Source organism: Mycolicibacterium llatzerense (assembly GCF_025331195.1).
Taxonomy (GTDB): domain Bacteria; phylum Actinomycetota; class Actinomycetes; order Mycobacteriales; family Mycobacteriaceae; genus Mycobacterium; species Mycobacterium llatzerense.
Genome location: NZ_LXOV01000001.1, coordinates 2498752 through 2936953 on the forward strand (window position 1 = coordinate 2498752; position 438202 = coordinate 2936953).

A 438202-nucleotide genomic window follows, 5' to 3' on the forward strand; every position below is an offset into this window, starting at 1 on the left:
CGCAGGCCGCCATCCTCGAAGACCTCAACAGGACCGGTCGCTCCGACGACCCGGTGACGGCTCAGATTCCGCGGGCCTGATCCGCGGAACGTCGAAAATCGCGCCCGGGCTGCCTCAGTCCGGGCGCGATTTCTGTCGACGAGGGTGCAGGCAGATCGCGAAATCTCCCCCCGGGGTGCGCTGAGCGCACGCCCGAGCGTGTTGCGAGGGCGGCAACGCCGGTGATCTTGGTCACGGCAGGTCCGTCGGCGGCGACGTGCGAGTGGCGCCGCGGGGCCCGCTGGGTCACGATGGCAGCGGCCCGGATCGCAATTTGCCGGTAAAACTCCACACCAAACACCGTGGCAACTCTTGACTGAGGCCCGCAAACGGGCCAATCTGTTGGGCAGCATGTATTCAAGGGTTCTCGGCGCCAGCCAGCGTCAACCGATCAAACCCTTCATCAAGCATGCCGTGGTTGAGGAATGCGCCGTCCTACGCTAATGTTGGACGTTGCGCTGGCTGCATCCTGCCCACCTCACCCGCACCTGACACCTTCTAGCCTGAGCCCTGCTCAGTGATCTAGTCGCGTGCCCTGTGTCTTGTAAGGCCCGGACTGTGAGAACGCCAGCCGGACCGACACAGATAGAGCGGCACTTCGGACCGGTTTCGACCGGCACCGGAACAGTCGCATCAGGTGCTGGAAGGACGCATCTTGGCAGTCTCTCGCGAGAGCAAGTCAGTAGATTCCAACAACTCCGTCCCAGGAGCGCCGAACCGAGTCTCGTTCGCCAAGCTGCGCGAACCGCTCGAGGTTCCGGGCTTGCTCGACGTGCAGACGGATTCTTTCGAGTGGCTGATCGGTTCCGACCGCTGGCGCGCGAAGGCAGTCGATCGCGGCGACATCAACCCCGTCGGTGGCCTCGAAGAGGTCCTCGCCGAGCTGTCGCCCATCGAGGACTTCGCCGGCACTCTGTCGCTGAGCTTCTCCGACCCGCGCTTCGACGAGGTCAAGGCCCCGGTCGACGAGTGCAAGGAAAAGGACCAGACGTACGCGGCCCCGCTGTTCGTCACGGCTGAGTTCATCAACAACACCACTGGCGAGATCAAGAGCCAGACGGTCTTCATGGGCGACTTCCCGATGATGACCGAAAAGGGCACCTTCATCATCAACGGCACCGAGCGCGTCGTCGTCTCGCAGCTCGTCCGTTCGCCCGGTGTGTACTTCGATGAGTCCATCGACAAGGCCACCGAGAAGACCCTGCACAGCGTCAAGGTCATCCCGGGCCGTGGCGCCTGGCTGGAGTTCGACGTCGACAAGCGCGACACCGTCGGTGTCCGCATCGACCGCAAGCGTCGCCAGCCGGTCACCGTGCTGCTGAAGGCGCTCGGCTGGACCAGCGAGCAGATCCGCGAGCGCTTCGGCTTCTCCGAGATCATGATGGGCACCCTCGAGAAGGACCCGACCGCCGGTCCCGACGAGGCCCTGCTGGATATCTACCGGAAGCTGCGCCCGGGCGAGCCGCCGACCAAGGAGTCGGCGCAGACCCTGCTGGAGAACCTGTTCTTCAAGGAGAAGCGTTACGACCTGGCCCGCGTGGGCCGGTACAAGGTCAACAAGAAGCTGGGCCTGCACGACGGCAACCCGGCTCAGGTGACCGCGACGACGCTGACCGAAGAGGACATCGTCGCCACCATCGAGTACCTGGTGCGCCTGCACGACGGTGACACCAAGATGACCGCCCCCGGCGGCGTCGAGGTCCCCGTCGAGGTCGACGACATCGACCACTTCGGCAACCGTCGTCTGCGTACCGTGGGCGAGCTGATCCAGAACCAGATCCGGGTCGGCCTGTCGCGTATGGAGCGCGTCGTGCGTGAGCGCATGACCACCCAGGACGTCGAGGCGATCACTCCGCAGACCCTGATCAACATCCGTCCCGTCGTGGCGGCGATCAAGGAGTTCTTCGGAACCAGCCAGCTGTCGCAGTTCATGGACCAGAACAACCCGCTGTCGGGTCTGACCCACAAGCGTCGTCTGTCGGCGCTGGGCCCCGGTGGTCTGTCCCGTGAGCGTGCCGGCCTCGAGGTCCGCGACGTCCACTCGTCGCACTACGGCCGCATGTGCCCGATCGAGACCCCTGAAGGCCCGAACATCGGTCTGATCGGTTCGCTGTCGGTGTACGCACGGGTGAACCCGTTCGGCTTCATCGAGACCCCGTACCGCAAGGTCGTCGAGGGCGTCGTCACCGACCAGATCGACTACCTGACCGCCGACGAGGAGGACCGCCACGTCGTGGCGCAGGCCAACTCGCCGCTGGACGATGCCGGCCGCTTCACCGAGGACAAGATCCTCGTCCGCCGTAAGGGTGGCGAGGTCGAGTTCGTGACGGCCAACGACGTCGACTACATGGACGTCTCGCCGCGCCAGATGGTGTCCGTCGCAACCGCGATGATCCCGTTCCTGGAGCACGACGACGCCAACCGCGCCCTGATGGGTGCCAACATGCAGCGCCAGGCGGTTCCGCTGGTGCGCAGCGAGGCCCCGCTGGTCGGTACCGGTATGGAGCTGCGTGCCGCCATCGACGCCGGTGACGTCGTCGTCGCCGACAAGTCGGGCGTCATCGAAGAGGTCTCCGCCGACTACGTCACCGTCATGGCTGACGACGGCTCGCGGCACACCTACCGGATGCGCAAGTTCAACCGCTCCAACCACGGCACGTGCGCCAACCAGCGCCCGATCGTGGACTCGGGGCAGCGCGTCGAGGCCGGCCAGGTCATCGCCGACGGTCCTTGCACCGAGAACGGTGAGATGGCCCTCGGTAAGAACCTGCTCGTGGCGATCATGCCGTGGGAAGGCCACAACTACGAGGACGCCATCATCCTGAGCCAGCGGCTCGTGGAGCAGGACGTGCTCACCTCGATCCACATCGAGGAGCACGAGATCGATGCCCGCGACACCAAGCTGGGCGCCGAGGAGATCACCCGGGACATCCCGAACGTCTCCGACGAGGTGCTGGCTGACCTCGACGAGCGCGGCATCGTCCGCATCGGCGCCGAGGTCCGCGACGGCGACATCCTGGTCGGCAAGGTCACCCCGAAGGGTGAGACCGAGCTGACCCCGGAAGAGCGTCTGCTGCGTGCCATCTTCGGTGAGAAGGCCCGTGAGGTCCGCGACACCTCGCTGAAGGTGCCGCACGGTGAGTCCGGCAAGGTCATCGGCGTCCGCGTGTTCTCGCGCGAGGACGACGACGATCTGCCCGCCGGTGTCAACGAGCTGGTCCGCGTCTACGTGGCCCAGAAGCGCAAGATCTCCGACGGTGACAAGCTCGCCGGCCGCCACGGCAACAAGGGCGTCATCGGCAAGATCCTCCCGCAGGAGGACATGCCGTTCATGCCTGACGGCACCCCGGTGGACATCATCCTGAACACCCACGGTGTGCCGCGTCGTATGAACATCGGCCAGATCTTGGAAACCCACCTCGGGTGGGTCGCCAAGGCCGGCTGGAACATCGAAGGCGAGCCGGAGTGGGCAGCGAACCTGCCCGAAGGCATGCACAGCGCCCCGCGCGACAGCATCGTCGCCACCCCGGTGTTCGACGGTGCCCGCGAAGGCGAGTTGGAGGGCCTGCTGGGCTCGACGCTGCCGAACCGTGACGGCGACGTCATGGTCAACGCCGAGGGCAAGTCGATGCTGTTCGACGGTCGGTCGGGTGAGCCGTTCCCGTACCCGGTGACGGTCGGCTACATGTACATCCTGAAGCTGCACCACTTGGTCGACGACAAGATTCACGCGCGTTCGACCGGCCCGTACTCGATGATCACCCAGCAGCCGCTCGGTGGTAAGGCGCAGTTCGGTGGCCAGCGGTTCGGTGAGATGGAGTGCTGGGCCATGCAGGCCTACGGTGCGGCCTACACGCTGCAGGAGCTACTGACCATCAAGTCCGACGACACCGTCGGGCGCGTGAAGGTCTACGAGGCGATCGTCAAGGGCGAGAACATCCCGGAGCCGGGTATCCCGGAGTCGTTCAAGGTTCTGCTCAAGGAACTCCAGTCGCTGTGCCTCAACGTCGAGGTGCTGTCTTCGGACGGCGCCGCGATCGAGATGCGCGACAGCGATGACGAGGACCTGGAGCGCACCGCTGCGAATTTGGGTATCAACCTGTCGCGGAACGAGTCCGCGTCTGTTGAAGACCTCGCCTAGTCAACCGTCCGTAGTCAGCTTTTTCTGATTCATACACCCGCAAGGGGAAAGGGAGTTACGTGCTAGACGTCAACTTCTTCGATGAACTCCGCATCGGCCTGGCCACCGCGGAAGACATCCGTAATTGGTCCTTCGGCGAGGTCAAGAAGCCGGAGACCATCAACTACCGCACGCTCAAGCCCGAAAAGGACGGCCTGTTCTGCGAGAAGATCTTCGGACCGACTCGCGACTGGGAGTGCTACTGCGGTAAGTACAAGCGCGTCCGCTTCAAGGGCATCGTCTGCGAGCGCTGTGGCGTCGAGGTGACTCGCGCCAAGGTGCGTCGTGAGCGCATGGGCCACATCGAGCTGGCGGCTCCGGTCACCCACATCTGGTACTTCAAGGGCGTTCCGTCGCGCTTGGGCTACCTGCTGGACCTGGCCCCGAAGGATCTGGAAAAGATCATCTACTTCGCGGCCTACGTGATCACCGCGGTCGACACCGAGATGCGGCACAACGAGCTGTCCACGCTCGAGGCCGAGATGGTCGTCGAGAAGAAGGCTGTGGAAGATCAGCGGGACCTCGATCTCGCCGAGCGTTCGCAGAAGCTCGAGGCCGACCTCGCCGAGCTGGAGCGCGATGGCGCCAAGTCCGACGTGCGCCGCAAGGTGCGCGACGGTGGCGAGCGCGAGATGCGTCAGCTCCGCGACCGGGCCCAGCGTGAGCTGGACCGGCTCGACGAGATCTGGACCACCTTCAGCAAGCTGGCGCCGAAGCAGCTCATCGTCGACGAGGTGCTCTACCGCGAGCTGCAGGACCGCTACGGCGAGTACTTCCAGGGCGCCATGGGTGCCGAGTCGATCAAGAAGCTCATCGAGACCTTCGACATCGACGCCGAGGCCGAGTCGCTGCGCGACACCATCAAGAACGGCAAGGGCCAGAAGAAGCTTCGCGCCCTCAAGCGTCTGAAGGTTGTCGCCGCGTTCCAGACGAACCGCAACTCGCCCATGGGCATGGTGCTGGACGCCGTTCCGGTGATCCCGCCGGAGCTGCGCCCGATGGTTCAGCTCGACGGTGGCCGCTTCGCGACCTCCGACCTGAACGACCTGTACCGCCGCGTCATCAACCGCAACAACCGGTTGAAGCGACTGATCGACCTCGGCGCGCCCGAGATCATCGTCAACAACGAGAAGCGCATGCTGCAGGAGTCTGTGGACGCGCTGTTCGACAACGGCCGTCGTGGCCGGCCGGTCACCGGTCCGGGCAACCGTCCGCTCAAGTCGCTGTCCGACCTGCTCAAGGGCAAGCAGGGCCGCTTCCGTCAGAACCTGCTGGGCAAGCGCGTCGACTACTCGGGCCGTTCGGTCATCGTCGTCGGCCCGCAGCTCAAGCTGCACCAGTGTGGTCTGCCGAAGCTGATGGCCCTCGAGCTGTTCAAGCCGTTCGTGATGAAGCGTCTGGTCGACCTGAACCACGCGCAGAACATCAAGAGCGCCAAGCGCATGGTCGAGCGTCAGCGTCCCCAGGTTTGGGATGTCCTCGAAGAGGTCATCGCCGAGCACCCGGTGCTGCTGAACCGTGCACCTACGCTGCACCGCCTGGGTATCCAGGCCTTCGAGCCGCAGCTGGTGGAAGGCAAGGCCATCCAGCTGCACCCGCTGGTGTGTGAGGCGTTCAACGCCGACTTCGACGGTGACCAGATGGCAGTCCACCTGCCGCTGTCCGCCGAGGCGCAGGCCGAGGCACGCATCCTGATGCTGTCGTCGAACAACATCCTGTCTCCCGCGTCGGGCCGCCCGCTGGCCATGCCGCGTCTGGACATGGTGACCGGTCTGTACTTCCTGACCACCCTCATCGAGGGTGACACCGGCGAGTTCGTGCCGGCCAGCAAGGACGGTGCCGAGCAGGGCGTCTACAGCAGCCCGGCCGAGGCCATCATGGCCATGGACCGCGGTGCGCTGTCGGTGCGCGCGAAGATCAAGATTCGGTTGACGCACCTGCGTCCGCCGGCCGAGATCGAGGCTCAGCTGTTCGAGAACGGCTGGAAGCCGGGCGACGCCTGGACCGCGGAGACCACCCTGGGCCGCGTGCTGTTCAACGAGCTGCTGCCGAAGGGCTACGCGTTCGTCGACAAGCAGATGCACAAGAAGGTGCAGGCGGCGATCATCAACGATCTCGCCGAGCGGTACCCGATGATCGTCGTGGCGCAGACCGTCGACAAGCTGAAGGATGCCGGTTTCCACTGGGCGACCCGCTCGGGCGTGACGGTCTCGATGGCCGACGTTCTGGTGCCGCCGCAGAAGGCGGAGATCCTGGAGCGCTACGAGGGCCAGGCCGACGCGATCGAGAAGAAGTACCAGCGCGGTGGTCTGAACCACGACGAGCGCAACGGTGAACTGGTCAAGATCTGGCAGCAGGCCACGGAAGAGGTCGGTAAGGCCCTGGAGGCCTACTACCCGGAGGACAACCCGATCATCACGATCGTGAAGTCGGGCGCCACCGGTAACCTCACCCAGACCCGCACCCTGGCGGGCATGAAGGGTCTGGTGACGAACCCGAAGGGTGAGTTCATCCCGCGGCCCATCAAGTCCTCGTTCCGCGAGGGCCTGACGGTGTTGGAGTACTTCATCAACACCCACGGTGCTCGTAAGGGTCTGGCCGATACCGCTCTGCGTACCGCCGACTCGGGTTACCTGACCCGTCGTCTGGTCGACGTGTCGCAGGACGTCATCGTCCGCGAGACCGACTGTGAGACCGAACGCGGCGTGATGGTGACGCTGGCCGAGGCTCAGGCCGACGGTTCGCTGGTGCGTGACGCCCACATCGAGACCTCCGCGTACGCGCGGACCCTGGCCACCGATGCGGTCGACGCCAACGGCAACGTTGTCGTCGAGCGTGGCCACGATCTCGGTGACCCGGCGATCGAGGCACTGCTGGCTGCGGGTATCTCGCAGGTCAAGGTGCGTTCGGTGCTGACCTGTGCCACCGGCACCGGTGTTTGCGCCAAGTGCTACGGCCGCTCGATGGCCACCGGCAAGCTGGTCGACATCGGCGAGGCCGTCGGCATCGTCGCCGCCCAGTCCATCGGTGAGCCCGGTACGCAGCTGACCATGCGTACCTTCCACCAGGGTGGCGTCGGTGACGACATCACCGGTGGTCTGCCGCGCGTCCAGGAGCTGTTCGAGGCCCGCGTGCCCCGCAACGTCGCTCCGATCGCCGACGTGGCCGGCCGGATTCGCCTGGAAGAAGACGACAAGTTCTACAAGATCACCATCGTTCCCGACGATGGTGGCGAGGAAGTCGTCTACGACAAGCTGCCCCGCCGTAACCGTCGCCTGCGTGTGTTCAAGCACGACGACGGCACCGAGCGCCTGTTGGCCGATGGTGACCACGTCGAGGTCGGCCAGCAGCTCATGGAGGGTTCGGCGAACCCCCACGAGGTGCTCCGCGTCCAGGGCCCCCGCGAGGTGCAGATTCACCTCGTCAAGGAGGTCCAGGAGGTCTACCGCGCACAGGGTGTGTCGATCCACGACAAGCACATCGAGGTCATCGTCCGGCAGATGCTGCGTCGCGTGACGATCATCGACTCGGGTTCGACGGAGTTCCTGCCCGGCTCGCTGACCGAGCGCAGCGAGTTCGAGTCGGAGAACCGCCGCGTCGTGGCCGAGGGCAACGAGCCCGCGGCCGGACGTCCGGTGCTGATGGGTATCACGAAGGCATCGCTGGCCACGGACTCGTGGCTGTCGGCGGCGTCGTTCCAGGAGACCACTCGCGTGCTGACCGATGCGGCGATCAACTGCCGTAGCGACAAGCTGCAGGGTCTGAAGGAGAACGTGATCATCGGTAAGTTGATCCCGGCTGGTACGGGCATTAACCGGTACCGCAACATCCAGGTCCAGCCGACCGAGGAAGCCCGCGCTGCGGCGTACACGATCCCGTCCTACGAGGATCAGTACTACAGCCCGGACTTCGGTCAGGCCACTGGTGCTGCCGTGCCGCTGGATGACTACGGCTACAGCGACTACCGCTAGCCAGTGACGCGGGGAATCATTCCCCGCCGACGTGGAAACCCCCAAAACCTTCGGGTTTTGGGGGTTTTCGCGTCTGCTGGGCAGTTAGTTGGCGAGCAGGTTGACCGCGCCGGTGAACACTTTCGGCAGGGCGGCTGCGGCCGGGACGATGCGGGACCGCACGGCAGGAACCGCCCCGGCCCGGACCAGCGCCTCGGTCAGCAGCCGGTAGCGGCGGGTGAGGCTCCGCCAGCGACGGTCGTATTCGTCCACCCGGTCCCGGACGACACAGTCGACCAGCGCCTCGGCTGCGCTGAACGCCAACCCCAGACCTTCACCGGTCAGCGCGTCGACGTAGCCGGCGGCGTCGCCGACCAGGAGCACCCGGCCCGCGACCCGGGTGTGCACCTGCTGCCGCAACGGGCCCGCCGCGAGGTCGGGCCCGAATTCATGTCCCTCGACGCGCTGGCGCAATTCGTCGAACGCCGTGAACTTCGCCTCGAAACCTCCACGACCCGCGGACAGGATCGCGATGCCGACGCAGTCGTCGGCCACCGGCGTCACGTACGCCTCGGCCTCGCGGCTCCAGTGCACCTCGACGTTGTGGGTCCACGGCGCCAACTGCACGTGCCGGCGGATACCCCAGCGACGTGGGCCGGCGGCCGGCCGCGCCAACCCGACGTCGCGACGGATCGGGGAGTGCAGTCCGTCGGCCGCCACCAGATAGCGGGCCCGGAGCTCACCGGCGTGAACACCGTCGGCGTCCTGGGTGATCGCACCGGCCGCACCCTGGACGAACTTCACCCCGGCCGCCCGGGCCGCGTCGGACATCGCGGCGTGCAGCGTCGTCCGGCGCACCCCGCGGCCCACGCCGCCACGGAACGCGGCCTCGACCCGCGTCGCACCCGCGTGATAGCTGATGCCGCGCAGCGCCCGGCCGGGCGCCACCACACCCAGCCGGTCGAGATGCGCGAGGGAGTGCGGCATCATCCCTTCCCCGCAGGCCTTGTCCAACGTGCCGGGACGGCGCTCGACGACAACCGCCTCCAGTCCGGCGCGCGCCGCGTAGAGCGACGTCGCGAGCCCCGCCGGACCGCCGCCGACCACCAGGAGGTCGATCACGACAGGCTCGCCAGCGCGGCGTTCTCGACGCGCAGCCGGGTGCGCAGCAGCAGTGCATTGAGCACCGTGAACACCGTGGCCGTCAGCCACGCGGTGTGGACCAGCGGCAGCGCGAACCCCTCGATCACCACTGCCACGTAATTGGGGTGCGGCAGCCACCGGTACGGACCGGCGACCACCCGCGACGCGCCAGGGATGACGATGACGCGCGTGTTCCACTGCGGCCCGAGCGTGCCGATGCACCACCACCGCAGCCCTTGCGCCGCGAGCACCGCGGTCAACATCGGCCAGCCCAGCGCGGGGATGAACGGCCGATCGAGCAGCAGTGGTTCGAGTACGCACGCCACCAGCAACCCGATGTGCAGCACGACCATGAACGGGTAGTGGCCGAAGCCGTACTCGGTGCCGCCGCGCGCCAGCGACCAGGCGAGGTTGCGCTTGGAGACCACGAGCTCGACGAGCCGTTCGACTGCGACGGCCGCGATCAGCGTCAGGTACCAAGTCACCGGATCAGCGCCACCGCAGCAGGACCAGCTCGGAGCAGAAGCCAGGGCCCATGGCCATCATCAGGCCGAGGCTGCCCGCGGGCGGACGTTTGGCGATGGTGTCGTGCAGGACGTGCAGCACCGACGCCGACGACAGGTTGCCCACCTCGGCCAGCGACCGCCACGTCAGCTCGAGCGCATCGTCGGGCAGGCCCAGCGTCGCGGTGATCGCCTCGATCACCTTGGGCCCGCCCGGGTGGCTGACCCACGTGCGGATGTCTGCGGTCTCGAGGCCATGTGCGGCAAGGAAATTGGTGACGTCGTCGCCGAGGTAGGTCTCGATGACCTTCGGCACGTCGGGGGAGAGCACCAGGCGGAAGCCGCTCGAATCGATATCCCAGCCCATCGTGCGTTCGGAGTCGGGGTAGAGGTGGCTGCGCGAGTCGAGCACTTCCGGCCCGGCGGCGTCGACGGTCGTGGCGCGGCGGTCGCCGACCATGACGACGGCGCCGGCTCCGTCGCCGAACAAGCTGGAGCCGACGACGGTCGCCATCGACGGTTCGGCTTTCGGCATCAGGGAGCACAGCTCCACCGCCAGCAGCACCGCGACATCGTCGGGCGCTCCGCGCAGGTAGTCGTTGACCCGGGCCACTCCGGCGGCCCCGGCGACGCAACCCAGCCCGAACAGCGGCACCCGTCGGATATCGGGGCGCAGGCCGATCAGACCGGCGATCCGGGCGTCCAGCGTCGGCACCGCCACCCCGGTGACGGTGGTGGTGTAGATGACGTCGACGTCGGCGGGTTTCAGTCCGGCATCGTCGAGAGCACCCTGGATCGCGGCGCACCCGAGGGCCACGGCGTGCTCGATGAAGACGTCGTTGGCGCGGCCGAAGTCGGTCAGGCCGGGATAGTCCGCAAGCGGTAGGACCGTGTGCCGGGTTTCGACTCTGGCACTGCGGTGCAGTTTGCGGATCGCGTCCTCGTGCGCGGCGTAGCCGGGAAGCTCCAGCAGCGCATCGGTGATTTGTTCCTGGGTGTATCGGTGGGGCGGCAGTTCGCTACGGACACTTGCGATTACGCTCATCATCCCTCCTATACCTAGATCACGAGATCGGGGCCGGACGGGTTCATCCCGGCTCGCGAGACAACTAGGCTGGGCCACATGCTGATTGGTTCGCACGTCGACAACACCGATCCTCTGGCCGCGGCCGCTGCCGACGGCGCCGATGTGGTGCAGTTCTTCCTGGGGAACCCGCAGAGCTGGAAGAAGCCCGCGCCCCGCGAGGATGCAGAAGTGCTGCGGGCGTCCACGGTGCCGCTGTACGTCCACGCGCCGTACCTGATCAACGTCGCGTCGGCCAACAACAAGGTGCGCATCCCGTCGCGCAAGATTTTGCAGGACACCTGCGACGCCGCGTCCGAGATCGGCGCGACGGCCGTGATCGTGCACGGCGGGCACGCCGACGACAACGACATGGATGCCGGCTTCGAGCGCTGGGTGAAGGCGCTCGACGCGCTCAAGACCGACATGCCGGTGTACCTGGAGAACACCGCCGGCGGTGAGCACGCCATGGCGCGGCACTTCGACACCATCGCCCGGCTGTGGGACCGCATCGGGGACAAGGGCATCGGTTTCTGTCTGGATACCTGCCATGCCTGGGCTGCGGGGGAGGCGTTGGTCGACGCCGTCGAGCGCATCAAGACCATCACCGGCCGCATCGATCTGGTGCACTGCAACGACTCGCGCGACGCCGCAGGCTCGGGGGCCGACCGGCACGCCAATTTCGGCATGGGCCAGATCGATCCGCAGTTGCTGGCAGCCGTGGTGCGCGCCGCGGCTGCTCCGGTCATCTGCGAGACGTCCGAGGACGGCCGCAAAGACGACATCGCGTTCCTCCGCGAGAACGTTTAGTCGGCACCGCTAATTGTGATAAACCCTTCGGGTGCGAGACGCCAACACTGAGGTAGCAGAGACACCCGACGCCGGTTACGAGCGCGGCCTATCTGCGCGAACTGTGCAGATGATCGCGATCGGCGGGGCCATCGGCACCGGCCTGTTCTACGGAGCGGGCGGCGCCATCGAGAAGGCCGGCCCGGCGCTGATCCTGGCCTACCTGACCGCGGGTCTGGCCGTGTTCGTCATCATGCGGGCGCTCGGTGAGTTGCTGGTGTACCGCCCGGTGTCGGGCAGCATCTCGGAGTACGCCGAGGAGTTCATGGGCCGCTTCGCCGGCTTCGCGAACGGGTGGACGTACTGGGCGGTGTGGGCCACGACGTGCATGGCCGAGATCACCGTCGCCGGCAAGTACGTGCAGTACTGGCCGTGGGGACACGACATCCCGCAGTGGGTGACGGCGCTGGTCGTCCTGCTGGTGCTGTTCACGGCGAACCTGATCTCGGTGAAGATCTTCGGCGAGGCCGAGTTCTGGTTCTCGATGATCAAGGTGACCGCGATCATCGGCATGATCCTCATCGGCATCGGGGTGCTGCTGCCCATCGCCGGTTTCGGCCCGGTCACCGGCCCGAGCCTGAGCAACCTGTGGAACGACGGCGGCTTCTTCCCGACGGGCTTCAGCTCGGCGTTGCTGAGCCTGCAGATCGTGGTGTTCGCCTACGTCGGTGTGGAGCTGGTCGGTGTCACCGCGGGCGAGGCCGAGAACCCGAAGGTGACGCTGCGCAAGGCCATCAACACGCTGCCGTTCCGCATCGGCCTGTTCTATGTCGGCGCGCTGATCGTCATCCTGTCGGTGCAGGGCTGGCGGAACTACCACGCCGGGCAGAGCCCGTTCGTCGCGGTGTTCCAGTACCTGAACATCCCGGCGGCCGCGGGCATCGTGAACTTCATCCTGCTGACGGCGGCGCTGTCGTCGTGCAACTCGGGTATCTATTCGACGGGCCGCATGGTGCGCAGCCTGGCCCAGCGCGGTGACGCACCCGCCGGTCTGCAGGCGCTGAGCAGCCGGCATGTGCCGATGCTGGCCATCTGCTTCTCGGTCCTCACCATGGGCGTCGGCGTCCTGGTGAACTACCTGTCGCCGGACAAGGCGTTCGCCTACATCACCTCGGTGTCGACCATCGGCATCATCTTCGTGTGGGGCTCGATCCTGGTGTCGCACTTGATCTATCGCCAGCGGGTGGCCGCCGGCGTGCTGCCGGCGTCGGACTACCGCCTGCCGGGGGCGCCGTACACGACGTTCCTGGCGCTCGGGTTCCTGGCGCTCGTGGTCGTGCTGCTGTTCTTCACCGATGACGGCCGGACCGCGATTCTGGTGGGTGCCATCTGGTTCGTCATCGTGACGCTGGGGTACTTCGTGCACCGCGGCGACCGTGCCACCGAGGTCGTGACGCGGCACTAGCGAATCGCAGCCCCGACGCGGCACCGCCTACGGCTGCAACGACAGCCAGGTGCCGTGGTTGGCGATGCGCAGGGCGGCGGTGATACCGGCGTCGTCGAAGGCGCGTGCGATGTCGTCGCGGCCTTCGGTGAAGTGTGCCCAACCGTCGTAGTGGACCGGGATGTTGACCGGGGCGCCCAGAACCGCGGCGGCGGCCGCGGTTCGGATGCTGTCGAGACTGACCGCTCGATGCCGGAACTTTCCGGGCACGCGGGCGGCGCCGGCGTGCAGGATGGCTGCGTCGATGGTGCCGACGCGACGGGCGATCTCGGCGACAGTGCGAAGGGAGGCGTTGTCGCCGCTGATGTAGACGGTGGGCACCGTGCTGCCGGAAAGCACGAACCCGATGACTTCGCAGTTGACGTACCCGTCGGGGTCCCGGTCACCGTCTTCGGGACCGTGGACGGCAGGGACGGCGGTGACGTTGAACTCGCCGGTATCGGGCCGGGTGAGGGTGTAGGTGCTCCACGGTCGCAATCCAACGGCTGGGCTGCCTAGGCGTCTGGCTCCGCCCATGGTGGTGAGCAGCAACGGCGCGTTCTTGGCGAAGGCGCGGCCGCGCTCGTCGAAGTTGTCAGCGTGGTTGTCGTGGCTGACGAGGACGACGTCGACGGCGCCGATTTGTTCCTCTGTGACGGCCGGGCCTTGGGTTTTCGTCAAGTACCCCTGTGGCCCGGGGGCGTCGAAGGTCGGGTCGCTGACGATGCGTAGTCCGCCGAGATCGAGCACGGTGGTCGGGCCGCCGACAACCAATGCAGCACAACCTTGTTGGGCCAGAGGCATGGTGGGGCTCCTGGGAGTTGCGTGTCTGCTGACCGCCGGCACTCATCGGTCAGCTCCGTCGCGAGTGTATTGAGATTTTTTCCAGTTGATCGCCCGACCGCGTTCCGCCATTCATATATACAGTTCTTGTGCGACTGTTGGGAAAGTGTAATAGTGGGGACATGGCTGATACGCATGTCGTCACCAATCAGGTTCCCCCGCTGCAGGACTACAACCCCGCTACCTTCCCGGCGCTGGCCGAGGCCCTGATCCGCGAAGGCGGGGAGTGGGGCGTCGACGAGGTTCACGAGGTCGGCGCCCTCGGTGGCAGCCGGGTCGCGCAGCGCTGGGGTGAACTGGCGGACCGCAACGTCCCGATCCTGCACACGCACGATCGCTACGGGCACCGCGTCGACGAGGTCGAATACGACCCCGCCTACCACCAGCTGATGACTGCCGCGGTGAAGCACGGTCTGCACGGGGCCCCGTGGGCCGACGACCGTCCCGGCGCACACGTCGTCCGCGCGGCGAAGATGTCGGCCTGGACCCCCGAACCGGGCCACGTCTGCCCGATCTCGATGACCTACGCCGTCGTCCCGGCGCTGCGGTTCAAGCCCGAACTGTCCAAGGTCTACGAACCGCTGCTGACCAGCCGCGTGTACGACCCCGAGCTGAAAGTGCCTGGCACCAAAGCGGGTATCACCGCGGGCATGTCGATGACCGAGAAGCAGGGCGGCTCCGACGTCCGTGCCGGCACCACCCAGGCCACCCCCAACGGCGACGGCACCTACTCGCTGCGCGGCCACAAGTGGTTCACCTCGGCGCCGATGGGCGACATGTTCCTGGTGCTGGCCCAGGCACCCGGCGGGCTGTCCTGCTTCTTCCTGCCCCGGGTGCTGCCCGACGGCACGCGCAACCGCATGTTCATCCAGCGGCTCAAGGACAAGCTCGGCAACCACGCCAATGCCTCCAGCGAGATCGAGTACGACGGTGCGACGGTCTGGCTGGTCGGCGAGGAGGGCCGCGGCGTCCCGACCATCATCGAGATGGTCAACCTGACCCGCCTGGACTGCACGCTGGGCAGCGCCACCAGCATGCGGACGGGCCTGACCCAGGCCGTGCACCACGCCCAGCACCGCAAGGCGTTCGGCGCCTACCTGATCGATCAGCCGCTGATGCGCAACGTGCTCGCCGACATGGCGGTCGAAGCCGAGGCCGCCACCATGCTGGCGATGCGGATGGCCGGCGCCACCGACCGGGCCGTCCGCGGTGACGAGCGCGAAAGCCTGTTCCGCCGAATCGGTTTGGCCGCGGCCAAGTACTGGGTGTGCAAGCGCGCGACGCCGCACGCCGCGGAGGCCATGGAGTGCTTCGGCGGCAACGGCTACGCCGAGGAATCCGGCATGCCGCGGCTCTACCGCGAGGCCCCGCTGATGGGCATCTGGGAAGGCTCGGGCAATGTCAGCGCGCTGGACACCCTCCGCGCCATGGTGACCAAGCCCGAGTGCGTCGAGGTGCTGTTCGACGAGTTGGCGCAGGCCCAGGACCCCCGCCTGGACGCGCACGTCAGCGCGCTCAAGGCGCAGCTCACCGATCCGCAGACCATGGAATACCGCGGACGCAAGGTGGCCGAGGACATTTCGCTGGCCCTGCAGGGCGCGCTGCTGGTGCGGCACGGTCACCCCGCGGTGGCCGAGGCATTTCTCGTCAGCCGCCTCGACCGCCAGTGGGGTGGCGCCTTCGGCACGCTGCCCACCGGCCTCGACCTGGCGCCGATCATCGAACGGGCCCTGGTCAAGGGCTGAATTTCTACTGCCGAGCAGTCCCCCAGAGGGAGGTGCCCCCAACAAAACTGTCCCAAAACGCCCGTTTTGGACAGTTTTGCGTCTGCTCGCGGGAAGGCTGAGCTGGTGGATTTCGACAACCTGAAGACCATGACCTACGAGGTCGCCGACCGGGTCGCCCGGATCACGTTCAATCGTCCTGAGAAGGGCAACTCGATCGTCGCGGACACCCCGCTGGAATTGGCCGCCTGCGTCGAGCGGGCCGACCTCGATCCGAACGTGCACGTGATCCTGGTGTCCGGCCGGGGTGAAGGGTTTTGTGCCGGGTTCGACTTGAGCGCCTACGCCGACGGCACGGGAGCCGCCGGCGGTTCGGAACACCAGGGCACCGTGCTCGACGGCCACACCCAGGCCGTCAACCATCTGCCGAATCAGCCCTGGGATCCGATGATCGACTACCAGATGATGAGCCGGTTCGTCCGTGGCTTCTCCAGCCTGATGCACTGCGACAAGCCGACCGTCGTGAAGATCCACGGCTACTGCGTGGCCGGCGGCACCGACATCGCGCTGCACGCCGACCAGGTGATCGCGGCGTCCGACGCCAAGATCGGCTACCCGCCGATGCGGGTGTGGGGCGTGCCCGCCGGCGGGCTGTGGGCGCACCGACTGGGCGACCAGCGTGCGAAACGCCTGCTGTTCACCGGGGATTGCATCACCGGGGCGCAGGCCGCCGAGTGGGGCTTGGCCGTCGAGGCGCCCGAGCCCGAAGAACTCGATGAACGCACCGAGCGCCTCGTCGCACGCATTGCGGCCATGCCGGTCAACCAGCTGATCATGGCGAAGCTGGCGTGCAACACCTCGTTGCTGCAGCAGGGGGTTGCGACCAGCCGGATGGTCAGCACGGTGTTCGACGGCATCGCCCGGCATACGCCCGAAGGTCATGCGTTCGTCGCCGACGCCGTCGAGCACGGGTTCCGGCAGGCGGTGCGGCACCGCGACGATCCGTACGGGGATGCAGGCCGGGTTGCCTCCGGGGTCTGACAGCCATGGCTGATCTGAAGCGGATGACCGCGCGGTCGGTGGTGCTCAGCGTGCTGCTGGGCGCTCATCCGGCGTGGGCGTCCGCGGCCGAGTTGGTCCGGCTCACTTCGGATTTCGACATCAAGGAGCAGACGCTGCGGGTGGCGCTGACCAGGATGGTCAGCGCCGGTGACCTGGTGCGTTCGGCCGACGGTTACCGGCTCGCCGACCGCCTGCTGGCACGGCAACGACGGCAGGACGCCGCCATCGACCCCAAGACCCGCCCATGGCACGGCGACTGGGTGACCGTCGTCATCACCACGGTCGGCGCCGATGCCCGGACCCGCGCCGACCTGCGAAACGACCTGTTGCAGAACAGGTTCGCCGAACTCCGCGAGGGCGTGTGGCTGCGCCCGGCCAATCTCGCCGGTGACCTCCCGGAAGAGGTCACGGCGAATGCCCGGGTCCTGACCAGCCGGGACGACGACCCCGCGGGGCTGGCCGCCGTGCTGTGGGATCTGCCCGCCTGGATCACCACCGCACGTCAACTGCTCGACGAAATCGGCTCGGCACCAGATGTGCCCGGCCGGTTCGTGGCGGCGGCCGCGATCGTGCGGCACCTGCTGGCCGACCCGGTACTGCCCGCCGAACTGCTCCCGGACGACTGGCCGGGTACGCAGCTGCGGCAGGCCTACTCAGACTTCGCCGCCGAACTGACCGGCCGGCGCGACGAACCGATGGAGGCAATATGACCGAACCAGTGCGGGTCGAGAAGAACGGGCCGGTGACGACGGTCATCATCGACCGGCCCGGCGCCCGCAACGCTGTCAACGGGCCGACGGCGGCGGCGCTGTACCAGGCGTTCGACGATTTCGACCGCGACGATTCCGCGGCGGTCGCGGTGCTGTGGGGAGACCATGGAACCTTCTGCGCCGGAGCCGATCTCAAGGCGTTCGGTACCCCGGAGATGAACCAGACGCACCGGACGGGGCCGGGGCCGATGGGCCCGAGCCGGATGATGCTGTCCAAGCCGGTGATCGCCGCGGTCAGCGGCTATGCCGTCGCCGGCGGACTGGAGCTGGCGGTGTGGTGCGACCTGCGCGTCGTCGAGGAGGACGCCACCTTCGGCGTGTTCTGCCGGCGCTGGGGTGTTCCGCTCATCGACGGTGGCACGGTCCGGTTGCCGCGGCTGATCGGGCACAGCCGCGCCATGGATTTGATCCTCACCGGCCGCGCCGTGGACGCCGCCGAGGCGCTGCAGATCGGTCTGGCCAACCGGGTCGTGCCGCACGGGCAGGCCCGTGAGAAGGCCGAAGAGTTGGCCCACCAGTTGGCCGCGCTGCCGCAGTTGTGTCTGCGCGCCGATCGGCTGTCCGCGTTGCGGCAGTGGGGCGAATCCGAGGAATCCGCAATGGAATTCGAGTTCGCCAGCCTCGCGCAGGTGGCCGAGGAGTCGCTCGCGGGCGCGCAGCGGTTCGCCGGGGGAGCGGGCCGGCACGGCGCCACAGCGTGAGGGCTGTCGTTAGCCCTTGCTGACGGTGTTGCCGGTCCCGGTGTTGTTGACCTTCGGTGCCCCGTCCTTGTAGGTGACGGTGGCGTGCATGCCGACGACGTCGAGCTCCTGGTCGACCTTTTCGAAGGTCACCTTGTTGTCGGTGCCGCCGATGTTCGCCTTCGCGCAGGTGCCCTTGACGGTCAGCGTGTTGTTGGCGCCGCCCACGGTCAGCGATTTGCCGGTGCCGCAATCGATTTCCCGGGTGGTGCCCACCGCGCTGTAGTTGATGGTGTTGCCGACCTCGACCTGCGCCGTGGTCGGCGCCGCCGCCGAGGTGCCTGCCGTGCCGGCGGCGCTCGAGCCGGTGCCACCGGTCTTGTTGTCCTGCGATCCGCAGCCGGTCAGCACCAGCGCGGCAGCGGCGACGACGCCCGCCGCGATTGCGATTCGGTTGGGGTTCATGGGGTATCCCTCCCTGTCGGCGTTACCGGCACCTGGTGCGGGCCCCGGTCAGGGAATCTTGTTCAGCCGATTTCCCAAACCGAGTTGGCGCCCGATGTCGATGAGTGCCGGATCCCCATTGTGGAATATGACCGTCTGATTGAACCCGTAAGCGGTGACGTCATTGACGATCGTGTCGGCGATGATCGTGTTGGACGAGCCCTGGACGGTCACTGCCCAGCAGGTGCCGAAAGCGTTGATGGTGTTGCCGCTGCCGTTGACGAAGAGGGTGCCACCGTGGCAGTCGATGGACTGCGTGATGCCCTGGCCGACGATGTGGGTGTCGTCGTTGACCGCAGCGGCGTTCGGTGCGCCGACCGTGAACGGGACCGTCAGCAGTCCGGCAACCAATGCGGTTCCCCACGCTTTGCGACTCACGATGGTTCCCTTCGTTCTGGCCTGGCGATGATGTGCGCCGTTGTTCGGCATCTGGGAGCCTACGTTGCGGAGTACGTGCTGCGGAGTAGGTTCGTCCGTTCTGTGGGACTCCCAATGAGACGCGGTTACAAGATTCGCCGAATTGGCGACGTATCTGCAGCGTCTAGAGGTTAGAGTCATTAGTTAACTGGCCGCGCCGCGGTCGATGGAACCCAAGATCGAACACCGGAGGATCGGGCAGATGGCACCTCGGCCAGAGTCGCAAGCGGTTGGGGATGCCCGACCGGCTGCGCCGGCACGGTCGCGGGCGACTGCACGCACCACCAAGCTCAGCCGGGACTCGATCGTGGCCGCGGCCCTCACGTTCCTCGATCGCGAGGGCTGGGATTCGCTGACCATCAATGCCCTGGCCAACCAGCTGGGCACCAAGGGTCCGTCGCTATATAACCACGTGCAGAGCCTCGATGACCTGCGTCGCACGGTCCGGATGCGCGTCATCGACGACATCATCGGCATGCTCAACACCGTCGGCGAGGGCCGTAGCCGCGACGACGCGGTGATGGCGATGGCCAGTGCCTACCGCAGCTATGCCCATCACCATCCGGGCCGGTACTCGGCGTTCACCCGGATGCCGCTGGGCGGCGACGACCCGGAGTACACCGCGGCGACGCACGCGGCGGCCGGGCCGGTGATCGCGGTCCTGGCGTCATACGGACTCGACGGCGAGAACGCCTTCTATGCGGCGCTGGAGTTCTGGTCGGCACTACACGGTTTCGTCCTGCTGGAGATGACGGGCGTGATGGACGGCGTCGACACCGACGCGGTGTTCACCGACATGGTGGTGCGACTGGCGCGAGGGATGAACGAGCGCGACTCGGCTTGATCAGGGGAGCGCGTGATGTCTGACGACCACAGCGGGTGGCAGCCACCGCAACCGCCTCAGTCACCGGAAACGACGCCGGGCTTCCTGCCGCCGCCCGCACCCCCGCCGCCCGCACCCCCGCCGGGCTACCTGCCGCCGGGGATGGTGCCCGCATGGCCGCGGCAACCCGTCGCCGCGCAGTCCGGCGTACCCCGCTGGCTGGTCGCCCTGGTCTTGGCGGTGCTGGTACTGAGTTATGGCGCGACGGTGTTCTTCACCAAGGACATCTGGCGCGCCGGCGAACCCCGGCCCGTCGTCCAGGCGTCGTTGCAGATTCAGCAGCAGCCAGGAACGGCACCGACCCCGGACGCGCTGGCACAGACGCGCAAGGTCGTCGAATCGCGGCTCGGGCACCTCGGCGGGCACGACGTCGCCGTCGGGCTGGACGGGAACACCCTCAAGGTCACCGCGACCGACGTGACCGAAGCGCAGCTACGGGGCGTCACCGCCACGGGCCGCCTCTATATAAGGCCGGTGATCCACGCGATCCCAGCGCAGCCCGACCCGACGTACCCATCGCCGTCGCCGCAGACCCCGCAGGTGGCCGACAGTCAGCGCATCGCTGACGAGAAGGCACTGCGGCAGAGTGCGCAGCCACAGATCCAGCTGCTGGCGCTGCAGTTCCAGGCGACCCGCTGCGATCAGCCGGATCAGCTGGCCGACCACGACGACCCGAATCTGCCGCTGATCACCTGCTCCGACGACCACAAACAGGTGTATCTGCTGGACAAGTCGATCATCGGCGGCGACCAGATCAAGGACGCCTCGGCCCGCCAGGGTGGGCAGCGCGGCGACTACGTCGTCTTCGTGACCTTCGACGACAAGGCCGCCGATATCTGGTCGACGTTCACCAGCGCCAACATCGGTGCCCGGGCCGCCTTCACCGTCGACACCCAGGTGGTCAGCGCGCCGGCGCTGCTGGAGCCCATGACGACCGGACGCACCCAGATCCATGGGCAGTTCACCGCCGATTCGGCGAAGTCGTTTGCCGCGGTGGTGGCCGGCGGGGCCCTGCCGTTGCCGGTATCGGTGCAGTCGGTGCAGACGAAACAGATCGCCCCATCGTTCTGGTCGGTGCCTCGGATCGCGGTTCTCGGCGGCGGGGTGGTGGTGATCTTCGCGGTCATCCTCGGAGTCGTTCTGATGAGCCGACGGGCGTTCCGCCAGGGATAAGGTGTTGATCACCGTCCCGGCCGCACCGCCCTGACCTGCGGTTTGAGTCCTCTGGGCGAGTTTGGATCGTGGCGGTCCGTACTGGTATCGTGGTGGTTCGTGCCTGGCCGACTGGGCGCTTGCATTCATTGTGTTTGTAGGCAAGCCTGCACGCCGGGCCAATTCGCATGTCCGTGGTGCACCGCAAGGTTTGTACCTGGCCTCGTGCGACACGCCCGGACGCGGGGTATGCGATCGGACGAAAACAGCAGTACAGAGTCTTAAACCGCAGTACGACACGCAATAGAGAAAGCCGATAGATGCCAACCATCAACCAGCTGGTCCGCAAGGGTCGCCACGACAAGACCGCCAAGGTCAAGACCGCGGCGCTCAAGGGCAGCCCGCAGCGCCGTGGTGTGTGCACCCGCGTGTACACCACCACCCCCAAGAAGCCGAACTCGGCTCTGCGCAAGGTCGCCCGCGTGAAGCTGACGAGCCAGGTTGAGGTCACGGCCTACATCCCGGGTGAAGGCCACAACCTGCAGGAGCACTCGATGGTGCTCGTGCGTGGCGGTCGTGTGAAGGACCTCCCCGGTGTGCGTTACAAGATCATCCGCGGCTCGCTGGACACCCAGGGTGTGAAGAACCGCAAGCAAGCACGCAGCCGCTATGGCGCCAAGAAGGAGAAGAGCTAATGCCACGCAAGGGCCCCGCGCCGAAGCGGCCGCTGGTCAACGACCCGGTCTACGGTTCGCAGCTGGTTACCCAGCTCGTCAACAAGGTGCTGCTGGACGGCAAGAAGTCGCTGGCCGAGCGCATCGTCTACGGCGCCCTTGAGCAGGCTCGCGAGAAGACCGGCACCGACCCCGTCGTGACGCTGAAGCGCGCCATGGACAACGTCAAGCCGTCCCTCGAGGTCCGCAGCCGCCGCGTCGGTGGCGCGACCTACCAGGTGCCGGTTGAGGTCCGTCCGGACCGTTCGACCACCCTGGCGCTGCGCTGGCTGGTCAGCTTCTCGAAGGCTCGCCGCGAGAAGACCATGGTCGAGCGTCTGGCCAACGAAATCCTGGACGCCAGCAATGGCCTGGGTGCCGCCGTCAAGCGACGTGAGGACACCCACAAGATGGCCGAGGCGAACCGGGCCTTCGCGCACTACCGCTGGTGACTCAATCGCCGGCCGCCAATGCCGGCGGCCGGCGCATCTGATTCACAACTGACCGCCCTCCCGGGCGACGCGGATTTATCAAGCAACTGAAAGAGTGGGAACCTAGCCGTGGCACAGGACGTGCTGACCGATCTGAACAAGGTCCGCAACATCGGCATCATGGCGCACATCGACGCCGGTAAGACGACGACGACCGAGCGCATCCTCTTCTACACCGGTATCTCGTACAAGATCGGTGAGGTCCACGACGGCGCCGCCACGATGGACTGGATGGAGCAGGAGCAGGAGCGTGGTATCACCATCACGTCCGCTGCCACCACCTGCTTCTGGAACGACAACCAGATCAACATCATCGACACCCCGGGCCACGTCGACTTCACCGTCGAGGTGGAGCGTTCGCTGCGCGTGCTCGACGGTGCCGTTGCCGTGTTCGACGGCAAAGAAGGTGTGGAGCCGCAGTCCGAGCAGGTGTGGCGCCAGGCCGACAAGTACGACGTCCCCCGCATCTGTTTCGTCAACAAGATGGACAAGCTGGGCGCGGACTTCTACTTCTCGGTCCAGACCATGAAGGACCGCCTGGGCGCGAACGTCATCCCGATCCAGCTGCCCATCGGTTCCGAGGGTGACTTCGAGGGTGTCGTCGACCTGGTCGAGATGAAGGCCAAGGTCTGGCGCGGCGAGACCAAGCTCGGTGAGAAGTACGAGACCATCGACATCCCGGCCGACCTTCAGGAGAAGGCCGACGAGTACCGCCTCGCCATGATCGAGGCCGTCGCCGAGACCGACGACGAGCTCATGGAGAAGTACCTGGGCGGCGAAGAGCTGACCATCGATGAGATCAAGGGCGGCCTGCGCAAGCTGACCGTCACCAGCGCCGCCTACCCGGTGCTGTGTGGTTCCGCGTTCAAGAACAAGGGTGTGCAGCCCATGCTCGACGCGGTCATCGACTACCTGCCGACCCCGCTGGACGTCGCGGCCGCCGAAGGCCACGTCCCGGGCAAGGAAGACGAGATCATCTCGCGCAAGCCGTCCGCCGACGAGCCGTTCTCCGGCCTGGCGTTCAAGGTCGCCACGCACCCGTTCTTCGGCAAGCTGACCTACGTCCGCGTCTACTCGGGCAAGGTCGACTCCGGTGCTCAGGTCATCAACTCGACCAAGGGCAAGAAGGAGCGTCTGGGCAAGCTGTTCCAGATGCACTCCAACAAGGAGAACCCGGTCGACTCGGCTGCCGCCGGCCACATCTACGCGGTCATCGGCCTCAAGGACACCACCACCGGTGACACCCTGTGCGACCCGAGCAACCAGATCGTCCTGGAGTCCATGACCTTCCCGGACCCGGTTATCGAGGTGGCCATCGAGCCCAAGACCAAGAGCGACCAGGAGAAGCTGGGCACGGCGATCCAGAAGCTCGCCGAAGAAGACCCGACCTTCAAGGTGCACCTGGACCAGGAGACCGGCCAGACCGTCATCGGCGGTATGGGCGAGCTCCACCTGGACATCCTGGTGGACCGCATGCGTCGCGAGTTCAAGGTCGAGGCCAACGTCGGCAAGCCGCAGGTCGCGTACAAGGAGACCATCCGCAAGGCGGTCACGAACGTCGAGTACACCCACAAGAAGCAGACGGGTGGCTCGGGCCAGTTCGCGAAGGTCATCATCGGTATCGAGCCGTTCGTCGGCGAGGACGGTGCGACCTACGAGTTCGAGAACAAGGTCACCGGTGGCCGCGTCCCGCGTGAGTACATCCCGTCGGTGGATGCCGGTGCGCAGGATGCCATGCAGTACGGCATCTTGGCCGGCTACCCGCTGGTGAACCTGAAGCTGACGCTGCTCGACGGTGCTTACCACGACGTCGACTCGTCGGAAATGGCCTTCAAGGTCGCCGGTTCGCAGGCGCTGAAGAAGGCTGCGCAGGCTGCGCAGCCGGTCATCCTGGAGCCGATCATGGCGGTCGAGGTCACCACGCCCGAGGACTACATGGGCGACGTGATCGGCGACCTGAACTCCCGCCGTGGCCAGATCCAGGCCATGGAGGAGCGCAGCGGCGCACGTGTCGTCAAGGCACAGGTTCCGCTGTCTGAAATGTTCGGCTACGTCGGCGACCTCCGGTCGAAGACCCAGGGTCGGGCAAACTACTCCATGGTGTTCGACTCGTACGCTGAAGTTCCGGCGAACGTGTCGAAGGAGATCATCGCCAAGGCGACGGGCCAGTAGTCTCTGACCCGTTCCGCCGCGGCGGACGACACAACTGAACACATCAACACTGCTTAACCAAGCACCAACAAGTCCAGGAGGACACCACAGTGGCGAAGGCGAAGTTCGAGCGGACGAAGCCGCACGTCAACATCGGGACCATCGGTCACGTTGACCACGGCAAGACCACGCTGACTGCAGCAATCACCAAGGTTCTGCACGACAAGTACCCCGATTTGAACGAATCGCGTGCGTTCGACCAGATCGACAATGCGCCCGAGGAGCGTCAGCGCGGTATCACCATCAACATCTCGCATGTTGAGTACCAGACCGAGAAGCGCCACTACGCCCACGTGGACGCCCCCGGTCACGCTGACTACATCAAGAACATGATCACCGGTGCTGCCCAGATGGACGGCGCAATCCTCGTGGTCGCCGCCACCGACGGCCCGATGCCGCAGACCCGTGAGCACGTGCTGCTCGCTCGCCAGGTCGGCGTGCCCTACATCCTGGTCGCACTGAACAAGTCCGACATGGTTGAGGACGAGGAGCTCCTGGAGCTCGTCGAGCTCGAGGTCCGCGAACTGCTGGCCGCTCAGGACTTCGACGAGGACGCCCCCGTGGTCCGCGTCTCGGCGCTGAAGGCGCTCGAGGGCGACGCCACCTGGGTGAAGTCGGTCGAGGAGCTCATGGAGGCCGTCGACGAGTCCATTCCGGACCCGGTTCGCGAGACCGACAAGCCGTTCCTGATGCCCGTTGAGGACGTCTTCACCATCACCGGTCGTGGCACCGTGGTGACCGGTCGTGTCGAGCGTGGCGTGATCAACGTCAACGAAGAGGTCGAGATCGTCGGCATCCGCCCGACCACGACCAAGACCACCGTCACCGGTGTGGAAATGTTCCGCAAGCTGCTCGACCAGGGCCAGGCCGGCGACAACGTCGGTCTGCTGGTTCGTGGCATCAAGCGCGAGGACGTCGAGCGTGGCCAGGTTGTGGTCAAGCCCGGCACCACCACCCCGCACACCGAGTTCGAGGGCAGCGTCTACATCCTGTCCAAGGACGAGGGCGGCCGCCACACGCCGTTCTTCAACAACTACCGCCCGCAGTTCTACTTCCGTACCACGGACGTGACCGGCGTGGTTACCCTGCCCGAGGGCACCGAGATGGTTATGCCCGGTGACAACACCGACATCTCCGTCGTGCTGATCCAGCCGGTCGCCATGGACGAGGGTCTGCGTTTCGCCATCCGTGAGGGCGGTCGTACCGTCGGCGCGGGTCGCGTTACCAAGATCATCAAGTGATCTAGTTTTTCCAAGCGGAGCGCCGCTCACCCGAAAGGGTGGGCGGCGCTTTGCTTTTGCGTCCGCATCGCCCGCGTCGACTCGGCGGCTACGGCGCACCACGGTGAGTCCGGAGCGCCCCCGGCGCAGTCTCACCGGCGAGAAAGCGGTGTCGGCGCTCGATAGTTACGGGCAAGATGGCAGGATCGTTCGCGATGGAGGGGAACGCGATGAGGGGTGGCCTGTCGTGCGGGTGAACGTGCGGGCATTCACCGACACCGGACTACGTCGGAAGCGCAACGAAGATGCGGTGATGGTCGGCGGCTGGGTCAGCCAGACGCACAACGGTGTTCTGGTGGACATGCGGATGCAGCCGGGGTCCCCGTTCGTCTGCGCGGTGTGTGACGGCATGGGCGGGCACGTCGGCGGTGATGTCGCGAGCCGGACGGCGCTGAGCATGATCGCGACCATGTCGCCGGGCTGGACCGGTGGCGACGACATCACGTCGTCGCTGTCGTACGTCAGTGACTGGCTGTACGACATGGGCCGCGACACCGAGCTGGCCGGGATGGGCACCACCATCGCCGGCGTCTGCCTGACGGCCGACGAGGTGATCGTCTTCAACGTCGGGGACAGCCGGGTGTATTCGGTCGCCGGTGAGACGCTGACGCAGGTGTCGGTCGACGACGCCGTGCTCGACGCGGCGGGCCGGCCCACCAACATCATCACTCAGTCACTCGGCCAGGGCGTGCCGATCGCTGCCCACCTGACCGCGACGCCGCTGCAGCCGGGTAGCTACCTGATGTGCTCGGACGGGGTGCACGGTCAGATGGAGCATCACGATCTGCAGGCGGCCACGGCGTGCAACGACCGGGGTGACGGTTCGGCCATCATCATCGGGACGGCCCGGGCCAACGGTGCCGCCGACAATTTCTCGTTCATCCTGTTGGACGTCCTCGCCGACTGACGCGACACTAGAGTCTCTCGCAGCGGTTCAGCTGATCAAGGAGCGTGGCTCGAATGTTGGTGCGTTACCTCAAGGCGCAGGCCCTGGTGCTGTTGTGTGGCGGGTTGGTGGGCCCGATCTTCCTGGCGGTGTACTTCTTCTCCGGCCAGGACGAACTGATGAAGTGGATGTTCTGGACCGGTCTGCTGGTCACGGCCATCGACGTACTGGTCGCGCTGGGGTTGGCGGGCTTCGGCCAGATGCGGTCGGCGGAGCGCGAGGAGCTCGAGGCCAGCGGCGTGCTGGGGCTGGCCGAGGTCATCGGGATCGGGGAGACCGGTACCCGGGTCAATGACCAGCCGCTGGTGAAACTGAATCTGCACATCACCGGGCCGCAGCTGGCTCCGTTCGAAGCGCAGGACAAGGTGCTGGCGTCGGTGAGCCGGTTGCCGATGATCACGGCCCGCAAGCTCGTCGTGATGGTCAACCCGGCCACCAACAAGTTCCACATCGACTGGGAGCGAAGCGCATTGGTGTCGGGCATGATGCCGGTCCGGCTGACCTCGGAGCAGGACGGCCGCACCTATGACCTGACCGGCCGCGCGGGCCCGATCATGGACATCCTGCAGATCCTCAAGTCCAACGGGGTGGCGCTCAGCGGGATCGCCGACCTGCGGTCGAATCCGGCGGTGCGCCAACAGGTGATGGACGTGGTGCGGCGCGCTACCGCCGCCGAGCGGGAGCCCGCGGCGGCACCGGTCGCGGCGCCGCCGCCCGTCGTGCCGCAGCCGGCCGCATCGACCGCACAGCGGCTGCAGGAGATCGAGACGCTGCGCGCGATGGGCACCATCAGCGAGGCCGAGTACACCGCCAAGCGCGCCCAGATCATCGCCGAGTTGTAGCCGGCGGGCGCCCTTCGGGGAGCCACTAGAACGCGTTCTAGTTTTGCTGCTAGCGTGGCGGTGGATTCCGGCGTGATGAAGGGACTGGCAATGACGGCAGGCGGAGCACTCGAAGGCAAGGTGGCGTTCATTACCGGGGCTGCCCGTGGGCAGGGCCGGGCGCATGCCATCCGGATGGCACGTGAGGGCGCCGACATCGTCGCCATTGACATCTGCGGTCCTGTCTCGCACACCATCACCTACCCGATGCCGACGTCGGAAGATCTGGCCGAGACCGCGCGACTGGTCGAAGCCGAGGGCCGCAAGGTGCTGGCCCGCGAGGTCGACATCCGTGACCTGGCTGCCCAGCAGCAGGTCGTCGCCGACGCGGTCGAGCAGTTCGGCCGGCTCGACATCTTGGTCGCCAATGCTGGCGTGCTGAGCTGGGGACGTCTGTTCGAGATGGACGAAGACCAGTGGGACAGCGTCGTCAACGTCAATCTGTCCGGCACCTGGCGCACCATCCGGGCCGTGGTGCCCGCGATGATCGAGGCCGGCAACGGCGGGTCGATCATCATCGTGAGCTCCTCGGCGGGCCTCAAGGCGACGCCGGGCAACGGCCACTACGCGGCCTCCAAGTTCGGCCTCGTCGGTTTGACCAACGCACTGGCCCTCGAGGTGGGCGAATTCGGCATCCGGGTCAACTCGATCCACCCCTACTCGATCATGACGCCGATGATCGAGCCGGAGGCCATGGGCGCGATCTTCTCCAAGTACCCGAACTACCTGCACAGCTTCGCGCCGATGCCCTACAAGCCCGTCGCCCACGACGGTAAGGCCGGTCTGCAGGAATTCATGACGCCGGAAGAGGTCACCGACGTGGTGACCTGGTTGGCCGGGCCGGGCGCGGGGACCATCTCCGGTTCTCAGATCGCCGTCGACCGCGGCGTCATGAAGTACTGAGTTACGGGGCCACCTGCCCGACCAGCACGTCGGTGAATTCCGTTGTGCCGCCTGACACTCTGATCGCGGGCCGGCCGCAGCCGGGTGCCAGCGTGCGCCGCACTGCGGATTTTCCGTCGAGGTCGACCGATACCTCGCCGGTCTTGGTGATCGTCACATCGATTGCGTGCCAGTCGTTGTCGAGCGGTGTCGGGATCGGGCCCGAGTCCGTACCGGCGGGACTGGCGACAGCGGTGAGGCCGAGGGCGTAGCCGCCCGTCGCGCTGCGAACGCGTCCGGTGAACCGCAGTGAGCATGCCGGATCACCGGGTTGGATCAGTCCCGCCCACGCCGGCTTCGGGGCGCCGACGGCGTCGTGCGGGTCGAGGCGCACCGCGCGGCCGTCGTTGGTGAACGTGGCGTCGACCTCGCCGACACGGGTCCAGGTGTTGAAGTTCGTCGGCTCCGGCGGGTGAGTCGGCACGATGGTCAGGCCGCTGAACGGTGTCTTCGGCTCGCCGCGGGCCGCACCGTCGCCGCGCGAGAGTTTCGTGGCGACGACCGTGCCGCCCGCGACCAGAGCTATTACCGCCAGCACCGCGCCGCCGATGATCCACCATTTCCGCGCGCTGGACCGATGCGGTGGCCCCGGTTCTGTTGGGGCGTAGCGTTGTTGGTCATCCACCCAGAGCGCCCATCCCGCTGGTGGCGGGGGCCACGACGGATCCGGCTGCCAGTCCGGGCCCGGTCGCCAATCAGGTGGAAACGGCGGCCAGTTGGGCGGCGGATTGAAGCGCATCCTATGGGTTTACCACCGCGGCGCCGGTGGCGCGGCCAGTGCCTCGGCGAATCGGTCCATCGCCCAATCGATTTCGGCTGCGGTGATCACCAGTGGTGGGGCGAACCGCAGGGTCGGGCCATGAGTGTCCTTGGCCAGCACGCCGCGCTCGGCCAGCCGCAGGCTGACCTCCCGTCCGGTGCCGACCGCCGGGTCGAGGTCGACGCCCGCCCACAGGCCCAGCCCGCGAACGGCGGTCAGGCCGTGCCCGATCATCTCAGTCAGACGGGCGTGCAGGTGCCGGCCGAGTTCGGTTGATCTGGACTGGAATTCGCCGCGCTGCAGCATGCCGACCACCGTGGCGCCGATCGCGGCGGCCAGCGGGTTGCCGCCGAACGTCGACCCGTGCTCGCCGGGGTGCAGCACGCCGAGTACATCGCTGTCGGCCACCACCGCCGAAAGCGGCACGATGCCCCCGCCCAGTGCCTTGCCCAGCAGGTAGACGTCGGGCACGACGTCCCAGTGGTCGCACGCGAAGGTGCGGCCGGTGCGGGCCAGGCCGGACTGGATTTCGTCGGCGATCATCAGCACGTTGTGTTCGGTGCACAGCGCGCGTACGCGCGGCAGATAGTCATCGGGCGGCACGATGATCCCGGCCTCGCCCTGGATCGGTTCGATCAGCACCGCGGCGGTGTTGTCGTCGATGACCGCCGCGAGTGCGTCGGCGTCGCCGAACGGAACCGAGCGGAAGCCTGGTGTGTACGGGCCGAAGCCCCGCCGGGCGGTCTCGTCGTCGGAGAAGCTGATGATCGTCGTGGTGCGGCCGTGGAAGTTGTTGTGCGCCACAACGATGTTCGGATCCGTCAGCCCTTTGACGTCCCGACTCCACTTGCGCGCGACCTTGATCGCGCTCTCGACGGCCTCGGCGCCGCTGTTCATGGGCAGCACCAGGTCCTTGTCGCACAAGTGGGCGAGGGCGGCGCAGAACGGGCCCAGGCGGTCGGAGTGGAACGCGCGACTCACCAATGTCACGGTGTCCAGCTGGGCGTGGGCGGTCGCGAGGATCTCGGGATTGCGGTGGCCGAAGTTGACGGCCGAATACGCCGCCAGGCAGTCCAGGAACCTGTGGCCCTCGGGGTCGGTGATCCACACCCCATCGGCGGACGCGGCGACCACCGGCAGCGGCGCGTAGTTGTGCGCGGCGTAGCGGTTGTCGAGGTCGATCAGCTCAGCCGTGCCTCCGGATGTTTCCGGTGTTCCCGCAACGGCTTTCAGCATGACGTCGGGTACACCTCCAGCGTGCAGCATTTCACCGAGCCGCCGCCCTTGAGCAACTCGGACAGATCCACACCGACCGGCCGGAAACCGGCGGCGGCGAGTTGTGCGGCGAAGCCGGTGGCTGCGGCCGGGTGCACGACGTTCAGCCCGTCCGACACCGCGTTCAGGCCGAGCACGTGGGCGTCGGCATCGGCGACCTCGATGGCACCCGGAAACATCTTGCGCAGCAACGCGACCGACGTGGCGCCGAATGCCGGGGGATAGAACGCGATGGTGTCGTCATCGAGCACGGCGAGTGCGGTGTCGAGGTGGTAGAAGCGGGGATTGACCAGCTGCAGGCTGGTCAACGGCAGGCCGGACAGCTTGGCGACCTCGTCGTGCGACTGGCGGTCGGTGCGGAATCCATAGCCGGCCAAGATCTTTGAGCCGACGATCAGCAGGTCGCCCTGGCCCTCGTTGGTGTGCTCGGTGTACAGCGGGCAGTAGCCGTGGTCGAGCAGCCACCCGGCGTAGGCGACCGATTCCCCGGTCCGCTGGGGGTAGGTGAAGCGGGCGATGATGGCGACCTTCTCGAACCCGTCGTCGAGGACCAGTCCGCCGTTGGCGGCGTACACCATGTCGGGCAGTCCCGGGATCGGGTCGACCAGTTGGACTGTGTGACCGAGGCTCCGGTAGGTCTGGACCAGGTGCTCCCACTGGCGCACCGCCAGTGCGGTGTCGACGCTGGCGGAGGTGTCCATCCAGGGGTTGATCGCATATTCGACGGCGAAATGCGTCGGCCGGGTCATCACATAGTGCCTGGGGCGGGCTACCCGGTCTGGTCGCCAACCTGAATTTGGTGTCGCCATCTTGACGACATCAGTAATCGTCATAATTCGATGGTAGGAGCACTTGTGCACGCAAGCAATCGATGCTTGTTGCGCGTGTGTAACAGATCTATTGTGTGATCACTCGCGATTCAGCAATCTATTGCGTGAGGGAGGTGTGCGGCCGGTGGAAAGCGTCGATGAGACGGACGAGCGCATCCTGGCCGAATTGGCGGACAACGCGCGCGCCACGTTCGCCGAGATCGGTGAGCGGGTGGGCCTGTCGGCGCCCGCGGTCAAGCGACGGGTCGACCGACTGCTCGCCACCGGGGTCATCCGCGGCTTCACCACGGTCGTCGACCGGAACGTGATCGGTTGGGGGACAGAGGCATACGTCCAGGTGTACTGCCAGGGCACCATCACGCCGGCCCAGCTGCGCGAGGCCTGGGAGGGCATCCCCGAGGTGGTTTCGGCCGCCACGGTGACCGGCACCTCCGACGCCATTCTGCATCTCCTGACTCGGGACATGAGACATCTGGAGGCGGTGCTGGAGCGCATCCGCGGCAGCGCGGCGATCGAGCGCAGCGAGAGCATCGTGGTGCTGTCGAACATCGTGGAGCGCGGGGTGCGGGGGCGCTGGGAGCGGGGCTGACCCCGAGGCGGCACCGCCTGGTGGTCTGCTGAGCAACCAAGCACAGGGTGGCCTACCTGGCACCGGCAGCATCGTGTAAGAAAGCCCACGTGACTACAAACGGAGGCATCGTCATTGTCGGTGGCGGTCTGGCCGCCGCGCGCACCGCCGAGCAACTGCGCAAGGCCGAGTACGCCGGGCCGATCACGCTGATCAGCGATGAGGTCCATCTGCCGTACGACCGGCCGCCGCTGTCCAAGGATGTGTTGCGGGCCGAGGTCGACGACACGACGCTCAAGCCGGCCGAGTTCTACGACGAGAACAACATCACGCTGCTGCTGGGCTCGGGCGCGGCCAAGCTCGACACCGGCGCCCAGACGGTGACCCTCGCGAACGGTGAGGTCGTCGCCTACAAGGAGCTGGTCATCGCCACGGGCCTGGTGCCCAGGACCATCCCGTCGCTGCCGGCCCTCGACGGGATCCGGGTACTGCGTACCTACGACGAGTCGTTGGCGCTGCGCGAGCACGCCGGTGCGGCCAAACGCGCTGTGGTGATCGGCGCCGGGTTCATCGGGTGTGAGGTGGCGGCCAGCCTGCGCAAGATGGGCGTCGAGGTGACCATCGTCGAGCCGCAGCCCACGCCGCTGGCGTCGGTGCTCGGTACCGAGATCGGCGAACTGGTGGCGCGGCTGCACCGTGCCGAGGGCGTCGACGTGCGGTGCGGCGTCGGGGTCACCGGCGTGACCGGCACCGGCCACGTCGAGAAGGTGCAGCTGGCCGACGGTTCTGAACTGGACGCCGACGTCGTCGTCGTCGGGATCGGTTCGCGCCCGTCCACCGACTGGCTCGAGGGCAGCGGCATCGCGGTCGACAACGGCGTCGTGTGCGACGCCGCCGGCCGCACCAGCGCCCCCAATGTGTGGGCCATCGGTGACGTCGCCTCCTGGCGCGACGGCGCGGGACACCAAGTGCGGGTGGAGCATTGGAGCAACGTGGCCGAGCAGGCTCGGGTCATCGTGCCGGCGATGCTGGGCCAGGATGCCACCGCCGCGGTCGTGGTGCCGTACTTCTGGAGCGACCAGTACGACGTCAAGATCCAGTGCCTCGGTGAGCCCAAGGCCGGCGACACCGTGCACATCATCGAGGACGACGGCCGCAAGTTCCTGGCGTTCTACGAGCGCGACGGTGCGGTCAGCGGCGTCGTCGGCGGCGGCATGCCGGGCAAGGTCATGAAGAACCGGGCCAAGGTCGCGGCCGCGGTGCCGATCGCCGACGTCCTGGGCTGACGTTCTCCGCGATTTGTGCACGAAAGTCCGCGTTCACCGCGGAAAATCGTGCACAAATCGCGAGAATCGAGACATGAGTTCTGACGCGCGGGCCGGTATCCGCGAGGCGGTGCGCACGCTCGAGCCGGGCTACTTCGCGCTGGTCATGGCGACGGGCATCGTGTCGACGGCGACGTGCCTACTGAAACTGCACGCGTTGTCGGCGGTGCTGCTGTGGATCGCCGGCATCGCCTACGCGGTGCTGGTGGCCGGCAACGTCGCGCGTATCACGTTGTTCGGTAACGATTTTCGGGCCGATCTGGCCGATCCCGAGCGCAGTTTCACGGTGTTCACCTTCGTCGCGGCGACCGATGTTCTTGGCGCCCGGCTGTTGCTGGACGGCCACGTCACGCCCGCTGGGTGGCTCGCGATCGTCGGGGGTGTGGCCTGGCTGGTCCTCGGGTACCTCATCCCGTGGACTGCGGTGCTCAGCCATCCGGACCAGCCGGCGCTGTCCCGCGTCAATGGCACATGGTTTCTCGCCGTGGTCGCTGCCCAGTCGGTTGCGGTGATGGCCGCAGGGCTGCAGCCGCTGCTCGGCGACACGAACCGTCCGCTGGCCCTGCTGGCCGTGCTCTGCTGGTCGGTCGGCGTCTTCTTGTACGCGGCCGCGGGCATGCTGGTCGCGCTGCGCATGCTGACGTATCCCGTCAGTGCTCAGGAGCTCACCCCGCCGTACTGGATTGCCATGGGCGCCACCGCGATCACCGTGTTCGCGGGCGCCCGCATCGTCCAGATGGCCGACACCCCCGTGGTCGTGGCCACCCGCGGCCTGATCGCCGGGGTGGCCGTGTTGTTCTTCGCCTTCGGCACGTGGCTGATCCCGGTGCTGATCGCGGCCGGTTTCTGGCGGCACCTCGTCCGGCGGGTGCCGCTGCGGTACAACACCGCGCTCTGGAGCATGGTGTTCCCGCTCGGGATGTACGGCGTGGCCGGGCACTATCTCGGACGGGCTGACGGCCTGCCCGCCCTGACCGACATCGGCGATCTCGCCAGCTGGATCGCACTGGGTGCGTGGGTCTTGACCTTCCTCGCGATGTGTGGCGCGTTGGCCGCGAAAGCCCGCGGCACGCGCGGACTTTCGCGGACTGATCAGAACGCGCCGAGGTAGAACCGGGCGCCCTGGTCGTCGGCGCACAGCGCTGACATCCCGTACGGCTGGCGCGACGGTTCGTCGATGACGGTGCCCCCGGCCTCGCGGACCCGCGCCACCGCGGCGTCGACATCGGGCACCGTCCACATCGGGACGGCGACGGTCTGCGCGGCGCCGCCGGCCAGCCCGGACATCGGCTGGCACTCCTGCACCGCCCACCCGTCATCGACGCGGCCGGGCTCGAATGTCCAGGACAGCACCTGTCCGTAGAAGTCCTTGAATGCCGCTGAGTCGGTCACTTCGTGGGTCAGGTACGAAAGTTCGCCTGGCCCTGCACCGTTGAGCTCGGGCCGGGGAATGTCCGGCGCCGGCTGGAACACCGCGAAATCGGTGCCGAGCACGTCGGTGGCGTCCAGGGTCGCCCCCCATTCGTGGTTCTCCGGCGTGCCCACCTGTCCGCCCGCGGCCAGGATGGCCTGCCGCGCCGCGTCGAGATCGGCGACCGCGTAGCAGCAGAACACCGTCTGCGGGCCGGTGGTCTCGAAGATGCCGGTGTGCATTCGGTTGCTGGTCACCTTGCGCGTGTCCGGGTCGTAGGTCCAGCCCAGCACATGGCCGTAGAAGGCGGCTGCCCGCTCGGCGTCCGGCGTCTGTACCGATATGTAGCCGATGTCGCCGTGCCTGATCGGGACGACGGCGCCGGGGTCAGAACCGGTGAGCATCCAGCGGTGACCGAATGGGTCGATCACCACCGCGGTCCGCGCGCCGTGGGCATCGTACGGTTCCCGCTGCACCTGCGCGCCGCCTTGCCTGGCCTGCGCGAGGGCGGCGTCGGTATCCGGCACCGCCAGCATCAGGCTCACCGAAACCGATTGGGGTGCCGGTGCTTTCAGCCCGAGCTCCGGGAACTCGTCGGCCAGGTAGAGCACGCCGCCGGCCAGCGCCAGCTCGGCGTGGCCGATCCGGCCGTCGTCCATGACGATCGGTTCGCCGACGACGACGGCGCCCAGGGCGTCGACGTACCAGGCGATGGCGGTGCGCGCGTCGGCGACGGCCAGGTAGGGCAGGGCCGCCGGCCGGGGCACCGGGGCCGCGGCGGTGGCGGGTGCGTTCAGGTCGGCGATGGCGGTGTCGGTTCCACTCATGACAATTCCTTTCGGGAGGCTGATGGCGGCCTCCAAGCGCGCCCGCAGCCGGGCCGCGAAGGCCGGGTCGGGCTGCACGGGGAGTTCACCACCGGTCAGGACCGTCAGCGGGTCGTGACTGTTGTGCAGGGTCATGACGCACCTCCGTCCTGGTATTCGGTTCGGAATGCCCGCTTGGCCCGCACCAGCAGGGCTTCGGTGGCGTGCACGGTGCGTCCGATCAACTCGGCGCATTCGGGCACGGGGCGGTCATCCAGATATCGCAGCGTCAGCACCATGCGGTGCTGTTCGGTCAACCGGGCCAGCGCGGCCTCGGCGACCAGCCGGTCCAGCTCGGCGTCCCAGTCGTCGAAAGGCTCTGCGGGCTCGGGTGTTTCGGGTACGGACACGGTGAAGCGGTCGTGCCTGCGGCGGTAGTGATCGGCCAGCTTGTGCCGGGCGACGCCGATCAGCCACGGCACCGAGATCACCGGCGGCGTCTCGCGCCGGGCCGCATCCATCGCCGCCAGAAACGTCTCCGACGTCAGGTCTTCCGCGGTGCCCCGATCACCGCAGCGCCGCGCGAAGTACCCGTAGACCACGGGTAGCGCCGAGTCGTACAGCGCCAGCAGCGTCTGCGGAGCATCACCGTCTGATTCGCCCCTCACACCCTTATCGTCGCGTCGGGCGGCCGTTTTCCGACGCCCTCGCCGAAATTAGATGGAAATCAGTCCTTCGCGGACGATGTCGAAGGCTTGGCCCAAGGCATCGGGCAGCGAGACGGTCTCGTCGGCCAGCCACTGTTCGTAGGCGGTCAGCGCCACGCCGAGCACCGTCCAGGCCACGGTTTGCGGCACGAGTTCGGTCGGTTTGGCGTCCAAGCGGCGCGCGACGAAGGCCGCGATCACGCCGCGCCAGCCCGCGTACATCGTCATCGAGTAGGCCTGCAGCGCGTCCGTCTGCAGGATCACCTGCATCCGGCGGCGGTGCCGGGGTGTTTCGGATTCGTCAAAGCTGTTGAATTCCAAGAGCGCTGACCGCAGCGCGGCGTCCAGCGGCACGTCGTGGGGGACGGCGTTGAGCAGGTCCCGCAGATTGGTCAGACTCGCGTCGAAGTCGGCCCACGGGATGGCATTCTTCGACGAGAAGTAGCGGAACAGGGTGCGTCGGGAGATGCCGGCGGCATGGGCGACGTCATCGACGCTGACGTCGTCGAAGCCGCGGGTGGCGAACAGCTCGAGCGCCACATGGGTGATGTGGTCGCGCGTGGTGGAGCGGCGCCGGCCTACCCGGCCGTGCTGTGGAACGGCCCCGGCGTCGCGCTCGGGACGCTCCGATTCGGTCCTCATCAGACCCGCCCTTCCTTTTCGGCACTCGATGCCATATTCTTGCGACTTGGATCACAGTTGTCGAGTACCGGCAACTGCCACGGTAGCGAAAGGGGCGATCCATGGACTCGAATCAGCAGGTTGAGACCGGCACCGAATTGGTCACCGAGACTCTGGTCGAAGAGGTCTCGATCGACGGTATGTGCGGGGTCTACTGACCGTGTCTGCACCAGCCGCGGCCCGGATGGAGCCAGCAGGGGCCGAAACCTCGGACCCGCCGGCAGGGGCCGGATTGCCGGCTCCGCCGGCGCTGGCCTTCGATCCTGACCGCGGCTGGCGCCTGCACCACCAGGTCGCCGTCCGCCCCGAACCATTCGGCGCGCTGCTGTATCACTTTGGTACACGCAAACTTTCGTTCCTGAAGAACCGCATCATCGTCGAGATCGTCAACACGCTGGCCGACCATCCGGACGTCCGCAGCGCCTGCCGCGCCGCCGGCATCGACGATGACCAGCAGGGGCCGTATCTGCACGCGTTCGGCGTGCTGGTCCAGTCCAAGATGCTGATCCCGGCAGACCAGAACAGCCCAGAAGGATCCACCGCTTCATGACCGCAACGGCACCCGTGCCCCGGCTGATCGAGCAGTTCGAGCATGGCCTCGACGCGCCCATCTGCCTCACCTGGGAACTCACCTACGCCTGCAACCTGTCCTGCGTGCACTGCCTGTCTTCGTCGGGCAAGCGCGACCCGCGTGAGCTGAGCACCCAGCAGTGCAAGGACATCATCGACGAGCTCGAGCGCATGCAGGTGTTCTACGTGAACATCGGCGGCGGCGAGCCGACGGTGCGGTCGGATTTCTGGGAGCTCGTCGACTACGCCACCGAGCATCACGTCGGCGTCAAGTTCTCCACCAACGGCGTGCGCATCGACGAAGCCGTCGCTGCCAAGCTCGCCGCGAGTGACTATGTGGACGTTCAGATTTCGCTCGACGGCGCCACTGCGGAGATCAACGACGCGGTGCGCGGCCCGGGTTCGTTCGCCATGGCCATTCGGGCGCTGGAAAACCTGAAGGACGCGGGCTTCAAGGACGCCAAGATCTCCGTCGTCGTCACCCGCCACAACGTCGACCAGCTCGACGATTTCAAGGCCCTCGCCGACAACTACGGCGCCACCCTGCGCATCACCCGGCTGCGCCCGTCCGGCCGCGGCGCCGATGTGTGGGACGACCTGCACCCCACCGCCGAGCAGCAGGTCCAGCTGTACAACTGGCTGGTCGCCAAGGGCGAGCGGGTGCTCACCGGTGACTCGTTCTTCCACCTGTCGGGCCTCGGCGAGCCCGGCGCGCTGGCCGGCCTCAACCTCTGCGGCGCCGGTCGTGTCGTCTGCCTGATCGACCCCGTTGGCGATGTGTACGCCTGCCCGTTCGCCATCCATGAGCGCTTCCTGGCCGGAAACATCCTGAGCGATAACGGTTTCCAGCATGTCTGGCAGGACGCCCCGCTGTTCCGTGAACTGCGGGAACCGCAGTCGGCCGGTGCCTGCGGCAGCTGCGGGCACTACGACAGCTGCCGCGGCGGCTGCATGGCGGCCAAGTTCTTCACGGGTCTGCCCATGGACGGCCCGGACCCCGAGTGCGTGCAGGGCTTCGGTGAGCCCGCGCTGGCACTCGACCGCGACAAGCCCAAGTCGCACCTCGATCACTCCCGCAGCGGGGGTCGCAAAGGACCCGTCCCGCTCAAGCTCCTGGCCATGCCGGCCAAGGCTCCGCAAAAATTCTGTAACGAAAGTCCTGTCTAGATCATGGCTCGTGATATCTGGTTCGAAACCGTCGCCATCGCGCAGGAGCGCGCGAAGAAGCGGCTGCCCAAGTCCGCCTACTCCTCGCTGATCTCGGCGAGTGAGAAGGGTTTGACCGTTGCTGACAACGTCGCGGCGTTCGGCGAGCTCGGCTTCGCGCCGCACGTCATCGGCGCGCTGGACAAGCGCGAGATGGCGACAACGGTTATGGGTCAAGAGATTTCACTGCCCGTGATTATTTCTCCGACCGGCGTGCAGGCAATCAACCCCGACGGCGAGGTCGCCGTCGCCCGCGCCGCCGCGGCCCGTGGCACCGCGATGGGCCTGTCGTCGTTCGCCAGCAAGCCGATGGAAGAGGTCATCGCGGCGAACCCCAAGACCTTCTTCCAGATCTACTGGCTGGGCAGCCGAGACGACATCGCGGCCCGGGCCGAGCGGGCCCGCGCGGCCGGCGCCAAGGGGCTGATCGTCACCACCGACTGGAGCTTCAGCCACGGCCGGGACTGGGGCAGCCCCAAGATTCCGGAAAAGATGGATCTCAAGACCATCATCAAGATGAGCCCTGAGGTCATCACCAAGCCGCGCTACATGTGGACCTGGGGCAAGACCCTGCGTCCGCCCGAGCTGTCGGTGCCCAATCAGGCCATCAACGGCCAGGCCCCGCCGCCGTTCTTCGACGCCTATGGCGAGTGGATGGGTACCCCGGCGCCGACCTGGGAGGACATCGCCTGGCTGCGTGAGCTGTGGGGCGGGCCGTTCATGCTCAAGGGCGTCATGCGCATCGACGACGCCAAACGTGCTGTGGACGCGGGTGTTTCGGCGATCTCGGTGTCCAATCACGGCGGTAACAACCTGGACAGCACCCCGGCGTCGATCCGGGCGCTGCCGGCCATCGCCGAGGCCGTCGGCGACCAGATCGAGGTTTTGCTGGACGGCGGCATTCGCCGCGGCAGCGACGTGGTCAAGGCGCTGGCTCTCGGTGCCCGCGCGGTGATGCTCGGCCGGGCCTACCTGTGGGGGCTGGCGGCCGAGGGACAGGCCGGCGTCGAGAACGTGCTCGACATCATGCACGGCGGTATCGACTCGGCGCTGCGTGGTCTGGGCAAGGGCTCGATTCACGACCTCGGGCCGGACGACATCCTGGTGCCGGAGGGCTTCACCCGGCGGCTGGGCGGCTAACGCCGCTGGGCGCCGGCGCCTGATTCGACGGGTCCGCTGATACGTGCGGTGCTGACGTGGCTGCCGTGATGGTCAATGGGGTCTTGACAACCGCGACAATTTGACCATCCGCTACGAATTGTTGCGTATACGGCAACAATTGGCGCACAGCGGGCAAATTCGGCTTACCATCGGCGGGTGCCTTTCCCCAGCGAGCTCGGGAACTCGACGTCGAGGCAGTTGCAATCCATGCGGCCTTCGTTGATCGTCCCGCTTGGTTCCACCGAGCAGCATGGGCCGCACCTGCCGCTGGATACCGACACCCGGATCGCTGAGGCGGTGTCGCGGTCCGTGGCCGCGCAGCTGCGTGAGACGACGCCCGGCGTCGGTCAGCCCACGTGGCTGGTGGCGTCTGCCATCAGCTACGGCGCGAGTGGTGAGCACGAGAGCTTTCCCGGCACCATCTCGATCGGCCTGGCCGCGCTGGAGCATTTGCTGGTCGAGTTCGGCCGGTCGGCCTGCAACTGGGCCGGCCGGATCGTGTTCGTCAATGGTCACGGCGGCAATGTGGCGGCGCTGACGGCGGCGACCACGCTGTTGCGGGCCGAGGGGCGCGATGTGGCCTGGTGCCCGTGTACGGCAGTCGGTGCCGACGCCCACGCCGGCCATACCGAAACGTCTGTACTGCTGCATCTTTCACCGGCGGACGTCTGGGTCGACGAGAGCGTCGTCGGCAACACCGCGCCGTTGCCGGAGCTGCTGCCGGCATTGCGCAGCGGTGGAGTGGCCGCGGTCAGCCCGGTGGGGGTGCTGGGCGATCCGACGACTGCTACCGCGGACGAGGGGTCCCGTATCTTTGCAGAAATGGTCGGGAGCTGTGTGCGCAGGATCGGCACATGGCAGCCCGGCCCGGGGGGAATGCTCGCGTGACGGGGGTGGGACAGTGACGGGGCCGAGGCTGCCCGACGGCTTTGCCGTCCAAGTGGATCGTCGGGTCAAGGTGCTCGGGGAGGGCGCCGCACTGCTCGGTGGATCGCCGACGCGATTGTTGCGCCTGGCTCCGGCGGCGCAGACCATGCTCGATCGCGGCCGGCTGGAGGTCCACGACGCGCAGAGCGCGCAGCTGGCCCGCACCCTGCTCGACGCCACGGTCGCCCATCCCCGGCCGGCGACCGGGCCGTCGCACCTCGACGTCACCGTCGTTGTTCCGGTACGCGACAACGCAGTTGGCGTCGCCCGGCTGGTGCGGTCGCTGCGCGGCATGCGCGTGGTGGTCGTCGACGACGGCTCCGTGGTGCCGCTGCAGGCCGCGGACTTCTGCGACCTGGCCGGCCACTGCGACGTCCGCGTGCTCCGGCACGACGTCAGCCGCGGACCCGCGGCGGCCCGCAACACCGGGCTGGCCGCCTGCGAGACGGATTTCGTGGCGTTCCTGGACTCGGATGTGGTGCCGCGTCGCGGGTGGCTGGAGGCGCTGCTGGGGCACTTTTGCGACCCGGCCGTCGCGTTGGTCGCGCCGCGCATCGTGGGCCTGCACGAGCCCGACAATCTGATCGCGCGCTACGAGGCCGTGCGCTCGTCACTGGATCTCGGCATGCGGGAAGCGCCGGTGGTGCCGTACGGCATGGTGGCCTATGTGCCGAGCGCGGCCATCGTCTGCCGGCGCGCGTCGCTCGACCAGGCGGGCGGTTTCGATGAGTCGCTGCAGTCCGGTGAGGACGTGGACCTGTGCTGGCGGTTCATCGAGGCCGGGGCCCGGCTGCGGTACGAACCGATCGCGCTGGTCGGCCACGATCACCGCACCGCGTTGGGAGAGTGGTTCGCCCGCAAGGCCTTTTACGGTTCCTCGGCCGCGCCGCTGTCGGTGCGACACCCGGGCAAGACCGCGCCGTTGGTGATCTCAGGCTGGACCCTGGTGGTCTGGGTGCTGCTGGGCATGGGGTCCGGGGTGGGCTACCTCGCCTCGACCATCGCCGCCGCGATCACCGGCCGGCGCATCGCCAACTCTCTGCGATCGATCGACACCGAACCGCGGGAAGTCGCCGCCGTGGCCGCGCAGGGACTGTGGGCCGCGGCCCTGCAACTCGCCGCGGCGCTGTGCCGGCATTACTGGCCGGTGGCGCTGGTGCTGGCAGTGTGTTTCCGGCGCTGGCGGCAAGTGGTGTTGATCGCCGCGATCGTGGACGGCGTCGTGGACTGGGCCCGCCGCCATCACACGGTGGACGACAACACCCAGCGCGTGGGCCTGCTGGCCTACCTGCTGCTCAAGCGCCTCGATGACATCGCCTACGGTCTCGGACTGTGGGGCGGCGTGGTGCGCGAACGGCATCTGGGTGCGCTCAAGCCGCAGATCCGGACTTGATCCCGCGCCGCGATGACGTCCTGATCGTCGGGGCCGGCAGTGCCGGCTGTGTTCTGGCCGAGCGTCTTTCGGCCGATCCCGCCTGCCAGGTGACACTGCTCGAGACCGGCGGCACCGTCCGCCCGGAGCCGGGCTGGGTGCTGCCCATCGGCGTCGACAGCGCCGTCGCGCGACAGCACCGGACGACGCTGACGCAGAATCCGGCGCGGTCCGCGGACATCGTGCGGGGACGGGTGCTGGGCGGGTCCGGGGCGATCAACGGCGGCTATTTCTGCCGGGCCTGGCCGTCGGATTTCGACGCCTGGGCGGTGCCGGGCTGGGCCTGGTCCGACGTGCTGCCGCACTATCGCGCCATCGAGACGGATCATGACTTCGGCGGTGCCGAGCACGGTTCGGCCGGTCCGGTGCCGGTGCGCCGTATCAGCGAATTCGCAGCGTCTTCACAGGCTTTCCGTGACGCGGCCGGTGCCCGGTACCCGTGGGTCGACGATCTCAATGCCGCGGCCGGGATGCGGCCCGGCCTCGGTGCGGTGCCGCTGAACATCGACGACACCGGTCACCGGCACGGTCCGGGTGAGGTCTATCTGGCCGCCGCGCGGGGCCGGGACAACCTGACGGTGCGCACCGGGACGCGCGCGCTGCGGCTGTTGTTCGACGGTGCCCGCGCGGTGGGGGTGCGATGCCTGGGTTCCGATGGTCCAGTCGACCGGTATGCCGATCGGATTGTGTTGTGCGCCGGGGCAATTGAATCCGCGCATCTGTTGATGCTGTCCGGGATCGGCCCGGCCGCGCAGCTGCGGGGCGTCGGCGTGCCGGTGGTGGCCGACCTGCCGGTGGGCGTCGCGTGCGCCGATCATCCGGAGTGGGTCGTGCCGACCACCTGGCCCGCGGATCCCGGCCGTCCGCCGCTCGAATTGCTGCTCACCACCGAACAGCTGGAGATCCGGCCGTATACCTGGGGATTCGCGGCCATGACCGGTGGTGCCGCCGGTGGTTCGGATCCGGTGCACCTCGGTATCTCGCTGATGCGGCCGCGCGCGCAGGGCAGGGTCCTGTTGGTATCGGACGACCCCGACGTGCGGCCCACCATCGAGCACCGCTACGACTCCAACCCGGCTGATGCCGCAGCGCTGCAAGTAGGTCACGAATTGTGTCGGGACCTGTTCGGCGATGCCGTCATCGACGGCGAACCCGCTTGGTCCACCGCGCAGCATCTGTCGGCCACGGCGCCGATCGGGGTGGACGGCGACGAGCGCGCCGTCCTCGATCCCCGGTGTCGGGTACGCGGCATCGACGGGCTATGGGTGGCCGACGGTGCCGCGCTACCCGGCATCACCGGCCGGGGTCCGCATGCGACGGTCGTCATGCTGGCGCACCGGGCGGCCCGATTCATCGTGTCCTAGCGGCCATTCAGTGGTGTGTGCCCGCGACCGGGCGCCCAGAACGCGATCAGCACTCCGGCGATCGCCGTGATCGAAGCCAGCACCACCAACGACGTCTGCATGGCGTGCAGGAAGGCGATCCGGGCCACGGCCACGAGCTGACCGCCGACCGGCCCCAAATGCGGCGCTGCGGCTACGGCACCGGCCAACGAGCCGCGCGCGGCGTCGCCGACCGGGGCGGGGAAGCCGGCTACCGCGGGCCCGATGTGCTTGGTGTAGCCGGCGGCCAGGAGTGAGCCGGTCAACGCAATGCCGAGGGCCGCTCCTACCTCTCGGGTGGTGTCGTTGACCGCTGACGCCACGCCCTGCTTGTCGTCGGGCGCTGACGTCATGATCGCTGAAGTCGTTGGGGCGGTGAATATTCCGACTCCGGTGCTGACCACCAGCAGCGGCCATGCAAACTCCCAGTACGACGAATCCACTCGCACCAGGCACAAGCACAGCAGGCCCGCGGACAGCAGCCACAGGCCGGCGAATACCACCAGGCGCAGCCCCAGCTTGGGCAGATACCAGGACGACAGCGGAGAGAGGATGAGCATCGGGACGGCGAGGGGAGACAGCGCGAGTGCGGTCCCGATCGGGCTGTAACCCATGACCAGTTGCATGAATTGCATCGACAGATAGAAGAAGCCGAACATCACCAGGAACAGCACCGTGATGGCAGCGGCCCCGGTGCCGAACTGGCGATCGAGGAAGAGTCGGACATCCAACAGCGGATACCGGGTACGTAACTCGACGACGGCGAACGCCACCGCCAGGAGCACCCCGCCGGCGATGCCGCCAAGGACCACCGGATGCGTCCAGCCCCGGTCGGGGGCCGACAGGATGCCGTACACCAGCAAGGCCACGGCCGCTGCGATGACCAGCGCGCCGGGCACATCCAGCGGCCGGGCCTCCGGGTCGCGCGAACTTGCGATGGTCGCGGTCAACGCCATGAGGGCGAGGCTGGCTCCGGTGAATGCCCAGAAGATGGACTGCCATGGCCAGAAGTGCAGCAGCACACCGGAACCCAGCATGCCGAACACCCCGCCGCAGCCCGCGATGCCGGCCCAGACGCCGACTGCTTTGGTGCGCTCCGCAGCCGGGTACGAGGCGGTGATCAGGGACAGCGTCGCGGGCATCACGAACGCGGCACCCACGCCGGCCACCGCCCGGGCGGCGATGATGTGCGCGGGGTGAGTGCTCAGCGCCGGAACGATCGAGGCCAGCGCGAAGACAGCCAGCCCGAACAGTAGGGCGCCGCGGCGGCCGTAGCGGTCGCCGATGGCTCCGGCCGGCAACAGCAGGCAGGCCAGGACCAGGGTGTAGCTGTCGATGATCCAGGTGAGCTGGGTCTGGTTCGCTGACGTGGCCATCGCGATGTCGCCGAGCGCGGTATTGAGCGCCACCATCGACGAAATCACGAGCAGCACACCGCAACACGCCACATATAGGGTCCAGGCTCGGCGACGGGAGGTCGGTGGTGTGGCCGTCGCGGGGAGGATTTCCACGTCGGGGCTCACCGTTCGCGCCTTGTCGACCATTCGCAGACCTTCCGGTAGCTTCAAGACCGATGGTCTTGAAGCGAGACTAACAGTCTCGTTTGTTATCCGGAGGTAATTCGGCGGTGTCCAGCGAACACGGTGATCCCCGGCCGGCGCGCTCCCGGGCGCGCCTGCTGGAGGCGGCTACTACCTTGCTGCGTTCTGGTGGCCCCAGTGCCGTGACCGTCGATGCGGTGATTCGTGCGTCCAACGTGGCCCGGGCCACCCTCTATCGGCACTATCCCAGTGGAAATGACTTGCTGGCAGCGGCATTTCACGCACTCATTCCCCCGGCCCCGGCGCCGCCCGCAGAGGGGGAGCTACGCGAGCGGTTGATCGCGCTGGTGCACGCGCAGGCGAAACTGATCGCCGAGGCGCCGGTGAGTCTGACGGCCATGTCCTGGCTGGCGCTCGGCAGCAACCTCGAACACGTGCCCTGGGTGGCGACGGGTACCGAGAGCACCGAGATCCGGAACCTGCGAGAGCGGGTGGCTGAGCAATACGCGGCGCCGTTCGAGGCGGTGCTGTCCAGTCCCGCGGCCATCGCCGAACTCGGTGACGTCGACCGGCTGCGGGCCACGGCCCTACTACTCGGCCCGATCGTGCTGGGCAAGCTCAGCACGCTGCCCGATTTCGACTACCGGCAGATCGCCGTTGCCGCCGTCGACGGATTCCTGGCGACCCACCGGATCAACGGAGTGAATACCGAATCGGCAGGTGCTTGAAGCCGCCGACGAACGTCGTCGCGGAAAGCGTTGGCGAACCGGCCAATTCGATCGAATCCAGCCGGGACAGCAGCTCGGTGAACAGGCTGTTCATCTCCATGCGGGCCAGCGCCGCACCCAGACAGAAATGCACGCCGTAGCCGAATGCCAGGTGCTTGTTCGGCTCGCGCCCGACGTCGAAGCGGAACGGGTCGGTGAACACCTCTTCGTCGCGGTTGCCGGAAACGTAAGCGAGATAGACGGATTCGCCTTCGGCGATCGGCACACCGCGCACGACGGTGTCGGCGGTCGCGGTGCGCATGAATTCCTTCACCGGCGTGCTCCACCGGATCATTTCCTCGACGGCGGTGGGCATCAGGTCTGGATTCGCCTTCAGCCGGGCCAGCTCGCCGGGATTCTCGATCAGCGCATGCAACCCGCCGGAGATGGCGTCCTTGGTGGTGTCGTGTCCGGCGGTGGCGACAATCACGTAGTAGGACGCGGTGTCCATGTCGCTGAGCGGTTCGCCGTCGATGCGGCCGTTGGCGATCGCCGACGCCAGGTCCTCGGTGGGGTTGGCCCGCCGCGACGCGGTCAGCGTGGCGAAGTACCCGAAGAAGTCGAGCAGCACGCTGAACAGTTCTTCGGGGGACTGGCCGCGGCTGTACTCGTCGTCGTCGCCGCCGAACAGCTGCTGCGTCAGGGTGTGCATGCGGTCGTAGTCCTCCTCGGGCAGGCCGAGTAGCGACATGATCACGTAGAGCGGGAACTGGATCGCGATCTCTTCGACGAAGTCGCATTCCGGTCCGGCGTCGCGCATCCGGTCGACGTGCCGCTTGGCCAGCTCGTCGACGCGGACCTTGAGGTCGCGCATCGCCTTCGGCCGGAACCAGTCGGCGCCGATCGCCCGGATCTTGCGATGGTGCGGATCGTCCATGTGGATGAGTGTGCGCAACCCCATGCCGGCGTCGGCCTGTGCCTTCAGCAGGTCTTCGTCGTCGGCCTTCATGAGCAGTGGGCGCGGCTCGCTGATGAACAGGTTGTTGTCTCGCTCGATGGCCATGATGTCGGCGTGCTTGGTGATCGCCCAGAACGGCCGATACGGCGGATTGTCCACCCAGGCAACGGGATTGGTAGCTCGCAACCGAGTGAGTGCCGTGTGCAGCCGGTTGTCGTCGGCATAGGCGGTTGGGTCGGCGAGAACCTTGGCGGCCTCGTCGGTGATGGGTGCACTCATTGAACTCCTCACACAGGCGCGTACTTGACAGCTGTCAAGCGGAGTCTAGGTCGTTCGATGCGCTGTGGGGAGGGGGTCGCCGCAAATATTTATCGGCCGCGTTCGGCCGAGTTCAGTACGCTGGGTGCTCGTGTCGTCCGCCCACCTACGCAGACTGCTGCAGCGCGCTGCAGCAGTGGCTGGGGCAGTGCTGCTGGTGGCCGGCTGCGGCCTGGACTCGCACAGTGACGGTGCCACCGCCGTGGCGCCCGATGCGGTGACAGCTGATCCGGCGCTGGTGCACACCGCGACGGGGACCGTCCGCGGGACGGTCAATCCAGATCTGCGCTTCTTCGGTGGAATCCCTTATGCGGCACCGCCGTTGGGGCCGCTTCGCTTCCGTCCGCCGGCTCCCGCGCCGACGTGGGACGGGGCGCGCGATGGTGCGAAGCCGGGCGCGCGCTGCATCCAGGACCCCAAGGGGGATCTGGAGATGGGGCGCAACAGTAGCGAGGATTGCCTGACCCTCAACGTCTGGACGCCACCGGTGCAGGCTTCCGGCGAGCGTCGACCAGTGCTGGTGTGGCTGCACGGCGGTGGGTTCATCAATGGCTCCAGCAGTATCTACAACTCGACGCGGCTGACCACCCGCGGCGACATCGTGGTGGTGACGGTCAATTACCGGCTGGGCGCTCTGGGATTCCTGGCTCACCCCGCTTTGGGCACCGGCCCCGACGTCGGCAACTACGGGCTGGCCGACCAGCAGGCGGCGCTGCGCTGGGTGCGCGACAACATTGCCGCGTTCGGCGGCGATCCCGGCAAGGTGACCATCGCCGGTGAGTCGGCCGGCGGGATGTCGGTGTGCGACCACCTCGTCGCGCCAGAGTCGGCCGGCCTGTTCCGGGGTGCCATCATCGCCAGTGGGCCGTGCCAGGCCCAGGGTGCGCTACCGGAGGCCACGCGGGCAAGCCTCGCCTACGCCAGTGCCGCGGGATGTGGCGATCCGGCGGTCGCTGCTGACTGTCTGCGCGGTCTGCCGCTGGACAAATTGCGAAAGCCTGTGTGGTACTACGGAATCGGCGAGAACATGCTCAGTGGGCCGGTCTCGGGGACGACGTTGCTGCCGGTCGATCCGATGCGGGCCATCAGCACCGGCGGTGCCGCTCGGGTCCCGGTGATGATCGGCACCACCCGCGATGAGTTCACCCTGTTCGTTGCCCTGCAGTATCTGCGTGCGGGCAAGCGCTTCCATGCCGACGGCTACCCGCACCTGCTGCAGTCCACGTTCGGCGCCGACGCCGCCGCGGTGGCAGAGCGCTACCCGCTGAACCGCTACGGCGGCAGCGCGGCGGTCGCCTATTCGACCGCGGTCACCGACGGTGCTTTCGCGTGTGTGGCCGACCGCATCGGCGACGCGTTGGTCGCGGACGCCCCGGTATATGGGTACGAGTTCGCCGATCCGGCGCCGCCGACGCCGGACCCGCTGCGCCACTTGCCTTTCCCCGTCGGTGCGAGCCATTCGCTGGATCTGCGCTACATCTTCAACATGGGCGGAGCGCCGCCGCCCGCGCCGGAGCAGGTCGCCTTGTCGGATCAGATGATCGACTACTGGAGTTCGTTCGTCCGCGACGGCCGGCCCAGTGCTGACGGGGCACCGGAATGGCCGCAGCTGACCGGCGGTGACCACGACAGCCGGATGTCGCTGCGCCCCGACGGCAGCCGTTTGGTCACTGACTACGACCAGGTGCATCAGTGCGCGTTCTGGGCGAGTCTGCAGCATTGACGTCTCGCGCCCGAAAATGGCTTGCCTGCCCAGGCGCGCGTCGACTTCGATAGGGCGGCATGACGATTCCCGATGCCGAGGCCTTCGCCCGCGACTGGTGCCAGGCGTGGAACGCCCACGACGTCGAGGCGGTGCTCGCCCATTTCCACGACGACGTCGTCTTCACCTCACCCGTCGCGGCGCGCGTCGTGCCGGAGTCCGGGGGAGTGGTGCGGGGTAAGGACGCGCTCCGGCGGTATTGGACCACTGCGCTGGCGGCGCTGCCCGAACTGCACTTCGAGATCGTGGCCACCTATGTAGGGACGCAGGCTCTCGTCATCAACTACCGGAATCACCGCGGCCAGTTGGTCAACGAGGTGCTGATCTTCGACGGCGATCTGGTGCGCGAAGGTCACGGCACCTATCTCGACTGAGGTCCGATTTACCCGACTCCTCATCGCGGCTCGTGCCTCGCCGCTTGATCGTCGTCAGGCTATGCGGGCGTCACCCACGTCGTGATGTCGGCGTGCACGACTTCCTCGCCGGCGGCGTCGACCACGGAGACGGATACGACGACGTCGGTGCCCTTGGTCAGGGTCTCGAAGTCGGGGATGTCGACGCGGGCGTGCGCCCGCAGCGAGGTGGTGGCCTTGGCGAGGTACTGGACGTTCATGGCCTTGGGTATCCAGCGGTGGGTCGTCGGCACGGTCGCTTCCATCGCCATGCCCATCGCGGCCTCCGCGGCGTTGCACGACGCGATCGCGTGCACGGTGTGCAGATGGTTGTAGACGAAGAACCACTTCGGCACCGCCACCTCGGCGTAGCCCGGCTCCATCGTCACCACTCGGGGGAGGACCGACGCGAAGTACGGCACTCGCACCATCGCGGCGGCGGAGAACATCAGGCTGCCGCCGGGCCGTCCGGAGAGTTGCTTCCAGGCGCGGTAGGTGGGGCTGAGTGTCGACATGTCGCTATCTTACTCAAAAGTAAGTTCGGTGCGTCCGCCGATTCGGGAACCATGGCGCTCACCAACCGCAATTTTCAGCCATGGATACCGGGTCAACGCGAAAGCCGGCCGGGCAGGCGTTGACCCTGAACTCAGGGTCCCCGCCACTCGCAGTTTTGCGCCGCCAGTGCGGGATCAACGAGACCCCGCTGTTGACTCTGTAACCAGGGCGGCAGCCACTCGAACATCCTCGCCCTCGCCGCGGAATCAGTGCAGGACCGGCGGTGAAACCCGGGCGCGGCGGACGGCTCCGCAGCGGATTTGGAGCAAGCCCGGATCTGGGGCATACTGTTCGGGTTGCCTTGCGCCGGGTTCGCCCGCCGCGGGCAGACGACCGGCGCCCATCACGGGCGCATCCGGTCCCAGCATCGCCCGAGATGGAATTTCCAGCGCGGACGACTGTGCGCAAAGGCGACACGCCCGAGCGCGGGGGTCGGTGAACCACAGAAACGTAAAGAGCGGCGGCATAGCCAGCGCGCGTCATCGGGTGTCCCGGGACGTGCGTATTGAAGACCAGGCCCGAGCACGGGCCCGTGACAGTTAGGTAGGAGAAGCGTGGCGGGACAGAAGATCCGCATCAGGCTCAAGGCCTACGACCACGAGGCGATTGACGCCTCGGCGCGCAAGATCGTTGAGACGGTCACCCGTACGGGAGCAAGCGTGGTCGGCCCGGTGCCGCTGCCGACCGAGAAGAACGTGTACTGCGTTATCCGGTCTCCCCATAAGTACAAGGACTCGCGGGAGCATTTCGAAATGCGTACCCACAAGCGCCTTATCGACATCCTCGACCCCACGCCGAAGACCGTTGACGCCTTGATGCGCATCGATCTGCCGGCGAGCGTCGACGTCAACATCCAGTAGGAGACCCAGAAAAATGGCACGCAAAGGCATTTTGGGCACCAAGCTGGGCATGACGCAGGTGTTCGACGAGAACAACAAAGTCGTCCCGGTCACGGTCGTGAAGGCCGGCCCCAACGTGGTGACCCGCATCCGCACCCCCGAGCGCGACGGCTACAGCGCCGTGCAGCTCGCCTACGGTGAGATCAGCCCGCGCAAGGTGAACAAGCCGGTTACCGGTCAGTTCGCCGCTGCAGGCGTCAACCCGCGTCGGCACCTGGCCGAGCTTCGTCTCGAAGACGAGGCCGCGGTCGCCGAGTACGAGGTCGGTCAGGAACTGACCGCCGAGATCTTCGCCGACGGCGCGTACGTCGACGTGACCGGCACCAGCAAGGGCAAGGGCTTCGCCGGCACCATGAAGCGCCACGGCTTCAAGGGCCAGGGCGCCTCGCACGGTGCCCAGGCTGTGCACCGTCGTCCCGGTTCGATCGGTGGCTGTGCCACCCCGGGCCGTGTCTTCAAGGGCACCCGCATGTCCGGCCGGATGGGTAGCGACCGCGTCACCACCCAGAACCTGAAGGTTCACAAGGTCGACGCCGAGAACGGTGTGCTGCTCATCAAGGGCGCCATCCCGGGCCGCAATGGTGGACTGGTGGTTGTCCGCACCGCAGTTAAGCGAGGCGAGAAGTAATGACTCTCAAGATTGACGTCAAGACCCCCGAGGGCAAGAAGGACGGCTCTGTCGAGCTGCCCGCCGAGCTGTTCGACGTCGAGCCCAACATCGCGCTGATGCACCAGGTGGTGACGGCCCAGCTGGCCGCCGCTCGCCAGGGCACCCACGCCACCAAGACCCGGGCCATGGTGTCCGGTGGTGGCAAGAAGCCGTACCGCCAGAAGGGAACCGGCCGCGCCCGTCAGGGTTCGACCCGCGCCCCGCAGTTCACCGGTGGTGGCGTCGTCCACGGCCCGCAGCCGCGTGACTACAGCCAGCGGACCCCGAAGAAGATGATCGCTGCTGCCCTGCGCAGCGCGCTGTCGGACCGGGCCCGCAACGAGCGCATCCACGCGATCACCGAGCTGGTGGCCGGTCAGAGCCCGTCGACCAAGAGCGCCAAGTCGTTCCTGTCGTCGCTGACCGACAACAAGAAGGTGCTCGTCGTGATCGGCCGCAGCGATGTGGTCAGCGCCAAGAGCGTCCGCAACCTGCCTGGCGTGCATGTGATCTCGCCGGATCAGCTGAACACCTACGACGTGCTGAACGCCGACGATCTGGTGTTCTCGGTGGAGGCGCTCAACGCCTACATCACCGCCAACACGAAAGAGGAGGTGTCGGCCTGATGGCTACCGTGACTGATCCTCGCGACATCATCCTGGCCCCGGTCATCTCGGAGAAGTCCTACGGACTCATCGAGGACAACACGTACACGTTCATCGTGGCACCGGAGTCCAACAAGACGCAGATCAAGATCGCTATCGAGAAGATCTTCGACGTGAAGGTCGACTCGGTGAACACCGCGAACCGGAAGGGCAAGCGCAAGCGCACCCGCACCGGTTTCGGCCAGCGCAAGAGCACCAAGCGCGCGATCGTGACCCTGTCCGCCGGCAGCAAGCCGATCGAACTGTTCGGAGCTCCGGCCTGATCGGCCGGGAGTTAAGGGATTAACTGATAATGGGAATTCGCAAGTACAAGCCGACGACCCCGGGTCGTCGCGGTTCGAGCGTCTCCGACTTCGCCGAGATCACTCGTTCGACTCCGGAGAAGTCGCTGATCCGTCCGCTGCACGGCACTGGTGGTCGTAACGCGCATGGCCGCATCACGACTCGTCACAAGGGTGGCGGTCACAAGCGTGCCTACCGCGTCATCGACTTCCGTCGCCATGACAAGGACGGCGTCAACGCCAAGGTCGCGCACATCGAGTACGACCCCAACCGCACCGCGAACATCGCGCTGCTGCATTTCGTGGACGGCGAGAAGCGCTACATCCTCGCCCCCAAGGATCTGAAGCAGGGCGACGTCATCGAGCAGGGGCCGAACGCCGACATCAAGCCGGGTAACAACCTGCCGATGCGCAACATCCCGGCCGGTACCGTCATCCACGCTGTGGAGCTGCGTCCTGGCGGCGGTGCCAAGCTGGCCCGCTCGGCCGGTGTCAGCATCCAGCTGCTCGGTAAGGAAGGCGCCTACGCCACGCTGCGTATGCCGTCCGGTGAAATCCGTCGCGTCGACGTGCGCTGCCGCGCCACCGTCGGCGAGGTCGGCAACGCCGAGCAGGCGAACATCAACTGGGGTAAGGCCGGCCGTATGCGGTGGAAGGGCAAGCGCCCGACCGTCCGTGGTGTCGTGATGAACCCGGTCGACCACCCGCACGGTGGTGGTGAGGGTAAGACCTCCGGTGGTCGCCACCCGGTCAGCCCGTGGGGCAAGCCTGAGGGCCGTACCCGCAAGCCGAACAAGCCGAGCGACAAGCTCATCGTCCGCCGCCGGCGCACCGGCAAGAACAAGCGCTAGGCCGGAAAGGAATAGACGATGCCTCGTAGCCTCAAAAAGGGTCCGTTCGTCGACGACCATCTGCTCAAGAAGGTCGACGTTCAGAACGAGAAGAACACCAAACAGGTCATCAAGACCTGGTCCCGTCGGTCGACCATCATCCCCGACTTCATCGGTCACACCTTCGCCGTCCACGACGGCCGCAAGCACGTGCCGGTGTTCGTCAGTGAGGCGATGGTCGGGCACAAGCTCGGCGAGTTCGCCCCGACGCGGACCTTCAAGGGTCACATCAAGGACGACCGGAAGAGCAAGCGCCGCTAATGACTACCGTTACTGAATACCCGTCCGCGAGCGCCACCGCGCGCTTCGTGCGTGTGTCGGCGAGCAAGGCCCGCCGGGTCATCGACCTGGTCCGTGGCAAGAGCGTCGAAGAGGCGCTCGACATCCTGCGGTGGGCGCCGCAGGGTGCCAGCGAGCCGGTCGCCAAGGTGATCGCGAGCGCTGCCGCCAACGCGCAGAACAACGAGGGCCTGGACCCGACGACGCTGGTGGTTGCGACCATCCACGCCGATGAGGGTCCGACCGCCAAGCGCATCCGGCCGCGCGCCCAGGGGCGTGCGTACCGAATCCGCAAGCGCACCAGCCACATCACCGTGGTCGTCGAGAGCCGTCCCGCCAAGGACAAGGGCTCGAAGGGCGCTACGGCCGGTGCCGCTCGCGCTCGTCGTGCGCAGGGCAGCAAGGCCGCCGCGGCCAAGACCGAGACGAAGGGAGGCTCGGAGTAGTGGGCCAGAAAATCAACCCCCACGGCTTCCGCCTCGGTATCACCACCGAATGGAAGTCCCGTTGGTACGCCGACAAGCAGTACGCGGACTACGTCAAGGAAGACGTCGCGATCCGTAAGCTGCTGGCCACCGGCCTGGAGCGCGCCGGCATCGCCGACGTGCAGATCGAGCGCACGCGTGACCGCGTCCGGGTGGACATCCACACCGCACGTCCGGGCATCGTCATCGGTCGCCGTGGCACCGAGGCCGACCGCATCCGCGCCGACCTGGAGAAGCTGACCGGCAAGCAGGTTCAGCTGAACATCCTCGAGGTCAAGAGCCCCGAGGGCGTCGCGCAGCTGGTGGCGCAGGGCGTTGCTGAGCAGCTGAGCAACCGTGTTGCGTTCCGTCGTGCCATGCGCAAGGCCATCCAGTCGGCCATGCGCCAGCCCAACGTCAAGGGCATCCGGGTGCAGTGCTCGGGCCGCCTCGGCGGTGCTGAGATGAGCCGTTCGGAGTTCTACCGCGAAGGTCGCGTGCCGCTTCACACGCTGCGCGCCGACATCGATTACGGCCTGTACGAGGCCAAGACCACATTCGGCCGTATCGGCGTGAAGGTGTGGATCTACAAGGGCGACATCGTCGGTGGCAAGCGTGAGCTGTCCGCCGCCGCTCCCGCCGCCGACCGTCCCCGTCGGGATCGTCCGTCCGGTACCCGTCCGCGTCGCAGCGGTTCGTCGGGTACCACCGCGACGAGCACCGAGGCCGGCCGCGCCGTGGATGTTGCTGTTGAGACCCCCGCCGGCGATGCGCCGACGGAAGCAACGGAGAGCTAGTCATGCTGATTCCCCGCAAGGTCAAGCACCGCAAGCAGCACCACCCCGAGCAGCGCGGTATCGCCAGCGGCGGCACCTCGGTCAGCTTCGGTGACTACGGCATCCAGGCCCTGGGCCACGCCTACATCACCAACCGGCAGATCGAGTCCGCTCGTATCGCCATCAACCGGCACATCAAGCGTGGCGGCAAGGTCTGGATCAACATCTTCCCGGACCGCCCGCTGACCAAGAAGCCTGCCGAAACCCGCATGGGTTCCGGTAAGGGTTCGCCGGAGTGGTGGGTCGCCAACGTCAAGCCGGGTCGCGTGCTCTTCGAGCTCAGCTACCCCGACGAGAAGATCGCCCGGGAGGCGCTCACCCGCGCCATCCACAAGCTGCCGATCAAGGCACGCATCGTGACTCGAGAGGAGCAGTTCTGATGGCAGTTGGAGTTTCGCCTGGTGAACTGCGTGAGCTCACCGAGGAAGAGCTGACCACGCGTCTGCGCGAGTCGAAGGAAGAGCTGTTCAACCTTCGCTTCCAGATGGCGACCGGTCAGCTGTCGAACAACCGCCGGCTGCGTACCGTGCGGCAGGAGATCGCGCGGGTCTACACCGTCCTGCGTGAACGCGAGTTGGGCCTGGCATCCGGGCCGGTTGGTAAGGATTAGTCATGGCAGAAACCAAGGGCCCCAAGCACACGCCGGCCACTGAGACCGAGCGCGGCCGTCGCAAGACCGCCATCGGTTACGTGGTGTCGGACAAGATGGAAAAGACCATCGTGGTCGAGCTGGAGTCCCGCAAGAGCCACCCGCTCTACGGGAAGATCATCCGGACCACCACCAAGGTCAAGGCACACGACGAGAACGGCGATGCCGGTATCGGCGACCGCGTCTCGCTGATGGAGACCCGTCCGCTGTCGGCGACCAAGCGCTGGCGTCTGGTCGAGGTGCTCGAGAAGGCCAAGTAGGCCTTCAGCTTTCGGCTGCGCGCGCAGCCTCGAATGTGCCCAACTCCAATCGGAGTTGGGCACATTCGTGTTTGTGGGCCTGATCAAGTCGGTCGAACGGCTGACATTCGGAATCGGTTCGTCGCCGTAAACTCTCTCCTCAGTCTTTGGTCTGTCTCGGACTTTGCTGGAAGCTGAAGGAGCTAGAATGAGTGACGGCCGCGGCGTTGATCGCCATGATGAATACCGCCGCCAAGCAGCCCAGCACTTTTCGGGACATGACGTGCCGACGCCTCCCGCGCCGGGTGGGCCGCCAGTTGGTCCCAGCAAATTCGCTGCGGGTACCACCTACAGCGGTGCGGGGCCTGCGCCTGCTGTGTCCTCTGGCCCGCCTCCACCGGTGGTGCCGTCAGCTCCGCCGTTTGTACCCGCGCAGCAACCTCCCATAGCGCCGCAGCAGGACCAACGGTCTTGGGGTACAACGCCATCCAGCGCCACGCCCCAGCCTGCCCTGAGCGGCGGTGCGCCATTGTTCAATCTGCAGCCGTTCCATGTGCTTGCTGGCGCGGCCGGGATTGCGCTCATTGCCCTTCTGTTTTCGCCCGGGTTCTTCTGGCTACTCGTGCTCGTGATTGCAGCCGGCGGCGCTTGGTTCTTACGTGTCCGTCGGCTTCCTTGGCCGCCCAATGTGCACCAGATACTGGTTCAGGCGAGACTTGCGATTCCGGGGCCGGGGGTCGCTCCCGGCTTTGGTCCCGGTCCAACTCCGGCATCGCCGGTGTTCGGCGATCAATCGGTTTCGCCGTCCCCGTATCCGCAGTCCCCGTATCCGTCGGGTCCGCCGAAGAACCACCGTCTGCTCAAGCTCGCATTCATCGCCGGAATTCTGATCATAGGGTTTGGCGGCGTCAAGCTCGTAGGTAGCTTGATCGACCCGAAGTTCGAAATCGGCGACTGCGTGACGCCGAAAATCGCGTACAGCAGTGGCCACGACCTGAAGAAAGTCGAATGCAGATCGACGCGCGACGGATCACCTCGCTGGGTGACAAATCAATTCAAATCCGATGAAACGGTTTACCGCATCGCCAATATCGTTGACCTGCATGCGAGTTGTCCAGGGCGGGTGGATATTACATTCACGCATGAACCGCATGACGTCACGTATTGCCTCGTCCAGTACTGATACGCCCCACCAGAAAATCTACGAAAGAGTCAGCTATGGGAATGACGTACGCTCCCAACGGCGTCGCCGTGGGTATGGTTGCCGGACTGTTGGTCGGTATCAAGACGCATAGCGCCGTGGCCGGCATTGCTGTTGCTGTTGTTGCGAGCGTGGCCTGTTGGTATGCGATTCGCGGGGCCGAGATGTTGCTCGAACGGGGGTTGAGTGCGGGATTCACTGCCGTTGAGAACCGATTGAATCGGCCAAAGAACGGACAATGGAATCAACCACCGTCACAATCGCCAATGACTGGAACTTATCCGCCAGCACCGCGACCATATCCAGGAGCTGCGCCGGCGTCTGGTCGCCAGTGGCCGGATAATTTGGGGCAATCTGGCCAATCGCAGTACCCGGGGCGCTGAAGTGTCCGGCGTCGCGTTTGCGGTCCTGTTTTTCGGTGGATTGTTCGGGTTGAGTTGGGTCTATTACACGCTCAAAGAGAAAGCCAAGCGCAATATCTTTTTCCGCGATCAATATGCGCGCCAGCGGCAGCTCATCGACAGTGATTTGATACTGACGACTACCGCGTCGATAGATTCTGTCGTTGCGAGTCTTGCTCAGTTCATTCCCAACGACACATCGGCTAAGGCGGCATTCTTGGGTGGTTCCATGCGTGTCCATATGGAGAGCCCTAACCGGATTATCTTCAAGCACGCCAGCAAGATCGGCACAGGCGGGTCCGGTGATGAATTCACCGCCAGTGTGACATTCAACCAGGTCTTTCCGACGACTGTTCGGGCGCAAGTCAGTATTGACCGCTGGAGGGAAAAGGACGGTGTCACGAGGAGAGCCGGTATTCAGGCGATGGAGAACTTCATGAACACCGTGACCGCTGCATTTCGTGCCGTTGACCCGGCAGTGAGAATTGGCGCCTGATCTGTTCGGTGGCCAGGGCATCAACGCGATGCGCTTGAAATCGCATGGAAGCAGCGAGTCATTGGACTGTTGCCGACGATCGAACACGAATCCATCAGATACCAGCTTGACGCACGCAGAATAGCTGTCCAGTTGGGTCGCTATCCTACCCAGCGCTGCATCGCCGGCCTCGAACGGGATCAGCGCTCGCAGTGGGTGATTCGCCAACCCGATCGAGGGCTGAGACTCGTCAGTCGTCGGAGGAGCGGTGTCGCGGTCCGGAATAGGTTGTGCCGGCACCGAATCGCTGTGTCGACTCGGCGAGCAACTTGGCCGCCCTGATCTTCTGGGTGGATTCTGTATTTGGCGCCGCAGTGCCGAGCTGTCGGGTGGAGTCGGTTTCTTGCCGGAAGATTCGCGGCGGTGCGGCGGCGACCAGCTGCTGGGTCGGCGCCTCAAGCACCTGCGTCGCAGCGGCCGTCGCCACCGGGCGGGTCGCATCGGCGGTCGTTGAGGCGAGGAGCGGGTCTGACGCAGCAGTCGTGATGACGGCGGTGGCCGTCACCTCCGCTTTGGTGATCGCCGGTGGAGCGTCGGAGTCCCCAGGTGACCGAGGAGCCGATTTGCGGCTGTTGAGCAGGGTGACTAAGACGACCGCCAGCGCCAGCCAGCACAAGACGACGTCGAATGTGCTCGTGATCTGCTGAGACAGGGTGTTGCCGAACACCGGATTGTCTGCGTTGGTCGCGCTGACAAAAGGAATGCGAGGAACGAGGACGATGCCGACTATCACTCGAGAAATGGTCAATGCCAACAGAATTCCGGTCAGCCCCAATGTGAGCATCGAGGACACTCGGGAATCCCGCAAGCCGAATCGGATGAACAGCGCGAGTGCACCTGCGACGACGTCGAAGATGACCAATGCGGTCGTGTCGTAAGTGGTGTTCTTCAGATCGAGCATGAGTGCGGCGATCGCGCCGGTGATGCGAAGCACCGCCGCACCGAAGCAGCCGACTGCTATGAGTGCCAGGCATTTTCGCGCAGCCTCACGGAGCGTGGCCAGGTCGATCGGTTGGGCGAGAACATGGTTCAGCGTCACCGATGCGAAAATTGCTGCGGCGACAACCCAGGCGAAGTAGCCCTCGAAACCGACTTTCGTCGTCATCGTGATTTGTGCGATGCCGTGGTAAGCGTCGATTTCGCGACCGGAGTCGAGGGTCCATACCAGCATGCCGGCCGCCAGTGTGGCGCAGCCGAGGGCAACGGTCGCCAGGCGTGATGCTGAATCACGGTGCAACGTCCATCGCGACCCGGCGACCACGATGACCAGCGACACGATGCCGTAGACGACCGCGGTCGCTATCGCGGTGGTCCGCTCGGTTGAGAACTCAGAGTCACCGCCGAGGAGATGCCGAGTACTCCAGTACAGGTTGAACGCCACCGCCAGCGTGGCCAACACCATCGAGGCGATGCCGACAATTCGGGCCGTGCTCATCCAGCCGTGATTGCCCTCGGCGTCGGCCGGCCACGCTTGTGCGCCAAGCAGGGCTCCGGCGGCGCCGATCCACGCACCGGGGCCGACGCCAGGCGGGACTGTCCCGGTGCCGCCCAGTTGGATTGCCCGAACGATCGCGTAGCCGACGAACGCAGCCACGAACACCAGATATGGAGCGCTGAGCGCAATACGAACTTTGGCCGGCCCGCCGATGTTCGGTCGGACGTAGGACACCGCAATCGCGCCGAGCGCCAGCAAGGTGACGAACGCCAGTGCAGCGAACGTGGGCCCAGAGCTGTCAGGCACGCCCATACCGAAGTTCACATTCCACGGGAATACGAATCCGGCTACCAACAGCGCTGCGGCAACGGCGTCGCGAACGGTACGTGCGCGCCGGTCGGGGTCGGCGAGAGTCGCTGCCGAGGACTCGTCAGCGTGGATATCAGTCATGCGCGCTACCTATCTCTGACCGTCACGGCGCAGCGAGCGCCCAGCTAACTCGAACGAAGTTTACGACGCTGACCGCCGTGGCGAATGTCATCCGAACGGCCGACTCCGCTATTGGTTGAATGCGGTGGTGCCATCGACCGGATGTGTTGTGCTGACCAATTTGGCGTAGCAGTGATCGCGGTCCAGGTTGTGGCTTCGGCACCAGTCCAGCGCCCCGTCTGAGCTGGGGAAAGTGACACCGGCGATGGTGACCCAGAAGTCAGAGGCGGAGAAAGTCGACCAGTCTCCGGACCACAGGAGCCGTACTTCTGGATATTTGAGCCGCAATTGCAAGTGCTCTCGGAGCGTCTCGGCGTTGTGCCACGTGATGCCGTCGGCAACTAGCCCGGGGCGCTTCGAACTGAGCTGCGGTACCCAGCGGTCGGCCAATTGGCCGGATACGAACGGCCGGTCAGCCTCGGCGATCGCCCGCAAAGCATCGAAACTGGACGACTCGTCGTCACCGCTCGCGGGTTTCGCCGGCCCGGTCGCGGTGTCCGAGTCGCCGCGCGGTCCCTTGGGCTGACCGGATGACACCGACGAGCCGGATTGTTCACATTCGACGAGCAAAGTCTTTGCGTCGATGTCCACTTCGCCGCGGCTGCTGCTGCTGCCCGGCGCTTCGTTCTTGGAAACCGGCAGGCGCCAAAACGTTCCCACGGGAAAGCGGAAATCGTGGGCGACCGAGGGTTCATCCGCCGAATCGCCGGAGCCCGCTTCGATGATGATCGGATTTGCGGACAGATCGAACACACCCGCCGCGATGTTCTGGCCTCCAGAGCTCACGACGATCCCGGTCCGGGACGAGCTCAACACGTCACCGTCGTGGCATTTGGCGACGATTCTCATGCGGATGACCAGCGCACCGGAGTCGGTCTTGACTTCCTCCGCGCGTAGCTCCGGCGGACGTCCGCACTTTGTCACCAAGCGGGTGCCACCGCCTCGTATCGGGTCAGTGGCATCACTCTGACCGGCGACACCGACGTAATAGGCTTCAGCGACTTTGTGCTTGGTCAGGTGGCCGTCGTAAGGACCGACGAATACGTGCCAGCCATCGGAGTCCTTGTCGATGTCTTTTCCGTCTGGCCCCCAGGCGGCGTTGTTTTGTACTCCGTCGCAGGAGAAGTAGCCGTACCACTCCGGTTGTTCCTTCTGGCGTGACCAGGCGCCACCGTTGCGCGCCTGGCATTTCGTGCCGTCGTCCAGAACGAGCGCAAAGGGTCTTGGGTCCCCTTCAAGCGGCTTTCGGGGTATGCCGAGGCCGACGGCGCCGACCCTGTGCAGGACTTTCGAGAACGCATCGACGACGCACAGGACGTGCGTTTGGTCGGCCGGCCAACAGGCGTCCCCGGAGTCGGCCGTCGCGCCACAGAACCGGACGGAGGTCGACACGTCGTATCGCGATGCGCCGCCAAACGAGCAGTCGATCGAATCACCTCTGCGGGTTTCGTCGACTTCCCAGCCGGGCTGTGGATTGCCCTGTGCGTCGACCGGTTTGAGCACCGTGATGTTCGGACCGTTGTCGCCAGTGAAATATTTGACGACGAGGACCGACGCAGCGATGAGTGCGACGACCACAGCGGCAGCGGCAATCAGGGGGCCGATGCGGCGTCGGGATCGGCTGGGCGGCGCGGCCTGGGGTTGCACGTCGCCCAGACTCGGTGTTGGGGCCCAAGGAGTCTCGATTGGCGGTCCGGCGGGTGCAGCCCATGCCGGCTCGGAATGTTCATCGACCCAGAACTGCCAGCCCGGGGGTGCGGGCGGCCACTCGGGATCAGGTTCCCACTCCGGAGACGGATGCCAGCCGCGCGGCACAGGCCAGCTTGGGGGCGGATTGAAGAGCGCGCCAGGCATACCAACCGCCCTCTCGCGGGACACCTCATTCCGACTATGTAGACGTGATTTTGACACGCCCGTACGGCTTCCTCAGGAGAGATCGCGCACGCTCGCGTAATTCATACGTTCGGCCGACACTGCTCGCGGACCGGCGGGGCTGTCCCGAGGAGTGGTAGGGATTCGGTGTGAGTCGCAGGTGTCGTGGTGAGAGAATCGACGCTGAAACAGCCGCGTGGTCGAGGAGGTATCGGTAGGTGTCTGATTGGGCATGGGCAGTCGAATTGAACGACGCCAACCCCGATCCGCGCGTCGCCTGTGTGGTGTTGGCCGATGTGTCGGGCTCGATGCAAGGCGAACCGATTGCGGCGTTGGAGCGTGGGTTTGCGGCGTTCACCGACTACCTGCATCGGGACCCCCTGGCCAGCAAGCGGGTCGAGGTCGCTGTGGTCACCTTCGGCACCGTGGCTACGGTGCTCGTCCCGATGCAGGAAGCCCGTAGCCTGCAGCCGGTCGGGTTCAACGCCGCCGGCACCACCAACCTTGCAGCGGGAGTCCATTTGGCGTTGGACATCCTGGAGGACCGTAAGTACGCCTACAAGGCAGCCGGATTGCAGTACTACCGGCCGTGGATCCTGCTGCTCACCGATGGCCGCCCTAATATCGAGGGTCTCGATGAGTCGATCGCGCGGCTCAATGCCGCCGAAACCGCGCGCGGCGTTACGATTTTCGCCGTCGGTGCCGGACCGTATGTCGACTATCAGCAACTCACCCGGATGTCGTTGCAGCGCAGCCCCGCTCCGTTGGACGGCCTCAAGTACGAGGCGCTGTTCGAGTGGCTCTCCGCGTCGTTGAGTAATGTGTCGAACTCGACGGAGTTCGGCCGCAGCGACGAGGCGTTGGGCTCGATGGGAAGCCAGATTCCGCTGCCGCCGGTCAGCGGCTGGACCAGCGCGTGAGTTCAGCCGCTGCCGCCGATGAGCGCGGCAGCTGGGTGTGGGCCACCTGCGGCGCTTCCGTGGCAGGGTCCATGCACATGCGTAAGGGGCTCGGTTGCGACGACGCGTTCGGTTACGCCGTCACTGGGGACTTCATCGTCGCAGCGGTGGCTGACGGCGCGGGCTCGGTCAGCGGAACGTCGGCCTGGGGTTCGTACGCTGCGTGTCAGAGTGTCCTCCGCGATGCCTCTGATCCCGGATTCATCAACGATTTTCGGGCAGGGCCGGCGGACCGTGGTCAGGCCCTGATGCGCTGGTTGTTCGACGGAGCCGTTGAGCGCGTGAGCGCACAGGCGCAGTCGCTGGGACTCGACATTTCGCTGCTGGCAACGACATTGGCGGTCGTGATCGCCGATCGCAATCTGTCGGTGTTCGGCCAGATCGGCGACGGAATCATGGCTTCGGAGAGCGCCGGCAGGGTGGCCACGTTGCTGATCGAACCCAAAGACGAGTACGCAAACACCACCTGGTTTCTTCAATCCGAGCGGGCGTTCGACGAATCCTTCCGTACGACAACGCAAACGGGTGTCACGGCGTTCGCGCTCAGCACTGACGGTATGAGCTACAAGATCACCAACATCTCCACCGGCGAAGCATATGAACCGTTCTTCCGGGGCTCGTGGGAGCACGTTCGCAATGGGGCCAGCTCGGCGAATTTCGAGGCGTTGCTGGGCGGCATCGAAGACGATCAGACCGGCGACGATAAGACCATGGTGCTGGCGGCGGTTCGGTGGGAACCAGGACCGACGTTGGAACCCCAAGTGCGACAAGTGGCTTCACACGCGCCTGGCGGATTGCCGACTCCGGGTGTGAGTCCCGACCGCGGTGTGCCAAGACCGGGTGATGACGCGGAAGCGACCACCCCCATCGTGACCGGGCCCCCGCCGAGAATTGTGCGGAAACCGACGCTGACAGAACCGGTCGCCACTAAGCGGCAGTGGCTTCGTGGATGGCGGCAGAAGTGAACGTTCGGCTGGACACCGGAGAACCGGTGACGCTGTCATCGGTCCTCGCCCGGGCCGGTGAAGGCACCGTGTACGGCGTAGCGGGTAAGCCGGGTTGGGTAGCCAAGGTGTTCCATCCGGACCTGGCTGACCTGCCGACCAAGCTGGGCAAGGTTGCCGCCATGGTGCGCTCGACCCCACCGGGTGCTGTCCAGGCGGACGGTCTGGTGGTATTGACGTGGCCATTGCACCTGATTTCCGACGAGCGCGGCCCCATCGGCTACGTCATGCCGAAGATCGACACCGCGACGTCGGTCGAGATTCACATCATGAGCAATCCATCGAACCGGATGGAACCCCTTCCCAACGCTCCGCAGTGGACCAAGAACGCGACGTGGGGGCACCTGGTGAACGTCGCGGCCAACCTCTGTCTGGCCGTGCAGGCCGTACACCGCGTGGACGCGGTGATCGGCGACTTCCAGGAGCGCAACATTCTGGTGGCCGATACCACCGAGGTGACGTTGGTCGACTGCGACTCAATGCAATTCACCGATGCGTCCGGCGATCAATTCCTGTGTGCGGTGGGCCGGCCGGAGTTCACCGCGCCCGAATTGGCCGGCTGCGATCTGCGCACCGAAGCGCGGGAGAAGCCGTCGGATCTCTTCGCGTTGGCGATCCACATTCACCAGTTGCTACTCGCGGGCAACCATCCCTTCATGCGCGGAACGTGGACGGGCGAGGGCGATCAGCCGGATGCACTGACACTCGCCAAAGCCGGGTATTGGGCAGGCGGCCCGGCATCGTTGTTCCGTACCCACCCGCTCGCGCCGCCTATCGGTTTTCTGCCCGTCGACATCCAGCAGCTGTTCACCCGCGCGTTCACCATGGGGCTCACCGATCCCACTCTGAGACCGTCCGCGGGGGAGTGGCGTCAAGCGTTGCTGCGGATGCGGCCGCGGACGTGCCGGCGCAACGAGCATCAGATTCCTGAGTCCTGCGGCCAGTGCCCGTGGTGCGCGATCGATGACGAGCGGGAAGCACGACGCCAACGCCAGGCCTGGGCGCCCGGGGCGTCGGGTCCGCAGCGTCCTGCGTCATCCAACCGGACGGGCCCGTTGCCGGCCCATCGCGGTCAGGCCGCGCCGCCGAAGAAGATCAATCCCGCTGCGACAGGCCCGATTCGGCAACCGGCCAAGCCTGCGCCGCCGCCACCCCCGTGGCAGCGGCCCAAGGTGGTTCTCACCGCGCTGCTGATCTTTGTGGTCACCGTACTGATCGTGACCGCGATCATCGTGTGGGTCATCTTGAGTGGGCCGCCGACGCCGGTGGCGGCGGCACTGAACGTGGTCGGGATGTTGCTGACCTGAGGTCAGCACGATCGCCTGAATTGCCTCGGCACAGGAGTTTTCGGCTTCCCGATTTGCCGCGCCAGGAGCTGTTGTCGCAATGCGTAGCCCGTCCTACGGCGCGATCACCAAGTCTCTTACTTGGCCGTCTTCTTTGCATTTCCACGTGCCGTCGGCCAGAGGGGCCCAGGTTCGCATGTGGATCGAGCTGCTGCCGTTGTAGTTCGTTTCGCTGACCCGGAAGGAGCCGTCGGGGTTGATCTGCTCGACCACCATGACGTGGCCGTAACCAGGAGTGGTGTCCGAGACCAAGGCGCCAAGCGTCGGAGGGGTGCTGGTGGTGCCGCCTACCTTGCCGGCCATCTCACCGCCGTTGCCCGACGGTGCCGAGAGACCGAGTTCCTCACGCCGCCAGGCCGCCCACGCGGTGCAGTTGTCGACGGCCTTGCCGTTTGCGTCGATGTAGTAGTTGCCGGGTGCGTAGTACCGATTCTGGCTCTCGAATTGGCGGTATGCCGATTCGTTCCATTTCGGCAATTCCCCGGGCGTTGATTGACCAGCCTTGACGCCACCGGTAACGGAAGCGCCGGAGGAACCCGCCGGCCCGGCGGCATGTGCCGGGGCGGCCGAGGTCACCGCCCCGCCAGACCCGCCGCCACTCGCCTGCCGCTGTTCTGAAGCATTGTTCAGCGCCGACTGGCCCAGCCCGTCAACATGCTGCTGGGCCGCCTGCAACGACTTCTTGTGTTGCGGCCACCACTGGGTGACGAACTGGGTGGCGTCCTGGCCCTGCCAGATCGAGGTCAGACCGTTGACGGTCCTGTCGAGTTGCGCGACAAGGCTCTGGATCGAAGCTGCCTGGCTCTTGAGCTGACGGCCCGCCTGTTCGACGAGGTCGGCGTCCATCCCCAATTCGGCCATGAGTGACTCCCTCGCGTTCAGGCTTGCCCTAGTGGCTGGAGACCTGACGTTGCTCCTTGGCGTTGTTCTGAGCCGACTGACCAAGACCGGCGATTGCCTGCTGTGCAGCCGCCAGGGACTTCTTGTGCTGTGGCCACCACTGGGTGACGAACTGGGTGGCGTCCTGGCCGTGCCAAATCGAGCTCAACCCATTCACGGTCCTGTCGATCTGCGCGAGCAGGCTACCGATCTGATCGGCTTGTGCCTTCAGTTGGCGGGCTGCATTCTCGACTGCATCCGCATCCATTCCCAACTGTGCCATGGGCTTTCCTTCCGGTTCTGACGATCAGGCGGTGAGTTGAGTTGAACACTAGAGCAAACTCCGTCCGCCCGGGAGGGTCGCGGTTCTATTCATCCGAACGTCCGACAAGGATTGCGACTGTCGTCAGCCGGTCTGGCGGCTTCGGGGCGGCACATTGCTCGACGCCGGATCGGGAAGTCGCCCCGTCTCGGGTGCCGAGCCGAGATTGATGGTGCCACCCACTTTGCGCACGATCTGCTCGGCGCTGCCCAGGTTGACAATGCTGAACTCCGATACGGGACTTTCCGCTCCACTGGCTGCGTACGCGATGGCAACCACCTTCTGGGGCGCATAGTCCGGCCACGCCGTCCCTCGCACATCGTCGAGTTTGGTGAGATTCGTATTGGCGGGCGGAATCAGGGGACTTCCACTTTTGCAGTGCAGCCTGGGAACCCCGACCGGGTCGATCATCACCGGGGTGCCTGCCTGCAACACAGTCTGAAACGGAATGCCGCCGCTGGTGGAGAAGCGGTGCGCAGTCAGCCAGGTGTCGATGTTCAAGATGACGGGCGTGAGGGTGTTCAGATACATCGGAATCTGTTGTGGTTCAACGCCGATCGCATGTGACCACGCGCGCGCCTCGCCGACGTGCGTGTCGAGGTAGTTGGCGACGGCTGCGGCGTTGCAGGCGGACGCCCGATCGGTTCCGCCGTACAGACCCGGCCGGGTGCCGGCCACGACATGGACACCGCGCCCAGTCGACGTGGGCAATTCCTGTGCCATGGTCGCGATTTCCGACGCTGCATGTTCCGACGCCGTGACAGGATCGACGACCGCGGAGGGCGTGAAGGCATCCGGATACTCCGCATCCACCCCGAGGAGCACGACGGTGTTCGACGCGTACTCGGAGTCCGGTGAATAGCCGCGAGCGTGAACAACGACGGCGACGAGCGTCACGATGACGACCGCCGTCAGCGCTACTCCCGCGACAGTCAGCACGACCTTGGCTCGTGGGTTGACGGTGCCTGGTTGATTCGGGTCGATCCAGCCTGGCTGCGGACCGGACACCTACGCCTGCGCTTCCGGGCCGGCAGAGGCGGCCTTTTGCAAGAGACTGCGGTGATCGTCGCGGATGGCGGCTTCTCGTTGCCCGGCCGGGCTTCCCGCGTAGGGATCGTGTACCTCGACGCTCGCTCCTTGGAACTTCTCGAGGCTCTTTTGTTTTTCGACCAGCGCGGGGTCCTTCGAATCGTCGAAAGACTGGCCGACATTTGTGTAAACCGAGGGATCTCCGTGCTTTCCGAGAATGAACTGCGACGCGTCTGTGTGTGGGTCCGTCTGGTAGACGTTGGTTGTTGGAGCATTTCCGGTCCCCGGCACGTTGTCGCCGTCGGCGCGTAAGTGGATGGTGTTGATACCGGGCTTGTCGTCGTAGATCAGCGGCGCGCCATAGGTCACCACATCTGTTATGTGGTAACGATTCTCGTGGAGCACCGATTGTGCCTCCATGCCGCCTTGGCTGAACCCGACCAGCATCATGTCGGGTTTGGGGTTGCCATCAGGGTCGTATCCGGATTCGCGTAGCGCCGAGTCGATCCGGCCGAGCACATAGTCTTTGTCGTACAGCCCGACGCGATCACCGATATTGCGCCACCATTCGTGTCGCGGAGTGGCCGTGCCATCGAAGTAGACGATGAACCGGGTCTTGCCGTCGGGGCCGGTCACCTTCTCGACATGCATGCCGTCCTTGGTGCTGTCATCGTCATTGTGGATGCGCCGGTACAGTTCGCTGGTCCCCACCGGAGCTGTGCTGTGAACCTCACCGTTGCCGGCGTTGCTCACGTGCTCCTGTTCATCTGCGTTGCGCCGCAGTGCATCCGCAGCCTGGCGGAGTGCATCAACCGCCGACGTGGTGCGCGGTCGTGACACGTTGGCCCACTCAGATCGGAACCGATCTGCGTCGGGCCCCTGCCAGACGCGGTGGCTGTTGACCTGCGACTGAAGCGGCTTGAGCGTGGTTTCCAAATTGTTTGCAGCGCGGTCGAATTGGACTGCGAGCTGCCGTAAGGATGCGGGCTCGGCGCCGTAGAATGTCATCGCGGATTACCTGTCGCTCGCGGACTGCTGCTCTTGCATGTTGCGGCGAATGGATTGGGCCGCGTTGCGCAACGCCTCGCTGACCGATTTCAATTCGGCGGCGTGTTTACCCTGCCAGTCCGTTTTGAACCGGTCCGCGTCGGGACCGGACCAGCCGACGCTTTCGACGGCCCGGCCGAGTTGGGAGACCAACGACTGAATCTCAGCGGCTTTCGACTCGAACTGTCGGCCCATCTGGTCCATCTGTTCGGGTTCGATCCCGTAGTACGCCACAGTGGCTCCTTTCCTAGCTCCCGGGCCGCGCCATCTGTAGCCATACGCCGCGGCCCTTCTCGACGAAAACGCCACGCCCCGGCGGGAATTCACGCTGGCGCACGATGCCGATCGAGGTGTTCAGTAGGGAGTCCACCTCGTGGCCGTCCGGCGCCAGCACGATCCCGCGTCGCGGTGACTTGAACGGCTGGGCCAGCAGATATGCCTGGTTCCAGGTGGAGACCTCCGCCTCGCCGACCACAAAAGCCGAAGCGTCGGCCAGAGTTTTGACCATTCGGGCGAGCTCGGTTTCCGCCTCGGTGCCGCCGAAATCCGATACGGACTCGACAACGACCATCAGGTTCGTTCCGCTGCCGCCGAATTCGACGGATGAGATCAAACTACTCGCGCGGTCGTACACGGCAGAGGGGCCGATCGCGGTCTCACTCCATACACTCCGGCGTGCCGTCGCCGACGGGGTCGGTGCCATGTACACGATCTTCATACTGGGGCTGGTCCGTCGGGCGGCCTCGGCCAATGTCAGCAATGCGGTGCTGCGGCCACTGCCGGGCGGACCCGTCACCATCAGGACACCTTGTGGCACAACACCGATCGGCGTCAACGTCTCCGATGCGACCCCGATTGAAGGCATCCCTGCAGTGCCGGCCGGCAGGGCGTCGAGGAGGAGGTTCTCAGGCAGGCGTTCGATGGGCGCGGGCGCGATGAAGCCTCCATCACGCATTTCGGTCGCCAGTTGCCCGATCGCCCGGCCCTGCGCCGCGACGTTGGCATCGCCGCCGAACACCGCAACCTGCAATTCTTGGCCGTCCATGACCCCGCGGCCGCACGGCGAATTGACGTTGAGGATGTCGGTAGGGACGTTGACCACGCTGTAGTCGTCGTCGGATGCCAGTCGTAGGACGAGGGTCCGTTGAATTGTTGAGGCGAGCTGGATCGACACCGCGCCCGGACGGTCGCCGGTGACGACGATGTGGATACCGAGCATGCGTCCGTCGGAAGCAAGCTGGCTGAACATCGGGTAGGTGGGTGAGTGCGAAATGTGTTCGTACGCTTCACGAAATGCAGCGATGCCATCGACGAGCAACAGAATTCTCGGTTCGGCCGGGTTGGCGAGCTTCCGGTACTCCGAGATACTCGACGCATGCACCCGGGCGAAGGCGCGGGAGCGTTCCTCCATCACCGTGGTCAGGCGGCGCAGCACCCGTCCGAGGCGTTCGTCGTCGTCCGCGCTGACGATGGCCCCCACATGGGGCAGCGGTTCGAGCATCTTCAGACTGCCCGAGCCGAAGTCGAATCCGTAGACGTGCACGGGGCCATCGCCCGGCGCCAACGCGGCCGAGATCGCCAGAGTGCGAAGGGCCGTCGATTTGCCCGCGCCACCGGTACCGAGGATGGCCATGTTGCCGTCGCGGTCGGGGCTGAAGCTGCCGACGGGTTGTGCTTGCAGAGCCGGCATATCGGAGCGGCCGATCACGAGATCGCCGTTGGCGACGTGACGGGCCAGCGTCTCCAAGGGGTAGACATCACCTAGCGGCGGCAGCCATGGTCTGCGTGGTGCAGGAATTCGCAGACTGTCCGAGGCGGCGCGGATCGACCGAACGATGCGTGCGATGTCGGTTGGTCCCGTTGCGGCGCTGCGCCGTTCGTCCGGCATGGTCGTGTTCCACGGACGACGCCGGCCGAACGCGAATTCGCAGATGTCGATGGGTGTGCGGTCTGGTTCATCACCTGACCATCCGCCGACGTAGCCGGATTGAAACGTCGTCAGTCGGCCGGGTCCGGTCTTGGCTACGGCACGACCGGGGATTTCCGGCGGAAAGTATGCGGCCTGCTTGTCGTCGATGACGTCGACGGAGTCGTCGACATCGTTGAGCCGCAGGGCGATTCGCAAGTTGGTGTTGGCTCGCAGGTTGTCCTTGATGACGCCGGCCGGGCGCTGCGTCGCCAGGATCAGATGCAGGCCCAGCGAGCGGCCGCGCTGCGCGACATCGATGACGCCGTCGACGAACTCGGGCACTTCGGTGGCCAGCGCGGCGAATTCGTCGACGATGATCACCAGGCTGGGCGGTGTATCGGGGTCGCCGGTCTGTTCAAGGGAGACCAGGTCTTTGGCGCGCTTGGTGTTCAGCAGATGCTCGCGTCGCTTGATCTCCGCTCCCAGCGACGTCAGCGCCCGCCGCACCAGATGCGGCGACAGGTCGGTGACCAGGCCGACAGTGTGGGGCAGCTCGATGCATTCGGCGAACGCAGTACCGCCCTTGTAGTCGACCAGCAAGAAGTTGATCCGATCCGGGCTGCTGGCTGCCGCCATCCCCATGATCCAGGTTTGCAGGAACTCGCTCTTGCCGGAACCTGTTGTGCCGCCGACCAGCGCGTGAGGGCCGTGCTCGCGCAGATCGAGGTGAAATTCCTGAGTGCCGGTCGAGCCCACCAGTGCCCGCAGGCCGATGGGGCCCGACGGTGGCTTCGGCGTTCCTGTCCTGACGATCACCGACTCGCTCGACAACCATTGGCGCGCAATGATGTTCGGTTCACTGGCCAGGCTGGTTCCGGTGAGGCTGAGGTAGCTGACCGACCGAGGAAGGTCGGTCGCGTCCTCGACCGCGGCCCCTGAGTCGACCACGGGTGCCAGGAGCAACGCGACTTGTGTCGCGTCCGGTATGTCGAGGCTGTCGCAGGCGACGGGGTAATTGTGCGTGCCGTGCCGCACCTCACCGACCGTCGATCCGGTGGATGCGGACTCGACCAACAGATAGGTGCGGCACGCGGCGGGCAGGCTGCTGACTTGCGTGGCCACCCAGATCACGTGCAGTCCGACGGGCGCGCCACGTTCGGCCAAGCGGGTCAGCCGCGCGCGGTCGATCGGCGCAGTGTCTTCCACCAGCACGACGACGGCGGGCAAGGGGCCAAGCGGGTTGGGGTCGGTCGTGGTGTCCGCGGCGATGAGCCCATAGCTGGCCGCCACCCGGTCGTCGGCGCTGCGCAGCTTGACCAGTTCCTCCAGCCGAGACAGCAGAGCGATGCCGCCGTTCGCGCTTTCGGTGAGGTGGTTGCCGGCGAGCGGGCTGTGGACCGACCCGGTGTGTGGCAACCACTCCAACCACTCCCACGAAGCTCGTGACTGCGGCGAACCGAACGCCGCGATCGCCAGCTCGGCCGGCGAGTGCAGCCCGACGAGTTGCATGATGATCCCGCGGGCCACGCCGTCGATGACCCCTCGCGGACCGCAAATCCCCAGCGCTCCGCATTCCCGCAGACTTGCGATGATCGGGACTTCGGAGATGTTCTCGAACTCGGATTTGAGGGCAGTCACCTGGGCGGTGTACTGCTCCTCGGAGTCGTAGTCGTTCTGCGACTCGATCCGGCAGCGAGACTCGGCATCGCCCAAACCCAGCCGAACAGAGAGGAATTCGCCGTGCTCGGGCCGGTGTGTCCACATCAGGGGCCCCAGGCGGTGGATGGCGTCCAGAGTCTCACCGAGTGCAGGGGCCTCCGCCAGGCGGACTGCGCGCTCCAGTCGCTGCGCCGCGGTGAGATCGGCCGCGAGTTGGCGCAGGCCGTCGGCGAACCGATCCACCTCCTGCTTGTACTTCTTTTTGGTTTGCATGATGGTGTCGATGTACATGCCCACCATCAGCAATGGGCTGAGCGCAATGAACAGCACGGCGGTCAGGCTTCTTGTGAAGACCAGCATCACGGCGCCGAGCGCCAGGGGGGCCAGCATCGAGATGTAAGGGATATGTGCGGGTTCGGGCCGCTGCGGCAGCTTGGGGGCGGTGAATTGTTTGACGGGGAAACGTGATACGACGCGCGGCGAGCGGTTGAATTCAATGGCGACGCTGTCGGCCGACGCTGCACCCGCTCGTACGGTGTGCACGATGGCCACCGAGGTATTGCCCAATTGGACGACGTCGGTGACGCCGACGAGCGTGCGTTGGATGGGCTGCCCGCCGACTATGACACCGGATGGGCCTGCGAGGCTTGAGATCTCGATGCTTTCGCCGACAGTTATGGCCGCGTGTACCGAGGAGACGGCGGGGTCGGTCAACACCACGTCACCGGTGAGGCCGGTTCCGACGACGGAATTGCCTGGAGGAAGCGGGAATTCGCGGCCGGCATCAGGGCCGCCCAATACCCGCAGTACAGCTACCGATCGTCCGCGGCGTGACGGTGCCAGCACGGAGCGGGTGGCCGGGGCAAGGCTGACCGTCGAGCCGGAACGCATGCCGGAGTCGATTAGGCTACGCGAGGGTTCGATGACGCGCCCCGGCGTTCCGGTGTCGAACGCGCTGTGCTCGAGCTTCAGTGTGGGGTTGGTGGGCAGCTTCGTCGGGCGTCGGTCTGGGTCGCCGATGGTCAGCGCCATGGCCAGGTCGCCGACCGATGCGGTGGCGTCAGCGGTCACGGCCACATGTGCGGCGGTCCCGCCTTCTCGGCGCAGAATGAACTTGAGCTGCATCAGGGGCGTCCTACCGGTACTGGCGACTGGATTTTGTTCAGGCTTCGGTCGATGGTTCTGCGCAGTGCTGTCTGTTGTCGGGCGCCCAGTGGGTTGTGGCCGACAGTGACGTCGATCAGGGTCAGGCCCGAGGCCTTGTCGTGCCTGCCGTCACGTGGTGTCGCACTCGCGAGGACCGGCAGTGCGGCGAATCCCAACGTGCCGGCAAAGATCAGGCTGCGCATGGCGCCGGCCGCGAACCCGGGTGGCTTTCGGTCGGCGGCGCGGATCAGGCGCAGGCCGAGCATTGCTTTGCCGAACGTCAATCCCGTGTAGCCCTGCCAGATCGATACCCACAGCCAGACCGCAACGCATGCCACCGGCACCACGATCAGGACAACCTCGCGGACGCCGAGGATTGCGCCCGCAACCGCCAGGGGCAATGCCGGACTCACGATGATCGCCAGATCGAGGAGGAAGCTGCAGCAGCGGACGCCCCGGCTCACCCCGACAATGTGGTCAGCGGGCGTGTCGGAGGGTCGTGCGGCCCTGGCGGTGACCGGTGGGGCCGCGGCGGCGGGCATCTGTCTGTTGGTGATGGCGCATCCACACGATGGGCAGTAGGGCGCGTTGGGGCGCAGTGCAGACCCGCATTGTGTGCACGATGTACCGGCCGCTGCCGATCCGGTAGGCATCACCTGCGCTCCATCCCCGTGATGCGGGACGCAACAGCAAACGCTGTCGACTTCCGAGCCCGCGGGAGAAACCCTAGTACCGAGGGGCCGTTCAGCCCAGTGGACCGATGTCGGTCAAACATACGATTGATCAGATCGCCGTTGTGCGCGACGATCGTGCCGATCGAGGAGCGAGCCGTGGAGGACGTCGAACCGGCCGGTGCGGGCCGTGGCTGATTCCGTGCTGCCGGCCAGTCGGTTTGGTGCGGGATATACCGCTGGTGGTCCGGCGCCGCGGTACCCATTGCTGACTCCAGTGGGATGCCAAGTGCACCAACGCATCCGGACGTGAGCACGCAGTCATCCAACCTCATGGCATCGGTTTCCTTCGCCTTGGCGGTCTTCTGTGGATTGTTTGCTGTCCCGTTGACCATTCCTCTTGCCGTTGTCGCCCGGGGGCAGATCAAACGCCGCGGTGGCGGCACCGGCGGTTTCGCTGATGTGGCGTTGATCGTCAGTCTGATCTATCTGGCGGTTGGCGCTGTCGTGCTGGTCTTGTACCTGTTTACCGGGTGACGGCGTCAGCCGATCGGCGGATACAACGAGCGTTACGTAGATGTGATGATTGCTAAGCTGTGGCTCCGCGTAGGCCTGCCGAGGGTTAACCAAGGAGAAGTTGATGGACGTTGCTCTGGGGGTGTCGGTCGTAGGCATGTCCGCGCGATTGGCCCTGGTGGACGTGTCGGGTTCGAACAACGTCATCGACCAATCCGTCGTCGAGCTCACTGGCGGCGCAGACGACCTTCTCGAGACGACCATTGCCGGCACGCACCGCCAGCTGGTCGAGGGCGGTCACCGACTCGTGGCGACCCGGATTTGTTGGCAGGATGCGGACGCTGCGGGCAAACTTCGGGCAGGGCTGCTGGAGCGCGGCGTTGTCGGCGTGTCCTTGGTATCGGCGGCTCAGGCCGCCACCGCCCTGACGAGAGGTGTCCCCGGGCACGCTACGTCCGCGCTGGTGCTGGTCACCGACGACAAGGCCGCGTTGACCATCGTCGGCGCCGATGCGACGACGACTTCCCTGGTTGCGGTGGAGCCGGTGACGGCGGGCGGCGCAGAACCGGCGTGTGCCACATTGATGGACCGACTGCGTGAGGAGCCGGGCGGCGCCGAAACCGTCGTTCTAGTGGACACATCGGCAACGCCGACGTTGGCTGCGGATCTGGTGGCACAGCAATCGCCGCTTCCGATCCATCCGCTCGCCGACACCATGTTCGCTATTGCGCGGGGAGCCGCGTTGGCGGGTTCGGCCCACCCTGAATCGACGGGGCCCACTGCCGTCTCTCCGATTGATCTCACACCGAACGTGGTCACGACGGCACCGAGTCCGGTGGCAGGTTCCCACCTTGCATACTCGATGGCCGACGCCGACGACGATTCCGCGCTGCTGGGTCACGAAGCCGACAGCTACGTCGATGACGGCCACGCGGTACCGATGCAGACGCCCATGACTCCATTGAGCGCAACGCCAGATATGGCGGAAGTAGAAGACCTTGTCGCTCCAGCGGCGCGGTCGCGAATGCTGTTGCTAGGCAGTGCTGCAGCTGCCGCGTTGGTGGTCGTCGGCTTCTCGGCAACGGCGGTGTCGGTAGCGGTCAGCAACCGGCCGACGACGAACACGGTCGCGATGCGTGAGCTCGCAGAGAGCAATTCGGGCAAGTATCTGCCGGTGCTGCCGGGCCAGGGGGTCAAGCCGGACGATTTCGGGCCGGGAGCCGGACCGCAGAAACCTCCGCAGGTCGGCGGCTCGGACGTCGCAGTGCCAGCTGCCAGTGACGGGAGCAGTGCGCTCTCGTTCTCGCCGTGGAGGAACAATTCGCGGATCATCGAGGAAGCCGTGGACCGGCAGTCAGCCGGCGCCGCGGACGTGCCGGTCGTAGACGAACCGATCGCGTTCGTCCGCAATGGGCAGGTCGAAATGCCAACGCCCGCACCGGGAATGAACCCGTTGGACGTCCTCAATCAGGTGGCCGGTGCCGCAACTTCGGTAGGTCAGATAGCGCAGGCAACGAGCAGCCTCGTGGCGCTGGGCACGGCCGGGGCAGACCTCGGTTCGGCCGTCGGCCTGCGCGCCAGCCGTCAGCACGACAACGAACTCACTGGTCTGTCTGACGCGGACAAGGCCGCCGTCATGCGTGCCCGCAAAGAGCGGGCGGATGCAGAACTTGCGGCGTTGAGTGCCTTGCAGGAGCTGAATGCCAAGCGCGATGCGGCAACGCGCGCGGCTGCGGCACAGGATCAGGCGGCCAAGGATGCCGCCGATCGCGCTGCCGCCGTGCAGGCGGCCAACGCCAAGCAGGCAATGGAGCGCGCCGCAGCGGCGCAGGAAGCCGCGGCCCAGGCCGCCAAGGACAAGAAGGCGGCCGACGAGGCGAAGGCTGCCGAGGACGCGGCAGTGAAACAGCAACTGGCCGAACAACAGGCGAAGACCGCCGCGGATGCCAAGAAGGCCGCGGACGATGCCAACAAGGCCGCTGAGGAAGCCAAGAACGCCACGGATGCCAAGAAGGCTGCGGACGCCAAGAAGGCGGCCGACGACGCCAACAAGGCTGCCGCCGAGGCTCAGAAGGCAGCCGACGACGCCGACAAGGCCGCGGCGGAAGCCAAGAAGGCCGATGACGCCAAGAAGGCGGCGCAGGCGCAGCGTCAGGCGGCTCTGGAGGCCGAGCAGGAGAAGCAGAAGCAGGCGGACGCGCGGCGTCAGGCGGCACTGCAGGCGGAGCAGGACAAGCAGAAGCAGGCGGATGCCCAGCGTCAGGCGGCACTGCAGGCCGAGCAGGACAAGCAGAAGCAACAGCAAGCGGCGGCGGCCGAACAGGAGCGTCACGCGGCCCAGCAGGCTGAGCAGGACAAGCAGAAGCAGCAGGCTGAGGCGCAGCGTCAGGCGGCGCAGCAGGCTGAGCAGGATAGGCAGCAGCGGCAGGCGGCGGCGGAGCAGGAGCGGCAAGCGGCGCAGCAGCGTCAGGCAGCAGCAGCCGAGCAGGAACGGCAGGCAGCGCAACAGGCTGAGGCACAGCGACAGGCAGCCGTGGCGGCCGAGCAGCAGCGGCAAGCGGCGGCGGCGGCCGATCAGGAGCGGCAAGCGGCCCTGCAGCAGCAGCAGCAGCAGCAACAGCAGCAGCAACAGCAGCAGCAACAGCAACAGCAACAAAGCGACGGAAGTTCGTCATCGAGTACAGGCGGCAGCAGGACCAGATCCAAGCCGACGCTGTGCATTCCGCTGGTTACGGCCTGCTAGCGATCGCGATGAGAACGGCACCGCCGCAGGTGCCATGACAGCTCACTGTCCGGTCACAACTCGCCGCGACGTCCGGTGCGTCACCCCGAATAGGCGACGCCGGTGCCGCTCTGTGACGCAGCGGATCTCGTTGCGGACCGCGATTGGACGGAAAGGCAGGAAGCGGCCGGGCTCCGGTTCCGGCAACGAATTGCCCGCCGGCTGTGTTCGGTCCGGGCGCACTGGCGTCGCGCACGTCAATTTCCTGCCTGCCAGGCGAATTGCGGGTGTAATCTCCGGGCGGGCCGCCGATATCGGCGAATACTGACCGGGACGAGGCGTCATGGCAACTGAATTCCAGGGCAAGATCAAACTCGACATCCGCGACTCCGAGGCCGACTGGGGCCCGTACGCGGCACCGACGGCCCCGCCCGACGCGCCCAATGTGCTCTACCTGGTGTGGGACGACACCGGCATCGCCACCTGGGACTGCTTCGGGGGCCTGGTCGACATGCCGGCCATGCGCCGGATCGCGGACAAGGGTGTGCGGCTGTCCCAGTTCCACACCACTGCGCTGTGTTCGCCGACCCGGGCCTCGCTGCTGACCGGCCGCAATGCCACCTCGGTCGGCATGGCGACCATCGAGGAATTCACCGACGGCTTCCCGAACTGCCACGGCCGCATACCTTTTGAGACGGCACTGCTGTCCGAGGTGCTGGCAGAGCGGGGCTGGAACACCTATTGCGTCGGCAAGTGGCACCTGACGCCGCTGGAGGAATCGAACCTCGCGTCCACGAAGCGGCACTGGCCGCTGTCACGGGGCTTCGAACGGTTCTACGGCTTCATGGGCGGCGAGACCGACCAGTGGTACCCGGAGTTGGTGTACGACAACCATCCCGTCGCGCCGCCGGCCACCCCCGAAGAGGGATACCACCTGTCAAAAGACCTGGCGGACAAGACTATCGAGTTCATCCGGGATGCCAAGGTGATCGCCCCGGACAAGCCGTGGTTCTCCTATGTCTGCCCCGGTGCCGGGCATGCGCCGCATCACGTGTTCAAAGAGTGGGCCGACAAGTACGCCGGCAAGTTCGACATGGGCTACGAGGCCTATCGCGACCTGGTGCTGGAAAACCAGAAGCGGCTGGGCATCGTGCCGCCCGACACCGAACTCTCGCCCATGAACCCGTATCTGGACGTCAAGGGTCCGAACGGTGAGCCATGGCCGCTGCAGGACACGGTGCGTCCCTGGGATGGGCTCACCGACGACGAGAAGCGGCTGTTCGCCCGGATGGCCGAGGTGTTCGCCGGCTTCCTGTCGTACACCGACGCGCAGATCGGGCGGATTCTCGACTACCTGGACGAGTCAGGCCAGCTCGACAACACCCTCATCGTCGTCATCTCCGACAACGGCGCCAGCGGCGAAGGTGGCCCGAACGGTTCGGTCAACGAGAACAAGTTCTTCAACGGCTACATCGACACCGTCGAAGAGAGCATGCGGTACTTCGACACCCTGGGGTCGCCGGATACCTACAATCACTATCCGATCGGCTGGGCGATGGCCTTCAACACGCCCTACAAGCTGTTCAAGCGCTACGCCTCCCACGAGGGTGGCATCGCCGACACCGCAATCATCAGCTGGCCCAATGGAATCGCCGCGCACGGCGAGGTGCGGGACAATTATGTCAACGTCGCGGACGTCACGCCGACGGTCTACGATCTGCTGGGCATCGAGCCGCCCGCCGAGGTCAGAGGCATCCCGCAGCGACCGCTGGAGGGTGTGAGTTTCAAAGCGGCGCTGGAAGATTCGTCCGCTGACACCGGCAAGACGACGCAGTTCTACGCGATGCTGGGTACCCGTGGCATCTGGCACAACGGCTGGTTCGCCAATACCGTGCACGCCGCCACGCCGTCAGGCTGGTCGCACTTCGACAAGGACCGCTGGGAGCTGTTCCACATCGAGTCCGACCGCAGCCAGTGCCGTGACCTCGCCGCCGACGAGCCGGCGAAACTCGCTGAACTCCAAGAACTCTGGTTCTCCGAGGCGGCGAAGTACAACGGTCTGCCGCTGGCTGACCTCAACGTATTCGAGACACTGCTGCGCGACCGCCCCTACCTCATGCGCGACCGGCAGACCTTCACGTACTACCCGGGCACCGCAGAGGTGGGCATCGGTGCCGGCGTCGAATTGCGGGGGCAGTCGTTCTCCGTCTTGGCCGAGGTCGACGTCGAATCAGCTGGCGCCGAAGGGGTGCTGTTCAAACAGGGCGCCGGTCACGGCGGGCACGTTTTGTTCGTGCAGGACGGCCGGCTGCAGTACGTCTACAACTTCATGGGCGAGGACGAGCAGTGGGTGTCCGCCCTCGCCCCGCTGCCTCTGGGGCGGCACGTCTTCGGTGTCCGATATGACCGGACCGGCACGGTGGAAGGCAACCACACCCCACTCGGTGTCGTCGAACTGCGCATCGACGACGCGGTGGTGGCGAACCGGCCGGACGTCCGCGCCCACCCGGGCACCTTCGGACTCGCCGGTGGTGGCGTGGCGGTCGGGCGCAACGCGGGCCAGCCGGTGTCGAACCGCTACCGGGCGCCGTACCCGTTCGTCGGTGGCACCATCGCCAAGGTTGTCGTCGACATCTCCGGTACGCCGTACCTCGATGTCGAACAAGAACTGGCCCAGGCATTTTCGAAGGATTAGGGGACTGCTGATGAGTACAAGGATCATCCGTTGTGCCACCGCGGTGTCCGCGGTGGTGCTGCTGGCCGGCTGTGGCAACGGCGGCGAGAAGTCGACCAGCACAACGACATCCAACCCTCCGGCGAGCACGACCGTCAGTTCGTCGGCTCCGTCGTCCACGGCGGCGTCGTCGTCGAAGATGCCGGACCTACCGACGTACGGCGTGGTCGAGACCACCAAGCGCGCCCTCGCGGCGGGGGAGCAGACCTGCGACGCGCCCGCCGCGCCCGCGCAGACCATGACGGCTACCACCGGAGCCCCCGGTTCGCCGACCGTCATCGTCGCGGTGCCCGACGGATTCACCCCGGGGGCACCGGCGTCCGGCGACGTCGCGCTGAATCTGACCGGACCGGACGGCCTGACCGGCACCGTGCGGATCACCCCGACCACCCAGGACGCGGCCGCCGCGTTCCAGCAGTACACCGACGCACGCACCGCGGGCCACGAATTCAACAGCGTCAGCGTGCTGCCCGACGAGCTGTGTGGGTACAGCGGCCAGAAACTGATGGGCGTCCTCGCGGACAAGCCCGGCTCCGGCAGCGACTATGTCGACCGCATCGTGCATGTGTGGACCAACAACGGGGACTACCTCGTCGCGCTGCAGCTGCAGGGGCCGACCGGTTCGAAGGGCCTCGATGTGGCCAAGCCGGTCCTGCTGGGGGACTTCGGTATTCGGATGGGCTGAGCGCACGCCGCTACGCCGAACTCGTGCTGCCCCGCTGCGTCGGCCGAGGCCGGCAACCGGCGCGACGGCCGTCACTCGGGATTGGTCAAGCGGGCCAACACAATTCCACCGACGATCATCGACAAGGCCACTGCGCGGCCGGTGCTCAGCGGATCCTTGTGGACCAGCACCCCGATGGCGATGGCCCCGACCGCGCCGATGCCGGTGAACACCGCGTACGCGGTGCCGACCGGCAAGGTCCGCATCGCCAGCGACAACAGGTACACCGACAACGCGCCGACCAGTACGCAGACGATCGTCGGTAGCAGGCGGGTGAACCCGTCGGTCGGTTTGATGCTCTGTGACCAGGCGATCTCCACCGCGCCGGCCAAAGCGAGGATCAGCCAGTTCATTTCGCGTACTCCACCGCCAATGCGCGGGCAGCGCTGAGCGCGGCCGTCAGGGATGCGTCATGTCCGGCCCGGAACTGCGCGAGCGCGGGATCCAGCCGGGAGTTGGCCAATTCGGCATTGATGAACACGGTGTCGGTGACGGCGAAGTGCCCGGCGAAGAAGTCGCGCAGGAACCGCTCCTGGTAGTCGAAGGCTGCCTTCGGTGCGCCCGGTGAGTAGGCGCCGCCGCGTGCGGTAGTGACCACGAATCGTCTGGGTGCCAACGACATTCGGGGAAACGTCACCTGGTCCAGCCAGGCCTTGAGCGACGCCGGAATCGAATAGTTGTACATCGGCGTGCCGATCAGCACGACGTCGGCGGAACGTAACTCGGCGAGCAACGGCTCGACGGTGGCCCAGGCCGCGAGTTGGACCGGCGTGCGCGCCAGGGTGGCCAGCTCGTCGAGGTCGGTGACGCCGGCGGCGAGCGCCGCATCGCAGATCTCGGTCCAGCCGGCGTCGATGAACGGCACCGGATCGGCCGCCACGTCGCGGTAGCGGTAGCTGCCGGCGGGCGCCGCCGCGCGCCAGGCCTGCGCGAACTCGGAGCTGACCTGCCTGCTGATCGAGGGGTTGCGGGCACTGGCATCCAGGTGAAGCAACGTGGTCATGACCATCCTCCGATTAAGTGGACGTTGTGTCCGGTTGTGATCATGAGGGGTAATCGGACGTTGTGTCCACTTATTCCGGATGTGGGTTATTGTGCGGAGATGGACATCGGCGTGGACCTGCTCGGTGGTGACGCCGCCGGCACCGAGCGTGCCGACGCCGCGCGCAATCGGGCCCGGATCCTGGCTGCGTCCGCGGCAGTCTTCGCCGGCCGCGACCCACGCAGCGTCACGATGGAACACATCGCCACGGCGGCCGGCGTCGGACGCGGCACCCTGTATCGGCGTTATCCCAACACCGCGGCCATTGCCGTCGCGCTGCTCGACGAACACGAACGCGCGTTGCAGCGAGAGCTGATCTCCGGTAGCCCGCCGCTCGGGCCGGGAGCTCCTCCGGCCGAACGACTTTCGGCGTTCTACGCCGCCATGGTCGAGCTCCTCGACCGGCATGTGGACTTGGCGCTCGGTGCCGAAGTGGGCGGCGCGCGCTTCCGCACCGGGGCCTACGGTTTCTGGGCTGCCCACGTTCGCGCCCTCCTGATGCAGGCCGACGTCGCCGAGCCCGATCCTCTGGTGGACATTCTGTTGGCGCCGTTGGCCGCTGAGAACTTCCAGCACCAGCGCGACCGTGGCCTGTCCGTCGCGCAGATCAGCGGCGCGCTGACCCGGTTGGCGCACTCGATTCTCGGCTGAGCGCCATCGCTCGGCGAGGGCATCGTCGTCGAGGTTTCAGATTCAGCGCGATCGGATCCCTGTGCAGTGGACGCGGCGCACGCCACGATGAGCCGACATCGGGTGATGGGAGAGGCGTGATGACTGAGTCCGAGACGACGCGCGGCTGGGTGAGCCGCGTCGGGACCGATTGGTGGGCAACGATTCTGGGCCTCGCCGTGACCGCGCTCGCGGTGGCGGGCGTGCTGCCGAAGATCGGTTGGTGACGCGATGAGTGTGGACACGGCCGGCGCGGCCGACCAGGTCGAGCCGGCAGCCGAGGACGACCTCGAACAGCACACCGGCGCCCGTCGATTCGTCGACTACCTGCCCGGTCTGCTGCTGTTGGTGGCGGTGGGCCTGGCGGGCAAATACGCCCAAATCGGCTGGCTGGCATTGGCCAAGCACGAGCACTGGCGCGTGCCCGACATCGAATACGTCTTGTGGGCCATCGTTTTCGGACTGGTGATCACCAACACCGTTGGCCTGCACCGGATCTTCCGCCCTGGCGTCGGCACCTACGAGTTCTGGCTCAAGGTCGGCATCGTCCTGCTGGGTGCCCGATTCGTACTCGGCGACGTCCTCAAGCTCGGTGCCACCAGCCTGCTGCAGATTCTCATCGACATGACGGTCGCGGGCGCGATCATCATCGCCGCGGCCCGGTGGTTCGGACTGTCGGGCAAGCTCGGCTCGCTACTGGCGATCGGGACGTCGATCTGCGGGGTGTCGGCGATCATCGCGGCCAAGGGCGCCATCCGGGCGCGCAATTCCGAAGTCAGCTACGCGATCGCGTCGATCCTGGCGCTCGGCGCCGTCGCCCTGTTCGTGCTGCCGCCGCTGGGCCACGCCATCGGCCTGACCGATCACGAGTTCGGGCTGTGGGCCGGCCTCGCGGTGGACAACACGGCCGAGACGACGGCCACCGGGTACCTCTTCTCCGACGAGGCCGGCAAGACCGCCGTCCTGGTGAAGTCGGTGCGCAACGCGCTGATCGGTTTCGTGGTCCTCGGCTTCGCCATCTACTGGGCCGCCCGGGGCGAGGCCGACGCAGTCGCCTCCGGGGTGCGCGCCAAGGCGGCCTTCATCTGGCAGAAGTTCCCGAAGTTCGTGCTCGGCTTCCTGGCGGTGTCGGCCGTCGTCACCGCCGGGTTGCTGAGCAAGGGGCAGGTCGCGAACCTGGCCGCGGTGTCCAAATGGGCGTTCCTGCTCACCTTCGCCGGGGTGGGGCTGTCCACCGACTTCCGGCAGATCGCGCGCACCGGCTGGCGCCCGCTCGTCGTCGCGGTGATCGGTCTGGTCGTGGTGGCGACGGTGTCGCTGGCGTTGGTGCTGCTGACATCGCGGGTGCTGGGCTGGGGTGTCGTCGGCTGACCGACCGCGAGATCGACGAACTGGTCGTTGCCATCGAATGGCGGCGGCCATTTCGTCTGTTTCGGGGTGGATCGAGCAGCGATTTGGAGCGTTATGGCTGCTCGCCTAGTATGTAGGGGTTGCCCAGGGCAGACCCCGGTCATCACGTGACTTCGCGTGCCTTTGGACAACAAGACCGCGCACGTCCAGGTCGGTATCTGGCGTGCATACAAAATCCAGGTCAGGAGATCGAGTGATTCAGCAGGAATCGCGACTCAAGGTCGCCGACAACACGGGCGCAAAGGAAATCCTTTGCATCCGCGTGCTCGGTGGCTCGTCGCGGCGCTACGCCGGCATCGGCGACATCATCGTGGCGACCGTCAAGGACGCCATCCCGGGCGGCAACGTCAAGCGTGGTGACGTGGTCAAGGCCGTCGTCGTGCGCACCGTCAAGGAGCGCCGCCGGCCGGACGGCAGCTACATCAAGTTCGACGAGAACGCCGCCGTCATCATCAAGAACGACAATGACCCCCGCGGTACCCGCATCTTCGGGCCGGTCGGTCGCGAACTGCGCGAGAAGAAGTTCATGAAGATCGTCTCGCTGGCCCCGGAGGTTTTGTGATGAAGGTGCACAAGGGCGACACCGTGCTGGTTATCGCCGGCAAGGACAAGGGTGCCAAGGGCAAGGTCATCGAGGCCTACCCGACCCGCAACAAGGTGCTCGTTGAGGGCGTCAACCGGATCAAGAAGCACACTGCGCAGTCTCAGAACGAGCGCGGTGCATCGTCGGGTGGCATCGTCACCCAGGAGGCGCCGATCCACGTTTCGAACGTGATGGTGGTCGACTCCGACGGCAACGCCACCCGCATCGGCTACCGCGTCGATGAGGAGAACGGCAAGAAGGTCCGTATCTCGAAGCGCAACGGCAAGGACATCTGAGATGACCACAGTGGAAAAGACTCAGCCCCGGCTGAAGACGCGCTACCGCGAAGAGATCCGCGACGCGCTCAGCAATGAATTCAACTACGCCAACGTCATGCAGATCCCCGGCGTGGTCAAGGTTGTCGTCAACATGGGTGTCGGTGACGCCGCCCGCGACGCCAAGCTGATCAACGGCGCGGTCAGCGACCTGACGCTGATCACCGGCCAGAAGCCGGAAATCCGCAAGGCCCGCAAGTCCATCGCGCAGTTCAAGCTGCGTGAGGGCATGCCCATCGGCTGCCGCGTCACCCTGCGTGGTGACCGCATGTGGGAGTTCCTGGACCGCCTGATCTCGATCGCACTGCCCCGTATCCGCGACTTCCGCGGTCTGTCGGCCAAGCAGTTCGACGGCAGCGGCAACTACACCTTCGGCCTCAACGAGCAGTCCATGTTCCACGAGATCGACGTCGACTCGATCGACCGCCCCCGCGGCATGGACATCACGGTCGTCACCTCGGCCACCACTGACGACGAAGGCCGTGCGTTGCTGCGGGCCCTGGGCTTCCCGTTCAAGGAGAACTGACAATGGCAAAGAAGGCTCTGGTCAACAAGGCCAACAAGAAGCCGAAGTTCGCGGTGCGTGGCTACACCCGCTGCAACAAGTGCGGTCGCCCGCACTCGGTGTTCCGCAAGTTCGGCCTGTGCCGAATCTGCCTGCGGGAGATGGCCCACGCCGGCGAGCTGCCCGGTGTGCAGAAGTCCAGCTGGTGACTCTGCCCGTCTCATGACGCTGTAGAAAGCTGTAGAAAGCCGCCCCGGTCCTCGTGACCGGGGCGGTTTTTTTGTGCGTCGAGAGTGGGGGATTGCGCGGAAATCCGGCCGGAAATCCGCGTCAACCCCCACGCTCGGCGCCGATTCGCACGGATTTGGCCCTGAGCTGCGGATTGTCTACACTGGGCAGGTTGCCATGGGCTTTTCAGCCCAATGGCCGATCGGCATGTGCCTTCTGAAACTGGATTGCACTACCGATGCACGGCCCCTGACCGACCTCGGTCAGATACGGGAAAACACTTCGTAGCAGGCCCACGATGTGACGTGCCGAGCCACCGCAAGGTGGGACCGACACGGGCGTGATGCATGGGAACCGCAGCGAGAAAGGTTGATCAACGCTGTCATGACAATGACGGATCCGATCGCAGACTTCTTGACACGTCTGCGCAACGCCAACTCGGCGTACCACGACGAGGTGACCCTGCCCCACTCGAAGATCAAGGCGAACATCGCCGAGATCCTCAAGAAGGAGGGTTACATTACCGACTACCGCACAGAGGACGCCCGCGTGGGCAAGAGCCTCATTGTGTCCCTCAAGTACGGCCCCAGCCGCGAGCGCAGCATCGCCGGCCTCCGCCGGGTGTCCAAGCCCGGTCTGCGGGTGTACGCGAAATCCACCAACCTGCCGCGGGTTCTGGGTGGCCTTGGCGTGGCGATCATCTCCACGTCCTCTGGCCTGCTCACCGACCGCCAGGCAGCTCGACAAGGCGTGGGCGGCGAAGTCCTCGCTTACGTCTGGTAGGGGGCAGAAAACATGTCGCGTATTGGAAAGCAGCCGGTTCTCATTCCGGCCGGTGTCGATGTGACCATCGAAGGCCAGAGCATCGCCGTGAAGGGCCCCAAGGGCACCCTGGCGCTCGACGTTGCCGAGCCCATCGAGGTGTCGCGTAACGACGAAGGTGCCGTTGTGGTCTCCCGTCCGAACGACGAGCGTCGTAACCGCTCGCTGCACGGACTGTCCCGCACGCTGATCGCCAACCTGGTGACCGGTGTGACGCAGGGCTACACCACCAAGATGGAAATCTTCGGCGTTGGTTACCGCGTGCAGGCCAAGGGCTCGAACCTGGAGTTCGCGCTCGGCTACAGCCACCCGGTGCTGATCGAGGCCCCAGAGGGCATCACGTTCGCAGTCGAGACCCCGACGAAGTTCTCGGTGTCCGGCATCGACAAGCAGAAAGTCGGCCAGATCTCGGCAGTCATCCGCCGCCTGCGTCGCCCCGACCCGTACAAGGGCAAGGGCATTCGCTACGAGGGTGAGCAGATCCGCCGCAAGGTCGGAAAGACAGGTAAGTAGCAATGGCCAACACTGAGACTGACAAGCGTAAGCCGTTGGGCCAGAACATCTCTGAGACCCGTCGGGTGGCGCGTCTGCGTCGTCACGCCCGTCTGCGCAAGAAGGTCGCCGGCACGTCCGAGCGTCCGCGCCTGATGGTCAACCGCTCTTCGCGGCACATCCACGTCCAGGTGATCGACGACCTGACCGGCACCACGCTGGCCGCCGCGTCGTCCATCGAGGCCGACGTGCGTGCCGTCGACGGCGACAAGAAGGCCGTCAGCACCCGGGTGGGTCAGCTGATCGCCGAGCGCGCCAAGGCAGCCGGCATCTCCGAGGTGGTGTTCGACCGTGGTGGATACACCTACGGCGGCCGGATCGCCGCTCTCGCCGACGCCGCTCGTGAAGGCGGGTTGACGTTCTAATGACTTACTTCAAGATGACCGGAAGGACTGCATAATGGCCGAGCAGGCTGGCGCCGCTTCGGCGCAGGACAACCGTGGCGGTCGTGGTGACCGTGACGGCCGCGGTCGCCGCGATGACCGCGGTGGCCGTGGTCGCGGCGACGACCGTGGTGAGAAGAGCAACTACATCGAGCGCGTTGTCACCATCAACCGCGTTTCGAAGGTGGTCAAGGGTGGTCGGCGCTTCAGCTTCACCGCCCTGGTGATCGTCGGTGACGGCCACGGCATGGTGGGCGTCGGCTACGGCAAGGCCAAGGAAGTTCCGGCCGCCATTGCCAAGGGTGTCGAGGAGGCTCGCAAGAGCTTCTTCCGGGTCCCGCTGATCGGCGCCACCATCGTGCACCCGGTTCAGGGCGAGGCCGCTGCCGGTGTCGTGATGCTGCGTCCGGCCAGCCCGGGTACCGGTGTCATCGCTGGTGGCGCTTGCCGCGCGGTGCTGGAATGCGCCGGCGTGCACGACGTCCTGGCCAAGTCGCTGGGCAGCGACAACGCGATCAACGTGGTGCACGCCACCGTTGCCGCGTTGAAGATGATTCAGCGTCCCGAGGAAGTGGCGGCCCGTCGTGGCCTGCCCATCGAAGATGTTGCGCCGGCCGGCATGCTGCGGGCCCGGCGTGAGGCAGAAGCGCTGGCCGCATCGGCAGCGCGTGAAGGATCGGCATAATCATGGCTGAACTGAAGATCACCCAGGTGCGTGGCACCGTGGGTGCCCGGTGGAAGCAGCGCGAGAGCCTGCGGACGCTGGGACTGCGCAAGATCCGCCAGTCCGTCGTTCGCGAGGACAACGCGCAGACCCGTGGTCTGCTCGCGGTGGTCAACCACCTCGTCACCGTCGAGGAGGCGTAATGAGTGTCATCAAGCTGCACGACCTGAAGCCGGCCAAGGGGTCCAAGAAGGCCAAGACCCGCGTCGGTCGTGGTGAGGGCTCCAAGGGTAAGACCGCTGGCCGTGGTACCAAGGGCACCAAGGCCCGCAAGAACGTCCCCGTGACGTTCGAGGGTGGCCAGATGCCGATCCACATGCGTCTGCCGAAGCTCAAGGGCTTCCGCAACCGCTTCCGCACGGAGTACGCGGTGGTGAACGTCGGCGATCTCGCCAAGGCGTTCCCGCAGGGCGGCACCGTCGGCGTGGACGAGCTGGTGGCCGCTGGCCTGGTTCGCAAGAACAACCTGGTCAAGGTCCTCGGCGACGGCAAGCTGGCCGTCAAGCTCGACGTCACCGCCAACAAGTTCAGCGGTAGCGCCCGTGAGGCGATCACCGCTGCCGGTGGTAGCGCGACCGAGCTGTAATTGCTCCACAGAGAAGGGCCCTCGCTTCGGCGGGGCCCTTCTTCGTTGTGTTGATCCTGTCCTGAGGGCGGGCGCCACTCGGACTTTTGCGCCCTCGGTACAGGATCGACGTCGACGAGACTAGGTCTGCACCCGGGCGCCGAGGACGTCGCGGAAGAGCGCCTGGCGCACCGCGAGTTCCCGGGGATCGCTGACCAAGTGGAAGCCCAGCCGGTTCATCACGTAGCCGAACCCGACGCCGGTGTCCGGGTCGGCGAAGCCGAACGAGCCGCCGAACCCGGGCGTGCCGAAGGCCTTACCCGAGGAGCCGAAGTCGAAGGTCGGGATGGGTTTGCAGAAGCCGAGCGCATACGCGATCTCGGCACGCATCACCTTGTCCCGCGTCCCACCTGACGGGTTTCTCGGCGGCGCGGCCAAGGCGTCGAAAGTCTCTGGGGTGAAACCTATTTCGGTCCCGCCGACCGCCGCGGCGCCGTAGAGGCCGGCCAGCGCGCGGGCGGTCCCGGTGCCGTTGGCCGACGGAATCTCGACGCGACGCACCCGGTCGGTGTTGTAGTCGCCGGCGTAGGGGTCGATGTCGGCCGGGATCGCCGCGGTCCTGGCCAATAGCCCCCGCGGGTTCAGGCTGCCGAGCAGGAACCCCGCCGGCATGACATTCAGATGCTTCAGTGATTCGTGGCGCTGCCAATGGTGCAACGTGGCAAGCCGGCCCCGATCGACAGAGTCGGGCAGGCCGATGTACAGGTCGAGGCCCAACGGCCCGGTGATCTCCTCGGCGAGGTAGCGGCCGAGGGTGCGGCCGTCGGTGCGACGGATCAGCTCGGACTCGTACCAACCGATGGTGATGGCGTGATACCCGTGCCGGGTGCCCGGCGTCCAAGCCGGTTTCTGGGCGGCCAGGATGGCGGAGAGCCGCACCGGATCGGCGATGTCGGACAGCAGCGGATTCGGGGTCAGGACACACAACCCGGCCTGGTGGGCCAGCAGCTGACGCACGGTGACCTCGTCCTTGCCCTGCGCGGCGAACTCGGGCCAGTACTCGGCCACCCGCTTGTCGTAGTCGAACAGTCCCTTCGACGCCGCGTGCGCAACGGCAAGGGCCGCAACACCTTTCGTCGACGAGAACATGTTGACCATGGTGTCGGCCTGCCACGGCGTCTTGGTGACCCCGTCGCGGTAGCCGCCCCACATGTCGACCACCTTGCGGCCGTCGCGGTAGACGCACAGGGCCGCGCCCACCTCGCTGCCCGCCGCGAAGTTGGCCCGGAACGCATCGGCGACCTTGCCGTAGCCGTCGTCGGCATCGCCGTGGACCAGGTCGGGGGAGACGGAGACTTTCAGCACCATGGCCCTGATCCTCTCCCGTGAGCAGACGCGAATGTCCCCGAATCGGCGGCATTCGCGGGACATTTGCGTCTGCTCGGCACTCGGCGGCGAGTCGGTAGGCTCGGAAGATGTTTGCTTTCCGGCCCAGCCTGCCCGGTCTTCCCGGCCCCGATGAGTTGCGTGCTCTTGTCCGCAAGGTCGACACCGCGCGTCACCACGGCGTGCCGAACGGCTGCGTGCTGGAACTCGACCTGCAGGCCGTGCCGCCGGAGACCGCCGGCTTCGACCCGATCGCCTTCGTCATGGGCAACTCCCGGCCCCTGGTGCTGCGCGACGCCGTCGCCGCCATCCACCGCGCGGCCGACGACAAGCGCGTGGCCGGGCTGATCGCCCGGGTCCAATTGCCCGCTGCCGCAGCCGGTCCGGTGCAGGAACTGCGCGACGCCATCGCCGCGTTCAGCGCCGTCAAACCGTCCGTGGCCTGGGCCGAGACCTACCCCGGCACCATGTCGTACTACCTGGCCTCGGCGTTCCGCGAAGTGTGGATGCAGCCGTCGGGCACGGTCGGGCTGGTGGGTTTCGCCACCAACGCGCTGTTCCTGCGCGACGCGTTCGACAAGGCGGGCATCGAGGCACAGTTCGTGGCGCGCGGTGAGTACAAGTCGGCGGCCAACATGTTCACACAGGACCGCTACACCGAGCCGCACCGCGAGGCCGACGGCCGGCTCATCGAGAGCCTGCACGCCCAGGTGCTGGCCGCCATCGCCGCATCCCGCGACGTCGACGCCGACGAACTCGACACCCTGGTCGACCGGGCGCCGCTGCTGCGCGACGACGCGCTGGCAGCCAAGCTCGTGGACCGCATCGGTTTCCGGGACGAGGCGTATGCCCGGGTCGGTGAATTGATCGGCGGCACAGCCGAAGCCGACGGCAAGGACGCGCCGCCGCGGTTGTTCCTGTCCCGGTACGCCAAAGCCACCGCCGGACACACCCTGCCCGAGGTGCCGCCGCTGCCGGGCATCAAGCACAAGCCGACCATCGCCGTCGTCACCATGGCGGGGCCGATCGTCAGCGGTCGCGGCGGCCCGAGCGCCTTCCCGCCCGGCCCGTCGAGCGTCGGCGGTGACACCATCGCCGCCGCCCTGCGTGAGGCCGCTGCCGATGACGACGTCGCAGCCGTCGTGCTCCGGGTGGACAGCCCCGGTGGCGCGGTCACCGGTTCGGAAACCATCTGGCGTGAGGTGGTGCGGCTGCGCGAGGCCGGCACGCCCGTCGTCGCGTCGATGGGTGCGGTCGCCGCGTCGGGCGGCTACTACGTGTCGATGGCGGCCGACCACATCGTCGCCAACGCCGGCACCATCACCGGATCCATCGGCGTCGTGACGGGCAAGCTCGTCACGAAAGGCCTCAAGGAACGGCTCGGTGTCGGTTCGGATGCCGTGCGTACCAACGAGAATGCCGACGCCTGGTCCGCGAACCAGCCCTTCACGGAGGCCCAGCACGCGCACGTGGTGGCCGAGGCCGACCTGTTCTACACCGACTTCGTCGAACGCGTCGCCGACGGCCGCAACCTGCCGGTCGAGGCCGTCGAGCAGGTGGCGCGCGGCCGCATCTGGACCGGCGCCGATGCGCTGGAACACGGCCTGGTCGACGAACTCGGCGGGCTGCGGACCGCCGTGCGCCGGGCCAAGGTGCTGGCCGGACTGGATCCCGACGCGACCGCCAAGGTCGTCAACTACCCGGGTTCGTCGCTGCTGGACCACGTGCGGCCCAAGGCCTCGTCGCAACCCGCGGCGGCGTCGTTGCCGGACGCGGTGGCGGCACTGCTCGGCCGTTCACTCGTCGGCGCGCTCGGTGCGGCCGAGCGGTCGATGACCGGGGTCAGCGCGCTCTGGCTGGGTGACTACCGCTTCTAGGAAGCGGGCTCAGCCGAGAGTGCCGCTGATGTAGATGATCTCGCGCATAGGATCGTCGCCGCCGAGATCTGCTGCCGCCAGCCCGTACCTGGTGTGCAGGTCGGACCGGCCGACGCCGGTCGTCTGCCAGCCCTTGGCTGCCAGATAGTCTGCGGCGGAATGCCTTTCGCCGTGGTAGACCAGCGACGGCATGTCCAAGTTCAAGCCGAGCTGCGCGAACCCCGCGGCGGCTTCACGAGCCTTGTCAGCGTCGAAATCCTTCAGCCCGGGCACGAATTCGGTGGCCACGGCGCTACCGGGTGCGCTGAGCTCATGAATGTTGTCGAACAGCTTGTCCTGGGCCTCCGGTGGCAGGTAGATCAGCAGACCTTCGGCCAACCACGCCGTCGGCCGGCTGGGATCGAAACCGGCTGCCTGCAACGCCGCCGGCCAGTCCTCGCGCAGATCGATCGCGACGGTCCGCCGCTCAGCCGTCGGCGCCGCGCCGAGACCGGCCAGGGTCTGGGTCTTGAACTCGATGACATCCGGCTGGTCGATCTCGTAGACCACCGTGCCGTCGGGCCAGGGCAGCCGGTACGCGCGGGAGTCCAGTCCGGAGGCCAGGATGACGGCCTGCCGGATGCCGCCGTCGGTCGCCGTCAGGAGGTAGTCGTCGAAAAACCGGGTACGAACGGCCATTTCGTCGATGTTGGCCCGGGCCCGTACCGCGGCATCGGGCGCGAAGGCCTCGAGAGCGGCGAGGTCCAGTACACCGTCGACCATGTTGGTGAACGCCTCGATCCCGACGGCGCGCACCAGCGGCGCCGCGAACGGATCGTTGATCAAACCGTGTGGGTGGGTGCTGGCAATCGCCCGCCCGGTCGCGACCAGGGTGGCCGTCGCGCCCACGCTCGACGCCAGATCCCAGCTGTCCCCGTGTGTCCGTGCCATCGCGGTTACGCCTTCCGGTTCAGCACTGCGCGGACGTACTTCAGCTGCGTCCAGGCCCGGGACAGTTCGTCGTCCGGGTACTGGAAACCGTTGTCGGTGTGCGCCTCTTCGACCGACCGCGCGGTGACGTCCCAGCCGAGTCCGGTCAGGTAGTCGGTGACGTGGTTGCGGTCGCCCTGGTAGATCAGGTCGGCGATCTCGATGTTCGAACCGAGCGCCTTCATCCGCTCACGCATCGCCTGCATCCGCTCGTCGTCGAACGCGCTGCTCAGGTCGCCGACCTGCTCGGCGGCCACGAAGCTGCCGGGTGCCGACAGCGCGGTGATGTTGTCGAACAGCCGGTCCTGGGCCTCCGGCGGCAGGTAGATCAGCAGCCCTTCGGCGATCCACGCGGTGGGTGCCGCGGGGTCAAAGCCGTTGTCCCGCAGTGCCTGCATCCAGTCGTCGCGCAGGTCGACGGCGACGGCGCGCCGGGCGGCGGTGGGGGCGGCGCCCAGGTCGGCCAGGGTCGTGGACTTGAACTCGATGACCTCGGGCTGGTCCACCTCGAAGACGACGGTGCCGTCGGGCCACGGCAGCCGGTAGGCGCGCGCATCCAGACCGGCAGCCAGGATCACCGCCTGCCGGACGCCGGCGGCGGCCGCGTCGAGGAACAACTGGTCGAACCAGCGGGTGCGCACCGTCATGCCCTCCGCGGCGCGGCGCGGGGTGAAGGCCGGGTTCACGTCACCGAAGTCGATCTCGCCGTCCAGCGCCTTGGTGAAGAAGTCCAGTCCGACGGCCCGGACCAGCGGCTCGGCGTACGGGTCGTCGATCAGTTGCTCGCGGTGGGCGAGGGCACGCTGCCCCGCGACCATGGTGGCGGTGGCCCCGACGCTGGAGGCCAGGTCCCAGGAATCTCCGTCAGTTCGTGTCATTTTTCTCCCAGCTCCTAGTTCTTGATGGCCGTCACGGAAAGTGAATTACGCAGTGCCGCAGTGTCTTCGGTCTCGGCGAGGGGGCGGCCGTACTCGGCGAACACTTCGAGTCGCGGGCGGGCCGTGGTGTGCCAGCCACTGGCATCCAGGTGCTCGACGACCGAGGTCCGGTCGCCCTGGTACCAGAGGTCGGTCAGGTTGAGGTCAAGGCCGGCGCCGCGCCACCGCTCGCTCATGGCCGCGCCGCGCTCACGCATGCCCGCGCCGTGGTCGGTGTGGAACTCGGTGGCCAGCCGGCTGCCGGGCGCCGACAGCGCGGTGATGTTGTCGAAGAGTTTGTCCTGTGCCTCGGGCGGCAGGTAGATCAGCAGTCCCTCGGCGATCCAGGCCGTCGGCGCCGAAGAATCGAACCCGGCGGCGCGCAGTGCGGCGGGCCAGTCCTCGCGCAGATCGATCGCGACCGTGCGGCGTTGGCAGGTGGGTGTGGCCCCGATCTGAGCCATGGTCCCGGTCTTGGCGGCGATCACCTCGGGCTGGTCGATCTCGTAGACGACGGTGCCGGCCGGCCAGTCCAGCCGGTAGGCCCGCGAGTCGAGGCCCGCGGCGAGGATGACGGCCTGCCGGATGCCGGCTGCAGTCGCAGAAGTAAAGAAGTCGTCGAAGAACTTCGTCCGCACGGCCATCAGATTGGTCATCATGGCGGCGGCCGTCCCGACCTCGCCGGTGAGATCGATCTGCCCGTCGAGCAGATTGATGAAGAACTCGACGCCGACGGCCCGCACCAGCGGATCGGCGTACGGATCGTTGATGAGCGGCTCCGCTTCCTTGGTGGCCAGGGCGCGGGCGGTGGCCACCATGGTCGCGGTCGCGCCCACGCTCGAGGCCAGATCCCAGGTGTCGCTGTCGGTCCGGGTCATCGGTTCACTCCTATCAGGGGATCAGCGCAGCGCGGTGACGTAGTTGACCTCGCCCATCGTGGGGTGGTCGCTGTCGGGGTCGACCTCGACCGGGGCCAGGCCGTTGCGGATCAGCAGGTCATTGGCGGTGATGGCGGTCGTCTGCCAGCCATGGCCCTGCAGGTAGGTGGCCACATCGGCCCGGTCGCCCAGATAGACCAGATCGCTGAAGTCCAGGTCGAAGCCCTGCTCGCGCCAGTGCTCCGAGGCCGATTTCATGCGTTCCCGCACGGCGTCCTCGTCGAGGTCCGGTGTGGCCGGTACGCCTTCGGCGCCCATCCGGCTACCTGGTGCGGACAGCTCGGAGATCTGGTCCAGCAAGCGGTCCTGGGCCTCCGGCGGCAGGTAGCCGAACAATCCCTCGGCGATCCAGGCCGTCGGCTTGGTCGGGTCGAAACCCGCGGCCCGCAGCGCGGCCGGCCAGTCGTCGCGCAGGTCGATCGCCACTGCGCGCCGCTCGGTGGTCGGCCCAGCGTTCAGTTCGGACAGGGTTCTGGTCTTGAACTCGATGACGTCGGGCTGGTCCAGTTCGTAGACGACTGTGCCTGCCGGCCAGGCCAAGCGGTAGGCCCGGGCGTCGAGGCCGGCCGCCAGGATGACGGCCTGCCGGATGCCGGCCTTGCCGGCGTCGTGGAAGAAGTCGTCGAAAAATCGGGTGCGGGCCGCCATCCCGTTGGTCAGCTGCGCCATGGTCGGGCCGTAGCCGGCGCCGAACTGGGCCGGATCGGTGGCGCCGTCGACCAACTTGGTGAAGAACTCGACCCCGACGGCGCGGACCAGGGGAGCGGCGAACGGATCGTCGATGATCGGATCCTCGGAGTGGGTGGCGAGGGCGCGAGCGGCGGCCACCAGGGTCGCGGTCGCTCCTACGCTCGATGCCAGGTCCCAGGTGTCGTTGTCAGTGCGTGCCATCGCGTCATTCCTGTCGTGTGTTACCCGGTGAAGGGGCCGGTAGTTAGCTCATGTAACAACCTGTCGGCGACTGTACGCGCCCTTCCTGAACGCGGCAGAAATGCCGGGTGGCGGCAGGTTTCGACCGGTCCGGGCTGGCTGGGAAGGGTCCGGCGCCGTGCGGATGCAGGTCGGGGGGACGGCAACTGTTATTCTCGGAGACTGATTTGACGGCGCGTCCAGACAGGTCGGGTACCTGCTGTTGGTCGCGCACGGAATTAACCAAACGCTGGACCTGACCAGCCCCATCAGCACGCCGCGGCCCGAGCTCGGCTGCGCAGGAGGAAGAGTGCTTTCGGCTTTTATCTCGTCCCTGCGGACGGCCGATCTGCGACGCAAGATCCTCTTCACGCTGGGTGTAGTCATCCTGTATCGGGCCGGTGCTGCATTGCCGTCCCCCGGGGTGAACTACCCGAACGTGCAGAAGTGCATCGAGCAGGTCAGTGGCGGTGACGCAGCGCAGGTCTACTCGCTGATCAACCTGTTCTCCGGCGGTGCGCTACTGCATCTATCGGTGCTGGCGGTCGGCGTGATGCCATACATCACCGCGAGCATCATCGTGCAGCTGCTGGTCGTGGTCATTCCACGCTTCGAACAGCTCCAGAAGGAAGGTCAGTCCGGTCAGGCCAAGATGACGCAGTACACGCGTTATCTCGCGATCGCGCTGGCCGTTCTGCAGGGCACCTCGATCGTCGCGATGGCCGCCAGCGGCAACCTGCTGCAGGGCTGCACGCTGAACATCATCCAGGACCAGAGCATCTTCACCCTCGTGGTGATCGTGCTGGTCATGACCGCGGGCGCCGCCCTGGTCATGTGGATGGGCGAGCTGGTCACCGAACGTGGCATCGGCAACGGCATGTCGCTGATGATCTTCGCCGGTATCGCGGCCCGTATCCCGTCCGAAGGCCAGTCCATCCTGGAGAGCCGCGGCGGCGTGGTCTTCGCGTCGGTCCTGGCCGCGACGCTGATCATCATCGTCGGTGTGGTCTTCGTCGAGCAGGGCCAGCGCCGTATCCCGGTGCAGTACGCCAAGCGCATGGTGGGTCGTCGCATGTACGGCGGCACTTCTACTTACCTGCCGCTGAAGGTCAACCAGGCCGGCGTCATCCCCGTCATCTTCGCCTCGTCGCTGATCTACATCCCGCACCTGATCACCCAGCTGGTCACCGCGGGCGATCCGAACGCGTCCAACGGTTGGTGGTCCAAGGCAATCGCCAAGTACCTGACCAACCCGGCCGACCCGGTCTACATCGCGATCTACTTCGGCCTGATCATCTTCTTCACGTACTTCTACGTGTCCATCACGTTCAACCCCGATGAGCGGGCGGACGAGATGAAGAAGTTCGGTGGCTTCATCCCGGGCATCCGGCCGGGCAAGCCGACGGCGGACTACCTGCGGTACGTCCTGAGCCGGATCACGCTGCCTGGCTCGATCTACCTCGGTGTCATCGCCGTCCTGCCCAATCTGTTCCTCGAGATGGGCAACTCCGGTAGCGTGCAGAACTTGCCGTTCGGCGGTACGGCCGTGCTGATCATGATTGGCGTGGGTCTGGACACGGTCAAGCAGATCGAGAGCCAGCTCATGCAGCGCAACTACGAAGGGTTCCTCAAATGAGAATGGTTCTGCTGGGACCGCCGGGAGCAGGCAAGGGCACTCAGGCCGAGAAGCTGGCCGAGAAGTTCGGCATCCCGCAGATCTCCACGGGTGATCTGTTCCGTAGCAACATCAGCAAAGGCACCCCGCTCGGTGTCGAGGCCAAGAAGTACCTCGACGCCGGCGACCTGGTCCCGGCAGAGCTGACCAACGCGCTGGTCGACGACCGTCTCGACGCCGACGACACCGCCGCCGGGTTCATCCTCGACGGCTTCCCCCGCTCGGTCGAGCAGGCCGTGGCGCTGCGCGAGATGCTGGCCAAGCGCAGCCTGAAGCTGGACGCGGTGCTGGAGTTCCGCGTGTCGGAGTCCGAGCTGCTGACCCGGCTGAAGAGCCGTGGCCGCGCCGACGACACCGAAGAGGTCATCCTCAACCGCATGAAGGTGTACCGGGACGAGACCGCCCCGCTGCTCGACTACTACCAGGACGAGCTCGTGTCGGTCGACGCCGTGGGCAGCCTGGACGAGGTTTTCGCCCGCGCCCTGCAGGCGCTCGGCGGCTAAGCCGCCAATCCGGTTGAAGTAGTTATCGATGATTGGTCTTCCCCGACGCGGCCGCAAGGTCGTCCCGCAGCGGACTCCCGGCGAACTGGACGCCATGGCGGCTGCCGGCTCCCTGGTGGCGGCCGCGCTGAAAGCGGTTCGTGAGGCCGCCGCGCCGGGGGTGTCCACCCTCGACCTGGACCAGATCGCCGAGTTCGTCATCCGCGATGGCGGCGGCATCCCGTCCTTCCTGGGCTATCACGGTTTCCCGGCGACCATCTGCGCGTCGGTCAACGACCGCGTGGTGCACGGGATTCCGACCGCCGACGAGGTGCTCGCCAGCGGTGATCTGGTGTCCATCGACTGCGGCGCCATCCTCAACGACTGGCACGGCGACTCGGCGGTGACGTTCGGCGTCGGCCCGCTGATCGACGCCGACCAGAAGCTGTCCGACGCCACCCGCGAGTCCATGGAGGCGGGGATCGCCGCCATGGTGCCCGGCAACCGGCTGACCGACGTCTCGCACGCCATCGAGGTGGCCACCCGCGCCGCATCCGCCCGCTATGACCGCAAGTTCGGCATCGTCGCAGGCTACGGCGGCCACGGCATCGGCCAAGAGATGCACATGGACCCGTTCCTGCCGAACGAGGGATCGCCCGGCCGGGGCCCGTTCCTGGAACCCGGCTCGGTGCTGGCGATCGAACCGATGCTGACCTTGGGCAGCTCCAAGACGGTCATCCTCGAAGATGAATGGACTGTTGTCACCAAGGACGGCTCCCGTGCCGCACACTGGGAACACACCGTTGCGGTCACCGAGGACGGACCCAGAATTCTGACCCTCCTGCGCGACTGATTCGGTGAACCGGATCGCCCCTGATCTCGTGTCAATGACGGAGGTTGGTGCATGAGCGATCCGGAGGCCGCCATGATGCGGGTGCTTTATGACGAGCACGCTGGCGCCCTTTGGCGTTATGCCCTGAGACTGACGCAGGACTCGGCGCGTGCCGAGGACGTCGTGCAGGAGACATTGCTGCGGGCGTGGCGGCATCCCGACGTCGTATCCGACACCGACCAGTCCCCGCGGGCCTGGCTCTACACCGTCGCCCGCAACCTGATCATCGATGAGCAGCGCAGCGCCCGGCGCCGGCACGAGACCACCTCGTCGGAGGTGGTGGAGGCCGAGGATCGGACGGACCCGAAGGCTACCGATGAAGTGGATATCACCTTGGATCGGATGTTGCTCGGGGGCGCCCTGAGTCAGCTCTCCGTCGACCATCGCGCCGTGATCGAGCGCGCGTACTACCGGCAGTTGAGCGTCGCGCAGATCGCGGCGGAGCTTCAGATCGCCGAGGGCACAGTGAAGTCGAGGCTGCATTACGCGGTCCGGGCGTTGCGCCTGAATCTGCAGGAAATGGGGGTGACTCGGTGAGCGCACACCTGATCGAGTCCATTGGACCCTTTGACGGCGACCGGTACGAAACCTGGGACGCCGCCTACGTGCTGGGCTCGCTGTCCAGCGCGGAACGCCGCGAGTACGAGGCGCACCTGCACACCTGCGCGCGGTGCCGCGATGCGGTCTCTGAGATCAGTGGCATGCCGGCCCTACTGGGCCTACTGCAGTTGGCCGATGTGCAGGAGATCAGTGCCGAGCAGCCGGAACCGCCGTTGCGCCCCGAGGTGCTCGATTCAGTGTTGGCCAAGGTGCGGTGGCGCCGGCGCCGGACCCGCTGGGTGACGACGGCAGTGGCCGGCCTGGCCGCGGCGGTACTGGCAGTCGGTGCGGTGGCCGTGGTCCAGCCGGAGTTCTTCGGCGGCGGCCAGGCTCAGGAGCAGGCGCAGCAGCTGCCCATGCAGCACGTGGCACCCACTCCGTTCAACGCCACCATCGCGCTGAGCAGCTTCGGTTGGGGCACCCGGATCGACATGGCGTGCAGCTACGGCGACTGGTCCAGTGGACCGGCAGCCCCGCCGACCAACCTGGGTATGGTCGTGGTGGGCCGCGACGGCAGCCGCGCGCAGATCGCCACGTGGTTCGGCATGTCCGGTGCCACTGCGTTGCCGAGCGGTAACACGCCGATGCAGGTTTCGGAAATTGCTGCGGTACAACTGGTTTCCGCTGACAGTGGCAAGGTGCTGCTCGAGCGCAATTTGTAGATTTTTCCTGGCGGCGTTGAACCATCCGGCGCTCCGCTTCGTGTCTTGGTTAGACGAGCGGAAGCAGGTGGCAGATGGTCGGCAGGCATCGGGTGGTGGATCACATCATCACGCAACTTGCGGCGTCGGGCATCGAATATTTCTTCGGTGTCGACGGGGCAAACATCGAGGACCTGTTCGACGCGGCGTTCCTGAGTGACGACATCACCGCGATCCTGGCGAAGCACGAGTTCTCCGCGGCCACGATGGCCGACGGCTACAGCCGTGCGGTGTCCCGGGTCGGGGTGGTGGCCGCGACATCGGGTGGCGGATCGCTGAATCTGGTTGCGGGACTGGGTGAATCACTGGCCAGCCGAGTACCGGTACTGGCGTTGGTGGGGCAGGCGCCGACCGGTTTGGACGGCCGAGGCAGCTTTCAGGACACCAGTGGGCGCTCCGGGTCACTCGATGCGGTGGCCCTGTTCTCCGCGGTGTCGGTGTACTGCCGTCGCGTGACGGCACCCGAGGACATCGTGCCGGCGCTGGCGGAGGCGCTGGCGGCGGCCGACAGTGGCGGTCCGGCGGTGCTGCTACTGCCGAAGGACGTCCAGCAGGCGATGATCGATATGGTCAATCCAGTTGCTGCGGTTCAGGATTCGCTGCTGGCTGATCCCGGGCCGATCGCCGAGGTGCTGCGCCGGGCCCTGGGGCCGGTCACCATCATCGCCGGCGAGCAGGTGGCCCGCGACGATGCCCGCCGTGAACTCGAGGAGCTGCGGTCGGTGCTGCGGGCCTGGGTCGCCACGGTTCCCGATGCCAAGGATGTCAGCGGCTCTCCAGGCTTGGGTCAGTCGTCGTGGCTGGGAGTCACCGGCGTGATGGGTCATCCGCGGGTGGTCGATGCGATCTCCCGCAGCGCGGTGTGCCTGGTGGTCGGGACACGTCTGTCGGTGACGGCCCGCGCTGGTCTCGACAGCGCCCTGGCCGGGGTACAGGCCGTCTCGCTCGGGGCGCAGCGGCCGTATGTCCCGACAACACACGTGAATTCGACCAATCTGCGGGCGTCACTGACAGCGCTGACCCGGTCGCTGACGGGGGCCGGCCGTGCCCATGGGCTTCGGGTCCTGGATCCGTTGCCGCACAACGAACTTCAGCCACCAGTGCACGAGGGACCCGGCATCCGGTACCGCGATACCGTCACGCTGCTCGACGAGCTGGTGCCCGATGGCGCCGACATCGTCGTCGACGCCGGCAACACCGGCGCTTCGGCGGTGCACGGGCTGCCGGTGCGCCGGGCCGGGCGCTTCGTGGTGGCGCTCGGAATGGGCGGCATGGGATACAGTTTCGGCGCCGCCATCGGCATGTGCTTTGCCCGGGCGAAAACCGCTGGGCCGCAATACCGGACCGTGGTGGTGGCCGGCGACGGCTCCTTCTTCATGCACGGCATGGAAGTGCACACCGCGGTGCAGTACCGGCTCCCGATCACCTTTGTGCTGTTCAACAACAACGCCCACGCCATGTGCGTCACCCGCGAGCAGTTGTTCTACGGCGACCGCTACAGCTACAACCGCTTCACTCCGGCGCGGCTCGGCGCCGGTCTGGCCGCGATGTTCCCCGGCCTGCACGCAACCGACGTCACCGAGCTGCCGCAGCTGGCCGGCGCGCTGACCGAAGCGCTCAGCCGGCACGGACCATCGGTGGTCAGCGTCGAATGTTCCGCTGACGAAATCCCCACGTTCGCACCATTTCTCGATTCAGTCACCCAACAGACGCAGAAAGAGAGCCCCCAGCATGTCGCTGCCCGCGCTTGAAGACATCGCCCTACCGATCGACGGGATCACCCGCATCGAGAACGCGCCCCGGGAGAAGGCCACCCCGATCATCATGGAGATGATGCGGTCGGTGTACCCGCACGACGTGGTCTTCGGTGAGTACTGCACCGTCAACGACTACATCGACTGCCCGCCGGAGGAATTGTTCGAGTACCTGTCGGACACCCGCAGCCTGGAGGAGTGGACCTACAGCCTGCGCGGGTTCACCGAGACCACCGAGCCCGGCCTCTGGTTGGCCTACGACCGGCTGGGCTCGGAGACCGAAATCTACACGCGCACAGTGTCGAACCGTGACGCGATGACCGTCGACTACCACTGCGCGTGGGACCAGGGTCAGCACCTCTGGATGATCTACCTGATGCGCGTCGTCGACGCGCAGACCGTGCTGAACAAGCCCGGCTCGGTGGTGCTGTGGACCAACTGCCACCACCCGTTCTACGACAAGAACCCGTACCCGGAAGCGGCGCCCGCGCAGCGGCCCGTGTGGGTCGGGGATTTCTGGGACATGTTCGGGGCGGGCCACCGCCTGGAACTGGACAACCTCAAGGCAATCGCCGAATACCGGCACCGCAACGGTCTGCCGATCACCCCGGCCTGGATGAAGTGAGCGAAAAGATGCAGCAGCCTGCCGTCAGCCTTCTGGATGTCTCGACCTATCTCCCGGGCGAGCCGATCGGTGCCGACTACTACGCGCAATTCGCCGGTTCCGACGACCTGCGGGACAACCTGATGTTCCGGGCGCCGAAGTTCCGGCACCACGTGGCGCCCGACGAGACCGCCATCGACATGGTCGAACGCGCCGCCGCGGGCATCGTGGACCGGCACGGGTCTGATGTCCTGGCCAATGTCGACGTGCTGATCACCCACACCCAGCTGCCCGACATGCCGTTCTACGGCGGTGGCGGCGGTATGGCGAATCGTCTTGGCATGAAACCGAACTGGGTGATCGACCTGCACAACGGCGGGTGTGCGGCCTTCATCCTGGGCCTGAAGCTGGCCCGGCAGTTGCTCGCGTCCGGCGAGGGGCGTACGGCGCTGGTGGCGGTGGCGCAGAACGCGGCGGGTCAGGTCTTCGACCAGGCCACCATCCGGCCCAAGGCGCAGGCGTCCGTACCCGGTGACGGTGCTGCCGTGGGACTGGTTGCACTGTCGGACGTTTCGCCGATCCTCGACGTCGAATGCCGCACCTACGGCGAGTACGCCGGTGACATGACCATGGCCGTCGATCCGCCGCGCAAGTGGTGGCAGGCGGGGCCGGGGGAGGGCTGCATCGGCTTCACCGAAAGCAAGATCACCAAGGTGCTGGCCCGCGGTAACCGTCAGGTTCCCGAGGTGGCATATGCGGTGTGCGACCGGATCGGGCTGGCGCCCAAGGACATCGGCCTGCTGGTCACCAACCAGCCGAACCGGGTGTTCCTGCGGAACTGGCGTGAGGCGCTGGAGCTGCCCGCCGAGCGGCACCGGGACACGTTTGAAGAGTGCGGCAACCTGTTCGCCGCGGGCGTACCGATCAACCTGGACCGGGCGATCGATGACGGACAGGTCAAGAAGGGCGACATCGTGATGATGGCGGCTTTCGCGCACGCCGGTGACTTCGCCGGCGCGGCCGCGGTGCGGTGGGGCGGCCAGCGATGACGCCCACCTGCGCGTTGACCGACGCGGTCGATTCGCTGCCTGCCGCGGTCGACCCGTTGGCATTGTCGCTCAACGAGAATCCATTCCCCCCGCTGCCTGGGGTGCGCGCCGCGCTGACCGCGTCGATCGAGGTGGTGAACCGGTACCCGGAGTTCCTGCCACAGCGGTTGCGATCGCTGATCGCCGGGCGCGTCGGCGTCGCCGACGAACAGGTGGTGGTCGGCGCCGGTGCCACGGGCGTGGTCATGCAGGTGCTGCAGGCCGTCACCAAGCCCGGTGACGTGATGGTGACGGCAACGCCGACGTTCGACGGCTACCCGATCTTCGCGCAGATGGCGCGATTGCGGTCGGTGACGGTGCCGCTGGACCGGCATGGTCACCACGATCTCGATGCCATGGCAGATGCTGCGGCACGGGCGCGGGTCGTGGTGGTGTGCCGGCCACACAACCCGACCGGGACCGTCGAGTCGCCCGCTGACCTGTACCGGTTCCTGGATCGGGTGCCGTCCGGCACGGTGGTCCTGCTGGACGAGGCGTATGTGGAGTTCCTGGCGCCTGACTTGTGCCTGGACATCCCCTCGCTCGTGGAGCGGTACCCCAATTTGGTTGTGGTACGCACCTTTTCGAAGGCCTATGGGCTGGCTGGGCTGCGCATCGGCTACGGCGTGTGTGCCCCGCCGCTGGCCCGTCAGCTGTGGGGGATGCAGCTGCCGTTCGGCATCGGCATCACCGGGTTGGTGGCGGTCGCCGCGTCCTACGACGCGGAAGATCAACTGCAGCAACGTATCCAGATGATCTCCGCGGAGGGGGCATTTCTGCGGGCGCGGTTGCGGTCGATGGGGGTGTACTGCACGGACAGCCACGCCAACTTCGTCTACCTGCCGAGTGGGGCGCGGGCCTGGACCTTCGGCGATGACGGCCCGCGCGTGCGCAGCTACGCCGATGGCGGCGTGCGGATCACTGTCGGGGACCGCAGGTCGTCGCGCGCAGTGCTCGCGGCCATCCGGAAAGCGGTGGACGGGACGAGCGTCGGGGGCTGACCGCATCGGATCTGTGGCCAACTGGGCGAGCGCAGCGCCGGCGCGTAAGCGGTGCGGTAAGAATGAGGCGTGAGCAGTGGCCCCATCGCCCGGGCCCGGGCCAACTGGGAGCGGGCCGGCTGGGGCGACGTCGCCGACGGCATGGTCGCGGTGACGTCCGTGATGCGCGCCCACCAGATCCTGCTGGCCCGGGTCGAGACCGCGCTGCGGCCCTATGACCTGAGCTTTTCCCGCTATGAACTGCTGCGGCTGCTGGCGTTCAGCGGCAGCGGCGCACTGCCGATCACCAAGGCATCGGACCGGCTGCAGGTACACGTCACCAGCGTCACCCATGCGATCCGGCGGCTGGAAGCCGACGGCCTCGTCGAGCGGGTGCCGCACCCGACGGACGGCCGGACCACGTTGGTGCAACTGACCGAGGTGGGCCGCTCGACGGTCGAGGACGCTACGGTCACGCTGAACAAGGAAGTGTTCGCCGACGTCGGAATGTCCGACAGGCAGTCGGAGGCGCTGGTGACAGCCATCGAGACGCTGCGCCGCAACGCCGGCGACTTCTGAGCGGCTCAGGGCTGCAGTGGCTGCCGCGATTCGATCAGTGTCCGAAGTGATTCGGCGAACATCGGTTTGGCGAAGTAGAACCCCTGCCCGATATCGCACTCGTAGTCGGTGAGCCGTTGGGCGGTCGCCGCGTCTTCGACGCCCTCGGCGACGCTGACGATGTTCAGCGCGTGAGTCAGGTTGATCACCGACTGCACGATGGCGGCAGCGCGGGTGCTCTGCATCATCGGCAGGACGAACTCGCGGTCCAGCTTGAGCTCATCGACAGGGAGGTCCCGCAGGTAGCTCATGGTCGAGTAGCCGGACCCGAAGTCGTCGATCGAAACCCGCAGTCCCGACTTCCGCAGCCGGTCGATCACCACCTCGGTGCGGCTCATGTTGGACAGCAGCATCTGCTCGGTGATCTCCACCGTGAGCGCGCGCGCCGGCAGTGAGTTGCGGGCGAGGATGGCCCCGATCCGGTCGGCCAGGTCGACGTCGGTCAGGGACGGTGCAAAGAGATTGATCGCTACGGGCACATTGCGATGGCCGGTGCCGAACCACGTCGATGCGTCGCGGACAGCCTGCTCGAGCACCGTGTCGGTGACCGAGCCGATCAATCCGTTGCGCCGGATCAACGGCAGGAACTCGGCAGGCGTCAGTAGACCGAGCTCGGGGTGCGGCCAACGGAGCAGGGCCTCGACGCCGACGATGTCGCCGGTGGCCAGCGACACTTTCGGCTGGTAGACCAGCCTCAACTCGGAGTCGGTGATGGCGCGGCGTAGTTGCCCGAGTAGCTGTACCCCGACGTTGGCCGGCAGCTGTACGCGGCCGCTGTCGCTCCACCGTTGCGGCAGGTCCAGCGCCGAAACCTGCCGCATGTCGGCGGTGAAGGTCTGCACTCCGCCGATACCGGTCCGCTTGGCGGCGTACAGCGCGACGTCGGCGCGTTGCATCAGATCATCGGCGGTGGTGTCGGGTTCGTCTGCGTGGGTGATGGCCAATCCGACGCTCGGATGGATGAACACTTTCTCGCTGCTCAGCGCGAAAGGCGCGTCGAACGCCTCGATGACGCGCTCGGCGATGGTCGTGGCCGAGAGCGCCGTCGATTGGATGAGAACTGCGAACTCGTCACCGCCGAGTCGAGCGACGGGATGTCCGGCCGGCACACTGCTCTGGAGTCGATTCGCCACATCGATCAGGAGTTCGTCGCCGCTGGGGTGCCCGAGATTGTCGTTGACCATCTTGAAGTCATCCAGGTCGAGCGCCAGCACTGCCACGGGAAGGCGGTCGTGCGCACGTGATTGCATGGCTGCGTCGAGGTGGTCGTTGAACATCAACCGGTTGCCGAGCCCCGTCAGCGGATCGCGTCTGGTCTGCTCGGCCAGATCGAACAACAGTCGCCGGTTCTGGATGAGGACGATCAGTTGCCGGATCAGCGCGGCCATCACCAGCACGGCGGCGGCGACCAGCACAGGCTTGTCGCTGGTCATCGGCCACAAGTCGATGAGGCCGACGACCACTGCCGACACCAGCGGCGCATAGGGCAGCCAGAGCAAGGGGTCCGCAAGGCGGCGTCGATTCTTGGCGGCCCGCGGCGGTTGGCGCGCTTCCACCAGGCCGCCTGCGCTGAACAGCACCAGTCCGGTGGCCCAGCCGATGATGGCGACGGGGCTGGTCGAATTCGATTGCGCCAGCACATATATCCAGATGCTGTCCGCCACGGCGACGATGGACAGTCCGGCGCAGACCAGAACGACAGACTGCCTTTGACCCGGTGCTGCCGAACTCACCGTCAGCACCGCCAGCGTGATCATCACGACGTCCGAGATCGGGAACGCGACCGATACCGCCGTCGCCATCCAGCTGGAATTCGTCGATGCGAACAGGTCCTCCAGAATCAGCACCCAGCACACGAGGAACAACGCCGCGGCGACGATGACACCGTCCAGCACCGGCCGCAGTGCTGACATGCGATCGGCCGTCACCGTCCAGATGGAAGCGATCACCACGGTGCATGGCAGCACCAGGAAGGCGGCGTCGGCGACCGACGGAAAGGGCGGCGGCGATCCGATTACAGCGTGGTAATAGAGCAGGATCAGGTTGCCGACGACCCAGCCCGCCATGCCGATGGCCAACGCCATCCACACGCGCCGGCGCCGGCCCTTGTTGACTCGGTACGCGGCGACTGCGGTCAGGCAGGCGAATGCGCTGAACACCGCCAAGCCGATGTCGTAGGTGAGCTTTGCGGCGACCGTGCCGCGCCCACCCGAGATCACCAAGTAGGCAAACACAGCAAAGACGACCGCAGTGCCGCCGATGGCGGCGTTCGTATTGCGTCTGAGCACCGATACCCCCGTGTCTGCGCTGATAATTCGTCATCAACCGGGCATTGTCAAAATTGCCGGGCGGACAGCACGTCACGCGGTGAGCGAAATCTAGCAACGATCTCGTCTCGTTGGCGCCCCCTTCAGCTACCTGATGGCAGCGGGATGGTGGCGGTGACGATGGTCCCCGAGCCGGGCCGGGAGCGGATGTTCAGCCGGCCGCCGACGATCTCGGCGCGCTCGGCCATCGACAACAACCCGTAGCCGCCCGTCTCGTCGGCGCCCAGCGGGCGCTCGAAGGTGTCGAAACCGATGCCGTTGTCGATGATCTCGAGCCGCGCATGTTCGGCGTCGGCCGCGAACTTCAGCAGCGCGTTGCTGGCGTGGGCGTGCTTCACGACGTTCTGCAGGCACTCCTGGGCGATTCGGTACAACGCCAGCTCGATGTGGTCGGGCAGTCGGACGTCGGTCAGTTCCACGTCGACGTCGAGCTGGCCGATGGACCGTGCCAGGCTCGCCAGCCCGCCGGCCAGCCCCAGGTCGTCGAGGACCGGTGGGCGCAGGTTCCCGATGGCAGCCCGGGCCTCACCGAGGGTCAGATCCACGAGTTCGCGGGCCAACGTCAGCTGCTCGGCCGCGACGGCGGTGTCCGAGCCGACTGCCCGGCTGGCCGCATCGAGCCGGTAGGACAGGGTCACCAGCCGCTGCGAAATGCCGTCGTGGATATCGCCGGCCAGTCGGCGGCGCTCGATCTCCTGGGCTTCGATGACCTGCTCGACGAAATTCTCGTGGGCGCGTTCGCGTGCCACCAGCTGGCGGTGCAGCCGGGCCTGATGCATGGCCCCGGCGATCAGCCGGCCGATGACCAGCAGCAGCTCCACGTCGCGGGCGCTGAACTCCCGGCGTTCGACGGTGTGCACGTTGAGTACGCCGACCAGCCCACCCGGGTCGGTCTCCATCGGCACCGAAACCATCGACGCGAAGTCACTGCCGCGCAGCGATTCGAACGGCCGGTAGCGAGGGTCGGATTCCTTGTCATGGCTGATCACCACGGGTTCGCGATTGCTGGCCACCCATCCCGAGACGCCTTCGCCCAGCGGTAGCCGGATCTTGCCGACCTCCTGATCGAACGGCGGCGTGGCGCCCGTCAGGGTCAGCGACCGTTCGGTGTCGTCGAGCACGTGGACAAAGCAGACGTCGGTGCCGGTGGCCGCGGTGATCATCCGGGCGGCCGCCGCGGCCAGCGGCTCGACGCCGGGACCGCTCGAGGCGGCCTGGATCAGTTCGCGCAACAGGGCCAGTTCGCGGTCGGCGGTCAAGACCTCATTGCGCGGCGTCATCGGTAGATGCCTTCCCGCAGCGCGGTGGCCACCGCGCCCGCCCGGTCGCTGACGTCGAGCTTGCGATAGATCGCGCGCAGGTGACTCTTGACGGTCTCCTCGCCGATCACCAGCCGCGTCGCGATGCCGCGGTTGGACAGGCCGTCGACGACGAACGACAGGATCTCGCTTTCGCGCTGGGTCAGGCCCTGCCGGGCACCGGGCCAGAACTCGTCACGCTGCATGCGGGCGGCGGTGTCGGCAGCGCGTGCGGCCATGCTCGGGTCGATGGCGGTCGCGCCGCCGTGCACGAGCTCGAGCTGACGGACCAGGTCGTCACTGCTGATGCTCTTGAGCAGATACCCCGACGCGCCGACCCGAAGTGCCTGGTACAGGTACTGCTCGTCGTCGTACACCGACAGCATGACCACCTTGCGTTCCGGATCGCGTGCCCGCAGTTCACGGCACAGGTCCAGACCGCTGGCGCCCTGCATCCGGACGTCGCACAGCACGATGTCGGGCTGCAGTTCGTCGACCACGGCAGCGGCGCGTTCGGCCCCGACGGCCTGGCCGACCACCCGTACCCGGTCGCTGAAAGCGGCCAGCATGGCCTTGAGTCCCTCGATGACCATTTCGTGGTCGTCGACCAGGATCAGCCGAACCGGCGCAGCGTCGGCTTCGGGTTCGGCCGTCATGCGCGATCCGCCTGCGGCTTCTCGCTGGTGCTCATGGCATCACCTTAGAGCGGCGATTCGGCGCTGGTCGGGAGGACCGGCTGTGGACTGTCGGAGAAAGTTCGTCCTGAATCTCGCCCGCCCAATCCCCCATTGGGGGGAGGCCCGGGAGATGTGACGTAGGACACCCTGGTAGCCATGTCGGTGAGTTGTGTGGAGCGCACGTTCTGGTGGGATGTGGCGCGCCCGGCCCATGCCGTGATCGATCCGCTGCGTGCGGTGATCTTCGACCTGGACGGTGCGCTGGCCGATGTCGAGCGCGACGCACACCGGGTGGCGTTCAACGCCGCATTCGCCGCGCACGGGCTGGACATCTCCTGGTCGGTCGCCGAATACGGCCGGCTGGTCCGCATCGCCGACGAACAGCGTCGCGTCGCCTCGGCACTGCGCCGGCGCGGCTACGGGCGGGTCAGCACCGAGATCGCGGCCCACGTGTACCGCACCAAGACCGACCTGTTCGAGGCGTCGGTGCTCGACGGCGACGTGAGCCCGCGCGACGGCCTCGCCGATCTGGCGGCCGGGCTGTTCGGCGCCGGGATCGCTGTCGCAGTGGTGAGCACCGGTACGCGCTCGTGGGTGGAGCCGCTGGTCCGGCAGTTGCTGGGCGACGGCATCGCCGAAACCATCGTGACGCCCGACGATCTGCCGCATCCGACCCGTGACCCCGATCTGCACGGCCACGCGTTGTGGGAGCTGGGTCTGGGGCCGGAGAGCGCGCTGGCGGTGGCGGGCGGCGCCCGCGGTTTCCGCGCGGCACGGGCTGCCAAGCTGGCCACGCTGGTGATCACGACCGGCTATTCGGCCGGCCACGAATTCCCCGGGGCGGTCCAGGTGCGCGCGGAGTACGACGGTCTGATGGCCGCCGGATGCGAGCGCCTACACAAGAACTGGTGGTCAGCCCAGGGCTGACCACCAGTTCTTCACAACTTTTCAATTGTCGAGGCGGGGCTTCATGCCCCGCCTCTTTCAGCGGTTCAGAACCACGGCAGGCTGATCTTCGGCAGGCCGATCTTCGGGAAGATCCGCGGGTGCGGCGGGAAGCCGATCTGCGGGTGCGGGATGTCCGGCATGCCGATCTTCGGGGCCTTCGGCAAGCCGATCTCCGGGTGCGGCAGGTCTTCCGGCTTGGGGAGCTTGGGGGCACCCAACTTGGTGAAGTCCGGCATTTCCGGCAGGCCGGCGTTCGGCAGCTTCGGCAGGCCGATACCGGGCAGCTTCGGCGCGGCCAGCGCACCGAGCGAACCGATGGCCGGTGCGCCGATGGCCGGTGCGCCGATGGCCGGCAGGCCGCCGAGGCTGGGGGCAGCCACCGCCGGAGCGGCCATGGCGGGAACCGCGAGAGCCGGCGCAGCGGCGGCGGAGGAGACCTTCGCGATGTCGCCGACGGCGGACAGGGTGCCGAAGGTGGCGGCGGTCGCGGCGGGTGCTGCGGCCGCGGCGACGGGGGCGCCCAGAGTCGCGCCCGCAGGCAGCGCGGAGCTCGCGAGCAGACCCGCGAGTCCGGTGACCAGGCCGCCGAGGCCGGCGTCGAGCACGAGACTCGGCAGGCTCAGACCGGGCAGGCCCAGCGACAGCGGAATCGCGACGGTGGCCTCCGGCGGCTGCATGCTCGACAGGTTGATGGGCGGGAATCCGCCCAGGCTCCAGTCGTCACCCCACTCCAGGCCGTTGTCGTTGTTGCGCGCCGTCTTGCCGGTCAGGCCGCCGCCCGAGCTCGAGGTCGAGCTGGAGACGGTCTTGCTGCTGGCCGTGCCGAGGTCACCCGAAGGGGTGGTGGCCGACTCGTTGTTCTTGCTGGCCTGCTGGGTCTGCGTCGGGTCGGTACCCGGGTTGTTCGGGTTCACCGGACCTGGCGATGCGATGGCGATGCCGGCTCCGAAAAACGCCACAGCAATCGCCGTAGCCGAGGCCGTTGCCCCCTTGGCGGAAAATTTGAAAGTCATGCGGCGCGAATCCTCCCTGTGCGACCCACGCATCCTATGCCCTAATGCGCGCGGTGTCACAGTTAACTAACGAACACCACTGTGACGTGCGGTGATGGTGGGGCGGCGTCATTGACGGAGCAGGTTGATTACCGCGCTGAAGTCAAGATCGGCATGCTCGGCGGCAAACTTCGCGTAGATGTCAGCGGCATGGCTGCCGAGGGGTGCCGACGATCCCGTCGAGCGCACCGCAGCCATCGCCAGACCGAGGTCCTTGTTCATTAATGCGGTGGCGAAACCGGGCTGGAAATCGTTGTTCGCGGGGGAGGTGGGCACCGGCCCGGGCACCGGACAGTTCACCTGTACGGCCCAGCAGTTGCCGGTCGCCCCGGTGATCACGTCGAACAACGACTGCTTGTCCAGGCCGAGGTGCTCGGCGAGCACGAAGGCCTCACCGATCGCGATCTGCTGGACGGCGAGCACCATGTTGTTGCACACCTTGGCGGCCTGGCCCGCGCCGGACGCGCCACAGTGGATGATCTTGCCGGCCATGGGCTCGAGGACCGTGCGTCCGCGCTCGACGGCCTCGGGCTCGCCGCCGACCATGAACGCCAGCGTGCCGGCCGTCGCGCCCTTCACCCCGCCGGACACCGGGGCGTCCAGTTGGGCGAAGCCGTGCTCCAGGGCCAGCCGGTGCACCTCGCGGGCATCGTCGACCGAGATGGTGGAGGAGTCGATGAACAGCGTGCCGGGGGCGGCCGCCGGCATGACTTCGGCGTAGCAGCTCTTCACCAGGTCGCCGTTGGGCAGCATGGTGATGACGACGTCGGCGCCGGCCACCGCCTCGGGGCCGCTGTCGAAGGTGGCCGCGCCGTGGTCCCGTGCCGCCTGTGCCGCGGCCGGGACCGGGTCGAAGCCGCGCACGGTGTGCCCGGCCGCGATCAGGTTCGCCGCCATCGGGCCGCCCATGTGGCCCAGGCCCAGGAATGCAATTGTCGCCATCAGTTCGTCCTCACCTAGTTCTCCGCGATTTGTGCACGATTTCCCGCGCTCATCGCGGGTTTTCGTGCACAAATCGCTCAATTGCGTGCGGCGGTCGAGGCAGCCCGCCCGATGACCACACGCATGATCTCGTTCGTCCCCTCCAGGATGCGGTGCACCCGGAGATCGCGGACGATCTTCTCCAACCCGTACTCGCGCAGGTAGCCGTAGCCGCCGTGCAGTTGCAACGCCTGGTCGGCCACCGTGTAGCAGGCCTCGGTGACGTGCAGTTTGGCCATGGCGCACAGTTCCACCTTGCGCGGATTGTTGGTGTCGAGCGCAGTTGCCGCCCGCCACAACATGTTTCGCGAGGTTTCCAAGGTCGTCGCCATATCGGCGAGGGTGAACCGGATGGTCGGCTCGTCGATCAGCGCCGCACCGAACGCCTCGCGCGAGGCCAGGTAGCCCAGCGCCTTGTCGTAGGCCGCCTGCGCGCCGCCCAGCGAGCAGGCGGCGATGTTGATGCGACCGCCGTTGAGGCCGTTCATTGCGATGGAGAAGCCGGTGCCCTCGCCATCCGAACCGCCGAGCATCGCTTCGGCGGGCACCCGCACACCTTCCAGGATGACCTGGGCGGTGGGCTGGGCATGCCAGCCCATCTTCTCCTCGTTGGCGCCGAAACTCAGTCCGGGCGTGTCCTTTTCGACGATGAACGCGGAGATGCCGCGCGGTCCGTCCGAACCCGTCCGGGCCATCACCACGTAGACGTCGGAGACGCCCGCGCCGGAGATGAACTGCTTGACCCCGTCCAGCACGTAGTAGTCGCCGTCGCGAACGGCCTTGGTGCGCAAGGCCGCCGCGTCGCTGCCGGCGCCCGGCTCGGTCAGACAGTAGCTGGCGATGGCCTCCATCGAGGCCAGCTTCGGCAGCCAGGTCTTGCGCTGTTCCGGCGTGCCGTAGCTGTCCACCATCCAGGCGCACATGTTGTGGATCGACAGGAACGCCGCGATGGTCGGGTCGGCGGTGGCGAGCTGCTCGAAGATCCGCACCCCGTCCAACCGTCGCAGCCCGCTGCCGCCCACGTCGTCACTGCAGTAGATGGCCGCCATGCCGAGCTCGGCCGCTTCCCGCAGCACATCGGTGGGGAAGTGATCGTCGGCATCCCACGCCAAAGCGTTTGGTGCCAGCCGTTTTTCGGCGAACGCGGCCGCCGTCTCGGCGATTACGCGTTCGTCGTCGTCCAGTCCGAAAAGATCGATGCTCAACGCCGGGCCTTACTTGAAGGTCGGGATCGAGAACTCGGCCCCGTCCTTGATGCCCGACGGCCAGCGCTCGGTGACGGTCTTGACCTTGGTGTAGAACTGGATCGACGCCGTCCCGTACTGGTTGAGGTCACCGAAGCCGGAGCGCTTCCAGCCGCCAAAGCTGTGGTAGGACACCGGAACCGGGATCGGCACGTTGACGCCGACCATGCCGACCTGCACGCGCGAGACGAAGTCGCGGGCGGTGTCGCCATCGCGGGTGAACACCGCGACGCCGTTGCCGTACTCGTGCTCCGACGGCAGGCGCAGCGCCTCCTCGTAGTCGTGGGCGCGCACGATGACCAGGACCGGGCCGAAGATTTCATCGGTGTAGATCGACATGTCGGGGGTGACGTGGTCGAACAGGGTGGGGCCCATGAAGAAGCCGCCGGACAGGTCGGCATCGTCGAACGTCAGGTCGTCGCTGGCGCGTTCGCGGCCGTCGACCACCAACTCGGCGCCGGCGTCCACGCCCTGGCCGATGTAGTTGCGCACCCGCTCCAGCGCCGCGCCGGTGACCAGTGGGCCGTAGTCGGCCTTCGGGTCCAGGCTGTGGCCGACGCGCAGCTGGTTGACACGCTCAACGAGCTTGTTGCGCAACCGGTTTGCGGTCTCCTCGCCAACGGGCACCGCGACGCTGATGGCCATGCACCGCTCACCGGCGCTGCCGTAACCCGCGCCGATCAACGCGTCGACGGCCTGGTCCAGGTCGGCGTCGGGCATCACGATCATGTGGTTCTTGGCGCCACCGAAGCACTGTGCGCGCTTACCGTTGGCGGCGGCATTCGAGTAGATGTACTGCGCGATGTCGGTGCTGCCGACGAAGCCGACGGCCTTGACGTCCGGGTGCTGCAGGATGGCGTCGACGGCCTCCTTGTCGCCGTTGACGACCTGCAGGACGCCGGCGGGCAGGCCCGCCTCGATGAACAGCTCGGCCAGGCGCAGCGGCACCGAGGGGTCGCGCTCGGACGGCTTGATGATGATGGCGTTGCCGCAGGCCAGCGCCGGGCCGGCCTTCCAGAGCGGGATCATGGCCGGGAAGTTGAACGGGGTGATGCCGGCGACGACGCCGAGGGGCTGGCGCATCGAGTACACGTCGATGCCGGAACCGGCGCCCTCGGTGAACTCGCCCTTCATCAGGTGCGGGATGCCGACGGCGAACTCGATCACCTCGACGCCGCGCTGGATGTCGCCGAGCGAATCCTCGAAGGTCTTGCCGTGCTCCAGGGACAGCAGGCGGGCCAGCTCATCCCTGTTCTGGTTGACCAGGTCGATGAACTTCATCAGCACCCGCGAGCGGCGCTGCGGGTTCCAGGAAGCCCATTCCCGTTGCGCGACAACGGCACCCGCCACCGCGGTGTCGACGTCGGCTACCGATGCCAGCAGCACCTGGGCCTGGGTCTGGCCGGTGCTGGGGTTGAGCACGTCGGCGGTGCGGGTGGATTCGCCCGTGGTGCGCTGGCCGTTGATGAAGTGCGGAATCTGGGTGGTCATGACATCCGTCCAAAGAGAGTTCGGGTTCCTCGACTCGCGCGCCGAGATACTTGCATATCCTAGTAATTTGTAGTGGGTGTTGGCAAGGGGTTGGCGGAATGGCCTCGATCGCGGCAGCCCGCTGTGGTTGCTCAGGGGGACATCCGAATTACCCGACTTCTTTGCGGTTGCCTGACCAATTGCCGAAAAACTTGTCAGGATTGATGCGGCGAGATGCTCCTACATACAGGCGCGGCCAACCGGGCCGAGCGTAGGAAAGGCGGAGCACAATGGCTGCGAAGTTGAATCGATTGGTTGCTGGAATTGCCGCGGCAGTAGCAATTCCGGCAGCTCTGGCGGGTGCCGGTACCGCGCACGCGAACCCGTTGGGCGTGAATCCGGTGCCGCACTACGGCGGCATCTGGATCGGTTGGAGCGGCGGCAGCGGGGGTACCTGGTGCACCTACACCTCGGACTGGTTCACCACCAGGGCCTACCAGAATTCAGCCGGCGAGGCAGGCTTCTTCGTTCCGGGTGTTCCGCTCAACAGGTTCTGGGACATCAACGTCAACTGCGACAACGGCGACACCGGTATTTACCCGGGCTACTACTACTGAGCATGGGAGAACCGCGCCAATGAGCGCGCTTGTCGACTGGGACGAAGCGCCCGACGAGGACCTTGCCCGCGCGGCCGCCTCGGGCGACCGTGCGGCGTTCGCCGCGATCTACGACCGCTACGCGGACCGGCTCAACGACTTTGTCGTGCGCATGGTGCGCGACAGTGATGCCGCCGCCGACTGTGTGCATGAGGCGTTCTGCACCGCGGCGACCGGGCTGTCGAAGCTCCGTCAGCCCGAGAAGCTGCGGCCGTGGTTGTATGCGGTGTCGCGGTCGCAGGCATTGCGGCACATTCAGCGCCGCAAGTTCGAGCAACCGGCCGACGACGAGTACCTGGATGGTGCCTCGGGCGAGGCCGGTCCAGATGCCCTCGCTGAGCAGGACGACCTGGCCCAATTGATCCGGGAGGCCTGTGGTGGCCTGTCGGAGCGGGACCGTGAGGTCATCGAATTGAGTTATCGGCACGGCCTCGACGGACCGGAACTCGGCAAGGCACTCGGCGTCAGCGCGGCCACCGCCAACACCCTGACGCATCGGGCACGGGAAATGGTCGGCCGCTCGCTCGGTGCGCTGCTGGTGGCGCGGCAGACGCGGCAGGATCCGGCGCGATGCCCGGATCTTGCTGCAGTGCTCGATGGTTGGGACGGAACGATGACGGTCTTGATGCGCAAGCGCATCGCCCGGCACATCGAATCGTGTCCCGAGTGTGAATCCGAACGGTGCCGCCGGGTGAGCCCAGCGGCGCTACTTGGTGCGGTGCCCTTCATTCCGGCCCCGAAGGAACTTCGGGATGCCACGCTTGCGGACATTCAGTTGGTCTGCCTGACAACGGATTTGGTCGACGGCGCCGATGCGGCCCCGGCGGGCGCCGACACTGCGCCGGCGGAGGAGCGGCGCCGCCGTCCGGTGCTGCCGATCGGCCTGGCCGTTGGTGCGCTGGTGCTGCTGGTGGGCGCTCTAATCTGGACGTTCGCCGGGCCCGGTCGCCAGGACCGTGAACCGGCCGATAGTGGCATCACGGTTCCCCTGGAAACGCCTGCCACGACGCCGCTTTCAGCTCCGCCGAGCACGCCGCGGAGCGCGTCGTCGCCGTCCAGCGCACCTGGGCCGCTGGTACCCGGGGTATCGACCAAATCCGCCGCACCGCCGCCGGTGGCCACGAGTCTGCAACCGCAGCCACAACAGAATTGGCCGGCTGCCGAACCGCCACAGTCGCCGCCACCGCCATCGCCGGAGCGCACGGTCAGCAGACCCGGCCCGGTGACGCGTCCCCCGATGTCGGTTGCGCCGCCCTCGTTCGAAGCGCCGCCGCCGCCCACCGGTGACCCGGGTAATTCAGGCCGGAGGTGAAGCGGGCCTCGGCCCGCCTCGGCCACGACTCGGTTGGCGACTTCAGCGCACGGACCCGTTGACCTTGACGTGACGGCGCACTTCACTCGCACAACTACGCCCAGGATGCAGGATCAACGTTGTGCTGCAACGCCGTAACGCAGAGAGCGGCACCGCCACAGTGGCGGTGCCGCTCTCCTCGGTTTGTTCAGCTTGGACTGAAGGATGTCAGCCGGCATCCAGGGACAGGTTCGGATTGACCGGCGGGGTTTTCTCGGGGCTCGGAATCGCGAGCGGGCCCTTCACCACCGGCCCATCGGGTTTGGGCGCCGGCGCCGGCGGCTTCGGCGGCGCCGCCGGCGGAACCGGCAGATTGATGATGATCGGCGGGAAACTCGGCAACGGCTGTGCGGGCGGGGCCGGTACCTTCTCTGGTGCGGGAGCAGGTGGTGCCATCTCGGGGGCGGGAGCGGCCGGGGGCGCCGCGGTGACGAGCGGCGCTGCCGGCCGCTGCGGCGCGGCCACGGGGACGTAGTCGGGAACGTTCGGGGCGACCGGTTCCACCGTGATCTGTGCGGTGGAGGGTGCCGGAAGTCCTGAGGGGGGCTCCACTCGAACGACCGGAGCGGCCGCGGGCATGGCAGTCGAGCCGCCGGCGGCGGTCACCGAGGTGCTGGTGTCGACCGAGTTGATTGCGGCGAGTGCCACGGCGGCCGATGCCACGATCACACTGGCCGCGCCACCCAAGGCGAGTGCCACGCGGCGTCGGGCCCAGCGGCCGTCGTCGATGGTGTCGGCCGCGATGGCGTCGTCCTCGACCACATCGGGCATGGCGGGGTCGTCGCTGTACGCGAGCCTGGAGAAGGTCACCGAACGCGGGCCGGCGTCGACGACGTCGGCGGCGATGGTGTTGTCGGTGTCGGGGTTCCACGGGGTATTCGAATAGTCGCTCATGCAGGTATGAGCAGTACCGGCAGCCGAGTCTGACAAGTTTTCCGCGGCGATTTGGATCTGCGCCTAAAAAAGTGTCCCCGGTGTCCGGGGGTCGCGCTCCTACCTATGACAGAGCCCGCACAGGGCGCCTGCACCACCAAACAAGGAGCACGAAATGAGCAACAACCACACCCCGGCCAAGCGGCCGTCGTTCGCGAAGCGGGCCGCCACTGCGGCGCTGCTGTCCGGCAGCATGGCCCTGGCCGGTTTGGGTCTGACGGCGGGTACGGCGCAGGCGCAGCCATCCATCCCGGTGCCGCAGCATTGGGGCTACGAGTACTGCTCGTGGGCGTGGTGGGACTGGGAGCACTGCCACTACTACTGGGACTGGCACAACTGGGACTGGAAGCACCACGACAAGAAGCACTGACTGGCCGTGGCTCGCGGATTCGAGGCGCAGCCGGGCGCGGTATTGAACCGGGTCCGCGCTGCCCTCGTTCCCAACGTATGAACCCGACGCCGATGCATATTGATTCGGCAAATCAGTTCGCCTTCGCCGGATTAGCATCAGTGCATACCGGCGTTCGATCGCCAATGGGAGTCCGTCTCATGACCGCAGTGCCAGATTGGGACATCGTCAGCGACGCCGACTTGGTCGGCGCCGCGCTCTCCGGGGACCGCATGGCGTTTGCCGGCATCTATGACCGTTACGCCGATCGGCTGCACGACTTCTGCGTCGGCATGGTCCGCGACCGTGATGCCGCCGCCGACTGCGTTCAGGACGTGTTCTGTACCGCGGCAACGGCTTTGGACAAGCTGCGGGAACCCGACAAACTGCGCCCCTGGCTGTACGCGATCGCCCGGAACGAGGCGCTGCGCCGGATTCGGCAGCGGCGTCGCGAAGAACCGTCCGAAGACCTGCCCGACGAGGCGTCCGACGATGCCGGGCCGGACACGATGGCGGCCCGAAACGAACTGGCCAACCTGGTCGCCGAGGCGGCCGGTGGGCTGTCCGACCGGGACCGCGCGGTGCTGGAGCTGGGTTACCGTCACGGACTGGACGGGCCCGAGCTCGCCGAGGCGCTGGGCGTCAGCACCGCCAGCGCCAAGAAGATCATGCAGCGGCTGCGCGACACCATGGAACGCTCGCTGGGCGCACTGCTGGTTGCGCGCCGCGGCCAACAAGGAAACAACTGCGCTGAGTTGGGCGCGATCCTCGCGGGGTGGGACGGGACCTTCACCATCCTGATGCGCAAGCGGATCGCCCGTCACATCGAAAGCTGCCCGACCTGCGATCAGGACCGTCGCCGGATGGTCAACCCGGTCGCGCTGCTCGGTGGCACGCCGCTGTTCATCCCCGCGCCGACGTGGCTGCGCGACCGCACGCTGAATCACATTCAGTTGACCGCAGCCAACACGGATCTGAGTGGCGCACCCACCCAGGCGCAGGGTTCGTTGCCGGATGCACCGACAGAGCAATTCGCCGCTGCCGACGGGGCCGACGGGGAACCCGCAACCGCCCAACCGCCGAGCCGCGTGATGCTGACGATGTCGCTGTTGATCGGCATTCCGCTGATCGTGCTGGCGTTGACGATCGCCTGGCGGTATGAAACCAGCGCACCCGTCACCCCGAAAGGGGTCACCACCTCGGTGACCGCGTCGCCCAGCTCCACGCCTGAAAATCCGGTGACCACGACCGTCGCCCCCGCGCCGCCATCGACGCCGACCGCCGTCGTGACCGCCCCGGCCGAGCCGACAGCGGTCCGTCCGCCCCGGGTGGTGCCGCCGCCGCAGCAGACACCGGTCCCGCTACCGCCGGCCGCGCCAGTCGTGACACCTCCGCCGTCGACGCGGCCGGTGCCGCCCACGCGACGTCCGCGGCCGCCCGTCGTCAGCGAGGAACCGTCGCCGCCGAGCCAACAGCCGCCCGTGGTCACCGAGCCGTCGCCGTCGCCCACCCCGCCGCCGACGACGCATCGGCCACCGCGGCCGCTGCCCCCGATCGACGTGGGCCCGGTCGAGCCGGTGACGACGACGCCGCCGCCTCCAGTGATCTATTGACCCGGCTGATCCCGAACCGCCGAAAAAATTCTCCAAAAGTTGTCCCGATGTGGGTGCCGCGCGGCTCCTACCAGTAAGCGCAGCCCAATCGGGCCGGCAAAACGACACAGGAGCACGCCATGTCCACCGCCATGACCGCCACATTCCCGAACCTGGAGTTCTCGTCGGACACAACCAGCGGCACCCTGCACGGGGCGCCGACGATGCCGTTCGGTGCGCTCGCCTGGTCACTGGCCGAACCGGAAGAACCCGTGGTCCAGCGCCCGCTCCCGGCCGCCCCCGTCGCACCGACGCGAACGTCGCGGACCAGGCGGGTGGCGCTCGTTGCGATGTTGTTCGGCGGGGTCACCGTCGTTGCCGCGCTCGGTGCGATTGCGCTCGGCGCCGACGAATCACCGTCGACGCCGTTGGCCGTCGTCGACCACACCCGATCGGCCCCGTACGTGGCGCCGGCTCCGGCCCCGATGCCGACCGTCAATCACGTGGCTGCCCCGGCGCCGGTCGTCAATGTCGTCACCGCTCCGGTCGTCGCACCGCCGAAAGCGGTCGCTCCCGCGCAGCCGATCGCCGCGCCGCCCGTCGTCGAGACCCCGACGCAGCAGCGGCCGCACTGGACCTGGCTGCGCCGCATCCTCCAGCAGCACCACGAGGACCACCAAGACCAAAAGCCCTGAGCGCCTGCGTTTTTACCCCCGCAAGCCCAGCGGACCTGCCAGCGCCGTCAACGTCGGCAGCAGCTTGTCCCAACCACCCAGCACCTGGATGGTCACGTGGTCGGCGCCGGCGTCGAGATGCTCGGTGAGACGGGCGGCGATGGCGTCGGGAGTGCCGTGCGCGACCACCGCGTCGATCAACGCATCGCTACCCGGCTTGGCGATGTCGTCCTCGGAAAAGCCGAGCCGGCGCCAATTGTTCAGGTAATTGCTGAGATTCAGGTAGAAGTCGACGGTCTGGCGGCCGATGGCCCGGGCCTCTTCGGCGGCCGCGGCAGAACCGTCGGTCAGCACCACCTTGTGCTCGGGTGCGAGGAATGCGTCCGGTCCGAGGAGCGTGCGCGCCTCGGCGGTGTGCTCGGGGGTGGTCAGGTACGGGTGTGCGCCGGCGCTGCGATCGGCCGCCAGCCGCAACACCTTCGGGCCGAGGGCCGCCACCACCCGGCGCGCCACCGGAACGCCCGCGGCATCCAGTTCGTCGAGGTATTCGACGAGGACGTCGTACGGCTTGCGGTACTCCTTGGTGTGTTCGGGATGGCCGATCCCGACACCCAAAACGAACCGCCCTGGATACGCGGCTTCGATGCGGTGATACGACTCGGCGACCTGCGCCGCGGGCGCGGTCCACACGTTGACGATGCCGGTGGCCACCTGCAGCTTCTCCGTCGCGGCCAGCAGCGGCTCGACGAACGCCAGGTCGCCGGCGGGGGAGCCGCCCGGCCACACCGCGCCGTACCCCAGTTTCTCGATCTCAGCGGCCTGCTCGGGGCTCGGGGCCCCGAACGTCCACACCCCGAAACGGCCCAGGTTCAGCTGGCTCATGCGTGATCCCTCCAGTTACCGCAGGCCCAGCGGGCCGGCGAGTTCGGTCAGTGCGGGTACCAACTTGTCCGGCGACGTCAGCACCTGGACCGGCACGTGGTCGGCGCCGGCGTCCAGGTGTTGCTTGAGTCGGGCGGCGATCGCGTCGACCGTGCCGTAGGCGACCACGGCGTCGACGAGCCGGTCACTTCCGGGCTTGGCGACGTCAGAGTCAGTGAACCCCAACCGCTTCCAGCTGTTGAGGTAATTGTTCAGATTGAGGTAAATCTCCAGGGCCTTGCGCCCGACCGCGCGCGCCTTGTCCGCATCCGTCGTCAGGATCGCCTTGTGCTCGGGCGCCAGGAATGCGTCCGGCCCGATCAGTTCACGCGCCTGCGCGGTGTGCTCCGGAGTGGTCAGATACGGGTGCGCACCCGCGCTGCGGCGCGCCGAAAGCTTGAGTACCTGCGGGCCGAGCGCGGCCACCACCCGGTGTTCTTTCGGCACCCCGTACTCGTCGAGCTTGTCGAGGTATTCGGTGAGCGCGTCGATGGGCTTGCGGTACTCGGTGTGGGCCTCGGGATGGCCGACGCCGATGCCGAGCAGGAACCGGCCGGGATAGGCGGTGTTGATGCGGTGGAACGACTCGGCCACCGGCCCGGCTGCCGCCGTCCAGATGTTGACGATGCCCGTTGCGACCTTCAGCCGCTCGGTCGCGCCGAGCAGTGGCTCGACCCAGTCCAGTGCCGCGGGCGGTGAACCACCGACCCAGATGGCGCCGTAGCCCAGCGCTTCGATTTCTGCCGCCTGTTGCGGCGTCGCGCCGCGTCCGAATACGCCGTAGCGCCCGAGGTCTGGTTTGGTCACCTCTGCGGCAACTCCCGGGCGCGGGCGGCTATTCCGTTCGGCGCTCGGTGAGCCGAACTATCCCAATGTCGCAGCCGGAAACTCTTCTGGCGCCGGTGCGTGCAGGGGCAACGTGACGATGAACGTGGTGTCACCCGGTTTGGACTCGACGTAGATGTTCCCGTGGTGTTTTTCGCAGATGATGCGCCACGCCAGGTCCAGCCCGAGCCCCGTGCCTTCGCCGAACGGTTTGGTCGTGAAGAACGGGGTGAAGATGCGCTCGATGACGTCGGCGGGAATGCCCGGCCCGTTGTCGTTGATCTCGATCCGGACGGTGTCGCCGACGCGCCTGGTGCGGATCGTCAGCACTCCGCAGCCCTTCATGGCCTGCAGTGCATTGTCGATGATGTTGGTCCAGACCTGATTGAGATCGGCTGGGTAGCACTGCAATTCGGGCAGGGCCGGGTCGTATTCCTTGACCACCTTGACGCAGGTGGTGCCGTCCTTGCCGATGCGGTCGCCGAACATCATGAGCGTGCTGCGCAGCAGCTCGTGCACGTTGGCGTTCTGGTACGGGGCCCGGTCCATCTGGGAGTACTGCTTGGCGCCGGCGAGCAGGGTCGAAATCCGTTTGCTCGCTTCGGAAATCTCACACATCAGCAGCTCGGTGTCGATGGTGTACTTCAGCCAGCCCAGTGCGCCCTGCAGCGTCGCCGACGAGTCGGCGCATCCGATGGATGACGAAATGCCTTCCAGCCAAGCGACATCCAGACCGGCGTCGACAAAGGTGGGTGCGTAGTCCCAGGCGGATGCGATGTCGTGATCCTCCAGCCATTCGCCGATCGCGTCTTCGCGGTCGGAAGCCTCGATGGCGGACAGCTCCTGGTTTCTGGCCTTGAGCACCTGATCGGCGATGCCTTCCTGGATGCCGACCAGGACCCGCAGCGACTGCGGGCTGACCTGTCCGTCGGCCAGCATGGCCAGCTTGTGCCGCATCTTGCCGATCCGGTCGTGCAGGTCGGCGACGGCGCGGGCGGTCGCGGCCGCCGGATTGTTCAGCTGATGGGTGAGCCCGGCCGAGAGCTGGCCCAGGGCGAGGAGCTTTTCGCGTTGGCCGACGATCTGCCGGCCGCGCCGGCCGCCGACCTTGTGGCCCTCCAGCAGGTGCACCGCCATGGGGAATTCCGCCCGCATGAAGTCGGCGTAGGCGTTGGCGTCCAGGACGAAGAACCGCGACGGCTTGGTCACCCGCACCGACGCCTCATAGACCGGTTGTTCGTCCGGAATGTAGGCGGACCACGCGCCGCAGTAGACGCCACGCATGGACGTTCGGTTGGTCTCGATGTCGATGCCGCCGGACTTCATCGACATCACCAGCTCGCCGTCGAGCATCACATAGAAGCAGGTGGCCGGTTCACCCTCGGTGCACACCGGGCCGGGCTCGAACGTCGCGATGTGACCGTTGGCGCACAGCGTGTCCAACTGCTCGTCGGTCAACGCCTCGAACAGGAACAGCGTCTTCAGTTCACTACGCGCGCACGTTTCGCCCATACCGGTCTCCTCCTACGTTTCGGCCAGATACCGGTGCACCAGCATCACTGCCATCGAGCCTTCGCCAACCGCGGCTGCGACCCGTTTGGCCGATTCAGCGCGGACATCTCCTGCAACAAACACACCGGGCACACTTGTTTCCAAGTGGTGCGGCGGCCGGTCCAGGTTCCAGCCGCACACGTCCTTGAGGTCCGGTCCGGTGAGGATGAAGCCGTGGTCGTCGCGGGCGATGCCGGCGTTCTCCAGCCACTGGGTCCGTGGGGTGGCGCCGATGAAACAACACAGCCGCGAGGAGTCGACCTTCTCCCGCTCGCCGGTCTTGTTGTCCACGAGCCACAGCCCGGTCAGATGCCCGTCCTCGCCGCAGGTGTCGACCACCTCGGTGCAGGTGCGGACACTGATGTTCGGTGTGTTCTCGATCTGCTGGATCAGGTAGTACGACATCGACGCCTCCAGCGACGGTCCGCGTACCAGCAGCGTCACCGACTTGGCCTGCTGCGACATGAACATCGCGGCCTGCCCGGCCGAGTTCGCGCCGCCGACGATGTAGACGTCCTCACCGGCGCACTCGGAGGCCTGCGACACCGAGGCGCCGTAGAAGACGCCGTTGCCGACATAGCTGTTGCCGACGTCCTCCGGGTTGTCCCAGCACCCGCTCACCTGCAGATGCCGGTAGTCGACGCCGGTGGCCAGGATGACGGACCGGGCGGTGATGCTCTGGCCGTCGTCGAAGGTCAGCGTCTTGCTGGCCAGCGCCGAGACGTCCAGCCCGACGACCTCGCGGGTGGTGATGACCTCGGCGGCGAAGCGCTCGGCCTGCCGGCGGGCCGACGTCGTCAGCTCGGCGCCCGAGATCCCGGTCTCGAAGCCCAGGTAGTTCTCGATCCGCGAGCTGCGGCCCGCCTGGCCGCCGGTGGTGGTGCGCTCGATCAGGACCGTGCGCAGACCCTCGGACGCGCCGTACACCGCGGCCGCAAGGCCGGCGGGGCCACCGCCGATGACGGCCAGGTCGTACATGTCCAGCGACGGTGTGGTGGCCAGGCCGAGCATCTCGGCCAGCTGCACGTCCGTCGGCTGGACCAGCGTCTCGCCCTGCTCGGAGATCACCACGGGCAGCTCGAGGCCGTCCAGCCCCGCCGCGGTCAGCAGCTGCTTGCCCTTGGCCTCGTCCGACGAATACGCGCGGTAGTAGTGCTGGTTGCGGGCCAGGAACTGGCGGACCTCCCACGAGCGGGGATTCCACCGGTGGCCGATCACCTTCGTGTGCGGGACCGCACGGTCGCCGACCTCATGCCAGGCCTCCAGCAGGCCGTCGATGATCGGGTACAGCTTCTCCTCGGGCGGGTCCCACGGCTTGAGCAGGTAGTGGTCCAGGTCGACCAGATTGATGGCGTTGATCGCGGCGTGGGTGTCCGCGTACGCGGTCAACAGCACGCGCCGGGCCAGTGGGAACACGTCCATGGCCAGTTCCAGGAAGTCGATGCCGCTCATCTCCGGCATCTGGTAGTCGGCGATGAACATCGCCACGGTGTCGCCCCGTAGCTGTAGCTCGTTGATCGCGACCAGCGCGTCCTGTCCTGATTCGGCGCGCACGATCCGATAGCGTGCGCCGTAGTGTTTACGCAGGTCGCGGGCTACCGCCCGGGACACTGCCGGATCATCGTCAACGGTGAGAATCACCGGATTGCGAGCCGGGGAAGCGGGTCCAGTCATCGCTGTTCATTATGCGCCCTGACTTGCGAAGACGATGGGTGCACCTGGGGTTGGCCGAGGGGCTTCGCTGATTTTGGTACCTGGGGTCAGAGCGGGTATCGTGGACCAACGGTGCAGCTTCTGCGCCGGCTCTTTGCGTGCTCTGTTCTGAAGTTCCCCGGAATTTCCTGGCATTAAGTCCACGTTCTTGTAGCCGGGGTGGGGTCTGCGCCAAGCACGGGCGTATGAGATACGAAACCGAAGAACCAGAGGATTACCAAAGAGTATGGCCAAGAAAGATGGCGCCATCGAGGTCGAGGGTCGCGTGATCGAGCCCCTGCCCAATGCGATGTTCCGCATTGAGCTGGAGAACGGTCACAAGGTGCTCGCCCATATCAGCGGCAAGATGCGGCAGCACTACATCCGCATCCTGCCGGAGGACCGTGTCGTGGTGGAGCTGTCTCCGTACGACCTGTCCCGTGGCCGCATCGTTTACCGCTACAAGTAGCGACGAGCGTCAGCGAGTCACTACCGGCGGGTACAGCAACGCGCCCCGCATCTCCAAAGCACTACCAATTCAGAACAGAGAAAAGGATCGCTAAGTCGTGAAGGTGAACCCGAGCGTCAAGCCGATCTGCGACAAGTGCAGGGTGATCCGCCGGCACGGGCGGGTCATGGTCATCTGCTCCGACCCGCGCCACAAGCAGCGGCAGGGCTAGTCCCCGAAGCAGTAGGCACCACCCAAAACTGAATGCAGACCTCCCAGTACCACTGAGCGAATAGGTCGCTCAACCACGTCCGGCACGGAGGCCGGACCCCGAACAAGACGGGGAACGGACTGGGATCAGACCTCCGCAACGAAAAGGAACACTGCCTGATGGCACGTCTCATGGGCGTTGATCTCCCGCGCGACAAGCGCATGGAGATCGCGCTGACCTACATCTACGGCATCGGCCGTACCCGCAGCCAGGAAATCCTGGCCGCCACCAGCATCGACCGGGACCTGCGCACCAAGGACCTCACCGACGACCAGGTGACCCAGCTGCGCGACTACATCGAAGGCAACCTCAAGGTCGAGGGTGACCTGCGCCGCGAGGTGCAGGCCGACATCCGTCGCAAGATCGAGATCGGTTGCTACCAGGGCCTGCGCCACCGTCGTGGCCTGCCCGTGCGTGGCCAGCGCACCAAGACCAACGCGCGTACCCGCAAGGGCCCGAAGCGCACCATCGCCGGCAAGAAGAAGGCCAGGTAAGTAAATGGCACCCACCAAGAAAGCCGGCGCTGCTTCGAAGCGCGGCAAGCCCACTCGTCGCCGGGAAAAGAAGAACGTCCCGCACGGCGCCGCTCACATCAAGAGCACGTTCAACAACACCATCGTCTCGATCACCGATCCCCAGGGCAACGTCATTGCCTGGGCCTCGTCGGGTCACGTCGGCTTCAAGGGTTCTCGCAAGAGCACCCCGTTCGCCGCGCAGCTCGCCGCCGAGAACGCTGCCCGCAAGGCGCAGGAGCACGGTGTCAAGAAGGTCGACGTCTTCGTGAAGGGTCCGGGTTCGGGCCGCGAGACCGCGATCCGTTCGCTGCAGGCTGCCGGCCTCGAGGTTGGCGCGATTTCTGACGTCACGCCGCAGCCGCACAACGGCTGCCGTCCGCCCAAGCGGCGCCGGGTCTAGGGAGGATCTGAAAAATGGCTCGTTATACCGGACCCGCCACCCGCAAGTCGCGCCGTCTCGGCGTCGACCTCGTCGGTGACGATCAGTCGTTCGAAAAGCGCCCCTACCCGCCCGGCCAGCACGGCCGCGCGCGGATCAAGGAGAGCGAATACCGCACCCAGCTGCAGGAGAAGCAGAAGGCTCGCTTCACCTACGGCGTCATGGAGAAGCAGTTCCGCAAGTACTACGAGGAAGCCAACCGCAAGGCTGGCAAGACTGGTGAGAACCTGCTGCAGATCCTCGAAAGCCGTCTGGACAACGTCGTGTACCGCGCCGGTCTGGCCCGTACCCGCCGTATGGCCCGCCAGCTGGTCAGCCACGGTCACTTCACCGTCAACGGTGTGAAGGTGAACATCCCGAGCTACCGGGTGTCGCAGTACGACATCATCGACATCAAGTCGAAGTCGCTGAACACCCTGCCGTTCCAGATCGCTCGCGAGGTCGCCGGCGATCGTCCGGTGCCGTCGTGGCTGCAGGTTGTCGGCGAGCGTCAGCGCATCCTCGTGCACCAGCTGCCCGAGCGCGCCCAGATCGTCGTGCCGCTTACCGAGCAGCTGATCGTCGAGTTCTACTCGAAGTAATTCGAGGTCATGGTGCCCGGCCAATTCCGGTCGGGCACCAACCAAACCGGCATCAAATAGCGGGTGCCGAGAAGGAGATAGAAAATGCTGATTTCTCAGCGTCCCACCCTGTCCGAGGATGTGCTGGCCGAAAACCGGTCGCGGTTCACCATCGAACCGCTGGAGCCTGGCTTCGGTTACACCCTGGGCAACTCGCTGCGGCGCACGCTGCTGTCGTCCATCCCGGGCGCAGCGGTCACCAGCATCCGCATCGATGGTGTGCTGCACGAGTTCACCACCGTCCCCGGGGTCAAGGAAGACGTCACCGACATCATCCTGAACCTCAAGGGCCTGGTCGTTTCCTCGGAAGAGGACGAGCCGGTCACCATGTACCTGCGCAAGCAGGGCCCGGGCGCCGTCACCGCCGGTGACATCGTGCCCCCGGCCGGTGTGACGGTGCACAACCCGGACATGCACATCGCCACCCTCAACGACAAGGGCAAGCTGGAGGTCGAGCTCGTCGTCGAGCGCGGTCGCGGTTACGTCCCGGCCGTGCAGAACAAGGCTTCGGGTGCCGAGATCGGCCGTATCCCGGTCGACTCGATCTACTCGCCGGTGCTGAAGGTCACCTACAAGGTGGAGGCCACCCGCGTCGAGCAGCGCACCGACTTCGACAAGCTGATCCTCGATGTCGAGACCAAGAACTCGATCGCCCCGCGTGACGCCCTGGCTTCGGCCGGCAAGACGCTGGTCGAGCTGTTCGGTCTGGCCCGCGAGCTCAACGTCGAGGCCGAGGGCATCGAGATCGGCCCGTCGCCGGCCGAGGCAGACCACATCGCCTCGTTCGCGCTGCCGATCGACGACCTGGAGCTGACCGTGCGGTCGTACAACTGCCTCAAGCGTGAGGGTGTGCACACCGTCGGCGAGCTGGTCTCGCGTACCGAGTCGGATCTGCTGGACATCCGTAACTTCGGCCAGAAGTCCATCGACGAGGTCAAGATCAAGCTGCACCAGCTGGGTCTGTCGCTCAAGGACAGCCCGGCCACGTTCGACCCGTCGCAGGTCGCCGGCTACGACGTGGCCACCGGCACCTGGAACAGCGATGCCAGCTACGACCTGGACGCCGACCAGGACTACGCCGAAACCGAACAGCTGTAATTAGAAGTTCCGTCCCGGCCCTACCTGATACGGGGGCCGGCCCCAATTAGGAGAAGTTGCAATGCCTAAGCCCACAAAGGGTGCTCGCCTCGGCGGGTCGTCGTCACACCAGAAGGCGATCCTGGCCAACCTGGCCACCTCGCTGTTCGAGCACGGCCGCATCAAGACCACCGATGCCAAGGCCCGGGCGTTGCGTCCGTACGCCGAGAAGCTCATCACCCACGCCAAGAAGGGCGCGCTGCACAACCGGCGCGAGGTGATGAAGAAGATCCGCGACAAGGACGTGGTGCACACCCTGTTCGCCGAGATCGCACCGCACTTCGCGGACCGCGAGGGCGGCTACACCCGCATCATCAAGGTCGAGAACCGCAAGGGCGACAACGCCCCCATGGCCGTGATCGAGCTGGTCCGGGAGAAGACCGTCGTCTCCGAGGCCGACCGCGCCCGCCGCGCCGCCGCCGCTCAGGCTGCTGCCGCTCCGGTCGAGGCTCCGGTTGAGGAAGCCGCTGCCGAGGCTCCGGTTGCCGAGGTCGAGGCTGCCGACGAGGGCATCGCCGATGCTCAGACCGCTGAGGCCGAGGCTGAGGCCACCGAGGATGAGGCCAAGTCCTAATCAGGTTGTGAACGACATGCCCGCCATCGAATCCGATGGCGGGCATGTTCGTTTACGCCTGGACATCTCGTACGACGGCACCGAATTCGCCGGCTGGGCACCGCAGGTTGGGCAACGCACGGTCGCCGGTGTCATCGAGGAGACGCTGTCGACGGTGTTCCGTGAGCCGGTGCGGTTGGTCACTGCCGGTCGTACCGACACCGGAGTTCATGCGACCGGTCAGGTCGCGCACGTCGATGTGCCGTCTGCCGCACTGGGTTTCGCCTATCCGCGCACCCGTCGCGATGGTGACCCCGAGTTTCTGCCCCTGGTGCGCCGGCTTGCGCGGTTCCTGCCCGCCGATGTGCGGGTACGCCAGATCGTCCGTGCGGCACCCGGTTTCGACGCCCGGTTCTCCGCGTTGCGGCGACACTACGAATACCGGTTGTCGTTGGCGCCGTACGGGGTAGAGCCGCAGCAGGCTCGCTTCATCACGCCATGGCCGCGACCGTTGGATCTGGACGCGATGACGGCGGCTTCGCAGGAGTTGTTGGGGCTGCAGGATTTTGCGGGCTTCTGCCGATTCCGGGAGGGTGCGACGACCATCCGGGACCTGCAACGGCTGGAATGGCAGCGCTCGGGTGATCTGGTCACCGCCTACGTGACGGCCGACGCCTTCTGCTGGAACATGGTGCGCTCGCTGGTCGGTGCGTTGCTCGCGGTGGGGGTGGGTCGTCGTGAACCCGGTTGGATCGCAGGCCTTTTGGCAGCCGACAGCCGGTCCAGCGAGTACACCGCCGCCCCGGCGCAGGGCCTGACACTGGTGTCGGTGGACTACCCGCCCGACGATCAATTGGCGTCGCGCATCACCGTCACCCGCGACCTGCGCACCCTCGGCTGACCGTCGCGGCTACGGTGCCGGTGGCGCCGGTACAGCCGGTGGTGCCAGCCGGGCCGCGACGAAGTCGGCCGCCTGGGCGACCATGCCGGAGCCGATGTAACCGTCCTGCAAGTGATTTGACCAATCGGCCTGCAGTTGGGTGATGGTCTGGGGAAGTCCGTCCATGCAGACGGGATCGGTGCCATTGCACTGGTCGATGGTCCGATCCCCGTAGACCGGGCTGATGTTGCCGCCACCCATGCGGTGGGTGACGTTGCCGAACAGCGCCACCGCGGCGATGTGAGAGTCCATCCCGGGCGGCAGCGGCCTGTCGAACCCGAATCCCTTGTTGTCCGAGGACAACGCCATGGTTGCGGACGCCGCGCCCAGCGAGTACCCGCCGATCACCAGCCTGGTGTCGGGACACCGCGACGCCATGTCCTGAATGCGTGAGCTGATGTCGTTGGCGCCCTGCGGGATTTCGATATTGGCCGGATAGTTCACCGCATAAACCCCGACATTCAGCGGTGTTTTGGCGCGCAACGCATCGACGAAGGCGGTTCCCACCCGGCCGATGCCGGGGCGTTCATTGCGGCCGCGGGCGAAGACCACCTCGACCTGCGGGCAGGGGTCGGCCGACGCGGCACCGATGAATCCTGACGGTGCGGCGGTCGTCGACACCACCAGCCCAGTGGCGACGGACGCTGCCGCGCCAACCACGGAGACGGCAGACCGAACGGAGTTCATGACGGAGCGGGGGGCCATGGCTGGAGTCTAGCCGCGCGTCACAATCGCGCCGCTACGAACTTCGCGGCCTGGTTCACCATGCCGGACTTGATGTACCCGGGCGCGAGGTGGTCCTGCCACTCGGCACGCCACCTGGAGGGGCTGCTCGGATTGCAGACCGGGTCATCGGAATGGCAGAGGTCGATGGTGCGGTTCTGGTACGTCGTGCTCAATGCCGTGATGGGTGCTGCCCAGTTGACGCCGTTGCCGAACAGGGCCACCGCCGCGATGTGCTGATCGGTGCCGCGGGGCAACGGGCTGTTGTAGGTGAACGCCGAAATGGGCACCGCGATAACCAGATCCGTGGCGGCAGCGCCCAATGAGTAACCGCCGAGCACGATCTTGGTGGCCGGGCAGTTGCGGGCAAGCCACTGCACGCGCCGGCTCATGTCATTGGCGCCCATGTCGACCTGGGTGTCCGCCGGGTAATTCACCGAGTACAGAGTGATATTCGGGCCGCGGAGCTGGCGCAGCGCGGTGACGAACGCGGCACCGACCTGTCCGGGGCCGGGCGGTTCCATCCGGCCCCGGGCGAACACGACTTCCGCTGGTGAGCAATTGGCGGCGGCGTTCGCCACACCAATGTCCGTGAGTAACACGGACATTGGCGCGGCGCCGACAGTCAGAGCGGTGATCAGCACAGCAGACGTACGGCGGCCAATCACAAATCCGATGGTATCTCGACGAATTGACGGTCTCGTCGAGAAAAGATGCCAGCCTTACAACAATCCGGCGACGAAATTGGCCGCGTCGTTGGTCGCGCCACCCGCGTACGTCTTGTGCGCGTCCACGACCTGACCGTCGGTCTGGCAGATCGGGTCACCCGGGTTGCACAGGTCGATGACCTTGCCACCCCACACCGGGCTGGCCGTCAACGGCAGGCCCAGCTTGGCGGACGGGTTACCGAACACCGCGATGGCCGCGACGTGGCCGGCGGCTTCGGGCGGCAACGGGTTGTTGAAGCCGACGCCGGGGACGGGGATGGCGCCGATGACATCCATGACGGCCGCGCCCTGCGAGTAGCCGCCGAGCACCTGCCGGGTGCCCGGGCAGTTGTCGGCCATCCACTGGATGTGGGCGCTGGCGTCGTTGGCGCCGTCAGCTGCGGCCAGGAAGTCGTATGAGGCCGGGTAGACGACGGCGTAGGACCCGACGGACCGGCCGCCGACCTTGTTGCGGAGCTGGTTGACGAACGCCCCGCCGACCTTGCCCAGGCCGGGCGCTTCGGTTGTGCCGCGGGCGAAGGTCACCTCGATGTCGGGGCAGTTCGCGGCAGCGGCGACGCCGACGGCACCCAGGGATGGCGGTGCCAGCACGGTGACGCCGGCGATGACTACGGTGGTTGCGGTGCCGGCGAAGACGCGGCGCAGTGCACTGATGATCACACCGAATCCTAACCGCGGTTCCGGATGTGGTTCGGCGCCAGGCGCTCAGCCGCCGGTCAGACGCGTGATGCGATGAACTGTGCGGCCTGTCCGATGTACTCGGATGTCTCGTAGCGCGAGTGCGCGAACGGGTTGCGGCCGCGCGAGCAGATCGGGTCGCCCCACAGGCACAGGTCGACCGAACGGTTGGAGAACAGCCCCATCGAATCCAGCGGATGGCTGAACTTGGCTGACGGATTCCCGAATACCGCGGCGGCCGAGACTCGGCTCGCGAGGTCGGTGGGCAGCGGCGGTGCCGAGCCGACCTCGCCGATCCGGTCGCCGAGCGGCGGAATGCCCGCCAGCATGTCGACCACTGCGGCGCCCTGCGAGTAACCACCCAGCACGATCTTGGTGCTGGGGCATTGCTGCGCCATCAGGGCGATGCGGTTCTGTGCGTCTGTGGCGCCGTCCTGCGCGGTGAGGAAGTCATAGGACGCCGGGTAGTCGACGGCGTAGCCAGTGACGGTGCGGCTCCCGACCAGGGGCTGCAGCGCGTCGACCAGTACCGAGCCGACGCGGCCCATGCCGGGGTCGTCGTGCGTGCCGCGGGCGAAGATCACCTCGATGTTCGGGCAGGGGTCTGCCTTGGCCGGTGCCGACGGCAACAGCGCGGAACTGGAGATGACGGCGGCGGCGATCGCGGCCACGCGGACCGACGTGCTGAGCAAGGTCACGCGGGCCATCTTCACATATCGCGCTCAGCTACGGCCAATCGTTTGCCCTGCTGGCAAACCCTCCGGGCTGTCCGGCCAGTCGTCGTGCCAGCTAGCCTCACCGCGGTCACCCTGGCGGGCGAGCGCCAGGCCCGCCAGCACCACCGCACCGCCCAGCAATTGGATCTCGGTGATGGCCTCGCCCAGCAAGGCCCAGGCGGACAGCACGGCGAACATCACCTCGGACAGGCCGACCAGGGACGCGAACCGGGGCTGCAGGCGGGCGATGCCCATGATGCCGAAGGTGTACGCCATCGCGGTCGGCACGATGGCCAGCGCGATCACGGGGACCAGCCAGGAGGTGGTCAGGCCCGCCAGCGTGGTGTCGTGGGCGGTGAAGGCGAGCGGCATGATGCCGGAGACGCCGAGGAGTGCCACCGTCACCGCGCCGACGATCAGGCCGCCGGTGGCCAGGGTGATGGAGTGCAGGCCGGTGCCGTCGGCGCTGGCCTTGTCGGACATGACGAAGTAGCAGGCGGCGCAGACGGCGGCGCCCATGCCCCAGGCGATGCCGGCGAGGCTGATCTGGGCTCCGGCGTGACTGCCGGGTCCGATCAGCCCGAGCACCAGCGTGATGCCGGCGATGGCGATCGCGACGCCGGCCAGGGTCAGGGTGCTGGGGCGGCGACGGGTCGTGGCCCATACCCAACCCACCACCAGCAGGGGTGCGGCGTACTCGAGCAGCAGCGCGACGCCGACCGGCAGGTAGGTGACGGCGTTGAAGTAGCACAGCTGGGCACCCGCGATCGGGATGGCGCCGTAGGCGATGACCGTCCCTTTGTGGCTCAGGGCTTCGCGCACCCAGCCGCGGCGCAGGATGGTCGCGACCACGGCCATGACCAGCGCGCCGCCGGTCAGCCGGGCGACCACTGCCGCGGTAGGGCTCCAGCCGGCCTCGATCAGGGACTTGCCGAGGGCGCCCGCCATCCCGAAGGTGAAGGCGGACGTGACGGCGAAGATCATGCCGGTCCGGAAGTGACCGGCTGCGGTGCCGTTCGACGCAGTCACGGGCCACCTCCGATGGTGTAATGAGTGAAGTTGAGATTGGTCATGACGCTACGGAGGGTGGGTGTAACGAGTCAAATGAATTTCAGTCATGACACGGAGCTCACGCTGCGCGCGGCATGTGTATTGGTCAACAGTGACCGCGTCGACGGTGATCAGCTGGCCGATCTGGCGGCCCTCGACGGGTACCTGAACGAGTTCGGCTGGACCGGGCGCCGCGACCGCGACGCCGACGAGCTGGCGGCGGTACACGGTCTGCGCGCGCGCCTCGGCTCGCTGTGGGCCGCGGCGGGCGACGAGGAGGCGGTGGTCGGCCAGGTCAATGCGCTGCTCAGCGACAACCGCGCCATGCCCTGGCTGACGCGGCACCCGGAGATGCCGGAATGGCACCTGCACCTGGCGGCCGACCAGGATCCGCTCGTGCAGCGCATGGGCGCCGAGATGGCGATGGCCCTCGCCGACCTCATCCGGGCCGGTGAACTCCGCCGGCTCAAGACGTGCACGGCAGCGGACTGCACCGCCGTGCTGATCGACATGTCGCGCAACCGATCCCGCATCTTCTGCGACACCGGCAACTGCGGAAACCGCCAGCACGTCGCGGCGTACCGCGAACGCCGCGCGCGCGAGAACTGACGCCCGGACGTCCGACGCGCCCTGTCTTGGTTGCCGCAATGCATCGCGTCACGCGCGTCCGTCTCCTACCGTGATGACCGACAGCGGATGCAGTGTTTGAGCGGAAGGACGGGCCATTGGCCGAATTCGTAGCGGCCATCGACCAGGGCACCACCAGCACCCGGGCGATGATCTTCGATCACTCAGGTCGTGAGGTCGGACGCCACCAGCTCGAACACGAGCAGATCCTGCCGCGGGCCGGCTGGGTCGAGCACAATCCCGTCGAGATTTGGGAGCGCACCGGTTCGGTGCTGCAGACCGCGCTGAACAAGACGCGGCTGGCGGCGTCCGATCTGGTCGCGCTCGGGATCACCAATCAGCGTGAGACCACGATGGTGTGGGACAAGCACACCGGGCGCCCGTACTACCACGCGATCGTGTGGCAGGACACCCGCACCGACCGCATCGCGTCGGCGCTGGAACGCGAGGGCCATGGCGATGTCATCCGCCGCAAGGCCGGTCTGCCGCCGGCGACGTACTTCTCCGGCGGCAAGATTCAGTGGATCCTCGAGAACGTCGACGGTGTGCGCGAAGCCGCCGAACGCGGTGACGCGATCTTCGGCACCTGCGACACCTGGGTGCTGTGGAACCTGACCGGCGGCACCCGCGGCGGCGTGCACGTCACCGACGTCACCAACGCCAGCCGCACCATGCTGATGAACCTGGAGACCCTCGACTGGGACGACGAACTGTTGTCGTTCTTCGGGATTCCGCGCCAGATGCTGCCGACCATCGCATCGTCGTCGGTATCCGAGCCCTACGGTCTGACCGCGGCCGACGGTCCGCTGGGCGCGCCGGTGCCGGTCACCGGCATCCTCGGCGACCAGCAGGCCGCCATGGTCGGCCAGGTGTGTCTGTCGGCGGGGGAGGCCAAGAACACCTACGGCACAGGCAATTTCCTGTTGCTCAACACCGGCGAGAAGATCGTGCGTTCGGAGCACGGGCTGCTGACCACGGTGTGTTACCGCTTCGGTGACGCGAAACCGGTTTACGCACTGGAGGGTTCGATCGCCGTCACCGGTTCGGCCGTGCAGTGGCTGCGGGATCAGCTGGGCATCATCGCCGGCGCTTCTGACAGTGAGACGCTGGCTCGCCAGGTCGAGGACAACGGCGGCGTGTACTTCGTGCCGGCGTTCTCGGGACTCTTTGCGCCGTACTGGCGTTCGGATGCGCGTGGGGCCATCGTCGGGCTGTCGCGGTTCAACACCAACGCCCACCTGGCGCGGGCCACACTGGAGGCCATCTGCTACCAGAGCCGCGATGTGGTCGACGCCATGGCCGCAGACTCCGGTGTGCACCTGGAGGTGCTCAAGGTCGACGGCGGCATCACCGCCAACGAACTGTGCATGCAGATTCAGGCCGACGTGCTGGGCGTCGAGGTGGTGAAACCCGTTGTCGCCGAGACCACTGCGCTCGGTGCGGCCTACGCGGCCGGGCTCGGGGTCGGGTTCTGGTCGAACCCCGACGAGCTGCGCGCCAACTGGCAGGAGCACAAACGCTGGGCACCGTCGTGGGACGACGGCCAGCGCGCGGCCGGATACGCAGGCTGGCAGAAGGCCGTCGGCCGCACCCTGGACTGGGTCGACGTCTCCTAGCGATTTGTGCACGATTTTCCGCGCTCGTCGCGGAAAATCGTGCACAAATCACCGGGGAGAATTGGCGTCGGGGCGCATGTCCGCCCGCGGTTAGGCTGCTAGCCGGGGGATGGACATGGCTCGGGGGCAGGGTGCGCAACTAGAGGCCAGCGGCCGGCGCTTTCAGATGCGTCGACTGATCCACGCGCTGGTGCGTGGTGATACCGCGATGGTCGACGAACCGATTCGCGCGCAATCGATTTCGTATGCGTCGGGATGGCTCGCCGGATTGCTGGCGGTCGCAGTGTGCGCGGTCATCGCGATCGCCTCGCCGGCCGGCGGGCTGGGGGAGGCGCCGATCGTCATGGTCCGGGACACCGGCGCGCTGTACGTGCGCATCGGCTCGACGTGGCATCCTGCGCTCAATCTCGCGTCGGCGCGGCTCGTCGCCAAGTCCGCGGTCAACCCGGTGCCGGTCAATGCTGACGCGATCGCCGCCGCGCCGCGTGGACCTCTCGTCGGAATACCCGGTGCCCCAGCCGAATTGGGCCGACCGCTCACCGCGACAGCGTGGCAGATCTGCGACAGCGGCCGGACAGTACTGCTAGCCGGTCAGGTTGCCGGCGGGCATGAGCGGACGCGGCCGATCCTGGCAACGGCAGCAGGCGAGCACCATGCGACGACGTATCTGGTGTACGACGGCAGGCGCGCCGAAGTCGACCTACGGGATCTCGCTGTGGTCCGGGCACTGCGACTCGACGGCGTCTCACCCCGGTCGCTGTCGCGGTCCTTTCTCGACCTGTTGCCCGAAGTCCCCGCCATCGCAGCGCCCGGCATCGCGGGTCTTGGGACAAAGGGGCCCGGCGGTTTCCTTGTCGGACAGGTACTTCGAGTCAACCGCGCCGATGCCGCGGAGCACCATGTGGTTCTCGCCGGCGGTCTGCAACGCGTCGGCGACGTTGCGGCCGACGTCATCCGGTTCGCCCACGGTGTGGCCGACGGCGACCTTCGGACCGTGCGACCGGCGGACATCGCCGCCATCCCGGCGGTCCACGACCTTACGGTGTCGAGCTTCCCGGAGCAGGCCCTTGCGCCTCTGCCGAGCGAGGTCCCGGTCTGCGCACAATGGCAATCGGCTTCGGGTCGCGCGGATACCGCTGTCGTACCAGGGAAACCGGCAGCGCATGAGGTCGCACTGGTGCAAGCCGACGGCGACGGTCCGAATATCGATGCGGTGGCAATACCGCCGGGACGGTACGCGTACGTGCATGCCACCGGGGTTACCGGTGGATCGGTGACCGGCCCGCTGTACCTGGTGGCGGATACCGGCGTCCGGTACGGCATCCACGACGCCGACACGGCGAAATACCTTGGCGTGGAGGGTGAACCGCTGCCCGCACCTTGGCCGCTGCTGGCCCGGCTGCCCGGAGGACCTGAATTGAGCGTGCCGGCGGCTGAAGTGCTGCGGGACGGACTGGCGCCGTAGTGGCCGATGATCCCGCGAAATCCTGTCTCGGCCCGCCTCAAGGCTCTAGAGGCGGCGCCCCGCTTCGTCGAGGACGTTGTGCAGGATGCTATAGATCTCTTCGAACTCCTTCTGGCCGCTGATCAGCGGCGGAGCCAGCTGGATCACCGGATCGCCACGATCGTCCGCGCGGCAGTACAGACCCGCCTCCCACAGTGCGGGGGTCAGGAAGCCGCGCAGCAGGCGCTCGGACTCTTCGGCGTTGAAGGTCTCCCTGGTGGCCTTGTCTTTTACCAGTTCGATGCCGTAGAAGAATCCCTCACCGCGGACATCGCCGACGATGGGAAGGTCGTACAGCTTCTCTAGCGTTGCCCTGAATATCGGGGCGTTCGCTTTCACGTGAGTATTGATGCCCTCGCGCTCGAAGATATCGAGGTTGGCCAGCGCCACCGCGGACGACACCGGGTGTCCGCCGAAGGTATAGCCGTGGGCGAACATCGTCTTGCCGTCGTTGAACGGTTCGAACAGGCGGTCGCTGGCGATCATCGCGCCGATGGGGGAGTAGCCGGATGTCAAACCCTTTGCGCTGGTGATGATGTCGGGTATGTAGCCGAAATCGTCGCAGGCGAACATCGAGCCGATGCGACCGTAGGCGCAGATCACCTCGTCGGACACCAGGAGTACGTCGTACCGATCGCAGATCTCACGGACTCGCTGAAAGTACCCAGGTGGTGGTGGGAAGCAGCCGCCCGCGTTCTGCACCGGCTCCAGGAATACTGCGGCAACGGTATCGGGACCCTCGAATTCGATGGCCTCGGCGATGCGGTCGGCGCAGTACCGGCCGAATGCCTCCTGGTCGTGTGCGTAGGCATCGGGCGCCCGGTAGAAGTTGGTGTTCGGTGCGCGAAAGCCGCCGGGGGTGAGCGGTTCGAATGGCGCCTTGAATGCCGGGATCCCGGTGATCGCCAGTGCGCCCTGAGGGGTTCCGTGGTACGCGATGGAACGCGAAATCACCTTGTGTTTACCGGGTTTTCCGGTCAACTTGAAGAACTGCTTGGCCAGCTTCCAGGCACTCTCCACCGCTTCGCCGCCGCCGGTGGTGAAGAAGACCCGGTTCAGGTCGCCCGGCGCATAGTTGGCGATGCGCTCGGCCAGTTCGATCGCGGGCGGCGTTGCGTAGGACCACAACGGGAAGAAGGACAGTTGCTCGGCCTGGCGGGCAGCTGCCGCCGCGAGCTCCTCGCGGCCGTGCCCGACCTGCACGACGAACAGGCCTGAAAGCCCGTCGATATAGCTCTTGCCCCGGTCGTCGAAGATGGTGACGCCCTCGCCGCGGGTGATGATGGGTGGGGCGATATCGGTGCCATGACGGGCGAAATGTCCCCACAGATGCCGCTTGGCCTTGGCCGCCAGGTCGGTTGAAAGTGCTTGTGCTGCATTGATTGTTGTCATCGCGTGCCCCAGTTGTATTGCTGTTTGACGAGTTTGAGATAGACGAGCGTTTCGGTGGACAGCACCCCGGGTACCGCTCGAATCTTGCTGTTGAGCAGGTCGAGCAGGTGGCTGTCGTCTTCGCAGACGACTTCGATGATGATGTCGAAGGTGCCGGCGGTCAGCACGACGTAGTCGACGGACGCGATGGCGGCAAGTTGGTCGGCGACCTTGGTGGTATCGCCGGTGCAGCGAACGCCGATCAAGGCCTGGCGTCCGAAGCCCATTTGAACAGGGTCCGTCACGGCGACGATCTGCATGACGCCGCAGTCGATCATGCGCTGGACCCGTTGGCGCACAGCTGCTTCCGACAGCTCGACCGCTTTACCGATGGCGGCGTAGGACTGCCGGCCATCCTGCTGCAGTTGCTCGATGATCTCTTTCGAGAGTTCGTCGAGCTGGAATGCGGTGCCGCCCCTCGGTTGGCTACTGCGCGCAGTCATCGCAGCGGCATCGGGCGGTGCATCTGAGATGGCCATGGCCTCGATTGTGCACGGATTCCGTCGCCTGATGCAATATCTACGACGGAATCAGTTGTAGGTGGTGAAATTTCGAGTGGAATCCGTAGTCTGGTTGAGGTAGCGTGCAAGATCGTGAGCGCAGGTCGAGGCCAGGTCGTCGCAGGTAGCTTCATCAACGGAAAGATCGTGACAACGGCCGGGAGGCCGTTCGAGATCATCAATCCGGCGACGGGTGCTGTCGTGGCGTCATATGCGCTGGCGACGCCGGCCGATGTGGACGCTGCAGTAGCCGCGGCCCGCGCCGCGCAGCCGAGCTGGGCCCGGGCAACTCCGGCCGAGCGAGCCACGGTTCTGGCGCAGTTGGCCCGACTGGCCGTCGAGAACGCCGACGAGCTCGTCGATCAGGAGGTGAGCCAGACCGGTAAACCGGTTCGGCTAGCGACAAACTTCGACGTTCCCGGCAGCATTGACAACATCGACTTTTTTGCCGGTGCCGCCCGACACCTCGAGGGCAAGGCCACTGCCGAGTACTCGGCCGATCACACGTCAAGCATCCGGCGTGAGGCGGTCGGAGTGGTCGCCACCATCACGCCGTGGAACTACCCGCTGCAGATGGCGGTCTGGAAGGTACTGCCCGCGTTGGCAGCTGGTTGTGCCGTCGTGATCAAGCCCGCTGAGATCACCCCGCTGACCACGCTCACGCTGGCCCGATTGGCCGGCGAAGCGGGGCTGCCCGAAGGCGTGTTTAATGTTGTGACCGGGCTGGGCGCCGACGTCGGCGCAGCCCTTGCCGGGCATCGTGACGTCGACATGGTGACGTTCACCGGCTCGACGGCAGTCGGGCGACGAGTGATGGCAGCAGCGGCGGTTCACGGCCACCGCACTCAGCTCGAACTTGGCGGCAAAGCTCCGTTCGTGGTCTTCGATGACGCGGACTTGGATGCCGCGATCCATGGCGCGGTGGCGGCATCCCTGATCAACACCGGCCAGGATTGCACCGCGGCGACCCGCGCCATCGTGGCGCAACCTTTGTACGACGACTTCGTGGCCGGAGTTGCCGAACTGTTCGGCAAGGTCGTCACCGGAGACCCGCATGACCCGAATACCGATCTGGGGCCGGTGATCTCGACGCCACACCGGACCAAGATCGCCGGCATGGTGGAGCGGGCGCAGCAGCAAGGCGGGCGGATCGTGACGGGCGGAACAATGCCCGAGGGTTCCGGCACGTTCTACCCGCCGACACTGATTGCCGATGTCGCGGAAGACTCCGAGATCTACCGCGATGAGATTTTCGGTCCTGTGCTGACCGTGCGGCCCTTCATTGACGACGATGACGCACTGCGGCAGGCCAACGACACCGAGTACGGGCTGGCGGCCTCGGTATGGACTCGCGACGTATACCGGGCCCAGCGGGCAGCGCGCGAAATCCAGGCCGGCTGTGTGTGGATCAATGATCACATCCCGATCATTTCCGAAATGCCACATGGCGGTTTCGGTGCCTCCGGGTTCGGCAAAGATATGAGCGCATATTCGTTCGAGGAATACCTCACCATCAAACACGTGATGAGCGATATCACCTCGGTTGCCGAAAAAGACTGGCATCGAATTATTTTCGCCAACAGGCAGTAATCCGCGCGATCGTCGACGCCAACCCGAGGCGTCGAAAGCCTTGGGGAGCACTTCACTCGTGCAGCACCCGAGGAATTCGGAGTCCGCGGAATCAACGTCAACAACGTTGCGCCCGGCCTGCTCGTCATAAAGTGTTTCCGAAGGTGCAGAAGTCGACGCGTCGTGTCCAGATATAGATGCGCCGCAACACTATTCCGCCCTGCGGTCCCTCGTCGACGGCCAGCTCGCTGAATCCAGAACTAGGCGATGGGCGCCTTGTCAATATTCGTGGGAAACGTGCGCAGTCTCGGCGCGGACACGTATTTACTCGACACCGATCTCGGATGTCCAATTCTGCTCGACCCAGCGTCAGACTAACCATATGAGCGGAATCTTCGGCTAGATTGTTTCGCTTCCCGATATGCGGCGGGCGAAGGTAATCACGAACGCGCTCAACGATGGCCAAACATGACCGACTTCTGTGACGAATGCCACGAATAACACAGCGGTCTTGTTAGCACATTTAACACTCGTCGTAACTGCTGGTAACAACCCGACCCTAAAGTTGTCGGTGGGTATTAGTAGAGCGAAAGCGGTTGTCCCGCTGGGCCACTTCGCCCTGTACACACATCAGCCGTCGGCACCGTAGCCGGCATGCGGTCCGCGCCGTGTTCGTGGACCGACCAATCACCATTGAGGAGGCCGATCAATGCCGTCTATATCCAATGTCGAGCGGCTCGAGGAACTCAGAGATTCTCAGCAGAATGCAGATACCGGACTTGCGGCCGCCAGCATGAGCGGTGTCGAGCTTGTCGCACAGTCGACCGCCGGCATCGCACCAAGCGCGGTAATGGTTTCTGGCGCAACCCTTGTGGCTGCCAGTGCGAGCGCAGGAACCTTGTATTCCTACGCCATCTCCTTGTGTGTGCTGCTCTTGGTGGGCTGGTGCGTATCCCGGGCCGCGAGGTTGCGGCCGGGCGAAGACCTGCTCTCACATATCACTGCCGCGTTCGGTAGAGCGGTCGGGTTCGTCGGGTCGACCGGTCTCGCCTTCGGGTACCTGCTCATCTCCGTCGGCTGCGTCGCCCAATTCTCGCAGTACGCCAAACCCCTTCTCGGAGTAGCTCCACCGGCGAGCGCCGGAGTGCCCGCTACTTCGATTTCGGTCACAGTGGTCTTGGAAATCGTGTGTGTGCTTTGCGCGGCTTGGATGATGATCCGCGGCGTCCGGATCTCGGCATGGACCGGTGTGGTGCTCGAGGTGCTCTCTATCGGAGCAATTCTGGTGGTGCTCACCATGGTTTTGCTTCGGCACGGGTTCAGTCTCGCGCCGCTGATGCCCACCGGAATTACGATGCAACAGGTGGTCAGCGGCATGGTACTGGCAACCCTGGGTTTCGTCGGGTTCGAGTCTGCCGCTTGTTTGTCCGTCGAGGCGAAAGACCCACAACGGACAATCCCGCGGGCAGTCACGGGCAGTGCGCTACTGGCCGGTGCGCTCTACCTGTATGGGTCTTACGCGCAGATCGTCGGATTCGGTGGTGCCGACAATCTGGCTGCCGACGCAACGCCTTTGAACACATTGGCCGACGGCCTTGGCGTGCACTGGCTTGGTCTGGCCATCGATCTGGGTGCGGTGGCCTCCAACTTCGCCTGTGTGGCTGGCTCACTGACAGCGGCCAGTCGGGTACTGCGATCGATGGGTGAGTCGCAGTTGGTGCACAGCAAGCTCGCCGCGACGCATCCCATCCGTAAGACCCCGCATATTGCGATCATCTTGCTCAGTGTGGCCGCACTGATCGCGGCACTCGGCTTGGGAGTAAGCGGAATCAACGAGCTCGATGTGTATTCCTACACCGGAACCATGGGAACCTTCGGCTACATGATTGCCTACATGCTGATGGGTTTGGGTATCCCGATTCTGGTGCGGCGCTTGGCGCCACAGACCAGCGTTGGCGTCGCCGCCATCATTGGGCTGACCGTCACGGCCTGCCTTGCGTACGTCTTTTACCGCAACGTGTATCCGATCCCGGACTGGCCAGCAGACGTGATCCCGTGGATTTTCCTGGCGGTGCTGCTCGCCGCGGCCGCGTGGTATGCCGCAGGCCCGGCCCGCATCGCCCGCAGGCAGACCCGCGAATCGTCGTTGGCCGCGGAGCCGGCGCCCGAGCCCGCGATGCGTTCGACCAGCTAGCGCCGTGGCCGCCGGCGCCCGGTCACGGCGACGGCGGCCACCGCGATGCAGATGGCGGTGCCGAGAAAGGCAATTCGGCGCGACGGCCGATGGTCGGGACCGGACGCAGGTGGTGCCTGTGCGGCGGCGACCCGCGCGGGGGCAGGTGCCGGCGTACCGCCGCTGACCGCGGCCAACGGGTCGACCACACCGCGTCCGACCTGTGCGTTCCAGCCGTCGGTGGGATGGCGCGCCGTGTCCTTGATGCGGGCCATCACCTGCCGGGCAGACAGTTGCGGTTGTCGCGAACGCACCAGGGCCACAACACCACTGACGACGGGTGCGGCGTAGCTGGTTCCGGACAGCGGGCGGGAGTCTGGCCGGCTGTCGACGAGACCGTCGCCCTGCGCGCTCAGCGACACCACCGATTCGCCCGGCGCGGCGACGTCGACCCAGGGTCCGGCCAGGCTGAATTGTGATGGCGCACCGGTCGTGCTGACCGAGCCGACGGTCAGCACGTAGTCGTCGTACCACGCGGGGCTGACCACGGTGTGCACGGTGTCCCAGTCCGGCGTGCCCGGACGTTTGGGGTCGGACGGTGGATTCTGTTGTGCGCATTCACCACTGGCGTTACCGGCTGCGGCGACCACCACGACATTGCGGACATCGACGGCGTAGGCCAGTGCGGCACCCAGCGACCGGTCGTCGAGCGGGTCTGCGGCGGGCATGCAGGCCACGGACGAAATGTTGATGACGGTGGCGCCCGCGTCGGCTGCCGAGCGGACGGCGCGGGCGAGTGTCTCGACATCGCCGACGCCGGATACCTCATGATCGTCGGAAAGTCGGAACTTGTTGCTGGACTGGCGAATCGCCATGATGGTCGCATCGGGCGCCACGCCGCTGAAGGTGCCAGGTTCGGTGGCCGTGGCGCCGATCAGGCCGGCGATTGCGGTGCCGTGGCCGTCGCAGTCCTCAGTACCGTCCCCTGAGGAGACGTAATCACCGCCCGCGACCAGATGAGGCAGCAATCGGTGCCGAGCCACACCCGTATCGATCACCGCTACCGTCTGTCCGCTGCCGCGGGAAAGCGGCCACACCGCAGCAAGATTGAGCATGTCGAGCTGCCCTGCGGGGCGTGCGTCGACCGACTTCGCCGTCGAGCACCGGTCCGACTGTTCGGTTCTACCGGGCGGCGCTGGTGCCGTGGGCGCGGGCAGTTGACCGTGATCAACCGGCTTCGGGGCAATGGCATATGCGCACGGAGCCGCGGATGTCATCGCGACCGTCAACGCGACGGCGATCACCTGATCGCGGTGTCTCATCCGCCGCGTACCAATCTGAAAACGTCTGCGGCCCAGAGTGCCGACGGAGCCATCGCGACCAGCATCGCGTATTCGAGATACACCAGGCGCCGGCCCGTCGTGGCGCTCACCGGCCCGATCCGCTGGATACCCAGAACCACCGCGATGACGCCGCCACCGAGCCAGGCCAACCAGGCGGGATACACCATCACGGTGACGACCAAAGCCCCAGTGGTGCAGATCATTCCCGCGATCAGGACACTCCACCGGCGTGCCGGAAGCTGGTAGGACGGCGCTCGCAATGCAATCGCTGCGGCCGCCACCCAGCTGAACACCAACGTCGCGGTGCTGGGCCGGTGCACGGCGGCCACCGTCACCGCGATCGCGCCGATCGCCGCGGCCGCAGCCGCACCGATCACCAACGCCGTGAGCACCAGATGCGCACGTGCGACCTGCTCAGCATCGCTGTCGGCCACCGTCGCCGAACGCGGCGTGAGTCCGGCGACGGTGACGCCGCACCGCGGTGCGGCCGACAGCACAACAAAAGCCACCGCGGTCATGGCCACGCTGGTACTGGTCATCGGTAGCGACCAGACGCTCGCCGCCGCCGTCGCCACGATCATCGGCGCCGAAAACGAAGCGGCCGCAATAGATACGCGATGTGCGCCGATTCGCAGCAGGACGAGGGCCACCGCGAATGCCGCCGCGGAACCGAGGAGGACATTCGGAGCCGCCGGTCCGTCCGGAACGGCCGAGAACCCGGCCGCGAAAGCGAGTATCACGGCAGCGACCGGCCACTGCCCACGGCCGGACCGCCACGCCACCGTCAGCGCGGCCAGCGCGCCACCACAGCTGACCACGGATGCTGTGGGTTGATCACCGTGCATGGCGGACCAGATCAAGATCACGGCGGCGACGCTCACTGCCCACACCCCGAGTACGGGCCCGACCAGATGAGCGGTCGGACCAGCAGGGGCGTGGTCGGCGGCCATCTTCGCCGTGTGAGTCCGCAGCACGCCGAGTTCCGGGGTCGTGCTGCGCAGCAGTTGCAGCACGTCGCCGTCGTGAACGCCGTTTTGTCTCAACGACAATGAGCCGTCGATCGGGTCGCCGGCAGCCCGGTCCAGGCACCAGCTCACGCCATCGGGCGACTCCTGCGGATGAGCCAGCGCCACGATGTCAGGTAGTAGCGAGTCCACCGCGGCACCCGCCGGCAAGACCAGATCGGTCGTCTCGCTGGTGCGTTCGCCGTGGAATCGCACCGAAAGCCGACAAAGAGACTCGGACATCGCACCCCCCCCGGATCGACATGCCCGATCTCACGGTAACCGCCCATCGAACCCCTGCCCGACACGAAAATCGATGGAACCGAACAGCGTCCGCGTACGTCTGATAGTTCGATGGAATTCACCAGAGTCGCGCGATCTCCCGCAGCCGAACCGGCGGAGGGAGACGTCGAGGTCCGCACGCCACCGCAGGTGCCGCGGCTGTCGCCGGGCAACGTCGTCACCCGCCTCGCACCCGTGCTGATGCTGTTGGCAACGGCCGGGATGATGGTGTTCTACTTCCGGTCGGGGTCGGTGGCGGGACGGAACCCGATGTTCCTGCTCTTCCCGGCCATGATGGTGCTGTCGATGATCGGTAGCACCGTTCTCGGGTCGCGCGGTGCGCGCCGGGCCGGTGAGATCGATGCCGATCGTCGTGAGTACCTGGTGTATCTGGACGCGATCGGTGAATGCGCGGGCCGCACTGCCGCCGAACAGCATCGTTGGCTGCATCACAACCATCCACCGCCTGGCGCGCTGTGGACCGTGGCCGGCACCAAACGGATGTGGCAACGCGGTTGGAACGACGACGATTTCACGGAGATCCGCGTAGGCATCGGCGAGCGTCCGCCCCGCACCACGCTGGTCCCGACACAACCCGTCGATGACGGAGTCGCCGACCCGTTGACCGCCTCGGCATTCGATCGGCTGCTGCGCACCGCCGCCACGGTCCCCGATGTCCCCGTGACCGTCGCCGTGAACCGGTATCGGTGTATCGACATCGGCGGCGGCGATGCCCCGGGACGGGTACGCGCCATGGCCTGTCAACTGGCGTTGTGGCACGGACCTGATCAGGTGAAGATCGCCGCGGTCACCCGATCGGGCGAGTGGGACTGGCTGAAATGGCTACCGCACCATTACCGTTCGGGCGTCATCGGTGGGGTGCCGCTGCGCTTCCCGGAACTTGGCGCAGTGTCTGCCATCGCTGGTTGCCACCTGGTGGTGCTGGTGGATGCCGCCCTGGCCGTGCGGTTCGAGGACACGGCGGCGGTGACGCTGCTGGTGGTCGGTGGCTTGGGCTCAGCGTCGATGCTCCCGCCCTGCTCGACCGCCGACACGCTGACGGCAGCACAAGCGGAGACCTGTGCACGCAGACTGGCGCGCTACAAACTGGCCGGCAGTGCGGACATTATGCGGCGGCCACATGATTGGGCGCCCGCGTGGTCGCGCCGGCCGGCCCGGCAACGTCTGCGCGTGCCGATCGGCACCGACGACACCGGGACGGCGGTCGAACTCGACCTCAAAGAGCCGGCCGAGCACGGCATGGGTCCACACGGCTTGTGTATCGGCGCAACGGGTTCCGGGAAATCCGAACTGTTGCGGACGCTGACGTTGGGGCTGATCAGCACGCACTCGCCCGACGAGCTGAACCTGATCCTCGTCGACTTCAAAGGCGGCGCAACATTTCTCGGTTTTGAAAAGGTGAACCACGTCGCGGCGGTCATCACCAATCTGGCGCAAGAGGCACATCTGGTCGCCCGGATGCACGACGCCCTCGCCGGCGAGCTGACCCGGCGCCAAGGGCTGATGCGGGCGGCCGGGAACCTGTCCGGCATCGGCGACTACCGCCGGGCCCGCGCGGCGGGTGCCGACCTGGCACCGCTGCCTGCGTTGTTCATCGTGGTCGACGAGTTCTCCGAATTGCTCAGCCAGCATCCGGATTTCGCGGAGTTGTTCGTCGCCATCGGACGACTCGGCCGATCACTGGGCATTCATCTGCTGCTGGCCAGCCAGCGACTGGACGAAGGCCGCCTGCGTGGATTGGATACCCACCTCTCGTACCGGGTCTGCCTCAAGACCTTCTCGGCGGCCGAGTCCCGTGCGGTCGTCGGGGTCACCGACGCGCATGAGTTGCCCGCTACACCGGGTGCCGGCTTGCTGCGGACAGCGGACGGAAAGCTGTTGCGATTTCAGTCGGCGTTCGTCTCCGGGCCGGCCCCATCGAGCGAGAACGACGATCCGGTGCCCGGACTGTTCACCGTCGCAGTCCCGGCGGTGACGCCGGAGCCGTCGGCCGGCCCGACCCTGATGGACATGACCTTGGACCGGTTGACCGGGCTCGGCGCGAAAGCCCATCAGGTCTGGCTGCCACCGCTGGCGGGTTCGCCCGCATTGTCCGAGCTACTGGCGGCCGGCGCGGACCAACCGTTGCGTGTCCCTATCGGTCTGGTGGACAACCCATTTCAGCAGCGCCGCGAGCCGCTGATGGTCGACCTCAGTGGCTCCGGTGGACATGTGGCGATCGTCGGCGGCCCGCGCTCAGGAAAATCGACTGCGCTGCAGGCAGTGGTGCTCGGCCTGTCCGCAGCAACACCACGGCTCAGCGTCTACGGCCTGGATCTGGGTGACGGTGCGCTGACGGCGTTGCGGCGGCATCCTCAGGTCGGCGCCGTCGCCGGCCGGAACGAGCCAGAATTACTGCGGCGCATCGCGTCTCAACTGTTCACCCTGTGCCGCGGTCGCCAGGACTTTCGGCAGCAGCACGGACCTGGGGTGCCTTTTCCGGATGACTACGGTGAGGTCGTGTTGGCGGTGGACGGCTGGGCAGTGCTGCGCCGCGACTTCGATGCGCTCGAGGACACCATCACCGCAGTGGTGGCGCAGGGGCTGTCGGTCGGCGTCCACGTGGTGCTCACGGCCAGTCGGTGGGCTGAGCTGCGCCCCATGCTGAAAGACCACATCGGCACCCGGATCGAGTTGCGGCTCGGTAACCCGACGGAGTCCGAAATGGACCGTCGTCGTGCCCAGCTGCTCAGCACGTGCCCACCCGGTCGCGGCCTCACCAGAGACGGGAAGGAGTTCGTGGTCGCGCTGCCGCAGCTCGACCGGATGGCGACCGATCCCTCGGGTCCCGCGCCGGTCATCGAACTGCTTCCACAGCATGTCGACTACGCGGAGCTGGTGGCCGCCGCGGAAGCGCCGCCGCGGTACGTCGTCGGAGTGGCCGAGGAGGAACTGCAACCGTTCGCAGTCGATTTGGACGACGATCCGTATCTGATCCTGTTGGGCGACACAGGTTGCGGCAAGACATCCGCGCTGCGGACGCTGTGCCACGCGATCATCGGACAGACGGATCCGGATCGGGCCCAGCTGCTGATCGTGGACTTCCGGCGATCGCTGCTGGGCGTGGTGGAGCCGCCGCATCTGTTCGGCTATGCGATGTCGGCTGTCACGGCGGCCGCAGAACTGGCGGCCGCGCTGTCACTGCTCACCGCTCGGCTGCCGGGACCCGGCATCACTCAGCAGCAACTGCGGGACCGATCCTGGTGGTCCGGTCCCGAAATCCACGTCGTAGTCGACGACTACGACCTGGTCGCGAGTGCGGCGGGAAATCCGTTGAGCCCCTTGCTCGACCTGCTGCCGCACGCATCGGACATCGGACTCCACGTGGTGGTCGCACGCCGCTCCGGCGGGGCCGCGCGCGCCATGTTCGACCCGCTCCTGTCGCGCATGCGTGACCTGGGCGCCACCGGCATCATCATGAGCACCAGTCCCGAGGAAGGGCCGCTGCTGGGCACCGCGCGCCCGATGACGCTCCCGCCCGGCCGGGCCGTCGTGACGCGTCGTGGGCGGCCCGATCAGCTGGTCCAAATCGGTTGGACCGATCCGCCATGACGGCCGTGGTGGTGGGGCCGGCGACCATCATCGGACCGGGGGATATCGACGCCGAACTTGTTACGTCCGCATTGGAGTGCATCGACGAGCAATTGGGTCTCCTGGATGCGGCAGTCCTTCCCGCCGAACGCATCTGGCACGAGGCGATGACCGCGGCGATCGGTGCCGCACCAGCCGTCACGGTGGTGTGCCCGACCTGGTGGTCGGCGTCGAGGGTCGACCGGATACGCACCGCTGCCCACGCCGGCGGCTCGCGCGTCGTCATCCAGCACCGGACCGAGGCGCTCCGTGCGGCCACCGGCGAATCCGATTGCGCGGTGGTCGAACTGGGGGAGGACCTCGTGACGATCTCCCGGCCAGGAACCGCCTCGTCCGTCGTGCGACGCACCGACGGCGCCACCGCAGAGGCCGTCATTGCCCGAACTGCGTGGGGCACACCTGTGGTGATCGACGCGCCGATCGGCGTCCCCGGTGCCGCGGCCCTGGCCGCTGAAATACGGGCGCTGCTGCAGGATCAAGGCGTCACCGCTCAGATATTGAGTTGCGACGACTTGCTCGACCATCGCGATCCGGACCGCACTCCCGCTGCAGCCGGATCGCGCTCTGTGCGGGGTCGCATCGCAATTGTCGCCACGGCCACCATCGCGGTCGTCTGTGCCGTGGGACTGGGGCTGTCGAGCCGGGACACCCCGGCGGCAGTCGTCACCGCCGTAGATCCGGACCTCACGTGGCTCGTGGAAGGCCGTATCGCGGTACAGGTCCCGGCACGCTGGCCGGTCGAGCGGACGCTGACGGGCACGGGATCGGCTCGGCTGCAGATCATTTCGCCCGATGATCGCGGCCAGATCATTCACCTCACTCAATCGGTGGTGGCGCCGGACCAGACGCTGGACGTGGCCGCACGGTCGTTGCGAGCGGCGGCGACGAAGCTGCCGGGCGGCGTCATCCTCGACTTCGAGGACGTCGGTGTCAGTGCCGGACGCGCGGCCGTGCGGTACCGCGAGGTGCGGGGCAGGCGGGTCGTCGAGTGGACTGTGGTGCTCGATGGCCCGGTGCGCATCGCCGTGGGATGCCAGGGCGCGTCGGTCCGCGCAGCCTGTGACACCGCCATCCGCTCTGCACGCCGAACCGATTGAAAAAACTTGGGCGGCAATGGAACCGAATGTTCCCTGGAAACGTCTAAACAATCAAACCCAATGGAGAGGAAATCATGACAGCTCCGCAAAGTGGCACCCTGACTACGGATTTCGATCTGATGACGGGTATCGCAGGCAAGGTCGAGGTGCGCAACGAGGAGATTCGGGCCATGCTCGGCAACTTCATCGGCCAGATGACGGCCATCCCGCCGACGGTGTGGGGCGGTGTCGCGGCGACCCGATTCCAGGACGTGGTGAATCGGTGGAACGGTGAGTCGATGAAACTGCATGCGTCGCTTCAACGTATCGCCGAGACCATCCGATCGAATGCCGCGGTGCTGAGCCAGGCGTCCGACACGCACGCCCAGCGCATCGGCGCTACCGGCCACACGATCTGACGGGACAAGACAAATGCAATCGGCGCTGTCCTACCACTTCGGCGAGATCGAATTCACCGTCCGCCAACAAATCCATGCCACGTCGGCACGGATGAACACGTCGCTGGAAGAACTTCGGCAATTGGTCGCGCCACTGCAACAGACGTGGACCCGCGAAGCCGCCGAGGCCTTCCAGGCCGAGCAGGCCCGCTGGAACCAGTCGGCGGCCGCCCTCAACGAGATTCTGCACAGCCTCGGCAACGCCGTCCGGGACGGCGCCGACGACATCGCGGCCACCGACCGGCGCGCGGCCGGCGACTGGGTTTTCTAGCCCACCAGAAGCCCTGTGTGGTCCTGCCCCTGGAATGGAGAGCCGGGGGCGGGGCCACACAGTCATTTCGCCTGGCCGGCCGGCAGAGCGAGATAGACCGGGAGACGAGAGTGGGCAGCGCCGAGCGGAAAGCGCCGCCGCAACGAGTGCGAGGGATGCTCGGCCCCGATACTTCCGATGAGTTTCCAAAGTTCTATGGCTGGACACCGCCGGTTCTGCGAAGCCAGATCGACGATTTCGACAACGCAGACGCTGCAGCGGTGCTGTACGGAGATGGCAGCGGTCACGGCGGGCACGCGGACGTCGCAGATTCGCCGCCGAACAAGTCGAAGTTTCCGAAAGGCTGGCGTGAGCCTGAAACGATCGACTGGGTGCGATCAGTTGTCGACGTCCCCCTTGACGGATACGACGACGGCGACGGTTTCAGCCTTTTCGGTCGCTACCTGAACGTAAGCGGAGTCCTTCGGGTGCGGCCGGTATTGGCGACGCGCAGCTGGTATTTGGCGACTGGACATCCAATGACGCAGATAGACTGGGATCGTGAACGCGGCCGAGCTCGGTAGGTCGATCTTTGATCGACGGCGCCCAGCGCTGTCGGAGCGTCAGGTGGCTGTTCGGTTGACGAGCATCGACTATCACGACTGGCGGTTACTGGCATTGGACGGGTTGACCGAGGCGTTGCAGAACGATGGGCTTACGGAGGCGGAAATTGCTGCGGCATCAGCCCTCGTCGGCTCGGGATACTTCGGTCGTAGCACGGCCGGCCTGAAGGACCTGCTGAGCACAGCGACGATAGTCAGCGCTGCCTGACTCACGTCCCAGGGGCAAGATCGTGTCGTAGAACACCCAGGTCGACTACCCTGGCGGCCACGCAGGTGTGTATCCGACCTGCGAGGAGTGTGAGTGTCGTGGGAACCAGCCGCACCAAGGGGTCGCCGGCCGGCTCAGTGCTGCGCGCGGTACACCAGAGGTTCGTCACCGGTGAGATCGACGCCCAGCACCTGGATCCCGCAGCGGTCCGGCCCGTCATCGCCGACAGCTGGCGCCGGAGCCTGGCCACGGGCGTCGACCCGGACCGCGGCGGTGCGCAGTTCACGCCCGTCGTGCCGAAGACCCTGGATCAGATCCGCGCCGACCAGCCCATCTCCGCCGCATTGCCGGTGATCCGCAAGCTGCTGGTCGAGGACGCCAAGGACAGTGGCGTCATGGTCGCGGTCGCCGCGGCCGACGGCACCCTGCTCTGGGTGGAAGGTGACCCGACGGCGCTGAGCAAGGGCGAGGCCATGAACTTCGTCCCCGGCGCCAACTGGAGCGAGAGCAGTGCCGGCACCAACGCCCCGGGCACCGCGCTGGCCCTGGACCGGGAACTGCAGATCCACGGCTCTGAGCACTTCGCCCGGCTGGTGCAGCCGTGGACCTGCACGGCGGTGCCGGTGCACGACCCGACGACGGGCGAACTCATCGGCTGCGTCGACCTGACCGGGGACAGCCAGATCGCCTCCGCGCAGACCCTGGGACTGGTGCGCGCCACGGTGATGGCCATCGAGAACCACCTGGCACTGCAACGGCTGCTCCAGCCGGCCGCGAACCCGGTGACCGCGGCGCGCCTGACGGTGCTGGGCGGCGACCGTCCGCGCTGGATCGCCACCGGCGATGACGGACAACCCCACCAGCACACCCTCAGTGGCCGGCACGCCGACATCCTGGTCCTGCTGAGCCGCCATCCCGAGGGCCTGAGCGCCGACCATCTCGCAATGTTGTTGGACGACAACGATCTTGACTCGGTCACCATCCGCGTCGAGATGTCCCGGCTGCGCCGCGTGATCGGCGCGCAGTACGTGGCGTCGCGGCCCTACCGGCTGCTCACGCCTATCGAGAGCGACGTCGCCGAGGTCTTCGCCGCGCTGCACCGCGGCGACGTCGACGCGGCCCTGTCGCACTATTCGGGTGCGCTGCTGCCGCAGTCGGTGTCGCCGGCGATCGCCCGGTTGCGCACCGAGTTGGGGGAGAGCCTGCGCACCGCGGTGCTGTCGGCGTCCGCGGCCGGACATGTCGGCCTGTTGCGCCGCTGGCTGGCCCTGCCCGACGGGCGCGACGACCGGCACGGCTGGCAACTGCTGCGCAACCACCCGTCGGCCGACCCGGTCGTGCGGGCGCAGGCCGTCGGACATCTGGCGGGACTGGACGCCGACCTCGGCTGACGCGGTCCCGGTTCAATCGCGTTGAACGATGCAACTGTGTTGCAACCCACTTCTGCGTACCGTAAGTGACCAGCAGCACATCTGTGTTTGTCACCCATTGCGAGGAGTGAACCCATGACTGTTTACGCGCGTCCCGGTGCCGAGGGTTCGGTGATGACCTACCCGGCCCGCTACGAGAACTTCATCGGCGGCGAGTGGGTGGCACCCGCTGCCGGACGCTACTTCGAGAACCGTACCCCGGTGACGGGCCAGGTGTTCTGTGAGATCGCCCGCTCGGACGAATCCGACATCGAGAAGGCGCTGGACGCCGCGCACGCCGCCGCGCCCGCCTGGGGCAAGACCGCGCCGGCCGCCCGCGCCCGGGTGCTCAACCTGATCGCCGACCGCATGGAGCAGAACCTCGAGGCCATCGCCGTCGCCGAGTCCTGGGACAACGGCAAGCCGGTGCGCGAGACCCTCAACGCCGATATCCCGTTGGCCGTGGACCACTTCCGCTACTTCGCGGGCGTGCTGCGGGCCCAGGAAGGCTCGCTCTCCGAGATCGACGACGACACCGTCGCCTACCACTTCCACGAGCCACTCGGCGTCGTCGGCCAGATCATCCCCTGGAACTTCCCGATCCTGATGGCCGTCTGGAAGCTGGCCCCCGCGCTCGCCGCCGGCAACGCCATCGTGCTCAAGCCCGCCGAGCAGACCCCGGCCTCGATCATGTTCCTGTTCTCGCTCATCGGCGACCTGCTGCCGCCGGGTGTTGTCAACGTGGTCAACGGTTTTGGTGTCGAGGCGGGCAAGCCGCTGGCGTCGAGCAACCGCATCGCCAAGATCGCCTTCACCGGTGAGACCACCACCGGCCGGCTGATCATGCAGTACGCCAGCCAGAACCTGATCCCGGTCACCCTGGAGCTGGGCGGCAAGAGCCCGAACATCTTCTTCAGCGACATCATGGCCGCCAACGACGATTTCCAGGACAAGGCCCTGGAAGGCTTCACTATGTTCGCGCTGAACCAGGGCGAGGTCTGCACCTGCCCGTCGCGCAGCCTCATCCAGGCCGACATCTTCGACGAGTTCCTGGCGCTTGCCGCGATCCGCACCAAGGCCGTCCGCCAGGGCGACCCGCTGGACACCGAGACCATGATCGGCGCGCAGGCCTCCAACGACCAGCTCGAGAAGATCCTGTCGTACATCGAGATCGGCAAATCCGAAGGCGCCCAGCTGATCACCGGTGGTGAGCGGGCCGAGCTCGGCGGCGACCTCAGCGGTGGTTACTACGTGACGCCGACGGTCTTCTCCGGTCACAACGGCATGCGCATCTTCCAGGAGGAGATCTTCGGACCGGTGCTGTCGGTGACGTCGTTCAAGGACTACGACGACGCCATCTCGATCGCCAACAACACCCTGTACGGCCTGGGCGCCGGCGTCTGGTCGCGCAACGGCAACGTCGCCTACCGGGCCGGCCGGGACATCAAGGCCGGTCGCGTGTGGACCAACTCCTACCACATGTACCCCGCGCACGCCGCGTTCGGCGGCTACAAGCAGTCCGGCATCGGCCGGGAGAACCACAAGATGATGCTGGACCACTACCAGCAGACGAAGAACCTGCTCGTCTCGTACTCGACGAAGGCTCAAGGTTTCTTCTGATCCCCGATCCGCGAGCGCCCGCGTAACCCCCGAATACGCGGGCGCTCGCTTCGGGCTCGGTCGACGCATCTCAAATGCGTACGGCGACAAAATGATTCCGGCCGGCACCAGATAGCTCCTGGGGGCAGGCCACCTCGGCATCCCGCCATCCCCTCAGGAGTCTGCAGTGTCCATCACCAATCCACCCAGTGAGCACTCCGCTCACGGCGTCGAAGAACACGTCGAGAGCAACGAATACCTCGCGAAACGTCAGCTGAAGAAGGGCACGGCGGGCTGGCTGCTGCTCGCCGGCCTCGGCGTCAGCTACGTGGTGTCCGGCGACTACTCCGGCTGGAATTTCGGCCTGGCGCAAGGCGGTTTCGGTGGCCTCGCCATCGCGGCCGTCATCATCGCCGGCATGTACCTGGCCCTGGTGCTGGGCATGGCCGAGCTGTCCTCGGCGCTGCCCGCCGCGGGCGGCGGCTACACCTTCGCCCGCCGCGCACTGGGTCCATGGGGTGGTTTCGCCACCGGCACCGCAATCCTGATCGAGTACTCGATCGCCCCGGCCGCCATCGCGACGTTCATCGGCGCCTACGTGGAATCGTTGGGACTCTTCGGGATTCACAACGGCTGGTGGGTGTATCTCGCGGCCTATGCCTTCTTCATCGGCATCCACCTGTCCGGCGTCGGTGAGGCGCTCAAGGTGATGTTCGTGATCACCGCCATCGCGCTGCTGGGCCTGGTGATCTTCGCGGTCTGTGCCATCGGGCAGTTCGACATCTCGAACCTGACCACCATCGCCGTCGACACGGGAGCGGCCGGAGCTTCCGACATCCTGCCGCACGGATACCTCGGCATCTGGGCCGCCATCCCGTTCGCCATCTGGTTCTTCCTGGCCATCGAAGGTGTGCCGCTGGCCGCCGAAGAGACCGCCAACCCGGAGAAGAACGTGCCGCGCGGCATCATCGCGGCGATGACGGTCCTGCTGGTCACCTGCGCCGTCGTGCTGATCCTCACCACGGGTGTCGGTGGGGCCCAACAGATGTCGGGCTCGGGCAACCCGCTCGTCGAGGCACTCGGTTCCGGCGCCGGAGCCAAGCTGGTCAACTACATCGGCCTGGCCGGCCTCATCGCGAGCTTCTTCTCGATCATCTACGCCTACTCCCGCCAGCTGTTCGCCCTGTCCCGGGCGGGCTACCTGCCGACCCAGCTGTCGGTGACCAACTCGCGCAAGGCGCCGACGCTCGCGCTCATCGTCCCCGGCGTCATCGGCTTCCTGCTGTCGCTGACCGGCAAGGGCGACCTGCTGCTCAACATGGCCGTCTTCGGCGCTGCGGTGAGCTACGTCCTGATGATGGTCAGCCACATCGTGCTGCGCCGTCGCGAGCCGAACATGCCGCGGCCGTACCGCACCCCGGGTGGCATCGTGACCACGTCGTTCGCTCTCGTGATCGCGGTTGTCGCAGTTATCGCGACCTTCCTGGTGAACCCGGTCGCCGCCGGTCTGTGCCTCTTGGTGTTCTGCGCGTTCATGCTGTACTTCGCGCTCTACAGTCGGCACCGTTTGGTGGCAAACTCTCCTGATGAAGAGTTCGCGATGCTCGCAGAAGCCGAGGACGAGCTGAAATGAAGTACCACCAGCGGATTTCGGGGGTGAATTACACCTTCGACGGGCTTGTGGACTTGATGGCCAAGGCCACGCCGCTGCGCTCCGGTGACGAACTCGCCGGGTGCGCGGCCCACAGCGACGCCGAGCGGGCCGCCGCGGCGTGGGCGCTGGCCGAGCTTCCGCTGGACACCTTCCTCAATGACGCGGTGGTGCCCTACGAGACCGACGAGGTCACCCGACTGATCATGGATTCCCATGACCAGCAGGCATTTTCGGAAATCTCGCACCTGACGGTGGGAGCGTTCCGGGACTGGCTGCTGGACGCGGTGGCCGGCGACGACGCCGCAGGCCGGATCGCGGCCGTCGCACCCGGCATCACGCCGGAGATGGCGGCCGCGGTCAGCAAGATCATGCGCAACCAGGACCTGATCGCCGTCACCGCGGCCACCCAGGTGCACGCGGCCTTCCGCAGCACCATCGGGCTGCCGGGCACCCTGGCCACCCGGCTGCAACCCAACCACCCGACCGACGACCCCCGCGGCATCGCCGCCGCGGTGCTCGACGGCCTCCTGATGGGTTGCGGCGACGCCGTGATCGGCATCAACCCGGCCACCGATTCACCGCAGGCCACCGCCGACCTGCTGCACCTGCTCGACAACATCCGCAGCCGCTACGACATCCCGGCACAGTCCTGCGTGCTGTCCCACATCACCACGACCATCGGCCTCATCGAGGCCGGTGCTCCGGTGGACCTGGTGTTCCAGTCCGTCGCCGGAACCGAGGGCGCCAACAAGGCCTTCGGCGTCGACATGGCGCTGCTGCGGGAAGGCAACGAGGCCGGCCGGTCCCTGAACCGCGGCACCGTCGGCAACAACGTCATGTACCTGGAGACGGGGCAGGGCTCGGCCCTGAGCTCCGGTGCCCACCTCGGCACCGGCGGCCGGCCCGTCGATCAGCAGACTCTGGAAACCCGCGCCTACGGCGTCGCCCGCGCCCTGGACCCGCTGCTGGTCAACACCGTCGTCGGCTTCATCGGCCCCGAGTACCTCTACGACGGCCGGCAGATCATCCGCGCCGGACTCGAAGATCACTTCTGCGGCAAGCTGCTCGGCCTGCCGATGGGCGTCGACGTCTGCTACACCAACCACGCCGAAGCCGACCAGAACGACATGGACACCCTGCTCACCCTGCTCGCCGCGGCGGGCTGCGCCTTCGTAATCACGGTGCCCGGCGCCGACGACGTCATGCTCGGCTACCAGAGCCTGTCCTTCCACGACGTCGTGGCGGTCCGTCGCACCTTGGGATTGAAGCCCGCGCCCGAGTTCGAGGCCTGGCTGAAGAAGGTCGGCATGACCGATGACGCCGGCAAGCTCACCAACTTCGATCTGCAGCGCTCGGCGCTGCGTGCGCTGACGGCGGCGGGCTGACGATGACCTCGGAGAACTCTGAAGCCGTTGCCGTCCAACAGTTTTGGGACGAGCTTCGCAAGACCACCCAGGCCCGTATCGGGCTGGGCCGCGCCGGGAACGCGCTGCCCACCCGCGAGGTGCTCGAACTGGCGGCGGCCCATGCCGCTGCCCGGGACGCCGTGCACGAGCCGCTCGACGTCGACACCCTTGCGGCCCGGGTCCGGGATATCGGCCTCGGTGAACCCGCGGTGGTCCGCAGCCAGGCCGAGTCCCGCAGCGAGTACCTGCGCCGTCCAGACCTGGGCCGGATCCCGGCCGAGCCCATGGACGTCCCCGAGACCCCGGCCGACATCGGCTTCGTGCTGGCCGACGGGCTCTCGCCCTACGCCCTGGCCAAACACGGCCCGGCGCTGCTCGCCGAACTGGTGGCCACCCTGCGGGACGACTACACGCTGGCGCCGCCGGTGATCGCCACCCAGGCCCGCGTCGCCCTCGGCGACCACATCGGCGCGGCGGCGAAAGTGCGGACCTTGTTGGTGATCATCGGGGAGCGGCCGGGCCTGTCCGTCGCCGACAGCCTGGGCATCTACCTGACGCATCTGCCCATCCCGGGGCGTACCGATGCCGACCGCAACTGCATCTCGAACATCCATCCGCCCGAGGGCCTCGGCTACACGGAGGCCGCGAGGGTCGCCGCGGGGTTGGTGTCCGGTGCCCGAGCCTTGGGCCGGTCCGGCGTCGACCTCAAGGACACCTCACGTGACACCTCGCTCGAGGCGCCCAGCGCCGCCGAACTGACCTGACACCACCAGGAGAACCGTGACCCGCTTGACCCGACTGGCCGGTGCCGCTGCACTGGCCGGCCTCCTCGCCATGTCCGGCTGCAGCAGCCACGACAGCACCCCGGCGGCGCAATCGCCGGCCACCAGTAAGGCGTCGTGCCGGACGCTGGCGGAGAGCGCGGCCTGGTACGGCGACAACCGCGATCGGATCGACGCCATGCTCGCCAAGCTAGGCACGTGCGGCGCGACCGGTTCGGTGAGCGCGGGTGCGCCCCTGGCGTTGTTCGACTGGGACAACACCCTGGTCAAGAACGACATCGGCGACGCGACGTTCTTCTGGATGGTGCGCAACGGCAAGCTGCGGGCACCGGCCGACGGCAATTGGGCGTCCACCAGCACGTTCCTAACCCCGCAGGCCGCCTCGGCCCTCGGCCGGGCCTGCGCCGCGGCCAAGCCGGGCCAGCCGATGGCGACCGACACCGACACCGCGTGCGCCGACGAGATCATCTCGGTCTACACCGGCAGCGAGACGAAGGCCGGCGAACCCGCGTTCGCCGGGTTCAATGCCCGCCGAGTCGAGCCGGCGTACGCCTGGAACGCGCAGATGCTCGCCGGCTGGTCGGAATCCGAGCTGGCCGAATTCGCGAAGGCGGCCCGCACGGAGAACCTCGATGCCCCCGTCGGCGCCGAGCAGAAGATCGGCAGCGGGGTGGAGACCGCCTGGGTGCGCTACTACCCGCAGATGCGCGACCTCGTGGAAACCTTGCACGCCAACGGATTCGACGTGCGGGTCATCTCGGCCTCGCCTGAACTGATTGCCCGGGTGTGGGCCGAAGAACTCGGTATCCCCGCCGATCACGTGATGGGTGTGCGGACCGAACGCGACGGCGATGTGCTGACGCCCCGGCTGGTGCCCTGCGGCGGCGAAACCGCCATCACCTATATCGAGGGCAAGCGCTGCCGGGTCAATGAAGAGGTGTTCGGGGTCAGCGGCCCGGCCGCGTTTACCCAGCAGCCCGAGCCCAAGCGCGCCGCGTTCGCCGCCGGCGACTCCGACACCGACGTCACGTTCCTGACCGACGCCACTGCCCTGCGGCTGGTACTCAACCGGAACAAGACCGAGCTGATGTGCACGGCGTACGACAACGCGGGCGGAAACTGGCTGGTCAACCCGATGTTCATCGACCCCAAGAAGCAGAGCGAGCCATATGCCTGCGCGACGAAGGGCTACATCGAGCCGACGGGCGCGAAGGCGCCGTTGCACCGGCCGGACGGCAGCGTCGTGTCTGACCAGCAGGACCGGGTGTACTGACCTCTGCGCGTTTTGACCTGCGGTGACGCCCGCGGGTAAGCTCCCACGTTGGTGCGCTGCAGGCCGTCAGGCCAGTGGTTCCCGGGTCACCGTCGGTCGCCGGGAAATACCAGGTCGCGCACTTGATCGACACCCGGATAGCACCGGGACTCAACCCGAGAAGAAGAGGTATAGCTGTGCCTACATTCACGCCGAAGGCGGGTGACACCACACGTAAGTGGTACGTCATCGACGCCCAAGACGTGGTGCTCGGCCGGCTCGCCGTCGAAGCAGCCAAGCTGCTCCGCGGCAAGCACAAGCCGACGTTCACGCCGAACTCCGATGAGGGTGACTTCGTCATCATCATCAACGCCGAGAAGATTGCCCTGTCGGGCAAGAAGCTCACCGACAAGTTTGCTTACCGTCACTCGGGTTTCCCGGGCGGTCTGAGCAAGCGCTCCATTGGCGAACAGCTGGTGAAGCACCCGACCCGCACCGTTGAGAACGCGATCGTCGGCATGCTCCCGCACAACAAGCTGTCGCGCCAGGTGCAGAAGAAGCTGAAGGTGTACGCGGGTCCTGACCATCCGCACGCCGCTCAGCAGCCGATTCCTTTCGAGATCAAGCAGGTGGCCCAGTGACTGAAGTTGACGTGACTGAAGTGACCGAAGTGACCGAAGAAGCGATCGAAGCGCCCGAAGCGCCCGAGTTCGAGGCGGCCGAAGAGTCGGCCCCCCGCGAGCCCGTGTACATCGACCGTCCGATCCAGACCGTCGGTCGCCGCAAGGAAGCCGTCGTCCGCGTTCGCCTGGTGCCCGGCACCGGCAAGTTCAACCTGGACGGCCGCAGCCTCGAGGACTACTTCCCGAACAAGGTGCACCAGCAGCTGATCAAGGCCCCGCTGGTGACCGTCGACCGCGTCGAGACGGTGGACATCTACGCCCACCTCGACGGTGGCGGCCCCTCGGGCCAGGCCGGCGCGCTGCGTCTGGCCATCGCCCGTGCGCTGATCATTGTTCAGCCTGAGGATCGTCCGGCACTCAAGAAGGCCGGGTTCCTGACCCGTGACCCGCGTGCCATCGAGCGCAAGAAGTACGGCCTCAAGAAGGCCCGTAAGGCGCCTCAGTACAGCAAGCGCTGATCGTTTCTGCTCGTGGGCGGGCGTGTCGCAGTCTGGACACGCCCGCCTTCGGCGTTTCATGAGGACATCTCTGAAGGAAAGCGGGTCTATGAGTCGGCTGTTCGGCACCGATGGCGTACGTGGCGTCGCAAACCGTGATCTGACGGCTGAGTTGGCGCTGGCGCTGGGTTCTGCGGCAGCCCGTCGGCTGTGCTCGACCTCAGGAGCCGGCCGTTGCGTCGCGGTGGTCGGACGAGATCCCCGGGCCAGCGGCGAGATGCTGGAGGCCGCGGTCATCGCCGGCATCACCAGCGAGGGCGTCGACGTGCTGCGGGCCGGCGTGCTGCCGACCCCCGCGGTGGCGTATCTGACCGCCTCCTATGACGCGCAGCTCGGCGTGATGATCTCCGCCTCGCACAACCCCATGCCGGACAACGGCATCAAGATTTTCGGCGCCGGCGGGCACAAGCTCGACGACGACACCGAGGACCGCATCGCCGAACTGGTCGCTGCCGGTCCGGGTACCCGGCCGACGGGGGCCGGCATCGGACGCGTTCTCGACGCCGCCGACGCGCTGGACCGCTACCTCACCCACGCCGCCAAGGCCGCGGTTGCGCCGCTGGCCGGGCTGAAAGTGGTCGTCGACTGCGCCAATGGCGCCGCTTCGGCCGCGGCCCCGCAGGCGTACCGGGCCGCGGGCGCGACCGTCATCGCGATCAGCGCCGAGCCGACCGGACTCAACATCAACGACGGCTGCGGTTCCACTCACATGGCGCAGCTGCAACAGGCCGTCATCGAGCACGGGGCCGACCTGGGCCTGGCGCATGACGGCGACGCCGACCGCTGTCTGGCCGTCGATGCGTCGGGCGCGCTGGTCGATGGTGACGCGATCATGGTGGTGCTGGCGCTGGCCATGCGCGACGCGGGCGAGCTGGTCTCGAACACGTTGGTGGCCACCGTGATGAGCAACCTCGGTCTGCACCTGGCCATGCGCGAAGCCGGCATCGAGGTCCGCACCACGGGCGTGGGGGACCGGTACGTGCTCGAGGAGCTGCGCGCCGGCAGGTTCGCCCTCGGCGGCGAACAGTCCGGCCACATCGTGATGCCCGAGCTCGGCACCACTGGCGACGGCATCGTCACCGGACTGCGGCTGATGTCGCGCATGGCGCAGACGGGGGAGTCCCTGGCGCGGCTGTGTGCGCCAATGAAGACGTTGCCGCAGGTGCTGATCAACGTCGAGGTGGCCGACAAGACCACGGTGGCGCAGGCGCCGGCAGTGCAGACCGCGGTCGCCGAAGCCGAGGCCGAACTCGGCGATACCGGCCGAATCCTGTTGCGGCCCTCCGGAACCGAGCAGGTGGTCCGGGTCATGGTGGAAGCCGCCGACGAGGACACCGCGCGGATGGTGGCGTTCCGCGTCGCGGAGTCGGTCAGCGACCAGCCCTAGCCCGTTTTGGCGGGAGTGGCCGGGTTACCCCGTGCGCGGCATGTGGTCTCGATAGTCGACGGCCTGACGGACGAGCGTCAGATCAGCGTCATCGAGCGGGATCTGGTGTGATCTGACTGTGTCGAGGACAGCGTCGAAGCGACGCATCACCCGGGGCGTGGTGATCCCGAACTGTGCCAGGGACGCGTCGTCGGATGGTCCTGAACCAGACGCGCAACCCAGCACAAAGGCGAGGATGCCCCGGTCGTACCAGTCGAGGTGCATGGTTGTCTCCCTCTCCTACACCAACATTCAGCATTCGACGTAGTTCACCGGCACGTTGACCGCGAGGCCGCCGGTGGACGTTTCCTTGTACTTGGACAGCATGTCGGCACCCGTGGTCCGCATGGTCTCGATGACCTGATCCAACGAGACGTAGTGGGCGCCGTCGCCGCGCAGTGCCATCCGCGCCGCGTTGATGGCCTTACCGGCCGAGATGGCGTTGCGCTCGATGCACGGCACCTGGACGAGGCCCTGGATGGGATCACAGGTGAGCCCGAGGCTGTGCTCCATGGCGATCTCGGCGGCGTTCTCGACCTGTTCGGTTGTGCCACCGAGGATTTCGGCGAGTGCACCCGCAGCCATCGACGCGGCCGAGCCGACCTCGCCCTGGCACCCGACCTCGGCGCCGGAGATGGATGCCCGCTCCTTGTAGAGCGAGCCGATGGCCCCGGCCGTCAGCAGGAAACGGACCGCGGTGCCGTCTGGGTCCCGGCGCCCGGCCCGGGTGTAGTGCACGGCGTAGTGCATCACCGCGGGCACGATGCCGGCCGCGCCGTTGGTGGGAGCGGTGACGACCCGGCCGCCGGAGGCGTTCTCCTCATTGACGGCCAGTGCGACGAGATTGACCCAGTCCTCGGCGAATTCGGGCTGTTTGTTCCAGTCCTCGGCATTGAGACGCTCGTACCAGTCTTTGGCCCGGCGGCGCACTCGCATCGGCCCGGGCAGGTAGCCGTCGCGGGCGATACCGCGCTGTTCGCATTCGACCATCACGTCGCGGATATGCAGTAGCCGGGCCCGGACCTCATCGGCGGTTCGGGTTTCGCATTCGACGGCGAGCATGAGATCGCTGATGCTGCAACCACGTTGGTGGCAGAGTTCCAGCATCTCCTTGGCCGAGGTCAAGGACAGGGTGTGGGTCGCGGCGGTCCGCGCGGCCGGTTCCAGGCTCTCCGCCTCGGTGACAACGAATCCGCCGCCGATGGAGAAGTAGGTCTGCAGGTGCAACTCGGCCCCGTGGGCATCGAGCGCGGTCAGTGTCATGCCGTTGGGGTGGAAGGGCAGCACCGTCAGGGGGCGCAGGGTCATGTCGGCCTCGGTGAGCGGGATCGGGCGCAGGCCGCCGAGCATGATGTGGCCGCCGGCCCGGATCTCCTCGACGCGCTGTTCCATGACATCGGTCCGGAGTTCCTCGGGACGGTTGCCTTCGAGTCCGAGCAGGATCGCTGTCATGGTGCCGTGGCCGGCGCCGGTGGCGGCCAGTGAGCCGTAGAGATCGACGCGGACGGCCGCGACTCCGGTGGCACCCTCGAAGGCTCCGAGGGTGTGCAGATCGTCGACGAACCGGGCGGCTGCCCGCATCGGTCCCACGGTGTGCGAACTCGACGGACCGATGCCGACTGAGAAGAGATCGAACACGCTGATGGTCATCGGAATTTCCCCTTTCGATGTCCATAGACGGTCTGATAGACGAGTGATATATTAGTTACGTCACATACGGTAGATCAGCATTTGTACCTGGTCAAGCGGTACTTATGGGGTCGTTGACGATGTGTGAACCACGTCCGAACCATCGGAAAGAAACGGACTCGCCCATGGCGCATCAGCTCATCGATCCGCTCCTGCAGCCTTTCCGGCTGAAGAACATGACCCTGCGCAATCGCGTGGTGAGCACGTCGCACGAGCCGTCCTACACCGAAGATGGCATGCCCAAGCGCCGCTACCGGCTCTATCACGAGGAGAAGGCCAAGGGCGGCATCTCGCTGACCATGATGGGCGGCTCCGCGGTGGTCGCGCCTGACAGCCCGTCCGCGTTCGGCAATCTGCACGTCTACAAAGACGAGATCGTGCCGTGGCTGAGCGAGCTGGCCTACGGCGTCCACGAGCACGGCGCCGCCGTCATGTGCCAGATCACCCACCTGGGCCGACGGACCAGCAATTACGACGGCGACTGGCTGCCTGTCGTGTACCCGTCCGCCATCCGCGAGCCCGCCCACCGGTCCTTCCCCAAGGTGGCCGAGGAGTGGGACATGGACCGCATCGTCAAGGCATACGCCGACGCCACCGCACGGTGCCGCGCGGCCGGCCTGGACGGCATCGAACTCGAGGCCTACACCCATCTGCTCGACGCGTTCTGGTCGCCGCTGACCAACCACCGCGACGACGAGTACGGCATGGGAAGCATGGAGGATCGACTTCGCTTCCCGCTGAGGGTGATTCGCGCGGTCCGCGAGGCCGCCGGACCGGACTTCGCGGTCGGCATCCGGATGTCACTCGACGAGGACCTGCCCGGCGGGCTGCAGTACGAGGACGGCATAGAGATCGCCAAGCGCCTCGTGCCCGAGGGCATCGACTTCATCAGCGTGATCAAGGGCTACATGGCCAGTGACGAGGCGCTGTCGCGCGTGATCCCGCCGATGGGTACCCCGGTCGCGCCGCATCTGTCGTTCGCCGGACAGGTCAAGAAGGAACTCGGGATCCCGGTCATGCATGCTGCCCGGATCAACGACGTGGCCACCGCCCGGCACGCGATCCGCGACGGCCTGCTCGACCTCGTCGGCATGACGCGCGCGCATATCGCAGACCCGCACATCGTCGCGAAAATCCAAGCGGGCGAGGAGGACCGGATCCGTCCCTGCGTCGGTGCCACCTACTGCCTCGACGAGATCTACCAGAATCGCGACGCCAAGTGCGTGCACAATCCGTCCACCGGCCGCGAGGATCGGCTACCGCATCACGTGTCCAAGGCGACGGGGCCGGCGCGCACCGCGGTGGTCATCGGGGCGGGCCCGGCAGGCCTGGAGGCCGCCCGGGTGCTCGGCGAGCGCGGCCACCGCGTCATCGTCTTCGAGGCCGCCGATACGCCGGGCGGCCAGGTCAAGATCGCGGCGTCGTCACCGCGCCGGCGCGATCTCATCAGCATCATCGAGTGGCGGTTGGACGAGTGCAAACTCCTCGGGGTCGACATCCGGACCAGCCGCTATGTCGACGTCGACGAGGTGCTTGCCGAGAATCCCGACATCGTCGTGGTCGCCACCGGCGGTGTGCCGAACACTGAATTCCTCACCGAGGGAGCCAATCTGGTCACCGACGGCTGGGACGTGCTGTGCGGTGCGGTGCATCCACGCGGCGAGGTCATGCTCTACGACGACAATGGTGGTCACCCCGGATTGGATGCCGCCGAGGTGCTGGCCCGCAGTGGCGTCGCCGTCGAATTCGTCACGCCCGAGCGGACATTGGCGCCCGACGTCGGTGGCGTGAACTACCCCGGCTACTTCAAGGTGTTCGCCGAGCACGACGTGCACGTCACGCTCAACGAGCGGCTGACTGCGGTGCGCCGCAAGGACGGTCGGCTCGAAGTGGACCTGTACAACGAATACGCGCACGCCACCCGGCAGCACATGGTCGACCACGTCGTCGTCGAACACGGCACCCTGCCGTCGGACGAGTTGTACTTCGGTTTGGTCGCGGGTTCCACCAACCTCGGTGAGGTCGACCAGCAGGCCTTGCTCAACCTGCAACCCCAAGACGTCGTCCGCAACCCCGGCGGCGGCTACCAGCTCTTCCGAATCGGTGACGCCGTCGCCAGCCGCAACATCCACGCGGCGATCTACGACGCGTTCCGGCTCTGCCTGGTTCTCTGACCACCACCATCCCCTGACAAACAAGGAGTATCCCTATGCCGCAACACGTTCGAGGCGTCATCGCTCGCTCCAAGGGCGCCCCGGTCGAAGTCACCACCATCGTGATTCCGGACCCAGGCCCCGGTGAGGTAGTGGTGAAGATCCAGGCGTGCGGCGTCTGCCACACCGACCTGACCTACCGCGAGGGCGGCATCAACGACGAGTACCCCTTCCTGCTCGGGCATGAGGCGGCCGGCATCGTCGAGGAGGTCGGCCCCGGCGTCGAATCGGTGGCGGTCGGCGACTTCGTGATCCTCAACTGGCGCGCGGTGTGCGGCCAGTGCCGGGCGTGCAAGCGCGGTCGTCCGCAGTACTGCTTCGACACCTTCAATGCCACCCAGAAGATGACGCTCGAGGATGGCACCGAGCTGACGCCGGCGCTGGGCATCGGAGCGTTTGCCGACAAGACCTTGGTCCACGCGGGGCAGTGCACCAAGGTCGACGCCGATGCGGACCCGGCGGTGGTCGGCCTGCTGGGCTGTGGCGTGATGGCGGGGCTCGGCGCGGCAGTCAACACCGGCAACGTCTCCCGTGGCGATTCGGTGGCAGTGATCGGCTGCGGCGGGGTCGGTGACGCCGCCATCATGGGTGCCCGGCTGGCGGGCGCGGGCAAGATCATCGCCGTCGACCGGGACCCGCGAAAGCTGGAGTGGGCCAGGGAACTCGGCGCCACCCACACCATCAACGCCGCGGAAACAGACACCATCGAGGCGGTGCAGGAGCTCACCGGCGGGTTCGGTGCCGACGTGGTGATCGACGCCGTCGGCCGCCCAGAAACGTGGAAGCAGGCGTTCTATGCCCGAGACCTCGCCGGCACCGTCGTCCTGGTCGGCGTGCCCACCCCGGATATGACGCTGGAGATGCCGCTGGTCGACTTCTTCTCCCGCGGCGGCTCGCTGAAGTCGTCGTGGTACGGCGACTGCCTGCCCGAACGTGACTTCCCGATGCTCGTCGACCTCTACCAGCAGGGCCGAATCCCGTTGGAGCGGTTCGTCTCCGAACGGATCAAGCTCGACGAGGTCGAGGATGCATTCCACACCATGCATGCCGGCAACGTGCTGCGTTCGGTGGTCGTGCTGTGAGCGGAGCGCTCCGCGTCGACCGGGTCGTCACCTCGGGCACATTCAGCCTCGACGGCGGCACCTGGGACGTCGACAACAACGTGTGGGTGATCGGCGATGACTCCGAGGTGGTCATCGTCGACGCCGCGCACACCGCACCGCAGATCATCGACGCGGTCGCGGGCCGCAATGTCGTGGCAGTCATCGTCACGCACGGACACAACGACCACGTGACCGTGGCGCCGGAACTCGCAACCGCCCTCCATGCTCCGGTACTGCTGCATCCCGGCGACGACATGCTTTGGCAGGCAAGCCATCCCGACGAAAAGTACTGGAACCTCGACGCCGGTCAGCGGATCGGTTTCGCCGGCACCGAGATCGAGGTCATCCACACGCCCGGACACTCTCCGGGGTCGGTGTGCCTGTACCTGCCGGAGGCCGGCGCGCTGTTCTCCGGCGACACCCTGTTCAACGGCGGGCCCGGCGCCACCGGCCGCTCCTACAGCGATTTCCCGACGATCATCGACTCGATCCGAGATTCGATTCTGACGCTGCCGGAGGACACCCGCGTGCACACGGGGCACGGCGACCACACCACCGTAGGGGCCGAGGCACCGCACCTGGCGGAGTGGATCGCCCGCGGCCACTGAATTCAATAGCACTGTGCGGCGGCAACTCTGGTGAGTTGCCGCCGCACAGTTGTGTCCAGACGACGAAAATGAGCTTGTGTTCGAAGTTCCTGCGAAACTTCGAACACAAGCTCACGTTCGGCGGTACTTCCTATTGGTATTCGTCCAGCGCGTCGATCAACCAGTCGGCCAGATAGCCGGCGAACGATGAGCGGACGATGATCCGGTAGTCGGTTCCCTTGTCGTCCAACGGAATCAGCACGACCGCCGCCAACGCCAGCATCGTCTGGGCGGCAGCGCCCGGACCGAACACCCGCGGATGCAGATCCAGAGAACAGCCCTTGGCCAGCACATCGCGGGCGTGCGCACCGCGCAGGCGCACCGTGGTGCGCTGTGCGGACACGTCGACGGCAGCACCGCCCGCGGCGGCGACCGCCGCGTGCAGTTCGGTCTCGAGCGCCTCGCCGCCGCGCTGCGTCGAGGTCACCAGCCACTCCTGCGGACCGAACCAGATCACCGTCGTATCGGTTCCGCTGGCGCAGGTCCCCGGCATCGCCGGCAACGAGGTCAGGCCGAGGAGCCGGGCGGCTTCGGCGCCGCCGGGTCCCGTCGGGTCGGCCCACAGGTCGACCATCGTGACGAACGGCTCCTCGGTGAGAATCGCTGCCGGTGCAGTCGCCGCGAACTGGGTGGCCCAACCCTGCAATGGGCTACGGCGAGTGAGAGTTTCAGCCATCGCGGCGTGCTCCTTCGGGATCGACGAGGACGGACCCGGTGACCTCGACAGCCACCAGGGTGCCGTCCACCGGAACGGTGAGGGTGTCTCCAATGCGGGCGTGGCCGCCCTTGACCAGCGCAAGAGCGAACGGGCGGCCCAGTTCGGCGCTGCGGTAACTCGACGTGACATGCCCGAGCATGGGAACCGGTGGCGGCGGCAGCGCACCGTCGCCAGGGGTCTCGATGATCTGAGCGCCTTCGGGCAGCACCGTTTGCGCGTCGACGGGCAACAGCCCGACGAACTGCTTGCGCAGCGGATTCAGGTTCTCGGCGCGAGTGAAGGAGCGCTTGCCGACGAAGTCGGGCTTCTTCTTCGACACCACCCAGTTCATCCCGAGGTCCTGCGGCGTGACGGTGCCATCGGTGTCCTGCCCGATGATCGGGTAGCCCTTCTCGGCCCGCAGCACGTGCATGGTCTCGGTGCCGTAGGGCGTGATGCCGAACGGCTCGCCGGCCGCAATCAGCCTCTCCCACAACGCAGTTGCGTACCAACCCATGACGTTGACCTCGTAGGCCAGCTCGCCCGAGAAACTGACCCGGCCGATGCGGACGTGGACACCGTCGAGTTGGGTGTCCCGCCAGGCCATGAACGGAAACGCCTCGTTGCTGACGTCGACGCCGGGAAACACGGTGCCGACGACGTCGCGCGACCGCGGGCCGACCACCGGGAAGGTATGCCACTGCTCGGTGACCGAGGTGAGACGCACCCGGAGATGCGGCCATTCGGTCTGCAGCCATTCCTCCATCCAGTCGAGGATGTGCGCGGCGCCGCCCGTGGTGGTGAACACCTGGAAACGGTCGTCGGCCAAGCGCATCACGGTGCCGTCGTCGATCACCATGCCGTCCACGCCGCACATCACGCCGTACCGCAGCATCCCGACCTTCAGGGTGCTCATCAGGTTGGTGTAGAGCAGGTCGAGGAAGGCGCCGGCATCGGGGCCCTGGACATCGATCTTGCCCAGGGTGGAGCCGTCGAGGATGCCGACATTCGTTCGCGCGGCGGCACATTCGCGCAGGACGGCGGTCTCCATATCCTCACCGGCCAGCGGGTAGTAGCGCGGTCGCTTCCACTGCCCGACGTCCTCGAAGACCGCGCCGCGGGCGACATGCCAATCATGTACTGCGGTAACGCGTTCCGGGTCGAACATCCGGCCGCGGCTGCGGCCGGCCAGCGCGGCGAACGCGACCGGGGTGTACGGCGGCCGGAACGTGGTGACGCCCAGGTCCGCAACGGGGACGCCGAGCAGCTCGGCGGTGATGCCCGAGGCGACGACGCCCGACGTCTTACCCTGATCGTGCGCAGTGCCGATGGTGGTGTAGCGCTTGATGTGTTCCATCGAACGCATGCCGGCACCGACTGCGCGCACCAGATCCGCCACCGTGGCATCGCGCTGGACGTCGACGAATTGCGTTGCCGCACCGTCAGCATCGGGAACCCGCCACAGCACCAGGGGAGCTTCGGCGGTGCGGGTTGAATCCGATTCTCCGGCAAGCGGTTCAGCTGCTGCGGTGAACCCGAGGCCCGACAGGGCCCGGGTCGCGGCGGTGCGCCCGTCGCGCAGGCAACCGGGCAGGTCGAAGGTGCCGGCGGCCGAACCGGCGACAGTCACCTGGTCGAGTTCCGCGCCGGGGACGAAGGCGCCGATGCCGTCGTCGTAACGCAGGGGCCCGCGCACCTGACTGAACAGGTGCACCGCGGGATTCCAGCCACCGCTGATCAGGAGCACGTCGCACGACAGAGACTGTGTCCCTTCGGGACCGGTGACAATGGCGGCGCTGACCCGATGCTCGCCCTCGGTGCCGCTGACGACCGACCCGGTCCGCAGTTCGATGCCCCGGGTGGCGCACGCCGCGCGCAGATCCGAGGCCACGTCGCTGCGGGCATCCACGATCGCCGTGATTGCCACGCCGGCGTCGTGCAGATCCATCGCGGCCGAATACGCGCTGTCGTTGGTGGTGAAGACGGCGGCCCGCTCGCCGACCTTGACGCCATAGCGGTGCAGGAAGGTGCGGGCACCGCCTGCGAGCATGATGCCGGGCCGGTCGTTGTCGGTGAACACCACCGGCCGCTCATGCGCACCGGCGGCGACGATGACGTGCCGGGCCCGGATCCGCCAAACCCGCTGGCGGCTCACCGCCGCGGGGGCATCGGCACCCAGGTGATCGGTACGCCGTTGCAGCGCAAGGACAAAGCCGTCGTCGTAGTGACCGAACGCCGTGGTGCGCTGCAGGTGCAGCACATCGGGATAGGTGGCGAGTTCGGCGACGGCATCGGCGACCCACTGCAGTGCCGGCCGACCATCGATGATGTCCGCGCTGCCCAACAGGGCACCACCGGCCTCGCTCTGCTCGTCGATCAGCACCACGCGGGCGCCGGCGCGCGCGGCCGTCAGCGCGGCCGCCAGACCGGCCGGGCCGGCTCCGGCGACCAGCACATCGGCGTGCACGTGGGTCGAGTCGTAGCGCGCGGGGTCGGGGACGTCGGCCAGCCGGCCCTGTCCCGGGATGCCGCGCGCCACCAGGCCGTCGTACAGCTCGACGGTGGTGGCCAGCAGCATGGGCTCGGGGAAGGGGTACTCGATCTGGACCAGGCCGCCGGTGTCCTCGGCCCACGCCGAGGTGAAGCCGCGGGGCCGGCCCATCTTGATGCTGGACGTGACGTGGTGCACCCCGTGCGCCAGCAGCGCGGAGGCCAGTGTGTCACCGGCATGGCCGGTGTACTCACGGCCGTTGAAAGTGAAGGTGTGCACGGTATCTCGGTCGATACGGCCACCGGTTTCGGTACGCAGTGATGTGCTCATCAGATGGTCGGCCTCTGCTCGTCGAGTCGGTAGACGCGGTCGAATCGGTAGGTTGCGGTGTCACGGATGGCGTTGAACCAGCGGCGACAACCGGCGCTGTGGGTCCAGCGTTCGGCGAACAGCCCCTTGGGGTTGGCACGGAAGAACACGTAGTGCGCCCACTGTTCGTCGGTCAGCGATTGCGGGTCTTCGGGGTAGGCGACGTGCGCCTGGCCGCCGTAGTGGAATTCGGTTTCCTCGCGTGGTCCGCACCACGGGCAGTCGATGAGTTGCATTGTGACTCCTGAGATCTAGTGCGCCACGCCGGCGGCGCCGTGCTCATCCACGAGGGCTCCGGTGACGAACCGGTCGATGCTGAACGGGGCGACGTATTCGTGTTCGACGCCGCCCGCGATGGTGTCGGCCAGACACCAGCCGATACCCGGCGTCACCTTGAATCCACCTGTGCCCCAACCGGCGTTGAGGTACAGGTTGTCGTAGCCGACGCGGCCGACGATCGGGGACGCGTCCGGGCAGACGTCGACGATGCCCGCCCACGTGCGCAACAGGTGTGCCCGGGCGAAGATCGGGAACAGCTCCACCGCGGCCGCCATCTGGCGTTCGATGATGTGGAAGGCGCCGCGCTGGCCGTAGCCGTTGTAGGAGTCCACGCCGGCACCCATGACGAGTTCACCCTTGTGGGCCTGAGATACGTACACGTGCACCGCATTCGACATCACGACGGTGGGGTGCACCGGCTCGAGCAGTTCGGACACCAGCGCCTGCAGCGGGTGGCTCTGCAGCGGCGTGCGGATCCCCAGCATGTCGGTCAGCGTGGAGGTGTGCCCGGCCGCGCACAGCGCCACCTGGCCGGCGCCGATGTCGCCGCGGGTGGTGCGCACGCCGGTCACCCGGTCGCCGTCGGTCACGAATCCGGTGACTTCGCAGTTCTGGATGATGTCGATCCCGGCCTCATCGGCCCGGCGCGCGAAGCCCCAGGCGACGTAGTCGTGCTTGGCGATGCCGGCGCGCGGTTGGTAGGTGGCGCCCAGTACCGGGTAGCGAATGTCACTGGAAATGTTGACGATTGGACACAGGTCGCGGACCTCTTTGGGCTCCACCCACTCGGCGTCGATGCCGTTGAGCTTGTTGGCCTCGACGCGCCGGACACTGTCGCGCACATCCTGCAGGCTGTGTGCGAGGTTGAGCACACCGCGCTGGCTGAACAGGATCGGGTAGTCCAGGTCCTCTTCGAGCCCTTCCCACAGTTTGAGGGCGTGCTCGTAGATTCGGGCGCTCTCGTCCCACAGGTAGTTGGACCGGATCAGCGTGGTGTTGCGGGCCATGTTGCCGCCCGCCAGCCAGCCCCGCTCCAGCACTGCGACATTGGTGATGCCGTGATTCTTGGCCAGGTAGTGCGCGGTGGCCAGACCGTGCCCGCCGCCACCGACGATGACGACGTCGTACGACTTCTTGGGTTCCGGGGTGCGCCAGAGGAATTCGGGGTGGTCGGGCAGATGAGCGCCCGGCGGCATCGTCGATGCGGTCACAGGGAGGCCTCCGTGAGGTTCGGGTAGAGCGGGAAACGGCCGGCCAGCACGTCCACCCGGGCGCGCAGCGCGGCCAAGGACGCGTCGTCGGTGCCGGGCCGGAGCGCGTGGCTGATGACGTCGGCGACTTCGCGGAAGCTCTCCTCATCGAAACCGCGGGTCGCCAGCGCCGCGGTGCCGATCCGCACGCCCGAGCTGACCATCGGCGGCCGCGGGTCGAACGGAACGGCGTTGCGGTTCACCGTGATTCCCACGCGGTGCAACCGATCCTCGGCCTGTTTGCCGTCCAGTTCGGACTCCCGCAGGTCGACCAGCACCAGGTGGACGTCGGTGCCGCCGGAAACCACGTTGATGCCGGCGGCGCGTGAATCCTCTTGCAGCAGACGCTCGGCCAGGATCGCCGCGCCATCGAGGGTGCGCTGCTGCCGCTCGCGGAATTCCGGGGCTGCCGCGAGTTTGAACGACACTGCCTTGGCGGCGATGACGTGCTCGAGCGGACCGCCCTGTTGTCCGGGGAACACCGAGGAGTTGAACTTCTTGGCCAACGCTTCGTCGTTGGTCAGGATGATGCCGCCGCGTGGGCCGCCCAATGTCTTGTGCGTGGTCGAGGTGACGACGTGGGCGTGCGGCACCGGGGAGGGGTGCAGCCCGGCGGCAACCAGGCCCGCGAAATGCGCCATGTCGACCATCAGGTACGCGCCGACTTCGTCTGCGATGCGCCGGAATTCGGCAAAATCGAGCTGCCGGGGATATGCCGACCAGCCGGCCAGGATCAGCTTCGGCCGACGCTCCAGGGCGATCCGCTCGACCTCGGCCATGTCGACGCGGTGGTCGCTCTCGCCGACGTGGTACGCGGCGACGTCGTAGAGCTTGCCGGAGAAGTTCAGCTTCATCCCGTGGGTCAGGTGGCCGCCGTGGGCCAGATCGAGCCCGAGGATGGTGTCACCGGGGGAGAGCAGTGCCGCCATGGCGGCGGCATTGGCCTGCGCCCCCGAATGTGGTTGCACGTTGGCGAAGGCAGCGCCGAACAGGCTCTTCACCCGCTCGATGGCGAGTTGCTCTGTGACGTCGACGAATTCGCAACCGCCGTAGTACCGGCGGCCCGGGTAGCCCTCGGCGTACTTGTTGGTCATCACCGAGCCCTGCGCCTGCATCACGGCGACCGGCGCGAAGTTCTCGCTGGCGATCATTTCCAGGGTGCTCTGCTGACGGTTCAACTCAGCGGAGATGGCTCGGTACACGTCCGGGTCCAGTTCGGCGAGGCTCGCGCTGAGCGTGGGGTTCGTGGCCGTGGGTGCGGTGTCGAGGGTCATGTGCACCTTTCTGACATTGCAGTGTGCAGTGGACTAATATATCAACTGTCGGTTAGATTAGGATCAGCTCGAGGCCACGTCAATAGGTAGGCCGCAGACATTCTTGGAGGAGTGGCGATGACCCTGACGGAGTTGTCGTTCGGCGAACCCGACAGCACGCCGGCCATCGGCGAGACCAATGCTGACCGTGCCTACGAGATCGTGCGCGAACGTCTGGTCATGCTGGACATCCGGCCGGGCGACCCGATCAATGACGACCGGCTGGCGGCCGAACTCGGTTTCGGTCGTACCCCGGTGCGCGAGGCGCTCAAACGTCTCGAGCGCGACCGCCTCGTCGTCGCCTACCCGCGCCGGGGCACCTTCGCCGCGGCTGTCGACATGACGGACCTGGCCGATATCTCAGAGATTCGCAAGCAGCTGGAACCGACGGCAGCCGCGCGCGCGGCCCGGGTCGCGACGCCGGACACTCGCGCAAGGTTGACTGCGCTGGCGCAGGCGATCGCCGGGATCGAGAACACCGACGATCCCCACGAGGTCCTGCGTCACGACGTTCATGTGCACCGGGAGATCTACCGGGCCACGGGCAACCCGCACCTGGAACAGATCCTGGTCAGTCTCGACGCGCACGCCACGCGGATCTGGTGCTTGTTCCTGGATCGGCTCCCCGGGGTGGCCGGCCACGTCCGCGAACATATCGAACTGTTGGAGGCCATCGTCGCGGGTGACGAGGCGACGGCGGCGGCCCTCACGCTGACGCATGTCTGCGGCTTCGAGACTGCTATTCGCGCGTTACTGTGATGTTTCGGGCTTACTGTCATCACGCTGATATATCATTGTCCCGGCTGAGTGCGGTCAGTTGCCAGCTGGTGACAGTGATGTCGGAGAGGCGGGTTGCGATGAGCGTTGCGGGTGTGGAACAGCTCGATGACGTTGCCTCCGAGGAGATGTCGTTTGCCGACCGCGCCTACCTGGTGATCCGCGACAAGCTCATCATGCTCGACATCCGCCCCAACGAAGCCATCGTGGAAAGCGAATTGGCTGCGGAGCTCAAATTGGGGCGCACGCCCGTCCGCGAAGCGCTCAAGCGCTTGGAAGTGGACCGGCTGGTGGTCTCCTTCCCCCGTCGGGGCACCTTTGCTACGGGTGTCGATGTCGCCGACCTCCGCCACATTTCGCAGATCCGGGTCAATCTCGAGCCCGTCGCGGCGCGCTCGGCTGCCGAGAACGCCTCGGCCGAGGTGCGTGCCGGCCTGCTCAAGCTGGCCGATCGCACTGAGGCGCTCGACGTCGAGAACATCCACCGCGACGAACTGATGCGCTGGGACCTGCGCGCGCACCGCGCGATCTACCGGTCCACCGGAAACCCGCATCTCGAGGACGTGTTGGTCCGCTACGACAACCTGGCGACCCGCATTTTCTGCCTGTTCCTCGACCGGTTGCCGACCGTGGCCCGCCACGTGGGCGAGCACGCCGAATTGTTGCGGACCATCGCTGCCGGCGATGGGGACGCCGCGGCGCAGATCGCGCTCGACCACGTCACCGGATTCGAGAAAGCGGTCCGCGCCATCGTCTGAGCGCGTCAGCTGAAGACGACCGTGCGATGTCCGTGCAGCAGCACGCGGTTCTCGCAATGCCACCGGACGGCCCTCGACAACGCCAGCGCCTCGGCGTCCTGCCCGACGGTGGCCAACCGTGCCGGGTCGAATGAGTGATCGATCCGGATCACTTCCTGCTCGATGATCGGCCCCTCGTCGAGGTCCGGCGTCACGTAGTGCGCTGTTGCGCCAACGAGTTTCACGCCCCGGTCGAACGCCTGGTGGTAGGGCTTGGCGCCCTTGAATCCGGGCAGGAACGAGTGGTGGATGTTGATGGCGCGCCCGCGCAGAGTTTGGCAGGTCTCGTCCGAGAGCACCTGCATGTAGCGCGCCAGCACCACCAGGTCCGCCTCGAGTTCGTCGACCAGCGCGAGCAATGCGCGTTCGGCCTCAGGCTTGGTGTCCGGGGTCACCGGAATGTGGAGGAACGGCAGCCCGGCGGCCTCTGCCATCGGGCGCAGCACCTCGTGGTTGGACACCACCGCCACCAGTTCACCGCCGAGAGTGCCTGCGCGCCAACGGAAGATCAAGTCGATGAGGCAGTGGCCCATCTTCGAGACCATCACGACGACCCGGGGCTTGCGCGGGGTGTCGACGAAGCGGAACGTCATGCCGAATTCGGTTGCCACCGGGGCGAATTCGTCAGTCAATCGGGCGACGACGTCAGCGTTGCCGTCGGTGCTGTGCGTGGTGCAGACGAACGTCGTGCGCTGAAAGAACTCCTGGCTGCGGGTGTCGTCGAACTGTTGGTGCTCGGCGATGTCGAAGTTGTGGGAGAACAGGAACGAACTCACGGCATGGACGATGCCCGGGCGCTGCGGGCAGCTCAGGGTGAGCGTGATGGTGTGCGGCATGGTTTCTCGATCGGTCGTTACGCGCGGATCTTGGACATCTCGGGGTCGACGAGCGGCTCCGCCACCACGGTGGCCGGGATGCGGCGACCGAAGTACTCGATCTCCACGCCGGTACCCGGAGCGGCTGAGGCGGGCAGCCAGGCATAGGCGATCGGGGCACCGACGGTGTGCCCGAACGCCGCGCTGGTGACGTACCCGGCGGGGCTGCCGTCCAGGTACACCGGTTCGGAGCCGAGCACCATCGACGTCTTGTCGTCGACGGCCAGGCAGACCAGGCGCCGCGTGACGGTGTCGTCGGACACCCCGGCCAGCGCGTCGTGCCCGATGTAGCCGTCCTTCTGGGCGCGTACCGCGAACCCGAGGCCGGCCTCGAAGGGGTTGTGCTCGGTGGTCATGTCGGTGCCCCACGAGCGGTAGCCCTTTTCCAGCCGCAGGCTGTTGAACGCAGCGCGGCCGCCGGCGATGACGCCGTGGCGCTGCCCTTCGGCCCACAGCGCATCCCACAGGCGCAGGCCGTTCTCGGCGGTGGTGTAGAGCTCCCAACCCAATTCGCCGACGTAGGACAGCCGCATCGCGGTGACGGGGACCCCGCCGATGCGGACCTGCTTGGCGCGGAAGTACTTGAACGCGTCGTTGGAGAAGTCGTCGCGGCTGAGCGCGGACACCACGTCGCGGGCGCGCGGGCCCCACAATCCGATGCAGCAGGTGCCTCCGGTGATATCGCGCACGGCGACAGTCCCGTCGGCCGGGGCCAGGCGGCGGAAGTAGTCCAGGTCGATGTTGCCGTTCGCGCCGACCTGGAAGGTGTCCTCCGACAGCCGGGCCACCGTGATGTCGCTGCGGACCCCGCCGGCGTTGTCCAGCGCCAGGGTGTAGGTCACCGAGCCGATCGACTTGTCCATCTTGCCGGTGGTGGTGCGCTCCAACAGGTCCAGGGCGCCGGGGCCGGAGATTTCCAGCCGCTTCAGCGGGGTCATGTCGTACATCGCGACCGCGGTCCGGGTGCGCCACGCCTCGGCGGCGGCGATGGGGGAGTGGAACATGGCCGACCATTCGTCGCGTGCCGGGGGCTGCCACTCCGGCGGCAGCTCGTCGAGCAGTCCCGCGTTGGCCTCGAACCAGTGCGGCCGCTCCCAGCCCGCGCTTTCCAGGAACACCGCACCCAGTTCGGTCTGCCGGCGGTGGAACGGGCTGACCCGCAGATTGCGCGGTGATTCCTTGGGCTGCAACGGATGCAGGATGTCGTAGACCTCGACGAAATTCTGCTGCGAGGTCTCGCTCACGTAGTCGGGATCGAGCTGCACCTCTTCGAAGCGGTGCACATCGCAGCCCTGCAGCGCCACCTCGGAGCGTCCGTCGATCAGCAGCTGCGCCACCGCCCGGGCGACGCCCGCCGAGTGCGTGACCCATACGGCTTCGGCGATCCAGAAGCCGGCGACGTCGGGGGATTCGCCGATCAGCGGACCGCCGTCGGGGGTGAAGGAGAAGATGCCGTTGAAGCCGGATTCGACCTTCGCGGTCTGCAGGCAGGGCAACAGCAACTTGGCCTGCTCCCAGGCCGGCGCGAAGTCCTCGTCGGTGAACGAGAGCATGGAAGGCATTGCATCCGAGCTGATTTCGCCGTCGGGCAGCTCATCGAGCGCCGCGGGCATGGGGCGGTGCGCGTAGGACCCGATGCCGAGCCGGTCGACGTGCTCGCGGTAGTACAGGTCCTGGTCCTGATGCCGCAGGATGGGCAGGCCGGCTTCGGACGCCTCCGTGTTGCGGCCGACGAGTTCGGGGATCTGGTCGGTCTTGGCGTACTGGTGCGCCAACGGCAGCAGTGGCACCCGCATGCCGATGAGCTCGCCGAGAGCCGGTCCCCAGAACCCGCCGCAGGACACCACGATGTCGGCGGGCACGATGCCGTTGTCGGTGGCCACGCCGGTGACCTTGCCGCCACGGTGCTCGATGCCGATCACCTTTGTCGAACCCAGGAATCGGGCGCCGAGGGCTTCGGCCCGCCGGATCAGTGCCGTAACGACGCGCGGGGCCTTGGCCAGCCCGTCGCTCGGCACGTAGAGGCCGCCCAGGATGCGATCGCGATCCAGCAGCGGATGCAGCTTGGCGCATTCCTGCGCGTCGATCACCGCGGCGTCGACACCCCACGACGTGGCCCACCCTTGCTTGCGGTGCAGGTCGGCCAACCGCTGCTCGGTGGTGGCCACCTCGAGGCCGCCGACCTGGTTGAAGCACCACTGGCCGTCGGACTCCAGCGCCAGGAACTTCTCGACGGTGTAGCTCGCCAGCGCGGTCATGGTCTTCGACGAGTTGGTCTGGAACACCAGACCCGGTGCGTGCGAAGTGGATCCGCCGGTCAGCGGCAGCGGGCCCTGGTCCAGCACCGTCACGTTGTGCCAGCCGCGGGCGGCGAGTTCATCCGCGAGGTTGGCGCCGACGATGCCGGCTCCGATGATCACAACGCGCGGTGATCCCATGGGCGTGGTCCTCCTGGTTGGGCGGCGCCGACTGGATGATCGACAATTGATATACCAAGAATATGGGGAGCATCGGCCAGCGGTCAATTTGTTGCTGCCGAACTGTAGGGATCGAGCGCACCAAACCTGTGCACTATGTGGGTATCGTTGCGTAATGAGCAACAGCGCGGTTGATTCTGGCAACGGCGGCGTACAGTCCGTCGACCGCGCGCTGTACGTCTTGGAACTCCTGGCGCGCCGCGGCGAAGCCGGAGTCACCGAGTTGGCGTCGGACATCGGCGTGCACAAGTCGACGGTCTCGCGCCTACTCGCGGCGCTCGAGGATCGTGAACTCGTCGAGCAGGCTTTTGAGCGCGGCAAGTATCGACTCGGATTCGGCATCCTGCGGCTGGCCAACGCGGTCTCGGGCCGGCTCGATGTCACCCGGCAGGGGCGCGAAATCTGCGAGCGGCTGGCGCTCGAGGTCGGTGAGACCGTCAATATCGCGGTACTGCGCTCGGAGTACGCGGTGAACGTGGACCAGGCCCGCGGACCCTCCGCTATCAGTACCCACAACTGGGTGGGCGAGCTCACCCCGTTGCACGCGACGTCGAGCGGCAAGGTGTTGCTGGCCTTCATGGCGGCGGATGCCCGCCGGGACCTGTTGGCGGCGGCAGGGCTGCCGCGGTTCACCGAGCACACCATCACTTCGGTGGAGCAGCTGGAAGCGCAGTTGCAGGACGTGCCCACCAACGGTTACGTGGTGTCGCTGGAGGAGCTCGAACATGGGCTCAATGCGGTCGCCGCGCCGATTCGCGACCACATCGGTGGGGTGATCGCGGCGCTGAGCGTCTCCGGCCCGGCATATCGACTCACTGTGGAGCGGGCTCTCGAGATAGCGCCGATGGTGGTCGCGGCGGCTGACGACGTCAGTCGCCGCATGGGCTACCGACACTGAGCGCGACCCCCCTGGCGGCATACCTGCGTAACACGGCGCCGGCTCGGCGCAAATCCGGTTGACGTGGGCTTTTGCGGGGAGGGTGGGCAATTGGCGGCTCCCGTCAAGAGGTAGTTGATAACTCTCTGTAAACGGTGCCGTTCTCTCTTGACAGCGGCCTGTGACTGCCACCACACTGTTGCATATTACGAATTGTGTTGCGCCAGACGCGTCAAACTCTTTGAGAGGGGCACACACCTGATGCTCGAGATCTGTCCGCTCTCCGACCTCCCACCCGGCGAGGCCCGGCGGGTGGAATCCGACCCGCCCATCGCGGTCTTCCACACCGAGGACGGCGAGGTGTTCGCCATCGACGACACCTGTTCACATCAGGACGCATCGCTGGCCGACGGCTGGCTGGAGGGGTGCGACGTCGAGTGCCCGCTGCACGCCTCGCGGTTCAATCTCCGCACCGGAGCGGTCGACGCGCCGCCGGCCAAGCTGCCGGTCCGCACGCACACCGTCGTGATCTCCGACGGCGTCATCCACGTCGAACTGAGCACCGAGAAGCCCAACCTGCCGCCGGACATCCGCGCTCGACTCGGCGCAGCGGGGCAGCCGTGAAGCACGTCGCGATCGTGGGGGCGTCGCTCGCGGGCCTGTCCGCCGCGCGGGCACTGCGGGCGCAGGGCTTCGACGGGCAGCTGACCGTCATCGGCGACGAGGCACAGCGGCCCTACGACCGCCCGCCGCTGTCGAAGGAATTCCTCCTCGGCAACGTGTCCGAAGCCGATCTCGCCCTGGAATCCGATGACGACGATCTGCAGGTGGACTGGCGCTTGGGAGTTGGCGCGGCCAAGCTCGACAGTGGCTGTGGCGCAATCGAACTCGCGGACGGGACGCGCATCGACGCCGACGGCGTGGTGATCGCGACCGGCTCCCACGCCCGCCGCTGGCCGGGCTGCGAGGACATGGCCGGCGTGCACGTGATCCGCACCATCGCCGACGCCGTGGCGTTGCGCGAAGAGCTGGTTCCGGGCGCTCAGCTGGTTGTGATCGGGGCCGGATTCATCGGCGCCGAAGTCGCCTCGACAGCCCGCAAGCTGGGCCTGGATGTCACCGTCGTCGAGGCCGCGCCCACCCCGTTGCAGATGCAGCTCGGCGGGTGGCTCGGCGGTGTGGTCGCCGGCGCACACGCCGCCAACGGAACGAAATTGATCTGCGGTGTCGGAGTCGCCGGACTCGTCGGTGAGAAACGGGCACTGCGCGTCCCCGGCGGCGTCGGGCGGGTGACCGGCGTCGACCTCGCTGACGGACGCCACCTGCCGGCCGACGTCGTCGTCGTGGGTATCGGCGGTGTGGCCAACATCGACTGGCTGCACGGAAGCGGTCTGGAGCTGGGTAACGGCGTGCTCTGCGGCGCCAACGGGCAGACGGCCCTGCCGAACGTCGTCGCCGTCGGAGACTGTGCGGCCTGGCTCGACACCACCACCAACGCGCGGCACCGCGTCGAGCACTGGACCGGTGCGCTCGAGCGTCCGGCGCTGGCCGTCGCCTCGTTGCTGGCGGGGGGTACCCATCAGGAGGCGACGGTGAAGGCGCCGTACTTCTGGTCCGATCAGTACGGTTCCCGCATTCAGTTCGCCGGCCTCGCCCGTCCTGACGACGAGATCACCATCGAGGAAGGCAGCTGCGAGGACCGGTGCCTGCTGGCCACGTATCGCCGCGGCGGCCGCCTGGTCGCGGTCCTCGGTATTGATCAGCCCCGGCTGTTCACCCGGTGGCGCCGCCAGCTGGTCCCCACGCCCGTCGCGGTCTAGACCGATGTTATTGCAGCCCAACAAAACTCACGACCTGACACCGCAAAGGAGTTCGATGACCGCCACCGTGCCGAGCCTGCCGGAAAGCCTGATTTCCACTCTGGCAGGGCATTACTACACCGATCCGGAGGTATTCGCCCTCGAGCAGGAGAAGATCTTCGAGACCATGTGGTTCTGCGTTGTGCGCGCCGCGGATCTGGATAAGCCCGGCGCGTTCAAGACCGTCCAGGTCGGCCGCGAAAGCGTTCTGGTGACCAGGTCGCGCAAGGGCGATGTCAACGCGTTCTTCAACGTGTGCCGTCATCGCGGTGCGCAGCTGTGCACCGAGGACAGCGGCGAGGTCAAGCGCGCGTTCCAATGTCCTTATCACGCATGGACTTACGATCTCGACGGCAAGCTCGTCGCCGCGCCGAACCTGACCAAGATGCCCGACGTCGACCGCGTCGAGTACGGCCTGCGCAAGATTTCGGTCCGGGAGTGGCTCGGCTATGTCTGGGTGTGCCTGGCCGACGAGCCGCCGTCGTTCGAAGACACCGTCATGCAGGAGATCGTCGATCGACTCGGCGATGTCGAGTCGATCGACCACTACACCGTGGCCAATCTGAGCCTCGGTCGCCGCATCGTCTACGACGTCAAGGCCAACTGGAAGCTCATCATCGAGAACTTCATGGAGTGCTACCACTGCGCCACCATCCACCCGGAACTCACCGAGGTGCTGCCGGAGTTCGCCGACGGCTACGCCGCCCAGTTCTACGTCGGCCACGGCGCGGAGTTCGGCGCCGACATCGCCGGCTTCACCATCGATGGCTCGGAGGGATTCGAGCACATCCCCGGGGTCACCGAGGACCAGGACCGCCGTTACTACGCGATCACGGTACGCCCGCAGGTGTTCGTCAACCTGGTGCCCGACCACGTCATCATCCACCGGATGTTCCCGATGTCGGCAGACCACACCATCGTCGAATGCGACTGGCTGTACCTGCCCGGCGTCGTCGAATCCGGGCGCGACGTGAGCAAGTCGGTGGAACTGTTCCACCGCGTCAACCAACAGGACTTCGACGCGTGCGAGCGGTGCCAGCCCGCCATGAGTTCACGTGTCTACCGCGATGGCGGTGTGCTGGTACCCAGCGAACACCACCTCGGACATTTCCATGATTGGTTGCGCAACAAGCTCGCCGACTGATGCGGACATTCGGCTCCCGGCAACCGGCCGGGCGTCGAATACTCGCGGAGTCGGCGCGGTGTCCCGGCCCGCCGGGCCTGGAGAGGCGGCCTGGCGGGCCGGGACACCACACCACCCCAACGCTGTGCAGGGCGACGAGGCGCTCGACTTCTGCTATTGGCCGAACCCGTCGATCAAAGGAGTAACGATGGCCTACACACTGATCCCTGAGGAGCATGTGCCATGTCCGTGAGCGAAGGCGCTGAGAGAACATTCTCCGACGACCCGGCCGTGCTGGCGCGTAAGCGCCGGTTCATGACGCGGATGATCGTCGTGTTGGTCGGCGGCATGTTCCTTGATGGCTACATCCTGGGCAGCATCGGTCCGGTCACGCACACCATCGAGCTGGACCCCCGGTTTACCACCGTCTGGATCGGGCTGGAGGCCGCCTCGGCGATGTTCGGCATTCTCATCGGCTCGCCTTTGGGTGGGTGGCTGGCCGATAAGTTCGGCCGTAAGCCGATTCTGTTCTGGGATCTGGCGCTATTCACGGCCTTTTCGGCTTTCCAGTTCTTCGTCGACGGACCTGAACAGCTTTTCGCCGTTCGTCTGTTGATGGGCCTGGCCGTCGGCATCGAGTACGCGGTCGGCTTGCCGATGCTGGCGGAGTTCGCGCCGACCCATCTCCGCGGCAAACTGTTGGCCCTGACCCTGGTCGCCTGGTACGGCGGTTTCATGATCGCGTTCGTCATCGGCTATTTCATGGACCAGGCCGGTGTGGATTGGCGGGTCACGCTGGGCAGTACGACGTTCATCGCTGCCGCGCTGCTGATCGGCCGGCTCGGGTTGCCCGAGTCGCCGCGCTGGTTGTGGGCAAAGGGCAGGACCGAAGAGGCGCACGGGCTGGTCGTCGAGTATCTGGACACCGCGTACCAGACCGACATGGTGAAAGCCGCTGCGGGCGGCGCGAAGGGCAGTTTCAAGATGCTGTTCTCGCCGGCGGTGTGGCGCTCGACGGTCTTCATGTCCGTGTTCTGGACCTGCGCGGTGACACCGTACTTCGCCATCGCGACCTTCGCCGACGGCCTGCTGGGCGATATCGGCATGAAGGGCCTGATGCGCGGAGTGGTTCTCTCAGTCGTCGCCTGGTTGGGCGTGATCTTCACGATGTTCATGATCGATCGGTGGGGGCGCCGCACGATGACCGTTCCGACCCAGTGGATCGCAGGCGGTCTGCTGGTCGCCATCGCCGTCCTCGGCAGCTTCGTGCTTCCGGTGGAGCAGGTCGGTGTGATGTCGATGCTGATGTTGGCGCTGTTCCTGGCGTACTCGTTCGTCAACGCGATGTACACCGCGTTTACTCAAATCTATCCTGCGGAGGTCTTCCCGACCGAGGTCCGGGCGATCGGTACCGGGTTCGCGGCGGCGATCAGCCGCCTCGGTGCTGCTGCGGGTCTGTTCCTGATCCCGCTCTCGATGAAGCACCTCGGTTTCACCTGGACCATGGTCTTCGCGGGAATCATCGCCTTCGCCGGCGCGATCGTGTCGCAGATCCTGGCCCCGGAGACCAGCGGCAAGTCGCTGAGCGAGTTGGACATGAGCCACTGAGCGCTCACAAGGGAAAAGTGACGTCGATGCCCATCCGGGTGGCCGTGATCGGTGATGTCGGTGGGCACATCGAGGAGTTGCGGCGCGAGCTGCGGTCTCTCGGCGTCTCCGAAACCGGTGTGCTGCCAGACGATCTGGTTGTGATCCAGGTGGGGGATCTGGTGCACCGCGGCCCCGACTCTGAAGGGGTCGTTCGTCTGGTCCAGTACTACCTGGATGCTTATCCAGGGCAGTGGATTCAGCTCGTCGGCAATCACGAGGCGCTGTATCTGCGGCCGAACAGTTTTCTGTGGGGGGATCGGATCGGCTACCTGGAACAGCGCATCCTGAGGAAGTGGTGGGCTGACGGCAAGCTGCATGCGGCAGTTGCCATCGAGACCGGGGAAGAGGATTTCCTGGTGACGCACGCCGGGGTCACCGAGCAGTTCTGGCGCGAGCACCTGCTGGCCCCCCGCACCGCGCGGCAGGCCGCGCGCCGAATCAACAGCCTGGCCCGCACGGGATGCCCGACGTTCTACGGCGGCGGCGCGATGCTCGGCCCGCCGAATCCGATGGCGGGCCCGTTATGGGCCAGCCGCACTGATGAGCTGGTTCCCGGTTGGGAAGGCACGACGCTTCCGTTCAGTCAGGTACACGGGCACAGTGGCTCGCACGGTGAATCCGACCACCCCGCAACCACCTACGACGGGCGGTTGCATCATGAGCAGACGCGCTTCCCGGGTGGTCGTCTCATCGGCATCGACCCCGGCCACCTCGCCGAAGCGAACCCGATGTGGGGCGCCTTCGTCGTCACGACCGGCTCCCGGCCGACCGTCGCGTGAGCGACTCCTGAGAGGACCGCGGTATGTCGACCGAGACCGAACTGGCTGAGTTGGCCGAATTGGCCGAACTGCTGGCGCAATGCGCGCCGTTCGATTCGCTGAGTCCGGCCGATCGGGCCGGCGCGGTGGCCACGGCGCGCATCGAGGAGTACCAGCCGGGCGACCTCATCCTGGATGCCTTCGCCACGATGCCGACGGCAATCGGGTTGGTGATGTCGGGCGAGATCAACCTCTGGTTCGATCCGGAACGCATCGGTCAGGGGCCTGCCGACAAGTTCGCCCGTGGCACCCCGATCGGGTTCACCGCTCTGCTGGCCGGACAGTCGGTGGGTCCGCGGATCGAGGCCAAGACCAAGGTGGTCGTCGCACACCTGCCGTCCGACATCGTCATTCCGGCGTTCGAGTCCCGCAGCGGCACACGTTTCCTGGCTGAGCAGATCGCGCACGTGCGTGGGCTCACTGCCACCGCGCCCCGATACACGCTGTTGTCCGACCTGGTCTACCGAGACCCGCTCGTCGTGCGGGCCGACGAGTCGGTGACGGCGCTTGCAGCGCGCATGACCGAACTGGGCCTGCCGTACGCCGCAGTCGAGACGGGTACCGGCCAGTTCGGCTTGGTGACCGATGAAGCCTTGCGCCGCAAGATAATTGGTGAGGGTCTACCGCGGGAATCGCCTGCGGACGCCGTGATGGACTATCCCGCGATCACCGCAGCGGCGAGTATGTCGTCGGCTGATGCCCTGATCATGCTGCTTGATTACGGTGTCTCGTTCCTGCTCGTCACCGGCGACGACGGCCGCCTGAAAGGAGCGGTGGGCGAGCGTGACTTCATGCTCGCGCCCACCACCGCCGGTGTCAGCTTGAACGCACAGATCCGGCAGGCCCACAGCATCGACGCTCTGGTCACGTACGCGCGTCGGGTCCCGGCCATGCTTGCCGACATCCTGGCGCGCGGCCTGACGGCCGATCGGGTGATCGCCGTGTATTCGGCGCTGATCGCCTCGATCACCCGGCGCGCGATCTTCCTGGTCTTCGACCACGAGGAGTTCAACGATCTGTCGATCGATGCCTTCACCTGGCTCTCGCTCGGTAGCACCGGTCGGCGGGAAGCGGTGCCGTCGTCCGATGTCGATGCCGCGGTGACTTTCGAGGACTCGTACGAGGACCAGATCCCGCGCTACCGCGAAGCATTCAGCGTCGTCGGGGACGTGCTCCAGCTCTGTGGCATCGGTGTCGACGATCACCATGCGTTTCCCTCGCACACGGGGTTCTCGCGTACCGATTCGCAGTGGCGGGAGGCAGCACAAGGTTGGCTCACCAATCCCCAGCAGAACCAGGGCACCATCATGGCCTCGCTGCTGGTGGACGCCCGGCCGATCTTCGGCGACCCGGCACTGCCGGAGCCCGCGCGCGTCTTCCGCGACTTCAATCGGCATCCGGCGACAGTTGAACTGCTGCTTCAGGATTCGCTCTCCCGGCGCGCTCGTCTGCTCTCGGTGCGGGACCGGATCATCGGGCGCGACGAGAAGTTCGACATCAAAGGCCGCGGATTGCTGCCGATCGTCAACATCGCCAGATGGGCCTCGCTCAGCGCCGGTTCTCCGGAGCTGCACACTGTCGACAGACTGCGCGTCGGCGCGGGGTCAGAAGTGCTCACCGACCGTTCCGCGAGCCGGCTGATCGAAGCGTTCGACGCACTCCAACTGCTCCGGCTGGAACACCAGTTGCGCCAGATCGATGCGGGTCAGCGTCCCGACGACATCATCGACCTGGACGAGCTCTCACCCATCGACCGCAGCACCATCGAGCAGACCGTCAAGGAGATCGCCGACGTGCAGCGCCGCATGGGACGCGTCGCGCACATGAATTCGGGTGCCGCACTTGTCAGACGCGGCCAGCCGGGGGCGACGTCGAGGAAGACCAAATGAGGTCACCCGTATTCAGGGCGACAGACCCCAAAAAATTGGTCAGATAAACGATCTCAATCCCGCGCGGCGCTGATCAACCGATGATATATTAGTTGACGACAGTGCTGGGGCATGTGGCCTCGGCCGTAGTCCGGGTCTCATTGCGGAGGCCAGGCTGCCTCCGGCACGGATACGGAAGCGAGCGGCGATGCCAAGAGTGAATCGCAGGGCCGTTGCGGCCGAAAATGCCATGGGCGTCAAGGGTTTCGAGTACGGTCGCCGCCGGGTGGCGTGTCGCCCGGGTCATTGCTGTTAGTCGAGGAGGCAACGTGGACGGTACACCGGCCCTGCTCATCGGATCGCAGTGGCGGCATGCCGCTGACGGCGGTGTCCGGGAGATCATCAATCCCGCCACGGGCAAGGTTTTCGCCACTGTTGACGAGGCCACCCACGACGATGCGCTGGCGGCCGTTGCCGCGGCCAGGGCGGCGTTCGACGCCGGTGCCTGGCCGGCCACTCCGGTCGCCGAGCGCGCCGCACTTCTCCATCGCATCGCCGATCTACTGGCCCGGGACAAGGAGTCGTTGTCGGCGGTGGAGACCGCCGACACCGGAAAAACCTTGGCGGAGAGCCGGATCGACATCGATGACGTGATCTCGGTGTTCCGCTACTACGCCAACCTGGTGGCAACGCAGTCAGACCGGCTGGTCGACGTGGGTGACCCGGCTGTCATCAGCCGGGTGGTGCGCGAGCCCATCGGGGTGTGCGTGCTGATCGCCCCATGGAACTATCCGTTGCTGCAGATCTCCTGGAAGATCGCGCCGGCTCTGGCGGCCGGTTGCACCATGGTGGCCAAACCCAGTGAAGTGACACCGCTTTCGACCATCGCCTTCGTCCGGCTGGCCCAGGAGGCGGGGGTGCCCCCGGGCGTGCTCAACTTGATCCAGGGCAGTGGGGCCGCCGTGGGCGCCGCCCTCACCGACAACCCCGACGTCGACCTCATCTCGTTCACCGGCGGGCTGAGCACCGGCCAGCACATCGCCAGGACTGCCGCCGCGCACGTGACCAAGGTGGCGCTGGAACTCGGCGGGAAGAACCCGCACATCGTGTTCGCCGATGCGGACTGGGAAAGCTCGGTGGACCAGGTCCTCACCGGCGTGTTCCTGCACTCGGGTCAGGTGTGTTCGGCAGGCACCCGGGTGATCATCGAAGAGTCGATCGCCGACGATTTCGTCGCACAACTCGCCGAACGGGCCGAGAAGATCCGGATGGGCGACGGTACCGACCCGCGCAGCGAGACCGGACCGCTGGTGTCCAAGCAACAGCTGGACAAGATGGAATCGTTTGTGGCCCTAGGTGTTTCCGAGGGGGCAAAGCTCGTCACCGGCGGTTGCCGGCCCAGCGATCCAGCGCTGGCGGATGGCTACTTCTTCCTGCCGACGATCTTCGACCGCTGCGACCGCTCGATGCGGATCGTCACGGAGGAGACCTTCGGACCGATCATGACGGTGGAGCGGTTCACCGACGAGGCCGAGGCGATCATGCTCGGCAACGACACGCAGTACGGTCTCGCGGCGGGGGTCCGAACCTCCGATCCAGCGCGGGGCGAACGTGTGGTGCGCGCATTGCGGCACGGCACGGTGTGGTTGAACGACTTCGGCTACTACACCGCGGCAGCGGAGTGGGGCGGTTTCGGGAAGTCGGGCAACGGTCGTGAGCTCGGACCGTCGGGTCTCGCGGAATATCAAGAGCTCAAACATATCTGGCACAACACCGCGCCGAAGCCTGCGGGCTGGTTTGACGCTGCCAGCGAAGCCTAGGGACACGACAACATGACGCAGAACCTGACTGATGCGGACAGCGGCGGACTCGAAGATTTCGGCTACAAGGAGTCGCTGGACCGCAGCATCGGAAAATTCGCGAGCTTCGCGGCCGGGGTCAGCTATATCTCGATCCTGACCGGTACCTTCCAGCTGTTCTACGTCGGCTATGGCAACGGCGGACCGGCCTATCTCTGGTCCTGGCCCATGGTCTTCATCGGGCAGATGGCAGTGGCGTTGTGTTTCATGGAACTCGCCGCCAAGTATCCGGTCGCGGGTTCCGTCTACAACTGGTCGAAGAAGCTGGGCAGCCGCATCGTGGGCTGGAGTTCGGGGTGGCTGATGTTGACGGCCTCCATCGTCACGCTGTCGGCGGTGGTACTGGCCCTACAGCTGAACCTGCCCCGGCTCTGGAGCGGTTTCCAGGTGATCGGTGACGGCACCGGTCAGTACGATTTCGCCGCCAACGCCATTCTGCTCGGCACCGTTCTCATCGTGTTCACCACCGTCGTCAATGCCTTCGGCGTGCGGCTCATGGCGATGATCAACAGCGCCGGCGTTTTCATCGAACTCATTGCGGCCGTGCTCATTGCGGTCATCCTGCTGTTCAACATCAAGCGCGGACCAAGCGTGTTCTTCGATACCCAGGGCCACGGCGCCGGCCTGCCCGGCGGATATTTCGGCGCATTCCTGGTGGCGTCGGTGGCGTCGCTGTATGTGATGTACGGGTTCGACACGGCAAGCTCGCTCGGCGAGGAGACAGTCGAACCCCGTCGCACCGCACCCAAGGCCATCCTGCGCGCCATCCTGGCCTCGTTCGTGATCGGCGGCGCCATCCTCGCGGGCGCCATCATGGCCACGCCCGACCTCAACGACCCTGCGCTGGGCAGTGCCGACGGCAGCTTGCAGTCCATCGTCGAGAAGGTGATGTGGGGTCCGTTGGGGACCATCTTCCTGATCTGCATCGTGGTGGCGGTGACGGTGTGTTCGTTGGCTGTGCACACCGCTGCGATCCGGCTGACCTTCGCGATGGCCCGCGACAACGCGCTGCCGTTCGGTGAGAGGCTCGCCAAGGTCCACCCCAAGACCCAGGCGCCGGTGGTACCGGCCGTCGTGATCGGCATCATCGCGGCACTGATCCTCGTGGTCAACCTCGGGCAGCCCAAGGTGTTCACGGTGCTGACCTCGATCGCGATCATCATGATCTACCTGGCCTACCTGATGGTCACCGGTCCGCTCCTCAAGAAGCGCCTGCAGGGGCAGTGGCCGCCGAGAGACCTGAAGGAAGGCGGCTATTTCACGATGGGCAAATGGGGCCTGCCGGTCAACATCTTCGCGGTGCTGTGGGGCGTCGCGATGGCGATCAACCTGGCCTGGCCGCGCGTCGCCATCTATGGCGACCCGTGGTACAACACCTGGGGCGCGTTCGTGTACATCGGCGTCATCCTCGGACTGGGCCTGGTCTGGTATTTCATCAAGGGCCGCAACCACATTGGCACTCTTGCCTCCCATTCGGCGCTCACCGACGAATGACCCACTGAGTCGATCCCCTTCTGCCTGAACAATTTTCGAGGAGTTCGCATCATGTCCGACCAGACTTTCGACTATGTGATCGCCGGTGGCGGCACCGCCGGCTGTGTCGTCGCGGCGCGCCTGTCCGAGGACCCGGACGTCACGGTATGTCTGGTGGAAGCAGGTCCGAGCGACGTCGACGATCCGAACATCCTGGTCCTCAACCAGTGGATGCACCTGCTGGACTCCGGCTACGACTGGGACTACCCGGTCGAGCCGCAGGAGAAAGGCAACAGCTTCATGCGGCACGCCCGCGCGAAGGTGCTCGGTGGGTGTTCGTCGCACAACTCCTGTATCGCGTTCTGGCCACTGGCCCAGGGCCTGCGGGACTGGGAGGCTATGGGCGCTACCGGATGGGGTCCCGAGGGCGTGCTGCCGTTCACGGCGAAGGTAGAGAACAACACCGCGACCGGCACGTATCAGGGTGTGCCGCACGGTGACTCGGGGCCGGTTCGGCTGCGGGACGTACCGCCGAACGATCCGTGCGGTCAGGCCGTGATCGACGCGGCCGCCAAGGTGGGTCTCGAGACCGTGCAGTTCAACCGCGACGACTGGAATCTCAATGCGGCCGGCTGGCTGCAGATCAATGCCAACGAGGCCGGCGAGCGCATGTCCAGTTCGCACGCGTACCTGCACCCCATCCTGGAGTCGCGGCCCAACCTCACGGTGCTGACCAACAGCTGGGTGGCCGAGATCCTGTTCGACGACTCGGGGGACGAGCCGGTGGCGACGGGCATCCGGTACCAGCGTCCCGACCTCACCGGCTACGACGTCGTCCACGCCACCCGTGAGGTGGTCGTCACCGCCGGCGCCATCGATACTCCGAAGCTGCTGATGCTGTCCGGAATCGGGCCGGCGGACCACCTGAACGAAGTCGGGGTCCCGGTGCGCGTCGACTCTCCCGGGGTCGGCGAGAACCTCGACGACCACGTCGAGGGCCTGGTGTTCTGGGAAGCGGCGAAGCCGATGGTCACCGACTCCACCCAGTGGTGGGAGATCGGGCTGTTCGCCACCACCGAGGTCGCCGGGGACAACCCCGATCACTCGGACCTGATGATGCACTACGGCAGCGTCCCGTTCGACATGAACACCCTGCGGCACGGGTATCCCACGACTGACAACGGGTTCTGCCTGACTCCCAATGTGACGCAGGGGCTTTCACGCGGAACGGTGCGGCTGGCCTCCCGTGACTTCCGGGACCGGGCCAAGGTCGACCCGCGCTACTTCACCGACCCGGAGGGGCACGACGAGAAGGTGATGCTCGCCGGAATCAGGCTGGCCCGCAAGATCGCCGAGCAGGAACCGCTGCAGGAGTGGATCGGCCGTGAGCTCGCGCCCGGACCGGACGTACAGACCGACGAGGAGCTGCTCGCGTACATCTACAAGACGCACAACACCGTGTACCACCCGGCCGGCACAGCGCGGATGGGTGCGGTGGACGACCCGATGGCGGTGCTCGATCCACAGTTGCGCGTCAAGGGTGTGCGCAACCTGCGGGTGGTGGATGCCTCGGCGATGCCGAAGCTGCCCGTGGTGAATCCGAACATCACCGTGATGACCATGGCGGAGAAATGCGTCGATCTCCTTCGTACGACCTGACGTGGGGCACGATGTCGGGGTGACCGCATCTCCCGCATCGGCTCCGGAGCTGGTGGAGTTCCTCCGTGCGCATCCGCCGTTCCAGACGGCCAGCGACACCGAGTTGCTCGAGTTGGTGGCGCAGTCGACCGTGGAGCCGTACCCGACCGGAGCGGTCATCGCGGATTTCTCCCGCCACGTCCCCGATGACATCTGGATGGTCCTCACCGGTTCGGTGAACCTGCAGGAGGTGGGCGGGGCAGGTAGTGGGCAGGTGTTCGACACCATCGAGCCCGGCGGCATCTTCGGCTACGTTCCGATGCTCACCGGCGGTGGAGTCGAATTCCTCGCCCGCGCAATAGAATCCACGGCAGCGTTGCGGCTGCGCGGTGAGCTGGTGCGCGCGCAGTTCGCCAAGCCCGCGGGGCTGCGGTTTCTGGCCTCATCCGCGGCGCCGACGCCGCAGGTGCCTGCGGCCCGCGCCGCCGATTCGCGATCGGTCAGCGAATTGGTGCGCGGTGACGTACTGATCGTCGACCCGGGCGTATCGGTGCGCGACGCCGTCGTGCAGATGAGCGAGCAGCGGGTGTCGTACGCGCTGATCCGGCTGCGCGAGGGCGGTGTCGGGATCTTCACCGACCGTGATCTTCGGTCTCGGGTCGTCGCAGCGGGGCTACCGGTCGATGTGCCGATCACCGAGGTGATGAGTGCGCCGGCCCAAACGGTGACCGCCGACCGTACCGCCGAGACGGTGCTGTTCGACATGCTGGAGCGCGGCATGCGTCATATGCCGGTGATGTCGCCACGCGGTGAAGTGCTGGGCGTCCTGGAGGACGTCGACCTGCTGGCCGCCTCTGCCCGCCAGAGCTTCGTGTTGCGCCGGGCGATCGCCCAGGCGCCCGACGCCGCCGCGTTGCAGCGGCACGGCCGCGAGGTGACCCAGATCGCGGTCGATCTGTTCCGCACCGGGACGAAGGCGTCGGCCGCGAGCAGCATCTCGTCGATCGTGCTGGATGCGTTGGTGCGCAAGGCATTGGAACTCGCTCTGGCTGAAGCGGGACCCGGGCCGACGCAGGATCAGTTCGCCTGGCTCACGCTGGGCAGCATCGCCCGCCGGGAGGCCATGCCGTCCTCGGATGTGGACAGTGCGCTGAGTTGGAGTGACAGCTGCGATGCCGAATGCGCGCAGTTGCGTTCCATCGCGGCCCGGGCGCACGCCATCCTCGACGGCTGCGGTCTACCGGCCGACAGCAACGGCGCGATCGCCTCGCACAAGGCGTTCGCGCGGTCGGCCTCGGACTGGGTGCAGGCCGCCGAGGGCTGGCTCGATGATCCGTTGCGCGGCAAGGGATTGATCCTGTCCTCACTGCTGATCGACGGCCGCGTGGTGTGGGGCAACCGGGCGTTACACACCGTGCCCACGGTCTTCCGCCGGATGCGTGACGAACATCCGAACGCCCTGCGCCTGCAACTGCTGGATGCGCTGTCCGGCAAGGTGCGCGCGTGGTCCCTGCGCGATGTCCTGTCGCGGCGCGGAGGCACCTTCGACCTGAAGACGCATGCGGTGACGCCGATCGTCAACCTGGCCCGGTGGGGTGGCCTCACCGCTGACATGACCTCGGCGTCGACTCCTGCCCGGCTCGCGGCGGCGGCGAGCACCGGTGCGCTGACGGAACGTGATTCCCGAACTCTCACAGAAGTTTTCGTCATGCTGCAACGCATGCGGTTGACGCATCAGGTCGAGCTGATCGCCGACGGGCGCACCCCGAACGACGTGGTCACCGTCGGCGATCTGTCCCCGCTCAACCGGAGTCTGCTCGGTGATGGTTTGCGCGAGATCGCCGCGGTTCAGCGGCGGGCACGGCAATCGGGGACGCATCCCGGATTGCGCTGAGTCCGCTTGACTTACTGGGCGAGTCGAGACACCAGGCGGCCTGCCAGCTGGTCGTACCAACGCATCGCCCAGCGCGCATCGCCGAGCGCGGTGTGGCGGCAACTGGCGCCGGGAGGCCGGACTCCGCACTGCCGCGACAGCTGTGTCGAATCGCTTTCCGGGGTGCGGCCGTAGTCGAGGACGTGCCTGGCGGCCAATGCGATGACGTCGACGAGTGTGGGACTCCACCCCGGCAGCAGTTGATGACGCGCCAGCATTTTGCGGAGGCAGTGGGTGTCGAAGCTGGGCACCACGCCGACGATGGTGGCGTCCATGGTCCAGTCACGAACGATCTCCGCGGCTTCGTGTTCGCGGTGCACCAGCGGCAGGTGAATGGGCCCGTAGACGACCTGGGGGTGGCGACTCGCGAAGCGACTGATGCGCAGGCCTGCGGGCTCGGCCGCGTCGAGATCGAGGTCGGCCACATCGATGTACATCACGATGCGGGATTCGCCGGCGTCGTCGCGCCGCAGCATGGCGATTTCCCAGGGTTGCCGGTCGGCGTGCAGGCCGGTGGTCTCCGTATCCAGGAAGACCAGCGGTTTCATTGTTGCAGGCTATCGCCGCCGGCCGCCGCAGAGGCGTGAAACGGCATTCCTCAGATTTTTCCGTTTCGATGGAACCGAACGGCCTTGCCGCGCGTCATAGCAAGGCATGGGAGAACGTGACGTCGCTCGGATAGACCCCTCTGGTGTGCGGGACATCGCGCAGCGCTGTGAAGCGGTCGCCGACGCCCTGGCGGTGGCCCCGTTGCTGCGGTGGTACTTCGACGGGTTCTGCGGTGGGCGTGACCACGCAGCGCGGGCGGCCGCCCTCCGCGCCGCGCTGGATCAGTCGGCCGATCAGCTTCGCGCCTGGGCGTCCGCTTCAGCGGAAGCCGCAGCGGGACTGCGGGTTTCGTCGGCAAGATACGAAGATGCCGACGCGGACCTCGCCGGCCGGTTGGTCTGACGATGGCGTCGACGTTCGACGTCGCCGGGCGGCTGGCGGAGGGTGACCGCGCGCTGACTGCCCTTGACGACTACGTGGCAGCCTGCGAGGTATTGGGGATGCCGGCTTCGGCGTCACTGCTGGAGTTGTATCGCGCCGAGAGCGGCCTGGACCTCGCCGCGCTGGCTGCCGATGCCCGCTCGCTCGAGGCTGCCGCGGTCGTCGCGCAGGACGCATTACGGTTGCAGGGCAACGGATATCGGGAGCTGACGGCGCAGTGGTCCGGTACAGGTGGCGACGCCGCCGCCGATTTTCTGCGCACGATGACGGTCGCGGCGGAGGATGTGGTTGCGCACCTGCAGCGCAGCGCCCAGGCGCTGACGGCGCTGCGCGACGAACTGTGGCGTGCCGTCGACACCAAGGTGGACGCGGTGCTGCGGGCCGATGCGCAGGCCGCGGGGCATCGTGACGAGTGGAGCGCGGCAGCCCGCGCGGTCCTCGGTGGGGCCGGAGATGTGGCGACCGCCAGCGAGATCGTCGATCAGCAACTCAAGCCCTTCGTGCTTCGCGTGGTGTTCGGGGACTTGCTGCCCGCGTTGTGGGACGCCTCCGAAGCCGTTGCGGCAGGCTATGATTCGGCAATCGGCGCGGTCACCCCGGCGAGTGTGTCGTTCGCGGTGCCCGTCGTCGTGACACCCGAATGGGCGCCACCCCCGTCGTTGCAGCCGACCGCTGCACCGATGTATCAGGCCGCGGCGACGGCGCCCTTCGGAACACTGGGTACCGCAGCGAGTTTGGCGCCGCCGGCCACGCCGGCCCCGTCGGTTACGCCGGCCGGAGCGCCGGCAGCGCCGGAGCCAGCGCTCGGAACGGCGGCGGTGCCGGAGCCGGCGCTCGGCGCTGCGACCCCGGCCGCTGCCGGTATACCCGGCGACCTCGGATTGGGCTCGAGTGTCGGCGGTTTGGGGCAACAGCTGGCCGATGCCGTCGGAGGAGCGCTCGGTTCGATGGCAGGTCTTGGGCCGGACTCGTCCGGATTCAGCGGGCTCGACGAGATCAAGGACGGTCTGGGAGACGACCTCGGGCTGGACGACGACGTCGACACCGCCGAGGACGACGACGTGGACCCTGACGAGGACGAGGAGAAGAAGGAGGCCGACGGAGAGGACGAGACCGACGAGACCGACGAAGGCGCCGACAAGGTAGCCCCCGATGCCGACGAGCAGGCCGTCGAGCCACCTCCTTCGGACCCGGTTCAGCCGTCACCCGCGCCGACCCTGCCCCCGCCGCCAGCCGCGCCGCCAGTGGAACCTGTTGCCCAACAGGAGGATCCGGCGACCAAGACGCCGTGCCAGATCGCGGCCGATCAGCTGCCGATGGTGGGGGACTGAACCGCATCGATGAGACGCAGCCGCGAACCCGTCACCGTTGACCCGTGCATCCACGGCGGGGTTGTTCGAGTGCATTGCGCCGTCAGTTCCGGGTCGACACGTGGCTGGCTGTGGACGCTGTTGATCCGGAAATCAGGGCGTGGTTGTTCGAGTGGGTTGTGCCGTGAGTTCCGGGTCAACGCACCGGCGGCTGCCGACGCGGTTGACTCTGCACTGGCGGCTCAGCCCTTCAGCAGGGCGGCGACCTTGTCTTCCAGCGCGGGGAGCTCGGCGTCGGGATCGGTGGCGACGGTCTTCGGCAGCACCACGTCGGCGTCGGCGAAATCCTTGTACGCCTTGTCGCCGGTCAGCTGGAACAGCAGGTAACCGGTCAACAGCGCCCGCACCGTCTTCTGGGTGCGGCGATCGGCGCCGGGCATCCCGACCAGTTTGGACAGCCGGAAGCCCTCGGCCAGCCCGCCCGGCACGGCTTTGTCGACGGTCCGCACCGTCGCGGTCCGCCACGCGACGGCCAGCTCGTTGGCATTGGACTGGATGGTCAGCTCGGCGCCCGGCGCTTTCAGGATCAGGCCGGGGACGCGCAGACCGGCAGCGGGCTGATCGGCCTCGGGCTTGCTGGCGGTCGGGAACACCGCGGCGACCGCCTTCGGCGGGTTGGCCGATGAGCCCAGACCGGCGGCGGTGAAGATCGCGGCCGACGCCCCGAATCCGTGCCCGACCAGGCCCAGCTTGGTCGGGTGCACGCTGATCTTGCCGGGCCCCAGTCGGACCCCGGTGATGATGTCGAGGGTGGTGCCCAGGTCGAACGCCAGGTTCAGCACCGACGGCGCGATGCCGGTCTCGGTGTCCGGCGCCGCCGCGACGATGCCCCAGGACGCCAGATGCTCGAGCGTGCCGTTGTAACGTCCGACACCCTGCAACCAGTCGTGGCCGAATGCCACACCAGGCAGATTCAGCCCGGACTCCGGGGTGTAGACAGCGCCCGGCAGGCCGGCAAAACCCAGGTCACCGCGCAGAACGCGGTGCGGGCCGCGGCGCGTGAGGGCACCGAAGAGCTGCTTCGTCTTGGCCACCCGATGACGTTAGCGCAGTGCCTGCGAATTGTGCGCGATGCGGGCGCAGTCCGGCACCCCGGCGGCTGCACTACCCTGAATAACCATGTGTGGAATCGTCGGCTATGTCGGGCAACGGCCGGCCCGCGACATCGTGGTCGACGCGCTGCGACGGATGGAATACCGCGGTTATGACTCCGCCGGTCTCGCCTTGGCCGACGGCCACGGCGGCCTGACCATCCGGCGGCGCGCCGGCCGACTGGCCAACCTCGAAGAGGCGCTGGCCGAAACCGATGCCGCCGAGCTCGAAGGCACCACCGGCATGGGGCACACCCGCTGGGCGACCCATGGGCGCCCCACCGACCGCAATGCGCATCCGCACAGCGATGCCAGCGGCAAGCTCGCGGTGGTCCACAACGGCATCATCGAGAACTTCGCGGTCTTGCGCGCCGAGCTGGAAACCGCCGGCGTCGAGTTCCAGAGCGACACCGACTCTGAGGTGGCCGTGCATCTGGTGGCGCAGGCCTACCGGCAGGGGCCGACGGCCGGCGACTTCGTCGCGTCGGTGCTGGCCGTGCTGCGCCGGCTGGAGGGGCACTTCACGCTGGTGTTCACCAACGCCGACGAGCCGGGCACCATCATCGCGGCCCGCCGGTCCACCCCGCTGGTGGTCGGCGTCGGTGACGGCGAGATGTTCATCGGCTCCGACGTCGCGGCCTTCATCGAATACACCCGTGACGCCGTCGAGCTCGGGCAGGACCAGGCCGTGGTGATCACCGCGGACGGCTACCAGGTGCTGGACTTCGACGGCGCCGATGCGTCCGACCGTGCTCGGCCGTTCCACATCGACTGGGACCTGTCGGCCGCCGAAAAGGGTGGCTACGACTACTTCATGTACAAGGAGATCGCCGAGCAGCCCACGGCCGTCTCCGACACGCTGCTCGGCCACTTCGTCGACGGCAAGATCGTCCTCGACGAGCAGCGGCTCTCCGACCAGGAGCTGCGCGACGTCGACAAGGTCTTCATCGTCGCGTGCGGTACCGCGTACCACTCCGGCCTCCTGGCCAAGTACGCCATCGAGCACTGGACCCGGCTCCCGGTCGAGGTCGAGCTGGCCAGCGAGTTCCGCTACCGCGATCCTGTGCTGGACCGCAGCACGCTGGTGATCGCCATCTCGCAGTCCGGCGAGACCGCGGACACCCTCGAGGCCGTCCGGCACGCGAAGGGCCAGAAGGCCAAGGTGCTGGCCATCTGCAACACCAACGGCTCGCAGATTCCCCGCGAAGCCGACGCGGTGCTCTACACCCGGGCCGGGCCGGAGATCGGCGTCGCTGCCACCAAGACCTTCCTCGCCCAGTTGGCCGCGAACTACCTGGTCGGCCTGGCGCTGGCCCAGGCCCGCGGCACCAAGTACCCCGACGAGGTAGCCCGCGAATACCGCGAGTTGGAGGCCATGCCGGCCTTGGTCGAGCAGGTGCTCGAGCGGCTGGACCCGATCGCCGATCTGGGGCGGCAGTTCGCGAAGTCGCCCACGGTGCTGTTCCTGGGGCGGCACGTCGGCTACCCGGTGGCCCTCGAAGGTGCGCTCAAGCTCAAGGAGCTGGCGTACATGCACGCCGAGGGCTTCGCTGCCGGTGAGCTCAAGCACGGTCCCATCGCGCTGATCGACGACGGTCTGCCGGTGATCGTGGTGATGCCGTCGCCCAAGGGCGCCGCGATGCTGCACGCCAAGCTGCTGTCGAACATCCGCGAGATTCAAGCCCGCGGTGCGGTCACCATCGTCATCGCCGAGGAAGGCGACGAGACGGTGCGCCCGTACGCCGACTACATCTTCGAAATCCCGGCCACCTCGACGTTGTTCCAGCCGTTGCTGTCGACCATCCCGCTGCAGGTGTTTGCCGCGTCGGTGGCCCGCGAGCGGGGCTATGACGTGGACAAGCCCCGCAACCTGGCGAAGTCCGTTACCGTCGAGTAGCTATTTCTCTGGCGTTCTCCATGTCTATGCCCTAGCATGGGAAAACGCTGGTCAGCCGCATCTGCACACCTTGTTGGAAATTAGCTGCGGATACGCGGTTGATTGCGGGGTGAGTGTCAGTCGAAGGTGTTCGCTGTGAGGGCCGTGGATTGTTGCTGGATGCTGCTGCGCGTCGTGCGACCGTCTGCATGGTCCGCGAATGGTGGAACACGCCCACCGACTACGACGCCCAGGTCGAGTACTTCGCCAAGCGGTCGCTGACGGGGCTGATCCAGTTCCTCATCGGACTCGGCGTCGGCATGGTCGGTTTGATCACCCTGATTTCCCAGTGGTCCGGCGTCGAACCCGCCGGAGTGGCCGTCCGAGTTGTGTCGGGTGTTTTCGCCACGGCGATGTTCGTCTGGAGCTGGGTGTGGTGGCTCCGACCGTGGCCGTCGTACCGGCTGTCGCACGCCTTCATCATCAACGTCGACATCGGCGTCACCGTGGTGACCCTGCTCAATCAGCGGGTGCTGTCCGGGATGTTCGGCCTGAGCGCCCTGCTCCTGGTGTCGTTCTACATCATCTTCTTCGACGGACCGAAAGCCCTTGCCGTGCATAGCACTTGGGCGGTGGCGTCGATCGCGGCGATGGCTGTCGAGATCGCGATCATGGGCGGCGGCGATCCGGTACTCGCGTTTGTGAAGTTGCTGTCGGGCGGGGCGCTCGCGGTGGCACCGATAGCGGCCCACTTCGGTATCTGGGCCTTGCGCAATGAAGCCAACGAAGCCTCGAACGACCCGTTGACGGGATTGCTCAACCGGCGCGGTCTCAATCTGCACATCGACGATCTGCTGCGCGGCCATCACAAGCGTGCGGCGTGCGTTGCGGTCATCGTGATCGACCTGGATCGGTTCAAGGTCATCAACGACCGATTCGGCCACCACGTCGGAGACGAGGTGCTGGTCCGATGTGCCGCTCGGTTGGCGTCAGTGGTGCACGGCGGCGCGCTGGTGGCGCGGGTCGGTGGCGAGGAGTTCGTGGTTGTCGATGTTCTCCAGCCGGGGGATTGGCTGGCCGTGGCCGACCGGATGCGTGTCGCGTTGTCAGGCCGCAGCGACCACGCGCCGATAACGGCGAGTATCGGGATCACCGCTACGGCAATTGAGTATTTCTTCGACTCGGGGTGTGACCACGCGGAACTGCTCGGCGACTTGGTTGCTCGTGCAGACGAAGCGATGTTCGTCGCGAAGCGCGGCGGCGGCGACGCCGTCAGCTACCTGCCACCGATGCCCGACGCGGTTCGGGCTTCGTGGTGACCTTCAGGTGCGGACGACCGACGGACCGAGCGCCTCGTAGCGGTGGGCGTCCGCGGCCGACAACTCGGTGCCGGTGACGATCGTCTCGAAATCGCCCACTTCGGCGAACCGGCAGAAGCTGGTGACACCGAATTTCGAGTGGGCGGCCACGAGAATCCGGCGCGCCGCGACCGTCACCGCGGTCTGCTTGACCGCGGCTACGGCGGGATCCGGTGTCGTGAGCCCGTGCTCGGGCGAAATGCCGTTGGTGCCGAGGTAGGCGATGTCGATGACCAGGCTGCGCAGTCGCTCGACTGCCCAGTTGTCCACCGTGGCCAGGGTCCGTCCGCGCATCCGCCCGCCGAGCAGGAGCACCGTCACGGTCTCACTGTGAGCGAGCGCTTCGGCGGCCAGCAGCGACGACGTCACGACCGTCAGCTCTTGGTCGGCCAGGCGTTCGGCGATCAGACGCGGCGTGAAACCCTCATCGAGGTAGACGGTTTCGGCCCCGTGCAGCAGATCCGCGGCCGCGGCCGCGACCCGGTGTTTCTGGGCCAGGTCGACCTGGCTGCGGTACTCCACGGTCGATTCGAAGGCCGCCGTCTCCAGCGGTATCGCGCCGCCGTGCACCCGCTTGAGCATGCGCCGCCCGGCCAGCACCTTCAGATCGCGACGGATGGTCTCGGATGCCACGTTCAGTTCGTCGGCCAGGGCGAGCACCTCGACCCGCCCGCGGGTGCGGGCGAACTCGACGATGCGGCGCTGACGGCTGTCGGAATCCACGGATGACATTCTTGCGGTCGCCACCTACCGCGCTGCGCTCAGCACCGCCCGGACCTCCTCGGGTGTGCTGGCCTGGCGCAAGCGCTCGACTTCGTCCTTGTCCAGGAACACGTGGGCGATCCGGGTGAGAAGCGCCATGTGGTCTTTACCGGCGCCGGCGATGCCCACTACGAACTCGGCGGGTTTGCCGTTCCAGTCGATGGGTTCGGGATAGCGGACAAAGGAGATCCCGCTGTGGCGGATCGCGCCCTTTGCGTCGTTGGTGCCGTGCGGGATGGCCAGACCGTTGCCCATGTAGGTCGATACCGATTTTTCCCGCTCGTGCATGGCGTCGACGTAGGAGGCGTCGACGGCGTGCGCGGCGACCAGCAGGCTGCCGGCCTCGCTGATGGCGGCCTCGGCGGTGGTGGCCGACCCGGCCAGCACGATCGAGTCCAGCGCCAGCACGTCATCGGGTTGCGTGTCCGAGGCGACGGGTTCGACCGTGGTTTCAGCGGGTTCGGCCGGAGTCGCGGGGGTGGCGTTGTTGGTGCGGCCCAGCAGTTCGATGATCTCGTCGTAGCGGGGGGAGTTCATGAAATCGTCGACCGAGACGTGGATGGCAGACGGGGTCTTCTGCCGCGCCCGCTCGGTGAGGTCACGGTGGGTGACAGCCAGCCCATAGGTGTCGGTGAGATTGGAGATGGCCTGGTTCTCCACCGTCACGTCGGTGAACCCCGCCTCGCGGATCTTCTTGCGCAGCACCGAGGCTCCCATCGCCGACGAACCCATGCCGGCGTCGCAGGCGAACACGACGCTGGAGATCGGGGTGGCCGCGGAGCTGCCGACCAGCGCCGAGGCGACGCTGGACCGCTTGCCCTTGAGAGCCTCCATCTCGGCTGTGGCGGCGGCCAGATCCGGTTCATCGGTGGCCCGGTCGGTCTTGAGCAGCAGCGCGGCCACCGCGAACGAGACGGCGGCCGCCCCGAACACCGACAGCGTGACGCCGACGTAGCTACCCGTCGCGGTCTGGGCGTAGACGGCGATGATCGAACCGGGCGCGGCCGGGGCGCGCAGGCCCGAGCCGAACAGCACATTGATGAAGACGCCCGTCATCCCGCCGAGGATGGTGGCGGCGATGAGCTTCGGCTTCATCAGCACGTACGGGAAGTAGATCTCGTGGATGCCGCCGAGGAACTGGATGATCGCCGCTCCCGGCGCCGATGCCTTTGCCGCTCCGCGACCGAACACCATGAACGCCAACAGGATTCCCAGACCGGGACCGGGGTTGGCCTCCAGTAGGAACAGCACGGACTTGCCGGTGGCCAGCGCCTGGGTCGTGCCCAGCGGCGTCAGCACGCCGTGGTTGATGGCGTTGTTGAGGAAGAGCACCTTGGCGGGTTCGATGAAGATCGAGGTGAGCGGCAGCAGATCATGCCCGACCAGGAAGTCGACGCCGTGGCCGGCGCCGCGGGTGAAGGCCGATACCACCGGGCCGACACCGAAGAAGCCGATGACGGCCATCACCAGGCCGGCGATGCCGGCCGAGAAGTTGTTCACCAGCATCTCGAAGCCGGGGCGGATCTTGCCGTCCCACAACGCATCCAGCTTCTTGATGACCCATCCGCCCAAGGGCCCCATGATCATCGCGCCCATGAACATCGGAACATCCGCGCCCGCAACCACTCCCATGGTGGTGATGGCGCCGACCACGGCTCCGCGGGTGCCGTACACCATCCGGCCGCCCGTGGATCCGATGAGGATCGGCAGCAGGTAGGTGATCATCGGCCCGACGATGCCGCCCTTCTCGTACGCACCCCAGCCGCCGATGTGGGCCACCCAGCCGTCGGGGTTCTGCAGGCTGTGAAAGAGGCCGGGCAACCAACCGGTCTTGATGAAAAGAGCCGTGATCAGGCCCCATGCGATGAAGGCGCCGATATTCGGCATCACCATGTTCGACAGTGACGTGCCGAGCTGTTGAACACGCACCCGCAGGCTGCTGCGCCGCGGTGTCTCCGTCGTTGCAGTCACAGTGCTGGACCTCCGCATGTCGCCCATGAAGGTGATGCCCGTCACATCACCGCGTGTTACGAGTAAAGCCCACAAATGGGCAGCTTGGCAAGCAAATGGGCATAAATGGGCAGAGAAATGTTTGTGGTTATGCCCGATTTGCGGTTAGAGTGGGCGCAGACGTGAACCACGACACACCCACCGGCCAGGCCGGAGTACCGGAAGGAACGCCATGAAAGCGCTGCGCTACTACGCACCCGAGGACGTCCGGCTCGAAGATGTGGCCGAACCGGTGTGTGGACCCGACGAGGTCAAGATCCGGGTGCGCAACTGCTCGACCTGCGGCACGGACGTCAAGATCCTGCACAACGGGCATCAGAATCTGACCCCGCCGCGCACCATCGGGCACGAGATCGCGGGCGACATCGTGGAGGTGGGCGCCAACGTGAATGCCGCCTACGGCACCGATTGGGCCGAGGGCGACCGGGTCCAGGTGATCGCCGCCGTGCCGTGCGGTGACTGCCACGAATGCCGGAAGGGCTGGATGGCGGTGTGCCAGAACCAGACATCCATGGGCTACCAGTACGACGGCGGGTTCGCGGAATACATGATCGTGCCCCGTCAGGTGCTCAAAGTCGATGGGCTGAACCGGATTCCGGACAACGTCGGCTACGACGAGGCGTCTGCCGCCGAGCCGTTCGCGTGTGCCATCAACGCTCAGGATCTGCTGGGTATCGAGCCGGGGGACACCGTGGTGGTGTTCGGGGCCGGCCCCATCGGGTGCATGCACATCCGCATCGCCCGCGGTGTGCACAACTGTGGGCCCGTCTACCTCGTCGACGTCAACGACGCCCGGCTGCAGATGTCCGCCGATGCGGTGCATCCCGACGAGGTCATCAACGCAGCCGAGACCGATGTGGTGGCGCGGGTGATGGAGCTGACGGGTGGCCGCGGCGCCGATGTGGTGATCACCGCGACCGCGGCCAACGTCACCCAGGAACAGGCGATCGCGATGGCCGCGCGCAACGGCCGGATCTCGTTCTTCGGCGGCCTGCCCAAGACCGACCCGACCATCACGTGCGACTCGAACGTGGTGCACTACCGGCAGCTGCACATCCACGGGGCCAACGGATCCGCGCCCGAGCACAACAAGCGCGCGTTGCAGTACATCTCGACCGGTCAGGTTCCCGTGAAGGACTTGATCACCCGGCACATCGCCCTCGACGAGGTGCTCGATGCCTTCTCGATCGTCCAGAACGGTGAGGCGATCAAGGTGACGGTGGAGCCCAGCGCGGTTCTCGTCTGAGACTCAGCCCCCGACGGCGGCAATGTAGCCACCGATGCCGAATGCGCACAGCACAGCGCACAGCCCCATGGTGCCGACGGCGAACGGCCAGGCGCGCAGGCGTTTCACCAGCCGGATGACGGTGAAGACGGTGCCGGCGAGAGCAACCAGAATGGCCGCGATGAAGCCCGCGGCCATCGCGTTGATGCCGGCATCGATGTGGCAGGTGGCCGGCGGGCAGTAGTCGGTGAACGCCATCGCGAACACCGCGAAGAATGCGGCCACGCCGCCGCCGACGTAGGTGAGCACCAGCGCGCTGATCGATGCGGCGAGGTCGCCGCTCGAGATCGGGGGCTTGGCCGGTGGCGGCGGCGGATAGCCGTAGGTCATGGCGGGATGGTATCCGCGCTGAATGTTGGCTTGTGTGCGAACTTGCGTCAATTGTTCGCACACAAGCCGACGCTGGGCGCGCGGATCTGCGTAACCTTCGGAGCTATGCGGCACTACTACACCGCCGAGCAGATCCGCGCGGCCGAGGCGCCGCTGCTGGCATCGCTGCCCGATGGCGTGCTCATGCGCCGGGCCGCCTACGGGCTGGCGACGGCGATCGCCACCGAACTCAAGGCCCGCACGGGTGGCGTGAGCGGGCGCAGCGTCTGTGCCGTCGTCGGCTCGGGGGACAACGGTGGCGACGCGCTGTGGGCCGCCACCTTCCTGCGCCGGCGCGGTGCGGCCGCAACAGCGGTGCTGCTGAACCCGGACCGTGCTCACACACCAGCGCTCGCCGCGTTCCGTAGGGCAGGTGGACGCGTCGTCGAATCAATCTCGCCGACAGCCGATTTGGTGATCGACGGCGTCGTCGGCATCGGGGCCACCGGAGCCCTGCGACCCGACGCCGCGGCCGTCTTCGACGCCAACACCGCGCCCGTTGTCGCCGTCGACCTGCCCAGCGGTATCGACGTGCAGACGGGCGCGGCCGACGGCCCGCACGTGCGGGCCGCGCTGACGGTCACCTTCGGTGGACTCAAACCGGTGCACGGCCTGGCCGACTGCGGGCGCGTCGAGCTGATCGACATCGGCCTCGACCTGCCCGAGCCTGCGTTCCTGGGGTTCGAAGCGCACGACATCCGTACCCGCTGGCCGGTGCCGAGGCCGGCGGACGACAAGTACAGCCAGGGCGTCACCGGGGTGCTCGCGGGGTCGGTCACCTATCCGGGCGCGGCGATCCTGAGCACCGGTGCCGCCGTCGCCGCCACCTCCGGGATGGTCCGCTACGCCGGCTCCGCGCACGCCGAGGTGGTGTCGCACTGGCCGGAAGTCGTTGCGGCGTCGGATGCGTCGGCAGCCGGGCGGGTCCAGGCCTGGGTGGTCGGCCCGGGGCTGGGCACCGACACCGCGGGCGACGACGCACTGCGCTTCGCGCTGGCCACCGACCTGCCGGTGATCGTCGACGCCGACGCCTTGACCCTGCTGGCCGCCGATCTCGATCTCGTCGCCGACCGTACGGCGCCCACAGTGCTGACGCCGCATGCCGGTGAATTCGCCCGGCTCGCAGGACATCCGCCGGGTTCCGATCGCGTCGGTGCCGCCCGCGCGCTGGCCGAACGGCTCGGCGCCACGGTGCTGTTGAAGGGCAACGTCACCGTCATCGCCGATCCAGTCGGCCCGACCTACCTGAACCCGGCCGGCCAATCCTGGGCTGCCACAGCCGGATCCGGCGACGTGCTGTCCGGCGTCATCGGCGCCCTGCTGGCGTCCGGCATCGCACCCGGTGAGGCCGCCGCGATGGCGGCCTTCGTGCATGCCCGCGCCGCGGGCCTGTCGGCTGCCGATCCCGGGCCGCACCCTGCGCCGACGTCGGCGCACCGCATCTTGGCCCATGTTCGGGCCGCCATCGCATCGCTCTGACCAACAAAGGGGAATCAGTATGTCGCGCAAGCACGTTCATGGACCGACCATGAGCCCTGCGTACACCGGGCGGTTGTCCACCGCGCCGATCCCGTCGCTGCGGCTGCCCGACGACCCGCTGGACCCGCAGGCCGCGTACCGCTTCATCCACGACGAGCTGATGCTCGACGGCAGCTCCCGGCTGAACCTCGCGACGTTCGTCACCACATGGATGGACCCCGAGGCCGAGAAGCTGATGGCCGAGACGTTCGACAAGAACATGATCGACAAGGACGAATACCCGGCGACCGCGGCGATCGAGTCCCGCTGCGTGGCCATGGTGGCCGACCTGTTCCACGCCGAGGACCTGCGCGACGACGACCCGGCGTCGGCCTGCGGGGTCTCGACCATCGGTTCCAGTGAGGCCGTGATGCTGGCCGGGCTGGCCCTCAAATGGCGCTGGCGCGAGAAGGTGGGGGACTGGAAGGGACGCACACCCAACTTGGTGATGGGTTCCAACGTCCAGGTGGTGTGGGAGAAGTTCTGCCGCTACTTCGACGTCGAGCCCCGGTACCTGCCGATGACCGAAGGCCGCTACGTCATCACCCCCGAACAGGTACTCGCCAACGTCGACGAGGACACCATCGGTGTGGTGGGCATCCTGGGGACCACGTTCACCGGCGAGCTCGAACCCATCGCCGAGATCTGTGCGGCCCTGGACAAGCTCGCCGCCGACGGCGGGGTGGACGTACCCGTGCATGTCGACGCCGCCAGCGGCGGCTTCGTCGTGCCGTTCCTGCACCCGGACCTGCAGTGGGATTTCCGGCTGCCGCGGGTGGTGTCGATCAACGTCAGCGGCCACAAGTACGGGCTGACGTACCCCGGCATCGGTTTCGTGGTGTGGCGTAGCGGGCAGCACCTGCCCGAGGATCTGGTGTTCCGGGTCAACTACCTGGGCGGCGACATGCCGACCTTCACGCTGAACTTCTCCCGGCCCGGCAACCAGGTCGTCGGCCAGTACTACAACTTCCTGCGTCTCGGCCGGGCCGGGTACACGCAGATCATGCATTGCCTGTCGGATACCGCCCGGTGGATCGGCGACGAGTTGCGCAAGAGCGAGCACTTCGAGGTGATCACGGATGGTTCGGCCATCCCGGTGATCTCCTGCCGGCTCAAGGGCAAGCGGCCCTACACCGAGTTCGACGTCTCGCACGCCTTGCGGGCCTACGGCTGGCAGGTGCCGGCCTACACGATGCCCGACGACGCGACGGACATCGCGGTGCTGCGGATCGTGGTCCGGGAGGGTTTCTCGGCGGACCTGGCCCGCGCCCTGCGCGACGACCTGATCACCGTGCTGAACAGCTTGGACGAGCTCAAACCGAAGGGGCAGTTCGACGAGGTGCAGCCCTTCGCGCATTAGCCGGCGAACGTGCGCTTGTGTTCGAGATTCTTCGAAATCGTGGTGCACAAGCTCACGCTCGACGCGAGTCGGCGGGCGTCTGGGAGAATCGGAAGCGATATGAGCTCGCCGAATCCCCAACCTGCTGCCCAGGCCGTCATCGACCTGGGCGCAATTGCGCATAACGTGCGGCTTTTGCGGGAACGCGCAGGCAGCGCCGCGGTGATGGCGGTGGTCAAGGCCGACGGTTACGGACACGGCGCGCCGCAGGTGGCGCGCGCCGCGCTGGCGGCCGGGGCCTCCGAGCTGGGTGTCACCAACATCACCGAGGCGCTCGCATTGAGGCAGGCCGGCATCACGGCGCCGGTGCTGTCCTGGCTGAACCTGCCCGGCACCGACTTCGCTCCCGCGCTGGCCGCCGACGTGCAGGTGGGGGTGTCCTCGGTGCGCCAGTTCGACGACGTGCTCGACGCGGTGCGCCGCAGCGGCGCGCCCGCCACCATCACGGTCAAGGTCGACACGGGCCTGAGCCGCAACGGCGTCAGCCCCGCCGAATACCCGGCCCTGCTCGAGGCGATCGCCCGGGCCACCGCTGACGGTGCTGTCCGCCCGCGCGGCATCATGAGCCACCTCGCGTGCGGAGACGATCCGCAGCACCCGATGAACGACACCCAGGCCGCGCGCCTCACCGCGGCCCGGGCACAGGCGCTCGCCGCCGGGGTGCGCTTCGAGGTGGCGCACCTGGCCAACTCGCCCGCCACGCTGACCCGGCCCGATCTGCACTTCGATGTGGTGCGGCCCGGTATCGCGGTCTACGGGCAGACGCCGATTCCCGCGCTCGGCGATTTCGGTCTGCGGCCCGTCATGACGCTGAAATGTCCTGTCTCCGCGGTGCGTTCGATCAAGGCCGGCGACGGGGTTTCCTACGGGCACACGTGGATCGCCGACTGTGACACCACCGTCGGGCTGATCCCGCTCGGTTATGCCGACGGGGTCTTCCGCGGCCTGAGCGGACGCATCGACGTCAGCATCAACGGCGCCAGGTACCGCAACGTCGGGCGAATCTGTATGGACCAGTTCGTGATTGACCTCGGTCCCGACGGTGCCGGCGTCACGGTGGGCGACGAGGCGGTGCTGTTCGGCTCGGGTGCCGCCGGTGAGCCCACGGCGCAGGACTGGGCCGAATTGCTCGGCACCATCAACTACGAGGTCGTCACCAGCCCACGGGGCAGGATCGCCCGGACCTATCGCGAGTCGACAGGCTGACGCCCATGAGCGACAACAAGAATGCCCGGTGGCTGGCGGGCATGGCCGGTCTCACTGCCGTGGGGTCGGTCGCCGGGATCAGCGTGGCCCGCTCGCTGCGCCGCCGCAGCGGCGAAGATCCGTACGCCGGTGAGGATTTCACGACACTCGACGCCGACCGCGGCTGCGTCGTCACGGCCACCGACGGGGTGCCGCTGGCGGTGCGTGAGGTCGGCCCGAAAGACGCCCGATTGACGGTGCTCTTCGCGCACGGTTTCTGTAACAGCATGGGCTCCTTCCATTTTCAGCGGGCCCGCCTCGCCGAGCGGTGGGGCGATCAGGTCCGGATGGTGTTCTACGACCAGCGCGGTCACGGCCGCTCGTCGGCCGGGCCGGTCGACTCGTACACCGTCCCGCGGCTCGGTCAGGACCTCGAATCGGTGATGCGGGTGATGGCTCCGCGCGGTCCCGTGGTGCTGGTCGGTCACTCGATGGGTGGCATGACCGTCCTGTCCCACGCGCGCCAGTTCCCGCGGAACTACCCGTCCCGGGTGTGCGGGGTGGCGCTCATCGCCTCTGCGGCACAAGGGGTTACCCGATCACCGCTGGGTGAGGTGTTGCAGAACCCGGCGCTGGAGGCGGCCAAGGTCGCGGTGCGGTTCGCGCCCGGAGCGGTCAGTGCGGGCCGGGGTGCGGCCAAGGCCGTCATCGGCCCGGTGCTCAAGGCCGCATCGTTCGGCGATGCCGCGGTCAGCCCGTCCGTGGCGCGGTATGTCGAGAAGATGATGCATGAGACCTCGATGCGAACCACCGTGGAGTTCCTGCACGCCCTCGAAGTGCACGACGAGGCCGGTGCGCTGGCGGTGCTGCAGCACGTGCCCACCCTGATCGCCTGCGGCGACCAGGATTTGCTCACCCCGCTGGCCAAATCCCAGGCCATGACCCGGCAGCTGCCGAAGTCCGAACTGGTGATCGTCGAAGGCGCCGGACACATGGTGCACATGGAGCAACCCGAACTGATCAACGAGGCGCTGGAGCGCTTCGTCGAGCATGCCACCCCGTCCCGATTGGTGGCGCTGACCCGGCATCTGCGTGGAAAGGCCAAGCGCAATGGATGATTCGCACGGCACCGTGCACCTGCCGACCGAAGCCGACACCAAGGCCCTCGGCGCCCGGTTCGGCGCCGAGCTGCGGGTCGGTGACGTCGTGGTGCTCACCGGTCCGCTGGGGGCCGGAAAAACCATGCTGGCCAAAGGAATTGCCCAGGGCATGGACGTCGAGGGCGCGGTGACGTCGCCGTCGTACGTGCTGGCCCGCGTGCATCCTGCCCGGCGTGCCGGATATCCCGCGATGGTGCACGTCGACATGTACCGGCTGCTCGACTCGGGCAGCACCGACCTGCTCGGAGAACTCGACTCGCTCGATCTCGACACCGACCTCGACGACGCCGTGGTGGTCGTCGAGTGGGGCGAGGGCCTGGCCGAGCGACTGTCGGCCAGCCATCTGGACATCCGGTTGGAGCGTGCCGACGACGACACCCGTACTGCTGTCTGGCATTGGAGCCGCGCATGATCCTCGCAATCGACACTGCGACCCCGGCGGTGACAGCGGGGGTCGCCCGGCGCACCGCTGCCGGCGTCGAGGTGCTGGCCGAACGGATCACCATCGACGCCCGCGCGCACGCCGAGCAGTTGACGCCCAATGTGGTTGCCGCCGTTGCCGATGCCGGGATCACGTTCGCCGACCTGGAGGCTGTCGTCGTCGGCTGCGGGCCGGGACCGTTCACCGGATTGCGCGTCGGCATGGCCACTGCGGCCGCGTATGGACAGGCACTCGGTATCCCGGTGTACGGGGTGTGCAGCCTGGATGCGATCGCCCCCGAAACACCTGGAGAGTTGTTGGTGGTCACCGACGCCCGTCGCCGTGAGGTGTACTGGGCGCGGTACCGCGACGGCGTGCGGGTCGACGGACCGGCGGTCAGCGCCGCGGCCGATGTCGTGCCGGGTTCGGGTTCGGTCGCCGGCCCGGCCGCGCAGGCCGCACTGTTCCCGTTGCCCTCGCTGGCGGTCGAGTATCCGACGGTCACCGGTCTGGTGACCGCCGCCGACTGGGACCAGCCGCCCGCCGCGCTGGTGCCGCTGTACCTGCGCCGCCCCGATGCGAAAACCCTTGCCGAGCGGGGCCTTTCGTGAGCACCGAATATGGGTTGCTGACGGTCGGCGACGCCGACCGGTGCGGCGAACTCGAAGCGATGCTGTTCCCGGGCGACGACCCGTGGCCGGCGGTGGCGTTCATCCGCGAGCTCGACTCGAACCACAACCACTACGTCGCGGCGCGCGACGGCAAGCTGCTGGTGGGCTACGCCGGCATCAGCCGGCTGGGCCGTAAACCGCCGTTCGAGTACGAGGTGCACACCATCGGGGTCGATCCGGCCTATCAGGGTCGGGGCATCGGCCGGGAGCTGCTGGACCGGCTGTTGACCATCGCCGACGGCGGCACCGTGTTCCTGGAGGTACGCACCGACAACGAACCGGCGATCGGGCTGTACGAGAGCGTCGGGTTCGTGAAGATGGGTGTGCGCAAGCGGTATTACCGGATCAGTGGCGCGGACGCGTACACCATGCGGCGGGACGCGGATGTGAGCAGCGTGTCAGGCGACGCGGACGTGAGGAGCAATTCAGACTCATGACAATCATCTTGGCCATCGAAAGCTCCTGTGACGAAACAGGAGTCGGCATCTGTGAACTCAAGGACGACGGCACCGTCACGCTGCTGGCCGACGAGGTCGCATCCAGCGTCGACGAACATACCCGGTACGGCGGTGTGGTCCCCGAGATCGCTTCGCGCGCGCACCTGGAGTCGTTGGGGCCGACCATGCACCGGGCTCTGGCGACCGCCGGCATCGAGCGGCCCGACGTGGTCGCGGCGACCATCGGCCCCGGCCTGGCCGGCGCGTTGTTGGTGGGTGTGGCTGCGGCCAAGGCCTATTCGGCGGCGTGGGGGGTGCCGTTCTACGGCGTGAACCACCTGGGCGGGCACCTGGCTGCCGACGTCTACGACCACGGCCCCTTGCCCGAGAGCGTCGGCCTGCTGGTGTCGGGCGGTCACACGCATCTGCTGCACGTCCGGTCGCTCGGTGAGCCGATCGAGGAACTCGGCAGCACCGTCGATGACGCGGCGGGCGAGGCGTACGACAAGGTGGCCCGGCTGCTGGGGCTGGGTTATCCCGGTGGCCGGGTGCTCGACGAGCTGGCCCGCACCGGCGACCGGAACGCCATCGTGTTCCCACGTGGCATGACGGGTCCGCGAGATGACCCGTACGCCTTCAGTTTTTCCGGATTGAAGACTGCGGTCGCCCGGCACATGGAAAAACACCCCGATGCGTCGCACGCCGATGTGGCGGCCGGCTTTCAGGAAGCCGTTGCGGACGTGTTGACCCGCAAGGCGGTTCGCGCGGCCACCGACCTCGGGGTGTCGACGCTGCTGATCGCCGGGGGAGTGGCGGCCAATTCCCGGCTGCGGGAGCTGGCCGAAGAACGCTGTGCCGAGGCGGGTTTGACGCTTCGGGTGCCGCGGCCCCGGTTGTGCACCGACAACGGCGCCATGATCGCCTCGTTCGCGGCGCACCTCATCGCGGCGGGAGCCAAGCCGTCGCGTCTCGATGTGCCGAGTGATCCGGGCCTGCCGGTGGTGCAGGGACAGATCGCATGAGCGTGGGCAGCGAGGAGCCGGAGGCGGATCGCGGATGACTTCCGACCTGGCAGACAAGCTGGCCATCACCGAGCTGCTGTACCGGTACGCCGAGCTGATCGACGCGGGCGACTTCGACGGCGTGGGAGAGCTGTTGGGGCGCAGCCGGTTCGGCGGGCCGAATTCCGGCAGCGTCGAGGGCCGGCACCTGATCGCCAACACCTTCGCGCGCACCACTCGCCGCTTTCCCGATCACGGAAATACGCCGAGGACACGGCATCTGGTGCTCAACCCGATCGTCGAACTCGACGGAGATACCGCGCACGCTCGGTCGACGTTCTGTGTGGTGCAGCAGACCGATACCGTGCCGCTGCAACCCATAGTGGTGGGCTGCTATGCGGATACCTTCGCGCGCGACGACGCCGGCTGGTACTTCACCGAACGTGTCGTGGATGTTCAGATGGTCGGCGACGTGTCCGACCACCTGAACATCTCGCTGCAATGAGCCCCAGTCACACAAGGCATTGGGGCTTGCTGCAGATCTCTGCGGCAGGCGTGCTGTGGGGTACCGGTGGCTTGGTGGTTACCGTCCTCCACGACCGGAGTGGGCTGGGCGCAATGACGGCCAGCGCATGGCGAATGGCACTCGCGGCGGTCGCACTCGTGGCCTTGGTTGCGGTCACCGGCCGTGTCGGACACGCGATCATGATGATGCGGTCGCGCCCCGTCGTGCCGATCGTTGTCGGCTGCGGTACCGCCCTCTATCAGGGCCTCTATTTCGCCTCGGTGCTATCCGTCGGGGTGGCCGTCGCCACCGTCGTCTCGCTCGGATTGGCACCGGTCCTGGCGTCGATTTGGCAGCACGTCAACGCGCGGACGTCACCATCACGGCGCGAGGTTATGGTGCTTGCCGCCGCACTCGCCGGGCTGTGCCTGGTCACCTTCGGCGGCGCCCCGCATGAACGCGGCAGCGCCGGAGGCGATTTCAGCGCCGGGCTGCTGCTCGCCATCGCCGCGGGAGCAACTTATGCGGCGACGACGATCTTGGGGCACCAACTGGCGAGTCGGACCGACCCCGTGGTCGTCGCCACGTGCACCACCACTGCTGGTGCGGTGGCGCTGGCGCCACTGTTCCTCGTCGCTGTGCTGAGGGACGAACCGGTTCTCCCGTCGGACCCGATGTCGCTGGCACTACTGGTCTATCTCGGGGTTTTCACGCTGGCGTTGTCGTACGCACTTCTTTATGCCGGCCTCCGCACGACGCCAGGGGCAGCCGCGACCGTGGTGACTCTCGTCGAGCCCATCTCGGCAGCGGTGCTCGCGGCAGTGCTGCTCGGGCAGCGACCGACCTGGCTATCGGTGGTTGGTGCGATGCTGATCCTAGGGGCCGTCGTGGGGTTGCCCGCAGGTCGTGGCGTCTCCGATGGACACCCCGACCCCGGCGTTTAGTTTCGGCGCACGCATCTAGGCGTCGTTCGCGGCCGGTGAGAGCGGGATGAGCGGCAGGCGCAGCGCTCCCGGAGCGCCTTCCGGCACAACCGGTTTGAGCGGTGCGACGGCCTCCACCCGACGGTAGGGCAGGCCCTGGTCGGGGCGCAGATCGTCCTCGCCCTTGTTCGGCCACATCGCTGCCGCCCGCTCGGCCTGCGCGGTGATGGTCAGCGACGGGTTCACGCCGAGATTCGCCGAAACCGCCGACCCATCAACGACACTCAAGGTCGGATAGCCGTAGACCCGGTGGTACGGGTCGATCACCGCGTGGTCGGCATCCGAGCCGATGGCGCACCCGCCGAGGAAATGCGCCGTCAGCGGGATGTTGAACAGCTCGCCCCAGGTGCCGGCCGTGACACCGTCGATCTTCTCGGCCACCCGGCGGGTCGCGTCGTTGCCGGCCGGGATCCACGTCGGATTTGGCTGGCCGTGGCCCTGCTTGCTCGACAGGTGCCGACCACGCAGCCCTCGCTTGGTGAACGTGGTGATCGAGTTGTCCAGGTTCTGCATCACCAGCGAAATCACTGTGCGCTCACTCCAATTGCCGACCGTCAGCACCCGAAGCAGCGCGCGCGGATGCTGCACGGCCAGGCCCAGGAACTTGAGCCAGCGCGGCCACCGGCCGCCGCCGTCGGTCATCAGGGTCTGCAGCAGCCCCATCGCGTTGGACCCCTTGCCGTAGCGCACCGATTCGATGTGGGTGTCGCTGGTCGGATGGAACGACGACGTGATCGCCACCCCGCGCGTCAGGTCCAGCGCCGGGTCGACCTTGTATTTCATTGCGCCGACGATCGATTCGGAGTTGGTGCGGGTGAGCACACCGAGCTGGTCCGACAGCTGCGGCAGGGTGCCGCTGTCCTTCATCTTGTGCAGCAGGTTCTGGGTGCCCCAGGTGCCGGCCGCCAGGACGACGTGACGCGCCGTGAAGGTGCGACGGTTCTTGCGCAAGGTCCTGCCGGTGCGCACGGTGTCGATCTCCCAGATTCCACTCGGGCTCTGCCGCACGGAGGCGACCGTGGTCAGCGGATGCACTGTGGCGCCGGCATTCTCGGCCAGGCCGAGGTAGTTCTTCAGCAGCGTGTTCTTGGCCCCGTAGCGACAGCCCGTCATGCAGCTGCCGCATTCGATGCACCCGGTGCGGTCCGGCCCGACGCCACCGAAGAACGGGTCGCGGACGGTCTTGCCGGGTTCGCCGAAGAACACCCCCACCGGGGTCTGGACGAACGTGTCGCCCACACCCATGTCCTCGGCCACCGACTTCATGATCTCGTCGGCCGGGGTCATGCTCGGGTTGATCACCACCCCGAGCATGCGTCTGGCCTGGTCGTAGAACGGTGACAGCTCATCCGACCAGTCGGTGATGTGGGCCCACTGCGGGTCGTTGAAGAACGTCGCGGGCGGCTTGTAGAGGGTGTTGGCGTAGTTCAGCGAACCACCCCCGACGCCCGCGCCGGCCAGGATGACGACGTCACGCAGCATGTGGATGCGCTGCACGCCGAAGCACCCCAGCTTCGGCGCCCACACGAATTTCCGGACGTCCCAACTGGTTTTCGGGAACTGGTCGTCGGTGAACCGGCGGCCCGCTTCCAGAACGCCTACGCGGTAGCCCTTCTCGGTCAACCGCAACGCGGTGACGCTGCCCCCGAATCCGGACCCGACGACGATCACGTCATAGTCGGTGTTGGACATGTACTTCTCCTCAGTTGGCGGTGAAACGGCTGGTTTCGTCGTCGACCATGTCCATGGCGATACGCCGCGCCCGGATCGCGGCCCGGTCGGCCTTGACGTTGATGTCGCGCCGGCGTGCACCGGGTTCGTCGAGCCGGCGCTGAATCGTTTCCAGGATCGTGGCGTTGCGTAGCGCCCACTCGTGGAACATGATGCGCAGGTACTCGGTGATGGTGTCCTCGGCGCTGTCGTAGTTGCGAGCCAGTTGCAGGAAGACATGCGTCGCACCGGGTGATTCCGGCGTGAATCCATGAATTCGCAAGAGTTCGTAGGACTTTCCGTCCACGACGTCGATGGCGTAGTGCTGTGTGTGCAGGGCGGGTGACACGAACGTCCCCTCCTCGCGCCGGATGGCCACCGTCTCTTCGGGCAGGCCGGTGATGGCCGACTCCCACGGGGCGAGGCGACTCGGCTGGGTCGTCCGGGTATAGGCCACCGAGCGCTCGGATATCTCGACCTCGTTGAGCGGTGGCAGCTGCTGAATATCCGGCGGCACCATCTCGGGGCGGGTGACGAACACATCGGTCAGATCGAGGTAATGCTCGTGCAGCAGAAGGTAATTCGCCTCGACCCGCCCGACCTCGGTGGAGCCGGTCCAGCCGGAGCCGTCCAGGTACCACGGCACGCGCGGCGGCGGGCGCAGGGCCGCGGCCCGCGGCTCGCCGAGCCAGATCCAGATGAACGGCGCGGTCTCGACGATCGGGTACGCCTCGACGCGGGCGCCGGGCGGCACGTTCTCCTGCGACGGCACGTCGGCCAGACAGCCGTCGGGCTCGTAGCTGAAGCCGTGATAGCCGCACACCAGCCGGTCGCCGTCGAGTCGGCCCTCCGACAGGGGATAGGCGCGGTGCACGCAGCGGTCCTCCAGGGCGACCACTTCACCGGAGGCACGGCGGTACAGCACCACATGCTTGCCGAGCAGGCGCCGGGCCAGCAGTCCTTCGCCGACCTCATCGCTGAGCGCGGCCACGTACCAGCAGTTCAACGGGTAGTTGGTTCTCATAGGTCGAGCACCAGCCTTTCGGACCGGGAGCGCGAGACGCAGATCATGATGGTTTGGTTGGCGGCCTTCTCCGAATCGGTGAGGACCGAGTCGCGGTGATCACCGTCGCCGGAGATGATTTCGCATTCACACGTGCCGCAGACGCCTTCCATGCACGACCCCAGCACATCGAGGCCGGCTTCTTCGGCGACGTCGTAGATCGTCTTGTCCAGCGGCACGGTCAGGGTGATGCCCGACCGCTGGCATTCCACTTCGAACGTGTCGAGTGCGTCCGACGGTGCCTCGACGGTCTTGGCGGAGAAGCGCTCGAGGTGCAGGCTGCCGTCGGGCCATGCCTGACAACCCTTCTCGACCGCGTCCAGCAGACCCTCGGGCCCGCAGCAGTAGACCAGCGTGTTCTCCTGCGGAGCCGCCAGCACCGCCGCCAGCTTCGTCCGGAAACCGTCGCCCTCCTCGTCGCGCGCGCAGATGGTCACGCGGTCGCCGAAGCGTTCCAGCGCCTCCAGGTACGCCATCGACGAGCGGGCGCCGCCGCCGTAGATCAGCTGCCAGTCGGCGCCGGTGGCTTCGGCGGCTTCGATCATCGGGAGCATCGGCGTGATGCCGATACCGCCGGCGACGAACTGGTAGCGCGGCGAGTTCGCGAGCGGGAAGTGGTTGCGCGGCCCGCGCACCCGGATCGTGGTGCCTTCCTGCAGCTTGTCGTGGACGAACTGCGAGCCACCGCGGCTGTTCGGGTCGAGCAGGATGCCGACCCGCCACTCACTGCGGCTGGCGGTGCTGCCGCACAGGGAGTACTGCCGCGTCAGCGACGGCGTCATGACCAGGTCGATGTGAGCGCCGGGGGTCCACTCAGGCAGGTCCGCGCCCGAAGGGTCGGCGAGGGTCAGCGTGACGACACCGTCCGCGGACTGCTCACGTCGACGGACCTCGAGGTCGACCTCGACTTCCCGGTAGGCGGCGTTACTCATCGCGACCGCCGAACAGGGATCGACTTGTACTGGTTGAGGAACAACGCCCGCACGCGTGTCGGGTCGCCGTCCAGCGTGAGGTCGGGGAACCGGCGGATGGTCTCCTGAATCCACAGCTTCAGTTCCAGTCGCGCCAGGTTGGCGCCCAGGCAGAAGTGCTTGCCGCGGCCACCGAAGGCCTGGTGCTTGTCCGCCAGCCCCTCTCGGGTGATGTCGAACTCGTGCGGATTCTCGAAGGCGGTCTCGTCCCGGTTGGACGCCAGGTACCACAGCAGCAGGCGGTCGCCTTCCTTGATCTGCTTGCCGTGCAGCTCGAAGTCCGTCGTCGCGGCGCGGCCCATGAAGGCGAACGCGGGCGCGTAGCGTAGGCCCTCCTCGACGGTCGCGTCGAGCAGTTCGGGATTCTCCTGCAGCAGGATCAATTGATCCGGGTTCTGCATCAGGGCCAGCATCGTCGCGCTGTAGGTCGCGCGGGTCGAGTCGTTGCCCGCGGTCATCAGCAGGGCGAAGAACGTGGCCATCTCGAGCTCGTTGAGCTTCTCGCCGTCGACTTCGGCGTTCATCACCGCGGTGATCAGGTCGTCACGCGGGTTCTCCCGGCGCTGATTCATCTGATCGTTCAGGTACATGATGATCTCGGTGACGATGGCGCCGGCGTCATCCCACTGCTTGCGGATTTCCGGGTCCTCGAACGCGCTGAACACGTTGGTCCAGTAGACGAGGCGCTCGTCGTCCTCGGCGGGCGTGCCGAGCATCGAGCCGATCACCCGGGCCGGCACCGGCCGGGCGATGTCGCGGACCAGATCGAAGCTCTCGCGGTCGGCGACGCTGTCGAGCACGTCGTTGATGATCTGCTTGATGGCCTCTTCGTGGGCCGCGACGCGTTCGGGGGTGAAGGCCTTGATGACGAGGGCCTTGAGCCGGTCGTGCCGGGGCGGGTCCATCGAAATCAGCTGCAGGCGTTGAATATCCAGCGGGACACCGATGTCGTCGACGTTGAAGATGCCGCGCTTCTCGGACGAGAACGTGCGGTGGTCGCGGCTGACGGTGCGCACGTCGTCGAAGCGGGTGATCGACCAGAAGCCGCCTTCGCCGGGCACATTGCGCTGTGGGCTGTAGTGCACAGGGTCTTCGCGCTGCATTCGGGCGAACAACTCGTACGGCGGACCGTCGTCCCACACCGCGGCGTCGGCGAGGTCGACGGCGGCGAGGTCCACATCGGTTGCGGCGAGAGTAGTCACTGTTGCCCTCCTTATCGGTCTGATACTTACGAAAGCTATTCACCGGTGCGGTTCGGATCGACGTCTCGGGACGACCAACTCTCGAGGTGATTGCGGAGCGTCGTTGTCGTGCGGCGACAAAGCCCGATTTGCAGCAACTTCAGCGCCTCGTGATCTACGGTCGTTTCATGCCGGAAAGACGCGTCGACGAGAGTGCTGTCGTCGCACGTGCAGCGGAGATCATCGGCGCCCTCGACGGCAAGTTGGGCGACATCACGCAGTCGATCCAGAAAATCCTGCTCAGCGAGATCTCCGAGCTCAGCGAGGATGCGCAACTGCTCGAGTTGCAGGCGCACACCGTCGCCGCCAATGTCGAAACCGTCTTCGCCTCGATTCGTCACCGGATCCCGATCGAGGACGTCGCACCGCCGACGGAGGCGCTCGAGCATGCGCGGCGGATGGCGCAGCGCGGGGTGTCCGCAAATGCGGTGGTGCGCGCCTACCGGCTGGGGCACCAGGAAGTGCTGAACTTCGTGCTCGACGAGATCGCGTCGTCCGGCCTGGATCCGCGTTGGAGCCTGGACGTTTTCAAGTACTTCCAGACGGTGTCGTTCGGTTACATCGACTGGATCTCGCAACAGGTCCTCACCACCTACCAGCGCGAGTACGACCGGTGGGTGGAGAACCGAAACAGCATGCGGGCCCAACGGGTTCGCGCCATTCTCACCGCGGCCAGCGGTGACGTCGACGAGCTCACCGAGGAAATCCGCTACCCGCTGCAGCGCGTGCACCTGGCGCTGGCACTGTGGTACCCGGACGACAACGGCGGCGACGAGCTCGTGCGCATGGAGCGTTTCGCAAACCATCTCGCCACGTCGCTGGATACCCATGAGCCGCCGCTGTTCCTGTCGGTCGACCACCTCACCGCCTGGGTCTGGCTGCCGCTGTCGGCGCACGGCGCCGAGGACGCGGCGGACCGAATACGTGAATTCGCGGCGGCGCAACAGGATTCGCCGTGGATCGCGATGGGTAACCCGTTATCGGGCATCGAGGGCTTCCGGCGTTCGCACGAACAAGCGGTCGATGCCCGGGCGGTGGCAGTGGTGTCGGGATCGGTGGACCGCCGCATCACCGCGGCGAGCGACCCGGGGCTGCCCGTCGCGACGCTGCTCGGTGACAATGTCGGATCGGTCGGCGCGTGGGTGGCCGAAATCCTGGGCCCGTTGGCGAGTGACACCGAGAACGACGAACGGCTTCGCGAGACGTTGCGCGTGTTCCTGCGGACCGGGTCGAGTTTCAAAGCGGCCGCCGACGAAATGCACCTGCATTCGAATTCGATCAAGTACCGGGTGAACCGCGCGATCAGTCGCCGGGGTACGCCCATTGTCGACGATCGGATCGAGGTCGAGGTCGCATTGCTGCTGTGCCACTGGTTCGGGCAAGCAGTTCTGAACTGACAATTCGTCGCGGCGGGGCATTTGTGGACCGCCGACAACGCGCGCCCAGGGTGCCGCACGAAATTTGGCTGTTTGCGACGTAGTTCGCTTGCGCTGCCGTCAGTAGTTTTTGGATCAACGCGAAACGCATGTCAGCGAGCCCGTCCTTTGGATAATTACTCGCACACTCTGACGGAGGCGAATTATGGGCGACGATCCAAAATCCGACAAAGCGCACGACGCGCTGCCCTCCGACGATCGCGGTCGGCAACCGAGCGGTAATCCCTTGGGGGCCATAGTCGATCCGCTCACCAAGCTGGGTATCGACACCGCGCGGGACATCGCGGCCGCCGTGCAATCGACTCGCGCTGCCGCGGGCGACCTGTTGAAGGTCGTCAACCTGCTGAGCCGGCTACCCGGACGCGAGACGCGTCCAGAGCCAGTGGCGATCTCGCCGGCGCCGGCAGTGGCCGACGCCGACGACGATATTGACGTCGATGACGAAAATGCCGGTGCCCCAACCACTGTGCTGCCCGTCGTGGCGCCGGACCCGTCGCCGGTCGAAGGCCAGGGAATCTTCGGCGGCCTGAAGCGCGCCGCTGAGTCGGCGCTGAATCCGTCGGCCGTCCTCGGCGCCGCCGTCACACCCGTACGTCGCGTGATCGGGGGTGCCGACAACTCTGGCAAGAAAAAGGCCGACCACCACGACGCTGACAAGAAATCCGCCAAGCAAGACAGCGACGCCGATCTGCGTCACTGGGGTGATGAACTGATTGCCAAGTCGCAGAAGCCGACCCGTAAACAGGCGCACCGGCATCCGGCATTCGGACACATTCTCGACGAACTTGCGCCCGACGAAGTTCGGATGCTGCGGTTCTTGGCCGTTGCCGGCGTCCAGCCCGCCATCGACATTCGGACGAAGACGATGTTCCAGGTCGGCTCGGAGCGGCTCGTCAGGGGTGTGAACATGATCGCCGACATGGCCGGTTGCAGCTGGCCGGAGGCCGATCAACGCTATCTCGCGAATTTGAATCGTCTTGGCCTGGTGCGATTTTCGTCTGAACCCGTGGCCGACTACCGGCGTTATGCGCTGCTCGAAGTGCAACCGCGAGCACTCGAGGTGACGGAGTCGACACCCAAGACGATCAGCGTGTACCGCAGCATCTACCTGTCGGAATTCGGCGAGCAGTTCTGCGAGGTCTGCATCGACACCGACGGCTACAACGCCGGCGGCTGGGCCACCGACGAGCGCGGCGACAAGATCATCGGGAAAGGCCCGCCTGACCCTGCCGCGCATAAGCACCAGCACTGACCCCCGACCCCGACCAGCCCAGGGACATTCCATGACAACGCTCGCTGCCGGGCCCTTTCTTGATTGGGAGGAGCTCACCGGACAATCGAAATTCATCGTCGACATCATCAGCGTGCCGATCTTCAGCATGATCGCCGGTTTGATAACCAACTGGACCGGCGTGATCATGTTGTTCGCGCCGGTGCGGTTCACCGGGTTCTACGTGCCGGGCCTGAAACGGATATTTCCCTTTCTGCCGCGCAAGGTCCAGATTCTGCCGACCTTCGCGCCCAACGGAATTCTGGGTTTCCAGGGATTCATTCCGTGTCGCGCCGAGAAGATGGCCAGCTTGATCGTCGACACATCCATCGCCCGGATCGGCAAGATCTCGGACTTCTATGAACAACTCAATCCCGACAAACTCGCCAAAGCGATCGCGGTGGCCGCCAGACCGGATATCGGCCGGTTGACCACCGAGATCATCGAGGCCCGGCATCCGCAGATGTGGCGGTCACTTCCGCAGCCGTTGAAGGACGAGGTGCTGCAGACGGTCGACGCCGAATTGCCGACCATTTCCAAGCGCGCCTTCGCCAAGATCGGCGAGAACATCGACCAGCTGCTCAACGTCAAGCTGATGACCGTCAACTTCCTGCGCCGTAATCCAGAAGTGTTGCGGGACATCATCAAAGGCATGGCGGTGCCCGAACTGCGGTTCATGGTGCGCATCGGCGCGCTGGGCTTCCCGTTCGGCATCCTGCTGGCGCTGTGGCTGTCGCTGATCTATTACTCCAGCGACGAGGCGCGCGAACACGCTTCGGCCCATGGCGGTTTCGCCATCCACCTGCCGGGATTCCTCGACTCGATCCTGCACTTCCTGCCGACCTGGCTGTGGGTGCTCGGCGGAGCCGCGGTGATCGGCATCGTCGTCAACATCATCGCGATCAAGGTGGTGTTCGAGCCCGGCGAGCCACAGCCCCGCTACAAATATCTCTGGAAGCAAGGGCTTTTCGCGAAGCGGCAGCACCAGGCCGCCCACGAACTCGCCACGATGCTGTCGTTACAGGTCCTGACGGTCAAGAACTTCGCGCACGAACTGCTCAACGGTGCCAGCGCGGACAAGACCCGCGCGCTGATCCAGTCCGCGGTCGGAGAAGAAGCCGAGCGCATCCTGGGCCCGTACCTGGTCGTCGCCCGCAACTCGTTCGGAGTCGTCGATGTCGAAGGACTGCAACGCGGCGCCGGGGACAAGCTGGTCGATTTCGCCCCGAGCGTCCTCTACGACCCCGGGTTCAACAAGACCCAGGCCAAGAAGATCGAAACGTTCGCGACCGAGAAGTTCCGGGCGCTGCCGCCCGACCGGTTCGGCGAGATGCTGTACTCGGCGATCGAGCAGGACGCGTGGCTGCTGTATGCCCACGGCGGGCTCCTGGGCGTCGTCGTCGGCGCCGTCCACATCCTCGTCTTCGGGGCCTGATCCCACGTGACCGAAAGGACCGCAATGGCGCCCTATTCCAGGATCGTCGTCGGCACCGACGGATCCGACGAGGCAACCGACGCCGTCACCGTCGCTGGTGTGGTGGCGGCTGTGCTCGGTGTGCCGGTCACCGTCGTCACCGCGTGGAAGCCCAGCGTCTCGGTGCCCGGAGGGCGCGAACAGCCGTGGGCGGAGCTGACGGCCGAGGGCGCCGACGTCGATCTCACCGCGCTGGGAGTCACGGCGATCGAGAGGATTCCGGTGAAGGGCAGTGCGTTCGACGCACTGGTCGACGCCGCGGCGCAGTCCGACCGCGCGCTGATCGTGGTTGGTGCGGCAGGGCTCGGCCAGACTGCCAGCCGGTTGTGGGGGAGCACCTCGAACGAGTTGTCCCACCACAGTCCTGTGGATGTGTTATTCGTGCGCAAGGCCGTCGCGGCAGTGCAGACGATCGCCCTGGCCACCGACGGCTCCGACACCTCGGTGCGCGCGGTGCGTGCCGGGTACGACCTGGCGGCCGCCCTCGGCGTCCGGCCGGTCCTGGTCACCGTCGCCGGTGACACCTCCGCGGCCGAGGAGACGCTCGAGAATGTCGCAAGCCAACTGGAGGTCACCGGCTCGCTGGCCCGGCAGGCGCTGCTCGGTGATCCGGCCGACGTGCTCGCGACCGCCGAATATGACCTCGTCGTGATCGGAAACCGTGGCATGGCGGGCTTCGCCCGCGTCCTGGGCTCGACGGCCAACACCATCACCCATCGGGCGACGTCGAACCTGCTCCTGGTCAACACGGCACCGGCTGCTGAGTAGCCCGGCAACTCAGCCGGGTGGGCCTCGGTTTCAGCCCACAGCGAGTTTGGTCGATCCGGCACTGCCCCACCCTTGAGCGCTAGCACTCGCGTGTATAGAGTGCTAGGTGGCACGCGGCCAACCGCGCTCCGGCACCCGCGACGACGGTGTGTGGTCAGGACGCTTGCCGAACAACCTGGCATCCGGGGATTGGCCCTGGATCAACACCCCAACCAAGTGGAGGGCTTCCATCGTGGCAGTCAACATCAAGCCACTCGAGGACAAGATCCTCGTTCAGGCCAACGAGGCCGAGACCACGACCGCTTCCGGTCTGGTCATCCCTGACACCGCCAAGGAAAAGCCGCAGGAAGGCACCGTCGTCGCAGTTGGCCCCGGCCGCTGGGATGAGGATGGCGAGAAGCGGATCCCCCTGGACGTTGCCGAGGGCGACACCGTCATCTACAGCAAGTACGGCGGCACCGAGATCAAGTACAACGGCGAGGAGTACCTGATCCTCTCTGCCCGCGACGTGCTGGCTGTCGTTTCCAAGTAAGCATTCGTGTCCCGCCCCGGAAATCCCCGTGTCCGCACGGGTGATGTCCGGGGCGGTATGCGTATCAGCGAAAGGCTCTAATGAGCAAGCTCATTGAATTCAACGAAGCTGCGCGCCGGGCCATGGAAGCCGGTGTCGACAAGCTCGCCGACGCAGTCCGCGTGACCATCGGCCCGCGCGGCCGGAACGTGGTGCTGGCCAAGGCCTTCGGTGGCCCGCAGGTCACCAACGACGGCGTGACCATCGCCCGCGACATCGACCTGGAAGACCCGTTCGAGAACCTGGGCGCCCAGCTGGTCAAGTCCGTCGCGACCAAGACCAACGACGTCGCCGGCGACGGCACCACCACCGCCACCGTCCTGGCTCAGGCCATCGTCAAGGCCGGCCTGCGCAACGTCGCTGCCGGTGCCAACCCGATCGCGCTCGGTGTGGGCATCTCGAGGGCCGCCGACGCGGTGTCCGAGGCCCTGCTGGCCGCGGCCAAGCCGGTGTCCGACAAGACCGCCATCGCCCAGGTCGCGACCGTTTCGTCGCGCGACGAACTGATCGGCGAGCTGGTCGGTGAGGCCATGACCCGCGTCGGTGCCGACGGCGTCGTCACCGTCGAGGAGTCCTCGACCCTGAACACCGAGCTCGAGGTCACCGAGGGCGTCGGCTTCGACAAGGGCTTCCTGTCGGCGTACTTCGTCACCGACTTCGACTCCCAGGAAGCGGTCCTCGAGGACGCGCTGGTGCTGCTGCACCGCGACAAGATCAGCTCGCTGCCCGACCTGCTGCCGCTGCTGGAGAAGGTCGCCCAGGCCGGTAAGCCGCTGCTGATCATCGCCGAGGACATCGAGGGCGAAGCGCTGTCGACCCTGGTCGTCAACGCCATCCGCAAGACCCTCAAGGCCGTCGCGGTCAAGGCGCCGTTCTTCGGTGACCGCCGCAAGGCGTTCCTGGATGACCTCGCCGTCGTCACCGGTGGCCAGGTCGTCAACCCGGACGTGGGCCTGGTCCTGCGCGACGCCGGCCTGGACGTGCTGGGCACCGCCCGTCGCGTCGTGGTCACCAAGGACAGCACCGTGATCGTCGACGGTGGCGGTACCGCCGAGGCCATCGACGGCCGCAAGGCGCAGCTGCGCAGCGAGATCGAGGCTTCGGACTCGGATTGGGACCGCGAGAAGCTCGAAGAGCGCCTCGCCAAGCTGGCCGGCGGCGTGGCCGTCATCAAGGTCGGCGCTGCCACCGAGACCGACCTGAAGAAGCGCAAGGAAGCCGTCGAGGACGCCGTCGCCGCCGCCAAGGCTGCGGTGGAAGAGGGCATCGTCACCGGTGGTGGCGCCGCTCTGGTCCAGGCCCGTTCCGCACTGGATGGCCTGCGTGGCTCGCTGACCGGCGACGAGCTGATCGGCCTCGAGGTCTTCTCCTCGGCGCTGTCGGCCCCGCTGTACTGGATCGCCACCAACGCCGGACTGGACGGTTCGGTCGTGGTGAACAAGGTGTCCGAGCTGCCCCTCGGACAGGGCTTCAACGCCGCCACCTTGACCTACGGTGACCTGCTGGCCGACGGCATCGTCGACCCGGCCAAGGTGACCCGGTCCGCGGTGCTCAACGCCGCTTCGGTGGCCCGGATGATCCTGACGACCGAGACGGCCATCGTGGAGAAGCCGGCTGAGGAAGCCGATCACGGGCACGGCCACCACGGCCACGCCCACTAGGTAGTTCCAACGAAACGCCCCCGGTCCTGTTGGGCCGGGGGCGTTTTCGTGTTTCTGGTTCAGAACGCTTGGTCGTAGAACCCGTTGGTCGTGTAGGTGTTGTCGTGGTTGTCGACGCCGTAGTGCGGACCGATCGGGGTTCCGGTGGTCGCTTGAGCGGGAACGGCCAGGCCCAGGACGGCGGCGGTCATGCTCGATGCGATCAGGGTGGCAAAGCCGAACTTCTTCATTTCGAAACCCCTTCTTCGGTTGTTGTTGGTGCTCTGATGGTTTAAACCTGCTGTGTCGCAGGCACATTCCGGTCGGCAGGATTTGATCCACGGTTGGCAGAATTAACCCTGTCGCCGGTGGGCGCTCCGACTGTGAGTGCAGGGAATCGTGCCGATTTCTCTGTACAGCCCTCACAACCGCGCGAGGTGATGGAACTCAGGTACGGCAGGCCCGGGTCTCGGCTAGTTTCGCCCTGTGGATGCACTATCGGTGCGGTGCTGGGTGCAGCAGCGGCATGCCCAGCTCCATATGCGCAAGTGGATGCTGGAGTTCGACGACGAAGACTCCGAGCGGGAATTCCGGGCGCACGACGACGCGAACGGGCTGCGGGCGGCCACCTTCGCCCAGCTGGTCGGCATCGTGTTCACCGCTGTGTACGCGGTGGTGGATCTCCTCGTTCTGCACGGGTTCGTCGCAGGTGCACTGATCGTCCGAGCGGCGACCATAGGCTTCTTCCTCCTGGGGATCGTGGTGATCCGCCGGGTGCGAATGCTCCAGGAGCATCTGCAGATCGGCACGGTCGCGTTGCTGACGATCGTCCAGGTGCTACTGGGGCCGGTGCTCGCAAGTGTCGCGGACTTCCCGACCCAGTACCTGATGACCTCTGCCACCGTGACGCTTCTGGGCGCAGTCGGCCTGCTGCGGCTGCGCATGCACGCGGCGCTGGCGAACACCGCGGTGTTCATCGCGGTGGCCGTCGCGCTGCCGTGCGTCCGGGGCAGCCTGGACGAGCTCGGCATGCTGGTGCCGCAGATCGCGGGACTGGCCGCCATCAGCCTGTTGGTCGCCTATGCGCTGGAGCGGCTGCGGCGTATCGACTTTCTCCGGCAGCGGGAAGTCGAGCAGGAGCGGGCCCGGACCGAGGAGATTCTGTACAACGTGTTGCCGGCCCCGATCGCCGACAGGTTGCGGGACGGCGCGCTGACCATCGCCGACTCAGCGCCGAGCGTCAGCGTGTTGTTCTCCGACATCGTCGGCTTCACGCCCCTGTCCGAGACGCTGACACCCGAGGCGCTGGTGCAGCTGCTGGACACGATGTTCCGCGCGTTCGACGAGCTCTGTGACCGGCGGGGCATCGAGAAGATCAAGACGGTCGGCGACGCGTACATGGCAGTCGCCGGCCTGCCCAACCCCGACGCGGACCACGCCGCATCAATGGCCGAGCTGGCCCTCGACATGCAACGCACCGTCACCCGGCTGTCATCGAGCTGGCCGAGTCCTATCTCGATGCGGATCGGCATCTCGTCGGGCCCGGTGGTCGCGGGTGTGATCGGGCAGCGCAAGTTCATCTACGACCTGTGGGGCGACACTGTGAACACGGCGAGCCGCATGGAATCGAGTGGCCGCCCGCACCAGATCCAGGTGTCCGAATCCACCCACGGGCTCCTTGCGCACCGCTACGAATTCAGCGACCCACAGGTGGTCGACGTCAAGGGGAAAGGGCCCATGACGACGTACTTTCTCGAGGGCGCCCGCTGATAGACGGACGAGCCGGCTGGGGTCGGAAAATCAGTGTTAGCGTCCGACGATGACCGAACCGCTGCTGCGGCACGACCGCGACGACCGCGGCGTCGTCACGCTGACGCTGAACCGTCCGCAAGCCTTCAACGCGCTGTCCGAGGCGATGCTCACGCAATTGGGGGAGGCCTTCGCGGCACTCGCCAACGACGGGACGGTGCGGGCCGTCGTGCTCGGGGCATCCGGCAAGGCGTTCTGCGCCGGGCACGACCTCAAGGAGATGCGCGCGGAGCCGTCACTGGAGTACTACCAGGATCTGTTCGCGCAGTGCACCGAGGTGATGCTAGCGATCCAGCGGTTACCGGTGCCGGTGATCGCACGGGTACAGGGTCTGGCGACCGCTGCCGGTTGCCAGCTGGTCGCCATGTGCGATCTTGCGGTGGCGAGCCACGACGCACGCTTCGCGGTCAGCGGCATCAACGTCGGATTGTTCTGTGCGACACCGGGAGTCGCGCTGTCGCGCAACATTCCGCAGAAGGCCGCGTTCGAGATGCTCGTGACCGGAGAATTCATCTCCGCGCAGGAGGCCAAGGTGTTGGGGCTGGTCAATCGGGTGGCCGCCCCGGAGTCGCTTGACGATGAGGTCGAAGCCATCGTCGCGAGCATTGTCGCCAAGCCCGCGGTCGCGGTCGCGATGGGAAAGTCGTTGTTCTACCGCCAGATCGAGGTCGGAATCGAAGCCGCCTACGCGGACGCCGGAACGACGATGGCCTGCAACATGATGGATCCGAGCGCACTCGAGGGCGTATTGGCCTTCATCGAGAAACGCCAACCCGGTAGTTGACGACTCGGTCGCCCGCGGCGCACTGTGATACAGGTCATATTTCTATCTGGACACATCGGGGGCAGAGAGGCGGCCGTTCGTGACCACGAAGGACAAGTACACGCAGGTGCCCACGCCCTACTCCTGGGACGTTCCGAGCGGCGGCGATGCACGCTTCACCTGGGAATATGACGACGGCCGCGCGCGCCTGCTGTCCCTGTACCAAAAGGGCAAGGACAAGCAGTGGGACGCCCAGTCGCGGATCGACTGGTCGCAGGACGTTGATCCGATGAACCCGATCGGCCTGCCCGACGAGTTCCATCCGCTGTTCGGCAGCCCGATGTGGGAGTCGGCCGACGAGAAGCGGCGCGCCGAGATGCGCCAACACTCGCAGGCCTGGCAGTTCTCCCAGTTCCTGCACGGCGAACAGGGCGCGATGGTGTGCGCGGCGAAGATCGTCGAGGTCGTGCCGGACCTGGATGCGAAGTTCTACGCGGCCACCCAGACCATGGACGAGGCCCGCCACGTCGAGACATTCTCGCGCTTCCTGCAGGAGAAAGTCGGCGTCGTCTACCCGGTCAACAAGAATCTGTCCGTGCTGCTCGAGGACACCCTGCGCGACTCACGCTGGGACATGCCCTATCTCGGCATGCAGGTGCTCATCGAAGGCCTCGCGCTCGCTGCGTTCGGGGTGCAGCGCGACCTGGCGGCGCCCAATTCGCTGGCCAAACAGGTGCTGGCCTACGTCATGCAGGACGAGGCCCGGCACGTCGCCTTCGGCCGAATCTCGTTGAAGGACTACTACTCCCAGATCAGTGACGCCGAGCGGAACGAGCGCGAAGAGTTCGTCGTGGAGGCCTGTTACCTCATGCGTGACCGGCTTCGGGGCGACGAGGTGTACGACGCGCTCGGCCTCGACGTCCAGGCGTGTGTCGACTGGGTCGAGACGGCGCCCATGCTGAGCCAGTTCCGTTCGCACCTTTTCAGCCGAATCGTTCCGATTGTCAAGGACATTGGGCTGTGGGGCCCCAAGGTGCAGAAGGCGTTCGCGGACATGGGCGTGCTGGACATGGCCGGCTTCGACATCGAGGGGATGATGAAGGCCGACGAGGATCAGGCCGACGCGCTCGACAAGGCGCACGCCGAAATGGCCGTTCGCGCTGCGGAAGTCGACCACATCATCACGCAGGCCGCGAGTTAGGCCGGCCGCAATGTCGTAGAGACGTGCACCGTCGACGTCAGCGTACGGTGCACGGGGCAGCGTTCGGCGATGGCCAGCAGCTTCTCCCGCTGATCGTCGTCGAGGTCGCCGATCAACTGGATGTCACGATCGATGTGGTCGACCATGCCCTGTTGCGTCTCGCATTCGGCGCAGTCCTTTGCGTGAATCCGCGAGTGCCGCAACGACACCCGCACCTGCTCGAGGGGCAGTCCCTTCTTGTCGGCGTACATCCGGATGGTCATGGAGGTACACGCGCCCAAGGCGGACAGCAGGAGGTCATACGGTGACGGTCCCGCGTCGTCGCCGAACGGGCGGGGCTCGTCGGCGACCAACCGGTGCCCGCCGGCGATGATGTCTTGCGTGTAGGTCCCCGCGCCGCTCTCGACCACGGTCACGGTGCCCTCGGGTGAGGTGTTCTGGTCGGCTTGGATGGTCATGAAAACTCTCCTTCACGGTGCGGAGTCGGGGCTCGGTGCGGACGGCCACCGCGACGGGATCAGGCTATCGGCGGCGGTGCGACTGTAGGAGCCAATCATTAATAGGTGACCGGTCGGCTAAGATTGAGCGATGCCACGCCCGCCCAACCCCGACGTACGCCGCCGTCTGCTGGCCGCGGGCCGTGATCTTGTGCACGCACATGGCTTTGCCGCCAGTGGGGTCAAGGAGATCACCGACGCCGCGGGTGTGCCGAAGGGGTCGTTCTACGCCTACTTTCCCAGCAAGGAAGCGCTTGCGGCGGCCGTGCTCGAAGACTATTGGTCGGATATCGAGGCGCGGATACTGCCGCTGCTCGACGCTGACGGGCCGGCCCGAGAGCGCCTCGAGCGGTTCTTCCATGCGCTCGCCGACGAACACGAGTCCGCCGATTTTCTGCTCGGTTGCCTGGTGGGGAACATGTCGCTCGAACTCGGAGGATCCAGTGATCTTGTCCGTGCCGAGCTGGTCCGCATCCTGGATCGGTGGGGCGATGCTCTCGCCGACTGTGTGCGGTGGGGGCAGGAGAGTTCCGGCGACGTCAGCGCCGACCTCGGTTCGCACGAGCTGGCCGCTGTGTTGATCGAGGCGTGGGAGGGTGCTGCCCTGCGGGGCAAGGTGACGCGCAGCCGTGCACCCTATGACAGATTCGAGACGGTCACACTGCCGGCACTGCTGCAGTGATCTGAATCATTCAATCGATCTTTCGGCAGCTCTTGATTTATAGACGACCGGTCATCTATTTTGGAGGGGCAACACGCACCGATCGCGAGGACGCTCCCCATGACCACTCCGGACAGTTACGCCGAACCGCAGCATCCAGCGCTTCCGAGTTCGGGCTTCGCGCTCGACCGTGCGCACGTCGCGCTCGTTGTCACCGATCCGCAAATCGACTTCCTCAGTCCTGAGGGTGCGTCGTGGCCGGTATTCGGTGCGAGCATCGACGAGAACAACACCGTCACGCACATCGGCGAGTTGTTCGACGCCGCCCGGCGGGCAGGCGTCACGGTCGCGGTGTCGCCGCACTATTTCTATCCGACCGACAAGCAGTGGCGGTTCGGTGATCCGCTCGAGCAATTCATGGGCGGGGTCGGCATGTTTTCGCGGACCGGCGCGTACACGATGGACGGCTTCGCCGAATCCGGCGCGGACTTCCTGCCTGCCTACCGGCACCACATTCACGACGGTCATACCGTGATCACCTCGCCGCACAAGATTGTCGGCCCTGAGTCGAATGACCTTGTGCTGCAACTCAGGAAGCGTGGCGTGAGTCAGGTGATCCTGGCGGGCATGGCTGCCAACCTGTGCGTGGAAGGGCACCTGCGGGAGCTGGTCGAGCAGGGGTTCGAAGTGGTGGTTGTCAAGGATGCGACGGCCGGCCCGCGTCTGCCTGAGGGAGACGGGTATCTGGCCGCCCTGGTGAATTTCCGATTCCTCGCCAGCGCGGTCTGGACGACGGCCGAGGCCGTCGCCGCTTTGTCGGGGAGCGGCCGATGACGGATGAAGCATCGAAAACCTTTGATTACCAATAGATTCAGATACCACCAAGGAAGAACCAACCATGACATCGAATGACGAGCTGACGCAATTGAGGTTCCCGCTGAACAACGGCAGCGGTGCGATCCCGGCCCTGGGGTTCGGCGCGTTGCTGTCCGACCGCACCAAGACCGAAGCCACGATCACGGCGGCCGTCGAAGTGGGATTCCGCCACTTGGACGCGGCTGAGCGGTACCGCAACGAAGCGCAGGTCGGAGCGGCGCTGAAGGAGCTGTTCGCGAACGGCACCGTGCGCCGCGAGGACCTATTCGTGACCACCAAGCTCTGGAACAACAACCATCGCCCCGAACGAGTGAAGCCGGCGCTGCAGGCCAGCCTCGATCGACTCGGGCTCGACACGGTCGACCTGTACCTAATGCACACGCCGTTCGCCTTCCGGCCCGGTGACGACCAAGATCCGCGCGACGCGCGTGGTGCCGTCATCTATGACGACGGCGTGACCTTGGCGGAAACCTGGGGCGCCATGGAAAACCTGGTCGGCGCGGGACTCGCTGGCGCAATAGGCCTTTCGGATATCAGTGCCGCGAAAACGCGGGAGATCATCGACGGCGCGCGCATCAAACCGGCAGTCGTGGAAGTGGAATCGCACCCGTACCACCCGCAATGGGAGTTGCACGAATTGTGCAAGACACACGGCATCGTGCTGCTGGCATTCGCGTCGCTCGGCCATGCGTTGGAACCGCGACTGCTCGATGACCCGCTCATCGTCTCGTTGGCACAGCAGTTCGGGAAGACGCCGGCGCAGGTGCTGCTGGCGTGGGGCATTCAGCGCGGTAGCGCCGTTCTTACCGCCTCCGTGACGCCCGCGAGGATCGTCGAGAACTTCGATGTCACGGCGCTCCCCGATAGCGCGATCCAGGAAATCAGCGAGCGGTTGGACACCCGCTACCGGTTCAATTCCGTCGTCGACGCGGGAGAACCGGGATTCGCCGAAGTCCCCTCTGGTCGTTGAGCTTTCGAACCAGGACAAGGAGTGCAGCCATGACGAAGTTGCTCTACATACAAGCCTCTCCGCGCAAGGGAGATTCGAAGTCGATTCAGCTCGCCACCGCGTACTTGGACGCGCTTGGCGTCGCAATGCCCGACCTCGACATCGACACACTCGACCTGTGGGATGCGGAGCTCCCGGCGTTCGACGGCGACAAAGCGGCTGCCAAGATGAACGTCATCAAGGGTGCGGCGCAGGACGGGACCGGACAGAGCGCCTGGGATGAGATCGTGGCGATCGCCGCGCGCTTCATCTCGGCGGATCGGTATCTCATCGCATCACCGATGTGGAACTCGGGAATCCCGTATCGGCTCAAGCACTACATCGACCTGGTTCATCAGCCCGGGATGTTGTGGCGGCTGGACCCTCAGTCCGGCTATGCAGGACTGCTCAAGGACAAGCACGCAACTCTGGCGCTGACTTCCGGCGTCTATGCACGGGGAGTCGCCGAGCCGGCGTTCGGGGTGGACCACCATGCCGCCTATCTGCGAATGTGGCTCAACCAAGCGGGAATACGGCATATCGATGAAGTGCGATTCCAGTCGTCCATGCTGACGCCGGATCCGGCCGGCGACCTGCAGAGGGCACTTGACGATGCGGCACATCTGGCGGCGACTCACGGCAACGTCTGGCGCCGGGCCGGGTAATGAAGGCGATGGCGGGCGTCGGAATGCCACCTACGGCGCCGACAGTGGTCACCGGCGCCGACGGCGTCACCCGGTGCCGGTGGGCGACCGAAACCGGCCGGGATCTGCGGGCCTATCACGATCAGGAATGGGGCACGCCGACCCACGACGAGGCCATGTTGTTCGAAATGCTCGCGTTGACATACTTCGAGAACGGATTGTCCTGGGCTGCCGTGTTCGATAAGCGGAACAACCTGCGCCGCGCGTTCCATGGCTTCGTCCCGGCCGTTGTCGCTGCGATGACCCGCGATGATGTCGAGCGATTGATGGTCGATACCAACATCATTCGCAATCGGCGCAAGATTGAGGCCACCGTACACAATGCGCGGCTGCTGTCGACATGCTCGCTCGCTGAATTGGGCTGGCGGTATCGGCCGCGTCAGCGTCATCGATTGCGGAGCTGCAGTGATGGACGGATGACCAGCCCCGAATCCGACCGACTCTCAGCGGCGTTGCGAGCAGCCGGGTTTCGGATGGTCGGCCCGATCGTCACGCACTCGTTCATGCAGACAGCAGGAATCGCGAACGGTCATTTTGAAGGTTGTTTCCGGGCCTAAGCCGGCGGTTATTCGTTGTCCGACAGCGGTGCCAGGATCAGCCGGCAGGCCAGCTCAATTTCGTCCTCCGTCTCGTCGGCGGAGATTCGCCCGTTGAGGCTGGACTGCAGGATGCCGTGCCAGGTGTGCTGAACCAGCCGCATCAACGAAATATCTTGTGGCCCCGGATCATCCACCCCGCAGATGGTCAGCAACATGCTGCGGACCTGGCGGTCGATATGCCCCACCTCGACCACGGCCGTCGCATCGGCGGTGTTCAGCGAGTTGAGCATTGCGGCGGTCAGGTGCGGCTGACGCAGCATCGGGCGGGTGGCGCGCGACAGGACGTCGAAGACGCGATCGGCGGCGGTTCCGGCCGGCACCTTCCGGCGACGGATGCCGTCCTGCATCCGGTCCACCCGGTCGGCCATGAGGCCGACGAACAGGTGGGTCTTGGAGGGGAAGTAGCGGTACAGGGTGCCCAGCGCGACCCCGGCCGCGCGTGCGACCTCGTTCATCTGGACCTGGTCGGCCGGCTTCTGTGCCGCCAGGGCTGCGGTGGCCTGCAGGATCGCGGCACGACGCTGCTGCTGCACGGCCGAGCTGGGCTCGGCGGCCGGGCGCGGTTCGGCGATTCTTGCCACGGTGCAGCTCCTTTTTGGGTCTGGAACGAATTCTAGATGTTGGGTAGAGTCCCAAAACTGAAATTGATTCTAGTCTTCTTGGAGGTTTGCACATGCCACGCTTCACCAGGGACGAGCTGATGGCCGCGCTCGATCACTACACCAAGGTCGTCGAGGTCTGTTCGAACACAGGGGACTGGGGCCCGTTCGCCGATCTGTTCACCGAGGACGTGCACTACATCGAGCACGCCTACGGCGAGATGCACGGCCGCGAGGCGGTCCGCGAATGGATCATCGGCGTGATGAAGCCGTTCCCGCACATGCGATTCCCGCACACCTGGGTCGCGATCGACGAGGAGAACGGCGCGATCGTCACCGAGATCATCAATGCCCTGGACCATCCCACCGAGCCGGGCAAGGTGTTCGGCTTCCCCAACATCACCCGCCTCGTCTACGCCGGGGACAACCTGTTCTCCTCGGAGGAGGACGTCTACAACCCCGTGCGCGACGCGCCGCGCGTCGTAGGTGAGTGGCTCAAGGCCGGTGGCGTGATGCAGTCCGCGCCCATGGCTGCGAAGCACGGCTGACGTCGTGAAGCTGATCTACGCCTTGTGGGGCGCCGGTTTGGACACCGCCCTGCAGTCGACCCAACTACATGTACTGCTGCGGGCCGCGGGGGTGGGCCGGTTGCAGATCAACGTCGACGACGCCGACGTCGAGGCGGCGATGTTGCGCATCACCACCTTCGACAACCCGGTGCCGGCGGTGGTCAGTGTGTGGACCGACGCCGGCGTCGATCCGGACCCCATTTCCGACCTGCTGGCCGCGATCTCTGCGCGCAGTGCCGGCTGGGAAGTCGAGGAGACGGTGCGGCTGGTGCCGCCCGACGTGGAAAACGGTATTCGGACAACGGCATTGGCGCAGATCGGCTTCCTGCGGATCCCGACGGATCTCGATCCGGCCGACTGGCTCCAGATCTGGCAGGGACAACACACCAGCGTCGCCATCGACACCCAGGACACCTTCGGCTACGTACAGAACCGGGTCCTGCGCACGGTGCACGGCACCGAGCGGGTCGACGCCGTCGTCGAGGAGCTGTTCCACATGGCGGCCATGACCGACGTGCACGCGTTCTACGGCAGCGGGGGCGACGATGCGGAACTGCAGCGCCGTATGACTCTCATGGTCGAGAGCGTGATGCGCTTCGGCGCCCACACCAATCTCGACTCGGTGCCGACCAGCAGGTACTGCTACGTGTTCTAACTGCCGTGGATGAGGTCGCGGATGTCGCCGTCGACGGATTCGTCTGCGACGAACAGCAATTCGTCGCCGTCCTCGAAGCTGTCCCCGGACTTGGGCACGATGATCCTGCTGCCGCGCTGCACCGTCACCAACAGTGTGTTCGGCGGCAGGGTCAGGTCCCTGATGGTGCGTCCGATCAACGGGCTGTCCGGTGGCAGCGTGAACTTCGTCAGGTTCGCGTGCCCCTGACGTAGCCCCATCAGCCGCACTAGGTGACCGACATCGATGGCGCCCTCGACCCCGGCGGCCATCGCGTGCGGCGTCGACACCGCGACGTCGACACCCCAGTCGTCGGTGAACAACCACTCGTTGGCCACGTTGTTCACGCGCGCGACCACCCGCGGCACGCCGAACTCGGTTTTCGCCAACAGCGCCATCGCGAGGTTCGCCTTGTCGTCGCCCGTCGCGGCGATCACGACGTCGCACGTCTGGATGCCGCACTCCTCGAGTGAGGCCACTTCGCAGGCGTCGGCCCACAGCCAGTCGGCCTCGGGGACCGTCGGCGGCTCGTACTTGTTGATGTCGCGTTCGATCAGCAGGACCTTGTGCCCGTTGGCGACGAGTTCCTGCGCCACCGACCGGCCCACCGCGCCGGCGCCGGCGATCGCGACTCGCATGCCCCGGGTGCTCACGCAGTCATTGTCGCCTACCGCAGCCCGCAGCAGGTTCCCAGATACATTTGCTTCGGCCGCCGATCGGAATGAGGACGTGGATGACGCTGGAGCAGCTGAACAAGGTGCTGCTCATCGGCGCGCTGGTGCTACTGGCCAGCATCGTGGCCACCCGGCTCGCCACCCGCGTCGGCCTGCCCAGTCTGCTGCTGTTCCTCGGCCTCGGGGTGCTGGTCGGCGAAGACGGCATCGGGCTCCGGTTCGACGACGTCGCCCTGGTCCGGGACCTGGGCACCGCGGCGCTGGCCATCATCCTCATCGAAGGTGGTCTCACCACCAAGTTCAGCGACGTCCGCAAGAGTCTGGCGCCGGCCGCGGTGATGGCCACCCTCGGCGTGGCCGTCAGTACTGCCGTCACCGCGGCGGGCGCTCATCTGCTGTTGGGCATGGACTGGCAACTGGCGCTGCTCCTCGGCGCCATCGTCTCGTCCACCGACGCCGCGGCGGTGTTCTCCGTGCTCCGGGTGCTGCCGTTGCCCCGGCGGGTGGCCGGTCTGCTGGAGGCCGAGTCCGGCCTGAACGACGCCCCGGCCGTCATCCTGGTGCTGATGTTCAGCGTGGTTCCGCTGGCCTTCGATCCGGGGCACGGACTGCTCGACCTGGTCTACGAGCTGGCGGTCGGCGCGGCGATCGGCGTGTTGTGCGGCTACCTCGGCGCCGTCACCCTGCGCCGCATCGCGCTACCGGCGTCGGGTCTGTACCCCCTCGCGACGTTCGGCCTGGGCACGGTGGCCTTCGCGGCCTGCGGCGTCACGCACGCCAGCGGGTTCCTTGCCGCCTACCTGACCGGCCTGGTGCTGGCGAACTCGGGACTGCCGCACCGCGCCGCCACCCGGTCGTTCGCGGAGGGACTCGGTTGGCTGGCGCAGATCGGGCTGTTCGTGCTGCTCGGGCTGCTGGTCACGCCCAGCCAGCTCGGCGACGACCTGCTGCCGGCCGTCGTCATCGGCCTGGTTCTGCTGCTGTTGGCGCGGCCGTTGTCGGTGGTGTTGTCGCTCATCGGTTTCCGGGTGCCCTGGCGCGAGCAGGTGTTTCTGTCGTGGGCCGGACTGCGCGGCGCGGTGCCGATCGTGCTGGCCACCTATCCGATCGTCACCGGGGTGCCCGACAGTCAGCGACTGCTGAACATCGTGTTCGTGCTGGTGGTGGTGTTCACCCTGGTGCAGGGCCCGAGCCTGAAGCCGGTCGCGCACCGGCTCGGACTCATCCGCCGCGACGTCACCCGCGAGATTCAGGTGGAAGCGGCGCCACTGGACGTGCTCGACGCGGAGCTGCTGACCCTCACGGTGCTCCCGCAGTCGCGGCTGCACAACGTGACGGTGCTGGAACTGCGGCTGCCCGATCCGAGCGTGATCACCCTGATCATCCGCAAGGGCGACACCTTTGTGCCGCAGCCCGACACCCGCCTCGAAGCCGGTGATGAGCTGCTGATCGTCAGCACCAGCACCACCCGCGAGGCCACCGAACGCAGACTGCGCGCAGTGAGCCGCCGCGGGAAACTGGCCTATTGGTTCGACGAATACGGAGAGCCCGACTGACGGGCGTGCTGCCTACGCAAAACGGCGTTCCGGCAGCGAAAGCTCGAGAAGCTCACTGCTGGAACGCCGTTTCGGCAGACGTGATCAGGACGCGCGGCGGATGCCCCGTTTCAGCAACAGTTCGCGCTCGCCTTCACTGAGTCCGCCCCAGATGCCATACGGTTCGCCGACGGCCAATGCGTGCGACCGGCACTGTGTGATCACCGGGCAGGCCCGGCACATCTCTTTGGCGCGCATTTCACGCTGGGCGCGAGCACGACCACGTTCGCCATCGGGGTGGAAGAACACCGCGGAGTCGACGCCACGGCACGTGCCGTGCATCTGCCAATCCCACATATCGGCGTTGGGTCCGGGAAGCTGCTGAGGCTGTGGCATTGGGAAAGAACTCCTCCCCGCGCATCCAATTTGAAATCTCTGGATGCGCGTCGATCTGCAAATGGCCCGAGGACTTGTCGCCGATGACAACTCGTGCACACAACGTAGAAGGACTCGGCAAATTCCGTCAATAGCCACGCTCTGTGCGAAACCCCATAAGTGCAGGTCAAGAATTTACATCACGTTCATCTACGCGATGCTTTGGAAACGAAACACATGGTGGCGATATTGTCTGTCGCTGCCTGAAGGCCCCTGTTTTTGCAGTTCGCGTCAGTTCGCCACATCGATCAATTTGTGGCGGAATTGGATGTCGTTGACATGTTGTTAACACGGCGAGCATTAATTATTAACGAAACCTGCCCAACTCGCAGCGTCAGGGAACGGGGCTGTACGGCGGTGCGCCATTGATACCGTGCTGACTCGATGACCGCAACCGATACCGCGACGCCCTCTGCCGACCAGCCAGCCGCCCGACTCCGGGCCGCCGCTTTTGGCAACGATCTGCCATGTTGGCCGCTGCCGACGGCGCACTCGGTCGACGAGCTGTGGCTGCGCGCCGTCGCCGCCGGCGGTCAGGGCCGCTACGCCGTCGCGTTTGCTGATCTGGACGCCGTCGCGCGTCGGGGGAACGGTTCGTTGCTGTCGTTGGCGCAGAGCACCCGTGCCTCGTTTCTCCGACAGGTCGGTTGGCACCGCCTGGCCCGGGTCGCCGACGGCAGGGCGTGGGCGTTGGTCGCGCATCAGCCCGACGCCGCCGAGGCGCGGGCCGACGCGCTCGTCGGTCTGGCCGCCGACGCCCTCGGGATCGGCCGGTTCGGGGTGGCGCAGCGGCTACTCGAGCGGGCCGTGATCGACACCGCGAACAGCGGGGTACCGCGTCAACGTGTCCGGCTGGCCTGGGTCAGTGCCGAATTAGCTATGGTCAGCGGCCGTGGCGAGGAGTCCGTCGCGCACGCCGAACGCGCACGGGAGCTCGTCGGTGACCTGGGCTCGCCGCGCCACGCCGTGAAGACCGACGTGGTGTACTCGGCGGCGTTGTGCAGCGCGGGCCGGTTCGACGAGTCCCGCCGGGTCGCCGACGCCGCTCTGGGGCATACCCAACAATTCGGCTTGGTGCCGCTGACCTGGGCATTGGGTTGCCTGTTGAGTGATATCGGCAGCGTCGAGCACAGCCCGGAGGGGCTGGCGCAGATCCGCGACGACGCCGCCGCGACCGTACGCGACCGCGGCGGGCGATGGGCGTGATGAGTCTGGCCGCCCGCACCAGTCATTACTGTTGTCCTGACATACCAACCACGGCACCGCCTCGTCCGTAACGCTGGAGAACGCGCACACGATGACATTTTCGGGAGATGGTCTCGATGCTGTCGTTGCTGACGCAGTTGCCGGCAATCGCGACGCGCTCCGCAAGGTGTTGGAAACCATCCGCCCGATCGTCGTTCGGTACTGCCGTGCGCGCTTCGGGGTCGGTGAACGACAGGGTGTTTCCGCGGACGATGTGGCTCAGGAGGTGTGTTTAGCTGTGATCACGGCACTGCCGCGGTACAAGGACCAGGGACGGCCGTTCCTGGCTTTCGTGTACGGCATTGCCGCTCACAAGGTTGCTGACGCGCATCGCGCCGCCGGCCGCAACCGCTCTGAAGCCACCGACGATCTACCGGACCGCCCCTCGACCGAACTGGGCCCCGAACAGTTGGCCATCGATGCCGACGCGGCGGCCCGGATGAACCGGTTGCTGGCGGTGCTGCCCGAGAAGCAGCGCGAAATCCTGATCCTGCGTGTCGTCGTCGGCATGAGCGCCGAGGAGACCGCCGAGGCCGTCGGCAGCACCGCCGGCGCGGTACGCGTCGCTCAGCACCGGGCGCTGGCACGGCTGAAGTCCGAGATCGGTTCGACGGAGCGTGGCCATGCCTGACTCCGGACAATGGTCACCGGGCGGCGGTGACCCCTCGCTCAACGAGATTCGACGCGTCGACCGATTCTTCGACGCGCTCGCCGCCGACGAGCACGCGTACTCGACGGACTCCACCGAAGCCGAGCTAGCCTTCCTGCTCGCCGACTGGCGCGACGGCATCCGCGAACCCGCGGTGACGACGCCCGTCACTGCCCGTGACGCTGTGGCGGCCCTCCAGAAGGGGTTGCACCGCAAGGAATCTCGGACATCGCTGACCATCGTCGGCTCGGTCGCGGCCGCGCTGTTGTGCCTCGGTGGCTTCGGCACCGCGATCTACACAGCCGGACCGAATTCCTCGCTGTTCGGCCTGCACACCGCCATGTTCGGCGCCCCACGGGTCAGTGACGAGCAGGTGATGCTGGCTGCGCAGACCGAGATGCAGCAAGTGCAGCAGCTGATCGACAACGGCCAGTGGCAGCAGGCGCAGGACAAGTTGCAGGCGCTGAGCCCGACCGTGCAGAGCGTCGACGCCCCAGAGCACAAGCAACAGCTGATCCAGCAGTGGAATGCCTTGACCTACAAGGTGGTCGAGCAGAACCCCGCAGCCACGCTGCCGCCGCCGGGGGAGCCGCAGCCGGTCCTGCCGTCCTCGCCGCTGACCCTGTTGCCGGTCCCGGTGGTCGAGCCCACGTCGTCGTCGAGCGCGACGTCCAGCACGTCGACGACCACCTCGTCGTCCACGACAGCCACGTCGACCGACACGTCCTCGACGTCGACCAGCGCATCGACGCCGTCGGAGACGACGGCCACGTCCTCGTCGACGAGCGCGACGTCCCCGACCGAAACGTCAAGTTCCGCGTCGTCGACGACATCGAGCAGCCCGACCGCCACGTCGACGCCGTCGTCCTCGGCATCGACGGCCACCTCCGCGCCGTCGACGGTGCCGCCCACTGCGACGGCTACCGCCACCCAGTCAGCGACGGTGCCCTCGACCGAGCCCGTCGTCACCAACCCGCCCACGGCGTCGGCCACGGTTGCGCCGTCACCGACCCAGAGCCCGGCACCCGCGCAGACGGTCACGACCGTCGCCCCGACTGTCACGGTGCCCTCGGTGACCACACCGGCACCAACGAACCCGCCGGTGCAGGCGACTGTCGCTCCGACCACCAAGGAAGCCCAGCAGGAGCCGACGCGCGAGAGGTCGGTTGTGACCACCACGCAAGTGCCGTCGGGTTCGGGTTCGGGACACGGCCAGCACTGATTCACGCGGCGTCCATCCAGCGGTTGACTCTGTAACCACGGCGCTGCGTACTCGGCTTTTTCGCCCTCAGCGCAAGATCAGCGCGCCAGGCGTGATGTCCAGCACGTCAATAGAAAAAATCAGCGGTAGCCGTCGTGCTCCGAGGTCGCCTCGTTCAGCGACGCGTCGGCGTAGCCGCGGCAGTAGTCCCATGTCACGTAGGCATCGGGCTCGGGATCGTAGGCGGGCTCGTGCGGACGGACCGTGCCGTCGACCAGAAGCTGCAGCAGGTTCGCCCGCAGCATGTCCCAGTCGTGGTAGTGGTCCTGCTGGCATTCGTCGCAACAGACGACGAGGCCGCGAATGCCCTTGTGTGCCAACAGGGTTTCGTAGACCGCCAGATCGGCCAGATCGGCCTCGACGGCCATACGTTCCTGCGGGTCCAGGGGTTGCCCCGGCTCCAGCGCATCCAGAACAGCCGACGGGTCCATGGGATCGTCGGCGAACGGGTCGGGTGGCAAGCCCGGCGGCAGGTGGTCACGCACACGTCCACCCTACTTATCACCCCTGGCGATGCGCCAGCCGTTACCCCGGCGAGCCGTCACCGAGTGGGGTTCGGCGCACATAGTAAGGGCCGATAGGATGGCTTTTTAGATCCACGACTGTGTCTGCCCTGGAGGCCCCACCCATGTCGATCGCTGAAAGCAGCGTTCCCATTTCTGTTCCGGTGCCGACCGGCGGTGACGATCCGACCAAGGTCGCGATGCTCGGGCTGACCTTCGATGACGTCCTGCTGCTGCCCGCGGCGTCGGACATCATCCCGGCCACCGCCGATACGTCCAGCCAGTTGACGCGCAACATCCGGCTGCGGGTGCCGCTGGTCAGCTCGGCCATGGACACCGTCACCGAGTCGCGGATGGCGATCGCGATGGCCCGTGCCGGCGGCATGGGCGTACTGCACCGCAACCTGCCGCTCAGTGAGCAGGCCGCGCAGGTCGAGACCGTCAAACGGTCCGAGGCCGGCATGGTCACCGATCCGGTCACCTGCTCGCCGAGCAACACCCTCGCCGAGGTCGACGCCATGTGCGCCCGGTTCCGGATCTCGGGCCTGCCCGTCGTGGATACCGCCGGGCAGCTCGTCGGCATCATCACCAACCGCGACATGCGCTTCGAGGTCGACCAGGACAAGGCCGTCGCCGAAGTGATGACGAAGGCTCCGCTGATCACCGCACAAGAAGGCGTGTCCGCGGAAGCTGCGCTGGGCCTGCTGCGCCGGCACAAGATCGAGAAGCTGCCGATCGTCGACGGGCACGGCAAGCTCACCGGGCTGATCACCGTCAAGGACTTCGTCAAGACCGAGCAGTTCCCGCTGGCCACCAAGGACAGCGACGGACGCCTGCTCGTCGGTGCGGCCGTCGGTGTCGGTGACGACGCCTGGACGCGTGCCATGACGCTGGCCGATGCCGGGGTCGATGTGCTGATCGTCGACACCGCGCACGCCCACAACCGCGGCGTGCTGGACATGGTGGCCCGCCTCAAGAAGGCCGTCGGCGACAAGATCGAGGTCGTGGGCGGAAACGTCGCCACCCGGTCCGCCGCCGCCGCGCTGTGCGAGGCCGGTGCCGACGCCGTCAAGGTGGGTGTCGGGCCCGGCTCGATCTGCACCACCCGCGTCGTCGCCGGTGTCGGCGCGCCGCAGATCACCGCGATCCTGGAGGCGACCGCCGCGTGCCGTCCCTACGGCGTGCCGGTGATCGCCGACGGCGGCCTGCAGTACTCGGGCGACATCGCCAAGGCGCTGGCCGCCGGCGCCTCGACCGCGATGCTCGGCTCGCTGCTGGCCGGTACCGCCGAATCGCCGGGTGACCTGATCTTCGTCAACGGCAAGCAGTTCAAGAGCTACCGCGGGATGGGGTCGCTGGGCGCCATGCAGGGCCGCGGTCAGGGCAAGTCCTACTCCAAGGACCGTTACTTCCAGGACGACGTGCTCTCCGAGGACAAGCTGGTGCCCGAGGGCATCGAGGGCCGGGTGCCGTTCCGGGGACCGCTGTCGACGGTCATCCACCAGCTCACCGGCGGTCTGCGGGCGGCCATGGGCTACACCGGCTCGGCCACCATCGAGCATCTGCAGCAGGCGCAGTTCGTGCAGATCACCGCGGCGGGCTTGAAGGAAAGCCACCCGCACGACATCACGATGACCGTCGAAGCCCCGAACTACTCCTCGCGCTAACTGACAAGGAAGTCACTACACACATGCGTGACATGGTTGAAATCGGCATGGGCCGGACCGCTCGTCGTACCTACGAACTCGATGACATCAACATCGTCCCGTCCCGGCGGACCCGCTCCAGCCAGGATGTGTCCACCGCCTGGCAGCTGGATGCCTACCGGTTCGAGTTTCCGCTGCTGGCCCATCCGACCGACTCGTTGGTGTCGCCCGAGTTCGCGATCGAGATGGGACGTCTCGGTGGCCTCGGCGTGCTCAACGGCGAAGGCCTGATCGGCCGGCACCGGGATGTCGAGGACAAGCTCGCCCAGGTCGTCGAGCTCGCCGCCAAGGATGACGACCCGTCGGCGTCCGTCCGGCTGCTGCAGCAGCTCCACGCGGCCCCGCTGGACCCGGAGCTGCTCGGCGCCGCTGTCGCGCGGGTCCGTGAAGCCGGTGTCACCACGGCGGTGCGGGTCAGCCCGCAGAACGCCCAGGCCCTGACGCCGACGCTGGTCGCCGCCGGGATCGACCTGCTGGTCATCCAGGGCACCATCATCTCGGCCGAGCGGGTCGCCCAGGATGGCGAGCCGCTCAACCTGAAGACCTTCATCTCCGAGCTCGACGTGCCGGTGGTCGCCGGTGGCGTGCTCGATCACCGCACCGCGCTGCACCTGATGCGGACCGGCGCGGCCGGCGTCATCGTCGGCTACGGCTCGACCTACGGGGCGACGACCAGCGACGAGGTCCTGGGCATCAGCGTGCCGATGGCCACCGCCATTGCCGACGCTGCCGCCGCGCGCCGCGAATACCTCGACGAGACCGGCGGCCGCTACGTGCACGTGCTGGCCGACGGCGATATTCACACCTCTGGCGACCTGGCCAAGGCCATCGCCTGCGGCGCCGACGCGGTTGTGCTGGGCACCCCGCTGGCCGCTGCCGCCGAGGCGCCTGGTGACGGCTGGTTCTGGCCGGCCGCGGCAGCGCACCCGTCGCTGCCGCGCGGTGCCCTGATGCAGGTCGCGCTGGGCGAGCGTCCGTCGCTCGATCAGGTGCTCAACGGCCCGTCCGACGACCCGTTTGGTTCGATCAACCTGGTCGGCGGTCTGCGCCGGTCGATGGCCAAGGCCGGGTACTGCGACCTCAAGGAATTCCAGAAGGTCGGCCTCACTGTCGGTAGCTAGTACCGGCGGTAGCGAGTTAGGCATACCTTGGTAGCTGGTTACCGAGCGGTAGGTCCATACTTTTGCCATGGAGCCTGACTACGACGTCTTGATCATCGGCTCGGGGTTCGGAGGCAGCGTCAGCGCCCTCCGGCTCACCGAGAAGGGTTACCGCGTTGGGGTTTTGGAAGCCGGCCCCCGGTATTCGGACGCCGACTTCGCCAAGACCTCGTGGGACCTGCGAAAGTTCCTGTGGGCCCCCAAGTTGGGCATGTACGGCATCCAGCGGATCCATCTGCTGCGCAACGTGATGATCCTGGCCGGCGCGGGCGTTGGCGGCGGTTCGTTGAACTACGCCAACACGCTGTACATCCCGCCGGACCCGTTCTTCAACGACCCGCAGTGGAAGGACATCACCGACTGGCGCGCCGAGCTGATGCCGCACTACGAGCAGGCGCAGCGCATGCTCGGCGTGGTCCAGAATCCGACGTTCACCGACGCGGACAAGATCATCAAAGAGGTCGCCGAGGACATGGGCTGCGCCGACACGTTCGTCGCGACGCCGGTCGGCGTGTTCTTCGGGGCCGACGGTGAGAAGACGCCGGGCAAGACGGTTCCGGACCCCTACTTCGGCGGGGCCGGCCCGGCCCGCACCGGCTGCATCGAGTGCGGCGAGTGCATGACCGGCTGCCGGCACGGCGCCAAGAACACCCTGGTGAAGAACTACCTCGGTCTCGCGGAAAAGGCGGGGGCACAAGTACATCCGCTGACCACCGTGTCCAGCTTCCAGCAGCGCGGCGACGGGCTGTGGGAGGTGGCGACCCGACGGACCAACGGCCGGGTGCGGCGCGGCAAGCGAACCTTCACCGCCAAGTACCTGATCGTCGCGGCCGGTACCTACAACACGCAGAAGCTGCTGTTCAAGGTGCGCGACACCGGCAAGCTGACCAAGCTGTCGGACAAGCTCGGCGTGCTGACCCGGACCAACTCCGAGTCCATCGTGGGTGCCCAGACCCGCGAGGTGCCCACGGACATGGATCTCACGCACGGCGTGGCCATCACCTCATCGATTCACCCGACGCCGGACACCCACATCGAACCCGTGCGGTACGGCAAGGGCTCCAACGCGATGGGCATGCTGCAGACGCTCATGACGGACGGCGCCGGCCCGCAGGGCACCGACGTGCCGCGGTGGAAGCAGTTCCTGAACCAGGCCGGCGAGGACCCGCGTGAGCTGATCCGCCTGCTCAACCCGCAGCACTGGAGTGAGCGCACCGTGATCGCGCTGGTGATGCAGCACCTCGACAACTCGATCACCACCTTCACCAAGCGTGGGCCCGGTGGCTTCCGGATCATGTCGTCCAAGCAGGGCCACGGTGAGCCCAACCCGACCTGGATCCCGGTCGGCAACGAGGCGACCCGGCGGATGGCCGAGAAGGTCGGCGGTATCGCCGGCGGCACCTGGGGCGAGCTGTTCAACATCCCGCTGACCGCGCACTTCCTGGGCGGCGCGGCGATCGGTGACAGCCAGGCGACCGGAGTCATCGACCCGTACCACCGCGTCTACAACTACCCGACGCTGTTCGTCACCGACGGTGCCGCGATCTCGGCGAATCTCGGTGTGAATCCGTCACTTTCGATCGCGGCGCAGGCCGAGCGCGCGGCGGCGCTGTGGCCGAACAAGGGCCAGGACGACGCGCGGCCGGCCCAGGGCGAGCCCTACCAGCGGATCGAACCGGTCGCACCGGACCGTCCCGTCGTCCCGGTCGACGCCCCCGGCGCACTGCGCCGGTTGCCGATCACCCCGATCTAGTAGGGACTTGTGCACGTCTGGTCACGCTCGGCGCGACCAGACGTGCACGAATCGCGCGTGGTTACGCCGCGCTGATGACCCGGCTCGGCGTCCCGTGGACATCGACCGGGACATCGCCGGTCAGCGTGACGCGGTGCATCAGCCGGTGCTGGCCGTCGTAGTCGTCGATGGCGCGGTGCTGGGTGGCCCGGTTGTCCCACATCGCGACGTCGCCGGGCTGCCAATCCCAGCGAACGGTGTTCTCCATCATGGTGATCCGGCGCTGCAGCAGCTCCAGCAGGGCCGCTGACTCGTAGCTGTCCAGGCCGACGAAGCCGCGCACGAACTGGCCGGCCACCAGGGTGCGTTCCCCGGTCTCCGGGTGCACGCGCACCACCGGGTGCTCGGTGCGGAAGTCGGGTTTCTGGAACTCGGCCTGGTAGCCCTTTTGCTCGTCGGACAACTGGGTTGTATCCACGGTGACGTCCTTGAGGTAGTCGAACCGGTTGGAGTGCACGGCCCGCAGGTTCTCGACCAGCGCCTTGAGCGGCGCCGGCAGTGCGCCGTAGGCCGCGGCGGTGGAGGCCCAGAGGGTGGAACCGCCGTAGGTCGGCAGGGTGACCGCCCGCAGGACCGACGCCGAGGGGTAGTCGGGCATGAACGTGACGTCGGTGTGCCAGCGGTTGGCCTTGCCGTACTCCGAGTCGATCGGGGTGATCTTCGGTGCGTCGGCGCGCTTCATCGCGTGGTGGCCGACCAGGTCGCCCATCAGTTCCCCGAAAGCCTGCTGCTGCGCGTCGTCGAGGTGGTCCTGGCCACGGAAGAAGATGACCTTGTGCTCCAGCAGCGCGCCGCGGATGTCGGCGACGGTCTCGGGGGACAGGTCACCGCCCAGGCGCACACCGTCGATGACGGCGCCGATCTTGCTGGTCAGTTTGGTGGCAGTGAACATGGCAATCCTTTCGGCCGAAGCGACTGTAGTCAGTTGACTACAGTGCATGGACGCTAGTGTAGCCACATGACTACAGGCGTGCCAGTGGGCCGGGACGAGGTCGTCGCGGCCATCCTCGAAGCCGCAGCCGAGCTGTTCGCCGCGCGCGGACCCGCGGCCACGTCGATCCGGGATATCGCCGCCAAGTCCAACGTCAACCACGGGTTGGTGTTCCGGCACCTCGGCTCAAAGGAGAAGCTGGTCGGCGCGGTGCTGGACCATTTGGGTCAGCGACTCGAGGCGCTGATCGCGGCCGGTGTGCCCGCCGACGTGGTCGACGCGGCGGTGGATCAGCAGCTCCGGGTGATCGCCCGGGCCGCGCTCGACGGCTATCCGGTGGGGGAGTTGCAGACCACATTTCCCAACATGACGCGGCTGCTCGACGAATTCACGCCCCGGTACGCCGACGAGAACCAGGCCCGGCTCGCGGTGGCCAACATCATTGCGCTGCAGCTGGGTTGGCGGCTGCTCGGGCCGTTCCTGCGATCGGCGCTGGGGCTGGGCGAGATGACCGACGGCGAGGTCCGCACTGCCGTGGGCGTGGCCGTCGAGCGGCTGGCAGTGCCTCCGGCTGCCCACCACTAGACTGAGCGGGTGCAAACACCAGCTTCACAGCCCGTTCTGGTCATCGACTTCGGTGCGCAGTACGCGCAGCTGATCGCCCGCCGGGTGCGCGAGGCGCGGGTTTTCTCCGAGGTCCTGCCGCATACCGCGACGGTCGAGGACATCAAGGCCAAGAACCCGCAGGCCATCGTGCTGTCCGGTGGTCCGTCCAGCGTCTACGACGAGGGCGCTCCGCAACTGGACGCCGCGATCTTCGATCTCGGCGTCCCGGTGTTCGGCATCTGCTACGGGTTCCAGGCCATGGCCCAGGCGCTCGGCGGCACCGTGGCGCACACCGGCACCAGTGAATACGGCCGGACCGAGCTGAAAGTGGCTGGCGGAGAACTGCATTCAGGGCTGCCGGACTCGCAGCCGGTGTGGATGAGCCATGGCGACGCGGTCACCGCGGCGCCCGCCGGGTTCGAGGTGGTGGCCAGCAGCGCCGGCGCCCCGGTTGCCGCGTTCGAGGACCGGGCCCGCAAGCTGGCCGGCGTCCAGTACCACCCCGAAGTGATGCACTCCCCGCACGGCCAGCAGGTGCTCAGCCGCTTCCTGCACGACTTCGCCGGTATCGGCGCGACCTGGACCGCGGCAAACATCGCCGACCAGCTGGTCGAGCAGGTGCGCGAGCAGATCGGCGACGGCCAGGCCATCTGCGGCCTGTCCGGCGGCGTCGACTCGGCGGTGGCTGCCGCGCTGGTGCAACGCGCCATCGGTGACCGACTGACCTGTGTGTTCGTCGACCACGGCCTGCTGCGGGCGGGCGAGCGTGAGCAGGTGGAACGCGACTTCGTCGCCGCCACCGGCGCCAAGCTCGTCACCGTCGACGAGGCCGACCGCTTCCTCGACGCCCTCTCCGGCGTGACCAACCCTGAAGGCAAGCGCAAGATCATCGGCCGCGAGTTCATCCGGGCTTTCGAGGGCGCGGTGCGTGGCACCCTCGGCAGCAGCGAGTCCGAGATCGAGTACCTCGTCCAGGGCACGCTGTACCCGGACGTCGTCGAATCCGGCGGTGGTACCGGTACCGCCAACATCAAGAGCCACCACAACGTCGGCGGCCTGCCCGAGGATCTGAAGTTCAAACTCGTCGAGCCGCTGCGGCTGCTGTTCAAGGACGAGGTGCGGGCCGTCGGCCGCGAGCTGGGCCTGCCCGAGGAAATCGTTGGGCGCCAGCCGTTCCCGGGCCCCGGTCTGGGTATCCGGATCGTCGGCGAGGTGACAGGTCCGCGGCTGGACACGCTGCGCCGGGCCGACTCGATCGCCCGCGAGGAGCTCACCGCGGCGGGCCAGGACCAGAGCATCTGGCAGTGCCCCGTGGTGCTGCTCGCCGATGTGCGTTCGGTCGGCGTGCAGGGCGACGGACGGACCTACGGGCATCCGATCGTGCTGCGTCCGGTGTCCAGCGAGGACGCCATGACCGCCGACTGGACCCGCGTGCCTTACGAAGTGCTGGAACGCATTTCGACCCGGATCACCAACGAGGTGCCTGAGGTCAACCGCGTGGTGCTGGACATCACCAGCAAGCCGCCGGGCACCATCGAATGGGAGTGAGTTCGCGCTAGCCCGGCGTAGGCTGTGTGCCGTCGGCCGTTCGAGGCGTCTCGATCTGGGACGCCCGCGCCGCGGGGGAGCGGGGGAAGCTCATGTCATCACGTGGATTTGTCGTGCGGGTAGCGAGCGCGGTGCTCGTGGCCGGGGCTGCATTCGGGATCAGTGCCGGGACGGCGTCTGCGTGGCCCATCCCGATAACGCCGGAACAGCAGCGTTTCATCAATCAGGCCCGCGCAGCCGGCTTCCCCGGCGATGACGATGCCGTGCTTCAGGCCGGCCTCCGGGCGTGCCAGTTGCTGATGACAGGCTCGGGCACCCAGGGTGCCACCGACGGGATCGTCGGTGAGACCGGTGCCGATCCCGGCCCCGCCGCTGCGCTGGTGCGCCGGGCGCATGGCATCCTCTGCACCTCGGCGCGCGGCTGATTCTCAGCGCGGTGGGTCGCCCCGCCACGCGAAGCTGTTGACGTACTGGCCCATGTCGAGGGCCAGTTGCAGGCCGACGGCGGACGGTTTTCCGGACCCGAAGTCTGGCCCGAACGGGTGGTACGGCCCTGTCGCGGCGGCGATCAGTGCCAGGTCGTTCTTGACGGCGACCAGCACCAGCAGCCGCATGCGGGAGAATTTGCGGCTGGCGCCCTGCGGATACCAGTCGGCGACCAGGCCGTAGCCCGCTTGGTACCCGACCATGGCGTTGGGGACTTCGTACGCGGTCTTGGCGTCCGGATAGCTCGACGTGATCAGTTCGGCGGCAATGTCTTTCGGCTGCCGTCCGGTCGCGGGCCGGCTGAACAACTGCAGCATCCCGCCGTCGCCGGCCAGCAGTTTCGCCAGGACGCCGTTGTCGTCCTTGGTCACCTCGTAGGCCGCTCCGGCGGCCGGGTAGGCGACGCTGAACGAGCCGTCGGGCGCGGTGAACCGGGGGTTGACGGTCACGGGCTGGCCCATGGGCGGATGACCGCATTCGGGTGGACACACGTACCGCACCGCCGGTTTCTCCAGCAGGCCGGACACCCCGACGAGGAGTGCGGCCACGACCACCGCGGCGAGGGCGAAGATCAGCGTTACCTGAACGCGTTTCGTCGTCCGGGTCGGTGTTGCCGAGTAGGACGTGGCATGCAGCGAGTAGCCGGGGAGGAGCCCCACTGTCAGGCTGTCGCCCGGTACCGGGCGGTCGGTGCGCTGGCCGTGACGTGCGGCCCGTGACGATGCCCGGGTGGCAGCACCGCAGGCCGCGCAGAACGGGGCGTCGGGCACCACGTGGCCGCACTGGGCGCACAGCAGCGGCTCGTCCATGTTGTATTCGTCGTGGGCCTCGTGCAGCAGTGCCAGGTGCAATCCGACCCGCAACGCCAGTAGCGCGATGAGGGTGAGTGCGAAATACATGGCCAGCTGTACCAACTGGGGCAGCTGGACCATGTCGATCAGGCCGAGCAGTGCGTAGACCACGCCGACGATCACCGCGATCAGGGTCAGTGTCAGCCGGACGTAGCCGCGGTGGTGGTTCGCCTTGTTCGGTGGCCGGGTGAACCACAGTGCGGCACCGATCAGGCCGCCGACGGTGGCCGCGATGATCGGCGTGGCCAGGCCACGGATTCCGGCCTCGACCAGCAAGCCTTGCAACGGCCGGTCGCGGTTGACCATGCCTGTGCCGAACTGCGGCGCCAGCCGGGTCAGGGTTGCCGCCGCGGTGAAATAGATGGCGGAGTGGGCGCCAATGGCATAGCCGTGCAAGGCTTCTCGATGGCCCGGCCGGACTAGGCGGAGGGTCAGCGCCGGTACCTGCATGAGCAACAGGCCACCTAGCGTGACGCCGACACCGGTTCGCAGCATGCGGGCCGCCGCGATACCGGCACCGAGTGGGATGCCGTAGGACCGGGCGGCCACAACGCCGGTGAGCAGTGCCCACCCGACGCCCAGGGTGATGGCCATGCCCGCGGCCAGCCACAGGTTGCCGCGGGGTGCGTCCCGATTGAATTCGGATTCCCGCAAGTAGATTCCGAAGATCACGGGCAGCCCGAGGACGGCGACCGCAACCAGTGCCCCGGGCAGGCGGAGCATCGCGGTGGCCACCAGGGCGAGCACCAGGGCGATGAGTCCGAGCATGAACGACGTGCGCGACCGTGGGGACAGGTGCGGGAACAGGGAGCTGGTGATCGACAGGCGAAGCAGATGCTGGCCGGGGGCGGCGCTGAACGACCGTGCCCGCAACCAGTTCGGTCCGTCGTGGCGGTGTTCGCTCAACGGTGCGCCGCACAGCCCGCAGTACTCACCGGCCGGAACGTCCAGCTGGCAGACCCCGCACTCCATCATCGGCCGGTCTTCGAGCTGGGTGCTCATTGCGTCACCTTCTGCAACAGCGCCAGGTCGGCCACCAGGTTCTCCAGATTCGGGGTGCCGAGGCCACTGACGAGGTCGTAGCCGGGGCCCGCGGTGTCAACGGCGTTGCCGCCCAGGGTGATATCGCGGAACGCGGGGTGCGGGGCGCCGGTGGCGATGCGATATAGCTGTGGGTTGAGGGCGCCGACCAATCGCCCGCCGTTCGCGGTGAGGTGCTGGTTCATGACGGCGGTCAGCCCGGCCCAGATCGGCGCCGCCTGTGAGGTGCCGCCGCCGACGACAACCTCTTTGTCCACAACGATTCTCACGCCGGTGTAGGGATCGGCGACGGCCGAGATGTCCGGCGTCATGCGCTTCCCCATACCGCGTTTCGGGTCGATATGGTCCGCCGCATTCGACTGCCAGCGTGGCCGGTCGAACAGCGCGGAAACCCCGCCGCCGGTGCCCTGGGAGAGCGGGACGTTGAACCAGGCCTGTTCGTCCAGCCATTGGCCGTCGGCGTCGGTGGACAGGGTGCTGCCGCCGACGTTGGTCATCTCAGGCAGGGACGCCACCGAATCCAGACCGACGTCGTTCGGGCCGGGCGGGGAATCCCAGTCGTCGCCGCCCTTGCATTCCAGCCCGGCCAGGTCACCGCTGGCGTCAAAGGCCGTGGTGCCGTGTGATGCCGCGGTGGCCAACGCGGAACGGACGGGCGCGAGGTCGGCCGCGGTGGTCAGCTTGTCGCAACCCCAGCCGATCGACAGGCTCCAGACCGCGCCGGGGAAATCGCGGTCGGCCTGTTCGAACATCTCGCCGATCTTCAGGTAGGCGCCGTCGCCGGTGACCGTGGGACGGGCGTTGACGACGACCAGTCGGGCGTCGGGCGCGATCGCGTGGATCACCTCGAGATCCATGGTGGTCTCGCCGTGGTCGTCGCCGGGTTTCCCGCCGACGAGGACCGGGGTGAATTTGGGCAGGCCGAAGGTGGTGGCGAACTGGTCGAGGTCGGCTTGGTCGTAGCCGTTGAAAGCGAAGACCACCACCGTGGTGCCCTTGCCGGTGTAGCCGGCGGCGGCCAGCTTCTCGGCGTGATAGGCGCTGAGCAGGTGGCTGGGGGTCAGGCCGCGTTCCGGCACACCGAGTGGCCGGGGTGGTGGGGTGGATTCGTGATGCGGCGTGTAGCTGAGAATCCGGCCCAATTCGGTGACCGTGCCGTGCAATTCGGTGGGGACTTGGGGCTGTTGCGGCGCGGCGTAGAACTCCTGCCCACGCCGGCTGCGGTAGTCGTGCACCTGGACGCCGAAGGCGGTGCCCATGCGGTCGGGGTCGCCTTCGACGACGGCCCAGGTGTCGCCCGGCCGCCAGCGCACCGAAAGCCGTTGCAAACCAGCCCAATTGATCAGGGCATCCGGCCGGTAGCCGTCGTCGAGAGTGGCGGTGAGCTGGACGCGCTGCTGCGCATGCGCGCGTCCGAGATCGGTGGAGGACGCCAGCAGCGACGCGAAGGGGCCGTCGATGGTGCCCGACGGCTGGTCAGGCGCCGCGGTCGGCCGGCCCGGGATGGGCAGGTTGAAAACCAGTACCAAGGTGGCGGCAAGTGCCAGGGCCAACAGCCATCGCTTGGACGGTGTCCGAGGCTGCGGTGACATGTAGCAACGGTAGCGCGAACCCGGATTCTGCTGGGCCGGTTGGCAACCCGGGTCAGTTGTCAGTTGCGGTGGGTGCCCGGTGTGGCGGTGGGCGCCGGGTTGGCCGTGACCGACGGAGTGAACAGGTTGCCACCGTTCGGGCTGAGCGACTTCTCGGTCGGGGTGACCGCCGCCGACGTCGTCGTCGTGGTCGTGGTGGTCGTCGACGAGGGTGTCTCGGGGGCTTTCTTCTCTTCGCCGCAGCCTGCGGTGAGGCCGATCATCGCGATGAGCGCGGTGCCGCCTGCGGCGACTGTGATGCGGTGGACCAGGCGGTGTGAGCGCATGTCGATGTCCCTTCAACTGACGCGATGGTCCACCAGACCCCGGTGATGAGTGCTGGGGGCGGAACTTCTGATCGGTTCCAGATTCCAGCGTACCGCTTCAGCGGCTCAGTGGCGCTGTCCAGCGCATCAGAGCCCGGAGAGGATGGCGCCGATGGTCCGGCGCAGGTGGTCTTCGTCGCTCAGGTCGAGGCTGGAGTTCGGTACCAGGGCGTAGCCGATCGCCAGGTGTGCGACGACGTCGGCCACGTGTTCCATCTCGTGCGGAGCGTTTGGCGCGGCTTCGAAGCGCTTGACCAGGCCCAGGATCAGCGCGCGCGCGATCAGCATCGACGCGGACTCTTCCGACCGGGCGAATTGCACGAGCCGTTCGGGTTCACTCGCGACGAGGCGCCGGACGACCGGATTGGTGCGGGCGAATGACACGGCCTGGACGAGCAGTTCGGTGAGAACATCGGAGCGTGTTTCACACTCTGCGGATGCGTTGATCAAGTCGACGACGAACTTGCGGAGCTCACGCTGCAACATGCGGTCGATGACGGTCTGTTTCGAACCGAACCTGCGAAAAATGGTGGCTCGCCCCACGCCGGAGCGCTCGCCGATGTCGGTCATCGTCACGACGTGCTCGCCGTACTCGCCGATCAGTTCGGCGGCGGCATCGAGGACACGTGCGTCGACGGCGTCGTCTTCGGCGGCGATCAGCTCGACGAAAAGCTGACCTTGGGCGGCCAGCTCCGTCGTGCCCGGCTTCGACGTCGTCATGATCTGACCACCCTAGGTGCTTCACCGGCGGTCAGCGCAGGTACGGCAGCCTTTCGCCGAGGTCGACTTGTGCCGGGGCGGACCGGCGTGCGGCTGCTGCTTGCGGCGAGTAGATGCACAGCAGCGGCAGCGCAAGGTTCAATGCGGTCGAGATCAAGCCGAGCGCAAGCATGGTCGGCCGCGAGAAGTCACTGTTCAACCCGAGATACATGGGCCACGTGGCGACGAACGCCTGCAGGCCGAAGCTGATAGGGACCACCGGGGCCAGCCACCAGGCTCGTCGGCGGCCTTGGAATTTCGGCTCGAGGACCAGGATGGTCCAGCCGCCGACCACCGCTAGCGCACCGTTCTGCACGATGGCGTACAGCGGCAGTCCCAGGACCAGTAGCGGGTTGTTGCCGTAGTAGGTCATGACGTGGAAGTGGATGCACATCATCTCCATCGCGGCGTCGAACATGCTGAAGGCGACGATGATGGTCAGCAGTTTGCGGGTGGGCATGCCGCTGCGCAGGAACCGATAGGCGATGTAGACCGCCGAGGCGAAGAACATCGATTCCCCGACGAACACGTAGAGCGGAACCTGGCGGCCGAATGCTTCGAACACCAGCAGCGGCGTGTTCAGCGGGTAGAAGGTCGCGCCGAGTAGATCGCCGAATGGCTCCAGGAATCCGCACAGTGCGCCACCAACCATCAGGATGAGGGGAAGCTTGTCCTGCGTCCGCAGGTAATGCCTTGTGGCCCAGGTCAGTACGCCCAAGAAGGACAGCGCGGTGAACGCGAGGAAGATCAACGATGCGGTCTGATCGGCCACCATCTCGGTGGGAACGCGGGGGTGCTGGAACATGCTCGGGTAAGTCCTTTCGCCAATGTGGTCAGCGGTCAGTGATTTTCGCGGCGACGCCGCCTTTGATTCCGGTCGAGACGCGGAACGCGGGGCGCAGTTCGAACCCGGCGGGCAGCTGCAGCCGGAACCGTCCCAGGACCAGCGCAATGGTGAATATCGCTTCCATGTATGCCATCTGGTAGCCGAGGCATTTGCGTTGCCCGATGTTGAACGGGATGAACGCGTTCTTGTCGATCTTGTCGGTGAGGAAACGGTCCGGATGGAACCGCTGCGGTGCATTCCAGAATCGCGGATCGTTGTGCAGCACGGTAGGCGACACGATCACCGTGGCGCCCTTGGGAATCCGGTATCCGCCGATCTCATCCTCGGCGAGAGCTTCTCGCAGGTACATGGGACCGCCCTGGATACGCATCGATTCATCGAAACAAGCTCGGATGAAAGGCAATTGGGCCAGATCGGCGTAGCCGGGTTTGCGGCCCAGGAGGCCGAGGGCGTCGACTTCGGCGCGGGCGCGTGCTTCGACATCGGGGTGTTGGGCCAGCAGGGTGAACGTCCAGGCCAAGGCCGACGAGGTCGTTTCGAAGCCGCCGAAGATCAGCCCGCCCAGTTCTGATTTGAGTTGTGTGACGGTCATGGGGCTCCCGTCCTCGAAGCGGGCCTCCAGAATCAGCGAGATCATGTCCGTGTCGGGTCGGGGATTGGTGATCCGGTCGTTGATGGCAGCCACCGCGAATTCGTCCAGGTAGTGGCGAGCGGCCTTGCCGCGCTTGGCAAATGGTCTGGGTAGCGCGGCGGGCATCGAGTGCATGACCATGCGCGACCCGGCGTACAGCGCGTAGCTGCGGATCTCCTCGGCCAGTCGAGCGATGGTGTTGTCGTCGAGGTCCTGTTGGGAACAGGCGCCACGCAGCAGCACGGACAGTGCCATCGTGGCCAGGTTGTCTTCGAGGTCTACCGGGCTACCGGATGCTGCTGCGGGATCCCAGGTGCCATCGAGATGGCGGATGATGTCGTCGACGACCTTGTCACTGAGTTCCTGCATGCTCTGCGCGGTGAATTTCGGGCTCAGCAGCCTGCGCATGCGCTTCCACTGCTCGCCGTCGGCAACCGGTAGCGGGGCATGGTCCTCGCCGTCGATGAGCTCCATGTTCATCGCGCCCTTGCCGTAACCGCTGGAGTTGCGGGTCATCACGTGATGTACGTGATCGGGATGGCTGACGAGGATGAGGTCCTGGCCGGGTACCGGTAGTCGTGCGACGTCACCGTACTTGCGTGCCACCGATGGCAGATAGCCGTAGATGTCGCGAGCCAATTGCGGCGCGATCCCGAGTCCGGGGATCCCGCGCGGCCCGGGTGGCAGCTTGGTCGCGCGCTGCGATGTTCCCTTGCCGGGGTTGGGGTTTCGTTGCAGGGATCGCGTCATCTCGTGGCTCGCTTCCGTTTGGTCTTGATGCCGATTGGCCGGTATGAGACTCAAGCTGAATGAAAAGTCTCAAATGAGACTATCGACGCCATGCGAGTATCGCAAGGGCGAGCCCGTCCAGGGATGGCCGCGGCTTGACCGTGTCGGTGGCTGGGTGTTTACTCACCGTATCGAACAAATATTCGAATAACGGCAGTGTCTGATGGTGTGGGAGGTGTTGTTGTGGCGGCTGTGACCAGTCTGGCGGATAGCCGGATTGACCGTGCTGACCAGCTGGAACAGCTCCGGCGCAAGATCGCCGAGATGTCCGGGCCGGCAGGTCTGCGTGGCCGGGACCGGGGCCGGTCGGAACCGGCTCCGAAGGTTGTCGAAAGTTTGCTGGAACCGCCGGATTTCCGGTCTGAGCTGCTGCCCGACGTGTTGCCCCGTGGCACGGTCGCGGTGCTCTCGGGGGCCCGGTCGCTGCCGTTGCGGATGGTGGCTGCGGTGACGGCGTCCGGTGGGTACGCGGCCATCGTCGGTCAGCCCAAGGTTGGGCTGCTGGCGGCGGTGGAGATGGGGGCCGACCTGGAACGCATCGCGCTCATCCCGGACCCGGGACCGGACCCGGTGGAGGTGGCCGCGGTGCTCATGGACGGGCTCGATCTGGTGCTGCTCGGCTTGGGCGGCAAGTCGGTGCCGGCCGGCCGGGCGCGGGTGGTCGCGTCCCGGGCCCGGCAGCGCGAGTGCACCCTGCTGGTCACCGATGGCGACTGGCCTGGGGCGACGGCCCGGTTGGAGGCCAGGGTCCGCGGGTATGAGGTGGTCGGCGCGGGGGCCGGGGACCCGGTCCCCGGGTGCGGACGGATCGGCCGGGTACGGCTGGACACGCGGGCTCGGGGCCGCTCGATGCGCCCGCTCCAAGCGGTGGGTGGGTGAGATGTTCGATCCTGTACACCGGGTACTGGCCATCTGGTGCATGGACTGGCCGGCGGTGGCCGCGGCGGTGGCGGCCGGGCTGCCGGTGACCGAGCCGGTCGCGGTCACTCTGGCGAACCGGGTGGCGGCCTGTTCGGCATCGGCTCGGGCGTTGGGGGTGCGGCGGGGGCTGCGGCGCAGGGAGGCGCAGGCCCGCTGTCCCCAATTACATGTCGCCACAGCCGATCCGGCGCGGGACGCCCGGCATTTCGAGGGAGTGACGGCTGCGGTCGACGAGGTCGTGCCGCGCGCGGAGGTGCTGCGACCGGGGCTGCTGGTGTTGCCGGTCCGTGGAGCGGGCCGCTACTTCGGGTCCGAACAGGCCGCGGCCGAGCGACTGGTCGACGCGGTGGGGACGGCCGGGGTCGAATGTCAGGTGGGCATCGCCGATCAGTTGCCCACTGCGGTGTTCGCGGCCCGGGCTGGACGGATCCTCGCGCCGGGTGAGGATGCGCAGTTTCTTGCCGAATTGTCGATCCGGCAGCTGGCCACCGAGCCGAGTCTGTCCGGCGAGGGGCGGGAAGAGCTGTCGGACTTGCTGTGGCGCATGGGTATTCGGACCATCGGGCAGTTCGCGGCGCTGTCCCGGGCCGACGTGGCGTCCCGGTTCGGGGCGGATGCCGTGGTCGCGCACCGGTTTTCGCGGGGTGAACCGGCGCGGCGACCATCGGGGCCGGAGACGCCGGCGGACCTTGATGCCGTGATGGACTGCGACCCGCCGATCGACCGAGTGGATGCGGCGGCGTTCGCCGGGCGCTCGCTGGCCGGCCGGCTGCACCGCAGCCTGGAGTCAGCCGGGGTGGGGTGTACCCGGCTGGCCATCGATGCGGTGACCGCCAATGGTGAAGAATTGCAACGTGTTTGGCGGTGCGCTGAACCACTGACCGAGGATGCCACCGCGGACCGGGTGCGGTGGCAGCTGGACGGCTGGTTGACCAGGCGGGGATTGGGTAGGGCTGGGCCCACCGGGCCCATCACGGTGCTGCGGTTGCATCCGGTCGAGGTCGTCTCGGCCGCGGCGCTGCAGTTGCCGTTGTGGGGCTCCTCCGGGGATGACGACCGGATGCGGGCCCGGCGGGCGCTGGTGCGGGTTCAGGGTCTGCTGGGCCCGGAAGCGGTGCAGGTTCCGGTGCTCAGCGGTGGACGGGGACCGGCCGAACGCATCACGCTCACCCCGCTGGGGGATGAGGTGGTGCCGCGCAGCGATCCAACTCACCCCTGGCCGGGACGGCTACCGGAGCCGGCTCCGGTGGTCCTACTGGATGATCCGGTGGAACTTGTTGATGTACAGGGTAATTCGGTTCGGGTAACGGACCGGGGCATGTTCTCCACCGATCCCGTGGGGTTGTCGGGTTCGGGCTATCGCGGGGCGTTGCGCTGGTGGGCGGGGCCGTGGCCCGTCGACGAGCGCTGGTGGGACCCGGAGCGGGGGAAAGGCCGCACGGCTCGGGCTCAGGTACTGCTCGGGGGCGATGGGGAGAGCCGTGCGCTGCTGCTGTGCTACCGGCAGCGGCACTGGTACGTGGAGGGGGTCTATGAGTAGTCGTTCGCGGCAATAGCCTGATCGATCAGTTGGTGCAATGGCCCGCGCCAGTGCGGTCCATGGCCGGGAACGATTGTGTCGGCGGGTAGTTGGGCGATGCCGGGCAGCCCGGCCAGCATGGCCGGCTCGTCCTCGTTGAAGACCGAGGGCAGCAGCTGCGGGCCTGAGTCGAGCCTGGACAGTGGATGCGCGGTGACGAGAGCGTCGCCGGTGAAGAGCACGCCTGCCGAGGGCATCAGCCAGGCCGTGTGCCCGCTGGTGTGGCCGGGTGTGGCGACCGGCACGAGGGCGCCGGGCAGGTCGAGTGGGACGCCGGCGGGTACAGGCGTGGCGTCGGCGATGGCGATCGACATGTGCGGCAGCACGGCGCACAGGGTCTGCCGTACCCACCGGCGGCCTGCGCGATGGCTGCACTGCTGCAGCATTTGACGTGGCGTGATCTGCTCGAGGTATTCGCGTCGTGCATGCCGGGCCTCCTCGCCTCCGGTCAGCACGGGCACCTGGTGGCGGGCGCGCAGAGTGGGAATGCCGCCGACGTGGTCGAGGTGCGCGTGGGTGAGCAGGATCGCCTGGACGTCTTCGACACGATGTCCGATGTGCTCGATGGATGCGAGCAGCCGCGCACCGTCGTTCGGGTATCCGCTGTCGATGACCGTCACCGCAGCACCGTCGGTGACCAGTGCCCAGTTGACGTTGGTGCCGGTGACCATGTGTACCTGGTCGCTCACCTGGATGATGTTCATCCGCGGTGTCTTTCGGCGTGGGGCCGGACCTCGTGGGTGATGGTGCCGATGCCGTGGATGGTCAGCTCAAGCCTGTCCCCCTCCTGCGGAAGATGACCGGACTCGATTCCCGAGCATCCCGGTAATGTGCCGGTGCCGAAAAGCTCTCCGGGATAAAGCTGTTCGCTCTTGGAGGCGTGAGCCAGGGCTTCGCCGAGCGTGTACCGCATGCCTTTCGCGGAGCTTCGCGTCACGGTGACCCCGTTGATCTTGACTTCGGCTTCGAGGGCAGCCGGGTCGATGCTCGACGTCGCGGCGACGACGGTGTCGGACATCGAGCTGGCGAAGTGCTTGGCCTTCTGTGGTCCGAAACCGCTACGCATCTCGGCTATTTGGACGTCGCGGGCGGATAGGTCATTGAGGACGACGTAGCCGCTGATGGCCGCGGCGGCTTCGGTCGGCGTGGCATTGCGCAGTGGGCGGCCGATCACGAAACCGAGTTCGAGCTCGTAGTCCAGGTCGCGGGCGTAGGCCGGTGTGGTGACCGGTGTTCCGCTGGGCACAAACGTCAGTGCGTTGCTCATGTAGTAGATCGGCTGTTCGAACCACAGGCGGTTCGGTTTGAACATCGGGAACGTCGATCCGGTGATGCGCTCGTACGCCGCGGTCAGCCGGTAGCTGCCGGGCAGGTACCGCCGCGCCATCGCTCGCGATGCATCGATGACGTGTTGTTCGTAGAGCATGAAGTCGCGGAATGACACGGGAGCGAACGGCAAGAGAGCGTCGGCCGGCTGACCGTCCGCGGCAGCGTCACGCCACTGGGGAACCGGTGGAAGCCCCAGCGGCAGTTGATCATTCGGCCACTGCTGCCAGCCGGCGCCTGAGTACACCTCGACGACGACGGCGCCATCGGCGTGCCGTCGCCGCATGGCCTGCACTTGGGTTTCGTCGATCATGTGGTTTGTGTTCCTTTCAGCACCAGGTCGATCCGTGCGGCGAGCCCCTGTGTGACGTTCTGGTGGGTGACCAGGCGCCGGAAATGTAGTGGCGCGATGATGGTTTCGATGACGAGGGCCGCATCGGTGGTGGCAGGCACCTCGTTGCGGTCGATGCCGCGGGTGATGATCGTCTTGGCGACCTGAAACCTCTCGGTCCAGAACCGCGTTCGGGCGGCAGCGATGTCGGGGGAGTCCGCGCCAACGGAGCTGGCCGCTCGGGTCAACGCGTATCCGCGGGGTGACTCCAGGTATTTCGCGAGCGACGTGGCGAATTCGATCAAATCCTGGCGCAGCGTGCCGGTGTCCGGAACGGGGATCGCGTCCTGACTGCTGGCCAATAGCGCGTCGGCGATGACATTTTCCCAGGTGCCCCAACGGCGATAGACCGATGATGGCGCCACCCCGGCGTGGGCTGCCAGCTCAGGAAGGCTCGACTGGGTGACCCCGGTCTCGAGCAGATCCAGGGCGGCGGTCAGGACAGCCGTGCGGATGCGCGCGGATCGTCCACCGGGGCGGCGTGAGACCTCATCGCGTTCCTCCATGGTAATAGTGTAACGCAAAGATCATTGCATTAGTGGGAAATCTCTGTCTACTATCGGCGTGCTGCCCCGCCCCGACCGGAGGTCCCCATGTCACGCATTGCCAAGAACCTGATCGTCAGCCTCTGCGCGCTGACCGGAACAACCGAACGTGCCGCTCGGCGCGTCGGCGTCGGCTATTTTCTGCCGGAGCTGACCGTCGACCGGTTCGCCAACATGGGCGGAATCGACAAGCGGCTCTTCGCAACTCAGCTGCAGCAATGCCGCTCGTTCGATGACGAGGCGTGGGCCGGCTACTGGCGCAGGCTGGCCGCCCAGCACCTCGACACCGCGGCGCCCGCACTGGCTCGCCTGGGCGGTCCCACCCCGAGCGAGCTGCTCGAACCGGCCGATGCCGACCTCGTCGCCCGGCTCGGCGCCGTGCTGGCGCCGGCCGTGGACGTGTTCGCCGAGCGCTCACCGGAGACCGCCCAACGGTTGGTTACCTCGTTCATCGCCGACAACCCTGACCACGCCGATGCCGCCGTCGCCATCGACGCGCTGGTCAAAGCCATGACGTACCTGTTCGCCGCATCGTGGCCGGGTTGGACACCCCGCCGGCTCCGGGCCTACGCCGAGTCGCAATGCCTGTTCGAAGCGTTGCTGCGCGCGCTCGCTCCGGCGATGGGCATCGACGTCGAGGTCATCACCTTGCACGCCGACGGCGAGACCATCAAGGGCTATGCCGCATTCCCGGCGGGGAGCGAGCCCGTCGCCACGGTCCTGGTCACCAACGGGCTGGAGGGTGCCAGCCAAGAGCTTGCGCTCCCGATCCTGAAGTACCGCCACAATGGCATGGCTGTCGTCACGATGGAGATGCCCGGCACCTTCGCCTACCGCAAACCGCTCTCACTCGAATCCGAAAACATCTACACGGCAATGCTTGACCACCTCGCTGCGCATCCTCGCGTCGACACCGACCGGATCGGCATGGTCGGGGTTAGCTTCGGTGCGCACTGGTCGGCGCGAATGACGGCGCGCGACAAGCGAATCAAAGCAGCGGTCTGCAACGGCGGCCTCTACCGCCGCAGCTTCGCGCCGACGTCCACCTTCGGCAAGCCCGAGATCGTCCTGCAAACCCTCCGCAACACCACCGGCGCAACCAGCCTCGTCGACCTGGGCCGGCGGCTGCACGCTTTGTCGCTCCAAGCCCTCTATCCCGATATCACCGTGCCGCTGTTGGTCATCAATGGTGACACCGACACTCTCGTCTCGACCCAGGACTCCGTCGACCTCGCGACTGCTGTGCCCAACAGTGAACTGATCCTGTACCCCGACGACGACCATTGCGCCATGGCGCACTACACCGAATGGCTCGCGTACAGCGTCGACTGGCTGCAACGACACCTCCGCTGACGCGCGGCCGGCCCGGCTGCGAGCCATTCAGAAAATAATGGTTGTGCACAATTGAATTGTGGTCTACAGTTCTCAGTGTGGACGCCCTCACCTTGGACCGCCAGCTCTGCTTCGCCCTGTACTCGGCGTCGCGGGCGATGACGGCGGCCTACCGGCCGATCCTGTCCGAACTGAACCTCACCTACCCGCAGTACCTGGTGCTGCTGGTGCTGTGGGAAGAGGATCGGGTCACGGTCGGGCGGCTGGGTGAACGGCTGCAGCTGGATTCGGGGACTCTCTCACCGCTACTGAAACGGTTGGAAGCCAATGGATTCATCCGTCGTGAACGGTCGCTGCAGGACGAGCGTCAGGTCGAGGTGACCCTCACCCCGGCCGGCCGCAAGCTCGAAGGGAAGGCCCAGTGCATTCCCGAGCGGCTGGGTGCCCAGACGGGCATCACCGAGCAGGAAGCGGCGGACCTGCGCGACGCGATCCACCGATTGACCGATGCCCTCACCGCATCGCACTGAGTTACCGACGCAACCCGCGTCACCGGCACCAACCAACCACAAGGAGATCGACATGAAGGCGCTCTACACCGCAGAAGCCCTGGCCACCGGCGAAGGTCGCGACGGCCACGGCCGTACCTCCGACGGCAAGCTGGACCTGGACCTGGCCATCCCGAAGGAGATGGGTGGCAGCGGTAACGGCACCAACCCCGAGCAGCTGTTCGCCATCGGCTACGCCGCCTGCTACCACTCGGCGCTGCGTCTGGTCGCCCGCGAGGCCAAGGCCGACGTCACCGATTCGTCTGTGGGAGCGCGGGTTTCGCTCGGCCAGCTGGACAACGGCGGATTCGGCCTGGCGGTCGAGCTGGAGATCACCCTGCCCAACCTGGAGCACGACGCCGCCCAGGAGTTGGCCGACAAGGCCCACCAGGTGTGCCCGTACTCCAACGCCACCCGCGGCAACATCGACGTCAAGATCACCGTCACCGACGACTGATCGTCACCGCGCCGACCGGCCACTTGTGACACGAAATCCGCGAATTTCCTTGTCGCAAGTGGCCATTCGGCGTCAGAGGGTGGAGGCGAACCTACCGACCCGCTCGATGAACCGGTCGAAGAACGCCACCGGGTCCACCTCGACGCCGATGTGGGCATTGGGCTGACGTCCCCAATGCCCACGCCAGTCGGCCACCGTCATGCCGCGGGTCAGGGTGCCCAGCAGTTCCACGTCGACCGTCGCCTGTTGATACCGGACGATGTCCGGGTCCAGGGCCACTGCCGCCGCGAGCGGATCGTGCAGGTGCGCCAGATAGCCCTCGCCCTGGTCGTAGTGGAACTCGAAGTAGAACCGCATGGCGTCTTCCAGCACCCGGATCAGTGCGTTGGACGACGTGGAGCGCGTGCCGCGCTCGTCCAGCACGCTCATCGGCGATGACGGCCCGTCCGCTGCGGTTGCCAGCCGGCTCAGCAGCGACGGTGTCATCGCGATGTTCTCGGTCAGGTTGAGCCCCAGAATGATCGGCAGATGGGCCGGATCGTCCAGGCCCCACGCCGCACCCCAGACCGCGAACACCTCGGCCGCGGCTTCCGGGTCGACGCTGATATTCCATTCGGACACCGGCGTGGTGTTGCCCCGGTAGTCGAAGGCCCCGCCCATGATCACCAGCCGACGCAACAGCCGGGGGAGTGACGGTTCCAGCCGTAGCGCCAGCGCGAAGTTGGTCAGCGGACCGGTGACCAGACCGATCAACTCGCCCGGGTATTCGCGGGCGGCCTGGATCCATGCCTCAGCGGCGTCGTACTCGGTGAGCACGCCGCCGGTTTCGGACTCCGGGCTCGGTTCGGGCAGTTCGGCGTACCCCAACCCCCGCGGGCCGTGGGTGTCCTCGGCGGTACGCAGGGGTGCGACCAGCGGGACGCTCGAGCCGCGGGACACCGGAATCGGGCCCACCCCGCACAACTGAAGCAATCCCAGATTGTTGACGCACACCTGGTCGACCGGGACGTTGCCCGCCGTCGACGCGATGCCGACCAACTCGGCGTCGGCGCTGGCCAGCAAGTAGGCCAGCGCCATCGCATCGTCTACGCCCGTGTCGACGTCAGCAAAAACCGGCTGCACCTTGGCCTGGCCGATGGGAAGTAAGCCCCCAGTCACGTCGCCAACCTTAGGGCCGGGCCGCTACCAATGCACGCCGTCTACCAGTGCACGCCGGGGATCAGACGCACTGCCTGCTTGACCGGCCGGGGCACCCGGAGGCGGGTGACCGCGTTGGGCCGCTTGGGTCGGCGCGGGTTCCGGGGGCGATCGGCCACCGGCGGGGTTTCGGAGACACCCCGGGCCGCCGCCGAATCCGGGTAGCCGAGGTACAACTGGTGCAGCACGCGGCGAGACAGCTTGGGGGTGAAGTAGTTTCCGAGATCGCCCAGCGTGCCCATCGGGGTGTCGATCCGGGCCGGCTTGTCGATCAAGCCACGCACCACCATCGCCGCGGCGTGCTCCGGGGTGATCGGCGGCATCGGATTCAGTCGCTTCGACGGTGCGATCATCGGGGTTTCCACCAACGGCATGTGAATGTTGGTGAACGTGATGTGGTCCGAAAGGGTCTCGGTGCCAACCACTTCGGAGAAGGCATCGAGTGCGGCCTTGCTCGGTAGGTAGGCGCTGTACTTCGGGCTGTTGGCCTGCACCCCGGCGCTCGACACGTTGACCACGTGACCGAACCGGCGCTCCCGCCAGTGCGGCAGCAGCGCCAGCGTCATCCGCACTGCACCGAAGTAGTTGACGGCCATCACGCGCTCGTAGTCGTGGAAGCGATCGGTCGAGTTGACCACGGAACGCCGGATCGAGCGGCCGGCGTTGTTCACCAGGTAGTCGACATGGCCGAACTGGCCCAGGATGTCCTTGACGGTGTGCTCCACGGACCCGCCGTCGGCGACATCACACGTGAAAGCGTATGCCTCGCCACCGAATTGGCGAATCTCGGTGACCAGTTCATCGAGGGCGTCGGCGCTGCGGGCCAGCGCGAACACCCGCCCGCCGCGTTCGGCGACGGCGACGGCCGAGGCCCGGCCGATGCCGCTCGAGGCGCCCGTGATGATCACGTTGCGGCCGACGAGCGGGCCACGCGGGTCATCCCGGCGAGCGCGGTCGGGGTCCAGGTGCACGGCCCAGTAGCGCCAGAGTTTCGGTGCGTAGGAGGCGAATTCGGGCAGCACGATGCCGGTGCCCTGCAGTGCCGCGACGGTGGTCTCCGAGGCGAATGTCGGCGCCAGGTCGACGACGTCGAGCACCTCACCCGGGATGCCCAACTGGGTGGCGGCCATGTTGCGCAGCAGCCGGGTCCGGCCGGTGGCCTTGAGTACCGGGGCGGCGGTGGCTCGCGGCAGCGTGCCGCGCAACGGCGGCAGCCCGGCCTCGCCGGCGACGCCGCGGTAGATGTCTTTGAGTCCAATCGGATTCGGTGACGTCAGGTGGAACGTCTGGCCGTCCCGGCCGTCGGCGTGCATCAGCGCGACCAGGGCGTCGACGACGTAGTCCACCGGCACGATGTTGGTGCGGCCGGTGTCGGGCACCATCATCGGCGTGAACTTCGGCAGCGCGGCCAGTCGGGCCAGTACCCCGAAGAAGTAGTACGGCCCGTCGACTTTGTCCATCTCGCCGGTGCGGGAGTCGCCGACCACGACGGCCGGCCGGTACACCCGGTAGCGCAGACCGGGGGTGGCGTGCACCAGTTGCTCGGCTTCGAACTTGGTCTGGTGGTACGGCGTCGGCAGCTCCTGCGAGACGTCGAAGTCGTCCTCGCTGAAAATCCCCCGGTAGTTGCCCGCCACCGCGATCGACGACACGTGGTGCAGGGTCGCGTTCAGGCTGCGGGTCAACTCGATCACCGCCCGGGTGCCCTCGACGTTGGCGGCCTGCTGGGTGGCGGCGTCGACGGTCATGTCGTAGATCGCGGCACAGTGCACCACGTGATCGATCGGACCCAGATCGGCGAGATCGGACAGGCCCAAATCCGCGGAGGTGAGGTCACCGACCAGCGGCTTCGCCCGGTCACCCCAGTCCGCGGCCAGTTCCTCGAAGCGGGCCAACGAGGCCCGACGAACGAGAACGAACACCTCGGCGGTGCCGAGATCGGGCCGGGTGGCTTCGTCGTGCTGGGCCAGAATTCGGCTGACGACGCGGCGGCCAATAAACCCGGTACCGCCGGTAACGACATATCGCATGCGAGTCATCGTGAACCTCTCGCGGGCCGAGGTCAATAGCGCGTAGGGTCCGAATTTGTCACACCACTTGTGAGGGAGAACCGCCGAATGCCGATCAACCCCAACGCCGTCGGAGCCAAGACCGCACCGCAGCCCTTCGAATGGACCGAACGCGACACTCTGCTCTACGCACTCGGAGTCGGTTGCGGGACCAAGGATTTGGCGTTCACCACGGAGAACAGCCATGACATCGACCAGCAGGTGCTGCCCACGTATGCGGTCATCTGCTGCCCGGCCTGGGGCGCGGTCGGCGAGGTCGGCAGCTTCAATTTCGGCAAGCTGCTGCACGGCAGCCAGCAGATTCGGCTGCATGCGCCGCTGCCGCCGTCGGGCCGATTCAACGTCAGCTCCGAGGTGGTGGACATCCAGGACAAGGGCGAGGGCAAGAACGCCATCCTGACGTTCAAGGGCACCGCCACCGACGACCACGGAAATGTGATCGCCGAATCGTGGTCGACCGCGGTGATCCGCGGCGAGGGTGGTTTCGGTGGACAGCCGGGGGAGCGGGCCGCGGCTCCGGAGATTCCGGATCGCCCGGCGGACGCGGTCGTCGCGCTGCCCACCACCGAGGACCAGCCGCTGATCTACCGGCTCTCGGGTGACCGCAATCCGCTGCACAGCGACCCGTGGTTCGCGCAGACCCTCGCGGGTTTCCCGAAGCCGATCCTGCACGGCCTGTGCACCTACGGGGTCGCCGGCCGGGTCCTGGTCGCCGAGCTCGGTGGTGGCGATGCCGCCAAGATCAAGGCTGTCGGCGCACGCTTCACCTCACCGGTCTTCCCCGGCGAGACGTTGACGACGTCGGTGTGGCGCACTGAGCCCGGGCGCGCGGTGTTCCGCACCGAAGCCGCCGGGACCGACGGCAGCAATACCCGCTTGGTGCTCGAGGATGGGACAGCGGAGTACATCGACTGACGATTCCGCGCCGCGTTTGGCGCGGCGTGTCAGTGACCGGCGGAGGCGGGCGTATCGGGAACCGGGCCACTGCGGAAAACGTTTTTGCCGCAATCAACGCATTCCCATCGCCGCCCGCCGTTCGCGGCGGGTTTGGGGCTGGTGCTGGCCAGTGGATACATGCCGGTGCTGCCGCATCGGGGGCATTTCGGGGCCATATATCGACTCTACGCGTACCGGCGGCCGCGCAGACGGCGTAGCGTCATTGAGGGGGCCGTGTCGTTGCCGCTCGGCGGCTCGGCTCAAATTGAGTTGCAGCGTAATGTCCGTCGCCGTTTTGCCGGTGGTCGTCGCGGCATCGACCGTAAGGATTTCTCATGGCATGGCGCACGGACCGGCTCAGACACTCTGCGATGCTCTGATGGCATACCTCACGCAGCGGATACGCGCAGACAAACCCGTTCGGCTGTGTCTGGCTGATGATCTCGGTGGCCGGCTCGACGGCGCGTGGTGGCCATACACCGGAGCCCTGGCTGACGAATTGGCCGGTCTGGTGACGGTTTTGGAAGACCGATTGGGGAAAATCGTTTCGGTGGAGCTCAATTGGTCGCCGCTGCACAATCCGCCAAATCTCAATTGGCGGGACTGGCGCACCAAGCCTCAACACATCATGACGATCAGGGGATCTGACGCGAGCGCGACTCTGCTCATCGTGCCGAGCACGACCAACAGCTCGCTGGCCGGCATGGTGCTGCGACGCGCAGCCAGTCAAGCAGTGGACCTGCGGCGAGGCGAAGAGGCGATGTTGCAGACGGCTGAAGAAATCTTGACAGCCGCACGGCGGCAACGGGTTTCAGGCAAAATTCTGGACTGACGCGGGGCGAACCCGCGCCAGCCCAGGACTTTTGGCGTGCTTAGAGGACGGTAACGCCAACGGCCTGCGGGCCCTTGGCGCCCTGGGTGACGTCGAACTTCACTCGCTGGTTCTCTTCAAGCGAGCGGAAGCCGCTGCCCTGAATCTCGGTGTGGTGAACGAAAACGTCGGGCGTGCCGCCGTCCGGGGCGATGAATCCAAAGCCCTTCTCGTTGTTGAACCACTTCACGGTACCTTCGGTCATGCTGTTACTACTTTCTTTTTTTCATCATGAATGCGCATCGGCGCATCCAAATCTGTTGGGGCGCAGCGTAAGGGATTCTTAGCTGGCTAGTCGGCATGCTGCGCGGCAGCCAAGATGCCCAGCACTGTCGTGTGGTCATCGGGACGCGCGGCGTTCATGAGGGCGTTATGGGCTTCCGCCGGATCCGTGGCTGCGGGCACCGTCAGGAGGACGATCCTGTCGCGGTCGAGCCCAATCACCTCAACGGTGTTGATGGGCTGGCGCTGATATCCGTCCAGACGGACCTGCCGTCCGCCGGTGTCGAGTTTGGACGGTGCACCCGACCACTCGCCGACGTTGTACAGCACTCGGTCGATCCGTCCGAGACGAACCGACAGCACGGACAAGAGGTCGGGCAGTTCGCTGCTGAGGTTGCTGGTGTGCGGCCACCACGCCCCGTCCACATATCCGCTGTGGGGAGCCTTGGGCTTCAACCGTAAACGGGGAGCGTGCGTCGGGGTGGTGCGGTCGATCAGGCTCGTGTGGTCATGTTGCGGCGTCATTGCGACGCTCCTGCCTTGACCGCGAATCGGCCAAACTTCTTCGAATCGGCGACGGCGTGACAATGATCAGCCACGCGACGAAGTACCGCCGATGCAATCAGCATACCCGGGATCTGCCCAGGAGCAAATCGGCTTGATCGATGCTCGTAACCCGACGCGCCGATCGCTCGTGCGAGATTCCGCCCACCCCCACGCGTCAAATCCTTTGTTGTGCAAAGGTTGTCGCGTAGAGGTGGGTGGCCTGAATCAGCCGGTGACGGCCCGATCGAGGGCAGCCAGCGACGCCTCGATGAACCCGAGGGGGAACGGTGGCATGCCGCCGATCTGGTCGCGGAAGGCCTGCGGTGTTCCGGTCCAGTCGTAGGTCAGGGTGACATCCGTGCCGTCGCCGTTCGGGGCCAGGTCGTAGCGCCACCACCAACCACCCGGGACGTATTCGCCCGAGTCGTCCAGACTCCCCGTCGCCCAGCCGACGGTCTTGTCCTGTTCGAAGTCGGTCACCCGGTTGTGCGTGACGTAGTCGCCGCCGGCCTGGTCGAGGTACATGTTCATGGCGAAAACCTGACCGGTACCGGTGATCGGAGCGGAGTCGATGGCGTCGCGGACCCAGTCGCCCGGCTCGGTGTCCTTGTGCCGCGCAGGGTTGGCCAGCACGGCGAACACCGCCGCGGGCGGCGCGGCGATGGTGCGGGTGGCGACGAAGCGTTCTTGTGCCGTTGTGTTGCTGGTCATCGGTGCTGTCCGTTCGGTCCGTAGAGGCGTGCGATATCGGGGGAGCCGGCCCACTTGGAGTACGTCGGCGATTTGGGCCAGCCGTCGGGCGAATCCTGCCACTGCTCCTGGCGGCCGTAGGGCAGAACGTCGATCAGCGAGAAGCTGTGGCCCAGCTGCTCGGTGCCGCGACCGTTGGTGTGCCAGGTGCGGTACACCGTGTCGCCCTCTCGGAGAAACACATTCACCGCGAAGCCGTCGCCCGGTGCGGCATCCACGTCGGATCCGAAGGTGCTGTCCGACGACGAGTACCAATCCATCTGGTTGCCCACCTTGGTCCTATAGGCGAGCGCTTCCTCGATGGGTCCGTTGGTGACGATGACGAACCGGGCGTCGTAGTTGGCCAGGAAATCCAGCCGGGTGAACTGCGAGGTGTAGCCGGTGCACCCGGAGCACTGCCACTCGGCACCGTCGGTCCACATGTGGTTGTAGACGATCAGCTGCGACCGGCCGTCGAAGATGTCGGCCAGCCGGATGGGACCGTCGGCACCAATCAGCGTGTAGTCGGGTAGCTCGACCATCGGCAGCCGGCGCCGTTGCGCGGCGATGGCGTCGAGTTCGCGCGTCGCGGCTTTTTCGCGGCGGCGTAGGTCGTCGAGGGCGGCACGCCAGGTGTCCTGGTCGACCACCGGTGGCAGGGCGGTCTGCTCGGTCATGTTGCCTCCTGAAGAGTGTGTTCATGGGATAGACCGGTGCGGGCCCGAATATTCATCGCGACTCGCCGAACCAGTGGGTGAGCGCGTCGCTCAGTCCCGTTTCCGTGGCACCCGCCCAGGCGATGTGCGCATCCGGCCGGATCAGCAGGGCGTCACCGGGGTGCTCGAGGATGTCGACGCGATCGGCCCACGGCGCCGCGATGTCGCACAGCTCGGCCGGTCCGACGAAGACGGGTCGCGCCGCGCGCAGGGCCGCCACGACGTCGTCGGGCAGGCCGGACGCGAACGCGCCCGCCAGGGCGTGCGGCTGCGCGCCGGTCATCGGGTACCGGACGTCGGACGCCGCGATCATCGCGCCGACCCGCGCGAGTGCCGGTGCATCGGAGACCAATTCGCTGAACACTTTTCGGAGCGCCTCGTCGGCCGGGTCGTGTCCACGCCGCAACGACACCTGGGCCTGAGCGTGCAGCAGTAGCCGCTCACCCGCGAGGTGGCGCTCGGAGTGGTAGGTGCCGAGCAGCCCGGGCGGGGCCCAGCCTTGGATCGTGGCGGCCAGTTTCCAGGCGAGGTTCACCCCGTCGAGCATGCCGGCCGAGACTGCCACGCCGCCCGTCGGAATCTGATGGGCGGCGTCGCCGGCCAGGAGCACCCGGCCCGCCACGTAGCGCTCGGTGTGCCGGGCCGCATAGGTGAACCGAGTCAGTCGTTGTGGCTCGCCGAGCGGTATGTCCACGCCGAGCACGCGGCGGACGCTGTCGCGGAATTCGTCCAGCGTCATCGGGTCGTCATCGTCGTAGTCGTGGTCGGGAGCCTCGCTGGTGTACATCCCCAGCCGTCCGGGCTCCGAGGACGCGATGGCGAAGATTCCGCCTTCGGTCTGGCTGTACCCCCAGGGCAGACGGCCGTACTTGGGGACGTCGTAGTCGCCGTCATCGAGGACGGTGATCTCGGCCGGCCACGTGACGTTGGCCATCCGATGGACCTCGGGGTAGACGATGCCCGGAAACTCGATGCCGGCCAGTTCCCGGACCCGGCTACGCACCCCGTCGCAGCCCACCACGTACTGCGCGCTGATGCGGTACGGGCCGTCAGGTCCCTGGACATCGAGGTGCACGGCATCGTCGTCCTGCTGCAGGCCGGTCACCTCATGGCCGCGCCGGACCTCCACACCGAGGTTTTGCACGTGGCTCTGCAGAAGGGCTTCCAGTTGGGGCTGGGGGAGTCGTTGTACCTGCATCGGTGACTCATCGAGTTCGGTCAGGTCGACGTGGATGCCACCGAACGGCAGTTTGGCCGTGACAGGTGCTCCCGCCGCGTCATCGAGCAGGTCTCCCAGTTCCCGGTAGCGCAACAGGTTCAGGATCTGACCGCCGATGCCGCCGGCCTTGGCGACCTCGCGGATGTCGGTGAGCCGTTCCAGCACAAGCGGTTTGACCCCGGTCAGGCAGAGTTCGGTGGCCAGGGTCAGACCGGTCGGTCCCGCGCCCACGATGATCACGTCGGTATCTGTCATGCGTCCCCCTCAAGACGATCAAGCCGCAAGTTGCGTTGCAGCCCAGCGATTCTGGAGCATGAGGGGGGTCTTGCCACAAGCCCCCGGGTGCGCTATATGTTGAAAGTGGAGGAGGTGGTCGCTTCTCCGTGGCGGATTGCATTCCGAGCTGGCGGAAATTGGCGGATCCGCAAACTGAAATACAAGCGTGGGCGCCGAGATGCTGTCGCAAGTGTCGAGGAGTACTGGCCGACATCGACGACCAGCTGGGTGCCTGCTGATGATTCGACCAGGTGTTGTTTGCTGACATTAACCTTCACGTCATGCAGAGTTCCGTCCGCGTCGTAGGGTGGTAACCCATGCGAACTGTCTTCCATGAGCAACTCGATGCGCTCAACGACGGCATCGCCGACCTGTGTGACCGCACCGCCGCCATGATGCAGCTGGCGACTGATGCGTTGCTGCACGCCGACCTCGGTGCCGCCGAACATGTCATTGACCGTCGCCACGACATCGACGCCAAGTGCGCTGCCTTGGAAGCGGACACGTTCACCATCCTGGCCCGCCAAGCCCCGGTGGCCCGCGATCTGCGCGCCGTCCTCGCCGGCATGCGCAATGTCGCTGATCTGCAGCGCATGGGCGCCCTCGCGGCGCACGTCGCTCAGATCAGTCGCCGCCGCCACCCCGAGACCGCCGTGCCGGGCGATGTGAGTGGCCATTTCGCCGAGATGGGAAGCATCGCCGTGCGGCTCGCGCAAGACACCAAATGTGTTGTGCTCGACGGGAACACCGACAAGGCAGCCCAGCTCAACGCTGACGATGAAGCCATGGACGACATTCACCGGCGCCTGTTCGTGGTGGTGATGGACCCGCAGTGGTCCCATGGCACCACCACCGCCGTTGATGTCACCCTACTGAGCCGCTACTACGAACGCTTCGCCGACCACGCCGTCGAAATCGCCCACAATGTCATCTACCGAAGCACCGGCACACGGGACTGACGCGGGGCCCATCGCCGCGGTTCTCGACGAGGCCGCGGGACATAAAGCTCACAACCCGGGTGAACCGAGTGTGAACGGCTCCTTACGGGACGGATACCGCGGGGAAACTGATTCTGGCCTGCGGATTTGCGATCGTGTGTCGATGACGGCCGAGTTCACCGACGCCCATCGGGCTACTCGGCTGGATGCTGCGCCATACGAAGTCACCGAAGCCCACCACATCCCCCAGTTACGCCCCGCCGATCCGATCACGCCGCCGACGCTCAACACCCCCGAACGGGCGCCGGTAGGCCAGCACGATTCCGACGTGCTGCAGGCGCGGCGCTTCATCGAGCTGCTCGACGACGAACTAGCCGAACTGCAATCGCAGGCGACCACGCTGCGGCGCCGCGCCCAGCACGGCACCGACAAACACCTCGGCACACTGGCCACGCGCATGAACGAAGTACAGGCCATGCGCGACACGCTCCACCGGCGTTTCCCCACCGCATGATGACCAGACGAGCACCGACATGAGCAGCAGATTCGGCAGGGCGATCACGACGTTGATCGCCTACTTGCGCCTCGGACAGCCGCCCATGGCCCCCGCCAACGGCTACAACCCCCTGTTGGCGCTGATGCCCCGCCGGCTCACCGACAGTGACATCGACAGGCTGAAAAGTCGTTTCGCGCAACAGCATCGAGCGGCCGTGTCGGATATCGAGATCGCCGTCGCCGTCATGGCCATCACCGACACGCTTGCCGCCCGCACCGATATCGATCGCGTCAGGCGATCGCTGTTCGGTCTGCAGTAGCGGCGAATCGCCCTCCGCCGGGGCGGAGTTTCTCAAGCTACAGGCGGGGTTGTTCTTCTGTCTTCCAGTGCTCCCGCCAAAGTCATTCCGGACTGTCGAGTATCCGAAGTGCGTTGTTGATCCCGGCGTCGAGCACCTGGGCGGAGACTTCGGGGTCGGTGATCGCTCGGGCGAGTTGCAGCGACGTGACCAGAATGCTGAACAGGCCCCACGCTGTCTGCATCCGATTCGCTTCTGATCTCACCGCCGGGAGGTGCGCGGCAATTTCCTGGACGATCGACTGTGCCCCAGTGGAATAGGCGTTCCTGACGATGCCATCGCAACGTCCGATTTCACTCAGTAATGGCGCCGTCGGGCAGCCGTCGGGTTGGTTGTCCCGGTGTTCGGTGGACAGATAGGCGCGGATATAGCCTTCCAGTGAATCGCGATCAGCCCCTAGGGCGCTGACGGCGGCCCGCTGTTGTTCGAGTTGATCGGTGATGACGCTCGCGACGAGATCGTTCTTGGATTCGAAGTGTGCGTAGAACGCGCCGTTGGTGAGGTTGGCATCGGACATCACCGCGGCGATCCCCGAACCGTCGATGCCGTCTTGTTTGAGGCGCCGGCTGGCCGCCGCGATGATGCGCCGACGCGTCTCAGTCTTGTGTTCCGCTCCATATCTGGCCATGGAACCCACCTCCGCTTGTGTCACGAACCACTCTTGACGATGATAATACAGTCATAATATTATGATCGTAATATCAAAGCCGCGCCGAGAGGTTTGACATGCTCACCTGGGAAGACACGCCCACCAAGACAATCGACGTCAACGGAGTGCCGTTCGCATTCCGGGAGCTCGGCGTCGAATCCGACGTGCCCGTGGTGTTCCTGCATCACTTCACCGCCGTGCTCGACGACTGGGACCCAAGAGTGATCGACGGCATCGCGGCGCACCACCGTGTCGTCGCGTTCGACAACCGAGGCGTTGGGGCCACCGGATCGGTAGTGCCGGACAACATCGACCAGATGGCCGACGACGCGATTGCGTTCATCCGAGCGCTCGGATTGACGAAGGTGGATCTGATCGGGTTCTCCCTCGGCGGGGCCGTTGCACAGGTGGTGGCACTCAAGGCGCCCGACCTGGTTCGGCGAATGATATTGGCGGGCACCGGACCTCGCGGTGGCGGCGGAATCGACGCGATGCGCAAAATCGTCGCCGTCGCCTACGCCAAGGCTCTCCTGACGCGGAAAGACCCCCGCGAATACCTGTTCTTTCCCCGCACCGCGGAGGGTAAGCGCGCCGCCTCCGACTACTTCGGCCGCCTGCGGGAGCGAACCTTCGATCGGGACAAGCAGGTCTCGATGCAAGCGCGGCTCGCGCAGCTCAAAGCGATCGTCAACGGCGGCAAGGCCACACCCGACGACCTGTCGCGGATCACGGTTCCCGTCCTGGTCGCCAATGGCGATGACGACCTCATGGTGGCAAGCAGCTTGTCGGCGGACATGGCGCGCCGAATCCCCAACGCGGAGTTGAAGATCTACCCGCGCGCGGGGCACGGCGGGATATTCCAGCATCACACCACCTTCGTTCCTGACGCTGTCGAGTTCCTCGCTGGCTGAGTGGCAGTCGTTCCACTACAAATCCACTGCACCGCAGCACTATTGAAGAAGCGAGTACCTTATGAGCAGTATCAGTGACACCATCACTTCCTACGCCAAGGCGCCGTCGCGCACGGTAACCGCCGGCGGCACCACCTATGCCTACCGCGAACTCGGTCCCAAAGGCGGCATCCCGGTGGTCTTCTTCGTGCACCTGGCCGCGACCCTGGACAACTGGGATCCACGCATCATCGACCCGATCGCCAAGACCCGCCACGTGATCGCCTTCGACAACAAGGGCGTTGGGGCGTCGAGCGGCAAAGTGCCGGGCACCATCGAAGAAGCCGCCGACGATGCCTACATCTTCATCACGGCGTTGGGGTTCAAGAAGATTGATGTGTTCTCGTTCTCGATGGGTGGCATGATCGCTCAGGATTTGGCGCTCAAGCACCCTGAACTGGTGCGCAGGCTGGTGCTGACCGGGACCGGGCCGCGCGGCGGCAAGGACATGGACAAGGTGGCGGGCGTCACTTACTGGGACATGCTGCGGGCCACGCTGACTCGTTCCGATCCCAAGGAGTTCTTGTTCTTCAACCGCGACGCCGTGGGCAAGCGTGCCGGCAAGCAGTTCGTCAACCGACTCAAGGAACGCACCACCGACCGCGACAAGGACATCACGATCAGTGCGCTCCAGACCCAGCTCAAAGCGATCAAGGCCTACGGCCGTTCCAGGCCGTCGGACCTGTCAAAGATCACTCAGCCGACCTTGATCGCCAACGGTGACCACGACCGCATGGTGCCAACGGTGCTATCTGAGGACCTCCATCGGCGCATCGCGGGATCGGAACTGATCATCTATCCCAACTCCGGGCACGGTGGCATCTTCCAGTACCACGAGCAGTTCGCGCCGATCGCCGCGTCGTTCCTCGCCGGCGACGGCCAGTAGCGAATCCGATACGGCAGAGAGAGTTTCGTGATGGCTCGTGCTCGTCAGCAGACCTACTCGCTGGACCGCAAGGTCGTATTCCTCACCGGTGCGGGAGGCGGGCTCGGCGCGGCGACGGCGGCGTTGCTGACTCACCGCGGCGCACAGGTTGCCCTTGCCGATATAGACCGCAGTGCCGCAGAACGAACGGCTCGAACGCTGCCGCCGGGACAGGTCCTGCCCGTGGACTGTGACGTCACGGCGATCGACTCCGTCCATGCCGCAGTCCGCAAAGTCGAGGACCAGTTTGGGCGCATCGACGTAGCCATCGCCAATGCGGGCCTCATGGGACGCGGGGGAACATTCCGAACCCTCGCGACCGATGAGGTCGACCGCGTGCTGTCGGTCAATGTGTCCGGCGTCCTGAACACGGTGTCGGCGACGATTGAGTCAGTCATTCACAATCGTGGCCAGATCGCCTTGGTGAGTTCGGTTTTCGCCTACCTCAATGGCGCAGGAGCGATGCCGTATGCGATGAGCAAAGCGGCGGTCGAGCAAGCCGGTCGCGCGCTCGCCGTCGAACTGGCCAGCCACGGCGCGACGGCCATGACCGCATATTTTTCGCTCATCGAGACCGGCATGATCCAGCACGGCATCGACGAAGACCCGCACGTGCAAGCGCTGATGTCGGCGATGCCGAAGTTCATTCTCAAACGCATCCAGCCGGCCACGGCGGCAGCAGTCATCGTCAACGGCCTCGAACAGCGGCGACGCACCGTATCCGCACCAGCGCGCTGGCGCCCGGTCTCGGCATTGCGCGGTGTCCTCGGCCCTTTGGTCGATGCCCGACTGGCACGTGACATCGGCGTGCAACGCGCACTGTCTGAACTCGATACCAGGCATGGGGGTTGAGCCGCCGTGTGTGGCTTGTCTCCGGGGAACCGCACTGAATCGCAATCTATTCAGATCGATTCGCCCGCCGACGCGGTGTGGGATCTGCTGACCACGATCGCCGACATCGGCGGTTGGTATGACGACTGGGACACCGTCGAGCACGACGAGTCGGATCAGCGATGCCTTGGTCCCGGGGTCGGGTTCCGCCTCGTCCGAGATCGTCGTGGTCGCACTGAGAGTGCCCGGTGCGTGGTCACCGTGTTCGATCCGCCCCACGGCCTTGGCTGGATCGAGGACGGGCCGCATGGGCGGACCGCGTTCGTCAGCTTTCACCTCGAAGCGGGCCCGACCGGTGGAACTGTGCTGACGCTCGGCAAGAGCTTCTGATGGCCGGCAGCTATTGGTTCGGCGGGCAAGTGGGAACCCTTGCCCAGAACAGAAATTCGTTACAGATGGTTCGCTCGAAAGGACGGCGATGACACAGCAAGTACGAGGCGATCTGGTGATCGAGGACCACGGGCGGGTGTTGGTCGCCCGGGTAGACGGTGGCCCGCATAGTTTGTTCGGGATCCAAATCGCAAGGCAGCTCGAGGCATTGGTGGACCGGGCCGACCGTGACCCCGGTGTGCACGCCGTGGTGTTCACCGGCGCACGCCCGGGGCGGTTCGTCAGTCACGCGGATGTGCGCTGGCTACAAGCAGAAGGTGCCGCAGTGCCCGAGTTGGGCCGGCGCAGCGCGTCGGCCGCCCTGCGTCTGGCCCGCGGCGTGGACCGCGCCCGGGTCTTGGATCCGGTGGTGCAGAAAACGCCGCTGCGCGGTGTCGCGCAGCTGGATCGGCTCCACGCGACGTTCCTGAAGATGAACGCCAGCGGCGTCATCTTTGTCGCTGCCCTCAACGGATCGGCTCTCGGGCTGGGTGCTGAATTTGCGTGGGCCTGCGATCTGCGGATCATGGCCGACGGCGACTTCTTCATCGGCCAACCCGAAGTGCTGCTGGGCATCATGCCCGGCGGCGGTGGCAGCCAGCGTCTGACTCGGCTCATCGGCACACACAAGTCACTGGTCGCCATTTTGGAGGGCAAACCGTTCACTCCCGCACAGGCGTTGGCCAACGGCGCCGTCGACGAAGTGGTGGCCCCCGAGGACGTCGTGACGCGGGCGGTCGAGGTCGCCGAATATTTCGGCAAGCGGACGAAGGGTTCGGTCGAGGCGATCAAGCGGTCGGTCTACTTCGGGGGGTCCATGTCGTTGCAAGAGGGCCTGCACGTCGAGCGCACCGAGTTCCTGGGCACCGATCAATCCCCGGAAGGCCAGCAGCTGATGTTGCAGTACCTCGCCGACATCGAATCCTCGGGTGAGCTGCCGCTGTATCACGATGACGTCTACGACCGCGCGCTGGAATCAGGCACGGTACCTGCACTCGACGGCATCGGCGCTGGGGCGGCACGGAAATGACCTCGCCACAGTCATTTACGCGACAGGACGTCTCGTTCACCTCCGGCAAGGACACCTGCGCCGGGTGGCTGTACTTGCCCACGGGTGTGGCCTCGCCACCGGTGGTGATCCTGGGGCATGGCCTGGGCGCCACCCGGGAGATGCGGCTGGACGCTTTCGCCGAGCGGTTCGCGCAGGCCGGCATCGCCGCGTTGGCCTTCACCTACCGGCATTTCGGTGACAGTACGGGTCAACCTCGCCAGCTGCTGTCGATCAAGCGCCAACTCGCCGATTGGGATGCGGCGATCGCCTACGTGAGGGGGCGGCGCGATGTCGACGGCACTCGGATCGCGGTGTGGGGCAGTTCTTTCGGCGGCGGCCATTCCATCACGGTGGCTTCCCGTCACCCCGAGCTGAAAGCGGCCGTGGCCCAATGCCCGTTCACCGACGGTCTAGCGTCCGCCCTTGCGCTCGGGCCGCTCGGTTCACTCAAAGTGCTGCCGTTGGTCGCCCGTGATTACGCCTCGATCGTGAGCCGGCGGGAACCTGCGATGATCCCGCTGGCGGGCGCCCCGGGAATCCTGGCCTTGATGAACGCTCCGGACGCGCTACCCGGCTATCAGGCGCTGCTGCCGGCGAATTCGACGTTCCGCAATGAGGTCGCCGCTCGTGTGGCACCGACGATCATGGCCTACCGGCCGGGCCGGGCCGCGAAGAAGATCGCGTTTCCGATCTTGTTCTGTATCAGCGATACCGACACGGTCACCCCGCCCGAGGAGACTGAACGCTATGCACGGTCGGCACCCCGTGGCGAGATCAAGCATTACAGTGCAGGCCATTTCGCGTTCTACCTCGGCGAACCGTTCGAGCAGTTGGTCACCGACCAGACCGACTTCCTGACCCGTCACCTGAACCCGATACGCGTGGCGCCGTGAAACTAGCCATGCTGACCGGCCGCCGTGCCGAGCACGATCCGCACGGTCCGGCGATGTCCGACGCCCGCCACACACTGACGAATGCGCAATTGCACGACCGCGTTCTGGCTGCGGCACACCAGTTGCGCGACAAGGGGATCGGCGTGGGGGACGTGGTGGCCGTTCAGCTACGCAACCGTGTCGAGTTCGTCGTGCTGCTGTTCGCGGCCTGGCGGCTGGGCGCCGCGATTACGCCGGTCAACCCGAGCCTCACCGACGATGAGGTCCATCGCCAACTCGTCGACTCCGGGACACGACTGCTGGTGATGGACGACGACATCACCACCCGCACCGAGGTGCCCACCCTGGGTGTCGCTGAGTTGGCCACTACGCCTGTGGGAGCAGATCAGGCACCGCATGTCGACGCCGCGGCACTGGCGCTGCTGATCTACACCAGTGGCACCACGGGCACACCCAAGGGCGTGATGCTCGACCATGCCAACCTCGATGCGATGGCGCAGATGGGGCGCCAGGCCCTGCAGATCGGACCGACCGACCGATGCCTGCTGATTCTTCCGCTGTTTCACGTCAACGGGATTGTCGTCAGCGTGATCACGCCACTGTTGGCCGGGGCCAGCGTCGTCATCGCCGACCGCTTCGCGCCCCGCACCTTCTTCGAGGTCATCGAACGCGAGCGCCCCACCTAATTCAGTGCGGTTCCCACCATCTACACCATGCTGGCGGCCCTGCCGGAGGACGTCACTCCGGACACGTCGTCGTTGCGTTTTGCGATCTGCGGCGCCGCACCGGCGTCGGCGGAGTTGTTGAACCGCTTCGAAACCCGCTACGGGTTCCCGCTCATCGAGGGCTACGGGCTTTCCGAGGGTACCTGCGCCTCGACCATCAACCCGATCGACGGCCCACGTCGCGCGGGTACGGTGGGCAAGCCGTTCCCCGGCCAACGGATTCGGATCGTCGACGCCAACGGCGACGACGTTCCTACCGGCTCCGACGGCGAAATCATCATCGCCGGGCCCAACGTCATGCGCGGCTACCTGGGCCGCCCCGAGGCCACGGCCGACGCTGTCATTGATGGCTGGCTGCACACCGGCGACGTCGGTCGCCTCGACAGCGAGGGGTATCTGACCCTGGCGGGACGCTCCAAAGACATGATCATCCGCGGCGGCGAGAACATCTACCCCCGCGAGATCGAAGACCTCCTGTCCAGCGACCCCAATGTGCTGGAAGCCGCGGTCATCGGGGCACCCGACGAGAAATGGGGCGAAGTGGTGGTGGCCTATGTCGCCCCACGCCCAGGGGCCGCCATCGACATCAACGCACTGCAGGCCCTCTGCGCACTCAGCCTCGCCGGCTACAAGCGCCCCACCGAAATCCTCATCTTGGACACCATCCCCAAAAACCCTGTCGGCAAGACCGACAAGGCCCCCTTGCGCGCCGTCCACGCCGCGTCGACCGACCACCGCACCGAGAAGGCCACACCATGAAAGCGTTCGCCCTCACCCGCTACGGCAAGAAAGACACGGTCAGCGCCGTCGAACGTGCCGTCCCCGACCTACGCGACGATGACGTCCTCGTGCAGATACACGCCACCAGCATCAATCCACTGGACCTCAAGATCAGAAACGGGGAGCTGAAACCGCTGCTGCCCTACAAACTTCCGCTCGTCCTCGGCAACGATCTGGCGGGCATCGTGGTCAAGACCGGCCCACGGGTGCGGCGATTTGCCCCTGGCGACGCGGTCTACGCCAAACCCAACCAGGACCGCATCGGCACCTTCGCCGAATACCTCGCCGTCAACGAGAACGACGTCGCGAGGAAACCGGACAGCATCGACATGAACGAAGCCGCCGCGCTGCCACTGGTCAGCCTGACCGCCTGGCAGGCGCTGGTCGACAAGGCGCAATTGCGGCCGGGACAGAAAGTGCTCATCCACGCCGGCTCCGGCGGCCTGGGCAGCATCGCGATTCAACTGGCCAAACACTTGGGGGCCACCGTCGCGACCACGACCAGCACCAAGAACGTCGAATGGGTGAAGGAACTCGGCGCCGATGTCGTGATCGACTACAAGACACAGGATTTCGCCACCGAGCTGCGCGACTACGACGTCGTCCTGGACACCCAGGGTGGCGAGACCCTCGACAAGTCATTTCAGGTCGTCAAACCCGGCGGCAGGGTCATCTCGGTCGCCGGACCGCCCGAGCCCGACTTCGCCCGCGAATTCGGAGTGAACTGGCTGCTGGTTCAAGCGATGCGGGCACTGAGCTTCTCGGTGCGGCGCAAAGCCAAACCACGTTCGGCGAACTACTCGTTCTTGTTCATGACCGCGAACGGCGATCAGCTGCGCGAACTGGCTGCCCTCGTCGATGCCGGCGCCATACACCCCATCATCGATCGGGTGTATCCATTCGACGCCATCCTCGATGCGTTGGCCTACGTCGAAAACGGCCGCGCCACCGGCAAAGTCGTTGTGACCGTCCGAGGCGACGATGACCACCCGTGATGGGGCTTTTGACTACGACTGGCTGGTGATCGGATCGGGCTTCGGCGGCAGCGTTTCAGCATTACGCCTGTCGGAGAAAGGGTTTCGCGTCGGAGTGCTCGAACGCGGCCGCCGCTACGCTCCGCAAGACCTGCCCAGGTCGGCGTGGCAATCCGACAAGTACACCTGGGCGCCGAGGCTGGGCAAGCTGGGCATCATGCGCACCTCGATGTTCCGCCACATCTTCTTCCCCTCCCAAAGCGGTGTCGGCGGCGGCAGTCTGGTCTACGGCGGCGTCCTCTATCGCGCGAAGAAAGAGTTCTTCGGTGACGCCCAATGGCGCGACCTCGGCGACTGGGAACAGCGCCTCAGGCCGCACTACGACACCGCAGAACGAATGCTCGGCGCGGCTCCGGTCCCGTTCGATTCGGTTCACCAACAATGGATTCGGGAAATGGGCCGGCACTTCGGCACCGAAGACACCGTCAGCCGCGCACCCACGGGAGTGTTCTTCGGCGAACCGGGAAAAACAGTGCCCGACCCCTACTTCGGCGGCGCCGGCCCCGACCGCACCGGCTGCACCCGCTGCGGTGCCTGCATGGTCGGCTGCCGCGTCGGGGCAGTGAACTCCTTGACCCAGAACTACCTGTGGTTCGCCGAGCGCAATGGCGTGCACATCCTGCCCGAGCACCAGGCCATCGACGTCACCCCGGCGGGAAATGCCGACGGCAGCGACGGCTACCACGTCACCACCGTCCATCCCACCGGCGGCCAGCGACAGACCTACACGACACGGGGTGTGGTGTTTGCCGGCGGGGCCTTGGGTACCAACGAACTGCTCGCCAACTGTAAACATGGTGGCTCACTGCCCCACCTGAGCGACCGCCTCGGCGAATTGGTGCGCACCAATAGCGAATCCGTGCTGACCGTGCTGCTGCCCGATGATCAGGGCAGCTGGCGGGATGTCACCGCCAGCAGCAGCGTCCACGTCGACGCCGACACCCACATCGAACTACTCACCTACGGGCCGAACGCCGACATGCTCAGCCTGCTCTACACCGTGCTGGTCGGTGACGGCACCCGGGTGACCCGGCCCCTGAAATGGATTGCCGCCATCGTGCGGCATCCGCGTCGCTGGCTGGCGACGCTGTGGCCCCTGGGCTGGAGTCGGCGCATGGTGATGCTGTTGGTGATGCAGTCACGCGACAATGCGATCTCGTTTCGCGCCCGAAAACGCCGGTGGGGGAGCGGCTATCGGTTGTCCACCGCCGCGAACGCCGACAACCCTGCCCCGACCTACATCGACAAAGGCAACCAAGCCGCTCGCTGGCTGGCCGAACGGACGGGGGGCATCGCCCAGAGCAACGTGCTGGAGGCGCTCGGCAACATCCCCTCCACCGCGCACCTACTCGGTGGCGCCGTCATCGGCGCCACCCGCGCCGAGGGAGTCATCGATGCGAACCTCCGCGTTCACGGCTATCACAACATGCTCGTCTGCGACGGCTCCGCGATGCCGGCCAACCCCGGCGTCAACCCGGCCCTGACCATCACCGCGCTCGCCGAACACGCCATGGCGCAGATTCCCGCACTCAATCGGCAGCCGCGCGACGTGGCAACCTCTTCTGTGCAACGGGTTTCGCCGCGGTCTGACGGGGAACCCGGTTGGTAGTGGGTGCCGTCCCCGGCCCGCCGTCATGAGATGTGACGCACGAATCTTTCACGTGGGGCTTACCAACCGAGGAGAAACGCTGTGGGTGAACACAATAGTGGTCCTGAAGAGGGTCTCAAGGGAGTAGTCGAGGGTGTCAAGGGCAAAGTCAAAGAGGTCGCCGGCACCGTGACGGGTCGCGACGACCTTGTCCGCGAGGGCCAAGCTCAGCAGGACAAAGGTGAGGCGGAGCGGGATGCCGCAAAGAAGGAAGCCCAAGCCGAATCGGCGCGCGCAGCAGCAAAAGTCGCTGAGCAGAGGCAACGAGCAAACCAGTAGGCCAAAATAGCCCGGTGGCCCGATCTCTTTGGCCGGCAAGGAGATCGGGTCATCGCTCGTCAGTGATGGCGCGCGGGGGAGGTCGGCGAGTTAGAACCAGACCTTGCGTCCACCGACCGGGCGCCCCACTGCGCCGAGGATCCACAGCACAGCACCCACAACCAGCAGGATGGTGCCAATGGTCTCGAGAATGGGCACCGCCAGTGCGTACCCGAGAACAAGCAAAATGACTCCCAAGATGATCACGTCAACCGCCTAACGTTTGTAGACCGCTCCAACCGCGATCACTACTGACAGTGATACCCATATCGACGGGCTACCAAACCGCGGGACCGGCTGAGCGCACCCCTACGAGAGCTATGTCCACAGCGGGAGAGTCCGGCCAATCGGAATCACGATTCAGCAGCCCAACATATGCACCGGCCCGAATGGGATCCCGTCAGCTAGCAGGATCTGGCTTGCTGACTCAGGACACCGGCGGCGGACTGGTTGTCATGGCGATCGCGGCCTGGTCTTCATCAAGGGCATCGACCGGCAGCGGGTCCTGCCCATCGCGAGCGCGCAGCCCGTCCAGGAAGATGGCCACGTACCGTCGCCACAGGTCAGCATTGACGTGCCCGGCGAACTCGCTGACCGTACCTGCCAAAAGCCCCAGGATCGGCATGTCGCTGTCGGAGATACCCGGTCGCAGATAACCGTCTTTTTGGGCCCGTTCAACAAGTTTCGCGAGCTTCGGAACCAGGCGGGTACGTGCCGCATCCACCCGATTGCCGCAACCACTCTGTCCGTACAGGATTTCTCGCAGGCCACGATCGGTGGCGGTCTGCTGACCCATCTGTTCGACGAACCAGGTGAATCCCGCCCACGAGTCGTCGAATTCCAATCCCGAATCGGCGAAGGCGGCGATCTCGTCGATCGCGTCCTCGAAGATGGCCTCGATCAGCTCCTCCTTGGTGGGGAACCTGCGATATACCGTGCCGACGCCGATCCCGCCGTGGTGGGCTACCTCATTGAGCGTTGCGCCCAGGCCCCGTGTGGCGAACAGGTCGCGGGCTGCGTCGATCACTCGCTGACGATTGCGCACAGCGTCCTTGCGCAGCGGTCGATCAGTGGTCTGGCGGGTCATCACCCCCGCAGTGTAATGCGAGACACTATTCCGGTAAGTGGATTGACTTCATCCACTTACCTGAATAACTTCATGCCGAACGCTGTGATCGGCTGACGATTGTGGTGATCTGCGATCAGGGGGACGTGCTGTATGACGCGACATCACCGGGCCGTACGCGTGTTGGCCGCCGCCGGTATCGGACTGCTTGCGGCAGTGGCCAATTCGGGGACCGCATACGCCGATCCCGACACGGACTTCGCGAATCAATTGCACACCTACGGGATCTATGGCCCGAAGGACTACAACGCCTGGTTGGGCAAGATCACCTGCCAGCGGTTGGGCAACAACGTCGACCACGACGCATATCAGTCGGCCAAGTTCGTCGCCACCAACTTGTCCCGGCAGAACGCCACCCAGCAGAACTGGCAGTTCCTCAGTGCGGCAATAGATTTCTATTGCCCGGACAAGCATTCGGTGTTGGATGACGCCGCGCATCAGTCGCAACCAGGAGGCCGCGCATGACGGTTCGATCGCTCCGTGTCGGATTGGCCGCCATGGCATTTGGCGTTGCGGCATCTTCCGCTCTCTCGCTGGCCGGTCCGGCCTCGGCCGATGCCACCGACGACTACCCGATCCCGCACCGGATCATCGTCACCACCTGTGATGCCGAGCAGTACCTGCAGGCGGTGCGTGATACCAGTCCGGTGTACTACCAGCGCTACATGATCGACCGGAACAATCGGCCCGCTGACATCCAGCAGATGGCCGAGGATCGCATCCACTGGTTCTTCTCCCTGGACCCGGCCGCGCGCCGGCAGTACTCCGAGGACACCGCCACCAACGTCTATTACGAACAGGTGGCCACCCATTGGGGCAACTGGGCCAAGGTGTTCTTCAACAACAAGGGTGTGGTCGCGAAAGCCACCGACGTGTGCGTGAACTATCCGGCCGGCAATATGCAGGTCTGGGACTTCGCCTCCAATAGTTGAGTGATTTGCGTCCGAATTTCCTGCGCTGACCAGCCGTTTTCCGGAGTAGATCGCGCATGTGCGGACGCGGCAGGAATGCGGTGGGGCCGCGCCGGGTTGTAACGAAGACGACATTTAAATGGATGGACTCTATCCACTTTTTCCGTTAGGTTACCTAGCTAGATGTCCCCGGGGGTCACCAATGGTGGTGTGCCGCCACATGCCCGACGACCGCGCGGTCGGCAATTTCTACAGAAGGCAGCGATGACGAGTGTGTTTCGGCGGGCATGGCTACCGCTATTGGTGATCGTCGCGGTTGGCGCCGGCGTGGTGATCGTGTCGAACGTGCGCCAGGTGTTCGGCTCGAATCCCGTTGTGATTACCGAGAAGAGCTCGGACAACGCCGAGGACTTCAACCCGAAATTCGTGAAGTACGAGATTTTCGGCACGGGTAGCTCAGCCGTCGTCAACTACATGGACCTCGAAGGCAAGCCGCAGCGCGCCGCGGGAGTTTCGTTGCCGTGGACGTTGACGCTGTCGACCACCCTGCCCTCGGTGCAGCCCAACATTCTGGCCCAGAGCGACGGCAACAGCATCAGCTGCCGGGTCAGTGTCGATGACGTGGTCAAAGAAGAGAGGACCGCCACCGGTATGAACGCCGAAACCTTCTGCTTTGTGAAGGCCGCATGAGCGCGCCGGCCGACGAGGCCCAGACCGACGCCATCCCGGTGGTAGAAGACAAGGGACACAAGGGGATACCGCGGTTCCTCCGCCGGTTCGCGGTGCTGATCATCCTGGCCTGGATCGGGGTCATCGCCGCACTGAACACCGTTGTCCCGCAGCTCGAGGAAGTCGGCAAGCTGCGCGCGGTGTCCATGAGCCCCAACGACGCGCCGTCGATGATCGCCACCAAACGCGTCGGCAAGGTGTTCGACGAATACAGCACCAGCAGTTCGGTGATGATCGTGCTCGAAGGCGACAATCCGCTGGGAGCCGACGCGCACGCGTTCTACGACAAGATGGTCGCTGACCTCCGCGCCGACACCACCCACGTCCAGCATGTGCAGGACTTCTGGGGCGACACGCTGACCGCCAAGGGCGCCCAGAGCCGCGACGGCAAGGCGGCCTATGTTCAGGTCTACATCGCCGGTGATCAAGGGGAGACGCTCGCCAACGACTCGGTCGCCGCGGTGCGCCACATCGCCACCGAAAGCCCTGCTCCTCCAGGGGTAAAGGCATATGTGACCGGTCCCGCAGCGACGAGCACTGACCAGAACGTCGTCGGTGACAAGAGCATGGAGTTGATCGAACTCGTCACGTTCGGCGTCATCGCGGTCATGCTCTTGCTGGTCTACCGATCCGTCATCGCGACCTTGATCGTGTTGGTGATGGTCGTGCTCGAACTCTCCGGGGCGCGCGGTCTGGTGGCATTCCTGGGCTACCACAACGTTTTCGGGCTGACCACCTTCGCCACCAACCTGCTGGTGACGCTGGCGATCGCCGCGGCGACGGACTACGTCATCTTCCTCATCGGGCGCTATCAGGAAGCGCGACGGGCCGGAGAAGACCGAGAATCGGCCTACTACACCATGTTTCACGGCACCGCGCATGTGGTGCTGGCCTCCGGCCTGACCATTGCCGGCGCCACCCTGTGCCTACACTTCACCCGGTTGCCGTACTTCCAGACCATGGGCTTTCCGCTGGCCATCGGCATGGTGATGGTGGTCGCGATGGCGCTGACCCTCGGGCCCTCTGTGATCTCCGTCGCGACCCGCTTCCGCCGGGTCCTCGAGCCTCGAGCGAACACGAGAACCGCCGGCTGGCATCGGGTCGGCACCGCGACGGTGCGCTGGCCCGGCGCCATCCTGGTCGGTGCCGTGGTGGCGGCACTGGTCGGTCTGATCGCGCTACCGGGCTATCACACCATCTACGACGACCGGATCTACCTGCCGAAGGACATCCCCGCCAACGTCGGCTATGACGCTGCGTTCCGGCACTTTTCGCAGGCCAAGATGAACCCGGACCTGATGATGGTCGAGTCCGATCGCGACCTGCGGAACCCGGCGGACTTCCTGGTGATCGACAAGATCGCCAAGGCGCTCAAGAACGTGCACGGAATCGCCCAGGTTCAGACCATCACCCGACCTGACGGTGATCCGATCAAGCACTCGACGATCCCGTACACCGTCGGACAGAGCGGCTCCACGCAGCTCATGAACAACGATTACACGCAGACCAATCTGAACAATCTGCTCTCTCAGGCCGACGATCTGCAGAACAGCATCGACGCCATGACCGAGATGATGAGCGTCCAGAAGGATCTGGCAGCCGTGTCGCAGCGGATGGCCGACAAGATGAAGACCACCTCGGATGACATGGGTGACACTCGAGATCACTTGTCGGACTTCGATGATTTCTTCCGGCCCATGCGCAACTACTTCTACTGGGAGCCGCACTGCTTCGACATTCCGGTGTGCTGGTCCATGCGGTCGGTCTTCGAGAGCATCGACGGCATCAGCTTGATGTCCGATGACTTCCAGGCCATCGTTCCCGACATGCAGCGCATGGCCGACCTCATGCCCAAGATGGTCGCGACGATGCCCAAGCAGATCGCGTCGATGAAGCATCAGAAGCAGGTGCTGCTGAACCAGTACCAGATGCAGAAGGCCCAGCAGGATCAGACCATCGCGATGCAGAAGACCGGCACCGCGATGAGCGAGGCCTTCGACGCAGCCAAGAACGACGATTCGTTCTACCTCCCGCCGGAAGCCTTCGAAACCGCAGATTTCCAGCGCGGCCTCAAGCTGTTCATGTCGCCCGACGGCCATGCGGTGCGGTTCACCATCATTCACCAGGGCAACCCGTTGACGCAGGAGGGCACCTCGCGTATCGAACCGCTCAAGGTTGCGGCGGCCGACGCGATCAAGGGCACCCCGCTCGAGGGCTCGTCGATCTACCTCGGCGGCAGTGCGGCGATGTACAACGACATGCAGATCGGTGCCGATTACGACCTGATGATCGTCGCGGCCGCGGCGCTGATCCTGATCTTCATCATCATGTTGGTGCTCACCCGTGCGGTCGTCGCTTCGGCGGTGATCGTCGGCACCGTGGTGCTCAGCCTGGCATCGGCCTTTGGTCTCTCGGTACTGCTCTGGCAGCACATCGTGGGTATTCCGTTGCACTGGATGGTGTTACCGATGTCGGTCATCGTCCTGCTGGCGGTCGGCGCGGACTACAACCTGCTGCTGGTCTCCCGCGTCAAGGAGGAAATCCACGCCGGACTCAACACCGGCATCATCCGCGCCATGGTCGGCACCGGCTCGGTCGTCACCTCGGCGGGCCTGGTGTTCGCCTTCACCATGATGTCGATGTCGGTGAGCAAGCTGATCATCATCGGCCAGGTCGGTACGACCATCGGTCTGGGTCTGTTGTTCGACACCCTGGTGGTGCGGTCGCTGATGACGCCGTCGATCGCCAGCCTGCTCGGACGCTGGTTCTGGTGGCCGCAGCGCGTCCGTCAGCGTCCGGTTCCGCAGCCCTGGCCGAAGCCGATCCAACGCGATTCCGAGCTGACGTCAGTCTGAGTCCAGTGCTTCACTGCTGACGACGTCGACACCAACGCCGGCCGTAGCTATACAGCTACGGCCGGCGTTGTCGATTCACGCTGCGATCCGTAGTTCCTGCATCGGGCGCGATTGTGTCCCGGATCACGCGACGGCGACGTTCGGTTCGGGCGCTGGATCACGACTACCCCCTATAACGCAGGAAATGGGGGCGTGGTGATGGCGGGCGGACTGAAGGGATTGATGTCGTTGAGTAGCGAGTCCGACGTGGCGTGGGAACTGGTGGAGAGCATCCGTTCTCGCTTGACAGTTTCCGAGCTCAACAACGCCTACGTGAACCTGGGCATCGGAGAATTCGGCACGGTGATCGAAACGTTGATCACCGTCGTTGTCCGCGAACAACTTACGGTCCCAGAAGCCCTGATGGGAACGCTGGAAACCTGGCGTGCCCTGCACCACCCCGACGGTCCGCTCTCCGAGCGCCTCATGCACCAGCTCGCACAGTGTCGCCAACATGGCGACTCGCGATGCGGCGCATAAGGCAGCTGTACAAACGGGATTCGATCAGGTCAGGCAGTGGGGGACTTATGATGTTGACACCGAGCGCCAAGGATGAACTTGCCGGTACGGTCGTGCATCTGGCCAGTGCGCGCAAAGCGGAAGTGACTGCACTCCTGCAATTCGCCGGCGGGCTGCGTATCGTCAAGGGACGCGCCGTGATTGACGCAGAAGTCGACCGCGAGCCGATCGCCACCCGGGTCTGTAAAGACCTCAAGGACTTGTACGGATGTACGGCCGAAATACGCGCACTGCCGAGCATCGCCACCCGCTCCCGATACGTGGTGCACGTTGCCCACGAAGCCGAAGATGTGGCCCGGTTGACCGGGCTGATCGACCGTCGGGGTCGGCCAGTCCGGGGCATGCCGCCGCAGATCGTCGCGGGTAGTACGGCCGACGCCGAAGCGGTGTGGCGGGGCGCCTTCCTGGCCCGGGGCTCGCTGGCGCTGGCCGGTCGTGCACGGGGGCTTGAGGTCGAATGCCCCGGGGTCGAAGCCGCCTCGGCACTGGCCGGGGCCGCGCGCAGATTCGGTGTGCACATCCGAGCGCGCCAGTTGCGCGGTGCCGATCGGATCACGGTGCGTGACGCCGACACGATCGACACCTTGTTGAATCGAATTGGCGCCCAACAGACCCGGGCGGCCTGGCAATCACACCAACGAACCGGCACCACACCGACCGTGGACGCGGCACTGGTGGACTCCAACCAACGTCGTGCCCAGCAGTCGGCCATGGTGACCGCGATCCGGGCGCAACGCGCCCTGGAGATCCTCGGTGACGCGGCGCCCGCTCATTTCGTCGCGATCGCGCGTTTGCGCATCCAGCACCCCGACCTGTCACTGGACGAGTTGGGCCGCCTCGCCGAGCCCCCGATGACCAAGAACGCCGTCGCCGGCCGTCTTCGGCGCCTGATGGGGATGGCCGACCGGGCTGCCGAGCGAGCTGGAATTTCCGGCACCGCCGTCGCCATCACCGCGCCTGACCGGGGCAGGTGCTAGGCGTCGACGCCATGCCCCGCAAGATATTGCGGGGCAACATGTTTCATCCAATCACCGGGGCAAATCCGCCGTAGTGCGCGTTCGTGGTGCCCGGGCTACCCCAGCGGGTCGCCGTCGACGACGTCGGTGACGGTCACGTCGATGGGCCCGGCCGGAGTGCCGCCGTTGTCGTCGAGGTTGTCGAGGATGGAGCGGATCGTGTCCAGTACCAAGCGGCGGATGTCGTCGCCGAGTTCGCGCAATTGCGTGCCGTAGCTTCCGGTGACGTCGATGTCGACTGCGCGCAGCACGGCACCGTCGAGCGTGAAGTCGATGCGGGTCGGCTGGCAGACGAATCGGCGCCGCAACTCCCGGGCCAGCAGGCTGCGCAGCGCGTGATCGCTGATGTACACCACGCCGTCGTCGGTATCCCGCGAGGCGCGGATGGGCCAACCGGTCCGGGTTGCGCTGTGTATCGCCGCGCGCACCCGGTCGCTGATGGCGTCCCAGCCGGGTTCGGGCACCGACCGCAGGTATGAGGCTGCGCGGTGCAGGATGGGATCAGGCTCTGTCACTGCCACCTCCCCAACAGAACTCGCAACGTCTTGATCGCCCGAACGTGGTGTCCGCGCACTGCATCGGAACTGAGGTGTAGCACTTCGCCGATCTCAGGGAACGTCATCTGCTCGATCTCCCGCATCATCCACACCGCGCGCTGGCGTACCGGCAGTTCGTCAAGCGCTTGTTCGAGGGCGGCCAAAAACGCGGCGTTGGACGCGGCGGTGAAAGGGTCGGCGGACGGGTCTGGTCCGGCCAGCGGTTCCAGCACCCAGTCTTCGACCGGTTTTGCCCGCTTGAGCCGGTGTGTGTCGGCGATCTTGCGGTAACAGATCGCGAACAACCACGTCCGAAGCGACGAGCTGCCGCGGAAGCCCGCGATCTGTTGCCAGGCGGCTACGAAGGTGTCCTGCACGACATCTGGGACGTCGGCCTCGGAGGCGAGCATTCGCCGGGCGTACCGGTAGAGCACGGGCCCGTACCGGGTGACGATGACGTCGAACGCCTCGCGATCGCCGATGACGGCCGCGGCTCGCAAAGCCTCGTCGTCGGCGTCGCGTAGGTCGCCACCGGTTGGCGCTATCACCACACTCCGCTCTCAGCTGCGCTTCGCCGCTCCTGAAATATAGGCCCTCACTGCAAGAGTTAGTCGAGTTGTGGTTCCGTTCAGGGCATGCTGAGCTGAGAATCGTGAAATGTGTCCCGAATCACTCGACGGGCACGTTCGGTTCAGGCCCTGGGTAGCGACTACCCATGTGTCGGCAGTCGAAAGGGGAGTGATGATGACCAGTGCGGAGGCCGAAGTGGAGTCGTCCAGTAAGGAAATGAGCCCTTACCAGGGATCGCCGTTGGTGAGCTCGCAGGGCAAGACGACGATCGCGGACATCGTGGTCTCGAAGATCGCCGGGATCGCCACCCGCGAAGTGAGCGGCGTGTACGACCTGGGCGGCGGCGCGTCGCGGATGGTGGGCGCTCTCCGGGAGCGAATCCCGGGTGCCAGCGTCAACCAGAGCCAGGGCGTGTCGGTCGAGATCGGTGAGAAGCAGGCCGCCGTCGACATCGACATCGTCGCCGAATACGGCGTGGCGATCGCCGACCTGGCCGCAGGTATCCGGCGAAACGTCATCGCCGCCATCGAACGCATGACCGGACTCGAGGTCACCGAGGTCAACATCACCGTGCACGACGTGCACCTCGACAGTGACGGCGGCGGCGGCGACGACGCTGATGCCGCGCCCGCTCGTGTCCAGTGATGCCCCGACGCGGGCAGCAGCTCCGGAGGACGACGCTGATCGCATCGCCGCCGCGGTGACTGCGGTCAAGGGTGTGGCGGGGTTGCACGGCGGGATGTTCGGCGAGGTGGGCACCTACCTGCCGGGCCGGCGGGTCTCCGGGATTCGGATCGGGGCCGACCGCGTCGACGTGCACGTCAGTCTCGCGTTCGACGCGCCGGTGCGACAGACGGCTACCGCCATCCAGCGTGCCGTCGCCGCGATCACCGACCTACCGGTCGACGTCACCGTCGAAGATCTCCTTCCGGTGACACCAGCTTCCGGTTGAGGATCGCCCTGGAGCGTCCCGGTGTGGCGGCGCGACGAGGGGCGCGCCGTCACACCGCGGTCAGCGAACTCCTCAGCGCCTGAACAACTTCGATTCGAGGAAGGTTCACATCATGACCTCATCCACACTGGGTCTGGTTGCCGGTCTGTTGCTAGGCGTGGCTGCGGCCGCCGGTGGCCTGTGGGGTTTCATCGTCGCGTTGCTGCTCGGCGTGGCGGGGTACCTGCTCGGCGCCCACCGCGACGGCGAACTCGATCTGGCCAATCTGGCCGCATTGCTGCGGGGTCGCGGCCGTGACTGAGTCGACAGCTGCGGAACCCATACTGCCGCAACGCGAATCCGATGACGACGACGGTGCCGCCACGCGCGGCACCCTGACCGTCCGCGAGAAGGTCGCGCATCGGCTCGCGGTTCGTGCGGCGCTCGACACCCCCGATGTGCTGCCCTTCTCGGAAGGACTGACGAAGATCGCTGGCCGATCGCTGCCGCAAGCGCAGCTGACCGTCACCGGCAACCGCGTCACAGCTCACCTCAAGGTCACAGTGGCGTGGCCGGCGCCGGCGGTGGACGTCGCGCGCGCCGTGCAACGCAATGTCGCGCAGACGTTGTCGAGCATGGCTGGATTGCAGGTCGACCGCGTCGACGTCACCGTCGAACAATTCAGTACCGCCACCAAAGATGTGAAAAGGACTCAATGATGACCGCCGACGCATTTGCGCTGCCGATACCTGGTCGTGCCCCGGTCACCGCTGCCACCGCGCGATACATCGCCGTGGTGCTGGCGCTGGTCCTGCTGATCGTCGGATTCGTGGCGCTGCGCGACGCCGGAGTCGTGCTGGGCTTCGTGGCAGGCTCACCATGGATCGGCACTACCGCCACCGCCCTGAACGGCCTGCACAGCCAGTGGTGGATGGTTCCCGCCGGCGCCGGCGTGCTCGTCATCGGAGTGTGGCTGATGGTCATGGCGTTGCTGCCGCGGCGCAAGACGGTCGTTGCCGTCGACGCGGCGGGATCGGTGTGGATGCGCCCGCGCGATGTCGCCCGACTGGCGTCGTTTGCGGCCTGCTCCGTGCCTGGTGTCGAGGTGCTGAACTCGGCGGCCACCCGCCGAAAGGTGACGCTGTACGTCGGACTCACCGGAGTTGAGTCCGAAGTCGCGGCCAAGGGCGCGATCGCCGCCGTAGTCGGTAGCGCCACCGAAATCCTGATTCCGACACCGCGAATCACCGTGCGCGTCGGCACGAACGGGTCGGCATGAGCCTGAGGCCGACCGATCTGCTGGACCGCGCCGCGACTTTGGTCGCCGGAATCGTGGTGACCGCGATCGGCGCGGCGGCGGTGCTCTGGCCCACCCACTGGGTGCGGGCCGCGCCGGAACGCATCAGTACCGGACCGGTCGTGCGCGCCACGTCCTCGACGTGGTGGGCATGGGGGCTGGCCGGCGCCGGAACAGTACTGGTGCTGATCGCGCTGGTTTGGCTGATCTCGCATGTGCCGATCCGCAAGGCGCCGGTCTTGCGTGTGGCGGGCACGACCGATCCGGGGTTCATCACCGTGAACCTCGACGGCGTTGCGTCGGCGGCTGCGGCCGCCCTGGAACGTGAGTCGAATGTGCAGTCCGTCAAGGGGAAAACAGTCGTCGATCGGCGTGCCTCCACCGTCGAACTGACTGTCACCGTTGCCCATCCGGCCGGCCTGCAGCGCGTCATCTCGGCGATCGACAGCACCTGCGCCGACATCGCTCGAGCCATCGGGGATACCAGCGACAATGCGGTGGCGGTACGCGCTGTGGTGCAGATTGCCAAGAGCAAGCGCCCTGGCTGACATGATCGATCGGTGACTCAACCACCGCAGGACGGCTCGTGGGGCGCCCCGCAGCACCAGCCGCCAGTAGGCCAGCCGGGCCAACCGATCCCGTCGACGCCGGGTCAGCCGGGGTGGCAGCCGCAGCCGGGTTGGTCGGCACCGAACCCGCAACCCTGGGCCGGCCAGCCGACGAACTACGGTCCGCCGAACCCGATGTCTGGCTTCCCGCCGCCGCGCAAGTCTGCGATCAAGCCGTGGGTGTGGATCGTGGGCGCGGTGGTATCGCTGCTTGTGCTCGGCGGCATCGCCAGTGTGGCCCTCACCGGACATCGCGGGCCCGCCGCCGTCTTCGGCGCCCGGCTGAAATCGGGGCAGTGCGTCACCACTGCCGACTACGAGAAGTTCCATTTCACCTCGACCAGCTGCGAATCATCGGATGCTGTCTACGAATTGGCGGGCGAGACCTCGAAGGGTCTGTGCCCGGACGGCAAGACGCCGGCGGACGGTCCGTACTTCTACGCCACCAGCAATCAGGACGACCCCAGGGCCGCGAGCTTGTGCTTTGCGCTGAACCTGCATCAGGGGGACTGCTACGCGCTGGATCTGACCGGTAAGAGCGTCACGAACATTGATTGCGCGCAGGCCCCGACCATCGCCAACTCTCACACCGGGGTGTTCAAGGTGGCCCAGCGCATAGATGGCACCGTCGACGAAACGGCCTGTGCCACTGCGGCAAAGGCGATGGTGTTCACGTCTCCGCAGCGGGTGTACTGCTTGACCAAGCTAGTCGACTGACGTCGGTGCTGTGCGTGCGACCAGCACGGTGTACGTCGAACGTATGAAATTTGCTGCGGGTTCTCGTAGGAGTTGCTGTGCGAGTCCTACGATGATGGATGCGTTTGCAGTGATTCTCACAGGGCGGACGACGGGGCGGGGGACTGGTGCAGTGCTGGCAACCCTTCTCGCTGTCCTGAATCCGGGGCCGGTGGCCCCACAGTAGGCATCCACAGCAGGGCGAGGCGCCTCATGACCGGTTCGGTTGGCCGAATACGTTCTTGTACAACGTTGTTGGCAGTGGTTGTAGTGGCCGTGGCGTCGCTCAGCGGGTGTCAGCCCCGAACCGTTGTCGTTGCCGGCAAGGAAGCTGTCGTAGTCGGCAAGGAAGTGGCCGGAGTCCATCCGCCGCCGGTGTTGCCCAAGATCGAAGTGCCTTCCGAACTGCCGAAACCATGGGCGCCGCCCCAACCCCCGAAACCCGGCGTGCCACCCGTAGTGCCGACGACCGGATCACTCGATCAGCTCCTGACGCGCCTCGAGAAGGGGAATCCGGAGGAGAAAATGGTCAAGTTCGCGGCGTGTGCAGCGATGCGTAAGTCCACCGATTCGAAGCCGACGGCCCAGCAGTGGCGATCCCGGATCTACTCCGCCGCACCGGCATTGACCGCCGGAAACCTAAGCAGGGCGGTGGTCGACAGGACGATTGAGCGGGTTGCCGTCGCGCTGTCCGCGACGCGCGACTACGGCGCCACCTACACCCGTGTGTGCAAGTTCTGATCAGGAGTCGCGGCATGACCACCACAACATCCGGCGCTGAATCCGATGATGCAACAGCGGTTTCGGGCAACGACGGCAAGCGGACACTGTTATCCCGAATCACGAAACCAGGTGTGCGCACTGCCCTGATGGCGTTGTTCCTGCTGTACGCAGGCCTCGGCGCCCTGGCGGTCATCGACGACACGCTGGCGCTCATGCACCAGCCCGGCCACGCTTCGGTATCGGCGTCTGCCATTCTCTCGCCGTCATCGATCGCGCAGAGCAATGCCAGCACCAATGCGACGGCGATCAGTGAATGGTGGGGCTGGAATACGTATTTCAACGACCACTTCGGTCAGCGTGTCGTGTCCCCGTACGGCCTGGTGTTCATGTACCTCGGCGTGGACATCATCTTCATCGCATTTCCCGTCGTGCTGCTGCTGCTCGGGGCAGTGCGGTATTCCGAAATCCACCTCGCCCCGGCCTTTGAGGACTGGCGGGCCGGTCTCGCGCAGCCGCTCCGTTTCGCCTCCTACGCGACGGCCGCCTACCTGGCGTTCGACATCATCGAAGACGTTGTGTTGCTTGGCATCACGGTTCTCCTCAACCCCGGTCTGGCGACCGGGCCGAACACCTTTGGGGTGCTCCACTGGCTGATTCAGCACGTCGGCTGGGCCATCCCGGCCGTCGGCGTGGTGTCGGCAGCGAAGCTCCTGTTCCTGTTCAGTGCCGCCCTTGGCTGTGCTGCTGGGCTGGCCGGGACGTTGGGACCACCGGTGTCCTCAAAGGAAGACTCGAAGGAAAAAGTGAGTCGCCGCCGTGCGGTGGTCGCGCTGCGCGCACATCTGGGGCTCGCGCTGATCCTGATCGCATTACTTGCGTTGGGTTCTGACTTGGGCAGGCAGCTCGATGACGCATTTCTTCTGCTGTTCGAACCGCATCACGCGTATCTGATCATCGCCACGGCGATCGTTGCCATCGTCACCACCGGCACGCTCCTGGCCACTGCCCGCATGGTCCTGCATGCCTATCAGTCGGAGCCTTCGGTGCCGGGCCCTGCTGAGACCAAGAAGGCGAACAAGATCATCCTGTCTCTTGGATTCGGCGCCATGGTCGTCGGCGGCGCCGCTATCGCCCTGCACTGGCCCGCCGGGCAAGTGGCGTTCGTGCCCGGCGCGATCGCACTCTTGCTCGGGCTGTTCGGGTTCAAGCGCGACGCTGCCGTCGACAAGCGGCCGGGCGAGACTCGCATGAATACCCAATGGGGTGCCCGGGTTGCAGGAGCGCTGTCGGTGGCCCCTTTCGCCGTGCTGTTCGCACTGTCGATGCGCAACGGTGCGCGGTTGTTCGCGGTCAAGGACGGCACCGGATGGTGGCTGTTGTTGTGCATGGTGCTTTGCATCCTGGTGGTCGCGGCGGTTGTCCACTGGTCGCCGAAACTGTGTGACCACGCCACCGATCGAAACCTGGATCCGTCCCTGTGGCGGCGTCTGGCACTTGCTGTTGCGTCATTGATAGCTTTTGGGGCCCTTGGCTATTCGCCGCAGATAACAGGGAGTGTTCTCGGACCCTGGGGCGTGTTGTTCGCCCTCGTCTTCGCGCTGACGCTCGGTTTCGCCGCACTGGTGCTGCTCAGCGATGCCTACTATCCCGGGAATGTGCTTGCCGCCAGTGGATTACGGCGTCTACCGGTGATCGCGATCGTCCTGATCAGCGCCGTGGCAACGTCATTGACCGACGGCCAATCCACGTACCACTCGGTCCGATTGAAGGATGCGGCTGTCGGCAGCCGGGTGACGGTCGATGAGGCGCTCGATCAGTGGAGCCGATCGCAAACCGAGGTGACCCCAAACCGGCCGGCCAAGCGTGAGCCGATTCCACTGGTGTTCGTCGCCTCCGCAGGGGGCGGGATCAGGGCTGCCTACTGGACGACGATCGTGCTGAATTGTCTTGTCAAGGGCCAGGATAGCTCCGGCCGCAAGCCGATCGGTATGGATGTGGACAACGTTTGCGCCCAGCCGATGCCGATGGATTCGATCTTTCTGGCAAGTGGAATTTCGGGGGGAAGCCTCGGTCTCGCGGTGACCAAGGCGTTCAAGGACGTTTCCCACAATCCGTGGTCGGAGCCGCTGGGCAATGACTTTCTCGGACCGACGGTGGCAGGCGTCGCCTTTCGGGATCTGCCCAACGCCTTTGTGCGCGTACGCGCAGACGGCCAGGACAGCGCGGCGGTCTTGGAAAGATCCTGGGAGAAGTCGGTTCGCGAGGCCAACGGTGATCTGGAGTCCGGTTTCTTGGCCACGGCGTGGTCGAGTCCCGGGCGCCTCGACTTTCCGCTCTTGGCGCTGAACGGCACCTCGGTCACGGACGGCTGCCGGGTGACGGTATCGGTGCTGAAGTTGGCCGACGCAGGCACGTCGTCGAACAACTGCCTCTCGATAGATCGCGTGGTGACGCCGATCGAGGGTGTCCATGCCCAGCTGCAGACGCTGGCTGCCACCAAAGACGCGTTCGACAGTACGTGTCCGGCGGACGTCAAGCAGCCCGCTGACCCCAAGGACCTGTCGCTGTCCACGGCAGCGTTGCTCAGCGCGCGGTTCCCGTACGTCTCACCGAACGGCACGTTGTACTGGTGTAAGGACCGAGCCGTCCGCACATTCGACCTTGACGGGGGACTGATCGATGCGTCTGCAGCTGCCCCGCTGGCGCTGGCGTGGCCGGAGGTGGTCAAGTGGCTGGCGCGCGTCGAGAAGGACGGAAAGTGCTTTTCTCCCAAGCTGATCCTGATCGACAACGGCTACGTGACGTCGACCAAATCCGAGATACCGAATCGCCCGCCCGGGCTGATCGCCCCGCTCACAGCGTTCAGTGCGGTGGGTAACGCCCGTTCGGCTGCTGCCAGACAGGCTGCCGCCTTGGACTTCGAGAAGTTCTTCCCGCCGGGCCGATGCGGCGGAAACACGGCGACTGGCGCCGCGCCCCCGGCCTGGGAGTTGCCGGACGTCGTCGATTTCTACCCCGTCGCGCAGCCCGGTGTTGAAGCCCCGCTGGGATGGACCCTGTCCGAGCGGTCGAAGAAATCGCTGGGTCACCAGCTTGGCAACAAGTACAACCGCTGTTCCGCGGCGATTGTCGCGCAATGGTTCACCGGCGCGACGGGTCAGCCACCAGATGGGTGCAAGAAGAAATGAGCTCGCGACCCTTGCCACCGCCTCATAACGGTGTTATGAATATCCATAACACCGTTATGGCGAATGGAGTTGCACCATGCACCACCATGAGAACTTCCGGTTCCCCGAGTCGGCGCGCGACACGGCCGGCAGTACCGCGATCGATACCCTCGGCGATCACATCCGGGTCGGCGACACCGACCGCGACGCCGTCTCGTGCAGGCTCAGCCGGGCTGTCGCGGACGGACGACTGACGCTGACGGAGTACGACAGTCGTCTGCAGCGGCTTTACCAAGTGGAAACCCGCGGCGAGCTCGCGGAGATCGTGTCTGACCTACCGGATTACCGACCTGAGCCGAAACGACAACGGAAGCAAGCGATTCCGGGATGGGTCGTGATCATGTGGATGCCATGGGTTGCGGTGAACATCATGTGCCTCGCGATCTGGCTCTCCACGGGCGGCGGCTATTTCTGGCCGTTCTGGGTGGCGGTCCCCTGGGGGTGTGCTTTGTCGATTCCCACAGCAATTGGTGTCTTAGCCAATCGTGGCAAGCCTGCCGCAACCGCGCGTGTCGACTGCCGCGGACGGGTCAGATCGCATGGGGTGCAATGAGAGTGGTGCAGGTATCACCATCACTCAGCACTGAATGCGGGGATCCGTGCTGAGCTCGGCTTTTGTGACGCGTCACAAAAGCCGAGTCTGATACTTCTGCCCTCGGTGTAGAGACGGCAGCCAACCGGACGCCGATACTGGTTCGAACAACGAGGCAGCATCGGCGCTGTCGCAGCCACCGAACGGGGCTCGTTGATACAGGAGGGCTACAACGTGGTTGCCACACCCGACAATCTGATCCCGCTGGACCTGGGTAACTCCCGTCGTGTCGAGTTCGAAGGCGGCAGCATCCAGTCGCGCATCCTCGCGTTGACGTTGAAGGCCACGGTCAAGCCGGTCTTGACGGTGTGGGCGATGGCGCCTGGGCTGCCGTGGCCGTACCGAGCGGTTGATCACGTCGGTCGCGTCCTGCGGTCGGTCTCGGGAACCACCAGAAGGCCCGTCCGCCTTGCGCGTTGCTCCGCCGAGACGACCCGGCCGGCGTCGATGCGCGGTGACCGCTACGTCGTCTACATGCATGGCGGCGCTTTCCTGGTCGGTGGCCGTCACCTGCACCGGCAGATGATCTCGCGGATTGCGGCGTCGCTGCAGAGCGAGGTTCTTGCGGTGGATTACCGCAAGCTGCCCGGGCACAGCATCGCCGACGGCATCGAGGACTGCATCGACGCCTATCGATTCGCACTCGGGCGAGGCATCGCGCCGGAGAACATCGCGTTCATGGGTGACTCGGCCGGTGCGTACTTGGTGTTCATCACTGCCCTGTTCGCGGGCCAACGCGGGTTGCCCATGCCCGGCGCGATCGTCTCGATGGCGCCGCTGACCGACTTTGACGTGCAGGCCAAGATCGATGCGCCCTCGGGAGCAACCGATGTGCTGTTCTCGAAGGCCTTTGCCCGCGCGTTCCATCAATTCGTCATGCGGCACAGCCCGCCCGAAGACGATCACCGGTTGCTCGATGCGGACCTCAAGGGGCTACCGCCGTCCCTGATCCAGGTGAGCTCGACCGAACTGCTGTGCCCTGACGCCGAGCTGCTTGCCGTTGAACTGACGAAGGCCGGTGTGCCGCATCAGTTGCAGGTGTGGCGGGACCAGGTCCACGTCTTCCAGGCCGCGGCCTCGATCGTTCCGGAAGCGGCGCGTGCGCTGCGCGAGGCGACGCAGTTCGTCGAGTCGGCATTCGCCCGAAGCGCGGCGCAGGAGCAGTCCGCGTAGTGCGGCAACCGATCGCGTCGGAGCGCCGCTGATGGCTGAAATGACCGGCAGCCCCGGCTTGCTCCGTCGCGTGACGGTTGCGTATGCCGCCTACACCGTGGTCATGCTGGAAATTGAGCGGCGACTCCGCCAGACCGGCGGCCCGGGCATCGTCCGGTTCGAGCTGGCCGGCAACGCGTACCGGTCCGCAGAGATGATGGCGCGCTGGGGAACTCGGGGCCGGCGCCTGGCTCGAGTGTCTCTGTGGCTCGATTTCGGCTACATGCTCACCTACGGTGCGCACACAGCACTCCTGGTGGAGCGGGCGCGCTGTCGTCAAGGCCACTCTGCGGCGCTTCCGGTGTTGGCGGCCGGAGCCGTCGCTGGTGACGCGATCGAGGGCGTGTCGCTGTTGAAAGTTCTCGGCGGCAGTCAGATTGACATGTATGCACGACGCGCGCGTTGCGCTGCGTTGGTCAAGTTCGCCGTGCTTGCCGTGTGCTTGGCCTACGCCGCGGTCGGCCATGCGAAACGACCGAAATCAACCGAATCCGGCTAGTCGTGTGTTCAGGGCCGGGCGAGTTTGAGGGAGCTCGCAACAGCGTTCATCACCACCCCTTTGATGTACTCCGCAGAGGCGCGTCGGCCGGGGGCTCCCTGGGTGAGGATCATGCCCGTGACCAGATGAAAGATCGCTTGGGCATCGGTGTCCGGACACGGTGACGACATCTCGCCTGTCCGGCATCCAACGCGAATCGCCTCGCGCAGCGGCTCGATCAACTCGTCCACGAGTGCATCGATCTGGTCGACGTGCTGTCCCGAACGATTGAGCCAGATTGACGTCAGCACCGATGCCTTTCCGCAGCGCTCCAGTGGGTAGACGTGGTCGATCATCGTCGCGATGTACGAGTGAATGCGCTCGGTCGGACTCGTGCACTGGGTGGCCGCATGCCGCAACTGTGTTGCCGCGCTGCGGAGTGACTCGTGATGCTGCACAGCTGAATTCACATCTCGTTCCGTGTTATCGGGTCAATAGGTTTGGGGATACGCATGACTCGAGTTCGATGGCGAAGGCGTGACCGATACCTGATCGGGCTAGCCAGGATTGGCCAGGTTTGTCGCAGCGGTTGGCTTGCCGGCGTGGTCGATGGCGTAGACGGTCATCGCCGCGGCGAGCAATCGGGATTGATGGGGATCGGTGGGGTCGTAGCCGGTGACGTCCTGAATGCGGCGCAGGCGGTAGGTCAGCGTATTGGGATGAATGAAAAGCTCTGCGGCAGCAGCCTTCCGGTCGGCGCCATGCCGCAAGTGTGCCTGCAGCGCCTGGAGTAACCCCGGGTGGTCGCTGAGCGGTGCGATGTGACGGGCGAGTAGGTCGCGGGCCGGTCCGGGGCGCGTCGACTGGTACTCGAACAGGATGTCGGTCAGTTGGTAGGCACCGGGTTCTCTGCCGAGTTTCCTTGCCAGGGAGGTGATTTCGTCAGCCTCTGAGACCACTGTGGGAATGGCGTCCTGGGCGGCTCCGGCGTGGTACGCAGCGTAGAACGCGACGTCGAGTCGTTCGGTGAGTGCGTCGATCAGAGTGCTGAGGTGTACGGGAATGCGGGCGTCGGCGCTCGGTTCGACAGTTGGTGTGGGCAGCAAGATGACGCCCGTGTGACCGTCGAAGGTGTTGAGGATTTCACTGGCGCCGCGCCCATAGAACACCTGGTTGGCCAGTCGTAACCGCCTGCGTGCCGCCAGGATTTCGTGGGTGGTGCGAGGTTCGTCGGCATCCACCCGAAACACCAGGACGTCGTAGCGCTCGCTCAGCTTGATGCCGACTTGCTTGGCGACTGTTTCGCGGTCGGGTTCGCCGGCGATGAGGGCGGCGCAGAGCGCGCTCAACTGATGGCGGGTGTTGGCGCGGAGCGCAAAATCTGAATCCTGGTAGACCTCGGTCATCAGAACGCTGATGGTTCCGGTGAGATCGGCGAGGTACATGCCCATCGCGGCGATCGTTTCGGCGTCACCGTCGGTCGCCTCTTCCAGCACGATCTCCCACAGCTTGCGGATGCCCGCGTGCAGTGCGGTGAACAAGAACGGGAGGGGGATGCCATCTTCGGCATGCCGCTCGGCCACCGGCAGCACGAATGTGGCTGCTTCCGCCGCGGTCACCCTGCGCCCTTCGGTGATCAGGGCGAACCCGTAGAGAAATCCGCCGACGATGTACGGGACGACCTCGTCATCGAAGTGTTCGATCGGTATCGCGGTGGGCCACTCGATCGATTGGACAGCTTCGTGCAGAAGCTCCGTGGCGATCTCGTCGATCCGGTCCTCGATCACCTTCCGCAGCGGAGCATCCGCCGGGATCTGCGGCAGTTGGGCAGGAGGCGGCACGTGCCGATTGTGATCCATCACAATGGGTAAACGGAAGATGCTGGGACAAATCGGGTCAAGATTTGTTTCCGGCACCAAAAGCGGGCTCGATTTTTCTCGCCGGTCCTCAGTTGCGTTCGGCGGTGTCAGAGCGCGTACGGGGCGATGAGCGTGGCGGCACGGGACGCCGGACGTCGTCCCGTGGCTGCGGACCTGTCCAATCGGGCAGTTGCGCACCCGCCCGGCGGGCCTGGTATTGCGCCCAATCGGAGCGGGCGCCGGCTCGTCGCTGTCAATAGCGTTGTGCGGTATGAGTATTGCGCGATTGGCTCGGCGTTGCTTGGCCGTTCGCGCCGCCGCCGGTTCCCCATATGCCGAGTCTCGACCCCTCGCGGTCCGGCTCAAAGATCTTTCGCAGAAACAACTCTCACGAATGGAATGGATAAATGACACAAACGCTGGCTTCTGACACCGTCGCCGCGCGCACCGACACCATGCGGGCTGCGGTCGTCACCGATTTCGGTGTGCCGCTGCAGGTGCACGATGTGCAATTGCCGACGCCGGGCTACGGTGAAGCCCTGGTCAAGCTCGAGACTTCGGGTGTCTGCCACACGGATTTACATGCAGCACAAGGTGATTGGCCGATCAAGCCGCAGCCACCGTTTGTGCCGGGCCACGAAGGTTACGGCACGGTCGTCGCCCTCGGCGAGGGGGTGGTCGACCTGTCGGTCGGAGACAAGGTCGGCAACGCCTGGTTGTGGTCAGCTTGCGGTCGCTGCGAGTACTGCCGGACCGGGTGGGAGACTCTGTGCGAAAGTCAGCGCAACGGCGGATATTCAGTCAACGGGAGCTTCGGCACGTACATGCTGGTCAACGCCGACTACGCCGCGCGCATCCCTGACGGTGCCGATCCGCTGGAAATCGCCCCGATCCTGTGCGCAGGCGTCACCGTCTACAAAGGCCTCAAGGTCACCGACACCCGGCCCGGCCAATGGGTGGCGATCTCAGGCATCGGCGGGCTGGGTCATATCGCGGTCCAGTACGCGCACGCGATGGGTTTACGTGTTGTCGCAATCGATGTCGACGACGCCAAACTGGCGCTCGCCACCCGACTCGGCGCCGAGGTCGTCGTCAATGCACGGACCGCTGACGTCGTCGAGTCGGTGCAGCAGGCCACCGGTGGAGTCCATGGCGTGCTGGTCACCGCCGTGCACCCGCAAGCGTTCGGCCAAGCGATCGGGCTGGCCCGTCGTGGCGGCACAATCGTGTTCAACGGGCTGCCTCCGGGAGATTTCCCGGCACCGATCTTCGACATCGTTCTCAAGGGACTCACCATTCGCGGGTCGATCGTCGGAACCCGTCAAGACATGGCCGAGGCTCTGGATTTCTACGCCCGAGGCCTGATCAAGCCAACCGTCACCAGCGCGCGTCTCGATGACATCAACGATGTCTTCACCCGGATGGAACGAGGACAGATCGACGGGCGCGTCGTCATCGACTACCGAAACGACTGACAGCGGGGAGCGTCGTGTGACGGACGACGCCGGTCGCCTGGAAGAGGTACCGCGCGGGCCAGCACCCGTTGCGGTACCTCTTCCGCGTGGGCTGACTAGATCAGGCCTTTTTTGCTGGCGGCGTAGACCGCCTCGGCGCGCCGGCTGACCGCAAGTTTGCGCATGATATTGCTGACGTGGAACTTGGCGGTGGTTGCCGAAATGAACAGGGTCTCACCGATCTTGTGGTTGGACAGGCCTGCAGCGAGCAGTCGCAACACTTCGAGTTCCCGCTCGGTGAGCGTCTCGCGTGCTTGGCCGCCTCCATTGAGGGAGCGGACCACGGCGGCGGCGCTGCGCGAGTCGAAGGCGCTCTGCCCGATGGAGATGGCGCGGATCGCCCGTACCAGCTCGGTGGTGTCGACGTCCTTGACCACGTAGCCACGCGCTCCCGCGTGCACCGCGCGTACCACCAGATCCTCGTCCAGGAACGTGGTCAGCACCAGCAATCCGATATCGGGATGTGCGCCAGAGAGCTTGGTGCACAACGATAATCCCTCGAAGTCCGAACCCGCCGAGAGTTTGAGATCGAGCAGCACCACGTCAGGACGTGTGGCCGCGACGACGGCCTCGGCCTCCGGCTCGCTGGACGCTTCGCCGACCACGATGAGATCGTCTTCACGTTCCAGCAGTGAACGCAGGCCCTGCCGGAGGATGGCGTGGTCGTCGACCAGCGCGAGCCGGATCGCCTTGGTCTTGGTGTCAACAGTCATCGAGTCACTCCTTCGGGTGGAACTCGGTTGTGCTCTCAGGGTTGCGCGGAATGGTCGCGACCACCCGCACTCCACCGATGCGTGATCGGCCGACAGTGAAGGTCCCGCCGTATTCGCGGCACCGGGCCAGCATGTTGGCCAGCCCGCGATGATGCCCGTCGAGGTCGGCGACATCGGCCAGCCGCAGCATCAATCGAAGTTTGTCCGGGTCACCTATGCCGTCATCAGATATCGACAGGGTGACCCCAGCGGCGCGGTAGCTCAGCCGCACGATCGCCCGCGAGGCGCGACCGTGCATCGCGGTATTGAACAGTGCCTCACCGGCAACTCGAAGCAGGCTGCGTTCGACTCCGCTGGGCAATTCAGCGACAGTGCCGTCGACCCGGAGCGTCACCCGCAAGTCTTTGGGCATGTGCACCGTGGCGAGCTGTTCGAGTAGCTCTGGGAGGCTGGATCGGTCGGAGTCGGTGGAATGGTTGAGTGCGTAGATGGCCGACCGTAGCTGCTCGACCGCCGATCGCGTCAGGGTCTTGGCGGTGTCCAGTCGTTCTACCAGATCTGCTGCACCGGAACGTGATTCGATCTCACTGCGGCACACCTCGATCTGCATGCCGGCTGACAGCACAGTTTGCGCGACACTGTCGTGCAGTTCCCTCGCAATCCGCTGCCGCTCGGAATCCAACACCTGATGGCGTTGTGCCGCACCGAGTTCGCGTTTGGTGGCCAGCAGCTGCGCATTGCGGGCCTCGGACTGGGCCAGCAAGGTTTGGGAGCGCTGGAACAGTTCACAGTTCTGCAGCGCTACCGCGGTCTGGCTGGCCAGGATTCGCATCACCGTCTCATCAATCTCGTCGAGCAGCCGGTGCGGTGGCGTCCAGGCAGCGAATGCTCCGATCACGCCGCCGTCGAGTTCGATCGGGACGTGCGAGTGGTGGTTTTCGATCACCGGTAGCCGGAATTGGGCGAGCCGCCCGCGCAGGACGTCGTTGAGGCGGTTCAGGACGGCGTCCGGCAGGTGCGGTACCGGATGCTTGGCGCCGGATAGACCTTCGAACGAGTACGCATGCCCGTCGGCATCGAGGATGAGATGGCGCGGACGTGCCTCGGGCAATGCGCCGTCAGCCAGAGCCAGCAGCACCCATTCGGCGCCGAGATGGGTGCGGGCCGCCTCAGCTACTGCCCGCACCAAGTTTTCGGGCCCATTGACGGTTTGCACCAGGGCCCGGGAGATGGCGCCGAGCGCCGCTATCACCCGTTCGGTTCGCTGCGCGGCCACCCGGAACTCGGGGTAGAAGGTGCCCTTGCCGGACCGAACCCCGGTCAGTTGGTCCAAATCCGGCATCATCGCCCTGGGGGGGACGACCGGGTTCCCGGGCAGCGCGGTCATAGCGCCGCCCGGAACAGTGCGCGCAGCTGCGCATCGTCGATGGGGCGAGGGTTGGTGGTCAGGCACGCGTCCTGCAGTGCGTTGCGGGCCAGCACCGGCACATCAGCGTCGCGGACGCCCAGCTCGGCGAGGCCGCGCGGCACTCCCACCTGTCTGGCCAGCTCTTCGAGGCGATCCGCAAGGGCCAGTGCGGATTCCAATTCCGGAGCCCGCTTGTCGGCGAGCCCGAGGCAGGCGGCGATGGTGGCGAACGGCGCCGGGTCGGCCTCGGCGTTGAACCGCACCACATGGGGTAGCAGGACACCGTTGATGACACCGTGTGGCAAGTCGAGCAGCCCGCCGACTTGGTGGCTCATGGCATGCGCGGCACCCAAGATGGCATTGGTGAATGCCAGGCCGGCTTCCAACGCGGCTTGCGCCATCAGTACCCGGGCGGGCATGTCGTGCGGCCGCTCGATGGTGGTGACCAGGTTTTCGGTGACCATTACGACGGACCGCAGAGCGTGGTGGTCGGTCAGCGGATTGTGTCCCAGCGACACGAACGCCTCGATGCCGTGTGTCAGGGCATCCAATCCCGTTGCCGCGTTGAGCCATTCGGGCATGGTGGTCAGTAGGCGCGGGTCGATGACGGTGATGTCGGGCACCAGGGCACGGCCCAGGATGGTGATCTTGGTATTGCGGGTGGTGTCGGTGACGATGCAGAACTGGGAGACGTCGGCGCCGGTGCCCGACGTGGACGGCAGCACCACCAGCGGCGGAATCGGTGCGGTGGCCTTGTCCACGCCCGCGTAATCGAGGATGTTGCCGCCGTTGGCTGCCAGGATCGCAATGCCCTTGGCGGCATCGATGACCGACCCGCCGCCCAACGCGATGAGCACGTCGCAACCCTGCGAGCGGTAGAACTCGTGGCCCGCGGTGATTTCGTGGTCTTTCGGGTTCGGGGTCAGGCCGCTCCATACTTGCGCTTCGACGCATTGGCTGCGTAGATGCCCGATCAGTTCGGCTACCCACCCCGCCTCGATAAGCCCAGGGTCGGTGACCACCAGCGGCCGCAGGCCACCCAGGCGAACGGCGGCGTGCGCTGCCTCCACCATCGAGTCGATGCCGAACACGATCTCAGGGGCATGGAATTTCAGCAGCCGAGTCGGTGGGGCCGTCGCCACCGTCGTCGCCGCGAGCTGCGCGGGCGACACCACATCGAGTCTCACCAGACCGATCCCTCATCCTGTGATGCAGGTAATACGCCCAGCCTACGGCGCGCCGCCGTCTGGACCAACGGTCAGGTGGATAGCCCACCACCTACCCGATCGGGCAGGTAGTCGTCTGGCTGTGGTGCTGCGTTGAGGTGGCGTCAGAGCACGTGCGGTGCGATGAGGGTGGTAGCACCCAACACCACCGTCCCGATCAGGAAAGCGACCACCGTAAAACCCATCACCTGGCGGACATTCAGTTTCGCGATTGCCAGCAGCGGCAGCAGCCAGAACGGCTGGATCATGTTCGCGACGCCCTCGCCAACAGCGACTGCCATCGAGATCAACCCCAGATATGCCGGCGAATGCTGCCCGATCGCCAGTGCCGAGTCGACCGCGATCGGACCCTGCACCGCCCAGTGCCCGCCGCCGGACGGGACGAACAGGCTGATGATCAACGAGCCGATGAAGGTCAGGAACGGCAGCGTGTGCTCGGTCGCGCCATTGACGACAGCTTCGGCCAGCAGCGTCTGCAGCGGCCTGTCGCCCTTCGTCGCTTGGTAACCGAGTAGGCCGACCAGACCGCCGTACAGCGGGTACTGCAGGAGCAGCGGACCGGACACCTTGGCGGCACCGGTGAACGCCCGGATGAAACGGATCGGCGTGCGGTGCAGCAGCGCGCTGGTGATCGTGAACAACATGATCATCGAGGAGATGTTCAGGGCGAAACCGCTGAGCACGAAATAGGCCATGCCCGCGGCGAACACGAGGACATTGAGAATCCAGAGGTTCTCCAGCCATTCGGCGAAAGTCTTGTTGCCTGCCGCCGGCGAAGCCGGCAATCCGGCATGAGCGTCTGCGTCCGCCTGGGTTTCGTCCTCGAAGACCGCGGGGTCGGGCGCGAGGCTCTGCGTCGGTGCCATGTGCCAGACGGCGAGCGCGAGGATCGCCAGTACGACGATCGCCGACAGCCAGCTGTAGGGCTGGAAGATGGTCTGGCTCAACGGAACAGTGATGCCGGTCAGTTTGTGGATCACGTTGATCGGGCTGCCGCTGTCGGTGTTCGCAAGCGCGATCGACGACGAAAGCCCCTGTGTCCAAACGATGAAGCCCATGAAGGCCGCCGCGATCAGGTAGCCGAAATGCGCGTCGGTCATGCGTTTGGCGACCTGCCGGGCGACCAGAGCACCGGCCACCAGTCCGAGTCCCCAGTTCAGGAGGGACAGCACGGCGCTGACGCTGAAACAGAGCAGGGCGCCCTGGACCTGGTTGTTCGGCTTACTCGCGATATGGACGATGGCTCGCTTGAGGACGGGCGCTTCGGCGAGCGTGTAGCCCGTCACCAGGATCAGGACCATCTGGAACGCGAACGTGAAGATGTTCTGCGATCCCCACACTCCGCCGTACCAGGCCTTGAGCATCCCACTGGGCGTGGCGCCCTGCACCAGGAACGCGACCAGGCCGGCGACGATCAGCGTCAGGATGACGGCGAACAGGTACGGGTCGGGCATCAGGCGTTCGACATAGCGGACACACAGTGCGGTGAAGGACTGCATGATGCCGCGACGTTCGGGCTTGGTCTTCGCCGCCGCACTTACGCCGCTCGGGTCGTCGCTCATTCGATCTACCTCCGGAAACGCAGTTTTCCTCAATAGACCGGGGTAGGAGGTCCTTTGCCGTTCTGAAACGACGAGGGATTGCTCCGCGGTGGTGCACTTTGCACATCAAATGTTGATATTTGGGATACGTGCACCTTTCGCCCAGTGCGCTGGTCCGCTGATCATCAGTGCCGACGTACTTGACACTCACAGCCGACGTGGCTCTGTTCAGGTCCGGCGAACTCGCCCCGCAGTCCCACCTCAGGAGGTACACACGTGAGCACGTCATTTGAAGGAAAAGTCTGCGTCATCACCGGCGCCGGGTCGGGCATCGGCCGTGCGCTGGCGGTGCGTCTCGCCGCCAAGGGTGCGAAGCTCGCGATCTCCGATGTAGACGTCGACGGCCTCGCCGAAACTGAACGCCTGCTGCGGCAATTCGGTGTCGTGGTCAAGGCCGACCGGCTCAATGTCGCTGAGCGCGAGGCTTTTCTGCTGTATGCGGACGATGTCGCCGGCTACTTCGGCAAGGTCAATCAGGTATACAACAACGCGGGTATCGCGTTCACCGGCGACGTGGAGCACTCGGACTTCAAAGACATCGAGCGCATCATGGACGTCGATTTCTGGGGCGTCGTCAACGGCACGAAAGCGTTTCTGCCGCACCTGATCGCCTCCGGCGACGGCCACGTCATCAACGTCTCGTCTCTGTTCGGCCTCATTGCGATCCCCGGCCAGAGTGCCTACAACGCAGCGAAATTCGCCGTTCGTGGGTTCACCGAAGCGCTGCGTCAGGAGATGATCGTGGCGGGTCATCCCGTCGCCGTGACGTGTGTGCATCCCGGTGGTATCAAGACCAACATCGCGAACAACTCGACCGCAAGCGAGGGACGGGATGCGCAGCGGCTTGCCGAGGTCTTCAACAAGCGGCTCGCCCGGACGAGCGCCGAGGCTGCGGCCAAGACCATCACCGACGGGGTCGACACGAAGAAGGCCCGCGTGTTGATCGGTCCCGACGCGATCGCGCTGGACCTCATGGCGCGGGTGCTGGGTTCGGCCTACCAGCGCCTCGTCGCTGTCGGGGCCGGCCGTCTGCTGAAGTAGGCGCAGCACATAGTCGAATCCGTAGCGGGACAGCTGATTCCGGATCGTTCAAGAATTCCGTGGTTGGCGCCGTCGACCAATTGAACCGTTGGTCGGAGGCTGATGCAAACCGAACGCCAACCCCTGATCGTCAACGCAGTTGGCGAACCGTCCAAAGCCGGGTTCTTCGGGTGAGGGATCTGCGGCGTTGCCACCGAGCTCGCGCACCTTCGCGATCGCTTCGTCGATGTCATCGACCGCGAAGTACGTGGCAAGGGTGCTCTTCTCTACACCGTCGTGGAGACCGCCACGGATGGTGGGAGTCTGGATGACGGCTTGATTGCCGTTGCCGAAGCTCTCGAAGGCCCAACCCAAAAGCGTCCCGAAGAACACCTGAGCCTTCTTTGCGTCCGGTGCGCCGATCTCGATATGGGTTACTTCGCCGGTCATTCAGGTTGCCTCTCTTCGTCGTTGCGTCCGAGGCTACGAAACGCACGCACCGCCGCATTGGAGAAAAGTGACCTACATGCCCTCCGGCGGCCACGCGGATCCGAGCCCGCCGCCGGTTCCATTGGCGGCCGAGACCGCGCCCGGTGTGCACTCGGCGAAGCCGGCAAAGTCGCGATGCATGTGCGCCTGATCGAAGTAGCCGCAGTCAACAGCGACCCGTGCCGGCGCCAGACCGTTGCGGAGAAGTCTTGTGGCGCTTTCGAAACGAAAGAGACGGGCCGCCACCTTCGGTGTCACGCCGAAGGCGCGGTCGAACTTGGCCGCGAAATGGCGTCGGCTCCAGCCGATCTCTTGGGCGATCGATTCGACGCGAACCCGACCCTGATGACGTTCGATAATGTCCCAGGCCCAGCAGAGTCGCGGATCGACCGGAGAGCCGCCGCTTGGCTGAAAGTACCCGTCGATGATGTCGAAGACGTCGGCCCAGTCCGGTGTCATGGCCAGCCGGTCATGGATTTCCTCGGCTCGCCGGCCGATCAGCTCGTCGAGGGGAACCACTCGTTCATCGAGGTCTCCCAAGGCCGTCCCGAGGAAGGACGCAGCATCCTGCGCCGCGAGACCGATCTCGACGCCGCGGAACGATCCATGCTGGTCGACAAACAGCGGTGCGGCGCGCGGCCCGGCCACGAACGCCCCGACGTGGGCCGCGCCGGTCGGAGTTGATGTCGTCACCGTCATGGTCGCGTCGAAGACCATCACCACTCGAGCACACGGCGTGGCCCACTCCACGGTCCGGCGAGGCTGATCGAGCCGCTCGGCGAAACCGGCGTAGTACTGGGCTCGGGCACCAACCGATCGCGGCCGGCGCCAGGCGAGCTCCCAGCCGTCCCCGTGAGATGTGTGCACGTCCACAGCCCACACTGTGCCACCTGGCGGCAGCCTGTGTCAGGGACACGGCTCCCGAGTTCCCGAGCTCGGGCCGAGGCGTTCAGTCTTCGTTTGCTGCAACGAAATTCGGATGACTTGCCACGAGGCTGTGTGATATCCGTTGGAACATGACTGATTTGACGCTGCGCGCTGTCAGCGACAGTGACGACTTCGATGCGTTCATGGCCGCGTCGTACGGGGTGTTCCTGCAGGATCCGCGGCAGGACGAGATCGACCTGATGCGCGCGTTCACCGAGTACGACCGCATGTTCGGCTTCCACGACGGCAGCCGTTGGGTTTCTACTGCCGGAGACTTCGGCAAGCAGGTGGTGCTGCCCGGCGGCGGGACCGCAGCGGTGGCCGCCGTCACCGCTGTCACGGTGTCGCCCAGCCACCGACGTCGTGGGCTGCTCACGGCGATGATGCGCCACCAGCTCGACGACATCCGGTCACGGGGTACCGAGGCGCTGGCCATGCTGTTCGCATCGGAGGCATCCATCTACGGGCGCTTCGGCTACGGGATGGCTGTGCCGATTGCGGAGCTTTCCGGCAAGGTACGCGAACTGGGCTTCCGCCCGGACGTCCAGTTCGGCGACGGTTCGGTCACCCACGTCGACGCCGAGACATTGATGGCCAGCGCGCCGGAGATTCATCAGCGAGCCATGATGCAGCGGCCCGGCGTGATGGAGCGGCCGCGCCCGTGGTGGGACAACTGGATCCACGACAGCGAGGAAAGGCGCAAGGAGGCCAGCAAGATTCGCTTCCTCCTGCATCGCGAGGCCGACGGCACCGCCAGCGGATTCGCCATCTACCGGCCCAAGAACAGCTGGACGGACCGCGGCCAGCCCAACGGTGAACTCCAGGTCCAAGAAGTACAGGCCACCAATCATCGTGCGTACGCACAGATTTGGCGCTATCTCCTGGATATGGATTTGGTCAGGACCTTCGCCTACGACGGTGCTGCAGTCGATGAGCCGCTCCGCAGCTTGGTAGCCGACCAGCGTGCGCTGGCGTGCGAAGCGCGGGACGGCGTGTACGTCAGGCTGGTCGATGCGCGTCGCGCACTGACGTTGCGCAGCTACGCCGCCCCTGTCGACGTGGTGCTGGATATCACCGATGAGTTCTGCCCGTGGAACGCCGGCCGATGGCATCTCCGTGGCGGTCCCGACGGTGCCGAATGCGAAAGCACCACGGCGCCAGCCGATATCGCCGTCTCGGTGCGTGACCTCGGTGCCTGCTACCTCGGCGGGGTGAGTCTGCGGGCACTGGCGAACGCGGGGTTCGTCGAAGAGTTCACTCCGGGGTCGGTGCACCGGACCGCGGTCGCGTTCGGCTGGCCCGTCGCCCCCGGGGTGCCCGACGACTTCTGAGGTTCATCTTCGGATTCGGGCCTATAGCACTTGCTCAGCTGAAATAAAAGAGGCGAAGGCGCGTAGCCGGTCTCGTCGTGCTCCGCTAGCTTGTCTTGGCAGATGTTGCCTGGTGCCGCGGATTACGGGGGTGAATGTTCCAGTGGCGAAACGGTATTCGACTATGTGGACCGACGATTTGGATGGTTCCGTGGCAGCGACGACGCTCGAGTTCTCCTTCGACGGGGTCGCTTATGCAATTGATCTGTCCGAGGCGAACGCGCTGCGTATGCGTAGCTGTTTCGAGCCGTACATCCGGGCGGCCAGCAAGGCCAGCCGTTCCCGCGGACGAACGGTCTCGCTTCCGGAGCAGCCGCCATTGGAAATGCAGCAAACGCACGCTCGGCGAGCGCGTGAGTGGCTGCGATTGAACGGCCATGAGGTCGGTAGTCGTGGGCGCCTTCCGCAAGAATTGCTGCAGCGATATGAGTCGGCCCGTGACGGGGCACGGAGGGTTCGCGTCCAGACCAGGCTTGGCTGATCCGCGGGCCCGTGGGTGAGCGGCAATCATCGATTGACGTATACCGATCGGTCTACTATGTTGGTCTAGAGGTCACCAATCAGGTGGTCGCGTGCTTCGACTACGGAGACGGTCATGACGAATGCCAACCCGGACAAGACGTTGCGAAAGTTCCGCAGAGAACGGGCGATCGGCCGCTATCTGCTCAACCCCGCTGTGCAGGGGTTGAGCAGACTCGGTGTGCGCACCGCGTTGGCCACGGAGCTGGAGACCATTGGTCGTAAGACCGGGCAGCTGCGTCGCGTCCCTGTTTCGGTGCAGTTCGACAACGAGGGCGCATGGGTGATCTGCCAGCACGGTACCCGGTCCGGTTGGGGCAGCAATATTGCGGACAATCCGAATATCCGTGTGCGGCAGGGAGATCGGTGGCGCAGCGGGGTCGCGGAATTCAGGCCGGACGACGACGTCGTCGCGCGCGCTCGGAAATTCGGCCGGGTTGGGGCCGGGGTGGTGAAGGCGCTGGAAACCACTCCGGTGTCAGTCCGGATCGACTTCACCGACTGAGCGGATTCGAACGCCACTCCGGTCAGGCGGTGAGCCGGGGTGCCAAACGCACTGCGGGAACACCGGTTTCGGAAGCGCGCGGGTCCGCCGTGGCCAGGGCGCGGCGAAGTACATCGATCTCGTCGGCTGCGACCTGCGTGACGAAGTGCACCAGCGCCGCGTGCCTGTCGCTCTGATCGGAAGCCTGGCCGAGCGCGTCGACCATGAGGCCCGCCACCAGCTGATCTCGACTGTGCGATGCGACGTAGCGGTGTGCACGATCATGGCGCAGTTGCCGGACCACGCCCTTACCTGCGAGCCTGCGCAGCACCGTCATGACGGTGGTATACGCGAGCTTGCGTTCCGCGCAGATGGCGTGATGGACCTCGCGAACGGTCTGCGGCGCGTCCGCGCCCCAGAGGTGATCCATCACCTCGCGTTCCAGATTGCCCAAGTGCCTCAGCCTGGTCATCTTCTGTCCCTCTCCGACGCCTCGGAGATCTAGTCGCACGAGAGCCGGCGGAGTTCCCGCGGATTTCCACATCTGGCATTCGAACAAAGTTTCGAATACTCTGATCTGGTGGGTTGGCACAACGGGCCGCCGAGCTGGGCGGAGATGCAGCGGGTGCTCGAGGGCAAGCCGCGGGTGGCTGGTGCATCCCCGGAATCGCCGGCCGACGGCGGCGACAGCCCGGCCTGGTCGCGCAAACGCGGTGACTATCAACCGGTGGACCGCCCGGCCCGGCCGGGAACGTCGGTGCCGTACGCCGAGTTGCACGCCCATTCTGCGTACAGCTTCCTCGATGGCGCCAGCACGCCGGAGGAACTGGTGGAGGAGGCCGTCCGGCTGGATCTGCGGGCCATCGCATTGACCGACCACGACGGGCTCTACGGCGTCGTGCGATTTGCCGAGGCCGCCAAGGAACTCGACATGGCAACGGTTTTCGGGGCCGAACTCTCGCTCAGTAACACTCCCCGCACGGAGTTGCCCGACCCACCCGGTCCGCATCTACTGGTCTTGGCCCGCGGCCCCGAGGGGTACCGGCGGCTGTCCCGGGAATTGGCTCGGGCGCATCTGGCCGGCGGCGAGAAGGGGGTGCTCAGTTATGACCTGGACACCCTCACCGAGGCCGCCGGCGGGCATTGGCAGATCCTCACCGGCTGCCGTAAAGGCCATGTGCGCCAAGCTTTGTCGACGGGAGGGGCGGAGGCCGCGGACAAGGCGCTGGCTGATCTGGTGGCCCGGTTCGGCGCGGACCGGGTGACTGTCGAACTGACCCACCACGGGCATCCACTCGACGACGAACGCAACGCCACGCTGGCCGCGCTGGCGCCGCGGTTCGGCCTCGACGTCATTGCCTCGACCGCCGCGCATTTCGCCGCACCGTCGAGGGGGCAGCTGGCGATGGCGATGGGGGCGATCCGGGCCCGCAACTCGATGGATGAGGCTGAAGGCTGGCTGGCCCCGCTGGGCGGGTCGCACCTGCGGTCCGGGGCGGAGATGGCCCGGCTGTTCGCCCACCACCCGGGAGCGGTCACCAACGCTGCCGAGCTGGGGGAGCAGTGTGCATTCGAATTGCGTTTGATCGCACCGAAACTGCCACCGTTCGACGTGCCGGAGGGGCATACCGAGATCAGTTGGCTGCGGGAGTTGGTGGCGGACGGGACGGCTCGTCGCTACGGCTGGAAGCCGGATGCAGAGCGGGAGAAGGCGTACCGGCAGATCGAGCATGAGCTCAGAATCATCGAGCAGCTGGAGTTCCCGGGCTACTTCCTGGTGGTGCACAGCATCACCGAGTTCTGCCGGGACAGCGACATCCTGTGCCAGGGCCGTGGGTCGGCGGCGAACTCGGCAGTCTGTTACGCCCTGGGGATCACCAATGTCGACCCGGTGGCCAACGAGCTGTTGTTCGAGCGGTTTCTGTCCCCGGCGCGCGACGGCCCGCCGGACATCGACATCGACATCGAATCGGACTTGCGCGAGAACGTCATCCAGTTCGTCTACGAGAAGTACGGCCGGGACTACGCCGCGCAGGTGGCCAACGTCATCACCTACCGCGGCCGCAGCTCGGTGCGGGACATGGCGCGGGCGCTCGGTTTTTCGCAGGGGCAACAGGATGCCTGGAGTAAGCAGATCAGCCGGTGGAACGGGCTGGCCGAGTCCCCGGACGTCGAGGACATTCCCGAGGCGGTGATCGACCTGGCGCTGCAGATCAGGAATCTGCCGCGGCACATGGGCATTCACTCCGGCGGCATGGTGATCTGTGACCGCCCGATCGCCGACGTGTGCCCGGTGGAATGGGCGCGGATGGAGAACCGCAGTGTGCTGCAGTGGGATAAAGACGACTGTGCGGCAATCGGTTTGGTGAAGTTCGACCTGCTCGGGCTGGGCATGCTCTCGGCGCTGCACTACATGATCGATCTGGCCAGGGAACAGAAGGATCTCGAGGTGGATCTGGCCAAGCTCGACCTGTCCGAGCCCGCGGTGTACGAGATGCTGCAACGGGCCGACTCGGTCGGAGTGTTCCAGGTCGAGTCCCGGGCGCAGATGGCCACGCTGCCGCGGCTGAAGCCCAAGAAGTTCTACGACCTGGTGGTCGAGGTGGCGCTGATCCGTCCTGGCCCGATCCAGGGCGGCTCGGTGCACCCGTACATCCGGCGGCACAACGGACTGGAGGACGCGACGTGCGAGCACACGTCCATGGAAGCGGCACTGACCAGGACGCTGGGGGTGCCGCTGTTCCAGGAGCAGCTCATGCAACTGGCCGTCGACTGTGCCGGCTTCACCCCCGCCGAGGCTGATCAGCTGCGCCGGGCCATGGGGTCCAAACGCTCCACCGAACGGATGCGGCAGCTGCGCGGTCGGTTCTACGACGGCATGCGGGAACTGCACGGCATCACCGGGCCGACGGCTGAGCGGATCTACGAAAAGCTGGAAGCCTTCGCCAATTTCGGCTTCCCGGAGAGCCACGCGCTGAGCTTCGCGTCGCTGGTGTTCTCCTCGTCATGGTTCAAGCTGCACCACCCCGCGGTGTTCTGTGCGGCATTGCTGCGGGCTCAGCCGATGGGCTTCTACTCGCCGCAGTCGCTGGTGGCCGACGCCCGCCGGCACGGGGTGCTGGTGCACGGGCCGGACGTCAACGCGAGCCTGGCGTATGCGACGTGCGAGAACCGCGGCACCGAGGTGCGGCTGGGGTTGGGGACAGTGCGGCATATCGGGGACGAGTTGGCACAGCGCATCGTCGACGACCGGAAAACCAACGGGCCGTTCACTTCTCTGCTCGACCTGACCGGCCGGGTGCAACTGTCGGTGCCGCAGGCCGAGGCGCTGGCGACCGCGGGTGCGCTTGGCTGTTTCGGCATCACCCGACGTGAGGGATTGTGGGCGGCCGGGGCGGCGGCCGCGGAACGGCCCGACCGGTTGCCGGGCATCGGATCGGCCGGAGGCATCCCGGCGCTGCCCGGCATGACGGAACTGGAACTGGCGGCCGCTGATGTGTGGGCCACGGGCATCTCGCCGGACAGCTATCCGACCCAGTTCCTGCGGGAGGACCTCGACGCACTGGACGTGGTGCCCGCCAACCGGCTGTTGGAGGTGCCCGACGGCACCCGCATCGTGGTGGCCGGCGCGGTGACGCACCGGCAGCGTCCGGCCACCGCGCAGGGGGTGACGTTCATCAACCTGGAGGACGAGACCGGCATGGTCAACGTGCTGTGCGCACCGGGGGTGTGGTCCCGGCACCGGAAACTGGCGCAGACCGCGCCGGCGCTGTTGGTGCGTGGCATCGTGCAGAACGCCAGCGGGGCGGTCACGATCCTCGCGGACCGGATGGGCCGGCTCGATCTGCGGGTGACCGCCAAATCCCGGGACTTCCGATGAGCGGGGTCGGCATGGCGGCGCCAGGGTGTGCGTCCTCGCGAGGTCCACTCGCACAATTGCGCCCAGGATGCAGGGTCAACTCGATTTCCGCGCCCAGAATCATTGACCCTGACGTGACGGCGGCCCGCACTCGAACAAATGCGCCGTGGATACAGAATCAAAGCGGTAACCCTGGCTCGACGGCAGAACGGCGTCAGAATCACCCCAACGGCCAACCCAGGCCAGACGTAGTGGGTAATTTTGCCCAGTTTATTGACATAATGCCCGATTTGTAAAAAGCTGGATCTATGGCAGCCGCAGGCTGTCACGTAGTCTTACCGAGACCGCCGGTACCGCAAAATTACCGCGCATCCGCGACCGACTCAGGAGAGCCAGTATGCCCGCACCGTCAGCGCAGGTTTTCGATCGTCTGCGCCAGCTGGCCGCCATTGAGGACATCGACGCCCGGCCGACTCGCACCATCGACGAGGTCTTCACCGGCAAGCCGCTGGCCACCATCCCGGTCGCGACCGCCGAAGATGCCGAGAAGGCGTTCGCCAAAGCGCGTGCCGCTCAGCGTGATTGGGTCAAGCGGCCGGTCTCCGAGCGGGCCGCGGTGATCGCACGCTACCGCGACCTGGTGCTCGAGAACCGTGAGTTCCTGATGGACCTGCTGCAGGCCGAGGCCGGCAAGGCGCGGTGGGCGGCTCAGGAAGAGATCATCGACCTGTTCGCCAACGCGGACTACTACGCCAAGGTCGCGGCCAAGCTGCTCAAGCCCCGCCGGGTCGCGCCGCTGCTGCCGGGACTGAACCGCACCACCGTCGCCTACCAGCCCAAGGGAGTCGTCGGCGTCATCTCGCCGTGGAACTACCCGATGACCCTGACCGTGTCCGACGCCGTGCCCGCCCTGCTCGCGGGCAACGCGGTGGTGCTCAAGCCGGACAGCCAGACCCCGTACTGCGCGCTGGCCTGCGCCGAGTTGCTGTACCGCGCCGGCCTGCCGCGTGCGCTCTACGCCGTGGTCCCCGGGCCGGGTTCGGTGGTTGGCACCGCGATCGCCGAGAACTGTGACTACCTGATGTTCACCGGCTCCTCGGCCACCGGCAGCCACCTCGCCGAGCACGCCGGCCGTCGCCTCATCGGGTTCTCCGCCGAACTCGGTGGCAAGAACGCGATGATCGTCGCCCGCGGCGCCAACCTCGACAAGGTGGCCAAGGCCGCCACCCGCGCCTGCTTCTCCAACGCCGGCCAGCTGTGCATCTCGATCGAGCGCATCTACGTCGAGCGGGACATCGCCGACGAGTTCACCCGCAAGTTCGGTGACCAGGTGCGCAAAATGCAGCTCGGCACCGCGTACGACTTCACCGTCGACATGGGCAGCCTGATCTCCGAAGGCCAGCTCAAGACCGTCTCCGGCCACGTCGACGACGCAAAGGTCAAGGGCGCCAAGGTGATTGCCGGTGGCAATGCCCGCCCCGACATCGGCCCGCTGTTCTATGAACCGACCGTGCTCACCGACGTGAGCTCCGACATGGAGTGCGCCAACAACGAGACCTTCGGTCCGCTGGTGTCGATCTACCCGGTCGCCGACGTCGATGAAGCCATCGCCAAGGCCAACGACACCGAGTACGGGCTCAACGCCAGCGTGTGGGCCGCTTCGATCGAGGAGGGCGAGCAGATCGCGTCCCGCCTGCGGTCCGGCACGGTCAACGTCGACGAGGGCTACGCCCTGGCCTGGGGCAGCCTCGGTGCGCCCATGGGCGGCATGGGAATTTCGGGTGTGGGTCGCCGGCACGGCGCCGAGGGATTGCTGAAATACACCGAATCCCAGACGATTTCGACGTCCAAGGTGCTCAACCTCGACCCGCCGTTCGGCCTGTCGAAGTCGCTGTGGCAGAAGTCGCTGGTGCCGATCGTGCGTGCGGTGACCAAGCTGCCGCGGCACTGAGAGGCACTCAGAGGCGCCGCCACCGTCGCTACGGGGTGGCGTCGGGCTGGCGGTAATGTGCGGCTATGACGCTGAACCTCACCGCTGACGAAGTGCTGACCTCCACCCGATCGGTGCGCAAGCGACTCGACTTCGACAAGCCCGTACCGCGCGAGGTCATCATGGAATGCCTCGATCTGGCGCTGCAGGCGCCGACCGGCTCCAACAACCAGGGCTGGCAGTTCGTCTTCGTCGAGGACGAGGCAAAGAAGAAGGCCCTGGCCGACATCTACCGCACCAACGGCACCCCGTACCTGGCGATGGAAGCACCGCAGCGCGGCGACATGCGCGACGACCGGGCCGGCGCGGTGAAGAGCTCGGCGGAGTTCCTCAACGAGAACTTCGAGAAGGCCCCCGTGCTGATGATCCCGTGCCTCGAGGGGCGGCCCGACGGAGCCGAAGCCGGCATGCAGGCGTCGTACTGGGGCTCGCTGCTGCCGGCGGCATGGAGCTTCATGCTCGCCCTGCGCTCGCGTGGTCTGGGCTCGGCCTGGACGACGCTGCACCTGCTCGGCGATGGCGAGCGGCAGGCCGCCGAGCTGCTGGGCATCCCGTTCGAGCGCTACACGCAGGGCGGACTGTTTCCGATCGCCTACACCAAGGGCACCGACTTCAAGAAGGCCCAGCGGCTGCCGGCCGAGCAGCTCGCGCACTGGGACACCTGGTGAGCTGACGCGTCAGCTCGGCTAAATACCCTCAGCGAAGCCGAGCTGGCGCCACGCCTCGTACACCGCGACGGCCGCGGCGTTGGACAGGTTCAACGACCGCCGGCCCGGGATCATCGGGATCCGGACCTGTCCGGTGATGTGCGGATCGGCGAGGGTCTGCGCGTCCAGGCCGGTGGGCTCGGGCCCGAACATCAACACGTCGTTCCGCTGGTAGGCCACGTCGGCGAACGACGAATTCGCGTGCGCGGTAAAGGCGAACACCCGGGCCGGCATGAGTGCCTGCCACGCGGCCGGCAGATCGGGGTGGACTGTCACCGACGCCAGATCGTGGTAATCCAATCCGGCACGACGCAGCTTCGGCTCGGACAGGTCAAAGCCCAGCGGCTCTACCAGATGCAGCTCGGCGCCGGTGGCTGCGACCATCCGGATCGCATTGCCGGTGTTCGGCGCGATCCGGGGTGAGTAGAACAGCACCTTCAGTGCCACCGTGCCGCCTCTCTGTCTGGTCACCGACCGGCCGGTCGGTGTCACCGGGAGAGTCAACCAGCACCCGGCGCTGGGCCCGGTGTGGCACCCCGGGCAGCGTGCAAATCGTCAGCGCGCGGCGGCCTGGCCGGCGACCCCACTGGGCAGCTGGTTCAGATCGGCATGCGGTGACACCAACGCGTCGAGTGCGGTCATGCACAGGTCGACGGCCGCGTCACGGGAAAAGCTTTGTAGCTCAAGCCATTCCAGGGCCACTTCCCGAACCAGCGCGAGCCAGCCGGAAAGTGCCACCGACACCAGATCGCGACCGGATCCGGCCAGGTCCAGGGCGTCGAGCGCGTGGTCGCGCAGCCGGGTGAGTTCGAAGGTGATCGGGCTGCGCACGGCGGGATCGGCGGCGATGGCGCTGCGATTGGCGATCATCATCAGCGTCAGGTTGTGCTCGTAGAACGTGAAGTGCGCGACGAGCGCACCGCGGATCTGGGACCGCACGGTGTCGGCGGCGGTGAAGTGCGAGTCGTGGGCCAATTTCTCGTGGGCCCTGGCCCAGAGCGCCGCGAACAGTTCCTTCTTGCTGGGGAAATAGTGGTAGATCAAGGCCCGCGAGATTTCGGCCTGCGCCGCGATGTCTTCCATCGCCACCTGCTCGAAAGGCAGGACAGAGAATGCCGCCATACCGAGATCGAGGATCTGGTCCCGACGTTGGTCGGGGGTCAGCCGGCTCCGTGCCATCTAGGCACTCTAAATCACCAATGGCCGCACACTTTTACCACACAACCGTGCAACACATCGGTCACGAACGCTGTTCGTTGGATGTGAAGCATGGAAACAGCTGCTCATCGCTGTCATACTGCGACAGATTGCCAGGCGGGTTTCCCGTGCCCGAGTGGGCCGAAAATCCGGCGGGGAACACCAATATGAACCATGTGCCTTTAGCTGATTGCGGTCCGATGGCCGGCGGGAAAGCCGAGCCGCGATGACTGCTGCGCAACAGTTTTCGGCAGCCGATCAAGTCACCCGCGCGCCCGCGAAACGCCCGTCCCGCTTCGCGCCGTCGAATTGGCCGGTCGCGTGGAAAGTTTTCGCCATCGCCTTTGTGCCTTTGGTGCTGGCCGGGACGTTCGGCGGAATGCGTATCTATTCAGGCTGGACCGACGCGGCAGATTTGCGTCGCGCGGCCGATCGCGCCGAAATGGTGCCGGCCATTGCGAACTACATGGCGACGTTCGACGCGGCGATGCTGGCCAGCTCCACCGGCGGCGACGCACAACAGGCGCTGAGCGCCTATGACGAGAGCAAACGTCGTCTGCAACACCGGCTGACGGACACCGACGTCGCGACCGACGTCCGTACCGGCGTCAAGACCCTGCTCGACGGTGGCCAGGGGCTGCTGAACAAGGTCGCGTCGGGCAGCATCGGGCTGCGCGAGCGCGTCACCTCGTACGCGCCGATCCTGCTGACCGCCGAAGACGCCATCACCGGTTCGGTGCGCATCGACGACGTGAAGATTCGCGCCCAGACGCAGGGCCTGAGCCGGGCCGTGGGCGCCCGCGGCCAGATGATGATGCAGCAGCTGCTCGTCACTCTCGGCGGCGAACTGCCGGACAACGAACTGCGCAGTTCGATGACCACCCTGGCCGGCACCGAACCGTCGACGCTGTTCGGGATGAGCGAAGTGCTGGGCGTCGGCTCGCCCGAGGCGCTGAAGCTGGCCCAGGAAATGGTCAAACGGATGTCCATGATGTCCGACCCGAACGTGCAGCTGGTCAACAATCCCGATCTGAGCCAGTCGATCCAGACCACCAGCGAGATCGCCGGGAAGATGCTCGACAGCGCGTCCGCGACCGTCATCTCGGCGGTAGACGATCAGGCCACGGCCAAGCGCACCGAAGCCATCCGTGACTCGGTGATCGTCGGCGCGGTGATGGTGCTGGCCCTGCTCATCGTGTTGTACATGGCGCGCACGCTGATCCGGCCGTTGCGCCGGCTCCGCAACAGCGCCCTCAAGGTCGCCCACGAGGACCTGGTCCGTGAGCTCGACGAGGTCCGGTCGGGCGCGGACGTGACGGTGCGGCCGCTGCCGGTGCAGAGCACCGAGGAGATCGGTCAGGTCGCACACGCGGTCGACGAACTGCACGAGCAGGCGGTGCTGCTCGCCGGTGAGCAGGCCAGGCTGCAGCTGCAGGTCAGCGACATGTTCGAGACGCTGTCCCGGCGCAGTCGGTCGTTGATCGACCAGCAGCTGACGGTCATCGATCAGCTCGAGCGCGACGAACAGGATCCGCAGCGCCTGGCCAAGCTGTTCCGGCTGGACCACCTGGCCGCGCGGATGCGGCGCAACGGCGCCAACCTGCTGGTGCTGGCCGGCACGAACGTCCCGCATGAGCAGGGCGAGCCGGTGCCGGTGACCACCGTGATCAATGCCGCGGCCTCCGAGGTCGAGGACTACACCCGGGTTTCCATCGTCGCCTCCCCGGACACCGAGATCCACGGCTCGATCGCCGGCGACCTGGTGCACATGATGGCCGAACTGCTGGACAATGCGTTGCGCTACTCGCCACCCAGCTCAGAGGTGCAGGTGTCCGCGGTGCACGCAGAAAACGGTGCGCTCGTGATCGAGGTCAGTGACGGCGGCCTGGGTATGACCGAAGCCGATCTTCGGATGGCCAATAGCCGGCTGCGCTCAGGCGGTGAGGTCAACACCTACACCGCGCGGCACATGGGCCTGTTCGTGGTCGGCCGGCTGGCCAACCAGCACGGTCTGGTCGTGCGGCTGCGCGACACGGTCGAAGGCGACCCGGATTCGGGCACCACGGCCGGCATCTACGTGCCCGTGGAACTGCTGGTCGGGCTGCCAGCGATCCCGGACTTCGGCACCTACTGGGACGGCTCGTCGACCGCGGAGACCGGTGTGACCGCCCTGCCGGGCCTCGGCCCGGACACCGGCGGTTTCGCGACGTTCGGCGCAGTGGAACAGCCCTTCGCGCAGCCCCCGGCGCCGCCCGCCGCGGCGGTGGAACCGGCGTTCGTGGCGCCTCAGCAGCGCAACGGATTCGGCGCCCCCGCCGACGCCGGCGACCTCAGTGGCATCAACCTGCCGCAGCGCAACCCCGGCGCCAGCGGTATCGCCGCGCCCGCCGAGTCGCCTGTCGAGCGAACCGCGCAGGCACCGACCGACACCTCGTCGTTCTTCGCGGCCCGGGCGCAGTCGCAGCCGCAGACACCCGAGCCGCCGGCCCCCAAGCCCCAGGCCGTCCCCGTCGTCGCACCCGTCCCACCGCCGCCAGTCCGCCCCGCCCCGACGACCCAGCAGAGCACCGCCGGAAGTGAGGACGCCATCTACCAGAAGATGCTCTCGGAATGGCTGATCGACGATCCCACGCAACTGGCCAACAGCACCGACCTCGATTGGCAGACGGTGTGGGACCAGGGTTGGTCGGCAGCGGCTGCCGCGCAGGATGCGCCGGTCGTCGAGCACACCGAGGCGGGCCTGCCGGTCCGTCAGCCCGGTGCCCGGCTGATCCCTGGTGCGCCCGACGAGGACGTCCACGCCGACCCGGCCGCCGAGGGGCTGCCGCTGCGTGACCCCGCCGCGGTTCGGGCGAGTATCAGTGGACATTTCGGTGGCGTGCATGCGGGCCGGTCGCAGTCCCGGGATACGGGAGGCCGGTGATGACGCGTACGACTCAGCGCGAGTCACTGGACTGGCTGGTGACGAAGTTCGCCGACGAGGTGTCCGGGGTGGCCCACGCCATCCTGGTGTCCGCCGACGGCCTGCTGATGGCCGCCAGTTCGCGGATGCCGACCGAACGCGCCGACCAGCTGGCCGCCGTCGCCTCCGGGCTGGCCAGCCTGGCCACCGGCGCTTCCCAGCTGTTCGACGGCGGGCACGTGCTGCAGTCCGTGGTCGAGATGGAACACGGCTATCTGCTGTTGATGCGCGTCGGCGACGGTTCCAACCTCGCGACGCTCGCGACCCGGTCGTGCGACATCGGCCAGATCGGGTACGAAATGGCGATTCTGGTCGAACGGGTCGGCACCGTCGTGCAATCCGCGCGCCGGACGTCGGCGGAGCCGACGAATCGGATGAGGTCGTAGGTCGTCATCATGGAGCCGACATCTGACGCCTGGGAGGCCGCATTCACTGCGGAGCAGCCCAGCCTGGTGCGGCCCTACACACTGACCGCCGGCCGGACCACCACGGAGATCGAGCTGCCTATGGAGGCGCCGATCTATCCGATGGCGGGCGCCTCCGCATCGCACTGGCCCGGCAACGATGTGCGCGGCGAGATCCTCAAACTCGGTTCCACCCGGCCCTCGGTGGCCGAGGTCGCGGCAAAGTTAGCAATACCACTCGGTGTTGCGCGTGTACTGATCGGCGACCTCGTCACGCAGGGTTATCTTCAAGTACACGCCACGCTCGGCACAGCGACGAGCATCGACGACCGGCGTGACTTGATTGGGAGGACACTGCGTGGCCTACGGGCACTCTGACCGGCACGCCCCCGCGTCGACGAAGATCGTCATCTCGGGTGGGTTCGGTGCCGGTAAGACGACGTTCGTCGGCGCGGTCTCGGAGATCATGCCGCTGCGCACCGAGGCCATCGTCACCAACGCCTCGGCCGGGGTCGACGCACTCGCCGGCACTCCCGACAAGAACACCACCACGGTGGCCATGGACTTCGGCCGCATCACCCTCGCCGACGACCTGGTGCTCTATCTGTTCGGCACGCCCGGGCAACGCCGGTTCTGGTTCATGTGGGACGACCTGGTGCGCGGCGCCATCGGCGCGATCATCCTGGTCGACGTGCGTCGGCTGCAGGACAGCTTCGCGGCCGTCGACTTCTTCGAGGCGCGTGGTCTGCCGTTCATCATCGCCGTCAACGAATTCGATGGCGCCCCAAGGCATCCCGGCCACGCGGTCCGCAAGGCGCTGGCCCTGGCCGACCACATCCCGGTCGTCACCGTCGACGCGCGGCAGCGGCAGTCAGCGCGCGACGCGCTGATCACCGTCACCGAATACGCACTGACCAGTCTGGGCGCCCCGGCTTAACGAGCCAGGTCCCACTGGCCGTAGTCAGCGGCCAGGATGTCGTCCTCGTCGACGTGGAAGTCGCCGATCATCGTGCCCGGATCGGAGGCCGTCACCACCGTCGCCTGATACAGCACCGCCATCGGCGCGCGGGCGCCCCCGGACCAGGCCCGCGTCTGCCAGGCCCAGCGATGACCCGGGGTGGTGGACCGGCCGATGACGCCGTCGTCGGCCGCCCAGGTGACCTGCCGGGCGCCGCCGTAGACGCCGGTGCGCTGAACACCCAGCACTGAATTGATGCCCTTGAACCATTGCAGCGCAACGTTTTTCCACGTGTCGGCGGAGATGTCCTCGTCGACGCTGAAGAAGATCGGCGCGGTGTCCGGCCCACCGGCCGCGGCGTGCAGGCTCAACGCGGTGCGGGCGTCGGCGACGCCGCCGTCGAAGCCGCGGGTGAAGTCCGACGGGCTGTTCACCCAACCCGGTTTGCCGTACTGGTAGACGCTGACCACGTGCAGGCCCGCCGCGCGCAGCGCGTCGGTGTAGCCGCGGCTGACGGGCTTGAAGTCGAACGTCGCGCCCGGCCGCAGCTCGGACACGTAGACGATGACCCCGGTGTAGCCCGCGGCCACGACCTGGTCCACCGGCACCTGCAGGTGGGTGAAGTCGATGAGTTTGCCGTTGTCGGCCAAGGCAATCGGGGTGCTCAGTGACGCGGCCAGTCCGGCGGCGGTCAATGTGAGGAATCCACGTCTCGACAGGTGGTCAGCGGGGCGTGCCAAGTCGGCCATCGGGCTATCGTACGAACTCGTGACGGTTCCCGACGAGCACTGGCAGGACACGGAATTCACCGGAGTCGTCTTTCGCGACGAATACGACGGGGATCTGAGCCGGCTCCGCACCGAGCGGGTGGTTTTCACCGACTGCGACTTCAGCGGCGTCAACCTGACCGAGTCCGAGCATTCCGGCTCGGCGTTCCGCAACTGCACCTTCCGGCGGAGCTCGCTGGCGCACAGCACCTTCCGGCACTGCACCATGCTGGGGTCGACGTTCACGGAGTGCTCACTGCGGCCGATCACGATGATCGAGGTCGACCTGCGGCTGGCGGTCCTGGCCGGCTGCGACCTGCGTGCCGTGGACCTGACCGACTGCCGGCTGTCCGAGGCCTCCCTGGTCGGCACCGACCTGCGCAAGGCCGTGCTGCGCGCCGCCGATCTACGCGGCGCGCGGGTACAGGGCGCGAAGTTCGAGGAGGCGGACCTGCGCGCCGCCCGGATCGATGCGACGTTCTGGACCACGGCAGGAGTGCGGGGCGCCCGCATCGACGTCGACCAGGCCATCGCCTACGCCGTCGCCCACGGCCTGGATTTGTCTTCTTAACCCCGTCCGGGAGAGCCCTCAGTCAGCTTTGAGGCGGATCCGCCAGCGCACGAAGCCGAGATAGCAGGCCGAGAGCACCACCAACGCGCCGATGTCGAACAACCAGGAGCCGGTGGTGTGATGCCAGAACTTGTCGTTGGGCAGCAGCGGTTCGGGCACCAATCTGGTCAGATCGATGGTCGACGACGATGACGCGAAACCCCACCGTGCCGGGGTGAGCCAGGACAGCTGATCGAGCACCACCCGGCCGGTGACCGGAATCAAGCCGCCGGAGAACACCAACTGGCTCATCACCGCGACCACGAGCAACGGCATGATCTGCTCGGCCGATTTGGCCAACCCGGACAACGCCAGACCCGTCATGGCCGCCGCCACGCACGTCATCGAGATATCGATGAACATCTCGAGGTTGCGGCTGGGTATCACCGCACCACCGGTCACCGCGCCCGGACCCCAGCCTTTGCCCATGATCGTGATGGCCACCACGATGGAGGACTGGACGACCGCGAATGCGGTGAACACCGCGATCTTGGCCGCCAGGTACGCGGTGGTCGAGAGGCCGACGGCCTGTTCCCGACGGAAGATCGCCCGCTCACCGATCAGAGCGCGAATGGTCAGCGCGGTGCCCATGAAGATCGCGCCGACGTTCATCATCACCAGGATCTGGCCCGGTTCGCTCGGCGCGGCGCCGAAATCAGGTGGGCCGGCCGGGAGTGGTTTACCGAAACCGACACTGGACTTGTTCGCGCCGCCACCGGGCACCGAAAGTGACAGCACGCCCATGATGAACGGCAAGAACAGCAGGAACGCGGTGTAGGCGCGGTCAGCCACGACCAGCCGCACCTGTCGCCGGGCGATGGTGGAGAACTGTCGCAGCAGCGATGTCTTCGCCGGCGCACCCAGATCAGCCGGGGCTGCCGCGGCCGGCTGCGGCGGCGTCGGGCCGGAGCGTTGCAGGAATTGTTGGTGGGCCGCCTCTGGATCTCCGGCGACCGACGAGAAGATGTCGGCCCAGTTGGTGGTGCCCAGTTCCGGACCGATCTGGCTCGGCGTGCCGCAGAACGCCGTCAAGCCGCCGGGTGCCAACAGCAGCACCTGATCGCAGACGTCCAGGTAGGTCAGCGAGTGCGTGACCACCAAGACCACACGACCGGCATCGGCCAGGTCCCGCAGCATCGTCATCACCTGGCGGTCCAGTGCCGGGTCCAGGCCTGATGTCGGCTCATCCAGGATGAGCAACGACGGCCCCGTCAGCAGCTCGAGAGCGACTGAAGCACGCTTGCGCTGACCGCCGGACAGCTTCTCCACCCGGGTGTCCAGGTGTTTCGTCATCTCGAGCTCTTCGAGCACCTGCATGACGACCTGCTCGCGGTCTTCCTTCGTGGTGTCCGGCGGCAGCCGCAGCTCGGCGGCGTACATCAGGGCCTGGCGGACGGTCAGATCACCGTGCACCACGTCGTCCTGCGGCACCATGCCGATCCGGGACCGCAGCGAGGCGTACTCGGCATGGATGTCGTGGCCCTCGAAAGTGACGGTGCCGCTCGTCGGGTGCGTCAGGCCGGCCACCTGCTTGGAGAACGTCGACTTGCCGGCGCCGGACGGGCCGATCACCGCGGTCAGCGTGCCGGGGCGGGCGTCCAGCGAGATGTTGTTCAGCAGGGTCTTGTTGCCCTCGATGGTCCACGTCAGACCGCGGACCTCGAGACCGCCGGTGCGGGTATCGGCCGTGGTGACGGTGCGGCGGGCCAGGGTGCCGCCGCTGTAGACGAGGTCGACGTTACCGATGGTGACGGTGTCGCCGTCGCGAAGCATCGCTTCCTCGACCCGCTGGCCGTTGACGAACGTGCCGTTGATGCTGCGGTTGTCGATGATCTGCGCGCCGCCGCCGGCCGACGGGACCAATGTGGCGTGGTGCCGTGATGCCAGGACGTCGGGGATGACGATGTCGTTGTCGGTGCCGCGACCGATCTTGATGGCTCCGGCCGGCACCTCGGCGTTGCGGCCGGGCCGCAGGATCTTCAGCATCGTCGTGCCGAGGTTGTTCTCGCTGGGCCGCGCCACGGCGGTCGGCCCGAACTGCGTCGCCGGCGAGCTCGGCTCGTCGTGAGGCGCGATTTGTGCCGGCGCGGGCCTCGACACCGGCGCGGACGGCGGCGCGTACTGCTGTGGTGCGGTCGGGTAGCGCGGCGGCTGGGGCTGGCCGTATTGCTGCTGCGGCCCGCTCGGGTACTGCGGCTGTGGACCGCTCGGATACTGCGGCTGCGGACCCGACGGGCTGGAGGTCTGCGGACCGCTCGGGTAGCGCTGCTGCGCGGCCGACGGCGGGGTGTACGGCTGCTGGCTGGGCCAGGTCGCGCTGGGCCGGTGATTGGTCGTCGGCGCCGGGGTGACCGGCATGGACGTCGTCGGCGGCGTGCCCGCGGGTCCCAGGTGCTGGCCGACCTCGAAGGTCAGCAGCGGCCCGTCGGGGTTACCGATGTTCAGCGCCGAGCCGTTGTGCAGATCGGCGGCAGGAACACGCTGACCGTTGACGTACATCCCGTTGAGGCTGCCGTTGTCGACGGCGACCCAGCGGCCGTGGTCGAAGCGCAGCATCAGGTGCGCCCGCGAGATCAGCGGGTGGGCGACGCGGAAGTCGGCGCGCAGATCGCGGCCGACGACGACGTCGTTTCCCGGCGCGAAGGTGCGGGTGGCGGCGTCATGGCGAACAGTGAGCGCTGGCAGTGCGGCTGGTCCAGTCATCGGAGGCAACTCTATCCGCTGTCGCCGACTTTCCTGGGGACCCGCCGGTTCAGTCCGGCTTCCCGGTCACCACACAGTGGGTGTGGCTGTAGATGGTCGGCATGCACAGATTGCAGTGTGTGCAGCCCGATTTGACGCTGCGGTCCGCTTGAATCCGGTTGAGCAGATCCGGTTCGGCCAGCAGAGCACGGCCCATCGCGACGAACTCGAATCCCTCCGCCATCGCCAGGTCCATGGTCTCGCGGTTGGTGATGCCGCCGAGCAGGATCAGCGGCATCTTGAGCTCTGCCCGGAACTGGCGGGCGTCGCGCAGCAGGTAGGCCTCACGGTAGGGGTACTCGCGGAAGAACTTGTGGCCGCTCATCCGGATGCCCCAGCTGATCGGCGGCTTGAAGTTCGCGGCGAACTCCTTGACGGGTGCGTCGCCGCGGAACAGGTACATCGGGTTGACCAGCGAGCTGCCCGCGGTCAGTTCCAGCGCGTCCAGCGCGCCGTCTTCTTCCAGCCATTTGGCGGTCTGCAGCGACTCCTCCATCGGGATACCGCCGCGGACGCCGTCGCTCATGTTGAGTTTGGCGATGACCGCGATCTGGTTGCCGACGGCTTCTCTGACGGCCTGGACCGTCCCGCGGGCCACCTTGGCCCGGTTCTCCAGTGAGCCGCCGAACTCGTCGCGGCGCTTGTTGATCAGCGGGGACAAGAACGAGCTGGCGAAGTAGTTGTGGCCCAGGTGCACCTCGACGGCGTCGAAGCCGGCCTCGATCGCGAGCTTGGCGGCGTTGGCATGTGCGGCCGTGACGTCGTCGATGTCCTGACGGGTGGCCTTGCGGGCGAACCGCATCGACAGCGGGTTGAAGAACCGCACCGGTGCCAGGGCCTTGGCCTTGTTGGTGCGTGAGTTGGCGACCGGCCCGGCATGGCCGATCTGCGCGCTGATCGCGGCACCTTCACCGTGGATGGTGTCGGTGAGTTTGCGCAGGCCGGGGATGGCCTCCGGTCGCATCCAGATCTGCCAGCCGTCGGTGCGGCCACCGGGGGACACCGCGCAGTAGGCGACGGTCGTCATGCCGACGCCGCCGGCCGCGGGCAGCTGGTGATACCGGATCAGATCGTCGGTGACCAGGGCATCAGGGGTGGACGCTTCGAACGTCGCGGCCTTGATGATCCGGTTGCGCAGCGTGATCGGACCGAGTTTGGCTTCACTGAAAACGTCAGTGGACACATTGGGCTGGGTGTTCACCGACGCAGCTGACCACGTGGTGTCGGGTGGTGTCAACGCCGGTTCCACCGCGCCTGACACAATGTTCGTCGTGGGTGCAATCACGCTGGACGGCAAGGCCACACGCGACGAGATCTTCACTGACCTGACCAAGCGGGTGGCGGCGCTGGCCGCTGCCGGCCGGACACCGGGTCTGGGCACCGTGCTGGTCGGCGACCACCCGGGCTCACACGCCTATGTGCGCGGCAAGCACGCCGACTGCGCCAAGGTCGGCATCAACTCGATCCGCCGGGACCTGCCCGCCGACATCAGCCAGGCCGAGCTGAACGCCGTCATCGACGAGCTGAATGCCAACCCGGAGTGCACCGGCTACATCGTGCAGTTGCCGCTGCCCAAGCACCTCGACGAGAACGCCGCGCTGGAGCGCATCGACCCCGACAAGGACGCCGACGGACTGCACCCGACCAACCTGGGCCGGCTGGTGTTGAACGAGCCCGCGCCGCTGCCGTGCACGCCGCGCGGCATCGTGCACCTGCTGCGCCGCTACGAGGTGCCGATCGCCGGCGCACACGTCGTGGTGATCGGCCGCGGCGTCACCGTGGGCCGGCCGATGGGGCTGCTGCTCACCCGGCGTTCGGAGAACGCGACAGTGACGTTGTGCCACACCGGAACTCGCGACCTGCCTGCCCTGACTCGGCAGGCCGACATCATCATCGCCGCCGTCGGCGTGCCGCACATGCTGACCGCTGACATGGTCAAGCCGGGCGCGGCCGTCGTCGACGTGGGCGTCAGCCGGGTCGACGGCAAGCTCGCCGGTGACGTGCACCCCGACGTCTGGGAGGTGGCCGGTGCCATCTCGCCGAATCCCGGTGGCGTCGGGCCGCTGACCCGCGCCTTCCTGCTGGCCAACGTCGTCGAGGCGGAAGAGGCGAAACTGTCTTGACCGCAAAGGAATTCGCCCGCAAGGTGTTCGCCGGCCAATGGCCGATCCTGTCGGTGGGCGTGTTCTTCGTGGTGGCGTTCGCCTTGGTGATCGGTGGCTACTGGCGCCGCGGTGCGCTGGTGATGGCGATCGGCGTCGGTATCGCCGCCGCCATGCGGCTGCTGCTGACCGACGACCGCGCCGGTCTGCTGGTGGTGCGCAGCCGGATCATCGACGTCGCGACGACGGCGTCCGTCAGTGCCGTGATGCTGTACGTCGCGTGGACCATCAACCCGCTGGGTACTGCTTAAGTTTCTTCCGCCGAGTGGCCACCTATTGCACGCCTTTTCACGAAAAGTGTGCAATAGGTGGCCACTCGGCGTTGGACGAGGGGGAATAAATCGGACTATAGTCCGCTTAGTTCCATCAGGTCGGTAAGACCGTCAACCTTCAATACTGAGGAGCTCAACATGAACACGGCACTGTGGATCGTCGCCGGCGTACTGGCCTTCGTCTTCGTGGGAAGCGGCGTACTGAAGCTGGTGACTCCCAAGGACAAGCTGGTCGCTGCCGGCCAGGGCTGGGCCGCTGACGTCGACGCGAACGCCATCCGGGGGATCGGCGCCGCCGAGGTGGCCGGAGCCATCGGCCTGATCGTGCCGCCGCTGGTCCACATCCTTCCGGTGCTGGTCCCGCTGGCTGCCGTCGGTTTGGCGCTGACCATGGTCGGCGCGATCGTCACCCATGGCCGTCGCAAGGAATACCCCAACGTCGCGATCAATGTGGTGCTGCTCGGCCTGGCGCTGTTCGTGGCCTGGGGCCGGTTCGGCGCCTACGCCTTCTGATCCGCTGGGATTTGTGCACGATTTTCCGCGGTCGCCGCGGAAAACCGTGCACAAATCGCTGCTAGTGGCCGCCCGTGCGAGCCAACCGGTCTTCGTGAATCTGCACCAGTTCCCGGAAGCCGAGTCGGTGATAGTGGGGCACCGGTTGTACGCCCCAGGTGTCCTGCGCGGTTTTCTGCCCGGTCGCTTCTGCGGGTCCACCGAACGGCGCACCCGAAAAGTCGTACGGGAACTTGCATTCCACGGTGTCGTCGGAGTAGCGCACCTTCATCAGCTCGCTGCAGATCTCTCTGAACGACAATGTCGGCCAGCCGTACCAGACGGCCAGCGCCGGCATGGTGAACGAACCTTCGATGACGAGTCCGAACAGGCACACGAAGAGGCCGCGCTTGAGCCACTTGTGCATGTTGGCGTAGACGGGCGTGGTGCCCAGCGGCAGGGTGTCGTCCGTCTCGGGCGACTCGGTGTCGGCGATGCTCATTGGATGTCCTTCAGTCGCTGAAGATTTCGCGGTTGACAGTGTGCAGATATGGGATGGCCAGGAACGGCGTGATGTAGAAGATGTCGTACAGCCACCAGCCGACGACCGGGAAAACCACTCCGGCATAACGGATATCGGCGAACATCGTCATGTTGAACGTGTAGCCGATCCAGATGACGATGCCGAACCAGCAGGTGATGATGAGCCACTGGTGGCCCCATCGTTTCATCTGCAGGAACGCGATACCGGCGGCAATGCGCATGGTGAACACCGTCAGGATCAGCGCGACCTCCCAGGCCTTTTCGCCCGGTGCGCCTGCTCCGCCGATCCACAGTTCGTTGTAGTGCCAGAAGTATCCGGCGTCGAACATGTTGCCCCACGCAGTGATGATGGTGCGGTTCAGCAGGGTGTGGTTGGCCAGCAGGTCCAGTGACCACCCGATGCTGTTGAGCGCGGCGTCGAGGATCACCAGATAGCCGATGAGGGTCACGATGATCGGCCGCACCGACAGCCCCGCCTTTTGCGCACGCCGTTGCAGCCAGACGCCGCGCAGGAAGAACGGCAGCCCGACGAAGCCGATGAACATCGACCCCATCAACAGGGTGCCGGTGATCAGCCAGCGGTCCGCCTGCCGTTGCGCGAGCCGGGATTTGTCGTGGTGCTGGTCGTAGCTGACGGTCGGTACCGTCGTCGCGCTCACAGCGACCACCAGCCCCGGACGATCGACATGTGCAACTGGATCAGGAACATCGCCAGCAGCCATCCGTACGCGAACAGTTGGAAGACGATCAATGCCCGCTTTCGTTTGCGATCCTGCTCGTTCATGTACGTGAATCTCCTTTTCTGACAGGGATGTTCGTGATCAACGGATGCCCGCCGGTTGCAGGCACGCCGCGGCGATCTCACGCAGACCATCCCCGATGGCGCCGTCGCTGCTCAGCGGCGCCAGTACGGCGGCTTCGGCAGCCGACATCTCGTCGGCTCCCGCGGCGATCAGATGCGCTGCGGTGACCAGCACGCGCGTGGACGGCGGCTCGAAGTGGAAAGCGTCGTCGGCCTGACGAATACTGTTGGCGCACTGCACGAGCCGCTCTGCGGCACCGATGTCGATGCCGGTTTCTCCGACCAGGACCTCGGCCTCGCGTTCGGGTGCCAGATAGTTCATCGCGATGGTGACGAACCGCTGCCGGAACGACGGCTTGAGGTCCTTGAGCGAATGCCGGTAGGCCGGGTTGTACGAACAGACCAGCAGGAACGAATCGGGCGCCGGCACCACCTCGCCGGCCCGGTCCAGATACAGGGTCCGCCGATGATCGGTGAGCGAGTGCAGAATCGCCAATGAATCGTGGCGCGCCTCCACCACCTCGTCGAGATAGCAGATGGCGCCGTCTTTCACGGCGCGGGTCAACGGGCCGTCGGTCCAGATCACATCGCCGCCGGCGACGACGAACCGGCCGACCAGGTCCGAACTCGTCAGATCGTCATGACAGCTGATGGTCACCACGGGACGCCCCAACAGGTTGCCCATGTGCTCGACGAAGCGCGTTTTGCCGCAGCCTGTCGGCCCGGTGAGCATGACCGGCAGCCGTCGCTGATACGCCTGGCGGAACGTGGTCACCTCGTTGCCGGCCGGCAGATACGGCGAATCGGTGGCGGCCCAATTCCTCATGCGGAAACCAACTCTCGGTGCACGTGCGCCAGGACGCGGGGGAGTTCCTCGATATGGCGGATCCGCCGGGACCGTCGGGAGCCGAACACCTCGGGTAGTGGATCCACCCGGACCGGTCCCAGGCCCAGGTAATAGACGCCGACGCCCGCCTCGTCGGCCTCACCGACCGCATGCGCGACGTCGGCCCACGCGTACCGGCCTTCGTAGCCCTCATCGGAGATGAGGCCGTCGCCGATCACGATGAGCAGGCGACGCCCCGCGGGCTGGGTCAGCAGGCGGCTGGTCAGATGCCGGATCGGTGCGCCGAGCCGCGTATAGCCGCCGGTCACCAGACCGGACTTGCTGGGCAACGCAAAGTGGTTGTCGCTGAAGTCTTTCAGGCACCGAACCTCGACGCGGTGACGAGTGTTGCCGCTGAAGACGAAGATGCCGTGGCGCTCCCGCGAGACTGTCATGGCCCGGGAAAGTGCGTCGGCGCAGGCCAATTCGAGGTCGAACACCCGGCCCTGATGGACACCCAACGACGAGCTGCCGTCCATCAGCACCGCGGTGACGGTGTCGCGCGCACTCGGCAGCAAGGCGCGGAACACCTTCGGCTCCTGCGGCGAACCCGCGCGCGCGTCCGCATAGGCCGCGACGTAGGCGTCGACGTCCAGATCGCTGCCGTCCTCGAGCCGGTTGGTCATCGTGCGGTGGGTTGGTTCGTCGAACCAGCGCCGGATGTCCGGTGCCGCACCGCCGCGCCGCTCGTGCCGGGTCTGCCGGCGTTCCAGGACCGCGACGTGATCGGGCAGGAACGCCCCACGCCACGAATTCCATTCGGGGTAGGGGATTCCGGCGCGTTGGTCGGGCCGGACGTCCAGGTCGTCGTCCTCGGGCCGGCTGGCCGGTGGCAGGTTGGCGTTGCGCACCCCACCTTCGCCGCCGACCGGGATCGACATCAGGCGTTGGGCGTCCGAGCGTGACGACGTCCACGGCATGCGCCCAAGCGTCCGCCGGACCGCGCTTGCCAGCGTCCGGGTGGCGGCCGTGCTGACCGGTGGTGCACCCAGCACCGGGTACTCCGCCAACTGGGCCCCGGACCGTGCCAATGTGTCTGTTCGACTGAAGATTTCGCTCGCATCGAGATCCGGGTCGGCCGGTTCCAGCCCAGGCATCGTCCGGCGCGCTTCCGGGAGCAGGCCGGGCCACCGGCCTGCGACCCAGCCCAGCGCGACCCCGCCCTCGACCAGTCTGAGCGCACCGAGTTCCCGCACGGACAACCGGTGCAGCGGATACTGCGCGATCCGGTCTTTCGACGGCGCGCACTGCAGGGCGATGCCGCAGCTATAGGTCCGCAACGACCAGTCGACCGCGGGCGCCGGGTACGGGACGTGGACGACGGTCCGGCTGGCACTGAGCCCGAAGCGGCGCTGCTCGCCGGAGATCAGCCGCACCCCGGTCCGTCGTCGCTCGGACAGCGCGACCGCGGTCACCGCGCAGGCCCGCTCGAGCTCGGCGGCGGTAATCGACTGGGACACTTGAGGACCGGGATTCTCAGAAGGTCCCGATGTTGGAGAACATCCAGTACCAGAACGCGATGAGGGCGGCCATGGCACCCCACGCGATGGCGAGCCGGGCGATTTCCTGCCACATGGATGTCTCCTCCGGTTAGCGGGCTGCGATACCTCGCAGCGCGGTGTGGACGAAGTTGTCCAGCAGCGCGGTGCGGATCTGGTCCGCTCCGCGACTTGTGGTGAGCAGGGCGTAGAGGCTGAGCAGGAAGTAGACCGCGCTGTGGAATGGGTCGACGTCCGCGTCGGCTTCGCCGGCCTGGCGTGCCCGCTCGATCTCCTGGACCACCAGCACAATCACCCGGTGGTCGGTCCATTCGTCGTCCAGCGGGCGGTTCGACGAGAAGTGCAGGGCCAGCACGTCTTTGAAGAGCAGCCGGCCGAGCCGCTGTTCCACGGCCACGATGACCCGGACCACCTCGTTGAGCGCCGCTTCGAGGGTGTGTGGGGTCTGCAGGAACTTGGCGAGCTCGTTACCGGCGGATTCCTCGGCTTGGCGCTCGAGTTCGAACAGCACGTGTTCTTTCGTGGGGAAGTGGAAGTAGAACGTGCCGTGTGCGACGCCGGCCGCTCTGATGATGGCGCCGACATCGGCATCTGCCATGCCCGCGCGCTTGAATTCGTTGATCGCGGCGTCGAGCACACGCTGACGGGTTTCCAGCCGTTTGGCTTCTCGCAGCGACGGTTTGGCGGTGGCGCGGGTCATGGTGGCTCAAGTTGTACTCGTTTTACTGACCATAGTCAATGACTTGAGTCAGTCACATTCACAGGAAATTGCCCGCTGGGCAAACTTGCCCGACATGCAAAATTGTCCGTATGGTGGTGCCATGACCGAATCAGCCGAAACTGGTCTGCGCGAACGAAAGAAGCTCGACACGCGCCGAGCACTCAGTGACGCGGCGCTGCAGCTGGCGTTCGACCGCGGCGGGCTGGACGCCGTCACTCGTGAGGAAATCGCGGCGCTGGCGGGGGTGTCCTTGCGGACCTTCAACAACTACTTCACCGGCAAGTACGAGGCGCTGGCCTACCGCATCGCCGAGCGGATGCGGCGCAGTGTCGCGGCGTTCCGGTCGCGGCCGGCCGATGAACCGCTGTGGACGTCGATCATCGAGGCCGTGACGGGCACGCTCGAAGCGGACATGGTCGACATCACGGGTGCCGATCTGGTCCCGGACCGCCGAGAACTGGTCGAAGTGCGAAAACTGATGATGCGAACCGAGGTTCGTAACGCGGTGCCACACGACCTCTTCGAAGACTGGGTGGCGGCCATCGCCGAGCGAACCAGCCTCGGCCCTGACGACATGTACCCGCGTCTGGTGGTGGCCGTCGTCCGCGCCATCGGGGACACCGCGATGGAGGCGTACGCGAACGCCGACCCGCCGGTCGCCATCACCCACCTGATGCGCGCGGGTTTCGATGCCGTCATCGCGGGACTGCCCGAACCGAACAGCATAAGGAGTGACCATGCCCGCTGACGTTTTGATCTCCGGCGCCGGACCCAACGGCCTGATGATGGCCTGCGAGCTCGCCCTCGCCGGCGTCAAACCGGTCATCCTTGACGCGCTGCCCGGGCCCGGCGACGAACCCAAGGCCAACGGCCTTGTCGGACAGGTGATCCGGCAGCTCGACATGCGTGGCCTCTATCAGGCATTCACGGGCGATCCCAACGCACCGCAGCCCGCCTACGGCTGGATGTTCTCCGGCCTGCCGCTGAATTTTGTTGGCGTCGAGAGTAATCCGATGCGTGCCGTGCTGATGAATCAGCCCCGGTTGGTCCAGTTGCTGTACGAGCGGGCCCAGACTCTCGGGGTCGAGGTGCGGTGGGGACACGCCGTGACCGCGCTGTCCGCCGGGCCAGACGGTGTCACCGTCGATGTGGCCGCGCCCGACGGCGCCTATGTGCTGCAAGCGGATTGGCTGGTGGGTGCCGACGGTGGCCGCAGCACCGTCCGCAAGCAGTCGGGTATCGGCTTTCCCGGACACACGTCGCCGACGGTGGCCCGGTTGGCGCACGTGCGCATCGCCGACGAGTTCCGCACCCCCGACGGCGAGTTCGATGTGCCTGGATTCGGGCGGATTCCATTCGGGCATAACCGTTATGACACCGGTATGGTGATCTTCTTCGAGGCGCACGGAGATCCGCCGATGCTGGGCACTCTCGAGTTCGGTTCACTGCCCGAGGGTGCGCCGGGGGAGTTGACGTATGACGAACTCCAGCAGAGCCTGCGCCGAGTGCTCGGGGTCGACGTGCCGTTCGAAGTGCCGACCGGACCCGGTCCGTTCGCGATGCGCCGTATCGACGGCCAGAATACCCGGCAGGCCGACGCCTACCGGTCCGGCCGCATTCTGCTGATCGGTGATGCCGCACACGTGCATTCGGCGATGGGTGGTCCGGGGTTGAACCTCGGTCTGCAGGACACCTTGAATCTGGGCTGGAAGCTGGCTGCTGTCATCAATGGCTGGGCACCTGCGGAATTACTCGACACCTATGAATCCGAGCGCTATCCGGTCGGCGAGCGCGTCATGATGCATTCGCTGGCCCAGATCGCGCTCACCGCGCCCGGACCCGAGGTGCGCGCCTTGCGCACACTTCTGGGTGAACTTTTCGAGCTGCCCGATACGGCCGCCCATATGGCCGGACTACTGGCAGGCGCGGACGTTCGCTACGACATGGGTGGCACCCCACACCGGCTGACTGGGTTGATGGTCCCGGACGAGATACTGGACGACGGTCGCCGGCTGACCGATCTGCTGCACGGTGGCCGGGGCGTGATGCTCGACCTGTCCGGTGGTGCGGTGGCCGCAGTCGCCGCACCGTGGGACCGCCGCGTCGACATGGTGGTCGCCGCCCTGGCCGACGGGCCCGCCGCGATGCTGATCCGGCCCGATGGCTATGTCGCTTGGGCCGCAGACGCTTTCGCCGCGGCGGATGCCGAGGACCTACGTGCGGCCCTGGAGCGGTGGTTCGGTCCGGCTGAGATCAGCGCCTGAGCGCGCGGCGTGCGACGCCGGGACGGGCGGCGAGTTTGGGGCCGAGTAGCAAGGCGAAGACCGTCACCGCGAGCCACGGCCGCAGATGCGGGCGCAGCCGCCGGATCAGTCCGGCATCGTCGAGTTCGAACACCAGGGCGTCGGTGATGGTGAGGCCCGCGATGCGCCCGCGGCTCACCGCAACGCGGGTGGGTCCGTCGCCGATGACGTTCTCCCACTCCAGGTCTCGCATGCCGGAGTAGACCGCGGTCAGCAGAACTCGGAGATCGTCCCGGCCGCGGAACACCATGCGTCCCGACAACGGGGAGATGAGCTCGGCGTCGGGAGCCAGCGCGGCGATGAACCGGTCTACATCTCCGGTGCGCGTGGCCGCGCAGAACGTCGCGACCGAATCTGTGCTTGTCGTCATCAGAACCCCCCGTGGGTCGCTTGTTATTTGCAACCTACCTAAACAGAGTCCATTGCAGAAAGCAATGGACTAGGCTCGTGCAATGTCCAAACAGTCCTTCGGTGACATCTCCTGCTCGATCGCGCGGGCGCTCGACGTGGTGGGGCAACGGTGGACTGCCCTGGTACTGCGGGACTTGTTCGCGGGCATGGCTCGGTTCGAGGATATCCGCCGTGATCTCGGCATTGCCTCGAACGTCCTGGCCGCTCGCCTCGATGACCTGGAGCGGCACGCGATCGTGGAGCGGCGCCAATACCAGAGCGCGCCACCGCGTTTCGAATACGTGCTCACCGACAAGGGGCGGGACCTCTATCCGGTGATCGTGACCCTGCTCGCCTGGGGTGACAAATGGGCAGCGGGGGACGACGGACCCCCGGCGCTACTGGTGCACGACGAATGCGGCTGTGTCACAACGGCAAAGGCGGTGTGTGCCGAATGCGGTGGGGAACTCGAGGCACAGTCGACGACCGCGGTGCCCGGCCCTGGTGCACGCGTCGGCCCGGGGACCGCGGTCATCGGAGGCTTCCTGGCTCCCGGCGAACCGGGCGCCTAGGCCAGCGTCGCCCGCACACAGTGGGTGACGTACGGCAGCGCCAGTCCGGTGCTGCTGGCCAGCGCCGGATGCGTGTTCAGCAACTCACGCACCTCGCCCAACACCTTCCGGCGCACGTCGGCGGGTGAGGTGATGCAGTAGCTCCGGGACGCGACGAGGTCCAGAAGCGCTTGCGGCGTAAGGTAACTCGTCCACTCGAACCGGTGGGTCTCGATGTCGGTGAAGCCGCCGCACAGCGAATCCGCGGACGGGTCGTGTTCGCAGCCGATGATGCGGTTCAGCTCTTTGACCCAGCCCAGCCGCTCGTCGCGGATGTTCCAGATCAGACCCAACCGGCCGCCCGGTCGCAGCACCCGAGCGACTTCCGCCGCGGCCCGCTCCGGGTCGAACCAGTGCCAGGCCTGCGCCACGAGCACCGCGTCAACACTGTTGTCCGGCAACGGGATTTCCTCGGCCGTACCGAGCAGGGCCGGCACCGACGGCAGCGACCCGCTGAGTACCTCGAGCATCTCGGGGATGGGGTCGACGGCGGTGACCGTCAGGCCGCGTTCGGCCAGCCGGACGGTCAGTTTGCCGGTACCGGCGCCGAGGTCGAGAACGTCGACGGCGCCGGTCGGCAGCAGCCAGTTGATTGACTCCGGCGGATACGACGGGCGTCCCCGTTCGTAGGCAGCAGCCTGCTCCCCGAAGGACAGCGAGCGTTCGCCCGTCACTGGGAGGCCAAGTCGAGCGTCTGGCGGATCAACAGGCCCACCTTGTCGGTCTCGACCAGGAAACCGTCGTGGCCGTAGTCGGATTCGATGACCTCGAGACCCGGACAACCCGGCAGCAGCGTGGCCAGTTCCTCTTGCAGCCGAATGGGATACAGCCGGTCGGAGGTGATGCCCCCGACGATGACCGGCACCGGGCACTTGGACAAGGCCGCCGCGACGCCACCCCGACCACGCCCGACGTCGTGACTGCTCAGCGCATCCGTCAGCGCCACATACGTGCCCGCATCGAACCGCGCGGCCAGCTTGCGACCCTGGTACTCCAGGTAGCTCTCGACCGCGTAAAGCCCGTCGGCGGAACTGTTTTCATGATTCTGCGCAGTGTTGCGGAACCGGTCGTCGAGTTCCTTCTCGCCGCGATAGGTCAGGTGCGCGAACCGGCGGGCGATCTGGATGCCGTCGTCGGGGGTGTGGCCCGTCAGGTAGTAGTCGCCGCCGGCCCAGTTCGGGTCGGATTTGATGGCCGCGACCTGTGCGCACTGGGTGCCGATCTGGTCGGCGGTGGCCCGGGCGCCGACTGCCAGCACCAGGCCGGCCCGCACTGTATCGGGATGTCCCACAAGCCATTCCAGCGCCCGTGCGCCGCCCATCGAGCCGCCTACGACTGCGGCCACCTGCGTGATGCCGAGGGCCGCCAGGGCGGCCAGGTCGGCGTTCACCTGATCGCGCACCGTGATGGCGGGAAACCTGGAGCCCCAGGGCTTTCCGTCGGGCGCGAGCGAGCTGGGGCCCGTCGACCCGCGGCAGCCGCCGAGCACGTTGGTGGCGACGGCGCACCAGCGGTCGGTGTCGATCGGGGCACCCGGGCCTGCGACGCCGTCCCACCAGCCGCCGGTCGGATGGTCGGGCCCGGCCGGACCGGTGACGTGCGAGTCGCCGGTCAGCGCGTGCAGCACCATCACCACGTTGTCGGCGGCGGGGGACAGCTCGCCCCAGCGCTGCACCGCGATGGACACGTCGGGCAGCACGATGCCGCTCTCCAGCGTCAGCGAGCCGATGTTGACCACACCGGTCTCGCCTTCGGCAGGCAGCAGCGGCGCTGCGGAAATGTCAGACACGGGCACGTCGATAATCGTCACACCAAGGCCGCCTTTCGGTCGGCACCCCCCACCGAACCGGCGGCAGCAAATCCCTGCTCCAGGTCGGCGAGGATGTCTTCGATGCCCTCGATGCCGACAGCCAGGCGCACCAGGCCCGGGGTGACTCCGGAGGCCAGCTGCTCCTCGGCGGTCAGCTGCTGGTGCGTCGTCGACGCCGGGTGGATGACCAGCGACCGGACGTCACCGATGTTCGCCACGTGGCTGTGCAGCGTCAGCGCGTTCACGAACGCCTTGCCTGCCTCGATGCCTCCGGTCAGTTCGAATGACAGCACCGCACCGGTGCCCTTGGGGGCCAGCTTGCGACCCAGCTCGTACCAGGGGGAGGACGGCAGGCCGGCGTAGTTCACCGAGAGGACGTCGGGGCGGCCGTCGAGGTACTCGGCGACCTTCTGCGCGTTGGACACATGGCGTTCAACGCGCAGCGACAGCGTTTCCAATCCCTGCGCGATGAGGAAGGCGTTGAAGGGTGCCAGGGCACTGCCCAAATCGCGCAGCAGCTGCACCCGCGCCTTGAGCGCGTAGGCCGGCGCGCCGAGGTCGGCGAACACCACGCCGTGGTAGCTCGGGTCGGGCTCGGTGAAGCCGGGGAACTTGCCGTTGGTCCAGTCGAAGGTGCCACCGTCGACGATGACGCCGGCGATCGCCGAGCCATGTCCGCCCAGGTACTTGGTGGCCGAGTGGACGACGATGTCGGCGCCGTGGGCCAGCGGCTGGATCAGGTACGGGGTGGCGACGGTGTTGTCGACGATCAGCGGCACGCCGTTGTCGTGCGCGACGCCCGAGACGCCGGGGATGTCCAGGATGTCGATCTTCGGGTTGGAGATGGTCTCGGCGAAGAAGGCCTTGGTGTTCGGCTGCACCGCGGCGCGCCACGAGTCCAGATCGTCGGGGTCGGCCACGAAGCTGACCTCGACGCCGAGCTTCGGCAGCGTGTAGTGCAGCAGGTTGTACGTGCCGCCGTACAGCCGCGGCGAGGCCACGATGTGGTCGCCGGTGCCGGCGATGTTCAGGATCGCGAAGGTCGCGGCGGCCTGCCCGGACGACAGGAACAGCGCGGCCACGCCGCCTTCGAGCGCGGCGACGCGCTGCTCGACCACGTCGGTGGTCGGGTTCATGATGCGGGTGTAGATGTTGCCCGGCTCGGCCAACCCGAACAGCGCGGCGGCATGGTCGGTGTCGCGGAACGTGTACGACGTCGTCTGGTAGATCGGCAACGCACGGGCATTGGTAGCGCTATCGGGGCTCTGACCTGCGTGGATCTGCTTCGTCTCGAAGCTCCAGCTTGCGGTGGGGTCGATGGCCTCAGTGGTCATGTTAGGGGTGTCTCCTGTGAGTTTTTAGGTACGACGAATGGGTTCGCGGACTCTGCGAATCACGGACAGCGACACATAGAATGCCTCCACTCACCCAGTCATCCGGGTCCGTGGTGGCGGACCCGCGCTTGCCTCGCAGCCGGTATGCGGCTGCTCAACCTGGTCGTCTCCCGGGGCACCCCACCGCGGATGGAGGGTTGCCGGCCAGCAAGCCGGGGCTTGACGCTGGCACTCATGACCGGTTTCGAGGGTATCGCAAGTGGCTCGGCAACTGCTAGCTGGTGCCGTCCGATGGGCGGGAGACGGCGTGCCGCTGCCGGTCCGGTTCGCGCAGCCTGTCCGTATCGATCCAGTTCTGTGTGTGTGTCTGACCGGACCACCGGAAGCTTGCCTCGCCGGTCACGGTAACTTCGTAGCCGTCGTGCCAACGCGTAGTCATGTGCAGACGCCGGACTCGACATAGATTTTCGTACGTACCGTCCGTGACGCCGGGAGAGTGACCATGAGTGGCGAGAAACCATCCATCATCTACACATTGACCGACGAGGCGCCGCTGCTCGCGACGTACGCCTTCCTGCCGGTCGTGCGCACCTTCGCCGGTGCCGCCGGCATCGATGTCCAGACCAGTGATATCTCGGTGGCGGCCCGCATCCTCGCCGAGTTCAGCGACTACCTGACCGACGAGCAGAAGGTCCCCGACAACCTGGGCGAGCTGGGCCGGCTGACGCAGTCCCCGGATACCAACATCATCAAGCTGCCCAACATCAGCGCGTCGGTGCCGCAGCTCATCGCGGCGATCAAGGAGCTGAAGGAGAAGGGCTACAACCTGCCCGACTACCCGGGCGACCCGAAGACCGACGAAGAGAAGGCGATCAAGGATCGCTACGGCAAGTGTCTCGGTAGCGCGGTGAACCCGGTACTGCGCGAAGGCAACTCGGACCGTCGCGCGCCGAAGGCCGTCAAGGAGTACGCCCGCAAGCACCCGCACAGCATGGGTAAGTGGTCGCAGGCCTCCCGCACGCACGTCGCCACCATGAAGACCGGCGACTTCTACCACGGCGAGCAGTCCATGACGCTGGACAAGGCCCGCAACGTCAAGATGGTCCTGAAGACCAAGGCGGGCAAGACGATTGAGCTCAAGCCGCTCGTCAAGCTCGACGCCGGCGACATCATCGACTCGATGTACATGAGCAAGAAGGCGCTCATCGACTTCTACGAGGAGCAGATGGAGGACGCCTACAAGACGGGCGTCATGTTCTCCCTGCACGTCAAGGCGACCATGATGAAGGTCAGCCACCCGATCGTGTTCGGTCACGCCGTGCGCATCTTCTACAAGGACGCCTTCGCCAAGCACCAGAAGTTGTTCGACGAGCTGGGCGTCAACGTCAACAACGGGCTCTCGGACCTGTACGACAAGATTTCGACGCTGCCCAAGTCGCTGCACGACGAGATCGTCGACGACCTGCACAAGTGCCACGAGCACCGTCCTGAGCTCGCGATGGTCGACTCGGCCCGCGGCATCACGAACTTCCACTCGCCGTCCGACGTCATCGTCGACGCCTCGATGCCGGCCATGATCCGGCTCGGCGGCAAGATGTACGGCGCCGACGGAAAGCTCAAGGACACCAAGGCCGTCAACCCCGAGTCGACGTTCTCCCGGATGTACCAGGAGATCATCAACTTCTGTAAGACCCACGGCCAGTTCGACCCGACGACCATGGGCACCGTCCCCAACGTCGGCCTCATGGCGCAGAAGGCCGAGGAGTACGGCAGCCACGACAAGACCTTCGAGATTCCGGAGGACGGCGTCGCCAATATCGTCGACGTCGACAGTGGTGAGGTCCTGCTGACCACGGCCGTCGAGGGAGGCGACATCTGGCGCATGCCCGTCGTCAAGGACGCACCGATCCGCGACTGGGTGAAGCTGGCCGTCACTCGGGCCCGGCTCTCCGGCATGCCGGTGGTGTTCTGGCTGGACCAGGAGCGCCCGCACGAGAACGAACTGCGCAAGAAGGTCGCGACCTACCTCAAGGACCACGACACCGAAGGCCTCGACATCTCCGTGATGTCGCAGGAACGCGCCATGCGGCACACCATCGAGCGGGCCATGCGCGGTCAGGACACCATCGCCGCCACCGGCAACATCCTGCGCGACTACCTCACCGACCTGTTCCCGATCCTGGAGCTGGGCACCAGCGCCAAGATGCTGTCGATCGTGCCGCTGATGGCCGGCGGCGGGCTGTACGAGACCGGTGCCGGCGGTTCGGCGCCCAAGCACGTGCAGCAGCTGGTCGAGGAGAACCACCTGCGCTGGGACTCGCTGGGCGAGTTCCTGGCCCTGGGTGCCAGCCTCGAAGACCTGGGCAACAAGACCGACGATGCCAAGGCCCTGCTGCTCGCCAAGACGCTCGACAGCGCGACCGGAAAGCTGTTGGACGAGAACAAGAGCCCGTCGCGGCGCACCGGCGAACTGGACAACCGGGGCAGCCAGTTCTACCTGTCCATGTACTGGGCGCAGGAGCTGGCGCGGCAGACCGAGGACGCCGAGCTGGCCGCCAAGTTCGCCCCGCTGGCCAAGACGCTGGCCGAGAACGAAGAGAAGATCGTCGCGGAACTGGCTGCGGCACAAGGCAGCCCGGCCGACATCGGTGGATACTACGCGCCGGACCCGGAGAAGACGGCGGCCGTGATGCGGCCGAGCACCACCTTCAACGCGGCGCTGGACTCCGTTCAGGAGTAGTCGCAAATCGAACGACGTGCACCCGGGGCGCTCTTGCCCCGGGTGCACTGTCGTACCGGGACGTTAGGGTTCTGCATCGTGATCGTCACCACCATCAACGTCAACGGGATCCGTGCTGCGGTCAAGGAACGCTCCGAGGAGAACCTCGGGCTGCTGCCGTGGCTGGCCGAGACCAAGTCCGATGTCATCTGCCTGCAGGAGACCCGGGCCGACGACGTACAGCTCGCGCAGGCCCTGGCGCCGGCGCTGGACGCCGGCTGGCACCTGGCGTCGGCTGAACCGCACGCGAAGGGCCGCAACGGGGTTGCGGTGCTGTCGCGGGCTCCGATCACCGCGGTGCGGGTGGGGCTGACCCCCGACTGTGAGTTCGTCGCGCACGGCCGGTATTTGGAGGCCGACACCGACGGCGCGACGGTCGCCAGCGTCTACGTGCCCACGGGCGAGGCCGAGACCGACAAGCAGGTGGAGAAGGAGCGCTTCATGGTGGCGCTGGCCGCCCGCATGGCCGAGCTGAGCCGCAAGCGTCGCGACGTCGTGATCTGTGGCGACTGGAACATCTGCGCGACGGAGCTGGACCTGAAGGCGTGGAAGGCGAACGTCAAGAAGTCCGGGTTCCTGCCCAGTGAGCGGCAGTGGCTGGCCGACCTGATGGCCGCCGGCTGGACCGACGTGGTGCGTGAGCTGCACCCCGACGTCGCCGGGCCGTACAGCTGGTGGTCCTGGCGCGGCAAGGCTTTCGACAACGACGCCGGGTGGCGCATCGACTACCACCTGGCCAACGCCAAGCTGGCGCCCAAAGCCGTCGCGGCGCGCGTGGAGCGGGCCGAAGCGTATGCGTTGCGCTGGTCCGACCACGCACCGGTGACGGTCGAGTACAGCTGAGCTTTTCTACGCGCTTGCGCTGATGTAATGCGCCCGCCGCGGCGCGATGCTGGCTAGCATGAGCCAGATTGATTCACCTGCGGATATGCCGTGGAACTGGAGCGATCTGGCCGTGAGCGACGTGCTGCCGACAGGAACTGTGACGCTGCTGCTGGCCGACGTCGAGGGCTCGACACGGCTGTGGGAGACCCAACCGGACGAGATGGCCTCCGCGGTGGCGCAGTTCGATCGCCGGATCTCCGACATCATCGCCACCCACGGCGGGGTACGACCTGTCGAGCAGGGTGAGGGTGACAGCTTCGTCGCCGCATTCTCCCGCGCGGGAGACGCGGTGTGCTGCGCCCTGCAGCTTCAGCGGGAATCTGTACCACCGATTCGGCTGCGCATCGGGGTGCACACCGGTGACATTCAGCTGCGCGACGAGGGCAACTACGCGGGCCCAACTATCAATCGGACCGCTCGGCTGCGCGACCTCGCGCACGGTGGCCAGACGGTGTTGTCGGGCACCGCCAGCGACGTGGTCATCGACCGGCTTCCGGCAGACGCGTTCCTGCTTGATCTCGGCACTCATGCGCTGCGGGATCTACCGCGCCCAGAACGGGTGGTGCAGCTGTGCCACCCCGATCTCGACAACGATTTCCCGCCTCTGCGCACGCCCAAAGCCGTTGGTGTAACCAATCTTCCGATTCGGCTCACCAGTTTTGTCGGTCGCGAGAAGGAGCTGGTCGACGTGGCGCGGCTCCTTTTGGACAGCCGCTTGGTGACGCTCACCGGTGCGGGCGGGGCGGGCAAAACCCGGCTGGCCATCGAGGTTGCGGCACGCACCGGGCCGGACCGTCGTGACGGTGTGCACTACGTGGACCTGGCGCCGATCACCGATCCCGATGTCGTGCCCACCGCCGTGGCTCGCGCACTTGGCCTCCCAGACCAGCCGGGGCGCTCCACCGTGGACGCGCTGTTGCGTTTTGGTGGTGACCGGAACCTACTTGTGGTGCTCGACAACTGCGAGCATCTGCTCGACGCGTGCGCTGCGCTGGTCATTGCGATCCTCGGTGCGTGCCCGGGGGTGACGCTGCTGGCCACCAGCCGCGAGCCCATCGGTGTGCCGGGCGAGGTGACGCGACAGGTGCCGTCGCTGTCGCTGGCTGACGAGGCGATCGAATTGTTCACCGATCGCGCACGCCTCGCTCGCCCCGACTTCGGCGTCACCGATGACAACGCCGCCGCGGTGGCGGAGATCTGCCGGCGTCTGGACGGCATGCCGCTGGCAATTGAGCTCGCCGCCGCTCGGGTCCGGGCGTTGTCGCTGACCGAAATTGTTGACAGCCTTCATGATCGCTTCCGGCTGCTGACCGGTGGTGCCCGGACTGCGGTGCGCCGCCAGCAGACACTTCGCGCCTCGGTGGATTGGTCGCATGCGCTGCTGACCGAGCCCGAACGGATTCTGTTCCGCCGACTGGCCGCTTTCCTGGGTGGCTTCGAACTCGATGCCGCGCAAGCCGTAGTAGCCGATGGCGAGCTGGAGCGCTTCCAGGTGCTCGACCAGCTCGCGTTACTCGTCGACAAGTCGCTGGTGGTGGCTGAGTACACCGGCGGCCGGACGCGGTATCGGTTGCTCGAGACCATGCGCCAGTACGCGCTGGAAAAGCTGGGCGAGTCAGGCGAAGCCGCGGCCGTCCGCGCGCGGCACCGCGACCACTACACGGCCATGGCCATGCGGCTCGACACGGCGGACAGGACGACCAACGCCACACGGCTTGACCAGGCCGAAAAGGAGATCGACAACCTGCGGGCGGCGTTTGCGTGGAGTCGCGAACAATCCGAAACCGAGCTGGCATTGGTGCTGGCGTCAGCGCTGCAACGACTTTGGATGGGTCGTGGGCGGCTGCAGGAGGGGATCTCCTGGTTCGACTCCGCCTTCACCGAAGCCGATCGCGACGACGCCGACATCTCGGCAGCCGTGCGAGCGCGTGCGCTGGCCGAGAAGACATTGATCAATGCCTGGATGGGTGAGTGGGGTGTCGAGCAGATCGAGGCCAAACAGGCTCTGGCGCTGGCCCGGAAGGTGGGGGACCAGGCTCTGCTGGCCCGCGCTCTCGCCGTCTGCGCGTACACCAGCGGTTTCATGACAGACACGGCGCGGCCGTACTTCGCCGAGGCGATCGATCTCGTCCGTGCCCTCGGCGATGAGTGGACATTGGGCCAGATCCTCACCTGGCAGGGGCTCGGTGCATTCATCGCGGGAGACCCGATTCTCGCGCGCAATGCAGTCGAAGAAGGACGCGAGGTCGCGGATGCGATCGGAAATCCATTCGATTCGCGGATGTGCCGCTTCTATCTCGGGTGGGTACACCTGTGGCGTAGTGAGCTGACTGAGGCGATCGCGCAGTTCGGCCAGGTGGCGGCCGAGGCCGATGCGTGCGCCGACGTCGTCGTGAAATCAATTGCCCTGGAATGCCAAGTGCAGGCGCTGGCCTACCATGGCGATACCGACGCTGCGTGCACAGTGGGCGCCGAGGCCGTCCGAGTTGCGGTGCAGGCAGGCGGTATCTACCCCGGGGTTGCCCACCTGGCATCGGCCTACGCGGCACTTGCGTCGGGTGACGTAGCCGCGGCTGCCGCTGCCAGTCGGTGCGGCTGGCCGGACCTCAGTGCCCAACCCGACGTCGCGGCGACGTTCATTGCCCCGATGGTCCAGGTGGCTCTGGCGCAGGGCGACCTGTCGACGGCGCTTCGGTTGGCCGATGACGCCGTGGGCAGCACAAACGGCTGGCACAAGATGGTGGCGTTAACGCTGCGGTCACGGGTTGCCTTGGCGCAGAGTCAATTTGGGCAGGCAGTGCGCGATGCTCACGCCGCACTTGTGTGCGGTGTCGAGGTTCAAGCCTACCTGGGCGTGCCTGACGTGATCGACTGCCTGGCGGCACTGGCTGCCGGCTCGGGCAGTCATCGAGAAGCGGTGCGGCTCTACGGGGCAGCGTCAGCCATGCGGCAACGCACGGGCGAGATCCGTTTCCGGATCTACCAAGCCGACTGCGACGCCTCGATTGCGGCGCTGCGTAATGCCTTGGACGAGAGCGATTTTGAATCGATCTGGGACGAGGGCGCCGCGCTGTCGACGGAGGAGGCCATCGCCTACGCACAACGGGGCCGCGGCGAGCGTAAACGCCCGGCGAGCGGCTGGGCCTCGCTGACCCCGACCGAGCTGGACGTCGTGCGGCTCGTCATCGAAGGGCTGTCCAACAAGGACATCGGCACCAGGCTTTTCGTGTCACCCCGCACGGTGCAGACCCACCTCACGCATGTCTACAACAAACTCGGGCTGACGTCGCGCGTGCAACCTGCTCAAGAATCGGTGCGCCACACCTGACCGATCTTCACCGCGTGGGTCTATGGCATATGTGTCGCCGGGAGTTGTCAGCTTCGGCTGACATTGTCAGCCAATGCTGACAGCTTCAGATCGCACATGTCCCAGGGAGAGGCGACACGCCGATGGCGACTGTCTAGGCACTCCACTGCGGGTCGCGGCCCAGGTGGCGCAGGAGTCGATCGAAATCTGTTGCGCTGTCGCCGGTCTGGGCCGGTCCGAACGGTGCGTTGGGCATGTTGCGAAAGTCCCCGTCCGGCACGGCCAGGGTCACGGGCAGGGCCGCGGCGACGACGTCGTCGGGCGGCGTGAACGGGATGCCGAGGCTGACGGCGACGTCCCAACCGTGCACCACGTAGTCGACGAGGTGGAAGCCGATCGCCATCTCGGCCGGCACCGATGTACCCAATTCCGGTAGTGCGAACTGCCTTTCGGGATCGGCAGCGGCGAAAGCGTCCAGAACATCGTGCGCGGCCGAGGCGTATTCGCCGACCAGGTCCTGCGTGTCGCGAACGGAAGCCGGATCCCAGAGGGCGAGATCCTGGCCACCGCCACGAGCGGCGGCTGCGAAGCCGCGGTGCTGGACGGTCATATGAGCGAGCAAGTCGGCCAAATTCCAAGCGGTGCAGGGAGTTGGCCGTCCCAAGTCGGAACTGCCGATGGCGTTGACGACGTCGACCGAAGCGAGGACGGCCGCGCGGTGACTGCTGAGGAGATCGGTGGATAATGTAGGCATGAGCTTATCGTAAGCAGACGCATACGATATGGCAATGCCTACGATGATGGGATGTCAGCCAAGCGACCTGACCTCGCCGCGCTGCTCGCGCCGCTGCTGCGTGAGCTGATCGCCGCCGAGCAGCCGGTGCTCGACGCCCATGGCGTGAGCATGTGGGGCTACGTCGTGCTGCTGACACTCGACGAGACCCCGATGCGATCGCAGGCCGTGCTGGCGCAGGCGATCGGGGCCGACAAGACCCGCATCATCCGCACGCTCGACGACCTGCAGGACCGCGGTTACATCGAGCGGACTCCCGACCCCGATGACCGCCGAGTCCGCCTCCTGTCGATCACCGCGTCGGGACGTCGCCTCAAAGACGCGGTGCAGGCAGACATTCAGCGCGGTGAGGAGCACTGGCTCGGCGAACTGAGCGCCGATGAGCGCCGGGTCTTCCTCAAGGTGCTGCAACGTCTGGCACCGACGCCCGAATGATCGCCAGCTCGCCACTGGTCATGACGGCGGCCACCTGCAGGTCCGCGTCCAGCACCACCAGATCGGCAGTCCGGCCGGGCGCCAGGCGGCCGACCCTGGTCAATCCCAACGCCTCCGCAGGCGTCGTCGCGGTCATCGCAGCCGCGGCGATCAACTCCGCGTCGGCGTCGGGGTTGTGTACGGCGGCGCGAAAAACGCGATCCATCGTCGCGGTACTGCCCGCGATCGTCGACCGACCTCGAACCCGCGCGACCGCATTCTCGACTTCCACATCGAGCGCCCCGAGCCGGAAGGAGCCGTCCGGAAGTCCGGCGGCGGCCATGGCATCGGTGATCAGGGCGACCCGTTCGGAACCAGCGGATGCGACGACGTGGCGGAACAGGGCGTCATGCACGTGCACCCCGTCGGCGATCAGCTCGACGGTGACGCGGGGATCTTCCAGCAAGGCCATGGCCGGCCCCGGGTCCCGATGGTGCAGCGGCCGCATGGCGTTGAACACGTGCGTCCCGACTGTGGCCCCCAGGTCGATGGCGGCCCGTGTCTGGTCATAGCTGGCATCGGTATGGCCCACGGCGACAACGACTCCCGCTGCCGCCAGTCGTTCGACGGCCTTGAGGCCGTTGGGTAGTTCGGGCGCCACCGTGACCATCCTGATGGCGCCGTCGGCGGCCTCCAGCAGTGTGTCGATCGCGGCGGGGTCCGGGTCGCGCAACTGGCCGGCGTCGTGCGCGCCACAGCGGGCCGCACTGAGCCACGGGCCTTCCAGGTGGATGCCGGCGATCACGCCGGCGCGGGTCGCGGCGGTGAGAGCACGCACCTGGGTGAGCAGCTCGGCCGGCGCCGCGGTGACCAGGCTGGCGAGCGTGGTCGTGGTGCCGTGGCGGCGGTGAAACGCTGCCGCACGGCTGATCTCGTCCGCCACCGGCTCGGTGTACGAAGCGCCACCGCCACCGTGCACGTGAATGTCGACGAAGCCCGGCACCACGATCGCATCGGCGAAATCGTGGTCCGGCGGCCGAGGTGGGACGCCTGCCCCCACGTCGATGATCCGGCCCGCGGACGTCTCGACCCAGCCTGGCCGGTGCACCCCGCCGGGGGTCACGACCGCGCCGGCGGCGATCAGTGTCATAGCGTCTCCGTGACCTTCCGCAGGCCCCGCGGCTGGTCGGGGTCACCGCCGCGGGCGAGCGCCAGGTGCAGCGCAAGCTGTTGCAGCGGAAGGATTTCCAGCAGCGGGGACAGCTCGTCGCCGACGCCGCTGGGTAGCGCGATGCCGCCGGCCAGTCCGGACAGCGCCGCGGGGGCTCCGACCCCGAAGACATCGGCGTTGCGCTCGGCCAGCCGTTCCAGCACTGGCGCCATGGCCTGCCCGCCGGCGCCTTCAGGAACCACCGCGAGCACCGGCACCTGTGGGTCGACGGTGGCGAGTGGTCCGTGCAGCAGATCGGCACCCGAAAATGCCTGTGCGGAAAGGTAAGACGTCTCCATCAGCTTGAGGGCGGCCTCGCGGGCGGTGGGGTAGGAGTAGCCGCGGGCGGTGGTGATGAGCCGTTGCGCGAACCGGTAGCGCTGCGCGACCTCGCGCACCAGGTCACCGGAGGCGAGCACCTGCTCGCCGAGATCAGGCAACGCGTCGACCCCGTCGCCATTGCTGCCGAGCAGCAGTTGCAGTGCGAGCAACTCGGCGGTGTAGGACTTGGTCGCGGCCACCGACCGTTCGGCACCGGCCAGCACATCGATGTGAATCGCCGCTGCCGCAGCCAGATCCGACGCGGGGTTGTTGGTGACGGCGACCGTGAGCGCACCCTGCGCGCGGGCCACCTCGACCGAGCACACCAGGTCAGGTGACCCGCCAGATTGGCTCACCGCGATGTACAGCACATCGCGCAGGTCGGGTTGGGCGCCGTAGACCGTCATCGTCGACGGGGAGACCAGCCCGGCGGGTAGGCCATGTTTGATCTCGACCAGGTACTTCGCGTACAGCGCGGCGTGGTCGCTGGTGCCTCGCGCCACGAACAGCACGAATCGCGGTGCGGCCGCGGCGATCTGGTCGGCGGCGGCGCGGATGGGGGCACGGCCCTCGTCGAGCAGCCGGCGCCAGACCTGCGGCTGCTGCGCGATTTCGGCGGCCATCAGGTGGCCGTGGGACGTTTGATCGGGGCTCACTTCTTCTCCTTGTCGGGGTCACAATCCAGTAATAGTCGTTGGGCGAGTTCGACGGCGCCGCGCACCGGGTCGACGGCCAGGACCCGCACATCGGTGAACTGCTGCTCGGTGAGGCGCTGCCGCACCACTTTCTGCAGGGCCGGTTGGTGGACCGCCAAGCCGCCGGCGAGCACCACCGGCCCGGTGAAATCCAGCCGGGTGCCGACGGCAACGGCCAGTTCGGCCAAGGCGGCTCCGGCTGCGTCGACGATCTGACGGCTCACCGCATCACCACCGCCGGCCAGTTCGAAGACGACGCGAGCCCGGCCGGCCCAGTAGCGCCGGTCGGGTTGGTCGTAGAAGTGGTCGAGCAGCTGGCCCGGGAACTGCAACCCGCAGTCGGCCGCCAACTGCTGGCCCAGCCGGTCGGCCGGTGCGCCGCGATCGATCCGAGCCATGGTGCGCCGCACCGCTTCCCGCGCCACCCAGTAGCCGCTGCCTTCGTCGCCGAGCAGGTAGCCCCAGCCGCCGGCGCGGCTCTGTTGCTCACCTCGGCGGCCGAAGGCGACAGATCCGGTGCCGGAGATGACGGCGATACCGTCGCGGACCCCGGCCGCGGCGAGGATGAGTTGACTGTCGTGCACCACCCGGATGCGGGCGCAGCGCAGCCGCTGCGCCAGCAGGTCGCGCAGCCGGGCTTCGCCGGCGGGGGTCTCGACCCCCGCCGCTCCCGCGCACACCGCCTGGATTCCCTTGGTGCCCAACCGGTCCAGGATAACGTCCAGCTGGCGTCCGGCCTCGTCGGCGCCGACCGACGAGATGTTCGCGCTGCCGGCCAGGGCCTCGGCGACGACGGTGCCGTTCTCCACCCGGACCGCCTGGGTCTTGGAACCGCCGATGTCGAGTCCAAGAACGGCGCAGCCGGTCATCGGGCAGCTTCCGCGTCAGCCTGCTCGGACGGCCAGGTGCCGCCGTTCTCCCAGAAGTGCCGGATCTCCTCGAGCTGACGGCCCTTGGTCTCCGGGGCGAAGCGGTACACGAAGACGAAGGCGAGCAGGGCGAGCACACCGAACACCATGAATGTGCCGGAGCCGCCGAGGGTTTGGAGCATGGTCAGGAAGAAGCCGGCGACGATCGCGTTGCCCACCAGGTCGGAGGTCAGCATGGCGCTGGACCCCATCGACCGCAGCTGCGACGGAAAGCTCTCCCCGGCGTACACCCAGACCAGCGCGCCGAACCCGAAGGTGAAGCCGACGGTGAACAGCAGCACGCCGATGAAGCCGAGCGCCGTGAGCGCGCCACCGAAGTTCGATCCGGCCAGGAACACCCCGATGAGCAGCGCGTTGGCGGCGATCATCATGCCGATGCCGCCGAGCAGGATCGGTCGCCGGCCGACGCGGTCGACCAGAACCAGCGACACGAATACCGCGATCAGGGCGGCGACCTGGACCAGGGCGGGCAGGATCAGCAGGGCGAAGTTGCCGTGGAAACCCATGGCCTCGAACAGTTTCGGGCTGTAGTAGACGATGGCGTTGATGCCGGTGATCTGGATGAAGAAGCCGAGGACGACGACGAACAGCGTGGCCCGCAGGTACGGCGGTCGCAGCATCTCGCGGAAGGTGCCACCGCGTTCTTCGTGCAGTGCCCGGCCGATCTCGTCGATTTCGGCGTCGATATCGGCGTCTGGATCGACCATCGCCAGGGTGCGACGCGCTTCGTCGACCCGGCCTTTGAGCATGTACCAGCGGGCGGTGTCCGGCATGCGCAGCAGGACCACGGCCACCACCAGGGCCGGCACCGAAGCCAGACCGAGCATCCAGCGCCAGCTCCCGGAGTCGGCCAGGGAGTAGGCGGCGAGGTAGCCGATGATGATGCCGATGACCGTGGCCACCTGATAGGCCACCAGCAGTGATCCGCGAATGCTCGCGGGCGCTGATTCGGCGACGAACACCGGCACCACGACGACCGAGATACCGATCGTCAGGCCGAGTAGCAGGCGGGCCGTCATCAGCATCGGCACCGATACCGACAACGCACACATCAACGCGAACGCGGCGTAGGTGGTGGCGACCAGCACCATCGACTTCTTGCGGCCGATCTTGTTGGCCAGCCAGCCGCCGACGATGGCGCCGGCGATCTCGCCGATGACCACCATGGTGGTGATCCATTGGACGCCCGCGGTGTCGAGATCGAATTCCCTGGGGATGAACAGCATCGCGCCGGCGATGTTGGACAGGTCGTAGCCGTAGATGACGCCGACGCTCGCCGCGGCGACCCCCACGAGTAGGCCCAGCTTCGACGTTTTTCGAGTCTCGGTAGTGCTCACGCGCGGAGTCCTATCGCCGGAGTGGAAATTGGTCTATACCAATTTGGTAGATGCTAGATTGGCATATACCAATAAGGCCGTCAAGAGGTGAATCGAACCGATGTCTGAAGCAGCTGCCCCGACCACCGCTGCGCCGCGGTACTTCCAGGTCAAGTTGGCTCTCGCGGACCTGATCGCCGAACTCGACCGGGGGATGTCGCTGCCGCCCGAGCGTCAGCTCGCCGAACAACTCGGCACGTCCCGGACCACGTTGCGCAAGGCGCTGGCCGAGCTGGCCGGCGAGGGGGTGCTGCGCCGCACGCAGGGCAGCGGGAATTACGTCGCGCCACCCAAGGTCGTCCACGTGCGGCAGTTGTCGTCACTCACCGACGATCTGAAAGCCGAAGGGATGCAGGCTTCTTCGCAGATTCTGGGGCTCGAGCAGGTGCGAGCGGACAAGGTCGTCGCCGAACATCTGGAGATTGCGGAGGGGGAGCGGATCCGGCTCCTGACCCGGTTGCGTCTGGTCGACGGCGAACCGCTGGCGATCGAGGCGGCCCACCTACCCGGTGCGCTGCCGCGGCTGGAGACGCGGCTGGCCGAGACGGGCTCGCTCTACACGGCGCTGCGGGACTGCTACGGCCGTGGTGTGCACTCGGTGGAGGACACCGTCGAGACCGCGATGGCGACGCCGGATCAGGCCGAGCTGCTGCAGATCGCGACCGGGCAACCCTTGCTGCTGGTCCACCGGACCAGTCGTGACAAGTCGGGGCAGGTCGTGGAATGGACCCGCTCGGTGTACCGCGGCGACCGGTTCCGCTTCGTCGCGCGGGCCTGATCGGCCCGGCTCCGCCGGCGCCACGACCAGCCCAGGACAAAAGCGGATGACAGCAGTGCGAAAATCGAAGCCATCATGAGCAACAGCGGTGCAGGCGCGGACAAGCGCGTCGTCTTTTCCGGGGCACAGCCCACCTCCGACTCGCTTCACCTGGGCAACGCCCTGGGCGCGGTGCAGAACTGGGCCCACCTGCAGGACGGCTACGACGCGTTCTTCTGTGTCGTCGACCTGCATGCCATCACCGTCCCTCAGGACCCCGAGACGCTGCGTCGCCGGACGCTGGTGACCGCGGCGCAGTACCTGGCGCTCGGCATCGACCCCGCCCGCAGCACGGTGTTCGTGCAGAGCCACGTCGCCGAACACACTCAGCTGGCCTGGTTGCTGGGCTGCTTCACCGGCTTCGGTCAGGCGTCGCGCATGACGCAGTTCAAGGACAAGTCGCAGAAGCAGGGCGCCGACGCCACCACGATCGGCCTGTTCACCTATCCGGTGCTCATGGCCGCCGACATCCTGCTCTACGACACCGACCTGGTGCCCGTCGGTGAGGACCAGCGTCAGCACCTGGAACTGGCCCGCGACCTCGCCCAGCGGTTCAACGCGCGCTTCCCCGACACCTTCGTGGTGCCCGAGGCCATGATCCCCAAGGCCACTGCCAAGATCTACGACCTGCAGGACCCGACCGCGAAGATGAGCAAATCGGCGGCCACCGACGCCGGGCTGATCAACCTGCTCGACGATCCGGCCAAGAGCGCCAAGAAGATTCGCTCGGCCGTGACCGACAGCGAGCGCGAGATCCGATTCGACACCGAGGCCAAGCCGGGTATCTCCAACCTGCTGACCATCCAGTCGGCGGTCACCGGCACCGCCATCGACGCGCTGGTGGCCGGGTACGAGGGGCGCGGCTACGGTGACCTGAAGAAGGAAACCGCAGAAGCCGTCGTCGAGTACGTCACCCCGATCAAGAACCGGGTCGACGAGCTGCTGGCCGACCCGGCCGAACTGGAGTCGGTGCTGGCCGCCGGCGCCGACCGCGCCGAGCAGGTGGCGTTCAAGACGCTGCAGCGCGTCAACGACCGCCTGGGCTTCCTGCCGCGGCTGCGCTGACGTTGCGGACGCCGCGCCAGGACACCCGCGGCGTCGCGCACTAGGCTTTCCGGCAAACAAGGGGGTTTGCCAGAAATGACCGACTCGGACCAGCCGGGCCTGCTCGACCGACTGCGCCAGCGGCATCCGTGGCTGGACCGGATCATGCGGGCCCAGGACCGCTACCAGGACTGCAACGGCGACTTCTATGCCGCCGGCATCACCTACTTCACGGTGTTCGCGCTGTTCCCGCTGCTCATGGTCGGTTTTGCGGCGGGTGGCTTCGTGCTGGCCTCACGCCCCGACCTGCTGGCCGAGCTGGAGGTGCACATCCGGTCAGCGGTCGCCGGTGACTTCGGCAATCAGCTGGTCGGGTTGATGGATTCCGCGGTGAAATCGCGCACCTCGGTCGGTGTCATCGGTCTGGCGACCGCGGCCTGGGCCGGTCTGGGCTGGATGGCCAATCTGCGTAAGGCGCTCACCGAGATGTGGGAGCAGCAGAGCGAACCTGACGGCTGGGTGGGCACCAAGCTGTCGGACCTACTGGCGTTGGTCTCGGCGTTCGTGGCGATCGTCCTCACCATCGGTCTGACCGCTGTGGGCGATACCGGGTTGATGACGACGGTCCTGCACTGGTTCGGCGTCGGGCATGTGCCGGGCCTCGGCGTGCTGCTGCGGGTGGCGTCGTTGGCGGTGTCGTTCCTCGTGGCGTGGTTGATGTTCACCTGGATCATCGCCCGGCTGCCCCGCGAGAAGGTCAGCTTCCGCAGCTCGGCCCGCGCCGCCCTGATCGCCGCGGTGGGCTTCGAACTCTTCAAACAGGTCGCGTCGATCTATCTGCGGACCGTCATGCACGGGCCGGCGGGCGCGACGTTCGGTCCGGTGCTGGGTCTGATGGTGTTCGCCTACATCACTGCGCGGCTGATCCTGTTCTCGACGGCGTGGGCGGCGACGGCGCCGGAGACCATGGCGCTGGTCCCCGTGGCGCCGCCGGGACCGACCACGATCGTCACCCGTTATCGCGAGCGTGAAGGCGCGGACAATGTAGTCGCGAGCGCTGCTCTTGGTGCGGCCGTGGGCCTGCTTGGTGGGCTTGGTCTTTCGCGGTTGACCCGACGCCGGTAGGTGCTCAGCGCCGCAGCGGATTCGTGGCGATGAACTGCTCGGGCTTGTGTTCTGAGGCCCAGCGTTGCCAGCGCTCCCAGGCGTCCACCGAGCGTCGTTGCCAGGCCGCATCGACTGCCGGGCTGACCCGACGGGCGATCTCCAGCACGGTGATGAACGGCGCGCGGGCCAGTAGCAGCGCCAACCCCAGCCAGGGCGACGGCAGTCGGAATTGCTTGCGGTTCCAGGGCAGCATGAACAGTCGGGTGTAGCCGGACTGGATGTGCAGATGCAGTTTGGCGCGCCACCGCTGCAGCCCGGTCTGGTCCTGGCGCGGTGCGAAGGACGGGACGAACGACTCCACCAGTTCAGTACCGGCCGCGCCGGAGTCATGCGACCGGGTGGCGTCGAACAGATACAGCATCCGCACACCGTCGGCGACGGTCTTGGGGAACACCTCGGACTGCACCCCGACCAGGTGGCCGAGGTAGCGGTTGAAATGCATGGCCGCGCGGATTTCCTGCGGCGACGTGAGGTAGCCCAGCGAGTACAGACCCAGCGCGGGGCCGACGCTGCCGCCGAGCAGGGTCAGCATCATCTCGGCCTGGCTGATCGGCAGTCCCCAACGGGCGCTGTCCCATTCGGCGTTTTCCGCTACCCGGAGGCGGACGCTGACGTGCATCACCCGGACCTGCATCGAGATGCGTCGGCCCAGTGAGCCGGGGGTCAGCGCCGCACCGGGTCGGCACACCTCGATCCACCAGCGGGTGGTCTCCAGGTAGCGGTTCAGCGCCGACGCGCCTGCGTAGCCGCCCGAGAGTGACAGCGGCACGGCCAGCGAGCCCTCGGTATAGGTGTCGAGGGTGCCTGCATTGCCGACGGCGCCCAGGGTGTAGCCCCAGCGGCGCCACACCGCCGCGCCCTGCTCGATGAGTTCCGGGTCCACCCAATCGGGGACCACCTCGAATTCGGCGAATAGTTGCCGCATGGATTCCGGAGCCTCCGGCACCTGATCGATGCCGAGGTCGAGCGCCTTGTTCAGCAGCGCGCGGGACTCCTGCGGCCCGAGATCGCCGAGGAAGGTCTCGTCGACGAACCGCTCGGCGACCGGGTCGCCGGTGGTGAGCAGGCGCGCGTAGCCGTCGACGATCTCGTCGTCAGGCAACAGGTCGAAGCGGGTGATTCGCTTGAGTGCGTTGCGGATTCGGGCGTGTGGCCCGGCCTCGCGTGCCTCCGGCCACCGGAATGCTGACGGTGCCTGCACGGTCCTCCTGTCGATACCTGTCGGGCGGTGCGGTCCAGTGAACGTAGCACCCGGTTGACGCCCGTCAAGTTCGTGATGGCCGTTTCGGTTACCCGGTTCGACGGCCGCCCGTTGCTCGCTCAATGATGTATATGCAACAATGGTGACATGGTCCATTCCGCTGTCGACGAGATTGCCGCCAACTGCCTGGCGGTTCGTGTCCGGCTACTCGGCCGAGCGGTGACGAGTCTCTACGACCACGCGCTTGAGTATCATGGTGTCAGCATCGCCCAGATCAACCTCATGGCTGCGTTGGGGAAGATGGGCCCCAGCTCGCCGGCGCGTATCGGCGAGGTGTTGCAGCTGGAACGGTCGACCGTCAGTCGAAACCTGAGTCTGTTGATCAAGCACGGCTGGGTGGAGGCGGTCTCTGCGAACGCCAAGGGGGTGCGAGAGGTCGCGCTGACCTCATCGGGCTTCGAGAAGGTCGATGACGTGATGCCGGAATGGCAACGGGCACAACAAGAAGCTGCCGAACTGCTGGGGACGGGCGGCGTCAAGGCGGTCCGATCCCTCGCGACCAACGTCGGCCTGCCGCTCGGCGACTAGCGCAATCGGTCCACGGGCGCCGATCTCGATGTTCCAATGTTGTATATACACTATTGTAAAGGAGTCGCAATGTCCACACATCCCACTTCGAAGATCTTCATGATCGGAGCGACAGGGGCACAGGGCATCCCGGTTGCCCGCGCCCTCGTCGCCGACGGGAAGTACTCCGTACGATTTCTCACTCGTGACGCCACGAGTGCGCGGGCCAAATCATTGCTCGAACTGGGAAACGTCTCGGCGCTCGAAGGCACGTTCACTGACGAAGCGGCGCTGCGAGAAGGCTTCCGCGAATGCGACGGCGCGTTCGTCAACATCGATGGATTCAACGCAGGCGAGAAGACCGAGATGTACTGGGCCATCCGCGCCTACGAGATCGCCATCGAGGAAGGCGTCAAATTCTTCGTGTACGGGAACCTCGACTACGCGCTGAAGAAGGCCGGCTTCGACTCGAGGTACCGCGCCGGTCACTACGACGGCAAAGGGCGCATCGCCGAATGGATCCTGCTGCAGAATCAGGCGAATTCGGATCGGATGGGCGCCGCCATCTTCACCTCGGGCCCGTACATCGAAATGACGATCTCGCCCCTGACCCCCATGGCGCCCAGCGTCGAAGACGGCGTGGTCACCTGGCGGGTGCCACTCGGCGACGGTGCGGTGCCCCATGTCGCACTCGAGGATTGCGGCTACTACGTCCGATGGCTCTTCGACAACACCGACCGGTCCAATGGCATGGACCTCGAAGTGGCCATCGACCACATCCCGTATCGCGAACTTGCGCGGGCATTCGAGACCGTTACCGGACATCGCGCCCGCTATGTCGACACCGACATGGACGCGTACTGGCGGGGACCGCTCAGTGGCGTCGCCGACAGCCCGGCTGGATACAACGCGGACCCGAATGACCCGAGCACCATGACATTTCGAGCCAACTTCACCGGTTTCTGGAATCTGTGGAAAGACGGCGTCATCGAACGGAACTACGCGCTGCTGGACGAAATCCACCCGAACCGGATTCGCACCGCCGAGCAGTGGTTCAGGCGTGAGGACGAAGTCGGCAGAGCGACCGGGAAGGGCAGCCTGTGGGAGCGGGTCCAGCCGGAAAACTGGAGTCTGGACTCGGCCGTCCTGAAGAGCAGCCAGGACCTGCGCACCGGCAAGCTGTGAGCCTCAGAACTATTCGATGAAATGTCTTGCTCAGAATCGGAGAAAGTAGGCGACTGGTGGGGGCGGCCGGCCCGCCGCTGAGAATTCCGCGGCGGCGGGCCGGTGGTGGGCCAGTGTGGATTCGTGGCCTACAGCGTCACGGCGGGCCAGTCATTGTCGACGTGCGCCAACACATTGAAGTAGTTGGTCAAGGTGTTAAGGGCCAAGTTCACCACCACCTCACCGATTTCTTCATCGGAGACTCCGGCATCGCGTGCCGCCTGCAACTCTCCGTCGTCGACCTTGCCGCCGTTGCCGGCGATCGCGTTGGACAGTTTGAGCAATGCGGCGACATGCGCGTCGCTGGACTCGGCGGCACGGGCGCTGCCGAGTTCGCCGGCGTCAACCTTGGCGATGTTGGCACCGATGTAGGTGTGAGCCGACAGGCAGTATTCGCAGCCGTTGAGCTGTGCGGTGGCGATCGCCAGGCGCTCGCGAACTGCCGGCTTGAGCACGCCTTTGCCGGCCTCCCCGGACAGTGCGAGGTAGCTGCGCAGCAGGGTGGGGCTGTTGGCCATGACTTTCGTCATATTCGGTACCAGCCCGAGTGACTTCTGCACCTGAGCCAGTAGATCGGCCACTTCGCCGGTCGCGGTCTCGGGCTCGATGGGGGCGAAATTCGTCATGGGAAATCCTTTCGTCGACACACAGGCTAATGGGACAAGTGGCCATCAACCGTTAGAAGATCTATCACGCAGTTCTAACGGAAGCAACCTGCATATGCCGTGATAAATTGACAAGGTGTCGATGAAGGATCCCGCGTGGCTGTTGCCGGACGAGCCGGCGCCGGTGCGGTATATGAACACGATCTGGGCCGACACGCATGGCGTCCACGACGAACTGACCGACGCGATGGCGTTGCGTGATTGGCTTGCCGCCGTTACCAATTGCGAACGCACCGATCTGGGGAGGGCAACCCAAGACGAGTTCACCGGCGCCCTGCGGCTCCGTGACGGCCTTCGACGGTTGGCGGCTCACTGCACGGCGGACGGGCGTCCGGCTGCACAATCACCAGTCACAGAGATCGACGAGGCGGTTCGTATCGTCAACAGCCTGCTTGCTGACCTGCCACGCACGCAGCTCGTGATTCGCGACGGTCAGCTGCACAGTGTGAACGCCCGGCACGCATCGCCGATCCGAAGTTCCTTGGCGGATCTCGGACATCAGGCGATCGGCCTGCTCACCGGGCCTGGGGCCGTCAAACTGAGCGCCTGCCACGCGCCCGGTTGTGTGTTGTACTTCGTCAAGTCGCACCCGCGTCGCGAATGGTGCTCAGAAGCCTGCGGGAATCGCGCCCGGGCCGCGCGCCACTACCGGCGAACTCGGCTCAACAAGCGTGCCGACGGTTAGTGGACGTGGCAGTCAAGGCGGCATTCCTGACCCGGTGAGTACAGCCTTCGTCTCAGCTTTCTTCCTTGTGAACCGATTGCCGGCGCACCAGCGTCATGATCGTCCAGCGACTCGAATATCCCTGTCCGACAAGCACACCCACGCTGAGCAGTGCCATGATCGGATATTGGGCGATGAGCTGGTCCGAACTCCAGTAGACGGCGAGCAATCCCGCTGACGCGGCGGCCGACAGCGTGCTGAACACGCCGAGGACCAGGACCAGGCCCACTGCCACCTCGGTCAGCGGAGTCACGATGCCGGCGAGATCTGCCGTCGGCCGCAGCAGGTTCTCGGCCACGAACCGGAAGTATTCCGGCACACGCGAATTGGCCGACGCGCCGTCGACGACGAGCAGAATGTCCGCGCGCCCGAAGTGCGCCCGGAACTTCACGTATCCCTCGTGCAGCCACAGCAGTCCCAGCCCGACCCGGACCGCGCCGAAGAGTATCGACGCGGCCAGGTCGGCGCGGTCACGCGTGGTCAGTGCGCGGGTGGTCATCAGACCGGTCATCACATCAGCGAGGCAGCGCCGAAGACTGCCTTCGCCTTGTCGCAGTGGATGACGACCGTGGTGTAACCGGCGGTGTCGATGCCCGTCAGCGGGAACGACTGCGTTGCCTGGTCGTACTTGATGGCCGAGATCTGCTTGCCCGCCGCGACGTCGGACTCGGTGGAGCCCTTCGTCAGGTACACGTGCAGGTCCGGGCCCTCGTCCGAGGTGAAGTTGCTGAACTCCAGATTGCCGCCGGTCACCTTCGCCGAGCCCGCGACGTGCTTGCCGTTGAGCCCCGTGAACTGGCCTGCCCGGGCGGCGCTCGCGGTCATGGCGGACGCCGACGTCATGGCGGCACTGGGGGCGCCGGACGATCCAGCCGACTTCATCTCGTTCGCGCCGCACGCTGTGAGGGTCAGGGCGAACACCGCAGCTGCTGTTGCCGCGATGGGCTTGATGACCATGTGGTTCTCCTTCGAGCGTCGGGGTGCCGATCACCCCGTCGCCCACGAAGTTAGGGAGCGCGCCGGACGCGTTGGACAAACATTTCAGAACCGTAAGAACCGGACCGTCGCGCTCGCGGCTGTCTAGGCTCGGCACCATGAGAGGTGCGATATGGATGCGCCCGTGACGTCGGATGACGGTGGCGGAGCGCACGTCATGCTGGTCGAAGACGACCGCCGGGTGCGCACGGCTGTGGCGGCGTACCTGCGCGCCAAAGGTTTTCGGATCGACGAGTACGCCGACGGGGAAACCGCGCGGGACGCGGTGCAGCGTTCGGTGCCCGACGTGCTGGTCCTCGACCGCATGCTGCCGGGTCTGTCGGGCGACGACCTGCTGCGCGAGATTCGGACCCGCTCGGACGTCCCGGTGATCATGCTCACCGCCCTCGGTGCCAGTGGGCACCGCATCGACGGCTTGGAACTCGGCGCCGACGACTACCTCGCCAAACCGTTCGCTTTGCGTGAGCTGCAACTGCGGATTTCGAAGCTGTTGCGGCACAGGGTATCCCAGCAGTCGCCGTTGGCCCCTTTCGTGGTCGGCCGGTTCCGCATCGACCCGACGATGCGCCGGATCACTTGCGGCAGCGCTGATGTCGAGCTGACCGCACGCGAGTACGAACTCCTGCTCTTCCTCCTCAAGAACCCCGACCGCGTCGTCTCCCGCGACGAGATGCTGCGGGAGGTGTGGGGGTGGAGTACCGGCGACGCGTCGACGGTGACGGTGCACATCCGCCGGTTGCGCGAGAAGCTCGAAGCCGACCCGCGCGATCCCGTCTACCTGCGCACCGAATGGGGTTCGGGATACCGGTTCACGCCGTCGGGGAGGTCGTCATGATCCTCGGTGCCGCGGACCTCGTCGTCATCGCAGTGACGGCACTGCTCTGCACGTCGGTCGCCACCGGCGCGGCCGTCATCGTCATGCAGCTCAATCGGCGAGGGTCCATCGCCACACAGGTGGCGGCGCTGATCTGCGCGACCATCGTCGCCATCGTCGCGTCCACGGTGGCCATCTCCATCGAGATGTACCTCTCGTCGCACGACCTCCAGGTGCTGCTGGCGGTGCTCGTCGTCTCCGCTGCGCTGGCCGCGCTGGCTGCCGGGTTCATGCTGCGCCGGCTGCGGCGGTCGCTGGCCCGGCTGCAACTCGCGGCCGAGCAGATCGGCAGCGGTGAAGTTGTCACAGCGGACGTCGACAGCTCGCGGGAATTCGCGGAGTTGTCCAGCCGGCTCGCGCAGTCGTCGGCGCAACTTGCCGCTGCCCGTGCGGAAGTCGAGCAGCTGGATCAGTCACGACGACAGCTGGTCGCGTGGGTTTCGCATGATCTGCGGACGCCCCTGGCCGGGATGCGCGCGATGGCTGAAGCGCTCGAGGAAGGGGTGGTCGACGACCCGGCCGAATACATCCGCCAGATCCGTGATCAGGTGGACTCGGTCAACGGCATGGTCGATGGGCTGTTCGAGTTGTCCAAGATTCAGAGCGGCATGCTGAAGCTCAGCAAGGAGCCGGTGGTGCTTCTGGACCTCGTCTCCGACGTCGTGTCCGATATGCGGGCTCTCGCGGCCACCCGCGGCATCCGCATCACGCACGCCGGGATGGCCGACGCGGTGCTGCATGCGGACGCCGGAGAGCTGTCGCGGGTGGTCGCGAACCTGTTGGTCAACAGCATTCGGCACGCGCCGGAGCATTCCGAGATCGAGGTCTCGGCGCAGCGGCTCGACGGCGACCGGATTGTGCTCACGGTGCTGGACCAGGGGCCCGGCGTGCAGTCCCAGGATCTCGGCCGGATGTTCGACATGGGCTGGCGCGGCACTGCGGCCCGCACCCCGGAAGACGGTGGGTCGGGTGCCGGCATCGGCCTGGCCATCGTGCGGGGCATCGTCGAGGCACACGGCGGCGAGGTTTCCGCTGCCCACGTACCCGGCGGGTTCCGGCTGGATGTGACGCTGCCGACGGCGTGATCGTCAGGCGTCGGGCGGACCCGCGGTGAGCACCCGGGGACCGAGCTGGTGCGCCAGTTCCAGTGCCAGTTCCATGGCCAGGCGCCGTTCGCCCGGCTGGTAGCCGAGCAGCTCGGTCGCTCGGGCCACGCGCTGCAGGACGGTGTTGCGGTGGGTGTGCAGCCGGTTGGCTGCGCGCGGCGCGTTCTCGGCCTCGTCGAGGAACACGCGCAGGGTGTCGCGCAACCGGGCTGCCGCCGACGTGTCCTCGGCAAGGGGGCCCAGCGTCGCGGCGACGAATTCGGCTGCGCGATCGGTGTTCTGGGCCGCGAGCGCCGTGACTTCGAGGTCGCGGAACAGTGCCACCCGCGCGCCACCGCTGTGTCCGGCGAGCAGACTCTGGATCGACAGCGCCGCCTCGTGGGAGCGGCGGAAGCCGGTGATGCCGGGCCGCGTCGGACCCACGGCGACGCGAATATGGTTCTGGGCCTGACGGATTGCGTCAGGCAGCACATCGACGGCCGGTTCGGAGCTGCTGCCCAGCCACGCCCATAACGTCGACGGCCCGACGGACAGCGTCAACGGCGGACGGGTGCCCGCGGCCCGTGCCAACACGGCCGCCGCCGACTCGAGCGCACCCTGCACGTCACCGTGGGGTGGCGTCCACAGCACCAGGGCGGTGTGGCGCTGGCGCAGGTCGTAGCCCAGGCGTTCGCCGGCGCGCGCCGCGTCGATGGCGGCGCCGTCGAGAATCAGCCGGATGGTCTCGGCGCGGCGGGCGATCGCGCCACCGAGCACCTCCTCGCGTTCGCGTTGCGCCGCGGCGATGACGCTGCCGACTACGTGGTCGACGTACTCGAACATGCGCTGCGACGCGACCTCCAGCAGCTCGAACAGCAGCGGGCCGGAGGGTACGAGCTGCGTGGCGTGCGCCATGTAGCGACGCCAGGCCACGTTCTGGCCGCGCCGGTAGGACTGGAAGATCACGTCGAGGTCCAGCCCTCGCCGCGCCACCGTGCGGGCGATGTCGAGGGCCTCGGGTGGGATGTCGATGGTCCCGATCTTGGCCTCGCGGCGGGCGTACAGCGACAGCAGCCGCGCGGCGTTGGCGCGGTTGCTGGCCGAGGTGTCCGCCAGCACGGCCGCGTCGGACCCGGCGGCGGGCGTGAGTTCGACCTCGGCGGCATCCATCTCGGCGACGAGGTCATCGAGTTCGGCCAGCATCAGTTCGGCGACGTCGCCCATGAGGTTGATGACCTCAGGCGATGGGGTCTCAGCGGCCATCAACGCAGTATGCGCCTGCACATATCACTGCTCGAGTACTGGGCCGTCGCACCTGTGCTGTGTGTCGCGGCGTCCATAGCGTCAGTGCCATCACACCACCACCTCCAAGCGATCAGGAGTCACAGTGTCCACCTCAATGAAGCGGTCCGAGACGCGCGATGTCGATGTGTTGATCATCGGGGCGGGCATCTCCGGCATCGGCGCGGCATATCACCTGAAGGCGAACCGCCCGGGCACGTCGTTCCTGATCATCGAGGGGCGCGACGCCATCGGCGGCACCTGGAGCCTGCACAAGTACCCCGGCATCCGCTCGGACTCCGACATGCCCACGTTCGGCTTCGGCTTCAAGCCGTGGACGCACCGCAAGTCGATCGCCGACGGCCACATCATCCTCGACTACCTGCAGCAGACCGTCGATGAGAATGGCATCGACGAGCACATCCGCTTCGGTCAGCGCGTGCAGAACGCGAACTTCGACTCCGGCAGCGGACGGTGGACCGTCACTACCACCCAGGGCGGACAGACGTCGACGTTCACCGGTCGCTTCCTGTTCCTGGGCACCGGGTACTACGACTACGAGAAGCCGTTCATCCCGGACTTCCCCGGCAAGGCGGACTTTGCCGGACAGGTGATCCACCCGCAGCTGTGGCCCGAGGATCTGGACTACGCCGGTAAGAAGGTCGTCGTCATCGGCAGTGGCGCAACGGCAGTCACACTGATTCCGTCCATGGCGGACAAGGCCGGCCACATCACCATGCTGCAGCGGTCCCCGAGCTACGTGCTGTCGGTGCCGGCGGCCGACCCGATCACCAACACCCTCAACAAGGTACTGGGCCACGAGCGCGCGTTCCCGATCGTGCGGCGCAAGAACATCGCGACCAGCCGTGGGTTGTTCAAGCTGTGCCAGAAATACCCAAAGCTGATGCGAAAGCTGTTGATCGCCAACGTCGCCCGGCAGCTACCCAAGGGCTTCGACGTCGATACGCACTTCACACCGCGGTACAACCCGTGGGAGCAGCGCCTCGCCATGGTGCCCGACGGCGACCTGTTCAAAGCGGTCAAGGCCGGCAAGGCGTCGATTGTCACCGATCAGATCGAGCGATTCACCGAGCGCGGCATCCTGCTGCAGTCCGGGCAGGAGCTGGAAGCCGACATCATCGTCACCGCAACGGGTTTGAACATGTCGGCCTTCGGCAAAATCGCGCTGAGCGTTGACGATCAGGTGCTCAACCTGCCGGACCACACCGTCTACAAGGCGATGATGATCTCCGACGTGCCAAACATGGCATTCGCGATGGGGTACACCAACATCGCCTGGACCCTGAAGGTTGACCTGGTCTGCGAGCACTTCTGCCGGCTGCTGGACCACATGGATGCCCACGGCCACGACGTCGTCGTCCCCGTCGTCGAGAACCCCGACATGGAGCGCGGCCCGCTGATGGACCTGTCATCGGGCTACGTCCAGCGCGGAATCCAACAGTTCCCCCGCAGCGGCGACAGCGGTTCGTGGCTGGTCAAGCACGCGTACGAGATGGACGCCGAGCGGTTGCGCAACGGCGACATCGAGGACCCGGGTCTGCGGTTCTCGTCCGTCAAGTCTGTCGCGTTCGCGTCGTAAAGGATTGTCATGAAACAGCTCTACTTCTACAGCCACGGGGTGCGCTGCGCCGCTTGGCATCTGACCGCCGCCACCGATGTGCTGGCAGGTGAGTCCGGCCGGCCGTGCGTGGTGATGGCCCACGGCTTCAGTGGCACCAAGGATACCGCGCTGCTCAGCTTCGCCGAGCCCTTCGCCGCCGCCGGACTGGATGTTCTGGTGTTCGACTACCGCGGGTTCGGTGAGTCCGAAGGTGTTCCCCGGCAGGATATTTCGATACCCCGCCAGCGGCAGGACTACCACGCCGCCATCGCCGCGGCGCGGCACCTGCCCGGGGTGGACCCGGACCGCATCGTGCTGTGGGGCACGTCGTACGCGGGCGGTCACGTCATCGCAGTCGCAGCTCGCGATCAGCGCATCGCGGCCGTCATCTCGATGAATCCGGCAGTCGACGGTGTCGCCACGCTGGCGCATCTGCGTCGTACCTGCGGGACCGGCTACCTGGTGCGCTCGACGGTCAACGCCCTGCGGGACGTGATCGGCAGCGCGCTAGGACGGCCCGCGCACATGGTGCCGGTGGTTGGGCAGCCCGGATCGAACGCGGTGATCGCGACGTCGGGTTCGGAGGAGGCCTGGCTGCCCGTCGCCGGGCCGACGTGGCGCAACGAGGTGCGCGGCCGGCACGCCCTCGGCGTCGCGTTCAACCGCCCGATCACGAAGGCCGGCAAGTTGAACTGTCCGATTCTCGTGCAGCCCGGCACCGACGACCGCATCGCGCCGGCGGCCGCGGCGCGCAAGGCAGCCCGTCGCGCCGGGTACTGGGCGCAGCTGCGGGAGTACCCCACCGACCATCTCGACTTCTACGACGGTCCCTGGCAACAACGGGCTCTGGCCGACCAGCTCGACTTCCTGAAGCGTGATCTGGCGCCGGCGCAGGGCCACCTCCACGAAACCCACTCTGCCTGAAAGGAATTGATCGATGAAGACCACCGCAGCCGTCCTCCTGGAACCGGGCAAGCCGTTCGAGATCATGGAGCTCGATCTCGACGGTCCCGGCCCCGGCGAGGTGCTGATCAACTACACCGCCGCGGGACTGTGCCACTCCGACCTGCACCTGTCCGACGGTGACCTCCCGCCGCGCTATCCCATCGTCGGTGGGCACGAGGGCGCCGGCATCATCGAGGACGTCGGCCCCGGTGTCACCAAGGTCAAGCCCGGGGACCACGTCGTGTGCAGCTTCATCCCGAGCTGCGGCCACTGCCGGTACTGCTCGACCGGCCGGCAGGCCCTGTGCGACATGGGCGCCACCATTCTCGAAGGCTCCATGCCCGACGGCTCGTTCCGATTCCACAAGGGCGGCACGGATTTCGGTGCCATGTGCATGCTGGGGACGTTCGCAAAGAAGGCCACCATCTCGCAGCACTCGGTGGTCAAGATCGACGATTGGCTGCCGCTGGAGACGGCCGTGCTCGTCGGCTGTGGCGTGCCGACCGGCTGGGGCGGCGCCACGTATGCCGGAAATGTGCGGCCGGGCGACATCACCGTGGTGTACGGCATCGGCGGCATCGGTATCAACGCCGTCCAGGGCGCCGCGCACGCCGGCGCGAAATACATTGTGGCCGTGGACCCGGTGGCCTTCAAGCGCGATACCGCGCTGAAATTCGGTGCCACACATGTCTTTGCGAGCGCCGAGGCCGCGGCCGAGAAGATCAACGAGCTGTCGTGGGGCCAGGGCGCCGACCAGGCCATCATCTGCGTCGGAACCGTCGACGAGGACGTCGTCACATCGGCGTTCAGCGCCATCGGCAAGGGCGGCACCGTCGTCGTCATCGGCATGGCCAACCCCGAGAAGCTCACCATTCATGTCTCGGGCCTGGAGCTCACGTTGTTCGAGAAGACCATTCGCGGCTCGTTGTTCGGCTCGGCCAACCCGCAGTACGACATCATCCGGTTGCTGCGGCTCTACAACGACGGCCAGCTCCAACTCGATGACCTGGTGACCACGCGGTACACCCTCGAAGAGGTCAACCAGGGCTACCAGGACCTTCGGGAGGGTAAGAACATTCGCGGGATCATCGTGCACTGACGGCTGCGGCCGGTAGCTTGACCATGTGATCCCGCAATGGCAGATCGGACCGGTGCAGGTACCGGTGCACGGCCTGTTCGTGGGGCTGGGCGTGCTGGCCGCCGTGATCGTGTTCGTCCATGAGGCGCGCCGCCGCGGTGCGGTGAACGAACAGTCACTCGTGGCCGTCACCGGCGCCCTCGTCGGCGGGGCGATCGGCATGCGGGCGTCGGGGTTGGTGCGTCACCTGGATTTCAGTGCCAATCCGACTGTCGCGCACGCGTGGGAGTACGGGTCCAAGAGCATCCTCGGAGGGCTGCTCGGTGCTTACCTCGGCGTCTTGGTCGCCAAGCGACTTGGGGGGTACCGAGGTAAGACCGGCGACCTGTTCGCGCCGGCGGTCGCCCTCGGGATGGCGGTAGGCCGAATCGGCTGTCTGCTGACCGAGGCACCCGGACGGCCGACGACGCTGCCGTGGGGGGTGCACGCCCCGGCGAGCACCCCCGAGTGCCCAGGGTGTGTGGCGGGACTGGCCATGCACCCGTCGTTCGGGTACGAAATCCTCTTCCAGCTGGCGGCTTTCGCCGCGCTCATGTGGTTGCGGCCGCGCATCACCCATCCCGGCGAGCTGTTCGTGATCTACATCGCCGCGTACGCGGTGTTCCGCTTCTTCGTGGAATTCGTCCGTGCCAACGAGACGGTGTGGCTGGATCTGACACGGCCGCAATGGGTTCTGCTGCCATCATTGGCGCTCTTGGGGTTCCGGATATGGCGCGGCTATTGCCGTGGCTACTACCCGATTTCGTCGGCAGACAAGGAGGGCGACCGTGTCCGAGCCGCCAATTGATTATCCAGACGATGAGCCCGGCAATGGCGTGCCGCCCGGTCAGAATCCGCAACACCCCCAGTACCCGCAATACCCCCAATTTCCGCCGCAGTACCCGCAATACCCTCAGTACCCGCCGCAGTATCCGCAATACGGCTATCCGCCGCAGCCGGTGCCGAATCCGAACGGGGTCTCGGTCGGTGGCGCGATCGGCGGGGTCTTTCTGTTTCCGGTGCTGAATCTCGGCATCGGCCTGGTCACCTTGATGGCCTCCAATCAAGGAACAGGCGCACTGGTTGTTGGTGCCGTGGTGCTGGCGCTCACCGCGTTCGGCGGCGGGTTCGCGCTCTGGAAGACCGGCAACCCCATCGGCAAGGGATTCGGCTTGGGCCTGATGATCGGCTGGGCACTCACCTCGATACTGTCTGTCGGCTTCTGCACCGGCCTGAATCCGGAGATGTACACGTGACAGCCGGGATGGGTCTGCGGGGTGACCGGTTACTGCGCTACGTCACGGCGTACTGCCCGGACTGTCACCACGAGGCACCGGAACGGCCGCTCGCCGACGTCGCGCGACTGTCCGGCCGGCTGGTGGAACGCGACGGACGGGTGTGGCTGGAGCGGGGCTGCCCGGCGCACGGTCTGGTGAGCACCCTCTACGACGAGAACCCGGAGATTCTGTCCTATCTGGAGGAATGGACGGCACCGACCAAGTCACACATCCCTGATGTGGCAGGCAATTTCGATCCGATTCCGTCGGCCTATCTGCGTGGGCTGCCGGAGATGCAGACCCAGCACACCTGCATCCTGCTCGAAGACATCGCCGAGGCCTGCAACCTGCGGTGCCCTACCTGCTTCACCGATTCGTCGCCCGATCTGCGCAACGTGGTGCCGGTCGCCGAGGTGCTCGCGAACGTCGACCAGCGGCTGGCCCGGGAGAACGGGCGGCTGGACGTGCTGATGCTCTCGGGCGGAGAACCGACGCTGCATCCCGACCTGGCGGAACTGCTCGACGAACTCACCCGCCGGCCCATCACGCGAATCCTGATCAACACCAACGGAGTTCGCATCGCGACCGATGATGTCCTGCTCGAGCTGATCAGTTCCCATCGGCAGCGGGTCGAGGTGTATCTGCAATATGACGGCCTGTCCGAGACGGCCCACCGGCATCATCGCGGCGGCGATTTACGGAGGCTGAAACAGCAGGTGCTGCAGCGTCTTTCGGCTCAGCAGATATTCACGACCCTGGTGATGGCTGCCGCGTTGGGCGTCAACGACGACGAGATCGGCGACATGGTGCGGCTCGCGCTGGATACTCCCTACGTCGGTGGCATCACCATCCAGCCGCAGTTCGGTTCGGGGCGTTCGGGGAGCCTGGACGCGCGCGACCGGCTGACCCACACCGGTGTGCTGAGCCGGCTCGGTCCGCAGACCGACGGCCTGGTGACGTGGCGTGACCTGACCGCGCTGCCGTGCTCGCACCCGCACTGCTGCTCGGTCGGCTACGTGCTGCGCGACGATGCCGGGCGGTGGCGGTCGCTGGTGTCGCTGATCGGCCATGACGTCCTCAAGGACCGACTCGGATTGGTGTCCAACAGAATTGCCGACAGCGAGCTGCCGCAGGAACTGCAACTGGCGGTACGTGAATCGCTGCTCGGCCTGCTGTCCGAACAGTCCTCGCTGTCGCACCCCGGGATCGGCGAGGTGTGGCGAACCATCTGCCAGAACTGCGATCTCGGCATGCCGACCCTGCTGGCCCTCGCGTCGTCAGCCCTGCCCGGTGGGAAGAACCGGGTGCGGAAGCTGTTGGGGGAGCGCGTGGTTCGCATCACCGTCAAACCGTTCATGGACATCTCGACCATGATCGAGGAGCGGCTGGTGCAGTGCTGCGTTCACGTCGCGACCCGCTCCAGTCAGGACCAGTGCGCACCGTTCTGCGCGGTGCAGGCCTGGCCGGCACTGGGACGCCAGCGGATGTCGATTGCCGCTGGCAGCGACCTTGGAAAGGCCTTGCCGCTCTCGGTGATCTGAGGGTGGCCGACTTCTCTTCTGCCTCGCGATCCTGACTGCAGGGTGATTTTCTGAGGGTCAGTTTTCCGCCGTGTGGTCAGGCTCGCGGTGTTCGATGCTCGACATTCGATTGACTTTGAGGCTACGTACACGGCTACTCGCAGAAACCCGCCCTGATTACAGGCTCAACGCCATGCGAGCAGTCACCGTCGTTGATCCTGACATGGCGGCGCGAGTCACTCGAACAAATGCGCCCTGGATACAGGGTCAACGCGGAAAGGCGGCTCCGGCGGCAGCCCGCCACACCCCGCGCCGCACCACCGCGCGCACGTGCAGCTTGCGGTCCAGCACGACCAGATCGGCGGACGCACCGGGCCGTAGCGCGCCGACGTCGTCGAGACCCAGCGTGCGCGCCGGGGTCGCGGCCGTCATCGCCACCGCATGCCGCAACGCGGAGTCTGACGCGGACTCCAAACCCGTTGCCGCCGTGCGGAACAGGGCATCCATGGTCGCGGTGCTGCCCGCGATGGTGGAGTGCTCGCGCAGCCGCGCCACGGATCCGCTGACCTCGACGTCGAGGCCGCCCAGTTGGTACGACCCGTCAGGCATGCCGGCGGCCGCCATCGCATCGGTGATCAGGGCGACGCGTTCCGAGCCCGCGGTGACCGCCACCTGATGCACCAGCGCCGGGTGCAGATGCACGCCGTCGGCGATGAGCTCGACGGTCACTCGGGCATCCTCCAGCAGCGCCAGTGCCGGCCCCGGATCGCGATGATGCAGGGGACGCATGCCGTTGAACACATGCGTACCGACGGTGGCGCCCAGTTGCAGCGCTCGTTTGGTCTCTTCGTAGCTGGCGTCGGTATGGCCCACGGCCACAATGACTCCCGCGTCGACGAATCGCTCGATCGCGACGTCGGCGCCCGGCAGTTCCGGGGCGATGGTGACCATCCGGATGGCCCCGTCGGCGGCGGCGAGCAGGCTGTCGATCTCGGCAGGGTCGGGGTCACGCAATTGCGTCATGTCGTGTGCGCCGCACCGTGCGGAACTCAGCCACGGACCTTCCAGGTGAATCCCGGCGACGACGCCGTCGCGTGCGGCGTCGGCCAGGGTCTGAACCTGTGCCAGCAGCACTTCCGGTGCCGCGGTGACCAAGCTGGCCAGGGTGGTCGTGGTCCCGTGGGTGCGGTGAAATTCGGCGGCTCGCGCTACCTCGTCGGGATCGTCAGTGCTGTAGGAGAATCCGCCGCCGCCATGCACATGCATGTCCACGAAGCCCGGAACCACAACGCCTTCCGGGAAGTCGACGTCGACACTGCGCGGTGCGGCACCGCTACCGGATGCCAGAATTCGGTCGCCGCTGATCTCCAGCCACCCGGGCCGCGACACAGCGTCGAGCGCTGAGCCTCCCAAAACAACGGTCCCGGCCGAGATGAGCGTCATCGCCGGTCATTCTCTACCGGTTGGCGTGCTGCGGGCGCCGATTGATCGAACGCGCCGCCATCATCAGCGAGAGCACCACCGCGGCCCCGACCACGCCGACGCCGACGCGGATCGGCAGCGCGTCGACCGGCGGCAGGCTGTCCAGGCCCGCAGCGGCGGCCGGATGCTTGGCGTCGGGCTTGCGTTGGATGAGCGACGGGTCCGGCTCGATCAACGTGCCGACCTTGGTGCCCGGCGGGGTGGCGAAGCCGTAGTCCAGCAGCCGTGCGGCCTGCTCCCACGGCGCGATCGGCACCCGGGTGCCGTGCAGCAGGATCGCGACCAGCCGGCGTCCGCCGCGATCGGCGGCGCCGACGAACGTCTGCCCGGCATCGTCGGTGTAACCGGTCTTGCCGCCGAGCGCGCCCGGGTAGTTGTAGAGCAGCTTGTTGTCGTTCTCCAGCTCGTAGCCGGGGTGGTCACCGGGTTCGCCGGGCTTGGCCGGATGCCCGGGGAAGTCGTATTTCTGGGTCGAGACGATGGAGGCGAAGGTCGGGTTCTGCCAGGCGTAGCGGTAGAACAGCCCCATGTCGTAGGCCGAGGTGCTCATGCCCGGGCCGTCGAGGCCGGACGGGGTGGCCGCCCGGGTATCACGGCCGCCGAGCTTGGACGCCAGGTCGTTGATCTTGGTGATGGCGGTGTCCATGCCACCAACCTGCATCGCCAGCGCGTGTGCCGCGTCGTTGCCCGAGTGCATGAGCAGGCCGTGCAGCAGGTCGTTGACGGTGTAGACGCCGCCGTCGTCGACGCCGACGCGGGTGCCCTCGGCGGAAGCGTCCTCGATGGTGCCGGTGACGCGCTTGTTGACGGTAAGTTCGCGCAGGGCCTGCGTCGCGATCAGCACCTTGATGATGCTGGCCGGGCGGTGCCGGCCGTGCGGGTCCTTGGCGGCGATGATCTCGCCACTGTCCAGATCGGCCAGCAGCCAGGCGTCAGCCGAGACGTCGCCGGGCAGCGGTGGCATGTCGGGCGCGGCGACGATGCCGCAGCTGCCCATCAGATCGCCGCCGAGCGGTGTCGCGGGCACCGGGATGGGGGCCGGCGGGTCGCCGGCTTTGGGTACCTCGGATTGGTCGACCGCGGGCGGGGTGTTGACCCGGAACGGGCACGGGTCGGCGGCCGGTGGGTCGGGTTCGGCAAAGGCGACCGCCGGTGCAGCCGTCAGGAAAAACGCTGCTGCCAGGGCTGCAGCGCGTTGTGCCGTCGATCGGGTGGTCGCCATGGTGTCGCCAGATTAGGCGACGGAGCCCTGGAAACGGTGTTGCCGCGCTGTGACAAATGGGGTTGAAGTTACAAATGTGAAATAGGTAACCGGCGGCTACCCGCGCTCGGGGAGCGCGCAGTGGGCCAGTGCCGGGACGCCGATGGAGCTCATCCACAGCCGCCCGTCGTGTTCGACGAGTCCGGTGACCTGTCCGAACTGGCGGTGCCGGCCGCGCACGCCCGCGACCGCGGCGCCGCTGTCGGGGTCGAAGGCGACAGCCCACACCTCCAACGGCATCTGCGGTTGCAGCGCCTCCGGCAACCGCCACACCAGCTGGCGCAGGATCGTCGGCCGCGGGGCCAGCCACTCCGCGGCGGCATTGATCGGGGTGACGAACGCGACCCAGATCCGGCCGTCGGCGCCCGTCGAGATGTTGTCGGGCATGCCGGGCAGGTTGACCGCCAGTGGGGTGATGGTTCCGGCCTGCGGTCCCGACAACCAGTACTTCGACAGCCGGCGGCCCTGGGTCTCGGCGAACACCAGCGCGGTGCCGTCCGCGGTGACGGTGACGCCGTTGGCGAAGTACAAGCCGTCGCGCAGCGTGCTGACCGTGCCGTCGGTCGCCAGTTTGTACAGGCCGCCGTCGCCGCGGGCCTCGAGAATCGCCGCGCGGAAATGCTCGTAGTGGAAGGAGCTGGTCGACTCGGTGAAATAGATTGTGCCGTCGTCGGTTTCGGTCACGTTGGAGCAGAACCGCAGCGGCCGGCCGTCGATATCGGGTACCAGCACCTCGAGGGCGCCGGTGCCGGGGTCCAGGGCCAGCAGCCCACGGTAGCTGTCGCAGACCAGCACCCGTCCGTCGCGGGCGACATGCAGCCCCAGCGGTCGGCCGCCGGTATCGGCGACGACATCCGTGCTGCCGTCGGGGGAGACCCGAACGATCCGTCCGTCCACGAGGCCCGTCCACAACGCACCGTCGGCGTCGACGACGACGTCCTCCGGAGCATCGCCCGGCATCGGCACGATGGTGAGTTCCGCTGACGGGAACTCGGGCAGGGCGTCGACCGGCGGCGGGGTCCAGCGCACCGGATTGATGGACGGCTTGTTCGGCACGTGTAGAAGTTAACGCCAATGGGTGGGCTGCTCGCGGGCAATCGGCTAGCCGCGGCGGAATTCCTCTCCGGTCGCCGTGTCCACCGCAGTCTCGCCCGGCGGCAGGTTCGACAGGTCGGGCGCGATGACCGTCGGCATGTCACCCGAGTCGGGCAGTCCGAAATGGGCGACCGCCGGGGTATCCAGCACCAGGTCGTGACGCCGTGGCAGCGTCAGCCCGCGGAAGTACTCGGGGCGCGCGAAGCGCCAGGCGAACATCAGCACCACACCCAGCAGCAGGCCGACGACGCCGACCACACCGACCGCGCCGAATCCGAAAATGGTGACGTCATGGTGGTTTTCGTCTTTGAGCCAGTCCGGCTTGCTGTATTGGACCAGGCCGTAGCCGAACACCACCGACAGCGTGATGCCACCGACCACCGGCAACAGGCCACGCATCACGAAGTCGCGAGTGTTGCGGGTCAACGTCTTTCGGTAGAACCAGGCGCAGGCAAACCCGGTCAGCGCGTAGTAGAACGCGATCATCAGGCCGACCGAGCCGATGAGCGCCGTCAGCAGATCGGCGCTGATCGCGGTGAACAGCACGTAGCACAGCACCGACGCCACGCCCATCACGATGGTGGACGTGGTGGGCGTCAGGTACTGGCGATGAATCTTCGCGAAACTCTGTGGCAGCGCGCGGTATACGCCCATGGACAGGGTGGTGCGCGCCGTCGGCATGATGGTCGTCTGCGTCGAGGCCGCGGCCGAGGTCAGGATCGACGCCGACAGCAACAGCATCCCGATCTTCCCGATCACGCTGTCGCCGAACAACGATGGCCCGATCGCGGTGAACACGTCCTTGGCGTTCTCCTGGTTGCCCAGCCCGATGCCTTCGGTGCCCACGCCGGCGAACGCGATGGTCGAGACCGTCACCAACGCGTACGTGACCAGCAGCAGGAACGTCGAGATGACGGCGGCACGACCCGGGGTGCGGCCCGGATCGTCGGACTCCTCGTTGCACGCCACCGCGGTGTCCCAACCCCAGTAGATGAAGATGGTGGCCAGTACCGCCGGAGCGATCACCGAGCCGAAATCCATTCCGCCAGGCCAGAACCAGGACCACGACGGCATGATCGAGTAGGCATGCCCGTGGTGCGTGTACACCTTTACCAGCGCCACGACCGACACCACGATCAGGACGACGACCTCGACGGTCAACAGCACGTACTGCAACCGGGCCGACACCTCGATGCCGCGGTAGCAGATGTACGTCATCAGGACGATCCAGATGACGCCCGCGACCGTCGACCACAGGGTGCTGTTCGCCAGACCGGCGGCCGAATGCCAACCCAGATCGCCGACGAAGGTGAACGAGTACGACCCGGCGATCTGCGCCAGATTGGCCATCACGATGACGTCGGAGGCGATGATGCCCCAACCGCCCAGCCACCCGACCACCGGCCCGAAAGCCCTTGCGGCCCAGGTGAACGTGGTGCCGCAGTCAGGCTCGGCCTTGTTCAGCTCCTGGTAGGCGACGGCGATGAGGTACATCGGCACGAACGAAATGAGCATGATCGCAGGGGCTTTGACGCCCGCCAGCAGCGTCCCACCGGCCGCGATGACCAGGCCGAGCGTCGCGGCCAGGCTGTACGCGGGCGCCGTGGACGCCAACCCGACCACCACGCTGGACACCAGACCGAGGGCACCCCGTTTGAGGCCTTTGTCCTCGACCACGATGTTTGGCGCTGTTGTTGTCATGGGCTCCCTGCTCATCCCCGGTTGATTGCCGAAGAGATGCTACGGTTCGCGGCCGCCAAGCGACGAGTCGTAGGTTGGTGGGGTGACGACTGCGCAGGACACCGACGAGTTCGAGCGGCTGCGCCCGCACCTACTGTCCGTCGCCTACCGGCTGACCGGCGTGTACGCCGACGCCGAGGACATCGTGCAGGACGCCTGGTTGCGCTGGCACGGCGCGGATATCGGCGCCATCGCCGAGCCGCGCGCCTGGCTGACGACCGTCGTCAGTCGCCTCGGGCTGGACCGGCTGCGGTCCGCCGCGCACCGCCGCGAGGCGTACTTCGGTGAGTGGCTGCCCGAGCCGGTGGTGACGGGGTTCGACGCCTCCGATCCGCTGGCCGCCGTGGTCGCGGGGGAGGACGCCCGCTTTGCCGCCATGGTGGTGCTGGAGCGGTTGACGCCCGATCAGCGGGTGGCCTTCGTCCTGCACGACGGCTTCGCGGTGCCGTTCACCGAGATCGCGTCGGTGCTCGGCGTGACGGACGCCGGCGCGCGGCAACTCGCGTCACGTGCCCGGCGGGCGGTCTCGGCGGCTCCGGCGCCGCCGCCGGACGCCGGTCACAACGAGGTCGTCGGCAAACTGATGGCTGCCCTCGCCAGTGGTGACATGGCCGCCGTCGTCGAACTGCTGCACCCCGACGCGACGTTCACCGGCGACTCCAACCGGCGGGCGCCGACCGCGCCGCGCACCATCGTCGGCGCGGACAAGGTGGCACGGTTCCTGTTCGGCCTGGCCAGACGCTATGGACCGCAATGGCTTTCGACGTCACAGTTGGCGTTGATCAACGGCGAGCTCGGCGCGTACTCACCGGGTCTGCCGGCCGACGGCGAGCATCCCGAGATGCTGCCGCGCGTCACCGCGATGACGGTGCGCGACGGCAAGGTCGTCGCACTGTGGGACATCGCGAACCCGGACAAGTTCACGGCGTCACCGCTGAAGCAGCACTAGCGGCTCACACGACGTAGGGGATCAACGCCTTGCGATCGGTGGGGTACTCGGGGAACTTCTCCTGGTACCAGGTGTGGGTACCCAGCGCCCGGGGGATCAGATTGCCCGCGGTGATCAACAGGATGACGACGCCGGGCAGCGCCCAGGTGAGGATCGCGAAGCCGGACCAGGCGATGAGTTCGCCCAGGTACGCGGGGCTGGTGACGAACCGGAACCCGCCGCCGAACGGAATGCGGTATTCCGCACCACCGGGGTTGTTCTTGTCGCGCAGGTTCCGGACGATCGATTCGGAGTTCACCAGCAGCGCGAATCCGCACAGGTAGACCACCAGCCCGACAATGAATCGAGGGTCGGTCAGCCACGCGGTGGTGTACTGGCCGAAGAAGTCGTGGCTGAAGAGGGTCCCGTTGAGATAGCCGTGCATCGCCGTGACGAGCATGCCCATCACGATGACCGAGACGTTGAAGGTGCCGCGCTTACCGGGCACCTGGCGGATCGCCAGCGGGAAGAACCACCCCCGGTTGGCGTAGTGCAGCATCCAGATCCCGGCCAGCACCAGAGACGTCGGCTCGAATCGGTTGGGCCCGGCCAGGTAGCTGACGAGGAACACCACCGTCGCCGGGATCTCCATCAGCCACCAGCCGAGCTTCGGGTTGAGGTTCAAGCCGAGTTTGGTCGTTGAGAAACGCCCGTACGAACTCTGCGCGAAGAAACCGCCGATGATCACGAACACGGCGAACCCGAAGGCAGCGGTCAGCACCGTGTCGTAGAACGTGTTTCCGGTGTACCAGTGCATGCGTGCTCCTCGCTGAGCAGGTGGTTTCAGCGGCCGGGGCCGCTATTTCTGTAACGTGTTCTACCACCTGGCCGCATCGGGAAGCCAGCGCCCCGGGTTACTGCGACTGGGTCTCCCAAGGCACCCGGCACGCGTCGCCCGAGCTGAAGCCCTGCTCGGTGATGCCGAGCGCGGCGTACATCCGCGACCGCATGTTCTCCACGGCGATCTGGTAGGTCAGCTCGATGACACCGGCCTCGCCGAACCGGCGCTTGAGGTCGTCGACCTGTTCGTCGGACACGGTGTGCGGATCGGTGGTCATCGCGTTGGCGTAGGCGATCGCGGCCCGCTCGTCGGCGGTGAACAGCGGGGAGGTCGCGTATTCATCGATGTGCTTGAGCCGCTCAACATCCAGGCTCTCCATCCGCATCAGCATGGTGCCGAAGTCGACGCACCAGGAGCAGCCCACTGTCCGCGCGGTCCAGAACACCGCGAGTTCGCGGACCGACTCGGGCAGCGTCTTCGAGCCGCTTTTCAACAGGCCCTCGTGCACGGCGTTGGCGACCAGCAGTCGCGGGTGGTGCGCCGCGACGGCGAAGGGCTCGGGCACCTCGCCGAACTCGCGCTTGGCGTAGCGGTACATCAGCCGGGTCAGCAGGCCGGCACGTTGCGGGGGCAGGGGCGCGATGCGTGGTGTTGTCGTCATATCTGTTGGACGAGGCAGCCATGAAATGTGTGACGAGGCGTGGCGGGCGTCACACGATGGGGCAGCGGCTACCGTGTGACACATGTCCGTGGCCCCCAACTCCGCGTCGGTGAGTGGCTACGAGGCGCGGTGGGAGCAGCACAACGCCGAACGCCGGTCCCAGATCCTGCTGGCCATGATCGAGCTGCTGGAAGAGAGCCCGCCCGGCGCCGACATCTCTGTCGCGGCCATTGCCAAGCGCGCGGGCGTCGCCAAGTCGGTGATCTACCGGCAGACCTCCGGCAAGGAGGAACTCGAGCGTCGGGTGCGGTCGTACCTGATCGACGACTTCGGCTCCGTCCTGGTCGGCAAGCTCGACATCACCGACGGTTCGTTGCGGGAGATTCTGACCCGGACCATCGAGGCGGTCGCGGACTGGATGATCGACCATCCGCGGTTGAACGAATTCGCGCGCAATGGCCCGTCGTTCGAGGGCGACCAGACGCTCGACGCGGTCGGTGAGCTGAAGCTGCGCATCATCGATCGCGCGGACGGCATCATCGCCGCGATCCAGATGGCGATCGGCGTCGAGGACAGCGCCTTCAAACTGGTCCCGCTGGCCATCGTCACCATGGTCGAGGAGACGCTCTTCGCCTGGGTGCGCAGCCCGGCGCCGACGCACACGCGCGAAGAGATGATCGCGCACCTGGCCGACTTCACCTGGTACGTCATCGACGGTGCCGCCCGGGCCATCGGGTTCGAGGTCAGCCGCGATGAACCGCTGACGTCGGTGGTCGCCGCGTTGGCTGCTCAGGCCAACAAGCCGGCGTTGTAGTCGGCCACCAGGCTGCGCACGGACTCCTGCGCGCACGACTTGTTGGTGCCGATGAACCCCGTCGGCCCGCGTTTGATCCAGCCCGTCACGTAGGTTTTCGCGACGCCGTCAACCCGGCCCTGGTTGTTGGGGATGATGCCGCCTGCGTCGTCGAACGGCACGTCGGCGACCGGCCGGCCGCGATAGCCGATGGACGTCAGCGCCAGTCCGGCGGTGACGGTGTGTACGTCCCCGGTCGGCTTCACTTTCGCGGTGCCATCGGCCGCCGCGACCAGTTCGTTGCGGGCGAATTCGATTTCCAGTCCGGCCGCGGTGCGCGCAATGGCGGTGGGCGACTGCAGATACTCCAATACGATGCGGCGGTTGCCGGGCCTTTGTGGGAGGCCCCTGAGGACGCGTGAGCGCGGATCGGTGTCGGGCAGTGACGCCAGATCCTGCGGGGAGACGACGACGTCGACGTCGGGCATGGACGTCAGGCCGACCAGCTCCGGCACCGTGAACGCCGACTGCGCGAGCCCACGTCGTCCCACGACCACGACCTCGTCGATCTTGCTCTGCCGCAAGGCTTTCAAGGCGTGCGGCGCGATGTCGGTGGCAGCGAGGCGCTCGGGATCGGTGGTGAGTATCCGGGCGACGTCGAGCGCGACGTTTCCGTTGCCGATCACGACGGCGCGCGGCTGTGACAGATCGAAAGTGCAGTCGGCGAAGTCCGGATGACCGTTATACCAAGCCACGAATCGAGTGGCTGAGCTGACGGCCGAGAGGTCCGCGCCGGGCACCTCGAGCGGGCGGTCCGTGGACGCGCCCACCGCGTAGATGACGGCGTCGTGGTCGGCGAGCAGCTGCTGGTGCGTGACGTCGGTGCCGACCTCGACCCCGGTCACCAGCTCCAGCCGCGGATCTGCGGTGATGGTGTCGAACTGTCGGGACACCGCACGGGTACGCCGGTGATCAGGTGCGACGCCGTACCGTGCGAGACCGCCGGACTGGGGGAGTCGCTCGTACATCCGGACGCGGGCGGCCGGGATGGTCAGCACCTCGTCGGCGGCGTACATGGCGGCCGGGCCGGAGCCGACGATAGCCACCCTCAACGCTCCGGGTGCCCGAACCTGCAGCGGCGGGACGACCGGCGCCAGCAGCGGGCGGGGCCGGGGTTCTTTGTAGAAGTCGGCGTTGAGCTCCAGAAAGACCTTCTCGGACGGGTCCAGAGAACCGTCGTGCTTGATGGCGTCGACCGGGCAGGCCGTCACGCACGCACCGCAATCGACGCACTCCACCGGATCGATGTAGAGCATCTCGGCGGTGTGGAAGTCGGGCTCGTCGGGCGTGGGGTGAATGCAGTTGACCGGGCAGGCGTAGACGCAGGACGCGTCGCTGCAGCAGGACTGCGTGATGACGTGGGGCATCAGGCGATCAACTGTGCCTCGCGGTTGGGGGCACTGCGGTAGCGGGCCGTCTCACCGGCGATGCCGCAGCGCTTCCACATCCAGCGTCCGACGCGGTTCATCAGGCCGATCTCCTCGGCGAGCGCACGGGTCTCGTCGAAGAAGCTCGCCATGATCTTCCGTGACTGCGGGCTGCGCCAGAATGCTTGCCGCATAACCTCTTCGGGGATGTCGAACTGCTTGCCGAACGACTTCGGGGACGCCATGATCTCGTGCGCCAACCAGCGCAGCGTCAGCGGGAACGCGACGGTGGCGAAGGCCCTGAACCGCCACGACCGTTTCGGCATGTGGGTCTTGAGGAACTCGTTGGCCCACGAGATGTGGCGGGCCTCCTCGGCGATGTGGATCTGCATCGTCCGCAGCACGGCCGGCGGCAGGTTCGCGCCGTCGCGGATCATGCCCTTCTGGAAGTGGTCGATGGGCTCTTCGCCGGCGAGGATGCCGGCCATGAACGCCGTCGGCGAGTACTGGCCCACCAGGCCGATGTACGGCGACAGCCGGAAGAACAGCTTGCGCATGCCCGGCACATCGGTCCCGGAGCGGTTGACCAGCTCCTGGAACATCTGAATGTGGTTGCACTCTTCGGTCATCTCGTGCAGCGCGTAGCGGAACTCGGGGGAGTTGTTGGGCAGCTTCATGATGAACGCCATCAGCCCGCGGATCAGGATGCTCTCGAACGCCGCACCCACCTTGACGGTGTTGAGCGTCCGCCAGCGGCCGATCTCGATCTGCCGGGCGAGGGGCTGGCTCTGGTACCACTCGGTCGCACCCAGCGGGTCGATGGTGGTGGACAGCACCCACCGTGGATCCTGCAGGTCGATCTGCATGTCGGGGGCATCCCACGCGATGTCCAGGTACGGGTCGAAGCGGCGTCGCACCGAGCCTTCGGACAACACATCGAGCAGGTTCTGGTAGTCGGGCTTCATTGCCTGAGTCATGCCACCAATTTACCGGGAACGGCGGTCCCAGTAAATACCTGACTTTCTCCCCGCCGAACGTGAAGTAGATCGTGAGATTTCGCCAGATTGTCGCGATCTACTTCACGTTGGGCGCGGCATGGAACCGGGCAGAGCCCATCAGCGTCCAATACGTATGGCGGGGGATTGGCCCTTTCTGGGCTCGGAGGCGCTGGCAGCAGGGCTGGTCAGCCGCTACGAATTGGATACGCGACACGAGATGATCCACCGGGATGTCTACATCCCGCGTGGCGCAGCGATGACACCGGTCGACAAGGCGGTTGGCGCCTGGTTGTGGACGGGCCGACGCGGCGTTGTGGCGGGCTTGTCTGCCGCCGCATTGCACGGTTCGCGGTGGATCAACGCCGACGAGCCTGCCGAGATCAATCAGCCCAGCAGGCATAAGGCCTCCGGTGTCCTGCTGCACAGCGATGAACTCGGCGCCGACGAAATCTCGGTGGTCCGCGGCATCCGGTCGACCAACCCGGCCCGGACAGCATTCGATCTCGGCCGCCGGAAGGGGCTGACCAAGGCAGTCATCCGGGTGGACGCGCTGCTGCAAGTATGTGATTTGAAACTTGTTGAGGTGCAAGCGCTTATCGACGGCCACCGGGGTGCTCGCGGGTTGGTCCAACTGCGCCGAGTACTCGAGCTGGCCGACTATGGAGCCGAGTCACCCCAGGAAACCCGGACTCGGCTCCTGCTCACCGACGCGGGTATGCGGCCCACGGATACCCAGATCGAGGTGTTCGGTGAGTACGGGGAACTGGTCGGGCGTATCGACATGGGTTGGCGGCAATGGAAAGTCGGGGTGCAATACGACGGCATCCAGCATTGGACCGACCCGAATCAACGGACGCGGGATATCGACCAGGACGTCGAGTATCGGGATCTCGGCTGGCGGATGGTGCGCGTTGGCGCGAACCTGCTAAACCATCGCCCACGCGCAATTATTGAGCGCGTCGGGGCTGCTCTGTATGCCGCAGGCTGTCCAACGTGAAAAAGATCGCGAGAATTTGGTGAATTCTCGCGATCTTCTTCACGTTCGGCGGAAAGAACTAGCGGGCAAACATCAAGGCGCGCTTGACTTCCTGGATCGCCTTGGTCACCTGGATGCCGCGGGGGCAGGCCTCGGTGCAGTTGAAGGTGGTGCGGCAGCGCCACACACCGTCGACCTCGTTGAGGATGTCGAGCCGCTCGGCGGCTGCCTCGTCACGCGAGTCGAAGATGAACCGGTGCGCGTTGACGATGGCGGCGGGGCCGAAGTACGAACCCTCGCTCCAGTACACCGGGCACGAGGTGGTGCAGCAGGCGCACAGGATGCACTTGGTGGTGTCGTCGAAGCGGGCGCGGTCGGTCTGCGACTGGATGCGCTCACGGGTCGGGGGGTTACCCGACGTGATGAGGAACGGCTTTACGGCGCGGAAGGCGTCGAAGAACGGCTCCATGTCCACCACGAGGTCCTTCTCCACGGGCAGGCCGCGGATGGGCTCGATCGTGATGGTCAGGTCCTTGCCGGCCTTCTTCGGCAGCAGGTCGCGCATGAGGACCTTGCAGGCCAGCCGGTTGACGCCGTTGATCCGCATGGCGTCCGAGCCACACACACCGTGCGCGCAGGACCGCCGGAACGTCAGCGTGCCGTCCAGGTAGCCCTTCACGTACAGCAGCAGGTTGAGCAACCGGTCGCTGGGCAGGCAGGGCACGCGGAAGCTCTGGAAGCCGGCGGCGTCGGGGTCCTCCGGGTTGAACCGGGCGATCTTCAGCGTGACCATGACGGCGCCGTCCGGCACCGGGGGCAGCGGCGGGTCGCCGGCTTCGGGCTTGTCGAGGACAGGTGCACTCATGGTTAGTACTTCCGTTCCATCGGCTCGTACCGGGTCTGGACGACAGGCTTGTAGTCCAGCCGGATATCGGACAGGAGGTCGGCGCCCTGCTTGTAGGCCATGGTGTGGCGCATGTAGTTGGTGTCGTCGCGGTCCGGGTAGTCCTCGCGGGCGTGGCCGCCACGCGACTCCTTGCGGTTCAGCGCACCGACGACGGTGACCTCGGCCAGCTCGAGCAGGAAGCCCAGCTCGATGGCCTCGAGCAGGTCGCTGTTGTAGCGCTTGCCCTTGTCGTGCACCGTGATTCGCGAGTACCGCTCCTTCAGCGCGTGGATGTCCGTCAGCGCCTGCTTGAGGGTCTCCTCGGTGCGGAACACCGCGGCGTTGTTGTCCATCGACTGCTGCAGCGCGGTGCGGATGTCGGCGACACGCTCGTTGCCGTGGTCGGACAGGATGTCGCCGACCCAACCGATGACCATGTCCGCCGGGTTGTCGGGCAGCTCGATGTAGTTGTGGTTCTGCGCGTACTCGGCGGCAGCGATGCCGGCGCGACGGCCGAACACGTTGATGTCGAGCAGCGAGTTGGTGCCAAGGCGGTTCGCGCCGTGCACCGAGACGCAGGCGCACTCACCGGCGGCGTACAGACCCGGAACCACGTTGACGTTGTCGCGCAGCACCTGGCCGTTGATCGTGGTCGGGATACCGCCCATGACGTAGTGGCAGGTCGGGTACACCGGCACCAGCTCGGTGACGGGGTCGACGCCCAGGTAGGTGCGGGCGAATTCGGTGATGTCCGGCAGCTTGGCCTCCAGCACCTCCGCGCCGAGGTGACGCACGTCGATGTAGACGTAGTCCTTGTTGGGTCCGGCGCCGCGGCCTTCGAGGACCTCGAGCACCATCGAGCGGGCGACGATGTCGCGGGGCGCGAGGTCGACGATGGTGGGCGCGTAGCGCTCCATGAAGCGCTCGCCGTCGGCGTTGAGCAGACGACCACCCTCACCACGCACGGCTTCCGAGATCAGGATGCCCAGGCCGGCCAGGCCTGTCGGGTGGAACTGGTGGAACTCCATGTCCTCCAAGGGAAGTCCCTTGCGGAAGATGATGCCCAGGCCGTCACCGGTGAGGGTGTGGGCGTTGGAGGTGGTCTTGTACATCCGGCCCGAGCCGCCGGTGGCGAAGACGATCGCCTTGGCGTGGAAGATGTGGATGTCGCCGGTGGCCAGTTCGTAGGCGATGATGCCGGTGGCAACCGGGCCGCTGGCGGTCTCGGTGAGGACCACGTCGAGTGCGTAGAACTCGTTGAAGAACTGGACGTCGTGCTTGACGCAGTTTTGGTACAGCGTCTGCAGGATCATGTGGCCGGTGCGGTCGGCGGCGTAGCAGGCGCGGCGGACCGGGGCCTTGCCGTGGTCGCGGGTGTGGCCGCCGAAGCGACGCTGGTCGATGCGGCCCTCGGGCGTCCGGTTGAACGGCATGCCCATCTTCTCGAGGTCCAGCACCGCGTCGATGGCTTCCTTGCACATGATCTCGACGGCGTCCTGGTCAGCGAGGTAGTCGCCGCCCTTGACGGTGTCGAAGGTGTGCCACTCCCAGTTGTCGTCCTCGACGTTGGCGAGCGCGGCGCACATGCCACCCTGGGCAGCACCGGTGTGCGAGCGAGTCGGGTACAGCTTGGTCAGCACCGCGGTGCGGACCCGGGGACCGGACTCGACGGCCGCGCGCATACCTGCGCCACCGGCACCGACGATGACGACGTCGTAGCGATGTTCCTGAATCATCTGCGTCCCTACTTGATGTTCGCGTCGAAGGTGACGAGCACGTAGCTGCCCAGCACCAGGGTGAATCCGGTGGCCAGCAGCAGAATCGAGTTCAGCCAGAACTTGGTGGTGTTCTTGCGGGCGTAGTCACCGATGATGGTGCGCATGCCGTTGGCGCCGTGGACCAGCGCCAGCCACAGCAGGGCCATGTCCCAGATCTGCCAGAACGGGGAGGCCCACCGCTGCGCGACGTAGTTGAAGTCGATGCGGTAGACGCCGTTCGCCCAGATCAGCCCGATGAACAGGTGACCGAGGGCGAGCAGCACCAGTGCCGCGCCGGAGAAGCGCATGAACAGCCAGGCGTACTTCTCGAAGTACGGGATGCCGCGGGGGCGCCGGGGAGCGCGCGGGTGGTCGAGGGCGGCGGGGCGGTCGTACTCGCGCTCCAGGATCGGGGCCGGACGTCCTCCGCGGCGCGCCTCAGCGGCGCCGGAATCGGTATGCGTGGTCACTTGAGCCACCCGTAGTGCTCAACCATGTGCATGCCCTCTACCCCAACTGCGGCGATGACGACCGCGATCCAGATGGCCAGGATGGTCCACAGCATGACCCGCTGGTACTTGGGTCCCTGCTGCCAGAAGTCGATCAGGATGACTCGCACGCCGTTGAGGGCGTGGTAGAGCACCGCCGCGACCAGGCCCATCTCCATGAACCCGATGATCGGCGTCTTATAGGTGTTGATCACCTCGTTGTAGGCCTCGGGGCTGACCCGGACCAGTGCCGTGTCCAGAACATGGACCAGCAGAAAGAAGAAGATGGTGGCACCGGTGATGCGGTGTAGTACCCAGGACCACATGCCCGGGTCTCCGCGATACAGGCTCCGCCGCTTCTGCGGGGATGAACGCGGCGCGGGTATGGAATCCGCGGCTGCCGCTGTACTCATTTCGACCTCCAACGCCGTCGGTGGACGCATGACCCGGCAGCAACTTTTTCGCGTGCCGAGCCCAAACCTCGGGGCGACTCTAATCCCAATTTGCGCACAGTCAGAACTACGGTGTGGGGGGAATGGCGAACCCGCGTCGGAAATTAGGTTTGCCTACATTAACTTACTGGGTGGTCGGGACGGGTCTCGAGGTGGTTTCGGGGCGCCGGGAACGGGGTGTCGGTGATGTCAGAAATTGACTGGAAGCTGTTGCGGGACAAGGCAATAACTGTTTCCAAGGATGCCTACGCACCCTACTCGAACTTCCCGGTGGGGGCGGCGGCGCTGGTCGACGATGGTCGAATCGTGGTGGGCTGCAATGTGGAAAATGTCTCATATGGCCTTGGCCTCTGCGCCGAGTGTGCTGTGGTCTGTGCCCTGCATTCCAGCGGCGGTGGACGGCTGCTCGCGCTGGCGTGCGTGGACGGTTCCGGGGCAGTGCTGATGCCGTGCGGGCGGTGCCGGCAAGTGCTTCTCGAGCACGGCGGACCGGCCATGCTGATCGACCACGCATCGGGTCCGCGGGCGCTGGCCGAACTGCTGCCCGACGCCTTCGGGCCGGATGACCTGAACCGCCGGTAACGCCAAGCGGGGCAACACTTCTGGTTACTGGCCGGTAACCAGCTCGATGGGGCGGCCTGGGCCGCCGGCAGGAGGATGTCATCGTGTCGTCGGACGCGCACAACCACGGGTCGCATCTCGATGCTCCGACAGTCATTCGCACCAAACGCGACGGCGGCGTGCTGTCCGATGCCGCGATCGACTGGGTGATCGACGGCTACACCCACGGCCGGGTGGCCGACGCGCAGATGTCGGCGTTGCTGATGGCCATCTTCCTGCGCGGGATGACGCCGGCCGAGATCGCCCGCTGGACCGCGGCGATGGTCGGCTCGGGCGAGCGCTTCGATTTCACCGACCTGCGGCGTGCCGGCCGGCCGCTGGCGCTGGTGGACAAACACTCGACCGGCGGCGTCGGCGACAAGATCACCATCCCGCTGGTCCCCGTCGTCATGGCCTGCGGCGGCGCCGTCCCGCAGGCGGCGGGCCGCGGCCTCGGGCATACCGGCGGCACCTTGGACAAGCTCGAAGCGATTCCGGGGTTCACCGCCGAACTGTCCAAAGACCGTATCCGCCAACAGCTTTCCGATATCGGGGCAGCGATCTTCGCGGCCGGGGACCTGGCGCCCGCCGACCGCAAGATCTACGCCCTGCGCGACGTCACCGGTACGACGGAATCGCTGCCGCTCATCGCCAGCTCGATCATGAGCAAGAAACTGGCCGAGGGCGCCCGCTCGCTGGTGCTGGACGTCAAGGTCGGTCGCGGCGCATTTCTCAAGACCGAGGCCGAGTCGCGCGAGCTGGCGCGCACCATGGTCGACCTCGGTGTCGCCTACGGCGTTCCGACCCGGGCGCTGCTCACCGACATGGACCGGCCGCTGGGTCGCGCGGTCGGCAACGCGATCGAGGTCGCCGAGTCGCTGGACGTGCTGGCCGGCGGCGGTCCGGACGACGTCGTCACGCTGACCGTCGCGCTGGCCCGCGAGATGCTGGACGTCGCCGGTATCGACGGCGTCGACCCGGCGCAGACCCTGACCGACGGCACCGCGATGGACTGTTTCCGGCAGCTGATCGCGGCGCAGGGCGGCGATCCCGAGGCGCCGCTGCCGATGGGCACGCACACCGAGACGGTGGTGGCGACCCGCGGTGGGGTGATGGGCGACATCGACGCCATGGCGGTCGCGATGGCCGTGTGGCGGCTCGGTGCGGGCCGGGCCCAGCCCGGCGACCCCGTGCAGGCCGGGGCGGGGCTGTACCTCCACCGGCGCAGCGGCGAGCCTGTCGCTGCCGGCGAGACGCTGTTCACGCTGTATACCGAGATCCCCGAGCGGCTGTCGTCAGCCTTGGCCGAACTCGACGGCGGCTGGTCCGTGGACGACGCGGCGCCGGCGCAGCGGCACGTGGTGCTCGACCGCGTCGAGTAGGCAGCGGCTGATTCGCCTTGGGCGAAAGCGGCATCCATGGCTCTGACCGGTCTGCGCCGCTAGGGTCGACCGCATGGCTGACGATGACCTCCGCGACTTCGAGCGCACCGAGTTCTCCCACGATGGCACGACCCGCACCGTCTACCGCCGCGGTACCGGTCCGGCCGTCATCGTGATCGCCGAGATTCCGGGCATCACGCCCAAGGTTCTCGACTTCGCCCGCAAGGTCGCCGATATCGGCTGTACCGCCGTCCTGCCCCACCTGTTCGGCATTCCGGGCCTGGATCCCAACGCGAGCAACATGGCCGCGCTCAAAGGCATGGCCTCGGTCCTGCCGGCGTGTGTCAGCAAGGAGTTCACCCTCCTGGCCACCGGCAAGACGTCGCCGGTGGTCGACTGGCTGCGGGCACTGGCGCGGTCCGAACACGAACGCTGCGGCGGCCCCGGCGTCGGCGCGATCGGGATGTGCTTCACCGGCGGCTACGCCCTGGCGATGGCCACCGACGACGTCATCCTGGCCCCGGTGCTGTCCCAGCCGTCGATGCCGATCGGCCTCACCGCCAAACAGCGCCACAACATCGACATCTCGCCGGCCGACCTGGAGGTCGTCAAAGGCCGCTGCGCCCGTGGGCTCAACGTCATCGGCATGCGGTTCAAGAGCGACAAGCTGGTCCCGGCAGCGCGTTTCGACTTCTTGCGGGAGCAGCTGGGTGACGCCTTCATCGCCGTCGAACTCGAGGACGCCGACGCGAACCCGGATGCGCGGCTGCCACCGCACTCGGTGGTCACCGAGCACCTGATCGACGAGCCGGGCCAGGCCACCCGAGCCGCACTGGACCAGGTACTGGACCTGTTCCGGACACGGCTGCTGCCGGCCACGGAACCCGCGGGCTAAAAGCCATCATCGGGCGCAAGATGGACGCATGACCCTGACTCTGGATCAGATCAAGCAAGCACCGAAAGCCCTGTTGCACGATCACCTCGACGGCGGCCTGCGCCCCGCCACAGTGGTGGAGCTGGCCGAGCAGAGCGGCTACGGCGACCTGCCCACCATGGACGTCGATGAACTGGCGATGTGGTTCCGCACCCAGGCGCACAGCGGCTCGCTGGTCCGCTACCTCGAGCCGTTCGCACACACCGTCGGCGTCATGCAGAGCACCGACGCGCTGTACCGCGTCGCCTATGAGTGCGTCGAGGATCTTGCCGCCGACAACGTCGTCTACGCCGAGGTCCGGTTCGCGCCCGAGCTGCACATCGCCGACGGTCTGGTGCTGGACGAGGTCGTCGACGCGGTACTGGCCGGGTTCGCGGACGGGGAGAAGGCCGCAGCAGCCGCAGGGCAGGCAGCGACGGTCCGGTGCCTGGTCACCGCGATGCGGCATGCCGCCCGGTCCCGTGAGATCGCCGAGTTGGCCATCCGGTTCCGCGACCGCGGCGTGGTCGGGTTCGACATCGCCGGTGCCGAGGCCGGCTACCCTCCGACCCGCCACCTCGACGCCTTCGAATACATGCGGGGCAACAACGCGCGCTTCACGATTCACGCCGGTGAGGCCTTCGGTCTGCCGTCCATCCACGAGGCCATCGCCTACTGCGGCGCCGACCGGCTGGGCCACGGGGTGCGCATCGTCGACGACATCGAAGCCGGGCCGGACGGTGCCTTCCGGCTCGGCCGGGTGGCGAACATCGTGCGGGACAAGCGAATTCCGCTGGAGATGTGCCCGAGCAGCAATGTGCAGACCGGCGCCGCGACGAGCATCGCCGAGCACCCGTTCGACCGGTTGGCCCGGCTTCGCTTCCGCGTCACCGTCAACACCGACAACCGCCTGATGAGCGACACCACCATGACCCAGGAGATGGCGCACCTGGTGGAGGCGTTCGGCTACGGCTGGACCGACTTGCAGCGGTTCACGATCAACGCCATGAAGTCGGCCTTCATCCCGTTCGATGAGCGGCTGGCGATCATCGACGACGTCATCAAACCGCGTTACGCCGTGCTCGTCGGGTAGCTGTCCGTCGGGGTGTCGTCGACGAAGCCAGACCGCCCGGCTGCCGCACCTGCCGGCGCGGGCTGCTGCGCCTGCTGGAACGACTTGGGCACGAACTTCTCGAAGTTGTACTTGCCCCGCGGATGGACCACCTGCGGCCACCAGAACCAGCGGCCGAGCAGCACCGCGATCGACGGCATCAGCAGCGACCGCACGATGAAGGTGTCGATCAGCAGGCCGATGGCGATGGTCGAACCCATCTGCGCCAGCACGATCAGCTTGCTGGCCATCATGCCGGCCATGGTGGCCGCGAACACCAGTCCGGCCGAGGTGACGACGCCGCCGGTGCCGGCCATGGACCGGATGATGCCGGTCTTGAGGCCGGCGTGGATCTCGTCCTGGAATCGGGAGACCAGCAGCAGGTTGTAGTCCGAGCCGACGGCCAACAGGATGATGACCGACATCAGCATGACCAGCCACTGCACCTGGATGCCGAACAGGTCTTGCCAGATCAGCACCGAGATGCCGAACGACGCGGCGATGGAACTGCCCGCGGTGCCGACGATGGTCAACGCCGCGACGGCGCTGCGGGTCAGGATGAGCATGATCATGAAGATCAGCGTCAGCGAGGAGATGACGGCGATCATCAGGTCGTAGCGGGCGCCGTCGGCCATGTCCCTGTACGTCGCCGCGACGCCGCCGAGGTAGATCTTGGCGTCCGACAGCGACGACATCTTCAAGGCGTCCTGCGCGGCCTTGCGTTCGGACTCGACGCGGTTGATCCCGTCGACGGTCGCCGGGTCGGTCTGGTGGGTGATGAACATGCGCGCGGACTTGCCGTCCGGCGACATGAACATCTTCAGCCCGCGCTGGAAGTCCGGGTTCTGGAAGGCCTCGGGCGGCAGGTAGAACAGGTCGTCGTTCTTGGCGCCGTCGAAGGCGGCACCCATCGACAGCGCGGTGTCGTTCATGGCCTGCATCTGGTCGATGAGGGCCTTCTGCGAGTTGTACGACGCCAGCGACAGGTCCCTGCTGGTCTTCATCGACGCGATGGTCTGGGGGAGCAGCGCCGTCAGCTTCGGTGCCAGGTCGGCCAGCTTGTCAGTGTTGACCTGGACGTCGCCGGTCCGGTCGGTCAGCTCGTCGATGCCGTCGAGGGAATCGAATACCGAGCGCACCGCGGCGCACATCGGGATGTCGAAGCAGTGCGGTTCCCAGTAGAAGTAGTTGCGCATCGGCCGGAACTGGTCATCGAAGTTCGCGATGTTGTTGCGCATCTCCTCGGTGACCTCCAGGAGCGCTTGGGACTTGGCGGCCGAGTCCTGGGTCAGCTTGGTCTGCTCGAGCGACAGTGCGTACTGCTTCTCCAGGATGCTGATCGACACGTTGGTGGCGTCGACCATCCGGAGCTGGTCCTCCAGCTGCTTGCGCTGGAACGGCAGGTTCATGTTGCTGGTCTGGCCCGAGACGCTCGTCTGGAACGGAATCGAGCTGTGCTGGATGGGAATGCCCAGCGGCCGGGTGATGCTCTGCACCATCGCGATGCCGTCGGTGTGCATCACGTTGCTCGAAATCTTGTTCAGCACCAGCATGTCGGCCGGGTTGCGCATGTCGTGGGTGGACTCGACCATCAGGATGTCGGGGTTCATCCGGGCCTGCGTGAAGTGCCGGTCGGCGGCGGCGAAGCCGATGTTGACCGGGGCGTCGTCGGGCAGGTAGTAGCGGTCGTTGTAGGCCGGCTTGTAGCCGGGGATGGCGACGACGCCGACCAGCACGACGAACAGGCTCGCCATCAGAATCGGTGCGGGCCAACGCACCACGGCCGTGCCGATGCGCCGCCAGAACCGACTCTGCGGTGGCCGCTTGGACTCGTACATGCCGACTCGGCTGCCGAGGTACAGGACGGCCGGGCCGAGCGTGACCGAGATCGCCACCACGACGAGCATGCCGATCGCGACCGGAGCGCCCATGGTGGTGAAGTAGGGCAGGCGGCAGAAGCTCAGGCAGTACGTCGCGCCGGCGATGGTCAGTCCGGAACCCACGATCACGGGCGCGACGGACTTGAAGGTGGCGTAGTACGAGTCGTCCCGGTCCAGCCCGATGCCGCGGTCTTCGCGGTACCGGCCGAAGATGAAGATGCCGTAGTCGGTGGCGGCGGCGATCGCCAGCATCGTCAGGATGTTGCCCGCGAAGGTCGTCAACCCGAACACGTCGTGGGTGGCGAGCACCGCCACCACGCCCCGAGCGGTCAGCAGCGCCAGGAACGTCAGGAACAGCTGGACCAGGGTGGTCCGGACCGAGCGGTAGACCACCAGCAGCATGCCGGCGATCGCGGCGAGGGTGATCAGCGTGATCATGATCAGGCTCGCGTTGCCGATGACGTGCATGTCGTCGGTCAGTGCGGCGGGACCGGCGACGTGGGCCTGGACCCCCGGTGGGGCCTTGGTCTCCTCGATCACCTTGCGGACGGCGTCCACGCCTTCGTTGGCGAGTGTCATGCCCTGCTCGCCGGCGAGGTTGATCATCACGTAGGACGCCTTGCCGTCGGCGCTCTGCGCGCCGGCCGCCGTCAGCGTGTCACCCCAGAAATCCTGGATGTGCTGGATGTGCTCGGGATCCTGCTGTAGCTTGCGGATGATCTCGTCGTAGTACTTGTGGGCGTCCGGGCCGAGCGGCTCCTTGCCCTCGACGACGACCATGATCGTGCTGTTGGAGTTGAACTCCTTGAAGTTGCTGCCCATCAACTTCATCGCGTGCATCGACGGGGCGTCCTCGGGCGCCATCGGCGCGGCGTGCAGCTCGCCGACGACCTCCAGCGGCGGTGCGATCACGTTCACCAGAACGGCGATCGCGATCCAGAACAGGATGATCGGCACCGACAGGATGCGCAGCGCATGGGCGAACTTGGGCCGCTTGGCTGTCGTGCTGTGCTGGGTCTCAAGTGTTTCGGTCATGCGGACTTCACCAAGCAGTAGGTCTGGGCATTGACGCCATCGGCGGACTTCTCTTCACGGACGGTGCCGTTGACGGTGACGCGGCAACCGATGTGGTCGCTGCTCTGCTCACCGTCGCTGCGGGCCATCAAGTTCGCGCTGACCGTCGGCAGCGTGGTGGACAGGGTGACCGACCACGGCAGTGTCGCGGTGACCGAGTGCACGTTGGCGTCCGGATCGAAGTAGCTGATGTCGGCCGAGCTCCCGGGTGGTCCGTAGACCTCGTACACGACGACCTTGGGGTTGAACTGGACGATCTCGATCCCCGCACCGGCATGGGCATTCAGGTTCTCGGACCCGAACTTCGCGTGCAGGCGCGACACCACCAGGCCCGACACCGCCAGCACGACCACCAGAAGAAGCGGTATCCAGACCTTCTTCACCAGGCGCCCCATCGAAAACGACCGCACCCGACCACCTTCCGCTCAACCCGCTGACCGAAACCCCGACGATCAGGCTGCTGCCTGTCTTGCCCTCGGCAGGCGGCTCCGCTGACTCAGCGGATTCTTGGGAAATTCTTACGCCTTGCTAACTAATATTGCAACGCGGTTGTGCCGGGTGTCGGCTGGGAGTGTGCGTGGTGGCCGGGTGACCTGGGATTTTCAGTCGGGCAGAACGGCCCTCAGTGCGGCCGCGAACTCGTTGGGCGCGCTCATGAACCCGCCGTGATCGCCGGGGAAGATGACGGGCTCGACACCCAGCAGGTGGCACAGCGCCATCGAGGTGCCGTGGGTGATGAGATGCTCGGAATCGGCGCCGATGCCGACGATGACCCGGCTTGCTATCAACGCGTCGAGGTCCGGCACATACGTTGTGGTGCACAGCAATTCGTGGTTGAAGAACCGGGCCAGGTCGGCGAGTTGCTTGGTCATCTCGTCGGGCGAGGGCGGTCCCGGCTGCACGGGAGCCCCGTCCTCGGACTGATCGAAGCCCGCCGTGGCCATGAACTTCGCCATCGCCGCGCCGGGCCCGTCGCTGTGGAAGGTGGCGATGATGTCCTGCGTCGCCGCGCGCTGCTTGGAGGCTTCCGATGCGGGCAGCAGTTCCAGCAGCGGTGGCTCGTGCGCGACCAGTGTCCGCACCCAGCCGGGGTACTTCGTGGCCAGCGCCAGACCGGTCACCGCGCCGCCGCTGGAGCCGAACACGTCGGCCGGACCGGCGCCGAGGTCATCGAGGATCGCGGCGACGTCGGCGGCCCGCAGCTCTGGCGTCGAGTCCTGTGCGGGATCGTCGATGGGGCTGGCGCCGAGCCCGCGTGGGTCGTACGTCACGACGGTGTGGTCGGCGGCCAGCGCGTCGGCGACGAGAGCGAACTCGGACGCCGTCATCGGGGAACCGATGACGGCGAGCACCGGCCCGCTGCCGCGCACCTCATAGTGCAGGGTCGCGCCGGGTACAGCGAGATTTCGGACGATGGGCTGGGTGCCGGTCTGGGTCATGTCAGTGCAGACCGGTGGCGTCCCCGGAACTCATCGCCGTCTGGACTACTCCTGGCGGAGTCGGGACTCGACGAAGCGCTCGAGGGTCTCCCACTGGGCGACGGCCTCGGCGTACGGCTTCGACGGGGCGCCGACGGTCTCGGGCTCGAGCACGTGGCCGACGAACTTGCCCAGCGGCTGGCTCGTGGTCAGGGCCTTGTCGGCGGTGCCGTCGTCGGCGTAGTCGCAGACGTCGCGGGCGAACTCGACCGCCAGGTCCAGCTGCTCGCGGTCGACGGCGTCGGGGCCGTCGGAGATGTCGTCGGACAGCCCGCTGAGCACGTAGACGTTGTCCTCGGTGACGCGGATCTGCAGCGAGCCGTCGGTGGCCGCCGTGCGGATGTCTGCGTAGGCCTCGAAGCTGGACAGGTCGCTCTCGTGCTCGTCGGCCAGGTAGCGGGCCAGGGTGCGCTCCGAGCCGAACACGCTGATGCGGCCGTTACGGCCGAGGAACCGCGGCTGGTCGTTGTAGTAGCACCGCAGCGTGTAGAAGGTGCCGCCCTTGGTCATGATGCGGATCGGGTCGATGCCGACGCGCTCCCAGAAGTCCTCGTCGCTGCCGAGCAGCTGGCGCTCCGCCTGGACGGTGAGGGCCGCCTCCTCGGAGTCCGTGTCGACCTCGCCCTCGATGACCTCGTCTTCGGAGTCCTCGGCTGCCGCTTCGGCCTCGTCGAGTTCGTCTTCCTCGGGCTCAGGTGCGGGCTCGTCGAGCTCGGCCTGGGCCTTGGCCGCCGCCGTGGCGTCGACCTCGGGGGTGGTCACCAGCTCGTCGATGGCGTCGAGCACGTGATCCCAGCTGCGGCCGACGGCGGCCTCGATGTCCGCCCAGCGCTTGCGGCCGGCGCGGCCCGAGTAGGCCTCGGCGCCGCCACCGAGCGTCGACAACACGGGGTTGCCGTTGAAGAACTTCGCCACCGCGATCAGATCGCACACCGAGCCGAGCGCGCCGACCACCTGGAGCGTGCGCCGCAGCGAGGTGACGGACTCGTCGGTGGGCTTCTCGGCGACCAGTTCCGGCACGCCGACCAGGTCGTGCAGGTGGCTCTCGTCCGGGTTCAGGCGGTGGGCGTTGGCCTCACCGAGCGCCTGCCACTTGGGGTGGTCAGCGAGGTCGTTGTCGGTGTTGGTCCGCACGAAGGCGGCCAGGTCAGCGACGGAGTCGAACCCGAAGAGGGCGTCGTCGTCGCCGAGGAACGCTTCCCACTCGTCGTCCGAGTCACGCCACAACGGCGCCCACAGGGTGTACAGATCGCCATGGGTCAAACCGAGCCGAACCGGCACGATGTCAGCAGCCATGCGGCACAGCCTATCGACGTGCGGCTGGGGCCATGCTGGGGGCGTCGGGTCGGTACAGGTCGTCGCGTAGATGGCGGAGGACGGTGGCCGCGGCGTCGGGGTCCCGCCCCGGGGTGGACAGTTCCGCGGCCGCGCGTTTGAGCACCGCCAGCGTCGTGCGCGCACGTGCCATCGCGTCGTCGTATTCGGCGGTGGTCATGCTGCCGTCATTCGGTGGTCATGCGGTCGGGCGGAAGAAGCCGTGGAAACCCTGATCGAGGTTGGTGGTGCGGATCGGGGACAGCTGGACGGGGTCGCCTGCCTCGATCATGACGTTTTCTCCCACGATCATCGCGACGTGACCGTCCCACACCGCCAGATCGCCCGGGCGCAGCGAGCCGCGGTCGACGGCGGCGCCGATGTCCTGCTCCTGCGCCAGTCGCGGGAGGTCGAGGCCGGCCTCGCGGTAGGCCCACTGCGTCAGGCCGCTGCAGTCCAGTCCGACGCCGGGCGTCGTGCCACCCCACACGTAGGGCACGCCGAGTTGGGTGAGGGCGTGGCGGACCGCGTCGGCCGCGACCTTGTTGGGCGCGGTGGCGGTGCTGCCGTCGGGCAGCGTGACGGCTTCGCCGGCGCCGAACTTCCCGGGGTCGGGCGGCCGGCGGTGGGTGAGTGCGGCCTGGGCGGCGTGGGCCGCGGGCGCGGCGAGCCCACTCGCCCAATCGGCGCCTTGACCGGTCGGCGAGCCCAGGCTCGGCAGGCTCATGCCCGCGCCGGTGCCCGCACCTGATCCGGTGCCCGCGCCGGATCCACTTGCCTCCCAAGGCGATCCGTTCTGGGGCGGAGGTACGCTCGCCGTGGCGGTGACCTGCTCGGCCTGCGCGGCGAGTTCGGTGTGCAGCTCGTCGACGACGGTGATGGCCTCGTCGAGCGCGCGGCTGGCTTCGTCGATGAGCGCCGCGGCGTCGGCGGGGGATTCCAGGGTGGCTTCGAGTTCGGCCGCTCTGGTCTCGAAATTGCGCAGGATGGTGTCGAGTCGTTCGCGCGCCCTGGTCACCGCGGCAGCGGCCTGCTGCGTGTGGGTGCTCAGCTGCCCGGCGGTCATCGCCATCGCCACGATGGCCGTGACGGCCGCATTCGCGAACTGACCCGCACTGCCCGCGGCGGCGCCGGTCCACTGGCCTTGGGTCTGCTGCCACGCGTTGTCGGCCGCGGCGGCGACGCCGTCGAGCCCGGACTGCACCGTGCGCAGGGCGTCGGCCGGGTCGGGGCCGGAGAAACCGGGGCCCAGGAGGGCCTGCACCTCACGGATCGGGGCGGCCAGCGCGGATGTCAGTGAGCCGATCATCACCAGGCGCCGATCCGGCCGCCAACGCTGTGGTCGGCGTCGACGAAGCCGGCCGCGGTGGCGACGGCCGCCTCGCTGCCGGTGTCGAGGTGCGCGCTGAGGCGGTGTGCCAGCTGGGCCTGGTGGTGCGTGGCCTGTGCCAGGGCGGCGGCGAAGGCCGCGCCGACCGGGCCGAACACGTCGAACTGTCCCGCGATGGCGGCCAGGTCCGCGGCGTGCGCCGCCAGTTCGGTGCTGTGGCCGCGGTAGTCCGCGGCAAGGGCGTTCAGAGCCGACGGGTCCGCCGTCAGATTTCGGGTCATGTGGATAAGACGGCCGTCAGGCCCGTTCGGTTCCACTAATGTTGGCGCGCATGGACGTCCGGGTCGTCGATCATCCGTTGGCCGCCGCGCGGCTGACCACCTTGCGCGACGAGCGCACTGACAACGCCGGGTTCCGGGCGGCGTTGCGTGATCTGACGCTGATGCTCGTCTACGAGGCCACGCGCTCGTTGGCCTGCGACGAGCTGCCGGTTCAGACCCCGGTGGCGCTGACCACCGGGTCGCGACTGTCGAACCCGCCCTTGTTGGTCCCGGTGCTGCGGGCCGGTCTGGGCATGGTCGATCAGGCACACGCGCTGATTCCGGAGGCTCAGGTCGGCTTCGTCGGTATGGCCCGTGATGAGACGACGCACCAACCGACGCCGTACCTGGAGTCGCTGCCCGCCGACCTGAGCGGCCGGCCGGTGATGGTGCTCGACCCGATGTTGGCCACGGGCGGTTCCATGGCTCACACGCTGCAGTTGCTGCTCGACCGCGGCGCCGACGACATCACTGCCGTGTGTGTGGTGTGCGCACCGGAGGGAATTGCGTTGGTGGAGAAGGCGGTTCCGTCGTTGCGGCTGTTCACGGCCACCATTGATGCTTCGTTGAACGCAGACGCCTACATCGTGCCGGGCCTGGGCGATGCCGGGGATCGGCAGTTCGGGCCGCGCTGAAGGTGATGTTGGGCGCGTCGCGCGAGGCGGCGTGTCGTCCTCTCCTGCAACACTTGCGATCGGGAGGCGTCAGCATGTGTTGACAATGTCAACACATGCTGACGGGTTCCGGCGCGAGGGCGTCAGGTGAATAGGCCGAGCGCTCAACGTGGCGCCAGCAGGCCCGTCACAGCGGCTTTGATTCTCGCCAGTTCTGATTCGGCGGCAGTCCGCGAGGCAGATACGTCCGCAGCGGGCGGTCTGCTGATCTCCAGGTAGCCCTTGACTTTTGGTTCGGTGCCCGACGGGCGCACCGCTACCCGCAGGCCGTCGCCGGTGAAGATCAGCGCGTCGGTGCGGCGTTGACCCCGGAGCTGCGCCAAGTCCTCGGTGCTGACAGCGATACCGGCGATCTCGGTTGGTGGCTCGGCGCGCAGGCGGGCCATCACCGCGTCGGCATCGGTGTGCACCGATACCGCGCCGGTGACGTGCACGCCGTGTTTCGCAGCGAGTGCGTCCAATCGGTCCTGGACCGTCTGGCCTTGATTGCGCAGTGCCACAACCAGATCGCAGAACACCACCGCCGCGCTGATGCCGTCTTTGTCGCGCACGGTGTCAGGGTCGACGCAGTGCCCGATGGCCTCTTCGTAGGCATAGCGCAGCGTGGCGCCCGGGACATCCTGGTCGGCGCGAGCCAGCCATTTGAAACCGGTGAGGGTTTCGACGTGATGGGCCCCATAGTCGGCGGCGATGTTGGCGAGCAGCTGCGACGAGACGATCGAGCTGGCAACGACGGTGACTTTGGCTTGGTTCGGGGCGAGGTCCGACAGCAGATAATCGCCCAGCAGCCAACCGGTTTCGTTGCCAGACAGCATGCGCCAACCGCTAGTGGTCGGGATGCCCACGGCGCAGCGGTCGGCATCGGGGTCAAGGGCGATGGCGACTTCGGCGTTATTCTCGGCAGCCAGCGCGAGTAATAAGTCGGTGGCGCCGGGTTCCTCGGGGTTGGGGAACTCGACCGTCGGAAAGTCGGGGTCGGGGTCGAATTGTGTTGCCACCGTGTGGATAGTGGCGATGCCGGCTCGGTTCAGGACGTCGACTGCCAGCGCGCCTCCGACGCCGTGCATGGCGGTCAGTGCCACCCGGACGTCGCCTTCGGTCTTACGCAGTGACCCGGCCTGTCGCGCGTACCGCTCGATGAGGGTGTCATCGGTGGGCGTGACCGGCTGCCGGGCGATGTCCGTCGGCGCCTGGCGCATCGCGGTTTCGATGTCGCTGTCGGTCGGGGGGACGATCTGGATGCCGCCGTCGAAGTAAACCTTGTAGCCATTGTCGGCCGGTGGATTGTGCGAGGCGGTGATCTGTACGCCGGCAACGGCATCGAGCTGGCGCACCGCGTAGGCGACGACGGGCGTGGGTGCCGGGTGGGGGAGCAGAACGACGGAAAATCCCTCGGCGGCAAAGATTTCCGCCGTCGCCGTGGCGAATTCGTCGGAGTGGTGCCGGGCGTCGCGGCCGACCACGACCGTCGACCCGCCCAGGCAACGGTCTTTGAGCACCTTCGCCACCGCCCACGTCGCCCGGCTGACGGTGGTGACGTTCATGGCGTCGAGGCCTTCGCGCATAGGGCCACGAAGGCCGGCGGTGCCGAAGGCCAGGGGTGTGACGGTCACAGCCGCGCCAGCACCTCGGCCAGCAGCGTCCCCATCCGGGTCGCGGACTGGCGTCCGGCCTCCAGCACTTCGGCGTGGCTCAGCGGCTCGCCGGTCATGCCGGCGGCCAGATTGGTCACCATCGAGATGCCGAGGACCTCGGCGCCGCCGGCGCGCGCCGCGATGGTCTCGTGCACCGTCGACATGCCGACCAGATCGGCGCCCAGGGTGCGCAGCATCCGGATTTCGGCGGGCGTCTCATAGTGCGGGCCGGGCAGTCCGGCGTACACCCCCTCGGTCAGTGACGGGTCCACCGCGCGGGCCAGGGCCCGCAGCCGCGGCGAGTAGGCGTCGACCAGGTCGACGAACTGCGCGCCCACCAGGGGCGACCGAGCCGTCAGGTTCAGGTGGTCACTGATCAGCACCGGCTGGCCGACCGAGTACTCCGGGCGCAGGCCGCCGGCGGCGTTGGTCAGCACCACGGTCCGTGCACCGGCCGCGATGGCAGTGCGCACCGGGTGGACCACGTGGCGCAGGTCATGGCCCTCATAGGCGTGGATGCGGCCCAACAGGACCAGCACGTTGCGGCCGCCGACCTGCAGCGCCAGCGCCTGCCCGCCGTGTCCGGACGCGGTCGGCGGGGTGAATCCGGGGAGGTCAGCCATGGCGATGGCGGATGCCGGCTCGCCCAGCACCGCGGCGGCGGGGGCCCAGCCCGAACCCAGCACGACAGCCACGTCGAAGTGCGGGATTCCGGTGCGGTCACGGATGGCGGCGGCGGCCTGAGCGGCGGCGAAGTCAGGGGTGGCCTGCGGATCGGTCACGGCGTCCACCTTAGTTGCCAGCTGCGCCCAAACGGGCCGGTGCGATACTTCCATGATGCTCACTGGCGACGCACTGCAGACGGTCACCGATGCCGTCGCGCGTCACCGTGCCGATCTGATCGAACTGTCCCACTCGATTCACGCCGAGCCGGAACTGGCCTTCGCCGAGCATCGCAGTTGCGCCAAGACCCAGGCACTCGTGGCTGAGCGTGGCTTCGAGGTCACCGCGGCCGCCGGCGGTCTGGACACCGCGTTCCGCGCCGACTACGGCAGTGGCGATCTGGTGATCGGCATCTGTGCCGAGTACGACGCGCTGCCCGGTATCGGACATGCGTGTGGGCACAACATCATTGCCGCGTCAGCGGTCGGCACGGCGCTGGCGCTGGCCGAGGTCGCCGACGAGCTCGGCATCACTGTGGCCTTGATCGGCACGCCCGCCGAAGAAGCCGGCGGCGGAAAAGCATTGTTGCTCAACGCTGGAGTGTTCGACGACATCGCGGCATCAGTGATGCTGCATCCCGGCCCGGTGGACATCGCGGGGGCACGCTCCCTGGCGCTGTCCGAGGTGTCGGTGGCCTACCGCGGTCGTGAGTCGCATGCCGCCGTCGCGCCGTATCTGGGTATCAACGCCTCCGACGCGGTGACGGTCGCTCAGGTCGCGATCGGGCTGTTGCGTCAACAGTTGACGCCCGGCCAGATGATGCACGGCATCGTCACCGACGGCGGTCAGGCCCCGAATGTCATTCCGGCGCATACGGAATTGCTGTACACCATGCGGGCCACCGACTCGGCGTCGCTGGACGAGCTGGAAGTGCGGATGTTGTCCTGCTTCGCGGCCGGCGCACTGGCGGCGGGCTGCACGCACGAGGTGACCGAGGTGTCGCCCCGGTACGACGCGCTGACGCCCGACCCGTGGTTGACCGCGGTGTTCCGCGCCGAGATGGAGCGGCTGGGCCGTACCCCGCTGCCGATGGACCTGGAAGTCTCTGTACCCCTTGGCAGTACCGATATGGGCAACGTCACGCAGGTGATGCCGGGTATCCACCCGGTGGTCGGGATCGAGGCCAACGGGGCGTCGATCCACCAACCGGAGTTCACCGCGGCCGCGGCCGGGCCGAGTGCGGACAAGGCCGTCACCGAGGGCGCAATCATGTTGGCGCGCACCGTGGTTGCGCTGGCGCAGTCGCCTGATGAGCGCGCCCGGGTATTGCAGAAGATGGCGGACCGGGCAGCGGTTCAGCAACAAGTGAAGGCAGGGCGCGGATGAGCCTCTCGGACCACGCCGAGCGTTGGCTGGCCACGAACTACGGTGACCTGGTCGGGTGGCGGCGGCATCTGCACGCCAACCCGGAGTTGGGCAGGCAGGAGTTCGAGACCACCAAGTTCGTCGCGACGCGACTGGCCGAGGCCGGGTTGAACCCGAAGATTCTGCCCGGCGGTACCGGTCTGACTTGCGATTTCGGTCCTGAGGACCGGCCGCGGATCGCCCTGCGTGCCGACATGGATGCGCTGCCGATGGACGAGCGCACCGACCTGCCGTTCGCGTCGACGACGCCCAATGTGGCACACGCCTGCGGCCACGACGGCCATACCGCGGTGCTGCTGGGTACCGGGCTGGCGCTGGCGTCCGCACCGACGCTGCCCGTCGGTGTACGCCTGGTGTTCCAGGCCGCCGAAGAGCTGATGCCCGGCGGTGCACTGGACGCCATTTCTGCAGGTGCTCTGGCCGGGGTATCGAGAATCTTTGCGCTGCATTGTGATCCGCGACTGGAAGTGGGCAAGGTCGCCACCATCCCGGGGCCGATCACGTCAGCCGCAGACCAGATGGAGATCACCCTGCACTCGCCGGGCGGGCACACGTCGCGCCCCCATCTGACCGGCGATCTGGTCTACGCGCTCGGCACGTTGATCACCGGGGTGCCCGGCATCCTGTCGCGTCGGGTCGATCCGCGGCACAGCACCGTCATGGTGTGGGGTGCGGTGAACGCCGGGTTCGCGTCGAACGCCATTCCGCAGACGGGAACCCTCGCCGGGACCATCCGCACCGCCAGCCGTGACGCCTGGGTCGAGATGGAATCGATTGTCCGCGAGATCGTTTCGTCGCTGCTGGCGCCGCTCAACGTGGATCACACGGTGCTGTACCGGCGCGGCGTCCCGCCGGTGGTCAACGAAGAACTGTCCACCCGGATCATGACTCACGCCATCGAAGCGCTGGGCCCGGACTCTCTGGCGGACACCAAGCAATCCGGTGGCGGAGAAGACTTCTCGTGGTACCTCGAAGAGGTGCCGGGAGCGATGGCGCGCCTCGGCGTGTGGCCCGGCGTCGGCCCGCAGCTCGACCTGCACCAGCCGACCTTCGATCTCGACGAACGCGCCCTCGGCGTCGGCGTCCGGGTGTTGGTCAACATCATCGAGCAGGCCGCCAACCTTTAACCGCGAGCGTGCGTGTTTGCGTCCGACACGCTGCAATTTCGGTGCATTTTGGGCACTGTCACGCGGCCCGAGCGTGACGCAACTGCATGGCAATCCGGGATACCAGATCGTCGGGCCGACGCCGGACGTCCTCGAAGACGATCGGTACCACAGTCCACCGGATGTCCATCAGTGCTGACGTTCGGTTCCGGTCGGCCAGCATCGCATCAGCGCCGCTGTGCCAATCCATTCCGTCGTACTCCGCGGCCACCCGGTAGTCGGGCCAGGCAAAGTCGAGGCGCCGCAGTTGCCCACGACCGTCAATGAGTTCGTATTGGAGTACCGGCGCGGGCAGGCCACCGTCGATGATCACGAGCCGCGCTTCGCTCTCCATCGGAGACTCGGCGCGTGGATCTGCCAACGGCAGCAGTTCACGGACGACAACGACCCCCCGGCGTCCCGCCTGTTTCGTCAGTGCGCGGGCAAGTTCCAGGCGGTCGCACGTGCCCGACCGCAACGCCGCATCCAAGGTGGCCAGCGACCGCGGCCGACGTAGCGAGCGGGCGACTTCGATGGCGGTCCATGCTGCGGTGGTGGCCGGCCGGCCACGGACCTCTGCCATCGGCGCGCCGTCGCGGCGATGCACCACCAACCCGTCCGCGTTCCGTAATTGGTGATGCGGGGGATTGAGGACGTGCAGGTCCTTCGGGTTCTCGGTGTCGAAGCCGTAAAGCGCCGCCGCGGTGCCGAGGCAGATGGGAACAACGGCACCGGCGGAGAGGTCGAGTCCGCGTAGCCGGGTCCAGTCATCAGGCGCGCCGCGTGAATAGACTCCCTGCCAGATGCGTTGCAGCGCTCCGGTTCTCAGATCGTCGTTGAACGCCCGCCTGGACTGCAGAGTCAGGATTTGCCCGCTGGTGGCCACCCCGTTTTGGGCGTCCAGCAGCGCTTCGAGATCGGCATTCATGACCCCGATCCTGGAGTCGCCTCAGGTTCGTCAACAGTGCTCGCGCGCCATCTGTGGATGGATCGCGAACTGTGGATGATGCGGATCAGCGCTCACGGCCTGACTATTTCGTCGCGCTCATCAACGGTGAGCGTGACGAAGATGCACGAGAGAGACGGCGTGTCGCCGGCAAACACGCACGCTCGCGGGAGACTACGGCCCGATGTTCCGGGACGGACGGGTGCGGAGGTGGTGGACGTAGTCGGCGGGGGCGCCGGCGATCTCGGCGGCTTCGGCCATCACGCCCAGGTAGCGCGCCGACGGCAGCCCACCTTCCCAGGCGTCGACCACGTACAGCCACGCCAGCACCGGTTCGGTCGAGGTGTCCGACGACACCCGGTTCACCCGGCACCGGATCTTCTTGTGGATGCCCAGCTCTGAGCCTTCCCAGCGGTCCAGGCGTTCCTCGTCTTCGCGGGTCATGTCGTAGAGCACGACAAAGACCTTGGACATGGGATCCTGGACCAGCGTCGCCAGCGCGCCCTCCCAGCCGATGTCTGCGCCCGCAAACGTCAGCCTCCAGCCGTGCAGCCAACCGGTGGCCGCCATCGGGGAATGAGGGGCCCGCTGCAGCATCTGCTCCGGATGCATGTTCGATCCGTAAGCGGCGTAGAGCGGCACCTGGCAAGCGTACGGCTTGTTGTCCGGCGACCAACACCCAACTCGGGGTTAGATGTAGCCGTGGTTACCCGCATCGTGATCATCGGCGGCGGTCCCGCCGGGTATGAGGCAGCCCTGGTTGCTGCCGGTTATGGCCCTGACACAACGGAGGTCACCGTCGTCGACCGCGACGGTATCGGTGGCGCCTGCGTGCTGTGGGACTGCGTGCCGTCCAAGACCTTCATCGCGTCGACCGGCGTGCGCACCGAGCTGCGACGGGCCAGTGGCCTGGGCTTCGACCTGCATGTCGAGGACGCCAAAATCTCGTTGCCGCAGATCAACAACCGGGTCAAGACGCTGGCCCGCAGCCAGTCCGTCGACATCGGCGGTCAGCTGTTGCGTGCCGGCGTCAACGTGGTGCCCGGGTGCGGTGAACTGGTCGACGACATCCCCGGCATGGCGCACCACCGAGTGAAAGTCACCACACCCGACGGCCGGTCCGGTGTGCTGAAGGCCGACGTGGTGCTGATCGCCACGGGAGCCAGCCCCCGCGTGCTGCCCAACGCCAAGCCCGACGGCGAGCGCATCCTCAACTGGCGTCAGCTCTACGACCTCGACGAGCTGCCCGAGCACCTGATCATCGTGGGCTCCGGCGTCACCGGCGCCGAGTTCTGCAACGCCTACACCGAACTCGGCGTCAGGGTCACCGTGGTGGCCAGCCGAGACCAGATCCTTCCGCACGAGGACTCCGACGCCGCAGCGGTGCTGGAGACGAGCTTCGCCGAACGTGGCGTGCGCCTGGTGAAGAACGCCCGCGCCGATTCGGTGGTCCGCACCGAGACGGGCGCCAAGGTCAATCTGGCCGACGGCCGGACGGTCGAGGGCAGCCACGTCCTGATGAGCATCGGGTCGGTGCCCAACACCGAGGGGCTTGGGCTCGAGAAGGTCGGCATCGAGCTGGGCCCCGGCAACTACCTGACGGTGGACCGGGTGTCGCGCACGTCGGCGTCGGGCATCTACGCCGCCGGTGACTGCACGGGCCTGCTGCCGCTGGCCTCGGTCGCTGCCATGCAGGGCCGCATCGCGATGTATCACGCACTGGGTGAAGGGGTTTCGCCGATCCGGCTGCGTACCGTCGCGGCCGCGGTGTTCACCTTCCCGGAGATCGCCGCGGTCGGGGTGCCGCAGACCGCCATCGACAGTGGCGCCGTCCCGGCCCGCACCCTGATGCTGCCGCTGAACACCAACGCGCGGGCCAAGATGTCGTTGCTCGAGCACGGTTTCGTGAAGATCTTCTGTCGCCCGGCCACGGGCGTGGTGATCGGCGGGGTGGTGGTCGCCCCGATCGCGTCCGAGCTGATCCTGCCGATCGCGCTGGCGGTGCAGAACCGGATCTCGGTGACCGATCTGGCCCAGACCCTGTCGGTCTACCCGTCGCTGTCGGGCTCGACCATCGAGACGGCCCGCCGGCTCATGGCTCACGACGATCTGGACTGACGCACGAACCGGGGCCGACCACGTAGGCTCGGTCATGCAAGGCCTACCGACGAGTAACCACGAGGAGTTCCGCCGTGAGTGACCCGATTCCCGGCCCGGGCAATGGTCAGACCCTGCTGAACCGCGCGCAGCGCGAGACCGCATGGAACCGGCTGGGCGCCGAGCAGTTCGACGTCATCGTGATCGGTGGCGGCGTCGTCGGTGCCGGCGCGGCGCTGGACGCCGCGACGCGCGGGCTGAAGGTCGCCCTGGTGGAGGCGCGCGACTTCGCCTCCGGCACGTCCAGCCGCAGCAGCAAGATGTTCCACGGCGGCCTGCGCTATCTGGAGCAGCTCGAGTTCGGTCTGGTTCGGGAAGCGCTGTACGAACGTGAACTATCGCTGACCACCCTGGCGCCGCACCTGGTGAAGCCGCTGCCGTTCCTGTTCCCGCTGACCAAGCGGATCTGGGAACGCCCGTACATCGCCGCCGGCATCTTCCTGTACGACCAGTTGGGCGGCGCCAAGTCGGTGCCCGCGCAGAAGCACCTGCTCAAGGCAGGGGCGCTGCGACTGGCGCCCGGGCTCAAGCGCAGCTCGCTGGTCGGCGCGATCCGCTACTACGACACCGTCGTCGACGACGCGCGGCACACCATGACGGTCGCCCGCACCGCGGCGCACTACGGCGCCGTGGTCCGCACCTCGACGCAGGTCGTGGCGCTGCTGCGCGAAGGTGACCGGGTCACCGGCGTCCGCGTCCGCGACTCCGAGACCGGTGCCGTGACCGAGGTGTGCGGCCACGTCGTGGTCAACGCCACCGGCGTGTGGACCGACGAGATTCAGGCGCTGTCGAAGCAGCGCGGGCGGTTCCGGGTCCGCGCTTCCAAGGGCGTGCACATCGTCGTGCCGCGGGACCGGATCGTCAGCGAGGTGGCGATCATCCTGCGCACCGAGAAGTCGGTGCTGTTCGTGATCCCGTGGGGCACGCACTGGATCATCGGCACCACCGACACCGACTGGAACCTGGACCTGGCGCACCCTGCGGCGACCAAGGCCGACATCGACTACATCCTCGGGCACGTCAACAAGGTGCTGGCCACCCCGCTCAACCATGACGACATCGACGGCGTCTACGCGGGCCTTCGCCCGCTGCTGGCCGGGGAGAGTGAGGAGACCTCCAAGCTGTCCCGCGAGCACGCGGTCGCGGTGCCGGCCCCGGGCCTGGTGGCCATCGCGGGCGGGAAGTACACCACCTACCGCGTCATGGGCGAGGACGCCATCGACGCGGCCAGCGAGTTCGTGCCGACGCGGGTGGCGCCGTCGATCACCGAGAAGGTGCCGCTGCTCGGCGCCGACGGCTACTTCGCGCTGATCAACCAGACCGAACACGTCGGCCAGCACTACGGCCTGCATCCCTACCGGGTTCGCCACCTGCTGGACCGCTACGGCTCGTTGATCGGCGAGGTGCTGGACATGGCCGCCGACCGCCCCGAGCTGCTGGAGCCCATCACCGAGGCGCCGGTGTACCTGAAGGTCGAGGCCTGGTACGCGGCCGCGGCCGAGGGTGCGCTGCACCTCGAGGACATCCTCGCCCGCCGCATGCGGATCTCCATCGAGTACCAGCACCGCGGCGTGGACTGCGCCCGCGAGGTCGCGGAAGTCATTGCGCCGGTGCTGGGTTGGAGTGCCGAGGACATCGACCGCGAGGTCGCGACCTACCTGGCGCGCGTCGAGGCCGAGGTGCTGTCGCAGACCCAGCCCGACGACGAATCGGCCGACGCGCTGCGCGCCGCGGCTCCGGAATCCCGTGCGGAGATTCTCGAGCCGGTGCCGCTCGATTGAGCCTGCCTGTCCGTCCCGGATACGAGGGGATCGGGCCGTCCCGGCTACGGCTGCACGGCGGGCCGGTGCTGGCCGAGCTGCGGTCCCGGTTCGGCGACGAGGCAGCCGCGAAAGTGCTTGCCGGCGAAGTGGTTTGCGCTGACGGGTCGGTCGTGGACGAGGTCACCGAGCTGCCCGCCGGCGCGTTCATCTATTGGTACCGGGACCTGCCCGACGAGGCCGTGGTGCCGTTCGACGTGCCGGTGCTGTACCGCGACGAGAACATCGTCGTGGTCGACAAGCCGCACTTTCTGGCGACCATGCCCCGCGGTGGGCATGTGGTGCAGACGGCCCTGGTGCGGCTGCGCCGAGCCTTGGGTTTGTGGGAGCTCTCGCCGGCGCATCGCCTGGACCGGCTGACGGCGGGCGTGCTGGTGTTCACGGCGCGCCGCTCGGTGCGTGGGGCCTATCAGACGATGTTCGCCTCAGGCGGAGTGTCCAAGACGTATCTGGCCCGGTCGTCGGCCGGGACATTGGCCGAGCCCGTCGAGTTGCGCAACCGAATTGTGAAGCGGCGCGGGTCTTTACAGGCCGTCGTGGAACCCGGTGAGGTGAACGCGGTGACGGTGGTCGCGCCGTTGGGTTCGGGGTTGTTCCAGCTGACGCCGTCGACGGGCCGTACGCACCAGCTGCGGGTGCACATGAACTCGCTCGGACTGCCCATCGACGGGGATCCGTTGTATCCCACGGTGCTTGATGTCGCCGCAGGGGACTTCTCGACGCCGCTGCAGTTGCTGGCTCACCGGCTGGCGTTCACCGATCCGGTGACCGGGGTTGAGCAGGAGTTCGTCAGTCAGCGGATGTTGGAAGCTGGGCCCTAGATCCGGGGAACGGCGGCGCCGTGGAGCTGTCTCTACACAACTCGCGCTGGAAGCCGTCAACTTTCCCTGACGCGTCCAGGAAAGTTGACGCCCCCAAACCGCAAGTGTCACAACAGAGCCGACACGCCGCGCTGATCTCGCCGTGACACGCCGAGACGGTCTCGGCGGCCCGACACCCGCTCAATGGTGCGGGCCGGTTGGCCTGCCCAGCGCCTGTGTTCTACTGCTAGCCATGGACCGCACCACATTTGACCGCCTGTTCGACATGACCGGCCGCACCGTCATCGTGACGGGCGGGACGCGCGGTATCGGCCTCGCGATGGCGGAGGGGTTCATCCTGGCCGGTGCCAACGTGGTGGTGGCCAGCCGCAAGCCCGACGCCTGCGAGGCTGCGGCCGAGCACCTGCGCGGTCTGGGCGGAAAGGCGATCGGCGTGCCCACCAACATGGGCAGTCTGGACGATCTCGACCGGCTGGTGGCGGCCACCGTCGCGGAATTCGGTGGCATCGACGTCCTGGTCAACAACGCGGCCAACGCGCTCGCCCAGCCGCTGGGGGAGATGACGCCCGAGGCGTGGGCCAAGTCGTACGACTCGAACCTGCGCGGTCCGGTGTTCCTGGTGCAGAAAGCGTTGCCGCACTTGAAGGCCAGCCCGGCCGCGGCGGTGCTGAACATGTCGTCGGTCGGCGCGTTCCAGTTCGCGCCGTTCGTGTCGATGTATGCCGCGGGTAAGTCGGCGCTGTTGTCGTTCACCCGGTCGATGGCGGCCGGTTTCGCAGCCGACGGCATCCGCGTCAACGCCATCGCGCCCGGCCCCGTCGACACCGACATGGTGCGCAACAACCCGCAGTCGGTCATCGACGCGATGGCCTCCAACACCCTGCTGAAGCGGTTGGCCAACCCCGATGAATTGGTCGGCGCGGCGCTGCTGTTGTGTTCGGGCGCAGGCAGTTACATCACCGGGCAGGTCGTCATCGTCGACGGCGGCGGGACACCGAGGTAGGGCTGCAGCCGGCTGTCAGTACGTATGCAGGGGACCGTGCGACTTTCCGTACATCACCCTGAGAGCGCAGTCGCGGACGAGCCCGTTGTCGAGGAGCTTGATGCCTGCGTTCGGAATGGCAGGGATACCGGCGAGCTTGTGTCCGAAGCGGCCCATTCGGTACTCCCTGCCCCAGGCAGCTTCAAGGCGCTGGGTGTAGTTGGTGAAATCGTCGGGGCCGCCGTTCAGCAGGGCCGCGATCACGCTTTCCCCGGCGACCAAACCGGATTCGAGCGCCTTCGAGATGCCTGCGCCCGAAACCGGTTTGGCGGCACCGAGTGCGTCGCCGGTGAAGACGACGCCCGGACGCCACGGTGGCCACGCGGTGAAACCCATCGGCAATCGCCACGCCCGCACGCTCTTGCTCTTCTTCAAGTCGGCAATCGGCGGCAGGTCCCAATCACGCGGCAGGGAACGCAGAAACTCGCCGAGTAGCTGGGTGGCGTTGATCGCCTGCCAGTTTCGGAAGCAGTTGACATAGCCCACGCCGATGTTGAACACGCCGTCGCCCATCGGGAACACCCAGCCGTAGCCGGGCAACTGATCGCCCTCGAACTGCAGCTTGAGGTAGATGTCGAGCGAATCGGTGTCCGGCCGGTTGACGTGCATCTCCGAGCGGATCGCGATGGCCGAGTAGCCGTTGTACTCCGAATCGATGTTCAGCGCGCGCTTGATCGGTGAGTACGCACCGTCGGCGGCGATGACCGCATCTGCCGAGATCTTCTCCCCGGTCTTGAGAACCACGCCGACCACACGACCGTCTGCATCGAGTTCCGGTCCTGCCACTTCGGCGCCCTCGCGAACTTCCGCCCCGGCCTTCTCGGCGTGCCTGAGCAACACCGTGTCCAAGTGTGTGCGGCTGACGGTATGTCCGTGATCGGGCATACCGGGGCGCCTCGGGAAGGACATCTCCCACCGGCTCGGGCTGAACACCGTGACCCGGTTGACCCGGTGGAAGGTGGCGACTTCGTCTGCCAGGCCCATCTTCTGCAGGTAACTGACGGCGCGGGCGGTCAGTCCGTCACCACACGGTTTGTCCCGGGGAAACTCTGCCTTGTCGACGACCAGCACCTTGGCGCCCACCTGCGCCGCCTGCCATGCAGCGGCGGAACCCGAAGGGCCACCACCGGCGACGACGACGTCATAGTGCTGTGTCACAGAGTCCGCCCCCAGTCCCGAAGAAGCTCCAGTTCATCAGCTTTCGGGCGACGCCGCCAGGTGGACTACTTACCCGATGGGGCTACCGTGGAAGCCGTGGCATCCATCTTCGGCGACTCCCACCTGAAGCACGTCCGCCTGGTCACCCCGCAGACGACGAAGGGGTGTCAGGACTGCATCGCGGGCGGTACCCGCTGGGTGCATCTGCGGTTGTGTCTGACGTGTGGCCACGTCGGGTGTTGCGATTCGTCGCCGATGCGCCATGCGAGTGCTCATGCGCAGACGCCAGGGCACGAGATCGTGCAGTCTTTCGAGCCGGGTGAGAACTGGCGGTGGTGCTACGTGCACGAGAAGTACGTCTGACAAGGTGTCCTGATCTGAGGGCTGCGTGGCCGCTTGCGCCATGTGGCCACGGCCAACCGGCGGGCAAAATGGAATGTGTCCAATTAATCCCGACGGGAGTGACACATCATGGCTGAAGTGATTGCAGGAGTGGCGATTCCGGACACCGAGCTGGTCCGGGAGGCTACCTCGATCGTCCGGCAGGCGACCGACGAAACGTTGTTCAACCATTCCCGCCGCGTGTTTCTGTGGGGCTCATTGAAAGCGGCTGCGCGCGGGCTGGAGGTCGATCCGGAACTCGCTTACATCGGCGGCATGTTCCACGACCTGGGCCTGACGGCGGCGCATGGCACCAAGGACCAGCGGTTCGAGATCGATGGCGCGGCGATGGCTCGGAAGCTGTTGTTGGACTTCGGCCGTACCGAGCAGGAGGCGACGAACGTGTGGCTGGCGATCGCGCTGCACACCACTCCGGAAGTGCCGCACCACCTGGCACCCGAGGTTGCCGTGGTGAGTCTCGGCGTCGAAACCGATGTGCTGGGACTGGGTTTGGACGAGATCACCGACGCACAACGCGCCGAAGTGGTGGCGGCGCATCCGCGCCCCGACTTCAAGAACCGCATCCTTCGGGCGTTCAACGACGGCATGGTCAATCGTCCGGACACCACGTTCGGCACGATGAACGACGACGTGCTCGCGCACTTCGATCCGTCGTTCCAGCGGACGAATTTCGTTGACCTCATTGAGAACAACGCCTGGCCGGAGTGAGTCCGCACGACCGGGATGGGCAACGCCGGGCCGGGTGACAGGCTTGGGAACCCGGCCCGGCGTTGCCTTTCTGATCAGGCTTGCTTGACGGCTTCGATGTCGAGGCTGATGGTGACCTTGTCGCCGACGACGGCGCCACCGGTCTCCATTGGCAGGTCGAGGTCGACGCCGAAGTCCTTGCGGTTGATGACAACTGATGCTTCGTAGCCGGAGACCTCGCCCGCGCCCATGCCGGGGCTCACGCCGTTGAACTCCAGGCTCAGGGTGACCGGGCGGGTGTTGCCCTTGATGGTCAGGTTGCCGTCCAGCAGGTAGGAGGCACCGTTCTGCCGAACCGAGGTCGATGCGAAGGAGGCCACCGGGTGGTTCTCGGCGTCGAAGAAGTCGGCCGACTTGACGTGGCCGTCACGCTGTTCGTTGCCGGTGTTGAGCGACGTCACGTCGATCTCGGCGGTGACCGACGGGGTGCCGTCGGCGTCGACGGTGATGGCGCCGCTGAAGTTCTCGAACTTGCCGCGGACCTTGCTGACCATCAGGTGGCGTACCGAAAACTCGACCGTGGAGTGGGCGGTGTCGATTGCCCAGGTGCCGACGCTGAGGGGAGTGGTTGCTGTGGTCATGTGCCTGTCCTTTGTTCTTGGTCCGAGCGCCGGCGTTCCGGCCTCTGAAGGTGTCCAACCGGACTGCGGTCCGTATTATTTCCTCGGTCAGGAATCGGGCGGCTCGCGTTCCTTAATGAAAATGATTACCATTAAGGTTATGCCCTCGACCTCTGCTGATCTCATCCCGGTGACCGTGCTTTCAGGCTTCCTGGGAGCCGGCAAGACCACGCTGCTCAACCACATCCTCGCCAACCGGGACGGCCGCCGCGTCGCGGTCATCGTCAACGACATGAGCGAGGTGAACATCGACGCGGCCCTGATCGCCGGTCAAGGCCACCTGGACCGGACGGAAGAGAAGCTGGTCGAACTCACCAACGGATGCATCTGCTGCACCCTGCGTGAAGACCTCATCACCGCCGTCGCCGATCTGGCTCGCCAGCAGCGATTCGATCAGATCGTGATCGAATCGACGGGCATCTCCGAGCCGATGCCCGTGGCCGCCACCTTCAGTTGGGAATTCGAGGACGGCTTCGTGCTGTCCGAGCTCGCCCGCCTGGACACGATGGTCACCGTCATCGATGCCTGCACCTTCCTGCCGGAGTTGGCGCGCGGGGAAGCCCTCACCGAACGCAATCTGGCGGTGGGCGACGGCGACGGACGCAACATCGCCGATCTGCTGGTCGATCAGGTCGAGTTCGCCGACGTCATCCTGGTCAACAAGACCGATCTGGTCAGCGCCAAGACGATCGCGACCGTCGAGGCCGTCGTGCGACGACTCAACCCCAAGGCGCGGATCGAGCGCACTGAGCACGGGATCGTGCCGCTGGCAACCGTTTTGGACACCGGGTTGTTCGATCCGGACCTCGCCGCCGAGGCGCCGGGATGGGATGAAGAGATCGCCAATGGGCACACGCCCGAAACCGAGGAATACGGCATCAGCAGCATGACGTTCCGTGCCGACCGGCCGTTCCATCCGCAGCGCCTCGCCGATGCCCTCGATCAGGTGCGAGGACTGCTGCGCAGCAAGGGCTTCTGCTGGATCGCCACCCGACCGAACATCGCCGCCATCTGGTCGCAGGCCGGACCCAACCTCACCATCGAACCCGCTCAGTACTGGACGAGCACCGAGATCGAGCCCGGTCAAGAGATCGTCTTCATCGGCATTCGCCTCGAAACCGGCAAGGTGCGAGCGCTTCTCGACTCAGCGCTGCTCACCGACGACGAAATTGCCGACGGCACGAGCGCGTGGCTGCGGTACGCAGATCCGCTGCCGGCGTGGACCGCGGCGCACAGCCACGTCTGACTCGTCGCTAGTGCGTGCTCGGCGCGAGATCGCCGAGTAGGTAGCGCTGCAGCGTGACGCCGAGGTCGGCGGCGAGTTGTTCGTTGGAGCGGTTGGCCAGCGGTTCGAGGCCGATGACGTACCGCGCCATCGCGAAACCGTTGACCTGCGACATGACCAGGGCGGCGCGGTAGTCGGCGTCCGCTGAGCCGAGCCCTTCGGCGATGGGTGCAATGATCTTGCGGGCGAGGAAGTCCCGCACCAGCTTCGCCGCCTCGGGTTCGGCCGTGGCGGCGCGCACCATGCCGATCATGGGCCGTCGCCGGACCTCGTCGTCGAGAACCTCGAGGATGAACGTCGCCAATCGCAGCCCTGCCGTGTCCTTGTCGCCGTCGAGTACCCGGCCGATGATCGCGGAGGGTTCCACCGGCAGTTCGACGACCGTGAGGAACAGGTCGAGCTTCTTGCCGTAGAAATGGCTGACCAACGCGGGGTCGACGCCGGCCTGCAACGCGACCTGTCGCAGCGAGGTCCGCTCGTACCCCAACTCCGCGAAGAGCTTTCGTGCGGTTTCCTCGATCGCCTCGCGAGTGCCGTTGGGTCCCGGACGGCGTCCACCGCGGGAGGTTCGCTGGGTCATTCGGCTCCCCGTTCACAGAATTCTTTACGTGTTGAATTATAGCCCCGGCGGGTCTAATGTCATACCGTCAACCTTCTTGATTAGCCACGCAGCAGAGACGTTCCGCGCAGTTCGCGCCCACCCGTGCGAAAGGTCCACGGATGCAGCGGTTTTCGATCAGACGCCGACTCGGTCAGCACTGGATGTATGTGGTGGCTGTGGTGGTGGTCGTCGTCGCCGGATTCGCGGTGTACCGACTGCACGGCATCTTCGCGTCGCAGGACGTCACGTCGACCCCGAGCGGTGCGGTGAACGACATCGTGCCGTTCAACCCCAAACATGTGGTGATGGAGGTCTTCGGACCGCCGGGCACCGTCGCCACCGTCACCTACCTGGACGTCGATGCCCGGCCGCAGCGCGCCGACGCCGTCAGGTTGCCGTGGACCTACGACACGACCACCACACAGCCGGCGGTGTTCGTCAACCTCCAGGCGCAAGGCGACAGCGACTCGATCGGCTGCCGCATCACCATCGATGACGCCGTCAAGGACGAGAGAACGGTGAACACTGTGCACGCCTTCACCTACTGTCTGGACAAATCCGGATGAGCGCGAACCGGGTGCCGGACTTCATCCGGCGGTATTCAGTGCTCATCGCCTTCTTCTGGCTGGCCCTGGCCGTCGTCACGAATGTCTTTGTGCCACAGCTGGAGACGGTGGCCGAATCCCACAACGTGTCGCTGAGCCCGACCGACGCGCCGTCGCTGCAGGCGGCGAAGCAGATCGGCAAGGTCTTCCACGAGTTCGATTCCGACAGCTCGGCCATGATCGTCCTCGAGGGCGACCAGCCGTTGGGTGCTGCCGCGCACCACTACTACGACGGCCTGATCGACAAGCTCACCGCCGACACCAAACACGTCCAGCATGTGCAGAACTTCTGGGGTGACCCGCTGACGGCGGCCGGTTCGCAGAGCGCCGACGGCAAGGCCGCACTGGTGCAGGTGTATCTCGCCGGTAATCAGGGTGAGTCGTTGGCGAACGAGTCCGTCGACTCCGTCCGCAGGATCATCGAGAACACCCCGCCGCCAACAGGTCTGAAGGTGTACCTCACCGGCGCAGCGCCCCTGATCACCGACCAGTTCGAGGTGGGCCGCCATGGGACGCTGAAGACGACCCTGATCACCATCGGCGTGATCATGGTGATGTTGTTCTCGCTCTACCGCCGGTTCACCACGGTTATCATGGTGATCTTCACCGTGATGATGGAACTGACGGCGTCGCGCGGCGTCGTCGCCTCGCTGGCCAACGCCGGCGTCATCGAGCTGTCGACGTACTCGACAAACCTGTTGACGCTCTTGGTCATCGCTGCCGGCACGGACTACGCGATCTTCATTCTCGGCCGGTTCCACGAAGCCAGATACGCCGGGCAGGACCGGATCACCGCGTACAACACCATGTATCGCGGGACGTCGCACATCATCCTGGGATCGGGCCTGACCATCGCCGGCGCGGTGTTCTGCCTGACGTTCACCCGGCTGCCGTACTTCCAGAGTCTCGGAATTCCCGCCGGCACAGGTGTTCTCGTCGCGGTGGTCGCCGCGTTGACGCTCGCGCCCGCGATGCTGTGTATCGGCCGGCATTTCGGTCTCTTCGAACCCGTGCGCCAGCTGCAGACCCAGGGCTGGCGGCGCATCGGCACGGCCATCGTGCGCTGGCCCGGCCCCATCCTGGTGGTGACCGTCGCCGTGGCCCTCATCGGCCTGATCGCCCTGCCCGGGTACAAGACCAGCTACGACACCCGGCCATATATGCCGGCCAGCGCGCCTGCCAACATCGGTTACGCCGCCGCCGAACGCCATTTCTCGCAGGCCCGACTCAATCCCGAATTGCTGATGATCGAAGCCGACCACGATCTGCGCAATTCCACCGACATGATCCTGTTGGAGCGCGTCGCGAAAGCCGTCTTCCACACCGACGGCATCGCGCAGGTGCAATCGATCACCCGGCCGCTCGGGACGCCCCTGGACCACTCGTCGATACCGTTCCTGATCAGCGCCGGTAACGCTGGGCAGATCAACAACTTGCCCTTCCAGCAGGCTCGCAGCGCCGACCTGCTCAAGCAGGTCGACGTGATCAACAAGTCGATCGACATTCTGCGCCAACAGTATTCGCTGCAACAGCAATCCAGCGGTATCACCCACGAACAGGCCCAGGCATTCCAGCAGACTGTCGCGACCGCCAAGGATTTACGCGACAAGATCGCCAACTTCGACGACTTCTTCCGGCCGCTACGCAACTACTTCTACTGGGAGCCGCATTGCTACGACATCCCGGTCTGCGCGGCGTTGCGGTCGGTGTTCGACTCGCTCGACGGCATCGACGACCTGACCGATCAACTGGGTGACGTCGCGGGCAGCATCGCCAAACTCGATGCGCTGCAACCGAAACTGCTCGCGTTGATCCCGCCGCAGATCGCCAGTCAACAGACCAACCGCGAACTGACGATGACGAACTACGCCACGAACTCGGGTCTGAACGATCAGGCCGCCGCGTCGCTGGAGAATGCCACCGCGCTGGGACAGGCGTACGACGCGTCGAAAACTGACGACTCGTTCTATCTTCCGCCCGAGGCGTTCACCAACCCCGAGTTCCAGCGCGGCATGAAGCTGTTCATGTCACCGGACGGCAAGGCCGCCCGCATGATCATCACGCACGAAGGCGATCCCGCTACGCCGGAAGGTATTTCGCATATCGCCGCCATCAGGCACGCCGCGGCGCAGGCGGTCAAAGGCACGCCGCTGGGTGGATCGAAGATCTACCTCGCCGGTACCGCGGCCACCTACAAGGACATTCAAGAGGGCGCCAAGTACGACCTGATGATCGCGGGCATCGCTGCACTGAGCCTGATTCTGCTGGTGATGATGTTCATCACCCGCAGCATCGTCGCCGCCCTGGTCATCGTGGGCACCGTGGCGCTGTCGCTGGGTGCCTCGTTCGGGCTGTCCGTACTGATCTGGCAGGACATCTTCGGTATCGAGCTGTACTGGATTGTGTTGGCGCTGGCCGTCATCCTGCTGCTGGCGGTGGGGTCGGACTACAACCTGTTGCTCGTCTCGCGGTTCAAAGAAGAGATCCACGCCGGCATCAACACCGGCATCATCCGCTCGATGGCCGGCTCGGGCGCGGTGGTGACCTCGGCCGGGCTGGTGTTCGCCGCGACCATGGCGTCCTTCGTGTTCGCGGACCTGCGGGTGCTCGGCCAGATCGGCACCACGATCGCCCTGGGGCTGCTGTTCGACACCTTGATCGTGCGGTCGTTCATGACGCCGTCCATCGCGGTGCTGCTCGGGCGGTGGTTCTGGTGGCCGCTGAAGGTGCGGCAACGCCCGGCCAGTCAGATGCTGCAGCCCTACGGGTCACGTCAGGCGGTGCGTCAGCTGCTGCTGTGGGAGGACGGGGACCCGGCGATCAGTGGATCGGGTGCAGGCGCGCGAAGCCACGGAGGAGACGCATGACGGGCATGGAGCTGTGGGGCGGTCTCACGATCCTTGCCGGGGTGATGGCACTGACCCTCCTCGCGTGTGTCTTCGTGTACGTCCGCGGGTTGGAGCGGCGACCACCTGCCGCATTGGGCGAACAGGTGGGCGCCCACAAAGCGGTACTGGCCAAAGTGCGTAAAGGCCAACCGATGTCGCAGGACGAGATCGACTACGCAAAGGAACTGGTGTCCGACGCCGGCTCACCGCTCGCTTATGCGATACCAGCGCTTCTGTTCACCATGGGCTTCTTCTACGTCGTCGGGTGCCTCTACGAACTCCAGGTGCACGGCGGCCATCCCTCGTTTCGTACCTTCATCGGGGGCATCCCGATGCTGACCTCGCTGAACATCTTCGGTCAGCTGCACCGGGTGGCGCGACTGAAGAAGCGCGTGCCCGCGAGTCCCGCGCTGGTGGCTTAGCCGCCTATCGGTCGCTGAACGCCTTTGCCGCCAAATCGATCTGGGCTGAGGCGGCGAGAATCTGGCTGCGGTTCTCCACGTGCAGCGCGGCCTGCAGACTGGAGGCTTCGAGGTTGGCCCACAGCACCTGCTTGGTCGACTCGACGCCGAACTTGCCGTAGCTGCACAGGGTTTCGGCGATGGCCAGGGCGTCGGCGACGACGTCGTCCGCGGACAGCCGCGAGACCAGCCCCAGGCGCAATGCTTCGTCGGCCGCCACCGTCCGGGCGGTCAGGATCAGGTCGAACGCCTGCCCGGCACCGACGATCCGGGGGAGCGTGTAGCTCACCCCGATGTCGCAGCCGCCGATGCCGAGCTTGATGAACTGGGTGCAGAACCGTGCGCCCGGCCCGGCGATCCGGATGTCGGCGGCCAGTGCGATGGCGAAGCCGCCGCCGTACGCGGGCCCGTTGACCGCGGCGATCACCGGCTGGCGCAGATTCTGGATACGGGTCGTCAGCTCGGCGATACGTTCCTGCCAGCGCATGCCCGACCGCGGAAATTCCAGTCCGCCACCGGCTTCCGGTGGGTTGGGGTCGGAAAGGTCCAGGCCCGAACAGAATCCGCGGCCGGCACCGGTGAGTACGACGACGCGGCACTCGTTGTTCCGGTGGATGTCCTCGAGAGTGCTGTGCAGGGCTTCGACGAGTTCGAGGTTCAGCGCGTTGAGTTTGTCCGGCCGGTCCAGCGTGAGGACGGCGATATCGGGGCGGGGGTAAGCGAGTGACAGCGGCGGCATGTTCCTGACGTTAACCCCGTCGCGCCGTCACGACAGCTGTCGGGTCGGCATCGGCGCGCTGCGGGGGAGGGGAGTCGGGCGGGGCTTGGTTTGGTGGCCGGATTGCGAGTCGGCGGGCGGCCAGATGCAGAAGCCGTGGTGATAGTCGCCCGTACTCCACGTTCCACCGGTGTTGATGCAGCAGTCGTGTGTGGCCACGTCGGCATCGTCTTGGGTGGGCGGATCGTGGGGCGCGTGGCTGATCATCTCCTTGTAGCAGGTGAGGAAGCCGCCCTCGCCCTGATTGTTGTCGACTGCCCCGGCGGTCGCTGCGGTCCCGAGCCCCAGTGTCGCGATCAGCAGTGCGACCGCCATCAGCGGGAGCTTCCGTGTGTGGGTGTTGTTGTGTGGCATGGCTTCCTCCAGCTGTGATGTTTGGCCTCGTGGCCTGCGTTCACTGGTAGGAGGACGGTGTCGCGACGATTCCCACACTTTTTTCATGACTGCTCGCGGCGTCCCAAGGTCTCCCCGAAAAAGTGTGGGAATTCCGGCAGCCCCGCGCTCCTAGTAGGTGAACGCGGCCCACCGGGGCCGGGTAAGTCGAAGGAGACCATCATGGCCAGCACCGCATCAACCCAGAGGCGCGCCCTCGTCGCGACCGCCAAGTTCGTCATTGCGTCCGGCATCATCTCTGCCGGCGCGACAGCACTGTCCCCGCTGGCTCAGGCGGACGCCCAGTTCGACGCCTTCAAGCAGTCCTGCCTCACGAACCCGGGGGCATACGTGGCGGGCGCGGTCCGCGGCGCATACCGGCTGGAGGTCGTGCCAGGAAAGGAGATGGACCAGATCTGCTCGCTGTACGGTGCGCCGGGTTTCCACCCCAACGGCAATTGGCTGGGCGACTACACCAGGCAGGTCTACCTCCAGAACCCAGTCGGCGTGCCCCATCCGATGGTGACCGTCAACTGAAAGATCCGAACCGAAAGCGGCCCGCCATCGCTGATGGCGGGCCGCTTTCGGGTTATCCGAGTGGACCGCTGGGCTGGATGCACGCGGGCGGTGTGCAGCTGTTCGACCCGCCTTCCTGTCGCGGCGGGACGTGGCCGGGAGCAGGCACCCGTCCGTTCGAAGATTTCGGCGGAGTCACCGGCCCTTTGGGCGGGCCGGGGTCGACGATCGGTCCGGATTTCGGCGGCGTGACCGGCCCCTCGTCACCGCCCGAGGGCGCCGTCGGCCCGCCGGAATTGCCCGGGGGCGTGACAGGACCGGGGTTGATCGGGGGAATGACGGGGCCGCGCGGTGTGCTTGGGGGTTCCACCGGTCCGCTGGCGTGGTGTGGGGGAATGGTCGATGCGCCAGGATTACTTGGTGGCGTGATGGGTTCAGCCGGGACCGGTGAAGGCGCGGACGGTTCGCTCGAATTGCTCGGAATCGCAGTCCGTTCGGGGTTGCCCGACGGGGCCGTCGGACTGGGCGGTGGCGCCGTCTTGAGCGGAGCCTCGAACGGGGTGTTCGGCGCCGATGGAGATGCCGGTGATGACGAAGTCGAGTGGCCGATGACGCTCATCGGGTCGACGTCGAAGGCCTGCGGCATGCTGAGGTAGACCGCACCGCCGGCCGCAACGATGGCGGCCACCCCGGTCACCGCCATCGTATGGCGCCGCAGATAGCCGGGCCTCGAATCCGTTGCTGCCGAAGGTTTCTGAGCGGCCGGTGGTGGTTCGGGCAGATCGGAGACGTCCACGTCCTGCGGAGGCCACCACGAGTCGCCCGCTCCCGATGACCCGGCCGCCGAGCCGGGAGTCCCGGGCAACACATTGCCGGCGTGGGCCAGTGTCGCCTCGCGGAGCCATTCGGGAGCTGGGATGAGCAGCGGAGCGCTGCCGAGGAGTGTGGCGGGGCTGACCATCTTGGCGCGCTGCTCTTCGCAGACTGCGCAACCGTCGATATGGCGGGCAGCGCGCTTGCGCATCAGTACGGTGAATTGGCCGTCCCAATCAGCGAGGATCGCGGCGAGTTCGGGACACCGGGACGGGTCGGTACGCACCTGCCGGCAGATCAGCAGCGCGCCGAGAGACCGCGCGATGGTGTCGCGCAACCGCTCGACCAATGTGTTGGCGTTTCTCGGTGAAACTCCCAGTGCGTCAGCAAGTTCGGGCCCGCTCAGCCCTTGGCGGTAGGACAGTTCCAGCACCAGCTGATCGCGATCGGTCAGCCCGCCGCAGGCGTCGCTGATCAGATTCGCCAGTTCGCTGCGCGCGGCAAGGGTCGCCGGATCCGGTTCCCCACTGACGATCTCGGGCAGCTCGTCGCTGGGCTGTTCGCGGCGGCGGTCCCGGATTCGCGACAGTGCCTCATTGCGGGCGACGGCATACAGCCACGACCGCAGCCGGTCGGGCTCGCGGAGTTGATCGAGCCGACTGGCGGCAGTGACGAAGACGTCCTGGACGCAGTCCGCGGCGGCGTCGTGATCGCGCAACATGCCGACGCAGAAGTCGTACAAGCGATTGGCGTAACGGTCGTAGATTGCCGCGAATGCCATCCGGTCGCCCGATGCGGCGGCGAGCGCCAGCGTGGCGTCATCGTCGGCTGCCGCCGACCTCGCATATGCAGTGGTCACATCGAGCTCCCAGCTGACTCCTGGCGAATGGCAGGAATCTCATCATGGCTTTCCCAACAACTAGGAGCAACCAGCCAGGGTGATTCCCACACTTTCGTCGAGCGAGTTTGCGGCCTTGTTCAGGCGCTGTGCCACCCGGCCACGCCGACGGCGATCATTCGCAGCTGCTTGCGTGCGGTCCGCTTGACGTCGTCCAGTGCCTTGGCGTCATTGGCGTCGTCGATGGACTCGGCGGTGGTCATCATCGTGTTGACGAACAGTCCGGCCACGATGTTCAGGTCCGCGGCGCTCCAGGTGGTGAGCCCCGGCAGCCGACCAAGATCGATCGCGAGCTCAGAGGTGATCAACCGGATTTCTGTGCGGATGGCGTAGCGCAGCGAAGTGACGCCGCTGTTGCGTTCCCGGCTGATGAAGCGCCAATGCTCGGGCCGTTCGGTAACGCTGTTGAAGAGGATGTCGACCGAGGACTCGATGATGCGCTTGGGGTCGAGCTGGCCGGCGCGGCCACCGCGGAGCATTTCGCGCAGCGCCCGGAAGGACTCGTCGATGAGCACCAGGCCGAGCGCATCCATGGTCTCGAAGTGCCGGTAGAAGGCGGCGGGCACGATGCCGGCCTCGCGGGTGACCTCACGCAGGCTGAGCGCGCTGAAACTGTCCTCTTCGAGCAGCGTGAGGGCAGCCGTGATGATCGCACGGCGGGTGGCTTCCTTGCGCTCTTCGCGCGACAGGTTGTCCTGGACGCGAGAGCTTGATGAGCGGCTCGACCTCCGGTCGCGTGAACCAGGGGTACGACTGTTCACCGAACAAAGTTTACACAGCGTGACGTTGCCGCAGATTGAAACGCTTGTGTATGGCACAAGCATACGGATGTTCACTGTGTGATCCCAGCAACAACCTGCGCTTTAAGTCTTGACGCGAACGCTTGAAATCGGTCACTGTGTACACATGTTCACCGAAACTTTGAGCCGCCGAGTTCGGCGCTCCGCCCTGGTTGGCATCCTCACCGGCCCGCACGGCGTGGACCGGTACACCGAGGTTTTCGACCGCACCTGGACTGTCAACGATGCCCGCGCCAAGGTGGTCGCGGTCCGTCGGCAGACGCCGCGCAGCGTGACCCTGACGCTGCAGCCCAACGACGCCTGGCAGGGCTTCAAAGCCGGCCAGCACATCAACCTGACCGTCGAGATCGACGGCCGCCGCCGCACCCGGTGCTACTCGCCGGCCAACTCCGAGGGCAGCCCGGTCATCGAGCTGACCGTCGGCCTGCACGACGGCGGCCTGGTCTCCACCCACCTGTTCGAGCACGCCGAGCCCGGCATGGTCGTCCACCTCGACTCCGTCGGCGGCGACTTCGTGATGCCGACCGTTCGACCGCGTCGCATCCTGTTGGTCTCGGGCGGCAGCGGCATCACGCCGGTGCTGTCGATGCTGCGCACCCTGCGCGAGGAGAACTACGACGGCGAGGTCGCGTTCATCCACTACGCCCGCAACCCCGAAGAGGCTGCCTACGCCACCGAGCTGGCGGCCACCCCGGGCGTGAAGGTGCTGCACAGCTTCACCCGGTCCAACCGCGGTGATCTGAGCGGCCACTTCGGGCGGGACCACCTGGCGGCCGCCATGCCCAACCCCGACGCCGTGTTCGTCTGTGGCCCGCCGGCCCTGGTCGATGCGGTCAAGGACCTGCTGCCGGGTGCCCAGTCCGAGAGCTTCGTGCCCCCGGTCATCGCCGTCCCGACAGAGGCGTCGGGTGGCAACATCGCCTTCACTGAGAGCAACGTCGACATCGTCGACGACGGTCGCTCGATCCTCGAGCAGGCCGAAGCCGCCGGCCTGAACCCGACCAGCGGCTGCCGGATGGGCATCTGCCACACCTGCACCCGCACGAAGATCAGCGGCCCCGTGAAGAACCTGATCACCGGCGCGGTCTCGACCGCCCCCGACGAAATCATCGAAATCTGCGTGACCGCCCCGTGCGGCGACGTCCAGATCGATCTCTGAACCACCCCACCAGCCCACGCACTCAAGGAGACGAACCCATGGCTCAACGTCCCGCCACCCTGACCCCCGAGCAGTTCGACGACTTCGGCCGCGCGCTCGACGCCATCCGTGAGCGCCACCTCGCCGACCTCGGCGACCGCGACTCCGACTACATCCGCAACATCATCGCCATGCAGCGCAAGCTGGAGATCGGTGGCCGCGCGCTGCTGTTCCTGCCCCCGGCCTGGCCCGTCGGCACCGTGATGCTCGGCCTGTCGAAAATCCTCGACAACATGGAGATCGGCCACAACGTCATGCACGGCCAGTACGACTGGATGGGCGACCCGGCGCTGCGCGGCCAGAACTTCGAATGGGATTCGGCCTGCCCGTCCAACCAGTGGCGGCACTCGCACAACTACATGCACCACACCTACACCAACGTCGTCGACCTGGACCGCGACATCGGCTACGGCGTGCTGCGGATGAGCGAAGACCAGAAGTGGACCCCGTACTACCTGGGCAACCCGGTCTACGCCTTCCTGCTGATGGTGTTCTTCCAGTACGGCGTCGCGCTGCACGAGCTGGAGACCGAGCGGATCCGCTCCGGCGAGATCAAGCTGCGGGACAAGAAGGAAATGCTGCGTGAGATGTGGGCCAAGGTCAGTCGCCAGACGCTGAAGGACTACGTCGCCTTCCCGCTGCTCGCCGGACCGTTCCTGCCGTTCGTGTTCGCCGGCAACATGACCGCCAACCTGATGCGCAACGTGTGGTCGTACGTCATCATCTTCTGCGGTCACTTCCCCGAGGGCACCCACGAGTTCACCATCGAGGAGACCAAGGCGGAGACCCGCGGCCAGTGGTACTACCGCCAGCTGCTGGGTTCGGCAAACCTGTCCGGCGGCAAGTGGTTCCACATCTTCAGCGGCAACCTGTCGTTCCAGATCGAGCACCACCTGTTCCCCGACATCCCGGCGCACCGCTACGCGGAAATCTCGCCGGAGGTCAAGGCGCTGTGCGAGAAGTACGACCTGCCCTACAACTCCGGCCCGCTCCACACGCAGTTCTTCTCAGTGGTCAAGAAGATCTGCCGCCTGGCCCTGCCGGACTCATGGCTGACAAAGCGGGCACCAGAAGGTGATCCGGTCAGCGAGGTTCCCGAGGTTCGCGAGCCGGTCTCGGTCGCCTGATTCGATCAGCGTCCCGCACCTGCGACACGCTTGCCCGGCCCGGCCGTACACCCAGAGTTGACGGCCGGGTCGGGTATCGCCCGTTGTAGTCCGGTTCCACCGGTTTCTGTTCAACCACAACATGTCCCGGGCCCGCTGCGCCAGACGCAGCGGGTCTTTCACTGTGCTGACCATGGCAGTGGGGCGGCGGCCGACGATGAAACACAGCTCATTGGCATAGACGTTGCCGACGCCGGCCAGGTTGCGTTGGTCGAGCAGCGCTTCGTGCAGTGGACGTTCCGGGTCCTGGGTGAGGTTCTGGGCTGCTGTGTGCGGATCCCAGTCCGGACCAAGGAGATCCGGGCCGAGGTGTTTGACGACGTCTTGGTCGTGGTTTCTTTCGAGAATCTCCAAGGTGCCGAGCTCGGTGCCCACCGCTTGAATGTCGTTGGTTTCCAGGATGATTCTCGTCCGATGGTCAGGCCTTCTGGGTCTGGTGTTGACCTGCCACTTGCCCTCCATCTTGAGGTGCGAGTGGATGCTGGCCCCGGTGGTGCGGATGAACAGGTGCTTGCCGCGGCTGAGCACTTCGTCGACCTGTTGTCCGCTGAGGTCGACGGTCGCGAACTTCGGGACGCGAATGTCGCAGCGCGTCAGCGTCTTTCCCTGCAGTGCCTCGCGGAGCACTGCTGCGGTATGCCAGACGGTGTCGCCTTCGGGCATCAGCGGATGTAGGTGTGGGCTCGGGTCAGAGCTTGTTCGGCATCATGGGCGATCTTCTGCACCAGGGGAGCGGCCAGTTCGAGCTCGTCGATCAGGTCGAGGGCTTCGCCGGCCCAGATCGGCACGTAGTCCAAATCCATCTTGGCCGCCCGGTCGCGGAACTCCTTTTGCGCCTTGGGATCCGCGTCGAGTTCGGCGTCCCGGTCCTGCCACTGGTCGGTGAAGACGCTGCGCAGCGTCCGCGCCGGATACGTAGCCGGCCAACGCGTTTCGAGGGGGCGGGCGGCGATGTCGATGGCGCGGCCGGTGGTGGTGTCTTCGGCCGTCGCCTTCAGCATGACCTTCGACTCGGCGGCGCTGAGCAGCGACTCGTGGGTGGCTTCGAACCGGGTGCCGATCATGGCGCCCGCGGCACCGAGAGTCAGTGCCGCCGCCAGACCGCGGCCGTCGCCGATGCCGCCCGCCGCCAGCACCGGGGTGCCGTGCGCCAGGTCGACCACCGCGGGAACGAACGGCAGCGTCGACCGGCCGCCGTGGTGGCCGCCGGCCTCTCTGCCCTGCGCCACCAGCACCTGGACTCCCGCGTCGAGGGCCTGTCTGGCTTCGTCGAGGGTGTGCACCTGGGACATCAGTGGGATGTTCGCGTCATGGATGGCCTTGGCAAATGGGGCCGGGTCACCGAACGACAGCATGATGGCGGCGGGTCGTTGGGCGATGACCCAATCGACGATCTCCTGATTGACAGCCCACGTGAGTAGACCTATACCCCAGGGCTTTTCGGTGTCCTGCGTGGCCAACCGGCATTCGGTGGCGAGCATGGTGAGGTCACCACGACCGCCGCCGATCAGGCCCAGTCCGCCCCCTTCGGACACCGCCGCAGCCAATCGGCCACCGGATACGTCGCCCATCGGGGCCAGGACGATCGGATGGGCGATGCCGAACAGCTCGGTCAGCGGGGTGTGCAGCGCCATGGCTTCACTCTATGACTCGGGTTTGACCTTGCCCCTGGTGGCAATGTTTACCCTCGGTGCCGAGGACTGAACATGCAGATTTCTGAACTGGCCCGGCGAACGGGCGCGTCGACCAAGGCCGTGCGGTATTACGAGCAGCTCGGTCTTCTCGATCCGTCGCGCCTGGGTAACGGGTACCGGGACTACTCCGAGGAAGACGTGCAGGTCGTGAGCGAGGTGCGTGCGCTCGCTGCCGTCGGCATCGCCCCGTCGAAGGCCGGCCCATTCATCGACTGTCTTCGCCTCGGACATGAACACAGCGATGAGTGCCCCGAGTCGCTTGCGGCCTATCGGGACAGCATCGCGGTTCTGGACGAGACCATTGCGTCGCTGACACAGCGGCGGCAGGACCTCGCGGCGCGGCTCGACGCCGCTGCATGCCGAGCATTCGACACGAAGGATGATCCGTTGACCGATTTCACGACGCTTCCCACCAGCCTGCCTGTCCCCGAAAACGACGGTGCGGCTGACCATCTGGTCGGGCTTGCGATGCCCGACATCATGTTGCCGGCGAGTGGCGGCGGTGAGGTTCAGCTGAGTGATCTGCCGGCGGGACGGACGATTCTGTACCTGTATCCGCTGACCGGTCGTCCTGGTGCCGACCTCCCCGAGGGCTGGGATGCGATTCCCGGCGCGCGGGGTTGCTCGACCGAGGCGTGCGACTTCCGCGACCACTTCGCCGAGTTGAAAGCCGCTGGTGCGAACCACGTCTGGGGACTATCGAGCCAGGATGTCGATTATCAGGCGGAAGTGGTGCGGCGCCTGCGGCTGCCGTTCCACATGCTGTCGGACGAGACCTTCGCACTGGCAGAAGAGTTGGGGCTCCCGACCTTCGCCGCCGACGGGCACCCGCGGCTCTACACCCGCCTGACCATGGTGATCCGGGATGGCCGGATCGAGCACGTCTTCTATCCGATCTTCCCGCCGAATACCCACGCGCAGCAAGTGCTCGACTGGTTACGCTCGCTTTGACATCGAGCGGGAGACGGTTGATGACAGAAGCATTTGTGCTTGGTGGTGTCCGCACTCCATTCGCGCGGTACGGCAGTTCGCTGTCGCACATCCGCACCGACGACCTCCTCGGCATGACGATGAAGGGTGCGTGCGAGCGCGTCGGCGTCGATCTCGGAGTCATCGAGGACGTCGTTGCCGGCTGTGTGAATCCTGCGCACGAGGGAATGGGCGACATCGCCCGCTGGGCGGCGCTCGCCGCCGGATTTCCCGACACGGTGGCCGGGACGACCATCAACCGGTTCTGTGGGTCGTCGCTGAGTGCCACGATCAACGTCGCGCACGCGATCAAGGCCGGCGACCTCGGCGTCGGTATCGCGTGTGGTGTCGAGTCGATGTCACGATCGGGCTGGGCCTACATGAAAGGTGACGCGGCCTTCGCGCCGCGCGGGCCGGTCATCCTGCTCGACACCATGTGGGCCGGCGCCGGCGGCCCACCCAACCCGGCGCTGCTGGCGCGCAACGCGTACATCAGCATGATCGAGACCGCGCAGAAAGTGGCCGATCGCTATGGCCTGACACGCGAGGAGATCGACGCGTTTGCGCTGCGGACGCAGCGAAATGCCAAGGCGGCGCGTGATTCCGGCCGTCTGGCCAAGGAGATCATGCCGGTCCAGATCGCCGCGACGACGAAATCCCCGGCAAGGCTGTTCGAGCACGACGAGTTCATCCGCGACGAAACCACGGCCGAGCAACTGGCGGCCCTGCGCCCGCAACCGGGCACCACGCAGATGACCGCTGCCAACTCGACGCCGCTGACCGATGGCGCCAGCGCCCTGGTCCTGGCGTCGGGGGAGCGGGCGGCAGAACTCGGCGTCGAGCCATTGGCGCGGGTGGTGTCCTCGGCGGTGTACGGGATCGATCCGCTGTTCATGGGTCTCGCCCCGGCGTGGGCGCTGCCCCTGGCGATCAAACGTGCAGGGTTGACGCCCGAGCAGATCGACGTCTGGGAAGTCCATGAAGCGTTCAGTGCGCAGGCCCTCGGAGTGCTGCGGGAACTGCCGAACCAGCTCGACGGGTTCGTCGTTCCCGACGAGAAGCTCACGCCCAACGGAGGCGCCGTGGCGATCGGCCATCCGTTCGGCGCCACTGGTGCCCGGTACGTCCTGACCCTGGCCACCGAACTGCGCGAGCGCAACGCGCGGTACGGGGCCATCGGCGTCTGCGTCGGCTCGGGTCAGGGTGTTGCGATCGTGATCGAAAACCCTTCTGCTGCTTGAGCAGTACAGCTTCTCGCTCTCCACTCGGAGCGGCCAAAATTTGTCGGACCCTTCTGGTTTGATGATGTTATGTCCAGCACCGCAACGGCTTTCGATGTTGAGGTGTCGCCGTGCGAGCGTATGGATGCGTTCTTCGATGAGATCGGTGAGCTGACCGGGCAGCGCAACGCGATCGACGCGCGGCTGGTGGAGATTGCGGCCGAGATCGACCGCGACGGGTTGTGGGGTGCGACCGGTGCCCGGTCGCTCACGTCGTTGGTGGCGTGGAAAACCGGGGTGTCGCCGCGCAATGCGGAGGTGATGGTGGCGGTCGCGCACCGTCTGGAGGAGTTTCCGCGGTGCGCTGAGGCGATGCGTGAGGGCCGGTTGTCGTTGGATCAGGTCGGGGTGGTCGCCGAACACGCCGCGGACGGTTCTGATGAGCACTATGCCCAGTTCGCCGAAAGTGCCACCGTCACCCAGTTGCGTAAGGCCGTGAAGCTCGAGCCGCGCCCGGAGCCCGAGCCGGAGTCGAAGCCCGAACC

At 66.5% G+C, this 438202-nt stretch carries 428 protein-coding genes, 3 pseudogenes and 1 riboswitch; of the genes and pseudogenes, 265 read left to right on the forward strand and 166 right to left on the reverse strand.

Annotated features, from left to right (window positions below; translation table 11 throughout):
• Window positions 1-676 precede the first annotated feature (676 nt).
• Together rpoB and A7G45_RS12330 are read left to right on the forward strand one after the other, a co-directional pair.
• Window positions 677-4180 (forward strand): DNA-directed RNA polymerase subunit beta, encoded by a 3504-nt coding sequence (gene rpoB, locus A7G45_RS12325; RefSeq protein ID WP_260937337.1) that lies wholly within the window; start codon window positions 677-679, stop codon window positions 4178-4180.
• 59 nt (window positions 4181-4239) lie between these two features.
• Entirely contained in the window at window positions 4240-8190 is a 3951-nt protein-coding gene (locus tag A7G45_RS12330; RefSeq protein ID WP_043401650.1) for a DNA-directed RNA polymerase subunit beta', read from the forward strand.
• Window positions 8191-8274: 84 nt separating this feature from the next.
• Here A7G45_RS12330 and A7G45_RS12335 read toward each other — a convergent pair whose 3' ends face one another.
• The 3 genes from A7G45_RS12335 to A7G45_RS12345 are packed head-to-tail and all read right to left on the reverse strand — an operon-like array spanning window position 8275 to window position 10860.
• On the reverse strand, window positions 8275-9291 hold the full coding sequence (locus A7G45_RS12335; RefSeq protein ID WP_260937338.1) for an NAD(P)/FAD-dependent oxidoreductase: 1017 nt from the start codon (window positions 9289-9291) through the stop codon (window positions 8275-8277).
• A complete protein-coding gene (locus A7G45_RS12340) occupies window positions 9288-9797 on the reverse strand; it encodes an isoprenylcysteine carboxyl methyltransferase family protein (RefSeq protein WP_260937340.1) in 510 nt (169 codons plus the stop codon). Before A7G45_RS12340 ends, A7G45_RS12335 begins: the two co-directional genes overlap by 4 nt.
• A 4-nt stretch (window positions 9798-9801) precedes the next feature.
• Window positions 9802-10860: a type III polyketide synthase gene (locus A7G45_RS12345; protein ID WP_260937342.1), complete on the reverse strand. Its 1059-nt coding sequence runs from the start codon at window positions 10858-10860 to the stop codon at window positions 9802-9804.
• Between the two features lie 78 nt (window positions 10861-10938).
• Between A7G45_RS12345 and A7G45_RS12350 the strand changes: the two genes are divergently transcribed.
• Window positions 10939-11688, forward strand: a complete 750-nt coding sequence (locus A7G45_RS12350) for a deoxyribonuclease IV (protein WP_043984431.1) — start codon at window positions 10939-10941, stop codon at window positions 11686-11688.
• Window positions 11689-11719: 31 nt separating this feature from the next.
• The gene (locus A7G45_RS12355; protein WP_260937346.1) at window positions 11720-13132 is read left to right on the forward strand and encodes an amino acid permease; all 1413 of its coding nucleotides are present in this window, start codon (window positions 11720-11722) and stop codon (window positions 13130-13132) included.
• A gap of 27 nt (window positions 13133-13159) precedes the next feature.
• On the opposite strand, the gene A7G45_RS12360 is transcribed toward A7G45_RS12355, so the two are convergent.
• A complete protein-coding gene (locus A7G45_RS12360) occupies window positions 13160-13954 on the reverse strand; it encodes an MBL fold metallo-hydrolase (protein ID WP_260937348.1) in 795 nt (264 codons plus the stop codon).
• A gap of 161 nt (window positions 13955-14115) precedes the next feature.
• Here A7G45_RS12360 and A7G45_RS12365 point away from each other — a divergent pair, with 161 nt between their 5' ends.
• From A7G45_RS12365 to A7G45_RS12380, 4 genes are all read left to right on the forward strand, one after another.
• Window positions 14116-15738 (forward strand): acyl-CoA dehydrogenase family protein, encoded by a 1623-nt coding sequence (locus A7G45_RS12365; protein ID WP_260937350.1) that lies wholly within the window; start codon window positions 14116-14118, stop codon window positions 15736-15738.
• 102 nt (window positions 15739-15840) lie between these two features.
• Window positions 15841-16758: a crotonase/enoyl-CoA hydratase family protein gene (locus tag A7G45_RS12370; RefSeq protein WP_260938138.1), complete on the forward strand. Its 918-nt coding sequence runs from the start codon at window positions 15841-15843 to the stop codon at window positions 16756-16758.
• A 14-nt stretch (window positions 16759-16772) separates the two neighbouring features.
• Window positions 16773-17489 (forward strand): PaaX family transcriptional regulator C-terminal domain-containing protein, encoded by a 717-nt coding sequence (locus A7G45_RS12375; RefSeq protein WP_260938140.1) that lies wholly within the window; start codon window positions 16773-16775, stop codon window positions 17487-17489.
• Complete coding sequence (locus A7G45_RS12380) at window positions 17486-18250, forward strand: crotonase/enoyl-CoA hydratase family protein (RefSeq protein ID WP_260937351.1); 765 nt, start codon at window positions 17486-17488, stop codon at window positions 18248-18250. Before A7G45_RS12375 ends, A7G45_RS12380 begins: the two co-directional genes overlap by 4 nt.
• A 9-nt stretch (window positions 18251-18259) precedes the next feature.
• Here A7G45_RS12380 and A7G45_RS12385 read toward each other — a convergent pair whose 3' ends face one another.
• The gene (locus A7G45_RS12385; RefSeq protein ID WP_043984437.1) at window positions 18260-18694 is read right to left on the reverse strand and encodes a DUF3060 domain-containing protein; all 435 of its coding nucleotides are present in this window, start codon (window positions 18692-18694) and stop codon (window positions 18260-18262) included.
• A gap of 48 nt (window positions 18695-18742) precedes the next feature.
• A complete protein-coding gene (locus tag A7G45_RS12390; RefSeq protein ID WP_377042028.1) occupies window positions 18743-19111 on the reverse strand; it encodes a DUF3060 domain-containing protein in 369 nt (122 codons plus the stop codon).
• A gap of 241 nt (window positions 19112-19352) precedes the next feature.
• On the opposite strand from A7G45_RS12390, the gene A7G45_RS12395 reads away from it, so the two are divergent.
• The 9 genes from A7G45_RS12395 to A7G45_RS12435 all read left to right on the forward strand — a co-directional run bounded on the left by A7G45_RS12395 (window position 19353) and on the right by A7G45_RS12435 (window position 28610).
• Entirely contained in the window at window positions 19353-19994 is a 642-nt protein-coding gene (locus A7G45_RS12395; protein WP_043402168.1) for a TetR/AcrR family transcriptional regulator, read from the forward strand.
• 15 nt (window positions 19995-20009) lie between these two features.
• Window positions 20010-21206: a SecDF P1 head subdomain-containing protein gene (locus tag A7G45_RS12400; protein WP_260937354.1), complete on the forward strand. Its 1197-nt coding sequence runs from the start codon at window positions 20010-20012 to the stop codon at window positions 21204-21206.
• A gap of 299 nt (window positions 21207-21505) precedes the next feature.
• The gene (rpsL, locus tag A7G45_RS12405; RefSeq protein WP_020101371.1) at window positions 21506-21880 is read left to right on the forward strand and encodes a 30S ribosomal protein S12; all 375 of its coding nucleotides are present in this window, start codon (window positions 21506-21508) and stop codon (window positions 21878-21880) included.
• Complete coding sequence (gene rpsG, locus A7G45_RS12410) at window positions 21880-22350, forward strand: 30S ribosomal protein S7 (RefSeq protein ID WP_020101372.1); 471 nt, start codon at window positions 21880-21882, stop codon at window positions 22348-22350. Before rpsL ends, rpsG begins: the two co-directional genes overlap by 1 nt.
• 108 nt (window positions 22351-22458) lie before the next feature.
• Window positions 22459-24561: an elongation factor G gene (gene fusA, locus A7G45_RS12415; RefSeq protein ID WP_260937358.1), complete on the forward strand. Its 2103-nt coding sequence runs from the start codon at window positions 22459-22461 to the stop codon at window positions 24559-24561.
• 89 nt (window positions 24562-24650) lie between these two features.
• Window positions 24651-25841, forward strand: a complete 1191-nt coding sequence (gene tuf, locus A7G45_RS12420; protein ID WP_043401684.1) for an elongation factor Tu — start codon at window positions 24651-24653, stop codon at window positions 25839-25841.
• 226 nt (window positions 25842-26067) lie between these two features.
• Window positions 26068-26787 carry a PP2C family protein-serine/threonine phosphatase gene (locus tag A7G45_RS12425; protein WP_043401687.1) on the forward strand — a complete coding sequence of 240 codons (720 nt, stop codon included), beginning with the start codon at window positions 26068-26070 and terminating at the stop codon, window positions 26785-26787.
• 53 nt (window positions 26788-26840) lie between these two features.
• Window positions 26841-27668: an SHOCT domain-containing protein gene (locus A7G45_RS12430; protein ID WP_043401689.1), complete on the forward strand. Its 828-nt coding sequence runs from the start codon at window positions 26841-26843 to the stop codon at window positions 27666-27668.
• Between the two features lie 90 nt (window positions 27669-27758).
• On the forward strand, window positions 27759-28610 hold the full coding sequence (locus tag A7G45_RS12435) for a mycofactocin-coupled SDR family oxidoreductase (RefSeq protein WP_260938142.1): 852 nt from the start codon (window positions 27759-27761) through the stop codon (window positions 28608-28610).
• A 1-nt stretch (window position 28611) separates the two neighbouring features.
• On the opposite strand, the gene A7G45_RS12440 is transcribed toward A7G45_RS12435, so the two are convergent.
• From A7G45_RS12440 to ddaH, 3 genes are all read right to left on the reverse strand, one after another.
• On the reverse strand, window positions 28612-29274 hold the full coding sequence (locus A7G45_RS12440; protein ID WP_260937362.1) for a hypothetical protein: 663 nt from the start codon (window positions 29272-29274) through the stop codon (window positions 28612-28614).
• A 123-nt stretch (window positions 29275-29397) separates the two neighbouring features.
• Window positions 29398-30645, reverse strand: a complete 1248-nt coding sequence (rocD, locus tag A7G45_RS12445; protein WP_260937363.1) for an ornithine--oxo-acid transaminase — start codon at window positions 30643-30645, stop codon at window positions 29398-29400.
• The gene (gene ddaH, locus A7G45_RS12450) at window positions 30639-31517 is read right to left on the reverse strand and encodes a dimethylargininase (RefSeq protein WP_192830164.1); all 879 of its coding nucleotides are present in this window, start codon (window positions 31515-31517) and stop codon (window positions 30639-30641) included. The genes rocD and ddaH overlap by 7 nt, the downstream gene beginning before the upstream one ends.
• Window positions 31518-31638: 121 nt before the next feature.
• Here ddaH and A7G45_RS12455 point away from each other — a divergent pair, with 121 nt between their 5' ends.
• From A7G45_RS12455 to A7G45_RS12465, 3 genes are all read left to right on the forward strand, one after another.
• Window positions 31639-32103, forward strand: coding sequence for an Rv2324 family transcriptional regulator (locus A7G45_RS12455; protein WP_260937365.1), 465 nt, complete (start codon window positions 31639-31641; stop codon window positions 32101-32103).
• An 89-nt stretch (window positions 32104-32192) separates the two neighbouring features.
• Window positions 32193-33368, forward strand: coding sequence for an NAD(P)/FAD-dependent oxidoreductase (locus tag A7G45_RS12460; protein WP_260937368.1), 1176 nt, complete (start codon window positions 32193-32195; stop codon window positions 33366-33368).
• A 73-nt stretch (window positions 33369-33441) separates the two neighbouring features.
• The gene (locus A7G45_RS12465) at window positions 33442-34518 is read left to right on the forward strand and encodes a tellurite resistance/C4-dicarboxylate transporter family protein (RefSeq protein WP_260937370.1); all 1077 of its coding nucleotides are present in this window, start codon (window positions 33442-33444) and stop codon (window positions 34516-34518) included.
• Here the strand turns inward: A7G45_RS12465 and A7G45_RS12470 are convergent.
• From A7G45_RS12470 to mftR, 3 genes are read right to left on the reverse strand one after another with little or no spacing between them, the layout of a single operon-like run.
• Window positions 34500-35774 (reverse strand): VOC family protein, encoded by a 1275-nt coding sequence (locus A7G45_RS12470; RefSeq protein WP_260938144.1) that lies wholly within the window; start codon window positions 35772-35774, stop codon window positions 34500-34502. The genes A7G45_RS12465 and A7G45_RS12470 overlap by 19 nt on opposite strands.
• Before the next feature lie 2 nt (window positions 35775-35776).
• On the reverse strand, window positions 35777-36292 hold the full coding sequence (locus A7G45_RS12475; protein WP_260937372.1) for an RNA polymerase sigma factor: 516 nt from the start codon (window positions 36290-36292) through the stop codon (window positions 35777-35779).
• A gap of 48 nt (window positions 36293-36340) precedes the next feature.
• Window positions 36341-36973, reverse strand: a complete 633-nt coding sequence (gene mftR / locus A7G45_RS12480; protein ID WP_260937373.1) for a mycofactocin system transcriptional regulator MftR — start codon at window positions 36971-36973, stop codon at window positions 36341-36343.
• Between the two features lie 101 nt (window positions 36974-37074).
• On the opposite strand from mftR, the gene mftA reads away from it, so the two are divergent.
• The 7 genes from mftA to mftG all read left to right on the forward strand — a co-directional run bounded on the left by mftA (window position 37075) and on the right by mftG (window position 43672).
• Window positions 37075-37170, forward strand: a complete 96-nt coding sequence (mftA, locus tag A7G45_RS12485; RefSeq protein WP_071287456.1) for a mycofactocin precursor MftA — start codon at window positions 37075-37077, stop codon at window positions 37168-37170.
• A 26-nt stretch (window positions 37171-37196) separates the two neighbouring features.
• The gene (gene mftB, locus A7G45_RS12490) at window positions 37197-37562 is read left to right on the forward strand and encodes a mycofactocin biosynthesis chaperone MftB (RefSeq protein ID WP_377042053.1); all 366 of its coding nucleotides are present in this window, start codon (window positions 37197-37199) and stop codon (window positions 37560-37562) included.
• Entirely contained in the window at window positions 37559-38749 is a 1191-nt protein-coding gene (mftC, locus tag A7G45_RS12495; RefSeq protein ID WP_260937376.1) for a mycofactocin radical SAM maturase, read from the forward strand. The genes mftB and mftC overlap by 4 nt, the downstream gene beginning before the upstream one ends.
• Window positions 38750-38752: 3 nt before the next feature.
• Window positions 38753-39928 (forward strand): pre-mycofactocin synthase MftD, encoded by a 1176-nt coding sequence (gene mftD, locus A7G45_RS12500; RefSeq protein ID WP_260937378.1) that lies wholly within the window; start codon window positions 38753-38755, stop codon window positions 39926-39928.
• 138 nt (window positions 39929-40066) lie between these two features.
• Window positions 40067-40837: a mycofactocin biosynthesis peptidyl-dipeptidase MftE gene (gene mftE / locus A7G45_RS12505; RefSeq protein WP_260938147.1), complete on the forward strand. Its 771-nt coding sequence runs from the start codon at window positions 40067-40069 to the stop codon at window positions 40835-40837.
• A 13-nt stretch (window positions 40838-40850) separates the two neighbouring features.
• On the forward strand, window positions 40851-42269 hold the full coding sequence (gene mftF, locus A7G45_RS12510) for a mycofactocin biosynthesis glycosyltransferase MftF (RefSeq protein ID WP_260937380.1): 1419 nt from the start codon (window positions 40851-40853) through the stop codon (window positions 42267-42269).
• Window positions 42266-43672 (forward strand): mycofactocin dehydrogenase MftG, encoded by a 1407-nt coding sequence (mftG, locus tag A7G45_RS12515; protein ID WP_260937382.1) that lies wholly within the window; start codon window positions 42266-42268, stop codon window positions 43670-43672. Before mftF ends, mftG begins: the two co-directional genes overlap by 4 nt.
• Here the strand turns inward: mftG and A7G45_RS12520 are convergent.
• Window positions 43669-45234: an MFS transporter gene (locus tag A7G45_RS12520; protein ID WP_260937383.1), complete on the reverse strand. Its 1566-nt coding sequence runs from the start codon at window positions 45232-45234 to the stop codon at window positions 43669-43671. The two genes, mftG and A7G45_RS12520, sit on opposite strands and share 4 nt — an antisense overlap.
• Window positions 45235-45317: 83 nt before the next feature.
• On the opposite strand from A7G45_RS12520, the gene A7G45_RS12525 reads away from it, so the two are divergent.
• Window positions 45318-45959 (forward strand): TetR/AcrR family transcriptional regulator, encoded by a 642-nt coding sequence (locus A7G45_RS12525; RefSeq protein WP_083420419.1) that lies wholly within the window; start codon window positions 45318-45320, stop codon window positions 45957-45959.
• Here A7G45_RS12525 and A7G45_RS12530 read toward each other — a convergent pair.
• On the reverse strand, window positions 45925-47175 hold the full coding sequence (locus A7G45_RS12530; RefSeq protein WP_071287453.1) for a cytochrome P450: 1251 nt from the start codon (window positions 47173-47175) through the stop codon (window positions 45925-45927). The two genes, A7G45_RS12525 and A7G45_RS12530, sit on opposite strands and share 35 nt — an antisense overlap.
• A gap of 124 nt (window positions 47176-47299) precedes the next feature.
• Between A7G45_RS12530 and A7G45_RS12535 the strand changes: the two genes are divergently transcribed.
• Together A7G45_RS12535 and A7G45_RS12540 are read left to right on the forward strand one after the other, a co-directional pair.
• Window positions 47300-48937 (forward strand): carboxylesterase/lipase family protein, encoded by a 1638-nt coding sequence (locus tag A7G45_RS12535; RefSeq protein ID WP_051955289.1) that lies wholly within the window; start codon window positions 47300-47302, stop codon window positions 48935-48937.
• A 59-nt stretch (window positions 48938-48996) separates the two neighbouring features.
• Window positions 48997-49350 (forward strand): nuclear transport factor 2 family protein, encoded by a 354-nt coding sequence (locus A7G45_RS12540; protein WP_043401718.1) that lies wholly within the window; start codon window positions 48997-48999, stop codon window positions 49348-49350.
• A gap of 59 nt (window positions 49351-49409) precedes the next feature.
• On the opposite strand, the gene A7G45_RS12545 is transcribed toward A7G45_RS12540, so the two are convergent.
• Entirely contained in the window at window positions 49410-49883 is a 474-nt protein-coding gene (locus tag A7G45_RS12545; protein WP_260937391.1) for a hotdog fold domain-containing protein, read from the reverse strand.
• 594 nt (window positions 49884-50477) lie between these two features.
• On the opposite strand from A7G45_RS12545, the gene rpsJ reads away from it, so the two are divergent.
• The 12 genes from rpsJ to A7G45_RS12605 all read left to right on the forward strand — a co-directional run bounded on the left by rpsJ (window position 50478) and on the right by A7G45_RS12605 (window position 56957).
• Window positions 50478-50783 carry a 30S ribosomal protein S10 gene (gene rpsJ / locus A7G45_RS12550; RefSeq protein ID WP_003883485.1) on the forward strand — a complete coding sequence of 102 codons (306 nt, stop codon included), beginning with the start codon at window positions 50478-50480 and terminating at the stop codon, window positions 50781-50783.
• Between the two features lie 13 nt (window positions 50784-50796).
• Window positions 50797-51450, forward strand: coding sequence for a 50S ribosomal protein L3 (gene rplC, locus A7G45_RS12555; protein ID WP_043401723.1), 654 nt, complete (start codon window positions 50797-50799; stop codon window positions 51448-51450).
• A complete protein-coding gene (gene rplD, locus A7G45_RS12560; RefSeq protein WP_043401726.1) occupies window positions 51450-52097 on the forward strand; it encodes a 50S ribosomal protein L4 in 648 nt (215 codons plus the stop codon). The genes rplC and rplD overlap by 1 nt, the downstream gene beginning before the upstream one ends.
• A complete protein-coding gene (gene rplW / locus A7G45_RS12565; RefSeq protein ID WP_043401728.1) occupies window positions 52097-52399 on the forward strand; it encodes a 50S ribosomal protein L23 in 303 nt (100 codons plus the stop codon). Before rplD ends, rplW begins: the two co-directional genes overlap by 1 nt.
• A gap of 29 nt (window positions 52400-52428) precedes the next feature.
• Entirely contained in the window at window positions 52429-53268 is an 840-nt protein-coding gene (rplB, locus tag A7G45_RS12570; RefSeq protein WP_043401731.1) for a 50S ribosomal protein L2, read from the forward strand.
• An 18-nt stretch (window positions 53269-53286) separates the two neighbouring features.
• The gene (gene rpsS, locus A7G45_RS12575; RefSeq protein WP_043401734.1) at window positions 53287-53568 is read left to right on the forward strand and encodes a 30S ribosomal protein S19; all 282 of its coding nucleotides are present in this window, start codon (window positions 53287-53289) and stop codon (window positions 53566-53568) included.
• Window positions 53568-54032 (forward strand): 50S ribosomal protein L22, encoded by a 465-nt coding sequence (gene rplV / locus A7G45_RS12580; protein ID WP_043401738.1) that lies wholly within the window; start codon window positions 53568-53570, stop codon window positions 54030-54032. Before rpsS ends, rplV begins: the two co-directional genes overlap by 1 nt.
• Window positions 54032-54847: a 30S ribosomal protein S3 gene (gene rpsC / locus A7G45_RS12585; protein ID WP_133759579.1), complete on the forward strand. Its 816-nt coding sequence runs from the start codon at window positions 54032-54034 to the stop codon at window positions 54845-54847. The genes rplV and rpsC overlap by 1 nt, the downstream gene beginning before the upstream one ends.
• A 2-nt stretch (window positions 54848-54849) precedes the next feature.
• On the forward strand, window positions 54850-55266 hold the full coding sequence (gene rplP, locus A7G45_RS12590) for a 50S ribosomal protein L16 (RefSeq protein WP_020101406.1): 417 nt from the start codon (window positions 54850-54852) through the stop codon (window positions 55264-55266).
• A complete protein-coding gene (gene rpmC / locus A7G45_RS12595) occupies window positions 55266-55496 on the forward strand; it encodes a 50S ribosomal protein L29 (protein WP_043401744.1) in 231 nt (76 codons plus the stop codon). The genes rplP and rpmC overlap by 1 nt, the downstream gene beginning before the upstream one ends.
• A gap of 2 nt (window positions 55497-55498) precedes the next feature.
• A complete protein-coding gene (gene rpsQ / locus A7G45_RS12600; RefSeq protein ID WP_043401747.1) occupies window positions 55499-55795 on the forward strand; it encodes a 30S ribosomal protein S17 in 297 nt (98 codons plus the stop codon).
• A gap of 508 nt (window positions 55796-56303) precedes the next feature.
• Window positions 56304-56957, forward strand: a complete 654-nt coding sequence (locus A7G45_RS12605) for a hypothetical protein (RefSeq protein ID WP_260937402.1) — start codon at window positions 56304-56306, stop codon at window positions 56955-56957.
• Window positions 56958-57170: 213 nt separating this feature from the next.
• On the opposite strand, the gene A7G45_RS12610 is transcribed toward A7G45_RS12605, so the two are convergent.
• The 3 genes from A7G45_RS12610 to A7G45_RS12620 all read right to left on the reverse strand — a co-directional run bounded on the left by A7G45_RS12610 (window position 57171) and on the right by A7G45_RS12620 (window position 61482).
• Window positions 57171-58151 (reverse strand): hypothetical protein, encoded by a 981-nt coding sequence (locus tag A7G45_RS12610; RefSeq protein ID WP_260937403.1) that lies wholly within the window; start codon window positions 58149-58151, stop codon window positions 57171-57173.
• Window positions 58102-59796 (reverse strand): DUF7937 domain-containing protein, encoded by a 1695-nt coding sequence (locus tag A7G45_RS12615; protein ID WP_260937405.1) that lies wholly within the window; start codon window positions 59794-59796, stop codon window positions 58102-58104. The genes A7G45_RS12610 and A7G45_RS12615 overlap by 50 nt, the downstream gene beginning before the upstream one ends.
• 108 nt (window positions 59797-59904) lie before the next feature.
• Window positions 59905-61482, reverse strand: coding sequence for a hypothetical protein (locus A7G45_RS12620; RefSeq protein ID WP_260937407.1), 1578 nt, complete (start codon window positions 61480-61482; stop codon window positions 59905-59907).
• A gap of 443 nt (window positions 61483-61925) precedes the next feature.
• Here A7G45_RS12620 and A7G45_RS12625 point away from each other — a divergent pair, with 443 nt between their 5' ends.
• The 3 genes from A7G45_RS12625 to A7G45_RS12635 are packed head-to-tail and all read left to right on the forward strand — an operon-like array spanning window position 61926 to window position 64977.
• Window positions 61926-62627: a vWA domain-containing protein gene (locus A7G45_RS12625; RefSeq protein WP_260937409.1), complete on the forward strand. Its 702-nt coding sequence runs from the start codon at window positions 61926-61928 to the stop codon at window positions 62625-62627.
• A complete protein-coding gene (locus A7G45_RS12630) occupies window positions 62624-63631 on the forward strand; it encodes a PP2C family serine/threonine-protein phosphatase (protein WP_260937411.1) in 1008 nt (335 codons plus the stop codon). The genes A7G45_RS12625 and A7G45_RS12630 overlap by 4 nt, the downstream gene beginning before the upstream one ends.
• Window positions 63628-64977, forward strand: a complete 1350-nt coding sequence (locus A7G45_RS12635) for a hypothetical protein (RefSeq protein WP_260937413.1) — start codon at window positions 63628-63630, stop codon at window positions 64975-64977. Before A7G45_RS12630 ends, A7G45_RS12635 begins: the two co-directional genes overlap by 4 nt.
• A 93-nt stretch (window positions 64978-65070) precedes the next feature.
• On the opposite strand, the gene A7G45_RS12640 is transcribed toward A7G45_RS12635, so the two are convergent.
• The 7 genes from A7G45_RS12640 to A7G45_RS12670 form a co-directional block, all read right to left on the reverse strand.
• Window positions 65071-65877 carry a CHAP domain-containing protein gene (locus A7G45_RS12640; RefSeq protein WP_260937415.1) on the reverse strand — a complete coding sequence of 269 codons (807 nt, stop codon included), beginning with the start codon at window positions 65875-65877 and terminating at the stop codon, window positions 65071-65073.
• A 28-nt stretch (window positions 65878-65905) separates the two neighbouring features.
• On the reverse strand, window positions 65906-66178 hold the full coding sequence (locus tag A7G45_RS12645; RefSeq protein WP_260937417.1) for a WXG100 family type VII secretion target: 273 nt from the start codon (window positions 66176-66178) through the stop codon (window positions 65906-65908).
• Window positions 66179-66301: 123 nt separating this feature from the next.
• Complete coding sequence (locus A7G45_RS12650; RefSeq protein WP_260937419.1) at window positions 66302-67114, reverse strand: DUF6777 domain-containing protein; 813 nt, start codon at window positions 67112-67114, stop codon at window positions 66302-66304.
• A 111-nt stretch (window positions 67115-67225) separates the two neighbouring features.
• Window positions 67226-68254, reverse strand: coding sequence for a WXG100 family type VII secretion target (locus tag A7G45_RS12655; RefSeq protein ID WP_260937421.1), 1029 nt, complete (start codon window positions 68252-68254; stop codon window positions 67226-67228).
• A gap of 6 nt (window positions 68255-68260) precedes the next feature.
• Window positions 68261-68527: a WXG100 family type VII secretion target gene (locus A7G45_RS12660; protein WP_260937423.1), complete on the reverse strand. Its 267-nt coding sequence runs from the start codon at window positions 68525-68527 to the stop codon at window positions 68261-68263.
• A gap of 13 nt (window positions 68528-68540) precedes the next feature.
• Window positions 68541-72986 (reverse strand): FtsK/SpoIIIE domain-containing protein, encoded by a 4446-nt coding sequence (locus A7G45_RS12665; protein ID WP_260937425.1) that lies wholly within the window; start codon window positions 72984-72986, stop codon window positions 68541-68543.
• Window positions 72986-73471 (reverse strand): RDD family protein, encoded by a 486-nt coding sequence (locus A7G45_RS12670; protein WP_260937427.1) that lies wholly within the window; start codon window positions 73469-73471, stop codon window positions 72986-72988. The genes A7G45_RS12665 and A7G45_RS12670 overlap by 1 nt, the downstream gene beginning before the upstream one ends.
• Before the next feature lie 516 nt (window positions 73472-73987).
• On the opposite strand from A7G45_RS12670, the gene A7G45_RS12675 reads away from it, so the two are divergent.
• Entirely contained in the window at window positions 73988-74215 is a 228-nt protein-coding gene (locus tag A7G45_RS12675; protein ID WP_260937429.1) for a hypothetical protein, read from the forward strand.
• Between the two features lie 85 nt (window positions 74216-74300).
• Here A7G45_RS12675 and A7G45_RS12680 read toward each other — a convergent pair whose 3' ends face one another.
• Complete coding sequence (locus A7G45_RS12680) at window positions 74301-74642, reverse strand: hypothetical protein (RefSeq protein ID WP_260937431.1); 342 nt, start codon at window positions 74640-74642, stop codon at window positions 74301-74303.
• Window positions 74643-74657: 15 nt separating this feature from the next.
• On the opposite strand from A7G45_RS12680, the gene A7G45_RS12685 reads away from it, so the two are divergent.
• The 3 genes from A7G45_RS12685 (at window position 74658) to A7G45_RS12695 (ending at window position 80335) form a co-directional block, all read left to right on the forward strand.
• Window positions 74658-76937, forward strand: coding sequence for a hypothetical protein (locus A7G45_RS12685; protein ID WP_260937434.1), 2280 nt, complete (start codon window positions 74658-74660; stop codon window positions 76935-76937).
• A gap of 322 nt (window positions 76938-77259) precedes the next feature.
• Window positions 77260-79611: an arylsulfatase gene (locus tag A7G45_RS12690; protein WP_260937435.1), complete on the forward strand. Its 2352-nt coding sequence runs from the start codon at window positions 77260-77262 to the stop codon at window positions 79609-79611.
• Between the two features lie 10 nt (window positions 79612-79621).
• On the forward strand, window positions 79622-80335 hold the full coding sequence (locus tag A7G45_RS12695) for a hypothetical protein (protein ID WP_260937437.1): 714 nt from the start codon (window positions 79622-79624) through the stop codon (window positions 80333-80335).
• A gap of 71 nt (window positions 80336-80406) precedes the next feature.
• On the opposite strand, the gene A7G45_RS12700 is transcribed toward A7G45_RS12695, so the two are convergent.
• Window positions 80407-80727, reverse strand: coding sequence for a DMT family transporter (locus A7G45_RS12700; protein ID WP_260937439.1), 321 nt, complete (start codon window positions 80725-80727; stop codon window positions 80407-80409).
• Window positions 80724-81377, reverse strand: a complete 654-nt coding sequence (locus A7G45_RS12705) for an FMN-dependent NADH-azoreductase (RefSeq protein ID WP_260937442.1) — start codon at window positions 81375-81377, stop codon at window positions 80724-80726. Before A7G45_RS12705 ends, A7G45_RS12700 begins: the two co-directional genes overlap by 4 nt.
• 99 nt (window positions 81378-81476) lie before the next feature.
• Here A7G45_RS12705 and A7G45_RS12710 point away from each other — a divergent pair, with 99 nt between their 5' ends.
• The 13 genes and pseudogenes from A7G45_RS12710 to rplO all read left to right on the forward strand — a co-directional run bounded on the left by A7G45_RS12710 (window position 81477) and on the right by rplO (window position 88213).
• Window positions 81477-82067, forward strand: coding sequence for a TetR/AcrR family transcriptional regulator (locus tag A7G45_RS12710; protein ID WP_260937444.1), 591 nt, complete (start codon window positions 81477-81479; stop codon window positions 82065-82067).
• 119 nt (window positions 82068-82186) lie between these two features.
• Window positions 82187-82312, forward strand: coding sequence for a hypothetical protein (locus A7G45_RS12715; RefSeq protein ID WP_260937446.1), 126 nt, complete (start codon window positions 82187-82189; stop codon window positions 82310-82312).
• A 91-nt stretch (window positions 82313-82403) separates the two neighbouring features.
• Window positions 82404-83456: pseudogene (locus A7G45_RS12720) on the forward strand (YeiH family protein); the annotation flags it as partial.
• A gap of 232 nt (window positions 83457-83688) precedes the next feature.
• Window positions 83689-84057 (forward strand): 50S ribosomal protein L14, encoded by a 369-nt coding sequence (rplN, locus tag A7G45_RS12725; RefSeq protein ID WP_020101420.1) that lies wholly within the window; start codon window positions 83689-83691, stop codon window positions 84055-84057.
• Window positions 84057-84374 (forward strand): 50S ribosomal protein L24, encoded by a 318-nt coding sequence (gene rplX, locus A7G45_RS12730; RefSeq protein WP_043401761.1) that lies wholly within the window; start codon window positions 84057-84059, stop codon window positions 84372-84374. The genes rplN and rplX overlap by 1 nt, the downstream gene beginning before the upstream one ends.
• Before the next feature lies 1 nt (window position 84375).
• Window positions 84376-84939 carry a 50S ribosomal protein L5 gene (rplE, locus tag A7G45_RS12735; protein WP_133759585.1) on the forward strand — a complete coding sequence of 188 codons (564 nt, stop codon included), beginning with the start codon at window positions 84376-84378 and terminating at the stop codon, window positions 84937-84939.
• A 2-nt stretch (window positions 84940-84941) separates the two neighbouring features.
• The gene (locus tag A7G45_RS12740) at window positions 84942-85127 is read left to right on the forward strand and encodes a type Z 30S ribosomal protein S14 (RefSeq protein WP_005197641.1); all 186 of its coding nucleotides are present in this window, start codon (window positions 84942-84944) and stop codon (window positions 85125-85127) included.
• A 403-nt stretch (window positions 85128-85530) separates the two neighbouring features.
• Complete coding sequence (gene rpsH, locus A7G45_RS12745; RefSeq protein WP_043401769.1) at window positions 85531-85929, forward strand: 30S ribosomal protein S8; 399 nt, start codon at window positions 85531-85533, stop codon at window positions 85927-85929.
• Window positions 85930-85941: 12 nt separating this feature from the next.
• Window positions 85942-86481 (forward strand): 50S ribosomal protein L6, encoded by a 540-nt coding sequence (gene rplF, locus A7G45_RS12750; RefSeq protein ID WP_043401772.1) that lies wholly within the window; start codon window positions 85942-85944, stop codon window positions 86479-86481.
• Window positions 86482-86483: 2 nt separating this feature from the next.
• On the forward strand, window positions 86484-86885 hold the full coding sequence (rplR, locus tag A7G45_RS12755) for a 50S ribosomal protein L18 (RefSeq protein WP_043401775.1): 402 nt from the start codon (window positions 86484-86486) through the stop codon (window positions 86883-86885).
• 34 nt (window positions 86886-86919) lie between these two features.
• Window positions 86920-87588 (forward strand): 30S ribosomal protein S5, encoded by a 669-nt coding sequence (rpsE, locus tag A7G45_RS12760; protein ID WP_043401777.1) that lies wholly within the window; start codon window positions 86920-86922, stop codon window positions 87586-87588.
• A gap of 2 nt (window positions 87589-87590) precedes the next feature.
• Window positions 87591-87770 carry a 50S ribosomal protein L30 gene (gene rpmD / locus A7G45_RS12765; protein ID WP_020101428.1) on the forward strand — a complete coding sequence of 60 codons (180 nt, stop codon included), beginning with the start codon at window positions 87591-87593 and terminating at the stop codon, window positions 87768-87770.
• The gene (gene rplO, locus A7G45_RS12770; protein ID WP_043401780.1) at window positions 87770-88213 is read left to right on the forward strand and encodes a 50S ribosomal protein L15; all 444 of its coding nucleotides are present in this window, start codon (window positions 87770-87772) and stop codon (window positions 88211-88213) included. The genes rpmD and rplO overlap by 1 nt, the downstream gene beginning before the upstream one ends.
• Window positions 88214-88333: 120 nt before the next feature.
• On the opposite strand, the gene A7G45_RS12775 is transcribed toward rplO, so the two are convergent.
• A complete protein-coding gene (locus A7G45_RS12775; RefSeq protein ID WP_260937463.1) occupies window positions 88334-89560 on the reverse strand; it encodes a serine hydrolase domain-containing protein in 1227 nt (408 codons plus the stop codon).
• A gap of 107 nt (window positions 89561-89667) precedes the next feature.
• Between A7G45_RS12775 and sppA the strand changes: the two genes are divergently transcribed.
• The gene (sppA, locus tag A7G45_RS12780; RefSeq protein WP_260937465.1) at window positions 89668-91455 is read left to right on the forward strand and encodes a signal peptide peptidase SppA; all 1788 of its coding nucleotides are present in this window, start codon (window positions 89668-89670) and stop codon (window positions 91453-91455) included.
• 9 nt (window positions 91456-91464) lie between these two features.
• On the opposite strand, the gene A7G45_RS12785 is transcribed toward sppA, so the two are convergent.
• The 4 genes from A7G45_RS12785 to A7G45_RS12800 are packed head-to-tail and all read right to left on the reverse strand — an operon-like array spanning window position 91465 to window position 95170.
• Window positions 91465-92385 carry a class I SAM-dependent methyltransferase gene (locus tag A7G45_RS12785; RefSeq protein ID WP_260937467.1) on the reverse strand — a complete coding sequence of 307 codons (921 nt, stop codon included), beginning with the start codon at window positions 92383-92385 and terminating at the stop codon, window positions 91465-91467.
• Window positions 92386-92390: 5 nt separating this feature from the next.
• Window positions 92391-93302, reverse strand: coding sequence for a class I SAM-dependent methyltransferase (locus tag A7G45_RS12790; RefSeq protein WP_260937469.1), 912 nt, complete (start codon window positions 93300-93302; stop codon window positions 92391-92393).
• 14 nt (window positions 93303-93316) lie between these two features.
• Window positions 93317-94219, reverse strand: a complete 903-nt coding sequence (locus tag A7G45_RS12795) for a class I SAM-dependent methyltransferase (RefSeq protein WP_260937470.1) — start codon at window positions 94217-94219, stop codon at window positions 93317-93319.
• Between the two features lie 21 nt (window positions 94220-94240).
• Window positions 94241-95170 carry a class I SAM-dependent methyltransferase gene (locus A7G45_RS12800; protein WP_260937472.1) on the reverse strand — a complete coding sequence of 310 codons (930 nt, stop codon included), beginning with the start codon at window positions 95168-95170 and terminating at the stop codon, window positions 94241-94243.
• A 328-nt stretch (window positions 95171-95498) separates the two neighbouring features.
• Here A7G45_RS12800 and secY point away from each other — a divergent pair, with 328 nt between their 5' ends.
• The 10 genes from secY to A7G45_RS12850 all read left to right on the forward strand — a co-directional run bounded on the left by secY (window position 95499) and on the right by A7G45_RS12850 (window position 104543).
• A complete protein-coding gene (gene secY, locus A7G45_RS12805) occupies window positions 95499-96824 on the forward strand; it encodes a preprotein translocase subunit SecY (RefSeq protein ID WP_260937474.1) in 1326 nt (441 codons plus the stop codon).
• The gene (locus tag A7G45_RS12810) at window positions 96821-97366 is read left to right on the forward strand and encodes an adenylate kinase (protein ID WP_043401800.1); all 546 of its coding nucleotides are present in this window, start codon (window positions 96821-96823) and stop codon (window positions 97364-97366) included. Before secY ends, A7G45_RS12810 begins: the two co-directional genes overlap by 4 nt.
• 28 nt (window positions 97367-97394) lie before the next feature.
• Complete coding sequence (gene map, locus A7G45_RS12815; protein WP_260937476.1) at window positions 97395-98198, forward strand: type I methionyl aminopeptidase; 804 nt, start codon at window positions 97395-97397, stop codon at window positions 98196-98198.
• 51 nt (window positions 98199-98249) lie between these two features.
• Entirely contained in the window at window positions 98250-98774 is a 525-nt protein-coding gene (locus tag A7G45_RS12820; protein WP_043401806.1) for a sigma-70 family RNA polymerase sigma factor, read from the forward strand.
• Complete coding sequence (locus A7G45_RS12825; protein ID WP_260937478.1) at window positions 98771-99499, forward strand: anti-sigma factor family protein; 729 nt, start codon at window positions 98771-98773, stop codon at window positions 99497-99499. Before A7G45_RS12820 ends, A7G45_RS12825 begins: the two co-directional genes overlap by 4 nt.
• A gap of 74 nt (window positions 99500-99573) precedes the next feature.
• Entirely contained in the window at window positions 99574-101289 is a 1716-nt protein-coding gene (locus A7G45_RS12830) for a thiamine pyrophosphate-binding protein (protein WP_260937479.1), read from the forward strand.
• Entirely contained in the window at window positions 101270-101917 is a 648-nt protein-coding gene (locus A7G45_RS12835; RefSeq protein WP_260937481.1) for a DUF8713 domain-containing protein, read from the forward strand. Before A7G45_RS12830 ends, A7G45_RS12835 begins: the two co-directional genes overlap by 20 nt.
• An 8-nt stretch (window positions 101918-101925) precedes the next feature.
• Window positions 101926-102945, forward strand: a complete 1020-nt coding sequence (locus A7G45_RS12840) for a 3-oxoacyl-ACP synthase III family protein (RefSeq protein WP_110788949.1) — start codon at window positions 101926-101928, stop codon at window positions 102943-102945.
• A complete protein-coding gene (locus A7G45_RS12845) occupies window positions 102942-103985 on the forward strand; it encodes a pyridoxal phosphate-dependent aminotransferase (protein ID WP_260937483.1) in 1044 nt (347 codons plus the stop codon). Before A7G45_RS12840 ends, A7G45_RS12845 begins: the two co-directional genes overlap by 4 nt.
• A 69-nt stretch (window positions 103986-104054) precedes the next feature.
• Complete coding sequence (locus A7G45_RS12850; protein ID WP_260937485.1) at window positions 104055-104543, forward strand: MarR family winged helix-turn-helix transcriptional regulator; 489 nt, start codon at window positions 104055-104057, stop codon at window positions 104541-104543.
• A gap of 5 nt (window positions 104544-104548) precedes the next feature.
• Here the strand turns inward: A7G45_RS12850 and A7G45_RS32510 are convergent, their stop codons facing one another.
• The 3 genes from A7G45_RS32510 to A7G45_RS12865 form a co-directional block, all read right to left on the reverse strand.
• Window positions 104549-106870 (reverse strand): putative bifunctional diguanylate cyclase/phosphodiesterase, encoded by a 2322-nt coding sequence (locus A7G45_RS32510; RefSeq protein WP_260937487.1) that lies wholly within the window; start codon window positions 106868-106870, stop codon window positions 104549-104551.
• A gap of 122 nt (window positions 106871-106992) precedes the next feature.
• Window positions 106993-108189 carry a GAF domain-containing sensor histidine kinase gene (locus A7G45_RS12860; protein ID WP_260937489.1) on the reverse strand — a complete coding sequence of 399 codons (1197 nt, stop codon included), beginning with the start codon at window positions 108187-108189 and terminating at the stop codon, window positions 106993-106995.
• Window positions 108186-108863, reverse strand: coding sequence for a response regulator (locus A7G45_RS12865; RefSeq protein ID WP_260937491.1), 678 nt, complete (start codon window positions 108861-108863; stop codon window positions 108186-108188). Before A7G45_RS12865 ends, A7G45_RS12860 begins: the two co-directional genes overlap by 4 nt.
• Before the next feature lie 177 nt (window positions 108864-109040).
• Here A7G45_RS12865 and A7G45_RS12870 point away from each other — a divergent pair, with 177 nt between their 5' ends.
• The gene (locus A7G45_RS12870) at window positions 109041-109811 is read left to right on the forward strand and encodes an HAD family hydrolase (protein ID WP_260937493.1); all 771 of its coding nucleotides are present in this window, start codon (window positions 109041-109043) and stop codon (window positions 109809-109811) included.
• Window positions 109812-109876: 65 nt separating this feature from the next.
• Here the strand turns inward: A7G45_RS12870 and A7G45_RS12875 are convergent, their stop codons facing one another.
• From A7G45_RS12875 to A7G45_RS12890, 4 genes are all read right to left on the reverse strand, one after another.
• A complete protein-coding gene (locus tag A7G45_RS12875) occupies window positions 109877-110791 on the reverse strand; it encodes a hypothetical protein (protein ID WP_260937495.1) in 915 nt (304 codons plus the stop codon).
• Between the two features lie 162 nt (window positions 110792-110953).
• A complete protein-coding gene (mmsB, locus tag A7G45_RS12880) occupies window positions 110954-111826 on the reverse strand; it encodes a 3-hydroxyisobutyrate dehydrogenase (protein WP_260937497.1) in 873 nt (290 codons plus the stop codon).
• 77 nt (window positions 111827-111903) lie between these two features.
• Window positions 111904-113064, reverse strand: a complete 1161-nt coding sequence (locus A7G45_RS12885) for an acyl-CoA dehydrogenase family protein (protein ID WP_260938149.1) — start codon at window positions 113062-113064, stop codon at window positions 111904-111906.
• A gap of 15 nt (window positions 113065-113079) precedes the next feature.
• Window positions 113080-114600, reverse strand: a complete 1521-nt coding sequence (locus A7G45_RS12890) for a CoA-acylating methylmalonate-semialdehyde dehydrogenase (RefSeq protein ID WP_260937499.1) — start codon at window positions 114598-114600, stop codon at window positions 113080-113082.
• A gap of 269 nt (window positions 114601-114869) precedes the next feature.
• Between A7G45_RS12890 and A7G45_RS12895 the strand changes: the two genes are divergently transcribed.
• Window positions 114870-115196: a hypothetical protein gene (locus tag A7G45_RS12895; protein ID WP_131630669.1), complete on the forward strand. Its 327-nt coding sequence runs from the start codon at window positions 114870-114872 to the stop codon at window positions 115194-115196.
• 19 nt (window positions 115197-115215) lie between these two features.
• Window positions 115216-116547, forward strand: coding sequence for an RNA polymerase sigma factor (locus tag A7G45_RS12900; protein WP_260937501.1), 1332 nt, complete (start codon window positions 115216-115218; stop codon window positions 116545-116547).
• A 207-nt stretch (window positions 116548-116754) separates the two neighbouring features.
• On the opposite strand, the gene A7G45_RS12905 is transcribed toward A7G45_RS12900, so the two are convergent.
• Window positions 116755-117480, reverse strand: a complete 726-nt coding sequence (locus tag A7G45_RS12905) for a hypothetical protein (protein WP_260937503.1) — start codon at window positions 117478-117480, stop codon at window positions 116755-116757.
• Between the two features lie 154 nt (window positions 117481-117634).
• On the opposite strand from A7G45_RS12905, the gene A7G45_RS12910 reads away from it, so the two are divergent.
• From A7G45_RS12910 to A7G45_RS12920, 3 genes are all read left to right on the forward strand, one after another.
• Window positions 117635-117889, forward strand: a complete 255-nt coding sequence (locus tag A7G45_RS12910) for a hypothetical protein (RefSeq protein ID WP_260937505.1) — start codon at window positions 117635-117637, stop codon at window positions 117887-117889.
• A gap of 179 nt (window positions 117890-118068) precedes the next feature.
• On the forward strand, window positions 118069-119520 hold the full coding sequence (locus tag A7G45_RS12915) for an RNA polymerase sigma factor (RefSeq protein WP_260937507.1): 1452 nt from the start codon (window positions 118069-118071) through the stop codon (window positions 119518-119520).
• Between the two features lie 119 nt (window positions 119521-119639).
• Window positions 119640-120194: a hypothetical protein gene (locus A7G45_RS12920; protein ID WP_071287436.1), complete on the forward strand. Its 555-nt coding sequence runs from the start codon at window positions 119640-119642 to the stop codon at window positions 120192-120194.
• A gap of 12 nt (window positions 120195-120206) precedes the next feature.
• On the opposite strand, the gene A7G45_RS12925 is transcribed toward A7G45_RS12920, so the two are convergent.
• From A7G45_RS12925 to A7G45_RS12940, 4 genes are read right to left on the reverse strand one after another with little or no spacing between them, the layout of a single operon-like run.
• Entirely contained in the window at window positions 120207-121055 is an 849-nt protein-coding gene (locus tag A7G45_RS12925; RefSeq protein ID WP_260937509.1) for an LLM class F420-dependent oxidoreductase, read from the reverse strand.
• A 15-nt stretch (window positions 121056-121070) separates the two neighbouring features.
• Entirely contained in the window at window positions 121071-121901 is an 831-nt protein-coding gene (locus A7G45_RS12930) for an LLM class F420-dependent oxidoreductase (protein WP_260937510.1), read from the reverse strand.
• Between the two features lie 57 nt (window positions 121902-121958).
• Window positions 121959-123431, reverse strand: coding sequence for an ATP-binding protein (locus A7G45_RS12935; protein ID WP_071287433.1), 1473 nt, complete (start codon window positions 123429-123431; stop codon window positions 121959-121961).
• Window positions 123432-123443: 12 nt separating this feature from the next.
• Window positions 123444-125144, reverse strand: coding sequence for an NAD(P)/FAD-dependent oxidoreductase (locus A7G45_RS12940; protein WP_260937512.1), 1701 nt, complete (start codon window positions 125142-125144; stop codon window positions 123444-123446).
• 265 nt (window positions 125145-125409) lie between these two features.
• Between A7G45_RS12940 and infA the strand changes: the two genes are divergently transcribed.
• From infA to truA, 8 genes are all read left to right on the forward strand, one after another.
• Window positions 125410-125631: a translation initiation factor IF-1 gene (gene infA, locus A7G45_RS12945; RefSeq protein WP_003886926.1), complete on the forward strand. Its 222-nt coding sequence runs from the start codon at window positions 125410-125412 to the stop codon at window positions 125629-125631.
• 97 nt (window positions 125632-125728) lie between these two features.
• Complete coding sequence (gene rpmJ / locus A7G45_RS12950) at window positions 125729-125842, forward strand: 50S ribosomal protein L36 (protein WP_003879483.1); 114 nt, start codon at window positions 125729-125731, stop codon at window positions 125840-125842.
• 158 nt (window positions 125843-126000) lie between these two features.
• On the forward strand, window positions 126001-126375 hold the full coding sequence (gene rpsM / locus A7G45_RS12955) for a 30S ribosomal protein S13 (protein WP_043401867.1): 375 nt from the start codon (window positions 126001-126003) through the stop codon (window positions 126373-126375).
• 4 nt (window positions 126376-126379) lie between these two features.
• Window positions 126380-126796 (forward strand): 30S ribosomal protein S11, encoded by a 417-nt coding sequence (gene rpsK / locus A7G45_RS12960; RefSeq protein WP_020101461.1) that lies wholly within the window; start codon window positions 126380-126382, stop codon window positions 126794-126796.
• Between the two features lie 14 nt (window positions 126797-126810).
• Window positions 126811-127416, forward strand: a complete 606-nt coding sequence (gene rpsD / locus A7G45_RS12965) for a 30S ribosomal protein S4 (protein ID WP_043401870.1) — start codon at window positions 126811-126813, stop codon at window positions 127414-127416.
• 84 nt (window positions 127417-127500) lie between these two features.
• Entirely contained in the window at window positions 127501-128553 is a 1053-nt protein-coding gene (locus tag A7G45_RS12970) for a DNA-directed RNA polymerase subunit alpha (RefSeq protein ID WP_020101463.1), read from the forward strand.
• A 61-nt stretch (window positions 128554-128614) separates the two neighbouring features.
• Window positions 128615-129166: a 50S ribosomal protein L17 gene (gene rplQ, locus A7G45_RS12975; RefSeq protein WP_260937528.1), complete on the forward strand. Its 552-nt coding sequence runs from the start codon at window positions 128615-128617 to the stop codon at window positions 129164-129166.
• Window positions 129150-130046: a tRNA pseudouridine(38-40) synthase TruA gene (truA, locus tag A7G45_RS12980; RefSeq protein ID WP_377042026.1), complete on the forward strand. Its 897-nt coding sequence runs from the start codon at window positions 129150-129152 to the stop codon at window positions 130044-130046. The genes rplQ and truA overlap by 17 nt, the downstream gene beginning before the upstream one ends.
• Window positions 130047-130055: 9 nt before the next feature.
• On the opposite strand, the gene A7G45_RS12985 is transcribed toward truA, so the two are convergent.
• Genes A7G45_RS12985 through A7G45_RS13005 form a run of 5 tightly spaced genes read right to left on the reverse strand, consistent with a single transcriptional unit; the run spans window position 130056 to window position 133914 of the window.
• Complete coding sequence (locus A7G45_RS12985) at window positions 130056-130790, reverse strand: cutinase family protein (protein WP_377042025.1); 735 nt, start codon at window positions 130788-130790, stop codon at window positions 130056-130058.
• A 20-nt stretch (window positions 130791-130810) separates the two neighbouring features.
• Window positions 130811-131476, reverse strand: coding sequence for a cutinase family protein (locus A7G45_RS12990; RefSeq protein WP_377042024.1), 666 nt, complete (start codon window positions 131474-131476; stop codon window positions 130811-130813).
• Between the two features lie 54 nt (window positions 131477-131530).
• Window positions 131531-132196: a cutinase family protein gene (locus A7G45_RS12995; RefSeq protein ID WP_377042023.1), complete on the reverse strand. Its 666-nt coding sequence runs from the start codon at window positions 132194-132196 to the stop codon at window positions 131531-131533.
• A 56-nt stretch (window positions 132197-132252) separates the two neighbouring features.
• Complete coding sequence (locus tag A7G45_RS13000) at window positions 132253-132921, reverse strand: cutinase family protein (protein ID WP_260937533.1); 669 nt, start codon at window positions 132919-132921, stop codon at window positions 132253-132255.
• Between the two features lie 15 nt (window positions 132922-132936).
• On the reverse strand, window positions 132937-133914 hold the full coding sequence (locus tag A7G45_RS13005) for an EamA family transporter (RefSeq protein WP_260938157.1): 978 nt from the start codon (window positions 133912-133914) through the stop codon (window positions 132937-132939).
• A gap of 120 nt (window positions 133915-134034) precedes the next feature.
• Between A7G45_RS13005 and A7G45_RS13010 the strand changes: the two genes are divergently transcribed.
• From A7G45_RS13010 to eccB, 3 genes are all read left to right on the forward strand, one after another.
• Window positions 134035-134589, forward strand: coding sequence for a CGNR zinc finger domain-containing protein (locus A7G45_RS13010; RefSeq protein ID WP_260937534.1), 555 nt, complete (start codon window positions 134035-134037; stop codon window positions 134587-134589).
• A gap of 116 nt (window positions 134590-134705) precedes the next feature.
• Window positions 134706-136223: a glycerol kinase GlpK gene (gene glpK / locus A7G45_RS13015; protein WP_260937536.1), complete on the forward strand. Its 1518-nt coding sequence runs from the start codon at window positions 134706-134708 to the stop codon at window positions 136221-136223.
• Window positions 136224-136338: 115 nt separating this feature from the next.
• Window positions 136339-137688, forward strand: coding sequence for a type VII secretion protein EccB (eccB, locus tag A7G45_RS13020; RefSeq protein WP_260937538.1), 1350 nt, complete (start codon window positions 136339-136341; stop codon window positions 137686-137688).
• A gap of 45 nt (window positions 137689-137733) precedes the next feature.
• Here eccB and A7G45_RS13025 read toward each other — a convergent pair whose 3' ends face one another.
• Window positions 137734-139119, reverse strand: a complete 1386-nt coding sequence (locus A7G45_RS13025; protein ID WP_260937540.1) for an aspartate aminotransferase family protein — start codon at window positions 139117-139119, stop codon at window positions 137734-137736.
• On the reverse strand, window positions 139116-139637 hold the full coding sequence (locus A7G45_RS13030; RefSeq protein ID WP_377042021.1) for an Lrp/AsnC family transcriptional regulator: 522 nt from the start codon (window positions 139635-139637) through the stop codon (window positions 139116-139118). Before A7G45_RS13030 ends, A7G45_RS13025 begins: the two co-directional genes overlap by 4 nt.
• Before the next feature lie 114 nt (window positions 139638-139751).
• On the opposite strand from A7G45_RS13030, the gene A7G45_RS13035 reads away from it, so the two are divergent.
• Both A7G45_RS13035 and A7G45_RS13045 read left to right on the forward strand, forming a co-directional pair.
• Window positions 139752-141248: a gamma-aminobutyraldehyde dehydrogenase gene (locus tag A7G45_RS13035; protein WP_260937542.1), complete on the forward strand. Its 1497-nt coding sequence runs from the start codon at window positions 139752-139754 to the stop codon at window positions 141246-141248.
• A gap of 772 nt (window positions 141249-142020) precedes the next feature.
• On the forward strand, window positions 142021-143421 hold the full coding sequence (locus A7G45_RS13045; protein ID WP_260937545.1) for an APC family permease: 1401 nt from the start codon (window positions 142021-142023) through the stop codon (window positions 143419-143421).
• On the opposite strand, the gene mycP is transcribed toward A7G45_RS13045, so the two are convergent.
• Both mycP and eccD read right to left on the reverse strand, forming a co-directional pair.
• Window positions 143418-144722 carry a type VII secretion-associated serine protease mycosin gene (mycP, locus tag A7G45_RS13050; RefSeq protein ID WP_260937546.1) on the reverse strand — a complete coding sequence of 435 codons (1305 nt, stop codon included), beginning with the start codon at window positions 144720-144722 and terminating at the stop codon, window positions 143418-143420. The genes A7G45_RS13045 and mycP overlap by 4 nt on opposite strands.
• Window positions 144719-145990 carry a type VII secretion integral membrane protein EccD gene (eccD, locus tag A7G45_RS13055; RefSeq protein ID WP_260937549.1) on the reverse strand — a complete coding sequence of 424 codons (1272 nt, stop codon included), beginning with the start codon at window positions 145988-145990 and terminating at the stop codon, window positions 144719-144721. The genes mycP and eccD overlap by 4 nt, the downstream gene beginning before the upstream one ends.
• Before the next feature lie 111 nt (window positions 145991-146101).
• Here eccD and eccCb point away from each other — a divergent pair, with 111 nt between their 5' ends.
• From eccCb to glmM, 15 genes are all read left to right on the forward strand, one after another.
• Window positions 146102-149641, forward strand: a complete 3540-nt coding sequence (eccCb, locus tag A7G45_RS13060) for a type VII secretion protein EccCb (RefSeq protein ID WP_260937552.1) — start codon at window positions 146102-146104, stop codon at window positions 149639-149641.
• Entirely contained in the window at window positions 149638-150777 is a 1140-nt protein-coding gene (locus A7G45_RS13065; protein WP_260937554.1) for a type VII secretion-associated protein, read from the forward strand. The genes eccCb and A7G45_RS13065 overlap by 4 nt, the downstream gene beginning before the upstream one ends.
• A 74-nt stretch (window positions 150778-150851) precedes the next feature.
• A complete protein-coding gene (locus A7G45_RS13070; RefSeq protein WP_260937555.1) occupies window positions 150852-151175 on the forward strand; it encodes a WXG100 family type VII secretion target in 324 nt (107 codons plus the stop codon).
• A gap of 13 nt (window positions 151176-151188) precedes the next feature.
• Window positions 151189-151485, forward strand: coding sequence for a WXG100 family type VII secretion target (locus A7G45_RS13075; protein ID WP_043401937.1), 297 nt, complete (start codon window positions 151189-151191; stop codon window positions 151483-151485).
• Between the two features lie 110 nt (window positions 151486-151595).
• Window positions 151596-152048 (forward strand): hypothetical protein, encoded by a 453-nt coding sequence (locus tag A7G45_RS13080; RefSeq protein WP_260937558.1) that lies wholly within the window; start codon window positions 151596-151598, stop codon window positions 152046-152048.
• The gene (locus A7G45_RS13085; RefSeq protein ID WP_131630776.1) at window positions 152026-152295 is read left to right on the forward strand and encodes a hypothetical protein; all 270 of its coding nucleotides are present in this window, start codon (window positions 152026-152028) and stop codon (window positions 152293-152295) included. Before A7G45_RS13080 ends, A7G45_RS13085 begins: the two co-directional genes overlap by 23 nt.
• A 98-nt stretch (window positions 152296-152393) precedes the next feature.
• Complete coding sequence (locus A7G45_RS13090) at window positions 152394-153686, forward strand: GAF domain-containing protein (protein ID WP_043401943.1); 1293 nt, start codon at window positions 152394-152396, stop codon at window positions 153684-153686.
• 114 nt (window positions 153687-153800) lie between these two features.
• On the forward strand, window positions 153801-155324 hold the full coding sequence (gene adh, locus A7G45_RS13095; protein WP_260937561.1) for an aldehyde dehydrogenase: 1524 nt from the start codon (window positions 153801-153803) through the stop codon (window positions 155322-155324).
• A gap of 166 nt (window positions 155325-155490) precedes the next feature.
• Window positions 155491-156936: an ethanolamine permease gene (eat, locus tag A7G45_RS13100; RefSeq protein ID WP_051955298.1), complete on the forward strand. Its 1446-nt coding sequence runs from the start codon at window positions 155491-155493 to the stop codon at window positions 156934-156936.
• Entirely contained in the window at window positions 156933-158342 is a 1410-nt protein-coding gene (locus A7G45_RS13105) for an ethanolamine ammonia-lyase subunit EutB (protein WP_043986993.1), read from the forward strand. Before eat ends, A7G45_RS13105 begins: the two co-directional genes overlap by 4 nt.
• A 2-nt stretch (window positions 158343-158344) precedes the next feature.
• Window positions 158345-159127, forward strand: a complete 783-nt coding sequence (gene eutC, locus A7G45_RS13110; RefSeq protein WP_260937567.1) for an ethanolamine ammonia-lyase subunit EutC — start codon at window positions 158345-158347, stop codon at window positions 159125-159127.
• Window positions 159128-159197: 70 nt separating this feature from the next.
• The gene (locus tag A7G45_RS13115) at window positions 159198-160418 is read left to right on the forward strand and encodes an HAD family hydrolase (RefSeq protein ID WP_377042052.1); all 1221 of its coding nucleotides are present in this window, start codon (window positions 159198-159200) and stop codon (window positions 160416-160418) included.
• A gap of 176 nt (window positions 160419-160594) precedes the next feature.
• Window positions 160595-161038, forward strand: a complete 444-nt coding sequence (gene rplM, locus A7G45_RS13120; RefSeq protein ID WP_064859820.1) for a 50S ribosomal protein L13 — start codon at window positions 160595-160597, stop codon at window positions 161036-161038.
• Between the two features lie 44 nt (window positions 161039-161082).
• Window positions 161083-161538, forward strand: coding sequence for a 30S ribosomal protein S9 (gene rpsI / locus A7G45_RS13125; RefSeq protein ID WP_377042051.1), 456 nt, complete (start codon window positions 161083-161085; stop codon window positions 161536-161538).
• Between the two features lie 88 nt (window positions 161539-161626).
• Window positions 161627-162964: a phosphoglucosamine mutase gene (gene glmM, locus A7G45_RS13130; protein WP_260937573.1), complete on the forward strand. Its 1338-nt coding sequence runs from the start codon at window positions 161627-161629 to the stop codon at window positions 162962-162964.
• Between the two features lie 24 nt (window positions 162965-162988).
• Here the strand turns inward: glmM and A7G45_RS13135 are convergent, their stop codons facing one another.
• The gene (locus A7G45_RS13135) at window positions 162989-163228 is read right to left on the reverse strand and encodes a hypothetical protein (protein WP_260937575.1); all 240 of its coding nucleotides are present in this window, start codon (window positions 163226-163228) and stop codon (window positions 162989-162991) included.
• A gap of 27 nt (window positions 163229-163255) precedes the next feature.
• The gene (locus A7G45_RS13140; RefSeq protein WP_260937576.1) at window positions 163256-164653 is read right to left on the reverse strand and encodes an L-serine ammonia-lyase; all 1398 of its coding nucleotides are present in this window, start codon (window positions 164651-164653) and stop codon (window positions 163256-163258) included.
• A gap of 164 nt (window positions 164654-164817) precedes the next feature.
• Here A7G45_RS13140 and A7G45_RS13145 point away from each other — a divergent pair, with 164 nt between their 5' ends.
• From A7G45_RS13145 to A7G45_RS13155, 3 genes are read left to right on the forward strand one after another with little or no spacing between them, the layout of a single operon-like run.
• On the forward strand, window positions 164818-166866 hold the full coding sequence (locus A7G45_RS13145) for an NADH:flavin oxidoreductase (protein WP_260937578.1): 2049 nt from the start codon (window positions 164818-164820) through the stop codon (window positions 166864-166866).
• Between the two features lie 35 nt (window positions 166867-166901).
• Window positions 166902-167987: an S-(hydroxymethyl)mycothiol dehydrogenase gene (locus A7G45_RS13150; protein ID WP_260937580.1), complete on the forward strand. Its 1086-nt coding sequence runs from the start codon at window positions 166902-166904 to the stop codon at window positions 167985-167987.
• On the forward strand, window positions 167984-168616 hold the full coding sequence (locus A7G45_RS13155) for an MBL fold metallo-hydrolase (RefSeq protein ID WP_260937581.1): 633 nt from the start codon (window positions 167984-167986) through the stop codon (window positions 168614-168616). The genes A7G45_RS13150 and A7G45_RS13155 overlap by 4 nt, the downstream gene beginning before the upstream one ends.
• Window positions 168617-168746: 130 nt before the next feature.
• Here A7G45_RS13155 and A7G45_RS13160 read toward each other — a convergent pair whose 3' ends face one another.
• Genes A7G45_RS13160 through glyA form a run of 5 tightly spaced genes read right to left on the reverse strand, consistent with a single transcriptional unit; the run spans window position 168747 to window position 175015 of the window.
• Window positions 168747-169331: a sarcosine oxidase subunit gamma gene (locus A7G45_RS13160; RefSeq protein WP_260937584.1), complete on the reverse strand. Its 585-nt coding sequence runs from the start codon at window positions 169329-169331 to the stop codon at window positions 168747-168749.
• Window positions 169324-172173, reverse strand: a complete 2850-nt coding sequence (locus A7G45_RS13165; RefSeq protein ID WP_260937586.1) for a 2Fe-2S iron-sulfur cluster-binding protein — start codon at window positions 172171-172173, stop codon at window positions 169324-169326. Before A7G45_RS13165 ends, A7G45_RS13160 begins: the two co-directional genes overlap by 8 nt.
• On the reverse strand, window positions 172173-172448 hold the full coding sequence (locus A7G45_RS13170) for a sarcosine oxidase subunit delta (RefSeq protein WP_043400840.1): 276 nt from the start codon (window positions 172446-172448) through the stop codon (window positions 172173-172175). The genes A7G45_RS13165 and A7G45_RS13170 overlap by 1 nt, the downstream gene beginning before the upstream one ends.
• A gap of 15 nt (window positions 172449-172463) precedes the next feature.
• Window positions 172464-173687, reverse strand: a complete 1224-nt coding sequence (locus A7G45_RS13175) for a sarcosine oxidase subunit beta family protein (RefSeq protein ID WP_043400843.1) — start codon at window positions 173685-173687, stop codon at window positions 172464-172466.
• Between the two features lie 11 nt (window positions 173688-173698).
• Window positions 173699-175015, reverse strand: coding sequence for a serine hydroxymethyltransferase (glyA, locus tag A7G45_RS13180; protein WP_260937590.1), 1317 nt, complete (start codon window positions 175013-175015; stop codon window positions 173699-173701).
• 117 nt (window positions 175016-175132) lie between these two features.
• Between glyA and A7G45_RS13185 the strand changes: the two genes are divergently transcribed.
• Together A7G45_RS13185 and A7G45_RS13190 are read left to right on the forward strand one after the other, a co-directional pair.
• Window positions 175133-175813, forward strand: coding sequence for a GntR family transcriptional regulator (locus A7G45_RS13185; protein ID WP_260937592.1), 681 nt, complete (start codon window positions 175133-175135; stop codon window positions 175811-175813).
• Between the two features lie 98 nt (window positions 175814-175911).
• Window positions 175912-176589, forward strand: coding sequence for a GntR family transcriptional regulator (locus tag A7G45_RS13190; protein WP_260937594.1), 678 nt, complete (start codon window positions 175912-175914; stop codon window positions 176587-176589).
• Between the two features lie 5 nt (window positions 176590-176594).
• Here A7G45_RS13190 and purU read toward each other — a convergent pair whose 3' ends face one another.
• Complete coding sequence (purU, locus tag A7G45_RS13195) at window positions 176595-177464, reverse strand: formyltetrahydrofolate deformylase (RefSeq protein WP_260937595.1); 870 nt, start codon at window positions 177462-177464, stop codon at window positions 176595-176597.
• Window positions 177465-177481: 17 nt separating this feature from the next.
• Window positions 177482-179941, reverse strand: coding sequence for a GcvT family protein (locus A7G45_RS13200; RefSeq protein ID WP_260937598.1), 2460 nt, complete (start codon window positions 179939-179941; stop codon window positions 177482-177484).
• A 154-nt stretch (window positions 179942-180095) separates the two neighbouring features.
• On the opposite strand from A7G45_RS13200, the gene A7G45_RS13205 reads away from it, so the two are divergent.
• From A7G45_RS13205 to A7G45_RS13255, 11 genes are all read left to right on the forward strand, one after another.
• Entirely contained in the window at window positions 180096-180878 is a 783-nt protein-coding gene (locus A7G45_RS13205; protein WP_260937600.1) for an IclR family transcriptional regulator, read from the forward strand.
• A 240-nt stretch (window positions 180879-181118) separates the two neighbouring features.
• Window positions 181119-181481 (forward strand): bifunctional 3-phenylpropionate/cinnamic acid dioxygenase ferredoxin subunit, encoded by a 363-nt coding sequence (locus A7G45_RS13210; protein WP_260937602.1) that lies wholly within the window; start codon window positions 181119-181121, stop codon window positions 181479-181481.
• On the forward strand, window positions 181478-182677 hold the full coding sequence (locus tag A7G45_RS13215; protein WP_260937604.1) for an NAD(P)/FAD-dependent oxidoreductase: 1200 nt from the start codon (window positions 181478-181480) through the stop codon (window positions 182675-182677). The genes A7G45_RS13210 and A7G45_RS13215 overlap by 4 nt, the downstream gene beginning before the upstream one ends.
• A 55-nt stretch (window positions 182678-182732) precedes the next feature.
• Window positions 182733-183860: an aromatic ring-hydroxylating oxygenase subunit alpha gene (locus tag A7G45_RS13220; RefSeq protein ID WP_260937606.1), complete on the forward strand. Its 1128-nt coding sequence runs from the start codon at window positions 182733-182735 to the stop codon at window positions 183858-183860.
• 222 nt (window positions 183861-184082) lie between these two features.
• On the forward strand, window positions 184083-185447 hold the full coding sequence (locus tag A7G45_RS13225) for an MFS transporter (protein ID WP_260937608.1): 1365 nt from the start codon (window positions 184083-184085) through the stop codon (window positions 185445-185447).
• Between the two features lie 26 nt (window positions 185448-185473).
• The gene (locus A7G45_RS13230) at window positions 185474-186268 is read left to right on the forward strand and encodes a metallophosphoesterase (RefSeq protein ID WP_260937610.1); all 795 of its coding nucleotides are present in this window, start codon (window positions 185474-185476) and stop codon (window positions 186266-186268) included.
• 23 nt (window positions 186269-186291) lie between these two features.
• A complete protein-coding gene (locus tag A7G45_RS13235) occupies window positions 186292-188196 on the forward strand; it encodes a putative nucleotidyltransferase substrate binding domain-containing protein (RefSeq protein WP_260937611.1) in 1905 nt (634 codons plus the stop codon).
• Between the two features lie 308 nt (window positions 188197-188504).
• Window positions 188505-189995 (forward strand): aldehyde dehydrogenase family protein, encoded by a 1491-nt coding sequence (locus A7G45_RS13240; RefSeq protein ID WP_260937613.1) that lies wholly within the window; start codon window positions 188505-188507, stop codon window positions 189993-189995.
• 12 nt (window positions 189996-190007) lie between these two features.
• On the forward strand, window positions 190008-191528 hold the full coding sequence (locus A7G45_RS13245) for an APC family permease (protein ID WP_260937615.1): 1521 nt from the start codon (window positions 190008-190010) through the stop codon (window positions 191526-191528).
• Window positions 191529-191579: 51 nt separating this feature from the next.
• Window positions 191580-193166 carry a GMC family oxidoreductase gene (locus A7G45_RS13250; protein ID WP_260937617.1) on the forward strand — a complete coding sequence of 529 codons (1587 nt, stop codon included), beginning with the start codon at window positions 191580-191582 and terminating at the stop codon, window positions 193164-193166.
• Between the two features lie 19 nt (window positions 193167-193185).
• Window positions 193186-195039, forward strand: coding sequence for a putative nucleotidyltransferase substrate binding domain-containing protein (locus A7G45_RS13255; RefSeq protein WP_260937619.1), 1854 nt, complete (start codon window positions 193186-193188; stop codon window positions 195037-195039).
• Between the two features lie 11 nt (window positions 195040-195050).
• Here A7G45_RS13255 and A7G45_RS13260 read toward each other — a convergent pair whose 3' ends face one another.
• Window positions 195051-195626, reverse strand: coding sequence for a 3'-5' exonuclease family protein (locus A7G45_RS13260; RefSeq protein WP_260937621.1), 576 nt, complete (start codon window positions 195624-195626; stop codon window positions 195051-195053).
• A gap of 106 nt (window positions 195627-195732) precedes the next feature.
• Between A7G45_RS13260 and A7G45_RS13265 the strand changes: the two genes are divergently transcribed.
• Together A7G45_RS13265 and A7G45_RS13270 are read left to right on the forward strand one after the other, a co-directional pair.
• Window positions 195733-196029: a hypothetical protein gene (locus tag A7G45_RS13265; RefSeq protein WP_043987011.1), complete on the forward strand. Its 297-nt coding sequence runs from the start codon at window positions 195733-195735 to the stop codon at window positions 196027-196029.
• A 2-nt stretch (window positions 196030-196031) separates the two neighbouring features.
• Window positions 196032-197399, forward strand: coding sequence for a hypothetical protein (locus A7G45_RS13270; RefSeq protein ID WP_260937625.1), 1368 nt, complete (start codon window positions 196032-196034; stop codon window positions 197397-197399).
• A gap of 221 nt (window positions 197400-197620) precedes the next feature.
• On the opposite strand, the gene A7G45_RS13275 is transcribed toward A7G45_RS13270, so the two are convergent.
• Window positions 197621-198472 carry a dienelactone hydrolase family protein gene (locus tag A7G45_RS13275; RefSeq protein WP_260937627.1) on the reverse strand — a complete coding sequence of 284 codons (852 nt, stop codon included), beginning with the start codon at window positions 198470-198472 and terminating at the stop codon, window positions 197621-197623.
• An 85-nt stretch (window positions 198473-198557) separates the two neighbouring features.
• Here A7G45_RS13275 and glmS point away from each other — a divergent pair, with 85 nt between their 5' ends.
• On the forward strand, window positions 198558-200426 hold the full coding sequence (gene glmS, locus A7G45_RS13280) for a glutamine--fructose-6-phosphate transaminase (isomerizing) (protein ID WP_260937630.1): 1869 nt from the start codon (window positions 198558-198560) through the stop codon (window positions 200424-200426).
• 188 nt (window positions 200427-200614) lie between these two features.
• On the forward strand, window positions 200615-201724 hold the full coding sequence (locus tag A7G45_RS13285) for a GGDEF domain-containing protein (protein ID WP_260937632.1): 1110 nt from the start codon (window positions 200615-200617) through the stop codon (window positions 201722-201724).
• A 3-nt stretch (window positions 201725-201727) separates the two neighbouring features.
• Here A7G45_RS13285 and A7G45_RS13290 read toward each other — a convergent pair whose 3' ends face one another.
• Complete coding sequence (locus A7G45_RS13290) at window positions 201728-202486, reverse strand: DeoR/GlpR family DNA-binding transcription regulator (RefSeq protein WP_260937634.1); 759 nt, start codon at window positions 202484-202486, stop codon at window positions 201728-201730.
• Between the two features lie 24 nt (window positions 202487-202510).
• Window positions 202511-204514: a PTS mannitol transporter subunit IICBA gene (locus tag A7G45_RS13295; RefSeq protein WP_260938162.1), complete on the reverse strand. Its 2004-nt coding sequence runs from the start codon at window positions 204512-204514 to the stop codon at window positions 202511-202513.
• A 193-nt stretch (window positions 204515-204707) separates the two neighbouring features.
• Between A7G45_RS13295 and A7G45_RS13300 the strand changes: the two genes are divergently transcribed.
• Complete coding sequence (locus A7G45_RS13300) at window positions 204708-205781, forward strand: zinc-dependent dehydrogenase (RefSeq protein ID WP_260937636.1); 1074 nt, start codon at window positions 204708-204710, stop codon at window positions 205779-205781.
• 3 nt (window positions 205782-205784) lie between these two features.
• Here A7G45_RS13300 and A7G45_RS13305 read toward each other — a convergent pair whose 3' ends face one another.
• Complete coding sequence (locus tag A7G45_RS13305) at window positions 205785-206150, reverse strand: hypothetical protein (protein WP_260937638.1); 366 nt, start codon at window positions 206148-206150, stop codon at window positions 205785-205787.
• A 105-nt stretch (window positions 206151-206255) separates the two neighbouring features.
• Between A7G45_RS13305 and A7G45_RS13310 the strand changes: the two genes are divergently transcribed.
• From A7G45_RS13310 to A7G45_RS13355, 10 genes are all read left to right on the forward strand, one after another.
• Window positions 206256-207668 carry an NAD(P)H-hydrate dehydratase gene (locus A7G45_RS13310; protein WP_260937639.1) on the forward strand — a complete coding sequence of 471 codons (1413 nt, stop codon included), beginning with the start codon at window positions 206256-206258 and terminating at the stop codon, window positions 207666-207668.
• A 19-nt stretch (window positions 207669-207687) separates the two neighbouring features.
• Window positions 207688-209067: a glutamate decarboxylase gene (locus tag A7G45_RS13315; protein ID WP_260937641.1), complete on the forward strand. Its 1380-nt coding sequence runs from the start codon at window positions 207688-207690 to the stop codon at window positions 209065-209067.
• Between the two features lie 99 nt (window positions 209068-209166).
• Window positions 209167-210312 (forward strand): alanine racemase, encoded by a 1146-nt coding sequence (gene alr / locus A7G45_RS13320; protein ID WP_260937644.1) that lies wholly within the window; start codon window positions 209167-209169, stop codon window positions 210310-210312.
• A gap of 5 nt (window positions 210313-210317) precedes the next feature.
• Window positions 210318-211409: an alpha/beta fold hydrolase gene (locus A7G45_RS13325; protein WP_260937645.1), complete on the forward strand. Its 1092-nt coding sequence runs from the start codon at window positions 210318-210320 to the stop codon at window positions 211407-211409.
• A complete protein-coding gene (gene tsaE / locus A7G45_RS13330) occupies window positions 211402-211863 on the forward strand; it encodes a tRNA (adenosine(37)-N6)-threonylcarbamoyltransferase complex ATPase subunit type 1 TsaE (RefSeq protein ID WP_043396892.1) in 462 nt (153 codons plus the stop codon). The genes A7G45_RS13325 and tsaE overlap by 8 nt, the downstream gene beginning before the upstream one ends.
• Complete coding sequence (tsaB, locus tag A7G45_RS13335) at window positions 211860-212483, forward strand: tRNA (adenosine(37)-N6)-threonylcarbamoyltransferase complex dimerization subunit type 1 TsaB (RefSeq protein WP_260937650.1); 624 nt, start codon at window positions 211860-211862, stop codon at window positions 212481-212483. The genes tsaE and tsaB overlap by 4 nt, the downstream gene beginning before the upstream one ends.
• Window positions 212480-212980 (forward strand): ribosomal protein S18-alanine N-acetyltransferase, encoded by a 501-nt coding sequence (rimI, locus tag A7G45_RS13340; RefSeq protein ID WP_260937651.1) that lies wholly within the window; start codon window positions 212480-212482, stop codon window positions 212978-212980. Before tsaB ends, rimI begins: the two co-directional genes overlap by 4 nt.
• On the forward strand, window positions 212977-214002 hold the full coding sequence (tsaD, locus tag A7G45_RS13345) for a tRNA (adenosine(37)-N6)-threonylcarbamoyltransferase complex transferase subunit TsaD (RefSeq protein WP_260937652.1): 1026 nt from the start codon (window positions 212977-212979) through the stop codon (window positions 214000-214002). The genes rimI and tsaD overlap by 4 nt, the downstream gene beginning before the upstream one ends.
• A 34-nt stretch (window positions 214003-214036) precedes the next feature.
• Complete coding sequence (locus tag A7G45_RS13350; RefSeq protein ID WP_260937653.1) at window positions 214037-214486, forward strand: nuclear transport factor 2 family protein; 450 nt, start codon at window positions 214037-214039, stop codon at window positions 214484-214486.
• A 26-nt stretch (window positions 214487-214512) separates the two neighbouring features.
• Window positions 214513-215430, forward strand: a complete 918-nt coding sequence (locus A7G45_RS13355; RefSeq protein WP_260937654.1) for a DMT family transporter — start codon at window positions 214513-214515, stop codon at window positions 215428-215430.
• 15 nt (window positions 215431-215445) lie between these two features.
• On the opposite strand, the gene A7G45_RS13360 is transcribed toward A7G45_RS13355, so the two are convergent.
• From A7G45_RS13360 to A7G45_RS13375, 4 genes are read right to left on the reverse strand one after another with little or no spacing between them, the layout of a single operon-like run.
• Window positions 215446-217161, reverse strand: coding sequence for a GMC oxidoreductase (locus A7G45_RS13360; protein ID WP_260937655.1), 1716 nt, complete (start codon window positions 217159-217161; stop codon window positions 215446-215448).
• 10 nt (window positions 217162-217171) lie between these two features.
• Window positions 217172-218203 (reverse strand): Rieske 2Fe-2S domain-containing protein, encoded by a 1032-nt coding sequence (locus tag A7G45_RS13365; RefSeq protein WP_260937656.1) that lies wholly within the window; start codon window positions 218201-218203, stop codon window positions 217172-217174.
• Window positions 218200-219174, reverse strand: a complete 975-nt coding sequence (locus A7G45_RS13370) for a PDR/VanB family oxidoreductase (protein WP_260937657.1) — start codon at window positions 219172-219174, stop codon at window positions 218200-218202. Before A7G45_RS13370 ends, A7G45_RS13365 begins: the two co-directional genes overlap by 4 nt.
• The gene (locus tag A7G45_RS13375; protein WP_260937658.1) at window positions 219171-220415 is read right to left on the reverse strand and encodes a cytochrome P450; all 1245 of its coding nucleotides are present in this window, start codon (window positions 220413-220415) and stop codon (window positions 219171-219173) included. The genes A7G45_RS13370 and A7G45_RS13375 overlap by 4 nt, the downstream gene beginning before the upstream one ends.
• Window positions 220416-220582: 167 nt before the next feature.
• Between A7G45_RS13375 and A7G45_RS13380 the strand changes: the two genes are divergently transcribed.
• From A7G45_RS13380 to groL, 6 genes are all read left to right on the forward strand, one after another.
• Complete coding sequence (locus A7G45_RS13380) at window positions 220583-221851, forward strand: PucR family transcriptional regulator (protein WP_260937659.1); 1269 nt, start codon at window positions 220583-220585, stop codon at window positions 221849-221851.
• Window positions 221852-222296: 445 nt separating this feature from the next.
• On the forward strand, window positions 222297-223142 hold the full coding sequence (locus tag A7G45_RS13385; RefSeq protein ID WP_260937660.1) for an Abi-alpha family protein: 846 nt from the start codon (window positions 222297-222299) through the stop codon (window positions 223140-223142).
• 31 nt (window positions 223143-223173) lie between these two features.
• Complete coding sequence (locus A7G45_RS13390; RefSeq protein ID WP_260937661.1) at window positions 223174-224595, forward strand: DUF445 domain-containing protein; 1422 nt, start codon at window positions 223174-223176, stop codon at window positions 224593-224595.
• Between the two features lie 24 nt (window positions 224596-224619).
• A complete protein-coding gene (locus A7G45_RS13395; protein ID WP_260937662.1) occupies window positions 224620-225402 on the forward strand; it encodes a universal stress protein in 783 nt (260 codons plus the stop codon).
• A gap of 229 nt (window positions 225403-225631) precedes the next feature.
• A complete protein-coding gene (gene groES / locus A7G45_RS13400) occupies window positions 225632-225934 on the forward strand; it encodes a co-chaperone GroES (protein WP_029367666.1) in 303 nt (100 codons plus the stop codon).
• A gap of 80 nt (window positions 225935-226014) precedes the next feature.
• Window positions 226015-227634: a chaperonin GroEL gene (groL, locus tag A7G45_RS13405; protein WP_071288197.1), complete on the forward strand. Its 1620-nt coding sequence runs from the start codon at window positions 226015-226017 to the stop codon at window positions 227632-227634.
• Between the two features lie 59 nt (window positions 227635-227693).
• Here groL and A7G45_RS13410 read toward each other — a convergent pair whose 3' ends face one another.
• Window positions 227694-227864, reverse strand: a complete 171-nt coding sequence (locus A7G45_RS13410) for a hypothetical protein (protein ID WP_168176106.1) — start codon at window positions 227862-227864, stop codon at window positions 227694-227696.
• A 235-nt stretch (window positions 227865-228099) separates the two neighbouring features.
• Between A7G45_RS13410 and A7G45_RS32515 the strand changes: the two genes are divergently transcribed.
• The 3 genes from A7G45_RS32515 to A7G45_RS13425 all read left to right on the forward strand — a co-directional run bounded on the left by A7G45_RS32515 (window position 228100) and on the right by A7G45_RS13425 (window position 231386).
• Complete coding sequence (locus tag A7G45_RS32515) at window positions 228100-229383, forward strand: adenylate/guanylate cyclase domain-containing protein (RefSeq protein ID WP_260937663.1); 1284 nt, start codon at window positions 228100-228102, stop codon at window positions 229381-229383.
• Between the two features lie 49 nt (window positions 229384-229432).
• Window positions 229433-230206 (forward strand): enoyl-CoA hydratase, encoded by a 774-nt coding sequence (locus tag A7G45_RS13420; protein ID WP_260937664.1) that lies wholly within the window; start codon window positions 229433-229435, stop codon window positions 230204-230206.
• A gap of 79 nt (window positions 230207-230285) precedes the next feature.
• Window positions 230286-231386, forward strand: a complete 1101-nt coding sequence (locus A7G45_RS13425; protein WP_043396861.1) for a ferritin-like domain-containing protein — start codon at window positions 230286-230288, stop codon at window positions 231384-231386.
• On the opposite strand, the gene A7G45_RS13430 is transcribed toward A7G45_RS13425, so the two are convergent.
• A complete protein-coding gene (locus tag A7G45_RS13430; protein ID WP_043396859.1) occupies window positions 231383-231844 on the reverse strand; it encodes an OsmC family protein in 462 nt (153 codons plus the stop codon). The genes A7G45_RS13425 and A7G45_RS13430 overlap by 4 nt on opposite strands.
• Window positions 231845-231974: 130 nt before the next feature.
• Here A7G45_RS13430 and A7G45_RS13435 point away from each other — a divergent pair, with 130 nt between their 5' ends.
• The 5 genes from A7G45_RS13435 to A7G45_RS13455 all read left to right on the forward strand — a co-directional run bounded on the left by A7G45_RS13435 (window position 231975) and on the right by A7G45_RS13455 (window position 235669).
• Window positions 231975-232565, forward strand: coding sequence for a TetR/AcrR family transcriptional regulator (locus A7G45_RS13435; RefSeq protein WP_043396857.1), 591 nt, complete (start codon window positions 231975-231977; stop codon window positions 232563-232565).
• A 99-nt stretch (window positions 232566-232664) separates the two neighbouring features.
• Window positions 232665-233378 carry a cysteine hydrolase family protein gene (locus A7G45_RS13440; protein ID WP_043396855.1) on the forward strand — a complete coding sequence of 238 codons (714 nt, stop codon included), beginning with the start codon at window positions 232665-232667 and terminating at the stop codon, window positions 233376-233378.
• A 64-nt stretch (window positions 233379-233442) separates the two neighbouring features.
• Entirely contained in the window at window positions 233443-234390 is a 948-nt protein-coding gene (locus A7G45_RS13445) for an aldo/keto reductase (RefSeq protein ID WP_043396853.1), read from the forward strand.
• Window positions 234391-234419: 29 nt separating this feature from the next.
• Entirely contained in the window at window positions 234420-235073 is a 654-nt protein-coding gene (locus tag A7G45_RS13450) for an FMN-dependent NADH-azoreductase (RefSeq protein WP_043396851.1), read from the forward strand.
• Window positions 235074-235096: 23 nt separating this feature from the next.
• Entirely contained in the window at window positions 235097-235669 is a 573-nt protein-coding gene (locus A7G45_RS13455) for a DNA-3-methyladenine glycosylase I (protein WP_043397130.1), read from the forward strand.
• A gap of 8 nt (window positions 235670-235677) precedes the next feature.
• Here the strand turns inward: A7G45_RS13455 and A7G45_RS13460 are convergent, their stop codons facing one another.
• Window positions 235678-236292 (reverse strand): TetR/AcrR family transcriptional regulator, encoded by a 615-nt coding sequence (locus A7G45_RS13460; protein ID WP_043396849.1) that lies wholly within the window; start codon window positions 236290-236292, stop codon window positions 235678-235680.
• Between the two features lie 92 nt (window positions 236293-236384).
• On the opposite strand from A7G45_RS13460, the gene A7G45_RS13465 reads away from it, so the two are divergent.
• Together A7G45_RS13465 and A7G45_RS13470 are read left to right on the forward strand one after the other, a co-directional pair.
• Window positions 236385-236858 (forward strand): nuclear transport factor 2 family protein, encoded by a 474-nt coding sequence (locus tag A7G45_RS13465; protein WP_043396847.1) that lies wholly within the window; start codon window positions 236385-236387, stop codon window positions 236856-236858.
• Window positions 236859-236862: 4 nt separating this feature from the next.
• Window positions 236863-237534 (forward strand): hypothetical protein, encoded by a 672-nt coding sequence (locus A7G45_RS13470; protein ID WP_043396845.1) that lies wholly within the window; start codon window positions 236863-236865, stop codon window positions 237532-237534.
• Here A7G45_RS13470 and A7G45_RS13475 read toward each other — a convergent pair.
• Window positions 237531-238190 carry a potassium channel family protein gene (locus A7G45_RS13475; RefSeq protein WP_043396843.1) on the reverse strand — a complete coding sequence of 220 codons (660 nt, stop codon included), beginning with the start codon at window positions 238188-238190 and terminating at the stop codon, window positions 237531-237533. The genes A7G45_RS13470 and A7G45_RS13475 overlap by 4 nt on opposite strands.
• Window positions 238191-238285: 95 nt before the next feature.
• Here A7G45_RS13475 and A7G45_RS13480 point away from each other — a divergent pair, with 95 nt between their 5' ends.
• Window positions 238286-239782 (forward strand): potassium/proton antiporter, encoded by a 1497-nt coding sequence (locus tag A7G45_RS13480; protein ID WP_043396842.1) that lies wholly within the window; start codon window positions 238286-238288, stop codon window positions 239780-239782.
• A gap of 84 nt (window positions 239783-239866) precedes the next feature.
• Here the strand turns inward: A7G45_RS13480 and A7G45_RS13485 are convergent, their stop codons facing one another.
• The gene (locus tag A7G45_RS13485; protein ID WP_043396841.1) at window positions 239867-240157 is read right to left on the reverse strand and encodes a WhiB family transcriptional regulator; all 291 of its coding nucleotides are present in this window, start codon (window positions 240155-240157) and stop codon (window positions 239867-239869) included.
• 423 nt (window positions 240158-240580) lie between these two features.
• Here A7G45_RS13485 and A7G45_RS13490 point away from each other — a divergent pair, with 423 nt between their 5' ends.
• From A7G45_RS13490 to A7G45_RS13500, 3 genes are all read left to right on the forward strand, one after another.
• Complete coding sequence (locus tag A7G45_RS13490) at window positions 240581-241402, forward strand: tetratricopeptide repeat protein (protein WP_043396840.1); 822 nt, start codon at window positions 240581-240583, stop codon at window positions 241400-241402.
• Between the two features lie 91 nt (window positions 241403-241493).
• Window positions 241494-242072 carry a sigma-70 family RNA polymerase sigma factor gene (locus tag A7G45_RS13495; RefSeq protein WP_043396838.1) on the forward strand — a complete coding sequence of 193 codons (579 nt, stop codon included), beginning with the start codon at window positions 241494-241496 and terminating at the stop codon, window positions 242070-242072.
• Window positions 242065-243312 carry an anti-sigma-D factor RsdA gene (locus A7G45_RS13500; protein WP_260937665.1) on the forward strand — a complete coding sequence of 416 codons (1248 nt, stop codon included), beginning with the start codon at window positions 242065-242067 and terminating at the stop codon, window positions 243310-243312. The genes A7G45_RS13495 and A7G45_RS13500 overlap by 8 nt, the downstream gene beginning before the upstream one ends.
• A 119-nt stretch (window positions 243313-243431) precedes the next feature.
• Here A7G45_RS13500 and A7G45_RS13505 read toward each other — a convergent pair whose 3' ends face one another.
• Window positions 243432-243836 (reverse strand): DUF5319 domain-containing protein, encoded by a 405-nt coding sequence (locus A7G45_RS13505; RefSeq protein WP_020102483.1) that lies wholly within the window; start codon window positions 243834-243836, stop codon window positions 243432-243434.
• Window positions 243837-243979: 143 nt separating this feature from the next.
• Between A7G45_RS13505 and guaB the strand changes: the two genes are divergently transcribed.
• From guaB to A7G45_RS13520, 3 genes are all read left to right on the forward strand, one after another.
• The gene (gene guaB / locus A7G45_RS13510) at window positions 243980-245521 is read left to right on the forward strand and encodes an IMP dehydrogenase (protein ID WP_043396833.1); all 1542 of its coding nucleotides are present in this window, start codon (window positions 243980-243982) and stop codon (window positions 245519-245521) included.
• A 32-nt stretch (window positions 245522-245553) separates the two neighbouring features.
• A complete protein-coding gene (locus A7G45_RS13515; RefSeq protein WP_197063808.1) occupies window positions 245554-246681 on the forward strand; it encodes a GuaB3 family IMP dehydrogenase-related protein in 1128 nt (375 codons plus the stop codon).
• 67 nt (window positions 246682-246748) lie between these two features.
• Window positions 246749-248473 (forward strand): GMC family oxidoreductase, encoded by a 1725-nt coding sequence (locus tag A7G45_RS13520; protein WP_071288183.1) that lies wholly within the window; start codon window positions 246749-246751, stop codon window positions 248471-248473.
• 61 nt (window positions 248474-248534) lie between these two features.
• Here A7G45_RS13520 and A7G45_RS13525 read toward each other — a convergent pair whose 3' ends face one another.
• Window positions 248535-249404 carry a TauD/TfdA dioxygenase family protein gene (locus A7G45_RS13525; protein WP_260937666.1) on the reverse strand — a complete coding sequence of 290 codons (870 nt, stop codon included), beginning with the start codon at window positions 249402-249404 and terminating at the stop codon, window positions 248535-248537.
• Between the two features lie 66 nt (window positions 249405-249470).
• Between A7G45_RS13525 and A7G45_RS13530 the strand changes: the two genes are divergently transcribed.
• The 3 genes from A7G45_RS13530 to A7G45_RS13540 all read left to right on the forward strand — a co-directional run bounded on the left by A7G45_RS13530 (window position 249471) and on the right by A7G45_RS13540 (window position 252022).
• Complete coding sequence (locus A7G45_RS13530; protein WP_260937667.1) at window positions 249471-250028, forward strand: TetR/AcrR family transcriptional regulator; 558 nt, start codon at window positions 249471-249473, stop codon at window positions 250026-250028.
• Between the two features lie 9 nt (window positions 250029-250037).
• On the forward strand, window positions 250038-251597 hold the full coding sequence (gene guaA, locus A7G45_RS13535; RefSeq protein WP_043396820.1) for a glutamine-hydrolyzing GMP synthase: 1560 nt from the start codon (window positions 250038-250040) through the stop codon (window positions 251595-251597).
• Between the two features lie 113 nt (window positions 251598-251710).
• Complete coding sequence (locus A7G45_RS13540; protein ID WP_260937668.1) at window positions 251711-252022, forward strand: DUF732 domain-containing protein; 312 nt, start codon at window positions 251711-251713, stop codon at window positions 252020-252022.
• Window positions 252023-252025: 3 nt separating this feature from the next.
• Here the strand turns inward: A7G45_RS13540 and A7G45_RS13545 are convergent, their stop codons facing one another.
• The 6 genes from A7G45_RS13545 to A7G45_RS13570 form a co-directional block, all read right to left on the reverse strand.
• Window positions 252026-253936, reverse strand: a complete 1911-nt coding sequence (locus A7G45_RS13545; RefSeq protein ID WP_260937669.1) for a zinc ribbon domain-containing protein — start codon at window positions 253934-253936, stop codon at window positions 252026-252028.
• Entirely contained in the window at window positions 253933-255567 is a 1635-nt protein-coding gene (locus A7G45_RS13550) for a S53 family peptidase (RefSeq protein ID WP_260937670.1), read from the reverse strand. Before A7G45_RS13550 ends, A7G45_RS13545 begins: the two co-directional genes overlap by 4 nt.
• Window positions 255568-255626: 59 nt before the next feature.
• Window positions 255627-255893 (reverse strand): hypothetical protein, encoded by a 267-nt coding sequence (locus tag A7G45_RS13555; RefSeq protein WP_260937671.1) that lies wholly within the window; start codon window positions 255891-255893, stop codon window positions 255627-255629.
• 126 nt (window positions 255894-256019) lie between these two features.
• Complete coding sequence (locus A7G45_RS13560) at window positions 256020-256652, reverse strand: TetR/AcrR family transcriptional regulator (protein WP_260937672.1); 633 nt, start codon at window positions 256650-256652, stop codon at window positions 256020-256022.
• A 31-nt stretch (window positions 256653-256683) separates the two neighbouring features.
• Window positions 256684-257496 (reverse strand): hypothetical protein, encoded by an 813-nt coding sequence (locus tag A7G45_RS13565; protein WP_260937673.1) that lies wholly within the window; start codon window positions 257494-257496, stop codon window positions 256684-256686.
• Window positions 257497-257524: 28 nt separating this feature from the next.
• The gene (locus A7G45_RS13570; protein ID WP_260937674.1) at window positions 257525-258919 is read right to left on the reverse strand and encodes a cytochrome P450; all 1395 of its coding nucleotides are present in this window, start codon (window positions 258917-258919) and stop codon (window positions 257525-257527) included.
• 222 nt (window positions 258920-259141) lie between these two features.
• On the opposite strand from A7G45_RS13570, the gene A7G45_RS13575 reads away from it, so the two are divergent.
• Together A7G45_RS13575 and A7G45_RS13580 are read left to right on the forward strand one after the other, a co-directional pair.
• Complete coding sequence (locus A7G45_RS13575) at window positions 259142-259837, forward strand: DnaE2-dependent mutagenesis accessory factor ImuA' (protein ID WP_260937675.1); 696 nt, start codon at window positions 259142-259144, stop codon at window positions 259835-259837.
• A 1-nt stretch (window position 259838) separates the two neighbouring features.
• A complete protein-coding gene (locus A7G45_RS13580; RefSeq protein WP_260937676.1) occupies window positions 259839-261419 on the forward strand; it encodes a DNA polymerase Y family protein in 1581 nt (526 codons plus the stop codon).
• Here the strand turns inward: A7G45_RS13580 and A7G45_RS13585 are convergent.
• Genes A7G45_RS13585 through A7G45_RS13595 form a run of 3 tightly spaced genes read right to left on the reverse strand, consistent with a single transcriptional unit; the run spans window position 261410 to window position 263681 of the window.
• Window positions 261410-262147: an MBL fold metallo-hydrolase gene (locus tag A7G45_RS13585; RefSeq protein ID WP_260937677.1), complete on the reverse strand. Its 738-nt coding sequence runs from the start codon at window positions 262145-262147 to the stop codon at window positions 261410-261412. The two genes, A7G45_RS13580 and A7G45_RS13585, sit on opposite strands and share 10 nt — an antisense overlap.
• Before the next feature lie 11 nt (window positions 262148-262158).
• Window positions 262159-263097, reverse strand: coding sequence for a fumarylacetoacetate hydrolase family protein (locus tag A7G45_RS13590; RefSeq protein ID WP_260937678.1), 939 nt, complete (start codon window positions 263095-263097; stop codon window positions 262159-262161).
• A complete protein-coding gene (locus A7G45_RS13595) occupies window positions 263094-263681 on the reverse strand; it encodes a TetR/AcrR family transcriptional regulator (RefSeq protein WP_260937679.1) in 588 nt (195 codons plus the stop codon). Before A7G45_RS13595 ends, A7G45_RS13590 begins: the two co-directional genes overlap by 4 nt.
• 87 nt (window positions 263682-263768) lie before the next feature.
• On the opposite strand from A7G45_RS13595, the gene A7G45_RS13600 reads away from it, so the two are divergent.
• The 3 genes from A7G45_RS13600 (at window position 263769) to A7G45_RS13610 (ending at window position 266057) form a co-directional block, all read left to right on the forward strand.
• Entirely contained in the window at window positions 263769-265073 is a 1305-nt protein-coding gene (locus A7G45_RS13600) for an alpha/beta hydrolase family protein (protein ID WP_260937680.1), read from the forward strand.
• A 77-nt stretch (window positions 265074-265150) separates the two neighbouring features.
• Complete coding sequence (locus tag A7G45_RS13605; RefSeq protein ID WP_043396805.1) at window positions 265151-265582, forward strand: MarR family winged helix-turn-helix transcriptional regulator; 432 nt, start codon at window positions 265151-265153, stop codon at window positions 265580-265582.
• Between the two features lie 52 nt (window positions 265583-265634).
• Window positions 265635-266057 carry an organic hydroperoxide resistance protein gene (locus A7G45_RS13610; RefSeq protein ID WP_071289271.1) on the forward strand — a complete coding sequence of 141 codons (423 nt, stop codon included), beginning with the start codon at window positions 265635-265637 and terminating at the stop codon, window positions 266055-266057.
• Between the two features lie 72 nt (window positions 266058-266129).
• Here the strand turns inward: A7G45_RS13610 and A7G45_RS13615 are convergent, their stop codons facing one another.
• Entirely contained in the window at window positions 266130-267134 is a 1005-nt protein-coding gene (locus A7G45_RS13615) for a nucleoside hydrolase (RefSeq protein ID WP_276555202.1), read from the reverse strand.
• 122 nt (window positions 267135-267256) lie between these two features.
• Entirely contained in the window at window positions 267257-269284 is a 2028-nt protein-coding gene (locus A7G45_RS13620) for an SDR family oxidoreductase (protein WP_260937681.1), read from the reverse strand.
• An 87-nt stretch (window positions 269285-269371) separates the two neighbouring features.
• On the opposite strand from A7G45_RS13620, the gene A7G45_RS13625 reads away from it, so the two are divergent.
• Both A7G45_RS13625 and A7G45_RS13630 read left to right on the forward strand, forming a co-directional pair.
• Window positions 269372-270238 (forward strand): MaoC family dehydratase, encoded by an 867-nt coding sequence (locus A7G45_RS13625; RefSeq protein WP_260937682.1) that lies wholly within the window; start codon window positions 269372-269374, stop codon window positions 270236-270238.
• A 301-nt stretch (window positions 270239-270539) separates the two neighbouring features.
• Entirely contained in the window at window positions 270540-271091 is a 552-nt protein-coding gene (locus A7G45_RS13630; protein ID WP_231575607.1) for a DUF5994 family protein, read from the forward strand.
• A gap of 40 nt (window positions 271092-271131) precedes the next feature.
• Here A7G45_RS13630 and A7G45_RS13635 read toward each other — a convergent pair whose 3' ends face one another.
• From A7G45_RS13635 to A7G45_RS13655, 5 genes are all read right to left on the reverse strand, one after another.
• Window positions 271132-271335 carry a cold-shock protein gene (locus A7G45_RS13635; RefSeq protein ID WP_043396795.1) on the reverse strand — a complete coding sequence of 68 codons (204 nt, stop codon included), beginning with the start codon at window positions 271333-271335 and terminating at the stop codon, window positions 271132-271134.
• 86 nt (window positions 271336-271421) lie between these two features.
• Window positions 271422-271877: a DUF5994 family protein gene (locus A7G45_RS13640; RefSeq protein ID WP_260937683.1), complete on the reverse strand. Its 456-nt coding sequence runs from the start codon at window positions 271875-271877 to the stop codon at window positions 271422-271424.
• Window positions 271878-272123: 246 nt separating this feature from the next.
• Entirely contained in the window at window positions 272124-272609 is a 486-nt protein-coding gene (locus tag A7G45_RS13645; protein ID WP_260937684.1) for an SRPBCC family protein, read from the reverse strand.
• Window positions 272606-273304, reverse strand: a complete 699-nt coding sequence (locus A7G45_RS13650; protein WP_260937685.1) for a DUF899 domain-containing protein — start codon at window positions 273302-273304, stop codon at window positions 272606-272608. Before A7G45_RS13650 ends, A7G45_RS13645 begins: the two co-directional genes overlap by 4 nt.
• A gap of 52 nt (window positions 273305-273356) precedes the next feature.
• Window positions 273357-274817 carry an FAD-dependent monooxygenase gene (locus A7G45_RS13655; RefSeq protein ID WP_260937686.1) on the reverse strand — a complete coding sequence of 487 codons (1461 nt, stop codon included), beginning with the start codon at window positions 274815-274817 and terminating at the stop codon, window positions 273357-273359.
• 338 nt (window positions 274818-275155) lie between these two features.
• On the opposite strand from A7G45_RS13655, the gene phoU reads away from it, so the two are divergent.
• The 3 genes from phoU (at window position 275156) to A7G45_RS13670 (ending at window position 276591) form a co-directional block, all read left to right on the forward strand.
• On the forward strand, window positions 275156-275797 hold the full coding sequence (phoU, locus tag A7G45_RS13660) for a phosphate signaling complex protein PhoU (RefSeq protein ID WP_260937687.1): 642 nt from the start codon (window positions 275156-275158) through the stop codon (window positions 275795-275797).
• A 142-nt stretch (window positions 275798-275939) separates the two neighbouring features.
• Entirely contained in the window at window positions 275940-276290 is a 351-nt protein-coding gene (locus A7G45_RS13665; RefSeq protein WP_260937688.1) for a hypothetical protein, read from the forward strand.
• A 19-nt stretch (window positions 276291-276309) separates the two neighbouring features.
• Window positions 276310-276591, forward strand: coding sequence for a DUF3349 domain-containing protein (locus A7G45_RS13670; protein WP_260937689.1), 282 nt, complete (start codon window positions 276310-276312; stop codon window positions 276589-276591).
• Between the two features lie 82 nt (window positions 276592-276673).
• Here the strand turns inward: A7G45_RS13670 and A7G45_RS13675 are convergent, their stop codons facing one another.
• Window positions 276674-277258, reverse strand: coding sequence for a TetR/AcrR family transcriptional regulator (locus A7G45_RS13675; protein WP_260938174.1), 585 nt, complete (start codon window positions 277256-277258; stop codon window positions 276674-276676).
• Window positions 277259-277356: 98 nt separating this feature from the next.
• On the opposite strand from A7G45_RS13675, the gene A7G45_RS13680 reads away from it, so the two are divergent.
• From A7G45_RS13680 to mbp1, 10 genes and pseudogenes are all read left to right on the forward strand, one after another.
• Window positions 277357-278190, forward strand: coding sequence for an alpha/beta fold hydrolase (locus A7G45_RS13680; protein ID WP_260937690.1), 834 nt, complete (start codon window positions 277357-277359; stop codon window positions 278188-278190).
• Window positions 278191-278251: 61 nt separating this feature from the next.
• Window positions 278252-279115: an alpha/beta fold hydrolase gene (locus tag A7G45_RS13685; RefSeq protein WP_260937691.1), complete on the forward strand. Its 864-nt coding sequence runs from the start codon at window positions 278252-278254 to the stop codon at window positions 279113-279115.
• Window positions 279116-279145: 30 nt separating this feature from the next.
• A complete protein-coding gene (locus tag A7G45_RS13690; protein WP_260937692.1) occupies window positions 279146-280006 on the forward strand; it encodes an SDR family NAD(P)-dependent oxidoreductase in 861 nt (286 codons plus the stop codon).
• Window positions 280007-280021: 15 nt separating this feature from the next.
• A complete protein-coding gene (locus A7G45_RS13695; protein WP_260937693.1) occupies window positions 280022-280375 on the forward strand; it encodes an SRPBCC family protein in 354 nt (117 codons plus the stop codon).
• Between the two features lie 88 nt (window positions 280376-280463).
• The gene (locus A7G45_RS13700; RefSeq protein WP_260937694.1) at window positions 280464-281444 is read left to right on the forward strand and encodes an enoyl-CoA hydratase/isomerase family protein; all 981 of its coding nucleotides are present in this window, start codon (window positions 280464-280466) and stop codon (window positions 281442-281444) included.
• On the forward strand, window positions 281441-282358 hold the full coding sequence (locus A7G45_RS13705) for an alpha/beta hydrolase (RefSeq protein WP_260937695.1): 918 nt from the start codon (window positions 281441-281443) through the stop codon (window positions 282356-282358). The genes A7G45_RS13700 and A7G45_RS13705 overlap by 4 nt, the downstream gene beginning before the upstream one ends.
• Window positions 282355-283842 (forward strand): annotated as a pseudogene (locus tag A7G45_RS13710) (class I adenylate-forming enzyme family protein). The gene A7G45_RS13705 and the pseudogene A7G45_RS13710 overlap by 4 nt, the downstream one beginning before the upstream one ends.
• Window positions 283839-284858 carry an NADP-dependent oxidoreductase gene (locus A7G45_RS13715; RefSeq protein WP_260937696.1) on the forward strand — a complete coding sequence of 340 codons (1020 nt, stop codon included), beginning with the start codon at window positions 283839-283841 and terminating at the stop codon, window positions 284856-284858. Before A7G45_RS13710 ends, A7G45_RS13715 begins: the two are co-directional and overlap by 4 nt.
• Complete coding sequence (locus tag A7G45_RS13720) at window positions 284845-286506, forward strand: GMC oxidoreductase (protein WP_260937697.1); 1662 nt, start codon at window positions 284845-284847, stop codon at window positions 286504-286506. Before A7G45_RS13715 ends, A7G45_RS13720 begins: the two co-directional genes overlap by 14 nt.
• 81 nt (window positions 286507-286587) lie before the next feature.
• Window positions 286588-286824 (forward strand): microaggregate-binding protein 1, encoded by a 237-nt coding sequence (gene mbp1 / locus A7G45_RS13725; RefSeq protein WP_081936719.1) that lies wholly within the window; start codon window positions 286588-286590, stop codon window positions 286822-286824.
• A 90-nt stretch (window positions 286825-286914) separates the two neighbouring features.
• Here the strand turns inward: mbp1 and A7G45_RS13730 are convergent, their stop codons facing one another.
• Window positions 286915-287070, reverse strand: a complete 156-nt coding sequence (locus tag A7G45_RS13730) for a DUF6131 family protein (RefSeq protein WP_110789077.1) — start codon at window positions 287068-287070, stop codon at window positions 286915-286917.
• A 220-nt stretch (window positions 287071-287290) separates the two neighbouring features.
• The gene (locus A7G45_RS13735; protein ID WP_260937698.1) at window positions 287291-287950 is read right to left on the reverse strand and encodes a TetR/AcrR family transcriptional regulator; all 660 of its coding nucleotides are present in this window, start codon (window positions 287948-287950) and stop codon (window positions 287291-287293) included.
• 132 nt (window positions 287951-288082) lie between these two features.
• On the opposite strand from A7G45_RS13735, the gene A7G45_RS13740 reads away from it, so the two are divergent.
• From A7G45_RS13740 to whiA, 6 genes are all read left to right on the forward strand, one after another.
• Complete coding sequence (locus A7G45_RS13740) at window positions 288083-288454, forward strand: DUF732 domain-containing protein (RefSeq protein WP_260937699.1); 372 nt, start codon at window positions 288083-288085, stop codon at window positions 288452-288454.
• A complete protein-coding gene (locus A7G45_RS13745; RefSeq protein ID WP_260937700.1) occupies window positions 288451-288921 on the forward strand; it encodes a DUF5078 domain-containing protein in 471 nt (156 codons plus the stop codon). Before A7G45_RS13740 ends, A7G45_RS13745 begins: the two co-directional genes overlap by 4 nt.
• Before the next feature lie 243 nt (window positions 288922-289164).
• Window positions 289165-289590: an MmpS family transport accessory protein gene (locus tag A7G45_RS13750; protein ID WP_260937701.1), complete on the forward strand. Its 426-nt coding sequence runs from the start codon at window positions 289165-289167 to the stop codon at window positions 289588-289590.
• The gene (locus A7G45_RS13755) at window positions 289587-292484 is read left to right on the forward strand and encodes an MMPL/RND family transporter (RefSeq protein WP_260937702.1); all 2898 of its coding nucleotides are present in this window, start codon (window positions 289587-289589) and stop codon (window positions 292482-292484) included. The genes A7G45_RS13750 and A7G45_RS13755 overlap by 4 nt, the downstream gene beginning before the upstream one ends.
• Before the next feature lie 198 nt (window positions 292485-292682).
• Window positions 292683-293003, forward strand: coding sequence for a hypothetical protein (locus A7G45_RS13760; protein ID WP_260937703.1), 321 nt, complete (start codon window positions 292683-292685; stop codon window positions 293001-293003).
• A gap of 53 nt (window positions 293004-293056) precedes the next feature.
• Window positions 293057-294019 carry a DNA-binding protein WhiA gene (gene whiA, locus A7G45_RS13765; protein WP_260938176.1) on the forward strand — a complete coding sequence of 321 codons (963 nt, stop codon included), beginning with the start codon at window positions 293057-293059 and terminating at the stop codon, window positions 294017-294019.
• A gap of 95 nt (window positions 294020-294114) precedes the next feature.
• Here whiA and A7G45_RS13770 read toward each other — a convergent pair whose 3' ends face one another.
• On the reverse strand, window positions 294115-294573 hold the full coding sequence (locus tag A7G45_RS13770) for an Asp23/Gls24 family envelope stress response protein (protein ID WP_260937704.1): 459 nt from the start codon (window positions 294571-294573) through the stop codon (window positions 294115-294117).
• Entirely contained in the window at window positions 294570-295142 is a 573-nt protein-coding gene (locus A7G45_RS13775; RefSeq protein ID WP_260937705.1) for an RNA polymerase sigma factor, read from the reverse strand. Before A7G45_RS13775 ends, A7G45_RS13770 begins: the two co-directional genes overlap by 4 nt.
• A gap of 196 nt (window positions 295143-295338) precedes the next feature.
• On the opposite strand from A7G45_RS13775, the gene A7G45_RS13780 reads away from it, so the two are divergent.
• The 12 genes from A7G45_RS13780 (at window position 295339) to A7G45_RS13835 (ending at window position 304988) form a co-directional block, all read left to right on the forward strand.
• Window positions 295339-295809 (forward strand): Asp23/Gls24 family envelope stress response protein, encoded by a 471-nt coding sequence (locus A7G45_RS13780; RefSeq protein WP_377042019.1) that lies wholly within the window; start codon window positions 295339-295341, stop codon window positions 295807-295809.
• Window positions 295784-296116 carry an Asp23/Gls24 family envelope stress response protein gene (locus A7G45_RS13785; protein ID WP_260937706.1) on the forward strand — a complete coding sequence of 111 codons (333 nt, stop codon included), beginning with the start codon at window positions 295784-295786 and terminating at the stop codon, window positions 296114-296116. Before A7G45_RS13780 ends, A7G45_RS13785 begins: the two co-directional genes overlap by 26 nt.
• A gap of 112 nt (window positions 296117-296228) precedes the next feature.
• Complete coding sequence (locus tag A7G45_RS13790; protein ID WP_043986084.1) at window positions 296229-296417, forward strand: hypothetical protein; 189 nt, start codon at window positions 296229-296231, stop codon at window positions 296415-296417.
• Window positions 296410-296814, forward strand: a complete 405-nt coding sequence (locus tag A7G45_RS13795) for an Asp23/Gls24 family envelope stress response protein (protein WP_260937707.1) — start codon at window positions 296410-296412, stop codon at window positions 296812-296814. Before A7G45_RS13790 ends, A7G45_RS13795 begins: the two co-directional genes overlap by 8 nt.
• Window positions 296814-297374 (forward strand): DUF6286 domain-containing protein, encoded by a 561-nt coding sequence (locus tag A7G45_RS13800; protein WP_260937708.1) that lies wholly within the window; start codon window positions 296814-296816, stop codon window positions 297372-297374. The genes A7G45_RS13795 and A7G45_RS13800 overlap by 1 nt, the downstream gene beginning before the upstream one ends.
• Window positions 297371-297940 (forward strand): hypothetical protein, encoded by a 570-nt coding sequence (locus A7G45_RS13805; protein WP_260937709.1) that lies wholly within the window; start codon window positions 297371-297373, stop codon window positions 297938-297940. The genes A7G45_RS13800 and A7G45_RS13805 overlap by 4 nt, the downstream gene beginning before the upstream one ends.
• Window positions 297941-297952: 12 nt before the next feature.
• Window positions 297953-298717 (forward strand): hypothetical protein, encoded by a 765-nt coding sequence (locus tag A7G45_RS13810; protein ID WP_260937710.1) that lies wholly within the window; start codon window positions 297953-297955, stop codon window positions 298715-298717.
• A 279-nt stretch (window positions 298718-298996) separates the two neighbouring features.
• A complete protein-coding gene (locus A7G45_RS13815; RefSeq protein WP_260937711.1) occupies window positions 298997-299476 on the forward strand; it encodes a hypothetical protein in 480 nt (159 codons plus the stop codon).
• A 14-nt stretch (window positions 299477-299490) separates the two neighbouring features.
• Entirely contained in the window at window positions 299491-302646 is a 3156-nt protein-coding gene (locus A7G45_RS13820) for a hypothetical protein (protein ID WP_260937712.1), read from the forward strand.
• 76 nt (window positions 302647-302722) lie between these two features.
• Window positions 302723-303238: a DUF1707 domain-containing protein gene (locus A7G45_RS13825; protein ID WP_260937713.1), complete on the forward strand. Its 516-nt coding sequence runs from the start codon at window positions 302723-302725 to the stop codon at window positions 303236-303238.
• A gap of 213 nt (window positions 303239-303451) precedes the next feature.
• Window positions 303452-304450 carry an alpha/beta hydrolase gene (locus A7G45_RS13830; protein WP_260937714.1) on the forward strand — a complete coding sequence of 333 codons (999 nt, stop codon included), beginning with the start codon at window positions 303452-303454 and terminating at the stop codon, window positions 304448-304450.
• A 31-nt stretch (window positions 304451-304481) separates the two neighbouring features.
• Complete coding sequence (locus A7G45_RS13835) at window positions 304482-304988, forward strand: hypothetical protein (protein ID WP_260937715.1); 507 nt, start codon at window positions 304482-304484, stop codon at window positions 304986-304988.
• An 8-nt stretch (window positions 304989-304996) separates the two neighbouring features.
• Here A7G45_RS13835 and A7G45_RS13840 read toward each other — a convergent pair whose 3' ends face one another.
• Complete coding sequence (locus A7G45_RS13840; protein WP_260937716.1) at window positions 304997-305323, reverse strand: hypothetical protein; 327 nt, start codon at window positions 305321-305323, stop codon at window positions 304997-304999.
• A 201-nt stretch (window positions 305324-305524) separates the two neighbouring features.
• Window positions 305525-306808 carry a PucR family transcriptional regulator gene (locus tag A7G45_RS13845; RefSeq protein WP_260937717.1) on the reverse strand — a complete coding sequence of 428 codons (1284 nt, stop codon included), beginning with the start codon at window positions 306806-306808 and terminating at the stop codon, window positions 305525-305527.
• 425 nt (window positions 306809-307233) lie between these two features.
• Between A7G45_RS13845 and adhP the strand changes: the two genes are divergently transcribed.
• Window positions 307234-308301 (forward strand): alcohol dehydrogenase AdhP, encoded by a 1068-nt coding sequence (gene adhP, locus A7G45_RS13850; protein ID WP_260937718.1) that lies wholly within the window; start codon window positions 307234-307236, stop codon window positions 308299-308301.
• A gap of 95 nt (window positions 308302-308396) precedes the next feature.
• Here the strand turns inward: adhP and A7G45_RS13855 are convergent, their stop codons facing one another.
• From A7G45_RS13855 to A7G45_RS13870, 4 genes are all read right to left on the reverse strand, one after another.
• Complete coding sequence (locus tag A7G45_RS13855) at window positions 308397-309053, reverse strand: MadR family response regulator transcription factor (RefSeq protein ID WP_043396677.1); 657 nt, start codon at window positions 309051-309053, stop codon at window positions 308397-308399.
• Window positions 309054-309057: 4 nt separating this feature from the next.
• The gene (locus A7G45_RS13860; RefSeq protein ID WP_260938179.1) at window positions 309058-310395 is read right to left on the reverse strand and encodes a MadS family sensor histidine kinase; all 1338 of its coding nucleotides are present in this window, start codon (window positions 310393-310395) and stop codon (window positions 309058-309060) included.
• 41 nt (window positions 310396-310436) lie between these two features.
• The gene (locus A7G45_RS13865; RefSeq protein ID WP_043988031.1) at window positions 310437-311633 is read right to left on the reverse strand and encodes an iron-containing alcohol dehydrogenase; all 1197 of its coding nucleotides are present in this window, start codon (window positions 311631-311633) and stop codon (window positions 310437-310439) included.
• Between the two features lie 158 nt (window positions 311634-311791).
• Window positions 311792-313186, reverse strand: coding sequence for a TIGR00366 family protein (locus A7G45_RS13870; RefSeq protein WP_308204103.1), 1395 nt, complete (start codon window positions 313184-313186; stop codon window positions 311792-311794).
• Window positions 313187-313504: 318 nt separating this feature from the next.
• On the opposite strand from A7G45_RS13870, the gene A7G45_RS13875 reads away from it, so the two are divergent.
• Window positions 313505-314329, forward strand: a complete 825-nt coding sequence (locus A7G45_RS13875) for an SDR family NAD(P)-dependent oxidoreductase (protein WP_260937720.1) — start codon at window positions 313505-313507, stop codon at window positions 314327-314329.
• A gap of 48 nt (window positions 314330-314377) precedes the next feature.
• Here A7G45_RS13875 and A7G45_RS13880 read toward each other — a convergent pair whose 3' ends face one another.
• The gene (locus A7G45_RS13880; protein WP_260937721.1) at window positions 314378-314758 is read right to left on the reverse strand and encodes a VOC family protein; all 381 of its coding nucleotides are present in this window, start codon (window positions 314756-314758) and stop codon (window positions 314378-314380) included.
• A gap of 72 nt (window positions 314759-314830) precedes the next feature.
• Window positions 314831-315670, reverse strand: a complete 840-nt coding sequence (locus A7G45_RS32520; RefSeq protein WP_260937722.1) for an AraC family transcriptional regulator — start codon at window positions 315668-315670, stop codon at window positions 314831-314833.
• Between the two features lie 143 nt (window positions 315671-315813).
• Between A7G45_RS32520 and A7G45_RS13890 the strand changes: the two genes are divergently transcribed.
• The 3 genes from A7G45_RS13890 to A7G45_RS13895 all read left to right on the forward strand — a co-directional run bounded on the left by A7G45_RS13890 (window position 315814) and on the right by A7G45_RS13895 (window position 318118).
• On the forward strand, window positions 315814-317055 hold the full coding sequence (locus tag A7G45_RS13890) for a GNAT family N-acetyltransferase (RefSeq protein WP_260937723.1): 1242 nt from the start codon (window positions 315814-315816) through the stop codon (window positions 317053-317055).
• A gap of 142 nt (window positions 317056-317197) precedes the next feature.
• A complete protein-coding gene (locus A7G45_RS32695; RefSeq protein WP_071287191.1) occupies window positions 317198-317575 on the forward strand; it encodes a histone-like nucleoid-structuring protein Lsr2 in 378 nt (125 codons plus the stop codon).
• A gap of 114 nt (window positions 317576-317689) precedes the next feature.
• A complete protein-coding gene (locus A7G45_RS13895; protein WP_260937724.1) occupies window positions 317690-318118 on the forward strand; it encodes a nitroreductase/quinone reductase family protein in 429 nt (142 codons plus the stop codon).
• A gap of 22 nt (window positions 318119-318140) precedes the next feature.
• Here the strand turns inward: A7G45_RS13895 and A7G45_RS13900 are convergent, their stop codons facing one another.
• Window positions 318141-318569 carry a BlaI/MecI/CopY family transcriptional regulator gene (locus A7G45_RS13900; RefSeq protein ID WP_260937725.1) on the reverse strand — a complete coding sequence of 143 codons (429 nt, stop codon included), beginning with the start codon at window positions 318567-318569 and terminating at the stop codon, window positions 318141-318143.
• 108 nt (window positions 318570-318677) lie between these two features.
• Between A7G45_RS13900 and A7G45_RS13905 the strand changes: the two genes are divergently transcribed.
• The 3 genes from A7G45_RS13905 to A7G45_RS13915 all read left to right on the forward strand — a co-directional run bounded on the left by A7G45_RS13905 (window position 318678) and on the right by A7G45_RS13915 (window position 324614).
• Complete coding sequence (locus tag A7G45_RS13905; protein WP_260937726.1) at window positions 318678-321977, forward strand: error-prone DNA polymerase; 3300 nt, start codon at window positions 318678-318680, stop codon at window positions 321975-321977.
• A 376-nt stretch (window positions 321978-322353) separates the two neighbouring features.
• The gene (locus A7G45_RS13910; protein WP_043396649.1) at window positions 322354-323907 is read left to right on the forward strand and encodes a succinic semialdehyde dehydrogenase; all 1554 of its coding nucleotides are present in this window, start codon (window positions 322354-322356) and stop codon (window positions 323905-323907) included.
• Between the two features lie 65 nt (window positions 323908-323972).
• Window positions 323973-324614: a nitroreductase family protein gene (locus A7G45_RS13915; RefSeq protein ID WP_043396647.1), complete on the forward strand. Its 642-nt coding sequence runs from the start codon at window positions 323973-323975 to the stop codon at window positions 324612-324614.
• Between the two features lie 18 nt (window positions 324615-324632).
• On the opposite strand, the gene A7G45_RS13920 is transcribed toward A7G45_RS13915, so the two are convergent.
• Both A7G45_RS13920 and A7G45_RS13925 read right to left on the reverse strand, forming a co-directional pair.
• Window positions 324633-325100 carry a tRNA (cytidine(34)-2'-O)-methyltransferase gene (locus A7G45_RS13920; protein WP_260938184.1) on the reverse strand — a complete coding sequence of 156 codons (468 nt, stop codon included), beginning with the start codon at window positions 325098-325100 and terminating at the stop codon, window positions 324633-324635.
• Between the two features lie 108 nt (window positions 325101-325208).
• A complete protein-coding gene (locus A7G45_RS13925) occupies window positions 325209-325832 on the reverse strand; it encodes a TetR/AcrR family transcriptional regulator (RefSeq protein WP_043396643.1) in 624 nt (207 codons plus the stop codon).
• Window positions 325833-326076: 244 nt separating this feature from the next.
• On the opposite strand from A7G45_RS13925, the gene A7G45_RS13930 reads away from it, so the two are divergent.
• Genes A7G45_RS13930 through A7G45_RS13945 form a run of 4 tightly spaced genes read left to right on the forward strand, consistent with a single transcriptional unit; the run spans window position 326077 to window position 330153 of the window.
• Complete coding sequence (locus tag A7G45_RS13930; RefSeq protein ID WP_260937727.1) at window positions 326077-328773, forward strand: sensor histidine kinase; 2697 nt, start codon at window positions 326077-326079, stop codon at window positions 328771-328773.
• The gene (locus tag A7G45_RS13935; protein WP_043396642.1) at window positions 328773-329198 is read left to right on the forward strand and encodes a roadblock/LC7 domain-containing protein; all 426 of its coding nucleotides are present in this window, start codon (window positions 328773-328775) and stop codon (window positions 329196-329198) included. The genes A7G45_RS13930 and A7G45_RS13935 overlap by 1 nt, the downstream gene beginning before the upstream one ends.
• A 9-nt stretch (window positions 329199-329207) precedes the next feature.
• Window positions 329208-329594 (forward strand): DUF742 domain-containing protein, encoded by a 387-nt coding sequence (locus A7G45_RS13940; protein WP_043988420.1) that lies wholly within the window; start codon window positions 329208-329210, stop codon window positions 329592-329594.
• Entirely contained in the window at window positions 329575-330153 is a 579-nt protein-coding gene (locus A7G45_RS13945) for a GTP-binding protein (protein WP_260937728.1), read from the forward strand. The genes A7G45_RS13940 and A7G45_RS13945 overlap by 20 nt, the downstream gene beginning before the upstream one ends.
• Here A7G45_RS13945 and A7G45_RS13950 read toward each other — a convergent pair.
• Complete coding sequence (locus A7G45_RS13950) at window positions 330150-330923, reverse strand: DUF1906 domain-containing protein (protein WP_043396637.1); 774 nt, start codon at window positions 330921-330923, stop codon at window positions 330150-330152. The genes A7G45_RS13945 and A7G45_RS13950 overlap by 4 nt on opposite strands.
• Window positions 330924-330942: 19 nt before the next feature.
• Here A7G45_RS13950 and A7G45_RS13955 point away from each other — a divergent pair, with 19 nt between their 5' ends.
• Window positions 330943-331512 (forward strand): pentapeptide repeat-containing protein, encoded by a 570-nt coding sequence (locus A7G45_RS13955; protein WP_043396635.1) that lies wholly within the window; start codon window positions 330943-330945, stop codon window positions 331510-331512.
• 18 nt (window positions 331513-331530) lie between these two features.
• Here the strand turns inward: A7G45_RS13955 and A7G45_RS13960 are convergent, their stop codons facing one another.
• A complete protein-coding gene (locus A7G45_RS13960; protein WP_043396633.1) occupies window positions 331531-334254 on the reverse strand; it encodes an FHA domain-containing protein in 2724 nt (907 codons plus the stop codon).
• A 49-nt stretch (window positions 334255-334303) separates the two neighbouring features.
• On the reverse strand, window positions 334304-335494 hold the full coding sequence (locus tag A7G45_RS13965) for an NADH:flavin oxidoreductase (protein ID WP_071287201.1): 1191 nt from the start codon (window positions 335492-335494) through the stop codon (window positions 334304-334306).
• Between the two features lie 70 nt (window positions 335495-335564).
• On the opposite strand from A7G45_RS13965, the gene A7G45_RS13970 reads away from it, so the two are divergent.
• From A7G45_RS13970 to A7G45_RS13980, 3 genes are all read left to right on the forward strand, one after another.
• A complete protein-coding gene (locus A7G45_RS13970) occupies window positions 335565-336416 on the forward strand; it encodes a bifunctional methylenetetrahydrofolate dehydrogenase/methenyltetrahydrofolate cyclohydrolase (RefSeq protein WP_260937729.1) in 852 nt (283 codons plus the stop codon).
• Window positions 336413-336706 (forward strand): DUF3017 domain-containing protein, encoded by a 294-nt coding sequence (locus A7G45_RS13975; RefSeq protein WP_043397716.1) that lies wholly within the window; start codon window positions 336413-336415, stop codon window positions 336704-336706. The genes A7G45_RS13970 and A7G45_RS13975 overlap by 4 nt, the downstream gene beginning before the upstream one ends.
• 159 nt (window positions 336707-336865) lie before the next feature.
• Window positions 336866-337240: a DoxX family protein gene (locus A7G45_RS13980; protein ID WP_260937730.1), complete on the forward strand. Its 375-nt coding sequence runs from the start codon at window positions 336866-336868 to the stop codon at window positions 337238-337240.
• Between the two features lie 61 nt (window positions 337241-337301).
• Here the strand turns inward: A7G45_RS13980 and A7G45_RS13985 are convergent, their stop codons facing one another.
• From A7G45_RS13985 to A7G45_RS14010, 6 genes are all read right to left on the reverse strand, one after another.
• Window positions 337302-337721 (reverse strand): hypothetical protein, encoded by a 420-nt coding sequence (locus A7G45_RS13985; RefSeq protein ID WP_260937731.1) that lies wholly within the window; start codon window positions 337719-337721, stop codon window positions 337302-337304.
• 10 nt (window positions 337722-337731) lie between these two features.
• Complete coding sequence (locus A7G45_RS13990; protein ID WP_260937732.1) at window positions 337732-338421, reverse strand: hypothetical protein; 690 nt, start codon at window positions 338419-338421, stop codon at window positions 337732-337734.
• Window positions 338418-338546: a hypothetical protein gene (locus A7G45_RS13995; RefSeq protein WP_256370088.1), complete on the reverse strand. Its 129-nt coding sequence runs from the start codon at window positions 338544-338546 to the stop codon at window positions 338418-338420. Before A7G45_RS13995 ends, A7G45_RS13990 begins: the two co-directional genes overlap by 4 nt.
• A gap of 37 nt (window positions 338547-338583) precedes the next feature.
• Window positions 338584-339390 (reverse strand): CbbQ/NirQ/NorQ/GpvN family protein, encoded by an 807-nt coding sequence (locus A7G45_RS14000; protein ID WP_260937733.1) that lies wholly within the window; start codon window positions 339388-339390, stop codon window positions 338584-338586.
• Window positions 339387-340910, reverse strand: coding sequence for a nitric oxide reductase activation protein NorD (locus A7G45_RS14005; protein WP_260937734.1), 1524 nt, complete (start codon window positions 340908-340910; stop codon window positions 339387-339389). The genes A7G45_RS14000 and A7G45_RS14005 overlap by 4 nt, the downstream gene beginning before the upstream one ends.
• A 130-nt stretch (window positions 340911-341040) precedes the next feature.
• Window positions 341041-341649: a TetR/AcrR family transcriptional regulator gene (locus A7G45_RS14010; RefSeq protein ID WP_260937735.1), complete on the reverse strand. Its 609-nt coding sequence runs from the start codon at window positions 341647-341649 to the stop codon at window positions 341041-341043.
• A gap of 121 nt (window positions 341650-341770) precedes the next feature.
• Here A7G45_RS14010 and A7G45_RS14015 point away from each other — a divergent pair, with 121 nt between their 5' ends.
• Both A7G45_RS14015 and A7G45_RS14020 read left to right on the forward strand, forming a co-directional pair.
• Window positions 341771-342418 carry a TetR/AcrR family transcriptional regulator gene (locus tag A7G45_RS14015; RefSeq protein ID WP_260937736.1) on the forward strand — a complete coding sequence of 216 codons (648 nt, stop codon included), beginning with the start codon at window positions 341771-341773 and terminating at the stop codon, window positions 342416-342418.
• Window positions 342408-343934, forward strand: coding sequence for an FAD-dependent monooxygenase (locus A7G45_RS14020; RefSeq protein ID WP_260937738.1), 1527 nt, complete (start codon window positions 342408-342410; stop codon window positions 343932-343934). The genes A7G45_RS14015 and A7G45_RS14020 overlap by 11 nt, the downstream gene beginning before the upstream one ends.
• Here the strand turns inward: A7G45_RS14020 and A7G45_RS14025 are convergent.
• Entirely contained in the window at window positions 343924-344343 is a 420-nt protein-coding gene (locus A7G45_RS14025) for a nuclear transport factor 2 family protein (RefSeq protein ID WP_043986656.1), read from the reverse strand. The two genes, A7G45_RS14020 and A7G45_RS14025, sit on opposite strands and share 11 nt — an antisense overlap.
• Window positions 344344-344425: 82 nt before the next feature.
• Between A7G45_RS14025 and A7G45_RS14030 the strand changes: the two genes are divergently transcribed.
• The gene (locus A7G45_RS14030; RefSeq protein ID WP_260937740.1) at window positions 344426-344935 is read left to right on the forward strand and encodes a winged helix-turn-helix transcriptional regulator; all 510 of its coding nucleotides are present in this window, start codon (window positions 344426-344428) and stop codon (window positions 344933-344935) included.
• Here A7G45_RS14030 and A7G45_RS14035 read toward each other — a convergent pair.
• From A7G45_RS14035 to A7G45_RS14045, 3 genes are read right to left on the reverse strand one after another with little or no spacing between them, the layout of a single operon-like run.
• Window positions 344932-345648 (reverse strand): class I SAM-dependent methyltransferase, encoded by a 717-nt coding sequence (locus A7G45_RS14035; RefSeq protein ID WP_260937742.1) that lies wholly within the window; start codon window positions 345646-345648, stop codon window positions 344932-344934. The genes A7G45_RS14030 and A7G45_RS14035 overlap by 4 nt on opposite strands.
• Window positions 345645-346763, reverse strand: coding sequence for a homoserine O-acetyltransferase MetX (gene metX / locus A7G45_RS14040; RefSeq protein WP_377042017.1), 1119 nt, complete (start codon window positions 346761-346763; stop codon window positions 345645-345647). Before metX ends, A7G45_RS14035 begins: the two co-directional genes overlap by 4 nt.
• Before the next feature lie 17 nt (window positions 346764-346780).
• Entirely contained in the window at window positions 346781-348118 is a 1338-nt protein-coding gene (locus tag A7G45_RS14045) for a bifunctional o-acetylhomoserine/o-acetylserine sulfhydrylase (RefSeq protein ID WP_260937745.1), read from the reverse strand.
• 119 nt (window positions 348119-348237) lie between these two features.
• Window positions 348238-348358, reverse strand: a riboswitch (SAM riboswitch).
• Between the two features lie 262 nt (window positions 348359-348620).
• Here A7G45_RS14045 and A7G45_RS14050 point away from each other — a divergent pair.
• The 3 genes from A7G45_RS14050 to A7G45_RS14060 all read left to right on the forward strand — a co-directional run bounded on the left by A7G45_RS14050 (window position 348621) and on the right by A7G45_RS14060 (window position 355110).
• The gene (locus tag A7G45_RS14050; protein WP_260937746.1) at window positions 348621-350858 is read left to right on the forward strand and encodes an NADP-dependent isocitrate dehydrogenase; all 2238 of its coding nucleotides are present in this window, start codon (window positions 348621-348623) and stop codon (window positions 350856-350858) included.
• Window positions 350859-350936: 78 nt separating this feature from the next.
• The gene (locus A7G45_RS14055; RefSeq protein ID WP_260937749.1) at window positions 350937-351740 is read left to right on the forward strand and encodes an exodeoxyribonuclease III; all 804 of its coding nucleotides are present in this window, start codon (window positions 350937-350939) and stop codon (window positions 351738-351740) included.
• 112 nt (window positions 351741-351852) lie between these two features.
• Window positions 351853-355110: a LuxR C-terminal-related transcriptional regulator gene (locus tag A7G45_RS14060; RefSeq protein ID WP_260938186.1), complete on the forward strand. Its 3258-nt coding sequence runs from the start codon at window positions 351853-351855 to the stop codon at window positions 355108-355110.
• 133 nt (window positions 355111-355243) lie between these two features.
• On the opposite strand, the gene A7G45_RS14065 is transcribed toward A7G45_RS14060, so the two are convergent.
• Window positions 355244-355843 carry a TIGR03086 family metal-binding protein gene (locus tag A7G45_RS14065; protein WP_260937751.1) on the reverse strand — a complete coding sequence of 200 codons (600 nt, stop codon included), beginning with the start codon at window positions 355841-355843 and terminating at the stop codon, window positions 355244-355246.
• Window positions 355844-355894: 51 nt separating this feature from the next.
• On the opposite strand from A7G45_RS14065, the gene A7G45_RS14070 reads away from it, so the two are divergent.
• Window positions 355895-356317 (forward strand): MarR family winged helix-turn-helix transcriptional regulator, encoded by a 423-nt coding sequence (locus A7G45_RS14070; protein WP_260937753.1) that lies wholly within the window; start codon window positions 355895-355897, stop codon window positions 356315-356317.
• Here the strand turns inward: A7G45_RS14070 and nagA (A7G45_RS14075) are convergent.
• Genes nagA (A7G45_RS14075) through A7G45_RS14090 form a run of 4 tightly spaced genes read right to left on the reverse strand, consistent with a single transcriptional unit; the run spans window position 356280 to window position 360788 of the window.
• Window positions 356280-357446 (reverse strand): N-acetylglucosamine-6-phosphate deacetylase, encoded by a 1167-nt coding sequence (gene nagA / locus A7G45_RS14075; RefSeq protein ID WP_260937755.1) that lies wholly within the window; start codon window positions 357444-357446, stop codon window positions 356280-356282. The genes A7G45_RS14070 and nagA (A7G45_RS14075) overlap by 38 nt on opposite strands.
• A complete protein-coding gene (locus A7G45_RS14080) occupies window positions 357443-358450 on the reverse strand; it encodes an SIS domain-containing protein (protein WP_260938188.1) in 1008 nt (335 codons plus the stop codon). Before A7G45_RS14080 ends, nagA (A7G45_RS14075) begins: the two co-directional genes overlap by 4 nt.
• A 29-nt stretch (window positions 358451-358479) precedes the next feature.
• Complete coding sequence (locus tag A7G45_RS14085; protein WP_260937757.1) at window positions 358480-359391, reverse strand: N-acetylglucosamine kinase; 912 nt, start codon at window positions 359389-359391, stop codon at window positions 358480-358482.
• Complete coding sequence (locus A7G45_RS14090) at window positions 359388-360788, reverse strand: sugar porter family MFS transporter (RefSeq protein WP_260937759.1); 1401 nt, start codon at window positions 360786-360788, stop codon at window positions 359388-359390. The genes A7G45_RS14085 and A7G45_RS14090 overlap by 4 nt, the downstream gene beginning before the upstream one ends.
• Before the next feature lie 100 nt (window positions 360789-360888).
• Here A7G45_RS14090 and A7G45_RS14095 point away from each other — a divergent pair, with 100 nt between their 5' ends.
• From A7G45_RS14095 to yhjD, 3 genes are all read left to right on the forward strand, one after another.
• Window positions 360889-361605 carry a GntR family transcriptional regulator gene (locus A7G45_RS14095; protein ID WP_260937761.1) on the forward strand — a complete coding sequence of 239 codons (717 nt, stop codon included), beginning with the start codon at window positions 360889-360891 and terminating at the stop codon, window positions 361603-361605.
• Between the two features lie 75 nt (window positions 361606-361680).
• Complete coding sequence (gene trpS, locus A7G45_RS14100; RefSeq protein WP_260937763.1) at window positions 361681-362709, forward strand: tryptophan--tRNA ligase; 1029 nt, start codon at window positions 361681-361683, stop codon at window positions 362707-362709.
• Between the two features lie 75 nt (window positions 362710-362784).
• The gene (gene yhjD / locus A7G45_RS14105) at window positions 362785-363813 is read left to right on the forward strand and encodes an inner membrane protein YhjD (protein ID WP_260937764.1); all 1029 of its coding nucleotides are present in this window, start codon (window positions 362785-362787) and stop codon (window positions 363811-363813) included.
• Between the two features lie 4 nt (window positions 363814-363817).
• Here the strand turns inward: yhjD and A7G45_RS14110 are convergent, their stop codons facing one another.
• Window positions 363818-365056 (reverse strand): oxygenase MpaB family protein, encoded by a 1239-nt coding sequence (locus A7G45_RS14110; protein ID WP_260937766.1) that lies wholly within the window; start codon window positions 365054-365056, stop codon window positions 363818-363820.
• A 147-nt stretch (window positions 365057-365203) separates the two neighbouring features.
• Between A7G45_RS14110 and A7G45_RS14115 the strand changes: the two genes are divergently transcribed.
• Both A7G45_RS14115 and A7G45_RS14120 read left to right on the forward strand, forming a co-directional pair.
• Window positions 365204-365644 (forward strand): MarR family winged helix-turn-helix transcriptional regulator, encoded by a 441-nt coding sequence (locus tag A7G45_RS14115; RefSeq protein ID WP_071287220.1) that lies wholly within the window; start codon window positions 365204-365206, stop codon window positions 365642-365644.
• Window positions 365645-365713: 69 nt separating this feature from the next.
• Complete coding sequence (locus A7G45_RS14120) at window positions 365714-366808, forward strand: NmrA family NAD(P)-binding protein (protein WP_071287221.1); 1095 nt, start codon at window positions 365714-365716, stop codon at window positions 366806-366808.
• 128 nt (window positions 366809-366936) lie between these two features.
• Here A7G45_RS14120 and A7G45_RS14125 read toward each other — a convergent pair whose 3' ends face one another.
• Complete coding sequence (locus tag A7G45_RS14125; protein ID WP_071287222.1) at window positions 366937-367473, reverse strand: carboxymuconolactone decarboxylase family protein; 537 nt, start codon at window positions 367471-367473, stop codon at window positions 366937-366939.
• A gap of 121 nt (window positions 367474-367594) precedes the next feature.
• Here A7G45_RS14125 and A7G45_RS14130 point away from each other — a divergent pair, with 121 nt between their 5' ends.
• Complete coding sequence (locus A7G45_RS14130) at window positions 367595-368197, forward strand: CGNR zinc finger domain-containing protein (RefSeq protein WP_071287232.1); 603 nt, start codon at window positions 367595-367597, stop codon at window positions 368195-368197.
• A 52-nt stretch (window positions 368198-368249) separates the two neighbouring features.
• Here A7G45_RS14130 and A7G45_RS14135 read toward each other — a convergent pair whose 3' ends face one another.
• The gene (locus A7G45_RS14135) at window positions 368250-368747 is read right to left on the reverse strand and encodes a DoxX family membrane protein (RefSeq protein ID WP_083420387.1); all 498 of its coding nucleotides are present in this window, start codon (window positions 368745-368747) and stop codon (window positions 368250-368252) included.
• Window positions 368747-369193, reverse strand: a complete 447-nt coding sequence (locus A7G45_RS14140) for a DM13 domain-containing protein (protein ID WP_071287223.1) — start codon at window positions 369191-369193, stop codon at window positions 368747-368749. The genes A7G45_RS14135 and A7G45_RS14140 overlap by 1 nt, the downstream gene beginning before the upstream one ends.
• A gap of 151 nt (window positions 369194-369344) precedes the next feature.
• Between A7G45_RS14140 and A7G45_RS14145 the strand changes: the two genes are divergently transcribed.
• Together A7G45_RS14145 and A7G45_RS14150 are read left to right on the forward strand one after the other, a co-directional pair.
• Window positions 369345-370067 carry a response regulator transcription factor gene (locus A7G45_RS14145; RefSeq protein WP_071287224.1) on the forward strand — a complete coding sequence of 241 codons (723 nt, stop codon included), beginning with the start codon at window positions 369345-369347 and terminating at the stop codon, window positions 370065-370067.
• Entirely contained in the window at window positions 370064-371191 is a 1128-nt protein-coding gene (locus A7G45_RS14150; protein WP_083420389.1) for a sensor histidine kinase, read from the forward strand. The genes A7G45_RS14145 and A7G45_RS14150 overlap by 4 nt, the downstream gene beginning before the upstream one ends.
• Window positions 371192-371194: 3 nt before the next feature.
• Here the strand turns inward: A7G45_RS14150 and A7G45_RS14155 are convergent, their stop codons facing one another.
• Window positions 371195-372454, reverse strand: coding sequence for a PucR family transcriptional regulator (locus A7G45_RS14155; RefSeq protein WP_260937777.1), 1260 nt, complete (start codon window positions 372452-372454; stop codon window positions 371195-371197).
• 136 nt (window positions 372455-372590) lie between these two features.
• Between A7G45_RS14155 and A7G45_RS14160 the strand changes: the two genes are divergently transcribed.
• From A7G45_RS14160 to A7G45_RS14185, 6 genes are read left to right on the forward strand one after another with little or no spacing between them, the layout of a single operon-like run.
• The gene (locus tag A7G45_RS14160) at window positions 372591-374072 is read left to right on the forward strand and encodes a flavin-containing monooxygenase (protein WP_071285958.1); all 1482 of its coding nucleotides are present in this window, start codon (window positions 372591-372593) and stop codon (window positions 374070-374072) included.
• 9 nt (window positions 374073-374081) lie between these two features.
• The gene (locus tag A7G45_RS14165; protein WP_071285957.1) at window positions 374082-375017 is read left to right on the forward strand and encodes an alpha/beta hydrolase; all 936 of its coding nucleotides are present in this window, start codon (window positions 374082-374084) and stop codon (window positions 375015-375017) included.
• Between the two features lie 13 nt (window positions 375018-375030).
• Window positions 375031-376137: an NDMA-dependent alcohol dehydrogenase gene (locus A7G45_RS14170; RefSeq protein WP_071285956.1), complete on the forward strand. Its 1107-nt coding sequence runs from the start codon at window positions 375031-375033 to the stop codon at window positions 376135-376137.
• Between the two features lie 25 nt (window positions 376138-376162).
• Entirely contained in the window at window positions 376163-376963 is an 801-nt protein-coding gene (locus tag A7G45_RS14175) for a prolipoprotein diacylglyceryl transferase (protein ID WP_071285955.1), read from the forward strand.
• Complete coding sequence (locus A7G45_RS14180) at window positions 376944-377411, forward strand: hypothetical protein (protein WP_162625257.1); 468 nt, start codon at window positions 376944-376946, stop codon at window positions 377409-377411. The genes A7G45_RS14175 and A7G45_RS14180 overlap by 20 nt, the downstream gene beginning before the upstream one ends.
• 8 nt (window positions 377412-377419) lie before the next feature.
• A complete protein-coding gene (locus tag A7G45_RS14185) occupies window positions 377420-378973 on the forward strand; it encodes a radical SAM protein (RefSeq protein WP_260938191.1) in 1554 nt (517 codons plus the stop codon).
• Between the two features lie 246 nt (window positions 378974-379219).
• Here the strand turns inward: A7G45_RS14185 and nagA (A7G45_RS14190) are convergent, their stop codons facing one another.
• From nagA (A7G45_RS14190) to A7G45_RS14205, 4 genes are all read right to left on the reverse strand, one after another.
• Window positions 379220-380395, reverse strand: coding sequence for an N-acetylglucosamine-6-phosphate deacetylase (gene nagA, locus A7G45_RS14190; protein WP_260937783.1), 1176 nt, complete (start codon window positions 380393-380395; stop codon window positions 379220-379222).
• A 13-nt stretch (window positions 380396-380408) separates the two neighbouring features.
• Window positions 380409-381656 (reverse strand): D-alanyl-D-alanine carboxypeptidase family protein, encoded by a 1248-nt coding sequence (locus A7G45_RS14195; RefSeq protein ID WP_260937784.1) that lies wholly within the window; start codon window positions 381654-381656, stop codon window positions 380409-380411.
• A 96-nt stretch (window positions 381657-381752) separates the two neighbouring features.
• Window positions 381753-382751 carry an SMP-30/gluconolactonase/LRE family protein gene (locus tag A7G45_RS14200; RefSeq protein WP_260937785.1) on the reverse strand — a complete coding sequence of 333 codons (999 nt, stop codon included), beginning with the start codon at window positions 382749-382751 and terminating at the stop codon, window positions 381753-381755.
• A gap of 45 nt (window positions 382752-382796) precedes the next feature.
• Window positions 382797-384491, reverse strand: a complete 1695-nt coding sequence (locus A7G45_RS14205) for an APC family permease (RefSeq protein ID WP_260937787.1) — start codon at window positions 384489-384491, stop codon at window positions 382797-382799.
• An 82-nt stretch (window positions 384492-384573) separates the two neighbouring features.
• Here A7G45_RS14205 and A7G45_RS14210 point away from each other — a divergent pair, with 82 nt between their 5' ends.
• Complete coding sequence (locus A7G45_RS14210) at window positions 384574-385479, forward strand: sigma-70 family RNA polymerase sigma factor (protein WP_260937788.1); 906 nt, start codon at window positions 384574-384576, stop codon at window positions 385477-385479.
• Between the two features lie 4 nt (window positions 385480-385483).
• On the opposite strand, the gene A7G45_RS14215 is transcribed toward A7G45_RS14210, so the two are convergent.
• Window positions 385484-386275: a phosphatidylethanolamine N-methyltransferase family domain-containing protein gene (locus A7G45_RS14215; RefSeq protein ID WP_260937790.1), complete on the reverse strand. Its 792-nt coding sequence runs from the start codon at window positions 386273-386275 to the stop codon at window positions 385484-385486.
• A 97-nt stretch (window positions 386276-386372) separates the two neighbouring features.
• Complete coding sequence (locus tag A7G45_RS14220; protein WP_260937793.1) at window positions 386373-386960, reverse strand: carboxymuconolactone decarboxylase family protein; 588 nt, start codon at window positions 386958-386960, stop codon at window positions 386373-386375.
• A gap of 82 nt (window positions 386961-387042) precedes the next feature.
• Here A7G45_RS14220 and A7G45_RS14225 point away from each other — a divergent pair, with 82 nt between their 5' ends.
• Window positions 387043-387774, forward strand: coding sequence for a TetR/AcrR family transcriptional regulator (locus A7G45_RS14225; protein WP_260937794.1), 732 nt, complete (start codon window positions 387043-387045; stop codon window positions 387772-387774).
• Here A7G45_RS14225 and A7G45_RS14230 read toward each other — a convergent pair.
• The gene (locus A7G45_RS14230) at window positions 387750-389180 is read right to left on the reverse strand and encodes an FAD-dependent oxidoreductase (protein ID WP_260937796.1); all 1431 of its coding nucleotides are present in this window, start codon (window positions 389178-389180) and stop codon (window positions 387750-387752) included. The genes A7G45_RS14225 and A7G45_RS14230 overlap by 25 nt on opposite strands.
• Window positions 389180-390157, reverse strand: coding sequence for an AurF N-oxygenase family protein (locus A7G45_RS14235; protein ID WP_043986687.1), 978 nt, complete (start codon window positions 390155-390157; stop codon window positions 389180-389182). Before A7G45_RS14235 ends, A7G45_RS14230 begins: the two co-directional genes overlap by 1 nt.
• 154 nt (window positions 390158-390311) lie before the next feature.
• On the opposite strand from A7G45_RS14235, the gene A7G45_RS14240 reads away from it, so the two are divergent.
• Window positions 390312-391175, forward strand: coding sequence for a type IV toxin-antitoxin system AbiEi family antitoxin (locus tag A7G45_RS14240; RefSeq protein ID WP_260937799.1), 864 nt, complete (start codon window positions 390312-390314; stop codon window positions 391173-391175).
• Window positions 391176-391233: 58 nt separating this feature from the next.
• On the opposite strand, the gene A7G45_RS14245 is transcribed toward A7G45_RS14240, so the two are convergent.
• From A7G45_RS14245 to sdhC, 4 genes are read right to left on the reverse strand one after another with little or no spacing between them, the layout of a single operon-like run.
• Window positions 391234-392019 carry a succinate dehydrogenase iron-sulfur subunit gene (locus A7G45_RS14245; RefSeq protein ID WP_043397621.1) on the reverse strand — a complete coding sequence of 262 codons (786 nt, stop codon included), beginning with the start codon at window positions 392017-392019 and terminating at the stop codon, window positions 391234-391236.
• Window positions 392020-392021: 2 nt separating this feature from the next.
• Window positions 392022-393776 carry a succinate dehydrogenase flavoprotein subunit gene (gene sdhA, locus A7G45_RS14250; protein ID WP_260937804.1) on the reverse strand — a complete coding sequence of 585 codons (1755 nt, stop codon included), beginning with the start codon at window positions 393774-393776 and terminating at the stop codon, window positions 392022-392024.
• Between the two features lie 8 nt (window positions 393777-393784).
• Window positions 393785-394267, reverse strand: a complete 483-nt coding sequence (locus tag A7G45_RS14255) for a succinate dehydrogenase hydrophobic membrane anchor subunit (RefSeq protein ID WP_260937806.1) — start codon at window positions 394265-394267, stop codon at window positions 393785-393787.
• The gene (sdhC, locus tag A7G45_RS14260; RefSeq protein WP_081936740.1) at window positions 394264-394698 is read right to left on the reverse strand and encodes a succinate dehydrogenase, cytochrome b556 subunit; all 435 of its coding nucleotides are present in this window, start codon (window positions 394696-394698) and stop codon (window positions 394264-394266) included. The genes A7G45_RS14255 and sdhC overlap by 4 nt, the downstream gene beginning before the upstream one ends.
• 225 nt (window positions 394699-394923) lie before the next feature.
• Between sdhC and A7G45_RS14265 the strand changes: the two genes are divergently transcribed.
• The 4 genes from A7G45_RS14265 (at window position 394924) to A7G45_RS14280 (ending at window position 398725) form a co-directional block, all read left to right on the forward strand.
• A complete protein-coding gene (locus A7G45_RS14265; protein WP_260937809.1) occupies window positions 394924-395319 on the forward strand; it encodes a cytidine deaminase in 396 nt (131 codons plus the stop codon).
• Between the two features lie 83 nt (window positions 395320-395402).
• Window positions 395403-396719, forward strand: a complete 1317-nt coding sequence (locus A7G45_RS14270; protein ID WP_260937811.1) for a thymidine phosphorylase — start codon at window positions 395403-395405, stop codon at window positions 396717-396719.
• A 73-nt stretch (window positions 396720-396792) separates the two neighbouring features.
• Window positions 396793-397614, forward strand: coding sequence for a dienelactone hydrolase family protein (locus A7G45_RS14275; protein ID WP_260937813.1), 822 nt, complete (start codon window positions 396793-396795; stop codon window positions 397612-397614).
• A 28-nt stretch (window positions 397615-397642) separates the two neighbouring features.
• Window positions 397643-398725 (forward strand): adenosine deaminase, encoded by a 1083-nt coding sequence (locus tag A7G45_RS14280; RefSeq protein WP_260937815.1) that lies wholly within the window; start codon window positions 397643-397645, stop codon window positions 398723-398725.
• Here A7G45_RS14280 and A7G45_RS14285 read toward each other — a convergent pair.
• The 7 genes from A7G45_RS14285 to A7G45_RS14315 all read right to left on the reverse strand — a co-directional run bounded on the left by A7G45_RS14285 (window position 398704) and on the right by A7G45_RS14315 (window position 406100).
• On the reverse strand, window positions 398704-401658 hold the full coding sequence (locus A7G45_RS14285) for an MMPL/RND family transporter (protein ID WP_260937817.1): 2955 nt from the start codon (window positions 401656-401658) through the stop codon (window positions 398704-398706). The two genes, A7G45_RS14280 and A7G45_RS14285, sit on opposite strands and share 22 nt — an antisense overlap.
• Window positions 401655-402092, reverse strand: coding sequence for an MmpS family transport accessory protein (locus A7G45_RS14290; protein ID WP_043986731.1), 438 nt, complete (start codon window positions 402090-402092; stop codon window positions 401655-401657). The genes A7G45_RS14285 and A7G45_RS14290 overlap by 4 nt, the downstream gene beginning before the upstream one ends.
• A gap of 207 nt (window positions 402093-402299) precedes the next feature.
• Window positions 402300-403136, reverse strand: coding sequence for an alpha/beta fold hydrolase (locus tag A7G45_RS14295; protein ID WP_260937819.1), 837 nt, complete (start codon window positions 403134-403136; stop codon window positions 402300-402302).
• Between the two features lie 45 nt (window positions 403137-403181).
• Entirely contained in the window at window positions 403182-404471 is a 1290-nt protein-coding gene (gene satS / locus A7G45_RS14300) for a protein export chaperone SatS (RefSeq protein WP_260937822.1), read from the reverse strand.
• Between the two features lie 10 nt (window positions 404472-404481).
• Window positions 404482-404670, reverse strand: coding sequence for a hypothetical protein (locus tag A7G45_RS14305; RefSeq protein WP_260937823.1), 189 nt, complete (start codon window positions 404668-404670; stop codon window positions 404482-404484).
• Between the two features lie 18 nt (window positions 404671-404688).
• Window positions 404689-405798: a C40 family peptidase gene (locus A7G45_RS14310; protein WP_260937825.1), complete on the reverse strand. Its 1110-nt coding sequence runs from the start codon at window positions 405796-405798 to the stop codon at window positions 404689-404691.
• Window positions 405798-406100, reverse strand: a complete 303-nt coding sequence (locus A7G45_RS14315) for a type VII secretion target (protein WP_260937826.1) — start codon at window positions 406098-406100, stop codon at window positions 405798-405800. Before A7G45_RS14315 ends, A7G45_RS14310 begins: the two co-directional genes overlap by 1 nt.
• 50 nt (window positions 406101-406150) lie before the next feature.
• On the opposite strand from A7G45_RS14315, the gene upp reads away from it, so the two are divergent.
• A complete protein-coding gene (gene upp, locus A7G45_RS14320; RefSeq protein WP_260937827.1) occupies window positions 406151-406774 on the forward strand; it encodes a uracil phosphoribosyltransferase in 624 nt (207 codons plus the stop codon).
• A 143-nt stretch (window positions 406775-406917) separates the two neighbouring features.
• On the opposite strand, the gene A7G45_RS14325 is transcribed toward upp, so the two are convergent.
• Window positions 406918-408426, reverse strand: coding sequence for a phospho-sugar mutase (locus A7G45_RS14325; protein WP_260937829.1), 1509 nt, complete (start codon window positions 408424-408426; stop codon window positions 406918-406920).
• Window positions 408423-409283, reverse strand: a complete 861-nt coding sequence (locus tag A7G45_RS14330; RefSeq protein ID WP_276555219.1) for a purine-nucleoside phosphorylase — start codon at window positions 409281-409283, stop codon at window positions 408423-408425. The genes A7G45_RS14325 and A7G45_RS14330 overlap by 4 nt, the downstream gene beginning before the upstream one ends.
• Window position 409284: 1 nt before the next feature.
• Here A7G45_RS14330 and A7G45_RS14335 point away from each other — a divergent pair, with 1 nt between their 5' ends.
• Both A7G45_RS14335 and A7G45_RS14340 read left to right on the forward strand, forming a co-directional pair.
• Window positions 409285-410496, forward strand: coding sequence for a M20 family metallopeptidase (locus A7G45_RS14335; RefSeq protein WP_260937833.1), 1212 nt, complete (start codon window positions 409285-409287; stop codon window positions 410494-410496).
• Window positions 410493-411662 (forward strand): M20 family metallopeptidase, encoded by a 1170-nt coding sequence (locus A7G45_RS14340; protein ID WP_260937835.1) that lies wholly within the window; start codon window positions 410493-410495, stop codon window positions 411660-411662. Before A7G45_RS14335 ends, A7G45_RS14340 begins: the two co-directional genes overlap by 4 nt.
• Window positions 411663-411720: 58 nt before the next feature.
• On the opposite strand, the gene A7G45_RS14345 is transcribed toward A7G45_RS14340, so the two are convergent.
• Window positions 411721-412608 carry a type IV toxin-antitoxin system AbiEi family antitoxin gene (locus A7G45_RS14345; protein WP_260937837.1) on the reverse strand — a complete coding sequence of 296 codons (888 nt, stop codon included), beginning with the start codon at window positions 412606-412608 and terminating at the stop codon, window positions 411721-411723.
• 192 nt (window positions 412609-412800) lie between these two features.
• Window positions 412801-413268, reverse strand: a complete 468-nt coding sequence (locus tag A7G45_RS14350) for a gamma-glutamylcyclotransferase family protein (protein ID WP_043397583.1) — start codon at window positions 413266-413268, stop codon at window positions 412801-412803.
• A 60-nt stretch (window positions 413269-413328) separates the two neighbouring features.
• Between A7G45_RS14350 and A7G45_RS14355 the strand changes: the two are divergent.
• The 4 genes and pseudogenes from A7G45_RS14355 (at window position 413329) to A7G45_RS14370 (ending at window position 418427) form a co-directional block, all read left to right on the forward strand.
• Window positions 413329-414826 (forward strand): annotated as a pseudogene (locus A7G45_RS14355) (NAD(P)H-quinone dehydrogenase).
• The gene (locus A7G45_RS14360; RefSeq protein WP_260937838.1) at window positions 414819-416564 is read left to right on the forward strand and encodes a glycerol-3-phosphate dehydrogenase/oxidase; all 1746 of its coding nucleotides are present in this window, start codon (window positions 414819-414821) and stop codon (window positions 416562-416564) included. The pseudogene A7G45_RS14355 and the gene A7G45_RS14360 overlap by 8 nt, the downstream one beginning before the upstream one ends.
• Window positions 416565-416566: 2 nt before the next feature.
• Window positions 416567-417424: a pseudouridine synthase gene (locus tag A7G45_RS14365; protein WP_377042050.1), complete on the forward strand. Its 858-nt coding sequence runs from the start codon at window positions 416567-416569 to the stop codon at window positions 417422-417424.
• Between the two features lie 232 nt (window positions 417425-417656).
• A complete protein-coding gene (locus tag A7G45_RS14370) occupies window positions 417657-418427 on the forward strand; it encodes an SDR family NAD(P)-dependent oxidoreductase (RefSeq protein ID WP_260937842.1) in 771 nt (256 codons plus the stop codon).
• A 15-nt stretch (window positions 418428-418442) separates the two neighbouring features.
• Here A7G45_RS14370 and A7G45_RS14375 read toward each other — a convergent pair whose 3' ends face one another.
• On the reverse strand, window positions 418443-419624 hold the full coding sequence (locus A7G45_RS14375; protein WP_260937845.1) for a geranylgeranyl reductase family protein: 1182 nt from the start codon (window positions 419622-419624) through the stop codon (window positions 418443-418445).
• Between the two features lie 96 nt (window positions 419625-419720).
• Here A7G45_RS14375 and A7G45_RS14380 point away from each other — a divergent pair, with 96 nt between their 5' ends.
• Complete coding sequence (locus A7G45_RS14380; protein ID WP_260937847.1) at window positions 419721-419987, forward strand: UBP-type zinc finger domain-containing protein; 267 nt, start codon at window positions 419721-419723, stop codon at window positions 419985-419987.
• 108 nt (window positions 419988-420095) lie between these two features.
• Window positions 420096-420734 carry an HD domain-containing protein gene (locus A7G45_RS14385; protein ID WP_260937848.1) on the forward strand — a complete coding sequence of 213 codons (639 nt, stop codon included), beginning with the start codon at window positions 420096-420098 and terminating at the stop codon, window positions 420732-420734.
• Between the two features lie 74 nt (window positions 420735-420808).
• Here the strand turns inward: A7G45_RS14385 and A7G45_RS14390 are convergent, their stop codons facing one another.
• Window positions 420809-421354, reverse strand: a complete 546-nt coding sequence (locus A7G45_RS14390; protein ID WP_260937849.1) for a YceI family protein — start codon at window positions 421352-421354, stop codon at window positions 420809-420811.
• Window positions 421355-421493: 139 nt separating this feature from the next.
• On the opposite strand from A7G45_RS14390, the gene A7G45_RS14395 reads away from it, so the two are divergent.
• Entirely contained in the window at window positions 421494-422639 is a 1146-nt protein-coding gene (locus tag A7G45_RS14395; RefSeq protein ID WP_260937851.1) for a GTP-binding protein, read from the forward strand.
• 7 nt (window positions 422640-422646) lie between these two features.
• Here A7G45_RS14395 and A7G45_RS14400 read toward each other — a convergent pair whose 3' ends face one another.
• Window positions 422647-423258 carry a TetR/AcrR family transcriptional regulator gene (locus tag A7G45_RS14400; protein ID WP_260937852.1) on the reverse strand — a complete coding sequence of 204 codons (612 nt, stop codon included), beginning with the start codon at window positions 423256-423258 and terminating at the stop codon, window positions 422647-422649.
• Window positions 423259-423398: 140 nt separating this feature from the next.
• Here A7G45_RS14400 and A7G45_RS14405 point away from each other — a divergent pair, with 140 nt between their 5' ends.
• The 3 genes from A7G45_RS14405 to A7G45_RS14415 are packed head-to-tail and all read left to right on the forward strand — an operon-like array spanning window position 423399 to window position 427194.
• Window positions 423399-423845 (forward strand): MmpS family transport accessory protein, encoded by a 447-nt coding sequence (locus A7G45_RS14405; protein ID WP_260937853.1) that lies wholly within the window; start codon window positions 423399-423401, stop codon window positions 423843-423845.
• Window positions 423842-426751: an MMPL/RND family transporter gene (locus tag A7G45_RS14410; RefSeq protein WP_260937854.1), complete on the forward strand. Its 2910-nt coding sequence runs from the start codon at window positions 423842-423844 to the stop codon at window positions 426749-426751. Before A7G45_RS14405 ends, A7G45_RS14410 begins: the two co-directional genes overlap by 4 nt.
• Window positions 426748-427194, forward strand: a complete 447-nt coding sequence (locus A7G45_RS14415) for a hypothetical protein (RefSeq protein ID WP_260937855.1) — start codon at window positions 426748-426750, stop codon at window positions 427192-427194. Before A7G45_RS14410 ends, A7G45_RS14415 begins: the two co-directional genes overlap by 4 nt.
• A gap of 4 nt (window positions 427195-427198) precedes the next feature.
• On the opposite strand, the gene A7G45_RS14420 is transcribed toward A7G45_RS14415, so the two are convergent.
• Together A7G45_RS14420 and A7G45_RS14425 are read right to left on the reverse strand one after the other, a co-directional pair.
• A complete protein-coding gene (locus tag A7G45_RS14420; protein ID WP_260937856.1) occupies window positions 427199-427972 on the reverse strand; it encodes an enoyl-CoA hydratase/isomerase family protein in 774 nt (257 codons plus the stop codon).
• Between the two features lie 27 nt (window positions 427973-427999).
• Window positions 428000-428365, reverse strand: coding sequence for a hypothetical protein (locus A7G45_RS14425; protein ID WP_260937857.1), 366 nt, complete (start codon window positions 428363-428365; stop codon window positions 428000-428002).
• A gap of 201 nt (window positions 428366-428566) precedes the next feature.
• Here A7G45_RS14425 and A7G45_RS14430 point away from each other — a divergent pair, with 201 nt between their 5' ends.
• Window positions 428567-428920, forward strand: a complete 354-nt coding sequence (locus tag A7G45_RS14430) for a hypothetical protein (protein ID WP_260937858.1) — start codon at window positions 428567-428569, stop codon at window positions 428918-428920.
• 52 nt (window positions 428921-428972) lie between these two features.
• On the opposite strand, the gene A7G45_RS32285 is transcribed toward A7G45_RS14430, so the two are convergent.
• The gene (locus A7G45_RS32285) at window positions 428973-430571 is read right to left on the reverse strand and encodes an RNA polymerase sigma factor (protein ID WP_308204092.1); all 1599 of its coding nucleotides are present in this window, start codon (window positions 430569-430571) and stop codon (window positions 428973-428975) included.
• Window positions 430572-430690: 119 nt separating this feature from the next.
• Entirely contained in the window at window positions 430691-431371 is a 681-nt protein-coding gene (locus A7G45_RS14440; RefSeq protein WP_260937859.1) for a TetR family transcriptional regulator, read from the reverse strand.
• A 145-nt stretch (window positions 431372-431516) separates the two neighbouring features.
• Here A7G45_RS14440 and A7G45_RS14445 point away from each other — a divergent pair, with 145 nt between their 5' ends.
• Together A7G45_RS14445 and A7G45_RS14450 are read left to right on the forward strand one after the other, a co-directional pair.
• Window positions 431517-432569 (forward strand): ferredoxin reductase, encoded by a 1053-nt coding sequence (locus A7G45_RS14445; protein WP_260937860.1) that lies wholly within the window; start codon window positions 431517-431519, stop codon window positions 432567-432569.
• A 38-nt stretch (window positions 432570-432607) separates the two neighbouring features.
• Window positions 432608-433735, forward strand: coding sequence for a fatty acid desaturase family protein (locus tag A7G45_RS14450; protein WP_260937862.1), 1128 nt, complete (start codon window positions 432608-432610; stop codon window positions 433733-433735).
• Here A7G45_RS14450 and nei2 read toward each other — a convergent pair.
• Window positions 433655-434437, reverse strand: coding sequence for an endonuclease VIII Nei2 (gene nei2 / locus A7G45_RS14455; RefSeq protein WP_260937864.1), 783 nt, complete (start codon window positions 434435-434437; stop codon window positions 433655-433657). The genes A7G45_RS14450 and nei2 overlap by 81 nt on opposite strands.
• The gene (locus A7G45_RS14460) at window positions 434437-435408 is read right to left on the reverse strand and encodes an NAD(P)H-dependent flavin oxidoreductase (protein ID WP_260937866.1); all 972 of its coding nucleotides are present in this window, start codon (window positions 435406-435408) and stop codon (window positions 434437-434439) included. The genes nei2 and A7G45_RS14460 overlap by 1 nt, the downstream gene beginning before the upstream one ends.
• A gap of 72 nt (window positions 435409-435480) precedes the next feature.
• Here A7G45_RS14460 and A7G45_RS14465 point away from each other — a divergent pair, with 72 nt between their 5' ends.
• The 3 genes from A7G45_RS14465 to A7G45_RS14475 all read left to right on the forward strand — a co-directional run.
• Window positions 435481-436419, forward strand: a complete 939-nt coding sequence (locus A7G45_RS14465) for a redoxin family protein (protein WP_260937868.1) — start codon at window positions 435481-435483, stop codon at window positions 436417-436419.
• 20 nt (window positions 436420-436439) lie between these two features.
• A complete protein-coding gene (locus A7G45_RS14470) occupies window positions 436440-437678 on the forward strand; it encodes a thiolase family protein (RefSeq protein WP_260937869.1) in 1239 nt (412 codons plus the stop codon).
• Window positions 437679-437747: 69 nt separating this feature from the next.
• Window positions 437748-438202 (forward strand): DUF222 domain-containing protein (locus A7G45_RS14475; RefSeq protein WP_260937870.1); only part of this gene is annotated, 455 nt, incomplete at its 3' end.

What these genes read in the sequence shown, in the direction of transcription:
- A7G45_RS12345 (WP_260937342.1), bottom strand. Translation starts at nt 10,860, where the DNA reads ATGAGCGTAATCGCAAGTGTCCGTAGCGAACTGCCGCCCCACCGATAC.
- A7G45_RS12350 (WP_043984431.1), top strand. Translation starts at nt 10,939, where the DNA reads ATGCTGATTGGTTCGCACGTCGACAACACCGATCCTCTGGCCGCGGCC.
- A7G45_RS12360 (WP_260937348.1), bottom strand. Translation starts at nt 13,954, where the DNA reads ATGCCTCTGGCCCAACAAGGTTGTGCTGCATTGGTTGTCGGCGGCCCG.
- A7G45_RS12365 (WP_260937350.1), top strand. Translation starts at nt 14,116, where the DNA reads ATGGCTGATACGCATGTCGTCACCAATCAGGTTCCCCCGCTGCAGGAC.
- A7G45_RS12380 (WP_260937351.1), top strand. Translation starts at nt 17,486, where the DNA reads ATGACCGAACCAGTGCGGGTCGAGAAGAACGGGCCGGTGACGACGGTC.
- A7G45_RS12385 (WP_043984437.1), bottom strand. Translation starts at nt 18,694, where the DNA reads ATGAACCCCAACCGAATCGCAATCGCGGCGGGCGTCGTCGCCGCTGCC.
- A7G45_RS12395 (WP_043402168.1), top strand. Translation starts at nt 19,353, where the DNA reads ATGGCACCTCGGCCAGAGTCGCAAGCGGTTGGGGATGCCCGACCGGCT.
- A7G45_RS12400 (WP_260937354.1), top strand. Translation starts at nt 20,010, where the DNA reads ATGTCTGACGACCACAGCGGGTGGCAGCCACCGCAACCGCCTCAGTCA.
- rpsL (WP_020101371.1), top strand. Translation starts at nt 21,506, where the DNA reads ATGCCAACCATCAACCAGCTGGTCCGCAAGGGTCGCCACGACAAGACC.
- rpsG (WP_020101372.1), top strand. Translation starts at nt 21,880, where the DNA reads ATGCCACGCAAGGGCCCCGCGCCGAAGCGGCCGCTGGTCAACGACCCG.
- A7G45_RS12430 (WP_043401689.1), top strand. Translation starts at nt 26,841, where the DNA reads ATGTTGGTGCGTTACCTCAAGGCGCAGGCCCTGGTGCTGTTGTGTGGC.
- A7G45_RS12435 (WP_260938142.1), top strand. Translation starts at nt 27,759, where the DNA reads ATGACGGCAGGCGGAGCACTCGAAGGCAAGGTGGCGTTCATTACCGGG.
- rocD (WP_260937363.1), bottom strand. Translation starts at nt 30,645, where the DNA reads ATGCTGAAAGCCGTTGCGGGAACACCGGAAACATCCGGAGGCACGGCT.
- ddaH (WP_192830164.1), bottom strand. Translation starts at nt 31,517, where the DNA reads ATGACGATTACTGATGTCGTCAAGATGGCGACACCAAATTCAGGTTGG.
- A7G45_RS12465 (WP_260937370.1), top strand. Translation starts at nt 33,442, where the DNA reads ATGAGTTCTGACGCGCGGGCCGGTATCCGCGAGGCGGTGCGCACGCTC.
- mftR (WP_260937373.1), bottom strand. Translation starts at nt 36,973, where the DNA reads ATGAGGACCGAATCGGAGCGTCCCGAGCGCGACGCCGGGGCCGTTCCA.
- mftA (WP_071287456.1), top strand. Translation starts at nt 37,075, where the DNA reads ATGGACTCGAATCAGCAGGTTGAGACCGGCACCGAATTGGTCACCGAG.
- mftB (WP_377042053.1), top strand. Translation starts at nt 37,197, where the DNA reads ATGGAGCCAGCAGGGGCCGAAACCTCGGACCCGCCGGCAGGGGCCGGA.
- mftC (WP_260937376.1), top strand. Translation starts at nt 37,559, where the DNA reads ATGACCGCAACGGCACCCGTGCCCCGGCTGATCGAGCAGTTCGAGCAT.
- mftD (WP_260937378.1), top strand. Translation starts at nt 38,753, where the DNA reads ATGGCTCGTGATATCTGGTTCGAAACCGTCGCCATCGCGCAGGAGCGC.
- A7G45_RS12520 (WP_260937383.1), bottom strand. Translation starts at nt 45,234, where the DNA reads ATGGTCGACAAGGCGCGAACGGTGAGCCCCGACGTGGAAATCCTCCCC.
- A7G45_RS12530 (WP_071287453.1), bottom strand. Translation starts at nt 47,175, where the DNA reads ATGAGTGCACCCATCACCGACGAGGCCGCCAAGGTTCTCGCCGACCCA.
- A7G45_RS12540 (WP_043401718.1), top strand. Translation starts at nt 48,997, where the DNA reads ATGACGATTCCCGATGCCGAGGCCTTCGCCCGCGACTGGTGCCAGGCG.
- A7G45_RS12545 (WP_260937391.1), bottom strand. Translation starts at nt 49,883, where the DNA reads ATGTCGACACTCAGCCCCACCTACCGCGCCTGGAAGCAACTCTCCGGA.
- rplC (WP_043401723.1), top strand. Translation starts at nt 50,797, where the DNA reads ATGGCACGCAAAGGCATTTTGGGCACCAAGCTGGGCATGACGCAGGTG.
- rplD (WP_043401726.1), top strand. Translation starts at nt 51,450, where the DNA reads ATGACTCTCAAGATTGACGTCAAGACCCCCGAGGGCAAGAAGGACGGC.
- rplW (WP_043401728.1), top strand. Translation starts at nt 52,097, where the DNA reads ATGGCTACCGTGACTGATCCTCGCGACATCATCCTGGCCCCGGTCATC.
- rplB (WP_043401731.1), top strand. Translation starts at nt 52,429, where the DNA reads ATGGGAATTCGCAAGTACAAGCCGACGACCCCGGGTCGTCGCGGTTCG.
- rpsS (WP_043401734.1), top strand. Translation starts at nt 53,287, where the DNA reads ATGCCTCGTAGCCTCAAAAAGGGTCCGTTCGTCGACGACCATCTGCTC.
- rplV (WP_043401738.1), top strand. Translation starts at nt 53,568, where the DNA reads ATGACTACCGTTACTGAATACCCGTCCGCGAGCGCCACCGCGCGCTTC.
- rplP (WP_020101406.1), top strand. Translation starts at nt 54,850, where the DNA reads ATGCTGATTCCCCGCAAGGTCAAGCACCGCAAGCAGCACCACCCCGAG.
- rpmC (WP_043401744.1), top strand. Translation starts at nt 55,266, where the DNA reads ATGGCAGTTGGAGTTTCGCCTGGTGAACTGCGTGAGCTCACCGAGGAA.
- rpsQ (WP_043401747.1), top strand. Translation starts at nt 55,499, where the DNA reads ATGGCAGAAACCAAGGGCCCCAAGCACACGCCGGCCACTGAGACCGAG.
- A7G45_RS12615 (WP_260937405.1), bottom strand. Translation starts at nt 59,796, where the DNA reads ATGACTGATATCCACGCTGACGAGTCCTCGGCAGCGACTCTCGCCGAC.
- A7G45_RS12640 (WP_260937415.1), bottom strand. Translation starts at nt 65,877, where the DNA reads ATGGCCGAATTGGGGATGGACGCCGACCTCGTCGAACAGGCGGGCCGT.
- A7G45_RS12645 (WP_260937417.1), bottom strand. Translation starts at nt 66,178, where the DNA reads ATGGCACAGTTGGGAATGGATGCGGATGCAGTCGAGAATGCAGCCCGC.
- A7G45_RS12655 (WP_260937421.1), bottom strand. Translation starts at nt 68,254, where the DNA reads ATGACATTCTACGGCGCCGAGCCCGCATCCTTACGGCAGCTCGCAGTC.
- A7G45_RS12665 (WP_260937425.1), bottom strand. Translation starts at nt 72,986, where the DNA reads ATGCAGCTCAAGTTCATTCTGCGCCGAGAAGGCGGGACCGCCGCACAT.
- A7G45_RS12690 (WP_260937435.1), top strand. Translation starts at nt 77,260, where the DNA reads ATGGCAACTGAATTCCAGGGCAAGATCAAACTCGACATCCGCGACTCC.
- A7G45_RS12695 (WP_260937437.1), top strand. Translation starts at nt 79,622, where the DNA reads ATGAGTACAAGGATCATCCGTTGTGCCACCGCGGTGTCCGCGGTGGTG.
- A7G45_RS12700 (WP_260937439.1), bottom strand. Translation starts at nt 80,727, where the DNA reads ATGAACTGGCTGATCCTCGCTTTGGCCGGCGCGGTGGAGATCGCCTGG.
- A7G45_RS12705 (WP_260937442.1), bottom strand. Translation starts at nt 81,377, where the DNA reads ATGACCACGTTGCTTCACCTGGATGCCAGTGCCCGCAACCCCTCGATC.
- A7G45_RS12710 (WP_260937444.1), top strand. Translation starts at nt 81,477, where the DNA reads ATGGACATCGGCGTGGACCTGCTCGGTGGTGACGCCGCCGGCACCGAG.
- A7G45_RS12715 (WP_260937446.1), top strand. Translation starts at nt 82,187, where the DNA reads ATGACTGAGTCCGAGACGACGCGCGGCTGGGTGAGCCGCGTCGGGACC.
- rplX (WP_043401761.1), top strand. Translation starts at nt 84,057, where the DNA reads ATGAAGGTGCACAAGGGCGACACCGTGCTGGTTATCGCCGGCAAGGAC.
- rplE (WP_133759585.1), top strand. Translation starts at nt 84,376, where the DNA reads ATGACCACAGTGGAAAAGACTCAGCCCCGGCTGAAGACGCGCTACCGC.
- A7G45_RS12740 (WP_005197641.1), top strand. Translation starts at nt 84,942, where the DNA reads ATGGCAAAGAAGGCTCTGGTCAACAAGGCCAACAAGAAGCCGAAGTTC.
- rpsH (WP_043401769.1), top strand. Translation starts at nt 85,531, where the DNA reads ATGACAATGACGGATCCGATCGCAGACTTCTTGACACGTCTGCGCAAC.
- rplF (WP_043401772.1), top strand. Translation starts at nt 85,942, where the DNA reads ATGTCGCGTATTGGAAAGCAGCCGGTTCTCATTCCGGCCGGTGTCGAT.
- rplR (WP_043401775.1), top strand. Translation starts at nt 86,484, where the DNA reads ATGGCCAACACTGAGACTGACAAGCGTAAGCCGTTGGGCCAGAACATC.
- rpsE (WP_043401777.1), top strand. Translation starts at nt 86,920, where the DNA reads ATGGCCGAGCAGGCTGGCGCCGCTTCGGCGCAGGACAACCGTGGCGGT.
- rpmD (WP_020101428.1), top strand. Translation starts at nt 87,591, where the DNA reads ATGGCTGAACTGAAGATCACCCAGGTGCGTGGCACCGTGGGTGCCCGG.
- rplO (WP_043401780.1), top strand. Translation starts at nt 87,770, where the DNA reads ATGAGTGTCATCAAGCTGCACGACCTGAAGCCGGCCAAGGGGTCCAAG.
- A7G45_RS12775 (WP_260937463.1), bottom strand. Translation starts at nt 89,560, where the DNA reads ATGGTGCTGAAAGTCTCCGTCTCCCCCGACCTGGTCCACGGCGATGCC.
- sppA (WP_260937465.1), top strand. Translation starts at nt 89,668, where the DNA reads ATGTTTGCTTTCCGGCCCAGCCTGCCCGGTCTTCCCGGCCCCGATGAG.
- A7G45_RS12785 (WP_260937467.1), bottom strand. Translation starts at nt 92,385, where the DNA reads ATGGCACGGACACACGGGGACAGCTGGGATCTGGCGTCGAGCGTGGGC.
- A7G45_RS12790 (WP_260937469.1), bottom strand. Translation starts at nt 93,302, where the DNA reads ATGACACGAACTGACGGAGATTCCTGGGACCTGGCCTCCAGCGTCGGG.
- A7G45_RS12795 (WP_260937470.1), bottom strand. Translation starts at nt 94,219, where the DNA reads ATGACCCGGACCGACAGCGACACCTGGGATCTGGCCTCGAGCGTGGGC.
- A7G45_RS12800 (WP_260937472.1), bottom strand. Translation starts at nt 95,170, where the DNA reads ATGGCACGCACTGACAACGACACCTGGGACCTGGCATCGAGCGTAGGA.
- A7G45_RS12810 (WP_043401800.1), top strand. Translation starts at nt 96,821, where the DNA reads ATGAGAATGGTTCTGCTGGGACCGCCGGGAGCAGGCAAGGGCACTCAG.
- map (WP_260937476.1), top strand. Translation starts at nt 97,395, where the DNA reads ATGATTGGTCTTCCCCGACGCGGCCGCAAGGTCGTCCCGCAGCGGACT.
- A7G45_RS12820 (WP_043401806.1), top strand. Translation starts at nt 98,250, where the DNA reads ATGAGCGATCCGGAGGCCGCCATGATGCGGGTGCTTTATGACGAGCAC.
- A7G45_RS12830 (WP_260937479.1), top strand. Translation starts at nt 99,574, where the DNA reads ATGGTCGGCAGGCATCGGGTGGTGGATCACATCATCACGCAACTTGCG.
- A7G45_RS12835 (WP_260937481.1), top strand. Translation starts at nt 101,270, where the DNA reads ATGTCGCTGCCCGCGCTTGAAGACATCGCCCTACCGATCGACGGGATC.
- A7G45_RS12840 (WP_110788949.1), top strand. Translation starts at nt 101,926, where the DNA reads ATGCAGCAGCCTGCCGTCAGCCTTCTGGATGTCTCGACCTATCTCCCG.
- A7G45_RS12845 (WP_260937483.1), top strand. Translation starts at nt 102,942, where the DNA reads ATGACGCCCACCTGCGCGTTGACCGACGCGGTCGATTCGCTGCCTGCC.
- A7G45_RS12860 (WP_260937489.1), bottom strand. Translation starts at nt 108,189, where the DNA reads ATGACGCCGCGCAATGAGGTCTTGACCGCCGACCGCGAACTGGCCCTG.
- A7G45_RS12865 (WP_260937491.1), bottom strand. Translation starts at nt 108,863, where the DNA reads ATGACGGCCGAACCCGAAGCCGACGCTGCGCCGGTTCGGCTGATCCTG.
- A7G45_RS12870 (WP_260937493.1), top strand. Translation starts at nt 109,041, where the DNA reads ATGTCGGTGAGTTGTGTGGAGCGCACGTTCTGGTGGGATGTGGCGCGC.
- mmsB (WP_260937497.1), bottom strand. Translation starts at nt 111,826, where the DNA reads ATGGCGACAATTGCATTCCTGGGCCTGGGCCACATGGGCGGCCCGATG.
- A7G45_RS12890 (WP_260937499.1), bottom strand. Translation starts at nt 114,600, where the DNA reads ATGACCACCCAGATTCCGCACTTCATCAACGGCCAGCGCACCACGGGC.
- A7G45_RS12895 (WP_131630669.1), top strand. Translation starts at nt 114,870, where the DNA reads ATGGCTGCGAAGTTGAATCGATTGGTTGCTGGAATTGCCGCGGCAGTA.
- A7G45_RS12900 (WP_260937501.1), top strand. Translation starts at nt 115,216, where the DNA reads ATGAGCGCGCTTGTCGACTGGGACGAAGCGCCCGACGAGGACCTTGCC.
- A7G45_RS12905 (WP_260937503.1), bottom strand. Translation starts at nt 117,480, where the DNA reads ATGAGCGACTATTCGAATACCCCGTGGAACCCCGACACCGACAACACC.
- A7G45_RS12910 (WP_260937505.1), top strand. Translation starts at nt 117,635, where the DNA reads ATGAGCAACAACCACACCCCGGCCAAGCGGCCGTCGTTCGCGAAGCGG.
- A7G45_RS12915 (WP_260937507.1), top strand. Translation starts at nt 118,069, where the DNA reads ATGACCGCAGTGCCAGATTGGGACATCGTCAGCGACGCCGACTTGGTC.
- A7G45_RS12920 (WP_071287436.1), top strand. Translation starts at nt 119,640, where the DNA reads ATGTCCACCGCCATGACCGCCACATTCCCGAACCTGGAGTTCTCGTCG.
- A7G45_RS12925 (WP_260937509.1), bottom strand. Translation starts at nt 121,055, where the DNA reads ATGAGCCAGCTGAACCTGGGCCGTTTCGGGGTGTGGACGTTCGGGGCC.
- A7G45_RS12935 (WP_071287433.1), bottom strand. Translation starts at nt 123,431, where the DNA reads ATGGGCGAAACGTGCGCGCGTAGTGAACTGAAGACGCTGTTCCTGTTC.
- A7G45_RS12940 (WP_260937512.1), bottom strand. Translation starts at nt 125,144, where the DNA reads ATGACTGGACCCGCTTCCCCGGCTCGCAATCCGGTGATTCTCACCGTT.
- infA (WP_003886926.1), top strand. Translation starts at nt 125,410, where the DNA reads ATGGCCAAGAAAGATGGCGCCATCGAGGTCGAGGGTCGCGTGATCGAG.
- rpsM (WP_043401867.1), top strand. Translation starts at nt 126,001, where the DNA reads ATGGCACGTCTCATGGGCGTTGATCTCCCGCGCGACAAGCGCATGGAG.
- rpsK (WP_020101461.1), top strand. Translation starts at nt 126,380, where the DNA reads ATGGCACCCACCAAGAAAGCCGGCGCTGCTTCGAAGCGCGGCAAGCCC.
- rpsD (WP_043401870.1), top strand. Translation starts at nt 126,811, where the DNA reads ATGGCTCGTTATACCGGACCCGCCACCCGCAAGTCGCGCCGTCTCGGC.
- A7G45_RS12970 (WP_020101463.1), top strand. Translation starts at nt 127,501, where the DNA reads ATGCTGATTTCTCAGCGTCCCACCCTGTCCGAGGATGTGCTGGCCGAA.
- rplQ (WP_260937528.1), top strand. Translation starts at nt 128,615, where the DNA reads ATGCCTAAGCCCACAAAGGGTGCTCGCCTCGGCGGGTCGTCGTCACAC.
- truA (WP_377042026.1), top strand. Translation starts at nt 129,150, where the DNA reads ATGAGGCCAAGTCCTAATCAGGTTGTGAACGACATGCCCGCCATCGAA.
- A7G45_RS12985 (WP_377042025.1), bottom strand. Translation starts at nt 130,790, where the DNA reads ATGGCCCCCCGCTCCGTCATGAACTCCGTTCGGTCTGCCGTCTCCGTG.
- A7G45_RS13000 (WP_260937533.1), bottom strand. Translation starts at nt 132,921, where the DNA reads ATGGCCCGCGTGACCTTGCTCAGCACGTCGGTCCGCGTGGCCGCGATC.
- A7G45_RS13005 (WP_260938157.1), bottom strand. Translation starts at nt 133,914, where the DNA reads ATGATCTTCGCCGTCACGTCCGCCTTCACCTTCGGGATGGCGGGCGCC.
- A7G45_RS13010 (WP_260937534.1), top strand. Translation starts at nt 134,035, where the DNA reads ATGAATTTCAGTCATGACACGGAGCTCACGCTGCGCGCGGCATGTGTA.
- eccB (WP_260937538.1), top strand. Translation starts at nt 136,339, where the DNA reads ATGGCTCGGGGGCAGGGTGCGCAACTAGAGGCCAGCGGCCGGCGCTTT.
- A7G45_RS13025 (WP_260937540.1), bottom strand. Translation starts at nt 139,119, where the DNA reads ATGACAACAATCAATGCAGCACAAGCACTTTCAACCGACCTGGCGGCC.
- A7G45_RS13030 (WP_377042021.1), bottom strand. Translation starts at nt 139,637, where the DNA reads ATGGCCATCTCAGATGCACCGCCCGATGCCGCTGCGATGACTGCGCGC.
- A7G45_RS13045 (WP_260937545.1), top strand. Translation starts at nt 142,021, where the DNA reads ATGAGCGGTGTCGAGCTTGTCGCACAGTCGACCGCCGGCATCGCACCA.
- mycP (WP_260937546.1), bottom strand. Translation starts at nt 144,722, where the DNA reads ATGAGACACCGCGATCAGGTGATCGCCGTCGCGTTGACGGTCGCGATG.
- eccD (WP_260937549.1), bottom strand. Translation starts at nt 145,990, where the DNA reads ATGTCCGAGTCTCTTTGTCGGCTTTCGGTGCGATTCCACGGCGAACGC.
- eccCb (WP_260937552.1), top strand. Translation starts at nt 146,102, where the DNA reads ATGGAATTCACCAGAGTCGCGCGATCTCCCGCAGCCGAACCGGCGGAG.
- A7G45_RS13065 (WP_260937554.1), top strand. Translation starts at nt 149,638, where the DNA reads ATGACGGCCGTGGTGGTGGGGCCGGCGACCATCATCGGACCGGGGGAT.
- A7G45_RS13070 (WP_260937555.1), top strand. Translation starts at nt 150,852, where the DNA reads ATGACAGCTCCGCAAAGTGGCACCCTGACTACGGATTTCGATCTGATG.
- A7G45_RS13075 (WP_043401937.1), top strand. Translation starts at nt 151,189, where the DNA reads ATGCAATCGGCGCTGTCCTACCACTTCGGCGAGATCGAATTCACCGTC.
- adh (WP_260937561.1), top strand. Translation starts at nt 153,801, where the DNA reads ATGACTGTTTACGCGCGTCCCGGTGCCGAGGGTTCGGTGATGACCTAC.
- A7G45_RS13105 (WP_043986993.1), top strand. Translation starts at nt 156,933, where the DNA reads ATGAAGTACCACCAGCGGATTTCGGGGGTGAATTACACCTTCGACGGG.
- eutC (WP_260937567.1), top strand. Translation starts at nt 158,345, where the DNA reads ATGACCTCGGAGAACTCTGAAGCCGTTGCCGTCCAACAGTTTTGGGAC.
- A7G45_RS13115 (WP_377042052.1), top strand. Translation starts at nt 159,198, where the DNA reads ATGTCCGGCTGCAGCAGCCACGACAGCACCCCGGCGGCGCAATCGCCG.
- glmM (WP_260937573.1), top strand. Translation starts at nt 161,627, where the DNA reads ATGAGTCGGCTGTTCGGCACCGATGGCGTACGTGGCGTCGCAAACCGT.
- A7G45_RS13135 (WP_260937575.1), bottom strand. Translation starts at nt 163,228, where the DNA reads ATGCACCTCGACTGGTACGACCGGGGCATCCTCGCCTTTGTGCTGGGT.
- A7G45_RS13140 (WP_260937576.1), bottom strand. Translation starts at nt 164,653, where the DNA reads ATGACCATCAGCGTGTTCGATCTCTTCTCAGTCGGCATCGGTCCGTCG.
- A7G45_RS13145 (WP_260937578.1), top strand. Translation starts at nt 164,818, where the DNA reads ATGGCGCATCAGCTCATCGATCCGCTCCTGCAGCCTTTCCGGCTGAAG.
- A7G45_RS13150 (WP_260937580.1), top strand. Translation starts at nt 166,902, where the DNA reads ATGCCGCAACACGTTCGAGGCGTCATCGCTCGCTCCAAGGGCGCCCCG.
- A7G45_RS13160 (WP_260937584.1), bottom strand. Translation starts at nt 169,331, where the DNA reads ATGGCTGAAACTCTCACTCGCCGTAGCCCATTGCAGGGTTGGGCCACC.
- A7G45_RS13165 (WP_260937586.1), bottom strand. Translation starts at nt 172,173, where the DNA reads ATGAGCACATCACTGCGTACCGAAACCGGTGGCCGTATCGACCGAGAT.
- A7G45_RS13170 (WP_043400840.1), bottom strand. Translation starts at nt 172,448, where the DNA reads ATGCAACTCATCGACTGCCCGTGGTGCGGACCACGCGAGGAAACCGAA.
- A7G45_RS13175 (WP_043400843.1), bottom strand. Translation starts at nt 173,687, where the DNA reads ATGCCGCCGGGCGCTCATCTGCCCGACCACCCCGAATTCCTCTGGCGC.
- glyA (WP_260937590.1), bottom strand. Translation starts at nt 175,015, where the DNA reads ATGACCCTCGACACCGCACCCACGGCCACGAACCCCACGCTCAGCGCG.
- A7G45_RS13185 (WP_260937592.1), top strand. Translation starts at nt 175,133, where the DNA reads ATGACCCTGACGGAGTTGTCGTTCGGCGAACCCGACAGCACGCCGGCC.
- A7G45_RS13190 (WP_260937594.1), top strand. Translation starts at nt 175,912, where the DNA reads ATGAGCGTTGCGGGTGTGGAACAGCTCGATGACGTTGCCTCCGAGGAG.
- purU (WP_260937595.1), bottom strand. Translation starts at nt 177,464, where the DNA reads ATGCCGCACACCATCACGCTCACCCTGAGCTGCCCGCAGCGCCCGGGC.
- A7G45_RS13200 (WP_260937598.1), bottom strand. Translation starts at nt 179,941, where the DNA reads ATGGGATCACCGCGCGTTGTGATCATCGGAGCCGGCATCGTCGGCGCC.
- A7G45_RS13205 (WP_260937600.1), top strand. Translation starts at nt 180,096, where the DNA reads ATGAGCAACAGCGCGGTTGATTCTGGCAACGGCGGCGTACAGTCCGTC.
- A7G45_RS13210 (WP_260937602.1), top strand. Translation starts at nt 181,119, where the DNA reads ATGCTCGAGATCTGTCCGCTCTCCGACCTCCCACCCGGCGAGGCCCGG.
- A7G45_RS13220 (WP_260937606.1), top strand. Translation starts at nt 182,733, where the DNA reads ATGACCGCCACCGTGCCGAGCCTGCCGGAAAGCCTGATTTCCACTCTG.
- A7G45_RS13225 (WP_260937608.1), top strand. Translation starts at nt 184,083, where the DNA reads ATGTCCGTGAGCGAAGGCGCTGAGAGAACATTCTCCGACGACCCGGCC.
- A7G45_RS13230 (WP_260937610.1), top strand. Translation starts at nt 185,474, where the DNA reads ATGCCCATCCGGGTGGCCGTGATCGGTGATGTCGGTGGGCACATCGAG.
- A7G45_RS13235 (WP_260937611.1), top strand. Translation starts at nt 186,292, where the DNA reads ATGTCGACCGAGACCGAACTGGCTGAGTTGGCCGAATTGGCCGAACTG.
- A7G45_RS13245 (WP_260937615.1), top strand. Translation starts at nt 190,008, where the DNA reads ATGACGCAGAACCTGACTGATGCGGACAGCGGCGGACTCGAAGATTTC.
- A7G45_RS13250 (WP_260937617.1), top strand. Translation starts at nt 191,580, where the DNA reads ATGTCCGACCAGACTTTCGACTATGTGATCGCCGGTGGCGGCACCGCC.
- A7G45_RS13260 (WP_260937621.1), bottom strand. Translation starts at nt 195,626, where the DNA reads ATGAAACCGCTGGTCTTCCTGGATACGGAGACCACCGGCCTGCACGCC.
- A7G45_RS13265 (WP_043987011.1), top strand. Translation starts at nt 195,733, where the DNA reads ATGGGAGAACGTGACGTCGCTCGGATAGACCCCTCTGGTGTGCGGGAC.
- A7G45_RS13270 (WP_260937625.1), top strand. Translation starts at nt 196,032, where the DNA reads ATGGCGTCGACGTTCGACGTCGCCGGGCGGCTGGCGGAGGGTGACCGC.
- glmS (WP_260937630.1), top strand. Translation starts at nt 198,558, where the DNA reads ATGTGTGGAATCGTCGGCTATGTCGGGCAACGGCCGGCCCGCGACATC.
- A7G45_RS13285 (WP_260937632.1), top strand. Translation starts at nt 200,615, where the DNA reads ATGGTCCGCGAATGGTGGAACACGCCCACCGACTACGACGCCCAGGTC.
- A7G45_RS13295 (WP_260938162.1), bottom strand. Translation starts at nt 204,514, where the DNA reads ATGCGGAGGTCCAGCACTGTGACTGCAACGACGGAGACACCGCGGCGC.
- A7G45_RS13300 (WP_260937636.1), top strand. Translation starts at nt 204,708, where the DNA reads ATGAAAGCGCTGCGCTACTACGCACCCGAGGACGTCCGGCTCGAAGAT.
- A7G45_RS13305 (WP_260937638.1), bottom strand. Translation starts at nt 206,150, where the DNA reads ATGACCTACGGCTATCCGCCGCCGCCACCGGCCAAGCCCCCGATCTCG.
- A7G45_RS13310 (WP_260937639.1), top strand. Translation starts at nt 206,256, where the DNA reads ATGCGGCACTACTACACCGCCGAGCAGATCCGCGCGGCCGAGGCGCCG.
- A7G45_RS13315 (WP_260937641.1), top strand. Translation starts at nt 207,688, where the DNA reads ATGTCGCGCAAGCACGTTCATGGACCGACCATGAGCCCTGCGTACACC.
- alr (WP_260937644.1), top strand. Translation starts at nt 209,167, where the DNA reads ATGAGCTCGCCGAATCCCCAACCTGCTGCCCAGGCCGTCATCGACCTG.
- A7G45_RS13325 (WP_260937645.1), top strand. Translation starts at nt 210,318, where the DNA reads ATGAGCGACAACAAGAATGCCCGGTGGCTGGCGGGCATGGCCGGTCTC.
- tsaE (WP_043396892.1), top strand. Translation starts at nt 211,402, where the DNA reads ATGGATGATTCGCACGGCACCGTGCACCTGCCGACCGAAGCCGACACC.
- tsaB (WP_260937650.1), top strand. Translation starts at nt 211,860, where the DNA reads ATGATCCTCGCAATCGACACTGCGACCCCGGCGGTGACAGCGGGGGTC.
- tsaD (WP_260937652.1), top strand. Translation starts at nt 212,977, where the DNA reads ATGACAATCATCTTGGCCATCGAAAGCTCCTGTGACGAAACAGGAGTC.
- A7G45_RS13350 (WP_260937653.1), top strand. Translation starts at nt 214,037, where the DNA reads ATGACTTCCGACCTGGCAGACAAGCTGGCCATCACCGAGCTGCTGTAC.
- A7G45_RS13360 (WP_260937655.1), bottom strand. Translation starts at nt 217,161, where the DNA reads ATGTCCAACACCGACTATGACGTGATCGTCGTCGGGTCCGGATTCGGG.
- A7G45_RS13365 (WP_260937656.1), bottom strand. Translation starts at nt 218,203, where the DNA reads ATGAGAACCAACTACCCGTTGAACTGCTGGTACGTGGCCGCGCTCAGC.
- A7G45_RS13370 (WP_260937657.1), bottom strand. Translation starts at nt 219,174, where the DNA reads ATGAGTAACGCCGCCTACCGGGAAGTCGAGGTCGACCTCGAGGTCCGT.
- A7G45_RS13380 (WP_260937659.1), top strand. Translation starts at nt 220,583, where the DNA reads ATGCCGGAAAGACGCGTCGACGAGAGTGCTGTCGTCGCACGTGCAGCG.
- A7G45_RS13390 (WP_260937661.1), top strand. Translation starts at nt 223,174, where the DNA reads ATGACAACGCTCGCTGCCGGGCCCTTTCTTGATTGGGAGGAGCTCACC.
- A7G45_RS13395 (WP_260937662.1), top strand. Translation starts at nt 224,620, where the DNA reads ATGGCGCCCTATTCCAGGATCGTCGTCGGCACCGACGGATCCGACGAG.
- groL (WP_071288197.1), top strand. Translation starts at nt 226,015, where the DNA reads ATGAGCAAGCTCATTGAATTCAACGAAGCTGCGCGCCGGGCCATGGAA.
- A7G45_RS13410 (WP_168176106.1), bottom strand. Translation starts at nt 227,864, where the DNA reads ATGAAGAAGTTCGGCTTTGCCACCCTGATCGCATCGAGCATGACCGCC.
- A7G45_RS13420 (WP_260937664.1), top strand. Translation starts at nt 229,433, where the DNA reads ATGACCGAACCGCTGCTGCGGCACGACCGCGACGACCGCGGCGTCGTC.
- A7G45_RS13430 (WP_043396859.1), bottom strand. Translation starts at nt 231,844, where the DNA reads ATGACCATCCAAGCCGACCAGAACACCTCACCCGAGGGCACCGTGACC.
- A7G45_RS13435 (WP_043396857.1), top strand. Translation starts at nt 231,975, where the DNA reads ATGCCACGCCCGCCCAACCCCGACGTACGCCGCCGTCTGCTGGCCGCG.
- A7G45_RS13440 (WP_043396855.1), top strand. Translation starts at nt 232,665, where the DNA reads ATGACCACTCCGGACAGTTACGCCGAACCGCAGCATCCAGCGCTTCCG.
- A7G45_RS13445 (WP_043396853.1), top strand. Translation starts at nt 233,443, where the DNA reads ATGACATCGAATGACGAGCTGACGCAATTGAGGTTCCCGCTGAACAAC.
- A7G45_RS13450 (WP_043396851.1), top strand. Translation starts at nt 234,420, where the DNA reads ATGACGAAGTTGCTCTACATACAAGCCTCTCCGCGCAAGGGAGATTCG.
- A7G45_RS13455 (WP_043397130.1), top strand. Translation starts at nt 235,097, where the DNA reads ATGCCACCTACGGCGCCGACAGTGGTCACCGGCGCCGACGGCGTCACC.
- A7G45_RS13465 (WP_043396847.1), top strand. Translation starts at nt 236,385, where the DNA reads ATGCCACGCTTCACCAGGGACGAGCTGATGGCCGCGCTCGATCACTAC.
- A7G45_RS13475 (WP_043396843.1), bottom strand. Translation starts at nt 238,190, where the DNA reads ATGCGAGTCGCGATCGCCGGCGCCGGCGCGGTGGGCCGGTCGGTGGCG.
- A7G45_RS13480 (WP_043396842.1), top strand. Translation starts at nt 238,286, where the DNA reads ATGACGCTGGAGCAGCTGAACAAGGTGCTGCTCATCGGCGCGCTGGTG.
- A7G45_RS13485 (WP_043396841.1), bottom strand. Translation starts at nt 240,157, where the DNA reads ATGCCACAGCCTCAGCAGCTTCCCGGACCCAACGCCGATATGTGGGAT.
- A7G45_RS13490 (WP_043396840.1), top strand. Translation starts at nt 240,581, where the DNA reads ATGACCGCAACCGATACCGCGACGCCCTCTGCCGACCAGCCAGCCGCC.
- A7G45_RS13495 (WP_043396838.1), top strand. Translation starts at nt 241,494, where the DNA reads ATGACATTTTCGGGAGATGGTCTCGATGCTGTCGTTGCTGACGCAGTT.
- A7G45_RS13500 (WP_260937665.1), top strand. Translation starts at nt 242,065, where the DNA reads ATGCCTGACTCCGGACAATGGTCACCGGGCGGCGGTGACCCCTCGCTC.
- guaB (WP_043396833.1), top strand. Translation starts at nt 243,980, where the DNA reads ATGTCGATCGCTGAAAGCAGCGTTCCCATTTCTGTTCCGGTGCCGACC.
- A7G45_RS13515 (WP_197063808.1), top strand. Translation starts at nt 245,554, where the DNA reads ATGGTTGAAATCGGCATGGGCCGGACCGCTCGTCGTACCTACGAACTC.
- A7G45_RS13520 (WP_071288183.1), top strand. Translation starts at nt 246,749, where the DNA reads ATGGAGCCTGACTACGACGTCTTGATCATCGGCTCGGGGTTCGGAGGC.
- A7G45_RS13525 (WP_260937666.1), bottom strand. Translation starts at nt 249,404, where the DNA reads ATGTTCACTGCCACCAAACTGACCAGCAAGATCGGCGCCGTCATCGAC.
- A7G45_RS13530 (WP_260937667.1), top strand. Translation starts at nt 249,471, where the DNA reads ATGACTACAGGCGTGCCAGTGGGCCGGGACGAGGTCGTCGCGGCCATC.
- A7G45_RS13545 (WP_260937669.1), bottom strand. Translation starts at nt 253,936, where the DNA reads ATGAGCACCCAGCTCGAAGACCGGCCGATGATGGAGTGCGGGGTCTGC.
- A7G45_RS13550 (WP_260937670.1), bottom strand. Translation starts at nt 255,567, where the DNA reads ATGTCACCGCAGCCTCGGACACCGTCCAAGCGATGGCTGTTGGCCCTG.
- A7G45_RS13555 (WP_260937671.1), bottom strand. Translation starts at nt 255,893, where the DNA reads ATGCGCTCACACCGCCTGGTCCACCGCATCACAGTCGCCGCAGGCGGC.
- A7G45_RS13560 (WP_260937672.1), bottom strand. Translation starts at nt 256,652, where the DNA reads ATGACGACGTCGAAGCCGGGCACGACGGAGCTGGCCGCCCAAGGTCAG.
- A7G45_RS13565 (WP_260937673.1), bottom strand. Translation starts at nt 257,496, where the DNA reads ATGTTCCAGCACCCCCGCGTTCCCACCGAGATGGTGGCCGATCAGACC.
- A7G45_RS13570 (WP_260937674.1), bottom strand. Translation starts at nt 258,919, where the DNA reads ATGACGCGATCCCTGCAACGAAACCCCAACCCCGGCAAGGGAACATCG.
- A7G45_RS13580 (WP_260937676.1), top strand. Translation starts at nt 259,839, where the DNA reads ATGTTCGATCCTGTACACCGGGTACTGGCCATCTGGTGCATGGACTGG.
- A7G45_RS13590 (WP_260937678.1), bottom strand. Translation starts at nt 263,097, where the DNA reads ATGATCGACGAAACCCAAGTGCAGGCCATGCGGCGACGGCACGCCGAT.
- A7G45_RS13595 (WP_260937679.1), bottom strand. Translation starts at nt 263,681, where the DNA reads ATGGAGGAACGCGATGAGGTCTCACGCCGCCCCGGTGGACGATCCGCG.
- A7G45_RS13600 (WP_260937680.1), top strand. Translation starts at nt 263,769, where the DNA reads ATGTCACGCATTGCCAAGAACCTGATCGTCAGCCTCTGCGCGCTGACC.
- A7G45_RS13610 (WP_071289271.1), top strand. Translation starts at nt 265,635, where the DNA reads ATGAAGGCGCTCTACACCGCAGAAGCCCTGGCCACCGGCGAAGGTCGC.
- A7G45_RS13615 (WP_276555202.1), bottom strand. Translation starts at nt 267,134, where the DNA reads ATGGCGCTGGCCTACTTGCTGGCCAGCGCCGACGCCGAGTTGGTCGGC.
- A7G45_RS13620 (WP_260937681.1), bottom strand. Translation starts at nt 269,284, where the DNA reads ATGCGATATGTCGTTACCGGCGGTACCGGGTTTATTGGCCGCCGCGTC.
- A7G45_RS13625 (WP_260937682.1), top strand. Translation starts at nt 269,372, where the DNA reads ATGCCGATCAACCCCAACGCCGTCGGAGCCAAGACCGCACCGCAGCCC.
- A7G45_RS13630 (WP_231575607.1), top strand. Translation starts at nt 270,540, where the DNA reads ATGTCCGTCGCCGTTTTGCCGGTGGTCGTCGCGGCATCGACCGTAAGG.
- A7G45_RS13635 (WP_043396795.1), bottom strand. Translation starts at nt 271,335, where the DNA reads ATGACCGAAGGTACCGTGAAGTGGTTCAACAACGAGAAGGGCTTTGGA.
- A7G45_RS13640 (WP_260937683.1), bottom strand. Translation starts at nt 271,877, where the DNA reads ATGACGCCGCAACATGACCACACGAGCCTGATCGACCGCACCACCCCG.
- A7G45_RS13645 (WP_260937684.1), bottom strand. Translation starts at nt 272,609, where the DNA reads ATGACCAGCAACACAACGGCACAAGAACGCTTCGTCGCCACCCGCACC.
- A7G45_RS13650 (WP_260937685.1), bottom strand. Translation starts at nt 273,304, where the DNA reads ATGACCGAGCAGACCGCCCTGCCACCGGTGGTCGACCAGGACACCTGG.
- A7G45_RS13655 (WP_260937686.1), bottom strand. Translation starts at nt 274,817, where the DNA reads ATGACAGATACCGACGTGATCATCGTGGGCGCGGGACCGACCGGTCTG.
- phoU (WP_260937687.1), top strand. Translation starts at nt 275,156, where the DNA reads ATGCGAACTGTCTTCCATGAGCAACTCGATGCGCTCAACGACGGCATC.
- A7G45_RS13665 (WP_260937688.1), top strand. Translation starts at nt 275,940, where the DNA reads ATGACGGCCGAGTTCACCGACGCCCATCGGGCTACTCGGCTGGATGCT.
- A7G45_RS13670 (WP_260937689.1), top strand. Translation starts at nt 276,310, where the DNA reads ATGAGCAGCAGATTCGGCAGGGCGATCACGACGTTGATCGCCTACTTG.
- A7G45_RS13675 (WP_260938174.1), bottom strand. Translation starts at nt 277,258, where the DNA reads ATGGCCAGATATGGAGCGGAACACAAGACTGAGACGCGTCGGCGCATC.
- A7G45_RS13680 (WP_260937690.1), top strand. Translation starts at nt 277,357, where the DNA reads ATGCTCACCTGGGAAGACACGCCCACCAAGACAATCGACGTCAACGGA.
- A7G45_RS13685 (WP_260937691.1), top strand. Translation starts at nt 278,252, where the DNA reads ATGAGCAGTATCAGTGACACCATCACTTCCTACGCCAAGGCGCCGTCG.
- A7G45_RS13690 (WP_260937692.1), top strand. Translation starts at nt 279,146, where the DNA reads ATGGCTCGTGCTCGTCAGCAGACCTACTCGCTGGACCGCAAGGTCGTA.
- A7G45_RS13700 (WP_260937694.1), top strand. Translation starts at nt 280,464, where the DNA reads ATGACACAGCAAGTACGAGGCGATCTGGTGATCGAGGACCACGGGCGG.
- A7G45_RS13705 (WP_260937695.1), top strand. Translation starts at nt 281,441, where the DNA reads ATGACCTCGCCACAGTCATTTACGCGACAGGACGTCTCGTTCACCTCC.
- A7G45_RS13715 (WP_260937696.1), top strand. Translation starts at nt 283,839, where the DNA reads ATGAAAGCGTTCGCCCTCACCCGCTACGGCAAGAAAGACACGGTCAGC.
- A7G45_RS13720 (WP_260937697.1), top strand. Translation starts at nt 284,845, where the DNA reads ATGACCACCCGTGATGGGGCTTTTGACTACGACTGGCTGGTGATCGGA.
- A7G45_RS13735 (WP_260937698.1), bottom strand. Translation starts at nt 287,950, where the DNA reads ATGACCCGCCAGACCACTGATCGACCGCTGCGCAAGGACGCTGTGCGC.
- A7G45_RS13740 (WP_260937699.1), top strand. Translation starts at nt 288,083, where the DNA reads ATGACGCGACATCACCGGGCCGTACGCGTGTTGGCCGCCGCCGGTATC.
- A7G45_RS13745 (WP_260937700.1), top strand. Translation starts at nt 288,451, where the DNA reads ATGACGGTTCGATCGCTCCGTGTCGGATTGGCCGCCATGGCATTTGGC.
- A7G45_RS13750 (WP_260937701.1), top strand. Translation starts at nt 289,165, where the DNA reads ATGACGAGTGTGTTTCGGCGGGCATGGCTACCGCTATTGGTGATCGTC.
- A7G45_RS13755 (WP_260937702.1), top strand. Translation starts at nt 289,587, where the DNA reads ATGAGCGCGCCGGCCGACGAGGCCCAGACCGACGCCATCCCGGTGGTA.
- A7G45_RS13760 (WP_260937703.1), top strand. Translation starts at nt 292,683, where the DNA reads ATGGCGGGCGGACTGAAGGGATTGATGTCGTTGAGTAGCGAGTCCGAC.
- A7G45_RS13780 (WP_377042019.1), top strand. Translation starts at nt 295,339, where the DNA reads ATGACCAGTGCGGAGGCCGAAGTGGAGTCGTCCAGTAAGGAAATGAGC.
- A7G45_RS13785 (WP_260937706.1), top strand. Translation starts at nt 295,784, where the DNA reads ATGCCGCGCCCGCTCGTGTCCAGTGATGCCCCGACGCGGGCAGCAGCT.
- A7G45_RS13790 (WP_043986084.1), top strand. Translation starts at nt 296,229, where the DNA reads ATGACCTCATCCACACTGGGTCTGGTTGCCGGTCTGTTGCTAGGCGTG.
- A7G45_RS13800 (WP_260937708.1), top strand. Translation starts at nt 296,814, where the DNA reads ATGACCGCCGACGCATTTGCGCTGCCGATACCTGGTCGTGCCCCGGTC.
- A7G45_RS13805 (WP_260937709.1), top strand. Translation starts at nt 297,371, where the DNA reads ATGAGCCTGAGGCCGACCGATCTGCTGGACCGCGCCGCGACTTTGGTC.
- A7G45_RS13820 (WP_260937712.1), top strand. Translation starts at nt 299,491, where the DNA reads ATGACCACCACAACATCCGGCGCTGAATCCGATGATGCAACAGCGGTT.
- A7G45_RS13825 (WP_260937713.1), top strand. Translation starts at nt 302,723, where the DNA reads ATGCACCACCATGAGAACTTCCGGTTCCCCGAGTCGGCGCGCGACACG.
- A7G45_RS13835 (WP_260937715.1), top strand. Translation starts at nt 304,482, where the DNA reads ATGGCTGAAATGACCGGCAGCCCCGGCTTGCTCCGTCGCGTGACGGTT.
- A7G45_RS13840 (WP_260937716.1), bottom strand. Translation starts at nt 305,323, where the DNA reads ATGATCGACCACGTCTACCCACTGGAGCGCTGCGGAAAGGCATCGGTG.
- adhP (WP_260937718.1), top strand. Translation starts at nt 307,234, where the DNA reads ATGACACAAACGCTGGCTTCTGACACCGTCGCCGCGCGCACCGACACC.
- A7G45_RS13855 (WP_043396677.1), bottom strand. Translation starts at nt 309,053, where the DNA reads ATGACTGTTGACACCAAGACCAAGGCGATCCGGCTCGCGCTGGTCGAC.
- A7G45_RS13860 (WP_260938179.1), bottom strand. Translation starts at nt 310,395, where the DNA reads ATGCCGGATTTGGACCAACTGACCGGGGTTCGGTCCGGCAAGGGCACC.
- A7G45_RS13870 (WP_308204103.1), bottom strand. Translation starts at nt 313,186, where the DNA reads ATGCAGTCCTTCACCGCACTGTGTGTCCGCTATGTCGAACGCCTGATG.
- A7G45_RS13880 (WP_260937721.1), bottom strand. Translation starts at nt 314,758, where the DNA reads ATGACCGGCGAAGTAACCCATATCGAGATCGGCGCACCGGACGCAAAG.
- A7G45_RS13890 (WP_260937723.1), top strand. Translation starts at nt 315,814, where the DNA reads ATGACTGATTTGACGCTGCGCGCTGTCAGCGACAGTGACGACTTCGAT.
- A7G45_RS13895 (WP_260937724.1), top strand. Translation starts at nt 317,690, where the DNA reads ATGACGAATGCCAACCCGGACAAGACGTTGCGAAAGTTCCGCAGAGAA.
- A7G45_RS13900 (WP_260937725.1), bottom strand. Translation starts at nt 318,569, where the DNA reads ATGACCAGGCTGAGGCACTTGGGCAATCTGGAACGCGAGGTGATGGAT.
- A7G45_RS13910 (WP_043396649.1), top strand. Translation starts at nt 322,354, where the DNA reads ATGCCCGCACCGTCAGCGCAGGTTTTCGATCGTCTGCGCCAGCTGGCC.
- A7G45_RS13915 (WP_043396647.1), top strand. Translation starts at nt 323,973, where the DNA reads ATGACGCTGAACCTCACCGCTGACGAAGTGCTGACCTCCACCCGATCG.
- A7G45_RS13925 (WP_043396643.1), bottom strand. Translation starts at nt 325,832, where the DNA reads ATGGCACGGAGCCGGCTGACCCCCGACCAACGTCGGGACCAGATCCTC.
- A7G45_RS13930 (WP_260937727.1), top strand. Translation starts at nt 326,077, where the DNA reads ATGACTGCTGCGCAACAGTTTTCGGCAGCCGATCAAGTCACCCGCGCG.
- A7G45_RS13935 (WP_043396642.1), top strand. Translation starts at nt 328,773, where the DNA reads ATGACGCGTACGACTCAGCGCGAGTCACTGGACTGGCTGGTGACGAAG.
- A7G45_RS13940 (WP_043988420.1), top strand. Translation starts at nt 329,208, where the DNA reads ATGGAGCCGACATCTGACGCCTGGGAGGCCGCATTCACTGCGGAGCAG.
- A7G45_RS13950 (WP_043396637.1), bottom strand. Translation starts at nt 330,923, where the DNA reads ATGGCCGACTTGGCACGCCCCGCTGACCACCTGTCGAGACGTGGATTC.
- A7G45_RS13960 (WP_043396633.1), bottom strand. Translation starts at nt 334,254, where the DNA reads ATGACTGGACCAGCCGCACTGCCAGCGCTCACTGTTCGCCATGACGCC.
- A7G45_RS13980 (WP_260937730.1), top strand. Translation starts at nt 336,866, where the DNA reads ATGAACACGGCACTGTGGATCGTCGCCGGCGTACTGGCCTTCGTCTTC.
- A7G45_RS13985 (WP_260937731.1), bottom strand. Translation starts at nt 337,721, where the DNA reads ATGAGCATCGCCGACACCGAGTCGCCCGAGACGGACGACACCCTGCCG.
- A7G45_RS13995 (WP_256370088.1), bottom strand. Translation starts at nt 338,546, where the DNA reads ATGAACGAGCAGGATCGCAAACGAAAGCGGGCATTGATCGTCTTCCAA.
- A7G45_RS14000 (WP_260937733.1), bottom strand. Translation starts at nt 339,390, where the DNA reads ATGAGGAATTGGGCCGCCACCGATTCGCCGTATCTGCCGGCCGGCAAC.
- A7G45_RS14010 (WP_260937735.1), bottom strand. Translation starts at nt 341,649, where the DNA reads ATGACCCGCGCCACCGCCAAACCGTCGCTGCGAGAAGCCAAACGGCTG.
- A7G45_RS14015 (WP_260937736.1), top strand. Translation starts at nt 341,771, where the DNA reads ATGACCGAATCAGCCGAAACTGGTCTGCGCGAACGAAAGAAGCTCGAC.
- A7G45_RS14020 (WP_260937738.1), top strand. Translation starts at nt 342,408, where the DNA reads ATGCCCGCTGACGTTTTGATCTCCGGCGCCGGACCCAACGGCCTGATG.
- A7G45_RS14025 (WP_043986656.1), bottom strand. Translation starts at nt 344,343, where the DNA reads ATGACGACAAGCACAGATTCGGTCGCGACGTTCTGCGCGGCCACGCGC.
- A7G45_RS14030 (WP_260937740.1), top strand. Translation starts at nt 344,426, where the DNA reads ATGTCCAAACAGTCCTTCGGTGACATCTCCTGCTCGATCGCGCGGGCG.
- A7G45_RS14045 (WP_260937745.1), bottom strand. Translation starts at nt 348,118, where the DNA reads ATGACCACTGAGGCCATCGACCCCACCGCAAGCTGGAGCTTCGAGACG.
- A7G45_RS14050 (WP_260937746.1), top strand. Translation starts at nt 348,621, where the DNA reads ATGAGTGGCGAGAAACCATCCATCATCTACACATTGACCGACGAGGCG.
- A7G45_RS14065 (WP_260937751.1), bottom strand. Translation starts at nt 355,843, where the DNA reads ATGCCTACATTATCCACCGATCTCCTCAGCAGTCACCGCGCGGCCGTC.
- A7G45_RS14070 (WP_260937753.1), top strand. Translation starts at nt 355,895, where the DNA reads ATGTCAGCCAAGCGACCTGACCTCGCCGCGCTGCTCGCGCCGCTGCTG.
- nagA (WP_260937755.1), bottom strand. Translation starts at nt 357,446, where the DNA reads ATGACACTGATCGCCGCCGGCGCGGTCGTGACCCCCGGCGGGGTGCAC.
- A7G45_RS14080 (WP_260938188.1), bottom strand. Translation starts at nt 358,450, where the DNA reads ATGGCCGCCGAAATCGCGCAGCAGCCGCAGGTCTGGCGCCGGCTGCTC.
- A7G45_RS14085 (WP_260937757.1), bottom strand. Translation starts at nt 359,391, where the DNA reads ATGACCGGCTGCGCCGTTCTTGGACTCGACATCGGCGGTTCCAAGACC.
- A7G45_RS14095 (WP_260937761.1), top strand. Translation starts at nt 360,889, where the DNA reads ATGTCTGAAGCAGCTGCCCCGACCACCGCTGCGCCGCGGTACTTCCAG.
- trpS (WP_260937763.1), top strand. Translation starts at nt 361,681, where the DNA reads ATGAGCAACAGCGGTGCAGGCGCGGACAAGCGCGTCGTCTTTTCCGGG.
- yhjD (WP_260937764.1), top strand. Translation starts at nt 362,785, where the DNA reads ATGACCGACTCGGACCAGCCGGGCCTGCTCGACCGACTGCGCCAGCGG.
- A7G45_RS14115 (WP_071287220.1), top strand. Translation starts at nt 365,204, where the DNA reads ATGGTCCATTCCGCTGTCGACGAGATTGCCGCCAACTGCCTGGCGGTT.
- A7G45_RS14120 (WP_071287221.1), top strand. Translation starts at nt 365,714, where the DNA reads ATGTCCACACATCCCACTTCGAAGATCTTCATGATCGGAGCGACAGGG.
- A7G45_RS14125 (WP_071287222.1), bottom strand. Translation starts at nt 367,473, where the DNA reads ATGACGAATTTCGCCCCCATCGAGCCCGAGACCGCGACCGGCGAAGTG.
- A7G45_RS14130 (WP_071287232.1), top strand. Translation starts at nt 367,595, where the DNA reads ATGAAGGATCCCGCGTGGCTGTTGCCGGACGAGCCGGCGCCGGTGCGG.
- A7G45_RS14135 (WP_083420387.1), bottom strand. Translation starts at nt 368,747, where the DNA reads ATGACCGGTCTGATGACCACCCGCGCACTGACCACGCGTGACCGCGCC.
- A7G45_RS14140 (WP_071287223.1), bottom strand. Translation starts at nt 369,193, where the DNA reads ATGGTCATCAAGCCCATCGCGGCAACAGCAGCTGCGGTGTTCGCCCTG.
- A7G45_RS14145 (WP_071287224.1), top strand. Translation starts at nt 369,345, where the DNA reads ATGGATGCGCCCGTGACGTCGGATGACGGTGGCGGAGCGCACGTCATG.
- A7G45_RS14150 (WP_083420389.1), top strand. Translation starts at nt 370,064, where the DNA reads ATGATCCTCGGTGCCGCGGACCTCGTCGTCATCGCAGTGACGGCACTG.
- A7G45_RS14155 (WP_260937777.1), bottom strand. Translation starts at nt 372,454, where the DNA reads ATGGCCGCTGAGACCCCATCGCCTGAGGTCATCAACCTCATGGGCGAC.
- A7G45_RS14160 (WP_071285958.1), top strand. Translation starts at nt 372,591, where the DNA reads ATGAAGCGGTCCGAGACGCGCGATGTCGATGTGTTGATCATCGGGGCG.
- A7G45_RS14165 (WP_071285957.1), top strand. Translation starts at nt 374,082, where the DNA reads ATGAAACAGCTCTACTTCTACAGCCACGGGGTGCGCTGCGCCGCTTGG.
- A7G45_RS14170 (WP_071285956.1), top strand. Translation starts at nt 375,031, where the DNA reads ATGAAGACCACCGCAGCCGTCCTCCTGGAACCGGGCAAGCCGTTCGAG.
- A7G45_RS14185 (WP_260938191.1), top strand. Translation starts at nt 377,420, where the DNA reads ATGGGTCTGCGGGGTGACCGGTTACTGCGCTACGTCACGGCGTACTGC.
- nagA (WP_260937783.1), bottom strand. Translation starts at nt 380,395, where the DNA reads ATGACGCTCATCTCGGCCGGGACCGTTGTTTTGGGAGGCTCAGCGCTC.
- A7G45_RS14195 (WP_260937784.1), bottom strand. Translation starts at nt 381,656, where the DNA reads ATGGCGACCACCCGATCGACGGCACAACGCGCTGCAGCCCTGGCAGCA.
- A7G45_RS14205 (WP_260937787.1), bottom strand. Translation starts at nt 384,491, where the DNA reads ATGACAACAACAGCGCCAAACATCGTGGTCGAGGACAAAGGCCTCAAA.
- A7G45_RS14215 (WP_260937790.1), bottom strand. Translation starts at nt 386,275, where the DNA reads ATGCACTGGTACACCGGAAACACGTTCTACGACACGGTGCTGACCGCT.
- A7G45_RS14220 (WP_260937793.1), bottom strand. Translation starts at nt 386,960, where the DNA reads ATGACGACAACACCACGCATCGCGCCCCTGCCCCCGCAACGTGCCGGC.
- A7G45_RS14225 (WP_260937794.1), top strand. Translation starts at nt 387,043, where the DNA reads ATGTCCGTGGCCCCCAACTCCGCGTCGGTGAGTGGCTACGAGGCGCGG.
- A7G45_RS14230 (WP_260937796.1), bottom strand. Translation starts at nt 389,180, where the DNA reads ATGCCCCACGTCATCACGCAGTCCTGCTGCAGCGACGCGTCCTGCGTC.
- A7G45_RS14235 (WP_043986687.1), bottom strand. Translation starts at nt 390,157, where the DNA reads ATGACTCAGGCAATGAAGCCCGACTACCAGAACCTGCTCGATGTGTTG.
- A7G45_RS14240 (WP_260937799.1), top strand. Translation starts at nt 390,312, where the DNA reads ATGGCGGGGGATTGGCCCTTTCTGGGCTCGGAGGCGCTGGCAGCAGGG.
- A7G45_RS14245 (WP_043397621.1), bottom strand. Translation starts at nt 392,019, where the DNA reads ATGAGTGCACCTGTCCTCGACAAGCCCGAAGCCGGCGACCCGCCGCTG.
- sdhA (WP_260937804.1), bottom strand. Translation starts at nt 393,776, where the DNA reads ATGATTCAGGAACATCGCTACGACGTCGTCATCGTCGGTGCCGGTGGC.
- sdhC (WP_081936740.1), bottom strand. Translation starts at nt 394,698, where the DNA reads ATGAGTACAGCGGCAGCCGCGGATTCCATACCCGCGCCGCGTTCATCC.
- A7G45_RS14265 (WP_260937809.1), top strand. Translation starts at nt 394,924, where the DNA reads ATGTCAGAAATTGACTGGAAGCTGTTGCGGGACAAGGCAATAACTGTT.
- A7G45_RS14275 (WP_260937813.1), top strand. Translation starts at nt 396,793, where the DNA reads ATGGCTGACGATGACCTCCGCGACTTCGAGCGCACCGAGTTCTCCCAC.
- A7G45_RS14280 (WP_260937815.1), top strand. Translation starts at nt 397,643, where the DNA reads ATGACCCTGACTCTGGATCAGATCAAGCAAGCACCGAAAGCCCTGTTG.
- A7G45_RS14285 (WP_260937817.1), bottom strand. Translation starts at nt 401,658, where the DNA reads ATGACCGAAACACTTGAGACCCAGCACAGCACGACAGCCAAGCGGCCC.
- A7G45_RS14290 (WP_043986731.1), bottom strand. Translation starts at nt 402,092, where the DNA reads ATGGGGCGCCTGGTGAAGAAGGTCTGGATACCGCTTCTTCTGGTGGTC.
- A7G45_RS14295 (WP_260937819.1), bottom strand. Translation starts at nt 403,136, where the DNA reads ATGACCCAGACCGGCACCCAGCCCATCGTCCGAAATCTCGCTGTACCC.
- satS (WP_260937822.1), bottom strand. Translation starts at nt 404,471, where the DNA reads ATGGCTGCTGACATCGTGCCGGTTCGGCTCGGTTTGACCCATGGCGAT.
- A7G45_RS14305 (WP_260937823.1), bottom strand. Translation starts at nt 404,670, where the DNA reads ATGACCACCGCCGAATACGACGACGCGATGGCACGTGCGCGCACGACG.
- A7G45_RS14310 (WP_260937825.1), bottom strand. Translation starts at nt 405,798, where the DNA reads ATGATCGGCTCACTGACATCCGCGCTGGCCGCCCCGATCCGTGAGGTG.
- A7G45_RS14315 (WP_260937826.1), bottom strand. Translation starts at nt 406,100, where the DNA reads ATGACCCGAAATCTGACGGCGGACCCGTCGGCTCTGAACGCCCTTGCC.
- upp (WP_260937827.1), top strand. Translation starts at nt 406,151, where the DNA reads ATGGACGTCCGGGTCGTCGATCATCCGTTGGCCGCCGCGCGGCTGACC.
- A7G45_RS14330 (WP_276555219.1), bottom strand. Translation starts at nt 409,283, where the DNA reads ATGGAAGTATCGCACCGGCCCGTTTGGGCGCAGCTGGCAACTAAGGTG.
- A7G45_RS14335 (WP_260937833.1), top strand. Translation starts at nt 409,285, where the DNA reads ATGCTCACTGGCGACGCACTGCAGACGGTCACCGATGCCGTCGCGCGT.
- A7G45_RS14340 (WP_260937835.1), top strand. Translation starts at nt 410,493, where the DNA reads ATGAGCCTCTCGGACCACGCCGAGCGTTGGCTGGCCACGAACTACGGT.
- A7G45_RS14345 (WP_260937837.1), bottom strand. Translation starts at nt 412,608, where the DNA reads ATGAATGCCGATCTCGAAGCGCTGCTGGACGCCCAAAACGGGGTGGCC.
- A7G45_RS14370 (WP_260937842.1), top strand. Translation starts at nt 417,657, where the DNA reads ATGGACCGCACCACATTTGACCGCCTGTTCGACATGACCGGCCGCACC.
- A7G45_RS14385 (WP_260937848.1), top strand. Translation starts at nt 420,096, where the DNA reads ATGGCTGAAGTGATTGCAGGAGTGGCGATTCCGGACACCGAGCTGGTC.
- A7G45_RS14390 (WP_260937849.1), bottom strand. Translation starts at nt 421,354, where the DNA reads ATGACCACAGCAACCACTCCCCTCAGCGTCGGCACCTGGGCAATCGAC.
- A7G45_RS14395 (WP_260937851.1), top strand. Translation starts at nt 421,494, where the DNA reads ATGCCCTCGACCTCTGCTGATCTCATCCCGGTGACCGTGCTTTCAGGC.
- A7G45_RS14400 (WP_260937852.1), bottom strand. Translation starts at nt 423,258, where the DNA reads ATGACCCAGCGAACCTCCCGCGGTGGACGCCGTCCGGGACCCAACGGC.
- A7G45_RS14405 (WP_260937853.1), top strand. Translation starts at nt 423,399, where the DNA reads ATGCAGCGGTTTTCGATCAGACGCCGACTCGGTCAGCACTGGATGTAT.
- A7G45_RS14410 (WP_260937854.1), top strand. Translation starts at nt 423,842, where the DNA reads ATGAGCGCGAACCGGGTGCCGGACTTCATCCGGCGGTATTCAGTGCTC.
- A7G45_RS14415 (WP_260937855.1), top strand. Translation starts at nt 426,748, where the DNA reads ATGACGGGCATGGAGCTGTGGGGCGGTCTCACGATCCTTGCCGGGGTG.
- A7G45_RS14420 (WP_260937856.1), bottom strand. Translation starts at nt 427,972, where the DNA reads ATGCCGCCGCTGTCACTCGCTTACCCCCGCCCCGATATCGCCGTCCTC.
- A7G45_RS14425 (WP_260937857.1), bottom strand. Translation starts at nt 428,365, where the DNA reads ATGCCACACAACAACACCCACACACGGAAGCTCCCGCTGATGGCGGTC.
- A7G45_RS14430 (WP_260937858.1), top strand. Translation starts at nt 428,567, where the DNA reads ATGGCCAGCACCGCATCAACCCAGAGGCGCGCCCTCGTCGCGACCGCC.
- A7G45_RS14445 (WP_260937860.1), top strand. Translation starts at nt 431,517, where the DNA reads ATGTTCACCGAAACTTTGAGCCGCCGAGTTCGGCGCTCCGCCCTGGTT.
- A7G45_RS14450 (WP_260937862.1), top strand. Translation starts at nt 432,608, where the DNA reads ATGGCTCAACGTCCCGCCACCCTGACCCCCGAGCAGTTCGACGACTTC.
- nei2 (WP_260937864.1), bottom strand. Translation starts at nt 434,437, where the DNA reads ATGCCCGAAGGCGACACCGTCTGGCATACCGCAGCAGTGCTCCGCGAG.
- A7G45_RS14460 (WP_260937866.1), bottom strand. Translation starts at nt 435,408, where the DNA reads ATGGCGCTGCACACCCCGCTGACCGAGCTGTTCGGCATCGCCCATCCG.
- A7G45_RS14465 (WP_260937868.1), top strand. Translation starts at nt 435,481, where the DNA reads ATGCAGATTTCTGAACTGGCCCGGCGAACGGGCGCGTCGACCAAGGCC.
- A7G45_RS14470 (WP_260937869.1), top strand. Translation starts at nt 436,440, where the DNA reads ATGACAGAAGCATTTGTGCTTGGTGGTGTCCGCACTCCATTCGCGCGG.